429 protein-coding genes, 7 tRNA genes, 1 pseudogene and 2 riboswitches (1 of these 439 running past the window's edge) are annotated in these 450929 nt (G+C 63.7%); of the genes and pseudogenes, 196 read left to right on the top strand and 241 right to left on the bottom strand.

Going from position 1 to position 450929, the window contains the following annotated elements:
* The 3 genes from AB9K35_RS24175 to AB9K35_RS24165 all read left to right on the top strand — a co-directional run.
* Positions 1-26, top strand: the 3' portion of a protein-coding gene (locus tag AB9K35_RS24175) for a cytochrome c family protein (protein ID WP_369930092.1). It extends 436 nt beyond the left edge of the window; 26 of the gene's 462 nt are visible here — the last part of the coding sequence; the start codon falls outside the window, past its left edge; the stop codon is at positions 24-26.
* Between the two features lie 147 nt (positions 27-173).
* A complete protein-coding gene (idi, locus tag AB9K35_RS24170; protein ID WP_222454616.1) occupies positions 174-716 on the top strand; it encodes an isopentenyl-diphosphate Delta-isomerase in 543 nt (180 codons plus the stop codon).
* Between the two features lie 89 nt (positions 717-805).
* The gene (locus AB9K35_RS24165; protein ID WP_369930090.1) at positions 806-2062 is read left to right on the top strand and encodes a flavin-dependent oxidoreductase; all 1257 of its coding nucleotides are present in this window, start codon (positions 806-808) and stop codon (positions 2060-2062) included.
* Between the two features lie 261 nt (positions 2063-2323).
* Here the strand turns inward: AB9K35_RS24165 and glpK are convergent, their stop codons facing one another.
* The 3 genes from glpK to panB form a co-directional block, all read right to left on the bottom strand.
* On the bottom strand, positions 2324-3814 hold the full coding sequence (glpK, locus tag AB9K35_RS24160) for a glycerol kinase GlpK (RefSeq protein WP_369930088.1): 1491 nt from the start codon (positions 3812-3814) through the stop codon (positions 2324-2326).
* Positions 3815-3967: 153 nt separating this feature from the next.
* The gene (gene panC, locus AB9K35_RS24155) at positions 3968-4828 is read right to left on the bottom strand and encodes a pantoate--beta-alanine ligase (protein ID WP_369930085.1); all 861 of its coding nucleotides are present in this window, start codon (positions 4826-4828) and stop codon (positions 3968-3970) included.
* Between the two features lie 8 nt (positions 4829-4836).
* Positions 4837-5667: a 3-methyl-2-oxobutanoate hydroxymethyltransferase gene (gene panB, locus AB9K35_RS24150; RefSeq protein ID WP_369930083.1), complete on the bottom strand. Its 831-nt coding sequence runs from the start codon at positions 5665-5667 to the stop codon at positions 4837-4839.
* A gap of 164 nt (positions 5668-5831) precedes the next feature.
* On the opposite strand from panB, the gene AB9K35_RS24145 reads away from it, so the two are divergent.
* The 4 genes from AB9K35_RS24145 to AB9K35_RS24130 all read left to right on the top strand — a co-directional run bounded on the left by AB9K35_RS24145 (position 5832) and on the right by AB9K35_RS24130 (position 10867).
* The gene (locus tag AB9K35_RS24145) at positions 5832-7310 is read left to right on the top strand and encodes an ABC transporter substrate-binding protein (protein ID WP_369930081.1); all 1479 of its coding nucleotides are present in this window, start codon (positions 5832-5834) and stop codon (positions 7308-7310) included.
* A gap of 193 nt (positions 7311-7503) precedes the next feature.
* A complete protein-coding gene (locus AB9K35_RS24140) occupies positions 7504-8451 on the top strand; it encodes an ABC transporter permease (RefSeq protein ID WP_369930079.1) in 948 nt (315 codons plus the stop codon).
* Complete coding sequence (locus tag AB9K35_RS24135) at positions 8448-9263, top strand: ABC transporter permease (protein WP_369930077.1); 816 nt, start codon at positions 8448-8450, stop codon at positions 9261-9263. Before AB9K35_RS24140 ends, AB9K35_RS24135 begins: the two co-directional genes overlap by 4 nt.
* Positions 9260-10867 carry an ABC transporter ATP-binding protein gene (locus AB9K35_RS24130; protein WP_369930075.1) on the top strand — a complete coding sequence of 536 codons (1608 nt, stop codon included), beginning with the start codon at positions 9260-9262 and terminating at the stop codon, positions 10865-10867. The genes AB9K35_RS24135 and AB9K35_RS24130 overlap by 4 nt, the downstream gene beginning before the upstream one ends.
* 158 nt (positions 10868-11025) lie before the next feature.
* On the opposite strand, the gene pncB is transcribed toward AB9K35_RS24130, so the two are convergent.
* The 3 genes from pncB to pncA all read right to left on the bottom strand — a co-directional run bounded on the left by pncB (position 11026) and on the right by pncA (position 15335).
* Positions 11026-12315 carry a nicotinate phosphoribosyltransferase gene (gene pncB / locus AB9K35_RS24125; RefSeq protein WP_369930074.1) on the bottom strand — a complete coding sequence of 430 codons (1290 nt, stop codon included), beginning with the start codon at positions 12313-12315 and terminating at the stop codon, positions 11026-11028.
* A 62-nt stretch (positions 12316-12377) separates the two neighbouring features.
* The gene (locus tag AB9K35_RS24120; protein ID WP_369930072.1) at positions 12378-14675 is read right to left on the bottom strand and encodes an ATP-binding protein; all 2298 of its coding nucleotides are present in this window, start codon (positions 14673-14675) and stop codon (positions 12378-12380) included.
* Positions 14676-14732: 57 nt separating this feature from the next.
* Positions 14733-15335 (bottom strand): bifunctional nicotinamidase/pyrazinamidase, encoded by a 603-nt coding sequence (gene pncA / locus AB9K35_RS24115; RefSeq protein WP_369930070.1) that lies wholly within the window; start codon positions 15333-15335, stop codon positions 14733-14735.
* A 178-nt stretch (positions 15336-15513) separates the two neighbouring features.
* On the opposite strand from pncA, the gene AB9K35_RS24110 reads away from it, so the two are divergent.
* Positions 15514-16425 carry a rhodanese-related sulfurtransferase gene (locus AB9K35_RS24110; RefSeq protein WP_369930068.1) on the top strand — a complete coding sequence of 304 codons (912 nt, stop codon included), beginning with the start codon at positions 15514-15516 and terminating at the stop codon, positions 16423-16425.
* A 47-nt stretch (positions 16426-16472) separates the two neighbouring features.
* Here the strand turns inward: AB9K35_RS24110 and htpX are convergent, their stop codons facing one another.
* The 3 genes from htpX to AB9K35_RS24095 all read right to left on the bottom strand — a co-directional run bounded on the left by htpX (position 16473) and on the right by AB9K35_RS24095 (position 20802).
* The gene (gene htpX, locus AB9K35_RS24105; protein ID WP_369930066.1) at positions 16473-17396 is read right to left on the bottom strand and encodes a zinc metalloprotease HtpX; all 924 of its coding nucleotides are present in this window, start codon (positions 17394-17396) and stop codon (positions 16473-16475) included.
* Positions 17397-17705: 309 nt separating this feature from the next.
* Positions 17706-20123 carry a DNA topoisomerase (ATP-hydrolyzing) subunit B gene (gene gyrB / locus AB9K35_RS24100; protein WP_222454602.1) on the bottom strand — a complete coding sequence of 806 codons (2418 nt, stop codon included), beginning with the start codon at positions 20121-20123 and terminating at the stop codon, positions 17706-17708.
* Between the two features lie 85 nt (positions 20124-20208).
* Positions 20209-20802: an NAD(P)H-dependent oxidoreductase gene (locus AB9K35_RS24095; RefSeq protein ID WP_369930064.1), complete on the bottom strand. Its 594-nt coding sequence runs from the start codon at positions 20800-20802 to the stop codon at positions 20209-20211.
* 107 nt (positions 20803-20909) lie between these two features.
* On the opposite strand from AB9K35_RS24095, the gene AB9K35_RS24090 reads away from it, so the two are divergent.
* Positions 20910-21503: a TetR/AcrR family transcriptional regulator gene (locus tag AB9K35_RS24090; protein WP_369930062.1), complete on the top strand. Its 594-nt coding sequence runs from the start codon at positions 20910-20912 to the stop codon at positions 21501-21503.
* 6 nt (positions 21504-21509) lie between these two features.
* Here the strand turns inward: AB9K35_RS24090 and AB9K35_RS24085 are convergent, their stop codons facing one another.
* The 9 genes from AB9K35_RS24085 to AB9K35_RS24045 form a co-directional block, all read right to left on the bottom strand.
* Positions 21510-22130, bottom strand: a complete 621-nt coding sequence (locus AB9K35_RS24085; protein ID WP_222454599.1) for a LysE family translocator — start codon at positions 22128-22130, stop codon at positions 21510-21512.
* A complete protein-coding gene (gene recF / locus AB9K35_RS24080; protein WP_369930060.1) occupies positions 22127-23224 on the bottom strand; it encodes a DNA replication/repair protein RecF in 1098 nt (365 codons plus the stop codon). Before recF ends, AB9K35_RS24085 begins: the two co-directional genes overlap by 4 nt.
* 97 nt (positions 23225-23321) lie before the next feature.
* A complete protein-coding gene (gene dnaN, locus AB9K35_RS24075; protein WP_369930058.1) occupies positions 23322-24443 on the bottom strand; it encodes a DNA polymerase III subunit beta in 1122 nt (373 codons plus the stop codon).
* A 228-nt stretch (positions 24444-24671) separates the two neighbouring features.
* Complete coding sequence (locus tag AB9K35_RS24070; protein WP_369930056.1) at positions 24672-27122, bottom strand: FAD-dependent oxidoreductase; 2451 nt, start codon at positions 27120-27122, stop codon at positions 24672-24674.
* A gap of 81 nt (positions 27123-27203) precedes the next feature.
* Entirely contained in the window at positions 27204-28220 is a 1017-nt protein-coding gene (locus AB9K35_RS24065; protein ID WP_369930054.1) for a GlxA family transcriptional regulator, read from the bottom strand.
* Between the two features lie 26 nt (positions 28221-28246).
* Positions 28247-30697: an FAD-dependent oxidoreductase gene (locus AB9K35_RS24060; RefSeq protein WP_369930052.1), complete on the bottom strand. Its 2451-nt coding sequence runs from the start codon at positions 30695-30697 to the stop codon at positions 28247-28249.
* A gap of 70 nt (positions 30698-30767) precedes the next feature.
* Positions 30768-31340: a helix-turn-helix domain-containing protein gene (locus AB9K35_RS24055; protein ID WP_369930050.1), complete on the bottom strand. Its 573-nt coding sequence runs from the start codon at positions 31338-31340 to the stop codon at positions 30768-30770.
* Positions 31341-31536: 196 nt separating this feature from the next.
* Positions 31537-31992: a GAF domain-containing protein gene (locus tag AB9K35_RS24050; RefSeq protein ID WP_369930048.1), complete on the bottom strand. Its 456-nt coding sequence runs from the start codon at positions 31990-31992 to the stop codon at positions 31537-31539.
* A 78-nt stretch (positions 31993-32070) separates the two neighbouring features.
* Positions 32071-33243, bottom strand: a complete 1173-nt coding sequence (locus AB9K35_RS24045; RefSeq protein ID WP_369930047.1) for an acetyl-CoA C-acyltransferase — start codon at positions 33241-33243, stop codon at positions 32071-32073.
* Between the two features lie 94 nt (positions 33244-33337).
* On the opposite strand from AB9K35_RS24045, the gene AB9K35_RS24040 reads away from it, so the two are divergent.
* The 3 genes from AB9K35_RS24040 (at position 33338) to AB9K35_RS24030 (ending at position 36001) form a co-directional block, all read left to right on the top strand.
* Complete coding sequence (locus tag AB9K35_RS24040) at positions 33338-33682, top strand: STAS domain-containing protein (protein WP_222454590.1); 345 nt, start codon at positions 33338-33340, stop codon at positions 33680-33682.
* 35 nt (positions 33683-33717) lie between these two features.
* Positions 33718-34167 carry an ATP-binding protein gene (locus tag AB9K35_RS24035; protein ID WP_369930044.1) on the top strand — a complete coding sequence of 150 codons (450 nt, stop codon included), beginning with the start codon at positions 33718-33720 and terminating at the stop codon, positions 34165-34167.
* Positions 34168-34426: 259 nt separating this feature from the next.
* Positions 34427-36001: a gamma-glutamyltransferase family protein gene (locus AB9K35_RS24030; RefSeq protein ID WP_369930041.1), complete on the top strand. Its 1575-nt coding sequence runs from the start codon at positions 34427-34429 to the stop codon at positions 35999-36001.
* A 78-nt stretch (positions 36002-36079) separates the two neighbouring features.
* Here the strand turns inward: AB9K35_RS24030 and hspQ are convergent, their stop codons facing one another.
* Positions 36080-36406 (bottom strand): heat shock protein HspQ, encoded by a 327-nt coding sequence (gene hspQ / locus AB9K35_RS24025; protein WP_369930039.1) that lies wholly within the window; start codon positions 36404-36406, stop codon positions 36080-36082.
* A gap of 86 nt (positions 36407-36492) precedes the next feature.
* Between hspQ and AB9K35_RS24020 the strand changes: the two genes are divergently transcribed.
* Both AB9K35_RS24020 and AB9K35_RS24015 read left to right on the top strand, forming a co-directional pair.
* Entirely contained in the window at positions 36493-37380 is an 888-nt protein-coding gene (locus AB9K35_RS24020; RefSeq protein WP_369930037.1) for an AEC family transporter, read from the top strand.
* A 71-nt stretch (positions 37381-37451) separates the two neighbouring features.
* Positions 37452-38039 carry a lytic transglycosylase gene (locus tag AB9K35_RS24015; protein WP_369930035.1) on the top strand — a complete coding sequence of 196 codons (588 nt, stop codon included), beginning with the start codon at positions 37452-37454 and terminating at the stop codon, positions 38037-38039.
* Positions 38040-38282: 243 nt separating this feature from the next.
* Here AB9K35_RS24015 and AB9K35_RS24010 read toward each other — a convergent pair whose 3' ends face one another.
* The 4 genes from AB9K35_RS24010 to AB9K35_RS23995 all read right to left on the bottom strand — a co-directional run bounded on the left by AB9K35_RS24010 (position 38283) and on the right by AB9K35_RS23995 (position 44740).
* The gene (locus AB9K35_RS24010; protein ID WP_369930033.1) at positions 38283-38858 is read right to left on the bottom strand and encodes an outer membrane lipoprotein carrier protein LolA; all 576 of its coding nucleotides are present in this window, start codon (positions 38856-38858) and stop codon (positions 38283-38285) included.
* An 81-nt stretch (positions 38859-38939) separates the two neighbouring features.
* A complete protein-coding gene (locus AB9K35_RS24005; RefSeq protein ID WP_369930031.1) occupies positions 38940-42008 on the bottom strand; it encodes a DNA translocase FtsK 4TM domain-containing protein in 3069 nt (1022 codons plus the stop codon).
* Positions 42009-42120: 112 nt separating this feature from the next.
* Positions 42121-43299, bottom strand: a complete 1179-nt coding sequence (locus AB9K35_RS24000) for an aminotransferase class I/II-fold pyridoxal phosphate-dependent enzyme (protein WP_369930029.1) — start codon at positions 43297-43299, stop codon at positions 42121-42123.
* Positions 43300-43408: 109 nt separating this feature from the next.
* Complete coding sequence (locus AB9K35_RS23995; protein ID WP_369930027.1) at positions 43409-44740, bottom strand: amidase; 1332 nt, start codon at positions 44738-44740, stop codon at positions 43409-43411.
* A 110-nt stretch (positions 44741-44850) separates the two neighbouring features.
* Between AB9K35_RS23995 and AB9K35_RS23990 the strand changes: the two genes are divergently transcribed.
* Positions 44851-46077, top strand: a complete 1227-nt coding sequence (locus AB9K35_RS23990; RefSeq protein WP_369930024.1) for an FAD-dependent monooxygenase — start codon at positions 44851-44853, stop codon at positions 46075-46077.
* Between the two features lie 29 nt (positions 46078-46106).
* On the opposite strand, the gene AB9K35_RS23985 is transcribed toward AB9K35_RS23990, so the two are convergent.
* The 5 genes from AB9K35_RS23985 to AB9K35_RS23965 form a co-directional block, all read right to left on the bottom strand.
* Entirely contained in the window at positions 46107-46310 is a 204-nt protein-coding gene (locus AB9K35_RS23985) for a Trm112 family protein (protein WP_222454580.1), read from the bottom strand.
* A complete protein-coding gene (locus AB9K35_RS23980) occupies positions 46307-46951 on the bottom strand; it encodes an LON peptidase substrate-binding domain-containing protein (protein WP_369930022.1) in 645 nt (214 codons plus the stop codon). The genes AB9K35_RS23985 and AB9K35_RS23980 overlap by 4 nt, the downstream gene beginning before the upstream one ends.
* A gap of 27 nt (positions 46952-46978) precedes the next feature.
* Entirely contained in the window at positions 46979-47905 is a 927-nt protein-coding gene (locus tag AB9K35_RS23975; RefSeq protein ID WP_369930020.1) for a tetratricopeptide repeat protein, read from the bottom strand.
* A gap of 210 nt (positions 47906-48115) precedes the next feature.
* Complete coding sequence (locus AB9K35_RS23970; protein WP_222454577.1) at positions 48116-48904, bottom strand: exodeoxyribonuclease III; 789 nt, start codon at positions 48902-48904, stop codon at positions 48116-48118.
* Positions 48905-49093: 189 nt separating this feature from the next.
* A complete protein-coding gene (locus tag AB9K35_RS23965; RefSeq protein ID WP_039164198.1) occupies positions 49094-49780 on the bottom strand; it encodes a response regulator transcription factor in 687 nt (228 codons plus the stop codon).
* A gap of 171 nt (positions 49781-49951) precedes the next feature.
* On the opposite strand from AB9K35_RS23965, the gene ribA reads away from it, so the two are divergent.
* Positions 49952-51040 carry a GTP cyclohydrolase II gene (ribA, locus tag AB9K35_RS23960; RefSeq protein ID WP_369930015.1) on the top strand — a complete coding sequence of 363 codons (1089 nt, stop codon included), beginning with the start codon at positions 49952-49954 and terminating at the stop codon, positions 51038-51040.
* Positions 51040-51549, top strand: a complete 510-nt coding sequence (locus tag AB9K35_RS23955; RefSeq protein WP_369930014.1) for a L,D-transpeptidase — start codon at positions 51040-51042, stop codon at positions 51547-51549. Before ribA ends, AB9K35_RS23955 begins: the two co-directional genes overlap by 1 nt.
* A 51-nt stretch (positions 51550-51600) precedes the next feature.
* Here AB9K35_RS23955 and AB9K35_RS23950 read toward each other — a convergent pair whose 3' ends face one another.
* Both AB9K35_RS23950 and AB9K35_RS23945 read right to left on the bottom strand, forming a co-directional pair.
* The gene (locus AB9K35_RS23950; RefSeq protein ID WP_369930012.1) at positions 51601-52251 is read right to left on the bottom strand and encodes a YggS family pyridoxal phosphate-dependent enzyme; all 651 of its coding nucleotides are present in this window, start codon (positions 52249-52251) and stop codon (positions 51601-51603) included.
* Between the two features lie 122 nt (positions 52252-52373).
* The gene (locus AB9K35_RS23945; RefSeq protein WP_369930010.1) at positions 52374-53372 is read right to left on the bottom strand and encodes a porin; all 999 of its coding nucleotides are present in this window, start codon (positions 53370-53372) and stop codon (positions 52374-52376) included.
* A 293-nt stretch (positions 53373-53665) separates the two neighbouring features.
* Between AB9K35_RS23945 and AB9K35_RS23940 the strand changes: the two genes are divergently transcribed.
* The 5 genes from AB9K35_RS23940 (at position 53666) to AB9K35_RS23920 (ending at position 59010) form a co-directional block, all read left to right on the top strand.
* Complete coding sequence (locus AB9K35_RS23940) at positions 53666-54154, top strand: DUF3576 domain-containing protein (RefSeq protein WP_369930008.1); 489 nt, start codon at positions 53666-53668, stop codon at positions 54152-54154.
* A gap of 88 nt (positions 54155-54242) precedes the next feature.
* Positions 54243-56807: a leucine--tRNA ligase gene (gene leuS / locus AB9K35_RS23935; protein ID WP_369930006.1), complete on the top strand. Its 2565-nt coding sequence runs from the start codon at positions 54243-54245 to the stop codon at positions 56805-56807.
* Complete coding sequence (lptE, locus tag AB9K35_RS23930) at positions 56794-57306, top strand: LPS assembly lipoprotein LptE (RefSeq protein ID WP_369930004.1); 513 nt, start codon at positions 56794-56796, stop codon at positions 57304-57306. The genes leuS and lptE overlap by 14 nt, the downstream gene beginning before the upstream one ends.
* Positions 57303-58331 carry a DNA polymerase III subunit delta gene (gene holA / locus AB9K35_RS23925; protein ID WP_369930002.1) on the top strand — a complete coding sequence of 343 codons (1029 nt, stop codon included), beginning with the start codon at positions 57303-57305 and terminating at the stop codon, positions 58329-58331. The genes lptE and holA overlap by 4 nt, the downstream gene beginning before the upstream one ends.
* Before the next feature lie 88 nt (positions 58332-58419).
* On the top strand, positions 58420-59010 hold the full coding sequence (locus tag AB9K35_RS23920) for a glutathione S-transferase family protein (protein WP_369930000.1): 591 nt from the start codon (positions 58420-58422) through the stop codon (positions 59008-59010).
* Here the strand turns inward: AB9K35_RS23920 and AB9K35_RS23915 are convergent.
* On the bottom strand, positions 58983-60191 hold the full coding sequence (locus AB9K35_RS23915; RefSeq protein ID WP_369929999.1) for a TIGR03862 family flavoprotein: 1209 nt from the start codon (positions 60189-60191) through the stop codon (positions 58983-58985). The two genes, AB9K35_RS23920 and AB9K35_RS23915, sit on opposite strands and share 28 nt — an antisense overlap.
* A 79-nt stretch (positions 60192-60270) precedes the next feature.
* Between AB9K35_RS23915 and AB9K35_RS23910 the strand changes: the two genes are divergently transcribed.
* The gene (locus AB9K35_RS23910) at positions 60271-60576 is read left to right on the top strand and encodes an HNH endonuclease (protein ID WP_222454565.1); all 306 of its coding nucleotides are present in this window, start codon (positions 60271-60273) and stop codon (positions 60574-60576) included.
* A gap of 8 nt (positions 60577-60584) precedes the next feature.
* Here the strand turns inward: AB9K35_RS23910 and AB9K35_RS23905 are convergent, their stop codons facing one another.
* Positions 60585-61196 (bottom strand): enoyl-CoA hydratase/isomerase family protein, encoded by a 612-nt coding sequence (locus AB9K35_RS23905; protein WP_222454564.1) that lies wholly within the window; start codon positions 61194-61196, stop codon positions 60585-60587.
* The gene (locus AB9K35_RS23900) at positions 61193-61942 is read right to left on the bottom strand and encodes an SDR family oxidoreductase (protein ID WP_369929995.1); all 750 of its coding nucleotides are present in this window, start codon (positions 61940-61942) and stop codon (positions 61193-61195) included. The genes AB9K35_RS23905 and AB9K35_RS23900 overlap by 4 nt, the downstream gene beginning before the upstream one ends.
* 135 nt (positions 61943-62077) lie before the next feature.
* Here AB9K35_RS23900 and AB9K35_RS23895 point away from each other — a divergent pair, with 135 nt between their 5' ends.
* The 5 genes from AB9K35_RS23895 to lpxK all read left to right on the top strand — a co-directional run bounded on the left by AB9K35_RS23895 (position 62078) and on the right by lpxK (position 68158).
* Positions 62078-63601 (top strand): DUF2125 domain-containing protein, encoded by a 1524-nt coding sequence (locus tag AB9K35_RS23895; RefSeq protein WP_369929993.1) that lies wholly within the window; start codon positions 62078-62080, stop codon positions 63599-63601.
* Between the two features lie 123 nt (positions 63602-63724).
* Positions 63725-65071 (top strand): TldD/PmbA family protein, encoded by a 1347-nt coding sequence (locus AB9K35_RS23890; RefSeq protein WP_369929991.1) that lies wholly within the window; start codon positions 63725-63727, stop codon positions 65069-65071.
* Complete coding sequence (locus AB9K35_RS23885) at positions 65058-65861, top strand: inositol monophosphatase (protein WP_369929989.1); 804 nt, start codon at positions 65058-65060, stop codon at positions 65859-65861. Before AB9K35_RS23890 ends, AB9K35_RS23885 begins: the two co-directional genes overlap by 14 nt.
* Before the next feature lie 115 nt (positions 65862-65976).
* Positions 65977-67170 carry a 3-deoxy-D-manno-octulosonic acid transferase gene (locus AB9K35_RS23880; RefSeq protein WP_369929987.1) on the top strand — a complete coding sequence of 398 codons (1194 nt, stop codon included), beginning with the start codon at positions 65977-65979 and terminating at the stop codon, positions 67168-67170.
* Entirely contained in the window at positions 67157-68158 is a 1002-nt protein-coding gene (lpxK, locus tag AB9K35_RS23875; RefSeq protein ID WP_369929985.1) for a tetraacyldisaccharide 4'-kinase, read from the top strand. Before AB9K35_RS23880 ends, lpxK begins: the two co-directional genes overlap by 14 nt.
* 63 nt (positions 68159-68221) lie before the next feature.
* Here the strand turns inward: lpxK and AB9K35_RS23870 are convergent, their stop codons facing one another.
* Both AB9K35_RS23870 and AB9K35_RS23865 read right to left on the bottom strand, forming a co-directional pair.
* The gene (locus AB9K35_RS23870) at positions 68222-68893 is read right to left on the bottom strand and encodes a DsbA family protein (protein ID WP_222454557.1); all 672 of its coding nucleotides are present in this window, start codon (positions 68891-68893) and stop codon (positions 68222-68224) included.
* Positions 68890-69417, bottom strand: coding sequence for a DciA family protein (locus AB9K35_RS23865; protein WP_222454556.1), 528 nt, complete (start codon positions 69415-69417; stop codon positions 68890-68892). Before AB9K35_RS23865 ends, AB9K35_RS23870 begins: the two co-directional genes overlap by 4 nt.
* Before the next feature lie 84 nt (positions 69418-69501).
* On the opposite strand from AB9K35_RS23865, the gene mutY reads away from it, so the two are divergent.
* Both mutY and AB9K35_RS23855 read left to right on the top strand, forming a co-directional pair.
* Positions 69502-70566: an A/G-specific adenine glycosylase gene (gene mutY, locus AB9K35_RS23860; protein ID WP_369929983.1), complete on the top strand. Its 1065-nt coding sequence runs from the start codon at positions 69502-69504 to the stop codon at positions 70564-70566.
* Between the two features lie 85 nt (positions 70567-70651).
* Entirely contained in the window at positions 70652-71785 is a 1134-nt protein-coding gene (locus tag AB9K35_RS23855; protein ID WP_369929981.1) for an alkane 1-monooxygenase, read from the top strand.
* A gap of 19 nt (positions 71786-71804) precedes the next feature.
* Here AB9K35_RS23855 and AB9K35_RS23850 read toward each other — a convergent pair whose 3' ends face one another.
* From AB9K35_RS23850 to AB9K35_RS23835, 4 genes are all read right to left on the bottom strand, one after another.
* On the bottom strand, positions 71805-73232 hold the full coding sequence (locus tag AB9K35_RS23850; RefSeq protein ID WP_369929979.1) for an adenylate/guanylate cyclase domain-containing protein: 1428 nt from the start codon (positions 73230-73232) through the stop codon (positions 71805-71807).
* Positions 73233-73419: 187 nt separating this feature from the next.
* Positions 73420-74523 (bottom strand): site-specific DNA-methyltransferase, encoded by a 1104-nt coding sequence (locus tag AB9K35_RS23845; RefSeq protein WP_222454552.1) that lies wholly within the window; start codon positions 74521-74523, stop codon positions 73420-73422.
* A gap of 107 nt (positions 74524-74630) precedes the next feature.
* The gene (locus AB9K35_RS23840; RefSeq protein ID WP_369929977.1) at positions 74631-75248 is read right to left on the bottom strand and encodes a ribonuclease HII; all 618 of its coding nucleotides are present in this window, start codon (positions 75246-75248) and stop codon (positions 74631-74633) included.
* A gap of 125 nt (positions 75249-75373) precedes the next feature.
* Entirely contained in the window at positions 75374-75856 is a 483-nt protein-coding gene (locus AB9K35_RS23835; RefSeq protein WP_222454550.1) for a hypothetical protein, read from the bottom strand.
* Positions 75857-76023: 167 nt separating this feature from the next.
* On the opposite strand from AB9K35_RS23835, the gene AB9K35_RS23830 reads away from it, so the two are divergent.
* Positions 76024-76317, top strand: a complete 294-nt coding sequence (locus AB9K35_RS23830; RefSeq protein WP_222454549.1) for a hypothetical protein — start codon at positions 76024-76026, stop codon at positions 76315-76317.
* Complete coding sequence (locus tag AB9K35_RS23825; RefSeq protein ID WP_222454548.1) at positions 76289-76990, top strand: hypothetical protein; 702 nt, start codon at positions 76289-76291, stop codon at positions 76988-76990. Before AB9K35_RS23830 ends, AB9K35_RS23825 begins: the two co-directional genes overlap by 29 nt.
* A 114-nt stretch (positions 76991-77104) precedes the next feature.
* On the opposite strand, the gene AB9K35_RS23820 is transcribed toward AB9K35_RS23825, so the two are convergent.
* The 8 genes from AB9K35_RS23820 to AB9K35_RS23785 all read right to left on the bottom strand — a co-directional run bounded on the left by AB9K35_RS23820 (position 77105) and on the right by AB9K35_RS23785 (position 85881).
* Positions 77105-78139, bottom strand: coding sequence for an ACP S-malonyltransferase (locus tag AB9K35_RS23820; protein WP_369929975.1), 1035 nt, complete (start codon positions 78137-78139; stop codon positions 77105-77107).
* Complete coding sequence (locus AB9K35_RS23815; RefSeq protein WP_369929973.1) at positions 78136-80325, bottom strand: dehydrogenase E1 component subunit alpha/beta; 2190 nt, start codon at positions 80323-80325, stop codon at positions 78136-78138. Before AB9K35_RS23815 ends, AB9K35_RS23820 begins: the two co-directional genes overlap by 4 nt.
* A 172-nt stretch (positions 80326-80497) precedes the next feature.
* A complete protein-coding gene (gene dxs, locus AB9K35_RS23810) occupies positions 80498-82426 on the bottom strand; it encodes a 1-deoxy-D-xylulose-5-phosphate synthase (RefSeq protein WP_369929972.1) in 1929 nt (642 codons plus the stop codon).
* A 50-nt stretch (positions 82427-82476) separates the two neighbouring features.
* Positions 82477-83361: a polyprenyl synthetase family protein gene (locus AB9K35_RS23805; protein ID WP_369929970.1), complete on the bottom strand. Its 885-nt coding sequence runs from the start codon at positions 83359-83361 to the stop codon at positions 82477-82479.
* A 3-nt stretch (positions 83362-83364) separates the two neighbouring features.
* Complete coding sequence (locus tag AB9K35_RS23800) at positions 83365-83607, bottom strand: exodeoxyribonuclease VII small subunit (protein ID WP_369929968.1); 243 nt, start codon at positions 83605-83607, stop codon at positions 83365-83367.
* Positions 83604-84542 (bottom strand): histone deacetylase family protein, encoded by a 939-nt coding sequence (locus AB9K35_RS23795; RefSeq protein ID WP_369929967.1) that lies wholly within the window; start codon positions 84540-84542, stop codon positions 83604-83606. Before AB9K35_RS23795 ends, AB9K35_RS23800 begins: the two co-directional genes overlap by 4 nt.
* 128 nt (positions 84543-84670) lie before the next feature.
* Complete coding sequence (locus tag AB9K35_RS23790) at positions 84671-85366, bottom strand: response regulator (RefSeq protein ID WP_369929965.1); 696 nt, start codon at positions 85364-85366, stop codon at positions 84671-84673.
* Between the two features lie 11 nt (positions 85367-85377).
* Positions 85378-85881, bottom strand: coding sequence for a MarR family winged helix-turn-helix transcriptional regulator (locus AB9K35_RS23785; RefSeq protein ID WP_369929964.1), 504 nt, complete (start codon positions 85879-85881; stop codon positions 85378-85380).
* Positions 85882-86041: 160 nt separating this feature from the next.
* Here AB9K35_RS23785 and AB9K35_RS23780 point away from each other — a divergent pair, with 160 nt between their 5' ends.
* From AB9K35_RS23780 to AB9K35_RS23770, 3 genes are all read left to right on the top strand, one after another.
* A complete protein-coding gene (locus AB9K35_RS23780) occupies positions 86042-86908 on the top strand; it encodes a branched-chain amino acid aminotransferase (RefSeq protein ID WP_369929963.1) in 867 nt (288 codons plus the stop codon).
* A gap of 120 nt (positions 86909-87028) precedes the next feature.
* The gene (locus AB9K35_RS23775; protein WP_222454538.1) at positions 87029-87502 is read left to right on the top strand and encodes an MgtC/SapB family protein; all 474 of its coding nucleotides are present in this window, start codon (positions 87029-87031) and stop codon (positions 87500-87502) included.
* Positions 87503-87624: 122 nt separating this feature from the next.
* The gene (locus AB9K35_RS23770) at positions 87625-89181 is read left to right on the top strand and encodes an alkaline phosphatase D family protein (RefSeq protein WP_222454537.1); all 1557 of its coding nucleotides are present in this window, start codon (positions 87625-87627) and stop codon (positions 89179-89181) included.
* On the opposite strand, the gene AB9K35_RS23765 is transcribed toward AB9K35_RS23770, so the two are convergent.
* Positions 89150-90022 (bottom strand): LysR substrate-binding domain-containing protein, encoded by an 873-nt coding sequence (locus AB9K35_RS23765; RefSeq protein WP_222454536.1) that lies wholly within the window; start codon positions 90020-90022, stop codon positions 89150-89152. The two genes, AB9K35_RS23770 and AB9K35_RS23765, sit on opposite strands and share 32 nt — an antisense overlap.
* Before the next feature lie 102 nt (positions 90023-90124).
* Here AB9K35_RS23765 and AB9K35_RS23760 point away from each other — a divergent pair, with 102 nt between their 5' ends.
* Positions 90125-90823, top strand: coding sequence for an SDR family oxidoreductase (locus tag AB9K35_RS23760; RefSeq protein WP_369929960.1), 699 nt, complete (start codon positions 90125-90127; stop codon positions 90821-90823).
* Between the two features lie 33 nt (positions 90824-90856).
* Here AB9K35_RS23760 and AB9K35_RS23755 read toward each other — a convergent pair whose 3' ends face one another.
* On the bottom strand, positions 90857-91792 hold the full coding sequence (locus AB9K35_RS23755) for a DMT family transporter (protein ID WP_222454534.1): 936 nt from the start codon (positions 91790-91792) through the stop codon (positions 90857-90859).
* A gap of 109 nt (positions 91793-91901) precedes the next feature.
* Entirely contained in the window at positions 91902-92537 is a 636-nt protein-coding gene (locus AB9K35_RS23750; protein WP_369929957.1) for a cation transporter, read from the bottom strand.
* 73 nt (positions 92538-92610) lie between these two features.
* On the opposite strand from AB9K35_RS23750, the gene AB9K35_RS23745 reads away from it, so the two are divergent.
* Positions 92611-93027 carry a helix-turn-helix domain-containing protein gene (locus tag AB9K35_RS23745; protein ID WP_369929955.1) on the top strand — a complete coding sequence of 139 codons (417 nt, stop codon included), beginning with the start codon at positions 92611-92613 and terminating at the stop codon, positions 93025-93027.
* Between the two features lie 44 nt (positions 93028-93071).
* Here the strand turns inward: AB9K35_RS23745 and aroC are convergent, their stop codons facing one another.
* Entirely contained in the window at positions 93072-94175 is a 1104-nt protein-coding gene (gene aroC / locus AB9K35_RS23740) for a chorismate synthase (RefSeq protein WP_369929953.1), read from the bottom strand.
* Between the two features lie 171 nt (positions 94176-94346).
* Positions 94347-94438, top strand: a riboswitch (TPP riboswitch).
* Positions 94439-94470: 32 nt separating this feature from the next.
* Here aroC and thiB point away from each other — a divergent pair.
* Genes thiB through AB9K35_RS23725 form a run of 3 tightly spaced genes read left to right on the top strand, consistent with a single transcriptional unit; the run spans position 94471 to position 97659 of the window.
* Positions 94471-95448: a thiamine ABC transporter substrate binding subunit gene (thiB, locus tag AB9K35_RS23735; protein ID WP_369929952.1), complete on the top strand. Its 978-nt coding sequence runs from the start codon at positions 94471-94473 to the stop codon at positions 95446-95448.
* On the top strand, positions 95424-96980 hold the full coding sequence (locus AB9K35_RS23730) for a thiamine/thiamine pyrophosphate ABC transporter permease ThiP (RefSeq protein WP_369929950.1): 1557 nt from the start codon (positions 95424-95426) through the stop codon (positions 96978-96980). The genes thiB and AB9K35_RS23730 overlap by 25 nt, the downstream gene beginning before the upstream one ends.
* A complete protein-coding gene (locus tag AB9K35_RS23725) occupies positions 96967-97659 on the top strand; it encodes an ATP-binding cassette domain-containing protein (protein ID WP_369929948.1) in 693 nt (230 codons plus the stop codon). The genes AB9K35_RS23730 and AB9K35_RS23725 overlap by 14 nt, the downstream gene beginning before the upstream one ends.
* Here AB9K35_RS23725 and AB9K35_RS23720 read toward each other — a convergent pair.
* Positions 97656-98093, bottom strand: a complete 438-nt coding sequence (locus tag AB9K35_RS23720) for a 6,7-dimethyl-8-ribityllumazine synthase (protein WP_222454527.1) — start codon at positions 98091-98093, stop codon at positions 97656-97658. The genes AB9K35_RS23725 and AB9K35_RS23720 overlap by 4 nt on opposite strands.
* A gap of 78 nt (positions 98094-98171) precedes the next feature.
* A riboswitch (FMN riboswitch) is annotated at positions 98172-98321 on the bottom strand.
* A 164-nt stretch (positions 98322-98485) separates the two neighbouring features.
* Between AB9K35_RS23720 and AB9K35_RS23715 the strand changes: the two genes are divergently transcribed.
* From AB9K35_RS23715 to AB9K35_RS23700, 4 genes are all read left to right on the top strand, one after another.
* Positions 98486-99088 (top strand): glutathione S-transferase, encoded by a 603-nt coding sequence (locus AB9K35_RS23715; protein WP_369929945.1) that lies wholly within the window; start codon positions 98486-98488, stop codon positions 99086-99088.
* Positions 99089-99313: 225 nt separating this feature from the next.
* On the top strand, positions 99314-99874 hold the full coding sequence (gene petA / locus AB9K35_RS23710) for a ubiquinol-cytochrome c reductase iron-sulfur subunit (RefSeq protein ID WP_222454525.1): 561 nt from the start codon (positions 99314-99316) through the stop codon (positions 99872-99874).
* 12 nt (positions 99875-99886) lie between these two features.
* Positions 99887-101218: a cytochrome b gene (gene petB, locus AB9K35_RS23705; protein WP_222454524.1), complete on the top strand. Its 1332-nt coding sequence runs from the start codon at positions 99887-99889 to the stop codon at positions 101216-101218.
* A gap of 19 nt (positions 101219-101237) precedes the next feature.
* The gene (locus AB9K35_RS23700; protein ID WP_369929943.1) at positions 101238-102023 is read left to right on the top strand and encodes a cytochrome c1; all 786 of its coding nucleotides are present in this window, start codon (positions 101238-101240) and stop codon (positions 102021-102023) included.
* 343 nt (positions 102024-102366) lie between these two features.
* Here AB9K35_RS23700 and mtaB read toward each other — a convergent pair whose 3' ends face one another.
* Positions 102367-103629: a tRNA (N(6)-L-threonylcarbamoyladenosine(37)-C(2))-methylthiotransferase MtaB gene (mtaB, locus tag AB9K35_RS23695; protein ID WP_369929941.1), complete on the bottom strand. Its 1263-nt coding sequence runs from the start codon at positions 103627-103629 to the stop codon at positions 102367-102369.
* Complete coding sequence (gene dapF, locus AB9K35_RS23690) at positions 103626-104468, bottom strand: diaminopimelate epimerase (RefSeq protein WP_369929939.1); 843 nt, start codon at positions 104466-104468, stop codon at positions 103626-103628. The genes mtaB and dapF overlap by 4 nt, the downstream gene beginning before the upstream one ends.
* Positions 104469-104655: 187 nt before the next feature.
* On the opposite strand from dapF, the gene AB9K35_RS23685 reads away from it, so the two are divergent.
* A tRNA-Lys gene (locus tag AB9K35_RS23685) sits at positions 104656-104731 on the top strand.
* 124 nt (positions 104732-104855) lie between these two features.
* Here AB9K35_RS23685 and cobA read toward each other — a convergent pair.
* From cobA to AB9K35_RS23640, 9 genes are all read right to left on the bottom strand, one after another.
* Entirely contained in the window at positions 104856-105620 is a 765-nt protein-coding gene (cobA, locus tag AB9K35_RS23680) for a uroporphyrinogen-III C-methyltransferase (RefSeq protein WP_369929937.1), read from the bottom strand.
* 10 nt (positions 105621-105630) lie between these two features.
* Complete coding sequence (locus tag AB9K35_RS23675) at positions 105631-108261, bottom strand: molybdopterin-dependent oxidoreductase (protein WP_369929935.1); 2631 nt, start codon at positions 108259-108261, stop codon at positions 105631-105633.
* A complete protein-coding gene (gene nirD / locus AB9K35_RS23670; protein WP_369929933.1) occupies positions 108261-108593 on the bottom strand; it encodes a nitrite reductase small subunit NirD in 333 nt (110 codons plus the stop codon). Before nirD ends, AB9K35_RS23675 begins: the two co-directional genes overlap by 1 nt.
* Positions 108590-111031: a nitrite reductase large subunit NirB gene (nirB, locus tag AB9K35_RS23665; RefSeq protein WP_369929931.1), complete on the bottom strand. Its 2442-nt coding sequence runs from the start codon at positions 111029-111031 to the stop codon at positions 108590-108592. The genes nirD and nirB overlap by 4 nt, the downstream gene beginning before the upstream one ends.
* A 150-nt stretch (positions 111032-111181) precedes the next feature.
* A complete protein-coding gene (locus tag AB9K35_RS23660; RefSeq protein WP_369929930.1) occupies positions 111182-112864 on the bottom strand; it encodes an ABC transporter ATP-binding protein in 1683 nt (560 codons plus the stop codon).
* Positions 112865-112870: 6 nt separating this feature from the next.
* Positions 112871-113944 (bottom strand): ABC transporter permease, encoded by a 1074-nt coding sequence (locus AB9K35_RS23655; protein WP_369929928.1) that lies wholly within the window; start codon positions 113942-113944, stop codon positions 112871-112873.
* 78 nt (positions 113945-114022) lie between these two features.
* Complete coding sequence (locus tag AB9K35_RS23650) at positions 114023-115390, bottom strand: CmpA/NrtA family ABC transporter substrate-binding protein (protein WP_369929926.1); 1368 nt, start codon at positions 115388-115390, stop codon at positions 114023-114025.
* Positions 115391-115649: 259 nt separating this feature from the next.
* Complete coding sequence (locus AB9K35_RS23645; RefSeq protein WP_369929924.1) at positions 115650-116828, bottom strand: CmpA/NrtA family ABC transporter substrate-binding protein; 1179 nt, start codon at positions 116826-116828, stop codon at positions 115650-115652.
* The gene (locus AB9K35_RS23640; RefSeq protein WP_369929922.1) at positions 116825-117409 is read right to left on the bottom strand and encodes an ANTAR domain-containing response regulator; all 585 of its coding nucleotides are present in this window, start codon (positions 117407-117409) and stop codon (positions 116825-116827) included. The genes AB9K35_RS23645 and AB9K35_RS23640 overlap by 4 nt, the downstream gene beginning before the upstream one ends.
* A 553-nt stretch (positions 117410-117962) precedes the next feature.
* Here AB9K35_RS23640 and AB9K35_RS23635 point away from each other — a divergent pair.
* The 4 genes from AB9K35_RS23635 (at position 117963) to AB9K35_RS23620 (ending at position 121625) form a co-directional block, all read left to right on the top strand.
* Positions 117963-119006, top strand: coding sequence for a TRAP transporter substrate-binding protein (locus tag AB9K35_RS23635; RefSeq protein WP_369929920.1), 1044 nt, complete (start codon positions 117963-117965; stop codon positions 119004-119006).
* 81 nt (positions 119007-119087) lie between these two features.
* Entirely contained in the window at positions 119088-119669 is a 582-nt protein-coding gene (locus AB9K35_RS23630) for a TRAP transporter small permease (protein ID WP_369929919.1), read from the top strand.
* A complete protein-coding gene (locus tag AB9K35_RS23625) occupies positions 119666-121171 on the top strand; it encodes a TRAP transporter large permease (RefSeq protein ID WP_369929917.1) in 1506 nt (501 codons plus the stop codon). The genes AB9K35_RS23630 and AB9K35_RS23625 overlap by 4 nt, the downstream gene beginning before the upstream one ends.
* Before the next feature lie 13 nt (positions 121172-121184).
* Positions 121185-121625 (top strand): acyl-CoA thioesterase, encoded by a 441-nt coding sequence (locus tag AB9K35_RS23620; protein ID WP_369929916.1) that lies wholly within the window; start codon positions 121185-121187, stop codon positions 121623-121625.
* 3 nt (positions 121626-121628) lie between these two features.
* Here the strand turns inward: AB9K35_RS23620 and AB9K35_RS23615 are convergent, their stop codons facing one another.
* Together AB9K35_RS23615 and AB9K35_RS23610 are read right to left on the bottom strand one after the other, a co-directional pair.
* Positions 121629-122714: a winged helix-turn-helix domain-containing protein gene (locus AB9K35_RS23615; RefSeq protein ID WP_369930226.1), complete on the bottom strand. Its 1086-nt coding sequence runs from the start codon at positions 122712-122714 to the stop codon at positions 121629-121631.
* Positions 122715-122833: 119 nt separating this feature from the next.
* Complete coding sequence (locus AB9K35_RS23610; RefSeq protein WP_222454505.1) at positions 122834-123859, bottom strand: LacI family DNA-binding transcriptional regulator; 1026 nt, start codon at positions 123857-123859, stop codon at positions 122834-122836.
* Between the two features lie 146 nt (positions 123860-124005).
* Between AB9K35_RS23610 and AB9K35_RS23605 the strand changes: the two genes are divergently transcribed.
* The 5 genes from AB9K35_RS23605 to queF all read left to right on the top strand — a co-directional run bounded on the left by AB9K35_RS23605 (position 124006) and on the right by queF (position 126452).
* A tRNA-Arg gene (locus tag AB9K35_RS23605) sits at positions 124006-124082 on the top strand.
* Between the two features lie 130 nt (positions 124083-124212).
* On the top strand, positions 124213-124914 hold the full coding sequence (gene queC / locus AB9K35_RS23600) for a 7-cyano-7-deazaguanine synthase QueC (RefSeq protein WP_369929913.1): 702 nt from the start codon (positions 124213-124215) through the stop codon (positions 124912-124914).
* Entirely contained in the window at positions 124914-125267 is a 354-nt protein-coding gene (gene queD, locus AB9K35_RS23595) for a 6-carboxytetrahydropterin synthase QueD (RefSeq protein ID WP_369929912.1), read from the top strand. The genes queC and queD overlap by 1 nt, the downstream gene beginning before the upstream one ends.
* Positions 125264-125971: a 7-carboxy-7-deazaguanine synthase QueE gene (queE, locus tag AB9K35_RS23590; protein ID WP_369929910.1), complete on the top strand. Its 708-nt coding sequence runs from the start codon at positions 125264-125266 to the stop codon at positions 125969-125971. The genes queD and queE overlap by 4 nt, the downstream gene beginning before the upstream one ends.
* Before the next feature lie 16 nt (positions 125972-125987).
* Positions 125988-126452: a preQ(1) synthase gene (queF, locus tag AB9K35_RS23585; RefSeq protein ID WP_369929908.1), complete on the top strand. Its 465-nt coding sequence runs from the start codon at positions 125988-125990 to the stop codon at positions 126450-126452.
* 113 nt (positions 126453-126565) lie between these two features.
* Here the strand turns inward: queF and AB9K35_RS23580 are convergent, their stop codons facing one another.
* The 11 genes from AB9K35_RS23580 to AB9K35_RS23530 all read right to left on the bottom strand — a co-directional run bounded on the left by AB9K35_RS23580 (position 126566) and on the right by AB9K35_RS23530 (position 135017).
* Complete coding sequence (locus tag AB9K35_RS23580) at positions 126566-126994, bottom strand: YqaA family protein (protein WP_369929907.1); 429 nt, start codon at positions 126992-126994, stop codon at positions 126566-126568.
* Position 126995: 1 nt separating this feature from the next.
* Complete coding sequence (locus AB9K35_RS23575; protein WP_369929905.1) at positions 126996-128321, bottom strand: MFS transporter; 1326 nt, start codon at positions 128319-128321, stop codon at positions 126996-126998.
* A 7-nt stretch (positions 128322-128328) separates the two neighbouring features.
* Positions 128329-128589 (bottom strand): metal-sensing transcriptional repressor, encoded by a 261-nt coding sequence (locus AB9K35_RS23570; protein ID WP_369929903.1) that lies wholly within the window; start codon positions 128587-128589, stop codon positions 128329-128331.
* 356 nt (positions 128590-128945) lie between these two features.
* Positions 128946-129389 (bottom strand): cytochrome c, encoded by a 444-nt coding sequence (locus tag AB9K35_RS23565; RefSeq protein WP_369929902.1) that lies wholly within the window; start codon positions 129387-129389, stop codon positions 128946-128948.
* Positions 129389-129670: a hypothetical protein gene (locus AB9K35_RS23560; protein WP_369929900.1), complete on the bottom strand. Its 282-nt coding sequence runs from the start codon at positions 129668-129670 to the stop codon at positions 129389-129391. The genes AB9K35_RS23565 and AB9K35_RS23560 overlap by 1 nt, the downstream gene beginning before the upstream one ends.
* A 68-nt stretch (positions 129671-129738) precedes the next feature.
* Positions 129739-130434, bottom strand: coding sequence for a copper-binding protein (locus AB9K35_RS23555; protein WP_369929898.1), 696 nt, complete (start codon positions 130432-130434; stop codon positions 129739-129741).
* A 40-nt stretch (positions 130435-130474) separates the two neighbouring features.
* Entirely contained in the window at positions 130475-131833 is a 1359-nt protein-coding gene (locus AB9K35_RS23550) for a multicopper oxidase family protein (protein WP_369929896.1), read from the bottom strand.
* 14 nt (positions 131834-131847) lie between these two features.
* The gene (locus AB9K35_RS23545; protein ID WP_369929894.1) at positions 131848-133308 is read right to left on the bottom strand and encodes a TolC family protein; all 1461 of its coding nucleotides are present in this window, start codon (positions 133306-133308) and stop codon (positions 131848-131850) included.
* Positions 133308-133535 carry a hypothetical protein gene (locus AB9K35_RS23540; RefSeq protein ID WP_222454492.1) on the bottom strand — a complete coding sequence of 76 codons (228 nt, stop codon included), beginning with the start codon at positions 133533-133535 and terminating at the stop codon, positions 133308-133310. The genes AB9K35_RS23545 and AB9K35_RS23540 overlap by 1 nt, the downstream gene beginning before the upstream one ends.
* 83 nt (positions 133536-133618) lie before the next feature.
* Positions 133619-134044: a hypothetical protein gene (locus AB9K35_RS23535; RefSeq protein WP_369929892.1), complete on the bottom strand. Its 426-nt coding sequence runs from the start codon at positions 134042-134044 to the stop codon at positions 133619-133621.
* Positions 134045-134141: 97 nt separating this feature from the next.
* Entirely contained in the window at positions 134142-135017 is an 876-nt protein-coding gene (locus tag AB9K35_RS23530) for an SDR family oxidoreductase (protein ID WP_369929890.1), read from the bottom strand.
* A gap of 74 nt (positions 135018-135091) precedes the next feature.
* Between AB9K35_RS23530 and AB9K35_RS23525 the strand changes: the two genes are divergently transcribed.
* Positions 135092-135727 carry a class I SAM-dependent methyltransferase gene (locus AB9K35_RS23525; RefSeq protein WP_369929888.1) on the top strand — a complete coding sequence of 212 codons (636 nt, stop codon included), beginning with the start codon at positions 135092-135094 and terminating at the stop codon, positions 135725-135727.
* Positions 135728-135862: 135 nt separating this feature from the next.
* Here AB9K35_RS23525 and AB9K35_RS23520 read toward each other — a convergent pair whose 3' ends face one another.
* The 4 genes from AB9K35_RS23520 to AB9K35_RS23505 are packed head-to-tail and all read right to left on the bottom strand — an operon-like array spanning position 135863 to position 140181.
* On the bottom strand, positions 135863-136648 hold the full coding sequence (locus AB9K35_RS23520) for a carnitinyl-CoA dehydratase (protein WP_222454488.1): 786 nt from the start codon (positions 136646-136648) through the stop codon (positions 135863-135865).
* Between the two features lie 23 nt (positions 136649-136671).
* Positions 136672-138699, bottom strand: a complete 2028-nt coding sequence (locus AB9K35_RS23515) for an acetate--CoA ligase family protein (protein WP_369929886.1) — start codon at positions 138697-138699, stop codon at positions 136672-136674.
* Between the two features lie 6 nt (positions 138700-138705).
* The gene (locus AB9K35_RS23510; RefSeq protein WP_222454486.1) at positions 138706-139014 is read right to left on the bottom strand and encodes a SelT/SelW/SelH family protein; all 309 of its coding nucleotides are present in this window, start codon (positions 139012-139014) and stop codon (positions 138706-138708) included.
* 3 nt (positions 139015-139017) lie between these two features.
* Positions 139018-140181, bottom strand: coding sequence for an acyl-CoA dehydrogenase family protein (locus tag AB9K35_RS23505; protein ID WP_369929883.1), 1164 nt, complete (start codon positions 140179-140181; stop codon positions 139018-139020).
* A 79-nt stretch (positions 140182-140260) separates the two neighbouring features.
* On the opposite strand from AB9K35_RS23505, the gene AB9K35_RS23500 reads away from it, so the two are divergent.
* The gene (locus AB9K35_RS23500) at positions 140261-141199 is read left to right on the top strand and encodes a GlxA family transcriptional regulator (RefSeq protein WP_369929881.1); all 939 of its coding nucleotides are present in this window, start codon (positions 140261-140263) and stop codon (positions 141197-141199) included.
* Here AB9K35_RS23500 and AB9K35_RS23495 read toward each other — a convergent pair.
* Positions 141196-142386 (bottom strand): hypothetical protein, encoded by a 1191-nt coding sequence (locus tag AB9K35_RS23495; RefSeq protein ID WP_369929880.1) that lies wholly within the window; start codon positions 142384-142386, stop codon positions 141196-141198. The genes AB9K35_RS23500 and AB9K35_RS23495 overlap by 4 nt on opposite strands.
* Before the next feature lie 171 nt (positions 142387-142557).
* Between AB9K35_RS23495 and ade the strand changes: the two genes are divergently transcribed.
* The 7 genes from ade (at position 142558) to msrA (AB9K35_RS23460) (ending at position 149090) form a co-directional block, all read left to right on the top strand.
* Entirely contained in the window at positions 142558-144360 is a 1803-nt protein-coding gene (gene ade / locus AB9K35_RS23490; protein WP_369929878.1) for an adenine deaminase, read from the top strand.
* Positions 144357-145823 (top strand): AMP nucleosidase, encoded by a 1467-nt coding sequence (locus AB9K35_RS23485; RefSeq protein ID WP_222454481.1) that lies wholly within the window; start codon positions 144357-144359, stop codon positions 145821-145823. The genes ade and AB9K35_RS23485 overlap by 4 nt, the downstream gene beginning before the upstream one ends.
* Positions 145824-145962: 139 nt before the next feature.
* Complete coding sequence (locus AB9K35_RS23480; RefSeq protein ID WP_222454480.1) at positions 145963-146250, top strand: HU family DNA-binding protein; 288 nt, start codon at positions 145963-145965, stop codon at positions 146248-146250.
* A gap of 185 nt (positions 146251-146435) precedes the next feature.
* Positions 146436-147350, top strand: coding sequence for a DMT family transporter (locus tag AB9K35_RS23475; RefSeq protein WP_369929876.1), 915 nt, complete (start codon positions 146436-146438; stop codon positions 147348-147350).
* 109 nt (positions 147351-147459) lie between these two features.
* Complete coding sequence (locus AB9K35_RS23470; protein ID WP_369929874.1) at positions 147460-148023, top strand: DUF4202 domain-containing protein; 564 nt, start codon at positions 147460-147462, stop codon at positions 148021-148023.
* 105 nt (positions 148024-148128) lie between these two features.
* A complete protein-coding gene (gene msrB, locus AB9K35_RS23465; RefSeq protein WP_222454477.1) occupies positions 148129-148578 on the top strand; it encodes a peptide-methionine (R)-S-oxide reductase MsrB in 450 nt (149 codons plus the stop codon).
* Positions 148575-149090, top strand: a complete 516-nt coding sequence (gene msrA, locus AB9K35_RS23460) for a peptide-methionine (S)-S-oxide reductase MsrA (RefSeq protein ID WP_369929872.1) — start codon at positions 148575-148577, stop codon at positions 149088-149090. The genes msrB and msrA (AB9K35_RS23460) overlap by 4 nt, the downstream gene beginning before the upstream one ends.
* A 121-nt stretch (positions 149091-149211) precedes the next feature.
* On the opposite strand, the gene AB9K35_RS23455 is transcribed toward msrA (AB9K35_RS23460), so the two are convergent.
* The 7 genes from AB9K35_RS23455 to AB9K35_RS23425 form a co-directional block, all read right to left on the bottom strand.
* Positions 149212-151218 (bottom strand): hydantoinase/oxoprolinase N-terminal domain-containing protein, encoded by a 2007-nt coding sequence (locus AB9K35_RS23455; RefSeq protein WP_369929870.1) that lies wholly within the window; start codon positions 151216-151218, stop codon positions 149212-149214.
* A gap of 73 nt (positions 151219-151291) precedes the next feature.
* Positions 151292-152335, bottom strand: a complete 1044-nt coding sequence (queG, locus tag AB9K35_RS23450) for a tRNA epoxyqueuosine(34) reductase QueG (protein ID WP_369929868.1) — start codon at positions 152333-152335, stop codon at positions 151292-151294.
* 70 nt (positions 152336-152405) lie between these two features.
* A complete protein-coding gene (locus tag AB9K35_RS23445; protein WP_222454473.1) occupies positions 152406-153071 on the bottom strand; it encodes a glutathione S-transferase family protein in 666 nt (221 codons plus the stop codon).
* Between the two features lie 64 nt (positions 153072-153135).
* Positions 153136-153873, bottom strand: a complete 738-nt coding sequence (gene mtgA, locus AB9K35_RS23440) for a monofunctional biosynthetic peptidoglycan transglycosylase (RefSeq protein ID WP_369929866.1) — start codon at positions 153871-153873, stop codon at positions 153136-153138.
* A gap of 101 nt (positions 153874-153974) precedes the next feature.
* Positions 153975-158507: a glutamate synthase large subunit gene (gene gltB / locus AB9K35_RS23435; protein ID WP_369929864.1), complete on the bottom strand. Its 4533-nt coding sequence runs from the start codon at positions 158505-158507 to the stop codon at positions 153975-153977.
* Positions 158504-158938 (bottom strand): GFA family protein, encoded by a 435-nt coding sequence (locus AB9K35_RS23430; RefSeq protein WP_369929863.1) that lies wholly within the window; start codon positions 158936-158938, stop codon positions 158504-158506. The genes gltB and AB9K35_RS23430 overlap by 4 nt, the downstream gene beginning before the upstream one ends.
* Before the next feature lie 98 nt (positions 158939-159036).
* Positions 159037-160476 (bottom strand): NAD(P)-dependent oxidoreductase, encoded by a 1440-nt coding sequence (locus tag AB9K35_RS23425; RefSeq protein WP_369929861.1) that lies wholly within the window; start codon positions 160474-160476, stop codon positions 159037-159039.
* A gap of 242 nt (positions 160477-160718) precedes the next feature.
* Between AB9K35_RS23425 and AB9K35_RS23420 the strand changes: the two genes are divergently transcribed.
* Positions 160719-161525, top strand: a complete 807-nt coding sequence (locus AB9K35_RS23420; RefSeq protein WP_369929859.1) for an undecaprenyl-diphosphate phosphatase — start codon at positions 160719-160721, stop codon at positions 161523-161525.
* 77 nt (positions 161526-161602) lie between these two features.
* Here the strand turns inward: AB9K35_RS23420 and AB9K35_RS23415 are convergent, their stop codons facing one another.
* Positions 161603-162595, bottom strand: a complete 993-nt coding sequence (locus AB9K35_RS23415) for a complex I NDUFA9 subunit family protein (RefSeq protein WP_369929857.1) — start codon at positions 162593-162595, stop codon at positions 161603-161605.
* Between the two features lie 215 nt (positions 162596-162810).
* On the opposite strand from AB9K35_RS23415, the gene AB9K35_RS23410 reads away from it, so the two are divergent.
* Positions 162811-162897, top strand: a tRNA-Leu gene (locus AB9K35_RS23410).
* A gap of 152 nt (positions 162898-163049) precedes the next feature.
* A tRNA-Thr gene (locus AB9K35_RS23405) sits at positions 163050-163125 on the top strand.
* A 38-nt stretch (positions 163126-163163) separates the two neighbouring features.
* Here the strand turns inward: AB9K35_RS23405 and urtE are convergent.
* The 5 genes from urtE to urtA form a co-directional block, all read right to left on the bottom strand.
* On the bottom strand, positions 163164-163859 hold the full coding sequence (gene urtE, locus AB9K35_RS23400; protein WP_369929856.1) for an urea ABC transporter ATP-binding subunit UrtE: 696 nt from the start codon (positions 163857-163859) through the stop codon (positions 163164-163166).
* A 3-nt stretch (positions 163860-163862) separates the two neighbouring features.
* The gene (gene urtD, locus AB9K35_RS23395) at positions 163863-164603 is read right to left on the bottom strand and encodes an urea ABC transporter ATP-binding protein UrtD (RefSeq protein WP_369929854.1); all 741 of its coding nucleotides are present in this window, start codon (positions 164601-164603) and stop codon (positions 163863-163865) included.
* Positions 164600-165826, bottom strand: coding sequence for an urea ABC transporter permease subunit UrtC (gene urtC, locus AB9K35_RS23390; RefSeq protein WP_369929852.1), 1227 nt, complete (start codon positions 165824-165826; stop codon positions 164600-164602). Before urtC ends, urtD begins: the two co-directional genes overlap by 4 nt.
* Before the next feature lie 3 nt (positions 165827-165829).
* Complete coding sequence (gene urtB, locus AB9K35_RS23385) at positions 165830-167782, bottom strand: urea ABC transporter permease subunit UrtB (RefSeq protein WP_369929850.1); 1953 nt, start codon at positions 167780-167782, stop codon at positions 165830-165832.
* Between the two features lie 72 nt (positions 167783-167854).
* Entirely contained in the window at positions 167855-169135 is a 1281-nt protein-coding gene (gene urtA / locus AB9K35_RS23380) for an urea ABC transporter substrate-binding protein (protein ID WP_369929848.1), read from the bottom strand.
* 456 nt (positions 169136-169591) lie between these two features.
* Between urtA and AB9K35_RS23375 the strand changes: the two genes are divergently transcribed.
* From AB9K35_RS23375 to ureG, 9 genes are all read left to right on the top strand, one after another.
* On the top strand, positions 169592-170365 hold the full coding sequence (locus AB9K35_RS23375; protein ID WP_369929846.1) for an urease accessory protein UreD: 774 nt from the start codon (positions 169592-169594) through the stop codon (positions 170363-170365).
* A gap of 1 nt (position 170366) precedes the next feature.
* Positions 170367-170669, top strand: coding sequence for an urease subunit gamma (locus tag AB9K35_RS23370; protein ID WP_369929844.1), 303 nt, complete (start codon positions 170367-170369; stop codon positions 170667-170669).
* A 20-nt stretch (positions 170670-170689) separates the two neighbouring features.
* Positions 170690-170851, top strand: coding sequence for a hypothetical protein (locus AB9K35_RS23365; RefSeq protein WP_222454459.1), 162 nt, complete (start codon positions 170690-170692; stop codon positions 170849-170851).
* On the top strand, positions 170848-171153 hold the full coding sequence (locus tag AB9K35_RS23360; protein ID WP_369929843.1) for an urease subunit beta: 306 nt from the start codon (positions 170848-170850) through the stop codon (positions 171151-171153). The genes AB9K35_RS23365 and AB9K35_RS23360 overlap by 4 nt, the downstream gene beginning before the upstream one ends.
* Positions 171153-172862, top strand: coding sequence for an urease subunit alpha (gene ureC, locus AB9K35_RS23355; protein WP_369929841.1), 1710 nt, complete (start codon positions 171153-171155; stop codon positions 172860-172862). Before AB9K35_RS23360 ends, ureC begins: the two co-directional genes overlap by 1 nt.
* 149 nt (positions 172863-173011) lie before the next feature.
* On the top strand, positions 173012-173239 hold the full coding sequence (locus AB9K35_RS23350; RefSeq protein WP_222454456.1) for a hypothetical protein: 228 nt from the start codon (positions 173012-173014) through the stop codon (positions 173237-173239).
* Positions 173240-173282: 43 nt separating this feature from the next.
* The gene (ureE, locus tag AB9K35_RS23345) at positions 173283-173723 is read left to right on the top strand and encodes an urease accessory protein UreE (protein WP_222454455.1); all 441 of its coding nucleotides are present in this window, start codon (positions 173283-173285) and stop codon (positions 173721-173723) included.
* Positions 173707-174360: an urease accessory protein UreF gene (locus AB9K35_RS23340; RefSeq protein ID WP_369929839.1), complete on the top strand. Its 654-nt coding sequence runs from the start codon at positions 173707-173709 to the stop codon at positions 174358-174360. Before ureE ends, AB9K35_RS23340 begins: the two co-directional genes overlap by 17 nt.
* Complete coding sequence (gene ureG / locus AB9K35_RS23335; protein ID WP_369929837.1) at positions 174357-174986, top strand: urease accessory protein UreG; 630 nt, start codon at positions 174357-174359, stop codon at positions 174984-174986. Before AB9K35_RS23340 ends, ureG begins: the two co-directional genes overlap by 4 nt.
* 13 nt (positions 174987-174999) lie before the next feature.
* Here ureG and AB9K35_RS23330 read toward each other — a convergent pair whose 3' ends face one another.
* The 3 genes from AB9K35_RS23330 to AB9K35_RS23320 are packed head-to-tail and all read right to left on the bottom strand — an operon-like array spanning position 175000 to position 177689.
* Positions 175000-175647 carry a class I SAM-dependent methyltransferase gene (locus tag AB9K35_RS23330; RefSeq protein WP_369929835.1) on the bottom strand — a complete coding sequence of 216 codons (648 nt, stop codon included), beginning with the start codon at positions 175645-175647 and terminating at the stop codon, positions 175000-175002.
* Positions 175648-175652: 5 nt separating this feature from the next.
* Entirely contained in the window at positions 175653-176870 is a 1218-nt protein-coding gene (locus AB9K35_RS23325; RefSeq protein WP_369929834.1) for a DUF3419 family protein, read from the bottom strand.
* 15 nt (positions 176871-176885) lie between these two features.
* The gene (locus AB9K35_RS23320) at positions 176886-177689 is read right to left on the bottom strand and encodes a UDP-2,3-diacylglucosamine diphosphatase (protein ID WP_369929832.1); all 804 of its coding nucleotides are present in this window, start codon (positions 177687-177689) and stop codon (positions 176886-176888) included.
* Between the two features lie 137 nt (positions 177690-177826).
* Here AB9K35_RS23320 and AB9K35_RS23315 point away from each other — a divergent pair.
* The 8 genes from AB9K35_RS23315 (at position 177827) to AB9K35_RS23280 (ending at position 182909) form a co-directional block, all read left to right on the top strand.
* A tRNA-Leu gene (locus tag AB9K35_RS23315) sits at positions 177827-177913 on the top strand.
* A 165-nt stretch (positions 177914-178078) separates the two neighbouring features.
* Positions 178079-178693 carry a ribonuclease D gene (locus AB9K35_RS23310; protein WP_369929831.1) on the top strand — a complete coding sequence of 205 codons (615 nt, stop codon included), beginning with the start codon at positions 178079-178081 and terminating at the stop codon, positions 178691-178693.
* Complete coding sequence (locus tag AB9K35_RS23305; RefSeq protein WP_369929830.1) at positions 178690-179658, top strand: SIS domain-containing protein; 969 nt, start codon at positions 178690-178692, stop codon at positions 179656-179658. Before AB9K35_RS23310 ends, AB9K35_RS23305 begins: the two co-directional genes overlap by 4 nt.
* A gap of 24 nt (positions 179659-179682) precedes the next feature.
* Positions 179683-180282: an LPS export ABC transporter periplasmic protein LptC gene (gene lptC / locus AB9K35_RS23300; RefSeq protein ID WP_369929828.1), complete on the top strand. Its 600-nt coding sequence runs from the start codon at positions 179683-179685 to the stop codon at positions 180280-180282.
* A gap of 3 nt (positions 180283-180285) precedes the next feature.
* The gene (locus AB9K35_RS23295) at positions 180286-180807 is read left to right on the top strand and encodes an LptA/OstA family protein (RefSeq protein WP_369929827.1); all 522 of its coding nucleotides are present in this window, start codon (positions 180286-180288) and stop codon (positions 180805-180807) included.
* Entirely contained in the window at positions 180807-181565 is a 759-nt protein-coding gene (gene lptB / locus AB9K35_RS23290) for an LPS export ABC transporter ATP-binding protein (RefSeq protein WP_222454445.1), read from the top strand. Before AB9K35_RS23295 ends, lptB begins: the two co-directional genes overlap by 1 nt.
* A 268-nt stretch (positions 181566-181833) precedes the next feature.
* A complete protein-coding gene (hpf, locus tag AB9K35_RS23285; protein ID WP_222454444.1) occupies positions 181834-182391 on the top strand; it encodes a ribosome hibernation-promoting factor, HPF/YfiA family in 558 nt (185 codons plus the stop codon).
* 53 nt (positions 182392-182444) lie between these two features.
* On the top strand, positions 182445-182909 hold the full coding sequence (locus AB9K35_RS23280; RefSeq protein ID WP_222454443.1) for a PTS sugar transporter subunit IIA: 465 nt from the start codon (positions 182445-182447) through the stop codon (positions 182907-182909).
* A 94-nt stretch (positions 182910-183003) separates the two neighbouring features.
* On the opposite strand, the gene AB9K35_RS23275 is transcribed toward AB9K35_RS23280, so the two are convergent.
* The 8 genes from AB9K35_RS23275 to cysQ form a co-directional block, all read right to left on the bottom strand.
* Positions 183004-184440 (bottom strand): nodulation protein NodH, encoded by a 1437-nt coding sequence (locus AB9K35_RS23275; RefSeq protein ID WP_369929824.1) that lies wholly within the window; start codon positions 184438-184440, stop codon positions 183004-183006.
* Between the two features lie 6 nt (positions 184441-184446).
* On the bottom strand, positions 184447-186147 hold the full coding sequence (locus tag AB9K35_RS23270) for a beta-1,6-N-acetylglucosaminyltransferase (RefSeq protein ID WP_369929822.1): 1701 nt from the start codon (positions 186145-186147) through the stop codon (positions 184447-184449).
* Positions 186144-187130: a glycosyltransferase family 2 protein gene (locus AB9K35_RS23265; protein ID WP_369930224.1), complete on the bottom strand. Its 987-nt coding sequence runs from the start codon at positions 187128-187130 to the stop codon at positions 186144-186146. Before AB9K35_RS23265 ends, AB9K35_RS23270 begins: the two co-directional genes overlap by 4 nt.
* A 179-nt stretch (positions 187131-187309) precedes the next feature.
* Positions 187310-188353 (bottom strand): glycosyltransferase family 2 protein, encoded by a 1044-nt coding sequence (locus tag AB9K35_RS23260; RefSeq protein WP_369929820.1) that lies wholly within the window; start codon positions 188351-188353, stop codon positions 187310-187312.
* Between the two features lie 2 nt (positions 188354-188355).
* Positions 188356-189339 (bottom strand): UDP-glucose 4-epimerase GalE, encoded by a 984-nt coding sequence (gene galE / locus AB9K35_RS23255; protein ID WP_369929818.1) that lies wholly within the window; start codon positions 189337-189339, stop codon positions 188356-188358.
* A 69-nt stretch (positions 189340-189408) separates the two neighbouring features.
* A complete protein-coding gene (gene galU / locus AB9K35_RS23250; RefSeq protein ID WP_222454437.1) occupies positions 189409-190302 on the bottom strand; it encodes a UTP--glucose-1-phosphate uridylyltransferase GalU in 894 nt (297 codons plus the stop codon).
* 179 nt (positions 190303-190481) lie between these two features.
* Positions 190482-191282 carry a 3-deoxy-manno-octulosonate cytidylyltransferase gene (kdsB, locus tag AB9K35_RS23245; RefSeq protein ID WP_369929817.1) on the bottom strand — a complete coding sequence of 267 codons (801 nt, stop codon included), beginning with the start codon at positions 191280-191282 and terminating at the stop codon, positions 190482-190484.
* The gene (gene cysQ, locus AB9K35_RS23240; RefSeq protein WP_369929815.1) at positions 191282-192079 is read right to left on the bottom strand and encodes a 3'(2'),5'-bisphosphate nucleotidase CysQ; all 798 of its coding nucleotides are present in this window, start codon (positions 192077-192079) and stop codon (positions 191282-191284) included. Before cysQ ends, kdsB begins: the two co-directional genes overlap by 1 nt.
* Positions 192080-192191: 112 nt before the next feature.
* On the opposite strand from cysQ, the gene AB9K35_RS23235 reads away from it, so the two are divergent.
* Positions 192192-193013 (top strand): ABC transporter permease, encoded by an 822-nt coding sequence (locus AB9K35_RS23235; protein WP_222454435.1) that lies wholly within the window; start codon positions 192192-192194, stop codon positions 193011-193013.
* A gap of 33 nt (positions 193014-193046) precedes the next feature.
* On the opposite strand, the gene AB9K35_RS23230 is transcribed toward AB9K35_RS23235, so the two are convergent.
* Positions 193047-193649: an alpha-ketoglutarate-dependent dioxygenase AlkB gene (locus AB9K35_RS23230; protein ID WP_369929813.1), complete on the bottom strand. Its 603-nt coding sequence runs from the start codon at positions 193647-193649 to the stop codon at positions 193047-193049.
* A 215-nt stretch (positions 193650-193864) separates the two neighbouring features.
* Here AB9K35_RS23230 and dnaK point away from each other — a divergent pair, with 215 nt between their 5' ends.
* The 3 genes from dnaK to radC all read left to right on the top strand — a co-directional run bounded on the left by dnaK (position 193865) and on the right by radC (position 197932).
* On the top strand, positions 193865-195790 hold the full coding sequence (gene dnaK, locus AB9K35_RS23225; RefSeq protein WP_222454433.1) for a molecular chaperone DnaK: 1926 nt from the start codon (positions 193865-193867) through the stop codon (positions 195788-195790).
* Between the two features lie 78 nt (positions 195791-195868).
* A complete protein-coding gene (gene dnaJ, locus AB9K35_RS23220; protein WP_222454432.1) occupies positions 195869-197026 on the top strand; it encodes a molecular chaperone DnaJ in 1158 nt (385 codons plus the stop codon).
* Positions 197027-197167: 141 nt separating this feature from the next.
* A complete protein-coding gene (radC, locus tag AB9K35_RS23215) occupies positions 197168-197932 on the top strand; it encodes a DNA repair protein RadC (protein ID WP_369929810.1) in 765 nt (254 codons plus the stop codon).
* A 15-nt stretch (positions 197933-197947) separates the two neighbouring features.
* On the opposite strand, the gene AB9K35_RS23210 is transcribed toward radC, so the two are convergent.
* From AB9K35_RS23210 to secA, 3 genes are all read right to left on the bottom strand, one after another.
* On the bottom strand, positions 197948-199501 hold the full coding sequence (locus AB9K35_RS23210) for a phosphate ABC transporter substrate-binding/OmpA family protein (protein ID WP_369929808.1): 1554 nt from the start codon (positions 199499-199501) through the stop codon (positions 197948-197950).
* A 24-nt stretch (positions 199502-199525) separates the two neighbouring features.
* The gene (locus AB9K35_RS23205; protein WP_369929806.1) at positions 199526-200446 is read right to left on the bottom strand and encodes a hypothetical protein; all 921 of its coding nucleotides are present in this window, start codon (positions 200444-200446) and stop codon (positions 199526-199528) included.
* A gap of 226 nt (positions 200447-200672) precedes the next feature.
* On the bottom strand, positions 200673-203381 hold the full coding sequence (secA, locus tag AB9K35_RS23200) for a preprotein translocase subunit SecA (protein WP_369929804.1): 2709 nt from the start codon (positions 203379-203381) through the stop codon (positions 200673-200675).
* A gap of 177 nt (positions 203382-203558) precedes the next feature.
* Here secA and AB9K35_RS23195 point away from each other — a divergent pair, with 177 nt between their 5' ends.
* The 3 genes from AB9K35_RS23195 to mutT are packed head-to-tail and all read left to right on the top strand — an operon-like array spanning position 203559 to position 206034.
* Positions 203559-204410 carry a peptidylprolyl isomerase gene (locus AB9K35_RS23195; RefSeq protein WP_369929802.1) on the top strand — a complete coding sequence of 284 codons (852 nt, stop codon included), beginning with the start codon at positions 203559-203561 and terminating at the stop codon, positions 204408-204410.
* A 2-nt stretch (positions 204411-204412) separates the two neighbouring features.
* On the top strand, positions 204413-205639 hold the full coding sequence (gene argJ / locus AB9K35_RS23190; protein ID WP_369929800.1) for a bifunctional glutamate N-acetyltransferase/amino-acid acetyltransferase ArgJ: 1227 nt from the start codon (positions 204413-204415) through the stop codon (positions 205637-205639).
* Positions 205636-206034, top strand: coding sequence for an 8-oxo-dGTP diphosphatase MutT (mutT, locus tag AB9K35_RS23185; RefSeq protein WP_369929798.1), 399 nt, complete (start codon positions 205636-205638; stop codon positions 206032-206034). The genes argJ and mutT overlap by 4 nt, the downstream gene beginning before the upstream one ends.
* A gap of 482 nt (positions 206035-206516) precedes the next feature.
* Here mutT and infB read toward each other — a convergent pair whose 3' ends face one another.
* From infB to pip, 6 genes are all read right to left on the bottom strand, one after another.
* Positions 206517-208991 (bottom strand): translation initiation factor IF-2, encoded by a 2475-nt coding sequence (gene infB / locus AB9K35_RS23180; protein ID WP_222454424.1) that lies wholly within the window; start codon positions 208989-208991, stop codon positions 206517-206519.
* 8 nt (positions 208992-208999) lie between these two features.
* Complete coding sequence (locus AB9K35_RS23175) at positions 209000-209620, bottom strand: RNA-binding protein (protein ID WP_369929796.1); 621 nt, start codon at positions 209618-209620, stop codon at positions 209000-209002.
* Between the two features lie 24 nt (positions 209621-209644).
* On the bottom strand, positions 209645-211264 hold the full coding sequence (gene nusA, locus AB9K35_RS23170; protein ID WP_369929795.1) for a transcription termination factor NusA: 1620 nt from the start codon (positions 211262-211264) through the stop codon (positions 209645-209647).
* Positions 211264-211854, bottom strand: coding sequence for a ribosome maturation factor RimP (gene rimP / locus AB9K35_RS23165; RefSeq protein WP_222454421.1), 591 nt, complete (start codon positions 211852-211854; stop codon positions 211264-211266). Before rimP ends, nusA begins: the two co-directional genes overlap by 1 nt.
* Before the next feature lie 181 nt (positions 211855-212035).
* Complete coding sequence (locus AB9K35_RS23160) at positions 212036-212881, bottom strand: ABC transporter substrate-binding protein (RefSeq protein WP_369929793.1); 846 nt, start codon at positions 212879-212881, stop codon at positions 212036-212038.
* Complete coding sequence (gene pip / locus AB9K35_RS23155) at positions 212878-213858, bottom strand: prolyl aminopeptidase (RefSeq protein ID WP_369929791.1); 981 nt, start codon at positions 213856-213858, stop codon at positions 212878-212880. The genes AB9K35_RS23160 and pip overlap by 4 nt, the downstream gene beginning before the upstream one ends.
* A 50-nt stretch (positions 213859-213908) precedes the next feature.
* On the opposite strand from pip, the gene ubiG reads away from it, so the two are divergent.
* Positions 213909-214655, top strand: coding sequence for a bifunctional 2-polyprenyl-6-hydroxyphenol methylase/3-demethylubiquinol 3-O-methyltransferase UbiG (gene ubiG / locus AB9K35_RS23150; protein WP_369929789.1), 747 nt, complete (start codon positions 213909-213911; stop codon positions 214653-214655).
* Positions 214656-214969: 314 nt separating this feature from the next.
* Here ubiG and AB9K35_RS23145 read toward each other — a convergent pair whose 3' ends face one another.
* From AB9K35_RS23145 to AB9K35_RS23130, 4 genes are all read right to left on the bottom strand, one after another.
* On the bottom strand, positions 214970-215410 hold the full coding sequence (locus tag AB9K35_RS23145; RefSeq protein WP_222454417.1) for a MarR family transcriptional regulator: 441 nt from the start codon (positions 215408-215410) through the stop codon (positions 214970-214972).
* Positions 215410-216240: a carbon-nitrogen hydrolase family protein gene (locus AB9K35_RS23140; RefSeq protein WP_369929787.1), complete on the bottom strand. Its 831-nt coding sequence runs from the start codon at positions 216238-216240 to the stop codon at positions 215410-215412. The genes AB9K35_RS23145 and AB9K35_RS23140 overlap by 1 nt, the downstream gene beginning before the upstream one ends.
* A gap of 16 nt (positions 216241-216256) precedes the next feature.
* Positions 216257-216514 carry a glutaredoxin 3 gene (gene grxC, locus AB9K35_RS23135; RefSeq protein ID WP_369929786.1) on the bottom strand — a complete coding sequence of 86 codons (258 nt, stop codon included), beginning with the start codon at positions 216512-216514 and terminating at the stop codon, positions 216257-216259.
* Between the two features lie 83 nt (positions 216515-216597).
* The gene (locus tag AB9K35_RS23130) at positions 216598-217326 is read right to left on the bottom strand and encodes a double zinc ribbon domain-containing protein (RefSeq protein WP_369929784.1); all 729 of its coding nucleotides are present in this window, start codon (positions 217324-217326) and stop codon (positions 216598-216600) included.
* 13 nt (positions 217327-217339) lie between these two features.
* Between AB9K35_RS23130 and AB9K35_RS23125 the strand changes: the two genes are divergently transcribed.
* The 3 genes from AB9K35_RS23125 (at position 217340) to AB9K35_RS23115 (ending at position 222412) form a co-directional block, all read left to right on the top strand.
* Positions 217340-218161 carry an SAM-dependent methyltransferase gene (locus AB9K35_RS23125; protein WP_369929782.1) on the top strand — a complete coding sequence of 274 codons (822 nt, stop codon included), beginning with the start codon at positions 217340-217342 and terminating at the stop codon, positions 218159-218161.
* 106 nt (positions 218162-218267) lie between these two features.
* Positions 218268-219329, top strand: a complete 1062-nt coding sequence (hemH, locus tag AB9K35_RS23120) for a ferrochelatase (protein WP_369929780.1) — start codon at positions 218268-218270, stop codon at positions 219327-219329.
* A 74-nt stretch (positions 219330-219403) separates the two neighbouring features.
* Complete coding sequence (locus tag AB9K35_RS23115) at positions 219404-222412, top strand: aminotransferase class III-fold pyridoxal phosphate-dependent enzyme (RefSeq protein ID WP_369929778.1); 3009 nt, start codon at positions 219404-219406, stop codon at positions 222410-222412.
* A 93-nt stretch (positions 222413-222505) separates the two neighbouring features.
* Here AB9K35_RS23115 and AB9K35_RS23110 read toward each other — a convergent pair whose 3' ends face one another.
* Complete coding sequence (locus AB9K35_RS23110) at positions 222506-222688, bottom strand: hypothetical protein (protein WP_222454410.1); 183 nt, start codon at positions 222686-222688, stop codon at positions 222506-222508.
* A gap of 138 nt (positions 222689-222826) precedes the next feature.
* Positions 222827-223438 carry a L,D-transpeptidase gene (locus AB9K35_RS23105; RefSeq protein ID WP_222454409.1) on the bottom strand — a complete coding sequence of 204 codons (612 nt, stop codon included), beginning with the start codon at positions 223436-223438 and terminating at the stop codon, positions 222827-222829.
* Between the two features lie 171 nt (positions 223439-223609).
* Here AB9K35_RS23105 and AB9K35_RS23100 point away from each other — a divergent pair, with 171 nt between their 5' ends.
* On the top strand, positions 223610-224092 hold the full coding sequence (locus AB9K35_RS23100; protein ID WP_222454408.1) for a CAP domain-containing protein: 483 nt from the start codon (positions 223610-223612) through the stop codon (positions 224090-224092).
* Between the two features lie 120 nt (positions 224093-224212).
* On the opposite strand, the gene AB9K35_RS23095 is transcribed toward AB9K35_RS23100, so the two are convergent.
* From AB9K35_RS23095 to AB9K35_RS23060, 8 genes are all read right to left on the bottom strand, one after another.
* Positions 224213-224740, bottom strand: a complete 528-nt coding sequence (locus AB9K35_RS23095; RefSeq protein WP_222454407.1) for a L,D-transpeptidase family protein — start codon at positions 224738-224740, stop codon at positions 224213-224215.
* 67 nt (positions 224741-224807) lie between these two features.
* Positions 224808-225617, bottom strand: coding sequence for an ion transporter (locus AB9K35_RS23090; RefSeq protein WP_369929775.1), 810 nt, complete (start codon positions 225615-225617; stop codon positions 224808-224810).
* A gap of 1 nt (position 225618) precedes the next feature.
* The gene (locus AB9K35_RS23085) at positions 225619-226866 is read right to left on the bottom strand and encodes a class I SAM-dependent RNA methyltransferase (RefSeq protein ID WP_222454405.1); all 1248 of its coding nucleotides are present in this window, start codon (positions 226864-226866) and stop codon (positions 225619-225621) included.
* A gap of 55 nt (positions 226867-226921) precedes the next feature.
* Complete coding sequence (locus AB9K35_RS23080; RefSeq protein ID WP_369929773.1) at positions 226922-228769, bottom strand: ABC transporter ATP-binding protein; 1848 nt, start codon at positions 228767-228769, stop codon at positions 226922-226924.
* Positions 228766-230604 (bottom strand): ABC transporter ATP-binding protein, encoded by a 1839-nt coding sequence (locus tag AB9K35_RS23075; RefSeq protein ID WP_369929771.1) that lies wholly within the window; start codon positions 230602-230604, stop codon positions 228766-228768. The genes AB9K35_RS23080 and AB9K35_RS23075 overlap by 4 nt, the downstream gene beginning before the upstream one ends.
* A 212-nt stretch (positions 230605-230816) precedes the next feature.
* A complete protein-coding gene (locus AB9K35_RS23070) occupies positions 230817-231968 on the bottom strand; it encodes a CCA tRNA nucleotidyltransferase (RefSeq protein WP_369930222.1) in 1152 nt (383 codons plus the stop codon).
* 2 nt (positions 231969-231970) lie between these two features.
* The gene (locus tag AB9K35_RS23065) at positions 231971-232594 is read right to left on the bottom strand and encodes a CoA pyrophosphatase (RefSeq protein WP_369929769.1); all 624 of its coding nucleotides are present in this window, start codon (positions 232592-232594) and stop codon (positions 231971-231973) included.
* A complete protein-coding gene (locus AB9K35_RS23060; protein WP_222454400.1) occupies positions 232569-233555 on the bottom strand; it encodes an Hsp33 family molecular chaperone HslO in 987 nt (328 codons plus the stop codon). Before AB9K35_RS23060 ends, AB9K35_RS23065 begins: the two co-directional genes overlap by 26 nt.
* 76 nt (positions 233556-233631) lie before the next feature.
* Between AB9K35_RS23060 and AB9K35_RS23055 the strand changes: the two genes are divergently transcribed.
* The gene (locus AB9K35_RS23055; protein ID WP_369929767.1) at positions 233632-234075 is read left to right on the top strand and encodes an NUDIX hydrolase; all 444 of its coding nucleotides are present in this window, start codon (positions 233632-233634) and stop codon (positions 234073-234075) included.
* A gap of 15 nt (positions 234076-234090) precedes the next feature.
* Here the strand turns inward: AB9K35_RS23055 and AB9K35_RS23050 are convergent, their stop codons facing one another.
* A complete protein-coding gene (locus AB9K35_RS23050) occupies positions 234091-235362 on the bottom strand; it encodes a fused response regulator/phosphatase (protein WP_222454398.1) in 1272 nt (423 codons plus the stop codon).
* 169 nt (positions 235363-235531) lie between these two features.
* Here AB9K35_RS23050 and AB9K35_RS23045 point away from each other — a divergent pair, with 169 nt between their 5' ends.
* Positions 235532-235855, top strand: coding sequence for an Hpt domain-containing protein (locus AB9K35_RS23045; RefSeq protein ID WP_222454397.1), 324 nt, complete (start codon positions 235532-235534; stop codon positions 235853-235855).
* A 15-nt stretch (positions 235856-235870) separates the two neighbouring features.
* Here the strand turns inward: AB9K35_RS23045 and ilvA are convergent, their stop codons facing one another.
* Entirely contained in the window at positions 235871-237097 is a 1227-nt protein-coding gene (gene ilvA, locus AB9K35_RS23040; RefSeq protein ID WP_222454396.1) for a threonine ammonia-lyase IlvA, read from the bottom strand.
* A gap of 84 nt (positions 237098-237181) precedes the next feature.
* The gene (locus AB9K35_RS23035; protein ID WP_369929765.1) at positions 237182-237994 is read right to left on the bottom strand and encodes a hypothetical protein; all 813 of its coding nucleotides are present in this window, start codon (positions 237992-237994) and stop codon (positions 237182-237184) included.
* Positions 237995-238091: 97 nt separating this feature from the next.
* Between AB9K35_RS23035 and AB9K35_RS23030 the strand changes: the two genes are divergently transcribed.
* The 4 genes from AB9K35_RS23030 to msrA (AB9K35_RS23015) all read left to right on the top strand — a co-directional run bounded on the left by AB9K35_RS23030 (position 238092) and on the right by msrA (AB9K35_RS23015) (position 240912).
* Positions 238092-239318, top strand: coding sequence for an argininosuccinate synthase (locus AB9K35_RS23030; protein WP_369929763.1), 1227 nt, complete (start codon positions 238092-238094; stop codon positions 239316-239318).
* A complete protein-coding gene (locus AB9K35_RS23025) occupies positions 239315-239779 on the top strand; it encodes a DUF1810 domain-containing protein (RefSeq protein ID WP_369929761.1) in 465 nt (154 codons plus the stop codon). The genes AB9K35_RS23030 and AB9K35_RS23025 overlap by 4 nt, the downstream gene beginning before the upstream one ends.
* Positions 239780-239860: 81 nt before the next feature.
* Entirely contained in the window at positions 239861-240139 is a 279-nt protein-coding gene (locus AB9K35_RS23020; RefSeq protein WP_369929759.1) for an SCP2 sterol-binding domain-containing protein, read from the top strand.
* Positions 240140-240246: 107 nt separating this feature from the next.
* Entirely contained in the window at positions 240247-240912 is a 666-nt protein-coding gene (gene msrA / locus AB9K35_RS23015) for a peptide-methionine (S)-S-oxide reductase MsrA (protein ID WP_369929757.1), read from the top strand.
* 72 nt (positions 240913-240984) lie between these two features.
* Here msrA (AB9K35_RS23015) and AB9K35_RS23010 read toward each other — a convergent pair whose 3' ends face one another.
* Positions 240985-241857, bottom strand: a complete 873-nt coding sequence (locus tag AB9K35_RS23010) for a ribokinase (RefSeq protein ID WP_369929756.1) — start codon at positions 241855-241857, stop codon at positions 240985-240987.
* Positions 241858-241863: 6 nt separating this feature from the next.
* Positions 241864-244119, bottom strand: a complete 2256-nt coding sequence (locus tag AB9K35_RS23005) for an NADP-dependent malic enzyme (RefSeq protein WP_369929754.1) — start codon at positions 244117-244119, stop codon at positions 241864-241866.
* Positions 244120-244382: 263 nt separating this feature from the next.
* Here AB9K35_RS23005 and mutS point away from each other — a divergent pair, with 263 nt between their 5' ends.
* Positions 244383-247013 carry a DNA mismatch repair protein MutS gene (mutS, locus tag AB9K35_RS23000; RefSeq protein ID WP_369929752.1) on the top strand — a complete coding sequence of 877 codons (2631 nt, stop codon included), beginning with the start codon at positions 244383-244385 and terminating at the stop codon, positions 247011-247013.
* Positions 247014-247113: 100 nt separating this feature from the next.
* On the opposite strand, the gene AB9K35_RS22995 is transcribed toward mutS, so the two are convergent.
* A complete protein-coding gene (locus AB9K35_RS22995; RefSeq protein ID WP_222454387.1) occupies positions 247114-247677 on the bottom strand; it encodes a nucleotide exchange factor GrpE in 564 nt (187 codons plus the stop codon).
* Positions 247678-247686: 9 nt separating this feature from the next.
* A complete protein-coding gene (gene hrcA / locus AB9K35_RS22990; protein WP_222454386.1) occupies positions 247687-248751 on the bottom strand; it encodes a heat-inducible transcriptional repressor HrcA in 1065 nt (354 codons plus the stop codon).
* 143 nt (positions 248752-248894) lie between these two features.
* Here hrcA and rph point away from each other — a divergent pair, with 143 nt between their 5' ends.
* The 4 genes from rph to AB9K35_RS22970 are packed head-to-tail and all read left to right on the top strand — an operon-like array spanning position 248895 to position 251724.
* Positions 248895-249608, top strand: coding sequence for a ribonuclease PH (rph, locus tag AB9K35_RS22985; protein WP_222454385.1), 714 nt, complete (start codon positions 248895-248897; stop codon positions 249606-249608).
* A complete protein-coding gene (gene rdgB / locus AB9K35_RS22980) occupies positions 249605-250219 on the top strand; it encodes an RdgB/HAM1 family non-canonical purine NTP pyrophosphatase (RefSeq protein ID WP_369929749.1) in 615 nt (204 codons plus the stop codon). The genes rph and rdgB overlap by 4 nt, the downstream gene beginning before the upstream one ends.
* On the top strand, positions 250212-251366 hold the full coding sequence (gene hemW, locus AB9K35_RS22975; protein WP_369929747.1) for a radical SAM family heme chaperone HemW: 1155 nt from the start codon (positions 250212-250214) through the stop codon (positions 251364-251366). Before rdgB ends, hemW begins: the two co-directional genes overlap by 8 nt.
* Before the next feature lie 4 nt (positions 251367-251370).
* Positions 251371-251724 (top strand): YbaN family protein, encoded by a 354-nt coding sequence (locus AB9K35_RS22970; protein ID WP_369929745.1) that lies wholly within the window; start codon positions 251371-251373, stop codon positions 251722-251724.
* On the opposite strand, the gene AB9K35_RS22965 is transcribed toward AB9K35_RS22970, so the two are convergent.
* The 7 genes from AB9K35_RS22965 to AB9K35_RS22935 all read right to left on the bottom strand — a co-directional run bounded on the left by AB9K35_RS22965 (position 251714) and on the right by AB9K35_RS22935 (position 259153).
* Entirely contained in the window at positions 251714-252607 is an 894-nt protein-coding gene (locus tag AB9K35_RS22965; RefSeq protein ID WP_369929744.1) for a ParB/RepB/Spo0J family partition protein, read from the bottom strand. The two genes, AB9K35_RS22970 and AB9K35_RS22965, sit on opposite strands and share 11 nt — an antisense overlap.
* 25 nt (positions 252608-252632) lie before the next feature.
* Positions 252633-253442: a ParA family protein gene (locus AB9K35_RS22960; RefSeq protein ID WP_369929742.1), complete on the bottom strand. Its 810-nt coding sequence runs from the start codon at positions 253440-253442 to the stop codon at positions 252633-252635.
* Positions 253435-254052, bottom strand: a complete 618-nt coding sequence (gene rsmG / locus AB9K35_RS22955) for a 16S rRNA (guanine(527)-N(7))-methyltransferase RsmG (RefSeq protein ID WP_369929741.1) — start codon at positions 254050-254052, stop codon at positions 253435-253437. The genes AB9K35_RS22960 and rsmG overlap by 8 nt, the downstream gene beginning before the upstream one ends.
* Positions 254049-255923 (bottom strand): tRNA uridine-5-carboxymethylaminomethyl(34) synthesis enzyme MnmG, encoded by a 1875-nt coding sequence (gene mnmG / locus AB9K35_RS22950; protein WP_369929739.1) that lies wholly within the window; start codon positions 255921-255923, stop codon positions 254049-254051. The genes rsmG and mnmG overlap by 4 nt, the downstream gene beginning before the upstream one ends.
* Before the next feature lie 13 nt (positions 255924-255936).
* Entirely contained in the window at positions 255937-257223 is a 1287-nt protein-coding gene (mnmE, locus tag AB9K35_RS22945) for a tRNA uridine-5-carboxymethylaminomethyl(34) synthesis GTPase MnmE (RefSeq protein ID WP_369929737.1), read from the bottom strand.
* A 28-nt stretch (positions 257224-257251) separates the two neighbouring features.
* The gene (gene rho, locus AB9K35_RS22940) at positions 257252-258523 is read right to left on the bottom strand and encodes a transcription termination factor Rho (RefSeq protein ID WP_222454377.1); all 1272 of its coding nucleotides are present in this window, start codon (positions 258521-258523) and stop codon (positions 257252-257254) included.
* Between the two features lie 174 nt (positions 258524-258697).
* Positions 258698-259153, bottom strand: a complete 456-nt coding sequence (locus AB9K35_RS22935; protein WP_222454376.1) for a CopD family protein — start codon at positions 259151-259153, stop codon at positions 258698-258700.
* 407 nt (positions 259154-259560) lie between these two features.
* On the opposite strand from AB9K35_RS22935, the gene AB9K35_RS22930 reads away from it, so the two are divergent.
* From AB9K35_RS22930 to dnaQ, 4 genes are read left to right on the top strand one after another with little or no spacing between them, the layout of a single operon-like run.
* On the top strand, positions 259561-260160 hold the full coding sequence (locus tag AB9K35_RS22930; protein WP_369929735.1) for a nucleoside triphosphate pyrophosphatase: 600 nt from the start codon (positions 259561-259563) through the stop codon (positions 260158-260160).
* Complete coding sequence (locus tag AB9K35_RS22925) at positions 260157-260990, top strand: shikimate dehydrogenase (RefSeq protein WP_369929733.1); 834 nt, start codon at positions 260157-260159, stop codon at positions 260988-260990. The genes AB9K35_RS22930 and AB9K35_RS22925 overlap by 4 nt, the downstream gene beginning before the upstream one ends.
* The gene (gene coaE / locus AB9K35_RS22920) at positions 260987-261580 is read left to right on the top strand and encodes a dephospho-CoA kinase (protein ID WP_369929731.1); all 594 of its coding nucleotides are present in this window, start codon (positions 260987-260989) and stop codon (positions 261578-261580) included. Before AB9K35_RS22925 ends, coaE begins: the two co-directional genes overlap by 4 nt.
* Positions 261573-262301 carry a DNA polymerase III subunit epsilon gene (dnaQ, locus tag AB9K35_RS22915; RefSeq protein WP_222454372.1) on the top strand — a complete coding sequence of 243 codons (729 nt, stop codon included), beginning with the start codon at positions 261573-261575 and terminating at the stop codon, positions 262299-262301. The genes coaE and dnaQ overlap by 8 nt, the downstream gene beginning before the upstream one ends.
* Before the next feature lie 120 nt (positions 262302-262421).
* Here the strand turns inward: dnaQ and secB are convergent, their stop codons facing one another.
* Both secB and AB9K35_RS22905 read right to left on the bottom strand, forming a co-directional pair.
* Positions 262422-262910, bottom strand: coding sequence for a protein-export chaperone SecB (gene secB / locus AB9K35_RS22910; RefSeq protein WP_222454371.1), 489 nt, complete (start codon positions 262908-262910; stop codon positions 262422-262424).
* A gap of 58 nt (positions 262911-262968) precedes the next feature.
* A complete protein-coding gene (locus tag AB9K35_RS22905) occupies positions 262969-263478 on the bottom strand; it encodes an FxsA family protein (RefSeq protein WP_369929728.1) in 510 nt (169 codons plus the stop codon).
* Positions 263479-263592: 114 nt separating this feature from the next.
* Here AB9K35_RS22905 and AB9K35_RS22900 point away from each other — a divergent pair, with 114 nt between their 5' ends.
* From AB9K35_RS22900 to AB9K35_RS22890, 3 genes are read left to right on the top strand one after another with little or no spacing between them, the layout of a single operon-like run.
* Complete coding sequence (locus AB9K35_RS22900; RefSeq protein ID WP_222454369.1) at positions 263593-264249, top strand: Tim44/TimA family putative adaptor protein; 657 nt, start codon at positions 263593-263595, stop codon at positions 264247-264249.
* A complete protein-coding gene (locus tag AB9K35_RS22895) occupies positions 264246-265298 on the top strand; it encodes a murein transglycosylase A (RefSeq protein ID WP_369929726.1) in 1053 nt (350 codons plus the stop codon). Before AB9K35_RS22900 ends, AB9K35_RS22895 begins: the two co-directional genes overlap by 4 nt.
* A complete protein-coding gene (locus tag AB9K35_RS22890; protein WP_369929724.1) occupies positions 265299-265898 on the top strand; it encodes a Smr/MutS family protein in 600 nt (199 codons plus the stop codon).
* A gap of 11 nt (positions 265899-265909) precedes the next feature.
* Here the strand turns inward: AB9K35_RS22890 and AB9K35_RS22885 are convergent, their stop codons facing one another.
* The 4 genes from AB9K35_RS22885 to hslV form a co-directional block, all read right to left on the bottom strand.
* Entirely contained in the window at positions 265910-267022 is a 1113-nt protein-coding gene (locus AB9K35_RS22885) for an alpha/beta hydrolase (protein ID WP_369929722.1), read from the bottom strand.
* 78 nt (positions 267023-267100) lie between these two features.
* The gene (gene hslU / locus AB9K35_RS22880) at positions 267101-268408 is read right to left on the bottom strand and encodes an ATP-dependent protease ATPase subunit HslU (RefSeq protein ID WP_222454365.1); all 1308 of its coding nucleotides are present in this window, start codon (positions 268406-268408) and stop codon (positions 267101-267103) included.
* Between the two features lie 13 nt (positions 268409-268421).
* The gene (locus AB9K35_RS22875; RefSeq protein WP_369929720.1) at positions 268422-269492 is read right to left on the bottom strand and encodes a hypothetical protein; all 1071 of its coding nucleotides are present in this window, start codon (positions 269490-269492) and stop codon (positions 268422-268424) included.
* A gap of 1 nt (position 269493) precedes the next feature.
* Positions 269494-270057 (bottom strand): ATP-dependent protease subunit HslV, encoded by a 564-nt coding sequence (gene hslV, locus AB9K35_RS22870; protein WP_369929718.1) that lies wholly within the window; start codon positions 270055-270057, stop codon positions 269494-269496.
* A gap of 231 nt (positions 270058-270288) precedes the next feature.
* On the opposite strand from hslV, the gene AB9K35_RS22865 reads away from it, so the two are divergent.
* Positions 270289-270480, top strand: coding sequence for a DUF1127 domain-containing protein (locus AB9K35_RS22865; RefSeq protein ID WP_222454362.1), 192 nt, complete (start codon positions 270289-270291; stop codon positions 270478-270480).
* A 168-nt stretch (positions 270481-270648) separates the two neighbouring features.
* On the opposite strand, the gene trxA is transcribed toward AB9K35_RS22865, so the two are convergent.
* From trxA to regB, 8 genes are all read right to left on the bottom strand, one after another.
* Complete coding sequence (trxA, locus tag AB9K35_RS22860; RefSeq protein WP_222454692.1) at positions 270649-271029, bottom strand: thioredoxin; 381 nt, start codon at positions 271027-271029, stop codon at positions 270649-270651.
* A gap of 2 nt (positions 271030-271031) precedes the next feature.
* Positions 271032-274385 (bottom strand): double-strand break repair helicase AddA, encoded by a 3354-nt coding sequence (addA, locus tag AB9K35_RS22855; RefSeq protein ID WP_369929716.1) that lies wholly within the window; start codon positions 274383-274385, stop codon positions 271032-271034.
* Positions 274382-277315, bottom strand: coding sequence for a double-strand break repair protein AddB (gene addB, locus AB9K35_RS22850; protein WP_369929714.1), 2934 nt, complete (start codon positions 277313-277315; stop codon positions 274382-274384). Before addB ends, addA begins: the two co-directional genes overlap by 4 nt.
* Entirely contained in the window at positions 277305-277997 is a 693-nt protein-coding gene (locus tag AB9K35_RS22845; RefSeq protein WP_369929712.1) for a nucleotidyltransferase family protein, read from the bottom strand. The genes addB and AB9K35_RS22845 overlap by 11 nt, the downstream gene beginning before the upstream one ends.
* Positions 277997-278995: an aminoglycoside phosphotransferase family protein gene (locus AB9K35_RS22840; protein WP_369929710.1), complete on the bottom strand. Its 999-nt coding sequence runs from the start codon at positions 278993-278995 to the stop codon at positions 277997-277999. The genes AB9K35_RS22845 and AB9K35_RS22840 overlap by 1 nt, the downstream gene beginning before the upstream one ends.
* On the bottom strand, positions 278992-279468 hold the full coding sequence (gene tsaE / locus AB9K35_RS22835; protein ID WP_369929708.1) for a tRNA (adenosine(37)-N6)-threonylcarbamoyltransferase complex ATPase subunit type 1 TsaE: 477 nt from the start codon (positions 279466-279468) through the stop codon (positions 278992-278994). The genes AB9K35_RS22840 and tsaE overlap by 4 nt, the downstream gene beginning before the upstream one ends.
* Positions 279469-279516: 48 nt before the next feature.
* The gene (locus tag AB9K35_RS22830; RefSeq protein ID WP_369929706.1) at positions 279517-281064 is read right to left on the bottom strand and encodes a PAS-domain containing protein; all 1548 of its coding nucleotides are present in this window, start codon (positions 281062-281064) and stop codon (positions 279517-279519) included.
* An 89-nt stretch (positions 281065-281153) separates the two neighbouring features.
* Positions 281154-282536, bottom strand: a complete 1383-nt coding sequence (gene regB, locus AB9K35_RS22825; RefSeq protein WP_222454355.1) for a sensor histidine kinase RegB — start codon at positions 282534-282536, stop codon at positions 281154-281156.
* A gap of 116 nt (positions 282537-282652) precedes the next feature.
* On the opposite strand from regB, the gene AB9K35_RS22820 reads away from it, so the two are divergent.
* Positions 282653-283273 carry an SCO family protein gene (locus AB9K35_RS22820; protein WP_222454354.1) on the top strand — a complete coding sequence of 207 codons (621 nt, stop codon included), beginning with the start codon at positions 282653-282655 and terminating at the stop codon, positions 283271-283273.
* A 77-nt stretch (positions 283274-283350) separates the two neighbouring features.
* On the top strand, positions 283351-283905 hold the full coding sequence (locus AB9K35_RS22815; protein WP_222454353.1) for an ActR/PrrA/RegA family redox response regulator transcription factor: 555 nt from the start codon (positions 283351-283353) through the stop codon (positions 283903-283905).
* Between the two features lie 363 nt (positions 283906-284268).
* On the opposite strand, the gene AB9K35_RS22810 is transcribed toward AB9K35_RS22815, so the two are convergent.
* On the bottom strand, positions 284269-284865 hold the full coding sequence (locus AB9K35_RS22810) for an HD domain-containing protein (RefSeq protein ID WP_222454352.1): 597 nt from the start codon (positions 284863-284865) through the stop codon (positions 284269-284271).
* A 238-nt stretch (positions 284866-285103) separates the two neighbouring features.
* Here AB9K35_RS22810 and AB9K35_RS22805 point away from each other — a divergent pair, with 238 nt between their 5' ends.
* A complete protein-coding gene (locus AB9K35_RS22805; protein WP_369929702.1) occupies positions 285104-285418 on the top strand; it encodes a hypothetical protein in 315 nt (104 codons plus the stop codon).
* 197 nt (positions 285419-285615) lie between these two features.
* A complete protein-coding gene (gene ahcY / locus AB9K35_RS22800) occupies positions 285616-287004 on the top strand; it encodes an adenosylhomocysteinase (protein ID WP_222454350.1) in 1389 nt (462 codons plus the stop codon).
* A gap of 361 nt (positions 287005-287365) precedes the next feature.
* On the opposite strand, the gene AB9K35_RS22795 is transcribed toward ahcY, so the two are convergent.
* From AB9K35_RS22795 to tsaD, 5 genes are read right to left on the bottom strand one after another with little or no spacing between them, the layout of a single operon-like run.
* Entirely contained in the window at positions 287366-287740 is a 375-nt protein-coding gene (locus AB9K35_RS22795) for a DUF1761 domain-containing protein (RefSeq protein ID WP_369929700.1), read from the bottom strand.
* 47 nt (positions 287741-287787) lie between these two features.
* The gene (locus tag AB9K35_RS22790) at positions 287788-288210 is read right to left on the bottom strand and encodes an EVE domain-containing protein (protein ID WP_369929698.1); all 423 of its coding nucleotides are present in this window, start codon (positions 288208-288210) and stop codon (positions 287788-287790) included.
* The gene (locus tag AB9K35_RS22785) at positions 288210-288482 is read right to left on the bottom strand and encodes a YciI family protein (RefSeq protein WP_369929696.1); all 273 of its coding nucleotides are present in this window, start codon (positions 288480-288482) and stop codon (positions 288210-288212) included. The genes AB9K35_RS22790 and AB9K35_RS22785 overlap by 1 nt, the downstream gene beginning before the upstream one ends.
* Before the next feature lies 1 nt (position 288483).
* On the bottom strand, positions 288484-289446 hold the full coding sequence (locus AB9K35_RS22780; protein ID WP_369929694.1) for an NAD(P)H-dependent glycerol-3-phosphate dehydrogenase: 963 nt from the start codon (positions 289444-289446) through the stop codon (positions 288484-288486).
* Positions 289443-290540: a tRNA (adenosine(37)-N6)-threonylcarbamoyltransferase complex transferase subunit TsaD gene (tsaD, locus tag AB9K35_RS22775; protein WP_369929692.1), complete on the bottom strand. Its 1098-nt coding sequence runs from the start codon at positions 290538-290540 to the stop codon at positions 289443-289445. Before tsaD ends, AB9K35_RS22780 begins: the two co-directional genes overlap by 4 nt.
* Before the next feature lie 75 nt (positions 290541-290615).
* Here tsaD and AB9K35_RS22770 point away from each other — a divergent pair, with 75 nt between their 5' ends.
* The 3 genes from AB9K35_RS22770 to AB9K35_RS22760 are packed head-to-tail and all read left to right on the top strand — an operon-like array spanning position 290616 to position 294226.
* On the top strand, positions 290616-291341 hold the full coding sequence (locus tag AB9K35_RS22770) for a uroporphyrinogen-III synthase (protein ID WP_369929690.1): 726 nt from the start codon (positions 290616-290618) through the stop codon (positions 291339-291341).
* A gap of 52 nt (positions 291342-291393) precedes the next feature.
* Entirely contained in the window at positions 291394-292689 is a 1296-nt protein-coding gene (locus AB9K35_RS22765) for a COG4223 family protein (RefSeq protein ID WP_369929688.1), read from the top strand.
* Between the two features lie 10 nt (positions 292690-292699).
* Entirely contained in the window at positions 292700-294226 is a 1527-nt protein-coding gene (locus AB9K35_RS22760) for a heme biosynthesis protein HemY (RefSeq protein ID WP_369929686.1), read from the top strand.
* Between the two features lie 147 nt (positions 294227-294373).
* On the opposite strand, the gene AB9K35_RS22755 is transcribed toward AB9K35_RS22760, so the two are convergent.
* Positions 294374-294460, bottom strand: a tRNA-Leu gene (locus AB9K35_RS22755).
* Positions 294461-294675: 215 nt separating this feature from the next.
* Here AB9K35_RS22755 and hemN point away from each other — a divergent pair.
* The 6 genes from hemN (at position 294676) to AB9K35_RS22725 (ending at position 302013) form a co-directional block, all read left to right on the top strand.
* Complete coding sequence (hemN, locus tag AB9K35_RS22750) at positions 294676-296031, top strand: oxygen-independent coproporphyrinogen III oxidase (protein WP_369929684.1); 1356 nt, start codon at positions 294676-294678, stop codon at positions 296029-296031.
* Positions 296032-296136: 105 nt separating this feature from the next.
* Positions 296137-296973: a flagellar motor protein MotB gene (locus AB9K35_RS22745; RefSeq protein ID WP_222454340.1), complete on the top strand. Its 837-nt coding sequence runs from the start codon at positions 296137-296139 to the stop codon at positions 296971-296973.
* A 123-nt stretch (positions 296974-297096) separates the two neighbouring features.
* On the top strand, positions 297097-298404 hold the full coding sequence (locus tag AB9K35_RS22740; protein WP_222454339.1) for a flagellar hook protein FlgE: 1308 nt from the start codon (positions 297097-297099) through the stop codon (positions 298402-298404).
* A gap of 46 nt (positions 298405-298450) precedes the next feature.
* Positions 298451-299899 (top strand): flagellar hook-associated protein FlgK, encoded by a 1449-nt coding sequence (gene flgK, locus AB9K35_RS22735; protein WP_369929681.1) that lies wholly within the window; start codon positions 298451-298453, stop codon positions 299897-299899.
* A gap of 3 nt (positions 299900-299902) precedes the next feature.
* Positions 299903-300907: a flagellin gene (locus AB9K35_RS22730; protein ID WP_222454337.1), complete on the top strand. Its 1005-nt coding sequence runs from the start codon at positions 299903-299905 to the stop codon at positions 300905-300907.
* Positions 300907-302013 (top strand): flagellar basal body P-ring protein FlgI, encoded by a 1107-nt coding sequence (locus AB9K35_RS22725; RefSeq protein WP_222454336.1) that lies wholly within the window; start codon positions 300907-300909, stop codon positions 302011-302013. The genes AB9K35_RS22730 and AB9K35_RS22725 overlap by 1 nt, the downstream gene beginning before the upstream one ends.
* A gap of 436 nt (positions 302014-302449) precedes the next feature.
* Here AB9K35_RS22725 and fliP read toward each other — a convergent pair whose 3' ends face one another.
* Genes fliP through fliF form a run of 4 tightly spaced genes read right to left on the bottom strand, consistent with a single transcriptional unit; the run spans position 302450 to position 305754 of the window.
* Positions 302450-303193, bottom strand: a complete 744-nt coding sequence (gene fliP / locus AB9K35_RS22720; protein ID WP_222454335.1) for a flagellar type III secretion system pore protein FliP — start codon at positions 303191-303193, stop codon at positions 302450-302452.
* Complete coding sequence (locus AB9K35_RS22715) at positions 303190-303486, bottom strand: FliM/FliN family flagellar motor switch protein (protein WP_369929678.1); 297 nt, start codon at positions 303484-303486, stop codon at positions 303190-303192. Before AB9K35_RS22715 ends, fliP begins: the two co-directional genes overlap by 4 nt.
* The gene (locus AB9K35_RS22710) at positions 303479-304078 is read right to left on the bottom strand and encodes a hypothetical protein (RefSeq protein ID WP_222454333.1); all 600 of its coding nucleotides are present in this window, start codon (positions 304076-304078) and stop codon (positions 303479-303481) included. The genes AB9K35_RS22715 and AB9K35_RS22710 overlap by 8 nt, the downstream gene beginning before the upstream one ends.
* Complete coding sequence (gene fliF / locus AB9K35_RS22705; protein WP_222454332.1) at positions 304078-305754, bottom strand: flagellar basal-body MS-ring/collar protein FliF; 1677 nt, start codon at positions 305752-305754, stop codon at positions 304078-304080. The genes AB9K35_RS22710 and fliF overlap by 1 nt, the downstream gene beginning before the upstream one ends.
* Before the next feature lie 119 nt (positions 305755-305873).
* Here fliF and fliL point away from each other — a divergent pair, with 119 nt between their 5' ends.
* The 9 genes from fliL (at position 305874) to AB9K35_RS22660 (ending at position 315568) form a co-directional block, all read left to right on the top strand.
* Positions 305874-306398: a flagellar basal body-associated protein FliL gene (gene fliL / locus AB9K35_RS22700; protein WP_369930220.1), complete on the top strand. Its 525-nt coding sequence runs from the start codon at positions 305874-305876 to the stop codon at positions 306396-306398.
* 9 nt (positions 306399-306407) lie between these two features.
* Positions 306408-306869: a hypothetical protein gene (locus AB9K35_RS22695; protein ID WP_369929675.1), complete on the top strand. Its 462-nt coding sequence runs from the start codon at positions 306408-306410 to the stop codon at positions 306867-306869.
* Positions 306869-307489: a MotE family protein gene (locus AB9K35_RS22690; RefSeq protein WP_369929673.1), complete on the top strand. Its 621-nt coding sequence runs from the start codon at positions 306869-306871 to the stop codon at positions 307487-307489. The genes AB9K35_RS22695 and AB9K35_RS22690 overlap by 1 nt, the downstream gene beginning before the upstream one ends.
* 83 nt (positions 307490-307572) lie before the next feature.
* Positions 307573-308442, top strand: a complete 870-nt coding sequence (gene motA, locus AB9K35_RS22685; protein ID WP_222454328.1) for a flagellar motor stator protein MotA — start codon at positions 307573-307575, stop codon at positions 308440-308442.
* Positions 308439-310925: a hypothetical protein gene (locus AB9K35_RS22680; RefSeq protein ID WP_369929671.1), complete on the top strand. Its 2487-nt coding sequence runs from the start codon at positions 308439-308441 to the stop codon at positions 310923-310925. Before motA ends, AB9K35_RS22680 begins: the two co-directional genes overlap by 4 nt.
* A 353-nt stretch (positions 310926-311278) precedes the next feature.
* Positions 311279-313312 (top strand): flagellar biosynthesis protein FlhA, encoded by a 2034-nt coding sequence (gene flhA, locus AB9K35_RS22675; protein WP_369930218.1) that lies wholly within the window; start codon positions 311279-311281, stop codon positions 313310-313312.
* Entirely contained in the window at positions 313309-314088 is a 780-nt protein-coding gene (locus tag AB9K35_RS22670) for a flagellar biosynthetic protein FliR (protein ID WP_222454325.1), read from the top strand. Before flhA ends, AB9K35_RS22670 begins: the two co-directional genes overlap by 4 nt.
* Entirely contained in the window at positions 314085-315173 is a 1089-nt protein-coding gene (gene flhB / locus AB9K35_RS22665; protein ID WP_369929669.1) for a flagellar type III secretion system protein FlhB, read from the top strand. The genes AB9K35_RS22670 and flhB overlap by 4 nt, the downstream gene beginning before the upstream one ends.
* On the top strand, positions 315170-315568 hold the full coding sequence (locus AB9K35_RS22660; RefSeq protein ID WP_369929667.1) for a hypothetical protein: 399 nt from the start codon (positions 315170-315172) through the stop codon (positions 315566-315568). The genes flhB and AB9K35_RS22660 overlap by 4 nt, the downstream gene beginning before the upstream one ends.
* Before the next feature lie 79 nt (positions 315569-315647).
* On the opposite strand, the gene AB9K35_RS22655 is transcribed toward AB9K35_RS22660, so the two are convergent.
* The 9 genes from AB9K35_RS22655 to AB9K35_RS22615 are packed head-to-tail and all read right to left on the bottom strand — an operon-like array spanning position 315648 to position 320224.
* Positions 315648-316142, bottom strand: coding sequence for a flagellar basal body-associated FliL family protein (locus AB9K35_RS22655; RefSeq protein WP_369929665.1), 495 nt, complete (start codon positions 316140-316142; stop codon positions 315648-315650).
* An 8-nt stretch (positions 316143-316150) separates the two neighbouring features.
* The gene (flgH, locus tag AB9K35_RS22650; protein WP_369929663.1) at positions 316151-316891 is read right to left on the bottom strand and encodes a flagellar basal body L-ring protein FlgH; all 741 of its coding nucleotides are present in this window, start codon (positions 316889-316891) and stop codon (positions 316151-316153) included.
* Positions 316891-317313: a flagellar basal body P-ring formation chaperone FlgA gene (flgA, locus tag AB9K35_RS22645; protein ID WP_222454320.1), complete on the bottom strand. Its 423-nt coding sequence runs from the start codon at positions 317311-317313 to the stop codon at positions 316891-316893. The genes flgH and flgA overlap by 1 nt, the downstream gene beginning before the upstream one ends.
* The gene (gene flgG, locus AB9K35_RS22640) at positions 317313-318098 is read right to left on the bottom strand and encodes a flagellar basal-body rod protein FlgG (RefSeq protein ID WP_222454319.1); all 786 of its coding nucleotides are present in this window, start codon (positions 318096-318098) and stop codon (positions 317313-317315) included. The genes flgA and flgG overlap by 1 nt, the downstream gene beginning before the upstream one ends.
* Before the next feature lie 10 nt (positions 318099-318108).
* Positions 318109-318828: a flagellar hook-basal body complex protein gene (locus AB9K35_RS22635; protein WP_222454318.1), complete on the bottom strand. Its 720-nt coding sequence runs from the start codon at positions 318826-318828 to the stop codon at positions 318109-318111.
* Positions 318828-319100, bottom strand: coding sequence for a flagellar biosynthetic protein FliQ (locus AB9K35_RS22630; protein ID WP_369929660.1), 273 nt, complete (start codon positions 319098-319100; stop codon positions 318828-318830). The genes AB9K35_RS22635 and AB9K35_RS22630 overlap by 1 nt, the downstream gene beginning before the upstream one ends.
* Positions 319101-319103: 3 nt before the next feature.
* The gene (fliE, locus tag AB9K35_RS22625; RefSeq protein WP_222454316.1) at positions 319104-319400 is read right to left on the bottom strand and encodes a flagellar hook-basal body complex protein FliE; all 297 of its coding nucleotides are present in this window, start codon (positions 319398-319400) and stop codon (positions 319104-319106) included.
* A gap of 27 nt (positions 319401-319427) precedes the next feature.
* A complete protein-coding gene (gene flgC, locus AB9K35_RS22620; RefSeq protein ID WP_222454315.1) occupies positions 319428-319820 on the bottom strand; it encodes a flagellar basal body rod protein FlgC in 393 nt (130 codons plus the stop codon).
* Positions 319821-319834: 14 nt separating this feature from the next.
* A complete protein-coding gene (locus tag AB9K35_RS22615) occupies positions 319835-320224 on the bottom strand; it encodes a FlgB family protein (protein WP_369929657.1) in 390 nt (129 codons plus the stop codon).
* An 88-nt stretch (positions 320225-320312) separates the two neighbouring features.
* On the opposite strand from AB9K35_RS22615, the gene AB9K35_RS22610 reads away from it, so the two are divergent.
* Positions 320313-321641: a FliI/YscN family ATPase gene (locus AB9K35_RS22610; protein WP_222454313.1), complete on the top strand. Its 1329-nt coding sequence runs from the start codon at positions 320313-320315 to the stop codon at positions 321639-321641.
* A 245-nt stretch (positions 321642-321886) separates the two neighbouring features.
* Here the strand turns inward: AB9K35_RS22610 and flbT are convergent, their stop codons facing one another.
* From flbT to AB9K35_RS22585, 5 genes are all read right to left on the bottom strand, one after another.
* Positions 321887-322291, bottom strand: a complete 405-nt coding sequence (gene flbT / locus AB9K35_RS22605) for a flagellar biosynthesis repressor FlbT (RefSeq protein ID WP_222454312.1) — start codon at positions 322289-322291, stop codon at positions 321887-321889.
* A gap of 2 nt (positions 322292-322293) precedes the next feature.
* Positions 322294-322665, bottom strand: a complete 372-nt coding sequence (flaF, locus tag AB9K35_RS22600; RefSeq protein WP_222454311.1) for a flagellar biosynthesis regulator FlaF — start codon at positions 322663-322665, stop codon at positions 322294-322296.
* Between the two features lie 78 nt (positions 322666-322743).
* The gene (locus tag AB9K35_RS22595; protein WP_369929654.1) at positions 322744-323553 is read right to left on the bottom strand and encodes a flagellin; all 810 of its coding nucleotides are present in this window, start codon (positions 323551-323553) and stop codon (positions 322744-322746) included.
* A gap of 204 nt (positions 323554-323757) precedes the next feature.
* The gene (locus AB9K35_RS22590) at positions 323758-324117 is read right to left on the bottom strand and encodes a flagellar biosynthesis protein FlgN (protein WP_369929652.1); all 360 of its coding nucleotides are present in this window, start codon (positions 324115-324117) and stop codon (positions 323758-323760) included.
* The gene (locus AB9K35_RS22585) at positions 324110-324379 is read right to left on the bottom strand and encodes a rod-binding protein (protein WP_369930216.1); all 270 of its coding nucleotides are present in this window, start codon (positions 324377-324379) and stop codon (positions 324110-324112) included. The genes AB9K35_RS22590 and AB9K35_RS22585 overlap by 8 nt, the downstream gene beginning before the upstream one ends.
* A 1163-nt stretch (positions 324380-325542) precedes the next feature.
* On the opposite strand from AB9K35_RS22585, the gene AB9K35_RS22580 reads away from it, so the two are divergent.
* The 3 genes from AB9K35_RS22580 to AB9K35_RS22570 all read left to right on the top strand — a co-directional run bounded on the left by AB9K35_RS22580 (position 325543) and on the right by AB9K35_RS22570 (position 328252).
* Positions 325543-326643, top strand: coding sequence for a flagellar hook-length control protein FliK (locus AB9K35_RS22580; RefSeq protein WP_369929650.1), 1101 nt, complete (start codon positions 325543-325545; stop codon positions 326641-326643).
* A gap of 4 nt (positions 326644-326647) precedes the next feature.
* A complete protein-coding gene (locus AB9K35_RS22575; RefSeq protein WP_369929648.1) occupies positions 326648-327328 on the top strand; it encodes a flagellar hook capping FlgD N-terminal domain-containing protein in 681 nt (226 codons plus the stop codon).
* A 147-nt stretch (positions 327329-327475) separates the two neighbouring features.
* Entirely contained in the window at positions 327476-328252 is a 777-nt protein-coding gene (locus AB9K35_RS22570) for a phosphotransferase (protein ID WP_369929646.1), read from the top strand.
* On the opposite strand, the gene AB9K35_RS22565 is transcribed toward AB9K35_RS22570, so the two are convergent.
* The 5 genes from AB9K35_RS22565 to AB9K35_RS22545 all read right to left on the bottom strand — a co-directional run bounded on the left by AB9K35_RS22565 (position 328225) and on the right by AB9K35_RS22545 (position 333588).
* A complete protein-coding gene (locus AB9K35_RS22565; RefSeq protein WP_369929644.1) occupies positions 328225-329544 on the bottom strand; it encodes an FAD-dependent oxidoreductase in 1320 nt (439 codons plus the stop codon). The two genes, AB9K35_RS22570 and AB9K35_RS22565, sit on opposite strands and share 28 nt — an antisense overlap.
* Positions 329544-330359: an ABC transporter permease subunit gene (locus AB9K35_RS22560; protein ID WP_222454303.1), complete on the bottom strand. Its 816-nt coding sequence runs from the start codon at positions 330357-330359 to the stop codon at positions 329544-329546. The genes AB9K35_RS22565 and AB9K35_RS22560 overlap by 1 nt, the downstream gene beginning before the upstream one ends.
* On the bottom strand, positions 330356-331237 hold the full coding sequence (locus AB9K35_RS22555) for an ABC transporter permease subunit (protein WP_222454302.1): 882 nt from the start codon (positions 331235-331237) through the stop codon (positions 330356-330358). Before AB9K35_RS22555 ends, AB9K35_RS22560 begins: the two co-directional genes overlap by 4 nt.
* On the bottom strand, positions 331237-332364 hold the full coding sequence (locus tag AB9K35_RS22550) for an ABC transporter ATP-binding protein (RefSeq protein ID WP_369929642.1): 1128 nt from the start codon (positions 332362-332364) through the stop codon (positions 331237-331239). Before AB9K35_RS22550 ends, AB9K35_RS22555 begins: the two co-directional genes overlap by 1 nt.
* A gap of 135 nt (positions 332365-332499) precedes the next feature.
* Positions 332500-333588 carry a polyamine ABC transporter substrate-binding protein gene (locus tag AB9K35_RS22545; protein WP_222454300.1) on the bottom strand — a complete coding sequence of 363 codons (1089 nt, stop codon included), beginning with the start codon at positions 333586-333588 and terminating at the stop codon, positions 332500-332502.
* Positions 333589-333730: 142 nt separating this feature from the next.
* Here AB9K35_RS22545 and AB9K35_RS22540 point away from each other — a divergent pair, with 142 nt between their 5' ends.
* The 6 genes and pseudogenes from AB9K35_RS22540 to AB9K35_RS22515 form a co-directional block, all read left to right on the top strand.
* Positions 333731-334417, top strand: coding sequence for a GntR family transcriptional regulator (locus tag AB9K35_RS22540; RefSeq protein ID WP_369929639.1), 687 nt, complete (start codon positions 333731-333733; stop codon positions 334415-334417).
* 66 nt (positions 334418-334483) lie between these two features.
* Positions 334484-335878 (top strand): aspartate aminotransferase family protein, encoded by a 1395-nt coding sequence (locus AB9K35_RS22535; RefSeq protein WP_369929637.1) that lies wholly within the window; start codon positions 334484-334486, stop codon positions 335876-335878.
* A 377-nt stretch (positions 335879-336255) separates the two neighbouring features.
* The gene (locus AB9K35_RS22530) at positions 336256-337356 is read left to right on the top strand and encodes an ABC transporter ATP-binding protein (protein ID WP_369929635.1); all 1101 of its coding nucleotides are present in this window, start codon (positions 336256-336258) and stop codon (positions 337354-337356) included.
* Between the two features lie 76 nt (positions 337357-337432).
* The gene (locus AB9K35_RS22525) at positions 337433-338533 is read left to right on the top strand and encodes an extracellular solute-binding protein (RefSeq protein ID WP_222454296.1); all 1101 of its coding nucleotides are present in this window, start codon (positions 337433-337435) and stop codon (positions 338531-338533) included.
* 89 nt (positions 338534-338622) lie between these two features.
* Positions 338623-339894 (top strand): ABC transporter permease, encoded by a 1272-nt coding sequence (locus tag AB9K35_RS22520; RefSeq protein WP_222454295.1) that lies wholly within the window; start codon positions 338623-338625, stop codon positions 339892-339894.
* A 14-nt stretch (positions 339895-339908) separates the two neighbouring features.
* A pseudogene (locus AB9K35_RS22515) lies at positions 339909-340754 on the top strand (ABC transporter permease); the annotation flags it as partial.
* A gap of 102 nt (positions 340755-340856) precedes the next feature.
* Here AB9K35_RS22515 and AB9K35_RS22510 read toward each other — a convergent pair.
* From AB9K35_RS22510 to dapE, 5 genes are all read right to left on the bottom strand, one after another.
* Positions 340857-342179, bottom strand: coding sequence for a lytic murein transglycosylase (locus AB9K35_RS22510; RefSeq protein WP_369929632.1), 1323 nt, complete (start codon positions 342177-342179; stop codon positions 340857-340859).
* A gap of 140 nt (positions 342180-342319) precedes the next feature.
* Complete coding sequence (gene rnr / locus AB9K35_RS22505) at positions 342320-344602, bottom strand: ribonuclease R (protein ID WP_369929630.1); 2283 nt, start codon at positions 344600-344602, stop codon at positions 342320-342322.
* A gap of 10 nt (positions 344603-344612) precedes the next feature.
* The gene (locus AB9K35_RS22500; protein WP_369929628.1) at positions 344613-345230 is read right to left on the bottom strand and encodes a TIGR04282 family arsenosugar biosynthesis glycosyltransferase; all 618 of its coding nucleotides are present in this window, start codon (positions 345228-345230) and stop codon (positions 344613-344615) included.
* Positions 345227-345652 (bottom strand): GNAT family N-acetyltransferase, encoded by a 426-nt coding sequence (locus tag AB9K35_RS22495; protein ID WP_369929626.1) that lies wholly within the window; start codon positions 345650-345652, stop codon positions 345227-345229. The genes AB9K35_RS22500 and AB9K35_RS22495 overlap by 4 nt, the downstream gene beginning before the upstream one ends.
* Positions 345649-346794 carry a succinyl-diaminopimelate desuccinylase gene (dapE, locus tag AB9K35_RS22490; RefSeq protein WP_222454289.1) on the bottom strand — a complete coding sequence of 382 codons (1146 nt, stop codon included), beginning with the start codon at positions 346792-346794 and terminating at the stop codon, positions 345649-345651. Before dapE ends, AB9K35_RS22495 begins: the two co-directional genes overlap by 4 nt.
* A 197-nt stretch (positions 346795-346991) precedes the next feature.
* On the opposite strand from dapE, the gene AB9K35_RS22485 reads away from it, so the two are divergent.
* Positions 346992-348047 carry a transporter substrate-binding domain-containing protein gene (locus tag AB9K35_RS22485; protein ID WP_222454288.1) on the top strand — a complete coding sequence of 352 codons (1056 nt, stop codon included), beginning with the start codon at positions 346992-346994 and terminating at the stop codon, positions 348045-348047.
* Between the two features lie 38 nt (positions 348048-348085).
* Here AB9K35_RS22485 and AB9K35_RS22480 read toward each other — a convergent pair whose 3' ends face one another.
* A complete protein-coding gene (locus AB9K35_RS22480) occupies positions 348086-348433 on the bottom strand; it encodes a hypothetical protein (protein ID WP_222454287.1) in 348 nt (115 codons plus the stop codon).
* A 118-nt stretch (positions 348434-348551) separates the two neighbouring features.
* Between AB9K35_RS22480 and AB9K35_RS22475 the strand changes: the two genes are divergently transcribed.
* Positions 348552-349091 carry a HutD family protein gene (locus tag AB9K35_RS22475; protein WP_369929623.1) on the top strand — a complete coding sequence of 180 codons (540 nt, stop codon included), beginning with the start codon at positions 348552-348554 and terminating at the stop codon, positions 349089-349091.
* On the opposite strand, the gene AB9K35_RS22470 is transcribed toward AB9K35_RS22475, so the two are convergent.
* The 4 genes from AB9K35_RS22470 to AB9K35_RS22455 all read right to left on the bottom strand — a co-directional run bounded on the left by AB9K35_RS22470 (position 349092) and on the right by AB9K35_RS22455 (position 353123).
* Positions 349092-350459, bottom strand: a complete 1368-nt coding sequence (locus AB9K35_RS22470) for a formimidoylglutamate deiminase (RefSeq protein ID WP_369929621.1) — start codon at positions 350457-350459, stop codon at positions 349092-349094.
* Positions 350460-350600: 141 nt separating this feature from the next.
* Complete coding sequence (gene dapD / locus AB9K35_RS22465; protein ID WP_369929619.1) at positions 350601-351428, bottom strand: 2,3,4,5-tetrahydropyridine-2,6-dicarboxylate N-succinyltransferase; 828 nt, start codon at positions 351426-351428, stop codon at positions 350601-350603.
* A gap of 120 nt (positions 351429-351548) precedes the next feature.
* Entirely contained in the window at positions 351549-352148 is a 600-nt protein-coding gene (locus tag AB9K35_RS22460) for a GntR family transcriptional regulator (protein ID WP_369930214.1), read from the bottom strand.
* Between the two features lie 54 nt (positions 352149-352202).
* On the bottom strand, positions 352203-353123 hold the full coding sequence (locus tag AB9K35_RS22455) for a threonine/serine dehydratase (protein WP_369929617.1): 921 nt from the start codon (positions 353121-353123) through the stop codon (positions 352203-352205).
* 148 nt (positions 353124-353271) lie between these two features.
* Between AB9K35_RS22455 and AB9K35_RS22450 the strand changes: the two genes are divergently transcribed.
* Together AB9K35_RS22450 and AB9K35_RS22445 are read left to right on the top strand one after the other, a co-directional pair.
* Positions 353272-354120, top strand: coding sequence for a TIGR00730 family Rossman fold protein (locus AB9K35_RS22450; protein WP_369929615.1), 849 nt, complete (start codon positions 353272-353274; stop codon positions 354118-354120).
* 159 nt (positions 354121-354279) lie between these two features.
* Positions 354280-355746 carry a reprolysin-like metallopeptidase gene (locus AB9K35_RS22445; RefSeq protein ID WP_369929613.1) on the top strand — a complete coding sequence of 489 codons (1467 nt, stop codon included), beginning with the start codon at positions 354280-354282 and terminating at the stop codon, positions 355744-355746.
* Positions 355747-355779: 33 nt separating this feature from the next.
* Here AB9K35_RS22445 and rlmN read toward each other — a convergent pair whose 3' ends face one another.
* Together rlmN and AB9K35_RS22435 are read right to left on the bottom strand one after the other, a co-directional pair.
* The gene (gene rlmN, locus AB9K35_RS22440) at positions 355780-356967 is read right to left on the bottom strand and encodes a 23S rRNA (adenine(2503)-C(2))-methyltransferase RlmN (protein ID WP_222454280.1); all 1188 of its coding nucleotides are present in this window, start codon (positions 356965-356967) and stop codon (positions 355780-355782) included.
* A gap of 171 nt (positions 356968-357138) precedes the next feature.
* Positions 357139-357666, bottom strand: coding sequence for an invasion associated locus B family protein (locus AB9K35_RS22435; RefSeq protein WP_222454279.1), 528 nt, complete (start codon positions 357664-357666; stop codon positions 357139-357141).
* Between the two features lie 180 nt (positions 357667-357846).
* On the opposite strand from AB9K35_RS22435, the gene AB9K35_RS22430 reads away from it, so the two are divergent.
* Positions 357847-358845 (top strand): asparaginase, encoded by a 999-nt coding sequence (locus AB9K35_RS22430; protein ID WP_369929611.1) that lies wholly within the window; start codon positions 357847-357849, stop codon positions 358843-358845.
* 39 nt (positions 358846-358884) lie between these two features.
* On the opposite strand, the gene AB9K35_RS22425 is transcribed toward AB9K35_RS22430, so the two are convergent.
* From AB9K35_RS22425 to serB, 5 genes are all read right to left on the bottom strand, one after another.
* Positions 358885-359205, bottom strand: coding sequence for a YciI family protein (locus tag AB9K35_RS22425; protein WP_222454277.1), 321 nt, complete (start codon positions 359203-359205; stop codon positions 358885-358887).
* 33 nt (positions 359206-359238) lie between these two features.
* Positions 359239-359676 (bottom strand): SRPBCC domain-containing protein, encoded by a 438-nt coding sequence (locus AB9K35_RS22420; RefSeq protein WP_369929609.1) that lies wholly within the window; start codon positions 359674-359676, stop codon positions 359239-359241.
* A gap of 31 nt (positions 359677-359707) precedes the next feature.
* The gene (locus tag AB9K35_RS22415) at positions 359708-360028 is read right to left on the bottom strand and encodes an ArsR/SmtB family transcription factor (RefSeq protein WP_369929607.1); all 321 of its coding nucleotides are present in this window, start codon (positions 360026-360028) and stop codon (positions 359708-359710) included.
* 170 nt (positions 360029-360198) lie between these two features.
* A complete protein-coding gene (locus tag AB9K35_RS22410; protein WP_369929605.1) occupies positions 360199-360957 on the bottom strand; it encodes a TSUP family transporter in 759 nt (252 codons plus the stop codon).
* A 6-nt stretch (positions 360958-360963) separates the two neighbouring features.
* Positions 360964-361851: a phosphoserine phosphatase SerB gene (gene serB, locus AB9K35_RS22405; protein WP_369929603.1), complete on the bottom strand. Its 888-nt coding sequence runs from the start codon at positions 361849-361851 to the stop codon at positions 360964-360966.
* Between the two features lie 292 nt (positions 361852-362143).
* Between serB and AB9K35_RS22400 the strand changes: the two genes are divergently transcribed.
* Entirely contained in the window at positions 362144-363289 is a 1146-nt protein-coding gene (locus AB9K35_RS22400) for a phosphoserine transaminase (protein ID WP_369929601.1), read from the top strand.
* 98 nt (positions 363290-363387) lie between these two features.
* The gene (serA, locus tag AB9K35_RS22395; RefSeq protein ID WP_222454271.1) at positions 363388-364983 is read left to right on the top strand and encodes a phosphoglycerate dehydrogenase; all 1596 of its coding nucleotides are present in this window, start codon (positions 363388-363390) and stop codon (positions 364981-364983) included.
* Positions 364984-365042: 59 nt separating this feature from the next.
* On the opposite strand, the gene AB9K35_RS22390 is transcribed toward serA, so the two are convergent.
* Complete coding sequence (locus tag AB9K35_RS22390; RefSeq protein ID WP_369929599.1) at positions 365043-365441, bottom strand: hypothetical protein; 399 nt, start codon at positions 365439-365441, stop codon at positions 365043-365045.
* 155 nt (positions 365442-365596) lie between these two features.
* Here AB9K35_RS22390 and AB9K35_RS22385 point away from each other — a divergent pair, with 155 nt between their 5' ends.
* Positions 365597-366325, top strand: coding sequence for a metallophosphoesterase family protein (locus AB9K35_RS22385; RefSeq protein WP_369929597.1), 729 nt, complete (start codon positions 365597-365599; stop codon positions 366323-366325).
* Positions 366326-366394: 69 nt separating this feature from the next.
* On the opposite strand, the gene tdh is transcribed toward AB9K35_RS22385, so the two are convergent.
* Both tdh and AB9K35_RS22375 read right to left on the bottom strand, forming a co-directional pair.
* Positions 366395-367423 (bottom strand): L-threonine 3-dehydrogenase, encoded by a 1029-nt coding sequence (gene tdh, locus AB9K35_RS22380; RefSeq protein ID WP_222454690.1) that lies wholly within the window; start codon positions 367421-367423, stop codon positions 366395-366397.
* 17 nt (positions 367424-367440) lie between these two features.
* Positions 367441-368625, bottom strand: coding sequence for a glycine C-acetyltransferase (locus AB9K35_RS22375; RefSeq protein ID WP_369929595.1), 1185 nt, complete (start codon positions 368623-368625; stop codon positions 367441-367443).
* A gap of 165 nt (positions 368626-368790) precedes the next feature.
* Between AB9K35_RS22375 and AB9K35_RS22370 the strand changes: the two genes are divergently transcribed.
* Positions 368791-369192 carry a VOC family protein gene (locus AB9K35_RS22370; protein WP_222454267.1) on the top strand — a complete coding sequence of 134 codons (402 nt, stop codon included), beginning with the start codon at positions 368791-368793 and terminating at the stop codon, positions 369190-369192.
* A 78-nt stretch (positions 369193-369270) separates the two neighbouring features.
* Here the strand turns inward: AB9K35_RS22370 and AB9K35_RS22365 are convergent, their stop codons facing one another.
* Complete coding sequence (locus AB9K35_RS22365) at positions 369271-369477, bottom strand: cold-shock protein (protein WP_222454266.1); 207 nt, start codon at positions 369475-369477, stop codon at positions 369271-369273.
* Positions 369478-369664: 187 nt separating this feature from the next.
* Complete coding sequence (locus AB9K35_RS22360) at positions 369665-370231, bottom strand: XRE family transcriptional regulator (RefSeq protein WP_222454265.1); 567 nt, start codon at positions 370229-370231, stop codon at positions 369665-369667.
* A 148-nt stretch (positions 370232-370379) separates the two neighbouring features.
* Here AB9K35_RS22360 and AB9K35_RS22355 point away from each other — a divergent pair, with 148 nt between their 5' ends.
* Both AB9K35_RS22355 and AB9K35_RS22350 read left to right on the top strand, forming a co-directional pair.
* Complete coding sequence (locus AB9K35_RS22355; protein WP_369929592.1) at positions 370380-371555, top strand: acetyl-CoA C-acyltransferase family protein; 1176 nt, start codon at positions 370380-370382, stop codon at positions 371553-371555.
* 346 nt (positions 371556-371901) lie between these two features.
* Positions 371902-372324, top strand: a complete 423-nt coding sequence (locus AB9K35_RS22350) for a response regulator (RefSeq protein ID WP_222454263.1) — start codon at positions 371902-371904, stop codon at positions 372322-372324.
* 11 nt (positions 372325-372335) lie between these two features.
* Here AB9K35_RS22350 and AB9K35_RS22345 read toward each other — a convergent pair whose 3' ends face one another.
* From AB9K35_RS22345 to ubiE, 6 genes are all read right to left on the bottom strand, one after another.
* Positions 372336-373517 carry an ATP-binding protein gene (locus AB9K35_RS22345; protein ID WP_369929590.1) on the bottom strand — a complete coding sequence of 394 codons (1182 nt, stop codon included), beginning with the start codon at positions 373515-373517 and terminating at the stop codon, positions 372336-372338.
* A gap of 116 nt (positions 373518-373633) precedes the next feature.
* A complete protein-coding gene (locus tag AB9K35_RS22340; protein WP_369929588.1) occupies positions 373634-376930 on the bottom strand; it encodes a chemotaxis protein CheB in 3297 nt (1098 codons plus the stop codon).
* Positions 376931-377022: 92 nt separating this feature from the next.
* Positions 377023-377412, bottom strand: a complete 390-nt coding sequence (locus AB9K35_RS22335; RefSeq protein WP_369929586.1) for a response regulator — start codon at positions 377410-377412, stop codon at positions 377023-377025.
* The gene (locus tag AB9K35_RS22330) at positions 377405-378850 is read right to left on the bottom strand and encodes an ATP-binding protein (RefSeq protein WP_369929584.1); all 1446 of its coding nucleotides are present in this window, start codon (positions 378848-378850) and stop codon (positions 377405-377407) included. Before AB9K35_RS22330 ends, AB9K35_RS22335 begins: the two co-directional genes overlap by 8 nt.
* A gap of 200 nt (positions 378851-379050) precedes the next feature.
* On the bottom strand, positions 379051-380577 hold the full coding sequence (gene ubiB, locus AB9K35_RS22325; RefSeq protein ID WP_369929582.1) for a 2-polyprenylphenol 6-hydroxylase: 1527 nt from the start codon (positions 380575-380577) through the stop codon (positions 379051-379053).
* A 3-nt stretch (positions 380578-380580) separates the two neighbouring features.
* Positions 380581-381333: a bifunctional demethylmenaquinone methyltransferase/2-methoxy-6-polyprenyl-1,4-benzoquinol methylase UbiE gene (ubiE, locus tag AB9K35_RS22320; protein WP_369929580.1), complete on the bottom strand. Its 753-nt coding sequence runs from the start codon at positions 381331-381333 to the stop codon at positions 380581-380583.
* Between the two features lie 86 nt (positions 381334-381419).
* Between ubiE and mutM the strand changes: the two genes are divergently transcribed.
* The 4 genes from mutM to dnaA all read left to right on the top strand — a co-directional run bounded on the left by mutM (position 381420) and on the right by dnaA (position 385531).
* Positions 381420-382271 (top strand): bifunctional DNA-formamidopyrimidine glycosylase/DNA-(apurinic or apyrimidinic site) lyase, encoded by an 852-nt coding sequence (gene mutM / locus AB9K35_RS22315; RefSeq protein WP_369929578.1) that lies wholly within the window; start codon positions 381420-381422, stop codon positions 382269-382271.
* Positions 382272-382334: 63 nt separating this feature from the next.
* Positions 382335-383111, top strand: coding sequence for an enoyl-CoA hydratase (locus AB9K35_RS22310; RefSeq protein WP_222454255.1), 777 nt, complete (start codon positions 382335-382337; stop codon positions 383109-383111).
* Between the two features lie 218 nt (positions 383112-383329).
* Positions 383330-383593 (top strand): 30S ribosomal protein S20, encoded by a 264-nt coding sequence (gene rpsT / locus AB9K35_RS22305; protein ID WP_008556347.1) that lies wholly within the window; start codon positions 383330-383332, stop codon positions 383591-383593.
* Between the two features lie 543 nt (positions 383594-384136).
* Positions 384137-385531, top strand: coding sequence for a chromosomal replication initiator protein DnaA (dnaA, locus tag AB9K35_RS22300; RefSeq protein WP_369929575.1), 1395 nt, complete (start codon positions 384137-384139; stop codon positions 385529-385531).
* Positions 385532-385630: 99 nt separating this feature from the next.
* Here dnaA and AB9K35_RS22295 read toward each other — a convergent pair whose 3' ends face one another.
* On the bottom strand, positions 385631-386380 hold the full coding sequence (locus tag AB9K35_RS22295) for a phosphodiester glycosidase family protein (protein ID WP_369929573.1): 750 nt from the start codon (positions 386378-386380) through the stop codon (positions 385631-385633).
* The gene (rbfA, locus tag AB9K35_RS22290) at positions 386377-386772 is read right to left on the bottom strand and encodes a 30S ribosome-binding factor RbfA (RefSeq protein ID WP_222454252.1); all 396 of its coding nucleotides are present in this window, start codon (positions 386770-386772) and stop codon (positions 386377-386379) included. Before rbfA ends, AB9K35_RS22295 begins: the two co-directional genes overlap by 4 nt.
* 86 nt (positions 386773-386858) lie before the next feature.
* Here rbfA and dapB point away from each other — a divergent pair, with 86 nt between their 5' ends.
* Positions 386859-387668, top strand: a complete 810-nt coding sequence (gene dapB / locus AB9K35_RS22285; protein WP_369929570.1) for a 4-hydroxy-tetrahydrodipicolinate reductase — start codon at positions 386859-386861, stop codon at positions 387666-387668.
* 116 nt (positions 387669-387784) lie between these two features.
* Here dapB and AB9K35_RS22280 read toward each other — a convergent pair whose 3' ends face one another.
* Positions 387785-387973: a DUF1674 domain-containing protein gene (locus tag AB9K35_RS22280; RefSeq protein ID WP_222454250.1), complete on the bottom strand. Its 189-nt coding sequence runs from the start codon at positions 387971-387973 to the stop codon at positions 387785-387787.
* Positions 387974-388068: 95 nt separating this feature from the next.
* Between AB9K35_RS22280 and AB9K35_RS22275 the strand changes: the two genes are divergently transcribed.
* The 10 genes from AB9K35_RS22275 to AB9K35_RS22230 all read left to right on the top strand — a co-directional run bounded on the left by AB9K35_RS22275 (position 388069) and on the right by AB9K35_RS22230 (position 401851).
* Positions 388069-389331, top strand: a complete 1263-nt coding sequence (locus tag AB9K35_RS22275) for an RsmB/NOP family class I SAM-dependent RNA methyltransferase (protein WP_369929568.1) — start codon at positions 388069-388071, stop codon at positions 389329-389331.
* A 102-nt stretch (positions 389332-389433) separates the two neighbouring features.
* Positions 389434-391176, top strand: coding sequence for a heparinase II/III family protein (locus AB9K35_RS22270; RefSeq protein ID WP_369929566.1), 1743 nt, complete (start codon positions 389434-389436; stop codon positions 391174-391176).
* A gap of 24 nt (positions 391177-391200) precedes the next feature.
* On the top strand, positions 391201-392790 hold the full coding sequence (gene purH / locus AB9K35_RS22265) for a bifunctional phosphoribosylaminoimidazolecarboxamide formyltransferase/IMP cyclohydrolase (protein WP_369929564.1): 1590 nt from the start codon (positions 391201-391203) through the stop codon (positions 392788-392790).
* Between the two features lie 17 nt (positions 392791-392807).
* Positions 392808-393290: a signal peptidase II gene (gene lspA, locus AB9K35_RS22260; protein ID WP_222454246.1), complete on the top strand. Its 483-nt coding sequence runs from the start codon at positions 392808-392810 to the stop codon at positions 393288-393290.
* Positions 393291-393344: 54 nt separating this feature from the next.
* On the top strand, positions 393345-393866 hold the full coding sequence (locus tag AB9K35_RS22255; RefSeq protein WP_369929562.1) for a DUF3035 domain-containing protein: 522 nt from the start codon (positions 393345-393347) through the stop codon (positions 393864-393866).
* 171 nt (positions 393867-394037) lie between these two features.
* Positions 394038-395381 carry a M16 family metallopeptidase gene (locus AB9K35_RS22250; RefSeq protein ID WP_369929560.1) on the top strand — a complete coding sequence of 448 codons (1344 nt, stop codon included), beginning with the start codon at positions 394038-394040 and terminating at the stop codon, positions 395379-395381.
* The gene (locus AB9K35_RS22245) at positions 395378-396697 is read left to right on the top strand and encodes a M16 family metallopeptidase (protein ID WP_369929558.1); all 1320 of its coding nucleotides are present in this window, start codon (positions 395378-395380) and stop codon (positions 396695-396697) included. Before AB9K35_RS22250 ends, AB9K35_RS22245 begins: the two co-directional genes overlap by 4 nt.
* A gap of 231 nt (positions 396698-396928) precedes the next feature.
* Entirely contained in the window at positions 396929-399067 is a 2139-nt protein-coding gene (gene pnp / locus AB9K35_RS22240) for a polyribonucleotide nucleotidyltransferase (protein WP_369929556.1), read from the top strand.
* 145 nt (positions 399068-399212) lie between these two features.
* Complete coding sequence (locus AB9K35_RS22235; RefSeq protein ID WP_369929554.1) at positions 399213-400073, top strand: glycosyltransferase family 2 protein; 861 nt, start codon at positions 399213-399215, stop codon at positions 400071-400073.
* Positions 400073-401851: a hypothetical protein gene (locus tag AB9K35_RS22230; RefSeq protein WP_369929552.1), complete on the top strand. Its 1779-nt coding sequence runs from the start codon at positions 400073-400075 to the stop codon at positions 401849-401851. The genes AB9K35_RS22235 and AB9K35_RS22230 overlap by 1 nt, the downstream gene beginning before the upstream one ends.
* 3 nt (positions 401852-401854) lie before the next feature.
* Here the strand turns inward: AB9K35_RS22230 and AB9K35_RS22225 are convergent, their stop codons facing one another.
* Entirely contained in the window at positions 401855-402505 is a 651-nt protein-coding gene (locus tag AB9K35_RS22225; protein ID WP_222454239.1) for a peroxiredoxin, read from the bottom strand.
* 312 nt (positions 402506-402817) lie between these two features.
* Here AB9K35_RS22225 and AB9K35_RS22220 point away from each other — a divergent pair, with 312 nt between their 5' ends.
* Positions 402818-404257 (top strand): aldehyde dehydrogenase family protein, encoded by a 1440-nt coding sequence (locus AB9K35_RS22220; protein ID WP_369929549.1) that lies wholly within the window; start codon positions 402818-402820, stop codon positions 404255-404257.
* A gap of 127 nt (positions 404258-404384) precedes the next feature.
* Here AB9K35_RS22220 and AB9K35_RS22215 read toward each other — a convergent pair whose 3' ends face one another.
* A complete protein-coding gene (locus AB9K35_RS22215; protein WP_369929547.1) occupies positions 404385-405038 on the bottom strand; it encodes an RluA family pseudouridine synthase in 654 nt (217 codons plus the stop codon).
* 156 nt (positions 405039-405194) lie between these two features.
* Here AB9K35_RS22215 and truB point away from each other — a divergent pair, with 156 nt between their 5' ends.
* The 4 genes from truB (at position 405195) to rpsO (ending at position 408534) form a co-directional block, all read left to right on the top strand.
* Complete coding sequence (gene truB / locus AB9K35_RS22210) at positions 405195-406121, top strand: tRNA pseudouridine(55) synthase TruB (protein WP_369929545.1); 927 nt, start codon at positions 405195-405197, stop codon at positions 406119-406121.
* A gap of 191 nt (positions 406122-406312) precedes the next feature.
* The gene (locus AB9K35_RS22205) at positions 406313-406843 is read left to right on the top strand and encodes a DUF1643 domain-containing protein (protein ID WP_369929544.1); all 531 of its coding nucleotides are present in this window, start codon (positions 406313-406315) and stop codon (positions 406841-406843) included.
* Between the two features lie 88 nt (positions 406844-406931).
* On the top strand, positions 406932-408026 hold the full coding sequence (locus tag AB9K35_RS22200) for a calcium-binding protein (protein WP_369929542.1): 1095 nt from the start codon (positions 406932-406934) through the stop codon (positions 408024-408026).
* 238 nt (positions 408027-408264) lie between these two features.
* Positions 408265-408534 (top strand): 30S ribosomal protein S15, encoded by a 270-nt coding sequence (gene rpsO, locus AB9K35_RS22195; protein WP_008555454.1) that lies wholly within the window; start codon positions 408265-408267, stop codon positions 408532-408534.
* Between the two features lie 385 nt (positions 408535-408919).
* Here rpsO and AB9K35_RS22190 read toward each other — a convergent pair whose 3' ends face one another.
* Entirely contained in the window at positions 408920-411256 is a 2337-nt protein-coding gene (locus tag AB9K35_RS22190; protein ID WP_369929539.1) for an aldehyde dehydrogenase family protein, read from the bottom strand.
* A gap of 15 nt (positions 411257-411271) precedes the next feature.
* Positions 411272-412261, bottom strand: a complete 990-nt coding sequence (deoC, locus tag AB9K35_RS22185) for a deoxyribose-phosphate aldolase (RefSeq protein WP_369929537.1) — start codon at positions 412259-412261, stop codon at positions 411272-411274.
* Positions 412262-412511: 250 nt separating this feature from the next.
* Between deoC and mutL the strand changes: the two genes are divergently transcribed.
* The 4 genes from mutL (at position 412512) to AB9K35_RS22165 (ending at position 417619) form a co-directional block, all read left to right on the top strand.
* Positions 412512-414491, top strand: coding sequence for a DNA mismatch repair endonuclease MutL (gene mutL, locus AB9K35_RS22180; protein ID WP_369929535.1), 1980 nt, complete (start codon positions 412512-412514; stop codon positions 414489-414491).
* 37 nt (positions 414492-414528) lie between these two features.
* A complete protein-coding gene (gene rmuC / locus AB9K35_RS22175; RefSeq protein ID WP_369930212.1) occupies positions 414529-415905 on the top strand; it encodes a DNA recombination protein RmuC in 1377 nt (458 codons plus the stop codon).
* On the top strand, positions 415906-417201 hold the full coding sequence (locus AB9K35_RS22170; protein WP_369929533.1) for an adenylate/guanylate cyclase domain-containing protein: 1296 nt from the start codon (positions 415906-415908) through the stop codon (positions 417199-417201).
* Positions 417202-417286: 85 nt separating this feature from the next.
* Positions 417287-417619, top strand: coding sequence for a DUF3775 domain-containing protein (locus AB9K35_RS22165; RefSeq protein ID WP_222454228.1), 333 nt, complete (start codon positions 417287-417289; stop codon positions 417617-417619).
* Positions 417620-417704: 85 nt separating this feature from the next.
* Here the strand turns inward: AB9K35_RS22165 and AB9K35_RS22160 are convergent, their stop codons facing one another.
* From AB9K35_RS22160 to AB9K35_RS22140, 5 genes are read right to left on the bottom strand one after another with little or no spacing between them, the layout of a single operon-like run.
* On the bottom strand, positions 417705-418847 hold the full coding sequence (locus AB9K35_RS22160; RefSeq protein WP_222454227.1) for a saccharopine dehydrogenase family protein: 1143 nt from the start codon (positions 418845-418847) through the stop codon (positions 417705-417707).
* A gap of 12 nt (positions 418848-418859) precedes the next feature.
* Complete coding sequence (locus AB9K35_RS22155; RefSeq protein ID WP_222454226.1) at positions 418860-419111, bottom strand: SemiSWEET family transporter; 252 nt, start codon at positions 419109-419111, stop codon at positions 418860-418862.
* Positions 419108-420160, bottom strand: a complete 1053-nt coding sequence (locus AB9K35_RS22150; RefSeq protein ID WP_369929530.1) for a saccharopine dehydrogenase — start codon at positions 420158-420160, stop codon at positions 419108-419110. Before AB9K35_RS22150 ends, AB9K35_RS22155 begins: the two co-directional genes overlap by 4 nt.
* Positions 420161-420172: 12 nt before the next feature.
* Positions 420173-420787 carry a glutathione S-transferase family protein gene (locus AB9K35_RS22145; protein WP_369929528.1) on the bottom strand — a complete coding sequence of 205 codons (615 nt, stop codon included), beginning with the start codon at positions 420785-420787 and terminating at the stop codon, positions 420173-420175.
* 22 nt (positions 420788-420809) lie between these two features.
* Positions 420810-421460 (bottom strand): histidine phosphatase family protein, encoded by a 651-nt coding sequence (locus tag AB9K35_RS22140; protein ID WP_369929526.1) that lies wholly within the window; start codon positions 421458-421460, stop codon positions 420810-420812.
* A gap of 120 nt (positions 421461-421580) precedes the next feature.
* Here AB9K35_RS22140 and AB9K35_RS22135 point away from each other — a divergent pair, with 120 nt between their 5' ends.
* Complete coding sequence (locus AB9K35_RS22135; RefSeq protein ID WP_369929524.1) at positions 421581-422780, top strand: hydantoinase/carbamoylase family amidase; 1200 nt, start codon at positions 421581-421583, stop codon at positions 422778-422780.
* 76 nt (positions 422781-422856) lie between these two features.
* Here AB9K35_RS22135 and AB9K35_RS22130 read toward each other — a convergent pair whose 3' ends face one another.
* From AB9K35_RS22130 to AB9K35_RS22115, 4 genes are all read right to left on the bottom strand, one after another.
* A complete protein-coding gene (locus tag AB9K35_RS22130; RefSeq protein WP_222454221.1) occupies positions 422857-423084 on the bottom strand; it encodes a WGR domain-containing protein in 228 nt (75 codons plus the stop codon).
* A gap of 42 nt (positions 423085-423126) precedes the next feature.
* A complete protein-coding gene (locus AB9K35_RS22125) occupies positions 423127-423525 on the bottom strand; it encodes an MAPEG family protein (RefSeq protein WP_369929522.1) in 399 nt (132 codons plus the stop codon).
* Positions 423526-423591: 66 nt separating this feature from the next.
* Positions 423592-424296, bottom strand: coding sequence for a response regulator transcription factor (locus AB9K35_RS22120; protein ID WP_369929520.1), 705 nt, complete (start codon positions 424294-424296; stop codon positions 423592-423594).
* On the bottom strand, positions 424293-426194 hold the full coding sequence (locus tag AB9K35_RS22115; protein ID WP_369929518.1) for a PAS-domain containing protein: 1902 nt from the start codon (positions 426192-426194) through the stop codon (positions 424293-424295). The genes AB9K35_RS22120 and AB9K35_RS22115 overlap by 4 nt, the downstream gene beginning before the upstream one ends.
* A 363-nt stretch (positions 426195-426557) precedes the next feature.
* Here AB9K35_RS22115 and AB9K35_RS22110 point away from each other — a divergent pair, with 363 nt between their 5' ends.
* The 4 genes from AB9K35_RS22110 (at position 426558) to AB9K35_RS22095 (ending at position 430729) form a co-directional block, all read left to right on the top strand.
* The gene (locus AB9K35_RS22110; protein ID WP_369930211.1) at positions 426558-428522 is read left to right on the top strand and encodes an AMP-binding protein; all 1965 of its coding nucleotides are present in this window, start codon (positions 426558-426560) and stop codon (positions 428520-428522) included.
* Positions 428519-428857: a hypothetical protein gene (locus AB9K35_RS22105; RefSeq protein ID WP_369929516.1), complete on the top strand. Its 339-nt coding sequence runs from the start codon at positions 428519-428521 to the stop codon at positions 428855-428857. The genes AB9K35_RS22110 and AB9K35_RS22105 overlap by 4 nt, the downstream gene beginning before the upstream one ends.
* The gene (locus tag AB9K35_RS22100; protein ID WP_222454215.1) at positions 428850-429668 is read left to right on the top strand and encodes an ABC transporter ATP-binding protein; all 819 of its coding nucleotides are present in this window, start codon (positions 428850-428852) and stop codon (positions 429666-429668) included. Before AB9K35_RS22105 ends, AB9K35_RS22100 begins: the two co-directional genes overlap by 8 nt.
* Positions 429669-429742: 74 nt before the next feature.
* Positions 429743-430729, top strand: a complete 987-nt coding sequence (locus AB9K35_RS22095; protein WP_222454214.1) for a branched-chain amino acid ABC transporter permease — start codon at positions 429743-429745, stop codon at positions 430727-430729.
* A gap of 36 nt (positions 430730-430765) precedes the next feature.
* On the opposite strand, the gene AB9K35_RS22090 is transcribed toward AB9K35_RS22095, so the two are convergent.
* Entirely contained in the window at positions 430766-431101 is a 336-nt protein-coding gene (locus AB9K35_RS22090) for an SHOCT domain-containing protein (RefSeq protein WP_369929514.1), read from the bottom strand.
* Positions 431102-431294: 193 nt separating this feature from the next.
* Here AB9K35_RS22090 and AB9K35_RS22085 point away from each other — a divergent pair, with 193 nt between their 5' ends.
* The 5 genes from AB9K35_RS22085 (at position 431295) to AB9K35_RS22065 (ending at position 437799) form a co-directional block, all read left to right on the top strand.
* Entirely contained in the window at positions 431295-432371 is a 1077-nt protein-coding gene (locus AB9K35_RS22085; RefSeq protein WP_369929512.1) for a branched-chain amino acid ABC transporter permease, read from the top strand.
* An 88-nt stretch (positions 432372-432459) separates the two neighbouring features.
* Positions 432460-433743, top strand: a complete 1284-nt coding sequence (locus tag AB9K35_RS22080) for an ABC transporter substrate-binding protein (RefSeq protein WP_222454210.1) — start codon at positions 432460-432462, stop codon at positions 433741-433743.
* 125 nt (positions 433744-433868) lie between these two features.
* Positions 433869-434717 (top strand): ABC transporter ATP-binding protein, encoded by an 849-nt coding sequence (locus AB9K35_RS22075; protein ID WP_222454209.1) that lies wholly within the window; start codon positions 433869-433871, stop codon positions 434715-434717.
* A gap of 17 nt (positions 434718-434734) precedes the next feature.
* On the top strand, positions 434735-435952 hold the full coding sequence (locus AB9K35_RS22070; RefSeq protein WP_369929509.1) for a phenylacetate--CoA ligase family protein: 1218 nt from the start codon (positions 434735-434737) through the stop codon (positions 435950-435952).
* A 167-nt stretch (positions 435953-436119) separates the two neighbouring features.
* Positions 436120-437799, top strand: a complete 1680-nt coding sequence (locus tag AB9K35_RS22065) for an ABC transporter permease (protein ID WP_369929507.1) — start codon at positions 436120-436122, stop codon at positions 437797-437799.
* A 61-nt stretch (positions 437800-437860) separates the two neighbouring features.
* Here AB9K35_RS22065 and AB9K35_RS22060 read toward each other — a convergent pair whose 3' ends face one another.
* The 4 genes from AB9K35_RS22060 to AB9K35_RS22045 all read right to left on the bottom strand — a co-directional run bounded on the left by AB9K35_RS22060 (position 437861) and on the right by AB9K35_RS22045 (position 440539).
* A complete protein-coding gene (locus tag AB9K35_RS22060; RefSeq protein WP_369929505.1) occupies positions 437861-438721 on the bottom strand; it encodes a GTP-binding protein in 861 nt (286 codons plus the stop codon).
* Between the two features lie 236 nt (positions 438722-438957).
* Positions 438958-439974 carry a Fe(3+) ABC transporter substrate-binding protein gene (locus tag AB9K35_RS22055; protein ID WP_222454205.1) on the bottom strand — a complete coding sequence of 339 codons (1017 nt, stop codon included), beginning with the start codon at positions 439972-439974 and terminating at the stop codon, positions 438958-438960.
* Positions 439975-440259: 285 nt separating this feature from the next.
* The gene (gene ykgO, locus AB9K35_RS22050) at positions 440260-440385 is read right to left on the bottom strand and encodes a type B 50S ribosomal protein L36 (protein WP_005648635.1); all 126 of its coding nucleotides are present in this window, start codon (positions 440383-440385) and stop codon (positions 440260-440262) included.
* Positions 440386-440464: 79 nt separating this feature from the next.
* Positions 440465-440539: transfer RNA gene (locus AB9K35_RS22045), tRNA-Val, on the bottom strand.
* 162 nt (positions 440540-440701) lie between these two features.
* On the opposite strand from AB9K35_RS22045, the gene AB9K35_RS22040 reads away from it, so the two are divergent.
* Entirely contained in the window at positions 440702-441562 is an 861-nt protein-coding gene (locus tag AB9K35_RS22040; protein WP_369929502.1) for an N-formylglutamate amidohydrolase, read from the top strand.
* Between the two features lie 40 nt (positions 441563-441602).
* On the opposite strand, the gene AB9K35_RS22035 is transcribed toward AB9K35_RS22040, so the two are convergent.
* Positions 441603-442856: a DNA polymerase IV gene (locus AB9K35_RS22035; protein WP_369929500.1), complete on the bottom strand. Its 1254-nt coding sequence runs from the start codon at positions 442854-442856 to the stop codon at positions 441603-441605.
* A 95-nt stretch (positions 442857-442951) separates the two neighbouring features.
* On the opposite strand from AB9K35_RS22035, the gene AB9K35_RS22030 reads away from it, so the two are divergent.
* The gene (locus AB9K35_RS22030; RefSeq protein WP_369929498.1) at positions 442952-443383 is read left to right on the top strand and encodes an NUDIX hydrolase; all 432 of its coding nucleotides are present in this window, start codon (positions 442952-442954) and stop codon (positions 443381-443383) included.
* 413 nt (positions 443384-443796) lie between these two features.
* Here the strand turns inward: AB9K35_RS22030 and pyrF are convergent, their stop codons facing one another.
* Positions 443797-444507 (bottom strand): orotidine-5'-phosphate decarboxylase, encoded by a 711-nt coding sequence (gene pyrF, locus AB9K35_RS22025; protein ID WP_369929495.1) that lies wholly within the window; start codon positions 444505-444507, stop codon positions 443797-443799.
* 264 nt (positions 444508-444771) lie between these two features.
* Here pyrF and clpB point away from each other — a divergent pair, with 264 nt between their 5' ends.
* A complete protein-coding gene (gene clpB, locus AB9K35_RS22020) occupies positions 444772-447390 on the top strand; it encodes an ATP-dependent chaperone ClpB (protein WP_369929493.1) in 2619 nt (872 codons plus the stop codon).
* Between the two features lie 103 nt (positions 447391-447493).
* Here the strand turns inward: clpB and AB9K35_RS22015 are convergent, their stop codons facing one another.
* The 3 genes from AB9K35_RS22015 to AB9K35_RS22005 form a co-directional block, all read right to left on the bottom strand.
* The gene (locus AB9K35_RS22015) at positions 447494-447829 is read right to left on the bottom strand and encodes a hypothetical protein (RefSeq protein WP_369929491.1); all 336 of its coding nucleotides are present in this window, start codon (positions 447827-447829) and stop codon (positions 447494-447496) included.
* 50 nt (positions 447830-447879) lie between these two features.
* Complete coding sequence (locus AB9K35_RS22010; protein WP_222454198.1) at positions 447880-448446, bottom strand: hypothetical protein; 567 nt, start codon at positions 448444-448446, stop codon at positions 447880-447882.
* Between the two features lie 100 nt (positions 448447-448546).
* On the bottom strand, positions 448547-448984 hold the full coding sequence (locus tag AB9K35_RS22005) for a DUF302 domain-containing protein (RefSeq protein WP_369929489.1): 438 nt from the start codon (positions 448982-448984) through the stop codon (positions 448547-448549).
* A 189-nt stretch (positions 448985-449173) separates the two neighbouring features.
* Between AB9K35_RS22005 and msrP the strand changes: the two genes are divergently transcribed.
* Positions 449174-450079 carry a protein-methionine-sulfoxide reductase catalytic subunit MsrP gene (gene msrP, locus AB9K35_RS22000; RefSeq protein ID WP_369929487.1) on the top strand — a complete coding sequence of 302 codons (906 nt, stop codon included), beginning with the start codon at positions 449174-449176 and terminating at the stop codon, positions 450077-450079.
* A gap of 10 nt (positions 450080-450089) precedes the next feature.
* Positions 450090-450707, top strand: a complete 618-nt coding sequence (gene msrQ, locus AB9K35_RS21995; protein WP_369929485.1) for a protein-methionine-sulfoxide reductase heme-binding subunit MsrQ — start codon at positions 450090-450092, stop codon at positions 450705-450707.
* Positions 450708-450929: the final 222 nt, after the last annotated feature.

Below are 450929 nucleotides of genomic sequence, written 5' to 3'. Positions count from 1 at the left end.
AAACGACCACGGCGCCATCCGAATAAGCAGCGGCCTGCACCAGGCCAGCCCCGAGGCCGCGGCATTTTCGCCGCGGCCTTTCGCGTAATTGCTTTCGTAACCCACAGGCGTTAGCGGTAGGAGCCGGGGTGCCCTGCGGGCAGCCACGCCGACGCAACCGTCACGGACACAACATGAGCCATATGATCCCCGCCTGGGTGAACGGCGATTTGACACCGGTGGACAAACTGGCCGCGCATGAACGCGGTCTGAAGCACAAGGCGGTCTCCGTCTTTGTGGTCAAAGGCGTGGAAATCCTGATGCAGCGCCGCGCCATGACCAAGTACCACACGCCAGGCCTCTGGGCGAACACCTGCTGCACCCACCCGATGTGGGAAGAACAACCCTCGGCCTGTGCGGTGCGCCGCATGCGCGAGGAATTGGGTATTACCGGGCTTTACCCCGAGTTCCGGCACCACCTGGAATACCGCGCCGACGTCGGCAACGGGCTGATCGAACATGAGGCGGTGGATGTGTTCCTCGCCCATGTGCACCGCCCGCTGAAAGTCACGCCGAACCCGGCCGAAGTGATGGAAACCCGCTGGGTCGACTACCACGACCTGCTGGCCGAGGTCAGTCGCCACCCGGAACGCTTCACCCCCTGGCTGAAGATCTACCTGCACAGCTATGCCGACGTCATCTTCGGCCCGGACCTGATCATCGCGGGTCGCCGCTAGCCTCCCCTACAGCCTCCCCCTCCCCTTAAGTCTTGCCCTGCGCGGCGGGCTGTGGTTCTGTGCCACGGAAATTGAGAGGTATACTTATCATGTCCATCCTCATCGCCGGCGGCGGTATCGCCGGGCTGTCACTGGGGCTGACCCTGCACCAGATCGGGGTGCCGTTTCACATCTATGAATCCGCGGCGGAGCTGAGGCCGATGGGCGTTGGCATCAACCTGCAGCCCAACGCGGTGCGGGAGTTGCTGGACCTCGGGCTGGGAGAGGAGCTGGAGGCGATCGGGGTGCAGACCCGGCAGCTGGGGTTCTACAGCAAGCTGGGCAACACCATCTGGGAAGAGCCGCGCGGCCGCGGCGCTGGCTATGCCTGGCCGCAGTATTCGGTCCACCGCGGCGCGTTGCAGATGATGCTCTACCGCACCTTGCTGGAGCGCGCAGGCCCGGGCTGCATCACCACCGGCAGGCGCGCGGTCGGCTTCGAGACCACCGCCGACGGCGCGGCGCTGCTGCTGGCGGGCGGCACCCGCGCCGAGGGGACGCTGGTGGTTGCCGCGGATGGCATTCACTCGGCGCTGCGCGCGCAGATGGTCCCGGATGAGGGCGCACCCATCTGGAATGGCCGCATCCTGTGGCGCGCCACCACCCGCGCGCCCGAATTCAAGGGAGGCGCGGCGATGGCAATGATCGGCCACGACCAGCTGCGACTGGTGGCCTATCCGATCTCGGCCCCCGACGCCGATGGGCTGGTCACGATGAACTGGATCGCGGAAAAGAGTTTTGACCCCGCCGCCCCCTGGCGCCGCGAGGACTGGAACCGGCCTGCCGACATCGCTGAATTCCTGCCCGATTTCGAGGATTGGCGGTTCGGCTGGATCGACGTACCGGCGCTGATCCGCGGCGCCGATGTCGTTTATGAATACCCGATGGTGGACCGCGACCCGCTGGCACACTGGACCATCGGCCGGGTGACACTGATAGGCGATGCAGCGCATCCGACCTACCCGATCGGGTCCAACGGGGCCAGCCAGGCCATCGTGGATGCCCGGATCATCGGCGCGCAGCTCTTGGCCCATGGCCTCACCCCGACCGCCTTGCAGGCCTACGAGGACGCCGTTCGTCCGCTGGCCACGGCCGTTGGCCGCGCCAACCGGGCGGGCGGCGGACCGGACGCGGTGCTGCAACGTGTGGAAGATCTCTGCGGCGGCGCCTTTGACCACATCGATGAGGTCATCCCGACCACCGAACTGGCCGCCCATGCCGCCCGCTACAAATCCATCGCAGGCTTTTCCATCGAGGAACTGAACGCCCGCCCGCCCACCATCGCCGCAGGCGCGCGGCTGGCCTGACGCCCCCCGACCAGCGCCGGGTCAAGGGCGGCACAGCCGCCGTGCCGCAGGCACGGTTCACCCTTGAGGCGGGGATGGGCGGCCCCACACTGGGGCTGGCGCGTTCAAGGGCAGAGCTGCCCTTGAACCGCTTCTCGGCAGGCACCTGCGCCGTGCGAATGCACGGCGCCACGCCCAACTGTGCAGGTCATTCCGCAAGGAATGCGCCGAAGCAGGCGGGAGCCTTGGCTGGCGGGCTGGCTGGCGGGCTGGCTGGCGGGCTCAGATACCGATCACGGCCTGCACCGCCCGTTTCCAGCGGCCATAAGCCGCTTCGCGCATCTCGGGCTGCATCCGGGGGACGAACTGGCGATCCAACCGCCAGGTTTCGGCGAAACCGGCCTGGTCCGGGTAGACCCCGGCCCGCATCCCCGCCAACCAGGCAGCCCCCAGTGCGGTGGTCTCCTGCATCACTGGCCGGTCGACCGCAGCCCCCAGGATGTCCGACAGGCTCTGCATCGCCCAGTCGCTGGCACTCATGCCGCCGTCGACGCGCAGGGTCACCGTGTGGTGGCTGTCGTCCTCCCAGTCGGCGCGCATCGCCTCGTAGAGGTCCCGGGTCTGGTAGCCAACGCTTTGCAACGCCGCACGGGCGAACTCCGCCGGGCCGGAATTGCGGGTCAGCCCGAACATGCCGCCGCGACAGTCGGGCTGCCAGTAGGGCGCGCCAAGCCCGGTGAAGGCGGGCACCAGGATCACGTCCTGGCCCGGATCGGCCTTGTCCGCCAGCACGCCGCTCTCAGACGCCTTGCCGATGATGCCCAGCCCGTCGCGCAGCCATTGCACCGCGGCACCGGCAATGAAGATCGAGCCTTCCAGCGCATAGGTCGGCTTGCCGTCCAGCTGGTAGGCGATGGTTGTCAGCATCCGGTTCTTCGACACCACCGGCGCGTCGCCGGTGTTCAGCAGCGCAAAGCAGCCGGTGCCGTAGGTGGATTTCATCATCCCCGGCTTGAAACAGGCCTGGCCGATGGTGGCCGCCTGCTGGTCCCCTGCAACCCCCAGGATCGGAATGGCGCCTCCCAGGATCTCCGGATCGGTGATGCCAAAGTCGGCGGCACTGTCCTTGACCTCGGGCAGCATCTGCTGCGGCACCTCCAGCAGATCGCTGATGGTGCGGCTCCAGCGGCCCTTGCGGATGTCATACATCAGCGTGCGCGCGGCATTGGTGGCGTCCGTCACATGCGCGGCACCGCCGGTCAGCCGCCAGATCAGGAAACTGTCCACCGTGCCGAACAGCAGCTCCCCCGCGGCGGCGCGCGCCCGAGCGCCCTCGACCGTGTCGAGGATCCATTTCACCTTGGTGCCCGAGAAATACGGGTCCAGCAGCAGACCGGTGCGGTCGGCGACCATCTCCTCATGGCCGTCAGCCCGCAGCGTCTCGCAGATGGCGGCGGTGCGGCGGTCCTGCCAGACGATGGCATTGTGGATCGGCTTTCCGGTCTCGCGGTCCCAGACCACCGTGGTCTCCCGCTGGTTGGTGATGCCGATCCCCGCGATATCAGAGGCCGCCACCCCGAGGTCCGCCATCACCTGGCGACAGACCGCCAGAGTGCTGTCCCAGATGTCCTCCGGGTCGTGTTCGACCCACCCCGCCTGGGGGTAATGCTGGGTGAATTCCTGTTGCGCGGTACCGGCCACCTGCATCGCCCCGTCGAACAGGATCGCGCGGGTGGACGTGGTGCCCTGATCAATTGCCAGAATATAGGTCATCTGCTGCCTTCCAGTCTCCTCTGACCGCAGACAATAAACGCAAATCCGGTACCGCTACCAGTCCCTACTATATCTTTAGTACAAAAACCGCGCCGCGGCTGACCGCCGACTGCGGCATGGTCAGCGCAGATCGCACAGCCCGGCACATGCGCTTCAGCGCTGCACCTGCGCCACTTCGATATTGTCGATCAGGCGGATATCGCCCAGCCATGCGGCCGCCAGCAGCCGGGCCGGTCGGTCAGGGTAGTCCAGCGCCTTGAGGCTCTCGGCGCATCGGAGGTCGAAATACTCGACCTCGCCGAACCCGGCGGCAGCCAGTGCACGCCGGGCTTCGGCCTCCAGAGCCGACCAGGGCTCTCCTTGTGCCGCGCCCGTGGCAGCGGTCTGCATCGTCGCATAGAGCACCGCGGCCTGGGTCAGCGCCGCCTCGGACAGGCGCAGGTTGCGCGAGGACATGGCCAGGCCGGAGGCCTCGCGCACGGTGGGACAGCCCACCACCTCGATCGGGATATCCAGGTCGCGCGCCATGCGGGTCACCACCATCAGCTGCTGATAGTCCTTCTGACCGAAGAACGCCTTGTCGGCGCTGGTCTGCAGGAACAGCTTGGCCACGACCGTGGCGACGCCCTCGAAATGGCCGGGGCGGAAGGGGCCCTCCATGACGTCGGTGATGCTGCCGGTGACGGCGACGGTGCTGGCAAAGCCATCCGGGTAGATCTGGTCCGGGTCGGGAACGTAGATCGCATCGACACCGTAGGGGGCGAGCTTGGCCGCGTCCTCGTGCTCGGTCCGGGGGTAGTTGGCCAGGTCCTCGGCGTTGTTGAACTGCTTCGGGTTCACGAAGATGGTCACGATGACCCGGTCGCAAGCGGCCTTGGCGGCCTCGACCAGAGACAGGTGGCCTGCGTGCAGTGCCCCCATCGTGGGCACCACGGCAATGGTTTCACCGGCACGGCGCCACGCGGCTGTGCGGGTGCGCAGACCGTCGAGGCGGCGCAGGATCGGGGCGGTCATGGGAGTCGTCATCCTTTGGAGGGCGCCTGATCGGCAAACACGTGTTCAGGGGCAGGAAAGCTGCGGGCGCGGACCTCGGCAGCGTATTCGGCAATCGCCGCCTCGGCGTTCTGGCCCAGATCGGCATAGCGTTTCACGAATTTCGGTTTGAAGGCGGTGAAGAAGCCCAGCATATCGTCGACCACCAGGATCTGCCCGTCGCAGCCGGCACTGGCGCCGATGCCGATCGTCGGAATGGCCACCTCCGCGGTGATCCGGTCGGCCAGCCCCTGGGGCACCTTTTCCAGCACCACCGAAAACGCCCCGGCATCGGCGACGGCATGGGCGTCAGCCAGCACCGCATCGGCCTGCGCATCACGGCCCTGCACCTTGTATCCGCCAAGGGTGTTGATCGATTGCGGTGTCAGCCCGATGTGCGCCATCACCGGAATCCCGCGCTTGACGAGGAAACGGATGGTCTCGGCCATCTCGACCCCGCCTTCCAGCTTGACCGCGCCCGCGCCGGTTTCCGCCATCAGCCGCGCCGCGTTGCGAAACGCCTGCGCGGGACCTTCCTCGTAGCTGGCGAAGGGCATGTCGATGACCATCATCGTGCTGGACAGGCCGCGCGCGACGGCTTGTCCGTGCAGGATCATCATCTCCATGGTGACACCCAGCGTCGAGGGCAGCCCGTGCAGCACCATGCCGACGCTGTCGCCGACCAGCACGAAATCGCAGTGGCTGTCCATCAATCGGGCCATCGGCGTGGTATAGGCCGTCAGGCTGACCAGCGGCGTGCCGCCCTTGCGGGCACGAATATCTTCGGCGTTGGGGGCCTGTTTCCTGGCTGTCGCGCTCATGGCTTCCTGTCCGCTGTTCACACTCCGCACGGAGTACCAAGTTACGCCGCGCGCTTCCAGTGCGCGAAATGTCTCTCTGGTCTTGATTACGCTTGGGAAAACGGGAAACTCGTTTCCGATAGGCGCCGGAAACAGGCGCAGAAATGGATTCAGGGAGTATTGAGATGGCGTTGAGATCACTTGTTCTGGCGGCAGGATCCGCGATTGCACTGATGGCGGGTGGCGCCTGGGCAAAGGATAGCGTCACCATCGCCATGCAGCTGGAGCCACCGCATCTGGATCCGACCAGCGCCGCCGCCCAAGCCATCGATTCCGTAGTTTACAGCAACATCTTCGAAGGGCTGACCCGGTTCCAGGGCGATGGCTCGGTGGTGCCGGGGCTGGCCGAAAGCTGGGAGATTTCCGGGGACGGCACCGTCTACACCTTCCGCTTGCGCGAGGGCGTGACCTTCCACGACGGCAGCAGTTTTGACGCGGAGGACGTGAAGTTCTCGCTCGACCGGGCGCGGGCGGAAGACAGTACCAACGCGCAAAAGGCGCTGTTTGCCGGTATAACCGCCGTCGATGTGGTGGATCCGCAAACCGTCAGGATCACCCTGGACGCGCCCAACGGCGCCTTGCTGTTCAACCTGGCCTGGGGCGACGCGGTGATCGTGGCGCCGGAAAGCATCGGCAGCATCAAGACCAATCCGATCGGCACCGGGGCCTACAAGTTCCAGAACTGGGTCCAGGGTGATCGCATCGCCCTGACGCGGAACGAGAACTACTGGGGAGAGCCGCCCGCGCTGGAGAAGGCCACGTTCAAGTTCATCTCTGATCCCACCGCCGCCTTTGCCGCCCTGATGGCCGAGGACATCGACGCCTTCGACAACTTCCCGGCGCCGGAGAACCTGCCCCAGTTCGAGGCCGATCCCCGGTTCCAAGTGCTGGTCGGCTCGACCGAGGGGGAAACCATCCTCGCGATCAACAACAAGCAGCCGCCCTTCGACGATCTGCGGGTCCGCCAGGCGGTGGCCCATGCCATCGACCGGCAGGCGATCATCGACGGTGCGATGTTCGGCTATGGCACCCCGATCGGCAGCCATTTCGCGCCGCATCACCCGGCCTACAAGGATCTGACCGCCAATTCTGCCCATGACCCGGAGAAGGCGCGCGCCTTGCTCGCCGAGGCGGGGTTGCCGGACGGGTTTGAGACCACGCTGCACCTGCCGCCGCCCTCCTACGCGCGGCGCGGCGGCGAAATCGTCGCCGCCCAGCTGGCTGCGGTCGGCATCAAGGCCGAGATCATCAACGTGGAATGGGCGCAGTGGCTGGAAACCGTTTTCCGCGGCAAGACCTTCGGCCTGAGCATCGTCAGCCATACCGAGCCGATGGACATCGGCATCTATGCGCGGCCCGACTACTACTTCCAGTATGACAACCCGGCGTTCCAAGCCTTGATGACACGGCTGGAAGCGAGCAGCGATCCGGCCAGCCGCACCACCCTGCTGCAGGAAGCCCAGGCCATGATCGCCGCCGACTACGTCAACGGCTACCTGTTCCAGCTCGCCAAGCTGGGCGTGGCCAAGGCCGGGCTGGAAGGGCTGTGGGAGAACGCGCCCACCGCTGCGATTGATCTCAGCGCGCTGCGTTGGGCCGAATAACGACCGCCCGCCTTCTCGTCGGGCGGCTGCGCCTGCCCGACGACCACAGCCGGTGGAACCTGTGCGTCTATCGCCCAAAACCTGACCCTGTTCAGGCCACAACGCATTAACAGAGAACAATTTTTCAGACATTCCGGCAATTTCCTCTTCTGCCCTCTGGACCCCTGCCAAATGGCCTCCTAACGTCACGCTCATGCTGCGCTACGCTCTCAAACGTCTGCTTTCCCTGCTGCTCAGCCTGGCGGTTGCCTCGCTGGTGATCTTTCTGGTGGTCGAAGTCGCGCCGGGAGATCCGGCCTCCTTCATGCTGGGCGTCAATGCCCAGGCCGATACCGTCGCCGCGCTGCGCGCCGAACTGGGGCTGGATCAGGGCCAGGTCGCCCGCTACCTGTCCTGGGTTACCGGCATGCTGGGGGGCGATTTCGGCACCTCCTACACCTACCGCACGCCGGTGGCCGAGATGATCTCCGACCGGCTCTGGGTCTCGCTGCCGCTGGCGGTCTACGCGCTGGCCCTGTCGACGCTGATCGCCTTTCCCGTCGGCATCTACGCCGCCGCACGGCGAGGCCGCGGCGGTGACATGGCGGTGATGGGCGCAACCCAGCTGGGCGTGGCGGTCCCCAATTTCTGGTTTGCGATGATGCTGGTGCTGATCTTTGCCATCAACCTGCGCTGGTTCGGCGCCGGCGGCTTTCCGGGCTGGGAGGCTGGCATCGGCGCGGGCCTGCATGCGCTGACCCTGCCCGCGATCGCGCTGGCGCTGCCACAGGCGGCGATCCTCACGCGGGTGATGCGCTCGGCCCTGCTGGACATTCTGGGCGAGGATTTCATGCGCAGCGCCCGCGCCAAGGGGCTGAGCCGTCGCCAGGCGCTGTGGCGGCACGGGCTGCGCAATGCGCTGATCCCGGTGCTGACCATCATCGGGCTGCAGTTTTCCTTCCTGCTGGCCGGCGCCATCATCATCGAACAGGTGTTCTACCTGCCCGGTCTCGGACGTCTCGTGTTCCAGGCGATATCCGCCCGCGACCTGATCGTGGTGGAGTCGGTGGTGATGCTGCTGGTGTTTGCCGTCATCACGGTGAATTTCCTCGTCGATCTGGCCTATGCGCTGGTCGACCCCCGGCTGAGGAGCCGCACATGACCCGCAATCTGATCCTCGGCGGCGCCTTGTCGGCGCTGGTAGTGCTGGCGGCCCTGATCTCGTTCCTGTGGACGCCATATGACCATGCGGTGATGAACATCCCGGCCAAGCTGCAATCGCCCAATGCACAGCACTGGCTGGGCACCGACCATTTCGGGCGCGACCTGATGTCGATGATCATGGTCGGTGCGCGCACCTCGATCGCGGTGGCGCTGGTGGCGGTTGGCATCGGCATGGGTGTTGGCGTGCCGCTGGGGCTGACAGCGGCGGCTCGCAAGGGCAGCTGGCTCGACGAGGTGATCATGCGCGGCAATGATCTGGTCTTTGCCTTCCCGTCGCTGGTGATCGCCATCCTGATCACCGCCGTGCTGGGCGCCGGCGCGATCAACGCCATCATTGCGATCGGTATCTTCAATATCCCGGTCTTTGCCCGCATCACCCGCAGCGCGGCGCTGTCGCTATGGGAGCGGGAGTTCATCCTCGCGGCACGGGTGTCCGGCAAGGGCGCGGCGCGGATCTCGGCCGAGCATATCCTGCCCAATGTAACGAACCTGCTGATCGTGCAGGGCACCATCCAGTTTTCGCTGGGAATTCTGGCTGAGGCGGGCCTGTCCTACGTCGGCCTTGGTGCCCAGCCGCCCACCCCGAGCTGGGGGCGGATGCTGGCGGATGCGCAGACCATGGTCAGCTTTGCGCCGCATCTGGCGCTGGTGCCGGGCTGCGCGATCATCGTGACCGTGCTGGGGCTGAACCTGCTGGGCGACGGGCTGCGCGACCATCTGGATCCGAAACTGCGGGTGGCACGCACATGACACTGCTGGACATCACCAACCTGTCGCTGAAAATCGGCGGTCTCAGCGTCCTGCGGGACGTGTCGCTGACAGTCGACCCCGGCGAGGTCGTCGCCGTGACCGGCGAGAGCGGATCCGGCAAATCGATGACCGCGCTGGCGGTGATGCAGCTCCTGCCCGAGCGGGCGCGGACCAAGGGCTATGTCACGCTGGAAGGCACCCAGCTGCTGGAGCAAAGCGAGGCGCAGATGTGTGCCATCCGCGGCCGCTCGGTGGGCATGGTGTTCCAGGAGCCGATGACGGCCTTGAACCCGCTCAAGACCATCGGCGAACAGGTGATGGAGACGATCCTGATCCACCAGGCGATGCCGCGCGCCGAAGCGGAAGTCCGCACCTGCGAGGTGCTGGAGCGGGTTGGCCTGCCGCAGGACCGGTTCCCCCTGAGCCGCTACCCACACGAGCTGTCGGGCGGGCAGCGCCAGCGGGTCGTGATCGCGATGGCCATCGCGCTGCGTCCACGGCTGTTGATTGCCGATGAGCCGACAACGGCACTGGATGTCACCACCCAGGCGCAGATCCTCGAGCTGCTGAAGGATCTGGTTCAGGAATACGGCATGGGGCTGCTGATCATCACCCACGACCTGGCAGTGGTGGCGGATCTGGCCGATCGCATCGTGGTGATGCGGCATGGCGAAGTGGTCGAGACCGGTCAGACGCAGTGGCTGCTGCGCAATATGCGCCACCCCTATACCCGGATGCTGTTTGCCGCCTCGAACCACCAGGTCACCCTGCCCGACACCCCGGCGCAGCACCCTTTGCTGGAGGTGCGCGGGGCCGTCCGCGACTACAAAACGCCGCGCGAATCGCTGTTCGGCAAGCCGGGCCGTTACCGGGCCGTAAACAACGTCAGCTTCACCCTGCACCGCGGTGAACGGCTGGGACTGGTGGGTGAGTCGGGTTGCGGAAAATCGACCCTAACACGGGCGATTCTCGGCCTTGAGCCGCTACAGAAAGGCGAGATTCGCCTGGCAGGCACCGCCGTCACCCCGGATCTGAAGCCCGCGATTCGTCAAAAGATGCAGGTGGTCTTCCAGGACCCCTATGGCAGCTTCAACCCGCGCCACCGGGTCGCGCGACTGGTCAGCGAGCCGTTCCACCTGCTTGATGATGCGCCAACCGGCAGCGCCCGCGCCGACCTGATCGCCGAAACGCTGACCGCGGTGGGCCTGAAACCCGAAGACGGGCAGAAGTACATTCACCAGTTCTCGGGCGGGCAGCGCCAGCGCATCGCCATCGCCCGCGCGCTCATCACCCGGCCCGAACTGATCATCTTTGATGAGGCGGTTTCGGCGCTGGACGTGTCCGTCCGGGCCCGCATTCTGGACCTGATGGCCGAGCTCTGCTCAGCCTACGACCTGAGCTACCTGTTCATCAGCCACGACCTCAGCGTCGTGCGCACGATCACCGACCGCTGCCTGGTGATGCAGCGTGGCGAGATCGTCGAACAGGGGGCGACCGAGGACATCTTTGCCAATCCCCGGCACCCCTATACGCAGCAGCTGATTGCCGCCGCGCCGGTGTTGCCCGAGATCCCGGAACAGAACGCACATTCCCAACAAGCCTGAGGGCACCGGGCCCGGCAGGCCTGAGAGCACCGGGCCAAACCGGCCGAAGATGGATACCCATAGAAGCGCCGTACCGGGGGCAATGCCCAGCCTGCGAAACCTGCCACACCGTGCCTTGCGGCTGACGGGCGCGTGGTTGGCCAGCGCCGACCCCAACCTCAGACGATGACGTCCTGACTCTCCTGCGCGCCGACGCTGAAGACGCGCTTGTACCGCTCGATCTCCGCCGCCGGTCCCATCGCCTTTTCCGGGTTGTCCGACAGTTTCACCGTCGGACGCCCATTGGCCGAGATCGCCTTGCACACCAGCGAGAAGGGGGCCAGCGCATCATCCGGCACCAGGCCACGGAAATCATTGGTCAGCAGCGTGCCCCAGCCGAACGACACCTTGGTGCGGTCAGCGAATTGCGCATGCAGCTCGCGGATCTGCTGGACGTCCAGACCGTCAGAGAAGATCACCCGCTTCTGCGCCGGATCTTCGCCCCGGTCCTTCCACCAGTTGATCGCCACTTCGGCGCCCTTGGCGGGGTCGCCGCTATCGATGCGGATGCCGGTCCAGCCCGCCAGCCAGTCGGGCGCGCGATCAAGAAAGCCTTCGGTGCCGTAGGTGTCGGGCAGGATGATGCGCAGGTTGCCTTCATGCTCGTCATGCCAGTCGGACAGCACGTCATAAGGCGCCTGGGCCAGCTCAGCGTCGCTTTCGGCCAGCGCCGAATAGACCATCGGCAGCTCATGCGCATTGGTGCCGATCGCCTCGACCTCGCGGCGCATGGCGATGAGACAGTTGGAAGTGCCGGTGAACTTGTCGCCCAGCCCTTCGATCATCGCCTGCACGCACCAGTCCTGCCACAGGAAGGAATGGCGGCGGCGGGTGCCGAAATCCGCGATGGAGAGGCCATCGATCTCACGCAGTTGTTCGATCTTTTCCCAGACGCGGGTCATGGCGCGGGCATACAGCACCTGCAATTCGAACCGGCCCATGCTGTTGATGACAGCCCGGCTGCGCAACTCCATCAGGACCGCCAGCGCCGGGATCTCCCACAGCATGACCTCGTGCCACTTGCCTTCAAAGGTCAGCTCGTACTGGTCGCCCTTGCGTTCGAGATGGTAGGGCGGCAGTTGCAGCCCTTCGAACCACTCCATGAAGTCCGGGCGGAACATCTGCCGCTTGCCATAGAAGGTGTTGCCGCGCAGCCAGGTGCTTTCGCCACGACTCAGCGACAAGGAGCGGATGTGATCGAGCTGTTCGCGCAGCTCGCCCTCGTCGATCAGCCGCGCCAGGGGCACGTGGCTCGAACGATTGATGAGCGAGAAGGTCACCGTGGTGTCCGGCTTGTTGCGAAACACCGACTGACACATCAGCAGCTTATAGAAATCGGTATCAATCAGCGAGCGTACGATCGGGTCGATCTTCCACTTGTGATTGTAGACGCGGGTTGCAATGTCCACCGGCGGCCTCTCTCCTCAGGGTCAGGGATTGATAGGACACCCGCTGCACGAGAGCAAGGCAGTCAACCGGCGCAGCGCGGTCGGGTTGCCAGTTTCTCAAGCAGTTCAACCAGTTTGCGGCGACTGACAGGCTTGCTCATGAAGTCGTCCATCCCCGCCGCGAGGCAGGCCTCGCGGTCCGAGGCGAAGGCATTCGCCGTCAGGGCCACGATGCTCGGCTGCGGCAACGGCAGGCGGCGGATGGCCCGGGTGGCCTCCAACCCATCCATTTCGGGCATCGACATGTCCATCAGGATGACATCCGGGGCTGTCGCCTCGAACTGCTGCACGGCCGCCCGCCCGTTCTCGGCAAACAGCAGGTCCACGTCCACCGAGCGCAGGAACTTTTCCACCAGCTTGCGGTTCAGGAGGTTGTCCTCGGCCACGAGAACCCTCAGCCCCTTGAGCGACGGCAGTTCGCCAACGTCGACCTCGGCTATCGCGGCATGCGGCACCGGGGCTGCCTGACAAGGTTGCAGCATCAGCTGCACGGTGAAACAGGTCCCTTCTCCGAGTGTGGATTGCGCGGTTATCCCGCCACCCATCGCCTCGGCCAGGCCGCGGCTGATGGTCAAGCCAAGGCCGGTGCCGCCAAAGCGCCTGCTGATGGCGGCGTCAGCCTGGGAAAACCGTTCGAACACGCTGTCCAGATGTTCGGGCGCGATGCCGATGCCGGTGTCGGCGACCGAAAACACCACGCCAACCGGCTGCGGCCCATCCGCCATCTGGGCCGCGTCGCTGGCATCCGCAGCCGTAAGATCCAGATCCAGGGTCACCTGTACCCGCCCCTCGGGGGTGAACTTGATGGCGTTGCCCAGCAGGTTCATCAGGATCTGGCGAATGCGGCGGTCATCACCGTGCAGGCGCCGGGGGACCGTTTCGCCGATCTCCAGCACCAGCTCCAGCCCCTTGGCCTCCGCCTGCGGCTGCAGCAACCGGACCGTGGAGCGGAAGCAGGCGTGCAGGTCGCAATCAACGCAGTTGAGAACGATGCCCTCGGCCTCCATCTTGGAATAGTCCAGAACGTCATTGATCAGCGCCAGCAGGATGTCCGCCGAACTGAGGATCGCGTCGGCATAGGATTTCTGTTCCGCGTTCAGCCCGCTGCCCCGCAGCAGCTGGGCCATCCCGACCACCCCGTTCATCGGCGTGCGGATTTCATGGCTCATGGTGGCCAGAAAATCGGCCTTGGCGCGGTCACCCTCTTCGGCGGCGATGCGCGCCTCCTCCAGTTGCTGGGCATGTCTCTTGGCGGCGGTGACGTCACGCTCCACGGCCAGCAGGGACTCGAGCTCTCCCTCGCGGTTCAGCACCGGCACCTGGCTGGTCTCGATCCAGATGTCCTGCCCGTCCTTGCGCCGATTGCAGACCTCGATGCGGACGGGCTGGGCGGTTCGGATACCTTGCTGAAGCTTGCGGATGGTCTCCGGATCGGTGTCCGGGCCGTTCAGAAGATCCCCGGGAAAGGTGCCAACAGCCTCCTCGAAGGTGTAACCGGACAGACGCGTGAAACTGTCATTCACCCAGGTAATGCGCCCTTCCCTGTCCATCAGCATGACACTGTCATGGGCATTCTGCGCCACCAGAGCCAATCGTCGCGCCTGCATCTGCTGCTCGGTCAGCCGGTGATGGGCCTGTTCCAGCTCTTCCTGTTGCTGCGCCTGCGCCAGGCTCCGCTCGCGGCCACGGTCGAAGTTGCGCAGGATGAACTGCAGGAACCAATAGCCCGATACATAGAGCACCAGCAGCCCGCCCAGATGCAGATAGTGCATCGGCACCAGACTGGGTGCGGTGATGAAATCGTGAACCAGCATCAGCACTGGCAAGGCGGCGTAGACCCCCAGTTTGAGGAACACCGCCCGCGGGTTGTAGGGCATCACCATGCCGGTGTTCAGCGCCGCACCGAGGACAAGGCCCACGGTGAACAGCGGCCCGTTGTGCGTGTTCGGCGGCAGGTTCGGCAGCTCGATCCAGTAGGGCGCCAGCGCCGCAACCGAAAACGTCATGGCCTGCACCAGCCCGGTCAGGCAGCTCAGCCATTGCAGGTGCCCGACCCGCATGTCCCGCCGCAGAAGGCTGCCGACACGGGACAACAGCAGCGTATCAAGCACATCCCCCGCCAGGGAAATCGCAAATGCCAGCAACGCGAGGATCGGTGGCGCAACCAGCGCCAACACCGCAAATGCAGCGAACATGCAAAACTGGCGCGCCCAGAAGGTGCGCACGCGACCGGTCGCGTAGCTCTGCAAAAGCGCGGCCGGGTCGTAGCGCATGTAGAAACTGGCCAGCGGCCCGGAGGCGGCGTCGTTCGTGCTGTTCATCACGTCATCCTGCCGACAGGGTATGAACACAGTCTAACCCGGTGACAGTTTATTTTACTACACTCGTGATTGCAGCTTGACGCCCCTTGACTCCATATGAGTGAGAGCGGCGGCCAAAGAGCCGTCCATGTCGATGGCGCGACAGGCCGCCAGGTCCACGGTCACCGCAAAGCCCAGCCGGGCGGCATCGAGCGCGGTGTAGGCCACGCAGAAATCCGTGGCCAGTCCGGCCAGCGTCAGCGCGGTAATGCCACGGCTGCGCAGATAGCCCTCCAGCCCGGTGGGGGTGGCCTGATCGTTCTCGAAGAACCCGGAGTAGCTATCGACGTCCGGCCGGAATCCCTTGCGGATGATGAGATCGCCATCGGTGCGCAGATCGGCATGAAAATCGGCACCCGTTGTCCCCTGCACACAGTGGTCGGGCCACAGAACCTGCGTGCCGTAGGGCATCTCGATGCTCTCGAACGGATTTTTGCCCGGATGCGAGGAGGCAAAGGACGAATGCCCCGCAGGGTGCCAGTCCTGGGTCAGAATCACCGCATCGAAACGGTCCATCATCGCATTGATCGGGGCGACCACCTCATCCCCGCCGGGCACTGCCAGCGCGCCTCCGGGACAGAAATCATTCTGCACATCCACGACGATCAGCGCCTCAGTCATTTGCGGCTCCTCCGGTTGAAACATACAAAATGTAGCGTCTTCAGCGGGGATTGGAAATCCGCCCCCGGGGAAATGGGGCCGACACGTGCAAAGATGCCTCTGAAACACGCATTTTAATGCCGTGGCCAGCCGCCTCTCGCCTCTTGAATTACCGGCGCGAGGGTTCTAAGGCCGAGCCATGTACAGGATTGCCGCGCTTTACCACTTCACCCGTTTCTCCGATCCCGCTGCGATCAAGCCGCCGCTTCTGGCGCTTTGCCAGGCGGAAGGCGTCAAAGGATCTCTGCTGCTGGCGCAGGAGGGAATAAACGGCACCATCGCCGGGTCACACAGCGCCATTGACGCGGTTCTGAACCACATCCGCGCCCTGCCCGGCTGTGCCGATCTGGAGTGGAAAGAGGCCACCGCCACCGAGCCCCCCTTTGGCAAGATGAAGGTGCGCCTGAAGAAAGAGATCGTCACCATGGGTCAGCCGGATGTCGACCCGCGGGCCAACGTCGGCAATTACGTCGAACCCGAGGACTGGAATGACCTGATCCAGCAGGACGACGTGGTGGTGATCGATACCCGCAACGATTACGAGGTGGCAATCGGCACGTTTCAAGGCGCGATCGACCCAAAGACCGAGAGCTTCCGCGACTTCCCGGCATGGTGGGAGGAGAACAAGGCGCGTTTCCACAACAAGCGCGTGGCGATGTTCTGCACCGGCGGCATCCGCTGCGAGAAGTCGACCAACTACCTCCTGGGTCAGGGGGTGGAGGACGTCTACCACCTGAAGGGCGGCATTCTGCGGTACCTCGAGGAAGTGCCCCCGGAAAACAGCACCTGGCAGGGGGAGTGTTTCGTCTTTGACAACCGGGTGTCGGTCGGACACGGTCTGGTCGAAGGCCCGCATGAACTGTGCCACGGGTGCCGCCGCCCGATCCTGCCGGAGGACAAGTCGCGCCCGGAGTTCGAGCAGGGCGTGAGCTGCCATCAGTGCATCAACGAGACCAGCGAGGCCGACAAGGCCCGGTTCCGCGAGCGCCAGAAGCAGATGCAGCTGGCCCGTGAACGCGGCGAAGAACACCTCGGCAACATACCGCTTTAAGCACCACCCGGCTGGCGGCGCGTGTCCAAAGACGGTCGTGCCTGGCCTCAGCCCCAGGGACCGATATCACGACGTCCGGGCGCTTGCGACCGGCCGCGGCGGGGGCCAGGCTGCAGGCCGGGACCCGGGGGATGTCCGCCCTGCCGCGCCATCGCGCGCAATGCGGCCACGCGGTTTTCCGTCGCGGGATGGGTGGCAAAGAGGTTGTCATGCTTGTGGGCATGCAAGGGATTGATGATGAACATATGCGCCGTCGCCGGATTGCGCTCGGCCGCATGGTTGTCGATGCGAGCGGCCCCCAGGGCGATCTTCTCCAGCGCCGAGGCCAGCCACAGAGGCTCGCCGCAGATTTCGGCACCGGCCTTGTCGGCTGCGTATTCCCGGGTGCGACTGATGGCCATCTGCACCAGAGCCGCGGCCAGAGGTGCCAGGAACATCATCAACAGCGTCCCGATCAACCCCAGGCGCTCCCGCGAGCCGCCAAAGAACATCGCGAAATTCGCCAACATGGAGATCGCACCGGCAAATGTCGCGGTCACGGTCATGATGGCGGTGTCGTGGTTGCGGATGTGGGCCAGCTCATGCGCGATGACGCCGGCCACTTCTTCCCGTGACAGGCTTTGCAACAGGCCGGTGGTCACCGCGACGGCGGCATTCTCGGGGTTGCGACCGGTCGCAAAGGCGTTGGGCTGCGGCGTGTCGATCAGGTAGAGCTTGGGCATCGGCAGGTTCGCATTCTGCGCAAGTGTGGCGGTCAATTCGTGCAGCCCCATCCGGTCGCCAGCGGGAACCGGTTGCGCATTGTGCATGCGCAACACCATGCGATCGGAATTCCACCAGGTGAACAGATTCATGGCCGCGGCCACAACCAGCGCAATCACCGCTCCGCTCGCGCCGCCGATCAGGTAGCCCACCCCCATGAAGAGCGCGGTCATCGCTGCCATCAGCATCGCTGTCTTCACATAGCCCATCGTCGCCTCCCGCACCTTACCGTGACGTCTTGAACGAGATATGGGGCGGCGGGGGCCCTGTGCAAGATTTTGACAGCACGCCGAGCGGCAAACCGGAGCCGAACAGGCGCTGCAACACCGACAGGAGCAGCACGCGCCAAACAAAGGCAGTGGCCCTAAGCGTCCAACACCCGCGTTGCACGTCCCGAACGGCGGTGAGCACCACCTGCCCGCGGCGTGCACGGCGCGCGTCCTGCACGCCGCGCAAAATGGGCGTCATTCTGCCCGAGACACGTGCCTGCGTGCGGTTCGCCGGGTTGTCACACCAGATCAGAAATCCAGGTTTTCGACGCTCAGCGCGTTTTTCTGGATGAATTCGCGGCGCGGCTCCACCACATCTCCCATCAGCTTGGTGAAGAGATCGTCTGCCTCGACCATGTCGTCGATGCGGACCTGCAGCAGGGTGCGGGCATCCGGGTCCAGCGTGGTTTCCCACAGCTGGTCGGGATTCATCTCGCCAAGCCCCTTGTAGCGTTGCAGGGTCAGCCCCTTTTCGCCCTCTTCCAGAATTGCCTTCAGCAGCCCCAGCGGGCCGTGGATGAGCTGGTTGCGGTCGCGGCGGACCAGCTGGGCGGTGGTGCCGTAGACCTCCTGCAGGCTTTGGGTGAAGCTACCGGTACGGCGTGCCTCGCCCGAGCGCAGCATCGGGCCGTCCAGGGTGCGCACTTCCTCAACCCCGCGCAGGATGCGGGCCAGGCGGATACCATGATCCTGGGTGATCCGGCCCTGCCAGCCGCGCTCATACTCCAACGCGATGAGGTCGAGACGCTGTGCCACCTTGTCGGCCACACCTTGCAGATCCGCATCCACCGCACCCGGCACAAAGGCACCGGCCACGGCTGCCTGCTCGAGGATGTGGCGCGGGTAATGGGTCGGGAAGGCGTCCAGAACCCGTTTCAGCTGGCGCGCCTCGTCGACCACGCGGGTGAGATCAGCACCGGCCATTTCAGAGCCGTCGCCCAGTTTCAGCACCGCGCCGTCGACGCCCTGGTTGATCAGGTAGTCGTCCAGCGCCGCCTGGTCCTTGAGGTAGACCTCGGACTTGCCGCGGGCCACCTTGTAGAGCGGCGGCTGCGCGATGTAGAGATAGCCGCCTTCGATCAGCTCCGGCATCTGCCGGTAGAAGAAGGTCAGCAGCAGCGTGCGGATGTGGGCGCCGTCGACGTCAGCGTCGGTCATGATGACGATCTTGTGGTAGCGCAGCTTGGAGATGTCGAACTCGTCCCGGCCGATGCCGGTGCCAAGCGCCATCACCAGGTTGCCGATTTCCTGGCTCGACAGCATCCTGTCAAAGCGCGCGCGCTCCACGTTCAGGATCTTACCGCGCAGGGGCAGGATGGCCTGGGTCATCCGGTCGCGTCCGGTCTGGGCCGAACCGCCAGCCGAGTCACCCTCGACGAGGAAGACTTCGGTTTTCGAGGGATCCTTCTCGGAGCAATCCTTGAGCTTGCCCGCGAGGTAGTTCACGTCCATCGCGGTCTTGCGGCGGGTCAGCTCGCGCGCCTTGCGCGCGGCCTCGCGGGCCAGCGCGGCCTCGATGATCTTGCCGACGATCTGCTTGGCCTCGTTCGGGTTCTCTTCGAACCACTCGGCCAGCTTCTCGCCGACCAGGCTCTCGACCACCGGACGCACTTCCGACGACACCAGCTTGTCCTTGGTCTGGCTGGAGAATTTCGGATCCGGCACCTTCACCGACAAAACGCAGGTCAGGCCTTCGCGGGCGTCATCCCCCGTGAAGGAAACCTTTTCCTTCTTGGCGATGCCCGAGGACTGCGCATAGGCATTGATGGTGCGGGTCAGTGCACCACGGAAGCCCGCGACATGAGTCCCCCCGTCGCGCTGCGGAATGTTGTTGGTAAAGGGCAGCACCGTCTCGTGGTAGCTGTCGTTCCACCACATGGCGATCTCGACACCGATCTCGTCCTTTTCGCCCACGATGTAGACCGGGGTATCCATGACCGGGGTCTTGTGGCGGTCGAGGTATTTGACGAATTCCTTGACGCCGCCCTCGTAGAACAGCTCGACCTCGAGCCGCTCGGCCGGGCGCTCGTCGATCAGAATGATGCGGACGCCCGAGTTCAGGAACGCCAGTTCGCGCAGGCGTTTTTCCAGCGTTTCAAACGAATATTCCAGATTGGAGAAGGTGTCGGTGGAGGCGAGGAACCGGACCTCGGTCCCGGTCCGGTCGCCGCAGTCGCCGACCACGGTCAGGTGCTTTGCGGTTTCGCCGCGCTCGAACCGGGCGACGTGTTCCTTTCCGCCCCGCCAGATCCGCAGCTCCAACCAATCGGAGAGCGCGTTCACCACCGAGACACCCACGCCGTGCAGACCGCCGGAGACCTTGTAGGAGTTCGAGTCGAACTTTCCGCCGGCGTGCAGCTGGGTCATGATCACCTCGGCTGCGGAGACACCTTCCTCGGGATGGATATCAACCGGAATCCCGCGCCCGTTGTCGCTGACGGAGACGCTGGAGTCGGCATGGATTTTCACCGTCACGTGGTCGGCATGACCGGCGAGCGCCTCGTCAATGCCGTTGTCCACGACTTCGTAAACCATATGGTGCAGGCCCGAGCCGTCATCCGTGTCCCCGATGTACATGCCGGGGCGCTTGCGCACCGCCTCCAACCCTTTGAGAACCTTGATGGAATCCGCGCCATATTCTGCGGGAGCCTGCTCGTTTCCGGACATTCGCATCTTCCTGTCTTTGCTTCAGGATTTTATACGAAGTCTGGTCGGGATTGTCACGCGCAAGCCCCTTTTTTTCTGGGCTGTTTCACGCCGCCCTGGCCCCCAGACCACGGGCGGTTTGCAGCCAGGCCTCGACCTTGTCGTCCGGCGCGTCCGTCGCAGGGGCAAAGGTGGTGAACCGCGTCGGCCTGATGCCGATAAAGCCGAGAATCTGGCGGCTGAGAAAGCGCTTCACCGCATTCCCGTAAAACAGCCAGAGCCACAAGGCGGGGGTGTCAGCGGTCAGCAGTACCCGGGCCGTCTTCCCCGTCAGCATGGGCGCAGGCAGACCCATGAAGTTGACGTTCCGAGGGTCGAAGGCGTGCCCCGGCAACAGCGCCCTGTCAAAGACCGCCTTCAGCTTGGCCGGGATCGCGCCCCACCAGAGCGGCGCGGCCATCACGACATGCTCGGCCCATTCGAGATCCTCGAGAAACGCTGCGAGGTCCGGCTCCAGGGGCTTGGGGTTCTTATAGCCGCTCTGCCCATAATCCATGTCGAACTGCATCTGCGAGACATCGTGGTAGCGGATTTGATGGCCCGCCTGCTCTGCCGCGGCCTGGTAGGCCGTGCACAGGGATTTCGACAAGGACGCCGGGCCGGGGTGACCGTTCAGTACCATGATTTTTCGGGCAGACATTTCGCGCTCCGCAAGCTAAGTTGACCATGGTCATTTAATATATCAAAAATGACCGCGGTCAACTATTAAAGTGACCGCGGTCAATAACGGGATCGTGAGGTAGAGGCATGACACGCGCCCCTCAGAAGCGGCGGCTGGAAACGCGGGCGAAACTGCTGGACGTGGCCGCCACCATTGTGCGAGAGCAGGGCTACAGCGGCCTGCGGGTAGAAGAGGTGGTAGCGCGCGCAGGCGTGGCAAAAGGCACCTTGTTCTCCCATTTCGGGGACAAGGACGGATTGCTGGCGGTGCTGATCGGCGCAGACGTGATGCGCCTGCTGGACGAAATGGAATCACGCGATGCCCCGGCGGATGCGGAGGAGCTGGCGGCTCGGCTGGCACCGCATATGGACTACGTGGCCCAGGACAGGGTGATCTTTGATTTGCTGCTGCGCTATTCCGGCGCCACGACCACCCCTCCGGATGAGGTCGTCACCGCCAGCTTCCTGCGCCAGGTCGCACTGCTGTCCGACTGGATTCGCCCGCTGCAGGCAGCGGGAAAGATCCGTCGCGACCAACCGCCCGAACTGCTGGCAGAAGGGATTCAGGCCTTCGCGAACCATGTGCTCGGCCTGTGGTTCTGCAGGGAGCACGATACCGTTCCCCCGCCAGCACAGGCGCTCGCACCCTATCTGCAGGCATGGCTGCAACCAGCGCCCTAGTGGCGCTCAGGTGAAGGGGATCACCAGCCCGACGCAGATCAGAAGCGCGCCGGAAACGAGGTTGATCCGCCGCCGGATCCGCGGGGATGTGACCGCGCGGCGCACCCGGTGGACCATTCCGGCCAGCGCCAGATTGCCCAGCAGCGGGATCAGGAAGGACAGCACGACGATTGCCGCGACATCACCTGCCGTGGTGGCCGAGAGGTCAAAGAAACCGGGCAGCACGCCCATGTAGAACAGGATGGCCTTGGGGTTGCCCAGGATGGCTGCGATCCCGGCCATGAACCCCGCCCAGACGCCGGGACGGGTCAACGCGCGGTTTTCCTCTACCGCCGCGCCAGCGTGCCGGATCAGCAGGTATCCCATGCCCAGGAACATCAGACAGGCCACCCAGCGCAGCAACGTCATGAGGCCGGTGAACTCGGACACCACCCAGGACATGCCCGCGACGGCAATCAGCGGCCACAGGATGTCGCCGACCGCCACCCCCACCGCCAGTGGCCAAGCGGCGGGAAAACCGCCGGAAACCGAACGCGCGACCAGCGCCAACCACACCGGACCCGGTGTCAGGAACAGCACCAGCAAGGCTCCGGCATAGAGCGTCAGGTCCCAGGCCGAGACCGTCATACCTGCGAAATCTCCGACGTTCCGCCACTGTCGGAGACCTCCAGCAGCTGTGCGCGGCCCGCCAGTTCGGCAAACAGCTCCGCGCCGGTGCCCGTCATCCAGGCCTGGGTGCCAAGGGCGCAGATCTCGTCATAAAGTGCGGCACGACGCGCGGCGTCGAGATGCGCGGCGACCTCGTCCAGCAACAGGATCGGCGGCGCGCCTTCGCGTGCGGCCAGCGCCCGCGCATTGGCCAGGATCAGCGAGACCAGCAGCGCCTTCTGCTCGCCGGTGGAACACTCCCTGGCCGGGATGCCCTTGGCACGGTAGGTGCCGATCAAATCGCTGCGGTGCGGCCCCACCAGGGTACGCCCGGCCGCCAGATCGCGAAACCGGCTCTCCTCCAGCGCCGCTTTGAAATCCGCTTCGCTGCCGGGCATGCTGCCCTCGGACTGGATCAGCTCCAGTTCGGCGGCAGGAAAGGCGGTCTCAGCCTCGGTCTGCGCCTGCTGCAACAGGTCCACCGCCGCGACCCGCGCCGCGTGCACCCGGTGACCTGCGGCCGCCATGCGGTCCTCCAGAACCCGGTACCAAGCGGCGTCGCGCACCTGCTCCTTCAGCAGCCGGTTGCGCTCGCGCATAGCCTTTTCATAATCCAGCGAGGCCTCCGCATGGGCGGGCTCGAAGCTGAGCGCGATGCGGTCCAAGAAGCGCCGCCGCCCTTCGGCGGCCTCGATCCACAGCCGGTCCATCGCCGGGATCAACCAGACCACCCGCACCACCTGTCCCAATGCGACCTGGCTGGCGGACTTGTTGTCGATCTTCACCTGCCGGGCGTTGCCGCCTTCGGACCAGGTTTCCAACTCATAGGCCTGGCTTGGGGCTTGCAGGGTGGCCTTCAGCTTCCAGCCCAAGGCCTCGGGCTGACGGGCCATGTCGGCGGCGCTGGCGCGGCGCAGCCCGCGCCCGGGGGAGAACAGCGAAACCGCCTCAAGGATGTTGGTCTTGCCCGCACCGTTGTTGCCGTAGATGGCCACCGGCCGCCCGTCCAAATGCAATTCCGCCCGCAGATGCGAGCGGAAATGAGACAGGGTCAGGGCAGTCAGGGCCAGCACGCGGCGCGCTCCCTTTTCATCTTTCCAAAAATACTCGTGTCCGACCGCCTGGCAGGCGGATCCGCCGCCGGGAGGGAAGGCCGCGCGGTCAGGCGCGTCAGACCCGCATCGGCATCACGACGTAGACGGCGCTTTCGTCGTTGCCTTCGCGCATCAGGGTCGGATCGCCGGAAGAGTTGAACATGAACACGGCGTTTTCGCGGTCCACCTGGTTGGCGATCTCCAGCAGGTACTTGGCGTTGAAGCCGATTTCCAGCCGTTCATCGCTGTAGGCCACCGCCAGTTCTTCCTCGGCGGCACCGCTGTCAGGGGCGTTCACCGACAGGATCAGGCGGTCTTCCTCCAGCTGCAGCTTCACCGCGCGAGAACGCTCGGAAGACACCGTGGCAACCCGGTCCACGGCCTGCGCGAATTCAGCCGCGTCCACCTCGAGACGGCGGGTGTTGCCCGCGGGAATCACCCGGGTGTAGTCCGGGAAGGTGCCATCGATCACCTTCGAGGTCAGGGTGATGTTCGGGGTGGCAAAGCGCACCTTGGTTTCCGAGACCGACACCGCAATATCCATGTCGTCGTCATCGAGCAGCTTGCGCAATTCGCCGACGGTCTTGCGCGGCACGATCACGCCGGGCATGTCCTCGGCGCCCAGCGGCAGCTCGGCATCGATACGGGCCAGACGGTGACCATCGGTGGCCACGGCACGCAGCGCCTTGCCGCCTTCGGCAGCATTGGACACATGCAGGTAGACACCGTTCAGATAATAACGGGTCTCCTCGGTGGAGATGGCGAATTTCGACTTGTCGAACAGGCGCCGCAGCACCGCCGCCTTGGCCGAGAAGTTGGAGTGATACTCCGAGGAGGCCATCACCGGGAAATCCTCGCGCGGCAGCGTCGCCAGCGAGAAGTTGGAGCGCCCGGCCTCGACCGTCAGGCGGCCGGTGGCGGCATCGGCGCTCAGCGTGACCAGCGCGCCATCCGGCAGCTTGCGCACGATCTCGTGCAAGGTGGTCGCGGCCACGGTGGTGGCGCCGGCGCGCTCAATCTGGGCGGGGGCCTTGTCGACCACCTCGATGTCCAGGTCGGTGGCGCGGAACTGGACGCTGTCGCCCTCGGCCTCGATCAGCACGTTCGCCAGAATCGGAATGGTATTGCGGCGTTCCACCACCGACTGCGCCTGCGCGACGGCCTTGAGAAGCGTGCCGCGTTCGATGCTGATCTTCATGTCCCAAATCCTCTTCGTCTGGCCCTGTCAGTAGCCGGGACAAGCAACCTAGCGGTTTACCCCTGCCATACAAGGCTTTTTATGGATTTCTCCAAGGGATTTCAGGCGGGGTCAAGAGGCCGCGCGCGGGCAGCTTCCGAAACCAGAGGATTCGTTGCAACAGAACCCGCAATGCGGCCACAGCGACCGCAGCCCTGCCACCGCCTGGGGCGACGGCAGGGCTGCGCCTCACAGCTTCACACGCTCGGACTTCGGGTCATACATCGGCTCCAGCGAGACTTCAGCGGGCACACGCACGCCGCAGACGTCGATTTCATAGGTCGAGCCGAGCACATCCGCCGCACTTTCGCCTGCGCAGGGCACGTAGCCCAGGCCGATGGCGGCCCCCAGCGTGTGCCCATAATTGCCTGAGCTGAGGTAGCCGACATATTGCCCGTCGCGGAGGATCGGCTCATTGTGGAACAGCAGCGGCTCGGCATCGGTGAGCTTGAATTGCAGCAACCGGGTTTTCGGTCCGCTTTCCTTGCGCTCCAGCACAGCGGCCTTGCCGATGAAGTCGTCCTTGTCCGTCTTCACCGCGAAGCCAAGCCCGGCATCGATCACGTGATCCTCGCAGGTGATGTCATGGCCGAAGTGGCGGAAGCCCTTCTCGATCCGGCAGCTGTCCATCATGTGCATGCCGCACAGCTTAAGCCCGATGTCCTGCCCCGCTTCCCACAGGGTTTCAAACGCGTGGCCTGCCATATCGGCGCTGACGTAGACCTCCCAGCCGAGCTCGCCCACGTAGGTGACGCGATGCACACGGGCGAGGCCCATGCCCAACTCGATCTCCTGCGCGGTGCCGAAGGGGTTGGTGTCGTTGGAGAAGTCGTTGGGGGAGACTTTCTGCAACAGCTTGCGCGCATTCGGGCCCATCACGGCGAGCACACCCTCGCCCGCGGTCACATCGGTAATCACTACGCGGCGGTCGCCCACATGGCGCAGCATCCAGGTCTGGTCGGTAAGCCGCGTGGCGGCGGGGGTGACCACGAGATAGGCGGTCTCCGACAGGCGGGTTACGGTCACGTCCGCCTCAATCCCGCCGCGGGGGTTGAGGAACTGTGTGTAGGTGATCTTGCCCACGGGCACCGAAAGGTTCGCGCCGCAGATGTAATTCAGGAAGGCTTCGGCGTCGGGGCCTTCGACGCGGATCTTGCCGAAGGAGGACATGTCGTACATGCCGACGTTTTCGCGCACGGCGCGGTGTTCGGCGGCGGAGTTCTCGAACCAGTTCTGGCGCTTCCAGCTGTAGCGGTATTCGCGCTCCTGCCCCTCATTTGCGAACCAATTGGCGCGCTCCCAGCCTGCCAGTTCGCCGAACACCGCGCCCTGTTCCTTCAGGTGGTGGTGGAAGGGTGTGCGGCGGACGCCGCGGGCGGTGGCTTTCTGGCGGTAGGGGAAGTGGTCGGCGTAAAGCAGACCCAAGGTCTCCTTGGAGCGCTCATAGAGGTAGTGCCTGTTGCCCTGGAATGGCTGCATCCGGGAGATATCGACATCGCCGAGGTCGAAGGGCTTCTGGCCGTCCTCCATCCACTGCGCCAGCGCCATGCCGGCGCCGCCCGCGGACTGGATGCCGATGGAGTTGAAACCCGCCGCGACCCAGACATTGTCCATCTCGGGCGCGAGGCCAAGGTGGTAGGCGTCATCCGGGGTGAAGCTTTCGGGGCCGTTGAAGAAGGTGTGGATGCCCGCTTCCGCCAGCATCGGCATGCGGTTGCAAGCGGCCTCAAGGATGGGTTCAAAGTGGTCGAAGTCCTCGGGCAGCTGGTCGAACTCGAAACTGTCGGGGATGCCGTTCATCGCCCAGGGCTTGGCGTTGGGTTCGAACGCACCCAGAAGGATCTTGCCAGCGTCTTCCTTGTAGTAGGCGCATTCGTCCGGCACCCGCAAAACCGGCATCTGGGTGAGGCCCGTGATGCCCTCGGTCACGATGTAGAAATGCTCGCAGGCGTGCAGCGGCACGTTGACGCCCGCCATGCGGCCGACCTCGTGGCCCCACATGCCGGCGCAGTTCACCACCATGTCGGCTTGGATGTGGCCCTGCGACTGGCCGTCGTCGCTGACCCAGTCGACGCCGGTGACACGGCGGCCTTGTTTGGCGATGCCGGTCACCTTGATACGCTCTTTCACCACCGCGCCGCGCTGGCGGGCGCCCTTGGCCAGCGCCAGCGCGATATTGGCCGGATCGCCCTGCCCGTCCTTGGGCAGCCAGACGCCGGCGGTCACGTCATCGATATTGAGATGCTCGTATTTCTCTTTCACCTCGGCCGGAGAGATTTCCTCCACCTCTACCCCGAAGGCGCGGGCCATGGCGGCCTGGCGGAAGATCTCTTCCTTGCGCTCCTCGGTGAGGGCCACGGTGATCGAGCCGCAACGCTTGAAGCCGGTGGCAACGCCGGTCTCCGCCTCCAGCGCGCCGTAGAGCTCCTGGCTGTATTTCGCGAGCTTGGTCATGTTGGCGGTGGCGCGCAGCTGCGCGATCAGCCCGGCGGCATGCCAGGTGGTGCCGGATGTCAGCTGCTTGCGCTCCAGCAGCACCACGTCCCGCCAGCCAAGCTTGGTCAGGTGATAGGCTACCGAGCAGCCGATCACGCCGCCGCCGATGATGACCACGCGGGCCGAATTGGGAAGATCGCTCATTTCATCGCTCCGGGTTGCAGTCAGCTAGGATTACCACGGCAAGGCGGCGAAAAATGTATCATAAACGTCAGCCTGCCCCGGCTATTCAGCGGCACCTTCGTTTTTCGATCCGGTCGCACTGCTCGGTCGGCGGCGCTTGCGCAGGGTCAGCGGGGTGATTCCGAAGACCTGCCGGTAAAGCGTGGAAAATCCGTTCGGAAAGCCGCAAGCGAAGCCGATTTCCCGCACGCTCATGCTGGTGTTGAGCAGCAGGTTATTGGCGCGCGACAGGCGCATCTCGCGGTAAAAGCCGTTCGGCGTGGTGCCCAGGTAGCTGCGGAACTTGCGTTCCAGCGAGCGGGTGGAGATGTCCAATTGCGCCACCAGGTCACTGATCGGCACCGGTTCTTCGATGTTGTCCTGCATCACGCGGATGCAGTGATCCAGATCGCGGTCGCCGGTCACCGTCGGCCGCACCCCGGCGAAGGGCTGCAGGGAGCCAAGATCGCGCACCCGCTCGTGCAGCAGGATGTCGCTCACCGCCACCTGCGCGGCCGCCGAGGTCAGCCGCCCGACCAGAGCCAGCACCACGTCCAATGTTGCATTCATCCCCGCGCATGTGACCAGCTGCCCATCCTCGCTGGCCAGTGCATGACTGGCATCGGACAGCCCAAGCCGTTCCCGCAAAAGCGTGGAATTCTCCCAGTGGGTGGTCAATCGCCCGCCGCCTCCGCCCTGATCGCGGATATAGCGCGCCGCGGCCTCGGCCAGCAGGTAGACCTTGGCTCCGCGGCTCGTGTAGCTGGAAATCGCCCGTGCGTCGGCAAGCCCCGGATGATCCGGGTCCGAATTGCCGAGGAAGAAGGCAAAGTCGGCATCCGCGCGCTTTGGCAACGGTTCGGTATCGGCGCGCAGCCCGGCACGACAGCCGACCTGACCGCCTGCGGCAGAGCGCAAGGTCCAGACAAAAGGCGGCTGCGCCAGCACCCGGTTGGCGATACGCAGCACTTCGACCAGAGCGGAAAACTCCGTCAGCACGAAACCTTCGCACAGGATGATATCAAATCGCCAGATCCGGGTTTCCCCGGATCTGGCCTGCTGCTGTGTACGTTCAGCCACCTCTTTGCGCATGTGCGGTCGCGGCCTCAGGCCCGCAGACGGCTGTTGTCGGGATCCCACAGCGGCTGATCCTCCTGCACCACGGCGGGATATTTCCGGCCATAGATCTCCACCTCGACCTCAGTGCCGGGCACGGCCAGATCGGCACGTATCATTCCCAAGGCGATGGAAGCATTCACGCGATAGCCCCAGTCGCCGCTTGTGGTTTCGCCGATGATTTCGCCGTCCTTCCAGATGCAGGACATATAAGGGGCATCGGCGTCGCCAGCCTCAACGATCAGGGTAACGAACGCTTTCTTCACCCCCTCCTGATGCTCCCGCAGCAAGGCCGCCTTGCCCGGGAAGTCCTGAGGTTTGTCCAGTTTGACAAACCGGGCCAGCCCCCCTTCCAGCAGCGAATAATCCGTGCTGAGATCGCCCTTCCACGCGCGGTAGCCCTTCTCGATCCGCAAGCTGTTCAGCGCATACATGCCAAAGGGTTTGGCCCCCGCCGAAAGGATCGCCTCATAAATTTCCGGCTGGTGCTCATTGGCGCAATGCACCTCCCAGCCCAGTTCGCCTGCAAAGGACACCCGCGCCAGCGCACAAGGGTGGCCCGCGACGGTGGCAGGCTGGTGCGACAGCCAGGGCAGCGACAGGTCGGCCTCGGTGCCGATTGCCTGAAACAACTCGCGCGATTTGGGGCCGGTGACGATCATGGTGGCGAAATCCGCCGTGTGGTCGGTCAGGCTCAGGCTCTCGGGAAGCGATTTGCGCAGAAGGTCAAAGTCATGCCATTGCGCGGCACCTGCGGTGATCAGGGTGAAAAAGTCCTCCTCGTGGCGCAGGCAGGACATCTCCGTCAGGATACGCCCCCGATCATCGGCGATATAGATCAGGTTCATCCGCCCGACCTTGGGCAGACCGCCCGCGATCAGCCCGCGCAGGGCTTCGGCCGCACCGGGACCCGAGAGGTTGAAACGCGAGAACCCCGGCAGGTCCAGCACGCCGACGCCATCGCGCACCGCCTCACACTCCTCGCGGATGCGCGGCTGCCACGGCCCGGCGCGGCCCCAGGTCTGGGTTGCCTCCTCCGAGGTGTCGTCGCCTGCTTTCGCAAACCAGTTGGCGCGCTCCCAGCCGTTGTAGACGCCCATCTGGCCCCCCAGCTCAACAATGCGCTCATGCACCTGGCTGACCTTCTTGTTGCGCGCGGCCGGCCATTCGTGGCGGGGGAAGTGCATGGCGTATTCGTTGCCGTAGACCTCCATGCCCTTTTGGTTGCAGTAGTCCTGATCGGTGTAATCGGTGTAGCGACGCGGATCGACGGCCCACATGTCCCATTCGGTCCGCCCGTCCACGATCCATTCCGCCAGCACCTTACCGGCGCCGCCGCCCTGAGCGATGCCAAAGGTGAACACGCAAGCCTCGAACGCGTTGTCCACGCCCGGCATCGGCCCCAACAGCGGCAGCCCGTCCGGCGCATAGGGGATCGGCCCGTTGATGACGCTGGAGACACCGGTGGTCTGCATCAGCGGCACCCGCTCCATCGCGTCGGCAACGATGTCTTCGATCCGGTCGAGATCATCGGACCAGAGCTGGAACGAGAAGTCCTCGGGCATCTGATCATCCGGTGTCATCCAATGGCCGCGGCAGTTCGGCTCATAGGGGCCGAGGTTGTAGCCGTTCTTCTCCTGGCGCAGGTAATAGGAGACGTCGACGTCGCGGATCAGCGGCAGCTTCTTGCCGGTCTGCTTGCTGTGCGCCTCGATCTCGGGGATCTGTTCGGTCAGCAGGTATTGATGGCTCATCACCATCATCGGCAGGGTGCGACCGCCATAGGTTTTGAACCACTCGCCCACGCGCTGCGCGTAGTAGCCGGCGGCGTTCACCACGTAGTCGCAGGCGATGTCGCCCTTCTCGGTGTGTACGATCCAGGTCTTGTCCGGCTGCTGCGTCACCCCGGTTGCCGGGCAGAAGCGCAGGATCTTTGCCCCCATGTCGCGCGCGCCCTTGGTCAAGGCCTGGGTCACCTGCGCCGGGTCGATGTCGCCGTCGGAAGGATCCCACAGCACACCTTTCAGGTCGTGGATCTCCAAAAACGGGTAGCGCTCCTTGGCCTGTTCCGGCGTCCAGATCTCCATGCCGATGCCCTGGTAGCGGCCCATGGAGCAGGCGCGCTCGAACTCCTGCATCCGCTCCTCGCTATGCGCCAGCCGGATCGAGCCGGTCTGGTGATAGTTCATCGGGTAGTCCACTTCCTCGCCGAGGCGGGCATACAGCTCGGTCGAGTAGCGCTGCATGTTCATGATCGACCAGGAGGTGGAGAAGGTCGGCACGTTGCCCGCCGCGTGCCAGGTCGAGCCTGCCGTCAGCTCGTTCTTTTCCAGAAGCACGCAATCGCTCCAGCCCTTCTTGGCCAGATGGTAGAGTGATGAGCAGCCCACGACGCCGCCGCCGATGATGACCACACGGGCCTTGCTTGGAAAATCGGACATGATTGCTCCCTGTTCTTGTCTGTCAGTCCTGTTGCGGCGCTGCCGCCGCTGTTCTTTTTCGAATTCGGTGTCAGTAGACCGGCGGCGCGATCACCCAGACCGCCACAGCCGGTTCATCGTACGGGTTGACCCATTGGTAGGGTTCGTGCCGGATGCGGAAACTGTCGCCCGGACCAACTGTGAAGGCACGACCGCCGATCACCAGGTCCAGTTGCCCCGAGATCATGTAGCCCACCTCCTGCGTTGGCCGGTTCGCCGGTGTCTGCATGCGCGAGCGGGGACGAAAGGTGGAATGCACCATCTCGAAATCATCGGTCAGATCCGGCGACAGCAGTTCCTCGATCAGCCCTTCCTCACCCGATCCCATCGGGCGGCGACTGCCCGCCCGCACCACATAACCATGCTCGGCCGCGGGTGCCTCGGAGTGGGCGAACAGCATCGACATCGGCACGCCCAGCGCCTGCGCGATCTGCCGCAAATCAGAGATCGACGGTTCCGACAGGTCGCGCTCAACCTGGCTGAACCAGCCGACGGAGCGATTGAGCCGCGCCGCGATCTGCACAAGCGTCAGCCCGCGCGCTTTGCGCAATGCGCGAATATCCGCCCCCAATGTCGCTCCGGCCCGCACCTGTTCGTTCACCATCTCGCTCCGAATCTCGTGAAAAAATCGTCTCGAATTTCATCATGGCCTGCGGGCATGAAATTTCAAAGCATTTTTTCACGCACGTTCCCAAATGCAGAAAACCTCCCGGCACTCGCTGGCGCCGGGAGGCTTCTATCTGGTCAGAGATTTTGCTGCGGGTCGGCGGAAACCTGGATTCTACCGGGCCCAGGTGCCGTCAGAGCCGACCGAACACCTGCGCCAGGATCGCTGTCAGCTGATCGGCATCTTCCTGGGTAAAGGCGTCGGGTTGATCGCTGTCGATGTCAAAAACGCCGATCAACGCCCCCTGCCCGTTCCAAACGGGCAGGACCAGCTCCGAGCGAGTCGTGGATGCGCAGGCGATATGCCCCGGGAAGGCATCGACATCGGCCACCAGCTGAACCTCGCCGGTGCGGGCAGCGGCACCGCAAACGCCCCGGGAGAACGGAATCTGCAGGCACCCGTGCCCACCCTGATACGGGCCGATCTTCAGCAGTTCCGGAGCAACGACGCGGTAGAACCCCGTCCAGTCAAAGCGGGAATCGGCGTGATGCACCTCGCAAGCGAGCGTGGCCATCAGCGCCACTTCATCGGTCTCGCCTTCGGTCAGCGACGCGATGGTCTTGGCCAGGGTGTCATAGTCGGCGCGCATGGGCTGTTCTCCTGAAACGTAACAGAGGGGGCTGTCTGCCCCCTCCTGGTCTTGCGGTCAATTGCTCTGTGCGGCTGGTCAGACCCGCTCGATCGCGATGGCCGTGCCTTCGCCGCCACCGATGCAGATCGCAGCCACACCGCGTTTCAGCCCACGTTTTTCCAGCGCGTTCAGCAAGGTGACCATGATCCGTGCACCGGAGGCGCCGATCGGGTGGCCCAAGGCACAGGCACCGCCATTCACATTCACTTTGTCGCGGGAGATGCCCATTTCATGCATGAAGGCCATCGGCACCACGGCAAAAGCCTCATTCACTTCCCACAGGTCGACATCCTCGACGCTCCAGCCGATGGATTTCAGCAGCTTCTGCGCCGCGGGCACCGGCGCGGTGGTGAACCAGCCCGGCGCCTGGGCGTGGCTGGCGTGGCCGAGGATACGCGCACGCACATTCAGACCCTGCGCCTTCGCGGCATCGGAAGAGGCGAGCACAAGCGCCGCCGCGCCATCGGAAATCGAGGACGCATTGGCCGCGGTCACCGTGCCATCCTTGCGGAAGGCCGGTTTCAGGGTCGGGATCTTCTCGGGGCGCGCTGATTTGGGCTGTTCGTCAGCGTCGGTCACCACGTCGCCCTTGCGGGTCTTTACCGTCACCGGCGTGATCTCGCCGTCGAAGGCGCCGCGCTGCTGCGCGTCCAGCGCGTTGGACAGCGACTTCAACGCGTATTCATCCTGTGCCTCGCGGGTGAACTGGTATTTCTCGGCACAGTCCTCGGCGAAAGTACCCATCAGGCGTCCCTTGTCATAGGCATCTTCCAGCCCGTCGAGGAACATGTGATCGATCACCTGACCATGGCCGAGACGCGCCCCGCCCCGCATCTTGGGCAGCACGTAGGGGGCGTTGGTCATGCTTTCCATGCCGCCTGCCACCATGGTCTCCGCCTGGCCCAAGGCAATCTGGTCAAAGGCGATCATCGCCGCCTTCATGCCCGAGCCGCACATCTTGTTCAGCGTCGTGGCCGGCACCTCCTCGCCCAGCCCTGCTGCAAAACCGGCCTGGCGGGCGGGGGCCTGGCCCTGCCCGGCAGGCAGCACGCAGCCCATCAACACCTCGTCCACGGTGCGGGTACCAGCCCCTTCCAGTGCCGCCTTGATGGCCGCGCCGCCGAGCTCCGACGCCGTCACACCGTCATACATGCCCTGAAAACCGCCCATCGGCGTCCGGGCGGCACCGGCAATAACAACATCTTTCATGCAATTTTCCTCCAAGTTTCGGAACAACACCTACAGAATAGTAAGCTTTGCAGTCTAGAGTGCTGTTGAGACACACAAGAACCAGGGGAATACCATGAGCCTGACAACCACCATGACGGACGGTGCCCAAATCGTCAAAGTCAATGCCGAGCGCATTGACGCCGCCATGGCCATCCAATTCAAGGAGGACATGCGCACCGAGACCGAGAGCGGGCCTGACCGTGTCATCCTGGATCTGTCCGAAGTGCAATTCATTGATTCCAGTGGTCTGGGCGCTATCGTCGCAGCGATGAAGCAACTGGGAAGCGGTCGCAAGCTGGACCTTGCCGGGCTGACCCCCATGGTCGAGAAGGTGTTCCGGCTGACCCGCATGGACACGATTTTCGACCTCTACGCATCGCTCAGCGACGCGACCGCCCCGGCAGACGCCAACTCCTGACACCGACCGCGCAGGACGCGCAAAGCGAGATATTGATGGTAAAAACATTTGCCTGCTCGTTCACAGCCACGAATCTGGATGCCCGGTCGGGGATAACTTCAGTCGTGGAGGAGCTGCGCTCCCTCGGAGTGCCAGGTCCGCGTGTTGACGAAGTTCAGATCGCCCTGACCGAGGCCGTGAACAACGTGGTCGAACACGCCTATGCCGGAAGCGCGCCCGGTGATGTACGAATTCGGGGTGAGCTGCATCCCGAACGCCTGTGGATCAGTATCCAGGACGCCGGGGCGCCCTTTCAGGCCGGTATCCTGCCTGAAGGTCGACCAGCTGACGTGGATGTGCCGATCGAAGATCTGCCCGAAGGCGGCTTTGGCTGGTTCCTAATTCGCGAGTTGGCCAGCCAAGTGCAATACGAGCGAACCGACGGAAACAACAACCTGTCCCTTTGCTTTGAAATCCAGGTGACGGGACAGTCGGCCGACGCCTAAGCCTCGCACACCTCCCCGTTGCGCCGCGGCCACCTCTGACCGGGTTGCCCAGCGGGTCTTTTCCTGTTGGCATTATGCCCAGACGCCACGCGTTGCGCCCTCTCGTGCAAAGTCTGGCGCTGCCGTGCACATGACCGCGTGACCCCTCTTTCCGTTCAGAACACCGCCCTTCCGACATCTGCTGCGACCTTTTCGTGACAGCTTGAGCTTCGATCACGGTGGCCATAGGCTCCGCGCAACAACAGCGAGGAGCAGGTTCATGCGCGATTTCCACTATCCCGGCCGGTCCGCCGTGATTGCCACAAACGGCATGTGCGCGACATCACATCCGCTGGCGGCGGGAGTCGCAGTGGACATTCTCAAACGCGGCGGCAACGCGATGGATGCTGCAATCGCGGGAGCCGTTCTGCTGGGGATCTGCGAACCTCAGATGACCGGCATCGGTGGCGACTGTTTTGTACTGCAGTCCCGCCCCGGCGAGCCGGTACGGGGGCTGAACGGATCCGGTTGTGCGCCGGCAGCCGCAAATGCGGCAGCGTTGCGCAACCGTGGTCTTACGACGATACCGCTGCGCAGCGCAGATGCGGTGACCATCCCATGCGCGATAGACGCCTTTTGTCAGCTGGCCGAACGCGAGGGGAAACTCGGGCTGGACGCGCTTTTGCAACCGGCCATTCACTATGCCGAGGAGGGAGTTCCGGTCGCCGCGCGAACCGCCTTTGACTGGAAGAAAGACGCCGCCGCACTGCAAGGCGCAGCGCGACGCCATTACCTGAAGGATTGCAATCCGCTGAAAACGGGCGAGCTGTTCCGCGCGCCGGGACAGGCGGAGGTGCTGCGCCGCATTGCCCGCGATGGGCGGGACGGGTTCTACCGCGGCGAGGTCGCGGAGGACATGATCGCCACGCTACAAGCACATGGCGGCGTGCATGCCGCGGAAGATTTTGCTGCGGCGCGCGCGTTTGCCACGGAACCCGTGGACGGCAGCTACCAGGGGTATGAGCTGTCGGAGCATCCCCCAAACGGACAGGGAGCCACCGCGCTGCTGCTGCTGAACATCCTGAAGCATTTCGACATTGCCGCGATGGACCCGCTGGGTGCAGAACGCGCGCATATCGAGGCCGAAGCGGCCAAGCTGGCCTATGATGCGCGCAACCGTTTCCTGGCAGACCCGGACCATACCACGCGGCTCGCGCATATGCTGGCGCCGGAAACGGCCGCCGGTCTCGCCGCACTGATCGACACCAAACGCGCGATGCCCGCTGCCGCACCGCTGAGCGAGGCCATCCACAAGGACACCGTCTACATCACAGTCGTCGACCGCGACCGGATGGCGGTCTCGCTGATCTACTCGATCTTCCATGGCTTCGGCTCGGGCATCGCATCCGAGAAATTCGGCATTCTGCTGCAAAACCGGGGCGCAGGTTTCAGCCTGGAAGAGGACCATCCGAACGAATTGGCGCCAGGCAAGCGGCCCATGCACACGATCATTCCGGCAATGCTGAAGCAGGGCGGCGACGTGATCATGCCTTTCGGCGTGATGGGCGGCGGCTATCAGCCCACAGGCCATGCGCGGCTTGTCAGCAACCTCAGCGATTTCGGCATGGAGCTGCAATCGGCCATCGATGCGCCGCGCTGTTTTGCCGACGGTGGGGTGTTGAAGGTGGAACGCGGATATGATGCCGCGGTGCGCCAGGCATTGGCGGATCTCGGTCACAAGATCGACGTGCCTGACACCCCCTTGGGAGGGGCGCAGGCCATCCGCATCGATGCCTCAGGCGTGCTGATTGGCGGCAGCGACCCGCGCAAGGATGGCTGTGCGCTGGGGTATTGAGCCGCGCATCATCGCCTTTGCCTCGACAAGGAAGGCGGGCCGGGTCACGGTCCGCCACCAGGTGCACAAAGGGGCCTGTCAGTTCAGCGGGTAATGCAGCGCATAGGCGGCGCCATCGAAATTTCCGAACATCTCTGGCACGTCCGGATGACCGACCGGCTCCCCCGAATAATCGGCCACCAGATTCTGTTCCGAGACATAGGCGACGTAATAGGTCTGATCGTTCTCCGCCAACAGGTGGTAGAACGGTTGATCCTTGACCGGGCGGCTGTCCTCGGGGATTGCCTCGTACCATTCTTCGGTGTTGGCAAATTCCGGGTCGACATCAAACACAACGCCACGAAACGGGTGCTTGCGATGGCGGACGACCTGCCCGAGATTGTATTTTGCGCGTGTTCTCATCATGGTCATGTCTGCCTTTGTACATAGTAAATAGCGCGCCCACAGGGCAATTGTCCAACAGTTGACATAAATTTTCAGGGAAACAGACTGTGAACCTCGCCTTGACAGTGCTGGAAATAACAGCGCCCGTCTTTCTGCTCGCGCTTGTCGGCTTTACCTGGGTGAAGCTGGGATTCGAGTATCGCACCGATTTCGTGACCCGCCTCGCCATGACCCTGGCGGTGCCCTGTCTGATCTTCACCGCCTTGATGCAAACCAGTCTGGACAAGGCGGCCCTGGGCCATTTCATGCTGGCCGCGCTGCTCGGCCATGGCATTCTGGCGGTGGCGGGCGAAATCCTCTGCCGCAGCGCCGGGCTGGATCGCCAAACCTTTCTGGCACCCTTCATTTTCGGCAACACCGGCAACATCGGTATTCCACTGTCGCTGTTTGCTTTCGGCGACGCGGGGCTGGGCTATGCGGTGGTGATGCTGGCGGTCTCGGCGATCCTGTCATTTACCTATGGTATCTACCTCGTGGCGGGTCACAGCGCAGGCAGCAAGGCGATCCGCGAACCGATGGTCTGGGCAACACTGCTTGGCGGGCTATTCCTGTGGCAGGACTGGCAGACACCGCCTTTCCTGACCAACACGCTGTCCTTGGTCGGGCAGATGGCCGTGCCGCTTATGCTGATCACCTTGGGCACCGCGGTGGCCCGGCTAACCCCGGGGCGCACGGGCACCGCGGTGGCGCTTTCCCTGGTCAAATTCGTGGTCAGCGCCGCGACCGGCTGGGGGCTGGCGGTGGCCTTCGGCCTCGACGGGACCGCCGCGGGCGTGCTGATCCTGCAGCTGGCCACTCCGGTTGCCGTGACCGCCTATCTGCTGGCCGAGAAATTCAAGGCGGACTCGCAGGCGGTGGCCGGGCTGGTGGTGGTCTCCACCCTGATGGCGGCACTATTGCTGCCACTTTTGCTCGGGCTGGTGCTGGAAATGTGATTTCCCCCGCAACCGCGATCCGCTAGACTGCACCAAAAGAAGATCACAGGCACAAATCACGGGCAGAGGTCATGAGCAGACTTATCAGCGCCCTTATCCTCCTCTTGGCTGTTGCGTCTTGTGGAGGCGGGTACAATACGCCACCGCGCAACCTGGACAATGCGTGCAGCATTATCCAACAGCGCCCCGAATACCTGAAAGCATTCCGCAAGACCCAGAAGCGCTGGGGCGTGCCGGTACATGTGCAGATGGCGACGATCTACCACGAGAGCCGTTTCCGCGGCGATGCACGTACACCGCATCAATATGTGCTGGGGGTGATCCCGGTGGGCCGTCAGTCCAGCGCCTATGGCTACAGCCAGGCTCTGGACGGCACCTGGGACGATTACCGGCGCGAAACCGGAAACCGTCGGGCCAAGCGCGACCGCATCAGCGACGCCACCGACTTCATGGGTTGGTACATGCGCAAGAGCTACGAGCGGAATGGCATCGCCCTATACGATGCGCGCAACCAATACCTCGCCTACCACGAGGGGCACAGTGGATTTGCCCGCGGCAGCTACCACGCCAAATCCTGGCTGATGCGCGTCGCAGCACAGGCCGAGGCGCGCGCGCAGATGTACCAGGCCCAATTGGCAACCTGCCGGAAGTTCCGCTGACCGGCCGCAAGAAAAACACCATCTCAGGCGGGGGCAATCCCGCCTGAGAGGTCAAATTTCTGCAAGAATTATTCCCCAAAGGCCCTGCACTGCGCCAAGGCGCTGCGCGGGCGCGTTCATGGTTTCGCCCATCGTGCCGGCCTAGCCCATTGTTTCGCAAAGGCATGCGCTGCGACAGGCCGACAGGGGTAGCCCGTCAGCCCATCACATGGCGCAAAGGTCGCGATCTTACCGACCGATCCGTCAGGGAGAGGTGCTGAACAGTCTCGACGGCAGCTTCTTTCCGGTTTCCAGCGGCCCCAGCACAACCGTCGTCTGGCTGCCGGAGCTGTCGTGGAGCACCCATTTGCGCAGTTCGACAGGATTGCTGGTGAACATCAGTTCGATACTGCCGTGTTCGGGGTTCTCCGGATCCTGCGCGCGAACCACCGTGGACGTGCCGTCAAACCCGTGCCCCACAACCATGTTGGCCCGTCCCAGGTTGACCTGACGTGCCAGAATGATCGACAGCGGCGTCCGCTTCAGCGGATAGGTCTCCGGTGGCTGGTTCGACTTGGGGTCCTTGATGACCACGGCGCCGGCGCCGGCAATGACGGTGCCGCCTGCTTTGCCATCATATTCGAACCGCATCCGCCCGGGGCGATGTATGTACAGCTTGCCGGTGGACAGGCTGCCGTCATCGTTGATCTGGGTAAACGAGGTCGTGGCCGTGGTGATCCCGTTCAGATAGCGCGAGATCTCATTCAGGCTCAGCTTCTCTGCGGCCCAGGAGGCCGGGGCGCAAAGGGTGAGGGCAAGGGCAAGGGCAATGCGTTTCATACCCTTGAACATAGGCAGGCTTTGGCAGATGTGAAGATGCCGGGCGCACCCTGCACCCGGCATCGGCAAAAATCCGACAGTTTACTGTTCGGGAACCAGAATTTCCCGCTTGCCGACGTGGTTGGCGGCAGACACGACGCCCTCGTCTTCCATCTGTTCAACCAGTCGCGCGGCCTTGTTGTACCCGATCGCCAGCTTGCGCTGGATGTAGGAGGTGGAACACTTGCGATCCTTGATGACGATGGCGACCGCCTGGTCATAAAGCGCATCCTCGCCATTGGTGTTGCCGCCCGTGTTCAGCCCCAGGACCGCATCGATATTGTCCGCCTTGTCGTCGTCGGTGCCATCCAGCACCCCGCCAACGTAATCCGGCGGACCGAACTGCTTGAGGTGGTTGACCACCTCCTCGACCTCTTCATCCGAGACGAACGGACCATGGCAACGGGTGATCTTCGCACCGCCCGCCATGTACAGCATGTCGCCCATGCCAAGGAGCTGCTCGGCGCCCATCTCGCCCAGAATGGTGCGGCTGTCGACCTTGGAGGTGACCTGGAAGGAGATCCGGGTCGGGAAGTTCGCCTTGATGGTACCGGTGATCACGTCGACCGAGGGACGCTGGGTCGCCATGATCAGGTGGATGCCCGAGGCCCGCGCCATCTGCGCCAGACGCTGGATGCAGGCCTCGATCTCCTTGCCGGCGACCATCATCAGGTCTGCCATCTCGTCGACGATGACCACGATGTAGGGCAGCGTCTTGGGCTCGAACTCTTCGGTCTCGAACACCGGCTCGCCGGTCTCGTCGTCAAAGCCGGTCTGCACGGTGCGGGAGAACATCTCGCCCTTGGACAGGGCCTCCTTCACGCGACCGTTGTAGCCGGCGATGTTGCGCACGCCCATCTTGGACATCTTGCGGTAGCGGTCCTCCATCTCGCCGACCACCCATTTCAGGGCCACGACCGCCTTTTTCGGATCGGTCACCACCGGCGACAACAGATGCGGAATGCCGTCATAGACGCTGAGTTCCAGCATCTTGGGGTCGATCATGATCAGTCGGCATTCCTCCGGCGTCAGCTTGTAAAGCAGCGACAGGATCATGGTGTTGATCGCCACCGATTTACCCGAGCCGGTGGTACCCGCGATCAGCAGGTGCGGCATCTTGGCGAGGTTCGCCACCATCGCGTCGCCGCCGATGTCCTTGCCCAGGGCCAGCGGCAGCGCGTGGTTGCCGTCGCCGAAATCACGCGACGACAGGATCTCGCGCAGGACCACCTTCTCGCGGTTCTCGTTCGGCAGTTCGATGCCAATCACGGTGCGGCCCGGCACCGTGGAGACCCGCGCCGACAGCGCCGACATGGAGCGCGCGATGTCATCGGCCAGACCGATCACGCGGCTGGCCTTCAGACCCGGCGCCGGCTCCAGCTCATACATCGTGACGACAGGGCCGGGGCGGACCGAGACGATCTCGCCCTTGACGCCGTAGTCATCCAGCACCGACTCCAGCATGCGCGCGTTCTCCTCCAGCGCTTCGTCGCTGAGGTGGTGGCGCTCTATGCTGGCCGGGTTCGTCAACAGGCTGAGCGGGGGCAGTTCGAAACCACCATCGGAATCGGCAAAGGCCAAGTCGGGTTGTGCCTCGGCCTTGGCGCGGCTGGAGGGCTGCACCGGCTTGCGCACCGGCTTTTCCACCACGGCGCGACGCGGCTCTGCAACCGGCAGTTCCATGGCGGGTCGAGCGGCCTGTTGGGGTTCCGGGGCCGCGACCGGCTCCTGTTGCGGCTGCGTTGGGCGGGCGGAGAGTTTCGGCAAGCCTTCGCTGGCCACGTGGTCCGGTGCCAGCATCGCCGCCGGGGTCGACGGCGAAGGTTGCGCAACAGCAGCCGAAGGAGAGGAGTGCGGCGCCGGCTCAAAGGGTTGAGGTTCCGCAACCGCTGAGGGCGCAGGGGGGACGGCATGTGCGGTGGGTTGCGCCACGCTCAGCGGTGGCTCCTGCCGAGGCGGCACGCCACCGGACGTCAACGGCGGCTCCGGCGGCAGCCCCCCTTGCGCCGGGCTCGCATTGAAGATCAGCGGCGCCGGGCGTCGACCGCGCCCCTTGGTCAGTGGCAGGTTCGGATCTTCCTCAGGCGGCACATCGGCAGCGCGCCGAATACGCACAGCATTGGCAATTTTTTCTGAAATCCGGTCGCGGTTGCCTTCGGCGCCATCCGTCAACGGCTCTGCGCCGTCGCCGTAAAGGGCGGTTTCAGTCGGCTCCACGGCCGGTGCGCGGCGGATCAGTCCCGGAACCCGTGCCAGCAGGCCAGGCTTGGACACTGGCGCAGCGCCGGGGTCCAGTTCGGGTGCCTGCACCAGCGGTTCCTGCTGGTACACCGTCTCGGGATAGTCTTCGAAAACATCCGGCTCGGGCTCGGCGTGCGGGTCGTACCCCGTGCCGGGCGCATCCTGGGCCGTCACCCGGTCACGCCGATAGGTCATTGCCGCCTGCAAGCCGCTGGAGGCGCCACGCCCGAGCAGGGCCGCAACAGCGCCATAGCCCAGGATCAGGCCAATCATCACCTTGTGCAGCCCCTTGCGGACCTCCGGCCAGGTGAACCCGAGCACCGTGCACCCCAACGCCAACATGCCCACCGCACTCAGCAGCGACATGATCTTGACCATGAAGTGCAAACCCACCGGCAACAGCGCCAACAATGCGCCAAGGAAGGTGTAGCCGACCATTCCCCCAAGGCCGAAATCGTAGTTCTGCTGCCATGTGGTGCTGGCGTTCAGGGTCTCCATGTGCAGGGACACCACCAGAAGCCATGGCACCGACAAAAGCAGCGGCCAGACCACCCGGTCCTCGCCCCGGTGCAGTACAAAGCGCAGCCCCCAAGCGGTCAGAAACACCGGCAGCGCCCAGCTGGCCTTGCCGAAGAGGGTAATCAGAATGAACGACACCGAGGCACCGGGACGACCCAGCCAATTCTGCACCGGCGCATCGGTGGAGACGGTCCAGTTCGGATCCTCCACCGTATAGGACCCCAGCATTGCCGCGAACATCAGCCCCGCCAGGATCAGCGCCAGACCGATCAGTTCCTTGCCGCGCTTTTCAATGGCCGCCTGCATGTTGCTGTCAAGCAGCGGGTCGCGGCTGCGGGTTTGAAATGCCATGCCTACCTCAGTTCCGTTTCTGCTCGCCCTGCCCGGCTGTTGACCGCCGGGTCACGGGTCTGTTCGTTTGTTGCTCTTGGCCGCGCGCCCCGTTCGGGCCGCGCCGCTTGGGTCAATAAAGGCAGTCCCGCAAGGCCACCAACGCCTTGCGAGTGTCCTCTGCGGGGGCAACCAGTGCCACCCGGATGTAGCCTTCGCCGGGGTTTTCGCCAGCGCCACCTTGCGCCAGATAGGCGCCGGGCAGAACCCGGATGCCGGTCTCTTGCCACAGTTTCAGCGCCACCTGCTCGCCGTTTTCGACCGGCAGCCACAGGAAGAAACCCGCCTCGGGCGGCATGTAGCCTTCAAGCCCGGCAAAGACCTCGTCCGCGATTGCGTATTTCTGCTGATAGAGCGCCCGGTTCTCGGCCACATGCGCCTCATCCGCCCAGACCTTGGCCGCGGCGGCCTGCAGTGGTCCGGGAAGGGGGGCGCCGGAATAGGCGCGCAGCTGCTTCACCCGGCGGATCGTCTCTGGACCGCCGGCAATCAGCCCAGCGCGCAGTCCCGGCAGGTTCGACCGTTTGGACAGCGAGTTGAACAGCACCACCCGTTCGGGATCCGCGCCCAGTTCCTGCGCGACGCTGAGCGCACCGGTCGGTGCCGCATCACGGTAGATTTCGGAGTAGCATTCATCGGCAAAGATGCGGAAATCGTGTTTTTCCGCCAGACGGATCAGCCGCGTCCAGTAATCGCGCGAGGCCACCGCCCCCTGCGGGTTGGCGGGCGAGCAGATATAGGCCACCGCGGTGCGGTCCAGCACGTCTGCGGGCAGACTTTCATAATCCGGCAGGTGGCCGGTGGCCGCGGTGGCGGGCACAAAGACCGGCTCTGCCGCGACCGACAGCGTGGCCACCATGTAGACCTGGTAGAAGGGGTTCGGGATCAGCACCGCGGGGCGCTGGCCGTTTTTCTGCTCCGGGCACAGGGCCATGGCGGCGTTATACAGCCCCTCGCGAGTGCCGTTCAGCGCCATCACCTGCGATTCGGGATCCATCGCCACGCCGTAGCGGCGCTGGACCCAGTCGGCCATGGCACCGCGCAGATCCGGGGTGCCGTCGTTGTTGGGATACTGGTTAAACCCGGCGGCGTTTTCGGCGATCACCTCGGTGACCCAGGCCGGAAACGCGTGTTTCGGTTCGCCAATGGTCATATGCACCACATCCCCGCCAGGGGTGTGATGGTCCAACAGCGCCCGCAGACGCGGGAATGCGTAGGCCGGCAGGTTCGAGAACCGCTCAGGAAAAGTCATGTTTTGTGCCTCGGTCACGGGATCATGGGCGCCCCGTTTGCGCCATAGGTTACAAGGGGCGGGCGGATGCGTCCACCCGCTGCATGGTCCGCCCGGCCAGATGTGGCTTTCAGGCCAAGGCGGTCTCGATCGCGGCGCCGGTGCGCAGCAGCGTTTCCTCACCGTTCGCCGCGCCCAGAACCTGCAAGCCACAGCTCGGCGTACCGGTTGGCAACGACAGACCGCAAAGCCCCATGAGGTTGCCGATCCTCGTATTGCGCAGCGCCATCAGGTTGGAGCGCACGTAGTAGTCGTGATCGCTTTGCAGCCGGTCCAGATTGGGCGGCAGAATCGGCGCAGCCGGGGTGAGAACCGCATCATACCCCGCCACCGCCTGCGCCCAGATCTTGCGCAGCCGCTCAAGCTGCTGCCATGCGGCGACGTAGTCCGCTCCGCTGAACTGCGCCCCGGAGCGGAAGCGTTCCAGGATCTCAGGATACATCAGGTGCGGCGCTTTTTCGATCACATCCTTCCACAAGCCATAGGCTTCGGTGGTGAACAGGATAGGGCTCAGCGCCATCGCGTCTTCCAGCTCCTGCACCTCCAGCGGCAGGATTTCCGCGCCAGCGTCACGCAGCCGATCCAGTGCCGCCTGATGCGCTGCGGCAACCACCGGGTCCAGATCCGCCTGCGCCACGGTCTGCAGGTCAGCAAAGCGGCGGCCGCGCAACGGGGCGGGATTGCGCAGGTCCGGGCCCGCGCGCCCTTCCAGCAACCCCAGCAGCAGTCCCGCATCCTCGACCGAGCGGGCGAGCGGACCGATGGTGTCGAACTTCAGGCACAGCGGGACCACGCCCTCCAGCGGGATCCGTCCGGCGGTGGTCTTGAGGCCGACCAGATCATTCCAGGCCGAGGGGATACGCACAGAGCCGCCAGTGTCCGACCCGATCGCCCCCGCTGCGAGGCCAAAGGCCACCGAGGCCGCCGCCCCGGAGGACGACCCGCCCGGCGCCGCCGCGGCATCGTTGATGCAGGGCGGGGTCTGCTTGACCGGGTTGTAGCCGAGGCCGGAGAACGCCAGCTCGCTCATATGGGTCTTGCCGAGGCAAACCGCGCCCATCTGGGTCGCGTTGCGCAGCACCAGCGCGTCGCGGTCCGGCACCCGCCCCTTCAAGAGGTCAGAGCCGGATTCGGTGGCCACGCCTGCACTGTCGAACAAGTCCTTCCAGCTCAGCGGCACCCCATCCAGAGGGGAGCGGCGCAGGCCCGCGCGGGCGCGCTCCTCGGCCGCCTGAGCCTCGGCCATAGCGCGGTCGGGCGTGACCTCGGTATAAATTCGTTCACGCTCGGGGTGCGCATCGATGGCATCCAGATAGCAGCGCGTCAGCGCCAGCGGGCTGATCCGGCCCTCCGCGATTCCCCGCCCCAGATCGGCAGCGGTCATTGTCAGCCAGTCTTGCATCCGCATCCCTTCCAATTCGTTTTCGGCGCGACGGTAACTCCAGCGCGCCAGTGGTACAATCCCGCCTGTGCCGCATGGACAATTCCTCCTGCAAGCGCATAGTGCGGGGCATGAAGAACATTTCGGATATCCTGATCGTGGGAGGCGGGCTGAACGGCCCGGCCCTGGCGCTGGCACTGGCACAGACCGGTCACAGCGTGACCATTGTCGATGCATTGCAGCCCGAACAGCAGGCCGAAGACGACTTTGACGGTCGCGGCTATGCTCTGGCACTGGCCTCGCAGCGGCTGTTGCAGCGAATCGGCGTCTGGCAGCACGTGGCCGATCATGCCCAGTCGATGCTGGACATCAAGGTCACCGACGGCCATGCGGGCCAGGGGCCTTCCCCCTTCTTTCTGCACTTCGACCATACCGAGCTGGAAGAAGGCCCGATGGGCTACATGGTCGAAGACCGCTTTTTGCGCCGCGCCTTCCAGAAGGCGATGAGCGAGACCCCGGGGATCTCCCGGATCAATGGCCGAAAAGTTCTATCCCAGGCCAGCGACGCCAACGCGGTTGATGTTACGCTGGATGACGGGACCGAACTGCGCGGACGGGTCCTTGTCGGGGCTGACGGACGACGCAGCGGAACCGCGCAACGCGCCGGTATCAAGCGCACGGGCTGGGATTACGGGCAAACGGCGCTGGTCTGTGCCATTCATCACGAAAAGGCGCACAACGGCGTTGCCCATCAGTTCTTCATGCCCGCCGGACCACTGGCGATTCTGCCCCTGCCCGGCAACATGTCCTCCATCGTGTGGAGCGAGCGCACCGAAACCGCAAAGGCCATCCACGCGCTGGCTGACCAGAGCTACCTGCAGGCGCTGCGACCGCGATTCGGAGATTTTCTCGGAGAGATTTCGCTGGCGGGCAAGCGGTTTACCTACCCCCTCGGGCTGAGCCTTGCCAACAGCTTCGTTGCGCCTCGTCTGGCGCTGGTGGGCGATGCCGCACATGGGATGCACCCGATCGCCGGTCAGGGGCTGAACGCAGGCTTGCGCGATGTTGGCGCCCTTGCGGAAGTTCTCACCGAGGCCACCCGCCGCGGCGAGGACATCGGGGCAATCCCGGTGCTGGAGCGTTACCAGCAGTGGCGCCGCTTTGACACTGCCACGCTGGCGGCGGCTACGGACGCCTTCAACAGGCTGTTTTCCAACGACAACCCGGTGCTGCGCCTGGGCCGCGACCTGGGGCTTGGGCTGGCAGGCGCGATTCCGGGCCTGCGCCGCAACTTCATGCGAGAAGCAGCCGGCCTCACCGGCGACCTGCCCAAGCTTCTGAAAGGCGAGATGATCTGAAGGCTAAGGCCCACGCCGCGCGCTGGCGGTCACTCCAGCGTGCGCGCCTCATCCACCAGCATCACCGGGATGCCGTTGCGGATCGGAAAGGCCAGATTGGCCGCGCGCGAGATCAATTCCTGCGCCTCGGCGTCATATTCCAGCACGGTCTGCGTCAGCGGACAGACCAGCGCCTCCAGCATCCGCCGTTCAAAAGTCGGCGTCTGCGCATCACTCGCCTTTGTTTCACTCATTGCAGGGTTTCCTCCTGAGAGCCGCCACGCAGGGCGAATTCGATCAAGGTGACCAGGGTTTCCCGCCTTGTGGCAAGGCAAGGCGCCTCAAGCAAGGCCTGTTTATCCTCGGGGTCGAACTCCAGCAGCATCGCCAATGAATTGATCAGCAGCTCATCTTCGGCCTCTCTCAGCGCTTCCCAGTCGGTTGACAGGTTCTGCGCGGCAAAGAAGCGCTCCAGAAGGTTCAGGAAGGGGCCACGATCCAGGGTCTCATCCGCTTCGCTGCGACCAAGATCGCGGTCAAATCCCTGCCAGCACACATCAAAGCGCTGATAGGGCGTGAAGCCGCTCGCCTCCTGACTGAGACGAAACCGCGAAACCCCTGACAGGGTCACCAGGTACCGGCCATCTTCGGTTTCGGAGAACTGGGTCACCCGCCCGGCGCACCCGATGCTGTGCAGCACCGTGGCCCCGTCGCGCTCACCGGGGACAGGCTGCACCATACCTATCAGGCGATGCCGCGTTTTCAGCGTATCTTCAAACATTTGCAGGTAACGCGGTTCGAAGATGTGCAACGGCAAGCGTGTCCGGGGCAGCAAAAGCGCCCCGGGCAATGGGAACACGGGTATCGTGTCCGGCAGGTCAGCGGCCTGGATCATGTTCCAGAGTGTAGTGCGGGCCGGATGTTAGGCAAATATCATCGAGCTGAGCTTGCGCCGCCCGTTCAACACCACCGGATCATTCGGCTTGAGCGCGTCGAAAATGGTGAACAGCTGGGTCTTGGCCGCGCCGTCGTTCCATTCCCTGTCACGCCGGAAGATTTCCAGCAGCTCGGCCACCGCGGCCTCGGCATCCCCGGCCGCGTGCAACGCCTGTGCGAGGTCGAAGCGCGCCTGCAGATCATCCGGGTTGGCCTCGACCGCGGCGCGCAGCTCGGTTACCGGCCCTGCGTTTTCCGCCTGCCGTGCCAAAGCGATCTGGGCATGCGCCGCCTCGATTTCCGGCGCATCGGAAATCTCTGCCGGGGCGCCGTTCAGAACTGCCTCCGCCTGGTCCAGTTCCCCGAGCGCGATGTGCGCCCGCGCAAGACCACCGTAGGCGGCCGCATTCTTGTCGTCTTCGCCGAGAATCGCGGCAAAGGTCTGCGCCGCGTCTGCCACGGCCCCTTCCGCAAGCATCTGTTCGGCCGCCTCCAGCGCCTCGCCAAGGCCACCATCCGCGCTGACGCCCGCAGCCTCGGCCACGCGCTTCACGAAGGCATCGATCTCCGAGGCCGGAATGGCCCCCTGGAACATGTCCACCGGACGCCCCTGCACAAAGGCCACAACCGCCGGAATCGACTGCAGCGGCAATCCCTGCTGCGCCAAAGCCTGCGCCAGTCGTTGGTTTTCATCGACGTTGATCTTGGCCATCGTCACCGCGCCCTTGGCCTTGGCAACCGCGGCCTCCAGCATCGGCCCGAGGGTTTTGCAGGGGCCGCACCACGGGGCCCAGAAATCGACGATAACCGGTGCCTTCATTGACGCTTCGACAACGTCCTGCATGAAGGTGGCCTCAGATACGTCCTTGATCAGATCGGCCGCCGGTGCGGCTCCGCCCAGTATTTCGCTCATCAGTCTGTTCTCCGCTTGGAACTTGCCCCCTATATGGATTCCCGCGCGCCGGAAACCAAGGGTGGAGTTAAGTCGCCGGTGTTTCCCCTATGCCACCGCCCGGGGCTGAAGGGCCGCACTGTGCGCCAGCACAGTGCCCGGCCCAACCGGGCAGGCGCCTCCGGCGGAGGCGCCGTAACGGGCGGGAGCGCCACCTGCCGACGTTGCGATCTACAGATCGAAGGTGGCAAAGACCGGCGCGTGATCGCTGGGTTTTTCCCAGCCGCGCGCACCCCGCAGAATGCGGCTGGAATGGGCCGCGTTGCGAATGTCAGGTGTCGCCCAGATGTGATCCAGGCGCCGCCCCTTGTCGGCGGCATCCCAATCCCTGGCACGGTAGCTCCACCAGCTGTAAAGCCGCCCGTCGGGGATGTCGTTGCGGGTCACGTCGCTCCAGCCGCCCGCTTCCATCACGTCACTGAAATGCTCGACTTCGATGGGCGTGTGGCTCACCACCTTCAGCAGCTTCTTGTGATCCCAGACGTCATCTTCGCGCGGTGCGATGTTCAGATCGCCCACCAGGATCGATTTTTCCGGCTTTTCCGCATGGAACCAGTCGCGCATCTCGGTCAGGTAATCCAGCTTCTGGCCGAATTTCTCGTTCTGTTCGCGGTCCGGCACATCCCCCCCCGCGGGCACGTAGAAATTGTGGATCACGGTGCCATTCTCCAGCCGCCCGGCAACGTGGCGTGCGTGGCCGAGGCCCGCGAAATCCTTGTCGCCCACGTCCTCGATCGGCAACCGCGACAGGATCGCCACCCCGTTGTAGCCCTTCTGGCCGCGCGCGATCATGTGGGTGTAGCCAAGTGCCGCGAAGCCCTCCAGCGGGATCTTCTCCACCGGGCTTTTGCACTCCTGCAGGCACAGCACATCCGGGGCTTCCTCCTGCAGAAGCTTCTGCACGATCGGCTCGCGCAGGCGGACAGAGTTGATGTTCCAGGTGGCAAGGGTGAAGGGCATTGCGGCTCTCATCATGAAATTCGGGTTGGCCGCGATACTGCCCGCCCCGGCCGCGAAGGACCAGAGCCGATTTTCCCGGCCACCGCACAAACAAAAAAGACCGGGCGCAAGGCCCGGCCAAGTCCAACAGGGAGGTGCATGCCGTAACCCGGGCATGCGCGGGATCGGTTCGCCGCTCGGTCAACCAGGTCAGGCCACCAGCCGGTAGCCCCCCGATTCCGTCACCAGAAGCCGCGCGTTGGAGGGATCCGGCTCGATCTTCTGGCGCAGGCGGTAGATGTGGGTTTCCAGCGTGTGCGTGGTAACACCGGCATTGTAGCCCCAGACCTCGTGCAGCAACACATCGCGCGGCACCACCCCATCGCTGGAGCGGTACAGGAATTTCAGGATATTGGTTTCCTTCTCCGTCAGCCGGATCTTGCGGTCGTCTTCGGTGATCAGCAGCTTCATCGACGGCTTGAAGGTGTAGGGCCCCAGCGCAAACACCGCATCCTCGGACTGTTCGTGCTGGCGCAGTTGGGCGCGGATGCGGGCCAGCAGCACCGGGAACTTGAAGGGCTTGGAGACGTAATCATTGGCGCCGGCATCCAGGCCCAGGATGGTGTCGGCATCGCTGTCATGGCCGGTCAGCATCAGAATCGGCGCCTTCACGCCCTGCTTGCGCATCAGGCGGCACAGCTCACGCCCGTCGGTGTCGGGCAGGCCGACATCCAGAATGATCAGGTCGTACAGGGCTTCCTTGGCGCGCTCCATCGCGCTTTGGCCGTTCTCCGCCTCGAAGACATCGAAATCCTCGGTCATCACCAGCTGCTCGCTCAAGGCTTCGCGCAGGTCTTCGTCGTCATCCACCAGCAGAATTTTCTTCAGTTGCGCCATTCGCTAACCCTCCTGTTCACAGGTTCACACATGCGCATCCCTTGCGCCCGCGGCAAGATATGCTGCATTACTTTCACGCCGTCGTGTCCCGCAGGCCAAAAATGTTTCACATCCGTTGCATTTGGGCGTAAGGACAGCAAGGCTTGTTACACAATAACATCGGACTGCCGCATGAGCCTGATGCCCACCACGATCGAACTTCTGGCCCGCGCGCGGGTGGATCTGCGCATGGGGCTGCCCGTGGTCTTGACCGGCGGCGGCAGCGCTGCGCTGGCCATCGCGGTCGAAGCCCTCAGCGAGCCGCGGCTGGCCGAGATGCGGGCGCTCGGCGACCTGTCCCTGGCGCTGACGGCCCGCCGGGCAGAAACGCTGAAGGCACGGATTTATGATGAGGACATCAGCCGCGTCACCGTCCCCGTGGACGAAGGGCTGACCTGGATCCAGTCGCTGGCAGACCCTGCGGATGACCTGAACGTTCCGCTGAAGGGACCGCTCACCAGCCTGCGCGGCGGCAGTGCCGACCTGCACCGGTTGGCAATCGCGCTGGTGAAATCTGCCCGGCTGCTGCCCGCCGCGGCGCTGGTGCCGCTGGAGGAACCCGCAGGATTCGCCGCCGCCCATGGCCTCACGACCATTTCCCAGTCCGCTGCCGAACCGCTGCTGACCGCGAGCTCACCGCTGCACCCGGTGGCCGCTGCCCGCCTGCCGATGGACGCGGCCGAAGCCGGGCGGCTGCATATCTTCCGCCCCGACGACGGTGCCGAGGAGCATTACGCAGTGGAAATCGGTCGTCCGGACCGCAGCAAACCGGTTCTGGCCCGCCTGCATTCGGCCTGCTTTACCGGCGACGTGCTGGGCTCACTGAAGTGCGACTGCGGCCCGCAGCTGCGCGGCGCGCTGACCCAGATGGGCGAGGCTGGATCCGGGGTTCTGCTCTACCTCAACCAGGAAGGACGCGGCATTGGCCTCGCCAACAAGATGCGCGCATATTCGCTGCAGGATCAGGGATTTGATACGGTCGAGGCCAACCACCGGCTGGGCTTCGAGGATGACGAGCGCGACTTCCGTCTGGGGGCCGCGATTTTGAAGAAGCTCGGGTTTTCCAAGGTCCGGTTGCTGACGAACAACCCCAACAAGATCGCGATGATGGAAAAGACCGGTATCGAGGTCGCGGAACGGGTTGCTCTAAAGGTTGGCGAAAACGCCCATAACCGACACTACCTTGCCACCAAGGCCAGAAAATCCGGACATATGCTGTGATGTCACCCGCCGATCTGGTGCTGACACGGTCGGGATTGCGCTTCATGGGACGGCGCTTTCCCTGCTCCATCGGCAAAGGCGGAGTGACCGGGGCCAAACGCGAGGGCGATGGCGCCACGCCCAGCGGCGTCCTTCGGATCACGGGCATGCTGTTCCGCCCAGACCGCCTGTGCCGCCCCACCTCCTGGGCCACCCCCATTGGCCCGCATGACTTGTGGTCCGACGACGCGGGAGATCCGCGGTACAACCAGCTTGTTCGGGCGCCGTACACTGGCAGTCACGAGCGGTTGCGCCGTGCGGATCCGCTGTATGATTTAGTGCTGCTCACCGATTGGAACTGGCCTAATGCCCGCGCCGGGGACGGCTCGGCCATCTTTTTGCATCAATGGCGGCGTCCGGGCTATCCGACCGAAGGGTGCATCGCCTTTTCGCGGCAGGACTTGCACTGGATTGCCGCCCGGATCGAGCCCGGCACACGGATCATCGTGCCTGGGCGCCTGGAAAGCTGACGCTCCCCAAGCCTTTTGGCAACATCCCGCAAGTCCTTAGAGGCTGCTCGCTCAGTAACTGCGCTCACCGAAAATAGCGGATCCGACGCGCACATGGGTGGCACCAAGCGCGATGGCCTTCTCGAAATCACTGCTCATGCCCATGGACAGCCCGTCCAGACCATTGCGCGCAGCGATTTTCGCCAGCAGGGCAAAATGCAGGCTCGCCTCCTCATCCACCGGCGGAATACACATCAGCCCGCGAACCGGCAAATCCAGCTCGCGGCATTCGGCGATGAAGGCATCGGCTTCGGCAGGCAGAACTCCGGCCTTCTGCGGCTCCTCGCCGGTATTCACCTGCACGAACAGATCAGGGCATTTGCCCAGTTCCTGTGCGAGCCGTGCCAGCGTCTTGGCCAGTTTGGGACGATCAACGGAATGAATGCTGTCAAACAGCTCCATCGCCTGGCGCGCCTTGTTGGTCTGCAACGGGCCGATCAGATGCAGATCAACGCCAGGAAACTGCGCCCGGAAATCAGGCCATTTTCCTGCCGCCTCCTGCACCTTGTTTTCACCAAAGCACCGATGGCCCTGCTCCAGCACGGCGGCGACGCGTTCATTCGGCTGCACCTTGGATACCGCGATCAGTTGAACGCTGCCGGGCGCACGGCCTGCCTTTTCTTCGGCCTTGGCAATTCGGGATTTGATGTCGTCAAGCGGCATGGTCGGGCCTCATGTCTGTTTTGGCGCAGAAAAACACGGATTGTGCGCAAATGTTAAGAGGCAAAAGAAAAGGGCGGGCTCCCGAAGGAACCCGCCCAAGAACCAAGGTGGTTCAGGTCAGCTTAGAAGCTGAACTGAGCACCGAAGTCTGCAACGGTCTGCGAGTCGCCGTTGCCTTCACGCTTGGTACCGATTGCGCCACGCAGGGAGACGCCGCCGCCCAGGTCATGCACGGCGCCGAGGCCGATGTGACGCTCGTCGTTGTCGCCGGAACCGTCACCGTAGGCGAAGTTCACGGAGGTCGCGGAGGACACAGCGTAGGAAGCGGACAGACCGTAGAAGGTGTCGGAGACATTGGTGTCGAAGGCACCTGCGTCATCGTTCACTTCTTCGTCACCAACGATGGCTGCAACGGACAGCGGGCCGAAGTCACCCTGCAGGGTCAGAACGGTGATTTCCTGAGACACGTCGGTGTCGGTTTCACCATATGCCAGAGCAGCAGTCACGTTGCCAAAGGTGTAGGCAGCGTGAATGTCCCAACGGTCGCCGTTGGTAGTGGTCGGGCTGTCGCCAGCAGCTTCTGCACCCGGTGCGCTGTCGTAGGCCGCTGCAACGGCGAAGTCGCCGATCGCGTAACGCGCGTACACACCGTTGTGGGTGCCACCGGTCGAGCTGTAGCCGATGAAGTCATAGTTGACACCGGAGTACATGTTGAAGGTGCCTTCCAGACCCGGCTCGAAGCCGTAGTAGCCCGGCAGGTTGTCGATGGCGCCGGCAACGTTGCCAGCTTCAACACGCAGGCCGCCGTTTTCAACGAAGAAGCGTGCGGCGTTCAGGCCAGCTTCGCCAGCTTCGCCGGTGTCAGCGTCTTCGTCAGCCTGAATACGAACACGGGCACCGAAACGAACGCCGCCATCGGTTTCTGCGTCGGCATCGATGGTCAGGCGGAAACGGCTGACGATCGCGGTGTCGGACACTTCGTTTTCGCCAGCGAACGTGTCGGTGTTACGGTCTTCAACGTAGCCCAGACCAAAACGGCCGTAGCCGGAGAAGGTCACGTCAGCGGCTGCAACGCTTGCGGTGGCGACCAGAGCGGTCGAAGCGAAGAGAATCTTTTTCATTGTTTTCCCTCGGGTTTAGATTTCCGATCTCAAACCTGCGCAACCCGCACCGATCTGAGTACGCACTCCGTGTCGCTCTTTTTGGGGGCCGGGTGCAAGCATCCTGAGAATGCGCCGCTGCAATCCCCCCCAAGTTGGTGCATGGATGCCACAGTGTCCCACAGGCGCCCGGCGCTTTACCCTATATAAAGTGCCGTGACGCCCTGTTCCTGCGGCAAGATTTGGCTTGTTGCAGGGCCAACCCTTGTCTAGGACTGTGCGCACCACATGCGAATTAAAGGAACAGGCCCGAGATGCGCTGGTTGAAGATTCTGGGAATCATTTCATTGTCCGCGGCACTCTCCGCCTGCGGTGCCCTTGGCGGCAAGGATGACCGTAAACCCGCCACCTACAATGAAAAAGTGATCGGCGGTAATCCTCGTGACCCCGAAAATGTCGAAGGCAGCAAGATCTGGGACATCTTCAAGCCCTCCACGGCGGAGCGCGAAGTCCAAGTCAACCGCTACCTGTGGACCGCCAGCCTGGATGTACTGAACTTTTTGCCGATACAGTCGGTGGACCCGTTCACCGGGCTGATCGTCACCGGCTATGGTACCCCGCCGGGCGGGGGGCGCGCCTACCGCGCCACCGTGCACATCAAGGACCCGGCGCTGGATGCACGTTCGCTGAGCGTTGCGCTGCAGTCCAAGGGTGGACCGGTCAGCGCCAGCACCACGCGCGCCGTCGAAGACGCGATTCTGTCCCGCGCCCGGCAGCTAAGGATCGCGGACAAGAAGTTCTGACCCGCTGCGCACTGGAAACAACAGCCAAACCCCATTATCAGAAGCGCCGGGCCATTCGCCCGGCGTTTTCATGCAAAGGACCGCTCTGATGTCGCGTTACTCCGCCACGGAAATCGAAGCAAAATGGCAGGAAGCCTGGAACAAGGCCGGGATCTTTCAGGCCAAGCGCAGCGGCGACAAGCCGAAATACTATGTGCTGGAGATGTTCCCCTACCCTTCGGGCAAGCTCCACATGGGTCATGTACGCAACTACACCATGGGCGACGTGATCGCGCGCTACAAGCTGGCCACGGGGCACAATGTCCTGCACCCGATGGGGTTTGACGCCTTCGGCATGCCCGCTGAAAACGCGGCGATGGCCAGCGGCGGACATCCGAAAGACTGGACCTACGCCAACATCGACACGATGGTCGAGCAGATGAAACCGCTTGGCCTGTCGCTGGACTGGAGCCGCATGTTCGCCACCTGCGATCCGGAATATTACGGCCAGCAGCAGGCGTTGTTCCTCGACTTCCTGGAAAAGGGGCTGGTCTACCGCAAGAACGCGGTGGTGAACTGGGACCCGGTCGACATGACGGTTCTGGCCAACGAGCAGGTCGAGAACGGCCGCGGCTGGCGCTCGGGCGCGCTGGTGGAGCGACGGGAGCTGACCCAGTGGTTCTTCAAGATCTCCGATTTTTCCGAAGAGCTGCTGTCGTCGCTGGATGATCTGGAAAACTGGCCCGCCAAGGTACGGCTGATGCAGGAAAACTGGATCGGCAAGTCGCGCGGCCTGCAGTTCGCCTTTGAGCGCACCGACGGTGGCGAAGCGATCGAGGTCTACACCACACGCCCCGACACGCTGATGGGCGCATCCTTTGTCGGCATTTCCCCCGATCACCCGATTGCCAAGCAGCTGGAAGCCGAATCGGAAGAGGTCGCGGCCTTTGTCGCGGAATGCCGCAAGGGCGGCACCACCGAGGAAGCCATCGAGACCGCCGAGAAACTGGGCTACGACACCGGCATCCGCGTGAAGCATCCGCTGAACCCCGACTGGGAGCTGCCGGTCTGGATCGCGAACTTCATCCTGATGGATTACGGCACCGGCGCGATCTTTGCCTGCCCGGCGCATGACCAGCGCGACCTCGACTTCTGCCGCAAGTATGACCTGCCGGTCACCAACGCCTTCTTCACCCTGGGCGATGACACCCCGGTGGCCGATGAGGCTCTGGTACCGCCGAAGACCGAAAAAGTCCGCTGGGTCGATCATTTTGCCGGGCTGACGGAGGCGACCGGCGAAGAAGCCATCAATGCCACGGTCGATTTCGCCGAGAAGGCCGGCTGGGGCAAAGGCGTGACCAAGTACCGGCTGCGCGATTGGGGCCTGTCGCGCCAACGCTACTGGGGGTGCCCGATTCCCGTGGTGCATTGCGACGCCTGCGGCGTGGTGCCGGAGAAGAAAGAAAACCTGCCGATTGCCCTGCCCTATGACGAGGGCGGCAAGCCGATCGATTTCTCGGTGCCGGGCAACCCGCTGGACCGCCATCCGACCTGGCGCGACTGCGCCTGCCCGTCTTGCGGCAAACCCGCCAAGCGCGAAACCGACACGATGGACACCTTCGTGGATTCGTCCTGGTACTTCGCCCGCTTCACCGCGCCCCGCGCCGAGACCCCGACCGACATGGCCGAGGCCGAATACTGGATGAACGTCGACCAGTATATCGGCGGCATCGAGCACGCGATTCTGCACCTGCTGTATTCGCGCTTCTTTGCCCGCGCGATGCAGATCTGCGGCCACCTGCCGGAGAAATCCATCGAGCCGTTCGACGCCCTGTTCACCCAAGGCATGGTCACACACGCGATCTACAAGACCACGAACGATCAGGGGCGGCCCGTCTACCACTACCCTGAAGAGGTGGAGCTGCGCGACGGCAAGGGCTTCCTCAAGGATGGTACCGAGGTGGAGATCATCCCCTCGGCCAAGATGTCCAAGTCGAAGAACAACGTGGTTGACCCGCTGCACATCATTTCCTCCTTCGGAGCGGACACGGCGCGCTGGTTCGTGCTGTCCGACTCGCCGCCCGAGCGGGACGTGGAATGGACCGCTGCCGGGGCCGAGGCTGCCTACAAGCACCTCAACCGCGTGTGGAACCTGAACGACCGCATTGCAAAGATGGACCCGGATGCGCCGGGACAAGGCGACGAGGATCTGCTGCGCGAGATGCACAAGGCCATCCGGGACGTGACCCTGGGTGTCGATTCCTTCGGCTTCAACGCCGCCATCGCCAAGCTGTATGCCTTCACCAACACGCTGGCCAAATCCAAGGCCAGCGCCAAGGTGCAGAAACAGGCCATCATGACGCTGGCCCAGTTGATGGCCCCGATGACCCCGCATCTGGCCGAAGACATCTGGAGCCACCAAGGGGGCGAAGGTCTTTGCGCGACAGCCCCCTGGCCGGTCGCGGACGAGGCGATGCTGGTCGAGGACACCGTCACCCTGCCGATCCAGATCAACGGCAAGCGCCGCGGTGAAATCGAGGTCGCCAAGGATCTGGACAAGGCAGAGGTTGAAAAACTGGCGCTCGCGCACGAAGCTGTGCAAAAGGCGCTGAATGGCGGCGCTCCGAAGAAGATCATCGTGGTTCCGGGCCGGATTGTGAATGTCGTTGCTTAATCTCCGCTCCCTGCTGTTGGCGCTGCCGCTTCTTGCGGCCGCCTGCGGCTTCAGCCCTGTCTACAGCCCCGGTGGCTCGGGCGCGGCGCTGCATGGCCAGATCGCCGTCCAAAGCCCCGAGGCCATCCGCGGGGCCAGCGGCACCGACGCCTATTTCCTGGTGCGCAGCCTGGAACAGAGACTGGGCCGCGGCGGCAGCGCCTATCAGCTGGACCTGACCCTGCGCACCAGCGAAGAAGGCCAGGCCATCACCGCCGACAACGACATCACCCGCTACTCCGTTCTGGGGACAGCCGACTTCGTGCTGACCCGAAACGCTGACGGCAAGGTGGTTGCCAGCGGTACGGTCAACAACTTCACCGGCTATTCCGCCACCGGTTCAACCGTCGAGACATTGGCGGGTGAACGCGACGCGCGTGAGCGGCTGATGGTCATTTTGGCCGATCAGATCACGGCCCGGATTCTGGCCACCGCGGACCTGAGCACGGCGGCGGAATGAAGCTCTCCCCGCGCGAGGCAGACAGCTATTTCGCCAAGCCGGATCCTGGCAAGACCGGCCTGTTGATCTATGGGGCCGATGCCATGCGGGTGTCGCTGAAACGCCAGCAGGTCCTGGCCGCCCTGCTGGGCCCCGGTGCCGAAGAGGAAATGCGACTGACCCGCCTGCCCGGGGCGAACCTGCGCAAGGATCCGGCCCAGTTGCTGGACGCAATCAAGGCTGTGGGCTTTTTTCCCGGACGGCGAGCGGTCTTCGTGGAAGGCGCGAATGAGACCGCCACCCCTGCCATTACCTCGGCGCTTCAAGACTGGCAGCCGGGTGATGCGCAGCTCGTGGTGACCGCCGGGCAGCTCAAGGCCACCTCAAAACTGCGCAAGGCATTTGAGGGTCACAGTAACGCCTATGCCGTCGGCATCTATGATGACCCGCCGTCGCGCGCCGAGATCGAGCGCATCCTCGCCGAAGGCGGCATCCGCGACGTGCCCGGTGACAGCATGTCGGCGCTGACCGATATCGCCAATGACATCGGCCCCGGCGACTTCTCGCGGATGATCGACAAACTGGCACTTTACAAGCACGGCGACACCAGCCCGCTGACCCTCGAGGACATCGACGCCGTCGCCCCGCAATCAACCGAGGCAGCACTGGATGACATGCTGAACGTGGTCGCCGAAGCCCGCAGCGCCGAAATCGGCCCGTTGATGCGGCGGCTTCAGGCGCAAGGGACCAATGCCGTCACTTTGTGCATCGGTGCCACGCGGCATTTCCGAACTCTTTATACCATCGCTTCCGCCCCCGGTGGCCCGGCGCAGGGCATCGGCCAGTTGCGGCCGCCACTATATGGAAAGCGGCGCGACCGCATGTTACGGCAGGCGCAGAACTGGGGCGCGGACCGGCTGCAGACCGCGCTCACGATCCTGACGGACACCGACCTGCAATTGCGCTCCGCCGGGCAGACCGCCCCTGCGCTGGCCCTGATGGAACGCGCCCTGATCCGCCTGTCGATGCTCGGTCGCAGCCGCTGACAGCGGCTTCTGAAACGCGGCCTCGACGCAGCGCTTGATCCGCTGCCTGTTCCTGCGCATCCTTGCCGCACAACAGAGGAGGCACGACATGTACACCGTCATCGGCATCCCGCAGACCCGCACCTTTCGCGTATTGTGGGCGCTCGAAGAAATCGGCACCGACTACGAGCTGCAACCGCACCCGCCACGCAGCCCTGAGGTTCAGGCGCTGAACATTTCGGGCAAGGTGCCGGTGCTACAGACGGACGGAGAGATCATCACCGATTCGACCGCGATCCTCACGTTCCTCGCTGATCGGCACTCGGATCTGACGGCACCGGCCGGCACGTTGGCGCGCGCCCGGCAGGACGCTCTGACCCATCTGGTGCTGGACGAGTTGGATGCGGTGCTGTGGACCGCCGCCCGGCACAGCTTCATCCTTCCGGAGGAGCGCCGCGTGCCTGAGGTCAAGGACAGTCTGAAGTGGGAATTCGCGCAGAGCCTCGACCGGCTGGCGGAGCGGATGAGCGGACCGTTTCTGACTGGCAAGGACTTCACCATCGCCGACATCATTTGCACCCATTGCCTGAACTGGGCGCGCAACGCCAAGTTCCCGGTCGAGAATGAAGCGATGCTGGACTATGGAAAACGCATGCGCGCACGTCCGGCGTTTCAGCGCGTAACGGCGCTGGTCAAGTAACGGTCAGCTCCCTGGCCCGCCCAGCGACCTGTCGCCAGACAGGCGGTCAAGAGATAGCCGCCTGTGGGCGCCTCCCAGTCCAGCATCTCGCCCGCGCAGAAGATGCCGGGCCGGGCCTTCAGCATCAGCGTGTCATCCACTGCTTCACGACGAACGCCGCCTGCCGTCGAGATCGCCTCGTCCATCGGGCGCAGCCCCTCGTGGCGCACCGGCAGCGCCTTGATCAGCGCCGCCAGATCCGCGGGATCCTGCGGCAGGGGGCGGGCAAACTCCTGCAACACGGCCATGCGCGCCGCCCCCAGCTTCAAGACCTTGCGCAAGTGATTGGACAGGCTCGCCTTGCCCTTCGGGCGCGACAATCGACGCGCGACCTCGGCTTCGGTGAAGTCCGGTAGCAGGTCGACATGCAACGCGGCACCTTCACGCACGGCGGCACAGACGGAATATACGCCGCCGCCCTCCAACCCGCGCTGGGAGATCACGGCTTCGCCCCGCGAGGACAGATTGCCTGCACGCAGGGCAATCCCCTTCAGCGGCTGGCCAAACTGCGCGGCCATATGGGCGGACCACGGCACCAGCACCCCTGCATTGGCCGGTTTGAAAGGCGCGAGCCCGACCTCTTGTTGCGCCAGCTTTGCAGCCCAGGCACCGTCCGACCCCAGCCGCGCCCAACTTGCGCCGCCAAGCGCCAGCACCGCCGTATGTGCAGCCACCTGCTGCCGCCCCTGCGGCGTTTCAAACGCCAACGTCAATGGCTGCCCCTGCGCCCAATCCATCCAGCGCCACCGAGTGCGGATCTGGACGCCGTTGCCCTCCAGCCTGGCCAGCCAGGCGCGCAGCAGCGGCGAGGCCTTCATGACCGTTGGAAACACCCGACCCGTGGAGCCCGTGAACAGTTCAATGCCCAGTCCAGTTGCCCAGTCCTGCACCGCCTGGGCATCACACTCCTGCACTATCGGTGCCAACCAATCCGCCGCCGCCCCGTAGTGGGCGATCAGCTGCGCGTAGGGTTCATTCTTTGTCAAGTTCAGGCCAGACTTGCCGGCCATCAGGAACTTGCGCGCGACCGAGGGCTTGGCCTCTGCGACCAGCACGCGATGCCCGGCACGGGCCAACTCCTCGGCGGCCATCAGCCCCGCGGGTCCGGCGCCCACCACCACTGCATCCCATGTTTCCGTCATGCCGTTTCCATGCCAATCTCTTGCCAGCGCTGCGCGCCTGCGCTTCCATTCCGCGTATCAGATCACAGAGGCCATCCCCATGCCCGATCCGGTCTGCCCGCTGTGCGGGCGCGACATTCCCGAAGATGCCCCGCAAAGCCTGCACCATCTGATCCCAAAATTGAAAGGAGGCAAGGGCGGCCCGACCGTGCTGCTGCACGACATCTGTCACCGTGAAATCCACGCGACACTGACCGAGGCCGAACTGGCCCGCAGTTTCAATACGCCCGAGGCGCTGCGAAGCCATCCCCGCTTGGCGAAATTCATCGCCTGGGTCCAGAAACGCCCGCCCGGCTTTCGCTCTCGCGTGCCCGGCAAGCGGCGGACACGTCCAGGCCGGGGCTAGGCGCGCTTTCAGCGGCAGCTCTGCAGGATGCCGCGCGCGATCTCCGGTTCGGCCGCCAGCGCATGGGCCAGCAGATCCTGCGCGGTGGACATCAGGTCCTCTGGTTCCACAATGCGGTCCACCAAGCCAAAATCATACGCCTCCTGCGCGGAAATCTTCTGTCCCGCCGCCAGCAGCAGCTTGGTGCGGGCCGGGCCGATCAAGGCCGCCATCCGCCCTGCATCCGACGGCTGCGGCAGGTAGCCGAGCTTCATCACCGGATAAAAGAATCGCGCGCCTGGCACCGCGATGCGCAGATCGCAGGCCAGCGCCATACCGTTGGCGCCGCCCGCCAAGGTGCCGTTCAGCGCAGCCACCTTCAGGCAGGGCAGCGCAGCCAGTGCCCCGGACAACCGCTCCCAGAGTGGCGAGGTTGCCAGGCCAGCATGCGCCTCCTCAAGATCGGCGCCGGCGCTGAACACCTTGCCAACGCCGGTCAGAATGAGCCCGCGTGCGGCCTGGGCACCCTCCGCAATCTCTGCCAGCTCCGTCAGCATCGCCGCGGTCAGCGCGTTCGCCTTTTCGGGCCGATTCAGGGTAACGGTCCACAGTCCGCTGTCGGCAACCTCCAGCTGGATCATATCAGTCCAACCCGCTTGCGAATGCCCTCATCCCGCAATGAGATCTCCTGGCCGATATGATCGTCGGCATCCGCGGTGCACATCCACAGCAGCGCCCGCGCGGGCCATTCGGCTGGAATGTGGTCTTCCCAGTTCAGCTCGCTCACCGGATTGATCCCGCTGGCCTTGATGTCGCGCTGCATCTGGGTCGCCACGGTCCCCGGCGACAGGCCCATTGCCCGGATGCCATTCGCGCGCTCCTCCAGATCCAGTGCCCGCGTCAGCATCGCCGCCCCAGCCTTGGAGGAGCAATAGGCGCTCCACCCTTCCAACGCATTATGTGCCGCCCCGGAACTGACCGTGATGATGGTGCCGCCGCCCGCGGGCTTCATCAGCGGCAACGCGGCCCGGATGCCGTTGAAGACACCGGTCAGGTTGATATCGATCAGCTTGGCCCAGGCCGCGGGGTCGGCGTCTTCCAGCCGCGCGATCGGCTCGATCACCCCGGCGTTGTTGATCAACACGTCCAGGCTGCCGAACCTCTGGTGCGCCTTGCCCAGCGCCTCTGTCACCGCGGCATGGTCAGACACGTCACAGGCCGCCACCAGCACGTTTCCGCCGATCTCTGCCGCAAGATCGTCCAATGCCTCTGCGCTCCTTGCCAGCAAGGCCAGATTGGCCCCGGCGGCCGCGAATTGCCGTGCGGCATCGGCACCAATACCGCGACTGGCACCGGTGATCGCCACCGTTTTCCCATTGAAATCCATAGCCTGTCCCTCCAAGTGACATTTTATCCAAGTGGTACTGCGCTTAGGGGGAACGGTCCAGCCCATGGCCCCCTTGACCGCAGCGGGCCTCGGGCCGACCATAAAAGCAATTATCTCTCAAAGAAGGGTTCTCGCATGTCCGTTTTTCTAGCGCGCGGTAGCGTCGCAGCGGCGATTTTGGTTGTTTCAACTCAGGCCGCACTGGCCGATCTCAGCGCCCAGGAGGTCTGGGAGGACTGGAAGGCATATCTTACCAGCACCGGATACGAGGTCTCGGGGACCGAAAGCCAATCCGGGAGCACCCTGATCGTCTCCGACATCTCGATGACCTTGCCCGTTCCCGAAGGCGACGTGGTCGGCACCCTCACCTTGCCAGAGATCAAGTTCGTCGAGAACGGCGACGGCACAGTCAACGTACTGCTGCCGCAGGAATTCCCCTTGGGATTCGAGTTTTCCGAAGAAGGTGAGGACTTTGCCGGCACGCTGATCTACGCGCATGACGGCAGTCCGATGAAGGTTGCGGGCGACGTCGGCAACATGAGCTACGACTACAGCGCCCCCAAGGTCAGCGTGACCCTGGACAGCCTGCGCGCCGATGGCGAGGCCATTCCCGCCGACGTCCTGAAGGCCCAGATTGTCTTGAATGACGTTGTCACCAAGACCGCAATGACGATTGGCACGGTGCGCGCCTACGACCAGAATCTGACCGCCTCCAGCCTCAGCTACGATTTTGCCTTCAAGGATCCGGAAAGCGACGATCACGGCGTTTTCAAAGGCATGCTTCAGGGCCTCGGCTTCAACGGCACCAGCACCGTGCCCGTCGATGTCGACAGCGGCGACATGCAAGCCCTGCTGGCCGCCGGGTTCGCCTTTGACGGCGCCTTTACGTTCACCGGTGGCAATGGCTCGGTCTCGGGCGCCGAAGGGCGTGAGACGTTCAGCATGGAAAGCACCTCCGAAGGTGGCGAAATTGCCGTCGCAATGGACCGCAAGCACCTGAGCTATGACCTGTCCCAGACGGGTGCGACGGTGAACATCTCCGGCTCCGACATCCCCTTCCCGCTCGCGCTCAGCATGGCGGAAGCCGGGATTAAGCTGATGCTGCCACTGGAAAAATCCGAGGACGAACAGGATTTCGCCCTGGGCATCACCCTGCGTGACTTTGCGGTGCCGGACATGCTGTGGGCCATGGTCGACCCCAACGGCCAGCTGCCTCGTGACCCGGCCACGCTGATCGTGGACCTCGCCGGCAAGGGCAAGGTCCTGTTCGACATGTTCGATCCCAAGGCCATGGAAGACGTGGAGAAGGGCAAGACCCAGCCAGGCGAGCTGAACGCGCTGACGGTGAAACAGTTGCAAGTCTCGGCGGCGGGCGCAGAGCTGACCGGAACCGGCGATTTCACCTTCAACAATGACGACCTGACCAGTTTTGACGGCATGCCGGCCCCGTCCGGCACGGCCAATCTGAAGCTGACAGGCGCCAACACGTTGATCGACAAGCTGATCCAGATGGGCCTGATGTCGGAGAGCGACGCCATGGGCGCGCGGATGATGATGGGCATGCTGGCAGTGCCGGGCGAGGGCGAGGACACGCTGACCTCGAAGATCGAGATCTCCGAGGACGGCCAGATCCGCGCCAACGGCCAGCGGATCAAGTAACCCAGGCCAGAGCGAACCATCGCTGTGGGGGGCTGCCGCGCGCAGCCCCCTTTTTTGCGGCCTGCTCTTGCGGCAGGCGGCCGCACTGGATAGCTCTTTTACAGAGCAGAACAGAAGGTGCCCATGACACAATCCCCCGAAGCGCTTTGCCACGCCCTGATCGATGCCGCCAAGAAAGCCGGTGCGGATGCCGCCGACGCGATGGCCGCAGAGGGCAGCTCTCTCAGCATTGAGGTCCGCAGCGGCAAACTGGAACATGCCGAGCGCTCCGAGGGAACGGATCTGGGATTGCGCGTGTTCGTCGGCAAGCGCCAGGCGTTGGTGTCGTCCTCCGATATGCGCCCCGAAACCATCTCCGCCATGGCCGAACGTGCCGTGGCGATGGCCCGCGAAGCGCCAGAAGACCCCTATGCGGGCCTTGCCGATCCGTCCCAGCTGGCGAAAGACTGGGATCTGGCCGCGCTGGAACTGGAAGATCCGGCGGCCGAGCCGGAGCCTGCCGCCCTGCAGGCGGATGCGCTGGCCGCAGAGGCCGCCTGCCAGGCGGTCGATGGCATCACCCAGGTTCAGTCCGCCGCCGCCGGCTATGGCCGCCACGCGGTGCATCTGGCCGCGACCAACGGCTTCTCCGGCGGCTACCAGCGCACCGGCCGGTCACTGTCCTGCACCGGCATCGCGGGCAGTGGCACCGGCATGGAGCGTGACTATGATGGCGATTCGCGCACGTTCCAGGCGGATCTGCGCAGCGCCGAGGATATCGGCCGCACGGCAGGCGAACGCGCCGTGGCCCGGCTGGGCGCGCGCAAGCCCAAGACCGGCAGCTTCCCGGTGCTGTTCGACGAGCGCATTTCCTCGTCCCTGATCGGGCATCTTCTGTCCGCCGCCAACGGTGCCGCGATCGCGCGCGGTTCGTCGTGGCTGAAGGATTCGCTGGGCAAGCAGGTGCTGCCCGACAGCCTCTCTGTAATGGAAGATCCGCACCGCCCGCGCATTTCCGGCTCGCGGCCGTTTGACGGCGAAGGCCTGGCAACCCGCCGCCGTACCGTGGTGGACAAGGGCGTGCTGACTGGCTGGACGCTGGATCTGGCCTCGGCCCGCAAGCTGGGGCTGGAAAGCACCGCCAACGCCGCCCGCGGCATCGGCGGCGTGCCCTCGCCCTCGACCTGGAACATCGCATTGACGCAAGGTGACGCCAGCCGAGAAGAGCTGCTCGCGCAGATGGGCACCGGGCTGCTGGTGACGTCGATGATCGGCTCGACCATCAACCCCAACACCGGCGACTATTCGCGCGGCGCCTCCGGCTTCTGGGTGGAAAACGGCGAGATTGCCTATCCGGTCAACGAATGCACCATTGCGGGCAACCTGCATGACATGCTGCGCAGCATCGTTCCCGCCAATGACGCGCGCCAACATCTGTCGACCGTGGTACCCTCGCTGCTGGTCGAGGGGATGACCCTTGCCGGCAACTGATCTCGACCTGCTGGTAGACGCCGCCAAACAGGCGGGCGACATCGCCTGCCGCTACACGGGGGCAACGGCCAGACGCTGGGACAAGCCGGACGGAACCGGACCGGTGACGGAGGCCGATCTGGCAGTCAACGCCATGCTGGAGGCCAAGCTGCAGCAGGCCAGGCCGGATTACGGCTGGTTGTCCGAGGAAACCGAGGACACATCTGACCGCCTGGGTCGCAACCGGGTCTTCATCATTGACCCGATCGACGGCACCCGCAGTTTCGCTGAAGGGGCCAGCACCTGGGCACATTCCCTGGCCATCGCAGAAGCGGGCGAGGTGATCGCAGCGGTCATCTACCTGCCGCAGCGCCAACTGCTCTACAGCGCGGCCAAGGGGCGCGGCGCGACGTGCAACGGTCAGCCGATCCGGGTTTCGCCGGTCGACGACCTGTCCGCCGCCGAGGTGCTGGCCGCCAAGCCTAGTCTGGTGGCGCAGAACTGGCAGAACGGCACGCCACCCGCCTTCATCCGCATGCATCGCCCCTCGCTGGCCTATCGACTGGCGCGGGTAGCTGACGGTCGCTTTGGCGCGATGCTGACGCTGCGCCCCAGTTGGGAATGGGACATCGCGGCCGGCGCGCTGATCCTGCAGGAAGCAGGCGGCGTCATCACCGATCGTGCCGGTGACAGGCTGCGGTTCAACAACGCGCAGCCCCGGTTGAACGGGGTGGTGGCGGGCAATCCGGCTTTGCACCACGAGATCATCACCGCGCTTGCGCCCGCGCAAACCGGCCCGACTGGACATTGAGCCCTGCGGCCCGTAAGCCGCGCGCAGCACCAGCAGCCCCCCACGGCTTGCAGATTTTCACAGACAGGGGCACGTGTTGCCGATACCTTTGGTCGGCAAAATCGGATCGAACCAGATGCAACGGCGAACCACAGGCACCCATCGGCATGCAAACCCGCAGCCCCGTCCCAAGGGTGAGCTGCTGTGGGTCCATGCGACCACGCCGGAACGCTACCAAGCGCTGTGTGATATCGGGCGCCGCCTGAAGTCTTTGCGTCCAGACCTCTCGGTTCTGGCAAGCTGGGATTCCGAGCTGCGTCTGACCGGGACCGTCGGATGCGATCTGCCGATTGGGCCGCTGGCCGAGGACACCACGGCCGAAACGCGGGCGTTCCTCGACCACTGGCAACCGGATGTCTGCATCTGGACCGGCCCGCCGACACGGCGCAACTTGCTGCGCCAGTTGCGTGAGCGGAATATCGGGGTCCTGCTGGCCGATCTGACTGAGGCCGAAGTTCCCAACCGCGCCAGCCGGTGGTTGCCCGACCAACGCAAGCGCCTGCTGGAAGGACTGAACTGCATCCTGACCCCGTCTCCGGCAGTGCAGGATACGCTGGTGCGGGCAGGCTACCCGGCGGAGAGGATCGAGATTGCCGGCCCCCTGCGGATGTCGGCAATTCCTCCCGGCTGCAACCATGACGAACTGACGGCCCTGCAACAGGCTCTCGGCAGCCGCCCGGTCTGGCTGGCAGCTCATGTAAAGCGCAGCGAACTGTCGGCCGTGCTGGACGCGCACCGCAAGGCCCTGCAGCTGCTGCACCGCTTGCTCCTGGTGGTTGCCATGGACAGCTATGACGATCTTGGCAAAGCCCGCCAACAGCTGCGCGACAGCGGCTTGTCGGTCGCCGACTGGGAGGCCGGGGAAACGCCGGAGGATCACAACCAGGTGCTGTTGGCCGATGGCGATGATCTCGGTTTGTGGTACCGCCTGTCCCCGGTTGCCCTGGTGGCCAGCAGTCTCAACCCGGCGGCCTTGGGACAGTCACCGCTGGATGCCGCGGCTTTGGGGTCAGCCATTCTGCATGGGCCGGGCATCCATGCCCACCGCGACCTTTATGAACGGCTGACCGCGGCCGGAGCCGCCCGCGCCATTGGCACGGAAGATGCGCTGAGCGATGCCGTGGTGGACCTGTCGGCGCCGGACAAAGCCGCCCGAATGGCGCTGGCGGGCTGGCAAAGCGTCACCGAAAGCGCCGCGACCACCGACACACTGATGGAAAAGGTCCAAGACCTTCTGGATCAACGCGAGGACAGCCATGCGGGCGCCTGACTTCTGGCACAAGCCACCGACCCAATTCGACCTGCGCGCGACGTTGCTGGCACCGGTCGGCCACCTCTATGCCCGGGCCACAGCCGCGCGGTTGGCCGGGGGCGTCCCGGAGAAGGTCGATGTCCCCGTGATCTGCGTCGGCAATTTGAACGCGGGCGGGACCGGCAAGACGCCCACGGTGATCTGGCTGCTCGAAACGCTGCGCGCCATGGGACACGAACCGCATGTGGTCAGCCGCGGCTTTGGCGGCTCCTTGCAGGGTCCCGTACAGGTCGACCCCGCCCGCCACAAAGCCGCGCAAACCGGCGACGAGCCCTTGCTTCTGGCCGCCTTTGCCGATGTCTGGGTTGCGCGCGACCGCGCCGCCGGGGCACGTGCTGCCACCGCCGCTGGCGCCACGGTGATCGTGCTGGACGACGGTTTCCAGAATCCCGCGCTGACCAAGGATCTGTCCCTGATCGTGGTCGATGCGCGGCAAGGCTTTGGAAATGGGCGCTGCCTGCCAGCAGGCCCGCTGCGCGAACCCGTGCCGACCGGCCTGAAACGCGCCGATGCCGTGCTGTCGTTGGGCGACACGGCTGCTCAGCACGACTTCCAGGCCGCCTGGGGCGCGCAGTTGCAAGCGCTGCCCCATTTCACCGGCGCGTTGGAGCCCTTGCAGACCGGGATGCCGTGGCACGGCACCCGCGTGCTGGCCTTTGCCGGCATCGGGCAGCCGCAGAAGTTCTTTGCCACCTTGCGTGGCCTTGGGGCCGAGATTGTCCGGGCGGAACCGCTGGACGACCACCAGCCCCTCACGAGCGCTTTGATGAGCCGATTGGAAAACGAAGCCGCCCTGCTGAATGCGCAGCTGGTCACCACCGAAAAGGATGCGGTCCGGCTCCCGGGAAGCTTCCGGCGCAAGGTCATAACCCTGCCGGTACGGCTGAAAATATCCGACGACGAGCGCCTTAAGCAGATGCTGCGTCAGGTGGCCCCCGTCCGCTGAAGGCGGGCGGGAGCGTAATGTCGAAGAACGGCGGTACCAAAGCGTGCGGCGACGCCGCCTGTCTCAGCCTTCCAGTTCGGCGTCGATAAGTTTCTTGAAGTCCGCGTAGGACTGATTGGAGATCTTCTCGCCGTTCAGGATGAACGAGGGCGTGGATTCGATGCCATGCTCGGTGGCGTTCTCCTGGTACCAGGTAACCAGGGTCTGTGCCTTTGTCCCGTCCTGCAGGCAGGCTTCCAGCTGGTCGTTCTCCAGTCCCGCCAGGCGGCCGATCTTGCGCAGTTCGTCAACGATTTCGCTTGCGCCACCAGCCCGCGCCCAATCCGACTGCCCCTTGTAGATCAGGTCGGTGATGCCGAAGAATTTCTCCGGTCCGTTGCACCGCGCAATCATCGAAGCCCACAGGCCGTAGCGGTCGAAATAGACCTCGCGGTAGATGAACTTGACCTTGCCGGTGTCGATGTAATCCGCCTTCAGCTTCTTGAAGGTATCATTGTGGAAGTTCGCGCAATGCGGGCAGGTGTAGGAGGCGTATTCGATCAGCGTGACCGGCGCATCCTCCGCTCCCAGCGTCATCTCGGTGATGGTCGAGGTATCGACTTCGGCTTCCTGCGCAATCGCAGCACCGACCAACGGGTTGTTCGGCAGGTTGCTCTGACTATTGAAGCCCGACAGGGCATAGCCCCCCGCAACAACCGCAACCGCGGCAAAGACACCAGTCATCAAACGGGTCATTTGAACCCCTTTCTTTGCGTTTTCTGTTTTGTCAGCACGTTGCGCCCAAGACGCTCAAGGGCGGCGCGCAGTTCTTCGTTTTCAACCACTTCGGCAACTTTGCTGGCCTCGGCCGCATCTTGCGGATCGGGCTGCAGCGGCGGTTGCACCTTGGGGGCGTACTTGAATTCAACGTGGCCGTCGGAAAATCCCGTCGGTGCCGTCTGGGTGATCCGCACCTTGGAGATCGCATTGAACCCGTAGACCGCATTCACCCGCTCGCGCAGGCGCTCCTTCTGCATTTCGAGCATGGGCGCATTCGCACCGGTGGTCAGCACCGTCAGTGTCGCGCCAAAGGAGCCACGCCCGTAACCGATGTTGACGGGCCGTGCTATCGCCGCCAGGTCCGGTCCGGCGATTTCTTCCCAATGGGTCAGCAACCGTGAGACCGCGAAGCCGCGGCTTTCGCCTGCCTTGCGGATCTGCTCGCTGAGGAGCTTTGAGGTCCGGGAAAACCCGCGTGTTGTGCTACGCCTGAATGCCATGCTCTAGCTTTTGCTCGACTGCCTGCCCTATTGTAAAGAGCCTCGGAGCAGGCACCAGCCAAACCATTGTCCAAGGAATAACGAATGCGTGACTTGAACGGCTGCTCGGGCAGTCTCAGCGATGAGCTGCTGGAGTGGTATGACCGCCATGCCCGCGACTTGCCCTGGCGTGTCTCTCCTGCAGCCCGCAAAGTCGGCGAACGCCCGGACCCTTACAGGGTCTGGTTAAGCGAGGTGATGCTGCAACAGACAACCGTCGCTGCGGTGCGCGACTACTTCCTGCGCTTCACCACACGCTGGCCCAGCGTTGCGGACCTGGCAGCCGCCGCGGACGCAGATGTGATGGCGGAATGGGCCGGGCTGGGCTACTACGCCCGTGCCCGCAATCTTCTGAAATGCGCACGCGTGGTCGCGGATGATCTGGGCGGCCAGTTTCCTGACAACCACGATGCGCTGCTGAAGCTGCCGGGAATCGGGCCTTATACCGCGGCAGCCATCGCCTCGATTGCCTTTGACGAACCCGTGGCGGTGCTCGATGGCAACGTAGAGCGCGTGATGGCGCGGCTGCACGACATCCATGACCCGCTGCCTGGCGCGAAGCCCCTGCTCCGCGACCATGCGGCCGCGTTGACGCCGGACGAACGTCCAGGGGACTATGCCCAAGCGGTGATGGACCTCGGCGCCACCATCTGCACCCCGCGCAAACCCGCCTGTGGCATCTGTCCCTGGCAAACCCCTTGTGCGGCGCGTAAGGCCGGTACCGCGCCGGATTTGCCGAAGAAGATGCCGAAGAAGCCCAAGCCGACCCGCCATGGAATCGTCTATCTGGCCCGCTCCGAGACGGGCACATGGCTGCTGGAGCGTCGACCGGACAAAGGGCTCCTTGGGGGAACACTCGGCTGGCCCGGCACCGACTGGACCGATGCGCCCACGCCCAATCCCCCGTTCACCGCAGACTGGCAGGAGCTCGACGGCGAAGTACGTCACACCTTCACGCATTTCCACCTGGTGCTGCGGGTGCAAAGCGCGCGGCTTCAGGCAGGCTTCAATCCGGCGCCCAATCAGGAACTGGTCCCCGAAGAAGCGTTTCGCGCCACCGACCTGCCCACGGTCATGCGCAAAGCGTATGAGCTGTACGCGAACCGTTAGGTCACGCGAGGTCGCTCTTGGGTTTCCAGATCTTTGGGCATAGGCTCTTTGGCAAACGCGCGCCAATTGATCTGGGAGACCCGGCATGATTGCTTCCGCAACCCTTGCCCGCTGGCAAAGCGCCCTGCCATTCTGGATGTCCTTCCTTCTGCTGCCACTGGTCTGGATCGCTGCGCTGTTCGGCGGCTGGGCGCTGCTGTTGCCACCGCTGGCGACCTGGCATCTGTTCGCGGTGCTGGACGGCGTTTTCGGACTGAACCTCGACAACGAAGACCCGAACACGCCCGACAGCGAGCTGAGGTGGTACAAGGCGCTGACCTTGGCATGGGTGCCGCTGCAGTTCCTGACACTGTTCGGGCTGATTTTCTATGTCAGCGACGCCAGCCACCTGAATGGATTCGAAAAATTCGCGGTGTTCTTCGGCGTCGGCGTCGTCACCGGCGCCGTCGGCATCAACTACAGCCACGAGCTGATGCACCAATCCAGCCGGGCCGAGCGCTGGATGGCGGACATCCTGCTGGCGATGGTGCTCTATTCGCATTTCCGCTCGGAGCACCTTCTGGTGCATCACCGCTATGTCGGCACCCCGCGCGATCCGGTCACCGCGCGCTACAACGAGGGTTTCCATCGCTTCTATCCACGGGTTCTGCGCGAGTGCTGGCATTCCGCCTTTCAGGCCGAAAAGCGGAAACTGGCACAGAAAAATCGGCCCTGGACTGATCTGGCCAACCCGTTCTTCCGCTATTGGGCGCTGCAGGCGGCAATGCTGCTCTTGGCGATCTTGCTGGGTGGGTTAACCGGGCTTCTGCTGTTCCTCGTGCAGGCGGGGGTTGCGATCTGGCAGCTGGAGCTGGTGAACTACGTCGAGCATTACGGTCTGACCCGCAAGCACCTGGGCGATGGCAAATATGAACCCGTCCGCCCGCGCCACTCGTGGAATGCGGCGCACAAGGCGTCGAACTGGCTACTGATCAACCTGCAGCGCCACTCGGACCATCACTACAAACCCAACCGCCGGTTTCCGCTGCTGCAGAACTATACCGAGACCGACGCGCCGCAGCTGCCCTACGGCTATCCGGTGATGACGGTGGCGGCGATGATCCCGCCGCTGTGGCGCCGGATCATGAACCCGCGGGTGCGCCGCTGGCGGCAGAAATACTACCCCGAGATCACCGACTGGAAACCCTACAACAAGGCGCAAAACCCGCTGCCACGCTGACACCGCCCCCGCGCGCCGTTCAGTCCCAGGAAAGCACAGTCATCACCCGGTCCAGCCCGCGCACCTGCTGGTCCGGACGTCGGCGGCCGCCCTCCAGCAGATGCTGGCTGACCCTTTCCGCCTTGACCTGCTGCGCCACGGTCTCGCTGATGACAATATCCGCCTGCAGCTTTCGGGTCAGCTGCTCAAGTCGGGCGGCGACGTTGACCGTCATGCCCAGCACCGCGAACTCCAGTCGGTTGGCGCCGATGTCGCCAAGAACCGCCTCGCCGTAGTGGATGCCGATGCCGGCCCTGATCTCCGGCTTGCCCTGGCGCGTGCGCTCGGCGTTCCATTTCGCCAGGGAGGCCCGCATGGCATGGGCGCAGGCAAGCGCATTGCTGGCGTCCTGAGACCCAGCCACGGGGGTGCCGAACGTCGCCATCAGCCCGTCGCCCAGGTATTTGTCCAAGGTGCCGTGATGCCGGAACACCTCGCGTTCCATGCGGCCATGAAACTCGCGCAGGAGGTCGATCACAGCGCGCGGGTCCAGATCCGCCGTCAGCCGGGTAAAGCCGACGATGTCGATGAACAGCACCGCCACATTTTCGCTGCGCACCTGCTTCAGCGGCTCGTCGTTCTGCGACAGCTGATCAACCACATTGGGCGAGAAGTAGCGCGACAGGTTCGCACGCTCCCGTTCGAGGCTGGCGTTGCTGCGCAGCAGCCCGTTGAAACGCCGCACCGAGAACCCGAGCGTGATGGCCACCAGCAGAAAGATCAGCGCCTCTTGCACCCGCAGGCTGGGCACGAAACTGTTGGGATCAAAGAATTCCGCCAATTCCGGCTGGGTCGCCAGCGCCGCCTGCACCGCTTCGGACAACTCCGGCAAGGGTTCGGAAAACCACATCGCCAGCACCAATGCCGCAAGCCACATCGCCGCCGTCCAGGTTCCGATGGCGATCACCGTGCGCCAGGAATAGGCCATGGTACCGGCCGCCAGTATCACGAAGAAATACTGAAAGTTGTCAAAGCGGTAGTGCATCGCCAGCGGGAAGTCATGCTGGCTGAGCGGGTTGGGCGTCACCATGCCCACGGTCAGAATGAGCAGGTCGAGAAAGATCAGGAACAGCTCCATCTTGGAGCGACCGACCTTGCCTGCGCGGCTGATGAACCAGCCGTTCACGCACAGCAGCAGCAAGAAGCCGTGATAGTACAGAACCTCGATACCGGGGATGATGAAGGTAATGAACAACCCGATCAGGGGCATCATGATCCAGCGCGCCTGAACCGCCAGCTGCAACCCGCGGCGTTTGTGGGCGTCCAACGCGGCCTCGGCGAACCTGTTTTCGAACACCGATCCCTCGAGCCCGAGATCCCGCTGTTTGGCCCGCTCCCTTTCCCGCGCCTGCGCTGCGTCATCCAAATCCTTGGCTATCGCGGCACCTGCGAGCGCGGTTTCAGTCATCGAAAAGCCTTTCGTTGCGAACGGAGTGCAGATGCGCTTCCAAGATAAGGTCGCTGTGCGATCGCGGGAATAGCGCACCCCTGATAAAAAAGCAAAAAACCCCGCCTGGTGGAGGCGGGGCAAGGTGTGCGCCTGTACCGCAGCACAGGCGCCAGCAATTCAGTCTGGCTGTTCGGGACTGCCGGAATCAGTTCTGCATCTCGGCACGGATCTGCTGGCGCAGCACGTCGATGGGCACGGTCTTGCCCTCGCGCTTGAAGCACCAGTAGGTCCAGCCGTTGCAAGAGGGCGCGTTCTCCAGATGCGCGCCGACCTGGTGGATCGAGCCCTTGACGTTGTCGCCGACCAGCGTGCCGTCGGCGCGCACCTTGGCCTTGTGGCGGCGGTTCATCGAGTAGAGTTCCTCACCGGGGCGCAGCATGCCGCGCTCGACCAGCTGGCCAAAGGGCACCCGCGGAGCCGCCCGCTTGCTGGCCGAAACCTCCAGCGCCTCGCGGTCGTATTTACGCACCGCCTTGATGCGCTTTTCGGCAACCTTGCGATAGGCTTCCTCGCGTTCGATGCCGATGAATTCGCGGCCCAGCATCTTGGCAACGGCGCCGGTGGTGCCGGTGCCGAAGAACGGATCCAGCACCACGTCACCCGGGTTGGTCGCCCCGACGAGAATCCGGTGCAACAGCGCCTCCGGTTTCTGGGTGGGATGTGCCTTCTCGCCGTTTTCGTCCTTCAGCCGTTCATGGCCGGTGCAGATCGGCAGCACCCAGTCGCTGCGCATCTGGATACCCTCGTTCAACGCCTTCAGGGCTTCATAGTTGAAGGTATACTTGGCGCCTTCGGATTTGGACGCCCAGATCATCGTCTCATGCGCGTTGGTGAACCGCTTGCCGCGGAAGTTCGGCATCGGGTTCGACTTGCGCCAGATCACGTCGTTCAGCACCCAGTAGCCCTCGTCCTGCAGGACGGAGCCGACCCGGAAGATGTTGTGATAGGAGCCGATCACCCAGATCGATCCGTTCGGCTTCAGCAGGCGGCGCGCCGCCTTAAGCCATTCGCGGGTGAAATTGTCATAGGCCTGAAAACTGGAAAACTGGTCCCAGTGATCGTCCACCGCGTCAACCTTGGAATTGTCGGGGCGGTGCAGCTGGCCTTTCAGCTGCAGGTTATACGGCGGGTCCGCAAAGATCATATCGACCGAATTGGCCGGGAGGCTGTTCATCACCTCCACACAGTCGCCGCCAATAATCGTGTTTAAAGGGAGCGCTGCCGCGCCCTTTGTGATGGTTGTATTCATTGCTCTGCCTCAAAACCACGGCGCATTTTTGCGCTCATTAGGTTGTCCACAGGATGAGTCATCGCGGATTCGAGGTCAATTTGTTTTTTAGAACAACACCCTGCGGTTCACTCTTGATACAAGATGTTGTGTACGGGCTTAAAGGATCGCCGATGATGTGGGGTCACCCCCAGTTCAATTAGCGCATCGCGATGCTGTTTCGAGGGGTAGCCCGCGTTTTTCTCCCAGCCATATCCCGGAAACTGTTGCGCCAAATCCACCATCACCCTGTCACGTGCCAGTTTGGCAACGATCGAGGCCGCTGCGATCGAGACTGATTTGCCGTCCCCCTTGACCACTCCTTCGGCCGGCTGGGTCAGCCCTTTCGGAATCAGATTGCCGTCGATCAGCAGGTAATCCGGCGGAGGATCCAACGCCGCAACCGCGCGCTCCATCGCCAGATGCGACGCCCGCAAGATGTTGAGGGAATCGATCTCCTCGACGGTGGCATGGGCTATGGCGACTTCTGCGGACCCGAAGATATCGGCTTCCAGCGCCTCGCGCCGTTTCAGGCTCAACTTCTTGGAATCGTTCAGACCTTCGGGGATCGCCTCGGCATCCAGGATCACCGCCGCCGCCGTCACCGGACCGGCCAGCGGCCCGCGACCGACCTCGTCGACACCCGCGATGCGGAGAAATCCCTTGGCCCTGGCGGCCTGCTCGTAACTGTAATCTGGCTGGGTCATGCCCTGACAAACCCAATTCGCAGCTCAAATGCAACCGCCCGGTCAACGCCGCCAGAAAACGCAAGGCTGGGCACATGAAAAAAAAGGGGGGCTCTCGCCCCCCAGTCTGCTCGATTGCTGTGAATTCAGCGCAATACCATCCGATAGCCATGCTTGCGCAGGCAGTTCGGCTTGAAACCGACACGGTGGTTCCTGCCGTTCCAGAACCGCACCTTGCAGGCTGCGGGCAGAGCGCTGGTGCTGCCGTAGTGACGCTTCAGGCACAGGTTGCTGGCCAGCGGATAGGTCTGGCTGTAGTGAGGGAAATACTGCACGCACTGGGCCGGAAGGTTGTACTTGTGCAGTTTGGGCGGCAAGGGGCGGACCTGGCCGCCGGGATGATGCGGCTTGTGCGGGTAGTAATGGGGTTGTGTCACCGCGCGGTCATTCTTGCGCGCGTCGTTGATGGCAGCCCCAAGAATCCCCAGGAGAGCCATCCCGGCGATGAACTTCGCCACGTCCTCATCCGCGCGGGCGGGAGCGGCGGAAAAGCCGGTGATGGCGATCGAGGTTGCCACGATGAAAGCAATGAATTTGCGATGAGCGGTCTTTGCGGGTGTCTGGGCCATGCCGGAACCTTTCAATCGGGTTGTGCAGCGCATCCGGTGCGCCAGGATATCAAAACCTTCGCCCTGCCCCCGCCAGACAGGCAATATCGCCCTGATGTTATCGAATATCAGTGGCTCAAACCCCTGCGGTTATTGAATTTCGCCCCGTCGCCACGCAGGATGGCAGCATGAAACAGCATCTCCTTATCCCCGCCCTTGCGGCTGCCCTGCTGGGCCTGTCTGGCCCGGCACTGGCGGCGGAGTGTTACGCCGACTACAAGGCCAAGCAGGACAATCCCCTGCGACTGCACTATGGGGTGGTGCAGCTTGATGGCAGTTGCAGAAAACAGGCCGCCCGCGCCGAGATCAGCAGCCGTCTGGCTCCGTCAGGCTGGACCCTGCTGAATGTGCTGTCGGTCTTTGGCCCGGAGGGGTTGCAACAAAGGAAGGCCGATGCCGGACCCTATTTTCTCCGTTTCTGACGCCCGCACCGCCGGCAGCCGGGTGATCGCCTTCGGCATAGCCGCGATCGTCGCCCTGCTGGCGATTGCGGGGACGTTGCTTTTGCTGACGCTGCCCGATGCCAATGCCTTTAACGCGCGGGTGGAACGGTTGTTCGTCGAGAACGACCTGACCAAGCAGGCCGAAATCAAGTTGCTGGAGATCCTGGCGCAGTCCGGCACTGCTTTTGCCGACACCCTGGCCAGCTATCGCGCTGTGATTTTCGTTCTGCTGGTCTTTGCCGCCGCGATGATGGTAGCGGCGCTGACGGTTCTGGGCATGCTGGTGATGCTGAACCGGCGCATGGCGCAGATCGAACGGGCCGGTATCCAAGTCAACGAACTTCTGATCAGCCGCGACGAGAACACCGTCTACCTCAACAACATGGGTTTCAAGCTGACCCCCGCCGCGATGGAAACGCTGTCGGTCCTGGCGGAAGCCCGGCTGGATGACGACGTCTTGTCCGGCGCCGAGATCGAATCGGTGATTTCCGGGCGTGCCGCCTCGGATTGCGAGGAAGCGGCCGGCGCCACCCGGATCAAACGGCTGCGCGATACGCTCGGAAACCAGATGGTCAGCGAACTCCTGGTCAAGAACATCGCCAAACGCGGCTACGTCCTTTCTATCAGCAAGGACGTGATCCGCATGGTCTGAGCGCTTTCGCACACCATGCCTCATCGGGGGAGCCAGGCCTCGGGGATGCTTTTAGAAACAACCTTGGGCAGGCAACGGGCGCGGGGCGCCGCGCCCGTGCGGTCAATCCGGACCCTAGGCCGTGACCAAGGCTCGCTGGGCCGGATCCCCCATTGCCGCCAGCAAGGGATTGGCCGTTTGCCGGGCCTGAAAGGCGTCCTTGTCAATCAGCCCCTGCCAACCCAACTGCACCAGAGATTGGCCAACAGCGCCGCCCAGCGTCGTACCGGGACCGGTAATGATGAAGAGATCCGGCGCAAACTCTCGTGCTGCGGTTTGTACGGCGCGGGTGAAATCATAGGGCGCCACCACCTGATGACCCAACGTGTAGTCCCACAGCCGTGCGGTGTCGCTGGCGCCCGGCCACCAGATCTGCCCGCGCCCGTCGATCAGCGGCACATCCGGCTGGCGGAACATCTCCGCCGCAAGCCGCCTGCGCCCCTCCGCCGCAACGGGCTCCTGCAGGGGCGTGTGGAAGGCGGCGTGATTGGCCAGCCGCATCGGGAAGCGCTCGGCCACCACCGGCACCGCGACCTCGAAGGCCGCAAGACCGGCCTCATTGCCGGCCAGCACAAGCATGCCACCGAGATCGATCGACAGGGCCAGATCATGCCCGGCGCGCCCGGAGATCTCTGCCACCAGCGCCAGCAGCTCGGCCTTGCGCTGCGGATCGTTGCGCCAGTCCGCCCCGGCAAACGGGTAGACCAGCTGGCCACCGATCAGCTGCTCCTGCATCAGCGTGCCCATGGTGTTCACCACCGTGAAGCCGTCCGCAGCACTCAGCGCTCCGGCGGCGGCCAGCGCGATGTACCAGCCCATCGAATTACCGGTCACGGCGACCACCTCGATGTCCTCCGCCAAGCTGCGGGCATCCGCCAGGGCCGAGGCGTAGATCAGCGGCGACGCCACGTCCCCGCGCGAGTATTTCGACACCGAGAAGCGCGTTGCACCGTCGAGCGACGTGACCTCCTCCTGTCCGGCGGCCGCCCGTTGCGCGTCAAATTCCGCAAGAAGCGCGCCCTTGTCCGCATGGTGGCGGTGCAGGTAGCCCAGCTCGGCCTTGTTGTAGGTGCCCCGTCCGGGGCAAATCAGAACAGCGGTACGGGTCATGACGCGCCTTTCACGAGGGTCAGGGCGGCCTCGGCGATGCTGTCCTTGGACGGCAGCGTCGCGCCATAGGCGGGGCCGGTTGCAATGAAACAGTCGCTGGCGGCGATCCGCGCCGCGGGCACTTTGCCCCGTTCGGCGAACAGCGCCATCAGCGCCTCTGACTGGCTGCCGGTGGTGCGGCATTCGTCGACGATCAGCACATGCTTGCAGCCCTCCGTGGCCGCCAGAAGCGCCTCGGCCGGCAGGGGTGCCAGCCAACGCAGGTCGATGATCCGCGCCTGCACGCCCTTGGCGGCCAGATCCGCCTGCGCCTGTGCCGACAGGTAGCGGCCATTGCCGTAGGTCACGATCGCCAGATCGCTGCCATCCCCATGCACACCGACCTCGCCCAGAGCAATACGTTGCTCCGGTGCGGGATAGCTGCGCATCCAGCCACCGTCCTTGGCGGCGTGCAGATCCCGCATCGGGTAGAGCGCAATGGGTTCGACAAACACCACCACCCGTTGCTCTTCCCGCGCCAGCCGCACGCATTCGCGCAGCATCATCGCCGCCTCGGCCCCGTCCGAAGGGCAGGCGATCACCAGCCCCGGAATGTCGCGCAGCACCGCCAGCGAGTTGTCGTTGTGGAAATGCCCGCCAAAGCCCTTCTGATAGCCAAGCCCGGCGATCCGCACCACCATCGGGTTGGCGAACTGCCCGTTCGAGAAGAACGGCAAGGTCGCCGCCTCACCGCGCAGCTGATCCTCGGCGTTGTGGAGATAGGCGAGGAACTGGATTTCAGGGATCGGCACAAAACCGTTGTGCCCCATGCCGATGGCCAGCCCGAGGATCGACTGCTCATCCAGCAGAGTGTCGATCACTCGGTCCGGCCCGAAGCGCTGCTGCAGCTTCTGGCTGACGCCGTAAACGCCGCCCTTGCGGCCCACGTCCTCGCCCATCATGACGATCTCGCCATGCTCCAGCATCAGATCGGTTAGTGCCCAGTTGATCAGCCGCGACATCGGCTGCGGCTCCTCCATCGCGCGCAGGTCGCTGCCAAAGGCCGCCGCGCGTGCCTCGGCAGCGGGGCCGTTGCTGGCGGCGCAGGCGCGCTTGGGCGGGATCAGGCTCGCGGCCACGTCATCGGTCGTTTTCAGATGCGGTCGAGTCACCGCCTCGCCGCGCACCCGCTCCACCCGCGCGCGGGTGTCATTGTAAATCTTCAGCGCCGCATCGGGCGTCAGCGCCCCGGCCTGCCCCAGCAACCGCACGGAATGCAGCAGCGGATCATTGGCCTCATCCGCCTCCACCTCAGCCTTGCTGAGGTAGGTGGTCGGGACATCCGCCCCCGCGTGGCCATACAGACGCACCGTGCGCAGATGCAAAAACGCGGGTTTGCGGCGGGTGCGCACGTATTCCGCCGCCTCCTGCGCCACCCGGTAGGCGTCATAGATGTCCAGCCCGTCGGCCTTGAAATACTTGATGCCCGGCCGCCCCGCCATCGAGGCCTCAATCCAGCCCTTCGGGGTTTTCACCGAAATGCCGATGCCGTTGTCTTCGCAGACGAACAGCAAGGGCAGCGGCGTCGACTGGACCGAGGTCCAGCCCGCGGTGTTGATCGCACCCTGCGCGGTGGAGTGATTGGCCGAGGCATCCCCGAAGGAACACATCACGATGGCATCATCCGGCAGCAGCTGATGCTCCGGCCTATGCCGCCTTGCCGCCCCGATGGAATAGGCCGCGCCCACTGCCTTGGGCAGGTGGCTGGCAATGGTCGAGGTCTGCGGCGGAATCATCAGCGCCTTGGAGCCCAGCACCTTGTGCCGCCCGCCGGAGGTGGGATCCTCCGCAGAGCAGGCAAAGGACAGCAGCATGTCCCAGGTGATCTGCTGGCCCGGTACCTGATCCGCCCGGGCGATCTGGAACGCCGCATCGCGGTAGTGCAGAAAGGCCATGTCCGTAGGGCGCAGCGCACCGGCGACCGCCGCCATGCCCTCATGCCCCGAGGAGCCGATGGTGTAGAACCCCTCTCCCGCCTTCTGCATGGCGCGGCTGGTCTGATCCAGCGCCCGGCTCAGCACCTGCGCGCGGTAGGTGGCCACGGCCTCGGCTGCTTCCAGCGGTCCGGCAGGATCACGGCCCGGCGGCAGTTGCCCGGACTTTACCCGGTCGAGGAAATTCTGATGCACGATCTGAGCGCGGTCCATGCGGCCTCCTTGGGACGAAACGGCGCAAATATCGGCGCTTCGACCGCGGATTGCCACTGAGAACGGCGACTGCAATCATTCCAAAACGGAATGATTTATGCGGCATTCAATCCGAAACCACACGAGACCACACCCGCTGCAAAGCCGGGTGCGCGTGCCACCAACCCGGATCTCAGGCGCGTTTTTCACCCAGGGTGGCGATGCCCAGCACCTCCAGCACCTTGGCCTCGATCTGCGGCGCGTTCATCGCGGCCACGTCATACATGTCCGCCGGGCTGGCCTGGTCGATGAAGATATCCGGCAGCACCATCGAGCGGTACTTGAGGCCCGTGTCAAAGACGCCTTCCTCCGCCAGAAGCTGCGCGACATGCGAGCCGAAACCGCCCACGGCCCCCTCTTCGATGGTGATCAGCGCTTCGTGGTCGGCGGCCAGTTGCAGGATCAGCTCGCGGTCCAGCGGCTTGGCAAAGCGGGCATCGGCAATGGTCGGTGTGATACCCTTGGCGGCCAGCGCCTCGGTAGCCTTGCGGACCTCGCCCAGACGGGTGCCAAAGGACAACAGCGCCACGCGCTTGCCCTGCTGCACCATTCGCCCCTTGCCGATCTCCAGCACCTGCGGCTGCTCCGGCATCTCGACACCTTCGCCCTCGCCACGCGGATAACGGAACGCAATCGGCCCGTCATCATGGGCCGCAGCGGTAGCGACCATGTGAACCAGCTCGGCCTCGTCGGCGGCGGCCATCACCACCATGCCCGGCAGATTGGCCATGAAGGCGATGTCGAAACTACCCGCATGCGTCGCGCCATCTGCGCCGACCAGCCCAGCCCGGTCGATGGCAAAGCGCACCGGCAGCCGCTGGATCGCCACATCATGCACAACCTGATCGTAGCCGCGCTGCAGGAAGGTGGAATACATCGCGCAGAAGGGCTTCATTCCGCCTGCCGCAAGGGCGGCCGAAAAGGTAACGCCGTGCTGTTCGGCAATGCCCACGTCGAAGGTGCGGGAAGGGTAGCGCTCGGCCATCAGGTTCAGCCCGGTGCCATCGGGCATCGCCGCGGTCACCGCACAGATCTTGTCGTCCTGGGCGGCGAGCTTCACCAGCGTATTGCCGAAAACAGACGTGTAGGAAGGCGCGTTGGAGGGCGCTTTTTTCTGCTCGCCGGTCACCATGTCGAACTTAGCGGTGGCATGGCCCTTGTCACGGGCGCGCTCGGCGGGGCCGTAACCTTTGCCCTTCTTGGTCAGCACATGGATCAGGATCGGGCCGGTCGCGCGCGCCTTCACCGTGCGCAGCACCGGCAGCAGCTGGTCCATATCATGGCCGTCGATCGGACCCAGGTAGGAGAACCCGAGCGCCTCGAACAGCGTGCCCCCAACTGCCATGCCCTTCAGCATGTCCTTGGCGCGCTTGGCGCCTTCACGGAAGGGCTCCGGCAGCAGCGAAACTGCGCCCTTGGCGGCGGCCTTCAGTTCCTGGAACGGCTCACCCGCGTAGAGGCGCGACAGGTAAGAGGACAGCGCCCCAACCGGCGGTGCGATCGACATTTCATTGTCGTTCAGAATAACGATCAGCCGCTTGCCCAGATGGCCTGCATTGTTCATCGCCTCGAACGCCATGCCCGCTGACATCGAGCCATCACCGATCACCGCGATGGCGTCGCCCAGCCCCTCGGGGATCACACCGCCAAGGTCGCGCGCCACGGCAAAGCCAAGGGCGGCGCTGATCGAGGTGGAGCTGTGGGCCGCACCGAAGGGATCATAAGGCGACTCGGAGCGTTTGGTGAAACCGCTCAGCCCGTCCTTCATCCGCAGCGTGCGGATGCGGTCACGACGGCCCGTCAGGATCTTGTGGGGATAGCACTGGTGGGAGACATCCCAAATCACCTTGTCCCGCGGGGTGTCAAAGACCGCATGCAATGCCGTGGTCAACTCCACCACACCAAGCCCCGCACCCAGATGGCCGCCGGTGACAGAGACCGCAGAGATGGTTTCCTGCCGCAGTTCCTGCGCCACCTGGGTCAGCTGAGTGTCGGTCAGCCCCTTCAGGTCGGCCGGACGGCTGATCTGGTCAAGAAGCGGAGTATGGGGCCGTTCGGACATGGTGCCTCCTTGGGCTGCGGGCCGCCCCGCGGGGAGCGTTGCGTGCTGGGTTAGCTGTCGCGCGAGATAACGAAGCGCGCGGCTTCCTTCAAGGTTTCCGCCTCGGCGCCATAGGGGGCCAGGGCGGCGCAGGCCTCCTCGCACAATGCCTTGGCACGCGATTTTGCCGCATCCAGCCCAAGCAGCGACACGAAGGTCGCCTTGCCGGCCTCTGCATCCTTGCGCACGGCCTTGCCAACCTTATCCGCGTCGCCCTCCACATCCAGGATGTCATCCGCGATCTGAAAGGCAAGCCCCAGCGCCGTCGCATATTGGCGCAAGCGCGCGGGATCTTCGCCCGCTAGCACGGCGCCGACGGTGGCCGACCATTCGATCAGGCAGCCGGTTTTACGGCTTTGCAGCAAGGTGATCTGGTCCAGCGTCAGCGGCGCCTCGGCGGTCTCGGCGGCGATATCCAGCATCTGCCCCGACACCATGCCATCCTTGCCCGAAGCCAGCGCCAGTCCTCGGATCAGCGGCAACGCCTGCGGCCCCAGAGCCGGGTCGGCCAGCAGTTCAAAGGCAAAGCACTGCAGGCTGTCGCCTGCCAGCACGGCCATGGCCTCGTTCCATTTGCGGTGCACCGTTGGCTGGCCGCGGCGCAGGTTGTCGTCATCCATGCAAGGCAGATCGTCGTGCACCAGAGAATAGGCGTGGATACATTCGATCGCCAAGGCCGCCTGTAACGCGGCGGCCTGCGGCACGCCGTGCAGCCGGGCGCTTTCCAACACAAGGAAGCCGCGCAGCATCTTGCCGCCCGTGATCGCGTAACGCATCGCGGAGTGCAGCTCGTCGCCACCGGCCAGCTGCGCCTCCATATGGGCGGTGATCGCGGCCTGGGCCTGTTTCAGCGCCTGCGCAAAGGGGCGCGCCTGGCTGTCTGCGGCGGCGTTCATGGCTCAGTCGGCGTCCAGCGGCTGGGTGCCCTTGGGGGTGCCGTTGGCATCCAGGGTGATGGCGGCGACCTTTTCCTCGGCGCGCTTCAGCTCGTCCTCGCAGCGTTTCTTCAGCTCGGCGCCGCGCTCGTACAGCGCGATCGACGCATCCAGCGCCACGTCGCCGCGCTCCAGCTGGTCCACCACGCCCTCCAGCTCACGCATTGCCTGTTCAAAGCTCATCTGGTCCACAGGGGTCTCTGTCATGCCGGTGCCCTTATCAATTCTTCAACATGTGCGCGCGCTGCCGCGGCAAGCGCGTTCAGATCATATCCGCCTTCCAAAGTCGAGACGATACGGCCGCCACACAGCTCTGCCGCCAGTGCGCACAGCTGTGCCGTCAACCAGGCGAAATCAGCGGTGCTCCAGTTCAGATTGGCGAGCGGGTCGTCCTGATGGGCGTCGAAACCGGCGGAGATGATGATCAGCTCCGGCCGGAAGGCACGCAGGCGGGGAAACGCCTGCCCCTCATAGGCCGCCTGCATCTCTGCCCGGCCCGACTCCGGTGGCAGCGGCAGGTTCAGGATCTGGCCATGGGCGCCGTCTTCATCGGCGTGGCCGCTGCCCGGCCACAGCGGCATCTGCTGGCTGGTGATCACCAGCGCGCGCGGCTCGTCCCACAACAGATCCTGGGTGCCGTTGCCGTGGTGCACGTCAAAATCGACCACCGCGACGCGGCTGAGGCCGTGATGGTCCAGCGCGTGTTTTGCCGCCAGCGCCGCATTGCCGAACAGGCAAAAGCCCATGGCAGTGTCGGCCTCGGCATGATGGCCCGGCGGGCGCACCGCGGCAAAAGCGTTCTGTACTTCGCCGCCCAGCACCATGTCGACGCCACGCACCACGGCACCTGCCGCGCGAAATGCCGCGTCCAGCGAACCCGGCGACAGGAAGGTGTCGCCATCGATCTGCGCCCAGCCTTCCGCCGGAGAGGCCCGCCGCAGTTCCGCCAAGTAGGCCGCCGGATGAATGCGCAGTATGTCGTCTTCAGCCGCCATCGGGGCGGTGACACGCTTCAGCTCCAAAGGCTCCAGCGCATGCAGCACATGCTCCAGCCGGGCCACCCGTTCGGGATGGCCCTCCGGGGTGACGTGGTTCAGGCAATCGGCGTGGGTGATCAGGGCAGTGGTCGGGGCGGCGGTCATCAACTGGGTTCTCCTGCGGTCAGGTCTGGGGCGAGCCTAGGAGGCGGCAGGCGACAGCTGCAAGCGGTTTTGCCGGGCACGGCCCCGGACCGGACAGGATTTGCCGAAGAAGCGAGAAGCGGCGCGGGTCAGTCCGGCGCGAGCATGTAGCCGGCACCGCGCACCGTTTGCAGATATTGCGGCTGTTTCGGGTTCGGCTCGATCTTGCGGCGCAGGCGGGTAATCTGCACATCCACCGCGCGTTCCTGTGCCTGGCCGCGGTCGCGGCCCAGATCCTCGACCAGCTTGGAGCGGCTGACGGGCTCGCCGGGCTGCGCCGAGAAGATCCGCATCAGTTGGCTTTCGGTGGCAGTCAGGCGGATCAGCTCCTCACCCTGCCACATTTCGCCGCGCTCGATATCATAGCGGATGGTCCCGAGATGGAGCACCTTGGGCGCACTATCCTGTGCCGTGGTGTCCGGAATGCGCCTCAGGATCGCATTGACCCGCAAAAGCAGCTCCTTGGGTTCGAAGGGCTTGGGCAGGTAATCATCCGCCCCCGCCTCCAGCCCGGCGATCCGGTCCTCCGTCTCGCCCTTGGCGGTCAGCAGCAGCACCGGCGTCGTCATCTTTTCGCGCAAGTCACGGGTCAGCGAAATGCCGTCCTCGCCCGGCATCATGACATCCATGATGATAAGGTCGAACTCAAGCCCTGCCAGCACCCGGCGTGCATGCGCCCCATCGCGCGCCGCAGTTACCAGAAAACCTGCCCGCATCAGGAATTTCTTCAGCAAACCACGGATGCGTTCATCATCGTCGACGATCAGCAGGTGGGCATCGCTCATGGTGTGGCCTTTCAGTCCCGAAGCTTGGCATAGGCGCGGCGCATGTCCGCATCCATCATCGCCTCCAGCACCTTCTTGAAGCCCTGCACCGCCTCCGGCCCGGCCTCCTTGTAAGCGGCACGCATCCGGGCGCGCTGCGCATCCGAAAGCTTGGCCTCCAGCGCCTCGCCTTCCTCGGTGAGGTAGAGGTGCCGCTCACGCTTGTCCAATTCCCCGACCTTGCTGATCACCAACCCGTCACCGATCAACGTGCGCAGCACCCGGTTGAGCGACTGTTTGGTCACCCCAAGGATGCTGAGAAGGTTGTTCACCGTGGTTCCCGGCGAGCGGCTGATGAAATGGATGGCCCGGTGGTGCGCCCGACCGTAGGCCAGCTCGGCCAGGATCCGGTCCGGATCCGCAGTGAAGCCCCGATAGGCAAAGAACATCGCCTCGATGCCCTGGCGCAGCTGCTCGTCGGTCAGAAACAACAGGCTGGATCCGCCGTGTCCCTGCCCTGATCGCCCTTCCGGCATATGTCTTCCCTCGTCTGAACTTCCCGGCAGTTTATGTCAGCCTTGTTGACATTCCAAGGGTGAAGATGTATCGAATCTCAGCTTTGGCGCAAGATTGTGACCGCAACGGCCCTAAATTGCGCAACTATCGAAAATACTGCAAGGTGTAGGAGGCTGCGGCATGGCTGGCTATGACGACCGGGATGGTCTGATCTGGATGGATGGAGAATTGGTCAAATGGCGGGATGCCAAGGTGCATATCCTGACCCATGCGATGCACTATGCCTCTTCCGTGTTCGAGGGTGAGCGCGCCTACAACGGCAAGATCTTCAAGAGCCGCGAGCACTCCGAACGGCTGATCGCCAGTGCCGAGGCGCTGGACATTCCGATGCCCTACACCGTCGACCAGATCGAGGCCGCCAAGGAAGAGACCCTGAAAGCCTCCGGCCTGCAGGACGCCTATGTGCGGGCGCTGGTCTGGCGCGGCTCGGGCGAGGACATGGGCGTGGCCTCGGCAAGGAACCCCGTGCGCATGGCCATCGCGGTCTGGGGCTGGGGTGCCTATTATGGCGACGCCAAGATGAAAGGCGCCAAGCTGGACATCGCGGAGTGGAAACGCCCGAGCCCGGAGACCATCCCGGTGCATGCCAAGGCGGCCGGTCTCTACATGATCTGCACCATTTCCAAGCACAAGGCCGAAGCCAAGGGGTGCTCGGATGCGCTGTTCATGGACTACCGCGGCTACGTGGCCGAGGCGACCGGTGCGAATGTATTCTTCGTCAAGGACGGCGAAGTCCACACGCCGCTGGCTGATTGCTTCCTCAACGGGATCACGCGCCAGACCGTGATCCAGATGCTGAAGGACAAGGGCATCACCGTGCATGAGCGCCACATCATGCCCGAGGAGATGGAAGGTTTCGAGCAGTGCTGGCTGACCGGCACCGCCGCCGAAGTCACCCCGGTGGGCGAGATCGGCCCCTACAAGTTCGAAGTCGGTGCGCTGACCCGCGAGATCGCCGCAGACTACGAAAAGCTGGTACGCGCCTGAGCCGCCGCCAGTCTCTGGAATTACCGAACCCCCGCCACTGCGCGGGGGTTTTTCGTTGCCCGAACCTCCGAATGCTGCAACCCTGCCCTTTGCCCCGAACAGTGGCGCAGGGAGAACATGGTGGAACACGACACGGCATATGTCAGCTATCTGGAACTGGGCTTGCGGCTGTTGTGTGCGGCGGTTGCCGGAGCCATCATGGGGTTGGACCGGGAGCTGCGCGAGCGTCGCGTCGGGATGCGGACCTACATGATCGTGGCGCTCGGCTCGGCCGGTTTCACGCTTATCACCATGGAATTGTCCCTCGAGGCGCTGCAATTCGAGATGGGGTCGGACCCGACCCGCATCATGCAGGGGCTGGTGGGGGCAATCGGTTTTCTGGGGGCCGGAGCAATCATCCAGGGCAAGCAGAGCGTCGGGGGCATGGCAACCGCGGCCAGCCTGTGGGTGGCGGGTGCCGTCGGTATGGCCTCCGGGCTTGGCTACTACGTCCATGCGCTGATGCTTTCGGTGATCGCTGCAGGAATTCTGGCGCTCAGCCACGTGATGGACAAACGGGGCAGCGCCGACCGGCCGGATCTGGACGGCGAGTGATGGTCCGACACGTGCTCCGTCGCAAAAGATTTGCGATAGTTTCATCGGACTGAAGAGCAGCAGTTACAGTTCGCCCCCAAGACGCGCTCACCTATCCCTTTCCTTTTCGACAGGTGAGCTTCATGTCTTCAATTCGTTTTCCGCGTCCGACCCGCCGCGCCTTTCTGGCGGGCGGTACCGCCTTCGCCACCTCTCTGGCGCTGCCCGCAATTTCCCGCGCCGCCGCCCGGCCGCAGTTCACGCATGGGGTGCAGTCCGGCGATGTCGACGCCACTTCCGGCATGATCTGGACCCGCACCGACCGTCCGGCGAAAGTGATGATGGAGGTCTCCACCACCGAAAGCTTCGCCAACGCCCGCCAGCTGGCACCGATGAGCGCGCTGCCCAACCACGACATGGCCGTAAAGCGCCTGGTCGAGGGTCTGCCCTCGGACCAGGACATCTTCTACCGCTTCGTGGCGGCGGACCTGAATGACATCAACGCCGTGTCCGAACCCGTCGTGGGCCGGTTCCGCACCGCCCCCTCGGCGCGTCGTGACGTGCGCTTTGCCTGGTCGGGCGACACGGCCGGTCAGGGCTGGGGCATCGATGATGACGGCATGGCCACCTATGCCACCATGGCGCAGCACCGCCCCGATTTCTTCATCCACTCCGGTGACACCATCTATGCCGACGGGCCGATGCAGGACGAGGTCGAAAAGGACGGCCAGCTGATCTGGAAAAACACCACGCTGATCGATGAAAAGCGCAAGGTGGCCGAAACCCTGGACGAGTTCCGCGGCCAGTGGAAATACAACCTGCTGGACGAGCACGTGCGCGCGATGAACGCGGTCTGCCCGACCTTCATGCAGTGGGACGACCACGAGGTGGTGAACAACTGGTCCTCCTCGCGCAGCCTGATGGAGGATGATCGCTATTCCGAGAAATCCATCCATGTTCTGCAGGCCCGCGCCACCCGCGCCTTCCACGAGATGACGCCGCTGCGCATCACCCCGTCCGAGCCGGGTCGCGTCTACCGCAAGATTTCTTACGGTCCGATGCTGGATGTGTTCTTCCTCGACCTGCGTAGCTATCGCGGGCCCAATACCGAGAACCTGCAGGCCGAGCTGACGGACGAGAGCCGTATTCTGGGCGCCGAGCAGATGGCCTGGCTCAAACGTGAGCTGGCCAATTCCGATGCCACTTGGAAAGTGATTGCCTCCGACATGCCGATCGGCCTGGTGGTCGGCGGCGGCCAGGAGGCAATCGGCAATGGCGACAACGGCAGCGCCAAGGGGCGCGAGCTGGAGATCGGCGAACTCCTGCGCTTCATCAAGACCGCCAAGATCCACAACACCGTCTGGTTCACCGCCGACGTGCATTACACCGCCGCGCACTACTACAACCCCGACAAGGCCGCCTTCCAAGAGTTCGAACCGTTCTGGGAATTTGTCTCCGGGCCGCTGCATGCGGGCACCTTTGGTCCCAATGACCTCGACATGACCTTCGGGCCGGAGGTCAAGTACATCAAGGCACCGACCGAGGATCAGAGCCAGAACCTGCCGCCCTCGATGGGGCTGCAGTTCTTTGGCCTGGTGGACATCGACGGAGCCACCCAGCAGATGAAGGTGCGGCTGATGGACCGCGCCGACAAGGAGCTGTGGAGCGTCACGCTGGATCCGGTCGGCGCGTCGATCTGATCCCGGGCTGTGCCAGCAGCCAGTCAATCACCGCTTTGGTCCGGCCATCCGTGCCGGGCCAAAGCACATGGAACCCCAGATCGTCCTGCGGCGGTGCCTGCCACAGGATCCTCAGCGGCTGCGCGCCCAGAAAGATCCGCGGCACCAGCGCGATGCCCTGGCCGTTCAGCGCTGCATCCATCGCCAGCGCGGTCTGATTGAACTGAAGCAACCGCCCGGTGGTGGCCAGCCCCGCCTGCCGCAGCAGCCGGTCCCAGTGCCGGTGCCCGTCCTGTATCAGCGTCATTCGCGCCAGATCCGCAAGGTCCGGCGAATCTCCCAGTGTCAGAGCCGCATCTGCCGCCGCCACTGCGACCAGCTCCACCGGTGCCAGCAGCGCGGACTGCAAGCCGGCCTCCCGCGGTCTGGCCCCCTGGCGGATGGCGATATCGATGCCGTCACGCTTGAAATCTGTCAGGCTTTCCTCCGCCACCACCCGCAGGTCAAGATCCGGATGGGCAGCCTCGAACTCCGTCAACCTGGGTACCAGCCACTTGGCCGCAAACGAAGGCGGCACCGACAGGGTGACCCGCTGCACCGTCGGCGCCAACTTGTCGGTCGCATCGCGGATCAGCGCCAGCGCCTGGCGCACCGGCGCGTGATAGCTGCGCCCCGTATCGGTCAGCGTCAGTCCACGGGCGTGACGGTGGAACAGCTTGTGCCCCAGATCAGCCTCCAGCCGCCGCACCTGCTGCGCCACCGCGCCCTGGGTCAGGTGCAGCTCTTCGGCCGCGCGACCGAAATTCAGGTGGCGGGCAGCGGCATCAAACATCCGCAAAGCATTCAGGTTGGGCAGGCGCATCGGGGTTCAGCCAGTAGATTTTCTACAGCCTTGCGCGATGAGACATGATTGGTCAAGCGCCGCCACAGCCGCCATGTTCCAGGCAGCAGAAGGAGTAACACCATGACCAAGATAGCCCTGTTCACCGCCGCCGGCAGCGGCATGGGCGCCGACGCGGCCCGCCACCTGCGCGCCCAAGGCTACGAGGTGGCGATCCTGTCCTCCTCCGGCAAGGGCGAAGCCCTGGCCGAAGAGCTGGGCGGCATCGGCCATACAGGCTCTAACCTTGTGCAAAATGACCTGCAGGCGCTCGTGGACAAGGCGATGGGCCGCTGGGGGCGGATCGACGTGCTGGTCAATTCGGCCGGCCATGGCCCCAAGGGCGATGTGCTGGAAATCAGCGATGATGACTGGCATCTGGGGATGGAATACTACTTGATGAACGTGATCCGCCCGACCCGTCTGGTGGCCCCGATCATGGCGGCGCAAGGCAAGGGTTCGATCATCAACATCTCGACCTTTGCGGCGTTTGAACCCGATCCGCTGTTTCCGACCTCGGGCGTGTTCCGGGCCGGGCTGGCCAGTTTCACCAAACTCTTCGCGGACAAATATGCCGCAAAGGGCGTGCGGATGAACAACGTGCTGCCCGGTTTCATCGACAGCCTGCCCGAGACCGAGGGCCGCAAGGCGCGGATCCCGATGGGCCGCTACGGCACCGCCCGCGAAGTCTCGGCGCTGATTGCGCATCTTGCCTCGGACGAGGCTGCCTATACCACTGGGCAGAACATTCGCATCGACGGCGGGCTGACCCGGTCGGTCTAGGCAAATGCAACGAGTATGCCTTGTTAGAGCCTGTTATCCGCCCTTGGGATCGATCATCGGCTTGGCCTTGCCCCGCTGCAGGCCAAGCCGGTGCTCGCGCCAGATCACCAACGCATTGCCCGCCACGACCAAGGCGGCCCCTGCCAGCATCACGAGCGTCGGCCACTCGTTGAACCAGACATAACCGATGATGATGGCAAAGATCATCGAAGCGTAGTCATAAGGTGCCAGCATCGAGGCCGGGGCAAACCGGTAGGAGGAGGTGACCAGGATCTGCGCCACCCCGCCGACCAGCCCGGCCGAGACCAGCAACGCCAGCACGCGGGGCTCTGGCACTACCCAGCCGAACGGCGCGGTCAGCAGCGCCAGCACCGAGGCCGTGAGCGAGAAATAGAACACGATCGCAGCGGTATGTTCCGACTGCACCATGCGGCGGATGTGGATCTGCACGAAGCCGCGCGCCACCGTCGCTGCGACGACCAGCAGAACCCCCAGCATGGCGCCATCCTCCAGATCGCCGCCGAGTCGTGGCCAGATCATGATCAGAACCCCCAGCAGCCCGATGGCAACCGCGGTGATCCGCACCATGCGGATGGTCTCGCCCAGAAACAGCGCTGCCAGGATCAGGGTGAAGATCGGCGTGGCATAGCCGATTGCGGTGACCTCGGGCAGCGGCAGCAACGCCAGCCCCATGAAGGTCATCGCCATCGCCGATGTCCCGACCAGCCCGCGCCAGACATGGTACATCGGCCGCTTGGTGATCAGCCCGTGCCGCAGTTCGCCCCGCGCAGCCAGCCAGACCACGATCACCGGGATCGCGAAGAACGAGCGGAAGAACACCGCCTCGCCTGCAGGCACATGCGCGGAGGTGGCCTTGATGATCCCGGACAGGGCGGTGAACAGCGCGATGGCCAGTACCTTCAACAGGACTGCCAGCACAGGTCGATGCGATGTTAACGGTTTTGCCATGGCGCGACCCTGCGCCCAAGCGCCGCAAAGATCAATGGGCTGATTGCGCCCTGGCGGCCAATCATGTGGTCTGCGCCCCCGCCGCAGGCGTCGGCGCAGACCGTGGGTGTCAGTGCTGATGCGCGGCCTGCACCGCCTCGCTGCGCCATTCCTTCAGCGCCTGCATCAGTATCTGGAAGGCGGAGCTGAGGAACAGGCCGCCCATGATGCCGGCCACGATCAGGTCGGGCCAGCCGCTGGCCGTGCCCCAGACCCCCAGTGCCGCGATCATCACCGCCACGTTGCCGATGGCGTCATTGCGCGAACACAGCCAGACCGAGCGCACATTGGCATCCCCGTCCTTGTAGCGTGCCAGCAGCATGACCGAGATCAGGTTGGCCGCCAGCGCCATGAACCCGATCCCGCCCATCACATGCGCCTGCGGCACGCCGATGTAGAACACCTGATAGATGGTCGAGCCGAACACCCACAGCCCCATCAGCAGCAAGCTGACGCCCTTGCCCAGAGCCGCAAGCGCGCGGGTGCGCAGGGAGGCGCCGATCACCGCCAGTGAAATGCCATAGGTCAGCGCATCGCCCAGAAAATCCAGCGCGTCCGCCTTCAGCGCCTGGCTGTCGGCCAGCTGGCCTGCCCCCATCTCCACCGCGAACATGCCCGCGTTGATGGCGATTACCGCCCATAGCCTGCGTTTGTAGTCCGCCGAGACCCCGTCGAATTTTGCTTCGTGATTGCAGCAGCCTGCCATTTCTCTTGTCCTCGTTCTTGATTCGAGGTCAACCTAAGTGCTCTAGTCACTAGAGCTTCAAGAGGGGCTTCGCATGTTTTCCATCGGCCAGCTGTCCAAGGCGACGGGCGTGAAGGTGCCCACCATCCGTTATTACGAGGAGATCGGCCTGCTGCCGCAGCCGGGCCGCAACGCCGGCAACCAGCGCCGTTATGGGCAGGACGGGATGGATGCGCTGGGGTTCATCAAACATGCCCGCGACCTCGGCTTTTCACTGGAGGACATCAAGGCGCTGATGGGGCTGGATGGCCAGCTGGGCGAGGATTGTGCCGAAGCCGACCGCATCGCCCGCAGCCAGTTGGCCAATGTTCGTGACCGCATCCGCAAATTGGAACAGCTGGCGACCGAGTTGGAGCGGATCAGCCACCTGTGCGATGGCGGCAACGGTGGCTGCTGCAAGGTGCTTACGGCGCTTGGCGATCACAGCCAATGCACCACGGAGCACGGCTAAACAGCTCGGAGCTGCTGGAAAGCTCCCTTGTTAGAGCCTGAAAGTCAGCCGATGCGGCCCTGGTTCTCACCGATCTGGCCGCGGTGCAGCAGCAAGTGGTCCAGGATCACACAGGCCATCATCGCCTCCGCCACCGGCACCGCGCGGATGCCGACGCAGGGGTCATGGCGGCCCTTGGTGATGACCTCGGTGGCGGTGCCATCCTTGCGGATCGACTGGCGCGGAGTGAGGATCGAGGAGGTCGGCTTGACCGCGAAACGCACCACCACGTCCTGCCCGGTGGAAATACCGCCAAGAATGCCGCCGGCATGGTTCGAGGAATAGACCGGCGCGCCGTCATTGCCCATGAAGATCTCGTCGGCGTTCTCCGATCCCTTTAGCCGGGCGGCGTTCATGCCCTCGCCGATCTCGACGCCCTTCACCGCGTTGATCGACATCATCGCCGCGGCCAGATCAGTGTCCAGCTTGCCGTAAATCGGCGCGCCAATGCCTGCGGGCACGCCGCGCGCGACAACCTCCACGACCGCGCCGACCGAGTCATGCGCCTTGCGCAGGCCCTGCAGATAGTCTTCCCAGTCCTGCACGGCCCCGACATCCGGGATCCAGAAATCGTTCTGGTCGATCGCATCCCAGTCGAACCGGCTGCGGTCGATTTCCATCTCGCCCATCCGGGTCATGTAGCCCTTGATCTCCAGACCAGGCACCAGTGTCTTGATTGCTTCACGTGCAACACCGCCCGCCGCAACCCGCGCCGCGGTTTCGCGCGCCGAGGACCGGCCGCCGCCGCGGTAGTCGCGGTTGCCGTATTTCTGGAAATAGGTGATGTCGGCGTGGCCCGGACGGAAGGTCTGCGCGATCTCGCCATAGTCCTTTGAGCGCTGGTCGGTGTTCTCGATCATCAGCTGGATCGGCGTGCCGGTGGATTTGCCCTCGAACACGCCGGACAGGATCTTCACCGCGTCGGGTTCATTGCGCTGGGTGGTGTTCTTGTTCTGCCCCGGACGGCGCTTGTCCAGCCACTGCTGCAGCATTTCCGGCTCCAACGGGACGTTCGGCGGGCACCCGTCGACGGTAGCGCCAAGCGCGGGCCCGTGGCTTTCGCCCCAGGTGGTAACGCGGAAGAGGTGTCCAAAGCTGTTCATCGACATCGGGAAGGGTCTCCTTTGGGCCGTGCTTAGCGGGCGGGGGGCGCTCTCTCAAGGGGTTTCCTGCTGCGGCACAGGCGACCGGCACCGACCCCGGCGGCTCCGCCGGGATTTGGCGGCGCAAGACAGGCGGCGGAGTTTGCCTTGTCATTGCGGCGTACGGGGAATACTCTGCGCGCCACCTCGGGGTGCGCGCAGGCGCTGAGATGACACCCGTTGAACCTGAACCGGATCACACCGGCGGAGGGAAGGTACTGGACAGCCTCCACCCTTGCCCAAAGCCGCAAAGGAGGATGGCATGAAACATCTTGCATTTGCAGCGGGACTGCTGGGCGCCTCGGCAGCCTTTGCCGACACGCCCGAACTCACCGTTTATACCTATGACAGCTTCGTCTCCGAATGGGGCCCCGGCCCGGCCGTCGAGAAGGCGTTCGAGGAAGTCTGCGGCTGCGACCTGAAACTGGTCGGCGCAGGCGATGGCGCGGCACTGCTTGCGCGCATCAAGCTGGAGGGCGCACGATCCGAGGCCGACGTGGTTCTGGGCTTGGACACCAACCTGACCGCCGCTGCCAAGGCGACCGGCCTGTTCGCCGAGCATTCGGTCAGCGCCGACTACAGCCTGCCGGTTGCGTGGAACGACGCGACCTTTGTGCCCTACGACTGGGGCTACTTCGCCTTTGTCCACAACGCCGATGCTGCGGCGCCCGCCGATTTCAAGGCGCTGGCCGCGAGCGACAAGAAGATCGTGATCCAGGATCCGCGCTCCTCGACCCCTGGTCTGGGACTGCTGATGTGGGTCAAGGCAGCCTACGGCGATGAAGCCCCCGCGATCTGGGAAGGGCTGGCCGACAACGTGGTGACGGTGACCAAGGGCTGGTCCGAAGCCTACGGCATGTTCCTGGAGGGCGAAGCCGACATGGTGCTGTCCTACACCACCTCTCCGGCCTATCACCTGATTGCCGAGGAAGACGGCACCAAGGCGGCTGCCGCCTTTGACGAGGGCCATTACATGCAGGTCGAAGTGGCCGGCAAGCTGGCTGGCTCCGACCAGCCGGAGCTGGCCGACCAGTTCCTCGACTTCATGGTCTCTGATGCCTTCCAGTCGATCATCCCGACCACCAACTGGATGTACCCTGCCGTGACCCCGGCGGAGGGTCTTCCCAAAGGGTTTGAGACCCTGGCACAGCCGGCCAAGTCGCTGCTGCTGTCCGAAGACGAGGCCGCCGCCGTGCGGGGTACGGCGCTGGACGAATGGCTGAACGCGCTCAGCCAATAAGGGCAACGGCCGGGATCGGCGCGGCGCTTCTGGTAGCGGCGCTGATCCTGGGCACCCTCGCGGCGGTGGCCCTCAGGGCCGAAACCGGCAGCGGCCTTGCGACCAGCGACTGGTCCGCGCTGCGCTTTACCCTGACACAGGCCAGCCTGTCGGCGCTGCTGAGCGTCGGCCTCGCCATCCCCGTTGCCCGCGCGCTGGCGCGGCGACGCTTTGCCGGGCGGCGGCTGCTGATCGCGCTTCTGGGCGCGCCGTTCATCCTGCCGGTGATCGTGGCGATCCTTGGTCTGCTGGCGGTGTTCGGCCGCGCCGGCTGGCTGAGTGTGCTGCTGGGTCTGTTCGGGCTGGAGCCGGTGCAGATCTACGGGCTGCACGGGGTGGTGCTGGCACATGTCTTTTTCAACCTGCCGCTGGCCACCCGGCTGATCCTGCAGGGTTGGCAGGAAATCCCGGCCGAGCGCTTCCGCCTCGCCGCCCAGCTGGATGCCGGGCCGCTGGCGATGTGGCGGCTGCTGGAGGCGCCGATGCTGCGCCGCGTCGCCCCGGGCGCGCTGGCGGTGGTCTTTGCCATCTGCCTTTCCAGCTTTGCGGTGGCGCTGACGCTGGGCGGCGGACCGCGGGCCACCACGATTGAGCTCGCGATTTATCAGGCCTTCCGCTTTGATTTCGACCTTGGCCGCGCCGCACTTCTGTCGGGCCTGCAACTCGTGCTGACCGGCGCCGCTGCGCTGGTGGCGCTGCGGGTCTCGACGGGCGAGGGTTTCGGCGCCGGGCTGGACCGCGCGGTGCAGCGCTGGGACGGCAAAAGCACCCTCGCGCGCGGGCTGGATGCGGGCTGGATCCTGCTGGCCGCTGCCTTTCTGCTGCTGCCGCTGGCCGCGATCGTGCTGGCCGGGCTGCCGGGGCTCACCACGCTGAAAGGCTCTGTCTGGCAGGCGGCGGGCAATTCGGTTCTGGTGGCCGCGCTCAGCACCGCGTTGCTGCTGGTGCTGGCGCTGCCGATGGCCGCGGCGGCCGCGGCCGGGCGCGGAAGGCTGGCGGAACTCTCGGGAATTCTGGGGCTTGCGGCCTCGCCGCTGGTGATCGGTACCGGGCTGTTCATCGTGATCTACCCGTTCGCCAGCCCGTTTGATCTGGCCCTCCCGGTCACGGCCCTCGTCAATGCGGTGATGGCGCTGCCCTTTGCGATGCGCATCCTGGCGCCGCGCGCGCAGGAAGTGCTGGGACGCTACGGCCGCCTGTCACTGTCGCTGGACATGCGCGGCTGGCATTTCGTGCGCCACGTCTACCTGCCCCGGATGCGGGCGCAGACCGGATTTGCCGCGGGGCTTGCGGCGGCGCTGTCGATGGGCGATCTCGGCGTGGTGGCGCTGTTCGCCGACCCGGAATTTGCCACTCTGCCGCTGCAGATCTACCGGCTGATGGGGGCCTACCGGATGGAGGCAGCGGCGGCGGCCGCGCTCTTGCTGCTGGCGCTGTCGATGGGCGCCTTCTGGATACTGGACCGCGGAGGCCGCTGGCATGCTGAAACTTGAAAATTGCCGGATCCTGAACGGCGGCTACGCGGTGGAGGCGAATCTGGAGATCCAAGCAGGCAGCTGCACCGCGGTGATCGGCCCGTCGGGCGCGGGCAAGTCCACGCTGGTGGAGGCGATCGCAGGCTTTCTGCCGCTGACCCGCGGCGAGATCCGCTGGCAGGGCGCGGATATGGCCGGCCAGCCGCCGGGCAAGCGGCCTGTGGCGATGCTGTTTCAGGACGGCAACCTTTTTCCGCATCTGAGCGCAGCCCAGAACGTCGGCCTGGGGCTGCGCGCCAGCCTGCGGCTGTCGGATGCAGACTGGCAGAAGGTGGAGGCCGCGCTGACGCGGGTCGGCCTTTCTGGAATGGGCGCGCGCAAGCCCGCGGCCCTGTCCGGCGGCCAGCAAAGCCGGGTCGCATTAGCAAGGGTACTGGTGCAGGGCCGCGATATCCTGCTGCTGGATGAACCCTTTGCCGCACTTGGCCCCGCCCTGAAGGCCGAGATGCTGGATCTTGTGGCAGAGCTGGCGCGCGAAAGCGGAGCCACCGTGCTGATGGTCAGCCATGAGCCTGCAGATGCCCGCCGCATCGCGGATCAGGTGGTGCTGGTGGCGGAGGGCCGCGCCCACCCGCCGCAGCGGACGGCAGAGTTGCTGGACAACCCGCCGCCGGCCCTCAAGGCCTATCTGGGCTAGGCGGCCAGCGCCGCCTTGCGGGTTTCGGTGATCATCAGCGCGGCGCGCGCGGCTTCGCGGCCCTTTTCCACGAAATGGTCACGGTAGATCGCCATGTGGTGGTCGGTCTCCTGGAAATGATGCGGCGTCAGCGACACCGACAGCACCGGCACGCCGGTGTCCATGCCGGCCCGCATCAGCCCGTCTACCACGGCCTGCGCTACGAAGTCATGCCGGTAGATGCCGCCGTCGACCACCAGCGCGGCACAGGCAACCGCAGCGTATTTGCCGGTCTTGGCCAGCTCCTGCGCCAACAGCGGCATCTCGAACGCGCCGGGCACATCAAAGACGTCGATCTGCTCGGCCGGGATCAGCTGCTGGAATCCCTCCAGCGCGCGGTCGACGATATCTGCATGCCATTGGGCCTTGATGAAGGCATAGCGGGTGTGTGTCATATCGTAATCTCCATAGGTTCTGACACGTCACCCAAGGCGATCACGGACAGACGGGCGCACCTCTGGCGTCGCCCTTCTGCACGTTCTCTTTCATCCGGACTGTGACCGTCGGCTCTGGTGTCGCACCAGATCTGCTGACACTTCCGACATCCGGAAGCCGCTCGCGGGCTTGCGGGATCTCGCCCGCTTACCGCCGGTGGGGAATTCCGCCCCGCCCTGAGAACGCGGTGAACCTGCCAGCCTTTGCGACCCGACGCAAGAGCCGGCGGACAGTCGCCCGGCGCCACACGCCTTTTGCAAAAAGTCTTGCCAAATGTTTTGCGAAACTCTTGGGTAACTAGGGTCAGCGGTGCAATGTCCGCACGGCAGCGGATACGGCAGAGGAGACCGGCATGAAACTCTATGCAGCGGCGGCGTCGCCCTTTGTGCGCAAGGTCATGGTGGTCCTGCATGAGACCGGGCAGCTGGACTCCGTTGAAATCGTGCCGGTGGTCACCTCGCCGGTGCAGCCCAGCGGCGCGGTGCAGGCCAGCAACCCGCTGGCCAAGATCCCTGCGCTGGAGCGCGGCGACGGCCCGGCGCTTTATGACAGTCGGGTGATCTGTGCCTATCTGGACCAGCGCGCGGGCGGACGGCTGTACAACCGCGGCTGGGACAGCAAGATCCTGGAAGCCACCGCCGACGGCATCATGGATGCAGCGGTGCTGATGTCCTATGAAAAACGGCTGCGGCCGCAGGACAAACAGTGGGACGGCTGGCTGGACGCGCAGCTGGACAAGGTTCTGGGCGGCTGCGCGGCGCTGAACGCCCGCTGGATGAGCCACCTGCAAGGGCCGCTGGACATCGGCCAGATCGCCGTAGGCTGCGCGCTTGGCTATGTCGATTTTCGCCATCCAGACGCAGGTTGGCGCAACGGAAACCCGGCGCTCGCGCAGTGGTATGCTGCCTTCGAATCGCGCCCCAGCATGCAGGCCACCCAACCGCGCGACGCCTGATTAACAAAACCTTGCCGCACACGGGGCCATTCGGCCCCGGCCCGGCGCGCCAGTGTGGCATTGTCACACGCGCGTGACAGAAAGTTGTACGTGCGGCTTTCTGCGCGCCTATGACCGCTGGACGAACGCCCTTTGCCCCGCTAGATACGCGCCAGAGTCACCGCGAGCGATCGCGGTGCATGCGCATGTTTGCCCTAAACGGGCGCTGGAATTGGAGAAAACCTCGTGTCCCACGCAGAAGACCACGAAGGAACCCGGAGAGATTTCCTCTACTACGCCACTGCCGGCGCCGGGGCAGTGACCGCGGGTGCCGCCGTATGGCCCCTGGTCAACCAGATGAACCCCTCCGCCGACGTGAAAGCGCTGTCTTCGATCCTGGTCGATGTCAGCGGCGTGGAAGTTGGCACGCAGATCTCGGTCATGTTCCTCGGCAAGCCGGTGTTTATCCGCCGTCGCACCCAGGAAGAGATCGAGGAAGCCCGTGCTGTGGAGCTGTCCGAGCTGATCGACCCCCGGTCGGAGAACCCCAACAAGCCGGGCACTGACGCGGCAGACGCGAACCGCACCCTGGACGAGGCCGGCGAATGGCTGGTGATGATGGGTGTTTGCACCCACCTCGGCTGTGTGCCGCTGGGCGATGGCGCCGGTGAATTCAATGGCTGGTTCTGCCCCTGCCACGGCTCGCACTACGACACCGCAGGCCGTATCCGCAAAGGTCCGGCGCCGGAGAACCTGCACGTGCCTGTCGCCGAGTTCGTCGACGCTAACACCATCAAGCTGGGATAAGGAAACGCGCTCATGTCCGGTATTCCGCACGACCATTACGAGCCGAAGACAGGCGCAGAGAAGTGGCTGCACAGCCGCCTGCCCATCGTCGGCCTGATCTATGACACCATCATGATCCCCACCCCCAAGAACCTGAACTGGTGGTGGATCTGGGGCATCGTCCTGGCTTTCTGCCTGGCGCTGCAAATCGTCACCGGCATCGTCCTGGTGATGCACTACACCCCGCATGTTGACCTGGCCTTCGCCTCCGTTGAGCACATCATGCGCAACGTGAACGGCGGCCATATGCTGCGCTACCTGCACATGAACGGCGCTTCGCTGTTCTTTGTTGCCGTCTACATCCACATCTTCCGCGGCCTGTACTACGGTTCCTACAAGGCGCCCCGCGAGATCACGTGGATCGTCGGCATGCTGATCTACCTCTTGATGATGGGCACCGCCTTCATGGGTTACGTGCTGCCGTGGGGCCAGATGTCCTTCTGGGGTGCGACCGTGATCACCGGCCTGTTCGGCGCGATCCCGTTCATCGGCGAGGCGATCCAGACCTGGCTGCTGGGCGGACCGGCGGTGGACAACGCCACCCTGAACCGCTTCTTCTCGCTGCACTACCTGCTGCCCTTCGTGATCGCGGCGCTGGTGATCGTGCACATCTGGGCCTTCCACACCACTGGCAACAACAACCCCACCGGTGTTGACGTCCGCCGTGGCTCCAAGGAAGAAGCCAAGAAAGACACCCTGCCCTTCTGGCCCTACTTCGTGATCAAGGATTTCCTGGGTCTGGCCGTTGTGCTGGTCGTGTTCTGGGCCATCGTCGGCTTCATGCCGAACTACCTGGGCCACCCGGACAATTACATCGAAGCCAACCCGCTGGTGACGCCTGCGCACATCGTGCCCGAATGGTACTTCCTGCCGTTCTACGCGATCCTGCGTGCCTTCACCTCCGAGGTCTGGGTTGTGCAGTTCGCCTCCTTCATCACCGGCGGCATCATCGACGCGAAGTTCTTCGGCGTGATTGCCATGTTCGGCGCGATCCTGGCCATGGCGCTGGCGCCCTGGCTGGACACCTCCAACGTGCGTTCGGGTCGTTACCGCCCGATGTTCAAATGGTGGTTCGCGCTGCTGGTCGTCGACTTCTTCGCCCTGATGTGGCTGGGTGCGATGCCTGCGGAAGAACCCTATGCCTCGTTCTCGCTGATCGCTTCGGCCTACTGGTTCGGCTACTTCTTCGTGATCCTGCCGCTGCTGGGCGTGATCGAGAAGCCGCTGGCACAGCCTGCCACCATCGAAGAGGATTTCGACGCCAAATACGGCAAGAAGTCTTCCGAAGCCACTCCTGCCGAGTAAGAAGAAGGAACACCTAGCAATGTTCAAGAAACTGGCAACCGGTGCCGCCTTCGCTTTGGCCCTGATCCCTGCTGCGTCCTTCGCAGCAGGCGGGGCAGGCCACATCGAAGACTACGACTTCTCCTTCGAGGGTCCGTTCGGCACCTACGACCGCAACCAGCTGCAGCGTGGCTTGCAGGTCTACACCGAGGTCTGCGCGGCCTGCCACGGTCTGAAACTGGTGCCGATCCGCACCCTGTCGGACGAAGACGGCCCGAGCATGCCCGAGGACCAGGTCCGGGCGTATGCGGCAGACAACTTCACCGTTTATGATCCCGAGCTGGACGAGGACCGCCCGGCCAAGCCCGTGGATCACTTCCCGGAGAACAACAACGCTGGCGCGCCGGACCTCAGCATGATGGCGAAGGCGCGTGCGGGCTTCCACGGCCCCTACGGCCTGGGCCTGAACCAGCTGTTCAAAGGTATGGGCGGTGCGGAATACATCGCCTCGCTGCTGGCGGGTTACACCGGCGAAACCAAGCAGGAAGCTGGCACCACCTTCTACGAGAACACCGCCTTCCCGGGCGGCTGGATTTCGATGGCGCCGCCGCTGTCGGATGAGCAGGTGGAATATGCCGACGGACACCCCAACGACGTGGAATCCATGTCCAAGGACGTCGCGGCCTTCCTGATGTGGACCGCCGAGCCCAAGATGATGGCCCGCAAGCAGGCCGGTTTTGTCGGCGTGCTGTTCCTGACGGTTCTGTCGGTGCTGCTGTATCTGACCAACAAGAAGCTCTGGGCGCCCGTGAAGGGCAAAGACTGAACCCAGGTCTGCTGACACCGTGAAATAGAAGTCCCCGCAAGCGATCTTGCGGGGACTTTTTTCGTGTGAAGACTATCCGGCTTGGCGAAGATCACACCACGCGGCACGGCGGCCCCGGCGTTGAAGAATTTTCCGGCAGAGTTTCGCGCTGTTTGAGAAGCCACATCACTTGGACAGCAGCAGCTTAGGCGTCGCCACGTGCGACAGGCCTTTCGAGATTGCTTCCACCTGGCCTACTTGCCTTCATGCAGGTGGGACCCGGGTACCTGGTCTGGGCCTACTCCGAGCACCCGTGTACCCAGATGAACCTCTCACCGACGCCCCGAAGCAGTCAGAACTGATTTCAAGCCGTCAGCTGGGATCCCGCGACACCGGTGATGACCGCCGTAACGATGCTGCCCTCTGTCTGCGCCGCAGCAAAGGATACCTCGGTGAATTGTTCGGTCCGGCCCATGTGCGGATTCTCCATCAGAATGCGGTGCGTCCGGCCGACCTGTGCCGCCAGATGGCGCGCCACCTGCTGATCCCCTGCCGCACGCAGGCGGGCGGCGCGTTCCTTGATGACATTGCCGTTCACCTGCTTCGGGATCTTCGCTGCCGGGGTTCCCTCGCGTTTGGAATAGGGAAAGACATGCAACCAGGTGAGGTCGCAATCACTCACCAGCTTGAGAGAATTTTCGAAATGCGCATCGGTCTCGGTCGGGAACCCGGCGATGATGTCGGCGCCAAAGGTCATTTCAGGCCGCAGTTTGCGGGCCTCTTCGCAGAATCGAATCGCATCGTCGCGCAAATGCCGACGGGCCATGCGCTTCAGAATCATGTCGTCGCCGTGTTGGAGGGACAGATGCAGATGCGGCATCAGGCGCGATTCGGTGGCAATGGCCTGCATCAGGTTGTCATCTGCCTCGATCGAATCGATCGAAGAGATTCGCAAGCGGGGCAAATCAGGCACCAGCTTGAGGATTCGCATCACCAGATCCCCCAAGCGCGGCTGTGCGGGCAGATCAGCGCCCCAGGAGGTCAGATCAACGCCGGTCAGCACCACCTCATTGTAGCCCTTGTCCACCAGCCGCTTGATCTGGTCGATGACCACACCCGCAGGCACCGAGCGAGAGTTGCCGCGGCCATAAGGGATGATGCAGAAGGTGCAGCGGTGGTCACAGCCGTTCTGCACCTGCACATAGGCGCGGCTGCGGGTGCCAAAGCCGTCGATCAGATGGCCAGCCGTCTCGGTCACCGACATGATGTCGTCGACCTGTACCTTTTCGGTGGTGCCGATGAAATCCGGCCCCTTCGCGATTTGCTGCCAGGTTTCCGGCTGCATCTTTTCTGTATTGCCGATGACGCGGGTGACCTCTTCCATCGCGGCAAAGGTCTCTGGCTCGGTCTGGGCGGCGCAGCCGGTGACAATGATCGGTGCTTCCGGATTCTCCCGGCGCAGCTTGCGGATTTCCTGCCGGGCCTTGCGCACGGCCTCTGCCGTCACGGCGCAGGTGTTCACCACCACGGCGTTCTCCAACCCCGCCTGCTGGCTCAGCTCCTTCATCGCCTCGGTTTCATAGGCGTTCAGGCGGCAGCCCAGAGTGGTGAACTTCGGCGCGCTCATTCGAGGCTCTCCAGGAATTGGCGGGTGAAGGTGCCGTTGAACACATGCATTGTCTCACCCGTCATCCAGACACCATCCTCGGCCCAATCGATCCACAGGGTGCCACCATCCAGGTCGATCTGCACCTTGCGGCCCGTCAGCCCGCGCCGGGCAGCAGCAACAGCGGTGGCGCAGGAGGATGACCCAGAGGCCAGCGTCACGCCCACACCGCGCTCCCAGACCCGCATGCGGATGCGGTCCGGGCCGGTCACCTGGGCGACCTGAACATTGGTCCGCTGCGGATACAGCGGGTGGTGTTCATAGCGCGGGCCGAATTCCTCCAGCGGGATCACCTCGGCGTCCTCGACAAAAAAGGTGCAATGCGGGTTGCCCATACCGGTGGCGGTCGGCCCGCCCTCAATCGGCAGTTCCAGCGTATCGGTGTCCTCGGACAGGGGAATGTCCTGCCAATCCAGCTGCGGTGTCCCCATGTTGACAGAGGTCAGCCCGTTGCCCGCGTCGCGCGCATACAGATCGCCGCGATCGGTGGTCAGGTGCAGCTCCTGCTTGCCGCTTTCCACGATCAGGTGGCGGGCGATGCAGCGCGTGGCATTGCCGCAGGCCGCCGAGGTGGAGCCATCGGCATTGTAGAACGTCAGATGCGCATCCCCCGCCCCGTCAGAGATGACCGTCAGCTGATCAAAGCCGACGCCGAATTGGCGGTGCGCGATTCCCTTTGCCATCGCCGGGGTCACGGCAAAATCTTGTGCACGCGCATCGACCACGACGAAGTCGTTGCCTAGCCCATGCATCTTCAAGAAGGGAATTGCGGTATCTGCGGTGATGCTCATGGCGAGCATATAGACCCCGCGCAGCAATGAATCCAGCCTTGGGTGAGAAAAGTTGAAAAAAGGGGTTGACCCCCCGCCAAACTCCCCCTAGATACGCCGCCTATCGGGACAGCAAGTCACACGGTGACAAACGGTTCCGAAGCGAAATAAGTGCTTGAACCTTCTGGGAAAAACACTTAGACAGCGACGAAGAAGTGGGCCGTTAGCTCAGTTGGTAGAGCAACTGACTTTTAATCAGTGGGTCGCAGGTTCGAATCCTGCACGGCTCACCACTTCCTCCCCAAAGACACTGATAGACGACGCCGAAGAGCGCACACCGCGATACGCGGCGGCGCGATGGGCAGCATGCCTGTTGGCGGGTTTCAGGTTAAGTTTCTGATGCGGTGACTGCGACGGTCAGGGCACCGCCGCCAGCCGCTGCGTCTGCGCCTTGGGATAAGTGACAATGATCGTCGCAACCCCCACGACCCCGTGCTGCGCCAGCGTTTGCGGCAGCGCCGCCAAATCGCAGAATAATGTGCGCGCGCCAGGCTTTGATACATCCACCGCAATCGTCACCGGCGCGGTAGGCGGCATCCCCTGCCGCAACAGCCCATCTCGCAGTCGGTCGGCCTGCCGCACGGCCATGTAGAACACCATGGTGGTGCCCGGCTTGGCATGGCGGGTGCAGTCGGGCAGCGGATCGCCGGCCCGGCAGCGTGCCGTGGTCAGCACCAGCGTGTCCGAGACCCCGCGTTCCGTCAGCGAAATACCGTTTGCCGCAGCCGCGGCGCAGGCGGCGGTGACGCCCGGCACCACCTCGGCCTCGATTCCGGCGGCACGGGCGGCGGCCAGCTCTTCAGCCACGCGGCCGAAAATGCCCGGATCGCCGGATTTCAGCCGCACCACGCGGCGACCCTTCAGCGCTTCCGCCACGATCACCGCGTTGATCTTGTCCTGCGGCCAGGAGTGTGCACCGACGTGCTTGCCGACAAACACGCGACGGGCAGAGGGCGGTGCCAGCGCCAGCACTTCATCATCCACCAAACGGTCGTAAAACACCGTGTCGGCCTGCTGCAGCCGCTGCATGGCGCGCAGGGTCAGAAGATCGCGCGCGCCGGGGCCGGCCCCGACCAGTGACAGCAGTCCCGCAGCAGCGGGATTCGCGGGGGGGTTGGTCATCTCGGCACTCCTATTCTGCCGCCTGCCGGAACCGGGTCCGGGCCAGAAGATCTGCAATATCCGGGCGGCAGGAGCCGCAATTGCTGCCCGCCTGCAACGCGGCGCCGACCTCGGCAACGCTCAGCAGGCCGTCGCTTTCGATCGCTTGCAGGATGGTATTGGCGCCGACGTTGAAACAGGCGCAGACCGTCGGGCCGGGGTCGGGCCGGTCCGCGGCCGGCAGGCCGCTGAGCACGCCGTCAGCGCAGCTGCCCGGCAGCTCCGCCAGGTAGCTGCGGCTGACCGCCACCGGCTCCGGCGCGGTGAACAGCGCTGCCATCAGGCGACCGTCCTGGATCAGCGCCAGCCGGGCAATGCCGCGGCGGCTGTCTGTCATCATCTGCACCTCGGCGCCGGGCAAATCAAACAGCGCCCGCGCCGCGGCCTCCGGGTCGGCCAGCGGGTCCTGCCCCGCCAGCTCGGCACGGTGGCCCGCCCAGGTGCGTGACACCGCCCAATACTCCGCCTGCGGCGCCATGGGGCGGCAGGAGACCGCAAAGCCGTACCAGGCGGGCTGCCAGCGCTCTGCTGCGACAACGGCCGCCTTGCTTTCAGGCTGGCCCGAGACCGGGTCGGTCGCGGCGGCAACCAGCTGGTCGATCCGGGCCGAGGGCGCGGTTTCGCCGGTCCAGTGGATCGGCACGAACAGATCCCCCGGCTGCACGTCCGCGGTGATACGGGCGCGCAGGATGGCCTCCCCCTGCGGGCTGCGCAGGCGCAGCAGATCGGCAGGCTGCACCCCCAGCCGCGCGGCGTCCTGCGGGTGGATGTCAGCGAACGGCTCCGCGAGATGCCCCGACAGGCGCGGCGCAAGGGCGGTGCGGGTCATCGTGTGCCACTGGTCGCGGATGCGCCCGGTATTGAGCCGGAAGGGATACTTCCGACCCTGCGCCGCTGCAGGCGCGCGGTGGCGGACCGGCAGCATGCGCGCCTTGCCATCGGAATGGTAGAAACTGCCCCTGCCAAAGAACCGCCCGCCGTGGCGCTGCGCCGTGACCGGCCAGCGCTGCGGCTCCAGCGCCGCATAGTCATCGTCGGACAGCTGCGCGAAGCCGGAAATGTCGAAATCAAGACCAAAGCCGCCGGCAATCCCCGACAGCGCGGCATGTTCGCGAAAGATCTGCGCCGGGGTCTGATAGTCAAAGGCCTCCTTCCAGCCCATGCGGCGGCCGACCTCGGCCAGGATCTGCCAATCGGCGCGGGCCTGGCCCGGCACGGGCAGCGCCGCGCGCTGGCGGCTGATGGTGCGATCCGAGTTGGTGACGGTACCGTCCTTTTCACCCCAGGCGGCGGCAGGCAACAGCACATCAGCCAGCCGGGCCGTGTCGGTTGAGGCGGTGATGTCGCTGACCACGGTGAACGCACAGGCGCGGATCGCCTCCGCCACGGCACCGGCCTCGGGCATGGTGACGGCGGGGTTAGTGTGGATGATCCACAGCGCCTTCAGCCGCCCGTCGCCCGCGGCCCGGAACAGGTCGACCGCCTTCAGGCCCGCCTGCTGCGGCATCGCGGGTGCTTGCCAGAAGCCCTGCACCGCGTCACGGTGGCGGCTGTCCTCCAGCGCCATGTGGCAGGCCAGCATATTGGCCAGGCCGCCGACCTCCCGCCCGCCCATCGCGTTAGGCTGGCCGGTCACCGAAAACGGCCCGCAGCCGGGCTTGCCGATGCGCCCCGTGGCGAGGTGGCAATTCAGGATCGCGTTCACCTTGTCCGCGCCGGAGGTAGACTGGTTCACCCCCTGGCTGAACACGGTCACCACCTTTTCGGTGCGCCGCCACAGCTGACAGAAGGCCTCCAGCTCTTCCGCCGTAAGGCCTGTGACTGTGGCGTCCTCCGCATGGGCTGCCGCCAGCGTCTCCTCCAGCCCGCTGACGTGGCGCAGGTAGTCCGCGTCCAGCGCACCATCCGCCTGCAGCCGCGCCAGCAGATGGTTGAACAGCGCCACGTCGCTGCCCGCGCGCAAGCGCAGGTGCATGTCCGCCTGATCGCAGCTGGCGGTGCGGCGCGGGTCGATCACCACCAGCTTGGTGCCGCGCGCAGCCCGGGCGGCCAGCACGCGCTGGTGAAGCACCGGATGGCACCAGGCCAGGTTCGAGCCCACCAGCACGATCAGGTCCGCCTCCTCCAGATCCTCGTAGGTGCCGGGCACGGTATCGGTGCCAAAGGCGCGCCGGTGCCCCGCCACGGTCGAAGCCATGCAAAGGCGCGAGTTGGTGTCGATATTGGCCGAGCCGATGAAACCCTTCATCAGCTTGTTGGCGACATAGTAATCTTCTGTCAGCAGCTGCCCGGAGACGTAAAAGCCGACACTGTCCGGGCCATGATCGCGCACCGCGTCGCGGAATTTGCCCGCCACCAGATCCAGCGCGCTGTCCCAATCGGTTTCGCGGCCCCCAACCCGCGGTGCCAGCAGTCGCCCCTCCAGCCCCAGGGTTTCCCCCAGCGCCAGCCCTTTGGAGCACAGCCGCCCGCGGTTGGCAGGATGATCAGGATCGCCGCGCACCTCCAGCCCCGCCGCACCGCTGCGGCGCAGAAGCACGCCGCAGCCGGTGCCGCAGTATGGGCAGGCAGAGCGGATCTCGTCTGGCCCGGTGCCGCGCATCAGGCAGCTCTCCGCTTGCCGAGAACGGCCTCGGCAATCAGAACGCGGCCGCCTTCGACCTGAACGGGGTAGGTTTCGATCCGGCCTTCGTCCGCGCCCTGCGCCTCGCCGGTATTGAGATCGAACACCCAGTTGTGCAGCGGGCAGGTCACGCTCTGGCCGTGCACGATGCCCTCCGACAGCGGGCCGCCCTTGTGCGGGCAGCTGTCAGCGGCGGCAAAAACCTCGGCCTCACCGGTGCGGAACAGGCCGATGCAGCCCAGCGGGGTCTTCACCACCCGCGCGCCGCGCAGGGGGATGTCGTCGATATGGCAGATGTCGATCCAGTTCATTCCGCAGCCTCCAGTGTCAGATTGGCAACCGGCGCATATTGCGCCCGCGTGGTGCTGTCCTGCGCGTGTTCGGCCCAGGGATCCTTGCGGTAGATCGACTGCGACAGCTGGAACCGCTCGGCCAGCGCCTTGCGGTTTTCCACGTCGTCAACGATCTGCGCCTTGACCCAGTCCAGCCCGACGCGGTCCAGCCATTTGTAGATCCGGTCGAGATAGCGGGCATTCTCGCGGTAGATCTGCGTCATGGCCGAGATCACCTCGATCGCTTCTTCCTCCGTGGCGACCTTGCACAGCAGCTCGGTGCCCCTGATCTCCATGCCCGCGGCGCCGCCCACGTGGATCTCGTAGCCGCTGTCAACGCAGACCACGCCGATGTCCTTGCAGGTCGCTTCGGCGCAGTTGCGCGGACAGCCGGACACGGCGAGCTTCAGCTTGTGCGGCGTCCAGGAGCCCCAAAGGTGCTTTTCCAGCTTGATGCCCAGCCCGGTCGAGTCCTGGGTGCCGAACCGGCAATGGTCAGTACCGACGCAGGTCTTCACCGTGCGCAGACCCTTGGAATAGGCATGGCCCGAGACCAGCCCGGCCCGGTTCAGATCGCCCCAGATGCTGGGCAGATCCTCGCCCTTCACGCCCAACAGGTCGATGCGCTGGCCGCCGGTCACCTTGACCGTGGGGACGTCGTATTTGTCCGCGGCATCGGCGATGGCGCGCAGCTCATCCGGGGTGGTGATGCCGCCCCACATGCGCGGCACCACCGAAAAGGTGCCGTCCTTCTGGATGTTGGCGTGCTTACGCTCGTTCACGAAACGGCTTTGCGGGTCGTCGCGATATTCCAGCGGCCAATCCGCCAAGAGGTAATAGTTCACCGCCGGGCGGCAGACATGGCAGCCGTTCAGGGTGGTCCAGCCCAGCTCCTGCCAGACCGCGGCCTGGCTTTTCAGCGCCTTGGACTTGATCAGTCGGCGCAGGTCGTCGTGGCTGTGCCCGGTGCAGCCGCAGATGGGCTGCGCCTGCGGCATCTGGAAGTCATCGCCCAGCGTCACCTGCAGCAGCTGCTCCACCAGCCCGGTGCAGGTCCCGCAGGAGGCCGAGGCCTTGGTGGTCGCCTTGACCGCGCCGAGGTCTGTTGCGCCGCCTTCGATGGCCTCAACAATAGTGCCCTTGCATACGCCGTTGCAGCCGCAGATCTCCGCATCAAGCGGCAAGGCTGCAACGGCTGACAGAGGGTCCGCGGAGGCGCCCCCCTGAAAGGCCGGGCCGAAAATCAGCGTCTCGCGCATCTCCTCGATATCGGTGCCGCCCTTGATCAGGCCGAAGAACCAGCTGCCGTCTGCGGTGTCGCCGTACATCACGGCTCCGACCAGCCGGTCGCCCTCGATCACCAGCCGTTTGTAGATGCCGCGGGCGGGATCACGGAAGACGATGTCCTCGCGTCCTTCGCCCTGGGCAAAATCCCCGGCGCTAAACAGATCGCAGCCTGTGACCTTGAGCTTGGTCGCCAGCTCCTTGACCACGAAGGCATTGGGCCGCTCCAGCAGGCTGTCCGCCAGCACCTTGGCCTGATCATAAAGCGGTGCGACGAGGCCAAACAGATGGCCATCGAACTCCACGCATTCGCCCAGTGCATAGACATCCGGGTCGCTGGTCTGCATCTGCGCGTTCACCTCGATGCCGCGCGCGACGTCTAGGTGGGCGTCATTGGCCAGCCGGGTTTCCGGGCGGATGCCCACCGCCATAACCACCAGGTCCGCTCCCAGCGTCTCGCCGCTTTCCAGCAGCACCGCCTCGGCGCGGTCCTCGCCCAGGATCGCCTTGGTCGAGGCCTGGGTTTTCACGATGATGCCGCGTGCCTCCAGATCCTTGCGCAGCAGGTATCCTGCGGCTTCGTCCAACTGACGTTCCATCAGGTGGCCCATCAGGTGCAGCACGGTCACATCCATACCGCGCTCCTTCAGACCCGCAGCCGCTTCCAGCCCCAGCAGGCCGCCGCCGATCACCACTGCCTTGCCGCCCTTGGCAGCGGCTTCGATCATCGCGTTGGTGTCGTCGAGGTCGCGGTAAGAGATCACCCCCGGCAGATCGTGCCCCGGCACCGGGATGATGAAAGGGGCAGAGCCGGTGGCGATCACCAGCTTGTCATAAGAGACGGTGCCGTTTTCGCCGGTGACTGTTTTGGCATCGCGGTCGATGGCGGTGACATGCTCGCCGAAGCGGCAGGTGATGCCATGCTCCGCGTACCATGCGTCGGAATGGGTGACGATTTCCTCATAGGTTTTGTCACCGGACAGCACCGGGCTCAGCATGATGCGGTTGTAGTTGCCGCGCGGCTCGGCGTTGAACAGGGTGATATCGTAGGCGTCCGGGGCTGTGTCGAGCAGATGCTCGATCACCCGGCCAGAGGCCATGCCAGCCCCGATGATGACGAGTTTCTGGGTCATTGGCTTTGCCTCCATTGCTCTTGTTGGGTGAATGTCTCGGAGGGCAGCTCCCGGCCGCGGGTGGGGGAGAAGCCCCCGCCCGGGGGGGCGGCCGGGGGCTGCCCGGCGGTGCCGCCGGGCGATACAGGGATTTGGCTCAAAGTCATGGTCTTACTCCGCTGCTATCTTCTCTGCGGCTGGTTTGGGGGCCGGTTTGGCCCCGTGCTCGTATTCCTCCAGGAAATCGAGCACCTCCTGCCGATAGGTGTAGTAATCCGGGTGCTCCAGCAGCGCCTTGCGGGTGCGCGGGCGCGGCAGGTCAACCTCGGTGATCTTGCCGATGGTGGCCTGCGGGCCGTTGGTCATCATCACCACCCGGTCGGCCAGCAGGATCGCCTCATCGACGTCGTGGGTGACGCAGATCGCGGTCACCTTGGTACGGGACCAGACCTCCATCAGCACCTCCTGCAGCTCCCAGCGGGTCAGGCTGTCGAGCATGCCAAAGGGTTCATCCAGCAAGAGCAGCTTGGGCGACAAGGCAAAGGCGCGGGCGATGCCGACCCGCTGCTGCATGCCGTTCGACATCGCATGCGCGGGCTTGTCCATCGCATCGCCGAGGCCGACACGCTCCAGGTAGTATTCCACCACGTCCTGCCGCTCCGCCTGGCTGGCCTTGGGGTAGACCTTGTCGACCCCGATGGCGCAGTTTTCCCGCGCCGACAGCCAGGGAAACAGGTTGGGCGACTGGAAAACCACCGCGCGTTCCGGGTCGGCGCCCTCCACATGGCGGCGGTCCAGCTTGATCGCGCCCTTGGAGATCGGGTTCAGCCCCGCGGCCATCGTCAGCACGGTGGATTTGCCGCAGCCGGAATGGCCGATCAGCGAGATGAACTCGCCCTTGTTGATCTTGAGGTTGAAATCCTCAACCACGGTCAGCGGCCCCTTGGGGGTCGGGTAGATCTTGTGCAGCTGCGAGAAGTCGAGGAAGCGCTCCTCGGTCATGGTTTTCGACGCCTCGGCCACCGCCGCGGGCAGCCCATGGATCGGGGTCACGTCCGGCAGGCTGCGGGAGCCTTCGATGCGGGCCGCGATGCCTGCGTCCATCAGGTAGGAGGTCACCTCGGCGCGCAGTCGTTTGAAGCTGTCATTTGTGTTCATGGCAGAGCGGTCGCGCGGGCGGGGAATGGAGACCTTGAACTCCTCGCCCAGGGTGCCGTCCGGGTTCAGCGCGATGATGCGGTCGGCCAGCAGGATCGCCTCGTCCACGTCATTGGTGATCAGCACGCAGGTCTTCTTGTCCGCCTGCCAGATCGCCTCGATCTCATCGGCGAGGTTGGCGCGGGTCAGCGCATCCAGCGCCGACAGAGGCTCATCCAGCAACAGCACCTCCGGGTCCATCGCCAGTGCGCGCGCCACATTGACCCGCTGGCGCATGCCGCCCGACAGCTCCGCCGGGCGCCGGTGCGCAGCATGGCTGAGACCGACCATTCCGACATAGTGATCCACCTTGGCCTGTTTCTCGGCACGGGCCATGCCGGGGAAGATCGTGTCGACCGCGAGCGAGACATTGCCGTTCACCGTCAGCCAGGGCATCAGAGAATAGCGCTGGAAGATCACGCCGCGCTCCGGGCCGGGACCGGTGATCGCCTTGCCACGATAGGTGGCCGAGCCGCTGGTGGGCCGGTCCAGCCCGGCCATCAGGTTGATCAGAGTGGTCTTGCCTGTGCCGGAGAAGCCCAGGAGCACAAGGAACTCGCCCTCCTGAACCTGCAGGTTGATGTTTTTCAGAACATCGGTGCGGGCGGTGCCTTCACCAAAGCTCTTGGAGACGTTTTTGAACTCAAGAACACTCATGGCGGATCACCGGTTGTTCGTGAAGGTAAACAGCGACTGCAGCGCGAACATCACCCGGTCCAGCAGGAAGCCGATGATGCCGATGGTCAGCACCGCAACGATGATCTTGGCCAGCGACTGGGAGGAGCCGTTCTGGAATTCATCCCAGACGAATTTGCCCAAGCCGGGGTTCTGCGCCAGCATCTCGGCGGCAATCAGCACCATCCAGCCCACGCCCAGCGACAGCCGCAACCCAGTGAAGATCAGCGGCAGCGCCGAGGGCAGCACCAGCTTGGTGATCTTGGTATAGGTGTTCATTTTCAGAACCTTGGAGACGTTGACCAGATCCTTGTCGATCGAGGCCACCCCCAGCGCGGTGTTGATCAGCGTCGGCCACAGCGAACACAGCGTCACGGTGATCGCCGAGACCAGGAAGGATTTGGCGAACAGCCCGTCGTTGCTGGCATATAGCGCCGAGACGATCATGGTGACGATCGGCAGCCAGGCCAGCGGCGACACCGGCTTGAAGATCTGCACCAGCGGGTTGATGGCGGAATTGGCCACCGGCGACAGACCCGCCAGAATGCCCAGCGGAATGGCCACGGCAGAAGCGATCAGAAAGCCGAAGAACACCGTCTGGATCGAGGTCCAGATCTGCTGATAGTAGGACGGCGCGCCGGTATAGGGGATGTCCTTCACCCGCTCGGGCTGGCCGCGGTCGATGAAGCGCTGGTTGCGGGCCTCGACCTTCTCGTAGTGGGCGCGCTCCTTGACGGCCTTGGCCTGGGCGTCCTGATGCAGGTTGACGGCCTCGGCCCAGACCGCGGCGGGGCCGGGAATGGCGCCGAGCGAGGTCTGCACCTTGGGCGCCAGGCTGCCCCACAGCAGCAGAAACGCGCCGATGGCAATCAGCGGCACCGCCAGCAGGCGCCAGATTTCCTTCATCTGGGCACGGGGGTTGTCGCCGGCGGCGGCCTTCAGAACCGGGGTGATCCAGGCCAGGCCAAAGACCTGAAACCAGGCATCCAGCTTGTTGATCCGGGTAAACAGCCGCGCGCGGCGGGCGTCAGAGCTAAGCGTGTCGGGGTCGACGGTGGTCATAACGGGGTCCTTTTCGGGGAATGCTGCGGCCGGGCGGCGGCAGCGACCTTGGCTGGCCGCGCCGCGCGCCTGCCGGGGTCAGCCCTGTACGGCGCTGCCGACAACGGTCTGCCCGGCCTTCAGGCCGATTGGCAGGCTGTCGATATAGGCGTTGGGGGTTTTGCCATCGAAGGGGATGCCGTCGATGATGTCTTCGACCGGGGTCGGCGCCTTGTAGCCATCGCTGTCCCAGGGAAAGTCGGCGGCATCGGCGAGCCCTTCATCGACCAGCATCTTTGCCGCTTCGAGATAGATCTCGGGCTTGTAGACCGAGCGCGCGACCTCGTCATACCAGCTGTCGGGCTTGGCCTCGCCGATCTGCCCCCAGCGGCGCATCTGGGTCAGGTACCAGACCGCGTCGGAATAGAAGGGATAGGTGGCGTTGTAGCGGAAGAACACGTTGAAGTCCGGCACCTCGCGCTTGTCGCCCGGCTCGTATTCAAACGTCCCGGTCATCGAGTTGGCGATCACCTCCGGATCGGCACCGACGTAATCGGGACGCGACAGGATCTCGACCGCCTCGGCGCGGTTGGCGTTGTCGTTTTCATCCAGCCACATGGCGGCGCGGATCAGCGCCTTGACCACGGCGCGGGTGGTGTTGGGGTTTTCCTCGGCGAACTCGGCAGTGATGCCGAACACCTTTTCCGGGTTGTTCTTCCAGATCTCGAAATCGGTGATCACCGGCACGCCGATGCCCTTGAACACCGCCTGCTGGTTCCACGGCTCGCCCACGCAGTAGCCGGAGATGGTGCCTGCCTCCAGCGTCGCGGGCATCTGCGGCGGCGGGGTCACCGACAGGAAGGCCTCGGCTCCGATCTGGCCGGTCACGTTCTCGGGGGAGTAATAGCCGGGGTTGATGCCGCCCGCCGCCAGCCAGTAGCGCAGCTCGTAATTATGGGTGGAGACCGGGAACACCATGCCCATGTTGAAGGGCTTGCCCTTGGCGTTAAAGTCCTCGATCACCGGCTTGAGGTAAGAGGCAGAGATCGGATGCGCGATCTTGCCATCCGCGTCCGTGGGCAGGTTGGGCTTCATCATCTCCCAGACCTCGTTGGACAGGGTGATGCCGTTGCCGTTCAGATCCATGGAAAACGGCGTGATGATGTGTGCCTCGGTACCATAGCCGATGGTGGCGGCCAGCGGCTGGCCCGCCAGCATATGGGCGCCGTCCAGGGTGCCGTCGATGACGCCGTCCAGCAGCACTTTCCAGTTGGCCTGCGCCTCCAGCGTCACGAACAGCCCCTCGTCGTCGAAAAAGCCCTGCTCATAGGCCACTGCCAGCGGCGCCATGTCCGTCAGCTTGATGAAGCCGAAGGTCAGCACGTCCTTTTCCAGCTCCAGCGTCTGCGCCAGCGCCGGTCCGGCAAGGGCAGAGGCCGCGGCAAAGGCAAAAGTCAGTTTCTTCATCGGGTCGTTTCCTTATTCCTAGCTGCGTCCGGACACGGGGGGACCGGAACGGAAAAAGCCGCCGACACGCACCGCCGGAAGGAGAGGCGGAGTGTCGAGCGGCTTTGCTCAGTGAAACCCGGATCGTCGGGAAAATCAGTTGGCCAGCGCCATTGCCGGCTTGGGTTCAGCCTGACCTAGCGGAGCGTCGGCGCCAAGGTTTTTTCGCAGTTGCAGCATTGAAAGCCGGTTGGGGGCCGCGCCATTGCCCGGTTTTTCATCACAGCGCCGCGAGGGGATCAAAAACGCGGCCATCGAAGAACCGGTTCGGCAGCAGGCGCAGGCTTTGCGATTCCCCTGCCACAGCCATTTCACCGTCCACCGCCCCTTCCAGCTTCAGCGAGGCCGCGGGCAATTGCGCGCCGGTGCCGCGCATGGCGGCGCGGTACAGGTCACTGCGGAACACCCCCTCCGCGCGCTCGAACGCCACCCGCGGATCCAGCCCGTTGCAGCGGGCCATCTGCAGCGCAATCCACTGCGCCTGGCTGCGCCACGGGAAGCCCGCAGCGCCATCGTGGAACTCGACAAACCGGGACACCTGCCGCTGCAGACCCTGCGGCGTCACCGTGATGCGACCGGTCAGCGCGCGCTCGATAATCTCGGCCGGCAGGTCCAGATAACGGCGCGCCGACAGGATCTCTGCCGCCAGCCCACGCGACGAAGGCTCCGCCAGCCAGCGCCCGGCCCGCCACAGCGCCCGGATCAGCCGCCCGCCCAGCGCGCGCTCGCGCTCGGCCCACCCGCTGCGCACCGCCAGCACCTTTTCTGGTGCAAAGGACCAGATCGCGGTGCCCGGCAGCAGCAGCACGCCATCGCCGCGCTCCACCGCCAGCGAGCCCCAGGGCTCGCCAACGCAAAAGGCGTCGATTTCGCCACTGCGCATCGCCTGCGCCATCAGCGGCGGCGGCACGGTGCGGATCGAGACCCGCTGCACCGCATCACCGCCAAGCCCCTGCAGCCAGTAGTTTAGCAGCTCCGAGTGCATCGAGAACGGAAACGGCACCCCGATGCGGATCATCCCGGCCTCCGCCGCGAACAGCGCCCGGCCCGCGGCCACGGCGTCATCAAAGGCAAAATCATGCCCGCCCGACGCCAGCGCCGCCGCAAGCCGGTGGCTGACTCCGATGACGGTTCCATTGACCGACAGCACCGACAGCACTGCGAACCGGCTGCCCGCACCGCCCAGCCCCAGCGCGGCCGCCAGTGGCAGCGGGGCCAGCATCTGCGCCGCATCCACTTGGCCGAAAGCCAGCATGTCGCGCAGCGCCGACCACGAGGCCGCCTTGCGCAGATCCAGCGCCAGCCGCTCTTCGGCGGCAAAGCCCATTTCCTGCGCCACGATCAGCGGCGCCGCATCGGTCAGCGGCAGGAAACCGGCGGCAACGGGTGTCGTGGTCATGACAGCAGCCCCGCCGCGGTCACCAGCGCCTGCGCCACTTCGGCAACACGCTTGTTCTGGTCCATCGCCGCCTTGCGCAGCAGCGCATAGGCCTCATCCTCGCCGATGCCGCGAGCCTTCATGATCATGCCCTTGGCGCGGTCGATCACCTTGCGTTCCTCCAGCGCGCGCTTGGTCTCGGCCAGTTCGGTGCGCATGCGCTGAAACAAGCGGAAGCGGGCAATGGCCGCGTCCAGCACCGGCTTCAGCCGCGCGGGCTGCAGCCCATCCACGACATAGGCCGATACCCCCGCCTCCACCGCCGCCGAGGACAAGCCCTCGGCGCTGCGGTCCACGAACATCGCCACCGGGCGTTCCTGCGGGCCGGAGGCCAACGCCAACTCCTCCAGCACATCGCGCGAGGGGTTTTCGATATCGATCAGCACCACGTCCGGATCGCGCAGCTGGATCTGCCGCGCAAGGCCAGAGGGATCAGCGATGACATGAATGTCAAAATCGCCAGCCTCGCGCAGCCCGTCCACGATCATGAAGGCGCGTTCACGGTCGGCTTCGACCACTATGATGGACAGGGCATCCGGCATGCCGCAGAGCATTCCGACCGCAGGCAACAGCTGTAAAGCCACGGCGTGCCCCAAAGGCCACCGCGCGCCCTCGCCGCTGAAGTTTTGAGCAATGCGCCCAAGCATTGGGCGGTCTGCGACAGCGCTGCGCAAATGCGGCCTTCAACACACGACCGTCGCCGCCAGATAGTTTTCAGAAGCCTGCCGACCCTCTGTCAGCCGTTCAATACCGCACACTAGGGAAATGAGGCTTGCAGGCGAGAACACAGGCAGCAAGGATAGGATTGTTGTTGCCATGACAATGATGAAAAACGTATCAATAACTTGCGACACAAGAAATTTGTGTAACATATCGACCGACTTACACGCCTAGGTGGAAAGCCGGATTTGATGACTCGAAAATGCAGGATCCGCGGTTGATAGTTACAAACGCACCCAATAGCAGGAGGACGATAGGTTCGTTAAACGAACCGTTTTGGGGGGTCTGGCAACAGAAATGAAAACAAATGGGCGGGCAAGCGCAGCATAATTACAGCGCAGCTCTCCGTCTTGAATGGTCAAAGGGAGGACTGACATGACCACGCGCAGAACGTTCATGGGGGTGGCCGCTGCCGTCGCCTTGGCAGCAATGGGGGCCGCACCGGCCTTTGCACAGGAAGTGACGCTCAAACTTCACCAGTTTCTGCCAGCTCAGGCCAACGTGCCCAAGCTGATCCTGGATGTCTGGGCCGACAAGGTCGAAGAGGACTCGGAAGGGCGCATCAAGATCGACCGGTTCCCGTCGATGCAACTGGGCGGCAAGCCGCCGGAGCTGATGGACCAGGCCATCGACGGCGTGGCCGACATCGTCTGGACCGTGGTTGGCTACACGCCCGGCCGCTACCCCTCGACCGAGGTGTTTGAACTGCCCTTCATGATGACCAATGCGCGCGCCGTCTCGCACGCCTATTGGGAAATGTTCGAAAAGCACATGAAGGACACCGAGTTCAAGGATGTGCACATCCTGGCCACCTGGGTGCACGGCCCCGGCCTGATCCACTCGGCCGATCCGGTGGAAACCCCCGAAGACCTGGTGGGCATGAAGATCCGCGGCGGCGGCCGGTCGGTCAACGCGCTGCTGGAAGAACTGGGCGCAACCCCGGTTGGCATGCCGGTCCCGGCCATCCCTGAGGGCCTGTCCAAAGGCGTGATCGATGGCACCACCATCCCGTGGGAGGTGACCTCGGCCCTGAAGGTGCCGGAGCTGGTGGAGAACCACACCGAGTTCACCGGCAAGGCGCTGTATACGCTGACCTTTGTTCTGGCGATGAACAAGGACAAATACGAAAGCCTGCCGGAAGATCTGCAGAAGGTGATCGACGATAACTCCGGGCTGGAGTTCTCGGTCTTTGCCGGCGGCACCATGGCCGATGCCGACGACCCGTCGCGCGAGTTTGCGCTGGACAATGGCAACAACGTCATCACCCTGGACGAAGAGCAGACCGCCGTGTGGCGCGAGCGCGCCCAGCCGATCTATGACAAATGGGTTGCCGACATGGCGGAGAAGGGCATCGACGGCCAGGCGCTGCTCGACGAGGCCACTGCCCTGATCGAAAAATACACGCCGCAGTACCAGTAACGCGGCCTGACCGAAATCTGCACCGGGCTGCGAGGCTGTACCCCCAGCGGCCCGGTGCAAATCAAACAAGGCACTGTAACCATGCACAAGCTCATGACATGGCTGGCCAGATCAATGGCCTACCTGGGCGGTGCGGTCCTCGCTCTTCTTATCATCCTGACCTGCGTGTCGATTGCCGGGCGTCTGCTCAACGGCTTTTTCCATGGTGATCTGATGACGGCGATCGCGCCTGGATTTTCGGACTGGATGCGCAGCTGGGTCGGCCCGGTGAACGGCGATTTCGAACTGGTCGAGGCCGGCGTTGCCTTTGCCATCTTCGCCTTTCTGCCGCTGTGCCAGATCACTGCGGGCCATGCCTCGGTGGATGTGGTCGCCAATGCCTTTCCACGCGGCGTGAAGCGATTTCTGCGCATGGTGACCGAGATCCTGTTTGCCGCGGTTCTGGTGCTGATCGCGTGGCGTCTGGGCGCAGGCCTTGCCAGCAAATACGCCAACGGCGAGACGTCCTTCCTGCTCGAATTTCCGATCTGGTGGGCCTATGCCATCAGCATGGTAGCGGCCGTCGTCGCCGCCATCGTGGGCCTCTACATGGCCACGGTGCGCACAATTGAATTCTTTACCGGCAGGATCCTTGTCTGGGACGGCGTGGAGGGCGAACAGTGACGGCTCTTGAAATTGGCATCGCCTCCTTTCCGGTTCTGATGCTTCTGATCTTTCTGCGGGTGCCCATCGGGCTGTCGATGTTCCTGGTCGGCCTGGGCGGTCTGATCCTGGTGACCGATGGCACCCAGGTCGCCTTCGGGCGGCTGAAAAGCGAAACCTACACGACCTTCTCGTCCTATTCGCTGACCATTGTGCCGATGTTCCTCTTGATGGGGCATTTCGCAACGCTGGGCGGTATGTCCACGGCGCTGTTCAAGGCGGCGGAGGGCTTTCTGGGCCACCGCAAGGGCGGGGTCGCCATGGCGTCGATCGGTGCCTGCGCGGGCTTTGGCGCGATTTGCGGCTCGTCCCTGGCCACTGCGGCCACCATGGGCCGCGTCGCCCTGCCAGAGCTGAAGCAATACGGCTATGCCGGCGGGTTTTCGACCGCAACGCTGGCGGCGGGCGGCACGCTGGGCATCCTGATCCCGCCCTCGGTGGTGCTGGTGATCTATGCCATCCTGACCGAGCAGAACATCGCCAAGCTGTTCCTGTCGGCCTTCATCCCCGGCCTGCTGGCCGCGCTGGGATATGTGATCGCGATCTCGATCTACGTGCGCATGTACCCCGAAAGCGCGGGCACCCGCCCGCCGGTGCCGATGCGCGAGCGCTTTGCCGCGCTGTTCCATGTCTGGCCGGTGCTGCTGGTGTTCGGCCTGGTGGTCGGCGGCATCTACCTTGGCTGGTTCACCCCGACCGAAGGTGCCGCCGTGGGTGCCTTCGGCACAGGTTTCATCGCCTGGACCAATGGCGGGCTGAACCGCGAAACGCTCGCCGACAGCTTCCTCGTGACCGCGCGCTCGACCGCGATGATCTTCTTCATCGTGCTGGGCGCGGGCTTTTACAACGGCTTCCTGGCGCTGACCAAAGTGCCGCAGGAGCTGGCGGATTACGTCGTCAGCATGGGGCTCAGCCCGTGGATGGTGCTGGCGATGATCCTCGCCTTCTACCTCCTGTTCGGCTGCCTGATGGACAGCCTGTCGATGATCCTGCTGACCATCCCGATCTTCTTTCCGGTGATCTCTGCCATGGACTTCAACCTGCTGTCGCTGCCTGCGATGCAGGCGGATGCGGCGATGGAGGTGCTGAAGGCCGGCGTGCCCGAGGGCATGGGAGCCGAGATGCTGGCGTCGATCAAGGACGCCATCGCCAGCGGTGCCGAGCTGACCCGCGAGCAGATGAAGGAACTGGGCATTCGCGTCACCGAAGGCCGGGTGAACCGGATCGAGGCGGAGTATGTCGCCATCTGGTTCGGTATCCTGGTGCTGATCGTCGTCGAAGTCGGCCTGATCACCCCGCCGGTGGGCATGAACCTGTTCATCATCAACGCGATGGACCGGCAGACACGCATGATCGACACCTACAAGGCGGTGATGTTCTTTGTCGCCTCGGACCTGATCCGGGTGGTCATCCTGGTCGCCTTCCCGGTGATCACGCTGCTGCCCCTCATGCTGATGAACTGAGGGGGGCAGCCAGATGACACATGACACCGGAGAGGCCAAAGGCTTTGTGCATGAAATCCGCGTCGGCTGGGGCGATTGCGACCCGGCGCGGATTGCCTACACCGGCCGCCTGCCCGCCTTTGCGCTGGAGGCAATCGACGCCTGGTGGGAACACCATCTGAACGGCGACGGCTGGTACCAGATGGAGCTGGACCGCGGCACCGGCACGCCGTTTGTGCATATGAGCATCGATTTCCGCTCGCCGGTGACCCCGCGCCACCGGCTGGCCTGCGAGGTCTGGCCAGCGGCATTGGGCGAGAAATCGGTGACCTTCCGGGTCAACGCCCGCCAGGACGGCAAGCTGTGTTTCGAGGGGAAATTCGTCTGCGTGTTCATCGCGCCCGAGACCTTCACCACCCGCCCCGCACCGCAGGACTACCGCGCGGTGATCGAGGCCCAGCTGCGCCCGGAATAAGCGTCAGCGCAGCCAGCCATGGGCAAAGCTGACGCTGTCCAGCCCGGCAAAGCGTGCCACCCGCTCCAGCTCGGCCTCCAGCCGCCGGGTGCGGGCGGGGGACCATTTCACGTCCCGCTCCGGCCACAAGGCGGTCACCCGCAGCACGCCCGCGTCGCGGTCGGCCTTCATGTCGATACGCCCCACCAGCCGCGCCCCCTCCAGCAGCGGAAAGACGTAGTATCCGTACTGGCGTTTTTCAGCGGGGGTAAAAACCTCGATCCGGTAGTGAAAGCCGAACAACCGCTCTGCCCGCTTGCGGTCGCGCAGCGCCGGATCAAAGGGGCTGAGCACCCGCATCCGCCCCGATGGCGGAGCCAGTTCAACGGCGGCCTCTATGGTTCCGGGCCGCACGAAGGATTTGCGTAGCTTGCCATCGGCCAGTTCGATCTCGACTTCTTGCAGCTCCCCCTGCTGCAACTGCTCCGCGCACCAGGCTTTTGTCTCGGCCGCCGTTGCGGTGTCCCAGAACGCCGCCAGCTCGCCCGAGGTGGCAAAGCCCAACCTCTCCAGCGCCGCGGAACACAGCCAATGCACGGTGGCCTCCGCGTCAACGGGCTGCGTGCCGGGGCGCAGATGCTCTTCGATCACCCGCTCCGTCAGGTCGTATTGCTTCTGAAACCCGCTGCGCCCCACCACCGTCAGCGCACCGCTGCGCCACAGGTATTCCAGCGCGGTCTTGGACGGATGCCAATCCCACCAACCGCCCGAGCCCCTCTTTTCGTCCTTGCCGACATCGGAAGAGCTGACCGCCCCGTGATCGCGCACATGCTGCAGCACCGCGTCGAACCGCGCCTCGAACCCGTCACGCCGCCAGTTGCGCCAGCGTTTGCGCAGCATTTCGGTGTCGCGCTGGAACCGCAGATGCCACTGCGGATAGAATGCCATCGGGATCACCGCGGCGTCATGGGTCCAGTGTTCGAACAGGCCACGGTCGCGTTCATACAGCTGTTTCAGGTGCTTGGCGCGGTAGGCCGGGCGACGCGCATAGAGGATCATGTCATGAGCGCGGGCCACGGTGTTGATACTGTCCAGCTGCACGAACCCCAGCCGCTGGATCAGCGCCAGAAGATCGGCCCCCTTGGCGGGGCCTGCGGGCTGCTCAAGCAGCGCGTGGCGGTCCAGAAAGAGCCGCCGCGCCGCCGCATTGTCCAGCCGCTGCAGCGCCATCAGCGCCGCTTCAGCGTGTCACCATAGGTGATGGTGGGCGACAGGGTGATCTGGCGCTCGATCTCCGCTTCCGGGTCGGCCAGCTGATCGGCGATGATCTGCGCCGCCCTGCGCCCGATTTCCAGTCGGCAGGCGTCCATGGTGGCCAGCTTGCGCGGCAGCCCTTGCAGCAACTCCACCCCGTTGAAACCGGCCAGACCGATCTGCCCCGGCACGTCGATGCCCTGCTCCAGCAGGTACAGCATCCCACCGGCACCGATCATATCATTGGAATAATACAGGAAATCCAGTTCTGGCGAACGCTCCAGCATCGCCGCCGTCATCTCCCGCCCCTTGGCCAGCGCCGAGCCGCCGGAATAGAACTCGCGGTCCTCAATCTCGACCCCTTCCTTGGCCAGCGCCTCGGTGAAGCCCTCGAAGCGTTTGCGGGCACGGTGGTCCAGCGGCATCTTGGTGCCCATGAAGCCAATGTGGCGGTAACCCGCCTTGAGGATCGCCTTGGCCATTTCGCGCCCCGCGCGACGGTGCGAGATACCGACCATCGCATCCACCGGCTTGCCGTCGGTGTCCATGATCTCGACCACCGGAATGCCGGAACTGTTCAGCATCGCCCGCGCAGCCTCGGTGTGTTCCAGTCCGGCGATGATCACGCCGGAAGGACGCCAGGACAGCATCTCGTAGAGGACTTTTTCCTCCTTCTCGGGCTGGTAGTCGGTGACCCCTACCACCGGCTGCAGCTCGGTATTTTCCAGCACCTGGTTGATGCCGGTCAGCACCTCAGGGAACACCATGTTGGACAGCGACGGGATGATCACCGCCACAAGGTTCACCCGGTTCGAGGCCAGCGCCCCGGCGATCTTGTTGGGCACATAACCCAGCTCCTTGGCCGCGGTCAGAACCTTGGTGCGGGTTTTTTCCGACACGTCGCCGCGGTTGCGCAGCACGCGACTCACCGTCATTTCGGAGACCCCGGTTGCTTCGGATACGTCGCGTAGGGTGAGCGGTCGCTTATTGTCCGTGGTCACGTTGCTGAGCCTCATCATTACTGCTGTCGCGAGGTTAGCGCAGACACTATATGCTGCACAATGGAAACCGGGAGGGCAAAAGCCTGCGCCGACCGGTCCATGCCATTGTGATCGCTATAGGGATTTGCTATCGCGGTGCCAGGCGCGGCCCCGTGGCTCAACTGGATAGAGCAGCCCCCTCCTAAGGGGCAGGTTGCAGGTTCGAATCCTGCCGGGGTCGCCAATACTGCCCAAGTGTCCATGACCGGCATCGCCGCCCCTGCAGCCGATGCCACTTGCATTCTTTACCCTTTTTGCAGTAAGCCGCCCCATCCGGTCGCAGCCTACCCGGACATCAAAACAAGGGCCCCAAAATGAAAACACTCGTCATCTGCTCGGGCGGACTCGATTCCGTGTCGCTCGCGCATATCACCGCCGATGAGCATGAGCTCACCCGGCTCGTCTCCTTTGACTATGGCCAGCGCCACCGCAAGGAGATCGATTTCGCCGAAGCCGCAGCCAGGCGGCTGGGCGTTCCATTCCACCTGATCGACATGCGCGGTATCGGCGCGGCCCTCTCGGGCTCGGCGCTGACCGATGACATCGACGTCCCCGACGGCCACTACGCCGAAGACACGATGCGCATCACCGTGGTGCCGAACCGCAACGCGATCATGCTGTCGATCGGCTTCGGCATCGCCGCCGCCCAGGGCGACGAAGCGGTGGCAACCGCCGTGCACGGCGGCGACCACTTCATCTATCCCGACTGCCGCCCCGGCTTCACCCGCGCTTTTGACGCGATGCAGCAGGCGGCGCTGGACGGCTATGCCGAGGTGCGACTGCACACGCCCTTCGTCGAACACAGCAAAGCCGAGATCGTCCGCCAGGGCGCGCAGCACGGCACGCCCTTCGCCGAGACCTGGTCCTGCTACAAGGGCGGCGCGGTGCATTGCGGGCGCTGCGGCACCTGCGTCGAGCGGCGCGAGGCCTTCCACCTCGCCGGGGTCAGCGACCCCACGACCTACGTCGACCCGGACTTCTGGTCCGCGGCGATTGCGGGCAAGGAGGCGGGCTGATGTTCCGTATCCGCAAGGAGTTCCACTTTTCCGCGTCGCACCAGCTGACCCACCTGCCCGCCGATCACCAATGTGCGCGGCTGCATGGGCACAACTACATCGTCGTGGTCGAACTGGCTGCCGAGGCGCTGAATGCCGACGGGTTCGTGCGCGACTACCACGATCTGAAGCCGCTCAAGTCCTATATCGACGACAACTTCGATCACCGCCATCTGAATGATGTCATGGACGGCCCCTCCACGGCCGAAAACATGGCGCGGCATTTCTATGAGTGGTGCGCCGAACGCTGGCCCGAAACCTGCGCGGTGCTGGTCAGCGAAACCCCCAAGACCTGGGCGGAATACCGGCCATGACCCTGCGCATCGCCGAAATCTTCGGTCCCACGATCCAGGGCGAAGGCGTCCTGATCGGAGAGCCGACCGTCTTTGTGCGCGCGGGCGGCTGCGACTACCGCTGCAGCTGGTGCGACAGCCTGCATGCGGTCGACAGCGAAAACCGCCACAGCTGGGCCGCGATGCAAACCGAGGCGGTCTGGGAGGAAGTCCAGCGGCTTTCCGGCGGGCAGCCGCTGACTGTCTCGCTGTCGGGCGGCAATCCCGCGATCCAGGACTTTGGCCCATTGATCGAGCTTGGACGCGCCGCGGGCTACCGCTTTGCCTGCGAGACGCAAGGCTCGGTGGCGCGGCCGTGGTTTGCCGCTCTCGACACGCTGGTCCTGTCGCCCAAGCCGCCGTCCAGCGGCGAGCAGGTGGACTGGGAGGCCTTTGACGCCTGCCGCCAAGCCGGTGCCGGAGCCCGCCAGCAGGTCATGAAGATCGTGATCTTCGACCAGGCGGACTATGATTGGGCGCGCGAGGCGCACAGTCGCCACCCCGATCTGCCGCTCTATCTTCAGCCCGGCAACCCGGAAGTCGATCCCGCGGTCCCCGTTGACCTGCAAGCGCTGGCCGACCGCCTGCGCTGGCTGACCGAAAAGGCAATGGCCGACGGCTGGTTCGCCGCCCGTATCCTGCCGCAGCTGCATGTCCTGATCTGGGGCAACAAGCGCGGCGTCTGAAATGATGGAACCCACCATGTCCGAAAACATCTACAGCAATCTCAAGCAACTCGGCGGCGAAACCCGCATTCCCGCCAGCCCCGAAGAGGCCGAGCTGGAGCGGGTGCCCAACCCGCAGGCCGACGTCGCCTACAACGTGCGCTTTACCGCGCCGGAGTTCACCTCTCTCTGCCCGATGACCGGCCAGCCGGACTTTGCCCATCTGGTGATCGACTATGTTCCCGGCCCGTGGCTGGTGGAATCGAAATCGCTCAAGCTGTTCCTGACCTCGTTCCGCAATCACGGCGCGTTCCACGAGGACTGCACGATTTCCATCGCCCGCCGCCTGGCAGAGTTTCTGGAGCCTCAATGGCTGCGGATCGGCGGCTATTGGTATCCGCGCGGGGGTATCCCCATCGACGTTTTCTGGCAGACCGGACCTATGCCGGAAGCGGTATGGATCCCGGACCAGGGCGTTCCGCCCTACCGTGGTAGGGGCTGATACCCTGGAGTGAGGTCGGCCCAACGCGGCCGGGTTGCGCCAAGCAGGCTCGACGCGCTCCTCACCCCGCATTTGCAACGTTAACAGGCCGCCTGACCACCAGTTTTCCCGTGTCAGGCGGCGGCAATCGTGACCCCGGCAACAGCAAGATACCTGCCGCCCTTTGCAATCGTGACAATGAGGGTGAAGCGCCATAGCGGTTCACGCAGGAGACCTGCCGCCAGCGTCAGCGGATCTCCGATCACGGGCACCCAGGACCCGAGAAGACTCCAGCGCCCCCATTTGCCGTACCAAGCCGCCGCCTGATCCAGTCGCGCGCTTGATACCGGGAACCAGCTGCGGTCGGAGAAATGCATGAGATACCGCCCGGCCGCCCAGTTGAGGATTGAACCCAGGACATTTCCTGCCGTCGCAACAGCCAGAAGCAGCCATACCGGGTGGCTGCCGACAACCACCATTCCCGCGAGCACAGCCTCTGACTGTGCAGGCAACAGCGTTGCGGCCACCAGGGCCGCCGCGAACAGACCGGCGAGGGACAACATGTCAGGAGCGCATGGGCCAGCTGCGGTGCAGATCGTCTATGATGACTGCGTGTTTGTGCCCCATCGCTCCGTGCTCCCGCAGATGCGGGTGGTCAGGCGGTAGATCGTCGTGCGTGTGCTCGATTTCCCCAGCCGTTTCGCCGGGCCACTGCAGCAGGCAGACCACGATCCCAATTCCCGCCAACCCGGCCAAGGCAATCAGCGCGGGGATGGCGCCGAATTCTGTCATCAGCCAACCCGATAGCGGATAGGTCACAAGCCAGCAGGCATGAGACAGGGCGAACTGTGCAGCAAACACTGCGGGCCTGTCCTCGGGGTGCGCCGACCGCTTCAGCAGCCGCCCAGAGGGGGTCAGCACCGCGGAATAGCCGAAGCCGACAAGCAGCCATGTGAACAGCAGCCCTCCCCAATGCAGACCCGATGCGGTGGTGACCCCGGCGAGTCCAAGCAAGGAGAGGATCATGAGGCAGGCACCCGAAAGCATGACGGGACGGTCGGGCAGCCGGTCCAGAAGCCTTGGCAGCGGCAGCGCCGCTGCCATGGAGCCCGCGCCGAATGCGAACATGGTCCAGGCCAGCGCGCTTTCCGGCAGGCCGAGCAGACCGCGCACCAGCACGACCGAGTTCACCAGCACCATCGCCCCGGCTGCCGAGACCGCAAGGTTGAGCGCAAGCAGGCCGCGCAGGCGTGGAGTCGCCAGGTAGATGCGCATTCCACGCGTTGTGCGGTCGTAAATTCCCCGCGGCTCCGCAATCTGCGGGCTCGGCAGCATCACGGAAACCACCAAGAGCGCGGAAGCTGCAAAGCCCGCCACAGTTCCCAGAAACAGGGTATTGTAGCTCATCAGTGCCAGCAGCAGCGCCGCGAGTGTCGGGCTGATGATGTTTTCCAGATCGTAGGCCAGACGCGAAAGTGAAAGCGCCCGAGTGTAGCGCGCCTCGTCGGGCAGCACATCGGGGATCGTAGCCTGGAAGGTGGGCGTGAAGGCCGCCGAGGCGGACTGGAGCAGGAAGATCAGCACATAGACCTGCCAGACCTCGGTCACGAAGGGCAGCGCCAGCGCCGCACTCGCCCGCACCAGGTCCAGCACGACAAGCAGGCGGCGGCGGTTCACCCGGTCCGCAAAGGCCCCTGCAACCGGGGCGATCCCGACATAGGCCACCATCTTGATGGTGAAGACCGTGCCCAGCACCATTGCTGCGCTGTCTCCTGCCAGATCGTAGGCCAGCAGCCCAAGCGCGACAGTTGCAAGGCCGGTTCCCAGAAGTGCCACAACCTGCGCCAGGAAAAGGTGCCGATACGTGCGGTCGGAAAGGACATCCAGCATGGCAGCCTCATAAATAGCGCGAGATGGCCTTGAGTTCGGCCCGGTCGGCTTCGGAATTTTCGCCGTCGAGGCAGTGATCCATGTGATCGTGGATCAGCGCCTGTTTGGCGTTGCGGATCGCTTTTTCCACCGCCTGAAGCTGCTGCGCGACGTCAAGACAGGGACGCCCGTCTTCGATCATGCCGATGACCGAGCGCAGATGCCCTTCGGCGCGTTTCAGCCGGGCGGTGAGCTTGGGGTGACTTGCATGCCGGTGTGGATCCATCATTAGCCAGAGTTATCCCCCTAGGGGGGATAAAGCAAGGCAGCGTTTCAGAGGGCCGCGAAGAGGACATGGTGCAGGCACGGGTTCGAGGCAGACCTCACCCGGGCATTGCACGGTCACAGCCACGGCAAATCCGTTCATGATCACGGTCCCGCACTGCGCTTGCGCGCGGCCAACGCCGATGCATTGGGCCTGGCCGAGGACGATATTTCAGGGAAACGACCCCTTTTGGCATCCCGACAAGGTCTATCGTCACGAACGCCCCCGCCGCGTTTGGATGTCCTGAAAGCCTCACAGAACATGTCCAGACCAACGGGCATGTCTCACAGGCCGACGGATAGCCGACCACGGGTGTATGCCTACTCTATCCCATTGGCACGTTGCAGCTCTCGCACGTAGCGGGTGATGCCCTTCACATCCGCATCGGTCAGGCCCTGTTGGGGCGGCATGTTGCCGAAGTTCCAGTGGTGCGCGCGCACTCCGTTTCGGACAGCCAGCAAAAAGGCAGCGTCCGCGTGATGCGACGGCTCGTAGATCTTGTGAACCAGCGGCGGCCCCATGCCATTCCGCCCGGTAGCATTTTCACCATGACAGTCCGCGCACACAGCATCATAGGCCCGCTTGCCGATCTGCGCAGCTTCGCTGAGCGTTGTCGGCACTGCGACCTGCACCAGCCGTTCGCCGACTTCCTGTGATGCCCGATTGCTGTCTTGCCCGTTTCTGTCGGGACTGCCGGAGTAGAGATAGACAGCCAGAGCGGCCACCAGTGCGACCGCAGCGCTTATTCCAAGCTTATTGTTCATCAGACACTCTCTTGACGTTCGGTTGGTTCGATATTGAAGGCTGCCGGAAGCAACCCCATTGAAGCGCCGCAGAACAGGAGCAGCAGTGGCATCTGCATCACCCCCTGCCCCGGTCCGGTCACCACCTCTGTGTAATCCTTAAAAACCGTGCTCACGATCAGCTTTGTCAATTCGCGGGTTATGTAGACGACCAACATCGCCGACAGGCTGGGCTGCACCCGTTTAAACTTCGGCTGACCGGTCGCGCGCAGCGTATGGCAGGCAGGATCTGCTTCCAGCACGGGGCGAGTGCACCGTCACCGCGGAAAACCCAAAGGCGGAGGTCGACGAAGCGACCTCCGCCAGTGCCCTACTTCACCGCGACGACGGTCAGCTTGCCCTTGATGCGCTGCGCGACGAATTCGATCGCGTCGCCCGCCTTCAGCTGGTCCAGCATCGCGTCATCGGCAACCCGGAACACCATGGTCATCGCCGGCATATCAAGATCCACAAGCTCCTCGTGCTTGATGGTCACCTTGCCGGACTTGGGATCGACCTTCTTCACCATTCCCGCGGTGAAGGTCGTATCACCTTGCAGCACGGTCACCGGCCCATGCATGCCGGATTCGTAGTGGCCGGGGATCAGGCACGCGAACTCGAACGTGCCCGCGTTGGAGAAGGTCCAGACGATCTCTCCCGTGGCGCCGGGATCCAGACGCACCGAATTCGGGTCGTCATGCTCCATGTCCATCTTTGCCATCAGCTCCTTGTGGTGGACGTTGCGCTCCGGCGTATCCAGCACGAATTCATGCTCCAGTTCGCCCTCGTTGGTGATAACGAACTTGACTGTCTCGCCCTCGGAGAAGGAGAGGTTGGCAGGCTCGAACAGCATTTCGCCGTCATCGGTTTCTTTCATGATGACCACGACCTCGCGGTCTGCATGTGCAGCATCGCCGGGTTTGCCGACCTCCATTTCATCGTGGTGGCCGCCGCCGTGGGTACCGCCCGCAATGGCCGGCGCGGCGAAAAGGGTTGCGATCAGGGCAGTGGAAAGAATCTTGTTCATGTCTGTTTCCTCGTCAGTTCTGGTTAAAGCCAGGGGCCGGTCAGCCTTTGGCGGCGGGTTTCGGGGTGATGCGGGTTTGGGCGTCTTCGACACGGGTCGGTTCCGGCAGTGAGCCGGTCCACTCGTAGGCCTCGGTGCCGGGCGGGTTTTCATACCAGCCGGGGTCGCTGTAATCGTCGGCGTCGATGCCCTCGCGCACTTTGACGACCGAGAACATGCCGCCCATCTCCAGCGGCCCGTGCGGCCCCCAGCCGGCCATCATCGGCACGGTGTTGTCGGGCAGCGGCATGGACATCTCGCCCATGTCGGCCATCCCGGCGGTGCCCATCGGCATGTATTCCGGCTGCAGCTTGCGGATCTGGCCGGTCAGCTTGCGCTTGTCGGTGCCGATGAAGGTCGGCACGTCGTGGCCCATCGCGTTCATCGTGTGGTGCGACTTGTGGCAGTGGATCGCCCAGTCGCCCGGATGCACCGCGTCGAACTCATAGGCGCGCATGGCCCCGACCGGGATGTCGATCGACACTTCCGGCCAGCGCGCGGTTTCCGGCACCCAGCCACCGTCGGTGCAGGTGACCTCGAAGTCATAGCCGTGCATGTGGATCGGGTGGTTGGTCATCGTGAGGTTGCCGACCCGCACCCGCACCCGGTCGCCCTGGTTCACCACCAGCGGGTCGATGTCCGGGAAGAGGCGACTGTTCCAGCACCACAGGTTGAAGTCCGTCATCTCCATCACCCGGGGCACGTAAGAGCCCGGATCAATGTCGAAGGCGTTCAGCATGATCAGGAAGTCCCGGTCCACCGGCATGAAGGACGAATCCTTGGGATGCACGATGAACATGCCCATCATGCCCATCGCCATCTGCACCATCTCGTCTGCGTGCGGGTGGTACATGAAGGTGCCGGACTTGGTCAGGTCGAACTCGTAGACAAAGGTCTTGCCGGGCGGGATGCCCGGATGGCTGAGGCCGCCGACCCCGTCCATGCCGGAGGGCAGGATCAGCCCGTGCCAATGCACCGAAGTATGCTCCGGCAGCTTGTTGGTCACGAAGATGCGGACCCGGTCGCCCTCCACCGCCTCGATAGTGGGGCCGGTGGACTGGCCGTTGTAGCCCCACAGATGGGCGATCATGCCGTCGGCCAGCTCACGCTCGACCGGTTCGGCCACCAGGTGAAACTCCTTCACCCCGTTGTTCATCCGGAACGGCAGGGTCCAGCCGTTCAGGGTGACGGTCGGGTTGTAGTCCGGCCCGGTGGTTGGGGCCAGCGGCGGCTGGGTGGCCGCGGTGTCCATGCTGGCGGCTTCGGGCAGGCCCATGTTGGAGGTCTTGCCCCAGGCCTGGCTGGAGACCAGCGCGGCACCCGCGGCGCCGGCTCCGAGCAGTTGACGTCGGTTCATCATGTCATGTGGTCCTTTCAATGGCCTGCACCGCCGCCAGCGGCGATTTCCGCGCCGCCGCCCTGCGGGGCCGATCCTGTGCCGCCGCCGTAGATCGCGGCGGTGACATTGGCCTGCGCCAGCCAGAAATCGCGTTTGGCATTGGCCGCTTCCAGCAAGCTGGAGAGCTTTTCACGCACATCGGTCAGCAGTTCGAAGGTATTGGTGATCATGCCGTTGTAGCTCAGCAGACCTTCTTCCTCGATCGTCTGGCGCAACGGCACCAACACATCGCGATAGTGGCGGGCGATTTCATACGAGGAGTAATAGGCGAGCTCCGCGCTGCGGGCCTCCGAGCGGACATTCACGGCCCGTTCTGCCAACGCATTGGCGGCTTGCATGTAGGCCAGTTCCGCCTTGCGCATCCGCGCCTTGCCGGTATCGAAGATCGGAATGGCAAATTCCAACTCCAGCTGCGGCAGGGTTTCGGTGTGGGTCTCCCCATCCTCGCGTTCACGTTCCGACTCGACGCCAGCGATCAACTCCAGATCGGTGACAAGCCGTGTTCTGTCGGTCAGGCCAAAGGCGCGCGCCTGTGCTTCCAGACCCAGTTTGGCGACCTGTAGATCGACGCGGTTCTGCAGCGCGGTCTTTTCGATGGCGGGTAGTTTGCGCAGCGACTTTGGCAGCGCTGGCAACGCATCCGGCACGTAGTAGTTGGCATCGCTGCCCCACAGCCCCATCAGCCGTGTCAGCTCTTCCTTGGCCAGTTTGGCATCCAGCCGCGCCCGGGCAACCTGGCCTGCCAGTTCCGCGTTGAAGGCAAACTCCCGCGCCTGCCCTGCCTTGTTCAGCGCGCCGGTCTTGCCCAGCTGGCTGGCCAGCTCGGCGCTCGCCGCGGCAGTCTCGCCGGCCTTGCGCAGGTAGCTGAGACGCTCGAACGCCGCCACTGCGTTGATCCAAGCCTGCCGCGTCTCTGCGGCCAGCGCCAGCGTGTCGTTCACCGCATTCAGCTGGGCCTGCTGGAACTGGGCTTCGGCCACCGCGATACGTTGCTTGCGGTTTTTCACATCCAGCAAGTTCACGGCAACGGAGGATTCCAACGCCCGGTAGAGACCCAGTTCAGGCGCACCGATGCCCATCAGCCCAATCGAGACCACCGGGTTCTCCGGTGTCATCTGTTGCCAGGCTTCGGCCGCCGAAAGCCCAACCGCCGCATAGGAAGCTTGCAGACCTTTGTTGTTCAACAAGGCTACCTGCACCGCGGTATCGGCCGAGATCGTCTTGCCGTGCACAAGGCTGCGAACTTCCTTGGCGAGCGCCTCGTTTTCAGCTTGTGTCTGGGCAAAGGCGGTACGCTTACCGATCGCCGTCGAGGTCCGGCTGACCACCTCCTGAAAACCGGCATTGGGATTGGTGTATTTTTCGGGAACCGCTGTCGCGCAGGCCGCAAGCGCGACCGGGCAAGCGAGGACCATCCGCCACGTTTTCATACGCATCAATGGTGGCCTCCCTGCTGCTGTTCGTTCACGCCGCGCCAGGACCCGGGGCCGCTGGGCTGGTGGCGTTCGTAGCCCCTGAAGGGGTCCTCATAGGCAAGGGTGCGATAGGGGCCAGTGGGCTGCGACGCGCGCTCCAACGCTGTGGTTTCGGGCAGCGGCGTCGGTGTCCCGACGCACGCTCCCAGCAGCAGGGCGCCCGCCCCGGCCAGAAAGTAGGATTTCATGTGAATATTCCGAGAATGATCTGAACTGCTCCTGCATGTGCATGCAGAAGCGGGTTAAAGACCGCCGAAACGGTTCAGATGTCTCAGTGTCTCGGAGGGCGCAGCAGTGCGATCTGCTCACGCGAGGGCAATTGCGAATCCCTTTGCGCCCAGCGCTCGGACTGCTTCAGCACAATTTCCGTTGGCTGCAGGGAAAGCACCGCAACCGCCATACAGGAGCCTGCGCAGCAATTGGTGGTGTCCAGGTCATCAACGGTACCGTGGCTGTCCTGCGCTGTCACGTGGTGGGAATTGGCCGCATGTTCTGCGCCCGGTACTCCGGCATGTGAATCTTCAGCATGGGCAAGGTGCGGAGCATCGTGGTGGCCAGCAAAAGCATGCGCAGCTGACGGCAGGGAAAATACAATCCCCAGGATCACTGCCCAGGCAGTGACCATTCTGAAGATCCAAGAGATTTGCGCCAGACGCTCCATGACAGCATTTCTCATGGCCCGGGTCGGCTTCGTCAAGATGGCAATCCTGTGCGACCGGCACAAATTTTCGTGTGCCGGACGGGGTCGGCAGATTTGCCCTTTGGCCGCCGAATGACGCGCTGCTTTAGTCCGGTCACACCCCCGGAGGCTCTGAAGGCGGAACAAAGCTCTCCATATCCTCCGCCGCAAGCACGGCCCGCAACCCTTCGCGGTAGCTCGGATACAGTAGGCTGATGCCCAGGTCTTCCTTGATACGACGGTTGCTGACGCGCTTGTTTTCTCCATAGAAGCTGCGCGCCATCGGGGTCATGCCGGCCTCTTCAAAAGGCACTTCGGCAGGTACAGGCAGCCCCAGCAATTCAGCTGCATATCCCAACACGTCCTGAGGCGGGGCGGGATCATCATCGCAGACATTGTAGATCGCACCCGGCCGCGGTTGCATGATCGAGGCTATCAGAACACGCGCGATATCCTCCACGTGAATGCGTGAAAAAACCTGTCCCGGTTTGACAATCCGGCGCGCCTTGCCCGCCATCAGCTTGGCGAAGGGCCCGCGACCAGGGCCGTAGATGCCGGCCAGCCGAAAGATATGCAAGGGCAGCCCGGGCACCGCCTGCCACTCGGCCTCCGCGCGCTGCCGCCATTCGCCGCGCACACTGGCCGGGGTCAGCGGCGTATCCTCGTCCACCCAGTCACCCCCATGATCGCCGTAGACTGCCGTGGTCGAAAGATAACCCACCCATTGCAGATCCGAAGCCGCCTCAAACTGTTCGCGAAGCTCAGCCATAACGGGGTCACCGGGCTCGGTCGGCGCGATCGAGCTCAGAACGTGGGTCACTCCCTCCAGCGGCAACCGCGTACCGGGCCAACGCTGCAGTTGCACGTCCGGCACATCGCCCGGGACCACGTCCCGCGTGGTACCGAAGACGCGCCAGCCGCGCGCGATCAGATGCGGCGCCAGTGCCCGCGCCGTATAGCCAAACCCAAGACAAAGAAGTGTTTTACCCATTGTCTCTTGATGCGTGCACTGGCTCAGGGGTGCAAGGGTTGATTCCGCGCCTCTTCCATCTTTTGATAGGCCGCATGGATACGCCAAAACAGAAACTTTCGGACGCCTACGCCCTGACATCACCGAGCGACTCCAGACAGTTTTATGGCGCATGGGCCGACAGCTACGACTCGGAATTTGCCGCCGGGGAGGGCTACACGCTGCCCGAATCGGTTGCCCGCGCGTTTGCTGATGCAGGTGGTCAGGGACCGATCCTCGATGTCGGTGCCGGCACAGGCCTTTGTGGGGTCGCCCTGCGCAGGCTGGGACTGGAACCGGTGGATGCCACGGACATCAGCCCGGCGATGCTGGGCCGTGCGCTTCGCAAGGACGCCTACCGCGACGTGATCGAAGCCGACCTCACCGAGGGCATACCGGTGCCACGCGGTGTCTATCGCGGGGTGGTATCTTCCGGCACTTTCACCCATGGCCACCTTGGCCCCGAGGTGCTGCCTGCCCTTCTGCGAACTGCCACGCTGGACGCACAATTCGCTTTGTCAGTGAATGCCCGCGTCTTCGAAACGGCCGGGTTCGATCAGGCGTTCGAACGATTGCAAAACGGGCAATGGATCAAGGATTTTTCACTCGAGGACGTGCCGATATACGGCCCCGCTGCAAGGGGGCCGCACCGGAACGACACCGCCTTCATCGCCCTGTTCCATAAGGTCTGACTGCGCGCGCGTCGGCCAGCGATCAGGCGCAACCGCGCCGCGCCTTGGCGCGGCGCCATGCCCAACTGGTTCGGCCAATCCACCATTGGCCGGAAACAGGCGGGAGCTCCCGCCTCACCAGCCTTTCCGGGCTGGTTACCGGCCTTTCCAAACTGGGTCGCGCTTCTCGGCGAAGGCACGGGCGCCTTCCAGATTGTCCTCGGACCCGTAGAGTACATCCACTGTCTTGAGCTGACGGCGGGTTATCCGGTTCATCGCATCCTGGAACTTGCTGTCCTCTGCATCCCGCACGATCTCCTTGATCGCCGCGTAGACCAGGGGAGGACCGGACGCCAGGAGACGCGCAAGTTCCCAAGCCCGGTCCATCAACTGGTCCGCGGCCACGATCTCATTCACCAGCCCCCAGCGATGGGCCTCCTCGGCGTCGAACCAGCGCCCGGTCAGCAGAAGTTCCATGGCGATGTGATAGGGGATCCGCTTCGGAAGCTTGACGCTGGCGGCGTCGGCCACGGTACCGGACCGGATTTCCGGCAGGGCGAAGGTGGCATGATCGGCCGCGATGATCATGTCCGCCGACAGCGCTAACTCCAGCCCGCCTCCGCAAGCGATTCCGTTGACCGCGGCGATCACTGGCTTGTTCATGTCGCGCAGTTCCTGCAGCCCGCCAAAGCCGCCGACGCCATAATCACCATCCACCGCGTCGCCGTCCGCGGCCGCCTTCAGGTCCCAGCCGGGGCAAAAGAACTTTTCGCCACCGCCGGTGAGGATGGCCACCCGCAAATCCGGGTCATCCCGGAAATCACGAAACACCTCGCCCATGGCCCGGCTCGTCTTCAGGTCGATGGCATTGGCCTTGGGGCGGTCCAGCGTGACCTCCAGGATGGCGCCGTCCCGACGCGTTTTGACAGGGCTTTCGCTCATGTGGTGTCCTCCAGAATGGCTGTTCAGTACTTGCGCCGCAGCAACGCATCCGCGGCAACGGCATCAGCCGGAGTACAGAGCAGCGGATTGATTTCGATTTCTTCCAGGCCCAAGGCGTTTTCCATGACGTAGGCCTCCACCGCGCGGATCGCCCGCAGGATGGCATCCCGATCGGCGGCCGCGGCGCCACGATACCCTTGCAACTGCCGGGAAATCCGCAGCCCATCCAGGGCCGACGCAATTGCCGCATCGCTGGCGGGCAGCAGAAAGGACGCACGGTCCTCCAGCAGCTCGGTCAGGACACCGCCTGCAGCCAGCGTCATGACAAAGCCATGTGCCGGATCCTTGACCACCCCGATCAGCAGCTCCGCCACCACGTCGGTGACCATTTCCTCCACCAGAAAGCGCTTGGCGGGCATCGCGAATGCAGCGTCGCTGACCTCTTGCCCCGTGCTGAGGTTCAGCGCGACCGCCCCCGCCTCGGTCTTGTGGGCGACGCCTTCGCCCTTCAATACGACCGGGAACCCCACATCCACCGCCACCGCACGCGCATTGGCCGCTGATGCCGCCCGTTTGAAACGGGGAACCCGCAGGCCATATTCCGCCAGCTGCCACTTGGCATCGGCCTCCGGGACCAGGTCCGGCTCAACCGTCGGGGTCGGCATCAACAAGGGCGCCGGTGGTTCCGGCGGCAGCAGGCTGGCCGCTTCGCAGGCGGCGATGGCTTCGCTGAGACCACAGAACGGCACCACGCCTGCCGCCATCAAGCGGTCCGCCACATCTTCGGGTAGAAGTTCCGGCAAGGTCGCCACCAGACCAACATTGGCCCCGGTGGTGCGCCGCGCGCCGATGGCTGCCTCGATGGCACACTCCCAGTCCGATGCATCGCAGCGATCCGCGCGCGGGAAATCGACAATCAACAGGGTGATCGCCAGCTGGGGATCCATCATCGCCGAAAACGCACGCGTCATCGCATCGGCGTCCCGCCAGATATAGGTGTGGTAGTCGAGCGGGTTGGCCAGCGCCACCATGGGGCCCAGTGCCGCCCGCAGATCGGCTGTCTGCCGCGCGTTCAGGGGCGGGAACTCAACCGCCCGCGCATGGCCTGTATCGGCCGCCAGGCTCGCCTCTCCGCCCGAGCAACTGATGGTCGCAATACGGTTCGAAGGCAGTCGCCCTGTCACATGCAACAGCTTCAGTGTCTCCAGAAACGAGGGCAGATCCTCCAGACGCGGGATGCCAAGGCGTGAGAGCAAAGCCCCGGCTCCCGCGTCACCGCCCGCAAGCGAAGCGGTATGGGAAACAGTCGCGGCCTGGGCCTCGGCCGATTTACCGACCTTCAGCGCTATGATCGGTTTGCCCAGCGCACGGGCACGCGCCGCCAGCGATTCGAACGCGCGCAGATCACCAAAGCCCTCGATATGCAGACCCAGCGCAGTGACGCGTTCGTCCTCAAGCAGCGCTTCGCCGATGGCAGCGATACCAGTCTGTGCCTGGTTGCCCGCTGTCACCACATAAGCCATTGGCAAGCCGCGCTTCTGCATGGTCAGGTTGATGGCGATGTTGGAACTTTGGGTGATGAGCGCCACGCCGGTCTCGGCGGTGACGCCACCATGCTGGTCCGGCCACAGCAGCGCGCCATCAAGGTAGTTGATAAACCCATAGCAGTTCGGCCCGAGGATCGGCATATCTCCCGCCGCCTCAAGAAGTTGTGCCTGCAGATCCGCACCCTCGGCATCTTCCGCCTCGGCCTCAAGAAAGCCGGAGGCAAAACAGACCGCGCCGCCCGCACCACGTGCCGCCAGGGCCCGCACGACCTCGATCGTGGCAAAGCGGTTCACCCCGATGAACACAGCGTCGGGCGCCTCGGGCAGACACTCCACATCCCGGACCGCAGGCAGGCCCGCCACCTCGTCGGCCTTGGGATGGACGGGCCAGATGGAGCCCTTGAACCCCATTTTCTGACATTGCGTGATCACCAGTCGGCACCAGGCACCGCCTCCGATCACAGCAATGGTTTTGGGGCGAAAAAGCCTATTTAGAGACTGCATGAGATCCTATTCACCGGTCTTGCCACGGTCCAGATGGCCGAGGTCTTGTTCAGGGCTGATCCGGTCACGCACACGGGTTTTCAGTTCTTTCACATCAGGAAAGCCGCCGTCCCGTTTGCGTTCCCAGACCAGCTCCTTATCAACATGGATCTCAAAGATCCCGCCCAAATCTCCGGGTACCAAGGTCACCCCGCCCAGCTGGTCCTGAAAGGTTTGCAGCAGCTCCTGCGCCATCCACCCCGCGCGCAACAGCCAGTTGCAGCCGATGCAGTAGGTAATGGTCACAACGGGTTTCGGGGTCGCGGTCCCGGTCATATGTCAGCCTCCCAAGGCGCGCAGCATCTCGCGGCTGATGATGTGCCGCTGGATTTCACTGGTGCCTTCCCAGATACGCTCCACCCGCGCGTCGCGCCAGATGCGTTCCAAGGGCAGCTCGTCCATCAGCCCCATGCCGACGTGGATCTGGATCGCCTCATCCGCCACCATCGCCAGCATCTCGGTCGCCTTCAGCTTGGCCATCGACATGTCGCTCTCGGTCACGGTGCCCTGATCGAACTTCCAGCCGGCTTCCCAGGTCAAGAGGTTCGCTGCCTTCAGCTCCAGCGCCATATCGGCGAGTTTGAAGCTGACACCCTGGAACTTGCCAATCTGCTGGCCGAACTGCTTGCGCTCGGCCGCATATTCCAGCGCATGCTGCAACGCACGATCCGCGCGGCCCAGGCAGGTGGCGGCCACCTGCAGGCGGGTGGCGCCCAGCCAGGTGTTGGCCACCTCGAACCCTTTGTCGACCTCACCCAGGATCGCCGAGGACGGCAGGCGGCAGTCGTCGAATTCCAGCACCGCATTGGTGTAGCCGCGATGGCTGACGTTGCCGTAACCCGCGCGCACCTCGAACCCCGGCGTGCCCTTGTCGACAAAGAAGGCGGTGATCTTCTTCTTCGGCCCGCGCGGGGTGTCCTCGACCCCGGTGGCCATGAAGCAGATGGCGAAATCGGCAATATCCGCGTGGCTGATGAAATGCTTGGTGCCATTCAGGATCCAGTCATCGTCGTCCTTGCGCGCAGTGGCCTTCATGCCGCGCAGGTCCGAGCCCGCGTCCGGCTCCGTCATCGCCAGGCAATCCCACTTCTCGCCCCGGATGCAGGGGAACAGGTATTTTTCCTTCTGCTCTTCGGTGCCTGCCAGCAGGATGTTCGACGGCCGCGCAACCCCGGTCCAGTGCAGCGCATAATTGGCGCGGCCCAGTTCCTTTTCGTACAGCAGCCAGCTCAGCGTATCGAGGCCCGCGCCACCGACTTCTTCGGGCATATTGGCGGCATAAAGCCCCGCTTCCATCGCCTTCTTCTGGACGTCGCGGATCACCTCCATGTCCAGATGACCGGTTCGCTCGATCTCCGCCTCATGCGGGTACAGCTCCTTTTCGACAAAGGCGCGGGTGGTCTCGACGATCATCGACTGTTCTTCGGTCATTCCGAACTGCATGGGGGACATCCTTTGCAAATCTGTTGTGAGTCAGGTTACGCCGCTTGCCTCACCTCATCATGCAAAGTTAGATGAAATCATGCAAAACTGGGCAAAAGATCACGCCGCGGTGCGGCAGGTGGACGTGCTGCTGTTTGATGCCTATTCGGCCCATTGTCTGGCGAATACGGTCGAACCCCTGCGCGCTGCCAACACCTTTGCCGGGCGTCAGGTCTATGGCTGGCGCTTCCTGACGCTGGATGGCGGGACTGCGGTGTCGTCTTCGGGAATGGAGGTGCGCGCGCATGGGCGGCTGGCCGACTGCCGCGGCGATATGCTGATCGCGATGCCCTCCTATGATTTCCTGCGCCATGCCACGGTTGCGGCCTGCCGCGCGCTCCAGTCGGCGGCGCGGCGCTATGATGTGCTGGCGGGGTTCGACACCGGCGCCTGGCTGCTGGCGCAGGCCGGGCTGCTGGACGGACATCAGGCAACCATCCATTGGCAGGAGCTGACCCGCTTTGCCGAGCAGTTCCCCGAGGTGCAGGCCCAGCGCGCGCGTCACGTGATGGATGGCAACCGCATCACCTGCACCGGCGCGCTGGCGGCCTTTGACACGATGATGGAGCTGATCGGCCAACACCACGGCGCGGCCCTGCGGCTGGAGGTAGCGGCGCTGTTCATGGCGGCCGAGGCCACCGACACCCAGGATCCGATCCTCGCCCGCAGCCGTCCCGTTGCTCGTGCCGTGGCACTGATGCAGGCCAACTTGGAAACCCCGCTCCCAATCGCCGAGGTCGCGCGCCGAACGGGGCGCAGCCAAAAGGATCTGGAGCGCCGTATGCGCGCGGATCTTGGCGCAACACCGCAGGCCGTCTACCGGCGCTTGCGCCTGATTGAGGCGCGAAAGCTCGTGTTAGAGACTGTTTTGAGTGTCTCGGAGATCGCCCTGCGCTGCGGCTACGACGATCCCAGCGCGCTGACCCGCGCTTTTCGCGCGGAGTTCGGCACCACCCCGCGCAGCCTGCGCGGCAGCTAGGCCTGTTTCGCCGCCATCCACTGGTTCAGCCGCCACAGCCCCCAGGCCAGCGGAATCGCCGCCAGCCCGCCGATCACATAGGCCAGCGGCTCATCCGCGAAGCTCCCGAACATCTGGGTGTAGGCGTGGATCGCGGCGAATGTCATGCCCGCATTGAACAACCCGCGCTGGTGCCGCTGCGCCGCCCAGAAAATCACCGCCGCCAGCACAGCGGCCCAGAGCACGGAATAGACGCCCTCGGAAATGAACAGCGCGTTGGCGCGGAAGGCATCCCGCGCCGCGGCATAGCTTTCCCAATCGGCATAGCCGTCCCGGAACCGTCCCGGCCCCCAGACGGTTTCGCCCACCACATCGCCCCACAGCGAGCCGACCAGCGCGCAGAGGTTGGCAATCACAAAGCCGAGGATCGCAAGGATGCGCAGGTGCCGGGCGTCGCGCTCTGCCAGCCGGGCAGCGCCCCAGGGGCACAGGCCAATCAGAGCCGCCATCTGCAGGATCGTCAGCGTCGATTCCGGCGAGTAGAACACATAGGCCGCATGAAAATAGCTGGTGCCGGTCTCCAGCATCTGGGCAAAGGGCGCAATCGCCAGCGCGGTGACAAAACGCACGTCAATCAGCCAGCCCGCCAGCGCAATCGCTGCCGTGTAATACAGCAGTACCAGATTGCGCAGCGGCGAGCCGATCTCGTGCTGCTGCAACAGCAGCTCGATCCCTGCCAGATGCATGGCCAGCCCCATCAGCAGCACCGCGCCCAGCACAAACACGGTCGACCACGCGCCCTGCCGCCAGCGCCAGACACAGATCCCGGTGACCAATGCGCCTGCTGGCAGCATCACCCAGCCGGCGATGGCCTCATGCTTGTCGACCAGCTCAATCGCGGCGCCGCCCAGCAGCATGCCCCCGCCGATCAGGGTGGCGGAATTGCCGAACATCCGCAGCATCGCGCCGCCCCACGCCAGCACCGCCAATCCGCCGCCCAGCATCAACAGCCCGGTCAGCGCCACCGCCAGCGGCTCCGCCAGCCAGAAGATGAAGCCCGCGGTGGCGGCGATGATGCCAAAACACAGGATGGCGTTCACCGCCAGCTGCACCATCACCTCGCGCGAGCGCGCCTCGATCCGGCGGGCCTGATCCGGGGTCAGCACCCCCTCCTCGACCAGGGCGGTGGTATCGGCAATGGCGTGCATCGGCATCCCTTCCGGCAAATTGCGCTGCCGCCAGCATCGCCCAAAGGTTGCGGAATGAAAACCCGGCCCGCCCCGGCGGCATCACCCGCAGTCCGCGCCCGTTTTCATACCCCTGTGACGATCCGCGCCTAGGGGTCTTGCACCCTTGCGCGCAATCATCAACAGTAGGCCATGACAAACAAGACCTTCCCAAGCTGGCCCGACGTCGCTCCTCAACTCATCGAAACTGCTGCCGGACGCGCTGCCGCCGATACGGTGATCCGTGGCGGCACATGGGTGAACGTCCACACGCGTGAGGTGCTGGAAGGCCACGACATTGCAATCACCGCGGGCCGCATTGCCTATGTCGGGCCGGATGCGTCCTATTGCACCGGCCCGGACACCCAGATCATCGAGGCGAATGGCCGCTACATGATCCCCGGCCTGTGCGACGCCCATATGCATATCGAGAGCGGCATGCTGACGCCCGCGGAATTTGCCCGTGCGGTGATCCCGCATGGCACCACCTCGATGTTCACCGACCCGCACGAAATCGCCAATGTGCTGGGGCTTGAGGGCGTGCGCCTGATGCATGACGAGGCGCTGCTGCAGCCGGTCAATATCTTCACCCAGATGCCCAGCTGCGCGCCCTCGGCGCCGGGGCTGGAGACCACCGGCTATGAAATCTCGGCCGAGGACGTGGCCGAGGCGATGAACTGGCCCGGCATCATCGGTCTGGGCGAGATGATGAACTTCCCCGGCGTTGCCGCGGGGGACCCGAAAATGCTGGCGGAGATCGCCGCCACCCAGCGCGCCGGCAAAACCGTGGGCGGGCATTATGCCTCGCCCGATCTTGGCCCCGATTTCGCGGCCTATGTGGCGGGCGGCCCGGCCGACGATCACGAAGGCACCTGTGAGGCCGACGCCATCGCCCGGATGCGTCAGGGCATGCGCGCCATGGTGCGGCTGGGCTCCGCCTGGTACGACGTCGAGGCGCAGATCACCGCCATCACGGAAAAGGGTCTCGATCCGCGCAACTTCATCCTTTGCACCGATGACTGCCACTCCGGCACGCTGGTCAACGACGGCCATATGAACCGGGTGGTGCGCCACGCCATCGCCTGCGGCTGCGACCCGGTGGTTGCCTTGCAGATGGCGACCATCAACACCGCGACCCATTTCGGGCTGGAGCGCGAGATCGGCTCGATCACGCCGGGGCGCCGCGCCGATGTGATCCTGACCTCCGACCTGCGCGAGCTGCCGATCGAAGTGGTGATCGCGCGCGGCCAGATCGTGGCGGAATCAGGCTCTATCAAGGTGGATTGCCCACATCTGGACTGGCCCGCCAGCGCCCGCGGCACCGTGCATCTGGGCCACGCGCTGACCGCGAAAGACTTTGAAGTCGGTGCCCCCGAGGGCGCCAATGCCGTCACCGCCAATGTGATCGGTGTAGTGGAAAACCAGGCCCCGACCAAGGCGCTGAAGGCAGAGCTGCCCGTCATCGACGGGCTGGTCGAGGGCACGGACGAGGTCTGCCAGATCGCGCTGGTCGAGCGCCACCGCGCCACCGGCGGCGTCACCAACGCCTTTGTTTCCGGCTTCGGCTACGAGGGCAAAATGGCGATGGCCTCGACCGTGGCGCATGACAGCCACCATATGATCGTGGTCGGCACCGACCGCGAACAGATGGCGCTGGCCGCCAACCGCCTGGCCGAGGTCGGTGGTGGCATCACCCTGTTCCGCGACGGCCAGGAACAGGCGCTGGTCGAACTGCCGATCGCGGGCCTGATGTCCGACAGCCCCGCAACCGAGGTCGCCGCCAAGGCGCAGGCCCTGGTCGAGGCAATGCAAGCCAGTGGTTGCAAGCTGAACAATGCCTATATGCAGCACTCTCTGCTGGCCCTGGTGGTGATCCCGGAACTCAGGATCTCCGACCTCGGCCTTGTTGACGTCCGTACATTCCAGAAAATCCCGGTGATCGAGCCCGCACAATGATAACAACCAAACACCCAGGCCACCCGCCCGCTGAACAATTCACTGACGCGACCGAAGCCGTTGATCGGCTGGAGCTGCTGTACAACCAGGCCACCGCCTTTCTGTGCGAGGAGTTCATCCGCGCCATGGCCGACGGTGCGCCGGACAACCAGCGCATCCGCGCCTATTACCCTGAAATCCGCTTCTCCACCCTGACCTTTGCGCAGGTGGACAGCCGCCTCAGCTTTGGCCATGTCTCGGCCCCCGGCACCTATGCCACCACGGTGACCCGGCCGGACCTGTTCCGAAACTACCTGATCCAGCAGATCAGCCTGCTGATCCGCAACCACGGCCAGCCGGTGACCATCGGTGTCTCCGACACGCCGATCCCGGTGCATTTCGCGGTCGCCTCGCGCCCCGACCTGACCGTGCCGCAAGAGGGCGCGGCCGGCTTTACCCTGCGCGATGTCTTTGACGTGCCGGATCTGTCGACCACCAATGACGACATCGTCAACGGCACTTTCCAGCCCGCCAACGGCACCGGCCCTCTGGCGCTGTTCACCGCCCAGCGCATCGACTACTCGCTGGCGCGGCTCAGCCATTACACGGCGACCAGCCCGGAGCATTTCCAGAACCACGTGCTGTTCACCAACTACCAGTTCTACGTGGCCGAATTCGAAGCCTACGCCCGCGCCCAGCTGGCAGACCCGGAGTCGGGTTACACCAGCTTTGTCAGCACCGGCGATCACGAGATCACCGATCCGGCAGCACCAATCCCCGCGCTGACCAAACTGCCGCAGATGCCCACCTATCACCTGAAGCGGGCAGACGGGAGCGGCATCACGCTCGTCAACATCGGCGTCGGTCCCTCGAACGCCAAGACCGCAACCGACCATATCGCGGTGCTGCGCCCGCATGCGTGGCTGATGGTCGGCCATTGCGCCGGCCTTCGCAACACCCAGGCGCTGGGGGACTTCGTTCTGGCGCATGGCTACCTGCGCGAGGACCACGTGCTGGACGACGACCTGCCGATCTGGACCCCGATCCCGGCGCTGGCCGAGATCCAGGTGGCGCTGGAGGAAGCGGTGGAGGAAGTCACCGAATTCGAGGGCTACGACCTCAAGCGGATCATGCGCACCGGCACCGTCGCCACCATCGACAACCGCAACTGGGAACTGCGCGACCAGTCCGGCCCGGTGCAGCGGCTGTCCCAGTCCCGCGCCATCGCACTGGACATGGAGAGTGCAACCATTGCCGCCAACGGTTACCGCTTCCGCGTGCCCTACGGCACGCTGCTCTGCGTCTCCGACAAACCGCTGCATGGCGAGTTGAAGTTGCCGGGCATGGCGTCGGACTTTTATCAGACCCAAGTTGCGCGACATCTGCAAATCGGCATAAAAGCTATGGAGAGATTGCGCGGCATGCCGCTGGAGCGCCTGCACAGCCGGAAACTGCGCTCATTCGACGAAACGGCCTTCCTGTAGGCGGTTTTTTCGCGAATTTCCGGTGAAAATCGCCTTATTTCCTTCGCCCAATGCACACAAGAAGTTGTGTTGCCCCACAACATAACGATAATGTCCGGCAATGAGGCCCCACAGTTCGGGCAGTTTAAGGAGACGAAGAATGTCCAAACCGATGACCAAAACCCAGCTCGTTGCCGCCCTGGCGGAGGAAATGGACAGCGACAAGAAAACCGCCGGTGCCGCGCTGGAAGCGGTCTGCGCGCTGATCACCCGCGAAGTGTCCAACGGCGGCGCCGTGACCCTGCCGGGCGTTGGCAAGATCTACTGCCGCGAGCGTCCCGAGCGCGAAGTGCGCAACCCTGCCACCGGTGAGAAATTCACCAAGGAAGCCGACAAGGTCGTGAAAATGACCATCGCCAAGGCGCTGAAGGACAGCGTCAACGGCTAAGTCCGGTTCGCGATCCGACCAGTTTCAGGGCTGCCCTTGCGGGCGGCCCTTTTCTTTTGTGAGCTTTTCAACCGCGTACCGCTGGCTTGCTCTTCGCGACGGGCTTCGACCTTGCACAATGGGCGTGCTTGAACGAAGCTCCGCGCACACTAGGACCGCCCCGCGACAAACAGGGAAGATGTTGGATGGACGCACGCGCAATTGCCATGGGGCTTGCCTTTGCCCTGATGTGGTCTTCGGCCTTCACCTCGGCACGGATCATCGTGCAGGACGCCTCGCCCCTGCTTTCACTGGCCGTTCGGTTCCTGATCTCGGGACTGATCGGCGTCGCGATCGCCCGTGCGCTGGGGCAGACGTGGCGGCTCACCCCTGGCCAATGGCGCGCCACGGTGATCTTTGGCCTGTGCCAGAACGCGCTCTACCTCGGGCTCAACTTCGTCGCCATGCAATGGATCGAGGCGTCGCTGGCAGCGATCATCGCCTCGACCATGCCGCTGCTGGTGGCGCTGGCCGGTTGGGGCTTCCTGGGAGAGCGGCTGCGCCCACTTGGCTATCTGGGACTGGCGGCGGGGTTCATCGGTGTTGCGCTGATCATGGGCACCCGGATCAGCGCCGGTGTAGACCTGATGGGGGTCGCCCTCTGCGTGCTGGGCGTACTGGCGCTGACCACCGCCACGCTGGCGCTGCGCGGGGCCACCTCAGGCGGGAATTTCATGATGGTCGTGGGACTACAGATGCTGGTTGGCTCGGCCATCCTGTTCGTTGCGGCGCCGCTGTTTGAAACCATCTTTGTCACCCCGACCTGGCGACTGGCAGCCGCCTTTGTCTACACCACGATCGTGCCGGGGCTGATGGCGACCTTCATCTGGGTGCTGCTGCTGAACCGCATCGGCGCCGTGCGCGCGGCCACGTTTCATTTCCTGAACCCCGTCTTCGGCGTTGCAGTTGCCAGCCTGCTGTTGGGGGAAAGCCTCGGCCCGCTGGATCTGCTGGGCGTGGCCATCGTGACCGCAGGCATTCTGGCGGTGCAACTGGCCCGCCAGCCGCACGTCGGCGCCCAGCCAGCGGCGGAGGGCTCCCGCGCGGCGAAGCCGGGCTGACGCCCGCCCGCGCCCCTTGGGCCCGGCGCCGCTGACGCGGCGCGCGCGCCGTTGCACCAGCCCCCGCCCCCAGCGTAACCTATGACCAAACCCGACAGGAGATTGCCGTATGAGCGCACGACTGACCCAGGTGATGGAGGCCATCGATGCCACCAACGCCAAGGACCCCAACCTCGAGAACGGCCAGCCGGCCGCCCTGCTCTACGGTCAGCGCATGTCTGCGGAACAGGCACGCTTGTTTCCCGACGCCTCCGAGACCCTGCAGATCGCGGCCCGCGGCCAGCACATTGAGCGTTGGAAGCTCCCGCGTGAAGCCTATCCCGAAGGCCGGGCCGGCTATCTGGCCTGGCGCAAGGCCGAAGCTGAACACCACGCAGAGGTGGTGAGCAACCTGATGCAACAGGCTGGCTATGACACCGAGGCGCAGCAGGCAGCCGCCAAGATGCTGCGCAAGGAGGGCATCAAGCGCGACCCGCAGGTGCAAGCGCTGGAGGACATCATCTGCCTGGTCTTCCTGAAGTGGTACTTTGCCCCCTTTGCCGCCAAACACCCGGCGGAGAAGGTGCAACGGATCGTCGAAAAGACCGCCCGCAAGATGTCGCCGGAAGCGCGCGCGCGGGTGCTTGACGAATTCGAGCTGCCCGCCGAGCTGGCGGCCGCCTTTGCCAACTGAGGGTGCGCCCCCGCACACGGCACCGCGAGCCGCCTGTAACATGACATTGAAATCGCGCCGCCAGCCCCCATTATCCACTGCCATAGACAACGGCGTGAGGACCCCATGACCCGCTACCACAAAGACCCCGACGCCATCGCCGCGCTCTCGGCGGAAGAATATCACGTGACACAGGAATCCGGGACCGAGCGCCCCGGGACCGGCAAGCTGCTGCACAACAAGGAGCCGGGCATCTACGTCGACATCGTTTCCGGTGAACCGCTGTTTGCATCTTCCGACAAATATGATTCCGGTTGTGGCTGGCCCAGCTTCACCAAACCGATCGAACCCGCCCACGTGCAGGAGCTTGAGGACCGATCGCTCGGCATGATCCGCACCGAGGTCCGCTCCACGCATGGCGACAGCCACCTGGGCCATGTGTTCCCGGACGGGCCGATGGACCGTGGCGGCCTGCGCTACTGCATCAACTCCGCGTCCTTGCGCTTTGTCCATCTGGACGACATGGAAGCCGAGGGATATGGCGATTACATCAACCAAGTGGAGGTCGTGAAATGAGCACTACCGAACGCGCCGTACTGGCAGGCGGCTGTTTCTGGGGCATGCAAGAGTTGATCCGCAAACGCCCAGGCGTCCTCAGCACCCGCGTCGGGTATACCGGAGGCGACGTGCCCAATGCCACCTACCAAAACCACGGCACCCACGCCGAAGCGATCGAGATCATCTTCGACCCGGCCGTCACATCCTACCGGGAGATGCTGGAGTTCTTCTTTCAGATCCACGATCCCACGACGCCAAACCGGCAGGGAAACGACGTCGGAATGAGCTACCGCTCCGCCATCTACTATGTGGACGAACGGCAGAAAGCCGTGGCCGAAGAGACCATTGCCGACGTCAACGCGTCCGGCCTGTGGCCCGGAAAAGTGGTGACCGAAGTGGAGCCCGTCAGCGATTTCTGGGAGGCCGAGCCGGAACATCAGGACTACCTGCAGCGCCTGCCCAATGGCTACACCTGCCATTTCCCTCGCCCGGACTGGGTGCTTCCCAAGCGCAGCACCGCAGCAGAATAAAGTCAGTCACGGCAGCCTTTGCCCAAGACAATGGGACGGAGTCTGCCTGCATTTCTTGCCCACAGTGGGCGCGCCCAGAGCCTGCAACCTGTGTTCCGGGGCGTCCCGTGGGCTTTCCGCTTCAGCCCCGCGCGACCCGCGGTCGCCCGCTGGCCTCCACCGTCAGCGTCGCCTCGACAAACACCTCCCGCGCTTCCAGCTGGGCGGTTTTGACATCCCGGGCGACATGCACCTGGATGTCATCGGCCCCCGCCGCCTCTGCAGCGCCTCGGGCCTCCTCGGACAGCGCATTCTCCAAAGCCGCCAGGGCCGCATCTCTCTCCATGAAGTCTTTCGGACCACTCTCCAGGTGCACGCGGAATTTGCCTTCGGATGGCGCGGTCACGGTACCAGTGCGCCGCATGGACACACGGCCGACGACGGCACCGATGGCATTGGCCACACCGGCGTGCTCCGGCAGTATCATCCGCGCACGCAGGCGTTCTCCAACGGCCGGGTAGTAGCTGGGCGCCGAAGCGCCCAGACCGACGACATCAACATTCACCGACGCATCCAGCGCCAGCAGCCCGCGGTGACCTGACAGCCCCTTTTGCAACAGAACATGCCGCGCAAGCTGCTCCGCAGGCAGGTCGAAACCCTCGGCCTCCTCGGCAATAGCAGACTCTAACAAGGTCAACGCCGTCTGTTCGGTCAATTGGTCGATGATCATGCGCGCAAGCTCTTCGGCATCGCGCGCCAGCCGGTGGCCACTGCCTGCACGGCGGCGGGCAAACAGCGTCAGCGCTTTCACTGCCGCCTCCCGGTCCCAGCTCTCCAGCCGCCCCAGCACATGGCTTGCATCCGAGGGCGTCACCCCCGCCATCTGCACCAGCCCGCGATCCACCAGCCGCGCCAGCGCCGCCTGATCGATCCGGGTCCGCAACACCTGCCCCAAGGGCTGCACGTCGGTGCCGATCCGCGCCAGCAAGGCAGCCTCGCGTTCGCCCAAACCGGCCACGGCACCGCCCGGTACCGCCCGCACGAACCGCCCGTCATGTTCACCCACGGTGCTCGCATGCAGCTGGCCGTCAAGTGCGGCATGCACCTGCTCCGGCGCCTCCGTGGCGATCAGCGCCACCGGTACCAACCGCCGTGGCCCCAGCGTCACACCACCAGCCAGGCCAGAGGCGTTCATATGCACCTGGCTGTCGCCGCCCAACCCGGTGGTACGCATCGCAACCGCCTCGACCATGGTGCGGAACCCTCCGACCTGCGCGCCTGCCGGATCAATGGCCGGTCGCCCATCGCGGATCAGTGCAACATCCGTGGTCGTGCCGCCGATATCGCTGACCAGCGCATTCTGCGCGCCAGTCAGCCAGCGCGCACCGACGATAGAAGCCGCAGGACCAGACAGGATGGTCTCGATCGGCCGCTCCCGCGCCTGTTCCGCGCTCATCAACGCACCGTCACCGCGCACCACCATCATTGGCGCCCTGATGCCGAGGTCATGCAGCTTGTCCTGCGCGCGACCGATCAACCGGTCGATCATCCCGATCAGCCGCGCGTTCAGCACGGCCGTCACCGCCCGTTTCGGCCCGTTCAACCGCGCCGACAGCTGGTGCGAGCAGGTCACCGGCGCGCCGGTCATCTCCTGGATGATCCGCGCCGCCTCCAGCTCATGCGCTGGATTGCGAGTGGCAAAGACCCCGGCAACGGCAAAGCCGGTCACGCCCGTCCCCTCGCGGCGCAGAAAGGCTTCCAGCGCAACCACATCCAGCGGCGCAGCCTCGCTGCCGGCGTGGGTGTGACCGCCTGCCAGCACCAGCGCCGGATCGCCCTTCAGCGCCTCCCGCAGCCCGTGCCGATCCAGATCGGCTTCGGCAAAACCAATGTAGATCAGCGCCACCCGGCCGCCCTGGCCTTCGACCAGCGCATTGGTGGCCAGCGTCGTCGACAGCGCCGCCATCGAGACCGCCTCGGGGGCGACGCCCGATTGCGCCAGCACCGCCCGCACCGCACCGCCGACACCTATCGCCAGATCATCCCGTGTGGTCAGCGACTTGGCACTGGCGATCACCTCCGTCTCGTCGCGGATCAGCACCGCATCGGTATAGGTTCCGCCCGTATCCACCCCCAGCAGCAGCGCCATGCCCGCTCCTCTCCTCGTTCATCTTGCTGCCTCGGGTGTAACGCCTATTTGCGGCGCGTCCATCCTGTTTGCGTCACGGCAGACGCGCCAGCGCCCAGGTCGCCGCATCCGCCACCGCCGGATCAGGATCAGCCACCAGCGCCTGCGCGGCGCCGCGCAGCTCCGCCAGACCGGAATTGCCGATGGCATATAGGACATTGCGCACAAACCGGTCGCGCCCGATCCGCTTGATCGGCGAGCCGGAGAACGTCTCCCGGAATGCCGCATCATCCAGCGCGGCCAGCTCCGCCAGCCTCGGCGCTTTCAGCTCCTCGCGCGCGGCATAGCGCATGTCGCTGGCCGCCACCGCGAACTTGTTCCACGGGCAGGCCGCGAGACAATCGTCGCAACCATAAATCCGGTTGCCCATCTTCGCCCGCAGCTCTTCGTCCACCGGCCCTTTGTGCTCGATCGTGAGGTAGGAAATGCAGCGCCGCGCATCAACCTGGTAGGGCGCCGGAAAGGCATCGGTGGGGCAGCTGTCCAGGCAGGCCCGACACGATCCGCAACGGTCGCGCTCAGGCGGATCCGCGGGCAGCTCCAGCGTGGTAAAAACAGACCCTAAAAAGGCCCAGTTCCCCCAATCCCGGCTCACAAGGTTGCTATGCTTGCCCTGCCAGCCCAGCCCCGCCGCCTGACCCAGCGCCTTTTCCGGCACCGGTGCGGTATCGACAAAGACTTTCACCTCGGTCTCTTCACCCGCCACTGCGATCAGCCAGCGCGCCAGCCGCTTCAGCCGCTTCTTGACCAGGTCGTGGTAATCCTTGCCCCGCGCATAGACCGACACCGCGCCGCGATCGGCCTGGCCGACCACCGCCATCGGGTCCTCCTCCGGGGTGTAGCTCTCCGCCAGCATGATGACCGAGCGCGCCTCGGGCCAGAGCTTGGCCGGATCGCCCCGCCAATGGGTCCGCTCCGCCATCCAGCCCATCTGCCCGTGATAGCCCGCCTCCAGAAACGCCTGCAGCCGCCCGGGCACCTCCGGCACATCCCAGGGACGGCAGACCCGGCAGGACACAAACCCTTCGGCCAGCGCCTGCGCCACCAGTTTTTCCTTGATGTCCGCCGCGTCTTTCATCTTTCCAAAAATACTCCGGGGTGAATTGGGCCGCAGGCCCAAGAGGGGCAGCGCCCCACTGCCCGGTCTATCAGAAATCGAGGTCGGTGTAATGCGGCGGCGGCCGGAAGCCCGGCACCTGATCCGCCAGGATCGAACGGAACGCGGGCCGCGACTTGATCTTGGCATACCAGTCCTTGACCGCGGCCGAGCGGTTCCAGTCCACATCCGAGATATAGTCGAGCGACGACAGATGCGCGGCAGCAGCGAAATCCGCCAGGGTCATCGTATCCCCCGCCAACCAGCGCCGATGGTCCAACAGCCACGCCATGTAGTCCAGATGATACTTGATCGCCTTGGCACCGGCCTTGACGTTTCGGCTGTCCGGGTAGCCCTGGCCGGTGATCTTCTTGTTCACCCGCTCGTAAAGCAGGTTCGAGGTCACCTCGTGGTGGAACTTGTCGTCGAACCAGTTCACCAGTCGGCGGACTTCATAGCGGCCCTCGGCATCGCGCGGCATCAGCGGCGGTTCGGGGCGGGTTTCCTCAAGGTATTCGCAGATCGCCGCGCTTTCGGCCATCATCTTGCCATCCAGCCGCAGCACCGGAATCTTGGCGGCCGGGTTGCGACGCAGGAAATCGGCATCCTGCTCCCAATAGCGTTCCTCGACCAGCTCCACCTCGATCTTCTTCTCCGCCAACGACAGCCGCACCTTGCGACAGAAGGGGGACAGGGGAACGTGATACAGACGCGCCATACTTGATGAAGTCTCCGGTAGGTTTCAGCAGATGGTCAAGCAATGCCCCGGCAGGCACAAAGATTCAATCCTCGAAACAATCGGCACGCCCGTCTGCGCGGATGGTGGCTGCCCCATCCGCGATCTGGCGGGCGCGACGTTGGACAAAGCTGCTGGGCTGGCGGGCAGAGCGTTCCTTGGGATTGGGCAATACCGCGGCAATGAGCGCTGCCTGCCGCGCGGTCAGCGCTTCCGGCCCGACACCGAAATAACGCCGAGCCGCGGCTTCGGCACCAAAGACACCTTCATCCATCTCGGCAACATTGAGGTAGACCTCGAGGATGCGGCGCTTGCTCCAGGTGATCTCGACCAACGGGGTCAGCAATGTCTCCAGCACCTTGCGCGGCCAGCTGCGCCCTTGCCACAGGAAGACGTTCTTCACCACCTGCTGTGAAATGGTCGAGCCACCGCGGGTTCCGCCCGCCTCGATCGCTGCCTGGATAGCCCGCGCATCGAAGCCCCAGTGGCGGCAGAACTGCGCATCCTCCGCCGCAACCACCGAACGCGCCAGCACCGGCGCCATTTCTTCCAGCGGTACCCACATGCGGTCCACTTCGCCCAGACGGCGCTGCTCGGCCCAGATCGTATGGGTGATCGGCGGGTTCACCACCGAGTACAGGAGGATAAGCGCCACGAAGCCCGCCACGATTCCCAGCACCAACCGCAGCACCCAGCGCTGCAGCCATTGCAACGGCTCCAGCTTGCGCTTTGCCGCCTTGCCGCTGCTCTTCGATTTCTTCTTTTTTGCCACTGCCTTTGCCATGCCTCTCTATAGGCCAGCCTAGCCGAGTGAACCAACCGCTAAAAGAAACCCCCGCAAGCATTCGCCTGCGGGGGTGTCTGTTTCCAGTATCTGTTTCGGGCTTATTCCGCCGGAACCGCCGCTTGCTCCTGCATCAGCGGATGCGGCAGCTTGTTCAGCATTTCCTTGGGGCAGACCTGCAGGAAGTTGGCCTTCTCGATATCCCAGTGCTGCAGGATCTCCGCGGCCTTGCGGCTGCCGGTTTCCTCGAGGTGCCGTTCAATCAGCCCTTTCAGCTGCGCTTCCCAATGATCCACTGTCACCGGGCAGGTGACGAGGGTTTCCATGTTCATCAGGGTCTCCGCCTTGCCTTCCGGGTCATAGAGATACGCCATGCCACCGGTCATGCCTGCGCCGAAGTTGGCGCCGATCGAGCCCAGGATCACCGCAACCCCGCCGGTCATGTATTCACAGCCGTTGGAGCCGCAGCCCTCGATCACCACCTTGGCACCCGAATTGCGCACCGCGAAGCGCTCGCCGGCACGGCCAGCTGCAAACAGGTACCCGTCGGTGGCACCGTACAGGACGGTGTTGCCGATGATGGTGTTCTCGCTGGCCTTCAGCGGGCTCACCTGCGGCGGACGCACCACGATGGTGCCGCCCGACAGACCCTTGCCGACATAGTCGTTGGCATCGCCCGACACTTCCAGCTTCAGCCCGGGTGCCGCAAAGGCGCCCAGCGCCTGACCGGCAGAGCCCTGCAGTTTCACCGTCAGGTGATCCGGCTGGAAGGAATTGCGCATACCGAAGTTGCGCACGATATGGCTCGAGGTGCGGGTGCCGACGCTGCGGTGGGTGTTCTGCACCGCATAGGACAGCTGCATCTTCTCGCCGTCCTGCAGGAACCGCGCCGCATCGCGCACGATTTCCGAATCCAGCGTATCCGGTACTTCGTTGCGCTCCTTGTCGCGGTTGTAGACGATGTTGGCAGAGCCATCGACCGTGATCAGCAGCGGGTTCAGGTCCAGATCATCCAGATGCGCCGAGCCGCGGGAGACCTGCGCCAGCAGATCGGCACGACCGATCACCTCGTCCAGCGACCGCGCGCCGATGGAGGCGAGGATCTCGCGCACTTCCTGAGCGTAGAAGGTGATCAGGTTCACCACCTTGTCAGCGTTGCCGGTGAACTTGGCGCGCAGGGATTCGTCCTGGGTGCAGACCCCCACCGGGCAGGTGTTGGACTGGCACTGACGCACCATGATGCAGCCCATCGCAATCAGCGCGGCGGTGCCGATGCCGTATTCCTCGGCGCCCATCATTGCCGCCATCACGATGTCACGGCCGGTGCGCAGACCACCATCGGTCCGCAGGGTCACCCGGCTGCGCAGGTTGTTCATCGCCAAGACTTGGTGCGCCTCGGTGAGGCCCATCTCCCAGGGCAGACCCGCATATTTGATGGAGGTCGCTGGCGATGCCCCGGTGCCGCCGTTGTGGCCCGAGATCAGGATGATGTCGGCCTTCGCCTTGGCAACGCCCGCGGCGATGGTGCCGACGCCCGAAGACGCCACCAGCTTCACCGTCACCTTGCAGCGCGGGTTGATCTGCTTGAGGTCATAGATCAGCTGCGCCAGGTCCTCGATCGAGTAGATGTCGTGGTGCGGCGGCGGCGAGATCAGGGTCACACCCTTGGTCGAATGGCGCAGGCGGGCGATCAGGTCGGTGACCTTCATGCCCGGCAGCTGGCCACCCTCACCGGGCTTGGCACCCTGGGCCACCTTGATCTCCAGCTCTTCACACTGGTTCAGGTATTCAGCCGTGACGCCGAACCGGCCCGAGGCCACCTGTTTGATCTTCGCCGACGGGTTGTCGCCGTTGGGTTCGGGCACGAAGTGTGCCGGATCCTCGCCACCTTCGCCCGAGTCGGACTTGGCGCCGATACGGTTCATCGCGACGTTCAGCGTCTTGTGCGCCTCGGGCGACAGGGCGCCCAGGGACATGCCCGGCGTGACGAAGCGCTTGCGGATCGAGGTGATCGATTCCACTTCCTCGATCGGCACCGGCTTGCCAAGGGGCTTGATCTGCAACAGATCGCGCAGGTGGATCGGCGGGTTCGACTGCATCTTCGCCGAATACTGCTTCCACAGTTCGAACGAGGCGCGATTGCAGGCCATTTGCATCATGTGCATCGAGCTAGCTTCCCAGGCGTGGGTCTCGCCGGACTTGCGCGCCTTGTAGAAACCGCCGATCGGCAGCACACCCTCGGGCGACTTCCAGGCCTTGGCGTGGATTTCTTCTAGCTTGCTCTGGATACCGGTCACACCGATACCAGAAATGCGGCTGGTCATGCCGGGGAAATACTCGGCGCACATCGCACGGCTCAGGCCCACGGCCTCGAAGTTCAGACCACCGCGGTAGGACGACACCACCGAGATGCCCATCTTGGCCATGATCTTCAGCAGGCCCTGGTCGATCGCCTCACGGTAGCGGGCGACGTTCTCGGTCAGGGTGCCTTCCAGCAGGCCGCGCTCGATGCGGTCGGCCAGCGAATCCTCGGCCAGATAGGCGTTCACCACGGTTGCGCCACAGCCGATCAGCACGGCGAAGTAATGCGGGTCGATACATTCCGCCGACCGCACGTTGAGCGAGCAGAAGGTCCGCAGGCCTTCGCGGGTCAGATGCGAATGCACCGCGGAGGTCGCGAGGATCATCGGCATCGCGACCTTATCCGCGCCGGAATACTGATCGGTCAGAACGATATGACCTGCACCCGACCGCACTGCCTCCTCGGCTTCGCTGCGGATCCGCGCCAGCGCGGCGCTCAGGGCACCCCGACCGGGCGCAAAGGTACAGTCGATCTCGGCCATCGGCGCATTGAAATGCTCGACCAGCGTGTCCCACTGGGCGTTGCCGACAAAGGGGCTTTCCAGCACGATGATCTCGGTCTGGGAGCTGTCCTCGTCCAGAACGTTCTTGAGGTTGCCGAAGCGCGTCTTCAGCGACATCACCCGGTATTCGCGCAGACTGTCGATCGGCGGGTTGGTCACCTGGCTGAAGTTCTGGCGGAAGAAGTGGCTCAGCGGACGGTACATTTTCGACAGCACGGCCGACGGGGTGTCATCCCCCATCGAGGCCAGCGCCTCTTTGCCATCCTCGGCCATCGGCGCCAGGATCTGCTCCAGTTCCTCGATCGAATAGCCGGCCGCGACCTGACGGCGGCGCAGCTCCTCGCCGGAGAACAGGGGCTTTTCGGTCACCCCGGACAGCGTCGAATCCAAGTCGCTGATCTTGCTCACCCACTCCCCAAAGGGCAGCGCACGGGCGAGTTTGTCCTTGATCTCGGTATCGTGGTAGAGTTGGCCCTTCTGCATGTCGACGGCCAGCATCTGGCCCGGCCCCAGCGCGCCTTTTTCGACAACGGTTGCCTCGTCGATCGGCACCATGCCCGCTTCCGAACCCGCGATCACCAGGCCGTCGCCGGTCACCACATAGCGCATCGGACGCAAGCCATTGCGGTCCAGACCGGCGCAGACCCAGCGGCCATCGGTCATCGCCAGCGCCGCGGGGCCGTCCCAGGGCTCCATCACCGAGTTGCAGTAGGAGTACATGTCGCGCCAGGCCTGCGGCAGCTCCACCGCCTGCTTGGACCAGCTTTCGGGCACCAGCATGGTTTTCGCCATCGGCGCTGAACGGCCCGCGCGCACCAGAACCTCGAACACGCCATCCAGCGCCGCCGAGTCAGACGCACCGCTGGCGATGATCGGCTTGATGTCTTCGGCGTAGTCGCCAAAGGTCGAAGACGCCATGCGGATTTCATGGCTCTTCATCCAGTTCACGTTGCCCTTCAGCGTGTTGATCTCGCCGTTGTGGGCCAGCATGCGGAACGGCTGCGCCAGCCACCACTGCGGGAAGGTGTTGGTGGAGTAACGCTGGTGATAGATCGCGAAGGCGCTCTCGAAGCGTTCATCCATCAGGTCGGGGTAGAACACCGCCACCTGCTCGGCCAGCATCATGCCCTTGTAGATGATCGAGCGGCACGACAGCGACGCGAGGTACAGCCCGTTGATGCCCGCGGCCGCCGCGGCCTTCTCAATGCGGCGGCGGATCACATAGAGCTCGCGCTCGAAGGTTTCCTCGTCCACGCCCTTGGTGTTGGAGATCAGGATCTGCTCGATCTCGGGGCGGGTGGCGTTGGCCTTTTCGCCCAGGCAGGACACATCCACCGGCACATGACGCCAGCCGTAGATGAAATAGCCCATCCGCAGGATCTCGGTCTCGACGATGGTCCGGCACTTCTCCTGCGCGCCGAAATCGGTGCGCGGCAGGAACACCTGGCCCACCGCCATCAGCTCATCTTCGTGCGGCTCATGGCCGGTGCGACGGATCTGGTCGTGGAAGAAGGGCACCGGGATCTGCACATGGATGCCCGCGCCGTCGCCGGTCTTGCCGTCGGCATCCACCGCGCCGCGGTGCCAGATCGCCTTCAGCGCGTCGATGCCGGCCTCGACCACCTTGCGGCTCTTCTTGCCGTCAACGGAGACCACCAGCCCCACGCCGCAGGAGGAATGCTCTTCCTCCTCGGAATACAGGCCGTTCTCCGCCAGCCACTTGCGCTTGGTTTCTTCGGCGCGCACCCAATCTGCATCATATTTGGTCATTGGCTGTTTCCTTCTTGGCACGGGGCAAACATGTCGATCACGTCAGCGCCGGTCAGTTTCCGGCTGCTGGCATCGAACGCATAGCCCGCTGGCTTCTTGTCGATATAAAGTTCCAGGCGCAGTTCATTGCCGCCTGCATTGTCAAACAGGCCAGCCGAGATCTGCGTCTGGCCCTGATGTTTTCCCGAGGTCATGCGGTACCACAGCGCCGAGCCGCATTTGCTGCAAAAGGCGCGTTCCGCCCAGCCGGAGGACTGATAGGTCTGAACCGGTCCCAGTGCTGCATAGCCGGGGGCAGCCTGAAAGCTCAGGAACGGCCCGCCAGCCCAGCGCTGGCACATCTGGCAATGACAGGCGGCCACGGCGTCGCGTGCCGGGGTGGCGGTGACGGTCACCGCGCCGCACATGCATTGTCCCTGCAATTCGCCCATCTCCGTGTCCTCCTGCTGGCTAGGTCAGCACTGCTGACTTTTGCTGCTCCCCCACACCCGCCGCGCCGCAGCCTGGTTGGTGCAGGGGCGGTGGCGGGTTACTCCGCAGCCACCGCGGCCTTGCTGTTGAATTTCTCCAGGATCGCCCCGGCGCAGTCCCGGCCATCCTTGATCGCCCAGACCACCAGCGAGGCACCGCGCACGATGTCGCCCACCGCATAGACACCCTCAAGCTCGGTGGCACCGGTCTTGAATTCGGCCTTGATGGTGCCCCAGCGGGTCACCGGCAGCTCCGGCTGGTCCCACAGGGTCGGCAGATCCTCCGGTTCAAAGCCCAGCGCCTTGATCACCAGATCGGCCTCTTCGACGTAGTCCGCGCCCTCGATCACCTCTGGTGCCTGACGGCCCGAGGCGTCCGGCTGACCAAGGCGCATCTTCTGCACCATCACGCCGACGACCTTGCCGCCCTCCTCGGTGAAGCCCTTGGGCGCGGAAAGCCATTCGAACACCACGCCTTCTTCCTCGGCGTTCTGGGTTTCACGCTGCGAGCCGGGCATATTGGCGCGGTCGCGGCGATAGAGGCATTTCACGGATGTCGCGCCCTGACGGATCGAGGTGCGCACACAATCCATCGCGGTATCACCGCCACCGATCACCACGACCTTCTTGCCCGCGGCATTCAGATCGCCGTTGTCAAAGGCTTCAACCGCATCGCCAAAGCTCTTCTTGTTCGAGGCGGTGAGGAAATCAATCGCCTTGACGATACCCTCGGCACCGCTTCCCGGCATCGACAGATCGCGCGACTTGTAGACGCCGGTGGCGATGATCACCGCGTCATGCTTGGCGCGGATATCCTCGAACGAGATGTCCTCGCCCACGGTGCAGTTCAGCTTGAAGGTAACACCACCGTCGGCCAGCAGCTTGTTGCGGCGCTCGACCACGTCCTTCTCCAGCTTGAAGCTGGGGATGCCGTACATCAGCAGCCCGCCGGCGCGGTCGTAGCGGTCATAGATGGTGACCTGCACGCCTGCCTTGCGCAGCCTGTCCGCGGCCGCCAGACCGCCGGGGCCGGCACCGATGATGCCAACGCTCTCGCTGCGCTCGGCCAGCGGCGCTGCGGGCTTGACCCAGCCCTGCTCCCAGGCGGTGTCGGTGATGTATTTCTCGACCGAGCCGATGGTGACGGTGCCGTGGCCCGACTGCTCGATCACGCAGTTGCCTTCGCACAGGCGGTCCTGCGGGCAGATACGACCACAGATCTCGGGGAAGGTGTTGGTGGCCTGGCTGACCTCGTAGGCCTCTTCCAGGCGGCCCGTTGCCGTCAGGCGCAGCCAGTCGGGGATGTTGTTGTGCAGCGGGCAATGGCTCTGGCAGTAGGGCACGCCACACTGGCTGCAGCGGCTGGCCTGCTCCTCTGCCTTGGCGGCGGCATATTCCGCGTAGATCTCATTGAAGTCTTCCTTGCGTACGCTCGCGTCACGCTTTTGAGGCATGTCGCGTTCGATCTGCACAAATTTCAGCATCGGTTGCTTGGCCACGGGCTGGACTCCATCGTTTGTCTGGCTGCGAGGGTACCTTTGCAGGTATCGGCACGCTTTATGTCAACTATGCTGACCTATTTCATCAGCTCTTGCCCCTCTGATACCGTGTTCCGCAGAAATGTACAGAGATTTTAGGTCCGATCCGGACCATAATCGGGACTTTCATAATCAAGACCGGGATTTATACAGGATCCCGACAGGTTATGGCCGGGTTGCGGCCCGCAGAGGACGATTTCAGAATGCCGATATTTCAACTGGTGCTGGTGGCTTTGATCCAGGGAATCACTGAATTTCTGCCGGTTTCCTCCTCAGGACATCTGATTCTGCTGCCCGGGCTGACCGGTCTGGAGGACCAGGGCCAGGTGATCGACGTCGCCGTTCATGTCGGGACGCTGGCAGCGGTGGTGATCTATTTCTGGCGTGATGTCCGCATGGGGCTGGCCGGGCTGCCCCGCGCCCTCAGCGGTCGCCTGGACACCCCCGGCGCCCGGCTGGCGATGGGGCTGGTCGTCGCCACCATTCCCACCGTGCTGTTCGGCGCGGCGCTGCATTTCAGCGGGTTCAGCGACAGCCTGCGCTCGATCACCGTGATCGGCTGGACCATGCTGGGCTTCGGGCTGCTGTTGTACTGGGCCGACCAGAAAGGGACCGAGGTAAAACAGGTCGATGACTGGGGCCTGCGCGATGCGCTGATGATGGGGCTGTGGCAGATGCTGGCGTTGATCCCCGGCACCTCTCGGTCGGGCATCACCATCACCGGCGCGCGCCAGCTCGGCTACAGCCGCGAGGAAGGCGCCCGCATCGCCATGCTGATGTCGATCCCGACCATTCTCGCCTCCGGCATCCTCCTGGGCACCGAGGTTGCACTGGACGCAGACACCGCCCTGCTGCGGGATGCAGGCATTGCCGCCGCCCTGGCGATGGTCTCGGCGCTGGCGGCACTCAGCCTGATGATGCGCCTGCTGCGCTCGGTCAGCTTCACGCCCTATGTGATCTACCGGGTGATCCTGGGGCTGATCCTGCTGACCATCGCCTACGGCAGCTGAGGCGCAGAAAAAAGCGCAGGCCCCGGCCCGCGCTTTAGATAACGTCCGTTCTGTCCAGCCCCGGACGGCCGGGACTGTCAGGTGCCGTTCTTGCGCAGATTGCGCGCCGAGCTGGTCATCTCGTCATACTGGCCCGAGGGGCGGAATTTCCACAGGTAGTCCGGCAGAACCGAGCCAAGCGCCACCGGGCTGATACCCAGATCCACAAAACCCCGGGCGCCGTCGGCCACCACATTGTCGGACTTCAGGCTTTTCAGCTGATCTCGGGTCAACATCTTGTTCTCGATCAGCTGAAAGCTGGCCTTCTGCAGGATGTCGAACCCCAGCGCGACCAGATATGCCATGAACCCCGGCAGCGACAGGATAATGCGGCGGCGATGGATCACCTCCAGCATCTGCGCCATCAGCGCGCGGAAGGTCTTCACCTCCGGCCCGCCCAGCTCATAGACGCCCGGTTCGACCTCGCCCGAGGCCCCCTTGACCGCGGCCTTGGCCACATCGTCCACGAACACCGGCTGGAACCGGGTCTCACCCGCCGCGATCGGCAGCACCGGCGACAGGCGGGTCATGCCGGCAAAGCGGTTGAAGAAGCCATCCTCGGCCCCGAAGATCACCGAGGGACGCAGGATCACCGCGCTTGGGAAATGCTCCAGAACCGCAGCCTCGCCTGCGGCCTTGGTACGGGAATAGGCGCTGGCAGCGTTCGGATCTGCGCCGATGGCCGAGATATGCACCAGGCTGTCCACGCCTTCCTGCGCCGCGATGCGCGCAATGCGGCCCGCGCCTTCGGCATGAATGGCGCCGAATGTGTTCTTGCCCAGCTCATTCAGCACGCCCACGCAGTTCACCACCGCATCCGCGCCCTGCATGACGGCCGCCACCGAGGTGTCGTCACGGACATTGCAGAACACCGGTTCCACCTGGCCGGGCACACCGTAGGGTTTCACGTGCATGGCCTCGTTGGGACGACGCACCGCAACCCGCACTCGCCAGCCCTCCTTGGCCATACGCCGCGCAATATACCGACCGACAAAGCCGGATCCGCCATAAATCGTGACCAGTTTGGACATGTTTTGGCTCCTGAACTTAGCTGCCTTTATGCTCTAGCGCCGCGGGACACATCGAACAAGGCGCAATTCATCGGGTTTCCTCCGGATGTGGCACCAGATCCTGCAAAAAGCCGTTAACGCGTGCCGCATTCGCCGCATCTGGGAAAGGCCGCACAGGTCACGTTTTCCGTTTGACGGCCCCCGAAAACCCGCTTATACGCGCCTGCACGACACCTGCCCAGGTGGCGGAATTGGTAGACGCGCTAGCTTCAGGTGCTAGTGTCCGTATGGACGTGGAGGTTCGAGTCCTCTCCTGGGCACCATTCCCCGACATTGCGATATTGTAGTAAAACTACCCGGCGGGTTGCCGTGTGGTCCGGCGCCAAACCTGCGTCTTCGCCACTTGCACTGGCGCTGGACAGAGTTTAAACGACGTCCATCCGCAAGGCCTTCAGGTCAGGCGGAGAGGAAGAGTGCCGGTGTAGCTCAGCTGGTAGAGCACGTCATTCGTAATGATGGGGTCGTAGGTTCGAGTCCTATCACCGGCACCAGTCTTCCCCAGAGCTCCTACCCATCAGCATTCCCTGCGCTAGACGCTGACACCCTGCAGCACCGCCTCGCGGGACAAGTCGTTGCGGGTCCCCTCGAGCATAATTTCACCGCGGCGCAGGACAACCAAACGATCTGCCAGCTCATAGGCAAAATCAAAGTACTGCTCGACCAGTACAATCGCCATGCTGCCGGAGGCGCGCAGGTGGCGGATCACCTCGCCGATCTGCTGGATGATATTGGGCTGAATGCCCTCCGTCGGCTCATCCAGCAGCAGGAGCCGCGGCTTGGTGATCAGCGCGCGCGCAATCGCCAATTGCTGCTGCTGGCCACCGGACAGATCGCCGCCGCGGCGGTTCTGCATCTTCTTCAGCACCGGAAACAGATCGAAAATCTCGTCCGGCACAAAATGCTCAGACGCCGGAAGGCAGGAAAACCCGGTCTCCAGATTCTCGCGCACCGTCAGCAGCGGAAAGATCTCGCGCCCCTGCGGCACATAGGCGACACCCTTCCAGGCCATCCGATGCGCGGGCAACACGCCCAGGGTCTCGCCGCCCAGCTCCAGACGGCCGCCGGAGCGCGGATGCGCGCCGGAGATCGCCTTCATCAGGCTGGTCTTGCCGACGCCATTGGTGCCCATCACGCAGGTCACCTCGCCCTCGCGGGCCTCCATCGAGATCCCGTTGAGGATTTGCGAATGCCCGTAATGCAGGGTCAGATCGGATAGTTTCAGCATCTCTCAGCGCCCCAGGTAGACGTCGATGACGTCCTGATTGGATGTAACATGGTCGAGGCTGCCCTCGGCCAGAACCGAGCCTTCGTGCAGCACCGTGACCTTGCAGTTCAGCCGCCGCACGAACTCCATATCGTGCTCCACCACCACAACGGCGCGGGTCCTGGCCGCCTGCACCAGCAAATCGGTGGTGTGCTCGCGCTCCTGCGGGGTCATGCCGGCGGCTGGCTCGTCCACCAGCAGCAGCCGCGGCTCCTGCGCCAGCAGCATGCCGATTTCCAGCCACTGCTTCTGTCCGTGGCTCAGCTCGCCCGACTTGCGACGCAGCGCGTCCTTCAGGCCGATCTCTTCGGCCAGCTCCGCGACCCGGTCCAGATCTTCGGGGCTGGGCCGGTAAAACAGCACCCCCAGCCAGCCGCGGGTGTTCTTCAGCGCCATCAGCAGGTTTTCCTGCACGGTCTGATCCTCGAACACCGTGGGTTTCTGGAACTTCCGCCCGACGCCTGCCTGGGCAATCGCCGCCTCGCTCATCCGCAAGAGCGACACCGATTTCTCGCCCCAGATCACCCGGCCCTCGTCCGGGCGGGTCTTGCCGGTGATGATGTCCATGAAGGTCGTCTTGCCCGCCCCGTTGGGGCCGATCACGGCGCGCAACTCGGCATCGGCGATGCGGAACGACAGGTTGTTGATGGCGCGGAAGCCGTCAAAGCTGACGGAGACGCCGCTCACCTCAAGAAGAGTACTCATTGGCTGGCCTCCTTTTCGCGCAGCGCGCCGTCGTCCGGGCCAAGGTCCGCACCATGGCGGTCGGCCCGCCGCCGCGCCCAGAGGTCAAACAGCCCGCCGATCCCTTGCGGCGCAAACAGGGTGACCAGCACAAAGGACACGCCCAGAAGCACCTGCCACCAGTCGACCCATTTGATCGTGTAGAACCCAAAGGACACATCGGGCGCCTGCCCACCGGTGAACCAGGTGCTGAGCAGGCTGACAAACCCCGCGCCGATCACCGCGCCGTACAGCCGTCCACGCCCGCCGATGGCAACCCAGACCGCCAGGTAGATCGAGGCGATGGGGGCCATTTCCTCGGGGTTGATGATGCCCGCCTGCGGGTAGTAAAGCGCGCCCGCGATGGCGGCGATACAGGCAGTCAGGGTAAAGACCGCCAGCTTGTAGACCTCGACCGAGTAGCCAAGGAAGCGCACCCGCGCCTCGTTGTCTCGGATGCCGCGCACGACAGAGCCGAACTTGCCCGACACCAGCCAGGCCGCCAGCAGGAACCCCAGCCCGAGCGCCACCGCCGAGGCCCAGAGGAACCACACCGACACCACCGATTGCGGGGCGCTGACGCCGGGCAGGTTCTGCAGGCCCGACAGCCCATTGTTGCCGCGCAGGCCGCTGTCGTTCTGAAACAGGTACAGCGCCAGCGCCAGGGTCATCGCCTGGGTCAGGATCGACAGGTACACGCCGGTCACCCGGCTGCGGAACGCCAGCCAGCCGAACAGCAGCGCGAGCACGCCCGGCACCAGCACCACCAGCGCCAGCTGCAAAGCCAGACTGTCGGCAAACGCCCAGATCAGCGGAAACTCGGACGATCCCACGACACCGAAGATCTGGTTGCCGATGGCGTCCGTGACCTCTGCCGCGGAGGGCGGGATGTCGCCCTGGGTCAGCGACTCGGCCACGATCAGCCGGGTGCGCTCATACATCAGCCACATGCCGATCATGTAGCCGCCCAGCCCGAAGAAGGCGAAATGCCCCAGCGACAGGATGCCGGCAAAGCCCCAGACCAGGTCCATCGCCACCGCGATCAGGCACAGGCACAGGGTCTTGCCCAGCGTCTTGATGAAACTGGTGGAGATCACGCCGATGCCAAAGCCCTCCGACAGGACGGTGACACCAAAGGTGAACAGCGACAGGATGGCCAGAAAGATCAGAACCGAAGGGTTCCTGGCGATAAAGCTGCGTTCCATGGCTCAATCCCCCGCCGCGCGGCCCTTGAGGGCGATGATCCCCCGCGGCCGGAACTGGATGAAAATGATGATGAAGATGATCATGTAGGTCTGCGCCGCCAGCGTGTTCGAGGGGTTGGCCCACTCGATCCCCTTTTGCAAAAAGCCGATCATCCCGGCCCCGGCCAGCGCGCCCCAGATGTTGCCGACCCCGCCGACAACCACGGTCATGAAGCTCTGCACGATATAGTCGTTGCCAAGGTCCGAGGTCACCTTGGCGAACAGGCCGATGGCGACACCGGCAATGCCGGCAATGCCGGAACCCAGCCCGAAGGTCAGCATGTTGACCCGGCCCGGATTGATCCCCATCGATCCCGCCATGCGCGGGTTCTGCGTCACCGCGCGCATCTCCAGCCCCAGCCGGGTGCGCTTCATGATGAACAGGAACAGGCCGAGGAAGATCAGCGCCAGAACGAAGATCGCGATGCGGATATAGCTGATCGACACCACGTCGTTCAGCACCCACGCGCCGTCCAGCCAGCCCGGCGCGGTCAGCGGCCGCGCCTGTGTGCCAAAGATGTTCTTGGCCAGCTGCTGCAGCGCGATGGAGATCCCGAAGGTCGCCAGCAGCGTCTCCAGCGGGCGGGCATAGAGCCAGCGGATCACCAGCCGCTCCATCGCAACCCCCATGGCGAAGGTCACGGCAAAGGCCATCGGAATCGCCACGATGATCGACAGCGTGTGGTCGGGGATGATCTGCTGCACGACATAGCCGGTGTAGGCGCCCATCATGATGAACTCGCCGTGGGCCATGTTAATGACCCCCATCACGCCAAAGGTGATGGCCAGCCCGATCGCGGCCAGAAAATAGATCGAGGCCAGAGATACCGCGTCCAGCGTCAGGTCCAGTGTCTGGTTCATGCCGACCTTCAGCGCGATCTGCTCCAGCGCGGTTTCGGCGGCAGCGGTGACCTCGGTGGCGGGTTCCGCGTAAGTGTCAAAGAACACATGGGCGCCCAGCGCAGCATCCATATCGGCGGCGGTGACCAATGGCGGCACCTTGCCCTCTGCGGCCAGCGCCGCATAGGCCCGGCTGCGGCCATCCTCTGCGCTCAGCTGCGCCAACGGCACACCGCCGACCCGGCCGCCTTCGATGTTGTCTGCCAGTGCAGCGCGGATGGCGTCCGCCGACACACGTGGCATCGCCAGGTTGTTTTCCACCAGCAGATCATAGGCTTGCTCTCTGGTCAGCTCGTCCGATCCCGGCGTAAGCACCGCGGCAAGATTGGCGTCTTCCGGCAGCGCCAATGCAGCCTGCCGCGTGGTCGCCACCAGAGGATTCAACGCCGCGCGCACATCAAGGCCCAGATCGCCGGACATGTCCGCGATGGCCGCAACACGGGCAGCGGTATCGGCGTCATAGCCGATGGTCAAAAGCCGCTCCAGCCGCCGTTTCTGCGCCTTGATCTGCGCGTCAGGTTCCCCGTCGATCGAAGCGCGCAGCGGCGCCAGCAAGGAGGCCTCGGGATCGCGGGCGATCGACTCCAGCGCCGCCAGCCGCTTGGCGCGGTCCGGGTCGCTCAGCTGGAACTGCACCAGCGCGGTGGCGATCAGCGCCCGCACGCCGCTGTTGGGTTTCAACTGCTTGAGCGCGGATTTGTCAAAGCTGCCCACAGTCTCGCCGCTGTCGAAATCGGTCAGTACATAGCTGCCGCCCTCGCCCTTTGCCCCGGCAAAGAAGTACCCGTCCGCCTTGCGCATCCACATGTCCTTGGAGGCCCAGCTTTCCAGCATGGTCTGCGCCTGCGGCAGCCCGCTGGCGGCAATGGCATCGATGGCCGGCTGGATCGTCTTGCGGGAGCTTTTGAGAATGGCCGCCTGATGCGCCTGCAGCACCGGCTGCAGCGCGGTCTCCTGGGCACTGGCCGTCATGCAGGCGCACAGGAGTGCGAGGCCCGCAAGGAATAGTCGTAACATCTGCTGAAACCTGATTGTCTTGGGGAGCGTCCCGGTGCGGGGCGGGCCGCCGGGCCCACCCCGCCGTTCGGGTCAGTAGTTCGACAGCGTCTGAACGCAGGTCTCGGTCTCGGTGTTGTACATGCCGCAGCCGAGATCCTTCCAATCCGACTTCAGCACCGCCGATTCCGGCAGGTAGTCGGTCCAGGCATCGCCCGGCACCACGTCGGTTTCGCTGATGATGTCAAACTGGCCGTCCGCCTGGATCTCGCCGATCAGCACCGGCTTGGCCAGATGGTGGTTCGGCAGCATCACCGCGGTGCCGCCGGTCAGGTTCGGGTATTCCTGCCCGTACATCGCCGCGCGCACCGCGTCCACTTCGGTGGTGCCCGCCTCGGTCGCGGCGTTCACCCACATGTTGAAGCCGATGTAATGCGCCTCCATCGGATCGTTGGTCACCCGGTCTTCACCCATGGTGGCTTTCCAGGTCTTCACAAACTCGGCATTGGCCTCGGTGTCTGCCGACTGGAAGTAGTTCCAGGCCGCCAGATGGCCCACCAGATTGGCGGTATCGAGGCCCGACAGTTCTTCCTCGCCGACCGAGAAGGCGACGACCGGAATGTCATCCGCCGACACCCCCGCCGCCGCGAGTTCCTTGTAGAAACCGATGTTGGCGTCGCCGTTGATGGTCGAGATCACGCCGACTTTCTTGCCGTCGGCGCCCAGCGCCACCACGTCGGCGACGATCTTGGACCAGTCGGAATGGCCGAAGGGCGTGTAGTTCACGAAGATATCGGAATCCGCCACGCCCTTCTGCTTCAGGTAGCTTTCGAGGATGTTATTGGTGGTCCTGGGGTAGACATAGTCCGTGCCGAGCAGAGCAAATTTCTCGACCCCCAGTTCCTCCAGGAAATAGTCGGTAGCAGGGATGGCCTGCTGGTTCGGGGCCGCGCCGGTGTAAAAGACGTTCTTCGAGGACTCCTCGCCCTCGTACTGCACCGGGTAGAACAGCAGCCCGTTCAGCTCCTCGATCACCGGCAGCACCGACTTGCGGCTGACGGAGGTCCAGTTGCCGAAGATCACGTCGACCTCATGCACGGTCAGCAGCTCGCGCGCCTTTTCGGCAAACAGCGGCCAGTCGGAGGCGGGGTCGACCACGACCGCCTCCAGCTGCTTGCCCAGAAGGCCGCCCTTGGCGTTCTGCTGGTCGATCAGCATCAGCATGGTGTCTTTCAGGGTGGTTTCCGAAATCGCCATCGTGCCGGACAGCGAGTGCAGCACGCCGACCTTGATGGTGTCGTCTTCGGCCAGCGCGGCAGTGGCCATGGCAGCGAAAACGACCGACCCGGCGAGCGTGGATTTGAGAGATGTCATGTAATCCTCCAAGCGGGGCCGGAACGGAGGGCTTGCGCGCAGGCGCAGTCTTCCTCTACCTGATCCCCGCAACTGTTGTTGCGATCCGTGCGGCGGTTGTTGTCGAGGTCCAAGTCGCGCAGCCGCCGCACACCCCCCGGGCGTTGTCGCCTCTCTGGGTGGCTCCACGCTCGCTGCATTGCGGCGAACTTGGCAACAGGCCCGAGCCGCGCTGGCGGAAATCAGCGGCCTCTGCCCAATTTTTCATCCCGCAGCAGGGCTTTTGTCCAAAAAACGGTCACCCGCAGGGGAATTGGCCCCGCCGCTGCACGCCACATTGGCATTCGCGGGACCCAGCGGGGAAACAAGAGGCACCGAAAGATGTCCGACAGGTGCCCGATCACACAACCTGCCCCCATATCCCCGCACGCAGCCGCGCCCTGCGCACCGGCGATACCGCCGCGGGCGCGTGGCGCAGTGCAGCTTGGCAGCAAGCGGCTTGGCCAGCGCTCTGTGCTGGACGGCTTGCGCCAGTCGGGATCCTTCAAATGCCTGTTTCCGCGCACCACTTCGGACGCGCTGGAGGCGGTACTGCTGAACACCGCGGGCGGGATCACCGGCGGCGATGCCTTTGATCTGACGGCACAGGCCGGGGCGGGCACCACGCTGACCCTGACCACACAGGCCTGCGAGCGGGCCTATCAGGCGCGGCCCGGCCCCTACGGGCAGGTCCGCAACCAGCTGGCAATCGGCCCTGGCGCGCGGCTGAACTGGCTGCCGCAGGAGACCATCCTGTTTGAAGGCAGCGCGCTGGACCGGCAGCTGCGGGCCGATCTGGCCGAGGATGCCAGCCTGCTGCTGGTGGAGCCCATGGTGTTCGGGCGCGCCGCCATGGGCGAGCGGCTGAACCGCATCCGGCTGCGCGACCGGATCGAGATCCGCCGCGCAGGTCGGCCGGTCTTTCTGGACGCGATGCGCTTTGCCGGTGATCTCAGCGCGTATCTGGCCCGGCCGCATGTGGCGAACGGCGCCGGTGCGATGGCACTGATTGTCTTTGCCGCCGCCAGTGCCGAAGCCCAGCTGGACCCGGTCCGCCGGATGCTGCCCGATAGCGCCGGCGCCAGCCTGCTGGACCCCGATCTACTGGTGATCCGGATCCTCGCGGCCGACAGTTTCGAGCTGCGCCGCGCCATGCTGCCGGTGCTGCGGCGGCTGAACCCCGACCCTCTCCCCCGATGCTGGATGATATGACATGAACCTGACCCCGCGTGAAAAAGACAAGCTGCTGGTCGCCATGGCCGCCGAGGTCGCCCGCAAACGGCTGGCGCGCGGCGTGCGTCTGAACCACCCCGAGGCCATCGCCCTGATCACCGATGCTGTGGTCGAGGGCGCCCGCGACGGCCGCTCGGTTGCCGACATGATGCAGGCCGGCGCCGAGGTTATCCGCCGCGAGGACTGCATGGAGGGCGTGCCCGAGATGATCCACGAGGTCCAGGTCGAGGCCACCTTCCCCGATGGCACCAAGCTGGTCACCGTCCACAACCCCATCCGCTAACCCGTCATAGGAGTCTCCCCATGAACCGCATCCTGTTCCCCGCGCTCGTCCTCTCCGGTCCCGCGATGGCCCACAGCCAGCCCCATGTGCACGCCCATGGCATCGATTACGCCACTTTGGGCGCTGGCCTGGCGGTGGTGGCCGCGATTGCCGTCTTCCTGCTGTCGAAGCTGCCGAAATGATCCCCGGCGAGCTGTTCCCGGCCGCGGGCGAAATCACCCTGAACGCGGGCGCCGAGGCGGTGACGCTGATGGTCGCAAACACCGGCGACCGCCCGGTACAGGTCGGCTCGCACTATCATTTTGCCGAAACCAACCCGGCGCTGGAGTTTGACCGTGCCGCGGCACGCGGGCTGCGGCTGGACATCGCCCCCGGCACCGCGGTGCGGTTCGAGCCGGGCCAGCGCCGCGAGGTGCAGCTGATCCCGATCGGCGGCGCGCGCCGCATCTTCGGTTTCAATCAACAGGTCATGGGGGCGCTCTGATGCCGGCAACAATCAACCGTGCGGAGTACGCCGCCATGTTCGGCCCCACCACCGGCGACAGGCTGCGGCTGGCCGACACCGATCTGGTGATCGAGGTGGAGCGCGACCTGACCACCTATGGCGAGGAGGTCAAGTTCGGCGGCGGCAAGGTGATCCGCGACGGCATGGGCCAGTCGCAGGCCACCCGCGCCGAGGGCGCGATGGACACTGTCATCACCAATGCGCTGATCGTCGACCACTCCGGCATCTACAAGGCCGACGTCGGGCTGAAGGACGGCCGCATCGCCAAGATCGGCAAGGCGGGCAACCCGGACACCCAATCCGGTGTCGACATCATCGCAGGCCCCGGCACCGAGGTGATCGCCGGCGAGGGCCGCATCCTGACCGCGGGCGGTTTTGACAGCCACATCCACTTCATCTGCCCGCAGCAGATCGAGGATGCGCTGCATTCCGGCCTGACCACCATGCTGGGCGGCGGCACCGGCCCGGCCCATGGCACGCTGGCCACCACCTGCACCCCCGGCCCCTGGCATATCGGGCGGATGCTGCAGGCAGCGGACGCCTTCCCGATGAACCTCGCCTTTGCGGGCAAGGGCAACGCCTCGCTGCCCGCCGCGATCGAGGAACAGGTGAAGGGCGGCGCCTGCGCGCTGAAGCTGCACGAGGACTGGGGCACCACCCCCGCTGCCATCGACTGCTGCCTTGGTGTGGCGGACGCGATGGACGTGCAGGTGATGATCCACACTGATACGCTCAATGAATCCGGCTTTGTGGAACATACGGTCGGCGCCATGAAGGGTCGCACCATCCACGCCTTCCACACCGAAGGTGCGGGCGGCGGCCATGCCCCGGACATCATCAAGATCTGCGGCGAGAACCACGTTCTGCCCTCCTCGACCAACCCGACGCGTCCCTTCACCGTGAACACCGTCGAGGAACACCTCGACATGCTCATGGTCTGCCATCACCTCGACAAGTCGATCCCCGAGGACGTCGCCTTTGCCGAGAGCCGCATCCGGCGCGAGACCATCGCCGCCGAGGATATCCTGCACGACATGGGCGCGTTTTCGATCATCGCCTCCGACAGCCAGGCCATGGGCCGGGTGGGCGAGGTGCTGATCCGCACCTGGCAGACCGCCGACAAGATGAAGAAACAGCGCGGCCGGCTGCCGGAAGAGACCGGCGACAACGACAACTTCCGCGTCCGCCGCTATATCGCAAAATACACCATCAACCCGGCCATCGCGCATGGTCTCAGCCACGAGATCGGCTCAATCGAGCCCGGCAAGCGCGCCGATCTGGTGCTGTGGAACCCCGCGTTTTTCGGGGTTAAGCCGGAGATGGTGCTCCTGGGCGGCACCATTGCCTGCGCCCAGATGGGCGATCCCAACGCCTCCATCCCGACGCCGCAGCCGGTCTACAGCCGCCCGATGTTCGGCGCCTACGGGCGGTCGGTCGAACATTCCGCCGTCACCTTCGTCTCCGAGGCCGCGCAGGCAGATGGGATCGGCAATCGCCTGGGGCTCGCCAAGCAGACCGTGGCGGTGCGCAACACCCGCGACATCGGCAAGCGGGACCTGCGGCTGAACACCGCCACCCCGCAAGTGGAGGTCGACCCCGAAACCTACGAGGTGCGCGCAGACGGCGAACTGCTGACCTGCCAGCCCGCCGAAGTGCTGCCGATGGCGCAGCGCTATTTCCTGTACTGAAATCATGCATCAGGAGCATCAGATGATCAAAAATCCGGCATTGCGCTGCACACATCCCGGCTTTGCGGCGACCGCCCTACCAATTGCTGCACCTGCAGCATATGTTCGGAGCCATAGGGAGGAGTTCACTGGTAAAGGAGTGATCTCCAATGGCAAACTACGCAACGCAAACCACCGCACCGACCTTCGATCTGGCAGGCTTCTTGCGCCGCAGCGCGTCGGCAATCGGCAAGGCTTTCGTGATGATCTCGGAATCCAACGCTCGCATGCAGGCGGTTCAGCGCCTCAACGATATGAGCGATGCGCAGCTGGCCGAGCGCGGCCTGAAGCGCGAGGACATCGTCCACCACGTCTTCCGCGACACTTATTACGTCTGACGGATCTGCAGTCCAGCGTCCGGTCCCAACAGGGAGAAGCCGGATGCTGACTGCCCGCGTGTACCACGATCATGCACACGGCCAGCCGGATGGCCGGGTGTCACTCGATTACGATGGCCGCTTCCTGCGCCGCAAGATGCTGACCACTGACGCCGGCGAGGCCTTTCTGGTCGATCTGGCGCAGACGCGCTCGCTTGATCATGGCGGCGTGCTAAGGCTGGAAGATGGCCGCGAGATCGAAATCATCGCCGCCCCCGAGGAACTTCTGGAAGTGCGCGGCGAAAACCTGTTGCGGCTGGCCTGGCACATCGGGAACCGCCACACCCCCTGCCAGATCGAAGCGGAACGGCTGCTGATCCAGCGCGATCACGTGATCCGCGACATGCTGCAAAAACTGGGCGCCGAGCTCCGCCAGGTGGTGGAGCCCTTCACCCCGGAAGGCGGCGCATACGGGCACGGGCGGACCCATGGCCACGCCCACTGACTCTGCCATCCTGACGCTGACGCAATGGCTGTCGCCTGCCTATCCGGTGGGCGGCTTTGCCTATTCGCACGGGCTGGAGGCGGCGATCGATGTTGGCACGGTGGCCTCGGCGCAGGAGACCGGCGCGTGGATCACGGATGTTCTGGACCATGGCTCGGGCCGGTCCGACGCGCTGCTGCTGACGGCGGCGTACCATGCAGAAGATGCTGGCAAACTGGCCGAGATCGACGCTGCTGCCCGCGCCTTTTGCGCCTCGGCCGAACGGCTGAAGGAAACGGCATTGCTCGGGCGGGCCTTTGGCACCGTCACCGGCGATGTCTGGGCGCTGGAGCTGGCCGGGCTAACCTATCCTGTCGCTGTGGGGCGCGCCGCGCGGCTGCAGGATCTGCCGCTGCTGCTGACCACGCAGATGTTCCTGCAGGCCTTCGCCGCCAACCTCGTCGCAGTGGCCACCCGGCTGGTGCCGCTGGGCCAGACCGAGGCACAGCGCCTGATCCGCGATCTGACGCCGCTGTGCGCTGAGATTGCCCGGCAGGCGCTGCAGGGCAGCCTGCAGGATCTGAGCTCCACCGCCTTCCTCGCGGACATCGCGTCCATGCAACATGAAACCCAATATTCAAGGATTTTCCGGACATGAGCAGTCAAAACGGCCCGCTGCGCGTGGGCATCGGCGGCCCCGTCGGCGCCGGCAAGACCACCCTGACCGCCGCCCTTGCCGAGGCGCTGCGCAACCGCTGTTCAGTGGGGGTCATCACCAACGACATCTACACCCGCGAGGACGCCGAGGCGCTGATGCGGATGCAGATCCTGCCGCAGGACCGCATCATCGGCGTGGAGACCGGCGGCTGCCCGCATACCGCCATCCGCGAGGACGCCTCGATCAATCTTGCCGCGGTGGCAGAGATGCAGGCGCGCCACCCGGAGGTCGACGTGGTGCTGATCGAAAGCGGCGGCGACAACCTGTCGGCCACTTTCAGCCCCGAGCTGGCGGATCTGACACTCTATGTGATCGACGTCGCCGCGGGCGAGGAAATCCCCCGCAAGGGCGGCCCGGCGATCACCAAATCCGACCTGCTGATCATCAACAAGACCGACCTCGCGCCGCATGTCGGCGCCTCGCTCGAGGTGATGGAGCGCGACGCTGGCCGGATGCGCAAGGGACGGCCCTTCGTGTTCTCCGCCCTGCGCCACCGTCAGGGGGTGGCACAGATCGTCGACCACCTGGTGCAGATGGGCGGGCTGCAACTGGCCGAACCAGCGTAAGGCGCGCGCGACCTCAGCCCGGACGCTGCACCACCCCGTATTGCGCGTAGCCGCGGTACAGCTGGCGGTGCTGCACGCTGCCGCCGATCCCGGCGGCGGCGCGGTTCAGCGCCGCCTCCAGCTCCAGCCTCGGGGTGACGTGGAACCGGACCAGCCAGTGGTTCAGCCCGCGTCGGCACCACTTTGGCCAGCCGTGCAGATCGGAGAAATCGACCACATGCAGCTGCCCGTGCGGTGCCAGATGGGCGCAGGCCATGTGCAGCGCCGCCTGCCAGTCCGGAATCATTGACAGCCCGTAAGAGATGAACACCCGGTCGAACTGCGCTCGCCGGAACAGATGCCCGCCATCAAAGTGGCAGGCATCGGCCCGCGCCAGCTGCACATGGTCGCCCAGCTTGGCGCGGGCGGAATTCAGCATCTCGTCCGAGATATCCAGCCCGTAAAAGGCGCTGTGCGGATACTTGCGCGCCGCCAGATGCAGGTTGCGCCCGGTGCCGCAGGCCACCTCCAGCACATGGGTGCCCTGCCCCGGTGCCAGCCCGGCAATCAGCTGGTCGCGCCCGAAGAGATAATACTTGCGCGTCACATCATAGATCAGTCGCTGATGGCGGTAGGTCTCGTCCATCAGCGCGGCGTGGGATCGGGAAACGGTATCCAGCATCGGCATCACCCCTGAAACCGGTAAAGATGGAAGCCGCCGTAGATGGCGGAGCGGTCGGCTGCGGTGCCGCGGGCAGACCCTTCGGCATCGTACTGCCAGCGGTCGAGAATCTCGGCACGAACCCGCCCCGGCAGGATGTCCGCCGCGCCGCCAGTTCGGAATATGACCCGCGCGCCGGGGCTGGCGGTGCGGGTGATCTCCTGCCACAGTGCGTTCAGCTGCGCGTCATTCATCCAGTCCTGCGCATCGAGCAGCACATACCCCTGTTTCGACCCCGTCGGCTCTGCCGCCAGCAGATCGGTCAGCGAGCGGTTGACCAACCGCCCGCGGGCCGCATGGCGGCGCAGCGCGGCAAAGTTCTGCGGCTGCAGATAGGGCGGCAGCGAGGCATCCGGCGCCGGGTCGTAGCAGCGGCCAAAGGCTTGCCAGGCAAAGTAATTCTCCCGGATCGGGAATTCGCACATCAGCTTGCGCACCCGCTCGCGCAGAACCGGCAGCACATCGCCGCCGCCATCCGCGGCCAGCTTGTCATACTGCGCGGGCGGAATACCGAGACCAAACAGCGAGGCGCGGAAGCCCGCCAGCAGGCGCACCAGCCGCATATCGAACAGCGGCGCGATCTGCTGATCAAAGAACGCCCGCTGCTCTGCCAGGGTGCGCGCCGCCAGCAGGGGCGCGAAATCCACCTGCCCCAGCCGCGCCACCAGATGCACCGCGCCCAGAAAACGCCCCAGCAGCCCGTGGCGATAAAACCCGGCCTGAAACACCGAGATCCGACGGCGCAGCAGGCGGCGGCCGTCCCAGAACGCGCGCGTCTCCGGGTCCAGATGGTCCCGGATGTAGCGCTCGTAGAGGGCGCGGTTGACCTCCATGTCGGCGCGGCCAAAGAACTGGTAGAAGGCCGCGTGATCGGGCAGCGCCTGCGCCGCCGCCAGCTTCAGTCGGCCCAGCGCCACATGGGCGGGCGACAGATCCACCCCGGTGACGGAGGCAGGCCCGGCGGCCAGATAGGACAACAGGTTGCAGCTGCCCGAGGCGATGCAGACCAGATTGTCCTGCGGCGTGATCTCCAGCGCCGCCATGTCCACCGCTGGATCCTCCCAGATCTGCGGATAGACCAGCCCCAGAAACAGCCGGGAGAACAGCCGCTCCAGCCGCCCGGTTGCCGCGTCGCCCTCTTGCAGCACCGCTGCATCCAGCTGTGCCTGTGCGGTCATCGTCATCTAACGCGCGTCCCTTCAAACATTTTCCAGTTGCCTTTGCCTGCGCCGGGCGCGCCTGGCCCGGTCGCGGTGCCGCGCCTTGCGGGCGGTGTGCTCCCAGTCGATCAGCGCCAGGCGGCCGTCCTCCAGCTCCACCACCGCGGTGCAGCTTTCGACCCAATCGCCGGTGTTCACATAGGCGATCCCGTCCAGATCACGGATTGCGGCGCTGTGGATATGGCCGCAGATCACCCCGTCATAGCCGCCGCGCTTGGCCTCGGCGCTCAGCACCGCCTCGTATTCGCTGATGAAGTTGACCGCCTGCTTCACCTGGTGCTTGGCCCATTTCGACAGCGACCAGTACTGCCCGCCCCACAGGTGCCGCGCCCGGTTGATGTGGGTGTTGAGCCACAGCATGAAGTCATAGGCCCGGTCCCCCAGATGGACCAGCCAGCGGGCATTGACCACCACCGAATCGAACTGGTCGCCGTGGGTCACCAGATAGCGCTTGCCGTCGGCGGCCGTGAAATCGGCGCTGCGGCAGACCTCGATGCCACCGAAATGGGTGCCAAGGTAGGAGCGCAGGAATTCGTCATGGTTGCCGGGAATCAGATAGATCCGGGCACCACCATGGGCCTTTTCCAGCAGCGCCTGCACCACGTCGTTATGTGCCTGCGGCCACAAAAAGCCCTTGCGCCGGATCCGCCAGGCATCGACGATATCGCCCACCAGGTAGTATTGCGCGGCCTCGTGTCGGTTGAGGAAATCCAGCAGCAGATCGGCTTGGCAGCCCGGTGTCCCCAGATGAATGTCCGACAGGAAGATCGTGCGGTATTTCACAGGTCTGACCCCGGCTGGTTGCGTGCCTTCGGACTTAAACCACGCGCATCACAGAACCATGACGCTGCGGCGGCGTGATCGTCGTTTTCCGTTTGACGACCCCTGAAAACCTGCTTATACGCGCCTGCACGACACCTGCCCAGGTGGCGGAATTGGTAGACGCGCTAGCTTCAGGTGCTAGTGTCCGTATGGACGTGGAGGTTCGAGTCCTCTCCTGGGCACCATTCCCCGATAAACGACACGTACAGCCATGCCGATCGGCAGCCCGATCAGGCATATGTAAACCAGTCGGCTTCAGCGCAGTTGAGTTTGACAGCCAAAGTGCCTATTTCCACTGCAATGCTGCCAATCGTCGCTGCCGACGCGGTGATCATCTAAAGGGAATTCCAGTGGCCAACCACCTGTACAAGAACGACCTGCCCGACGGGCTGGACCTCGGTCCCGTTGTTGCCATCGACTGCGAAACCATGGGATTGAACCCGCATCGCGACCGGCTGTGCGTGGTCCAGCTGTCCGGCGGGGATGGCGACGCCCACATCGTGCAGATCGCCAAGGGACAGACCGAAGCGCCCAACCTGTGCCGGATGCTGGAAAATCCCGATGTGCTGAAGCTGTTCCACTTTGGCCGTTTCGACATCGCCGCCTTATACCACGCATTTGGCGCGCTGACGGCCCCGGTCTATTGCACCAAGATCGCCAGTCGTCTGGTGCGCACCTATACCGACCGCCACGGGCTGAAGAACCTCACCCAGGAACTGCTGGGCATCGACATCTCGAAACAGCAGCAAATGAGCGACTGGGGCGCAGCCGAGCTGAGCGAGGCGCAGCTGGACTACGCCGCCTCGGACGTGCTGCACCTGCACCGGCTGCGCAATGCACTCGACAAACGGCTGGCCCGCGAAGGGCGGACGGAAATGGCCCAGGCCTGTTTCGACTTCCTGCCGATGCGCGCCAAACTTGACCTGGCCGGCTGGCCCGAAATCGACATCTTTGCACACTCATGACCGATACAGAAAAATTCCTGCACACCGCCCGCCAGGTGATCACCGACGAGGCCAATGCCCTGAACGTCCTGGCCGAGAGCCTTGACGACCGGTTTGCCCAAGCGGTGCAGATGATCCTCGAGGCCAAGGGCCGCATCATCATCAGCGGCATCGGCAAGTCCGGCCATATCGGCCACAAGATCGCGGCGACCCTCGCCTCCACCGGGACACCCGCCTATTTCGTGCACCCGGCCGAGGCCAGCCATGGCGATCTGGGCATGCTGTCACAGGGCGACGTCGTCTTGGCGATATCGAACTCCGGCGAGGCGCCGGAGCTGGCGAACCTGCTGGCCTTCACCCGCCGCTTCGGGATTCCGCTGATCGGCCTGTCCTCCAAGATGGACAGCACCCTGATGAAACAGGCCGACGTTCACCTGCAAATCCCCTCGCTGGGCGAGGCCTGCGGCTTCGGCATGGTGCCGTCCATCTCCACCACGCTGACGCTGGCGATGGGGGATGCACTGGCCATCGCTCTGATGAAGCACCGGGATTTCCGGCCCGAGAACTTCCGCGACTTCCATCCCGGCGGCAAGCTGGGCGCACAGCTCAGCAAGGTGCGCGACCTGATGCATGCGGACGAGGCCCTGCCGCTGGTTGCGGGCGATGCCCCGATGGCCGATGTGCTGATCGAAATCAGCCAGAAGGGCTTTGGCGTGGCCGGTGTGGTTGCCGCCGATGGCGCCCTTGCAGGCATCATCACCGACGGCGACCTGCGCCGCCACATGCAGGGGCTGCTGGACAAGACCGCTGCCGAGGTAATGACCGCATCTCCCGCGACCATCGCTCCGGATGCCATGGCCGAAGAAGCCGTGGCCGTGATGAACAAGCGCAAGATCACCTGTCTGTTCGTAACGGACGCTGCCAGCCAGCAACGTCCGCAAGGCTTGTTGCACATCCACGACTGCCTCCGCGCAGGCCTGGGCTGACATCGGGCCACGGGAGATCAGGACATGGACAGCCACTCCAGAGCCGTCGCCTATCTGAAGGTGCTGATGCCGCTGGCGGCCCTGGCCCTGATGTCGACCCTGTTCCTGATCTCGCGCGGCAGCAATACCGAGGCCGTCATCCCCTTCGCTCAAAAGGAAATCGAGGACCGGATGAAAGGCCAGCAGGTGACCGCGCCTTTCTTCTCGGGCACCACGGCGCAGGGGGATGAAATCATGGTCTCGGCCGCCCTCGCCCGCCCCGGTGGAGCCGACGCCCCTGCGGTGGCCAGCGAAGTGTCGGCAAATTTCAGGCTTGCCCGTGGCGGACGGATCACCCTGGCGTCACAGACCGGATCGATACAACCGGGCCAGGCCACGGCCGAATTCACCGGCGGTGTGACCATCACCTCGACACAGGGGCTGATCGTGGAAACCGAGACGCTGAATGCCGCTCTCGACGGGTTGGAAGCCAGCAGCCCCGGTCCGGTGCAGGCCACCGGGCCGCTTGGCCAACTGACGGCGGGCAACATGCGGATCTCCTCCGAATCTGAGGATGGGACGGTCCATATGCTATTCAAAAACGGGGTGAAGCTGATATACGATCCCCAGCAACCAGAAAGATGACCAGTGTCTTATTTGCGCGCATTGATATTTTGCTTCCCGCTGGCCCTGCCCCTTGGCCTTTATCCCGGTCTCGCCGCGGCTCAAAACGCGCAGGTTGCCTTTGGTGCTGTGAAGGCAGATCCCAGCCAACCGGTTGAGGTGACGGCGGACAATCTGGCGGTCAGCCAGGTTGACGGCTCCGCTGAATTCACCGGCAATGTCCTGATCGCACAGGGCATCATGCGCCTGTCGGCCGACAAGGTTCTGGTCATCTACAAAACCGCCGAGGACGGGCAGACCCGTAAGGGCATCGAGCGTCTGGAGGCAACCGGGAATGTGCTCCTGGTCAGCGGACCGGACGCCGCGGAATCGCAGCGCGCGGAATATACCATCGACAGCGGCACGATCGTGATGACCGGAGACGTTCTGCTGTCCCAGGCTGGCAACACCCTGACGTCAAACCGGCTCGAGGTGAACCTGACCACCGGCACCGCCCGGATGGCAGGCCGGGTCAAAACCATCCTCAATCCGGATGGCGAAAACTGATGGCCAAACCCGACCTGACCGTGACCGAAGGCACTTCCGGCCTGCAAATCAAGCAGCTGCGAAAATCCTACCGCAAGAAAGTCGTCATCCGTGATGTCTCGATGTCGCTGAACCGCGGCGAAGTGGTGGCGCTGCTGGGCCCCAATGGATCGGGCAAGACCACCAGCTTCTACGCGATCGCGGGGCTGGTGTTTCCCGAGGCCGGTATGGTCAGCATCGACGGCCAGAATGTCACCGGCCTGCCGATGTACCGCCGCGCCCGGCTCGGAATCGGCTATCTGCCACAGGAAATGTCGATCTTTCGCGGGCTGTCGGTGGAAGACAACATCTCCGCGGTGCTCGATATCTCGCAGAAGCACGAGCACAAGCGCCGCGAACGTCTGGAAGAGCTGCTGTCGGATTTCTCGATCGAACATCTGCGCCGTGCCCCGGCGCTGGCGCTGTCGGGCGGCGAACGCCGTCGCGTCGAGATCGCCCGCTGCCTGGCCGCCGACCCCAAGTATCTGCTGCTGGACGAACCTTTTGCCGGGGTTGACCCGATTTCCGTCGGCGACATCCGCCACCTGGTGGCCGATCTGAAGAAACGCGGCATCGGCGTGCTGATCACCGACCACAACGTGCGCGAGACGCTGGAAATCGTGGACCGAGCCTATATCCTGCACGATGGCCAGGTGCTGATGTCCGGCAGCCCGGAAGAAGTGGTGGAAAACGAAAACGTCCGCCGCGTCTACCTCGGCGACAACTTTCGGATCTCCTGACCGCGCGCTGCAGGTGGCACGCGGGATATTGTATCTGAAACCCGTATTTCTTTTTTACGGCTTTCCATTGACTCTCCCGCTGACTTGCCGTGGAATTGATCCATGGCATACGCGCACACCGATGCAATCCGCTTGATGACCTTGGCAACAAGGCACGCAGCGATGCATCCCGGCGCCAAGCCATCCCCCCGGATCCGGATCTGACCCGACACCGTCAAGGATTGCCTTGGCGGCAGATCCATCCGCAATAATTCGTGAAGGAGATCACATGCGTTACAAAATCAGCGGTAAACAGATCGACATCGGCGAAGCTCTGCAAACCCACGTGCAGAACGAGCTGGGCGCGGTTGTACAAAAATACGCCGAGCGACCGACTGACGCGGCCGTGGTCTTTTCCCGTTCTGCGCATGAATATGTGTGTGAAACCACAGTTCATCTGTCGACCGGGCTGAATGCCCAGGCCAAGGCACATGCGACTGAAATCTACGCCGCCTTCGAAGGCTGCTGCGAAAAAATGGAGAAGCAGCTGCGCCGCTACAAGCGCCGCCTGAAGGACCACCACCGCGAGCGTAGCGAACCGGTTGAACATTTGGGCGCCAATTCGTATATCCTCGCGTCTGAGGAAGTGGAGTCAGAGCCGGAAAGCCTGCAACCGATCATCGTCGCTGAAATGGAAACCCGCATTCCGTCACTGTCGGTCGGGGAAGCAGTGATGCAGATGGAGCTTGCAGGGGCGCCGGTCCTGGTCTTCCGCAATGAAGGCAAGGACGGGTTGAATGTGGTCTACCGCCGCGAGGACGGCAACATCGGCTGGATCGACCCGTAAACACATCTAATGCATCGGCGCCCCCGAATGGGGCGCCGGAACGGAGCAGACAAATGCAGATTTCCAGCATCCTCAAGCCAGAGGCCGTCCGGGTAATCGGTGCGGCCTCCAGCAAGAAGCGCCTGTTTCAGGAAATCGCGGATGTCGCCCAGACCGCCTATGGTCTGAACGCCCAGACGACGGTCGAGGCACTGCTGGACCGCGAAAGCCTCGGCCCGACCGGCGTCGGCCACGGCGTCGCCCTGCCGCATGCGCGGCTCGACACGCTCAGCGAGGTCTGCGGCGTCTTCCTGATTCTGGAAAAGCCTCTGGATTTCGGTGCGGTCGACCGTCAGCCGATCGACATCGCCTTTGCGCTCTTTGCGCCGGAGGACGCCGGCGTCGAACACCTGAAAGCCCTGGCGCTGGTGTCCCGCACCCTGCGCGAGCAAAGCTTCTGCACCAAGCTGCGTGCCAACCACGAACCGTCCACGCTGTATACGATCCTGACCGAGAACCAATCGGTGCAGGCTGCCTGATCCGTCCGCATGGACGCGGGTTTCCTGAAATCAGCGACCAGCTTGCAGCGCTCTTGCGGAGCGCTGCACCACGCCAGGCGTTGAACGGAAACGACTACGGTTTCCAAGCCTCGAATCCAAAGGCCAGATAGTCGCGCTGGTAGACCGAGGCAGCGAGTTTTTCCAACTCGGCATCGTAAATCGCTTCCAGACCATAGGGCATATCCGGCACCGTCTGCGGTACGGGCGCTGTCGATTGCGCGCCCAGCCGACGGGCCAGCGCGGGCAGTTCTGTCGCCAGCTCCGTTTCCCGCAACACTAGATCCGGCGATCCGACCTCGGCGAAGCCAGCCAGTATCTGGCTTTGGCTGGCCCATTCGGGATCGACCCGCACCGAGGTCTGCCCGACCAGATTGGCCTTGAGGAAGGTCAGGAAGCCGGCAAACGCCTCGCGATGCCGCGATTGCGAATAGCCCGCTCCCGGCCCATCCGCTGGTAGGTCCAGCTTGAACTGCCGCCGCAGCGTATTGCGGATCGGCCCATAGCTGCTCTCACCCGTGCTGAGGATCCGGCGGCAGAAGACCGCGTGGGCGCGTGCAAGCGGATGGCGCAGCACCGTGAAACTGCGAAACCCCGCATGGCTGAGCTTCCACTCACGCAGCTGCTTCTGGTTCATCCCGGTTGGCAGCTGGTCTGGCTCGCTCTTCTCCACCGTCGCCATCCACTGCACAACTTCCGCTTCGGGGCCGCCCCGGATTGGCAGATAGAGCATCGGAACCTGACGCCCCGCAACGTAACTCGGCACTGCCGGACCACGGCGCGGCTCGAAATTCGGCGTGCGGGTGAGGTTGAAGCTGTCCATCGACATCAACGCCTGCTGCACCATCTCCGGGTTGGAAACCTTGGACAGGACCGGCGCCGGGTTCTGCGGCTTGAGCGTTTCGTCCAACGCGTCCAATTGTTGCGTCACGCCCAACCAGCGCGCCAGTCCGTTCATCACCCCGAGGTTCTGCAGATCCTCGTAAGCAATATAGAACGCTGTCTGACCCGATGACTGAAGGCGGTTCAGCAAGGTGACCTGAAACTCCTGCAAGGCCGTTACATGGAAGGCGAATTCCGTAGGATCGAACTCGGCCTTGGCCTCCTTGCGCCGTTTCACATTGGTCAGTTTCCACTGCCCCGTCGCCTGGGCGATCTTCCGAGACACATAGCTGTCCAGGGGGTTGCGGGTCAGGATGATCTTGGCGCAGCGCGGGTCTTCAAGCATCAGATCCAAGACCCTTGGATCGTGATCGTGGAAGTAGCGAAATCCCCCCAGCACGCCCGGTTCGGACTTGATCACATCGATCAAACGCGCCGGGTCCGCCTCGCGCATGGATTGGCTGACGCCCAGCAGATCACTCCTGTTCGGGTAGCCAATGAAATGCGGGTTGAACGCCTCACCGTGACAGCTGAGCCCATCATAGGCATTCAGGTTGGCTTCCAGAAAATTGGAGCCGGTGCGCATTTCTGCGAAGACAACAAAATAGTCAAAGTTTTCAGAAGACGACATCGGGCCTCATCGCACCAGATAGGGTTTGCGGGGAGTGTTGCTCAGGCTGGCCGGGCTTTGCCCAACCGGGAAGTCCCCCATCAGATAGGGATGCATGCCCTGGTTCTTCAGATTCTGCAGAAACTCGCCGAACCCTTCAAGGTTGGTCATGGTCGGCACTTCTTGCAGTTTTCGCCCGCTGGCGACGCCCATATCCTCCAGCACCGCCTGCAAGGGTTCCATCGGAGCCTCCACGAATTCCGCCATTGTCCAGATGCGGACGCGGGCGCGGGTCCAGGGTTCTCGCAGTTTCTCGAGCTGTTTCGCCTCGATCTGTTGCAGGCGGGCCGCCTGCCGTCTGAGGTCGGCAAAACTGCGCCTGGACCGGAACAGAGACACCGCCCAGGCACCGCTGATGACGGATATCTGCGCATTTCCATCGCGCGCCAGCATCCCGTTCACCGCCTGATTGTCCGCCGGGCCAAACTGAAAACACTGGCGTTCGCCGCGCGTGTTCCAGATCAGGTTCTTCAGGAAACTCTCGGGATTATAGTCCCGCAACGCCGCCGCTTGTGACAGGCAGCCATTGATCAAGCTCTGATCCTCGGAAAATTCCGCCCGGTCCGGTCGGAACAGGTGCCCATGTACCCGCGCACCGGTTTGGCGGGCCAGCCAGGGCTCGAAATCATCGAACAGTTCGGCGAAGCCTTGAAACACAGAATAGGGGCCGGCGGTGATCGCCTGTTCCGCTCCGTCGCCGGGAAAGCGGCTTTGCATGACCAGCCCAGCGCGACCACGGGTTCGCCGCTCCACCGCCTTGGCGAAGATACGGTCGATCTTGCCGGGATTCGGCTCGGCACGCGGCCTCGCTCTGTCCGCATCGGTCAGAAACGCCTGATAAAGCCGCTCCGCATGCGGCCAGATCTTGCGCGCGACAAAGCAATCCGATCGGCGCAGCATTTGCAGATGATCGTCGTAGAAGATGTGAGGCTTGCCCTGAAAATCGAACTTGGACAGCGTCAGCGAGCGGCTTTCGATATTGCTGGAATAGAGCCGCGCCAGCGACTGAAAGTAACTTTCGTCCGGTATCCAGACCTTGCGAAAATACGCGTCAAACTCCGAGCGCCGCGGATCCCGCAAAATCGACTCGAGGGTCTGGCGTGTCAGACACCACCACTGGCTGCCCATATGCGGCACTAACCCGTCTGGGATACGGCGACGGATGCCCAGACGCCGCTGCAATGCAACATAGCGATCAAAGAGTTGCCGGTGCCGTTTCCATGAAAACGGAAACCGCAGCGTGAACCGCTCATGGCTGAGGCCACCAACAATCCATGGCACATCTGCCGTTGTTGCGCTTTCGATGAAGTCGATGCGCGGACGTTCCGCCAGGTAGTCGATCAGCTCCTGTACCGGGCGCAGCGGCAGACAGGAGCCGGAAGCAAGGTAGACATGGCGGACCTGCGCGAACTCTTCCAGCATCACTTCGCTTGCCGCTTGCGTGGCGGCCACGATACCCCAGGTGCCCCACTCACAACGATGACGGCTGCAGAAGCGAACCAACGGATCATCGACCAGCGCCCTGTGGAACGCGCGGAAATCCTCTGTGCTGACATTGCGGTCCACGTGCAGGACCACAGGGCAGCCGTTCGCCGTCCAATGACGCGCCACCTGGGCTGCCCGCTCCAGCGAGGTGTGCACCAGCATCACGATGCCCAGCCCGCTCATGCCCAGTTCCCCTTGGACATCAGGCCCAGAATTTCCAGCTGGCGCCAGTTGATGTATTTCTCGCTCCACTTGCACCAGAGGTCCGGTTGCTCGGCCAGCTTTTCGGCGTAGGCGCGATATTCGGTCGAGCCGCCGTAGTGCTGCTTGCGCGACAGCTCCTCCCTGGCCTTGGCCGTGAAGGTGTCGAGAAACTTGGCATGCAGCAGCGCACCGCTGGCCTTTTCACCGCCATCAGCCGCATAGACCTGGTTCAGTCCCCGCGGCAACAGCGCATGGGTAGAGCTGGCATAGGCATAGCGACGATCCCATTTGACCAGCGGGATCTTGTTCAGCGCCGGCGCCTTTTTCGGCTGATCCGCAAAGAACACCCGCGCCCGCGGGCCGCCCTGTATCCACAGGTTTCCGTATTCGGGGTTGCGCGAAATCATGTAGTTGCCGCTGTCGAACCACTGCGCGATCTCCAGCGGATCCTGCCCAGCCTGATAGGGCACCGCATCGATCCGCCCCTTGGGGTAGACGTCGATCAACATCGCCGCAAAACTGCGAAGATCCGAATTGTCCAGCCAGTCTGTCAGGGCGCGAATAGGGCGTGTATCGCAGAAGGGGTAAATGAAGAACTCATCCGGGTCGACGACCAGAACCCAATGCCCGTGCGCATAGCGGCGTTTGAGATAATTCATCCAGTCGATGCCGTACCCTGCGCGCCGGTAACTCGCGTCTGTGTGCCAGAGCGAGACGTCGGCCATCCCGCGCAGGTAATCGGCCGTGCCATCGGTCGAGCCATTGTCGACGAACAGGAAATGGCCGATCCCCAGATTGCGGTAGTACTCCAGAAAATACGGCAGGCGAATCTGCTCGTTTCGCATCGTGCAGACCAGTAGGATATCGTCGGGACGGATGGACCGGGTGTTGTCCTGAAGCAGTGTGAGCTCGGCCGATTTCCGTACGGCCCGGATCAGGCGCCGCTTGCGCCGCAAGCGCATCCGGTAAGAATCCCAAAGCCCCACGTCAACTCCATCCCTGCCCAAGAAGCGCCTTGCGAGGCCGCTCCCAGTCTGCCCGCATCGGAACTTTGCACAATATGTCACGGGGGCAGTATATTAACAACGTACTTAGAAACGGTTACGCGGCCGCTCGGCGCACGCGCAACATCCGCTGCAGCCTAGCGCCAGGCGGAGCGCATCAAGCCAAGCTCGACCAGTTGCTCCGGCCCCTTGTAACGCTGCGCACCCTCGTGCCACAGGTCCGGCGCCGAGGCGATTTGATCGTAGTAATGGTCAAAGTTCTCTGGCGTATGGAAATGTTGCCGACGCGCCTTTTCCGTGCGCGATTTGGCGACGACTTCTGGCAGAAACTTCGTGTGCAGCAACACGCCCGAAGGCGCGTTTCCGCCCGGCCCGCTGTACATGCCGTTCAACCGCGGTGGCAGTAGGGAATGGGTCGAATTCACATAGGCATAGCGCCGGTTCCAACGCAGCAGCGGAATCTTGTTCAGCGTCGGAGAGCGTTCCGGCTGCTCCGCGAAAAACACCCTCTCTCGGGTGCCGCCCTGCACCCAGAGATTGCCGAGCGGCGGTTGCCGCACAGCGCGATAAGGGCCTGCATCAAACCACGGTAGCACATCCAATGGGTTTTGCCCTGACGCATAGCTCTGGTCCCCCAATGCTCCCTTCGGGAAAAGGTCCAACATCAGGGTGCCAAGACCCTGCTGCCCCAGCGTCTCCAGCTGCTGGCACAGAGCCTCAAGTCCATGATCCTGCATCCCGGGGTAGGCCAGCAATTCATCCGCATCGACGGTCAGGCACCAGCGTCCGTGTCCATACCGAAGCAGCAGCCAGCCCAGCCAGTCCAATCCGAAACGCGCCTCGCGGTAACTGGCCCTTGTCTGCCACAGGGTCACATCAGGCTGTGCCGCCAGCAGCTCTGCGCTGCCGTCGTCACTGCCATTGTCGACCACCAAGAAATGCGCCGCTCCAAGCCTGCGATAGTGCTGAAGAAAAAACGGCAGGCGCCCGGCTTCGTTGCGCAGCACCACGAAGACCAGAACGCCCGAAGCCGGAACCTGTGCGCGACGAGCTGAAACCAGTCGCAATTGGTGGCGAGCCCGCAAGGCGCGCCACAGAAGCCGCCGCCGCTTCCAGCGCATCCTGTAAGCCATGGTCAGGCTCAGCGGATGCAGATCGGGCGCGGCAGGGCTCGAGTGCATGCTCAGCGCTCGTAATGGCCTGTCTTATGCCACTTCCAGGCGTCGGCAATCATCGTGTCCAAGGTAGAGCGCCGCGGCTCCCAGCCGAGGTCCGTGACCGCACGGGTCGAACCCGACACCAGCTTTGTACAATCACCAGCGCGGCGCGGTCCGATATTGCAGGGAACTTTCTGACCAGTCACCGCTTCAGCGCGGTCCATCACCTCACGGACCGAAAAGCCGCTCCCCGTTCCCAGGTTGAAGACCTGGCTGCCCTTGCCGTCTTCCAGCCATTTCAGGCCCAGAACATGCGCATCCACCAAGTCACAGACATGGACGTAATCGCGAATACAGGTGCCGTCCGGCGTGTCGTAATCGGTGCCAAAGATGGTCAGCGCGTCGCGTTTGCCAGCAATCGCATCCAGCACCAGCGGCACAAGATGGGTTTCCGGGCGATGGAATTCGCCGATCTCGGCCTCAGGATCAGCCCCGGCAACGTTGAAATAGCGGAAGATCACTGACCGCAGACCGTGCGCCGCGCCAAAATCCTTGAGAATGTTTTCAACCGCGTGCTTGGATGCACCATAGGCATTCAGCGGCAGCTGCGGCGTATTTTCATCCAGAACCACGTTGTCATGCTCACCATAGGTGGCGCAGGTCGAGGAAAAGACGAAATCAAGGCACCCCGCCGCAACCGCGGCCTCGACGAGGTTCAGTGAACCGCCGGTGTTGTTCGCCCAGTAGCGGCCCGGCTCGCTCATCGCTTCGCCAACCTGGCTCAGGGCGGCGAAATGCATCACCGCAGCCGGTTCATACTTGGCAAAGACCTCGTCCAGGCGCGCGCGGTCATTCAAATCGCCTTGCTCGAAGGGACCGAATTTCACCGCCTGCTGCCAGCCGGTTATCAGATTGTCATAGGTTACGGGGGTGTAGCCTGCGGCTTTCAGGGCCTTGCAAGCATGAGAGCCGATGTAGCCGGCGCCTCCGGTCACGAGGATATTTGTCACTGTCTTTGTCCCATTGACGGCCACCCCGATTTGGGGCGGCCCATGTGTCATGTCCTGAAAGCGGCGTGTTTACTGCGCGGCTTTGCCGACCTGCGCGATCTCGGTGATGTAGCTCATCAGATCATCGCGCAATTCATCCCGTGCCAGCGCGAATGCCACCGTCGCCTGCAGGAACCCCGCCTTGGAGCCACAGTCGAACCGTTCACCCTGGAAACGGTAGCCATACACCGGCACGTCCTTGGTGATGTCCTCGGCAATGGCATCCGTCAGTTGGATCTCGCCACCAGCACCCTGTTTCATCTTGTTGAGGTTCTTCAGGACCGAAGGTGCCAGGATATAGCGTCCGATCACTGCGAGATTCGACGGTGCATCTTCGGCTTTCGGCTTTTCGACCATTCCATTGGCGGAAACCACCCGCCCCATGTCTTCCTTCACGTCCAATACGCCATAAGAAGAGGTCTTCTCGGGAGCGACTTCCATCGCAGCCACCATGTTGCCACCGGTCTCCTCGTAGGCTTCCACCATCTGCTGAAGACATGGTTTTTCGGCCGCGATGACGTCATCGGGCAAGATCACGGCGAAGGGCTCATTGGCAATCAGCCGCCGGGCGCACCAGACCGCATGCCCCAGTCCCAATGCCCTGTGCTGCCGCAGATAGGCGATGGCACCTGATTCCATGTTGGTGCTTTGCAGGACTTCCAGAAGCTCGTCCTTGCCCTTCTTGCGCAGTTCCTGCTCCAGAACCGGCGAGTGGTCGAAGTAATCTTCCAGCGCACCCTTGCCCCGCGAAGTGACAAAGATGAACTCCTTGATCCCAGCGGCACGCGCCTCGTCGATGGCATATTGCACCAGAGGCCGGTCAACCAAGGTCATGATTTCCTTGGGAACGGATTTGGTTGCTGGCAGAAACCTTGTACCCAGGCCTGCAACCGGGAAAATAGCCTTGGTTACTTTTTTACGCATGATTATCTCTCAAATTCTTCTCTTCGGAACATCCACTGGCAAACGTTGCAAGCCACGCAACCTTTTACCTGCCTCATGTCCGGTCAACTCCAAAAACAAACGGAACGGCTGTACCCGGGGCATCGCCCGCACGCCGCTGAATTTCGCATCTCTCTCCCCATCCTCGATACCATCTCCTGTCACTCATACCCCATTTTTTTCATCATGGCTTCCAGTCGCGGCACATCTTCCGGATTATTCAACTCCCAGAATTCACGTCCGCGGGCTTCCACCTCGACGCATAGAACCTTGCGCCCGTTTTCCATGAACCGCAGCTGTTCCAACCCTTCAAGCTGCTCCAGTGGTCCGGTCTTCCAATCAGGATATGCTGCCAGCGCCTCCGGGCGGTAGGCATATACACCGACATGGTGATACACCGGCGTTTTTTCGCCATCCGCGAAGCTATCTGCGCAAAACGGCAGCACCTCCTTTGAAAAATAGAGCGCACTATGGTCCGCGGCAAATACCGCTGTCGTACCACCGACGCGGCCAGCCTTGCGATCGGCCAGCAAGCTGTTCAACGTCTCTCCGTTGCAACGCAGTACGGGTGTCGCCAGCCCCATGTTCGGCGCCGCGCGCAGCCCCGCCACCAGATCCTCGACGAACCAGTGGGGCGTCAGGGGGGCGTCCCCCTGCAGGTTGACCACGATGTCATAGCCACCGCCCAGTTTGGCATGGGCCTCGGCGCAACGCTCAGTGCCGTTGGCGCAGCTCTCGGAGGTCATCACCACTTCGGCGCCGAACCCCTCGGCAGCCTGTTTGATGCGATCGTCATCCGTTGCAACAACAACGCGCTCCACGCCCTGCACGGAGCAGGCCGCCCGCCAGGAGCGCTCCACCAAGGTGCGTTGGACACCGGTTGCCCCGGTCAGCGGAACGAGCGGTTTGCCCGGATAACGGGTAGAGGCATAGCGGGCGGGAATGACAATCAGAACGGACATCAGGCTTCTTTCAACTCCACGGCCGGAGCGTAAGCGATGAAAAACGGGTTGGCATAGCCCTCTTTACCGTAAACTAGGGGGGAATGATCGTCGAAGCGCACCACTTTTCCGCCGGCACCTGCCAGGACGGCGTGACCCGCCGCGGTGTCCCACTCCATCGTGCGGCCAACGCGCGGATAGAGATCGGCTTCACCGGTAGCGACGAGGCAGAATTTCAACGATGAGCCCGCGCTTTTCATGTCCCGCACGTTGTACTTGTTGATGTAGTCGTCGGTTGCCTGATCGCGATGCGATTTCGAGGCCACAACCATCAAGGCGGAATTATCGCTGTCAGCGACCCGGATCGGGCGGGTGTCGCCGATGGTGTCCGGATCAAAGGCTCCGGTTTCCTCGACCGCGGTGCCATCTGCGAGGGTGAAGAACATGCGTTCGCGGGCCGGGGCATAAACCACACCGCGGGTCGGAACGCCGTTCTCGACCAGAGCAATGTTGACCGTGAAGTCGCCACGGCGGTGGATGAACTCCTTGGTGCCGTCCAGCGGGTCGACGATCAGGAAGGTATCGCCGCGCTCCTGGTGGGACTCAGCCTGTTCCTCGGTGACAAGCATCACGTCCGGGAAGGCCGCCCGCAGACCCGCGGAAATCAACGCATCCGCAGCTTCATCGGCTGCAGTCACCGGGCTTTCGTCCGACTTCAGCTTCACGTCGAAGTCGTCGGAGTTGTAGATCTCCATGATCTTTGCACCAGCCTCGATGGCCAGACGGCGGATCACGGGCACCAGGTCTTCATAAGTCACGCAGCTCTCCCTGACACGGGTTTAATTGAAAATTTTCCTCTGCCCCCTTATGCTGCGGGGATAACCGAACGGCAAGCAGCCGCTTCATGTCCGAGCAGAGAATACAAACCCGATGTTCCAGCAGCGCACGCAGCAGTCCTCGCTTTCAGGCTTTCTGAGCTTCTGCGAAGTGGTCTTCCATTCCGTGGTGCGCAGCGTTCGCTCAAAGCACAATAACGCCTTGATCGCGCTTGCTTTGAACATCATGCAGGCGGTGATGTTCGTGGGCGCGTTCTACGTGATGTTCGCGGTGCTCGGCCTGCGTGGATCGGCCATTCGGGGCGATTTCCTGCTGTATGTGATGTCCGGCATTTTTCTGTTCATGGTTCACACCAAGACCGTGAGCGCCGTGGCCGGAGCCGAAGGGCCGAGCAGCCCGATGATGCAGCACGCGCCGATGAACACGATGGTGGCCATACTTTCCGCCGCCATTGGCGCGCTCTACGTGCAGGTTCTGTCCCTTCTGCTGATCCTTTTTGTCTACCACGTGGCCTTTACGCCGGTGGAGATCGAGCAACCGATCGCCGCCTTCGGCATGGTCCTGTTGGCCTGGATCTGCGGTGTCGCCGTGGGTCTGATCTTTCTTGTGCTGAAGCCTTGGGCCCCCAGCATGGTCAGCATCCTGACGATGATCTATCAGCGCGCCAACATGATTGCATCGGGCAAGATGTTCCTGGCCAACACCTTGCCGAGCTTCATGTTGGCGATGTTCGACTGGAATCCGCTGTTTCACTGTATCGATCAGTCGCGCGGTTTTGTGTTCATCAACTACAACCCGCATTTCAGTTCCTGGCAATATGCCGGATGGGTCGCGCTGGTGCTGATGGTGATTGGCTTGATGGGTGAGTTCTATACCCGCCACCGGGTCTCGATCAGCTGGAGCGCGCGGCGCTAGGCCATCAGCCCAGGATCTGTGCGCTCTGGTGGCTCAGGTCACCACGCGCAAGGTCAGGTTGATCCGCCCACCCTTGGGCAGCAGCCGCGACGACTTGAACCGGATCCGGTCGACGCCGTGATAGGTCAGCCGCGCCTCTCCCCCCATCACCACCACATCGCCGGAATTCAGCCAGACCGACTCGGTCTTGCCGCCACGGGTCTGGTTGCCGATGCGGAACAGCCCGTCATCGCCAAGGGAAACGGACACAACCGGATAGGAAAAATCGGCCTCGTCCTTGTCCTGGTGCAGGCCCATCCGCGCGCCCTCGCCGTAATAGTTCAACAGGCAACATTCCGGCTCACGGTCCAGGCCGGTCAGATCCCGCCAGATCGTCAAAACCTGACCAGGAATCGCGGGCCAATGCCGTCCCGTAGGATGGGCATCGGCGTAGCGATACCCTGTTTCATCGGCGTACCAGCCGAACTGCCCGGCCGAGGTCATCCGCACCGACATCTGCTTGCCGCCGCGCAGCTGCGGTGAAAACAGCGGCGCCGCTTTCAACACCGGCCGCAAGGCCTCGATCAGGGCGACCTGCCGGTCCAGCCCCAGGTATCCCTTGTGGATATCAAATCCGCGCACGCGCAGCAGCGTCATCGCACTTCACCCATTCTTAACCATGGCCCCTGCAAAAAAGCGCATTGATTCACGCTTTGGCGCGTCTCTCTGCGCTTGCAGGGGCGTTTTCTGCTCCCTATATACGCCGGGACGCGGCAAGGTGCAGACCTAACCGCAACTTCAATCGGGGCCGGGATGCCGCAACGGGTTCAGGCCTCGGGTAATCGCCTTGAGTAGTAATAAGGGATCGAAAAATGAGCAAAGTTATCGGCATCGACCTGGGTACCACCAACTCCTGCGTGGCCATCATGGACGGTTCGCAGCCCCGCGTGATCGAAAACGCCGAGGGCGCCCGCACCACCCCGTCGATCGTTGCCTTCACTGAAGACGAGCGCCTGGTCGGCCAGCCCGCCAAGCGTCAGGCCGTCACCAACCCCAACAACACCATCTTTGGCGTCAAGCGCCTGATCGGCCGCCGGTTCGACGATGCGGCCGTCGCCAAGGACAAGAAGATGGTGCCCTATTCCATCGTCGATGGTGGCAACGGCGACGCCTGGGTTGAAGCCCGTGGTGAGAAATACTCCCCGTCGCAAATCTCTGCCTTCACCCTCGGCAAGATGAAGGAAACCGCGGAATCCTACCTGGGCGAGGAAGTCACCCAGGCCGTGATCACCGTGCCTGCCTACTTCAACGATGCCCAGCGTCAGGCCACCAAGGACGCCGGCAAGATCGCGGGCCTCGAAGTGCTGCGCATTATCAACGAGCCGACCGCGGCTGCGCTGGCCTATGGTCTCGATAAGGAAGACACCCAGACCATCGCGGTCTATGACCTCGGCGGCGGTACCTTCGACGTGACCATCCTGGAAATCGACGACGGCCTGTTCGAAGTGAAGTCGACCAACGGCGACACCTTCCTGGGTGGCGAAGACTTCGACATGCGCATCGTCAACTACCTGGCGGATGAGTTCAAAAAGGAAAACGGCGTCGATCTGTCCAAGGACAAGATGGCCCTGCAGCGCCTGAAAGAGGCCGCAGAGAAAGCCAAGATCGAACTGTCCTCCACCTCGCAGACCGAGATCAACCAGCCGTTCATCTCGATGGATCCGTCCTCGGGCCAGCCGCTGCACCTGGTGATGAAGCTGACCCGCGCCAAGCTGGAAAGCCTGGTTTCGGACCTGATCAAGCGTTCGATGGATCCGTGCAAGGCGGCCCTGAAAGACGCCGGCCTGTCCGCATCCGATGTGGACGAGGTGGTTCTGGTCGGCGGTATGACCCGCATGCCGAAGGTCATCGAAGAGGTGACCAAGTTCTTCGGCAAGGAGCCCCACAAGGGTGTGAACCCGGATGAAGTGGTTGCCATGGGTGCCGCCATCCAGGCCGGTGTTCTGCAGGGCGACGTCAAGGACGTGGTGCTGCTCGACGTGACCCCGCTGTCGCTGGGTATCGAGACCCTGGGCGGTGTCTTCACCCGCCTGATCGACCGCAACACCACCATTCCGACCAAGAAGAGCCAGGTGTTCTCGACCGCGGAAGACAACCAGAACGCCGTGACCATCCGCGTATTCCAGGGTGAGCGCGAAATGGCAGCCGACAACAAGATGCTCGGCCAGTTCAACCTGGAAGACATCCCGCCGGCGCCGCGCGGCATGCCGCAGATCGAGGTGACCTTTGACATCGACGCCAACGGCATCGTTTCGGTGTCCGCCAAGGACAAGGGCACCGGCAAGGAGCAGAAGATCACCATCCAGGCATCGGGCGGTCTGTCCGACGAGGACATCGAAAAGATGGTCAAGGAAGCCGAGGAAAACGCCGAGGCCGACAAGGAACGTCGCGAGCTGATCGAAGCCAAGAACCAGGCCGAATCGCTGATCCACTCCACCGAGAAGTCGGTCGAGGAGCATGGCGACAAGGTCGATCCGTCCACCATCGAGGTGATCGAGCTGGCTGTTGCCGCGCTGAAGGACGATCTGGAAAACGAGAAATCGACCGCCGAGAAGATCAAATCCGGCATCCAGAACGTCACCGAAGCCGCCATGAAGCTGGGCGAAGCAATCTACAAGGCTCAGGCCGAGGAAGCGGGTGGCGACGACGAGCCCGCAGCTGCTGACGCCTCCACTGGTCCGGCCGACGACGACATCGTTGACGCGGAATTCGAAGACCTGGACAACGACAAGCGCTAACGGCTGACACGCAGGCCATAGCGGGCCGGTCCGGACACCGGGCCGGCCCATTTTCGTTGAGGCAGATGGGGATATCCGATGTCAAAACGCGACTATTACGACATTCTGGGTGTCGCCAAAGGCGCCACCGCAGAAGAAATCAAAAAGGGCTTTCGCAAGAAGGCCAAGGAACTGCATCCCGACCGGAACAAGGACAATCCGGACGCCGAAGCGCAGTTCAAGGAGGCCAACGAGGCCTATGACGTCCTGAAGGACCCCGAAAAGAAAGCTGCATACGACCGGTTTGGCCATGCGGCCTTTGAAAACGGGACGGGCGGCGGTCAACGCGGTGGCCATGGTCAGGGTTTCGGAGGCGGCGACTTCTCCTCGGCCTTCTCCGATGTCTTCGACGACCTGTTCGGCGACTTCATGGGGGGCCAGCGCGGCGGTGCCGGACGGCAACGAGCCTCTCGCGGGGCGGACTTGCGCTACAACCTGCGGGTCTCGCTGGAGGATGCCTTCAGCGGTCTCCACAAGACCATCAAGGTGCCCACCTCGGTATCCTGTAATGCCTGCGAGGGCACCGGTGCCGAAGGCGGTGTGGAACCGACCACATGCCCGACCTGTTCCGGCATGGGCAAGGTGCGTGCCCAGCAGGGCTTCTTCACCGTGGAACGCACCTGTCCGACCTGTTCGGGCCTCGGGCAGATCATCAAGAACCCGTGCAAGGTCTGCCATGGCCACGGCCGGGTCGAGAAGGACCGTTCGCTGTCCGTCAACATCCCAGCAGGCGTGGAAACCGGCACCCGCATCCGGCTTGCCGGCGAAGGCGAGGCCGGGCTGCGTGGTGGTCCTCCGGGCGACCTCTATATCTTTGTCGAGGTCACTCCACATGCCTTGTTCGAGCGCGATGGCAACAACCTGTATTGCCGGGTCCCGGTGAGCATGGCCAAGGCCGCGCTTGGCGGCTCGATCGAAGTGCCGACCATTGATGGCGGCCGCGGCAGGGTCCAGATCCCGGAAGGCAGCCAGTCCGGTCGCCAGATGCGTCTGCGCGGCAAGGGCATGCCCGCACTCCGTGGCGGCGCCACCGGGGACATGTTCATCGAGCTGGCTGTGGAAACACCGGTGAACCTCACCGCGCGGCAGAAAGAGCTGTTGCGCGAGTTCGAGGACATCTCCGAAGACGCCACCAACCCGGAATCCCGCAGCTTCTTCTCTTCGGTGAAGAGCTTCTGGGATGGTATGAAGGGCTGACATCGCCAGTCGGTGCAAGACCGCTTCGAAAATTGAAAGCGCCCCACTCGGGGCGCTTTTTCATTGCTACTCAAAGTTGCAACCCTGGCCTCAACCTTGCGCGTTAACATTTTGTAAACCATGTCGGCGTCACCATGGCGCATGAAACAGGATTCGGTATTCCAAGATGTCTCGCTGCCGCTGTTTTCCAGCAGTGACGAAGCGCCACCGGAACCGCTCACAGGCGGGCGACTGCCCTCCTACATCAAGGATCACCGCGCCCGTCTGCGTGAACGTTTTCGCGAGGGTGGCGCCACTGCGATGCCGGACTACGAACTGCTCGAACTGCTGCTGTTTCGCTCGATCCCGCGCCGGGATGTGAAGCCTCTGGCGCGGCTTCTGCTGGAGACCTTCGGGGATTTCAACCGCGTGGTGACGGCCTCACCCCAGCGCTTGGCAGCCGTAAAAGGGGTTGGCGAGGCTGTGATCACCGATCTCAAGGTCCTAGAAGCCGCCGCCCACCGCATGGCCCGGGCCAAGGTGATGCAGCGGCAAGTCATTTCCAGCTGGGACGCGCTGCTCGACTATTGCCACACCACCATGGCGCACCGCGAAACCGAGCAATTTCGCATTCTGTTTCTGGATCGCAAAAACGTCCTGATCGCCGACGAGGAACAGGCCCGCGGCACTGTCGACCACGTACCCGTCTATCCAAGAGAAGTTGCCAAACGCGCGCTGGAACTGAATGCCAGCGCGATGATCCTGGTCCATAATCACCCTTCAGGTGACCCGACACCGTCGGACAGCGACATCGCGATGACCGACCAGATCCGGGCCGCCCTGACGGCGTTGGGCATCGCCCTGCACGATCACCTCATCATCGGCAAATCCGCCGAGCTCAGCTTTCGCGCGCAAGGCTATCTGTAGGGCCGGACGGGCGGTTCACTTCAGCCAGACCTCGACGCGGCGATTGATCTGGCGACCCCAGTCACTGTCGTCACAGGCCATCGGCAAGGCTTCACCGAACCCTTCGGCACGCAGTTCCACCCGGCTGAAATCGGCGGTCTCTGCCGCTTCCACAACGGCATCCCGCACCGCCTCGGCCCGCTTTAACGCGATTTTTCGGTTTTCCTCGGCCCCGCCTACGCCGTCGGAAAAGCCCGCAAAAATCAGCTGCCTAGCGTCATATTCTCCCGCTTCCAGCGCACGGGCCAAATGTTCGATATTGCTGCGGGACTGGGCATCGGGACGCGCGGAGCCAGGTTCAAACCGGAAGGAGACGGTCAGCCGCCGCATCTCCCGCAACGTGCCGACCAGCCGTTGCAGTTCAGCCAGCCCTTCCGCGCCCTCAGCCGCCTGCACCGCATTGGCCAGTCGGCTGCCCTGCTGGCTCACCGAGATCCGCTCCGGCGCCTGATCCACGAAACCCGCGCGGCGAATCACCGCTTGCGCGGCAGGCCCCCGCACGTAGGAGAGGAAATCGCGCGCCACTTTCGGCAGCCGCCGCGCCGGAAGATACAGGAACATCGGAACCGTCAGCGGGTAGTCCTCGGTCTTTACCGCACGGCGACTGGCCTGCAGCGAAAACCCGCAAGGGCCGGTCAGGGCCAGCATTCGCGACGTGCCTCTCTCGGCGTAACTGGAAATGCCGATGGCGAAGGGATCGACCAGAACGCGCTGAACCAATGTCCTGCTGCGATCATGCCGTTGCACGCGGTCCGAGACCGCCGCACCGGCCGGAGCCATCAGCCGGTCTTCGACGGCCTGCGCCAAACCGGATTCAGCCACCGGCATATGTACCGAAATCGGCGCATCCGGCCCGCCCAGGCTCTTCCAGTTGGTGATCTCGCCAGAGAGCACGGCGGCCAGCTGTGGCACGGAAATATGCTGAACCGGATTTCCGGGCGAGACGACCGGAACAAAGGCATCCAGAGCCAGAACCCGGCTGCGCCCCGGTTGGGTCAGGTCGCCAAGCCCGGCCGCCTGCGCGGCCTGCTGCTCATGCGGGCGGATCTCGCGCAGGGCCATTGCCACATCGGCTTCATCCGCGATCAGAGCGTCAAACCCCGCGTCGGTGTTGCTCACCACGAAGGTAAACCGGGCTGCCGGATTCCGGCCGCGCAGCAGCACCTGGCTGAAATTCCCGTCAGGCAAGGTTTCGCGGCGCGTCTGATAGCCGTTTCGCAATGCAAACCCCTCAACCAGTGCAGGCAGCAACACCTCGGACATGGTGGCGGATCCCGCCAGGGTGATCTCGGCGACAAAACCCGACAGGCTGGGGCAGCCCGGCCCGTCGCAAGTCACGCCGGACCCATCGACCGTCAGTTCCCCGAACTGCGTCTCAACCCGGTAGAATTCACCGTCAAAGCCAAGCAGCGTGCCGGTGATTTCAACCGCGCCATCTGGCGAGGAAAGGGTGACGTCCTCGGCGGCGACACCGCGCGCCAGAGCCGCCAGAAAAAGTGCGGCGCAAACGGCCGCACGGAAAAAGGTCATGTGGATACCTGAAGTTACCGCAAATCAGTTGGAGGCGATTTTCAGGTCTTCCACCAGATTATTCAACACCAGAAAGGTCCCCTCTGCCGAGCAATCGGGCATTGCCATCACCAGGTCGCGACTGCTGAGCCGCCCATCCCGCAGTTGCAACGCCTGGGCGGCAATGTCGCGCCCGCAATTGATGCCGGTAACCTCCGCCTCGGCCGTCATGGTCACGGTCCCCGCGCGATCCGAAGCCGCCCGAGGCAGGCTGTAGATCTCGGCAATGCGCGGTGCCAGCAGGCTGTCATCACCCAGCCGCATCAGGTGGCCCAATGCGGCCCCGGGCTCTGCGCCGTGCCACAGGTGGCCTGCGCTACCATAGGCAGCGCCAAACTCGCGCGCGTGGATTTCAAAGCCGCTGTTGCCGATCCACTGCAGGACAACCCTGTCGACACGGTCCAGATCATCCACTTGGGCAACCGCGACGGCACCAAGACCGGACCCCGCTTCCGCAATGAACACAGCCGTTTCTGCAAGGGCCGGGACCGACGACTGGAAACGGCCGGTGTCGTCCAACCGGGCCGAGAAGCTGATCCCGCTGTGATGGATTGTCACCCGTTCACCGGCCTGGCAAGGCGCAGAGACCGTCAGCTCGGCCATCGCCATGGGAGCCGCAACCGCATCCGCCACCATGGCGCAGCGCGCCGCGGGCTCTTCCTCTGTCGTCCAAGGTTCCGCGGTCGGTTCAGCCGGTGCGGAGGTCAGCGTAATGTTTTCGATTTCGAGGCGAGTGGGGCCCGGCTCACCCGGCAGTTCCACCGCGGCGCTGATGACCGGCAAGGTCGTGTCCCGCTCCTGCTGGCCGACCTCGGGAGCTTGCACCGAAAACTGCATGTAGGCACCAATGCTCAGCGCGCATGCCAGCGTCAAAGCGGATGTCCGGATCACCTTTTTAGGCAGCATGGGGTCCTCCTGTACCACAGTGGTAAAGGAAGCCTGTCAGAAAATATCGGCCAGTTTGTGGCGGATTACAGGAGGGTTTCCGGCAAATGCGTCAATCTCGCCACTTTTGTTGCGCCCCTGGAAACAAGGGGGAGCGAGGGTGGCGCAGCCGGAGGGTGCGGACCGCCGTTGGGCGGGATTGGCGGCGGGCGGTGTCAGACCGCGCCGCCGCCGCAGGACAGTTTCGTCAGGCCAGCTTCCCGTGGCAATGCTTGAACTTCTTGCCCGAACCGCAGGGGCATTTGTCATTCCGGGACGGGTTGCCCCAGGTCGAAGGATCATCCTCGACAAAGCCGGGAGCAGGCGCTTCCGCCGGTTCTGCAGCGGTGCGCGCGGCACCACTTTGGGCCGCGGCCTGTTGCATGGCAGCCTGCCGCGCCGCCATTTCCATCAACATCTGCTGCTGCTCTTCCTCGGTCATCGGGCGCACGCGGCTCAGCTGCTGGGTGACCTCTTCGCGCAGGGAATCGAGCATGGTTTCGAACAGCTGGAAGCTTTCGTTCTTGTACTCGTTCAGCGGGTCGCGCTGCGCGTAACCGCGGAAGCCCACGACCGAGCGCAGGTGCTCGAGCGTCAGCAGGTGTTCGCGCCACTTCTTGTCGATGGTCTGCAGCAGCACCTGTTTTTCGATGTTGCGCATGTTTTCCGGACCAAAGGCCTCGGCCTTCTCGGCCATCAGCTTGTCGGATGCTTCGACCAGACGCTCGCGAATCTGCTCGTCGTCGACACCTTCCTCGGCCGCCCATTCAGCAACCGGCGCATCGATGCCGAGCATCTCACGCACCTGCTGTTGCAGCCCTTCCACATCCCACTGGTCGGCATAGGTCTTGGGCGGCATGTGGACGTCGAGCAGATCGTCAATCACCTCGTGGCGCATGTCGTCGACGATCTCCGACAGATCCTCGGCGGCCATGATCTCGCGGCGCTGATTGAAGATCACCTTGCGCTGGTCATTCATCACGTCGTCGAACTTCAGCACGTTCTTGCGCATGTCGAAGTTGCGACCCTCGACCTTGGCCTGGGCGCGTTCCAGCGACTTGTTGACCCAAGGGTGGATGATCGCCTCGCCTTCCTTCATGCCCAGCGACGACAACAGCTTGTCGAGCCGTTCAGAGCCAAAGATGCGCATCAGGTCATCTTCGAGGCTGAGGTAGAAGCGGGTGCGGCCCGGGTCGCCCTGGCGGCCGGAACGGCCGCGCAGCTGGTTGTCGATGCGGCGGCTCTCATGGCGTTCCGACGCCATCACGAACAGACCGCCCGCATCCAGAACCTTCTGCTTTTCTTCGGCGTGCTTGGCTTCCTCGGCCGCGCGCAGCTCGGCCGGATCCGCGTCCGGGTTGGCGGCCAGCGCTTCCAGGACCTTCATCTCGACGTTCCCGCCCAGCTGGATGTCGGTGCCGCGACCGGCCATGTTGGTCGCGATGGTCACCGCGCCCAGGCGCCCTGCTTCGGCAACGATCTGCGCCTCCTGCTCGTGATGGCGGGCGTTCAGCACATTATGCGGAATGCCCTCTTTCTCCAGCATCTGGCTCAGCAGTTCGGATTTCTCGATCGAGGTCGTGCCCAGAAGGACCGGCTGGCCCTTCTCATGCGCCTTCTTGGCCTCGGCAATCATCGCCTCGTACTTTTCGCGCGCGGTGCGGTAGACCTGATCGTCCTCGTCGATCCGGGCAATCGGCCGGTTGGTCGGCACTTCGACCACGCCCAGCCCGTAGATTTCCTGGAATTCCTCAGCCTCGGTCATCGCCGTGCCGGTCATGCCCGACAGCTTGTCGTAGAGGCGGAAGTAGTTCTGGAAGGTCACCGAGGCCAGAGTGGTGTTCTCGGGCTGGATCTGAACCTCTTCCTTGGCCTCGATTGCCTGATGCAGCCCTTCCGACAGGCGCCGGCCCGGCATCATGCGGCCGGTGAATTCATCGATCAGCACCACTTCGCCGTCGCGCACGATGTAATCCTTGTCGCGCTGGAACAGCTTGTGCGCCCGCAGCGCCTGGTTCACGTGGTGAACGACGGTGGTGCTTTCCGGATCATACAGCGACGCGCCCTCTTCCAGCAGCCCATGGTCTCGCAGGGTCTGCTCAAGGTATTCGTTGCCTTCTTCGGTGAAGGTCACGCCGCGCGTCTTTTCATCGATCTCGTAGTGTTCCTCCGACAGCAGCGGAATCACCTTGTCGATGGTGGAATAGAGCTCCGAGCGGTCTTCGGCCGGGCCGGAGATGATCAGCGGGGTGCGGGCCTCGTCGATCAGGATCGAGTCGACCTCGTCAACGATCGCGAAATTGTGCTGCTTCTGGAACACCTGGTCCAGCGACGGCTTCATGTTGTCGCGCAGATAGTCAAAGCCCAGCTCGTTGTTGGTGGCATAGGTGACATCGCTGTTATAGGCGGCCATCTTCTCGGCGTCCGGCTGACCTGACCAGATCACGCCGGTGGTCATGCCAAGCTGGGCAAAGACCTTACCCATCCACTCACTGTCCCGCTTGGCGAGATACTCGTTGACGGTGACCACATGCACGCCCTTGCCGGTCAGCGCGTTCAGATAGGCCGGGAAGGTGGCGACCAGGGTCTTGCCCTCACCGGTCTTCATCTCGGAGATGTTACCCTGATGCAGGAACACCCCGCCCAGCAGCTGGGTGTCAAAGGCACGCAGGCCCAACGCCCGCTTGGCAGCCTCGCGCACGTTGGCAAACGCCTCCGGCAGCAGGGCATCGAGGCTTTCGCCCCCCAGCGCGCGCTTGCGCAGCTCTTCGGTCTTGGCGATCAAGCCCTCGTCGGTGAGTTTCGAGAACTCCTCCTCCAGCGCGTTGATTTTGGCAATCAGCGGCCGTGTCGCCTTGACTTTGCGGTCGTTCGGCGTGCCGAAAACCTTTTTGGCGATTGTTCCGAAACCCAGCATTTTTTCTCCAGCGATCCTATGTCCGGCCTTTGCATCCGGCAGGCTTGCCGCCCGTGTCCGCAACCCATAAACAATGGTGGAAAGACGGTCCTGCCGATGGCCTCAAAGCGATGTAAGCGGCAGGGTATAGAGTGTCAACGCCGCGCCCCGCTGCGGCCAAGGAATAGGATGAATTCAATGCGCAAAGGTCTCACTTTTCTGCGGGGCATGACGCTGGCCGCCTCCATGGCGCTCCCCCTGCCCGCGCTTGCGGAACCGCATGCGAATACCGTGGTGGCAAGCGTCAACGGCGAAGACATCACCATTGGCCATATGGTCATGGCCCGCGAAAACCTGCCGACCCAGTACAAGCAACTGCCCGATGACGTGCTGTATAACGCCATCCTCGACCAGCTGGTGCAGCAGACCGCGCTGAAGCAGCAACTGCATGGCGCCGTGCCGAAATACGTGCAGCTGTCGCTCGACAACGAAGAGCGCGCGATGCTGGCCGCCGACGTCATCCAGATGATCATGGAAAAGGCCGTCACCGACGACAAGCTCCGCGCCGCCTATGACGCCAAATATGCGACCGGTGACGGGGGTGACGAGTTCCATGCGGCCCATATCCTAGTCGAAAGCGAAGAAGACGCCATTGACGTCAAGAAAGAGCTGGATGCCGGCGCCGACTTCGCCACGCTTGCCAAGGAGCGCTCCACCGGGCCAACCGGGCCGAACGGCGGCGACCTGGGCTGGTTCACCACCGGACGCATGGTACCCGAGTTCGAAGAGGCCGTGCTGGCGCTGAAGTCCGGCGAGGTCTCCGACCCGGTGAAAACCCAGTTCGGCTGGCACGTGATCCTGCTGCACGATCGCCGCAAGACCGAAGCCCCCGAATTCGAGGAGGTGCGTGGGCAGCTGGCGGATGAACTGAGCCAGGCCGCCGTGGAAGACCGCGTGAACGAGCTGACCGCCGCGGCCGAGATCGACCGCCCCGAGATCGACGATCTGGACCCCGCGATCCTCAAGGATCTGAGCCTGATTAGGAACTGATGATGGCAAAAAACCTTCCCGTTTCACCGCTGGCCCCGGCCAGTTTCCCCGACCTTCCCAAGATCGAGGGCGTGCGTTTTGCCACGGCCGCGGCCGGGGTCAAATACCAGGGCCGCACCGATGTGATGCTGGCGGTGATGGATCCCGGCACCTCGGTGGCCGGGGTCTTCACACGGTCCAAGACCCGCTCGGCGCCTGTACTGGATTGCCAGGAAAAACTTGGCGGTGACGCCAGCGCCGGTGCCGCCATCCTGGTGAACTCCGGAAATTCCAACGCCTTTACCGGGCACTACGGGCAAACTTCCGTGGCAGAAATCACTGCTGCGGTCGCCGATGCCACGGGGCTCCCGGCCGAGCGTGTCTTCACCGCCTCGACCGGTGTGATCGGCGAACCCTTGCCGCATGACCGCATCATTGCAAAGATCTCCGAACTTACTGCCGGGCTGGATCCGACGGCACTCGAAGGGGCCGCCAAGGCGATCATGACCACGGACACCTTTGCCAAGGGGGCCAGCGCCACGGTGGAGATCGACGGCAAGACCGTGAAGATCGCGGGTATCGCCAAGGGCTCGGGCATGATTGCCCCGGACATGGCGACGATGCTGGTCTACATTTTCACCGACGCACGCGTCGAGCAGGCAGCCCTTCAGGCGCTGCTCAGCGAGATTTGCGATCGCAGCTTCAACTGCATCACCGTCGACAGCGACACCTCGACCTCGGACAGCCTCATGCTCTGCGCAACCGGTGCGTCGGGGGTGGATGCCACCGGCAATGCCGCCTTTGCCCAGGCGTTGGAAACGGTCATGCTGGACCTTGCCCATCAGGTCGTACGTGATGGCGAAGGCGCGACCAAGTTCGTCGAGATCCAGATCACCGGCGCTGCAACGGACCAGGACGCCAAGGTGCACGGCATGGCGATTGCCAACTCCCCGCTCGTCAAGACGGCCATTGCAGGCGAAGACCCCAACTGGGGCCGGGTGGTGATGGCGATCGGAAAATCCGGTGCCGCAGCGGACAGGGATCTGCTGTCGATTTCCTTCGGCGACGTTCTGGTGGCAGAGAAAGGCTGGGTCTCGCCCAACTATCGTGAAGAGCTGGGCGCCGCCGAAATGAAGAAGGAAGAGATCACCATCAAGGTCGATCTCGGCCTAGGTACCGGCACGGCGACCGTCTGGACCTGCGATCTGACCGATCAGTATATCTCCATCAATGCAGACTACCGGTCATGACGACGGTTCTGGTTTCCGCGGTCGCGCTGATCGACCCTGACGGGCGTGTGCTTCTCGCACAGCGCCCCGAAGGGAAATCCATGGCCGGTCTTTGGGAGTTTCCGGGCGGCAAGATCGAGCCCGGCGAGACGCCCGAAGCCGCGCTGGTGCGGGAATTGCAGGAGGAGCTGGGGATCGACACCTGGGCGTCCTGCCTTGCACCGCTCACCTTTGCCAGCCACTCCTACGAGACCTTTCACCTGCTGATGCCGCTGTTTGCCTGCCGAAAATGGGAGGGCATCCCGCAGGCCAAGGAAGGCCAGACGCTGAAATGGGTGCGGCCGCAGGATCTGCGCGACTACCCGATGCCGCCCGCCGACATCCCGCTGATCCCGATACTGCGGGATTGGCTATAAGATCCCGTTGGTGCCATGGGCGGATGATAAAACGCATCTGACCTGGCACCAATGGCATCAACTCGACGGCCATGAACTAATTATTAACCAATTTGTCCGAAATTTGACCGTAGAGCAGACGAGGACAAAGAGGCAGATCTAACCGCAGCGACCTTGATCCGGGAACAATTCAAGGCTCTGCGGAGTTTCATACAGGCATCCCTCTTACGCGGGATCACAGGGTGCGGGCCGCATGTGGCACACGGTTACGACGCACCCTTCGCCTGAGCCGCCACTCACGCTTCCCAGGCAAGAAGGGCAGCCCACCGGGGCTGCCCTTTTTTCGTGTCACGTCTCAATTCCTGTCTGCATGGCATGCCCAACAGCCAGTGCGATTTCAAAGACCGCCAGAGGTCAGAACCCTTGTTGCCCTAGCCTTACGAGAAACGAAAAAGCCCCGGCAGGACCTGCCGGGGCTTCAAACTTTCGCTCGCGGAGAGAGATCAATCCAGCGTTCGGGTCACTTCTTCGCGCTCGAAGATCTCGATCACGTCATTGGGGCGGATATCGTCGTAGTTCTCGAACGCCATACCGCATTCCTGACCCGACTGAACCTCTGCCACCTCGTCCTTGAAACGCTTCAGAGTCTTCAGCGTGCCTTCGTGGATGACCACGTTGTCACGCAGCAGACGCACGCCGGCCGAGCGGCGGGCAACGCCTTCGGTGACCAGACAGCCGGCAACTTTGCCAACGCCGGTGACCTTGAAGACTTCCTTGATCTGCGCGTAGCCGATGAAGTTCTCGCGGATCTCCGCCGACAACAGGCCCGAAGCCGCCGCCTTCACGTCATCCACCAGGTCATAGATCACCGAGTAATAGCGGATCTCCACGCCCTTCTGGTTGGCGGTGTTGCGCGCCGACGCGTTGGCACGGACGTTGAAGCCCATGATGGGTGCGCCCGAGGCTTCGGCAAGGCCGACATCGGTTTCGGTGATGGCACCAACGCCCGAATGCAGCACCCGGACACGCACCTCGTCGTTGCCGATCTTCTCCATCGCCTGAACGATGGCTTCGGCGGAACCCTGCACGTCAGCCTTGACTAGGATCGGCAGCTCGGAGACGTTTTCGTCTTCCTTGGCCTTGGCCATCAGCTGTTCCAGCGTGGTCGCAGCACCGGCAGCGGCGCGTTTGTCCTTGGCGGCCTGCTCGCGGTATTCCGCGATCTCGCGGGCCTGGGCCTCGGTCTCGGTCACGTTCAGAACGTCACCGGCTTCCGGCGTGCCGTTCAGGCCGAGGACCTCGACCGGAACCGACGGGCCGGCTTCCTGCACGCGCTCACCCTTGTCGTTGATCAGCGCACGGACCTTACCGTACTGCTCACCCACAACAAAGATGTCGCCCTGGCGCAGCGTACCTTTCTGAACCAGAACGGTTGCCACGGGGCCACGGCCCACATCCAGCTGCGCCTCGATCACGGCACCTTGGGCGGCACGGTCCGGGTTGGCTTTCAGTTCCAGAATTTCCGCTTGCAGCGCAATGGCTTCCAGCAGGTCGTCGAGACCCTGGCCGGTGACTGCGGAGACTTCGACATCCTGAACATCGCCGGACATCGCTTCCACGACCACCTCGTGCTGCAGCAGTTCGGCCCGTACCTTGTTGGGGTCGGCCGCCGGTTTGTCGATCTTGTTGATCGCAACGATCATCGGCACACCAGCCGCCTTGGCGTGGTTGATGGCTTCGACCGTCTGCGGCATGACCGAATCATCCGCCGCAACAACCAGCACCACGATGTCCGTCACCTGCGCACCGCGCGAACGCATCGAGGTAAAGGCCGCGTGGCCCGGTGTATCGAGGAAGCTGAGCGTCACGCCGTCATCGGTCTGCACCTGATAGGCGCCGATGTGCTGGGTGATGCCGCCGGCTTCACCCGCCACGACCTTGGCGTCGCGGATCGCGTCGAGCAGCGAGGTCTTGCCGTGGTCAACGTGGCCCATGATGGTGATGACCGGCGGACGCGGAACCATGTCCTCGTCCTTGTCTTCCACATCCGAAATCACGTCTTCGACGTCGGCGTCGGAAACCCGCACCACGTTGTGGCCGAATTCCTGGATGATCAGCTCGGCGGTGTCGGCGTCGATGGTCTGGTTCTGCGTGACCATCATGCCCATTTTCATGAGCTCCTTGACCACGTCGGCCACGCGTTCCGCCATCCGGTTCGCCAGCTCGGAGACCACGATGGCCTCGGGCAGCTGGACGTCGCGGATAACCTTTTCACGCTCGACCGAGCCACCCATCGCCTTTTGACGGGCGCGTTCCTGCTTGCGCTTCATCGCCGCAACAGAGCGGTGGCGTCCACCTTCGCCGCCGGTGGCCTGGCTGAGTGTCAGCTTGCCGGAACGACGGTTGTCATCGCGGCCCTTGCCACGGGCAGGGCGTTGCTCGCGGTCACGGTCGGCTTTACGCGGGGTGGAGGACGGCGCAGGCTTGCTCGGCGCGGGGCGCTCAGCCTTGGGCGCAGCAGCCGGGGCTGCAGCGGCACGCTTGGCGGCTTCCTCTTCCTCGCGACGCTTGCGCTCTTCTTCCTCGGCCTTTTGACGGGCGCGTTCTTCAGCTTCCCGCTGTTCACGCTCCTTGGCTTCCGCTTCGGCGCGGCGGCGCTCACGCTCTTCGGCGCGGGCCTTTTCCTCGGCTTCGCGCTGCGCGGCTTCCTCGGCTTCGCGGGCCTTGGCGGCCTGAAGGGCTTTCAGGCGGCGTTCCATCTCTGCGTCGCTGATGCCGGCAGGCCGACGCCCACCGGAGCCGGCAGGCACGGCACCGCTGCCGCCCTTGGCCGCACCCGGCTTGGGAACCACGACGCGTTTGCGCTTGGTTTCCACCACGACATTCTTGGTCCGTCCATGGCTGAAACTCTGTTTCACGTTCCCCGGACGGGAACTCCCACGCAGACCCAGTGTCTTTTTGCCGTCACTATCGCTCATAAAGCTACTTATCCTTCCGTGCGGCCCTTGCCGCCCACCATTTCGCGCAAACCTTGCAATCGCTGCGCCTCATCTACAACACGTTTGCTGAGTCCGCCAGAGGCGAGGGCTGCATGTATCACAGTTTGGCGCCCAAATGCCATTCCCAGCTCGTCCGCCGTGAGGCAGCCGATGAATTTACCCTTGTAAGGGGTGCTCAGCTTCGACTTTCCGCGCCCGGAGCCGTCCGAGGCCTGGATCAGAACCCGGGCCTCTTCCTTGGACAGCCAATCCTTGACCTTTTCATATCCCGCGACCGCGTCGCCGGACTTGCGGGCCAGGCTCAGGAGTTCGACCAGGCGCCGCACGATTTGTCGCTCGACCTCCTGCTCCAGGTTTTCAGGTAACTGGACCTGCGCCTTGAAACCGCGGGCAAACAGTTTCTTCTTCACCGCGGCAGACAAGGCCGCGCGGCTGGAGGAGACATACACACCGCGGCCCGGCAGTTTGCCCAGGACGTCCGGCACGACCTGCCCGTCAGGGCCCATCACAAAACGGATGAGACCCTGCTTGGGTTCCGTCTCTCCGGTCGCGATACATTTGCGTTCGCTTCCTTCAGACCGGTCTTTCTGTGCGCCACCGCGTGTCATTCAGTACTCCCGTACGAAACCCGATCAGGCTTCGCCTTCCTCTTCGCCAGTTTCGCCGTCTTCGCCCTCGGCTTCGGCTTCCAGCTCTGCCGGATCGACCCAGCCCAGCGCGATACGAGCGGTCATCACCAGATCCTGAGCTTCTTCCAGCGTCATGCCGAAGGGCTCGAGGATACCGTCATCCTTGACCCGCTCACCGCCATTGTTGGTCCAACCACCGGCCAGTTCCCAATCCGCGCAGGTGGCGAAATCTTCCAGCGTCTTGACGTCGTCCTTGGCCAGGGCCTCGACCATCTGCGGGGTCAGCCCCTCGAACTGGATCAGGCTCTCTTCTGCGCCCAGCTCCCGAGCGGCATCCAGGGCAGCCTTGGCCTGCGCTTCGAGGTAGTCGCGGGCCCGGGCCTGCAGCTCCTCGGCGGTTCCTTCGTCGACACCGTCAATGACGAGAAGCTCGTCCAGCTCGACATAGGCCACTTCCTCGAGGTTGGTAAAGCCCTCGGAGACCAGCAGCTGGGCGAAGAACTCGTCCAGATCCAGGGTCTCGATGAACAGCTTGGTGCGGGCCTCGAATTCCTTCTGGCGGCGGGCCGACTCTTCTTCCTCGGTCATGATGTCGATATCGAGACCGGTCAACTGCGACGCCAGACGCACGTTCTGGCCGCGGCGGCCGATGGCGAGCGACAGCTGCTCTTCCGGCACCACAACTTCGATCTTGCCGGCTTCCTCGTCCAGCACCACCTTGGTCACTTCGGCGGGCTGCAGCGCGTTCACCAGGAAGGTCGGCTGATCCTCGTTCCACGGGATGATGTCGATCTTCTCGCCCTGCAGCTCGTTCACCACGGCCTGCACGCGGGAGCCGCGCATACCGACACAGGCGCCGACCGGGTCGATCGAGCCGTCATAGGAAATCACGGCGATCTTCGCGCGCGAACCGGGGTCACGGGCCACGGCCTTGATCTCGATGATGCCGTCATAGATTTCCGGCACTTCCATCTTGAACAGCTCGGCCATGAACTCGGGCGCGGTGCGCGACAGGAAGATTTGCGGGCCGCGCGGCTCGCGGCGCACATCCTTGATGTAGCAGCGCACGCGGTCGTTCGGGCGGTAGCTTTCGCGGCCGATCTTCTCGTTGCGGCGCAGGATTGCTTCGCCGGCACCCACGTCGACGATGACGTTGCCGTATTCCTCGCGCTTGACCAGGCCGTTGATAATGGTGCCAGCGCGGTCCTTGAACTCTTCGTACTGGCGGTCACGTTCGGCTTCGCGGACCTTCTGCAGAATCACCTGCTTGGCCGACTGGGCCGCGATCCGGCCCATCTCGACCGGCGGCACCTCCTCGACGTAGGTGTCACCGACCTTCGGATCGGCCATGTACTGGCGCGCCTGCTCGACGGTCATCTCGGCCTGGTAGTTTTCCAGATCCTCATCCGCGACCACGGTGCGCACGCGGGTAAAGGTGGCGCGACCGGTCTTGCGGTCAATCGACACCCGAATGTCCATCTCGGCGCCGTAACGGCTTTTGGCTGCGCGCGACAGGCTCTCTTCCATCGCCTCGATCACCAGACCGGGGTCGATCATCTTTTCGCGTGCCACGGCCTCGGCGGTTTGCAACAGCTCCAGCTGGTTTGCAGAGGTGATAGCCATTACTTGTTCTCCTCGTCAGACTCTTCGGTCTCGATTTCGTCGAATGCGTCTTCGTTCAGCGTGCCGGCCTCTTTGCGCTGGCGCAGCATTTCCTTGATCAGTTCATCGGTCAGCACCAGCTTGGCATCGCTCAGCCAGTCAAACTTCAAACCGATGGTCACAGTCTCGCCCTGATCGTCGATGTTGATCAGGACCTCGTCCCCTTCGGTGCCTGCCAGCTCCCCCTTGAAGCGGCGGCGGCCGTCGACCAGCTCGGCGGTTTCCAGCTTGGCCTCGTAGCCTTCGAACATCTCGAAGTCCTTCATCCGCGTCAGCGGACGGTCGATGCCGGGGCTGGACACCTCCAGCGCGTAGGCGTCGAGGATCGGATCCTCGACATCCAGCACAGCGCTGACTGCGTTCGAGATCTGGGCGCAGTCGTCCACCTCGATGCCACCTTCAGGCTTTTCCGCCATGATCTGCAGCGTCGTCGACTTTCCGGACATCAGCCGGATGCGCACCAACTCGTAACCCAGATCCTCAATCACCGGAGTGACGATCTCGGCCAGGCGCCGATCAATGGCAGCTTTGGCTATAAGGTCGTTGGTCATCTGACCTCCACTTGGGGTCGCAGGAGCCCTCCTGCAAGCACAAAAAAACGGGCGCGCGGCCCGTCGATATTCCCGGTGGAGCCTTGAACCAGGGTTCAACGCGCCGCTGTTGTCAAAGGCATATAGGGGCAATCGGGAAAAACTGCAAGGCTTGTCTTGTTCGCGCCCCGGTCCGGGCCGCTCAGGCGAGCCACCAGCGTTCCGCGATGCGGCCATCGTCCAGCGGTGCGCGCTGGCCGATCCGGCGCGGCAGGCCGACGTTGTGGCGCGCCGCCAGCGCCATGTCGCTGGCCGAGGGGTAATACAAAAACTCGCCCCGTTTCAGCAACCCGCGCGGTTCCGGCAAGGCTGCGACATCGACGTAGCCCTCGCGCAGCGCCTCGGCCCGCACCTTTGCATCCGGGATTACGATGATCTCCACCGCGTCGGCCCAGCCCGCAGTACCGGCCTTGTAATGATCCGCCACTTTCGACGCGCGGAAATGACGCCCTTCCTGCACGCGCTCCACCCGGTAGCAGCCCGTGCCCGGAACCGCGCCCAGCGCCGCGGGCAGATCGCCACCCGGCGCGATCACCTGATCCGCGGCGGCCAGAAGATACGGAAGATGCGGGTTCGGCTCAGCCAGTTCCACCAGCAGGCGGTGGCTGCCCAGCGCCGTGGCGTCCTGCAACTCCGCCCCCGCGATGCCTTGCCCCCGTAACGAGGCGGCCGCGTCATCGGCGCTCAGCGCGCGGCCATCATGGAAGGCAACCCCCTGGCGCAATTCAAAGGTCCAGCTGCGCGCATCGGGCGCCGATTGCCAGGCGGTGGCCAGCTCGCCGCGCAGCAGCCCGTCGGGGCCAATCTCGGTCAGGCTGTCATAGACCGCACCGCGCGCCGCCTGCTCCAGCAGGCCGCCCTCGCGCGGGACTGCCAGCCGCAGGGTGCCGCCCGCCTTGGGGGCCGCATCGACGGAACCGCCCGCCGCCGCCAGCAAGGCGGCCGCAGCACCCGAGGTGAACAGCGCGCGGCGGTCGATGCGCGTCATGACACAAGCTCTCCTGCGATCCGGTCCATGGCCCGGACCAGCTCAGCGCTGATTCCGGGTTCTGACAAAGCATGGCCCGCATTGCGCACCATCTTCAACTCCGCATTTGGCCACAGCTCATTCAATCGCCAGGCCGAGGACGGCGGGCAGATCATGTCATAGCGCCCCTGCACGATAATGCCCGGGATATGCGAAATGCGCCCCATGTTGGCGAGGATCTGCCCATCGTAATCCAGGAAGCCCTTGTTGATGAAATAATGGTTCTCCAGGCGGGCGAAAGCGCGGGCATAGTCGCCGGGGCTTTCGCCGCTGTGACCATTGGAATGCACCGAGGCCAGCGCGTTTTCCCAAGCCGACCAGGCGCGACCAAAGCGGACCTCTTCCTCGAGGTTTCCGGAAAACAACCGCTTGTGGTAGGCGCCGATCATGTCGCCCCGCTCATGGTCCGGCACCAGCGCGACGAAGCGGGCCCAGTTTTCCGGCCAGAACTTGCCTGCGCCACCGCCGTAGAACCAGTCCAGCTCGCCCTGCGTCATCAGGAACACGCCGCGCAGCACGATATGGCTGACACGGTCGGGATGCGTCTGGGCATAGACCAGCGCCAGGGTCGCCCCCCAGCTGCCACCAAACAGGATCCAGCTCTCAATACCCAGCTGGCGGCGAATCAGCTCCATGTCGGCCACGAGGTGCCAGGTAGTGTTGTCCTCGCAGGACGCATGCGGGCGCGAGCGGCCGCAGCCGCGCTGGTCGAACAGCACGATGCGATAGACATCCGGATCGAAGTAGCGCCGCATGGCCGGGCTGCTGCCACCGCCGGGGCCGCCGTGGCACACGACGACGGGGATGCCATTCGGGTTGCCGCTCTGCTCGACATAGATGCGGTGGCCCTGGCCTGCGTCGATCATGCGCTGGTCAAAAGCTTCGACCGGCGGGTAAAGATAATGCACTGCGCGCTTTTGGTCGGGGTATCTATCCATTACTGACCTTAGTGAGACGTCAGACTACAAAAGAGCACACGGAGACAGGAATGCAAGCGCATCAGTCCACGGTCGACCCTGCGGAGATCGCAAAATTCGAGGCGATGGCCGCGGAATGGTGGGATCCAAATGGCAAGTTCAAACCGCTGCACATGCTGAATCCTTGCCGTCTGGATTATATCACCCGCCAGATCGCCGGCGAGTTCGGCCGCGACCTGACGTCACAGGCCCCGTTTGAAGGGCTGCGCCTGCTGGACATCGGCTGCGGCGGCGGGCTGCTGAGCGAACCAATGGCGCGGCTGGGCGCCACCGTGGTCGGTGCCGACGCCGCCGAGGGCAACCTGCCGGTCGCCCGCATCCATGCCGCGCAATCCGGGCTGGAGATCGACTACCGCCATGTCACCGCCGAAGCGCTGGCAGAGGCGGGCGAGCAGTTTGACGTGGTGCTGAACATGGAAGTGGTCGAGCATGTCGCCGACCCGCAAAGCTATCTGAGCGCGACACAGGCCCTGCTGAAACCGGGTGGGCTACAGATCTGTTCGACCATCAACCGCAACGCCAAAAGCTATGCCATGGCCATCGTCGGTGCCGAGGTGATCATGCGCTGGCTGCCGCGCGGCACCCATGTCTGGGCCAAGTTCATCACCCCGGATGAGCTGTTCGAGTTGCTGCGCAAGGCCGGGCTGACGCCGGTGGACCGCAAGGGGTTCGTGTTCAATCCGATCACCTGGAGCTGGTCCATCTCGGATCGTGACCTGTCGGTGAATTACGTCACCGCCAGCACCAAGCCGCGCTGACGCGGGAAACTGCACCAAGAACGGCCTGCCCGTTTCCCACATCCCATCCCCCTATCCCATCGGATAGGTAGTAATCCCTATGCTCTCTTTGGCGGACCGGCATCCTTTGGTAATCTGTGATTGCGAGATCGAATTAGATTTCGCTCCACCCGGAGGATATTCCTCCCGCTCCAAATAGACCGGATCCGCAATCGGCGGATTGCCCCACGGTTATCAAACCGCCACTCACGGATTGATGGGGGACCGACGGGGAAAAGGGCGCCCTTCCTGGGGCGCCCTTTTGGCATCTGGACAGACTTTCCACCTCTGCGGCGTCAGCCGGTGTCTTCCAGCTTTCCGCGCAGTTCCCGAAGGATCGGCAGGGTGGCGCGCACCTTGTCGCTGCCAAGTTCATCGACCACCTCGGAAATCACCGGGATAATCCCTGCCAGCGCCGCATCCCGGGCCTGCTTGCCCGCCGGGCTGATCGCCACCATCTTGCGCCGGGCGTCATCCCAATCAGGCCGCACGTGGATATAGCCCGCCACCTCCAGCTTGTTCAGCGTGTTGGTCATGGCACCGCGTGTCACGTGAAACGCCTTGGCCAGCTGCGCGGGCGAACGTTCCAACCCGGCCCGGCCCAGATGGTTCAGCACCGAAAAATGCGACAGCTCCATCCCCTTGGGGAGCACCTTGCTCAACCGGGCACGGGCGAGCTGATCAGCCATCAGGATTTCGCTGAACAATGAGACTGCCAGGGAATGGTTTTCGTCCATCAGGGTCCGTCGAACTCCCGGTCATGGGTCAAGGAAGGCACGCGTTTGCGCGCTTCTTCCACCTTTTCAAGATCGAGATCAACGATGCATACACCCGGATCGGTGCCAGCATCCGCCAGCACCTCCCCCCAGGGCGCCACCGCAAGCGAGTGACCATAGGTCCGGCGGCTGGGACCGCGACTGGCGGGATGCGTTCCGGTTTGCGCCGGCGCCAGGACGAAACACCCCGTTTCGATCGCACGGGCACGCAAGAGCGCATGCCAATGCGCCGCGCCGGTCACATGCGAAAACGCAGCGGGAACCGTCAGGATCTGCGCGCCTGCCTTGGCCAGTGCCCTGTGCAGGTAGGCAAAACGCACATCGTAGCAGATCGACATGCCGATTTTCGCAAAGGGTGTTGTCGCCACGACCGCCCGCGTTCCCGCCCGGTAGCCATCCGATTCGCGGTAGGTTTCCTCGGCCGAGACCTCAACATCGAACATGTGGATCTTGTCGTACCGCGCCACCACGTCGCCCTCGGGGGAGATCAGGAACTGGCGATTGGCAAAGCGACCATCGGCATCATGGGTCTTGACGCCCAATGACCCCAGAAGCAGCCACACGCCATGCCGCGCCGCCGCGTCACGCAGGGCGGCCAGCGTGGGATCCTCCTCCTCGAGGCGCAACACCTGTTGCTGATGCGTACGACTGCCCGACAGGCAATTGGTCACCTCGGGTGTCAGGACGAAACCTGCCCCCGATGCGACGGCCTCCGCCATCATCCGCTGCACCGTTTTCAGGTTCTCAGCCGGATCATCGGATGACGTCATCTGTAGCAGCGCCGTACGCATGGCAGGTTCTCCGTTCTCAGGCCCTCAGCAACGGGTCAAGCTTGCCCGCCTCTTCCAGCGCACAAAGGTCGTCACAGCCGCCCACATGGGTGTCACCGATGAAGATCTGCGGCACTGTACGGCCGCCGTTGGCCCGCTGGATCATCTCCGCTTTGCGCTCTGGCTCCTCCAGCACGTTGACCTCGGAATAGGTCACGCCTTTCTGGTCCAGCAGCCGTTTGGCCGCATGGCAATAGCCGCACAGCGGAGACGTATAGATTTCAACCGGTTTCATTCGCGCTTCCTTGATCTGATTGGCGATGCTTGTGGAGGAATTGGGTATCCTTTGCAACAATTGCCAGAGTGCCCGCCACAGGCTCACGCGTGCGTGACCCGCGCCAGAACCGCCACGCGCACTTCGGCGGCGCCAGCCTGCAGGCAGGCATCGGCACAGGCGCTCAGCGTGGCACCTGAGGTCATGACGTCATCCACGATCAGCACGTTGCGCCCCTGCAGCTGCGCCGCCCGCGCCGGGTGAACCGCGATCGCATCGCCAAGAATGCGATAGCGTTCTTCGCGGGTTTTGCCCTCCAGCGCCGGGGTCCGGCGCGTCCGGCGCAACAGGTCCGGGCAATGGGGCAACTCTGCACGATGCGCCAATGCCGCAGACAGGAGCGCTGACTGGTTGTACTTGCGCCGCATCAAGCGGCTCCAGTGAAGGGGTACCGGGCAAACCAGTGGCTGATTTCGCAAAAGCGGACGCGCAGCACGTTCCAGCCACGCCCCCGCGACCGGTGCGATCTCGGTCCGGTCGCCATGCTTCAGCCCCAGGACCAACCTGCGCCCCTGCCCCTCGTACAGCATTGCCGCACGGCCCTGTCGCCATGGCGGCGGGGTCCGCAGACAGCTGTCGCAATCAATGCGAAACCCGTCCGCCTCTCCGGGCAGGGGAAGACCGCAACTCTCGCAGGCGGTGCCGACCACGAAATGCACCTCGGACCAACAGGCGCCGCACAGGCCAAAGTCACTGTCCACCAGACCACCACAGCCGATGCACCTTGCTGGGTAGATCAGGGAAACAGCAGTTTGAATTCCGCGCATCAGCATCTAAACAGCCCTCATGACACAAGCACCCACGCAGATCTTCGACCGCGAAACCCTGACGGCACGCCGCGCCCGGCACAATCCCGAGGCGCTTTTCCTGCACCAACTGGCCCGCGATGAAGCCGAGGATCGCCTGAGCTTGGTTAACAGAACCTTTACAGCACCCGCCGTAGTCTGCCCGTTTCCCGCCGTCTGGGAGGGGGTCCTGCCCGGCGTAAAACTGGTCCCCGACGACGAGTTGCTCGCCCTTGCCCCCGGCGCGCATGATGTCGTGATCCACGCCATGGGACTGCACTGGGCCAATGATCCGGTCGGTCAGCTGATCCAATGCCGAAGGGCCTTGCGGGAAGACGGCCTGTTGCTGGTGCTCACCCTTGGCGGCCAGACGCTGCACCAATTGCGCGCCGCCATGGCCGAGGCCGAAGCCGCGGTATTGGGGGGCCTGTCACCCCGTGTCGCCCCGATGGGAGAAATCCGTGACCTCGGCGGGCTGCTGCAACGAGCGGGGTTTGCCTTGCCTGTCGCGGACGTGGTGCCGCTGACGGCCGAGTATCGCGACCTCACCCACCTGATCCACGATCTGCGCGCCATGGGCGAAACCAACGCGATGGCCCAGCGCCTCAAGCGGCCCGTGCCGCGGTCGCTGTTCCAGCTGGCCGATCACATCTACCGCACCCACTTTGCCACCGCCGAAGGCCGCCTGCCCGCCACCTTTGAACTGGTCTGCCTGACGGGATGGACCCCGTCGGATACGCAACAGAAACCCCTGCGCCCGGGCTCGGCCAAGATGCGGCTGGCGGATGCGTTGAAAGTACCCGAAGGCAAGCTCGACCCTTGATAGGATCCCTTTATGGCTGCCCCAATTTGATCCGATTGGCCTTTCGTACGTAAAGACAGTACCTTCCGCCTGTTCAATCACTCCCAAACCCCACAGGACCTGCCTCATGCTGGACGCTGCCCGGACCGCCAAATGCCCTGCCCACGCCCCTGCCGACCACCCCCTGGTCGCAGATGAAAAGGTCGGCATCCTGCTGGCCAACCTCGGCACCCCTGACGATTACACCTACTGGCCCATGCGCCGTTACCTGAGCGAGTTTCTGTCGGACAAGCGGGTGATCGACTATCCCGCCTGGAAGTGGCAGCCGCTGTTGCAGCTGATCATCCTGGCCAAGCGGCCCTTCGCCTCGGGCGCGGCCTACAAATCGATCTGGAACCACGACAAGGGCGAAAGCCCGCTGATGACGATCACCAAGGACCAGACCGCCAAGATGGCCGAGGTGCTGACCGCGCGCTATGGCGACAAGGTGATGGTCGATTTCTGCATGCGCTACGGCAACCCGTCGACCAAGTCCAAGGTCCGCGCCATGGTCGCGGCCGGCTGCCAGAAGATCCTCTTCGTGCCGCTCTATCCGCAATATGCCGGCGCCACCTCCGCCACCGCCAACGACCAGTTCTTCCGCGCGCTGATGGAGGAAACCTGGCAACCCGCGGCCCGCACCATCGCGCCCTACTTCGACGAACCCGCCTATATCGACGCACTGGCGCGCTCGGTCGAGGAAGCCTACGCCAAGGCCGAGAAGCGCCCCGACATTCTGGTGGTCTCCTACCACGGTATGCCGAAACGCTACCTGATGCAGGGCGACCCCTACCATTGCCAGTGCCAGAAAACGACGCGCCTGCTGAAAGAGCGGCTGGGCTGGGAAGACACCGAGATCACCACCACCTTCCAGTCGGTCTTCGGGCCGGAGGAATGGCTGAAGCCCTATACCGTCGACCACGTCGCCACGCTGGCCAAGGAGGGCAAGAAGAACATCGCGGTGATCGCGCCTGCCTTCTCTGCCGACTGCATTGAGACGCTGGAAGAGATCAACGAAGAGATCAAGGAAAGCTTTGAAGAGGCCGGCGGCGAGGACTTCCTCTATATCCCCTGTCTCAACGACGATGCGGATCATATCGCCGCACTCGCCGGGGTAATTGAGCAGAATCTGAAAGGCTGGCTGGACTAATCCGGTTTCCTCGGTCCAAATAGGATCCAATATTGGATCGCCGCAAAACGCGGCAGACCGGGGAGAGTTTTTTAATGACGCTTGCGCATTGGGCGGACGCCCTTGAACGGCATTGGGGAATCAAGGCGGAGTTGAGCCGCCTTGACGGCGAATACGACCTGAATTTTCTGGCCGAGGCCGCCGATGGGCAGGGCTACATCCTGAAAGCCATGCGCCCTGGCTGTGCGCATTGGCTGGTCGACATGCAGGTCAAGGCCTTCGCCCATATCGCCGCGCGCCAGCCGGATCTGCCTTGCCCGCGCGTCATCACCGCCACCGATGGTGCGAACCTCGTGACGCTTGCGGACGAAAGTGGACAGGACCGGCTCGTCTGGGTGCTGAGCCGCCTGCCCGGTCGCTGCTACGCCAAGGCCGAGCCCAAAAGCGATGCGCTGATCCATGAGGTCGGCGCAGTGCTGGGCGGCACGGCGGCGGCGCTGGCTGATTTTCAGCACCCCGGTCTGGACCGTGATTTCAAATGGGACCTGATGCAGGCAGGCTGGATCAGCGATCAGCTGGATTGCATCGCAGACCCCGCCCGGCGCGCGCTGCTGGAGGAGATCGCTGGTAATTTCACCAAGTTAGAGCCTGATTTGGCCGCGCTGCCGAAACAGGCAATCCACAATGACGCCAATGACTACAACATCATGGTGACGGGCCACCTGACAGAACCGCGCCATGTGTCCGGGCTGATCGACCTCGGCGACATGTGCGCCGCGCCGCGCATCTGCGACCTTGCCATTGCTGCCGCCTATATCGTGCTCGACCACCCCGAGCCGGAGGCCGCACTGACCGCGCTGGTGGCCGGGTATCACGCCGCCAATCCGCTTACGCCGACGGAGCTGGACATGCTCTGGCCGCTCTTGCGCGCGCGGCTGGCGGTCAGCGTTGTGAACTCCACCCTGATGGCGGCGGAAAACCCGGATGACCCTTATGTCACCATTTCACAGGCCCCTGCCTGGCGCTTCCTGGAGGGCTACAACCTGCACCCCGGTCTGCTCCGTGCCCGCCAGCGCGCGGCCTGCGGCCTGCCGGTGGTGGACGGCGCCGACCGGGTGATGGCCTGGCTGCAGGAAAACCGTGGCAGCTTTGCCCCGCTGATGGGGCAGGATCTAAACGATGCCCCGATGGGCGCGCTGTCGGTGGAGGAGTCGACCTGGCCGCAGAACCCATTCGACATGCCACTGGACGAAGCCGCCCGTGTCGGCGAGGAATACGAGGACCAGGGCCGCATCTGGCTGGGCTACTACCACGAACCGCGGCTGATCTACGCGGAACCCGCATTTCGCAAAGGCCCGTGGAAGGCCAGCAACCGCCGCACCGTGCATCTGGCGGTCGATGCCTTTGCCCCGGCGGGCACCCCGATGTACGCCCCGCTGCGCGGCGAGGTTTTCGTGGCGGAGAACCGCAGCGGCCATCTGGATTACGGCGGCGTCATCATCCTGCGCCATGAAACCCCAGCTGGTGATCCATTCTATACGCTGTACGGCCATCTCGACCCGGAGTTCCTGGATCGTTTGAAGCCCGGCGACATGGTGGAGCAAGGCGCGGAGTTCTGCCGCCTCGGCGCGCCCGAGCAAAACGGCGGCTGGGCGCCGCATGTGCATTTCCAGCTCGCCCTGTCCACCGACGGTATCGAGGCCGACTGGCCCGGCGTCGGCGACCCGGACGAGATGTACCTGTGGCGCGCGCTCTGCCCGAACCCCGCCGCCCTGCTGAACCTGCCCGATGACAAGGTCTGCTATGCGCCCACGGACAAGTCCGCGGTGCTGCAGGGGCGCAAGGCGCATTTCGGCGGCAACCTCAGCCTGACCTACAACGACCCGGTGATGCTGCTGCGCGGCTGGAAACATCACCTGTTCGACGAATGGGGCCGCCCCTATCTGGACGCCTACAACAACGTCCCGCACGTCGGCCACGCGCATCCGCGCATTCAGGCGGTGGCGGCGGACCAGCTAAAGCGGATGAACTCCAATACCCGCTACCTGCACCCGGCCCAGACCGCCTTTGCCGACAAGATCCTGTCGAAGATGCCGGATCATTTCGAGGTCTGCTTCTTCGTCAACTCCGGCACCGAGGCCAATGAGCTGGCGCTGCGCCTCGCCCGCGCCCACACCGGCGCCAAGGGCATGGTCACCCCCGATCACGGCTATCACGGCAACACCACCGGGGCGATCGACCTGTCTGCCTACAAGTTCAACAAGCCCGGCGGCAGCGGCAAGGTGGACTGGGTTGAACTGGTGGAGGTCGCCGACGACTACCGCGGATCGTTCCGCCGGGATGATCCCGACCGCGCACAGAAATTTGCCGATCTGGTCGATCCCGCCATCCGCGCCCTGCAGGACCGCGGCCACGGCATCGCCGGCTTCATCGCCGAGACGTTTCCGTCTGTCGGCGGCCAGATCATCCCGCCCAAAGGTTACCTGCCTGCGGTCTATGAAAAAATCCGCGCGGCGGGCGGCGTCTGCATCGCGGATGAGGTGCAGACCGGGCTGGGCCGACTGGGCGACTACTACTTTGGCTTCGAACACCAGGGCGCGCTGCCCGATATCGTGGTGATGGGCAAGCCCATCGGCAACGGCCACCCCCTCGGCGTGCTGGTCACCACCCGCGAGATCGCCACCAGCTTTGACAACGGCATCGAGTTCTTCTCGACCTTCGGCGGCTCCACCCTGTCCTGCCGCATGGGCAAGGAGGTGCTGGACATCGTCGATGACGAAGGGCTGCAGGACAATGCCAAAGCCATGGGCGCACTGCTGCTGGACGGGCTGAAACAGCTGCAGGCAGCGCATCCTTGCGTCGGCGACGTGCGCGGCATGGGGCTGTTTCTGGGGCTGGAGCTGATCCGCCCCGACGGCTCCGAGGCAACGGAGATCTGTTCCTACGTCAAGAACCGGATGCGCGACCATCGCATCCTGATCGGGAGCGAAGGGCCCAAGGACAACATCCTGAAAATCCGCCCGCCGCTGACCATCGAGGCGGAGGATGTGCAGATGATTCTCGCCACCCTCGGCAAGATCCTGCGCGAAGCGGAGGCGGCCTGACGGCCCCTCCCGCACCGACTCTGCCCGCCGTGCAGCAGGCAACAAAAAAGGCGGTGGAGAACCACCGCCTTTTCCGTAACTGAGTATCGAAACTTAGTTCGATGCAACAGCTGCGCCAACCAGGACCAGCAGCAGCAGCGGCAGAACGATGCCGCTGGAAGAACCCTGGGATTCTTCAACGATGACCGGCGGTTCAACAACCGGCTCGGCCAGGTTGCCTGCAGTGGCGGTGGAAGCGGCAGCGGTCAGCGCAGCGGCGATAACGAGTTTTTTCATGTTAACCTCCAGAATTCGCGCGGCCCAACGATCTGAACCACGCAACCAAGACTTACCTCGTATTTTTTTCTAACCAGCAAATTCGGGGGATTGCAATTGCTTGTTATCACTGCAGCCCTTGCGCTGACGCCGCTGTCGTCAAATTAGCAACACCTGCGTGCCCACCTTGACCAGGTCGAACAGCTCGGCCACGTGTTCGTTGTACAACCCGATGCATCCATTCGAAGATTTGCGCCCGATCTTGCGCGTGTCATGGGTCCCGTGGATGCGGTAATACTTCCAGCTGAGGTACAAGGCATGAGTGCCGAGCGGGTTGTCCGGACCCGGCGGGATGTAGGCCGGCCATTCCGGGTTGCGCTTGCGCATGTTGGGAGTCGGTGCCCAGCCCGGACCTTCGACCTTGCGGGTGACCTTGGTGCGCCCCCGGCGGGTCAGGTCTTCTGACAGCGGCACCGAAGACGGGAACAGCCTGTAAATCGTCTGATCCTCGGACCAGTAGTGCAAGGCGCGGCTGTCGATATCCACCAGGATCGCGCCCCGGCGCAGGTTGTCGAAATAGGGCTGCCAGGACTTGGCACGAAACGCCGAGATATTGCGTTGCACCGGCGGTTCCGGCTCTGGCGGCGGACGCAGGGGGTCATAGGCCGGCTGCCCATCCGTGTTCTGTGCCAGGGCCGAGGTGGAGATCAGGGCAGCGCTACCGGCAAGAAATTGCCGCCTACCAAGTGTATCAAATGATTTGCGGGGCATGACTCTATCCAATTTACGCGATCGGGTTCCGGGATCTGGGTATTTTATGGCCGGAAAGCCGCAGTCGCAAATCAATCCGCCGGTCCGGGTCGCATATTTCTGCTGCGCCATTTGCACCCGCGCCACAGGAAGGCTAAGTGCAACGAGCAACTGACAGAACGAGAGTGCCACATGACCCGCGTTTTTCTGCTGATGGCGGCTGCAATCCTGACCGCGGTCGCGGCTTGTACACCGGTAACCGACACCAGTGGTGCCTATCGCATCCGCAATCCCGACAAGGTGCAGCTGAGGATGCTCGATTCGGTCAACGCCCTGCGCGCTGCCGCCGGCGCCCCGGCCGTTCAGCTGAACGCCGAATTGAACGCCGCCGCTGCCACCCATTCGCGCGACATGTCGGTGCAGAACCGCCCCTGGCATTTCGGTTCCGACGGCTCCTCGCCGCTGGATCGGATCACCCGCGCCGGTTACAACGGCACGCTTCTGGGCGAAAACATCTCCGAAACCTATGAAAACGAACAGCAGACCCTCGCTGCCTGGCTGGAAGAGCCTGCAACCCGTGCAGTCATTCTGGACCCCAAGGCCGTGAACATGGGCTTCTCCTGGTTCCAGGAACCCGGCGGCAAGATCTGGTGGACGCTGGTGATGGCAAACTGACATCAGATGCCCGGCCAGTCCGGGCACTGAAACAGTCAGAAGTCTGAAGGACGCTCAATCTGCGCAGCCAGCGGTTGCGCAGTTTTTGGTTTCAGCGCGTGCCAGGCAGGCGCGGCCGGATCAAGGGCGCAGCGCGATGGTCGTGCCTTCATTCACCATCGCGTAGATTTCCTCGATCTCGTCGTTGGACACCGCAATACAGCCGGCGGTCCAGTCATCAACGCGGGCAGCCCGGCGACGCTCCTTGCGATCGATGGGTTCACCGTGGATGAAGATATCGCCCCCCGGCCGTTTTCCCTGCGCCGCGGCCCGCGCGCGGTCACTGGCGTTGGGGTAGGAAATCCCGACGGACAAGTGATAGCGGCTGTTCGGATTGCGCCGGTCGATCACGTAGGTGCCTTCCGGCGTCTTGCCGTCGCCCTCGAACTGCTTGTGCCCCAGTGGCGCGAAGCCGAGATCAACCTTGTATTCCCGCAGCACCGTGTCGTGATGCAGCAGATACATCGTCCGCGCGCCCTTGTTGACCACGATCGAAGTCACCTCGGGGCCATCATAGGTCTTGAACCTGCCGACCCGTGCGCCACCGACGCTGCAACCGGCCAACCCAAGGCTGGCAACGGCGCCGAGTCCGAATGCCCGTCTGTCCATCTGTATTGAGCCTGTTTTCTTATTTGCCTCACTTCAGGCAATAGCGCGAAACCGGCCGTAAGGAAATTCACAATTTCCCGTCACCGTCTCCGAGGCGGTTGATCTTCTGCTCGATCGCGTCGAGCCGGTGCAGCACTTCGTCCCGGTAGGCATCGGTGCGCACGCCTTCCTCGGCACCATGGGCATCCTGCATCGAGTTCACGATCAAACCCACCAGCAGGTTAACCACCGCAAAGGTCGTGACCATGATGAAGGGGACAAAGAACGCCCAGGCGTAGGGGTAGACTTCCATCACCGGCCGCACGATACCCATCGACCAGCTTTCCAGCGTCATGATCTGGAACAAGGAATAGGCGCTGCGGCCCAGGCCGCCGAACCACTCGGGAAAATCATTGCCGAACAGCTTGGTGGCGATCACCGCTCCGATGTAGAAAATGATCGTCATCAGCAAGAAGACCGATCCCATCCCCGGCAGCGCGGTGATGAAGCCCTCCACCACGCGACGCAGCCGCGGCGCCACCGAGATCACCCGAAGAACCCGCAGAATTCGCAGCGCGCGCAGTACCGAAAGCCCCTGCCCACTGGGGACAAGAGCAATGCCCACGATCACGAAATCAAACACGTTCCAGCCGCTGGTAAAGAACCGCAACCGGCGAACATATAGTTTGGCCAGGATCTCCACCACGAAGATCGACAGGCACAGGTAGTCGATCAGATGGATCAACGCACCGGCCTTCTCCATCACAACCGGGGCGGTTTCCAGGCCCAGCGTGACGGCGTTCACCAAAATCACGGCGGTGATGAAACGGCCAAACATCTCACTGTCGAGAAGGGCGGCAAGACGGCGTGTCGGTGTCATCGAGTGGGTATCGGTCATCTCAGTCTTTCAGGGTGAATTTCGCGGCGAGCTCGATATGGGCAGACCAGCGGAACTGGTCAACAACTTGCACCCAATCGAGGCTGTAACCCGCTGCCACCAGCGTCTTTGCGTCACGGGCAAAGGTAACAGGATTGCACGATACATAGGCAATCACCGGGGTCCGCGCCTTGGCCAGCTCGGCCGTCTGCGCCTCGGCGCCGGCGCGCGGCGGGTCGATCACTGCGGCGTCAAAGGCCGCACCAAAAGGATTGAGATCCTCGGGGAGCAATGGATTGCGGAACAGATCCCGCGCTTCCGTGGTGACTTTCTTCACGCCGGTGGCGCGCCGCCACCCGGCGTCCAGCGCCGTCACCATGTCGCGCTCGCCCTCGACCGCATGAACCTCGGCCTGTCGCGCCAAGGGCAGCGAAAACGTGCCGCACCCCGCAAACAGATCGACGATGCGGCGCGCACCGTGGGTGATTTCCTGCACCGCCGCCAGCAGCGCAGCCTCGCCATCACGGGTGGCCTGCAGAAAGCTGCCGGGAGGCGGGCAGACCTGGGCTGGCCCGAAGGTCTGGGCGGGCGGCTGTTCCATCGCCACGGGTTCATCATCCCATGTCAGCCGGGCAATGTTGTGCTGCTCGGCCAACTGGGCCAGCGCGATGCGGAGCGGGCCATCCAGGGGTTTGCCCTGGCGCACAAGGATATCCAGCCCGGCGTCGGACATGGTCACGGTCACTGCCAGAGGTGTCTTGCGGCTGGCCCCCGCCAGCGCCAGAGCCTCGGCCACCGGAAGCGCCGCAAGCAGGGTCGGCTCCAGCAGCTGGCACTCCGGGATTTCGGTGATCACCCCGGAGGCACGGCCATGGAACCCCGCCAGCGCCCCTTTCTTGGTGCGGCGCACCGCGAAGGTCGCCCGTCGCCGCGACCGTGAAGGCGATGTGTGGATCGGGTGAAAAACCGTCTCCAGCCCCTGCGCCTGCAAGGCATTGCGCACCACATCCGTCTTCCAGTCGGCCACGAAGGCGTCGCTGGCATGCTGCAATTGGCAGCCCCCGCAGGATTTGTAGTGGCGACACGGCGGCTGCACCCGGTGCTCGCTTGGGGTTTCGATCCGGACGTCGGTCAACCGGTCGCCTTCGACGACCCCGGAGACGGTCTCGCCGGGCAGGCTGCGAGGGACGAAAAGCGGGCCATCGGCGACACCGTCACCCTGGTGGCCCAAACGGCTGATCGTTGCTGTGGTTCTGGCTGCATCAGTCATGGGTGCTCATTACCGCGCCGGACAGCGCAGAAAAAGCGAAATACGCCCAAACCGATCATTCGGCGGCAGCGGTCTGCTCCTCATCGGTGCCAATGAAGCCGCCCGACTGTCTCGCCCAGAAGGCCGCGTACAGCCCGCCCTGCGCCAGCAACTCTTCGTGACTGCCGCTTTCGACGATCCGCCCCTTCTCCATCACGACGATGCGATCCATCTCGCTCAGCGTCGACAGCCGGTGGGCAATGGCCAGCACCGTCTTGCCCTCCATCACCCGGTGCAACGCAGCCTGAATCGCGGCCTCAACCTCGGAATCCAGCGCCGAGGTGGCCTCATCCAGTACCAGGATCGGCGCGTCCTTGACGATGGCACGGGCGAGAGCGATGCGCTGGCGCTGACCGCCGGACAGCTTCACCCCGCGCTCCCCCAGAAAGGCATCATACCCACTGCGGCCCTCGCCATCCTCCAGCGCGGCGATGAAGGCATGGGCCTCGGCCTTGGCGGCAGCGGCCTTCATTTCTTCGTCGCTGGCATCCGGGCGACCATAGAGAATGTTCTCGCGCGCCGAGCGGTTGAACATGGCGGTTTCCTGGGTGACCATGCCGATCTGGCTGCGCAGAGAATCCTGCGTCACTTTGGAGATGTCCTGCCCATCGATGCGGATCTGGCCTTTTTCGCCGTCATAGAGCCGCAATAGCAGCGAAACCAAGGTGGACTTCCCGGCCCCGGAGGCGCCGACGATACCCAGCTTTTCCCCCGGCTTGATGGTCAGGCTGACGCCGCGCACACCACCGACATCGCCGCCATAGGCAAATTCCACATCGTCAAAGACGATCTCGCCCTTGGTCACCTGCAGGGGCTTGGCATCCGGCGCATCCTCGACCCGGTCGTGCACCGACAGGGTCTTCATGCCATTCTCGACCTCACCGATGTTCGAATAGATCGCCATCAGCGTGAAGCTGACCCAGCCAGTCATCTGCGCAATCCGGATCGACACCGCGCCGGCGGCGACGATGTCGCCCTCGCTGGCCATGTCGCCGCGCCACAGCAGCAGCGTGGCGCCGATCAGCAGGACCGGCAGAACACCGGCCAGGCACATCAGGCAGAAACGGAAGCTGGCCGCCAGATACCCGAATTGCAGCGCCTTGTCCCGAAACGTCACCATCGCATCCTGGGCGGTGCGTTCCTCATGATCGGCATGGGCGAACAACTTCACCGTCTTGATGTTGGTGATCGAATCCACAACCTGCCCGGTGACCATCGCCCGCGCCCCGGCCCGCGCCCCGGAGCGTTTGCGGATGCGCGGCAGATACCAGCGGATCAGCGCGAAATACCCCAGCAACCAAACCAGAAACACCGCCGTGATGCGGAGATCAATAGAGCCTAACAAGGCCAAAGACCCCGCCAGTGACGCCAGCGCAAAGGCCACCACGTTGATCATCTCGGTGACCACCGAGGTCACGGCATTGGCGGTCTGCATCTGCTTCTGGGCAATCCGGCCGGCAAAATCCTCGTCGAAGAAGCGCACCGACTGGCCCAGGGTCCAGCGGTTCAGCCGCGACAGCACCAAGGGGTTGACGTTGGGCCCGACGATGATCGCGTTGGAGGCCGCCGACAGCCCGAACAACGCGGGCCTCACCAGCAGGAAGAAGCCCAGCGCCAAGGCAATCACCGCCAGGTTTTCCGCCGAGAAGAACCGCTCTGGCCCGCTGTCTATCGCGGTGTCGATCACCAGCCCCAGAATATAGGCGGTGCCCGCCTCCATCGCGCCGGCCAGTGCCGAGAACCCCGCCGCCAGCCACAGCATCGGCCAGGCTCCGGACAGACACCAGCGCAGGAAACCGCCCAGCTGCCGCGGCGGCGGCCCGTCAGCAGGGCGGAAGGCGTCGATCAGGTTGCCAATGTTCATTCTGCGGCCTCGATGTTCAGGAACCCGCCAGACTGGCGCGCCCAGAGCTGGGCATAAAGCCCCTGCGCCTGCAATAGCGCGTCGTGGCTGCCCTCTTCAACTATACGGCCCTGATCCATCACCAGGATACGGTCCATCTGCGCGATGGTGGACAGCCGGTGTGCGATGGCGATCACCGTCTTGCCCTGCATCATGCCATACAGCGTCTCCTGGATGGCGGCCTCGACCTCTGAATCCAGGGCCGAGGTCGCCTCGTCCAGGATCAGGATCGGAGCATCCTTCAGGATTACCCGCGCCAGCGTCACCCGCTGGCGCTGGCCGCCAGACAGTTTCACCCCGCGCTCGCCCACATGGGCATCATAGCCGCGACGGCCCTGCGGATCCTCGAGATCGAGGATAAAGTCATGCGCCTGTGCCTGTTTGGCGGCGGCGATCATGTCCTCTTCGGTGGCGTCGGGACGGCCATACAGCAGGTTATCACGCACCGAGCGGTGCATCAGCGCGCTGTCCTGCTGCACCATGCCGATGTTCAGCCGCAGGCTGTCCTGGGTCACGGTGCGGATATCCTGACCGTCGATCAGGATCTGCCCCTTTTCGGCGTCGTAGAACCGCAACAACAGCTTGACCAAAGTCGACTTACCCGCGCCGGAGCGGCCAATCAGGCCGATCTTCTCGCCCGGACGGATGAGGAGATTGATCCCATCCAGACCACCGCCTTCCCGACCGTAATGATGCGACAGATTGCGCAGCTCGATTTCGCCACGGCGCAGGCGCAGCGGCTGCGCATTGGTCGCATCCACCAGGTCGATGGGCTGGGCAATGGTCTCCATCCCCTCGGCCACCACGCCCAGTTGGCGGAAAAAGGAGGTCAGCGCCCACATGATCCAGCCGGTCATCGCATTCAGCCGCAGCGTCAGCGCGGTGGCCGCCGCAACCACCCCGACCGAGGCGCTGCCCTGCATCCACAGCATCACCGCCCAGCCGACCACACCCACGATCAGCATGCCGTTCAGCGTCACCAGCGCCGCATCCATGATGGTGAAAATCCGCATCTCGGCCTGGAACGTCTTGCGGGTGTCCTCGATCGCGTCGCGGGCATAGGTCAGCTCATGGTCGTGATGGGCAAACATCTTGACCGAATGGATGTTGGAATAGGCATCCACCACCCGCCCCGTCACAGTCGAGCGCGCGTCCGACGACGCCTGGCTGGCGGGCCCCACCCGACTGACCGTCCACACCACCAGCAGCGCATAGAGCGCGAACCAGATCGCCAGCGGCAGCATCAGCCGCACGTCCGCCACCATCAACAGCACCGCCGCGCCAACCAGATAGGCCAGCGAAAAGGTGATGGCATCGAACACCTGAAAGATCACCTCGCCGGCGGCGGGCGGGGTCTGCATGATGCGGTTGGCGATGCGGCCGGCAAAATCGTTCTCGAACCAGCCGACCGACTGGCGCAGAACATGTTTATGCGCCCGCCAGCGGATCAACGTGCCAAAGTTCGGCAGGATCGCATTGTTCAACAGCATTACATCCAGCAGCTGCAATACAGGTCGCAACACCAGGATGAACAGGCCGACAAGGATCAGCTCGGTGCCGTAGGTCTCCCAGACCTCGGCGGGGGTGCCCGACATGATGTCGACCACCCGCCCCATGTAGTAGATCAGCCCGACCTCGATCGCGGCGACGACGACCGACATCAGCGCGGTCAGCACAAAGACGGTTTTGAACGGCTTCGAATATTCGCGCAGGAACGGCCACAGCCGGGTCGGCGGCGTGTCGGTTTCAGCATAGCTGCAATAAGGGTCAATCAGGTTCTCGAAAAAGCGAAACATGCGGATGCTCCAGAGATTGAGCAAAATGGAATACGGATGCAGACAGTGGACAGCCCAAGGCTCCCACGTCGAACGGGGCAGGTCTCAGGCGTTAAAGAAACCAGATCCCGTAATACATCAGCATCCCTCCGTCATGTGGTGGCTGCGTCATGCCTACGCAATAAATGCCGTTTTGTCACCCCAAAAGGTTGCATGCCACAACCGCACCCGCTTCAGCCAAGCGACCGCAGCAGCTCCTCACGACTGAGACGGAAACCCGAGGCGATCCAATCCGCTTCCAACTGTTTCAATGCGCGTCCCAGCGCCGGTCCTTTCAGATCGGGCACCAGATCCTGCGCCCGCACCGGGAAAACCGCCGCGGCACCCGTTGCGATATCAGTCTCTAACTCGGGCGAAACGGGCTGTTCCAGCAGCGCTGCCCGCAGCAGCATCGCGTCCAGCGCCGCCTTTGCGCCCAGCCGGTAGCCCAGCTCAGCCGCACCGGCCGTATCGACGGCGGCCTCCCGGATCCGGGCCAGATGGGCTGCTTGCGCCTTGCTGAGCCGCAGTGCGTCCTGCAGGTTTTCACCGCCCAGCGCTGCCAGTCGCCGCAGCGCCGAGGCCGGCCGCGCGCCCTCCAGATGCACCAGGGGCGCCAGCGCGCGGTCGTCGGTGCCGGGCAGGATCTGCGCCAGAACACCGGCCTGCCGCATGGCTGCAACTGCCGGCGCGGGATCGGGCGCAGCCAGCAGCTTCAGCATCTCCGCACCGATGCGTTCGCGCGACAGGCTCTGCAGCCCGTCCAGATTGGCCGCAATCGCCGCCAGCGCATCGGCGTCAAATCCCTGCTCGGGGTCGCCGTACCAGGCATGAAAACGAAAGAAGCGCAGCGAACGCAGGTAATCCTCGCGGATGCGGTTTTCGGCAGTGCCGATGAAACGCACCCGGCGGCGGGTCAGATCCGCCATGCCGCCCAGCGGATCGACCACCTCACCGTCGGGACGGGCGTAGATCGCATTCATGGTGAAGTCGCGACGCCGCGCATCCTCGGCAATATCGCTGGCAAAGGCCACCACCGCGCGGCGACCGTCTGTGGCGACATCCTTGCGGAAGGTGGTGATCTCATGCGGGATGCCGTCGCGGATCAGCGTCACCGTGCCGTGGTCGATGCCGGTCGGCACCGCCTTGATGCCCGCCCGCTTGGCCAGCGCCAGCACCTGCTCCGGGGTGGCATCGGTGGCGATATCCATATCCGACACCGGTTCCCCCAACAGCGCGTTGCGCACGCAGCCTCCGACGAACAAGACCTGGGCGCCCTCGGCCGCGACCGCTGCGCAGACGGCCTGCGTGGCCGAGCGATGCAACCAGGGCTGATCAATCCGCATACTCACTGCATCCGCTCCGCCAGACTGCGCAGCATCCGCGCGGTGGCACCCCAGATGTAGTAGGGGCCATAGGGCACCACATAGTAGCGGCGGCGACTGCCCCGCCAACGGCGGGATTCCACGACATAGTTGCCCGGGTCGAGCACATGCTCAAGCGGGACGGAAAACACCTCGGCGACCTCGCCCTCCTCGGGGCGCGGAGAGAACGGCTCGCGGATCAAGCCAACCACCGGCGTGACGGCAAAACCTGTCACCGTCTCATGCGGGGGCAAACACCCGATCACCTGCGGCAAATCCTGCGGCAGACCGATTTCCTCCCACGCCTCGCGCAGGGCGGCGGCTGTTTCGTCGCGATCACCCGGATCGACCTTGCCGCCGGGAAAGGCGATCTGCCCGGGATGATGCTTCAGCGCCGACGACCGTTTCGTCAGGATCAGGCGAGGCGCCCCGCTTGTCAGTGAAATCGGCACCAGAACCCCGGCAGGGCGCAGCTTGCGCCCTTCGGGCAACACCGTGCCCGGGTTCAAATCGAAATCGGATGAGCCACGGCCCGGGGTCGCCAGGGCCGCAGCCAACCTGTCGGCAAGATTTCGTGCCGCGTCAGGCACTGGGCGACTGATCCGCATCAAAGCCCAGCGATGCCGGGTCCAGATCGTAATGGGCGCCACAGAACTGGCAGTCTGCGGTGACCCGGCCGTCGTCGGTGGTCATCTTCTCGATGTCCTTGGCCGAATAGATCGACAGGCTCTGTCTGACGCGCTCCTCGGAACAGGTGCAGCCGAAACGCACCGGCTGGAAGTCATAGACCCGCGGTTGTTCCTCGTGAAACAATCGCACCAGGAGATCCGCCGGAGTGACGGAAGGACCAATCAATTCAAGGTCTTCCACCGTGTTCAACAGCATAGTCACCCGGTTCCAGTTTTCCTCCTGGTCACCGGACACCAGATCACCAGCCTGCAAGGCTTCACCCGTGCCCTCGCCCTGCGCCGCGAAGGGCGAGGCCTTGGGCATATGCTGCAGCATCACGCCGCCGGCGCGCCAGTGCTCCGCCACACCCGGCTCCGCCGATTTTCCAAAGCTGAGCTTGAACATCGTCGGCAATTGCTCGGACTGGGCAAAATAGGTTTCCGCGCAGGCACTAAGAGAGCCTTGGGCCAAAGGCGTGATGCCCTGATAGGGCTGCGTGCCATTGCCCTGATCGATCAGGATCGCGAAATAGCCCTCGCCCACCTGTTCAAAAGGATCGCCGTCGGTCAGGCGGTCACGGTCAAAGCTGGCATAGGCGCGGATCTGGCCGATCTCGCCTTCCTTCTGCGGGGCGTAATAGTCGGTGGCGATCATCCGCACCGCGCCCTTGGACTGCACCTGCAGCGACAGCTTCCAGCGCAGCGAAATGGTCTGGCCGATTAGCGCAGTGAGCAGGGCCATCTCGGCAACCAGCGCTTCGACCTGCGGCGGGTAGTCATGTTGTTTCAGGATACCATCCAGCACGCCATCCAGCCGCGCAACGCGGCCGCGCATATCCGAGGCATCAAGCTGGAAGGGCAGGACGGTGTCGTCCCACGCGATTTTCGAACCAAGAGTCATGGGGTTTCCTTACGCGCCGGGGATTGGCATACCGGGCTATATAGGAAAAACGGCGGCAGAGTGAAGGGGCGAGCCCGTGATCCGGCGATTTGGCAACACTCCTGAAAAGGGACGAACCTATTCCAGAAGGCCCGGCGTCTATGCGCTGCTGCCGCGCAATGGTCGTTTGCTGGTCACCTGCCAGCATGATCCGGGGCCGGATATCCAGTTGCCCGGCGGCGGCATCGACCCCGGCGAATCGCCCCTGCCCGCGCTGCACCGGGAAGTGCACGAGGAAACCGGCTGGAAAATCGCCTTTCCCCGCAAACTGGGTGTGTTCCGGCGCTTTGCCTATATGCCGGAATATGACCTGTGGGCGGAAAAGATCTGCCATATCTACATCGCGCGCCCCTTGCGCAGGGTGGGCCCGCCGCTGGAGCCAACGCATCAGGCACTGTGGATGGACACGGAACACGCGATACAGGAGCTGGGCAATGCTGGCGATCGCCATTTCGCCACCCTGTTGGCCGATCAGCTCTAGGCTTGGCGGGCCGGGTTACGGCCCCTGATAGTCGAACAGGGTGGCGGAGACATCGTCCTCCAGACCGTGTTCCTTGCTCATGACTTGGGTCAGGTGCCAGTAGAGATCGTCCAGAAATTCCTTGCCGCCCTGGTCCGGGCTGCATTTGCCGACGAGCTCCAGCAGACCTTCAGGCTCCAGCATGGACCCGTCCTCAAGCCGCGCCTCGGTGAAGCCGTCCGAGAACAACAGCAGGCGATCGCCCTTCTCCATGACGAATTCTTCCTGAGTGTAGCCGATATCGGGCACCAGCCCCACCGGCACGCCCCCCTTGCCGATGAATTCCATTTCACCGCTCTGGCGGATCAGCAACGGGTGCGGATGGCCCGCCTGCACCATCTTGACCAAGCCGCTGCGCAGGTCGGCGATGCAGTAAGCCATGGTAAAATATTCTTCGATACCGGTATCGGCGATCAGCCGGGCATTCAGAAGACTGGCGACCTCCTCGGGCTGGCGCAATGCGTAGAACCGGTTGAACCGCTTTTCCATGCCCACGTTCTGGTCAAAGTAATTCGAGGACAGATAGCCGCCCAGACGCGCTGTCATCATTGCCGAGGTAATGCCGTGGCCGGACACGTCGATGGAATAGAAACCGATCCGGTTGACGCCGGGCGAGAACATCCCCACCAGGTCGCCGCCGATATGGCCACAGGGCTTCAACAGCAGGCTGACGGTGGAAGAGCCAAAGGACTTTGACAGTTCCGGCACCAGCGATTCCTGGATCTTGCGCGCCTGGATCAGGTCCTTGTCGATGGCGTCGTAGACCCGCTGCAGTTCCCCCAGCGTTTCCGAGACAATGCGGTTCTTTTCGGACAGCTCGCGCTGCATCCGCAGGATACGCTCGCCGGCCGAAATCCGCGCCCGCAGCTCGTCGGAGCTGACCGGCTTGGTCAGGAAATCATCGGCGCCGGCGTCCAGCCCTTCCGCCACCTCGTTCTTTTCGCTCTTCGAGGTCAACAGGATGAAATAGGCGTATTCGGTGCTCGAGCTGGCGCGAAAAGCGCGGCAGAACTCCAACCCGTTCATGCCCGGCATCATCCAGTCGCTGAGAATAAGATCCGGCGTTTCCGCCTGGCAGATCTCCATTGCCGATTCGCCACTGTCCGCCTCGACGACGTCGAACCCCCACTTCTTGAGGGAAGCCACAAGAATGCGTCTTTGCAGTCGGCTGTCGTCGACAACCAGCACACGGCGTATGGATCCGGCCACTGTGTGGTCCTCGTCGTCGATCGAACGTTCTGGCAGCACCGAAGGCACCTCACAAATGGCAAAATCAGAAGATCTCGTGATACTATCGGGCCAGAACTTTAACAGGCGGTGAAGCCTAAAATTTAAGTAGTGCCCTTTCTTTCACTATCTTTTTACTACAATCAACTTAAGAATCCGCACCTGGGAACGGACTTTTGGGAACAGAAACATGATTGACTGGCCGCGCGTAAGCGAGCTGCGCGAAGAAGTTGGCGCTGAAGATTTTGATGAAGTGGTTGAAATCTTTCTGGAGGAAGTGGAAGGCGTCATCAACAAACTGGCCGGGGGCGATCATGGCCAGCTGGAGCAGGACCTACACTTCCTGAAAGGCAGTGCGCTGAACCTGGGGTTCGAGGAATTTTCCGGCCTCTGCCTCGACGGAGAGCGCAAGGCGGCAGACGGCCAGGCGGGCAATGTCGACGTCGCCGCCATCATCGCCAGCTATCAGACCTCCAAATCCAGCTTTCTCAGCGGGTTGAACGAAAAGTTCTGACCCGCCGAGAGGCGCTCAGATCACGAACTGGGCCAGCGTCTCATCCCGGGTGATGTCCGTATACGTCATCCCGGCCGCATCCAGCCGTGCAAACAACTGCTCGAAATTCTCCGGTCTCTTGGTTTCGATCCCGATCAGAACCGAGCCGAAGTTGCGCGCCGACTTCTTCATGTATTCAAAGCGGGCAATGTCATCCTCCGGCCCCAGAATGCCAAGGAACTCTTTCAGCGCGCCGGGCCGCTGCGGCAACCGCAACAGGAAGTATTTCTTTACCCCGGAATAGCGCTGCGCACGTTCTTTCACCTCCGGCAGGCGTTCAAAATCGAAGTTGCCGCCAGACGTCACGCAGACCACGGTCTTGCCCCGGATCCACGAGCGCACATCCTGCAAGGCCTCGACCGAAAGCGCCCCGGCCGGCTCCAGCACGATGCCCTCGACGTTCAGCATCTCGATGATGGTGGCACAGATCCGGTCCTCTGCAACGCTCAACACATCCGGCAGCGGCACGTCCTTCAGGATGTCAAAGGGCTGTTCACCGATCCGCCCCACCGCGGCACCGTCGACGAAGGTGTCGACCCGCTCCAGCGGCACCGGCTTGCCCGCCTTCAGCGCCGCGCGCAGGCAGGCGCCGCCATCGGGCTCGACGAACAGGCTGTGCACCGCGTCGCCGAACCACGAATAGACCCCCGCTGACATGCCGCCGCCGCCCACCGGCAGGATCACGTGATCGGGCACCTCGCCCAGTTGTTCCTCGATCTCGACCGCGATCGACGCTTGGCCTTCGATCACATCGGCATCGTCGAAGGGGGACAGGAAGTGGCCACCTTCCTGCGCGCACCACTCCTGCGCGGCGGCCAGGCAGATGTCGAAATAGTCGCCGACGAGGTGGATCTCGATGTTGTCGCCGCCGAACATCCGGGTTTTCTGGATCTTTTGCTGCGGCGTCGTCACCGGCATGAAGATCACCCCGCGCTTGCCCATGTGGCGGCACATATAGGCCACACCCTGCGCATGGTTGCCGGCCGAGGCGCAGACGAACAGCTCCTGATCCGGCTGCTTGCGCATCGCATTCAGCGCGCCGCGGATCTTGTAGGAGCGCACCGGGCTCAGGTCTTCGCGCTTCAGGTAGATGTCGGCGCCGAAGCGCTCCGACAGGTGCACATTGCGTTGAAGCGGCGTGGGCGGGAACACATCGCGCATCGCCGCCTCGGCCTCTCTGGCCTGGGTCTTGAAATCGCTCATGAGCCATTCAGTGGCGCAAGCCCGCCCCCAAGGCAAGGGGCGGGGTTAAAGCATACATAAGAATACCGTCAAAGGCCGCGCCGGTCAGATCGGGCGCCCCTCCACGTAGTGGCCATAGAAGGTGGTGACGACGCTGACGTTGACCAGCGTTGCGACCAGCGTCGCCAGGATCATGAACAGGATGCCAAGCGGCGCAAACACCGCCATCGACAGATCGACAACCACTTGCAGCAGAACGTTGAACACCGCCAGAAGAACCACCAGCATCACGATTGTGGTGGTGGTGCCCCGCGTCTTGTCCCAGGCATCGCGCAACTTCAGCGGCTGTCCGATTGCCGCTGCCGGCAGAATGGGTGTCAGACGGTAGATCGCCACCGCCATAAACAAGCAAAACAGAATGGCGACCAGCACACTTACCGCTGCGCCGCTTTCGCCTAGGATTCCAGCGGCCAGCACTGCAGTGCCCGCGACCGGAATCAAGAATGCCATGCCAACAAGAAAGAGTAGCAGCGCATTGCCGACATAGGCCAGAATACGATCCGCGCGGAACGCTGGCAGCAGGCCGCTGGGGTATTCCTCCAGCAGCACAAAGCGGTGCCAGGACACAAACACCCAGACCTGCACCGCCATCATGACCAAAAACACCACCAGCAGCGTCAGGCCAAAGCCGCCTGCCGCAAACACCTGCGACAACGCCTGCTGATCGGCCATCAGCGTCAGCGGCAGCCCCGCGCTTGCCAGCATTGCGTACACTACCGCGAGCCCGATCAGCACTGGCCCGGCAGCGATCCGGACCGCGTAATTCAAATTCCGCATCACCATGCGCACCGAATGCGTAAAAATAGTCCAGCCTTTCATTACGGCCGTCTCCAAATGATTAATTTCTATCGTCCGCACCCTAGACGCAGCGCATGGGGTAGAAAACCCCGGACAACCTTGCTCTTTCAGCCAAAACCCGCTACGCCCCAGTCGTTCTGACCTGAGAGGGAATTCCATGTCCGCGCCCAAGAAAGTTGTGCTCGCCTATTCCGGCGGCCTCGACACCTCGATCATCCTCAAGTGGCTGCAAACCGAATACGGCTGCGAAGTTGTCACCTTCACCGCCGATCTCGGCCAGGGGGAAGAGCTGGAGCCCGCCCGCAAGAAAGCGGAAATGCTGGGCATCAAGCCGGAAAACATCTTCATCGAAGATGTGCGCGAGGAATTCGTCCGCGACTTCGTCTTCCCGATGTTCCGCGCCAATGCGGTTTACGAAGGTCTGTACCTGCTGGGCACCTCGATTGCCCGCCCGCTGATCTCCAAGCGCCTGGTCGAGATCGCCGAAGCCACCGGTGCCGATGCGGTCGCCCATGGCGCCACCGGCAAAGGCAACGACCAGGTCCGCTTCGAACTGGCGGCCTACGCGCTGAACCCCGACATCAAGGTCATCGCGCCCTGGCGCGAGTGGGACCTCACCTCGCGCACCAAGCTGCTGGAATTCGCCGAGGCGCATCAGATCCCGATCGCCAAGGACAAGCGCGGCGAGGCCCCCTTCTCGGTCGATGCCAACCTGCTGCATACCTCCTCGGAAGGCAAAGTTCTGGAAGACCCGGCGGAAATGGCGCCCGATTACGTTTACCAGCGCACCGTCCACCCCGAGGACGCACCCGACAAGCCGGAATTCATCGAGATCACTTTCGAGAAGGGTGATCCGGTCGCCATCAATGGCGAGGCAATGTCCCCGGCAACCATCCTGACCGAGCTCAATGAGTACGGCCGCAAGCACGGCATCGGCCGCCTGGATCTGGTTGAGGGCCGCTTTGTCGGCATGAAATCCCGTGGCATCTATGAAACCCCGGGCGGCACCATCCTGCTGGAAGCACACCGCGGCATCGAATCCATCACTATGGACCGTGGCGCGATGCACCTGAAAGACCAGCTGATGCCCCAGTACGCAGAGCTGATCTACAACGGCTTCTGGTACTCGCCCGAGCGCGAAATGCTGCAGGCCGCCATCGACGCCAGCCAGACCCATGTGTCCGGCACCGTGCGGGTAAAACTGTACAAAGGCTCTGCCAACACTGTTGGCCGCTGGTCCGAAAACTCGCTGTACTCCGAGGCCCATGTGACCTTTGAGGAAGACGCAGGCGCCTACGACCAGAAGGACGCGGCAGGCTTCATCCAGCTGAACGCGCTGCGCCTGAAACTGCTGGCCGCCCGCGAGCGCCGGATCAAGAAGTGAGCGAGTACGACGACATAGACGGCGATTTCGAGGATGATTTCGCGGAAGAGCTGGAGATGTTCGTCGAGGCTCAGGACACTGTCTGGTCAGATGTCCTGAGCGAACTTGCCGCCGGCAAAAAGACGAGCCACTGGATGTGGTTCGTCTTTCCCCAGCTGGCCGAACTGGGCAAATCCCACATGGCACAACTCTACGGGATCGAAGATCTCGCGGAGGCCAAGGCCTATCTCGACCACGACCTCCTGCGCGCGCGGCTTCAGGAAGTCTGTCAGCTGATGCTGGCCCACGCCGACAGTGATCCCGCTGCCATTCTCGGCGCGGTGGACGCGAAAAAGCTGCGCTCCTCCATGACGCTGTTTGCAGCCGTTCCCGATGCGCCGGGCGAGTGCAGCCAGGTTCTGGATGCATTTTATGGCGGCGCGCCCTGCCCGCTGACCCAAGACGCCCTTTCCGCAACGTAACCCTGCAACTACCGCTGGGTCAGGATTGAGCGGCGTATCAAGCCTGCCTAACCCTTGCTGCAGCCAAGGGAGGTACAGGGCATGGAAGAGATCGCAGCCGACATCCGCAAGAATCTGGACAACCGTCCCTTTGACGGCTCGCTGAAATTTGACTGCGGCGCTGACGGGGTGATTGTTCTCGCCGATGGTACCGCCAGCACCGAAGACCGCGACACCGATTGCACCCTGCGGCTCAGCCCGGAAAACCTGACCAAGCTTCTGACCGGCAAGCTGAACCCGGCCACCGCGGTGATGATGGGCAAGATCAAGCTGTCCGGCGACATGGGCGTGGCGCTGAAACTCAGCAAGCTGATCGGCTGATCCGACACCGGTCACTTGCGATCACCAATCGGTGACTCCCCCCGCCCGAGGCTTGAGCCCGCCGCCCCCCGCAGGCAGGCTGGCCGCAACCGGAGCTGGAGGCAAGAATGCGGTTTCTGAACCAGATAAAATCCGTGGCCCTGGTGGGCCTGATCGTGCTGGGCTGCGTGGCGCGGGCGCATCCCGTGCAGGCGCAGGAGACCCAGGTGCTGACCGTCGCCGGCGGCTGTTTCTGGTGCGTCGAAAGTGATTTTGAAACGGTGCGCGGCGTGACCGAGGCCGTGTCTGGCTATACCGGCGGCAGCACCAAGAACCCGACCTACAAATCCGTGACCGGTGGCAACACCGGCCATTACGAGGCGGTTCAGATTAGGTTTGATCCGTCGAAAGTCTCACGTCGACAGCTGCTGCAAATGTTCCTGCGTTCTGTCGATCCCACCGACGCGGGCGGCCAGTTCTGCGACCGCGGCGACAGCTACCGCACCGCTATATTCGTCTCTAACAAGGTTGAAAGGGCTTTGGCGCAGGAGGTGATCGCGCAGGCGCAGGCGGAACTGGGGCAAAAGATCGTCACCCCCGTTCTGGACAGCAGCCGGTTCTACCGGGCCGAAAACTATCATCAGGACTATTACAAGGGCGACAGCCTGGTGTTCACCCGCTTTGGCCCGAAACGGCAGGCTGCGGCCTACAAACGCTATCGCAAGGCCTGCGGGCGCGATCAACGGGTGCGCCAGCTGTGGGGCGACGCGGCCCCCTTTGCCGGTGGGTATTGAAGGCAAAACCACCCATGAGGTGAGGCCAATACTTTCAATTTTCCTACAGCCAGAAAAGTGCCGATCTGCGGCTCAGAACTGCGCGTCGGCAACTTCCTGACGGGTCGGGATCACATCCGCGGTACCGCGCCGCGTGACCATCAGCGCGCCGGCGCGCGCGGCCTCTGCCATGGCGTCGGCCATTGAAAGCCCCCGGTCCAGCGCCGACAGCACATAGCCGGTAAAGGTGTCGCCGGCGCCGGTTGTGTCAACCGCGGTGACCGGCAGGGCCGGCACATCCAGCACCGCGCCGCTGGCCCCGTCGATATGCCGCGCGCCCTTGGCGCCCAGCGTGATGATCACGTCGCGCACCCCCAGATCGGCCGGGGTCTTGCCGGTGGCCTGCCGCAGCTGTTCCGCCTCGACCTCGTTCAGGATCAGGAAGTCGAGATGGGGCAGCACCGCCTGCACCGCCGCCGCATCAAAAGGTGCTGCCGCATAGCAGACCCGCAGTCCTTTTGCATTGCCGCGTTCGGCCGCCTCGGCCTGCAGGTTGGTCTCGTTCTGCAAGACCAGGATGTCGCCGGGCGCCGCCTGGGCAAAGGCGCGGTCCAACTGCGCCATGGTCAGCTCCCGGTTGGCCCCGGGATAAAGAATGATCAGGTTCTCTCCGTCCCGGTCCACCGCGATGATGGCATGGCCAGTCGGCGTATCCAGCCGGGCGACATGCTCCACATCCACGCCATAGTCTGCCAGCCGCTCAACCGCCCAGACACCATCCGCCCCGACCGCGCCGATGTGCTTTACCTCGCTGCCGCCGCGGGTGGCGGCCACTGACATATTGGCCCCCTTGCCCCCCAGGAACTTCTGCAAGCCACCGGCGGCCAGGGTTTCCCCCGGCGCCGGCAGATGCGGCATGGCATAGACCATGTCCGCGTTGATCGATCCCAGGTTCAAGATGGCCATGCCCGATCACCCGATGTTGCAGGCGGCCAGAACCGCCATGTTCAGGATGTCATTTGCGGTCGAGGTCGTCGAGCAAATCTGAATCGGCTTGTCGATGCCTGACAGGATCGGACCGACCACCGTGGCACCGCCCATCTCCTGCATCAGCTTGACCGAGATCGAGGCCGAGTGCCGGGCCGGCACGATCAGGATGTTGGCAGGACCGGTCAGGCGCTGGAACGGGTAGGCCTCCTGCGCGGCGGCGTTCAGCGCCACATCCACGGTCATCTCGCCTTCATACTCGAAATCCACCCCGCGCTGATCCAGCACCGCAGGCGCACGGTGCATCTTCTCGGCCCGCTCCGACACCGGGTAGCCGAAGGTCGAGAAGCTGACGAAGGCAACCCGCGGTTCCAGACCCATGTGGCGGGCGACGCCGGCAGCCCGTTCAGCGATGTTGGCCAGGTCGTTCTCGTCCGGCCATTCATGCACCAGCGTGTCGCCGATCAGCACGATGCGGCCCTTGTGCAGCAGCGCGGTGACCCCGGCAGCGCCATGCGCGGCGTCGGCGTCAAAGACATGGTTGATGCGGTCCAGCACATGCGCCGACTTGCGGGTTGCCCCGGTCACCAGGCCATCGCCATGCCCATGCGCCAGCATCAGCGCCGAGAACACATGCCGGTCGCGGCCGACCAGGCGGTGAATGTCCTTGCGGTCGTGACCCCTGCGGTTCAGCCGGTCGTACAGGAAGTCCTTGTAGGTCTCAAAATGCTGCGTGTTGGCGGCGTTCACCACCTCCAGCTCACGCGCCGCATCACCCAGGCCGGCTTCCTCGAGTTTGGCCTTCACGTCGTCTGGCCGGCCGACAACCAGCGCCTTGCCGAAACCGGAGCGCTGGTACATCACCGCCGCGCGCAGCACCCGCGGGTCGTCGCCTTCGGCAAAGATCATCCGGGACTGGGCAGCCCGCGCCCGTGCGTTCAGGCCGCGCAGCACCGATTGCGTGGGGTCCATGCGGCCGCGCAGACCATGTTCATAGGCATCCATGTCCACGATCGGACGGCGCGCAGCGCCGGTGTCCATCCCCGCCTTGGCCACCGCCGGCGGGATGCGGTGGATCAGACGCGGGTCGAACGGCGTCGGGATGATGTAGTCACGCCCGAACGACAGCGACTTGCCATAGGCCAGCGCCACCTCATCCGGCACATCCTCACGCGCCAGCGCGGCCAGCGCATGGGCGCAGGCGATCTTCATTTCGTCATTGATGGCGCGGGCATGAATGTCGAGCGCGCCGCGGAACAGGTAGGGAAAGCCCAGCACGTTGTTGACCTGGTTCGGATAATCCGACCGGCCGGTGGCGACGATGGCATCGACGCGCACCTCGTGGGCTTCCTCCGGGGTGATTTCCGGATCCGGGTTGGCCATGGCAAAGATCACCGGGTTGTCGGCCATGGATCTCACCATTTCCTGCGTCACGGCCCCCTTGACCGACACCCCCAGGAAGACGTCCGCACCGCGCATTGCCTCTTCCAGCGTGCGCAGCTCGGTGGTGATGGCATGGGCCGATTTCCACTGGTTCATGCCCTCGGTGCGGCCCTGGTAGATCACGCCCTTGGTATCACAGACGATGCAGTTTTCGTGCCGCGCACCCATGGCCTTCAACAGCTCGATGCAGGCAATGCCGGCGGCACCCGCACCGTTCAGGACGATCTTCACATCCTCGATCTTCTTGCCCGACAGGTGCAGCGCATTGATCAGGCCGGCCGCACAGATCACCGCGGTGCCGTGCTGGTCGTCGTGAAACACCGGGATGTCCATCTCTTCCTTGAGACGCTGCTCGATGATGAAACATTCCGGCGCCTTGATGTCCTCAAGGTTGATGCCGCCAAAGGTCGGCCCCATCAGCTTGACGGCCTCGATGAATTTGTCCGGGTCCTCGGTATCCAGCTCGATGTCGATCGAGTTCACGTCGGCAAAGCGTTTGAACAGGACCGACTTGCCCTCCATCACCGGTTTGGAGCCGAGCGCGCCGAGGTTGCCCAGCCCCAGAACCGCGGTGCCGTTCGAGATCACCGCGACCAGATTGCCCTTGTTGGTATAGTCGTAGGCGGTCTCCGGGTTGGCCGCGATCGCTTCACAGGGAACTGCAACGCCAGGGCTGTAGGCCAGCGACAGGTCGCGCTGGGTGGTCATCGGGACGGTTGCGTTTATCTCCCATTTGCCGGGAGACGGTTCCAGGTGAAACGCCAGTGCTTCTGCGTCGGTGATCTTTGTTTTGGGCATTAGGTCCTAGTCCTCTTCGCAACGCCCTCGTCTTACCCCAGCGTCGGGCGCCTCTCAATCCGGGGTTTCAAGAATCTCTATCTTCGGAATTCAGATAAAAACAGCGAAACTCCTGTGAATTTTCCTGCTTTTTTGCCGCAGTTCCGTCTCTATCCACCGTCATTCGCCACCCTCCTTCCCGCGTCTGCGCGCCCGCACATCCGGGTTTTCCTCGGCCTGCCTGCATTGTAGAAGTCGGGCAAAGACGGACCGGGGGAATTTGCATGACCGTTACGCCCATGATGGCGCAGTATCTCGAAATCAAGGCAGCGCATTCGGATGCGTTGCTGTTCTATCGGATGGGCGATTTCTACGAGATGTTCTTTGACGATGCCATCAACGCCGCCGAGGCGCTGGACATCGCCCTGACCAAACGTGGCAAACACAACGGAGAGGACATCCCCATGTGCGGCGTGCCGGTCCACGCCGCCGAAGGTTACCTGCTGACGCTGATCCGCAAAGGGTTCCGGGTGGCGGTCGGGGAACAGCTGGAAAGCCCCGCAGAAGCCAAGAAACGCGGGTCTAAATCGGTCGTAAAGCGCGACGTGGTGCGATTGGTAACCCCGGGCACCCTGACCGAAGACTCTCTGCTGGAGGCCCGCAGCCACAATTTTCTGGTCGCCTATGCCGAGCTGCGCGAGGAAGCCGCGCTGGCTTGGGCGGATATTTCGACCGGCGCGTTTCACGTGATGCCGATCGCCCGCGTGCGCCTCTCCCCCGAGCTTGCACGACTGGCCCCGTCCGAGCTGCTGGTCGCCGACGGGCCTGCGCTGGATACGGTCCGCCCGCTGGCGAATGAATACAAGATCCCCCTCACTCCGCTGGGCAAGGCCAGCTTTGACAGCACCGCGGCCGAGAAGCGCATCTGCACGCTGTTCAACGTCAGCGCGCTGGATGGCTTCGGCACGTTTACCCGCGCCGAAGTGTCCGCGATGGGGGCCCTGATCGACTACCTGGAGATCACCCAGAAGGGCAAACTGCCGCTGCTGCAACCGCCGCAGCAGGAGGCGCAGGACCGGGTGGTGCAGATCGATGCAGCGACCCGTCGCAACCTTGAGTTGACGAAATCACTCTCCGGTGGCCGCGCCGGCTCGCTGCTGTCCGTGGTGGACCGCACCGTCACCCCCGGTGGCGCCAGACTGCTGGAGCAACGGCTTTCCAGCCCCTCGCGCAACCAGGATGTCATCCACCGACGCCTGTCCGCATTGGACCACGTGGTGGAGCACAGCCAGCTGGCCCAGGATCTCCGCGATGCATTGCGCAAGACCCCTGACCTGGATCGTGCCCTGTCGCGACTGGCACTGGAACGTGGCGGTCCCCGCGACCTTGCCGCCATCCGCAACGGGCTCGCGCAGGCGGAACAGATCGTCGATCGCTGCAGGGACCAGGACCTGCCACAGCTGATGAGCGCGGCGATTGCCGACCTGCAAGGGTTTGATGATCTGCTCTCCCTTCTGGACGCCGCCCTGATCGCCGACCCGCCGCTGCTGGCGCGCGATGGCGGCTTCATCGCCGCAGGATATGATCCGGAGCTGGACGAGGCTCGCACCCTGCGCGACGAAGGGCGGGGCGTCATCGCGGCGATGCAGCAGAAATATGCCGAACAGGCCGGCGTTGCCTCGCTGAAGATCAAGCACAACAACGTGCTGGGCTATTTCATCGAAACCACCGCGACCCACGCGGACAAGATGATGTCGCCGCCGCTGAACGAGACCTTCATCCACCGCCAGACGACCGCCAACCAGGTGCGCTTCACCACCGTGGAGCTGAGCGAGATCGAGACCCGCATCCTGAACGCGGGCAACCTGGCGCTGGAAATCGAAAAGCGGCTCTACAAAAGGCTGACAGACGCAATTCTGGCGTCAGCCCCGCAGTTGAATACCGCCGCCCGCGCCCTTGCCGAACTGGATCTTCTGACCGCGCTGGCCGATCTGGCCCGCGGCGAAGGCTGGACCCGCCCGCAGGTCGACAACAGCCGCGCGTTCCACGTGGAAGGCGGACGTCACCCGGTGGTCGAACAGGCCCTGCGCCAGCAGGGCGGCGAGACCTTCGTCGCCAACGACTGTGATCTCAGCGCCGATGACGGGGCCGCGGTCTGGTTGCTGACCGGCCCGAACATGGCGGGTAAATCGACCTTCCTGCGGCAGAACGCGCTGATTGCCCTGCTCGCGCAGATGGGCAGCTACGTGCCGGCGGAGCGCGCGCATATCGGCATCGTCAGCCAGCTGTTCAGTCGCGTCGGCGCCTCGGACGACCTCGCGCGGGGGCGCTCCACCTTCATGGTGGAGATGGTCGAAACCGCCGCAATCCTGAACCAGGCCGACGATCGGGCGTTGGTGATCCTCGATGAAATCGGCCGCGGCACCGCGACCTATGACGGCTTGTCGATCGCCTGGGCGACCCTGGAACACCTGCATGAGGTGAACCGGTCCCGCGCCCTGTTCGCCACCCATTACCACGAATTGACCCAACTCGCTGCCAAGCTGGAGGGCGTCGACAACGCCACCGTTGCGGTCAAGGAGTGGGAAGGAGAGGTCATCTTCCTGCACGAGGTCCGCAAGGGGGCAGCCGATCGCTCCTATGGCGTGCAGGTGGCGCAGTTGGCCGGGCTGCCGGCCTCGGTCGTTGCGCGCGCCCGCGACGTGCTGGACATGCTGGAAAAAGGCAGCCGGGAAGGTGGCGGCAAGGTGCAGATCGACGACCTGCCGCTGTTTGCCGCCGCGCCACCACCACAGCCCAAGCCAAGCGCTGCGCCGTCGCCGGTGCTGGAACTCCTGGACGGCATCCACCCGGACGACCTGTCCCCGCGTGAAGCACTGGAAGCGCTCTACAAGCTCAAGGAAGCCGCCAGGTAAAACAAAAGCGGCCCCCTCGGGGACCGCTTCTTCATCTTTCCCAAAATACTCCCGCCGGAGGCGCAGGCCCGCCAGGGCCTCAACGCCTGCCGGGGAGGGATCAGCTGTCCGGTGTCGACGACACCCCGACCTGCGCGGCGCGCAGCAGCCGGTCGTGCAACATGAAACCTTCGGCGGAAACCTGGATGATCTCCCCCGCCTTGGTCCCCGGCACCGGAGCCTCGAACATCGCTTCATGCAGCTGCGGGTCGAACTTGTCGCCGACCTCCGGCGAAACGATGCGGATGCCGTGCTTTTCAAACACGCCCAGCAACGAGCGCATCGTCAGTTCGACACCTTCGATCAGCGCAGCAGCCACTTCGCGCTGCTCGTCGGTCGCCGATTCAATGGCCCGTTTCATGTTGTCGTAGACAGGCAGCATATCGCGGGCCAGTTTCGAGCCACCGTAATTCTCCGCTTCACGGCGTGCCTTGTCGCCACGCTTGCGAGCATTTTCGGCATCTGCCAAGGCTCGCATGAACCGGTCTTTCAGCTCATCCCGCTCTGCCCGGAGCGCGTCGATTTCCAGCGAGGCGTCATCAAACTCCTCCGTTTGCGCCGCCATCTCCTCCGCCTCGGCGGCGGCGATGTCATCCAGAAAGTCTTCGTCCTTGAGCTCTGCCATGTTTCACCTCTAACTCCGGTCGGACAACAGCTTGCCGACCAGTTGTGCCGTGTAGTCCACGATCGGCACAATCCGTCCGTAATTCAGGCGCGTCGGGCCAATGACACCCACCGCACCGATGATCTTTCGATCCGCGTTCATATAGGGAGACACCACCAAAGAGGAACCCGAAAGTGAGAAAAGTTTGTTCTCCGAGCCGATAAAAATGCGTACACCCTCACCGTCCTCGGTCAGTTCCAGGAATTCGGCAATGTCCCGCTTACGTTCCAGATCGTCGAACAGGGTCCGAATGCGCTCCAACTCCTCGGCCGCACCGGTGTCAGCCAGAAGATTCGACCGGCCGCGCACGATCAGCCGCGCACGGTCGCTGCCGTCATCCTCCCAGGCGGCCAGGCCGCTTTCGATCATCTCATGCGCAAGGCTGTCGATCTCCTGCCGCCGGGCCGAGATCTCGCGCTGAATCTGGCGCTGGACGTCGCTCAGCGTGCGCCCCTCGATCAACGAGTTCAGGAAATTCGCGGCCTCCCTCATCGAGCTGGGGGTCTGGCCCGGTGGTGGCTTGAACAGGCGATTTTCCACGTGACCATCGGAAAACACCAGCACCACCAAGGCCCGATCATGGGCCAGGGACACGAATTCGATGTGGCGAATCTCCGCCTCATGCTTGGGCGTCAGAACCAGCGAGGCGCCTCGGGTCACCCCGGACAGGGCCGCCCCGACACGATCCAGCATGCTGCCAACATCGCCGGCGTTGCGCCCCAACGTGGCATCGATCTTTTCGCGATCGTCGACCGCAAGGTCCTCGACCTCCAACAACCCGTCGACAAACATCCGCAGGCCCAGCTGCGTCGGCACCCGGCCGGCGCTGACATGCGGGCTGTCCAGCAGACCCATGAACTCCAGATCCTGCATCACGTTTCGGATTGTTGCGGCGCTGACCTTCTCGCTCAGCGATCGGCTCAGCGTGCGGCTTCCCACCGGGTCGCCGCTCTCCAGATACGTCTCGACCACCGTCCGGAACACCTCCCGGGAACGGTCGTTCAGATCCTCCAGAATGTTGTTCGGCTCACTCATCGGTCTTCCTGCGCTAAATCCGTTCTAAACATAGGAACCCGGTATCGGAATGTCATTAAAGAGCAGATGTCCAAAAGGTCAATCGGGCTTGCATCGCCGTTGGTCAGAGCGCTATCCCCAAGCCAACAGAAAAAGGAAATGACATGCGACCCTCTGGAAGAAACCTGAATGAGATGCGCCCGGTTTCGATCGAGACCGGCTTTACCAAACACGCAGAGGGCTCATGCCTGATCAAGGTAGGCGACACCCACGTGCTGTGCACCGCCACCATCGAAGACCGCGTGCCTCCCTTCATCAAGGGCACGGGCCTCGGCTGGGTCACCGCCGAATACGGCATGCTGCCCCGCGCCACCAACACCCGCATGCGCCGCGAGGCGGCCTCGGGCAAACAGGGCGGTCGCACCGTCGAGATCCAGCGCCTGATCGGCCGCGCCCTGCGCGCCGGCGTCGATCGTGTTGCCTTGGGCGAGCGCCAGATCACCGTCGACTGTGACGTGCTGCAGGCCGACGGCGGCACCCGCTGCGCCTCGATCACCGGCGGCTGGGTGGCGCTGCGCCTGGCGGTGAACAAGCTGATGAAGGCCGGCGACGTCAAGATCGACCCGCTGCTGGACCCGGTCTCGGCCGTTTCCTGCGGCATCTACGCCGGCCAGCCGGTGCTGGATCTGGACTACCCCGAGGACTCCGAGGCCGGCGTCGACGGCAACTTCATCATGACCGGCTCCGGCAAGTTGATCGAAGTGCAGATGTCCGCCGAAGGCGCGCTGTTCTCCCGCGACCAGATGAACGAGCTGATGGACCTGGCCGCCAAGGGCACCGCCGAGCTGGCCGAGATGCAGAAGGCTGCCTGCGCATGACCCGCAAACTGGAAGGCGGCAAGCTGCTTGTCGCCACCCACAACAAGGGCAAGCTGGCCGAGATCACCGAGATCCTGGCGCCTTACGGCGTCAACGTCATTGGCGCCGCGGAAATGGATCTGCCGGAACCCGAGGAAACCGAGGACACCTTTGTCGGCAACGCCCGGATCAAGGCCCACGCGGCGGCGCAGGCCACCGGCCTCCCTGCCCTGTCGGACGATTCCGGCATCACCATCGACGCGCTGAATGGCGCGCCCGGCGTCTATACCGCCGATTGGGCCGAAACCCCGAATGGTCGCAATTTCATGCAGGCGATGACCCGCGCCAATGACGAGCTGAACGCCGTCGGCGCCGAGGCACCGCGCACCGCACAGTTCCGCTGCACGCTGGTGATCGCCTGGCCAGACGGCCACGACGAGGTGTTCGAGGGCGTCATGCCCGGCCAGCTGATCTGGCCCATCCGGGGCGAACATGGCTTTGGTTACGATCCGATGTTCATGCCTGATGGGCACGATCGCACCTGCGCGGAAATGGATCCGGCCGAAAAGCACAGGATCAGCCATCGCGGCAAGGCTCTGGCAAAGTTCGTGGAGGGCTGTTTCAGTGGATGACTGGCGCAACGGGGGCTTTGGCCTCTACGTGCATTGGCCCTTTTGCCAAGCCAAATGCCCCTATTGCGACTTCAACAGCCATGTCTCTGCCAATATAGACCAGAAAGCATGGGCTAGAGCCTATTTGGCAGAACTCGACAGACTCTCGGAACAGCTTTCCGGCCGGGTCCTGAACTCGATCTTTTTCGGCGGCGGCACCCCGTCGCTGATGCAGCCAGACACCGTTGCGGTGATCATCGAACGCGCACGTGAAATCTGGCCTTTTGCCAATGATATAGAGATCTCTCTTGAAGCAAATCCAGGCTCTGTCGAGGCTGGACGCTTTGCCGGGTATCGCGACGCCGGCGTGAATAGGGTCTCGATGGGAATTCAGGCTCTGAACGACACGGATCTGCGCCGTCTTGGTCGCATCCACAGCGTCGACGAAGCCCGTGCCGCTTTCGATATCGCCCGCAACTGTTTCGACCGCGTCAGCTTTGATCTGATCTATGCGCGACAGGGTCAAACCCTTGCCGCCTGGCAGGCAGAACTGCACGAGGCGCTGTCGATGGCGATCGACCACTTGTCGCTGTATCAACTCACGATCGAGGATGGCACCGCCTTTGGCGACCGCTATGCCCGCGGCAAGTTGCGCGACCTTCCCGCCGATGACACCGCCGCGGACATGTACCACGCCACGCAGGAGATCTGCGCCCAATACGGCATGCACGGCTACGAGATTTCCAACCACGCCAAGCCCGGCGCGGAATCCCGACACAACCAGATCTACTGGCGCTATGGCGACTATGCGGGCATCGGCCCCGGCGCGCATGGGCGGCTGACATTGAATGGCGTCCGCCACGCTACCGAAACCCATCTCGCTCCGGGCGCCTGGTTGCAGGCTGTTGCCGCCGGCAATGGGGAATCCCTCAGCGACGCCCTGTCCAATCAAGATGCTGCAGCCGAATACCTGATGATGGGGATGCGCCTCACCGAAGGTCTGGATATGGCACGATATGCCCAACTATCGGGTCAGGAATTGCCCCAGGATCGACTGAAAGACCTTGTAGAGCTGGGCATGGTGACTATCTCAGACAACAGGCTTTGCGCGACCCTGCGGGGCCGTGCCCTATTAAACGCGGTTCTCCGCGAACTCCTGGTGGATTAGAAACATGCGCCTTGTCTATGCCGGCCTTGGACTCCTCAGCGTTGCCCTGGCCGTCATCGGCGTGGTGCTTCCCCTGCTCCCCACCGTCCCCTTCCTGCTGCTCGCAGCCTTCTGCTTTGCCAATTCGTCGGAGCGTTTGCATGGCTGGCTGTTGGACCACACGGTGTTCGGCCCGATGATCATTGACTGGCAGGAGCACGGCGCCATCCGGCCAGCCGCAAAAAAGGCGGCAACCGTGTCGATTGCCGCCGTTTTTCTGATTTCCATCGCACTGCAGGCGCCAGGCTATGTGATCGGGATCCAAGCCGTGGTTCTTACGGCCGTCCTGATCTTTATCTGGTCCCGGCCTAGCGGCTGAGGATATTGCAGAGCTCGTCGAGCTGGTCCAGGGTTTCGTAGCTGATCGTCACCGACCCCGCTTCTCCGCCCGGCTTGTGATCGATGGAGACCTTCATTTTCAGAACCGCAGACAGATCCCCTTCCAGAGCCCGCGTATCTGCGTCCTTTTCCTCGGACTTTTTCGACTTGCGGGCTGGCTTGATGCTCCCGCCTGCGGCAGCCTTCTTGACCAGCGCTTCGGTGGCGCGTACGGACAGCCCACCTTTGACGATCTTCGCCGCAAGCTCCGATGCGTTGTCCGAGGTGATCAGCGCCCGAGCGTGGCCAGCCGACAGCTTTCGCTCCTGCACAAGCTGCTGCACGTCCTCAGGCAAATGCAGAAGCCGGACCAGATTGGCGATATGGCTGCGGCTTTTTCCGAGTGCTTCCGCCATCTTTTCCTGGGTGTGGCCGAACTTGTCCATGAGCTGCTTGTAGCTCTGCGCCTCTTCCATGGCGTTGAGGTCTGAGCGTTGGATGTTTTCGATGATGGCCACTTCCATCATCTCAAGATCCGAGTAGTCCCGAATCAGGACCGGTACTTCGTGCAGCTGCGCTGCCTGTGATGCGCGCCAGCGCCGTTCACCTGCAACGATCTCGTATTTGCCATCGGATGTCGGCCGCACGATGAGCGGCTGCAAAACACCCTTTTCCTTGATCGATGCCGTCAGATCATCAAGATCTTCCTGCAGGAACTGCCGACGCGGCTGGTTCGGGTTGGCAACGATTTTCTCGATGGGAACCAGGATCTCTGCGTTGCGCGGAGCTTCCGCCTGGGTGCTCACCGGCTCGGGGTTCACATCCGCCATCAAGGCTGACAATCCTCGGCCCAGACCACGCGGTTTTGCCTTTTTATCTGCCATTGGTGCCTCCGGTATTCTTCTTTCATTATGCCGCTATCTTGTGATGTTTATTAAGGATTTCCTCGGCCAGCGCCCGATACGCCTTGGCTCCCAGAGAATTGCTATCGTACTGGAGAACCGGCTGCGCGTAGGAAGGAGCCTCGCTGACCCGTACGTTGCGTGGGATCTTGGTCCGGAACACCAGATCACCAAGGTTTTCCCGCGCGTCGAGTTCGACCTGCTGGGACAGGTTGTTGCGCCGATCGTACATCGTCAGCACCACTCCCTCGATCCGGAGGTTCGGGTTGGCGGACTGCCGCACCTCTCGGATGGTCAGCATCAGCTGCGTCACTCCCTCCAACGCAAAGAACTCGCTTTGCAAGGGAACCAGGACAGAATGCGCTGCGACCATCGCATTTACCGTCAGGAGGTTCAGGGATGGCGGGCAGTCAATCAGGACGTAATCCCACTCATACTCGTCCATCGCGGTCTGCCGCAGGGCATCATGCAAAAGAAAGCTGCGCTTTTCGTTGGTGAAGAGTTCGATGTCTGCCGAGCTCAGATCGACAGTGGCGGGAATGATGCAAAGATCTTCGATATCCGTTGCCCGGATCACATCCTTCAGGTCCGCATCTTCAACCAGAAGATCATAGGTGGTGAGCTCTCGATCGGTTGGTTCTATGCCCAACCCAGTGGACGCGTTGCCCTGGGGGTCCAGATCAACGACCAAAACGCGGAGCCCGCATTCCACCATGGCCGCTGCCAGGTTAATGGTCGTTGTTGTCTTCCCGACCCCCCCTTTTTGATTTGCAATGGCGATGATCCGAGGCCCGTCGGGACGCAAAAAATCAGACACGTACCACTCCCCTGATGTTCAGGATTACTGCTTCTGGTTCTGTCAAACTTTTAACGGGTTCAGCTTCAAACCGCCATTGCTCACGCGCGTTATCCACTTCTTTTTTCCACTGCTCGCCCTTAGGGAGCAGCGCAACGCCGTCAGTCTTCAGATGGCGCTCGGAAAACCCGAGCAGCATGGATAGATCCGCCAAGGCCCGGGCCGACAGGACATCGGCGTTCTGCGGCGCGGCCTTTTCGATGCGCTCTGTCAGTACGGTGACTTTTGCCCCGCATTCTCTGGCAGCAGTGCGCAGGAAGGCCGATTTTCGCTGATCGCTTTCAATCAAGGTCACGGTCATATCCGGCGCCTCATCCGCCGCCAGGATCGCAATGATCAGGCCCGGGAAGCCACCCCCACTGCCAATATCAACCCATTTTTCGGCAGGTTCGACGCAGCGAAACACTTGGACGGAATCGGCGATATGCCGGGTCCAAAGCGCGTCCAGGCTCGCACGGGAGACGAGGTTGATCCGCGGATTCCATTTCCGAATGACCGCGTCAAACGTTTCAAGCCGCTCCAATGTTTCACGTGAAACATGGAGCTGCTCCAGCAACTGTTTATCCATCATGCGCTGCGGCCTTGCTTTCGAGCCGGTTTCCGCAGCCGCGCCAGAAGAAGCGCCAGCGCCGCCGGCGTCATGCCGTCAATTCGGGCCGCTTGTGCGAGCGTCTCCGGTCGAACCTGGCTCAGCTTTTGTTGCAATTCCCACGACAGGCCTTCAATCCCTTCGAAGGAGAAGTCCTTGGGAATGGCATAGCCTTCGTCACGCTTCAGCGCGGAGACTTCCCGTTCCTGCCTTGCGATGTAATTCGCATAAAGCGCGTCGCGTTCGACCTGCCGACGGATGTCCTCAGACACATCTTCCAGCGCCGGTAGCAGACGCACGACATCCTCAAAATTCACGTCCGGGAATGCCAAGACATCCAGGCCGCTCCGTTTGTTGCCGTCCTGATTGACCCGAATGCCAGCCTCGGAAATCTTCTTGGGCGTGAACGTCTGGCTCTCCAGAGCATTTCGCGCGGCCGACAACTTCTCTTGCTTGTCCAGAAACGCCCGCTTCCGGCTCTCACTGACGCAGCCCAGCTCCACGGCAAGGGGTGTTAGTCTCTGATCGGCATTGTCAGCCCGCAGGGACAACCGAAATTCAGCCCGGGAAGTGAACATGCGATAGGGTTCGCTCACGCCGTTTGTGGTCAGATCGTCGATCATAACGCCGATGTAGCTGTTCGAGCGCCCGAAGATGATCGGATCTTTCCCGAAACTGCGTAGCGCGGCATTCAGCCCTGCCACCATCCCCTGCGCCGCAGCCTCTTCATAACCGGTGGTCCCGTTGATCTGGCCGGCCAGGTACAACCCCGGGACATCCTTGACGGCAAGTTCCAGAGACAGTGCCCGAGGGTCTACGTAGTCATATTCAATCGCGTATCCCGGTTGCAGGATCTTGGCCTCTTCCAATCCAAGGATGGAATTTACATAGGCTTCCTGCACGTCGATCGGCAGGCTGGTGGAGATGCCATTGGGATAGACCGTATGGTCAGACACCCCTTCCGGCTCCAGAAAGATCTGATGCGACTCCTTGTCGGCAAAACGGACGATCTTGTCCTCGATCGATGGGCAATAGCGCGGACCGACACCTTCGATATGACCGCCGTACATGGCCGAGCGATCCAGGTTTTCCCGGATGATGTCGTGCGTCTTCGAATTGGTATGGGTGATCCCGCACGACAGCTGTGGGATATTGGTACTCTTGCTCAAAAATGAGAAGAACACCGGATCGTCATCGCCCGGTTGCTCATCAAGGATGGACCAGTTGATCGTACGCCCATCCAATCGCGGCGGTGTGCCGGTCTTCAGACGTCCCAAAGGCAGTGCAAAGTCATCAAGGCGTTCAGCCAGGCGCACTGACGGGTTGTCGCCCATACGGCCACCAGGGCGGGATTCATCCCCGATATGGATGACCCCACGTAAGAAGGTGCCCGAGGTAAGCACGACAGAGCGACAGGAGATCTCGCTGCCATCAGCCAAGCGCACGCCAACGACGCTGCCGTTGTCCATCAGAAAGTCGACAACCTCGCCCTCGACAATCTGGAGATTGGCCTGCGCTTCCGTCAGCTTCAGCATCTCCCGCCGATAGACCTGGCGGTCCGACTGCGCCCGGGGTCCCTGCACCGCCGGCCCCTTGCGCCGGTTCAGCAGACGGAATTGCAAGCCGGCCAGATCGGCGACACGGCCCATCACCCCGTCCAGCGCATCGATTTCCCGGACCAGGTGGCCCTTGCCCAGACCGCCAATCGCCGGGTTACAGGACATTACCCCGATGCCATCCTTGCTGAGGGTGACCAAAGCCGTTTTTGCGCCCATACGCGCGGCCGCATGCGCCGCTTCGGTGCCGGCGTGACCGCCTCCGACGACAACTACATCAAACGCGGGATGTTTCACGTGAAACACTCCTTTACTTTCCCAGGCAGAAACTTGAGAAAATCTCATCCAGAAGATTTTCTACGCCGATACGGCCGACCAGAAGTTCGAGCGCCCGAATGGCTGATCGCATTTCCTCGGCAGCAATATCATAGAACTCGGGGCCGCGCTGCAAGATTTGTTGCGCTTCCGTCAAACTCTCCAGTGCCGTCAGCATCGCATCGCGATGGCGCGCCCGGGTGGCAATGCCGGCCTGGGCGCTGCGATTGGTCAGAACCTTGGACACATGGGCGATGAGCGCATCCATTCCCTGCCCCGAGCGACCAGAGATCGCGCCGTCCGGATCACTGCGCAAATCAGCCTTGGGACGCAGACGGATATCGCCCTCGCGCAATTCCACATCAAGGACTTCATCATCCTCTGCCAGAAACACTCGAAGATCCGCCTCTTCCGCGCGCCGGCGGGCAAGGGCGATGCCAATGCCCTCAACATGATCGTCCGTCTCGCGAAGGCCGGCCGTATCCAGCAGGGTCACCGGCAACCCCGCAAGATCCATTCGAACTTCGATGATGTCGCGGGTTGTGCCGGCATATTCCGAAGTGATGGCCGCCTCTCTGCCGGCCAGCGCGTTCAGCAAGGTCGACTTTCCAACGTTTGGGGCGCCGACGATGGCCACCTCGAAACCGGATCGAATACGCTCGGCAATCTTGACGGCGGCGGTTTCGCTTTCCAGATCCTTCTGAACGTCGGACAGCAGGGCGGTAACCTCGGGCGTCACATCGACCGGGACTTCTTCGTCGGCAAAATCGATGGTGACTTCGATCAAGGAGGCCGCGCGGATGAGCTTCTCCCGCCAGGTTTCGGCCAGTTTGCCCAACCCGCCGACGAGGATAACCTGTGCCTGCTTTCGCTGGGCTTCGGTTTCTGCATCGATCAGATCGGCCAGGCCCTCAACCTGGGCGAGGTCCAGGTGGCCATTTTCCAGGGCGCGGCGGGTGAATTCACCCGGCTCAGCCATTCGCAGCCCTTGCACCTCCTGCAAGGCATTCAGCACCGCAGAGACAACCGCGGTGCTGCCATGTGTTTGAAATTCCACAACATCTTCGCCAGTGAAGCTCTGTGGTGCAGTAAAACTGAGCACAAGCGCCTGGTCCAGCGGATCGCCTGCTGCGTCGCGCAGCGTGCAAAGCGTCATGCCCCGCGTCGGCAAGGTCCGACCGCAAAGCTCCGCGCCGGCGGCGAGCGCTTGCGGTCCAGATACGCGGATCACCGCAACACCGGCTTTCCCTTGGGCAGAGGCCAGCGCAAAGATCGTGTCCATGAGGTGGCCTTTCTTTCTGCCGGCCCGGTCAGGTGTTCATAGAATCGAAGAATTCGGAGTTTGTCTTGGTCTGCTTCAGCTTCGACAGCAAGAACTCAATCGCATCGGTGGTGCCCATCGGGTTCAGGATACGACGCAGCACAAAGGTCTTCGCCAAATCGCCCTTGTCGACCAGCAGGTCCTCCTTCCGGGTCCCGGATTTGAGGATGTCGATCGCCGGGAACACGCGTTTGTCGGCAATCTTGCGGTCGAGCACGATTTCCGAGTTACCGGTGCCCTTGAATTCTTCAAAGATCACCTCGTCCATCCGGCTGCCGGTGTCGATCAGCGCGGTGGCGATGATGGTGAGCGAGCCGCCCTCTTCGATGTTCCGGGCCGCACCAAAGAAGCGTTTCGGCCGCTGCAGGGCGTTTGCGTCGACACCACCAGTCAGAACCTTGCCCGAAGACGGCACGACGGTGTTGAATGCCCTACCAAGTCTTGTGATCGAATCGAGAAGGATAACAACATCTCGTTTATGTTCCACCAGGCGCTTGGCCTTTTCGATGACCATTTCCGACACGGCCACGTGGCGCGTCGCCGGCTCGTCGAAGGTGGAGGAGACGACCTCCCCCTTCACCGAGCGCTGCATGTCGGTCACCTCTTCCGGGCGTTCGTCGATCAGCAGCACGATCAGGTAGCACTCCGGGTGGTTCTTCTCGATCGAATGCGCGATGTTCTGCAGGATCACCGTCTTACCGGTGCGCGGCGGCGCCACGATCAGCGACCGCTGGCCTTTACCAATGGGGGCCACCAGGTCGATCACGCGGGCCGAACGGTCCTTGATGGTGGGATCCTCGATCTCCATCTTCAGGCGCTCGTCGGGATACAGCGGTGTGAGGTTGTCGAAGGCGATCTTGTGACGCGCCTTTTCCGGCTCCTCGAAGTTGATCTTGGTGACATTGGTCAGGGCAAAATAGCGCTCGCTGTCCAGCGGTGCCTTGATCTGACCTTCAACCGTGTCGCCGGTGCGCAGGCTGTACTGACGGATCATGTCGGGCGAGACATAGATGTCATCCGGGCCCGGCAAGTAGTTCGCCTCGGGCGAGCGCAGGAAGCCAAATCCATCCTGCAGCACTTCCAGCACGCCGTCGCCGCCGATTTCCCAGCCTTCGTCTGCGCGTTCGCGCAGGATCTGGAACATCATTTCGCCCTTGCGCATGGTGGAGGCGTTTTCGATCTCCAGCTCTTCCGCCATCGCCAGCAGGGCTTTGGGGCTTTTTGCTTTCAGATCGGACAGATTGAGGGATTGCACGGTCATATAGATACGGCCTCTACTCCCCCGCTTAACCGAGGGTTTGTCAGACGACAGGTTAGGAAAACACGGATGCCCGGACGGGCGCGTTGCGGCCCATACATAGGGACTCGTTCCGGGTGAGTCAAACGCCGGCTGCGACAGCTTCACCGCCACAGCCCACCTCTGCGCCGCGCTGCGTCAGAATTTGAAGATTACGGAGACCACGATCACCACCATCAGCAGCGTCGGCACTTCGTTCATCAATCTGTACTGCCGCCCGGTCAGCCGGTTCTGCCCGGCGCGGAAGTCGCGGTGGCGCAGCAGGAGCCAATGGTGAAACCAGGTCATCGCGATCACCGAAACACCCTTGGTCCAGGGCCAGACATAGCTCCAGTCGACCACACCGGGGGTCAGCACGATGAACAGTCCCGCAGCCCAGGCCACATGCATGGCCGGACGCATGATGAGGCGCAGCAGCTTGTCTTCCATGGTCAGGAAGATTGCAGGTGCATCCTGAACCTTCTCTGCCTGCTCCACGTGATAGACGAACAAACGGGGCAGATAGAACAGCCCGGCCATCCAGCTGAGCACCGCCATGATGTGCAGCGACTTGGCGTATGGGTAGAGCGTGAACATCAGGTTGCTTAGGTCCATCGGTGTTCTCCCCGGTCTGATCGGACCACCCTAATAATTAAATGAATATTAGAAGGATGATGTTTTTGTAGGGTGCATTGAATCCAGTGGATAAGTGACTCTTCCTCCGCTTATCCCCAGTAGGGATAAGTTTCCAGCACTGCGGGACCAATCCGGGGAAAAATCCGCCGGCGCCATAAATTTAAGGGCAGTTAAGGAATGTGCCGTCTTTATGGCATTGGGGATAACCGTGGGAAGAACCGGGAAAACCGGGATATCCACGGATTTCAAGTTATCCAGATTCACAAAGGACGACTCAGCCGGCTGAATCCTGAGGTTCGCGTCAAGCCCTCGAGTCTTTACTTGGGCGCGGAAAACCATACAAAACGTCCTGCACTCTTCAGCGTCTTTCCCACGGGGTTTTCCACATGACTGCCCACATCGTTCTGGCATCCGGTTCCGAAATCCGCGCGCATTTGCTGCGTCAGGCAGGGGTGGCTTTCGACGTCGATGTGCCCCGAATGGACGAGGCCGCGATCAAGGCCGCCCTGCTGGCGGAGGAAGCGCCGCCGCGCGATATCGCTGACGCGCTGGCCGAGGCGAAGGCCCGCAAGATCAGCATGCGCCACCCGGGCCGGCTGGTGCTGGGCTGTGACCAGGTGCTGGATTTCGAAGGCCGCCTGTTGTCGAAACCCACCAGCGCCGCTGAAGCGCTTGAGCAGTTGAAGGAAATGCGCGGCAAACGCCACATGTTACTGTCGGCGGCGGTGATCTACCGGGATGGCCAGCCGATCTGGCGTCATGTCGGTCAGGTTCGGCTGCTGATGCGCAAATCCTCGGACGCCTACCTGGCCGATTATGTCGAGCGCAACTGGGACAGCATCCGCCATGCGGTCGGGGCGTACAAGCTGGAAGAAGAAGGTGTGCGACTGTTTGCCAGTATCGACGGAAATTACTTCAACGTCTTGGGTTTACCGCTGATGGAGCTTATCAGCTACCTCGGGCTGCAAGGGGTGATCGACCAATGACCATGACCAAAATACCGCTCGCCGGCGTGATCGGCTGTCCGATCGCACAGTCCAAGTCGCCACAGTTGCACCGGTACTGGCTGCAGCAGCATGGCATCGCCGGCCATTACATACCCATGCACGTGGAGCCAGAGGATCTGGCAGACGCCATCCGGATGATGCCCAAGATGGGCTTTGTGGGGGCCAATGTGACGATCCCGCACAAGGAAGCGGTGATGGGCATTGCCGATCAGGTGACCGACCGCGCCAAGGTCATCGGTGCCGCCAACACTTTGATCTTCCGCGAGGACGGCAGCATTCTGGCTGACAACACTGATGGCTATGGTTTCATCACCAACCTGCATCAGGGCGCGCCGAATTGGGACCCGCAATCCGGGCCGGCCGTGGTTCTGGGGGCCGGCGGCGCCTGTCGCGCGGTTGTTGCATCCTTGCTGGAGGCGGGGGTCCCCGAGATCCTGCTGACCAACCGCACGCGCGAGCGGGCCGAGCAGCTGCGGAGTGAATTCGGCGACCGCATCCGGGTCGAAGACTGGATCCAGGCCGGAAATATCATCGAGGAGGGCGCGCTGGTGGTCAACACGACATCCCTCGGCATGACCGGCAAGCCCCGGCTGCGGGTGCCGCTGGACGGCCTGCGCCAGGACGCCGTGGTGACGGACCTGATCTATGCGCCACTCAAGACCGAGCTCCTGTCCTATGCCGAAGAGGTCGGTTGCACCGTGGTCGACGGGCTGGGCATGCTGGTGCACCAGGCAGTTCCGGGCTTTGAACGCTGGTTCGGAGTGCGCCCGGAGGTCGACGCCGACACGCGCGCCGCGCTTCTGGCATGAGTTTCAGCCTCGGTCTCACCGGCTCTATCGGAATGGGCAAGACGGCCACCGCGCAGCTGTTCGCGGCGCAGGGCTGCGCTGTGTGGGATGCCGATGCTGCCGTTCATCGGCTCTATGCCGCTGGTGGTGCGGCGGTTGCGCCGATGCAGGCGAGCCTTCCCGACGCCATCGAGAATGGCGCGGTCAGCCGCCCTGCCCTGAAGCGCATCATCGCGCAGGATCCCGATGCCCTGCGACGGATCGAGGCCATCGTGCATCCGCTGGTGGCCGCAGACCGGGCGCAGTTTCGCGCGACGGCCGCCAGCGACATCCTGGTGTTCGACATTCCCCTGCTCTTCGAGACCGGCAGCGATGCCGAGATGGATGCAGTGGCCTGTGTGACCATCGACGCGGAAACCCAGCGCCGGCGCGTGTTGGCGCGTGGCACCATGACATCCGAGCAGTTTGAACATATCCTGCGCAAACAGATGCCGATCGAGGAAAAGCGCGCCCGCGCCGATTACCTGATCGAAACCGATACCCCGGACCACGCCGCCGCCCAGGTGGCACAGATCCTTGCCGACATCAGGAGCCGCCTGAGCCATGCGTGAAATCGTTCTCGATACGGAAACCACCGGGTTCGACCCGTTCTCCGGCGACCGCATCGTCGAAATCGGTGCCGTGGAGCTGCTGAACCACATGCCCACGGGAAACACCTTTCACGAGTATATGAACCCGGAGCGGTCCATGCCGGCAGAGGCCTTTGCCGTGCACGGTATCGGCCCCGACCTGCTGGAGCCGCCGCAGAAACCCGAACCGGGTGCCGTGACCCTGCGCGACAAGCCGGTGTTTGCCAAGATCGGTCAGAAGTTTCTGGATTTCGTTCAGGATTCCAAGCTGATCATCCACAATGCCAGCTTCGACATGAAGTTCCTGAACTTCGAGCTGGAGCGTATGGGCCTGCCCAAATTGCCGATGGAACAGGCGGTGGACACGCTGGCGATGGCGCGGCAGCGGTTTCCCGGCTCGCCGGCGACGCTGGATGCGCTGTGCCGCCGCTTCAATATCGACAACTCGAACCGGACGTTGCACGGCGCGCTGCTCGACTCCGAGATCCTTGCCGATGTCTACCTGGAGTTGATCGGCGGTCGGCAGCCGGATTTTGGTCTGTCCACGCAGACTTCGTCGAAATCGGTCGAGGTCGAAGACGACTGGCGCCCGCAACCTCGCCCCGCGCCGCTCCCGTCACGGCTGACCGCCGAAGAGCAGGCAGCCCATGCGGAGTTCGTCGCCAAGCTGGGTGACGACGCGCTGTGGAACCAGTCAAGCTGACCTGATGGCGCCCGTGCCAGGTTGCCAGTACGCGGCCAGCACGTGCGCGTGGGCTGACAATAAAAAACGCCGCTGGGGTGCAGCGGCGTTTCCTGTCTTGCGACCTTATATGCGACGACCTTACTGAGTCTGCGCTGCCGCGGCGGCCTCGGACTGGCGACGGGCCAGCTCGTTGCGGTAGATTGCCACGAAATCGATGTTGTCGAGGTTCAGCGGCGGGAAGCCACCATCGCGGGTCACGTCCGACACGATGCGGCGCAGGAACGGGAAGGTCTGGCGCGGGCATTCGATCAGCAGGAACGGGTGCAGCTGGTCGTCCGGCACGCCGACGATGTTGAAGACGCCGACATATTCCAGCTCCAGGATGAACAGCACCTGGCCGCCGTCCTTGTTCTTGGACTCGACCGTCAGCTTGGTGATGACTTCATACTGGTTTTCGACCGAGCGTTTCTTGGCGTCCAGGTTCACCTGAACGCTGACGTCGGGCTGCACTTCACCGCCGGAGCCTTTTTGCGCCATGACGTTTTCGAACGACATGTCGCGGATGAATTGGCCCAGAATGTTCATCTGGACCTGAGGCTGCTGTTGGGCTTCGCCGTTTTCGGCCATGGAGTTGCTCCTGCAAATAAATTCTTTTGCCCGTGCTTAGCAGCTTGGTTCGGCTATCTCAACGGGGGCCGTCGACCCAGCCCGAAGGGCCGTCGCGGCGCTCACCGGGCGTCACGTCCTCGTAGTCGCCATCGATCACCTCTCCGCGACCGCGGGGATGGGCGGAGCCGCCCAGATAGTGGCGGCCCTGCATGCTGCCCGGTCCCATCTGAAACTGCGCCACGGTGATCTTGGAGCGCAGGTAACGGAACATCGCGAGGCGCACCGGCGGCATCAGCAGGGCAAAGCCGACGGCATCGGTGAAAAAGCCCGGCGTCAGCAGCAGCGCGCCGGCAAACAGGATCATCGCGCCGTGGGCCAGCGGCTCGGCCGGGTCCGACAGCTGTTGGAACGAAGACCTCAACTGCCCCATCGCCAGCCGCCCTTGCGTTTTTACCAGCCAGGTGCCCAGCACCGCGGTCAACACCACGATGGCCAGGGTCGGCCACAAACCGATGGCGCCGCCAACCTGAATGAACAGGGCGATTTCAATGATGGGAACCATCAGAAACGCAAGAAATAGATACATTGGCTTTCCTTGAGATCATTCGCCGGAGCGGTAGACTTGCCCCCGCCCGTCACCTACATAAGGTCTGAACGCTTTGGTTTCAAACAAAGCACGAACGCCTAGCATGAGGTTTCCATGGAGTCGCCTGTGATTCAGCTTTTGGTTCTGGCAGGAATTGCCGTGTTTCTGATCCTGCGCTTGAAAAGCGTGTTGGGAACACGCGAGGGCTTTGAAAAGCCACCTGTGCCCCAGTCCGAGGCGCGCAGCCGACGCCCTGATCTGGAAGTGATCGAGGGCGGACCTGACCGTGACATCACCGATTACGTAGCGGAAGGCAGCCCGCAGGCGCAGGCTCTGGCCGAGATGAAACGCGCCGAACCCTCGTTCCAGGTGCAGGACTTCGTGCAGGGGGCCCGCGGTGCCTACGAGATGATCGTGATGGGTTTTGAACATGGCGACCTCGACAGCATTCAGCCCTTCCTGGCCGAGGATGTCTTTGACAGCTTCGTCGAGGCTGTCGCCCAGCGGGAAGACAAGGGCCTGAAGATCGAGGCAGAATTCATCGGCGTGCGGGAAACCACCCTGGCGGATGCCCAGTTTGACGCCCAGACCGGGCGTGCGGAAATCACCATGCGCTTCGTGGCCGAGCTGACCTCGGTCGTGCGGGATCGCAGCGGGAACATCGTCGAAGGCGATCCGAAGGCCGTGAAGCGCCAGAAGGACACCTGGGTCTTTGCCCGTGACATGGGCAGCGACGATCCCAACTGGCAACTGGTTGCGACGGACGCATGATTGCGGCGCTTCGTGGGGCACTTGGGGTCGCTGCCGTGGCAGCGGCCGCGATGACCGCCTCCGAGGCGCAGTCCGACACCGTGTACAGCATCCTCGACTTCTCGCAACTGGATGGCTGGGCCGAGGATGACCACGCCGCTGCCCTGAAGACCTTTCTGGGCACCTGTGGCGATCTGAAGGATCCCGACTGGAGGGCATTGTGCAAGGCCGCGCGAGCGCAGCCTCCCGAAGGTGCGCGGTCTTTTTTTGAGCTGTTCTTCCGGCCGGTCATGGTCGAGGATGGTTCCCCTGCCCTCTTTACCGGCTATTTCGAGCCCGAGCTGAACGGCGCGCGGCACCGCAGCGCACGCTATCGCTATCCGGTCTACCGGATGCCGCCAGAGGCCCGCGGCAAGGACCAGTGGCTCAGCCGACGCGAGATCCTGGAAAGCGGCGTCATGGAAGGGCGCGGGTTGGAAATTGCCTGGGTGGATGACCCGGTGGAGCTGTTCTTCCTGCAGATCCAGGGCTCGGGCCGTATCCGCCTGCCGGACGGTTCGATGATCCGGGTCGGCTACGGCGGGGCCAATGGCCACCCCTATCGATCCATCGGACAGGAGCTGGTCCGCCGCGGCATCTACAACCTGCACCAGGTCAGCGCACAGGTGATCAAGTCCTGGGTGCGTCGCAACCCCGTGGAGGGGCGCGAGCTTCTGTATCACAACCCCTCCTACGTCTTCTTTCGCGAGGTCCGTAGGGTGGCCGCCTCCAAGGGGCCGCTGGGGGCGATGAACCGCTCTGTCACGCCGATGCGCAGTATCGCGGCTGATCCGGCCTACACGCCTCTTGGGGCGCCGGTCTGGGTGGAAAAGGACGGAGAGATGCCTCTGCGCCGCCTGATGATCGCGCAGGACACCGGTTCCGCCATCAAGGGCGCGCAGCGTGCCGATATATTTGTCGGGACTGGGGATGCCGCCGGCGAGACTGCGGGAACCATGAAAGACCCGGGGCGGATGGTGCTGCTGCTGCCGATCCAGCGGGCCTATGCGATGCTGCCGGAAGATCTTTGAATGAGCCGCCGGAAGCTGACAGAGGATGAGATCGATCTTTGGAAAAAGGTCGCGAGCCAGACCGAGCGCCTGTCGCCGGCCTCGAAATCCGTGTCGCCCTACCCTGCCCAGCCCTCAGCCAAGACCGGCAAGCCGCGCGAACCGCAGGTGTCGCCGCTGCCGGATCAGTTCGAAATCGGCAGCCGGGCGCGTTCCAAACCGGTGAAACATGACCTGAAGCCCTCGCTGGCGCGCAGCCTGGCGAGCGAACCGGTGCAGATGGACGGAAAAGCCTTCCGGCGGATGAAGCGTGGCAAGCTGCGCCCGGAGGGCAAGCTGGACCTGCACGGCATGCGGATTGATGCGGCCCACCCCGCGCTGACCCGGTTCATCCTGTCATCACAAGGGGCCGGCAAGCGGCTGGTGCTGGTGATCACCGGCAAGGGCAAGGACCGGGACGAGCCGGGCCCGATGCCGGTGCCGCGCGGGGTGTTGCGCCACAAGGTGCCGCAATGGCTGTCGCTTCCGCCCTTGGCCCAGGCGGTGCTGCAGGTGACGCCGGCCCATGTCAGCCACGGCGGGAGCGGCGCCTACTACGTCTATCTCCGTCGCAACCGCTGACGGGACTTCCGTTACCGCTCCTCCGCGACGGTATCTTTCAGAGAGACCTTGATCGCATTGTTGCGGATCACGATCTGACCGGGCAGCAGCTTCTGCAGCACGTCTGGATTGCGGGCAAAGGCGGCGTTTGTTTCACGTGCACCATTCAGCAGCGCAATCAGCGCCGGCGAGGAAGCGGCCACGAAATGCTTTGATTCCGCCTCATCGGCAAAGGCGGTGGTATCGATGAATTCAATCGGCAGGTCGCTGATTTCCTCGATGCTGGTGAGGTTGCCCAGCCGGCCGCGGTTGTCCAGCCCCCGCAGGCGCTGGGACAGGGTCAACACCCGGTCCTTGCGGGAGGAGAAGATCAGGAAGGGCTGCGGCACTTCGGCGAATTTCTCCATCTGCGACTTGAAGACGTCCACATCCAGATCAGGCGACATCAGGATCACGCCGCCAAGATGGCGTGCGGTCCAGCCGGGCGACTTGATCTCGATCTGGCGCAGCGTTTCCATCGTCAGGAAGCCACCCATGGAATGCGCCACCACGATGACCCGGCGCGCGCCTGAGTGTTGCAGGCTGCGCAGAAGATGTTCCAGACCATCACGCGAGTAGAGTGCGCTGTCGCCGTCATAGGCATAGCCAAGCGCCTTGCCCTTGCTGGGCCAGGAATAGATGACCGTGGCCCCGGGAATTTCGATGTCATGGGTCAATTGCGCCGCGCGAAAGGCGGTTTCGGCCTGGGTCGAGTTGTAGCCATGCACAAAGACGGTCACGTCGCGCTGATCGGCGGGCAGCTTGGCCAACTCACGACGCAGCCGGGCGGAAAACGCGGCTTCGCTCTCGAACTGGCGCCGGCCGGCCATGGTGAATTCGGTTGCCGGATCGGGGTCCGAGTAGCCGAATTTCAGGGAGCCGGGCTTGTGTTCCGGCGGGATCGAGACGGTCAGTTCCAACAGGCTCATACCGTCGGACCGCTGGGCACCGAAATTGCCATTTGGCAGCGCGCCACGGTTGGTCGCGGCAAAGACAGTCTTCGGGGTACCCAGTTCCAGCGCTTCCGGCACCGTCGGGGTGAAACTCCTATCCGTGCAAGAGGCCAGCAGCAGCAGGATACCGCAGGCAAGACGCAGCGCAGTCATGTTTCACCCTCAATAAATTGGCGGCAGGCTACTGCACCTGCCGCCAATGTCAAAGCGTATGAATGTGAAACCGCGCCCTTACAGAACGTAGCGGCTGACATCAGCCGAGCGTCCCAGCTCACCCAGGTTTTTCATCACGAAGGCGGCGTCCACGGTCACGGTTTCACCGCCTCGATCCGGCGCGGTAAAGGACAGTTCCTCGAACACCCGTTCCATCACCGTGTAGAGACGCCGCGCGCCGATGTTCTCGACCGTCTGGTTCACTTCGGCCGCGATGCGCGCCAGCGCTGCAATGCCGTCTTCGGTGAAGGTCACGGTGACCTCCTCGGTCTCCATCAGCGCCGTGTACTGGCGGGTCAGCGCGTTGTCGGTTTCCGTCAGGATGCGTACGAAGTCTTCTTCGGTCAGGGCGCGCAGGTTGACGCGGATCGGCAGCCGACCCTGCAATTCCGGCAGCAGGTCCGACGGCTTGGCGATGTGAAATGCGCCGGAGGCGATGAACAAAATGTGGTCGGTCTTCACCGGTCCGTGCTTGGTGCTGACGGTGGTGCCTTCGATCAGCGGCAGCAGATCGCGCTGCACGCCCTCGCGGCTGACGTCGCCGCCGCGGGTTTCCTGGCGCACGCAGACCTTGTCGATCTCGTCAAGGAAGACGATGCCGTTCTGCTCCACCGATTCCACCGCGGTGCGGGTGACGGTTTCGTCATCGAGGAGCTTGTCGGCTTCCTCGCTGATCAGGATTTCATAGCTTTCGGCGACGGTCAGCTTCTTGCGCGTGGTGCGCCCGCCCATGGCCTTGCCGAACAGGTCGCCCAAGTTCAGCATGCCCATGTTGCCGCCCGGCTGGCCGGGGATTTCGAACATCCCCATCGGGTTGGAGGTATCGGCGACGTCCAGTTCGATCACCGTGTCGTCCAGCTCGCCCGATTTCAGCTTCTTGCGGAACATCTCGCGGGTGGCTTCGCGCGCGTCACTGCCGGCGATCGCCTCCAGCACCCGGTCCTCGGCCGCCTTGTGGGCATTGGCCTTGACCTCCTCGCGCATGTATTCGCGGGTCTGGGCGATGGCGTTGTCGACCAGGTCACGGATGATCTGCTCCACATCGCGGCCGACATAGCCGACCTCGGTGAACTTGGTGGCCTCGACCTTGATGAAGGGGGCACGGGCCAGCTTGGCCAGGCGGCGGCTGATCTCGGTCTTGCCGACGCCGGTGGGGCCGATCATCAGGATGTTCTTCGGGTAAACCTCGTCGCGCAGGTCATCATCCAACAGCTTGCGCCGCCAGCGGCTGCGCAGGGCGACCGCAACGGCGCGCTTGGCTTCTTTCTGGCCGATGATGAAACGGTCCAGCTCCGAGACGATTTCGCGGGGTGTCAGATCGGTCATGGGTATCTTCGCTTCAATGAGAGGGGGGCAGCCGGTCTAGCGGCAGCACGTTGGAGAGGGGCGCAAGCAGCGCGGCGCGGATGCGGCTCCAGAAGGCGCCCAGGATGACAAGAACAAGGCCCAGCACCAGGATGGTCATCGCAGCGCCGTCGCTGCTGAACACGGTGCCGGCCAGCGTCACGCTGTAGCCGATCGCGGCGATCAGGAACGACCGCCGGTCGATCACGATGGCGACCAGCGCAAAGAACAGCAACACGCCCAGCAGCAGCAGATTGGCGCTCTCGGTGCCCTTTGCCAGCAGGCTCAGCGCGATGGTGTTGACCAGTGCGGGCGCGGCAACCACATGCAGCCAGAACCCCTGGGCAGAGCGCCGGGTGACGCGATGCGGATCGCTGAGATCAAAGACCATCGCCATGGCAAAGACCGCAAGCCCCACCGCCAGGGTGATCCAGGCAAAGGGGCCGCTGGCGGACAGCAGGAACAGATCGCCGAGGCTGGCCGGGGTGCCGGCCCGGATCGCGCCCATCAGCAGCGCGAGGCCAAAGACGCCCATGGCGATCAGCGCCATGGCGAAGGGCACCCGGAAACGCAGCCAGAACAGCGCCACCGCCGCCGTCGCCAGCGCGAAGGGCAGCGGCAGGCTGGTGAAATCGTTCTGCGCAATCATGAAGGGTTCGGCAAACTGCGCGGTCAGGCCAATGCCGGCATTGGCGGCCCACATCAGCGACAGGGCAATCGCCGGCGCGATCATGCGGCGGCGGCGGATGAAGTATTCCGCCAGCCCCCATAGCACCGCCGCGCCGAGGGCGGCGGAATAGACCGCCTTGGCCTGGTAGCCACCGACCGAGCCGGCGAGATCCACCGCGGTCACGCCGGCCCAGCCCGAGGCCAGGATCAGCAGGCCAATGACGATGAAGATCTCGTTGAACCCCTTGAACAGCTCAAAAGGTTCGTCGCCCGGCGCCAGATTTTCGCGCGCGCCGCGGCGGCTGTGGGCCAGCGCCATCAGCGTCGCCGCCTGAGCCTCGGTCAACAGGCCCGAGCCGACGGCGGCGCGCAGGTCGTTCTGGTCCAGCTGGGTCACCTCAGCGGTCCCCGCCGATGGTTTCCACGGTCAGGTTGCCATTGGTGTAGACACAGATATCGGCGGCAATCGCCATCGCCTCGCGGGCGACGGTTTCGGCCGATTTGTCGCTGTCCATCATGCCGCGCGCCGCTGCCAGCGCGAAATTGCCGCCCGAGCCGATGGCGGCCACGTCATGTTCCGGTTCCAGCACGTCGCCGGCGCCGGTGATGACGAACATGTCGCTGCCGTCGGTGACGATCAGCATCGCCTCCAGTTTCTGCAGGTACTTGTCGGTGCGCCAGTCCTTGGCCAGCTCGACGCTGGCGCGGGCCAGCTGGCCGGGGGTTGCCTCCAGCTTGGCTTCCAGCCGTTCCAGCAGGGTAAAGGCATCGGCGGTGGAGCCGGCAAAGCCCGCCACCACGTCAAAGCCGCCCGGCGACAGGCGGCGTACCTTGCGCGCCGTGCCCTTGATGACTGTTTGTCCCAGCGACACCTGACCGTCGCCGGCAATGACCACCTGGCCATCTTTCTTGACACCGATGATGGTGGTGCCGTGCCAGCCGGGAAATTGATCGTCTGCCATGAATGTCTCCGTTTGTTGCCCCTTATATGGCCGTAACCCCGCGCCGGTACAAGTGAACCCCAGCCGTGGCCGGTGACGGCCGGCAGGCCGCTGCCGGGTGGCGACCGTTGCTGCCATGCAGCGAACGCAGAGCGGGGCTGAGAATCCAGCAATTGTGGGACTCGGCCGCAGGTCCTAAATCAGCCTCACAACCGGCACAGGGTCGGCTGTTTCTTTGAAGGATATGCGCAAATGACGACCGCGAACATCTACGCGCCGCTCGGAGCAGTCACCGTTCTCCGCGTGGTTGATGCCATCTTGAATGCCAAGAGCAACCTGATCGAGTGGAACGAAAGCCGCCGGACCCGCAAGCTGCTGTCGCAGCTGTCCGATGCACAGCTGGACGACATTGGTCTGACCCGTTCGGACATTGCGGCGCTGTAAGCAGTCACCTGCTCGCGCCTGTATCAAGAGCCGCCCCGCATGGGCGGCTTTTTTCATGTCTGCAGCCCGGATTTTGTTCGCTGGCCGCAGTCGGCGGCAAATAAAGTCGCAAATAAAAAGGGCTGCCCGCGCGGGACAGCCCTTTGATGGTCCGGTTTCGGTGCCGGATCAGATGGATTCTTCGATCCAGCTCTGCAGGGCGGCCTTGGGTGCAGCGCCCGCGCGGTTCGAGACGACCTGACCATCCTTGAAGATGAACAGCGCCGGGATGCCGCGCACGCCCATGGCCGCAGCGGCGTTGGGGTTGTTGTCGACATCGACCTTGGCAATCTTGACCTTGCCGTCGAATTCCGCGGCCAGCTCTTCGAGAGCGGGGCCGATCTGCTTACAAGGGCCGCACCATTCGGCCCAGAAATCCACCACGACGGGGATATCGGAGTTCTTGACTTCAGCGTCAAAGGTGGCGTCGGTGACGGCTACGGTGGACATATGCATGTCTCCATGAGTGTGTGGCAACTGGAGTTGGAACCTAGGTACGGCTTTACGGATCGTCAAGGTTCCGCGTAGCGTCGCAAGGCCGCAATCACGAGCTCGTGCGGCAGTGGCATCAGCTGCGCCGTCCGGGTCCACAAGATTGCGGTTTCGATCGCCCGCTCCGGATAGATCTGCGCCAGCGCATGGGCATAGGCGCCCATCTGGCGCAACAACCCTTCGGGACACTGCTGCGGTGAGGCCGGCACGGTGGCATTGGATTTGAAGTCCACCGCCAGCACCCGGTCCGGGCCGACGATCAGGCGGTCGATCACCCCATGTATTCGCACCCCGTCCAGATCCGCGCTCAGCGGCACCTCGGCCAGGGCCTCGGCGGCAAAAACGGGCGTCAGCGCGGGCTGGTTCAGTACCGCCTGCGCCTCGGCGAGCAGCTCGGCGCTGTCGGCTGCATCCTGCAACAGGTTCTGCGCCAGCTGCGGCCAGCTCTCGTTCGGCTGGCCAGGCAGGTGCTCCAGCAGCAGATGCAGGCGGCTGCCGCGGGATTTGGCGGCGTCCTCGTCCAGGCCTTGTTCGCCGGGCAGCGCCTTGGCGCCGCCCAGATCAGACGGGCTGATCGCGGCCGCCGACGCCACGTAGGGCGCGGCCGGTTTGCGGAACAGCTCCGGCAGGCTATGGGTAACGGTCTCGGCAGTCGGCGGTACCACCAACGGTAACCCGTCCCAGTCGCCGTGATGCAGCCGCAGACCGGTCTGCCCACCCAGATCGCATTCGACCGCACCTCCGTCCTTCATGGCGGTTTCCACCATGCGGTACCAGCTGTCCCCGGCCTCGCCGACATCGCCGGCCGCAGCCACGATCAGCCACTTTTCCGCCCTTGTCAGAGCCACATACAGCAGCCGCAGGCGTTCGTTCTGCAGCTTCTCCTGCGCCGCCTCGCGCGCCTCCTGCATGGCGGTCGGCATCTGCTCCTTCGGCAGCCGCCAGACCGGTGTGCCCTCGGCCAGCATGATTTCGGCATCGCTTGGCGCGCGCCGCTTGCCGGTATCCGGCAGGATCACGATCGGCGCCTCCAGCCCCTTGGAGCCATGCACCGACATCACCCGGATCATGTTGCCGGCCGCGCCCATCTGCCGCTTGATCTCCAGATCATCGGTCTGCATCCACACGAGGAACCCGGTCAGGCTGGGCACATCGGTGCGCTCATAGGCCAGCGCCTGCGACAGCAACGCGTTGATGCCGTCCTCGGCTTCGGTCCCCAGCCGCCCCAGCAGTTTCTGCCGCCCGCCGTGTCGGGTCAGAATGCGTTCGATCAGGTCGAAGGGACGCAGGAAATCGGCATTGGCGCGCAGGTCGTTCAGCACCGCCATGGTTTCGGGAAACTCCGCCGCGCGGGCGCGCAGGGCCGGCCACAGGTACCTGTCCTCCCGCCGGTGGGCGAGGTCGAACAGCGCCTGCTCGCTCCAGCCGAACAGCGGCGATTTCAGTGCCTCAGCCAGCGACAGAGAGTCTTCGGGCAGTGCCAGAAAGCGCAGCAGCGCCGCGATGTCCTTCACCGCCAGCTCCGCCCCGACCTTCAGCCGGTCGGCGCCGGCGATGGGCAGCTCGGCATTCTTGCAGGCGCGGATGATTTCCGAGAACAAATCCGAGCGCCGCTGCACCAGGATCAGGAAGTCGCCCGCCTGCACTGGTCGCCGACAAAAGCTGCCGGGGCTGTCGCCATCTTCGGGAATGGTGACGCCGTCCGCGATCATCTGCTTGATCGACTGCGCGATGCGCTCCGCCAGGATCACGGTGTGATGGCGGCTGCTGGGACGGTCGACCGGGCTGGTCCAGTCGGGATCCTCGTCGTCCTCGACCTTCTCGACCACCGGCCACAGGTCAACGCGGCCCGGCAGGTCGGATTTGAAGGCATGGTGCAGCGCATCCGGGCGAAAGCCGGCGCGGGCGCTGTCGCGGAACACCAGGTCCACCAGTTTCAGGATCGCGGCGGAAGAGCGGAACGAGAAGTCCAGCGAGGCATCCTGCAACCCGGCCCCGGTTTCCGCCAGCCGCCGTCCGAATTCCTTCTGCATTCGGTCAAAGGCATCCGGGTCGGCCCCCTGGAAGGAATAGATCGACTGCTTCTTGTCGCCGACCACGAAAATCGTGCGCTCCACGTCCGAGCGCGCGCCCTCGCCGGCGGTGAATTCCTGCGCCAGCTTCTCGATCACGTCCCATTGCACCGGGCTGGTGTCCTGCGCCTCGTCCACCAGGATGTGGTCGATGCCGCCGTCCAACCGGTACAACACCCAGGCGGCGACGCCGGGGTCGTTCAGCAATTGCCGCGCCTTCAGGATCAGATCGTCAAAGTCGAGCCAGCCGCGCAGCTGCTTGCGGCGCTCGTACTCCGGCAAAAAGGCGGCGGCGAACCGGTGCAGATCGTGGCTCTTGCGCACCGCCGTCAGCGCCAGCCGCCGCGCGCGGGCGTCCTCGACGCGGCGCATCAGCGGCTCCAGCCGGTCCATCAGCGCCACATTGGCTTCGCGCAGTTTCTTGGTCGGGAACTTGCCGATCTTGGCGGTGAACGGCTCCTTGGCGCCGGCGCCAGTCAGAAAAACACTCTCTAACACGGGTAAATCCGCCAGTGTCGGTTCGCTGATGCCGGCCAGCTTGTCGGCTGCGCGCTGGTCGGTGGTGCCGCCTTCGGCCAACATGGTGCGGGTGGCTTGCAGCAGCTCCGCCTCGCCCCCCAAGAACACCAGCGCCTCCAGCGCCGCCTCGTCAAAGCCCTCGGGCAGGCCGAACAGCTCCAGCAGCCCGTTCCTGTCCACCGGTTCGGCAAAATCGGCGCGGCGCTGGCAGACGGCGGCGGTCAGCGTCTCGAAATCGCTGTCGCTGACATGGCGGGTCAACGCATCCAACAGCTCCGCCTGCGGCCCTTCGGCAAAATCCTCCATGATCTCGGCGCGCAGCAGCTGGCCTGCGCGGTCGTCCATCTCGGCAAACTGCGGGCTGACGCCGGCCTCCAGCGGAAAGCGGCGCAACAAGGAGGCGCAGAAGGAGTGGATGGTCTGGATCTTCAGCCCGCCCGGGGTTTCAATTGCGCGGGCAAACAGCGTGCGCGCCTGGGCCAGTTCCGCCGGCCCGGTGCTGACCTCGCCCAGATCGGTGAGGGCGGCGATCAGCGCCGCATCGTCCAGCATCGCCCATTCGCCCAGCCGCTTGAACAGCCGGTTCTGCATCTCGCTGGCGGCGGCCTTGGTGTACGTCAGGCACAGGATATGCTGCGGCTGCACGCCCTTCAGCAACAGCCGCGCCACCCGGTCGGTCAGCACCTTGGTCTTGCCCGAGCCTGCATTGGCCGCCAGCCAGGTCGAGGCATCGGGACGCGCGGCGCGGAACTGCGCCTCGGACGCCTTGTTGCGGGTCATCATGCCAGATCCTCCGGCTGTGGTGTGGCGCTGCGGTCCCATTCGCCGTAGCGGGCCAGGTGGTCGTAGTCGCCGGCAAAGTCGTCCTTATGCACCATGCGGCGGCTCGAATAGCCTTGTTCAGGCTCGAAATAGGCACTGATCAGGGTACGCAGATCGTCCCAGATCTTGGCCGGCGGCTCGTCCTCCAGCGGCGCGCGCACCTCGCTCAGCTTGCTGCCCAATCCGATGAACAGCGCGCGGGCGACCTCGGCGGGACCGATGTCGGCAAAGGCGCCCTCCTCGGCCATCGCGGCCTCGATCAGCAGCTGCTTTTCGAACTTCTTCTGCTGTGCTTCCGAAGGCGGCGCGCCGGTCTTGTAGTCGTAAAGGTGCAGAAAGCCGCGGTCGTCCATGTCGATGCGGTCGGCGCGGCAGGCGATGGTGAAATCCAAGGGATCCAGCCGGGCGCTGCCCTCGGCCTCAAAGGCGACAGGCCGTGCGCGGGACTGGCGTTCGCGTTCGGCCAGCACGAAATCGGCGGCGATCCGGCGAATGCGGGCCTGCCACAGGATGCGCGCCACAGGCCAGGGCACATGTTCCTCCAGCAATTCGCGGGAGGCGGCGGTCAGGGCTTCGGGCGTCAGTGTTTCGGGCGCCTCCAGACTGTCGCGGATGAACTTCTCGAATACCTCGTGCACGACGATGCCGCGCAGCAGCGCGTCCGGTTCCTGCACCAGCGGGTTCAGCGGTTTCAGTCGCAGCACGTGTTTGGCATAGATCGCGTAAGGGTCGCGGATCAGCCGCGGAATCTCGGTGATCGTCAGCCGCCGCGGCCGCGCCGCAACCGGCGGGCGCGGCGAGGGGCGCGGCGCCTGCGGGATCGGTGTCGCGGCCTCCAGCGCCTCGGCCCAGCCCAGCCATTGCGCCCCGCGCGCACGCATCTGCGCCAGCGCCTCGGGGCCACCCTGGTCCGGCAGGCCGGACAGCAGGTTGGTCATCCGGTTGAGCCAGCGCGACGGCACCGTGTCGGCCTCCTCGCTGCGTTCCGCGCGGGTCAGCCAGACCTCGGGCGCGGCAATGGCCTGCTGGAAGTCATGCGCCGACAGGCCGATGCGGCGCTCGGGCAGCAGCAGCCCCGCCTGGTTGCGCAGCTGCCGGTTCAGCCAGGGGTCGGGGGCGGCGGCCTCGGGCCAGCTGCCCTCGTTCAACCCGCCGAGTATCACCAGATCGGCCCCCTGGACGCGGGCCTCCAGCGTGCCCCAGATCATGATCGAGCCATATGGCGCATCGCGGTCGCGCACCTCTCCCTGGCTCAGCAGCGCGCCCAGCAGATCGGCAAAGTCGCGTGCGGTCATGGCGCCGCCGTATTCCGCCTCAGCCTGCAAATTTTCGATGCAGGCCAAGGCTTTCTGACCTGCCTTCTTGTCCCATAGCGTGCCCGAACCCGCGGCCTGGCTGCCGGCGGCGAGCCGTTCCGCCAGCGCGCGCAGGCGGGCAACCCAAACGCTCAGCGGCTGCTCGCCGGGTTGGTGCTGGCCGGCAAAGCAGTCCGCCAGCCAGTCTGTCCAGCCGGGTGTCACGCTGCGGCCTTCGCCGAATTTGGCAAAGGTTGCAGCGTCCGGGAAGGGCGGGCCGTTGCGGCGCAGGTGCAGTTCCAGCTCGCGGGTCTGGCGCAGGTGGTCGCCGCGGGCGGCCCCGTCATGGGTCAGCGGGTGCTTCAGCAGCGTCAGCAGCGCGTCACTGGCCAGCGGCTTGCAGAACAGCCCCGCCACATGGCGCAGGAACCGGCCCGGCGGCGACAGCTGCAACGGCTGGCCGGCGGAATCATCGGGCAGGATGTCCCAACGGTCCAGCGCCGCCGCGACCTGCCGGGTCAGCATCCGGTCGGGGGTGATCAGCGCCGCGGTCTGGCCGTCCTCCGCCGCCTTGCGCAGCCGTAGCGCGATCGCCAGCGCCTCGGCGCGCGGGCTGGGCGCCTCGACCAGGGTGACGTCCCGGGTGGCAGCATCAAGGCCGGTCAGCTGCGGCCCTTCGCTCATCCAGGCGTCGGTCACCGGGGCAGGGCGCAGCGCCAGCGACAGGAGCCGGTTGCGCGGTGGCGAGGCGGGCTCGCAATCGGTCCAGCGCTGTACATCACCTGGCGCAAGCTCCAGATCCTTCATCAGCTTGTGGAACCGGTACTGCGGGTGGTCTTCGGAGATCATCGGATCATCCAGCCCGGCCCAGACATGATCGGGCTGGTCAAAGTCGAACCCGGGCAGGATCACTGCGCCCTGCGGCAGCCGGGCAATCGCCTCCATCAGCATCAGCGTGGTGCCGCGCGAGCCGGTGGAGCCGGCGAGGATGATGGGGTGCTGCGGCGGGTTTTCCTGCCATTGGTCGATCAGGTTCAGAACCACCTGCCGCTGCCGAGCCTGCGCGTCCATGGCGCCGTCATGCAGGCCGGTGAACTCATCCGCGATGCCGATGAAGGTCTGGGCGCGGGCCCAGTGGCCGGACATGTCAGAGACATCCAGCTGCCGGATCGTATCGGTGCTGACGCCCTCGCCCTGCATCTCGTCGATCAGCGCCGCCAGGCTGTCGGACAGATCGTAAAGCGAGGCGCGCGCCGCAAGGTCGGGCTGCGCGTCGAGCAGTTTCGCGATCAGCTGCGACAGCTCCAGCCGACGGCGCAGGGGCGGCAGCGGCGGCGGCAGCCCGTCCAGCGTGGCGCGCTGGGCAAGGTCGGTCAGCATCAGCATCCGCGGCAGCAGCCGCGGTGGCCCCTGGTCGAACAGCATCCGCACCCGCCGCGCCATGCGGGCGGTGTTGACGATCAGCTCCGCTCGCGCCAGCGCCTCGGGCGGCTGGCCCTCGCTGCGCCGACACAGGCCGGTGACCAGCGCACGGGGGAAATCGACGCCGCAGGGCACGGCAAAGACACGTGGTTTTGGGGTCGGGTCAAACATCATCGGCAGCAATCAGATCCTCGGCCAGGGTGATCCCTTCGGGGTGGCCCACATCGCACCAGCGGCCGGGATATTCCAGCGCAAACAGGCGGTTGTTCTCGGCCATCCGGTTCCACAGGACATTCAGCGAGAAAACACGCTCCGCGACCGCGTGCAGCGCATCGGTTTTCAGGATCTGCACGCCGCCATAGACCAGATCGCCGCCGCGGCTGATGCGCCCCTCGCGGTCGGCGGAGAAATCGCCGCCGCCCTTGCGCCCAACCGCGCGCGCCAGCGGCACGCAGACCAAAAGCGCATCCATCCGCACCGGGTCCCAGGCGTCACGCGCCAGCTGCAAGGGGTTCGGCCCCTTCCAGATCGCGTCGGTGTTCATGGTGAAGACCGGCCCATTCCCCAGCAGCGGCAGCGCCGCGCGCAGCCCGCCGCCGGTGTCGAGGATCTCCTCCGCCTCATGGCTGATCTGCACGCTCCGCGGCTCCAGATAGGCGCGCAACGGCTCTGGCATGTAATGCAGATTCGCAACAATGCGCTGCGGGCGCAGCTCCTCGGCCAGCGCCAGCGCATGGCCGATCAGCGGCATGCCCGCCACTTCAATCATCGGCTTGGGGCGGTCGCGTGTCAGCTCCCGCATGCGGGTGCCGAACCCGGCGGCAAACAGCATCACGGCGTCAGGCGTGCAGGGCATCAGGGCTTCAGCCTTTCGAGGTTTTCGGGCGTCGGGGCGGGCAGGGCGCTGCGCAGCATTTCTGCCGTCGGCGCCATCGCCGGATGCTCCAGCCCGCGCATCAGGTGGTCCCAGACCCGCGGCATATAGCCGAGGTATTGCGGCTTGCCGTATTCGCGGCTGAGCCGGGCAAACACCCCGAGGATGCGCAGGGCGCGCAGCACGCCCAGCACCGCATAGGCGGTGCGGAAACCGGAGCCGTCGACGCCGGTGGCGGCGATGTAGCGGTCGATCATCTGCATCTCGATGGCGGCGGGCACGTCGCGGCGGGCGTCCTGCAGCAGCGACATCAGGTCAAAGGCGCGGTGGCCGGCGCGGGCGTCCTGGAAATCCAGCATGCCGACACGGGCCACGCCCGCGCGGTCCGGCAGCCACAGCAGGTTCTCGGCGTGAAAATCGCGCTGCACCAGCACCGCATCGCCATGCAGCGTGTCGCGCAGGATGTCTTCCAGTTGGTCGGTGAATCGGGCCTGCAGGCGGGCATCGGGCGCGCCAAGGATGGCGTCGCGGTACGCGGGCAGGACCAGCCCGGCCAGTTCCGCCAACACCCGCGGGCCATAGGGCTCCAGCTTGGGCAGGGGGGCTGCGTGCAGCGCCACCAGCGCATCCGTCGCCGCGGCATAGAGGGTCTGTTCCAGCTCCGGCTGGCGGCGCACGACGCGCGCGAACAGATCGTCCCCCAGATCCTCCAGCAGCAGGAACCCGTTGACCTCATCCTGCGCCAGAATCTCTGGCGCGCTGAGGCCCTGTTCGCGCAAGTGTCTGGCAATGCGGACAAAGGCGGCAATGCTCTCGCCTTTTTCGGGCGGTGCATCCATCAGCACCACGCTGCGCCCCTCGGCACTGCGCAGCCGCTCATAGCGGCGATTGGAGGCATCGCCGGCCAGTGCGCCGCGCTGCCAGTCGGCATAGGGGGTCTGCGCCAGGAACTGGCGGCACAGGGTCTCGCGCGGGCTCATGCGGTGATCCTTTCGATCAGCGGCTGCCACTTGGGGTCGCTCCACGCGAACTGGATATCCCGCTGATCGTCCGCGCCGGGGACCAGCGACAGGGTCAGATGCAGGGCATGGGCGGGGGTCAGCTCGGCCAGCCGATCAGGCCATTCCACCAGGCAGATCGCGTTCTCGAAGGCCTCGGTCAGGCCCAGCTCTTCCAGCTCGTCCAGCGATGACAGCCGGTAAAGATCGCTGTGCCACAATTCGCCCGCGGGCACGTCATAGGTCTGCACCAGCGTGAAGGTGGGCGAGGGCACATCCTCGGGCACGTCCATCAGCGACTGGATCAGGTGGCGGCAGAAATGGGTCTTGCCGGCGCCGATCACGCCCTCCAGCAACAGGCAATCGCCGGGGCGCAGGGCTCCGGCGATCGAGGCGGCCAGATCGGCCGTTTCTTCGGGTGAATTCAGCCTGCAGGCCGCGGTATGTCTCGTCATTGCGGTACAATGGCGTTGCCGCGAAGCTGCTGCAAGCGGGTTTCGACCCTAGCCCTGGCTGATGGCGGGGAAGCGTTCCTGATCCGTCGGCAGCACATTGGTTTCCGGGGTGCGGAAGCTGACCATGGTGGCCCCGTTCTGGATCGCCGAGACCTTGCAGATCAGCTTGGTGCCGTCGCGCAGTTGCACGCGGGACCACCAGGCATCGCGGGCCTCGCAGCCGGCCACGAAGTCGCGAATCTCGCCCCAGACCGGGGTCGGGGTGCTGGTGTCCTGCCAGATGCGGCTGGCATCCATGATCGACACCTTGGCAAAGGTTGCATCCGGGTCCATCCGCCACAGTTCGCGATAGGCGCTGTTGGAAAAGCTCATGGTGCCATCGGAGGAGAACACCGCGATCGCCTCCTCCATCTGGTCCATGATCGACTGGCCCACCTCCAGCTCGGAGCGGAACTGGCGCGTCAGGGTCACTTCGGCGGTGATGTCCTCGAACAGGAAGGCGACGGCGCCATCGGGATGCGGACGGCCCGACACCTTGTAGACGGAGCCCGACGGCAGCGACCAGGTTTCCTGGTAACGACCTTCTGCGGCGGCCTCCAGCAGATCCGCCATCTGGTGGCGCCAGCTGGAATAGCTCTTGGGCTCCGGCATCATCCGCTGATCGCGCAGGCGGTCAAAGAAGGTCAGCAGGTTGGGCCGAGAGGACAGGAAGTTGGCCGGCAGCGCGGTCAGGTCGATCAACACCGGGTTGAACAGCACCAGCTGACGGTTGCGGTCAAAGATCGCGAGGCCGATCGACAGCTGGGCAAAGGTCTTGGCCAGGGTCTGCACGAAGTTGCGCTGCGCCACCTCGGCATCGACCACCGCGTTCACGTCGACCGCGTGGCACAGCCAGCCGGCCTCGGTTTCGGTGGTCGAAACGTTGTACCACAGTTTCTTCTGGCTATCGGGCAGCGGGATGCTGATCCGCTCCGGCTTGCCGCTGGTCATCGGATCCTCGAGGTCGGTAAACAGCGGCTGGGCAAAATCGGCATCGCGGCCGCGGATCTTCTGGCTCAGGTCATCATAGGCGAGGTTCGACCAGGTGACGTTGCCTTCCTCGGACTGCAGCCAGACCGGGTAGGGCGCCTGATGCACGGCGGCACGCAGGGTGGTCAGCTCTTGGTCCAGCGTCTTGTTCTTGTCTTCCAGGTCGCTGCGGCGCAGCTGGACGCGGGTGACGCCGTCGATCCATTCGCAATGGGCCTCGCGGTTTTCGGCCGAGGCGGTGCCGGACAACACCAGGGGGCCGACATCCCGCAGGAAACCGGGTGACTGTGGCAGGCCGGGATAGCTGCGGGACAGTTGATCGCGCAACATGCTCCAGTCAAAGTTCTCCGCCTGGTCGCCGATGAACTTGCGGGCGCCCGAGGACCAGCCGATCAGGCTGTTGTCATCAAACAGGAAAACCGCATCGCTGCGGCTGTCGCCGACCAGCAGATCATGCTCCATACCGCGGCGGCGAGGATTGGGCGACAACCACCACACCGCAGCCGCTGCCGTTGCCGCACAGAGGGCCACCAGTCCAAACCATTCGATCGAAGCGAAATTCTGCATCTTGTCCTGCCCAGTTCAGATCTCGTTTACCGGTATGGTGCGCTAATAAAGGTTAATTCATGTTTAATTGGTTGCCTAAAAGTGAATAGTTAAATTTCTAAAGGTAAATTTTTCCCAATGACAGGGCCGCCATCCTCCATCGCGTCGATTTCCTTGCGCGGCCAGGTGACGGTGACCACCGCGCCGCGGCGGTCGGTGGCGTGGTCGGCCTCGCGGCCATTGGCGAATCGCAGCCGTGCGCCGGTGCGTTCCAGCAGCGTCTTGGCGATGAACAGACCCAGGCCCATGCCTTCGTATTCGGGGCGTTGATGGTGTTCGCTTTCGCCCTTGCGCCGCCGCACGAAAGGATCGCCGATCCGCCCCAGGAGCTGCGGCGGAAAGCCTTTGCCGTCGTCGCTGATGCGCAGCACGATGGTGTCATCATCCCAGGCCGCGGTGATCCAGACCGTGGACTGCGAGAAATCCACCGCGTTCTGCACCAGGTTGCGCAACCCGTGGATGATCTCCGGCTTGCGCAGCACCGTCGGCTGCTGAAAGTCCCCGCCTTCCAGCGGTGCTTCGTCATAGAGCACTGCCTTGCCGCGGTGCATATGCGGCTCGGCGGCCTCGTTCACCAGGGCCGAGAACGGTGCCTGGCGCAGGTGCAGATCGTCATTGCCGGCGCGACCCATGCTGCGCAGGATGTCGCGGCAGCGGTCGGCCTGCGCACGGATCAGCGCGGCATCCTCGCGCAGGTCGGGGCGGTCGTCCAGCTCCTCGATCAGCTCGGCGCTGGTCAGCTTGATGGTGGCCAGTGGCGTGCCCAGTTCATGCGCGGCGGCGGCCACGACGCCCCCCAGATCGGTCAGTTTCTGTTCGCGCGACAGCGCCAGCTGGGTTGCGCTCAGCGCGTCGGACATCAGCCGCATCTCGTTGCTGACCCGGAACGAATAGGCGCCGATGAACAGGATGGCGATGACGATGGCGATCCAGTTGCCGAAGATGAAAACATCCGGCACCCGCAGGACGAACCCGACCTCGGTGCGCAGCGGCAGGTGGAATTCGGCCATCAGCGTCACGAGGATGATCGCGGTGGCACCGATGATGAGGGTCGAGCGCAGCGCCATCACCGCCGCCGAGATCGTCACCGGCCCCAGCACCAGCAGCGCGAAGGGGTTGTTCAAGCCGCCGGTCAGATACAGCAGGAAGGCCAGCTGGAGGAGATCGAACAGCACCATCAGGAAGTTCTCGAACTCCGTCAGGCGCTTGTTTTCCGGAAACGCGAAGATGGCCACCAGGTTGCCGACCGCAGAGACGCCGATCGCCAGGTAGCACAGCAGCAGCGGCAGCTGCAGTTGAAAGTGGTACTGGGCAACGGCAATCGCCGCCAGCTGGCCGGTGATGGCGACCCAGCGCAGCAGGATCAACGTGCGCAGGCGGATCCAGTTGCTGTGTTCCTGCCCGCTTGTCAGCCGGAATAGGCGGTTGATCATCGGCCTGGGTGCTCCCGTAGATGTGACGCCGTGCAGCAGTTGCATCGGCCGCATTTCTTGATAGGTCTGCCGCCGACAACGATCAACAACCCTTGCCTGACCATAGGTGTGACCACATGACCCGTCTTTATGCAATTCTTGCCGCTGTTTGCGTTGCCTCCCTGCTGGGCGCCGGGTGGTTCCTGACCCGCACCGAGGACAGCGGCGACGGGTTGGCACAATGTCGCAGCAGCCAGATCGCGGCGGGCGGCGACACCATTGGCGGCCCCTTCGAACTGGTCAATGCCAAGGGCGAAACGGTCACCGACAAGGATGTGATCACCGAGCCGTCGATCGTCTATTTCGGCTACACCTTCTGCCCCGACGTCTGCCCGATGGACGCGGCCCGCAACGCCGAAGCGATCGATGTGCTGGCCGAGCGCGGCTACAGCGTGACGCCGGTATTCATCTCGGTCGATCCGGCCCGCGATACGCCCGAAGTCGTTGGAGAATATGCCGAAAATCTGCATGAAAAGATGATCGGCCTGACCGGGTCGGAGGCGCAGGTCAAGGCCGCCAGCCAGGCCTACAAAACCTACTACCGCAAGAACGAGGGCGATGACGACTACTACCTGGTCGATCACTCCACCTTCTCCTACCTGGTGCTGCCCGAGCAGGGCTTCGTCGAGTTCTTCCGCCGGGACGAAACCCCCGAGCAGCTGGCCGACAAAACCGCCTGCTTCATCGAAAACAGCTGAGGCGGATAGCTGTTTGACCTTTTCCCTCGCCCGGACATACTCTGGCGAGACTTTGAAACCTACGCGGAGGACCGGGCATGACGGAAACTGCTCTGCAGGAGATCGGGCCGGACAAATCGCTGCTGCTGGTCGATGACGACGAGCCGTTCCTGCGGCGTCTGGCCAAGGCCATGGAGAAGCGCGGATTTGAGGTGGAGACCGCAGGTTCGGTTGCCGGCGGCAGCGCCATCGCCACCGCCCGCCCGCCGGCCTACGCAGTGGTCGACCTGCGGCTGGAAGACGGCAACGGCCTCGACGTGGTCGAGGTGCTGCGCGAAAAACGCCCAGACAGCCGCGTGGTGGTGCTGACTGGCTACGGCGCCATTGCCACCGCGGTTGCCGCGGTCAAGATCGGCGCCACCGACTACCTGTCGAAACCGGCCGATGCCACCGACATCATGAACGCGCTCCTGGCCAGCACCGACGAGCTGCCGCCGCCGCCGGAAAACCCGATGAGCGCCGACCGCGTGCGCTGGGAGCACATCCAGCGCATCTACGAGCTCTGCGATCGCAATGTGTCAGAGACCGCGCGGCGCCTGAACATGCACCGTCGCACCCTGCAGCGGATCCTGGCTAAGCGCAGCCCGCGCTGATCCCGAACCTCTGCTGTCCGCCTTTGCGGCAGGCGCCCGAACCGCGCCTGTCGGCCTGCGGGCAGGTGTTGCGCGGCCGGCGCACGCTGCCTTTACGCGGTATTCTTCGATGTCTGTCATGGTCGGGCTTGATCGCGGTCAACGCCGGGCCTGACACTCCCGGTCTTTCTTGGAAACGGATCCGCAGGTGCGGGCCGTGCAGAGACAACGTTTAGCACGCGGGCGGATACGCCCGTCCACCTCCGCCCCGTGGCGGCGCCGCCATTCTTGCCTTGCTTCACATCCGGCAGGGACCCGGCAGCATACAGCAGTACTGAAAGACGCGTTGACCGACCGGGCAGAGGCCTTGGGCGGACCGCGCTGTTACATCTGTGCGATCAGCTGGTGATGCCGCGCCACGAAATCCTGCCGCACTTCGACCGGCGGGCGCAGGTGAATGTCCAGGCTGCCGGTGATCTCCGCGTTCGGGCGGCCAAAGAACTTGGTCGCTTCGGCTTCTGAAAATCCGGCGATCTGCACCGCTTCCATCCAGGCGCTGACCTTGTCGGCGCGCTTGATCTGCGCCTTCACGGTCTTGGGTAGCGCTGCGGGCAGGCCAAAGCGGATGTGGATCGCGGCCGTCAGCCGCTGGTCCAGCTCACCATAGCCGGGGCCGACGGCGGCTTTGACCGGAGAGATCATGTCGCCGATCACATATTCCGGCGCGTCATGCAGCAGCGCCGCCAGCCGCCATTTCACCGGCGCCTTGGGCTGCATCCGGGTAAAGATCTCCTCGACCAGCAATGAATGCTCTGCCACCGAATAGGCGAAATCGCCCCGCGTCTGCCCGTTCCAGCGCGCCACAAAGGCCAGCCCGTGGGCGATGTCCTCGATCTCGATATCCATCGGGGTCGGATCCAGCAGGTCCAGGCGGCGGCCGGACAGCATCCGCTGCCAGGCGCGGGCAGGTTTTGCGGGCATGAATTTCATCCTGATCACTGTGACATAAGGCCGTGCCTACCCGCTGATCGGGGTGCGGGCAATGGTCCTGTCGCGCGCGGGACGGACCGAAACCGCAGGCCACCATACGCGGTGTTTATACCGCGTGAGTTTGAAACCGGCGCTGTTCGACCCAATATCATTGGTATGAAGGGGCTCCGCGCCCCCTTTCGCGGCAACCCCTTTTCCTCACGTGGCATGCACAGGAAAGGAGATTGCCATGTTCAAGCGCATATTAGGGGTATCACTGTTGTTCGGTATGGCTGCGACCGCACCGCCTGCCCTGGCAGCCAGCTGTGGCGACCGCACCGCCATGACGGAAAAACTGCAATCGGGATATTCCGAGCGGCTGACCGCCGGCGGATTGCAGACAACCCGGCCCCAGGCCACCGTGATCGAGGTCTGGTCATCCGATGAAACCGGTACCTTTACCGTTCTGGTCACGCATCCGAATGGGATCAGCTGCGTCGTGGCGACCGGCTCCTCGTTCTTCCATATTCCGGACTCCGAAGCCGATCCGGGAACCCCCAGCTGACGTCTTGCGCCCCTCTGGCGCGGCCAGTTTGCCTCGGTGATTTTGCCACCGCGGCGTATCTTCGCGACTTTCTGAACATCCTGTCCAGGTTGGATGCCGGGCCGCCGTGTCCCGGTTGCGGGTATCTTCGTTGAATATAAACACCTGCGGTGCTACGCCCTGCTGCAAGTGAACTCGTAACCGGAATGGAGCAAACTATGGCCGGGGATTATATCGTCAAGGACATCTCGCTGGCAGCCTATGGCCGCAAGGAGCTGGACATCGCCGAAACCGAAATGCCGGGGCTGATGGCCCTGCGCGAAGAATACGGCGACAGCAAGCCGCTGAAGGGCGCGCGCATCGTCGGCTCGCTTCACATGACCATCCAGACCGCGGTGTTGATTGAAACGTTGGTGGCGTTGGGCGCAGACGTGCGCTGGGCGTCCTGCAACATCTTCTCGACCCAGGACCACGCCGCCGCCGCCATCGCCGAAGCAGGCATTCCGGTCTTTGCCGTCAAGGGGCAAAGCCTTGAAGAACATTGGGATTACCTCGACAAATCCTTCATGTTCCCGGAAGGTCCGAACCTGATCCTGGACGACGGTGGCGACGCCACCCTGTACGTGCTGCTGGGCGCGCGCGCCGAGGCCGGCGAAGAGATCATTCCGGTGCCGCAGTCCGAAGAAGAAACCGTCATCAAGGCGCAGATCCAGAAACGCATGAAGGAGTCGCCGGGCTGGTTCACCAAGACCCGCGACGCGATCCTGGGCGTCTCCGAGGAAACCACCACCGGCGTTCACCGCCTGTATGATCTGCAGAAGAACGGCCAGCTGCCGTTCCCGGCGATCAACGTCAACGACTCGGTCACCAAGTCGAAGTTCGACAACAAATACGGCTGCAAGGAATCGCTGGTCGACGGCATCCGCCGCGCCACCGACACCATGATGGCCGGCAAGGTCGCCGTGGTCTGCGGCTATGGCGATGTGGGCAAGGGCTCTGCCGCCTCGCTGCGCGGCGCCGGCGCGCGCGTGAAAGTGACCGAAGCCGACCCGATCTGCGCCCTGCAGGCCGCGATGGATGGCTTCGAGGTGGTGCTGCTGGAAGACGTCGTCTCCTCCGCCGACATCTTCATCACCACCACCGGCAACAAGGACGTGATCCGCATCGAGCATATGCGCGAGATGAAGGACATGGCGATCGTCGGCAACATCGGCCACTTCGACAACGAGATCCAGGTCGCAGCGCTGCGGAACCACAAGTGGACCAACATCAAGGACCAGGTCGACATGATCGAGATGCCCTCGGGCAACCGCATCATCCTGCTCTCTGAGGGCCGCCTGCTGAACCTTGGCAACGCCACCGGCCACCCGTCCTTCGTGATGTCGGCCAGCTTCACCAACCAGGTGCTGGCCCAGATCGAGCTGTGGACCCGCGGCGACAAGTACGAAAATGACGTCTACATCCTGCCCAAGCATCTGGACGAGAAGGTCGCCCGTCTGCACCTGGGCCGCATCGGCGTCAAGCTGACCGAGCTGACCCCCGAGCAGGCCGCTTATATCGGCGTCAAGCCCGAAGGCCCGTTCAAGCCGGAACACTACCGTTACTGACGGGTCCTACCCGCACAAAAAAGGCGTCGCCGGAGCAATCCGGCGGCGCCTTTTTCGTTCAGGGGCCGATCGATGGCGCAGCCGGATTGTCCCAGGGTGCCGTCGGGCCTGCACCATTTGTCTCGCATTGTCGGGGTTATTGCTTTGCGGAATCGCGGGCAGATGGGGTATCACTTAGGAACCGGCCAGGACGGCCAGGAACCAGATTTTCAGACGCGTGTGGTGGATATGGGCACGCGGGGTGGAAAGGGAAGGTCCTGTCTGTCCGCAGGGTCTTCCCTTTTTCAGTTTCAGTCGTTGGCTTGCGGCGCGGTCGTTTGCGACGGCAATCGCAGCGCTCTCAGAACAGGGTCAGCACCAATCACGCCGCCGCACAGGCCAGCGTGGCATAGCCGCCGTCGATCACCGTCAGCATCACGGGACGGCCGCCATAAAGGTTGTTCAGCGCGATCCACGGGGTGATGAAGAACAGGCCGATTCCCAGACCGCTCACCAGCCCGGCGCCCAATGTGTCGATGCCCGACAGGGTGAAGACATGGCGCATCATGCCCACCACGATCAGCTGCAATACAAAGGCCAGCGCGTATGTCATCGGATTCTGGCTGCCCTTGGGCTGCCCGTCCGCGTCGCATTCCACGCCGGAGGCCGCGATCCAGGGCTTGGCCAGCGCGCCGTAGTAGCCGGCCCCGATGCCAAAGGACACCGCTGTCGCGACAATCACACTTAGAAATTCCATGTCGTACTCCCCAATGGTTTCAGCCACTTGCGGAGTAGAGTGCCAGATCAATCCGGATCTGTCTGCCCCAGCGCGCAGATGGCCTGCCATTCGGCCTCGGTGACCGGCTGCACCGACAGGCGGGAGTTCTTGACCAGAACCATCTCCTCCAGCCGCGGATCCATCTTGATCTGGTCCAGGCTGACAGGCTTGGCAAAGCTGCGCACCGCCTTGATGTCGACGCACTCCCAGCGGTCGTCCTCGGTGGTGCTGTCGGGATGCGCCTCGGCGCAGACCTCGACGATGCCGACCACGGATTTTTCCTTCTGCGAATGATAGAAGAACCCGCGGTCGCCCAGTTTCATCTCGCGCATGAAGTTGCGCGCCTGGTAGTTGCGCACGCCGTCCCATTCCTCTCCCGCGTCACCCTTGGCCTGCTGGTCCTGCCAGCTCCAGGTGGAGGGTTCGGATTTGAACAGCCAGTAGCGCATCAGCCGATGACCTTTTTCCAGGTGATCAATTCGACAGCCTCGAACAGGCCTGCCTTGTTGTAGGGATCATTGTCGGCCCAGGCCTGGCCTGCCGCCATGTCCTCGACGTCCAGAATAACCAGAGAGCCGGCCATATTGCCATCCTGATCCAGCAGCGGGCCAGCCTGGGCGACCACGCCGGTGTCCTTGATATAGGCCAGATGGGCCTCGCGGTTGTCCAGACGGGTCTGCAAATGGCCGGGTTTGTCACGGGCGATCAAGGCGATGAGCATTTTATTCCTCTTTTAGCGGTCTTTTAAGTAAATGGGCCGCTGCCTCCTCGATCGTCAACTCCTGATCCAACAAATTGGTTACCGTCCGGGTGATCGGCATCTCCAGGTTCAGCTTCTCGGTCTGCGCCGCCACGGCGCGGGCTGTGGCCGCGCCTTCCACCGTGAGAGAGGCATCAAAGCTCTCGCCGCGCCCGATCGACAGGCCCAGCCGGTAGTTGCGCGACAGCTCCGAGCTGCAGGTCAGCGTCAGGTCGCCAAAGCCCGACAGCCCGGCCAGCGTCTCGGGCCGCGCGCCGCAGGCCAGCGCCATGCGCTGCATCTCGGCATAGCCGCGGGTCATCAGCGCGGCGCGGGCGCTGTCGCCGAGGCCGGCCCCGATGACGGCCCCGCAGGCGATGGCCATCACGTTCTTCAGCGCGCCGCCCAGCTCGGCGCCGATGGTGTCGGTGGTGCGGTAGAGCCGCAGGTTCGCGGTGGTCAGCTTCTGCTGCAAGTCGCGGCCACGGTCGGCATCTGCGCAGGCCAGCGTCAGCGCGGTCGGCAAGCCACGGGCGATGTCGGCGGCAAAGCTCGGCCCGGTCAGCAGCGCTGGGGCGGCGTCCGGCAGCACATCGCGCATCACAGCGATCGGGCCCAATCCGGTGTTCAGCTCGATCCCCTTGCAGCAGGCAACCAGCGTCTTGCCCGCCAGCAGGCTGTGGTGGTCAATCAGCGCGCCGCGCAGCTTTTGCATCGGCACCGCCAGCAGCAGCACGTCGGCGGCCGCCGCGGCCTCCAGATCAGCGGTGATGGTCAGCGCCTCGGGCAGGGTGACCCCCGGCAGCCGGGCCGTGTTGCAGCGGTCGCGTTGCATTTCTGCAGCGGCCCCGGCGTTGCGCGCCCACAGGGTGACCGGCCCGTTTCCGGCCAAAGAGATCGCCAGCGCGGTGCCGAAGGCCCCCGAGCCCAGAACCGAAACAGTCATGCCTTTGCTCCCTTGCGGCCCGATCCGATCAGCGCCGGGCTTGCCGTGTCCAGCGGCCAGCGCGGCCGTGCCGTCAGGTCCAGCCCGTCGCGCGCGCCCGCCCGGAAGCGTTCCATCCCGGCATAGGCGATCATCGCCGCATTATCCGTGCACAGTCGCAGCGGTGGTGCGGTGAAGGCGGCTCCAGCCTCGGCGCAAACAGTCTCTAACGCGGCGCGAATGGCGGTATTTGCCGCCACGCCGCCGGCCACGGCGACCGTGGGCTGGGCCGGGTTCTCGTCCATGTACAGGCGGATCGCGCGGCGGGTTTTCTCTGCCAGCGTGTCCACCACCGCCGCCTGGAACCCGGCGCAAAGATCGGCGCGGTCCTGCCGCGTCAGCCCGCCCTTTTCTGCCGCGACCTGGTCGCGCATCCGCATCAGCGCGGTCTTGAGGCCCGAGAACGACAGGTTGCAATCGGGCCGGTCCAGCAGCGGGCGCGGAAAGCGGAAGCGTTTGGGATCGCCGCCTTCCGCCTCGGCCTGCACCGCAGGGCCGCCCGGCTGCGGCAGGCCCAGCAGGCGCGCGGTCTTGTCAAACGCCTCACCCGGCGCATCGTCGATGGTGCCGCCCAGACGGGTGAAATCCTCAGGCCCGCGCACCAGCAGGTACTGGCAGTGCCCGCCAGAGACCAGCAGCATCAGATAGGGATAGGCAATGCCATCGGTCAGCCGCGGCGTCAGCGCGTGGCCCGCCAGGTGGTTGACCCCGACCAGCGGCAGCCCGGTGGCGGCGGCGATGCCCTTGGCGCACATCACGCCCGACATCACGCCGCCGATCAGCCCCGGCCCGGCGGTGACGGCGACCGCATCCATGTCCTTCAGCGTCAGGCCGGCCTCGGCCAGCGCATCGCGCACGCAGATGTCGAGCTTTTCAGCATGGGCGCGGGCGGCGATTTCCGGCACCACGCCGCCAAAGGCGCTGTGCAGCTCGGTTTGGCCGAACACGATCGAGGACAGAACCTCGGGCCGGGCGCCTTCGGCCTGCCGGACGACCGCGGCGGCGGTGTCGTCGCAGCTGCTTTCCAGCCCCAGGATGGTCAGGGTCTTTGTCATGGTGTTACCGTTGCATCGAATTGCCGCCGGGGCTACCACCTAAGCGGCCTGCAAACAATCCCGGGAGCCTTGCCGATGGTCCCATTGCTGATGACACGTCCGATGGAGGCGGCAAGGCGGTTTGTGGCCGAATTGCCCGATGACCTGCGGGCCGCGCTGCAGGTGACCCATGCCCCGTTGATGGAGATCCGCCCCCGGACTGTATCTCTTGATGTAAGCTCCTTTCGCGGGGTGATCTTTACCTCCGCCCATGCGGTTGCCATCGCTTCACGTGAAACCGCAGCGCGGCGGCCCGCGTTTTGCGTCGGCCCCCATACCACCGCGGTCGCCCGTCAGGCGGGGTGGCAGGCGGAGTGTGTCGGTGCCTGCGCGGAGGAGTTGATCGACACGCTGCTGTCACAGCCCCCCCCGGCGCCACTGTTGCATCTGCATGGGGCGCATGGCCGCGGCGCGGTGGCCGAGCGGTTGAGCGGCGCGGGCTTGCCTTGTGAGGAGCAGGTTGTCTACGATCAGGCCCTGTTGCCGCTGAGCGAGGCTGCGAGACGGCTGATCGCCGGGCCGACCGGCGTGATCGTGCCGCTTTTTTCACCCAGAACGGCGCGTCATTTTGCCAGCCAATGCGGAGATGCTGGCAATTTGCACCTGGTCGCGCTCAGCAAGGCGGTGGCTGAACCGTTAGAGTGCTTGAACTTCAAGACGTTGCGCGTAAGCGGAGCAGCAGATAGCAAAGCAATGACACAAGCGGTGCGTGATGCCGCAGACGCAGTGTCGCGGCTTGAGGGGAGCGAAGGCGCGGAGTAGTGTCCGGCCTATTCGCAGGAACGTATTTCAGGAATCGAGTGGGGAGACCGGCGTGGCTGACAAGAAAACTCCGGAAGAGGTGACAGAGACCGACCGCGGCGACGCCCAGCCGGGTACGGACACGGCTGCCGGTCAGCTGGGCGAGGCGACCACCGAAAAACAGGTGCTTGACCCGGAAACCAAGCCGGAGTCCGTCTCTCCCGAGACCGAGACCGAGACCGAGACCGAGACCGAGACCGAGACCGAGACCGAGACCGAGACCGAGACCGAGACCGAGACCGAGACCGAGACCGAGACCGAGACCGAGACCGAGACGCCCGAGGTGGTCTCTGCCACGGAGGCCCCGGCAGAGCGGGCGGTGGAAAAGCGCGGCGGTTTCGGGGCCGCGCTGCTTGGCGGTGCGGTGGCGGCGGTGATCGGCTTTGTTGCCGGTCACGGCGGGGTGCTCGACAGCGTGTTGCCGCCGTCGTTGCAGCGTCCGGCCTCGGTTGATCCGCAAGCCTATGCCGACAGCCAGCAGGCGTTGCAGGCCCAGATCGCAGAGATGCAGGCACGGCTCGAAGGGGCCAGCCAGCCCGACCTTGCGCCGCTTGAGCAGCGTGTCACCGCGCTTGAGGAGGCGCAGCCTGCCGGGCAGGACGCCGGTGCGGTCGAGGAACTGGCTGCCACGGTGGCCGATCTGGCCACCCGGCTGGAGCGGCTTGAGTCGCGCCCGGCGATGGATGCGGCCTCGCCGGAGACGGTCGCCGCCTTCGAGGCAGAGCTGGACAAGCTGCGCCAGAGCCTTGCGGCGCAACGCGCCGAAGTCGAGGACATGCTGGCCAAGGCCGAGGAAATGGAAGCCGCCAGCGCTGAAGCCGCTCGCATCGCCAGCGCCCAGACCCAGCTGGCGCGCCTGCGCTCGGCCCTGGACAGCGGCACCGCCTTTGCCGAGCAGGTGCAGGCGCTGGAAACCCTGGGCGTTGATGTTCCGGACGCCCTGTCCGGCGTGGCGGACAGCGGTGTTGCCACGTTGTCGGCGCTTGGCAGCGGGTTTGTTCCGGCGGCGCGCGATGCGCTGGCCCGCGCCCGCGAGGAAACCAAGGGCGGCGGCAGCCTGATGGATTACGTGAACCGGCATCTGGGGGCGCGTTCGGTCACGCCGCAGGAAGGCGACGACCCGGATGCGGTCCTGTCCCGTGCCGAAGCTGCGGTGGCTAAGGGCCAGTTGCAGCAAGCCTTGGATGAACTGGCGGCGTTGCCGGAGACCGCCCGCGCGGCGCTCTCGGGCTGGGAAGCCTCCGCCAAGGCCCGCATTGCCGCTGTGGATGCCGCAGCCGAACTGGCCCGCAGCCTGCAAGCCAAATAAGGAAACCGTCATGCTTTGGTCGTTGTTGAAGATCCTCGTATTCGTCGCAATTGTTGCGGTCCTTGCTTTTGGCGCGCGCCTGCTGATGGAAACCGCCGGTGGGGTGCAGATCACCTTTGCGGGCACCGAATACACCCTGAGCGCTTTGCAGTCGGTGATCGCGCTGGGCGTCCTGGTTTTCGGGGTGTGGCTGTTTCTCAAGCTGCTGTCGCTGCTGGTGGCGACGCTGCATTTCCTGAACGGTGATGAAACCGCGCTGTCGCGCTATTTCGACAAAGGGCGCGAGCGCAAGGGCTACAAGGCGCTGTCCGAAGGTCTGATGGCGCTTGCCTCGGGCGAAGGGCGCTTGGCGCTGACCAAGGCGGAGCGGGCCGAGAAATACCTGCAACAGCCGGAGCTGACCGATCTGCTGGTGGCCCAGGCCGCCGAGATGAGCGGTGACACCCGCAAGGCTTCCGAAGCCTACAAGCGGCTGCTGTCGAACCCGCCGACGCGCTTTGTCGGGGTGCGCGGCATCATGAAACAGAAGCTGTCGGAAGGCGATGACGAGACCGCCCGCCAGCTGGCCGAAAAGGCGCTGGCGCTGCGGCCCAAACACGCCGAGGTGCAGGACACGCTGCTGCGGCTGCAGGCCCAGGCCGAGGATTGGGCCGGCGCGCGCAAGACCCTGTCGACCAAGCTGAAAACCGGCACCCTGCCGCGCGACGTGTTCAAGCGCCGCGATGCGGTTCTGGCACTGTCCGCTTCGCGCGGGCTTGTCGAGGAGGGCGCCACTTTGGAGCAGCAGGAGCAGGCGATCGAGGCCAACCGGCTGTCGCCCGACCTGGTGCCGGCCGCGGCGATGGCGGCGCGGGCCTATCTGGCCAAGGGCAAGAAACGTCCGGCGGTGAAGGTTCTGAAAAAGGCCTGGGAGGCGCAGCCGCACCCGGATCTCGCGCATGCCTTTGCCGAGGTGGAACCGGACGAGACTGCCGCCGAACGCGTCAAGCGGTTCGACCAGCTGGCGCGGCTCAACCCGCACCATGATGAAACCCGGCTGGTGATGTCCGAGCTGAACATCGTGGCCGAGGATTACCCCGAGGCGCGTCGCTGGCTGAGCGATCTTTCCGAGCGGGCACCTGACGCGCGGGCGCTGACCTTGATGGCGGCCATCGAACGCGGCGAAGGGGCAGACGACAAGGTGGTTCAGGGCTGGCTGACCCGGGCCTTGACCGCGCCGCGCGGGCCGCAGTGGGTCTGCGACAGCTGTAACCATATCCATGCCGACTGGGCGCCGGTCTGCGAACATTGCAGCAGCTTTGACACGCTGACCTGGAAGCGGCCTGAGACGCCCGAAGTTGCCAGTGTCGCCGCGGCCCACATGCTGCCGCTGATCACCGGCCGGGACGCGGCGGCTGACGCCGCGGCTGCTGCGGATGCCGAAATCCTGGCACCGGTGCAGGAGGCCGAACCGACCGCGGAGACCGATGCGGAGGCTGCCGACCCGGACACGGCGGAAGCGGGGGACCAGCCCCGAGAGGGCAAGGAAACAGCCTGACGATATCTGCGGGGCGGGCTTTGGGCTCGCCCCGTTTCACGTCGGCGCGCGGAACGGGCCGTTGTTGCCGCAAGGCGATTCGAAGCCACGCGTCTAGGCGCAAGCCGATCGCAGCTTTGCAGGATGATCTTTTCGATTTTCGGGGAATGGTGCCCAGGAGAGGACTCGAACCTCCACGTCCATACGGACACTAGCACCTGAAGCTAGCGCGTCTACCAATTCCGCCACCTGGGCAGGTGTCGTGAGGGGCCGTATAAGGCGCAATGCCAAGGGCGTCAAACGGAAAATGAGGCTCTGACCGAGAAATCTATCGGCGCGGTTCAAGAGGCTTTTCCCGATTGTTCCCAGTGCCTTGTTCGACCGTGTGCGCGGGCGGAAAAAATCGCTGAAAAATGGCGGATTTGATCCTGCGCAAAGTGCGCCGCCGTCAAAAGAGGCATGCAGCAGTCATGAAACAGATTGACCGCCTCAAAGCCCTTGGGCTGTTCGACAGCCGGGTGCCCCGTTACACCTCCTACCCCACGGCGCCGTTGTTCTCGGCCGAGATCGGCGCGGCCGAACAGGCGCGCGCCTTGCAGCAACTGGACCCGGATGTGCCGGTCTCGGTCTACCTGCATATTCCGTTCTGCGAGCGCCTGTGCTGGTTCTGTGCCTGCCGCACCCAGGGCACCCAGACGCTGAGCCCGGTGGATAGCTACCTGGACACGCTGGCAAAGGAGATCCGCCAGGTTGGAACCTTGTTGCCCAAGGGGGTGCGGATGGGGCGGATGCATTGGGGCGGCGGTACGCCGACGATCCTGACCCCGGCGATGATTGGCCGCCTTGCGCAGGCGGTGAAGTCGGTGTTCGCACAGACCGAGGATTGGGAATTTTCCGTCGAGATCGACCCGACGCTGGTGGATCGGGACAAGATCGCCGCGCTGGCTGCGGAAGGCATGAACCGGGCCAGCATCGGGATCCAGGATTTCGACCCTTTGGTGCAGCAGGCCATCGGGCGCATGCAGTCCTTCGAGGTGACACGCAGCTGCGTCGACGACCTGCGGGCGGCGGGAATACGGTCGCTGAATGCGGATCTGGTCTATGGCCTGCCGCATCAGAGCGAGGCCCGCATGGCGGACACGGTGGACAAGGTGCTCAGCCTCGATCCGGACCGGATGGCCCTGTTCGGCTATGCGCATGTGCCCTGGGTCGCCAAGCGGCAAAAGCTGATCAAGGAAGACAGCCTGCCGGATGATCAGGCGCGGTTTCAGCTGGCGGGTCTCGCCGCGGCGCGTTTTGCCGCGGCAGGGTATGAGGCGATCGGCATAGACCATTTCGCCAAGCCGACGGACCGCCTGGCCCAGGCGGCGCGCCACGGGCAGCTGCGGCGGAACTTCCAGGGCTATACGGATGATGCCTGCCCGACGCTGATCGGGTTCGGGGCCTCTTCGATCTCGCGGTTTGATGGCGGCTACCTCCAGAACGCGGCCGCCACGCCTGCCTATATCGAACGGGTCGAGGCCGGGCAGCTGGCCGCCTCGCGTGGCTATCTGATGACGCCTGAGGATCGCCTGCGGGGCCGTGCGATCGAGATGCTGATGTGCGATTTCCGCCTCGACCGGGCGGAGCTTGCGCGCGGGCACGGCACGGCGGCGGCAGCGTTGGACGACATCTTGCAGGCGCTGGCGGTGCGGTTCGGAGACCTGCTGCGGTTTACCGACGAGGCGTTGGAAATCCTGCCGGAAGGCCGTCCGCTGACCCGCATCATCGCCAGTGCCTTTGATGCCCATACGCCGGAGGGGGTGCGTTACAGCCAGGCCTCCTGAGCCGCCGCCCCCTGCGCCGAAGAACTGCCGGCAAGTTTAATTGTTAAGGCACATTTAACAGCCTGGCTGCTATCCCGGACGTGGGTGAAAATAGTGGTGGTGGATATGAGCGCACAAAGCAATGTGGCGCCCATTATCATCAAGAAGAAAAAGTCAGGTGGTGGCGATGGCCATCACGGTGGCGCGTGGAAGGTGGCTTACGCCGACTTCGTGACCGCAATGATGGCCTTCTTCATGTTGATGTGGCTCCTGAATGCGACGACAGAAAAACAACGCAAGGGTCTGGCGGATTACTTTTCGCCGTCGATCCCGCTGAGCCGGGTGTCCGGTGGCGGCAATGGTGCGTTCCAGGGGGACAGCATGTTCACCGAGGACATCAAGCCGCAATCCGGCACTGGCGCCACCGATATCAACCCCATGGATGCCCAGCAGGCCCAGGGCGATACCGGGATTGATGCCAGCGACAAGCAGGACGCGGAGGACAGCAAGTTCCGCGCCATCGAAGAGCAGCTGTCCGGGCGCGGTGGCGAGAGCATGATCTCGATCGCGATGGCGCGTCATATCGTGACCCGCGTCACCGACGAAGGGCTGATCATCGAATTGTTCGCAACGGATGATGTGCCACTGTTTGGCGAGGGCAATGCCGAGCCGACGCCCCTGTTCCGCGACCTGGTGCGGATGATCGCGCGGGTTGCCGGCACGACCGGCAGCAATGTCGCGGTGGGTGGTCACATCCGCTCGCATCCCGTGGTTCTGGCCAACAATCCGGTCTGGGAACTCTCGCATGCGCGGGCGGACCAGGCGCGGCGGTTGCTCGAATCAGGCGGCTTGTCGGCGCGGCGGATCGACCGGGTGACCGGCCATGCGGACCGTGATCTGGCGGTTGCGAATCCGATGGCGGCCCGCAACAACCGGATCGAAATCATCCTTCTTCGCGACTAACCGGCTGAATTTGCTGGAAGCGGCGGCTGACAGATAGGTCATATTTGATCTGTTAGCCGCCCGTTAATCGCTCTTGCGCTAGCTGTTGCATCAGAATGATTAGATGCAGCAGAAAGGCGTGCTATGACCATTTCTTCGTCGCTGAACGCGGGCGTTTCAGGATTGAGCGCCAACGCCAGCCGGTTGGCCTCCATTTCGGATAACATCGCCAACTCTTCGACCCGTGGATACAAGCGGGTTCAAACCGACTTCCATTCCATGGTCAACGCAGGTTCCGGCGGAACCTATGCGGCGGGTGGCGTGCGCACGACGAACGTGCGGCTGATCGACGAGCGCGGTCCGCTGGTGACCACCAACAACGCCACCGACCTTGCCGTGCGCGGCCGCGGCATGCTGCCGGTGGCATCCGTCACGGATATCGAGGCGGGCGTGAACCCGACGATGATGTTGACCACCACTGGGTCGTTCCGGACCGATTCCAATGGTTACCTGACCACCGAATCCGGGCTCGCCCTGATGGGGTGGCCTGCCAATGCCGATGGCTCCGTCACCAACGCGGCCCGCGACAGCAGCGATTCGCTGGAGCCGGTCCTGATTGATCTGAACCGGCTGTCTGCGGAACCGACCACCGAGATCAGCCTGACCGCGAACCTGCCGGCCTCGGCCACCGACGTTGGCGCATCCGGTGCGCCGGAAGAACAGGTGGTGCGCTACTATGACAGCATGGGCCGCGCCGAAGAGCTGACCATCACCTACACGCCGACCGTTGCGACCGCGCCGGCCACAACCGGCAGCAACGAGTGGACCATGCAGATCGTCGATTCTGCCAGCGGTGCGACGGTGATCGGGGAATACACGCTGACCTTTGATGACAGCGCCACCTCGGCCGGCACCCTGCAAAGCGTGACCACCACCACGGGCGGCGCCTATGATGCAACCGCCGGGTCCGTGACCATCAACGTCGCGGGTGGCCCGATCGAGATCAACATCGGCGTGATCGGCGAGCAGAACGGCATGAGCCAGCTCGGCGAGGACTTCGTGCCGGGCACCACCGAGAAGGATGGCACCCCGGTCGGCTCCTTCGTGTCGGTTGAGGTCAATGAAACCGGCGAGGTGATCGCCAAGTATGACTCCGGCGACTCGCGGGTGATCTACAAGGTGCCGCTGGCCGATGTCTCCAACATCAACGGCATGAAGGCGCTGGACTCCCAGACCTACGAGCCGACCGACGAGGCCGGCGACTTCTACCTGTGGGATCCGGGTGAAGGCCCGACCGGGGAAATCCTGAGCTATGCCCAGGAAGAATCCGCCGTCGACGTGGCAACGGAACTGACGAACATGATCCAGACCCAGCGGGCCTATTCGTCGAACGCCAAGGTCATCCAGACCGTGGACGAAATGTTGCAGGAAACCACCAACATCAAGCGCTAAGGCGCTTGATGCTTCCTGATCCCGGTTTCACGAAAGCAGGCTGAACATGTCTATTTTCTCTGCCCTTAACAGCGCGATGAGCGGTCTGAACGCGGCAAGTCGTTCCTCGCAGGTAGTCTCTGAGAACCTGTCCAACGCCTTGACGCCCGGCTATTCGCGCCGGGTTCTGGACGTCAACAGCCCTGGCGTCGGTGTCACCGGGGTCCGGATCGGAAATGTGCAGCGCATCACCGACCCGGTGATCATGGCCAACCGTCGTGTGGCAGAGGCCGAGTATGGCGCGGCCAAGGCGCAGTCCGACTTCTTTAGTCGCATGTCCGATCTGGTCGGCACCGTCGACGACGAAATGTCCCTGGCGTCGCAGATGTCGGAGTTCCAGTCGTCGCTGATCGAAGCCGTGTCCCGACCGGATTCGCAACCTCGGCTGAATGATCTGTCGGTGCGGGCCAACGCGCTGGCCGAATCGATCTCGCGCACCGCCGAGGGGCTGAGGGACCTGCGCATCAATGCGGACGGCGCCATCGGCAGCCAGGTGGACACCGTGAACCAGGCGCTCAAGGATATCGAGAAGCTGAACGCGCGCATCATGGTGGTCGAGGCCGGCGGCATGGACGTGGCCTCGATGAACGACCAGCGCGATCAGCTGATCGACCAGATCAACGAGATCATTCCGGTCAACGTGGTGCGCCGCGACAACGGCCAGATTTCGCTGTTCTCGACTGGCGGCGTGATGCTGCTGGATGGTCGCGCCTCCGAGCTGAGTTTCAGCCGGACCCGCGATATCATGCCCCATATGACCATCGACAACGGGATGATCTCGGGGCTCGAGGTCAATGGCAAGCCGATCGATACCGGTCCGAACGGTCCCTTGCGCGGCGGCACCCTGACCGCGCAGTTCGAAATCCGCGATGTGACCTCGCTCGAGGCGCAGGAGGATCTCGACGCGATGGCCAAGGACCTGATCGAGCGGTTTCAGGACCCGGCCCTCGACGGCACCATCGGAACGGGGGATGCCGGGATCTTCACGGATGGCGGCAACTTCTTTGACCCCGCCAACACCGTCGGGATCGCCAACCGGATCGAGCTGAATGACCTCGTGTCCTTGAGCGGCTCCGCCGAGACCTGGCGCTTCCGCGACGGGCTGTACGCCACCGCCCCCGGTGACCCCGGCGATTCGAGCCTGTTGCAGGCCTATACGGACGTTCTGGGCGAAACCCGCAGCGTCTCGTCGATCGGGCTGGGGACCGCCAACATGTCGGCCGCGACGCTGACGGCCAACCTGTTGTCCCGCTTCGCGCAGGACAGTGAGACGGCCGCGCGGTCCTCGACCTTTGCCGCCACCAGCTACAACGAGATGAGCCAGGCCGAGCTTGCGCTTGGGGTGGATACCGATGCCGAGCTGCAGAACCTGATGCTGGTCGAGAAATACTACGCTGCCAACGCGCGGATGATTTCCGTGATCGACGAACTGATGGATACGCTGATTAGGATGTGATGCATGATTTTGAATTCTTTTGGAGACATGGCGCAGCATCTCTTCCTGCGCAGCCGCAACACCGAACTGAAAAACACCGTCGCCACGCTCTCGGATGAGTTTTCCACCGGCAAGTCCGCCAACCTGACCGAGCGTCTTGGCGGCGATTACACTTATCTGGCGGATCTGGAAAACAACCTGAACAAGCTGGAAAGCTACATGGTCGCCAATGGCGAGGTGCAGCTGTTTGCAACGGCGACGCAGAACAGCCTGACCACGGTGCAGAACCAGGTGCAGGATCTGCGCAACGACATTCTGCGGCTGTCGCCGGCGATGGACATTGCCAATGCCGAGCAGTTCGGCACCCAGGCCAAGCAACGCATGTCCAGTGCCATCAGCCTGTTCAACTCCGAGGTGGGCGGCCGCACGATCTTTGCCGGCACCGCCACCGATACCAAGCCGCTGAATGGCGCCGATACCCTGATGGCCAGCATCCTGACCGAAGTGTCGGGCCTGACCACCAGCAGCGACATCATTCAGGAGGTGAAGGACTGGTTCGCCGATCCCGCCGGGTTCGACAGCGTGATGTATCGCGGTTCCGACACGGATCTGCGTCCGGTCACGGTGGGCGAAGGGCAGCAGGTGTCCATGGGGATCCGCGCTGACGATGACAATCTGAAGCATACGCTGCAAAGCTACGTGATCGCCGCGCTCGCCAATGAGCCGGCCCTGGGTCTTGCCGATGACGTGCGCATCGACCTGGTGATCGAATCCAGCACCGAGATGACCGAAAGCGAGCAGCGGCTGATCCGGCTGCAGGCGGATGTCGGCTTCATCGAAGGGCAGCTGGAGGCGGTCAACACCCGCAATGAGGCGTCCAAGACCAGCCTGAGCATCGTCAAGAACAAGCTGGTTTCGGCCGATCCCTACGAAACCTATACACGGCTGCAGGAAGCGCAGACGCAGCTCGAGGGTCTTTACACGATCACCTCGCGCAGCTCGCAGCTGTCCCTGCTGAAGTATCTCTGATGATGGTCTTTTTCCGCATACTCCTCAGCTGCCTGCTGCTGATTCCCGCCCTTGCGCAGGCCAATACCATCCGGCTCAAGGACCTGGTCGAATTCGACGGGGTCCGGGGCAACGACCTGGTGGGCTACGGCCTTGTGGTCGGGCTTGATGGCACCGGGGACGGGCTGCGCAATTCGCCCTTCACCGAGGAAATCATGTCCAACATCCTGGAGCGGCTCGGGGTCAACGTTACCGGCGAGCAGTTCCGCCCCAAGAACGTGGCCGCGGTTTTCGTGACCGCGACGCTGCCGCCCTTTGCCCGGGTGGGCAGCACCATTGACGTGACCGTGTCGGCGATCGGCGATTCCAAGAGCCTGCTGGGCGGTACGCTGATCATGACACCGCTGAACGCGGCGGACGGTCAGATCTACGCTGTGGCGCAGGGCACCATCCTGGCCGGCGGCGCCGTGGCCGAAGGGGCCGCTGCCACCGTGACACAGGGTGTGCCGACCGCCGGGGTGATCCCGTCCGGCGCGCGGGTCGAACGCGAGATCGACTTTGACCTGGCATCGCTCAGCTCCATGCGGCTGGCGCTGCGGGAACCGGATTTCACCACCGCCGGGCGCATCGAACGTGCGATCAACAACGAGTTCGGTCGCAACGTGGCCCTGATGCGGGACTCCGGTACCGTGGAAGTCGACATCAAACGCACCAACGCCCGTTCCACGGCCCATGCCGTCGGGCGGATCGAGAACATTCTGGTGGAACCGCAACGCAAGGCGCGGGTCGTGGTCGATCAGCGCTCGGGCACCATCGTCATGGGCAGCGATGTGCGGATTTCCCGCGTCGCCGTGGCCCAGGGCAACCTGACACTGCGGATCGAGGAAACACCGCTGGTGGTGCAGCCGAACCCCTTTGCCGACGGGGAGACGGTGGTTGTGCCACGTACCGGCGCCGCCATCGAGGAAGAAGAGGGCGTGCAACTGGCCGAGGTACCGGAGACCACCTCCCTGTCCGAAGTGGTGTCGGGGTTGAACGCGCTGGGCGTGTCGCCGCGCGACATGATCGACATTCTGAAGAGCCTGAAGGCGGCGGGCGCGCTGCATGCGGAATTCGTCGTCCGCTGATCAACTGCCCAAGTCCCTGCCAAAGCCCCGGACCTGCCTGCCGCAGCCGGGGCTTTTCGCTTTGGCTGGGGACACCCGGACAACGGGGGGCTGACAGCTGCGGCGTCAGAGCCAACCGCTCTGGCAGAGCTGCGGTGCCGCAAAGCAGGCGCAGCCGCCAACGGATCGTTCTGGCGGTCGCCGTCAGCGCGCGCCTTTCCAGCAGCGCTTGTCTTCGCGACATCGGTGCCGCGCGCCAATGTCCGGGCCGGCCGGATCAGCAGGGTTCGCGGGGCTTTTCCGGTGGGAACGGGCCGGTTGCGGCGGCGATGCGTCAATTCCCACAGGCAAGTGACAAAGAGCGGCACGGTGGGCAAGGCGGATCGGGTGTCTGATGCAGACAAAAAAAGAACCGGGTACAGGGTACCCGGTTTCAGAAGGTCGCCAGAGTGGCGGATCAGGGGTAGTAGCTGCGGACCAGGGCGCTGGCGATCAGGCTCCAGCCGTCGGCAACCACGAAGAACGCCAGTTTGAACGGCAGCGACACGATGGCCGGAGGCACCATCATCATGCCCATCGACATCAGGATCGCCGCCACCACGAGATCGATCACGAGGAAGGGCAGGAACACCAAGAAGCCGATCTGGAAGGCCCGGGCGATTTCCGACAGCATGAAACTGGGGATCAGCGCCGACAGCGGCGCGTCGGCCGTCGGGTCAATGCCCTGGGTTGCCGGGCGCAGATCCGCAATGGCGTAGAAGGTGTCCGGGTCGAGCCGGTTCGCCATGAAACCGCGGAACGGTTCGAGGCTTCGGCTGATGGCCTCGCCGGGCTCCAGGCGCTCTTCCAGCATCGGGCTGATCCCGGTCTCCCAAGCCTCGGTAAAGACCGGCTCCATCACGAAATAGGTGAGGAACAGGGCGAGGCTGATCATCAGCATGTTCGGGGGGGCCTGTTGCAGCCCCAATCCCTGACGCAGGATCGAAAGCACCGTCACGAGGAACGGGAAGCAGGTAATCATGATCAGCAGGCCGGGGGCTAGGCTGAGCACGGTAATCAGAAGTATCAGCTGGATCGAACGGGCCGAGATCGACTCGCCGTCTGCCAGCGAAAGGCTCAATTCTTGAGCCAGGGCGGTCTGCGGCATGGCCAGCAGGATCGCTGCCGCCAGTGCCGCACGCACAAATGTCGTATGTGTCATCCCAGCCCGCTTTGCAGATCCGCGATCTCGGTCAGGCGCACGGCAAGCTGGCCTGCCTGATCGCCCTCCAGCTCTTCCAGCTGGCCGCGCGCGACCAGCCGGTCGCCAACGTAGAGGTCAACCGGGTCTTCGACCCGCTTGTCCAGCGTCAGCACCGCGTTTTCGCCCAGGTTGACCAGGTCACGGATCAGCGGCCGGGCCTTGCCGACCGAGACGACGACCTCGACCGGGACAGAGACAAAGGGATTGCCGGCGTCGGCAGATTTCATGTTGAGATCGGAAGCGTCATCCATAATGGCTGTCCTCTTTTGCGTGATAGGTGAAGGCTTCTATCGATTCGTGGATCGTTTCGAGCAGCGCATCGCAGTTGATTTCGCATTCCGACGCGCCAACCCGCAGGTAGGCCTGCCCGGCGGACAGGGTACTGTCTTCCTTGACGGTGACCGGCACCGCGAAATTTTCCGGCAACAGCTTGCGCACCGGGGCGCCCTCTCCGGGGGAGACCATGATCTGCATCGGCTGATCGGTCCGCCCCTTGGCCATCTCACTCAGCTGGTCGACGATATGGTGCCCGAAGGATGCGGCCATCGCATCGGGCAGGATCGCGCTGGTCAGGACCTTGAACATCGGGTCGAGCGATTCGAGCAGCTGATTCTGCGCTTCGTGGTAGGTGAAGTTGAGATCCTCCAGCGAGCTGGCCAGCTCGGCGGAAATGCGGCTGCTTTCCTTGTCCTTGGCGGCGACCGCATCTTCCCAGCCGGCCGTGTAGCCGCTTTCAAAGGATGCCAGCCGCTGTTCTTCGGCCAATTCCTCGGAGATCGTGGGCAGAGCAGGCTCCGCGGTGGTGTCGATCCCGAAGTTTTCCAAAAGATGCGCAATGGTCATCAGGCACGCTCCTCGTTTTCTTCCAGCCAGCCGCGCAGGATCTGAACGGTTTCTTCCTGGCGCTCACCGATCATGCTGCGCAGCCGGTCAACCGGATCGGCGGAGTTGCCGCCCAGGGCAGGCAGGCCCGCAGCGCCCATCATGTCACCGGCGGTGCCCATGGCGGGCAGGTCACCCATCGGTTCGAACTGGCCGGTTTCGTTGTTCTGGATCTCGCCGTCCAGCGCCAGCCCGGCACCCAGGTCGGGCGGCGTCATGAAGCCGTCACCACCGAGACCCGGCAGGGCAGGCAGCGCGCCCGGGGTCGGACCGTCCAGCGCGGCGCCAGCCGCTGCGGGTTGGTTCGACAGGATCGGACGGACCACAAACAGTCCCAGGATCAGGCTGACGATGGCGAGGGCGGCGATCTGGATCAGCGACATGGCGTCGAAATAGAGGTTGTCCATGAAGGAGCTGGTCGCCACCGTGCCCTGCGGCTCGACCGCGGGCAGGTCCATCGACTTGAGCGTGATGACGTCGCCGCGCTCAGCATCAAAGCCGACTGCCGCCGAGATCAGCTCGCGCATGGCGTTCAGCTCGTCTTCGGGACGCGGCTGAAAGACGGTTTCGCCGGCGTCATTGGTGATGGTCTCACCATTGACCAGGACCGCAACCGTAAGACGCTTGATGGCGCCGGGGCCGCGCACGATTTCCTTCTCGGTCTCCGAAATCTCGTAGTTGATCCGTTCGCGGGTTGCGCTGGTGCTGGCCTTGGAGCCCTGGCCGGAGGCGGCATCCCCATCGGGAATATTGGAGGCAACAGTGACTTCGCCGGCCTGGTTGGTCGAGGAATCCGCGCGCTCCTCGACGTCGGTGCTGACCGCGACGCGGCTTTTGGGATCAACGCGCTTTTCGCGGATCGATTCGGTGTCGGTGACGGTCTCGACACTGACTTCGACCACGGCGTTGCCCTGACCAACCCGGGCTTCGACAAGGCGCAGCACGCGTTCACGAATCATCTGCGAGCGGTCATCGCTGCCTGCCCCGGCGGCCGCAGCCGCATCGGTGGATCCGATCAGGGCGCCATTGGCGTCGATCACCGCAACATTTTCCACCGCCAGACCGGTGACGGCCGAGGCGACCAGGAAGCGAATCGCGTTCGCCTGCGCCGGGGTGATCGGCGATCCCATCGGCACGATCGAGACCGAGGCGGTCGGCTCTACCGTGCGCTGGAAGGGATTCGAACCGGTGTTGGCGAGATGCACGCGCGCCTGGCTGACATGCGGGCTGGCGACGATGGTGCGGGCCAGCTCGCCTTCCTTGGCGCGCCAGTATGCGGCATCGAACATCTGCGAAGTCGTTCCGAAACCGCTAAGAGAATCAAGGAGTTCGTACCCTTTGCCGCCATTTGCAGGCAGGCCTTCGCTGGCGAGGGTCATGCGAAGTTCGTCGCGTTGCACCGAGGGCACGTAAATCGAGCCGCCGCGCACTTCATATTGGGTACCGCGCTGTTCCAGCGCCCGCACCACATCTCCTGCCGTGCCGCTTTCGAGCCCGGCATAAAGCAGTGTCATTGTTGGCTTGCTTGCCACATGGGACATGGCGATGACGCTGAGAAACATGATGACCGTGGCCCCCACGGCAATCAGGCGCTTCCGCATGTCCATTTCTGCCCAGACATTCTTGATCTGCTGCACATTAACCTCCGTCGCACCGGCGTTCTGTCCGGTCTGCAACCCTTTTGACGGATCGGCCTTAACATTCGGTTAGTCCCTCGCAGGTTATGAAGATGCTGCACGACGTTTTAGGGATAGCCATGACAGACGCTGCAGTAGACACAGAAGCAGAAGTACCGGCCAAGAAAGGCAAACTGCCCCTGATCATCGGGGTGGTGCTGGCTTTGGTGGGTGCAGGCGGAGGTTTCTTCGCCGTTCAGTCAGGCCTTCTTCCCTTTGGTCAGCAAGCAGCGCCAGAACCGGCGACTGTGACCGAAGAGGCGCCAGAAGGCGTGGACATGGGTGAGTCGGCGGAGGATATCGCCAATATCGCCTTTATCGAAATGGACCCGATTGTGATTACCCTGCGCAAAGCCAGCGGTTTGAAGCACTTGCGGTTCCGCGCGCAACTTGAGGTCGACCTGGTCCACCAGGCCGAGGTCGAGAAAATCCTGCCGCGGGTTGTCGATGTCCTTAACAGCTACCTGAGAGCACTGGAGCTTGACGATCTGACCGATCCGATGGCTCTGCCTAAACTGAGAGCGCAGATGCTGCGGCGGATCAACATTGCCACCGGCCAGGGCCGGGTGCGTGATCTGCTGATTATGGATTTCGTACTTAACTAGGAGGACAGGATGGACCTTATAGCTGATATCCTGCTTGCGGCCGGGGCGTTGGGCGCCGGATTCTATTGCTTGGTGCTGTCGCGCCGGCTGAAGCGGTTCAATGACCTGGAAAAGGGCGTTGGCGGCGCGGTTGCCGTGCTGTCCGCCCAGGTTGATGACCTGAACAAATCGCTGCAATCGGCGCAGCAGATCTCCGACGGCTCCAGCAAGGCGCTGCAGCAGCTGACCGGACGCGCCGAAACGGTGGCGCAGCGGCTGGAGCTGATGATGGCCTCGATGCATGACATCCCCGAGGCCGCGCCCCAAGCCCAGGCCCAGGCCCAGGCGCCTGCGGCGGAAGATGCCGCGATGGCCGCTGCCTATGAGGCCGAATCGCAGTCGCAAGACGCCGATCAGCCGCAACCGGAAGACGGTAAACCGTCCGGCCTGATGTTCGTGCGTCACAATCGCAGCCAGAATCGGGTGGCGTGATGGCCGGCAAGACCAAGACCAGAAAGCCGCGCCGGTTCCGGCGCAGTGGCACGCTGATGATGCTGGCGCTCCTGCTGATGGGCTCGGCCGTTGTGCGGCTCGCCCTCGAGGCGGGACCGGCCATCGCCCGCGAAGTGGCCAGCCTGCAGGACTCCGACAAGGCCGCCGTGGCGCATAACGGCGAACCAAACCGCGAATCGCTGCCGTCCTCGGCGGAGCTGCAGACCATGCTGGCAGCCTTCAAGGAGCGGGAAGCGGCGCTGGCCGCCCGCGAGGCCGAGATCCAGGACCGCGCCAAGGCGCTGGATATCGCAGATCAGGCGATCGAAAAGAAGCTGGCGGCTCTGGAAGAGGCCGAATCGCGGCTGCGGGCGACCCTGTCGATGGCCGATGGCGCGACCGAGGCGGATGTGACCCGCCTGACCACGGTCTACGAGCAGATGAAACCCAAGGAAGCCGCCGCCCTGTTCGAGGAAATGGATCCCGGCTTTGCCGCGGGTTTCCTGGCACGCATGCAGCCGGAATCGGCCGCGGGTATCATGGCCGGGCTGAGCCCCGAGGCCGCCTATACCATCAGCGTGGTGCTGGCCGGGCGCAACGGTGCCGTGCCCAAGGAATGAGCCCAGGCGCAGGCGCCTGTTTAGTCTTTCCTTAGGACGACTCGCCTAAACTGGTAAAAACCAATGGAATTTGGAGTGGACCTATGATCGGTATTGTAGGCATCGTGGTGATCTTTGCCATGGTATTTGGCGGCTACCTTCTGGCTGGCGGCAAATTGGCGATCATCATCAAGGCGCTGCCGTTCGAAATGATGATGATTGGTGGAGCCGCCGTCGGCACTTTCCTGATCAGCAACGACATGGGCGGGATCAAGCATACGCTCAAGGATGTCGGCAAGGTCTTCAAGGGCCCCAAGTGGAAGCCGGACGACTACCGCGACCTGCTGTGTCTGCTGTTTGCCCTGATCCGGATCGCGCGCGCCAACCCGGTTGAGGTCGAGCAGCACATCGAGGACCCGGAAAACTCCGCCGTGTTCAACAAGTACCCCAAGATCATGGGTGACAAGGAAGCCATCAACCTGATCTGCGACACCATGCGCTCGGCGTCGATGAACTACGACGACCCGCACCAGGTGGAAGAGGTGCTGGAAAAGCGGATCGAGGCGAACCACCACCATGCCATGCACGGCAGCCATGCCCTGCAGACCCTGGCCGACGGCCTGCCCGCGCTGGGCATCGTTGCGGCGGTTCTGGGCGTGATCAAGACCATGGGCTCGATCGACCAGCCGCCAGAGGTGCTTGGCAAGATGATTGGCGGCGCGCTGGTGGGGACCTTCCTGGGTATCTTCCTGGCCTACTGCCTGGCGGCGCCTTTTGCCGGCAAGGTGAAGAACGTGGTCGAGGAAGACGCGCATTTCTACCAGCTCATCCGCGAGGTGCTGGTGGCCAACCTGCACAACCACGCGGCGGCGATCTGCATCGAAGTAGGCCGCCAGAACACGCCCTCCCATTTCCGCCCCGGTTTCTCGGAACTGGAAGAGGCGCTTAAATCGGTGAAACAGGACGCAGCATGATCTGGCGTGCAATTGCCCTTACAGCTACCCTTCTGACGGCGGTCGGTGCCCAGGCACAGACCATCGTGACCCGCTCGGGCGAGCATGACGGCTTTACCCGGCTGGTGATGCGACTGCCCGGAAACGCGGATTGGTCCCTGACCCAGAGTGGCAAGACGGCGACGGTGAACATCGATGCGCCGGAGGCCGTGTTCGATACCTCCCGCGTCTTCCGCATGATCCCGCGGACCCGGCTGCAGTCCCTGGGGCAGGTCGGCCCCGGCCAGCCGCTGCGTCTGCAACTGGGCTGTGACTGCAAGGTGACGTCCTACGTGCAGCAGAACGGCTACCTGGTGGTGGACATCCGGGACCTTGATACGCCGGTGCCGCGCGGCGCGACCGTGGCGACATCCTCGGCGCCTCTTGGTGGTGGCGTGCTGCCCCTGACCTCGCCTGGGTCCGGCTACAGGTTCCGGTTCTCGGGCGGCGCGGCCACCGATGCGCGGATGGCGCTGGAGCTGGCGACGGCAGCCAGCCAGCCCGCCAGCACCCGGGTGACCCCGCAGGCCGCGACGGAACAGACGTCGCAAAGCCCCGACCCCGTTGCCGCGCCGCCCGAGGCGCGCATCGAGGATCTGGGGGATGTGATGCTGGCCCAGGGCCGCGACAGCCAGCCGATCCGGACGCCGAAGCCTGTCGAGCCCGAGGCCGATCCGCAGGTGGCCGCCAGCCGCATGCCGGACGCCGGTTTCCTGCTCGACATGGTGGAAACCGAACGGGCGGCCGTCGTCAATGAATCGGAGCAGCGCCTGCTGCAGCAGATTGGCCGTGCCGCGCGGCAGGGCCTGTTGAAGGTCGGCGCGGACGGCCTGCCAGAGGCCGCGATTGCCGGGCTGGATCCGCTGGGGCGCAGCGACCGGCCGCTGAACCCGCTGGATCATATCGCCGTGACCTCGGCCATCGACCGAGAAACCGGTCTGAAGGCGGGGCTGGACGGGGCGGCAAACCAGCAGATGCACTGTCTGCCGGATCGCGCCGTTGCCATCCAGACCTGGGGCGACGACAGCCCGTTTGCGGATCAGGTGTCTGCCCTGCGCAGCGCCCTGGTGCGGGAATTCGACGATGTGAACCCGGCCAGTGTCTACGCCCTGTCGCGGATCTATCTGTACTTCGGCTTTGGTGCCGAATCGCGTTCGATGCTGGAAATCCTGCCAGAGCAGGATCGTGACCACCCCGACGCGGCGCTGCTGACCGCCATGGCCAGCCTGCTCGACGGCGAATCGCTGCCTGTGAACCACCCGTTCTCGGGTCAGCAGGGCTGCGAAGGCGACACCGCGCTCTGGGGCGCGCTTGCCGATGGTGAAATCAAGCGCAACGCCAGCTCGGATGCCATTCAGCTGGCGTTCTCGAAGCTGCCGGTGCACCTGCGCGTGCATCTTGGCCCGCGGGTGAGCAAGATGTTTGCCAAAACCGGCGATCATCACGTGGCCGAAGCGATCCTGCGCGCCGTCGACCGGACAGGTGTCGAGGATGTGCCGGAGATCAACCTGGCGGAAGCCGCCATTGCCGAGCTGGAAGGGGACACGGAAAAGGTCGCCGAGGAGCTGACCAGTGAAGTGGCCGAGCGGACGGGCAGTGCGCCCACCGCCCTGATCGAGCTGGTCGCGCTGAGCGTGAAGGAGCGCAAGGCGCTGTCGCCGGATGTGCCGGACCTCGTGGCCTCGTATGAACTTGAAAACCGTGACACCGAGCTGGGCGCGGATCTGCGGCTTGCGCAGGTGTCCTCCCTGGCGCTGATGGGCCAGTTTCACGATGCCTTCGAGGAACTGGATGACCTGACCGAGCGTGATGGCCCGGCCGCACGGGTGGCCGCGATCGAGCCGCTGATGCTGCTGCTGACCGAGCGCGCCGATGATGTGACCTTCCTGCAATACGCGCTGGTGTTTTCGGGCCAGGCCACGGCGGGCGAGGCCGCACCGGTTGCCGCGGATGTGGCGCGTCGCCTGCTGGACCTCGGCTTTGCCGAGCAGGCACAGACAATGCTGAACAAGCTGTCGCTTGAGCCCGAGGACGAGCGCCGCCGCCTGATGATGGCGGAAGCGGCTCTGGAACTGGGCAAACCGCACCGGGCGCTGGTCGAGCTGATGGGGCTGGAGGGCACCGAGGCCAACCGTCTGCGCGCCGAAGCCCTGTGGCGCAATGGCGAATATGGCCGCGCCGGTGAGTATCTGCTGGCCGAGGACGACGCCAATGCGGCGGCGCGCGGGTTCTGGCATTCGGAAAACCTGGACGCCATCGAGGCGATCAACACGGACGAAGAACCCCAGTTCAAGGCGGTCGCCACCGTAACCACCCAGATCAGCGAGACCGCCCGCGACCCCGAGGGCCTGTCGCCGCTGGCCCACGCCCGGGCGCTGGTCGAAAGCAGCGAGGGCACGCGCGGCGGTATCACCGACCTTTTGCGCCGTGTCGGCAGCGCGCAGGGGGCGGCCAAGGTCAACTGACCGTTTTGCCTTCTTTTGATGGTCTTTTGCAGGTCGCCCTCGGGGCGGCCTGCGGCTGTCGTGATAACACTTTGTCAACGGCCTGCCGGTAATCTGAAGATCGGGTGAATCCTGATTTGGAATGGGCAGAATGCCGAAAAACGATACGATACAAGGCCTGCAAGGGCCGAATCCCTGTGGTACAGGCGCCGCCGGGTTCAATCTTGCACCAGCTGCGGCGCCCTTTGTTTCCGTAACTTCGGGGCAACCACGCTCAGTCGCGGATGCACCGCGCGGGACGCGAGGGCCGAGCCGTGCCTAAGCTGACAAAAGAACAACTTTTCAGCCCCACCGTGCTGCTGGCGCTGGCGCTGATGGCGATCATCGTGATGATGATCCTGCCGATGCCGGCCTGGGTGCTGGACGTGGGTCTGGCGGCCTCCTTTGCGCTGGCGATCCTGATCTTCACCATCACCCTGTTCATCGAGCGGCCGCTGGATTTCTCGTCGTTCCCGACGATCCTGCTGGCCTCGCTGATGCTGCGTCTGTCGCTGAACGTCTCCTCGACCAAGCTGATCATCGGCCAGGGCCATTCCGGCACCGATGCCGCCGGCAATGTGATCGAGGGCTTTGCCCAGTTCGTGATGGGCGGCAGCGTGTTCCTGGGCCTGGTGGTGTTCGGGGTGCTCCTGATCGTCAACTTCATGGTTATCACCAAGGGTGCGGCGCGGATGGCCGAAGTGGGCGCGCGCTTTGCCCTGGACGGCATGCCGGGCAAGCAGCTGGCCATCGACGCGGACATGTCCGCCGGCGCCATCGACCACCAGACCGCCAAGGAACGCCGCGAGCGCGAGCAGCAGGAGACCACTTTCTTCGGGTCGCTGGACGGTGCCTCGAAATTCGTCAAGGGCGACGCGATTGCCGGGCTTCTCATCACCCTGCTGAACCTGGTGATGGGTCTGATCATGGGCGTTCTGGTCCATGGCATGCCGGTGGGCAGCGCCTTCGAGACCTATGCCATCCTGACCGTCGGCGACGGTCTGGTGTCGCAGATCCCCTCGGTCATCATCTCCATCGCGGCGGCGCTGCTGCTGGCGCGTGGCGGGGCCACCGGTGCCACCGATACGGCGCTGGTGGACCAGTTCGGCCGTCACCCTGCCGCGCTGGCCACGGTTGCGGTGCTGATGGTGATGTTCGCATTGGTGCCCGGCCTTCCGTTCCTGCCCTTTGTGCTGGGCGGCAGCGTGCTGGGCTTTGCCGCCTTCAAGATGGCCAAGAAGAAACAGGACGACGCGGAAGCCGAGATCGAAGAGAAGATCGAGGAAGCCTCGGATCCCTCCACCGCGCGACCCCTGGGCGATATCCTGGACCTCGATGACCTGCATCTCGAGTTCGCGCCGGACCTGGTCAGCATGGTGCTGGATGCCGGCACCGGGCTCGACGCGCGGATCGCCAACATGCGGTCCCATGTGGCGACCTCCTTTGGCCTGATCCTGCCGGAGATCCGGCTGACCGATCAGCATGATCTCGAAAAGGGCACCTATGTCATCAAGGTCCAGGGCGTCGAGCAGGTGCGCGGCTTCCTGCATCCGGACATGGTGCTGGCGCTGATGCCCGACGACCATGCCTCGCTGCCGCCGGGGACCGATGTCACCGAGCCGGTCTACGGCGCGCCTGCCCGCTGGATCCCCGCCAAGGCACAGGAGCAGGCGGCGTTGTCCGGTGCGACCGTGGTCAGCCCGCCGGAGATTCTGGCCACTCACCTGCTGGAAGTCATCAAGCAGAACTTCGGCCGTTTGCTGACGCTGAAATCGCTGCGTCGCCTGCTGGACGAGATGACCCAGCTGTCCGACACCTACCGGGCCGAGGCGAACCGCAAGCTGCTGGATGCGCTGGTGCCGGAAAAGGTCCCGATGGATACGTTGCACGCGGTGCTGCGACTGCTGCTGGAGGAACGCGTGTCGATCCGCAACATGCCGCTGATCCTGGAAGCCATCGCCGAGGCCCGTCAGCATGTGTCCCAGCCGGAGCTGATCTGCGAGCATGTGCGCCAGAGACTTGGCTTCCAGCTGGTCGCGGAGATGAAGCGCGAGGACGGCACCATCCCGCTGGTGCAGCTGGCGCCCGAGTGGGAGGACAAGTTCTCGACCTACCAGGTCGACGGCCAGGGGGCCGGGCTGGACATCGCGCTGCCGCCGGACCTCTTCAACCGGCTCGCCGACGGGCTGACCGAGAAACTCTCGGGCATCACCGATCAGGGCATTTTTGCCGCCGTGGTCACCTCCACCCGTCGCCGCCGCTACCTGCGTACGATCCTGAAGTCTCGGGGCATCACCAACCCGGTGCTCTCCTTCGAGGAGATCGGTCTGGAGGCGCAGCCGTCGCTGGTCGGGATGGTGCAGGCATGAGCCTGAACTTTCTGCCCCCGGAGCTGGTCATGTTGCTGGGGGCCGGATTCTGGCATGCGGCGATTGTCTTTCTGCGGGTCGCGGCGATGGTGTCGGTGCTGCCCGCCATGGGCGAAATGTACGTGCCGGTGCGGGTCAAGCTGGCCGTCTCCATCGCGTTCACCTTCGTCGTCGCCCCGGCTTTGCCTGCCTTTGCGGAGCCGGATGGGGTGATGGGTTTTGCCCGCTTTGCCGCAACCGAGGCCCTGATCGGGCTGGCGCTGGGGGTCGGGGTGCGGATGTTCGTGCTCGCCCTGCAGACCGCCGGGGCAATGGCCGCTCAGAGTACGTCGCTCTCGCAGGTTCTGGGCGGCATCGGTGCCGAACCGATGCCCGCGCTGGGCGCGGTGCTGATGATCTCGGGGGTGACGCTGGCGGTGATGATGGGCCTGCATGTGCGTGTGGCCGAGCTGATGATCCGGTCCTACCAGCTGTTTCCCGCCGGGCAGTTCCCGGGTGCCGCCGGACTGGCGGAATGGGGCGTCCACCGCGTCTCGCAGAGCTTTTCACTGGCCTTCACCCTGGCGGCGCCCTTCGTGATCACCGCGGTGATCTACAACCTGGCGCTGGGGGTCATCAACCGGGCGATGCCGCAGCTGATGGTCGCGATGGTCGGTGCGCCGGTGATCACCTTTGGTGGCTTGTTCATCCTGATGGTTGGTAGCCCGATGATTCTGGATGTCTGGTCGCGGGCCCTGGTGACCTTCTTCGCCGATCCGGGAGGCGGCATGCCATGAGCGGTCAGGACGACGATTCAGACAAGTCATTCGAGCCGACGGAACAGAAGCTCCGAAAGGCCCGCGAAAAAGGCGAGGTGGCCAAATCCACCGACCTGTCCGTTGCGGCCGCCTATCTTGGCCTGATCGTCGCCTTCTATGCGGCCGGCAGCAGCAGCGTCGAGGGGCTGGGAACTGCACTGATGGCATTTCTGGACCAGCCCGACCGGCTGGCGCCGCTGTTTTTCGACGGATCCGCCGCGGCCCCGTCCGGGGGATTCGTCGGGAGTGCGATCAAACCGATTCTGCCGTGGTTCCTGGTGCCCTTCGTGTTCGTGCTGCTCTCGATCATCGGCCAGCGGGCGCTGGTCTTCGCGCCCTCCAAGCTGGAACCGAAGCTGTCGCGCATTTCGATCATCTCCAACGCCAAGAACAAATTCGGGCGCTCCGGCCTGTTCGAATTCCTCAAGAGCTTCGTCAAGCTGGTGCTGTATTCGATCTGCCTTGGCGTCTACCTGTCAAAACGCCTGCCCGAGATGATTTCCTCGGCGGGCACCGGTCCGCAGTCGGTGGTGATGATGCTGGCGCAGCTGTCGCTGGAGTTCCTGTTCCTGGCGCTGATCATCGCGCTGGCGATCGGTATCATCGATGCGGCGTTCCAACACGCCGAACACCACCGCAAGAACATGATGTCGCGCAAGGAACTTCAGGACGAGATCAAGGACGCCGAGGGCGACCCGCACACCAAGGGCCAACGCCGCCAGCGCGGCATGGAGATCGCGATGGGCCAGATGCTGGCGGATGTGCCCAAGGCCGACGTGGTGATCGTCAACCCGACGCACTATGCCGTGGCGCTCAAATGGAGCCGCGAGAAGGGCACGGCCCCGGTCTGTGTGGCCAAGGGGGTTGACGAGGTGGCCGCGGCGATCCGCCGTGTCGCCAATGAAAACGGTGTGCCGATCCACAGCGACCCGCCAACCGCGCGTGCGCTGCATGCGACGATCGAGATCGGCGAGGAAGTCGAAGAAGAGCATTACGCGCCGGTTGCGGCAGCGATCCGGTTCGCCGAGGAAATGCGCAAGCGCGCCAAGGGGAAAGTGACATGAAGCAGAAGATGCTGGACCAGATGGCGGCAGTCACCGCCGCGCAGTACATGCAGGAACATGCCAAAGTGCAGCCGATCCTTGCCCGTGAGGCGCAGCTTCGCGGACAGCTGGCACAGCTGAACGCGCAGGTTCAGTCAGTGCGGGAGCAGGGCGACGGCGACCACGCGATGAAGGCGCTCGGGGCGGATCTCTTGTGGCAGGGCTGGCACACGCGCACCCGCAGGCAGCTGAACCAGGACCTGGCCAAGGCCACCGCACAGAAGCTGCGGGTGATGGACCAGCTGCGCCAGGCCTTTGGTCGCAAACACGCGGTCGAGACCATGGCCGCCTCCGAACGCAAGCGCCGCAAGGCCGAACAGGCCAAGAGCTTCATGGATCAGTTGCTGGGGCAGTAGACCAGCTGCCCGGCGAAAACGGGAAAGGCCGACCTGCAATGCAGGTCGGCCTTTTTCAATGTTGGGACCATGTGACGGCTCAAACGTCCTGGCGGGAGATCTCCATGATCAGGACGTCATAGACATCCTTTCCGAGGTGTTTTTGGGCCGCCTCCCGCAGGGCGGTCCGCAGCGGGTCCAGCACGTCCGAGCGGGTAAAGGCGCCGCGGAAGCCGCCCATGTTGGCATGATCGAACAGCACCTGAAGGAACACGTCGCGCAGCTTCGGCTCATAGGCGTGGACCTTTTCGGTGGTGCCTTTCTTGGCTTCCAGGCTCAGCGACATCACGACCAGAGAGGTGAGATTCTCGCGCTCGACCACCGGCACCACGAACTGGTTGTTGATCTTGATGTATTCGCGCTGGTTCTCTTCGCTGAGTTCCTCGGGCTCCTTGGCTTCGGGCTTGGGCGCGGCGGGCTTGCTGGCCTCCGCGCTCTCGACCGGCTCGGGGGCAGGCGCCAGCATGATGCCGGCACCGATGCCGCCCCCGGTGCCGAGTATCAGCAAGATAACAGGGAGAAGTTTGGACAACATGGCGATCCTCAGAACGGCAGGACGACATCAAGCAGCTGCTGGCCGTAGCGCGGCTGCTGCACGTCGGTGATCTGGCCACGTCCACCGTAGGAGACCCGCGCCTGGGCGATCTTGTCATAGGTGATCTCGTTCTGGCGGCTGATGTCCTGGGGCCGGACATAACCGGTGACCAGCAGTTCCCGCAGTTCGAAGTTCACCCGCAGCTCCTGGGTGCCGCTGATCGCAAGCACCCCGTTGGGCAGCACGTCGACAACGGTGGCGGCAATCCGCAGTTCCAGCTTTTCGCTGCGCTTGACGGAGCCCTTGCCGCCGGAGGAGCTGGAACTTCCCAGCTCGACCGCGTTGGCGGCGGAGGCGCCTTCGGGCAGTTTCTCGTCCAGCCGCTGGGGCAGGCCGAGCAGCTGCGGCACGTTCAGGCTTTCGGAACCGGAGCGCGAGCGCTGGGTGTCGTTGGAGATCTCGGCTTCCTCGTCGATTTCGATGACCACGGTCATGATGTCACCGCGTTTCATCGCCCGGCGGTCGCCCAGCAGCGATTGCTGGCCACCGCTCCACAGCGAGGCTCCGTCCACCGTACGGCGGGTCTGGGTCTCGGTCGGCAGCCCCTGGTACAGCATGGCGACATGCTCGTTCGACTCGGTGGTGGGGGTGAAGGACGGTGCCTTGCCCAGGTGGTCCATCCGGCCACAGGCGCCGAGCACGACCAGGCCAAGAAGCAGCGGTTTGACGGGGGTGAGTTTCATGGTCATCAGTTTACCTCTACGGAGCCGTCTTGTTTGACCCGGCCGGTGACGGTGGTGCGGGAAGAAAGATTCATGACCCGGACGGCTTCGCCAACCGAGCCACGGCCAAGCGAGCGGCCTTCGGCGGCGATGGTCAGCCCGCCCTGACGGAAGATCAGGGTGACCAGGTCGTTGCGTTCGATGATGGCCGGCGGGCCGATGTCGCCGGGCCGCAGCGGGCGCCCGGCATAGAGCGCGACACGCGCTTCCATGCCGATCACTTCGGAAGGATTGGTCAGCGCGCCCATGATCTCGCCCTTTTTCAGCGCCAGATCTTCGGCGTTGACGATGTCCTTGGCACGGATCGTGCGCACCGGGACCAGGTAATCCGCGAGGGCGGGAGGCGCGCAGAAGGCGCCGGCGATCAGGAGAGCGAAGACCTGTTTCATCAGCGGACCTGCGTGGTTGCGCCCATCATCTGGTCAACCGCCGAGATGACTTTGGCGTTCATTTCATAGCCGCGCTGGGCGGCGATCAGTTCGGTCACTTCGCGCACCGCATCCACCGAGCTGGCCTCGAGATAGCCCTGGCGCAGGGTGCCAAGGCCGTCTTCGCCCGCGGTGGAGACGGTTGCCGGGCCGGAGGCCTCGGTCTCGGTGAACAGGTTGCTGCCGATCGCTTCGAGCCCCTTGGGGTTGGTGAACCCGGCGAGCGTGAGCTGCCCCAGCAGTTGTCCGGCGGAGGTTTCGTCGAAGTAGCCGTAGACCTCGCCCTCGGCATTGATCGAAATGCTCTTGGCATCGTCGGGGATGGTGATCTCGGGAGAGACTGCAAAGCCGTCGTTGGTGACGATCAGCCCCTCGGCGGACCGTTTCAGCGAGCCATCCCGGGTATAGGCGGTCTGACCGGACGGTAGCGTCACCTCGAGATAGCCCTTGCCATCGATGGCGACGTCCAGATCGTTGTTGGTCTGCTGCAGCGCGCCCTGCGACAAGTGAACGGACACGGCCGCCGGGCGCACGCCCAGGCCCACCTGCACGCCGGTCGGCAGCACGGTGCCGTCCGAGGCATTCACCGACCCCGCCCGCGACACCTGCTGGTAATGCAGGTCGGCGAACTCGGCGCGCCGTGCGTTGTAGGCGGTCGTGTTCATGTTTGCGAGGTTGTTGGAGATGGTCTCCACCCGCAATTGCTGGGCGCTCATGCCGGTGGCTGCGATCTTCAAGGCGCGCATCTGGATTCTCCTAGGTGGTCTTGATCAGGTTTTTGATGGCATTGCGGACGCGTTCGTCTTCCGCCTGCAAAAAGCTCTGGCCCATTTCATAGGCCCGCTGGACTTCGATCATGCGCGACACTTCGGAGATCGCGTTCACGTTCGAGCCTTCGAGGAAGCCTTGCAGCACCTTCGAATCGAAGTTTTCCTCGATGTCGCCTTCGACGCGGAACATCACGCCGTCCTCCCGGACCAGCGTGTGCTGTTCGACGGGCTGGAACAGGCCCAGCTGGCCCAGAAGGCGGCCATTGGCGCTGAGCGACCCATCGGAGCCGACCTCGACCTTGCCTGCATCCGGCGGCACGAAAACCGGGGCGCGGCCCGCGTCCAGCACCCGGTAGCCATCCATGGTCACCAGATCGCCTGCCGCGTTCGTGGAAAAGGCGCCCGAGCGGGTCAGCCGTTCGCCCTGCGGTGTTTCCACCATGAAGAAGCCGTCCCCTTCGATGGCGAAGTCGAAATCGCCACCGGTCTGGGTCAGCTGGCCCTGCTCCATCGAGGTGTTGAAGATATTGGCGCGCGACATCGACAGCGATTCCTGTCCGGGCGCGGATTTCACGAATTCGGAAAAGATCAGCCCCTCCTGGCGATAGCCGGTGGTGGCCGAGTTGGCGATGTTGTTTGCGATCACCCGCATTTCGCGCATCAGTCCGGACTGACGGGACAGCGTGGCGTAACCTGTTGTTTCCATTACAGACCTCCGGCAATCATCGGAACGACGTGACCATCAAAAAAGGCCACAAGGGTTTGGGTCATGAAGCCCATGGTCATCCAGAACACGACCAGGATCGCAGTCAGCTTCGGGACGAAGGTCAGCGTCATTTCCTGCACCGAGGTCAGCGCCTGGAACAGGCCGATGACGACACCCACGACCAGCGCCACCAGAAGGATCGGCGTCGACATGGTGACTGCGGCCCAGAGGGCCTGACGCAATGTGTCGTAGAACAGGCTTTCGCTCATCATGGCTCAGACCGGCATTCTCAGAATTTCCTGGTAGGCCTCGACCACCTTGTTGCGCACGGTGACCGCGGTTTCGACCGCCAGTTCGGTCTGCGCCAGGGCCTGCACCAATGCGTGCGGATCGGCTTGGGAGGTCATCGCCTGCACCGAAACCTGCTCGCTTTGCTGCAGGGTGGTGGCGAAGTCCTGAAAGCTCTGTTTCAGCTGGGCGCCGGCGCTGGTGCCGGCATAGTCAGGGTCAACCTTGGTGGCCGGACGTGCCGCGGCATAGCCAGTGGCGGCGGAAAGACTGCGAATATCCATTCTGGATCTCCAATTGGCTTGGGGGAATTATCGTCTCAGAAGTTCCATGAGAGAGGAGGACATCGAGCGGGTCTGCTCGAACATTTTCAGGTTTGCCTCGTAGCTGCGCTGGGCCTCGCGGGCGTCGGCAATCTCGATCATCAGATCGACATTGGAGCCTTCGTAATGGCCGCTTTCATTGGCCAGCGGATGCGACGGGTCGTAGATTTCTTCGAGGTCGCTGCGGTCCAGGGTGACCCGGCCGGTGCGGACATGTTCCACGTCGGTCTGCAGCTCGCGCACCGATTCGAAGGGGACCGTCTTGCGGCGGTAGCCGGGGGTGTCGGCGTTGGAGATGTTCTCCGATACGTGACGCAGGCGGGCGGCCTGGGCCTTGAGACCGCTGGCCGTGACGGAAAGGGCTCTGGAAAATTCACTCATCGATCAGCTCCTCCTCAGGGTTTGCCCAGGCTTGCGCGCAGGATGTTCATGGAGGACTTGTAGATCGCCATCGCCCGCTTGTGCTGGCGTGCCACCTCGACCCCCTTCAGCATCTCGGTTTCGATCGAGACGGAGTTGTCATTGGGGTCGCTGCCTGCATCAGAGCTGGTGATCGCCCAATCCATGCCGCTGCCTGCGCTGCCATTGAGGTGGCTGTCGCGGGTGGCGATCATGCTGCCGGGGCGTGCGCCTGCGGCGAAAACTTCCGTGAAGGGCTTGATGTCCTTGGCGTGGTAGCCAGGCGTGTCGGCATTGGCGATATTCTGTGACACCAGTGCCTGGCGGGTGCCGGCATGGGTTGCCATGGAATAGGCAATTTTGAATACGTTCAATTCTGTGAACACCAGGGTTTCTCCCTTGATCGATTTCAATCAAGGCTTAACCCCGATTCCTTTAGAAATTGTTTTCAGGACGCCAACGGAGACCGCCGCAATGAAAGCAGAACTGACTGCACTGACCCGCCAGATTGCCGGCAAGCGGCTGACCACGCAGATGGGTCGGGTCGCCGGGATCGCCGGTGGCGAGATCGAAATCTCCGGGCTGGCCTCGGTTGCCCGCATCGGTGATCGACTGATCCTGCGACGTGGCCCCGGTGACGAGTTGCACGGCGAGGTCCTGAAGATTAACGGCAGCAGTATCAGTATGTTACCTGATCGCGCGCCGGACCGTGTCGCAATCGGAGACCCGGTTTTGTTGCGCCCGTCGCCGGATTTCGCGCCCAGTGATCATTGGATCGGGCGGGTGATTGACCCGTTCGGCGAGCCGCTCGACGGGCGGCCGCTGCTGCCGGGGGCGGAGCCGCGCGACCTGATGGCCGCGCCGCCCAAGGCCGCCGAACGCCGACCGCTGGGAGAGCGGCTGGCAACGGGGCAGGCGGTTCTGAATACGATTCTCCCCATCGTGCGCGGTCAGCGCGTGGGGCTTTTTGCCGGCTCCGGCGTTGGTAAATCGTCGCTCCTGGCGAAACTGGCCAAAAGCATGGAAGCCGATGTGGTGGTGATGGCGCTGGTCGGCGAGCGGGGGCGCGAGGTGAATCACTTCGTCGAGGACGTGCTGGGACCGGAGGGCATGAGCCGCGCGATTGTCGTCGCGGCCACCTCGGACCAGTCCGCCCTTGTGCGCCGCCGCTGTGCCTGGTCGGCGATGACCGTGGCGGAACATTTCCGGGACCAGGGCAAACACGTGCTGTTCCTGGCCGACAGCGTGACCCGCTTTGCCGAAGCCCATCGCGAGATTTCCGCGGCCTCGGGCGAGGCACCGGCCCTGCGCGGCTATCCGCCCTCGGTGACGCCGCTGATTACCGGCCTGTGTGAACGCGCGGGCCCCGGCAGCGCCGATCAGGGCGACATCACCGCCGTGTTCAGCGTTCTGGTGGCGGGCTCCGACATGGATGAGCCGATCGCGGATATCCTGCGCGGCGTGCTGGACGGCCATATCGTGCTGAACCGGGAAATTGCCGAACGTGGTCGCTTCCCGGCCATTGATGTCTCGCGTTCGGTCTCGCGCAGCCTGCCAGCCGCGGCGACCGCCGAAGAGAACGCGGTGATCCAGGATGTGCGCAAGTTCCTCGGCGCTTATGAGCAGTCCGAGGTGATGATCCGGGCGGGCCTGTATTCCGAGGGCAACGATGCGGTGCTGGACAAGGCGGTCAAGCTGTGGCCCGAGCTGGACGCGTTCTTCGGTCGTGAAGACCCGGAGGGCATCACCAGCAGTTTCAACCGCCTGCTGCTGCTGATGCGCCGCGCGAAGGCCGGGCGCTGAGGTTGCCCCTGCCCCTGGCAACATTGAAACGTTGCGGCGTTCGCTGAAATGAAAAAGGCTCCCAGTCAATTCTGGGAGCCTTTTTCAATTTGGATCTTCAAGGGAAGGTGAAAGGTCTCGGGGGCTTGTTCCAAGCCCTGTGTCTCTTTCGGACCAGCCTTGTGATGTTTCAGATGGGCCGCCCGCATGGCGGGCGTTTGAGGCCGCATCGACGCCGCGGCGCGGGGCCGCGGCCAGGTCATGGATCAGGAAGGGCGGACCGCAAACAGGCGGTCTTCGCGGGCCAGAAGCGTGCGCAGTGCCTTGAGACAGCGGTAGTGATTGTCGCCGATCAGGGCTTCGGTCGCCTCGGCCAGGGAGGCGCGGCTGTCGGGGTCGGTGAAGACCTGGCTCAGCTCCTCGATGCGCCGCAGCATCGGCAGGCGCTCTTCTTCGGGGTCGGCGTCGCCGGAAAGGATCAGCTGCGCCGCGTAACACACCCGGCGCACCGGGGTATTGGCTTCTTCCGGATGGATTGCATCGCGCAGGCGCAGGATGTTGGCGTCCGGGGTGACAATCGACAGGCGGCTGCGACGGTCGCCGTTTTCGATCACCGCACCGTTCACAAGGACACGCTCCTTGGGGGCGAGTTTCAGGACAAGTCCGCTCATATTCAGGATGCTCCGCTGCGGAGGCCACGCATGATGGCCGTATTGATTTCCACCAGCGGGCGTACGTTGGCCTTGCGCTGCAGTACCTTGCTGGTGTGTTGTCTTGTGAATTCCGCCAGTTCGAAGAGGCTCAGCTTCAACTCGTCCGGGTAGGGGTTTCCCTTGTTGGCAAGATCGGCTGTGAAAATGGACCAGAGTTTGCGGTTGTCATTCAGGGCGGCAACCAGATCCTGGAACCCGTCGCGGCCTTGTTGCGCTGATGTGATCATTCGACGCGTAATGCGGGCGATCACTTCGTATTCGAAATTCTTTGCTGTCCGGGTCGGGGCCTTTGCCGCCGAATAGGCACTCTTCGCCTTCAGAAGGGCATTCACGTGTTTTCCTAACGTTTTATTCTTCAGATTCTCTGAGAGGGGAAGACCGGGGCGCCGTCAGCGCCCCGGTTGGAGCTGTTAACGGAACAGCTGCTGCAGGGTCGAAGGCGCCTGGTTCGCGATGGAGAGCGACTGCACCGCCAGCTGCTGCTGGGTCTGCAGTGCTTTCAGTCGCGCCGACGCTTCTTCCATGTTGGTGTCGGCCATGGTGCTGACACCGGATTTCAGCGAGTCGTTCAGTTTCGACACGAAGTCGTTCTGGTCGCTCAGACGGTTGCTGTCGGCACCCAGCTGGGCTGCGCTGTCGATTGCGAAGGACAGCATGGTCTCGATTTCCGACAGAACAGTCGCCGCGTTGGCGCTGGTCAGCGAGGTCATGCCGGCGGTGTTCAGGCTGGACGCGCTGTCGATACCGGTGATCGTGATGGTATCGCTGGCCGCGTCCAGGCCGCCCAGAACGTCCAGCTGCGCGGTGACGTTGTCATCCAGCAGGTTGGCGCCGTTGAACGAAGCGGAGTCGATGATGGATTCGATCTGCTCGCGCTTCTTCGCCAGGTCGGCCTCGATCTTGTCGTGGTCGACGTTCTGCGAAACGCCTGCGACTGCCAGTTCACGCATGTCTTTCAGGGTTTCAACGATCTGTTCCATGCCCGAGGACGCAACAGCAACAGTGGCTTCACCAAAGTCCAGGGCGTCAGACACGGCTACGTATGCCTGGATGTCCGATTCCATCGACTTGGAGATGGCCCAGACAGCGGAGTTGTCCTTGGCGCTACCAACTTCTTTACCAGTGGAGATCTGGTTCTGGGTCTCTTCCAGGTTGCTGTTGACCGACTTCAGGGTCTGCAGAGCAACCATTGCGCCGTTGTTGGTCAGAATGCTGGTCATAGCTTTTTCCTTTAGCTGCGGAGCACTTTGGCCCCTATTATTCTGTGCCCTCAGGGGGCGTTTTGTGACGTCTTTCTGACTGTGCGTTCCACCGTCCGGCTTCCGCGCCACCCGTCATCAGGTGCAAGGAGACATTGGCCCAACAGTTGCTAAGGGAGTGCTAATGCGGAGATTTGCTTCCGTAGAATTTTCTCCAAATTGCATTTAGGCTTTTTTCTCCAGCTTTCCGGTGTTGCGGGTGCCGTAACGGGTGCGACGACCGCTCTGGTCATAGACATCCAGGCCTTTGCGGATCTTGCGCAGTTCGGCCATGCGTGCAGCGACGCTGCGGATGCCTTCCATGGCGCTGTCGAGGAGATCCTGATTGCGCGACACCTTGGTCTGGACCCTGGCCAGCGTGTCGCGCTCCAGGTCCGAGATCGTGTTGAGCTTGGCGATGATCTTCTCTTTCTTGGCGAGCAGGTCTTCCAGCTTGCCAAGGTCGCCTTTCATCAATGCGGCGCGTTCGCGGTCCAGGATCTGGTCCAGCTCATCCGTGAGCTGCTGAGGTTCGGATTTAGTCACCTTGGGTCTCCTTCAATGCGTGATACAGGGATTCCGCGAGGCCGATGCCGCCCGAGCGGGCGATCTGGTTGGCCTGTTCGCGAACGAGGAAGCTGGAAAACTGATCTTCGCCTGCACCGCCGCCGAACCCTTCGCGTGATTCGCCAAGGCCCGCCGATTTCAGCATCTGCGCCAGAAAGGATGCTTCCAGTTCCACCGCGGCCTCACGCAATGGGTCGGCGGGTGGTTTGCGGACCGGGGTATATGACTGAGCGGTCTGCATATGTGTGGTCAGTAGATCTGACATGTCCGGTTCTCCGGTTGTTCATCGAACTTCATCGAGTTTTTACAGTTTGCCGTGGAACCGGTTAAAATTGCCGTAACCGCTTTGCGTTAAGTCTGACCGGGTCGAGATAGAATATCTGGAAGCCGATCATGATGATGAATCCCCTCCTTGGCCCGGAAGCAGGCCCAATCGGAAAAGCGCGATCGCCTTCCGTGAACGACGTGGAAAACGCTAGCAAAAACAGAAGGTTCGAGGACGTTCTGGCGGCTGGTGAAAAATCGGCCACACAGGTGCCGGACCCGGAGGTTGCACAGGAGCAGCCAGGTGATTCTCCGGCGCAGGCAAAGCCGGGCGAGGTGGCTGCCGAGGAAGAGGGCCGAAGCGTAAAAGGCGCTGAGACCGGTTCAGATGCCGTGAGTCAGAGTGACGTCGAAGCCAGCGGGCACGCTGAGTTCGCTGGCCGGACCTCCACTGTGGGTGGCAGATCTGTGGGTTCATCCCTCGAACACGCAAAAACGCTTGGTGAGGCACACGTCGAGCAAGGTGCGGACCGTCTGGAGGATGCGCGCCATGCAGACGGTTCAGACACAGTCGTAAGCGTTTCCGATTCCTCGCAAACGTCGAGAACAGAACGCGGCGAGCCGGAGACGACCGATACTGCCGAGATCGACGAGACCGCCGTGTCTGCGGCTCTGGCTGTTGATCAGGCCGGGACATCGCGCCCGGGCGGTATGGAGGGAGACAAGAAAGAGGATCTTTCTGCCTCCCTGCCGACGCGCGGTTTCGGGTCCGTCGCGGAAACCACGACTGCGGAAGCTGCCCGGGCGTCGAAGGCTATCGAACCATCCGAAGCGGCATCCGGAAGCGCATCTGGTCGCTCGCAGAATGGTATTTCTTCCAGCGTAGCGCGGGGAGCTGGAGCGGACGCCGCACTTCCCATGGAGGGGGGTATCAATCGGGCGTCGGCCACATCAGACAAAGACATTCCCCTGGGTCCGGTCGCGAAACCAGCTGAGGCGGTCGGGACCACTCGCACAATGGCGGGCGAGCCAACAACCCGGGCCGGTGATCTGACAAGCAGTCGCACACTGGGCGGCGCTGGCGCCACGGCGGCAAGTCCGGCTGTCCAGGCATCTGCTGGCGCGGAAACATCGGGCCGCATGGCCGACATGGCATCGCTGCCGCTTGGCGGTCAGGAAAGCACGACTGGCAAAGCCGATGGGGCCTTCGTGCCCCCAAACGCGGGTTCCGGAGATAGCAAGCTTTCGCAGCAGGCAGCCGCGGCGGGCGCATTTGGCCGTGAAGCCTCCGTGACATCCGCGCAGGTGGCAGCGGCGGGGCGTGCACAGTCCGGCGGATCCATGGAGACTTCTGCCGCGGCGTCTGCGCGGGCTGCGGCCGCCGAGGCGACCGATATCCAGCAGGACAACGTGACCGGTGCGCCCCAGGCGACCGCCCGCGCAACAGCGGAGACGCTGCAGGCGGCCTTCGTGCGCCAGTCCTTGAGTGAACCCAAGGTCGGCGCAGCGGCCCAGCGACAGGAAACTGCAGCGATCACGGAAGCAAGGGTCGAAGACGCAGCCGACCTGGATGTGGCCATGCAGGAAATCCGGGCAGCCGAATCGAATGCCAGGGCGAATGCGCTGCGCAGCAGCGCCGCCGCCCTCGGCACCCTTGCCATGCAGTCCACGTCCGTCGCATCGCAAGCGATGCTGGCCGGCGGGGTGATGGAGCGTGAAGCCGGCGACCTTCTGGATGCTTCGCTGGAGCGGTTCAATGAGATGCCGGGGCTGTCGCAGATGCTGACCGAGGCTGTCATCGGAACCGGGGCCGGGCACCGCCCCGAAACGCCTCGCATGATCGCAGCGCAGATCGCCGAGGCCTTTGCTGCCAAGGGGGAACAGAAGGTCGAAATCTCGCTGAACCCACAGGAGCTGGGGCGGGTGAAGATGCGCGTTGCGACCAGCGAGACCGGGATCACCATGATCATTCATACCGAACGGCCGGAAACCGGGGATCTGATGCGCCGCCACATCAATGAATTGGCCGAGGAGTTCCGCCGTATGGGCTACGAGGACATCTCGTTCGAGTTCAGCGGCGGCGAAGCTGAAGGTGGTCAGAGCCGCAACGGCTCGGACCATGCGGCGGCCGACGGATCTTCCGGCTCGGGCGAATCGCTCCGCGACGGGGAGGCCCCGGCTTCTGAAATCATCACGCAAAACCTGCAGCTGGGCGCTGCCGGGCTGGACATGAGGGTCTGAGACCATGACAACAGCAGTCACATCCGCAAACACCAATCCGCTGCAGCAGTCGCAGACACGTTCCACCGCTACCGGAACAACCTCTGGCCTGTCGTCGGACTTTGAGACCTTCGTCAAGATGCTGACGGCGCAGGCGACGAATCAGGACCCGCTGGAGCCGCTGGATTCGACGGAATATGCGGCGCAGCTGGCGCAGTTTTCGATGGTGGAGCAGCAAACCAAAAGCAACACGCTGCTGGAGGGGCTTCAGTCGCAGCTGGGGCTTGCGAATATGGCGGCCTTGTCCGGCTGGGTCGGTATGGAAGCCAGAGCGGTGGCGCCGGGGTATTACGACGGCAGCAACAGCATTACGATCGCGCCGAACCCGGCCGCGGCGGCGGATAGCGTTTCGCTGGTCGTACAGGACAAGAATGGCCAGGAAGTCCAGCGTGTCAGCCTGCCGGTCTCTGCCGAACCCTACGAGTGGACCGGCGTGGACAAGGATGGCAATCGCCTCGAGGTCGGCGAATATTCCTTCATGGTGGAGAGCCGCAAGGGCGACGACGTGCTGCTGCAGGAATATGCCGAGATCTATTTCAAGGTGAATGAAACCCGGATGCAGGGCGGCGACGTCGGCCTGATTACCGAAGGTGGCTCGGTTGTGCTCGCCTCGTCGGTCAGCGCGCTGCGCGATCCGAAGTCCTGATTGGCCGATAGGCGTCGCTAGAAAAACGGTCTAGAACGGGGCGGTCAGACACCGGAGGCCGCCCTGCAAACCCTGTCCGAAGATTTCGAAGCCCGCTTCTTTGCCCATTTGGCGGCACAGGGGCTGCATGTCCCGGCGCCCCGGCGGTTGGCCGGCGGGCGGTCCAATCATGTCTGGCGCGCCGGAGCGGTTGTCATCAAGCTTTATGCCGCTGATGCGGGCAACCCGCTGTTTGCCAATGATCCGGCACGGGAACGTGCGGTGCTGGCGGCGCTGTCGGGCACCGGCATGGTGCCACCGCTGGTGCAGGCCGGGACGTTCGCAGGGCGGCAATGGTTGAGTTATGCCCACATCAACGGCCAGCCCTGGCGACAGGCACCGGGTCATGTGGCGCAGGTGTTGGGGCGGCTGCATGACTGCGCGCCGCCGGCAGGTTTGCCGCCGGGCGTGAACGGCAGCCTGGCGCTGGAGGCGCAGGTCGCGGGCATTCTCCGGCAGTGCCGGGATGGGCATTGGCTGACGGATTTGCGCCCGCTGGGACGTGTGCCGCCGGTACCGCAGCCGGTGCTGATTCATGGTGATCCAGTGCCGGGCAATCTGCTGGCCCATGACGGGACGCTTACCTTGATCGACTGGCAGTGCCCGCAAATCGGTGATCCGGCCGAGGATCTGGCGCTGTTTCTGTCACCGGCCATGCAGTTGACGTACCGCGGCGCGCCGCTGAGCCGGAGCGAGGAGGACGCCTTTTTGCAGGCATACCCCGACCCGCGGATCGTCGGGCGCTATCTGGCCCTGCGCCCCTGGTATCACTGGCGCATGGCCGCCTACTGCCAGTGGCGGATGGAGCAGGGCAGCGGGGCCGACCGGCAGGCGCTGGCGCTGGAGTGCGCCGCGCTTCAGTCCATCAGCCCGAGGGCCGCATAGGCGGGCGGCATCAGGATCCGCCGCGCCCGGCCAAAGGGAAAGCGCGGCATCTTCTGCACCGCGGTCGAATACGGCAGCTCCGGCTGCCTGCCCAGCACCAGATCGCTGAGCAACCGGCCCGAATAGCTGCCCATGGCCACCCCGTTGCCGTGATAGCACAGGCCCGCGAACAGCCCCGGCTGGTCCGGCACCGCCCCGATGAAGGGCACCAGATTCCGCGAGAGGCACACCATACCGGACCAGCAATGAGTGGCCGCCACGTCGCGCCAGGCCGGGAACATCGCCTCGAAATCTTGCCGCAGCTTGCGCCGGATTGCCGCCTCGGCGCGGGGCGACGCCCGCAGCCCGCCGCGCATGCCGAACAGGAACCGTCGGTCCGGCATCAGCCGGAAGTAATGCAGCAGGTTGCGGGTGTCATAGGCCATCTGGTCGGAATACCAGCCCTGCGCGGACAGCTCTGCATCGCTCAGCGGGCGGGTCACCATGACGGTGGACTGCGCGGGCATGTAGCGGCCCGCCAGCCAGCCCGGCAGATCCTCGGAGGAGTAGCCGTTGGTGGCGATGATAACTTGGGAGGCCCGCAAAACCCCAGTATCAGTCTCTACTTCAAAGCCACCGTTGACGGGGCGCACATTCCGGGCCGGGCTGCGCTGATAGAGGGCCGCGCCGGCCTTCCGCGCCGCGGCGGCGAGCCCGAACAGGTACTTGCGCGGGTTCAGCGCAAAGCCCTCCGGAGTAGTGAGAGCGGCGTGAAAGCCACCGTTCAGCCCGTGATCGGCGAGCTGGTCGCCGGAGACGAACTGCGCGGCCTCCCCTGCTTTTTGCAGCTGGTCGGCCTGCGCCTCCAGGCGGCGCGCCGCCTTGGGGCTGTGCGCCATCTGGGTTTCACCGTGCGAATGGGTATCGGCATCGATGCCATGCCTGTCCAGCAGGCCGCGCACCAGTTGGATGGCCGCGCTTTCGCTGGCCTCATAGGTTTCGGCGGCCTCGGCACCGAAGATGCGCCGCATCGCGGCGCCCGACAGTTTCGACCCGCCGAGGCAGCAGAAGCCGCCATTGCGCCCCGAGGCGCCCCAGCCCGGCGTTCCGGCTTCCAGCACCGCCACCTGGACACCGCTTTCTGCGAGATGCAGCGCGGCTGACAGGCCGGTAAAGCCGCCGCCGATTATGGCCACATCGGCACTGGCCCCGCCGTCAAAGCGGGGCCAGTCCGGTGCGGCGATGGTCTCGTCCCACCAGCAGTTGCTGCGGGGACCAGGCCCGTAGGCGTAGTCGGGGTAGATCCGGCGCATCAGCTGCGCACCGCTTCCATCTCCTCGCGCCGCTGGCGGGCCACCTGATGCTTGGTCACCAGCGAGGCTGTGATGACGCCGACGGTGACCACGGCGATCATGATCGTCGACAGCGCGTTGATCTCGGGGCTGACCCCAAGGCGCACGGCCGAGAAGATCTTGATCGGTAGGGTGGTGGCGGCGGGGCCGGAGGTGAAGGAGGCAATCACCAGATCGTCCAGCGACAGGGTAAAGGCCAGCAGCCAGCCGGAGATCACCGCGGGCGCGATGATCGGCAGGGTCACCAGCCGGAAGGCCTCGGCGGCGGAGCAGCCCAGATCCAGTGCCGCTTCCTCGAGCGAGCGGTCAAAGCTGACCAGCCGCGACGAGACCACGACCGAAACGTAGCACATGGAGAAGGTGGTATGCGCCAGCACGATCGTCAGTACGCCGCGGTCCAGCCCGATGCCGATGAACAGCAAGAGCAGCGACAGGCCGGTGATCACCTCTGGCATCACCAGCGGCGCGTAGATCATGCCGGAGAACAGCGTCCGCCCCATGAACCGTCCGCCGCGCACCAGAACGTAGGCCGCAAGGGTGCCCAGCACCGTGGCCAGCGTCGAGGAGAAGACCGCCACCTTGATGGTCACCCAGGCGGCATTCAGAAACGCCTCGTTCTGCATCAGCTCGGCGTACCAGCGGGTCGAGAACCCGGCCCAGACGGTGACCAGCTTGCTTTCGTTGAAGCTGAAGATCACCAGGATCACCATCGGGATGTAGAGGAAGGCAAAGCCAAGCGTCAGCGACACGGCGTTAAACCAGCTCAGGCGTTTCATTGTTCGGCCTCCTGCTGTTTCTGCTGGTTGCGCTGGAACAGCACGATCGGGATGATGAGCAAGAGCAGCAGTACAACTGCCACCGCCGAAGCCACCGGCCAGTCGCGGTTGGAGAAGAACTCCTCCCACAGCACCTTGCCGATCATCAGCGTGTCGGAACCGCCCAGAAGCGAGGGGATCACGAACTCACCGAGCACCGGGATGAACACCAGGAAGCTGCCGGCGATGATACCGTTCTTCGACAGCGGAACCGTGACCAGCCAGAAGGCCGACAGCCGCGAGCAGCCCAGATCCTCGGCCGCCTCGATCAGCGAGCCGTCCAGCCGTTCCAGCGCCGAGTAGATCGGCAGGATCATGAACGGCAGATAGGTGTAGATCACGCCGATATAGACCGCGGAATTGGTGTTGAGGATGGTCAACGGCTCGGAGATCACGCCGGTCCACAGCAGGAACTGATTCAGGAAGCCCTCATTCGACAGGATCCCCATCCAGGCGTAGACGCGGATCAGGAAGGAAGTCCAGAACGGCAGGATCACCAGCATCATCAGGGTCGGGCGCCATTCATCCGGGGCGCGCGCCATACCGTAGGCGATGGGATAGCCCGCCAGCAGCGTCAGAAAGGTCGAGATCAGCGCGATCTTCAGCGAGCTGAGATAGGCTTTCCAGTAGAGGTCGTCTTCAGTCAGCCAGATGAAATTCTCGAAATCCAGCTGGGCGATAAAGGTGCCGATGCCCTCGGCCCAGTCGAACTGCGGCACATAGGGCGGGATCGACACCGCATAGTCCGACAGCGAGATCTTCAGCACGATGGCAAAGGGCACCAGGAACAGCGCCAGAAGCCAGGCATAGGGGATGGCGATCAGGAAAAAACGGCGCATCATTCAGCCAGCAGAACGCCTGCCGTGGCGGTCCAGGACAGCCAGACAGTGTCTTCCCAAGTGAAGGCGCGGCGGGCGATGCGGCGGGTGTTGGCGGTCTGCGCCTTGATCACCGCGCCGGTCGGCAGCTCCACGTGGTAGGTGGAGATATTGCCGAGGTAAGCAATGTCGAGAATGCGCCCCTGCACGGCGTTGTCGGCGTCGGCGGGTTTCTCGGCGTTGATCGCGACCTTTTCCGGCCGGATCGCCAGATGGCATTTCTGTCCGTCGCTCAGACTGTTGGGCGATTGTACCCTGAGCGGCGGCAGACCCTCGTGCCAGCTCATGGCATAGGTATCGCTGCCGGTTGGCCTGGCGGTGCCTTCGATCAGGTTCACATCGCCGATGAAGTCCGCGACATAGACGGAGTTCGGGGTTTCGTAGATCCGGTCGGGAGTCGCCACCTGGATGATCTTGCCGTGGTCCATCACCGCCACGCGGGAGGCCACGGTCATCGCTTCCTCCTGGTCGTGGGTCACGATCACGAAGGTGGTGCCGGTCTTTTCCTGGATGTCCATCAGCTCGAACTGGGTGTCCTGGCGCAGCTTCTTGTCCAGCGCGCCCAGCGGTTCATCCAGCAGCAGGAGTTTCGGTGCCTTGGCGAGCGAGCGCGCCAGCGCCACCCGCTGCCGCTGGCCACCAGAGATCTGGTGCGGCTTGCGACGGGCGAATTTTTCCAGCCGGGTCAGCCGCAGCATTTCCTCCACCCGTTGCTGGATGTCGGCCTTGGCCATGCCTTCGCGTTTGAGACCAAAGGCGATGTTCTCCCAGATCGACAGATGCGGAAACAGCGCATAGGACTGGAACATCATGTTCACCGCCCGCTTGTTCGGCGGCACCGGGGCGATGTCCTGGCCTGCGAGGAAGATCTTGCCCTCGGTCGGGGTCTCGAAACCGGCGAGCATCCGCATCAGCGTGGTCTTGCCGCAGCCTGAGGGACCCAGAAGCGCGTAGAACTCCCGCTCGTAGATGTCGATGGTCAGATTGTCGATGGCGGTGAACTCACCAAATCGTTTGGTGACGTTCTGGAAGTGGATCAAGGGCTTAGCCTCGGGATCGTTCCAGGGTTCGAATACGGAAGCAGTCAAGCCGGGCCTCTTCTACGAAGTGTCGCAAGCATTTCGGTATTGGCCGCGCCCGGGATGGTCAGGCGCGTCAGGCGGAATCGGATGTCTCGGGAGGCGAGGCGGCTGACGCCGCCCCGCAGAGAGGGGTGAGGCCGGTCAGGTACCGGACTTGATCTTGGTCCACAGCCGGGTGACGACCCGCTGCACTTTCGGCGGGTAGGGCGTGGTGGTGTAGAGGTTGTTCAGCGTTGCTTCATCCGGGTAGATCGCCGGATCGCCGATCACGTCCTCGGCCAGATGCTCCTGGCTCGCCTTGTTGCCGTTGGCATAGTAGACGTAGTTGGAGGCCGCGGCCATGTTCTCGGGATCCATGATGAAGTTCAGGAACTTGTGCGCGCCGTCCGGGTTCGGGGCGTCGACCGGGATGGCCATCTGGTCGAACCACATCTGGGCGCCTTCGACCGGCGCGTGATAGGCGATTTCCACGCCATTGTCGGCCTCGGCAGCGCGGTCACGGGCCTGTAGGATGTCGCCGGACCAGCCGACGGCCACGCAGATGTCGCCGTTCGCCAGCGCGTTGATGTATTCCGAGGAGTGGAACTTCTGGATGTAGGGGCGGACCGGCATGAAGACCTCTTCGGCCTTGGCGATCACGTCCGGGTCATGGCTGTTGGGATCTTCGCCGATGAACTTCAGCGCGGCGGGGATCATCTCGGCCGGGGCATCGAGGAAATGCACGCCACAGGCGGACAGCTTTTCCATGTTCTCCGGGTTGAACACCAGTTCCAGAGAATCGATGGGCGCGTCCTCGCCGAGGATTTCCTTGACCTTGGGAACGTTCACGCCGATGCCGGTGGTGCCCCACATGTAGTTGATCGAATAGGCGTTACCGGGATCATATTGTTCGGTCCGGCTGGAGACCACGTCCCACATGTTCTCGTGGTTGGGCAGCTTGGACATGTCCAGCTTCTGGAAGGCCCCCGCGGCGATCTGGCGCTGCAGGAAGGTGCCGGTGGGCACCACCACGTCATAGCCGGAACCGCCGGCCAGCATCTTGGTCTCCAGCAGTTCGTTGCTGTCGAACACGTCGTAGATCAGGTCGATGCCGGTTTCGGCTTCGAATTTTTCCAGCAGGCTCTCGTCGATGTAGTCGGACCAGTTGTAGACCCGCACCTCTTCGGCAGAAGCGACGGCTGCAGTGCCCAGGGCAACGGCGGCGGTCATGGTCAGCTTTTTCAGTGTCATGAAGTTCTCCCTGTGGGTGCCGGCTTCAATGTCCGGCCGTGGAAGGATTTGATCAAGTTTTGCCGCGTTCGGCAATACTCTTTATGTTTTCACTTGCCTCTGGATGGTGCAAGCTGGCGAAAATCAAGGAGGATATCCACAGGTGACAGAGACGCATTCAGCGGCTGGCAGCGCGCAGGAAGGCCCGACAAAACTGCCCGCGCATGAGATCGTGTACCAGAAACTTCGCTCGCAGATTCTGTTTGGGGACCTGGTGCCGGGGCAGGCGGTGACGATCCAGGGGCTGGTGGAGACGCTGGGCGCGGGCATGACGCCGGTGCGCGAAGCGATCCGGCGTCTGATCTCGGACGGCGCGCTGGTGTTTCAGGGCAACCGGCGCGTGTCGGTGCCCGTGCTGGGCGCGCAAGATCTTGAAGAGCTTATTTTCGTAAGAAAAACAGTGGAATGCGAGCTTGCGCGTCGGGCCACGCCGCATGTGACCGAAGCGGTGATTGCGCAGCTTACGGCCATCGATACCGCCTTGGATACTGCGATCAACACGGGCGATGTCGCGGGCTACCTGGTGCAGAACTACAGTTTCCATTCGCTGCTCTATGCCCATGCCGAAGCCCCTATTCTGACCGATATCGCCGACCGGCTGTGGTTGCGGTTTGGCCCATCGCTGCGGGTGGTGAGCGGGCGCCTGGGCACGCAAAGCTTCCCAGATAGGCACAAGGACATTTTGGAGGCACTTCGGCGCCGGGATGCGGATATGGCGGCACTGGCGATGGAAAGAGACGTCTGCCAGGGCATGGAGCAGGTCGCGCAGGGATTGCAGGTCGCCAACTGATTCGATTGACATGGGGCAATTTGATCATATTCTAGGCGCAGTTTGATTTTCGCAGGAGTGCCTCCCATGACCGTGATCACCAATCACATGCCGACGGCCGAGCTTCAGGCGCTGGATGCCGCCCACCACATGCATCCGTTCACTGCCAACGGCGAACTGTCCCAGAAGGGCGCGCGTGTGATCACCCGTGCCAGCGGGGTGCACCTGACCGACAGCGAGGGGCATCAGATCCTCGATGCGATGGCGGGGCTGTGGTGTGTCAACATCGGCTATGGCCGCGACGAGCTGGCCGAGGTCGCCGCCCGCCAGATGCGCGAGCTGCCGTATTACAACACCTTCTTTCAGACCACCCATGTTCCGGCGATCGCGCTGGCAAAGAAGATTGCGGAACTGGCCCCGGGTGATCTGAACAACGTGTTCTTTGCCGGTTCCGGCTCGGAGGCCAATGACACCAACATCCGCATGGTGCGCCATTACTGGGCGCTGAAGGGCAAACCGTCGAAATCCATCATCATCAGCCGCAAGAATGCCTATCACGGCTCCTCTGTCGGCAGCGGCAGCCTCGGCGGGATGAGCGGCATGCACGCGCAGGGCGGCATGCCGATTCCCGACATTCACCATATCAACCAGCCGAACTGGTGGGCCGAAGGCGGCGACATGCCCGAGGAAGAGTTCGGCCTGCAGCGAGCACGCGAGCTGGAAGAGGCAATCCTGGAACTGGGCGAGGACCGCGTTGCCGCCTTCATCGCCGAGCCGGTGCAGGGCGCAGGCGGCGTGATCGTCCCGCCCGCCAGCTACTGGCCGGAAATCCAGCGGATCTGCGACAAGTATGAAATCCTGCTGATCGCGGATGAGGTCATCTGTGGTTTCGGGCGCACCGGCAACTGGTTCGGCAGTGAAACCCTGAACATCCGCCCCGACATCATGACCATCGCCAAGGGGCTCAGCTCTGGCTATGCGCCGATCGGCGGCTCGATTGTCAGCGACGAGATCGCCAGCGTCATCGCCAGCGACGAATTCAACCATGGCTACACCTATTCGGGCCATCCGGTGGCCGCGGCCGTGGCGCTGGAAAACCTGCGTATCCTGGAAGAGGAAAACATCCTCGGCCATGTGCGCGACGTGGCGGCGCCGTACCTGAAGCAGAAATGGGAATCGCTGCTCGATCATCCGCTGGTCGGCGAGGCCAAGATCGTTGGCATGATGGGGTCGATTGCGCTGACACCGAACAAGGAAACCCGGGCCGCCTTTGCCTCGGATACGGGGACCGTCGGCTATATCTGCCGCGAGCGCTGCTTTGCCAACAACCTGGTGATGCGCCATGTCGGCGATCGGATGATCATTGCGCCGCCGCTGGTGATCACGCCGGAGCAGATCGATGTCCTCATCGAACGGGCGACCCGGTCTCTGGATGAATGCCACGCGGAACTGAAGAAACAGGACCTTTTGCACAGCGCCTGATTTTCGTCCGCGCGTGCGGAAAAACAGGGCCCGCCAAGACGCGTCCTGGTACCGATTCGGAGGATACCCGGCCCCTGTGGGTCGGGTATTTTTCTTTCTTCAGTTCGGGTGGTTGCCTCAAGATATGTCGTGCATCTCGCCCAAGTGGCGCAAAACATCCCGACTGCGCCGCAAAAAGTCTGATTCTGCCCTCGAAATCGGTCCTAAGATCACGTTAGGGTGGGGATGTCGGATGGCGGCATAACAAACGCAAAGTGTCAGTAACCCGCCTTGGAAAGAATATTTTTTCTCATCTAGCGCTGACTGCCGCTGGTGTGATTAACTCCAGATAAGTGCAGAGCTAATCTGCCGGACTGACAAAACACGGGGAGCCTGCTTTGGCTGATGCATCTAATGTTGATGCGTTCGTTGAATTCGAACGCGTCCAAGAGAGCTATGATGGCGAAAATCTCGTTGTCAAAGACCTGAACCTCACCATGCCCAAGGGCGAATTCCTGACGATGCTTGGCCCGTCAGGTTCAGGCAAAACAACATGTTTGATGATGCTGGCGGGATTTGAAACCGCAACCCATGGCGACATTCGCCTCGGGGGGACATCGATCAACAATATTCCGCCCCATAAACGGGGCATCGGCATGGTGTTCCAGAACTACGCCCTGTTCCCGCACATGACGATCGCGGAAAACCTGTCCTTCCCGCTGGAAGTGCGCAAGATCGGCAAATCCGAGCGTGAGGCGAAGGTGAAGCGGGCGCTCGACATGGTGGAAATGGGTGCCTTCGGCGGACGTCGTCCGTCGCAGCTGTCCGGCGGGCAGCAGCAGCGGGTCGCCTTGGCCCGGGCGCTGGTGTTCGAACCGGAACTGGTGCTGATGGACGAACCTCTGGGCGCGCTGGACAAGCAGCTGCGTGAAAAGATGCAGTTCGAGATCACCCACCTTGCGCACCAGCTTGGCATTACCACGGTCTACGTGACCCACGACCAGACCGAAGCGCTGACGATGTCGGATCGGGTGGCCGTCTTTGACGACGGGCGCATCCAGCAGATCGCGCCGCCGGACCAGCTGTACGAAAGCCCGGAGAACAGCTTCGTGGCTCAGTTCATTGGCGAGAACAACACGCTCGAAGGGACGGTGAAGGAAATCAACAACGGCATCGCGCTGGTGCAGCTGGACGATGGCGAGCTGATTGATTGCAAGCCCGTCAACGTTTCCAAGCCCGGCGAGCGCACGCGCGTCTCGATTCGCCCCGAGCGGGTGGAGTACAACCGTGAACGCCTTCAGGAAGGCGTACATACGCTCAAGGCGGAAGTGCTGGAGTTCATCTACATGGGTGACATCTTCCGCACCCGCCTGCGAGTGGCGGGCAACGATGAGTTCATCATCAAGACCCGCAATGCCCCGGACCAGGTCCGGTTGCAGCCCGGTCAGCAAATCGAAATCGGTTGGCTGCCGGAAGATTGCCGCGCGCTGGACGCCTGATCCGCGCGCGCCGAACCCCCGGCATGACAACGACCGGGGGTCTCACACACGTGAAATCAACAAGGAGAGATACTCGATGAAACTCAGCAAGATGTCTGCACTGGCGGTGACAACTGCGCTGTGCGCGCCGTCGGCCTTTGCACAGGAAATGGCCAATGAACTGACGCTGGTCTCCTGGGGCGGCGCCTACCAGGCCAGCCAGAACAAGGCCTATGTGGAGCCCTACCTGGAGGCCAACCCCGAGGTCAAAATCGTCTGGGACGAAAGCTCGGCCGAAGCCGTGGCCAAGCTGCGTGCGATGAACGAAGCCGGCAACGTGACCTGGGACCTCGTCGACGCGGTGGCCTCGGACGCCATGCGCCTGTGCGACGAGGGTCTGGCGGAAGAGCTGGACCATGACGAAGTGCTGGCACCCGCGCCCGATGGCACCCCGGCCAGCGAAGACTTCGGCGACCTGATCGTCAGCGACTGCTTCGTGCCGCAGATCGTTTACTCGACCACCTTCGGCTATCGCACCGACCTGATCGACAAGCCGGATTCGGTTTGCGCGATCTTCGACACCGAGAAGTATCCGGGCAAGCGCGCGCTGCAGAAGCGCCCGATCGATAACATGGAATGGGCCCTGTACTGCGACGGTGTCGCCAAGGACGAGATCTATGACGTCCTGAGCACCGACGAAGGCGTGAACCGCGCCCTGGCCAAGCTCGACACCATCAAGGACCAGGTGGTCTGGTGGTCGGCGGGTGCGGAAACCCCGCAGCTGCTGGCGGATGGCGAAGTCGTGATGGGCTCGACCTTCAACGGCCGCCTGTTCTCGGCGATTGCCGAGCAGAACCAGCCGATCGGCATGCTCTGGGACATGCAGTCCTTTGACCTCGACGGCTGGGTCGTGCCCGCCGGTCTGCCTGCGGATCGCAAGGCGCGCGTGATGGACTTCCTGAAGTTCGCCACCGACACCCAGCGCCTGGCCGATCAGGCCGCCTACATCTCCTATGGTCCGGCCCGTGCCTCCTCGGCTCCGCTGGTCGGCAAGCATGCCGAACTGGGTATCGAAATGGCACCGCATATGCCGACCGACCCGGCCAACGCGGGTAACGTGCACACCTACGACTACGAGTGGTGGGCCGACAACCGCGATGATCTGGACGCCAAGTTCCAGGCATGGCTGGCCAAGTGATCTGATCCCGACCTGGATCCAAGTGTTCGGCGGGGGCCACCGTGACGGTGGCCCCCGCCCCAAAAAATAAAAGTCCGACGGGGAACCCCATGAGCGATACCACCCATTCCGGCCCGGTGCTGGCTGCGGACGGCACGCCGCTGAAGCGCAGTCTGGCGCGGGCGTTGCGAATGCAGAAGCTGCGGGCGCTGATGCTGATCGCGCCGCTGTTGCTGTTCATTCTTCTGACCTTCATCCTGCCGGTTGCCGACATGCTGTACCGGTCGGTGGACAACCGGATTGTCGAAAATACACTGCCGCGCACTGTCGAAGCGCTGGAGGAATGGGACGCCAGCCTGAATCAGCTGCCCGACGAGGCGGTCTATGCGGCCCTTGCCGCCGACCTCAAGGAGGCTGCGGAAGCAAAGGTGCATACGCGGGTCGGCAAGCGGCTGAACTATGAAAACCCCGGTATTTCCTCGGTGTTTCGCAAATCCGGTCGCAAGGTTCGCAAGTGGGACATGGATGCCGACGCGCCGTTCAAGGAAAAGCTGATCGACATCGACGAAGGCTGGGCCGACATCGAACTGTGGCGCACCATCAAGACCTATTCGGCGCCCCGCACGGCCGGCTATTTTCTGAATGCCGTGGACCTGAAACTCGGCGCTGATGGCGTGGAGGTTCGGCCCGAGAACGAGCGCATCTACAACACGCTGCTGATCCGTACCATGCGGATGTCCCTGATCATCACCTTCAGCTGTATCCTGCTGGGCTATCCTGTGGCCTGGCTGCTGGCAAACCTGCCCACCAGCAAGGCTAACCTGCTGCTGATCCTGGTGCTGCTGCCGTTCTGGACCTCGCTGCTGGTGCGGACCTCGGCCTGGAAGATCCTGCTGCAGCAGCAGGGGGTCATCAATGACACATTGGTCTGGATCGGATTGGTGGACGACGCCAACCGGCTGGTTCTCATCAACAACGAGCTCGGCACCATCATCGCGATGACGCATATCCTGCTGCCGTTCATGATCCTGCCGATGTATTCGGTGATGCAGACCATCAACCCCTCCTACCTGCGCGCGGCGAAATCGCTGGGGGCGACCAACTGGACCGCGTTCTGGCGGGTCTATTTCCCGCAATCGGTGCCGGGCATCGGCGCGGGCTCGATCCTCGTCTTCATTCTGGCGGTGGGCTACTACATCACGCCTGCGCTGGTTGGCGGCACCAAGGGCACCTTCATCTCCAACCTGATTGCCTATCACATCTCGACCTCGGGCAACTGGGGACTTGGCGCGGCGCTGGGCGCAATCCTGCTGGCCGTCGTTCTGATCCTCTACTGGGTCTATGACAAGATCGTCGGCATCGACAACGTGAAGCTGGGGTAACGGACATGAGCGCACTTCCTCCTTATGCAACCACCGGCCAACGGATCTGGTACTATTCCTTCCGGGTGATCTGCGGGCTGATCTTCTTCTTCCTGATCGCGCCGATCGTGGTGATCATCCCGCTCAGCTTCAATGCGCAGGACTTCTTCACCTTCACGCCGGAGATGCTGCGGCTTGATCCCGAGGGCTTTTCGCTCAAGCATTACCGGAACTTCTTCGGCGACAGTTCCTGGCAATCGGCGATGTGGAACTCTCTGAAGATCGCGCCGATGGCGACGCTGGTGTCGGTGACGTTTGGCACGCTGGCCGCCATTGGCCTCAGCCAGCCGCATGTGCCGTTCCGCCGGGCGATCATGGCGGTGCTGATCTCGCCGATGATCGTGCCTTTGATCATTTCGGCTGCGGGCATGTATTTCTTCTACAGCCGCATTGGTCTGCAGGGCACTTACCTTGGCGTGGTGCTGGCGCATGCCGCCCTGGGCATTCCCTTTGTGATCATCACCGTGACGGCGACCCTGGTTGGCTTTGACCGTTCGTTGACGCGTGCGGCGGCCAATATGGGCGCGGATCCGGTGACCACCTTCTTCCGGGTGCAGATGCCGCTGATCCTGCCGGGGGTGATCTCGGGCGGTCTGTTTGCCTTCATCACCTCGTTCGACGAGGTGGTGGTGGTGCTGTTCGTCGGCTCCGCCAGCCAGAAGACCTTGCCGTGGCAGATGTTTATTGGCCTGCGCGAGCAGATCTCGCCGACCATTCTTGCGGTGGCGACGATCCTGGTGGCGATCTCCATCGCCCTGCTGACGACGGTCGAACTGCTGCGCCGCCGTTCCGAGCGGCTGCGGGGCATGTCCCCCAGCTGAGGCTGGGCATCGGCTGAAAACAACAAGGCCCCGCTGCATGCGGGGCCTTTTTTGTTTGCGGTTGTTTCCCTGCGCCGTCGGGCGCGTGGCCGAGGCCAGCGATCAGCGCAGCCGTTGCAGCAGTCGCAACGAGGCATAGCCGTCCGGCGTCAAGCCATTGGCCACCTGGTAGGCGCGCACGGCGCTGATGGTCTTGGGGCCGATCTTTCCGTCGATGCCGTCAGTGTCGAACCCGGCGCGGGTCAGCCGCTGCTGCATTTCCTCGCGTTCGCCAAGGGTCAAGGCCCGGTCGCCCCGCGGCCAGCCACCCTGCAGCGCATCGCCGCCGCGGAGCCGGTCGGCCAGATGGCCCACCCCGATGACATAGGCATCGGCGGAGTTGTAGCGCTCCAAAACCGCGAAGTTGCCAAAGATCATGAATGCCGCGCCCTTGCTGCCCGCAGGCAGCAGGATCGACGCGGGCCCATGGTCGGCCACCGGGCGTCCATCGATGGCGCGGATCCCCAGCGCCGCCCATTCCGCAGCGGTGCGTTTGATCTTGCGATCCGCCAGCCGGTAGTCGAACCCGTCGGGCAGTGTCACCTCGACGCCCCAGGGCTGGCCTTTGACCCAGCCGAATTTCTTCAGGTAGGCGGCGGTTGAGGCCAGGGCATCGGCCGGGTTGTCCGACCAGATGTCGCGCTTGCCGTCGCCGGTGAAATCCACCGCATACTCGAGATAGGAGGTCGGCATGAACTGGGTGTGGCCCATGGCGCCGGCCCAACTGCCCGTCATCCGCCGCGCTTCGACGTCACCGGCCTGCAGGATCTTCAGGGCCGCAATCAGCTGGCCCTCGAAAAAGGTCGCACGGCGTCCCTCGTAGGCCAGCGTCGCGAGAGAGCGGATCACGTCGTCCTTGCCGCGAAAGCTGCCATAGCTGCTTTCCAGCCCCCAGATCGCCACAACGATCTCCTTTTCGACGCCGTACCGGGCCTCGATCTGTTCCAGCCGGGCCTGTTGTGCCTGCAGGGCGGCCTTGCCGTTCCGTATCCGCAGGTCGGACACCGCGCTGTCGAGGTAATCCCAGATCGTCTTGGTGAATTCGGACTGGTTGCGGTCCCGACGGATCACCTCCGGATCCAGTCGCACACCGGCAAAGGCGGCATCCAGCACCCCGGCGCTGATCCCCTGGGCCATGGCCCGTGCGCGGAACTCTCGGATCCAGTTCTGGAAACCGACCTCGGTGGTGGGATCTTCCGCCTGATCCGACGCTTGCGCCTGCGGTCGCGCCGCCGGGCGCAGCGCCGCGGCGAGCTGTGCGGTATCCGTTGCGACGGCCCGTTTCAGTGCCTCTGGTCGTTGCGCGGGCCTCAGCGAAGAGTCCGGAGCGGCCTGCGCCACCGCCGCGCCGCCTGCGATCAGCGACGCCATCACCCAACTGCGCATCTTGCACCTCATTCTTGACTGCTCGGATCCAGTGTATCGCTGCAGCAGGGCGGGTAAAGAGCGCATCCGTCGGATGTGCGGACTGCCGCCTGTGCCGCGTCCGGACGACCAGTTTCGCGTGCAGGAAGGGGTGGCGGCGCTTATTTGCGCCGCTTGCGTTCCACCTTGCGCTTGACCTTGGCGGCCTTCAGCTTGGATTTGGCGGCCTTGCGTTTCACGGTCCGGCCAGCCGGGCTGCGACGTCCGCCCTTGCGGGACCCGCCTCCACCACCCGGAAGCTTCTGATCCTCGATCGACAGCAGTTCCAGCTCCAGCCCGCCGGTGACGGGGGCCGCCTGCACAAGGCGGACCGTGACCCGCTGGCCGATGCCCAGCTGCATCCCGGTCTCGCTGCCGGTCAGGGTCGCGGCCTCGGCATCGAAGTGGAAGAACTCCCGTCCGATGGAGCGCACCGGCACCAGCCCGTCGGCACCGGTTTCGTCCATCTTCACAAAAGCGCCAAAGCGCGCGATGCCGCTGATGCGGCCGGTGAATTCGCTGCCGACGCGTTCGCTGAGATAGGCGGCGAGATAGCGGTCGGTGGTGTCGCGCTCGGCGATCATCGAGCGCCGCTCGGTGTCGGAAATATGGGTGGCGGTCTGCTCCAGCCGCTCGATTTCCTCGGCGGTCAGCCCGTCATCGCCCCAGCCATGCGCCGAGATCAGCGAGCGGTGCACGATCAGGTCGGCATAGCGTCGGATCGGCGAGGTGAAATGCGCGTAGTTGCGCAAGGCCAGGCCGAAATGGCCAAAGTTTTCAGGGTTGTAATAGGCCTGCTGCATCGAGCGCAGGGTGGAGATGTTGACCAGTTCCGCGTCATCCGTGCCTGCGGCCTGATTCAGCAGCGCGTTCAGATGCCGGGTTTGCAGCACCTGCCCCTTGGCCAGGTTCAGACCGGCGGCACGGGCGGTTTCCCGCAACGCCTCGAGTTTTTCCTGGGTCGGCTCCTCATGCACGCGGAACAGCAGCGGCGAGCGCTTCTTGATCAGGGTTTCAGCTGCGGCGACATTGGCCAGCACCATGAATTCCTCGATCAGCTTGTGCGCGTCCAGGCGGTCGCGGAACGCAACCGAGACCACGGAGCCGTCGTCGTCCAGCACGATCTTGCGCTCGGGCAGATCCAGGTTCAGCGGCTCGCGCGCGGCGCGGGCGCGGGTCAGCGCCTCGTAGGCGGCGTACAGCGGGCGGATCACGTCGTCGAGGAAGGGCGCGGTCTTTTCATTTGCGTCGCCATCCATCGCCGCCTGCACCTCGGCGTAGTGCAGAGAGGCGGCGGAGCGCATCAGCCCGCGCACGAAGCGATGGCCGATCTTGTTGCCATCCGCGTCGATCTGCATGCGTACGGCAATACAGGGGCGCGGCACGCCTTCGTGCAGAGAGCACAGGTCACCTGACAGCCGATCCGGCAGCATCGGCACCACCCGATCGGGGAAATAGCTGGAGTTGCCGCGCTTGCGCGCCTCGCGGTCGAGCGCCGAGCCGGGGCGCACGTAGGCGGCAACATCGGCAATCGCCACCCAGATGACATGGCCGCCGGGGTTCTTGGGATCGTCGTCGGCATGGGCATAGCAGGCGTCGTCATGGTCACGTGCGTCCGCCGGGTCGATGGTGACCAGGGGCAGGTCGCGCAAATCCTCGCGCCCTTTCAGGCCCATCGGCTTGGCGGCGTCGGCCTCGGCCATCACCTTGTCGGGGAATTGGTCCGGGATGCCGTGCTGGTGAATGGCGATCAAGGACACCGCCCGCGGCGCGGAGGGGTCGCCCAGGCGTTCGACGATGCGGGCGCGCGGCAGGCCCATGCGGCCCTTGGGGCCGACCTGTTCGGCCTCCACCAATTCCCCGTCGCGGGCGCCGTTTGCGGCATCAGAGGCCACCATCCATTCGTTCGAGGCGGCCTTGTCGATCGGCACGATGCGCCCGCCTTCGGAGCCTTCGCGGTAGATGCCCAGCACCCGTTTGGGGTTGCTGCCGATGCGGCGGATCAGGCGGGCCTGGTAATCGTGGTCCTCGCCCTGCATCTTCTGAAGCTTGACCAGCAGCTTGTCGCCCTCGCCCAGGGCCGGATCGGAGGCGCGGGGCAGGACCAGGATACGGGGCTCCTCGCCCTCGCCGTGCCATTCCAGCGCGCGGGCGTAGAGATCGCCGTCCTCGTCCGGGGCCTTCACCTGCACCACGGTGACCGGCGGCAGCTGTTCCGGGTCGCGGTAGGTCTTCTTGCGCTTTTGCAGGTGACCTTCGGCCTCCAGCTCCTTCAGGATCCGCTTGAGGTCGATCCGGGCAGCCCCCTTGATGCCAAAGGCCTTGGCAATGTCGCGCTTGGAGGTGTGGGTCGGGTTGGCGGAGATCCAGTCGAGGATCTCGGCCTTGGTCGGTATACGGCTCATGCTTTCCGCCCTAGCACGGCGAAGGCGCGGCGTCATGGTGAAAAGATGCAGATGAATGTCGCGGCAGGTCGGCGACCGTGTCGACATCGCGCAGTGTGTCCACCAGAGCGATGCGCCATCCCGGCAGGGTGGCCAGGGTGTCGGCCAGCGCGTGTTCGCTGGACCAGCGCACGTCGGAAAACAGCCCCTGCGGCAGGCGTGCGGGATGTCTCGCCCCGACCAACCAATAGCCGCCGTCCGCAGCCGGGCCGAAGACCGCGTCATGGCTGCCGAGGGCGGCAAAGGCTCGGGCGATATGGGCAGGGCGGATGCCGGGAATGTCGGCGCCGATCAGGCAGACGGGGCCATTGCCGACGGATCTGAGCATCCGTTTCATACGTGCGCCCAGATCGCCGTTGCCCTGCGGCAGTCGGGGCAGATCGGCGGGCCAGACGCGGGAGGCAACCGCCCGATCCGGTGCCACGGCCAGCAGCGTCTGCCAGCGCGGATCGCGAAGGGTGCGGAGCAGCCGGGCGGATTGATGGCGGAACCACCAAGTGGCCGGGATCACGCCGATGTCGCGGCCCAGCCGGGTCTTGACCCGACCGGGGCGCGGTTCCTTGACCATGACGATCAGGGTGCGTTTCACGTGAAATTCCGCACCATGTCCCGGTGGTCGATGCCGGCGTCATCGTAAACCGGGCCAAAGGCCTCAAAGCCCAGCTTCTCGTAAAAGCCGATCGCATGCAGCTGCGCGCCGAGCTTGGCACGCTTGATGCCTGGGCGCTGGCGCGCGATCGACACGGCGGTCTCAATCAGCTGCGCCCCGAGCCCGGTGCCGCGCTGCGATTGCAGCACGCAGACCCGGCCGATCTTTGCAGTGTCCTCGCCAAACACGATGCGCGCGGTGCCGACCGGCGCGCCGTTGCGAACGGCCAGCAGATGCGTGGCCGTGGCATCCAGCGCATCGCGTTCTTCCTCTTCAGGCACGCCCTGTTCATCGACGAATACCTGAAACCGTAGCGCGAGACAGGCGTCGAGGTCGTCGGTGATCGAGATCGCGAGGCTCATGCGAAGAAATCCCGCAGGATACGGGTATAGATCGACTTCAGCTGGTGGATCTGCGCCACCTCGACCCGCTCGTCGACCTGGTGCATGGTCTTGCCGACGAGGCCGAATTCCACCACCGGGCAGTGGTTCTTGACGAAACGCGCGTCCGAGGTGCCGCCGGTGGTCGACAGCTCCGGCTTGCGGCCGGTTTCGGCCTCCACCGCGGCAGAGACCAGATCCGACAGGGCGCCGGGCGGGGTGATGAAGCTTTCGCCGGAAATCTGGATCTTCAGTCCGATCTCGACCCCGAACTCGGCGGCGACCTTGTCGGCTTCGGCCTGCAGCCAGTCTGTCAGGCTGGCACCCGAGTGGGCATCGTTGAAGCGGATGTTCACCGTGGATTTCGTCTGCGCCGGGATCACGTTGGTGGCCGGATTGCCGGTGTCGATGGTGACCACGGCCAGGGTCGAGGCGTCGAAATGCTCGGTGCCCTGGTCGAGTTCGTGGCTCGCCAGCCGGTCCATCAGCCGCGCCATAGCGTTCAGCGGGTTGTTGGCGCGGTGCGGATAGGCCGAATGCCCCTGCACGCCGGTCACGGTGAACCAGGCGGTGAGCGAGCCGCGGCGACCGATCTTGATCATCTCGCCCATCTCGTTGGGGCAGGTGGGCTCTCCCACCAGGCAGACGGTCATCTGTTCGCCGGTCTGGTCCATATGGTCCAGCAGCGCCGTGGTGCCATCCACCGCATCGCCTTCCTCGTCGCCGGTGATGGTCAGGATGATGGCCCCGTCCGGCGGCGTGTCCTTGACGAAATCGATGGCGGCTGCGGCAAAGGCGGCTACGCCGGATTTCATGTCGGTGGCCCCGCGGCCGTACATGTAGCCGTCTTTCTCCTCGGCACCGAACGGCGGCATGGTCCAGGCGGCCTCATCCCCGAGGGGCACGACGTCGGTATGGCCGTTGAAGCCGAAGGTGCGGGCGTGGCCCTTGGCCCCCCAGCGCGCAAACAGATTGCTGACATCGCCGCGGTCGACCCGTTGGCAGTCAAAGCCGGCAGCGCTCAGCAGTTGCTCCAGCAGCACCAGCGCACCGCCTTCCTCTGGGGTGACGGATGGGCAGCGGATCAGGTCAGCGGTCAGGCGGGCGGGGTCGGTCTGCGGCATTGCGGGCTCCTGAATGTCGTCTTGGCCAAGGCCTAGCGTGGATTGCGGCAAGGCGCAATTCACAGGCGTGGCAGGACCGCCGTGGCGCAAATGCCAGCGTCGCCGCGGCTGCGCCTCAATCACGCTTGCGTGAAAAAGGGGAAGCGCCTAAGGACTGGTAGCCAGTTGCCGTCACCCGGCCCAACACGAGTATTTCCGTGCTGTACGTCCGCCTGACCTTCGCCGCCCTGTTCCTGTTCTGGGCGCAGCTGCTGTCTGCCCAAGTTCTGACGGTACAGACCGTCACCCGTCCGCCGTTCTCTATGGTTGAGGAGGGGCGGGATACCGGGTTCTCGATCGAGCTGTTGCGGCTGCTGTCCGAGCGGCTTGGCTGGGAGTACCAGATCGAACGCAGCGAGAGTTTCGCGGACATGCTGCAGAGCGTGCGCGAGCGGCAGGCGGATCTGGCGGTGGCCAATATCTCCATCACCGCGGCGCGCGAGGTGGAGATGGATTTCAGCCATCCGATCTTTGAAAGTGGCCTGCAGATCATGGTGCAGGCGGATGAGATCCGGCAACCCTCGCTGCTGCGGGCGCTTTTCTCCTGGGACTTGGCGGCGGCAATCGGCATCGCCTTCCTGCTGCTGTTCACCGGCGGCATGTTCATGTGGATGTTCGAGCGTCGCGCCCAGCCCTATTTCGACCGGCCTTTGAAGGAGGCCTGGTTTCCCTCGTTCTGGTGGGCGCTGAACCTGGTGGTCAACGGCGGTTTCGAGGAGCGCGTGCCGCGCACGCCGGTGGGGCGCATGTTCGGCGTGGTGCTGGTGGTGTCCTCGCTGTTCATCGTCTCGGTCTTCGTGGCCAAGATCACCGCGGTAATGACCGTGGAGGCGATCAGCGGCTCGGTGAATTCGGTGAACGATCTGTATGGCAAGCCGGTCGGCACCATCGAAGGGTCCACCGCGGCTGGTTTCCTGGACCGCCGCGAGATCGACTATGCCGCCTATCCGGGGCTGGATGCGATGCTGGAAGGCTTCGAGGAGGGGGAGGTCAAGGCGGTGGTCTTTGATGCGCCGGTGCTGAACTACTACGCCCAGAAGGGCGGTCACCGCTATGGCCATACGATCGGCCAGCCGTTCCTGAGGGAGAACTACGGTCTGGTGTTCCCGTCAGGATCGCCGCTGGTCGAGGACGTCAACCAGGCGCTGCTGGCCGTGCAGGAAGACGGCAGTTATGACGCACTGTACCGCGAGTGGTTCGGCAGTCGCGACTGAAGCGTGTTGTGTCCGGCTGCACCCCAGCGGGTCGGGCTTCAGTGAAACACCGGCTCCTCGCCATCGAAGAACGGGGTCATCTGGGCGACGATCACGGCGTTTTCGTCCAATGCGCGCTGCATCAGCTGGCGCTCTTCTTCGCCGATTTCATGTCCTTCGGCTTCGCGCTCGGCCAGGGTCCCGTAGCCTGTCACATCCAGCGGCGCGGTATCGGCCTGTTTCAGGATGGCCACTGTTTCCCGCACGGCCTCGGCCTCGTCCACGCCGGAGGCATAGATCATCAGCGCCGCACCGGTGGCGCCGTCAGGCAGCCCGTCTCCGTCCTTGCGACCGATCTGGACAAGCAGGGTGTAGACTTGCTGGCGGGAGGGTTTCTTCTTTTCCATGGCGCCGCCATAGCGCCGGGGGTGTGGGGGGTCAATCCTGTTCAGCGATCACGGGCTTGTGGTCGTCGCGGCGCTGGCATTATGTCTAGGCATAAACCCGGTGCCAAAGGATCCTTCCATGCGCTTTTCTGCTGACACTGCCCGGCCTGTTGCCTGGAAAAATGGCGGCGGGGTGACGCGCGAGCTGGCGCTGCACGAGGACGGCGGAAAGATGGTCTGGCGGCTGAGCCTGGCGGATATCGCACAGAGCGGTCCCTTTTCGCCCTTTCCCGGCCTGTCGCGCATTCACACAGTGGTGGCGGGGGCCGGGCACCGGCTGACAGGCGATGGCGTGAGCCTCGCGGCGCAGCCGATGCAGCCCTTGGCGTTTGACGGCGGCCTTGCGCTGGATTGCCAGCTGCGCGACGGGCCCTGCCGGGCGTTTAACGTGATTTACGATCCACGGGCCACCCGCGCGCAGGCCAGCGTGCTGCGCGGCGGCAACTGGGTCGGCGAGTCCGGGCCGCAGGCGCTGTTTGTGGCGGCGGGCAGCCTGGTCCTTGACGGGATCGGCGGATTTGCCTGCGGTGAAGGGCTGGTACTGGACAGCGCCGCCCGCGGTCGGGTTTCCGCAGACGGCGCCGTGATCTTGGTGCGTTTTTTCCCAGTTAGAGACTGATTACAGGCTCTCCATCAGCGCCTTGATGGCCGATTTGTAGCCGGAAACGATCTGGTCGCGGTGGATGTGACGGCCGTGCTGAACCATGTGGCGGCCGCCGCTCCAGACGTCGGTGACGGTGTCGTCGCCCGCGGCAAAGCACAGGCCGTCCAGCAGCTGTTCCGGTGCCAGCGCGCAGAGCGCCGCGGCCTCGCTGTCGATGGCCACCAGGTCTGCCAGCGCGCCGGTCTCGATCCGGCCGCCATCGCGTCCCAGTGCCTGCGCGCCGCCGTGGGCTGCGCCCAAGTAAAGGGTCTCGCCGACCGATCCTTCGCCGGGTACCAGCACGTTGCGGGCGAGGTCGCGCAGCCGCTGAGAATATTCCAGCGTGCGCAGCTCCTCGACCAGCGAAATCCGCACGTTAGAGTCTGAACCGATCCCGAAGGCGCCCCCGTTCTGAAGGTATTCCACGCCGTTGAAAGGCCCGTCGCCCAGGTTGGCCTCGGTGATTGGGCAGAGGCCCGCGACGGCACCGGATTTCGCCATGCGGGCGGTTTCCGACGCGGTCATGTGGGTCGCGTGGATCAGGCACCAGCGGCCGTCCACCGGGGCGTTGTCGAGCAGCCAGTCGACCGGGCGCGCGCCCAGCCAGGCTGAGATGTCGGCAACTTCCTTGGGCTGTTCGGAGATATGGATGTGCACCGGCTGCCCGTGCTGGATCTGCAGCACTTCGGCCAGATCCTCGGGGCAGGTGGCGCGCAACGAATGCGGTGCGATGCCGACCCTGGCGTCCTGCGGCAGGTCGCGGGCGGCGAGGTCGCGGGCGCGGCTGACCAGCTGTGCAAACTCTGCCACTGAATTGCCAAAGCGTTGCTGGCCACCGTTCAGCGCCTGCTTTCCGGCGCCGCCATAGGTGTAGAGCACCGGCAGATGGGTCAGGCCGATGCCGGTCTGGCTGGCGGCGGCAAACACCCGCTCGCTCAGCTCGCTGAGCGAGTCGAAATGCGCGCCGCCCGGCTGGTGGTGGACATAGTGGAACTCGCCAACAGAGGCATAGCCAGCCTCCTGCATCTCCATGAAGACCAGCGCGGAGATGGCTTCGTATTGCTCCGGGGTGATGTGGTCCATGAACCGGTACATCAGCTCGCGCCAGGTCCAGAAGCTGTCCTTGCCCGCGGCGCGGACCTCGGTCATGCCGGCCATGGCGCGCTGGAAACTGTGCGAATGCAGATTGCCCAGTGACGGCAGCAGGACATCGGTGCGGGTGTCGCCCTCCTGCGGCGGCACGCCGGTGGTCAGGGCGCTGATTCGACCATCCGCAACCGTCAGGCGGAGATCCTCTGCCCACCCCTGGGGCAGGCGGGCGCGTCGGGCATGAATTGTCTGCATTTGACCCTCTTATGTCTAGGTATAATATCTTTAACGGCAGGTTTAACCTGCGGCAAGGGTCTTGCTGTCGGGCGGCGCGCGACAAAGAAAAACGCGCCCGGCTAGCGGGCGCGTTGCGATGATTTCCGAGAATAGCGCGGATCAGTCGCGCAGCAGCTCGTTGATGCCGGTCTTGGAGCGGGTCTTTTCGTCCACGCGTTTCACGATCACCGCGCAGTAGAGGTTGATGCCGTTCTTGGACGGCATCGAGCCGGCCACCACGACCGAGTAGGGCGGCACTTCGCCGTACATCACTTCGCCGGTCTCGCGGTCGACGATCTTGGTCGACTTGCCGATGAAGACGCCCATGCCCAGCACCGAGCCCTCGCGCACGATGCAGCCTTCGACCACCTCGGAGCGCGCACCGATGAAGCAGTTGTCCTCGATGATGGTGGGGCCGGCCTGCATCGGTTCCAGCACGCCGCCAATGCCGACGCCGCCGGACAGGTGCACGTTCTTGCCGATCTGCGCGCAGGAGCCGACGGTGGCCCAGGTGTCGACCATGGTGCCTTCATCGACGTAGGCGCCGAGGTTCACGAAAGAGGGCATCAGCACCACGCCGGGCGCGATGTAGGCGGATTTGCGCACCACGCAGTTGGGCACCGCGCGGAAGCCGGCCTCCTTCCACTGGCTGTCGCCCCAGCCTGCGAACTTGCTGTCGACCTTGTCCCACCAGCCAGAGCCCTGCGGGCCGCCGGACTGCAGTTCCATGTCCTTGATGCGGAAGCCCAGCAGCACCGCCTTCTTGGCCCACTGGTTCACGTGCCAGTCGCCGTTCTCCAGCTTTTCGGCCACGCGCAGTTTGCCTGAATCCAGTGCATTCAGGGTGTCTTCGATGGCGTCGCGCTGTTCACCGGTGGTGGCGGGGGTGATGGTGTCGCGCGCCTCCCAGGCGGCTTCGATTGCTGCTTCCAGCTGGGCGTTGGACATGGGGTCGTTCCTCCGGCGTCGGTTAGATTCGGGGTTACATAGCTGCAATCCGCCGTCAGGTCATGCCCGTATTGCGTCCAAAATGCCGCGCCTGACGGCGTTTTGACGATCTCTGGCCGATCAACGCACCCGGCGCAGATGGCGTCTGAGGATGTCGCAGGCGGCGGCGGCGTCGCGGCGGTGCAGGGCCTGCACGATCGCGGCATGGTCGCTGTCCACCCGCCGGGTCCACTGGTGCCGCCAATTGGCAAACAGGTGACGGGCCGAGGCGATGTGCAGGTCGTCAATGGCCGCGAGCAGGCGCGGCATCTCGCAGGGGGCCAGAATCACCTTGTGGAAGGCGCGGTTCAACCGCTCCCAGCTGGCCATGTCCTCCGCTGCGTCGCAGGCGACCCGGGCGGCTTCGGCGGCCTCGATGTCAGCGTCGGTCAAGCGGGCGAAGCCGTGGGAGAGGGCGAGGATTTCCAGTGATACCCGCATCTCGATCACCTCGCGGATTTCCGAGGGGTCGAGGGCGCTGACCCGGGTGCCGCGGCGCGGTTCGGAACGGGCCAGCCCGTGCGCCTCGAGCCGCAGAAGGGCTTCGCGGACGGGGACGTGGCTGGCGTCGAATTCGCGGGCGATGTGGTCCTGTCGCAGCTTCTCACCGGCGGCCAGGTGGCCGGTGATGATGCGCTCGCTGAGCGCATTGTAAATCGTATCGGCAATGGTTGCGGACATGCCCTTGGCGATACAACTGCCGGTGTGATGCTGCAAGAGTTATCCCCGGCAGGCTCAGCCCAGAGGGTCGGGCGCGATATTGCCGCCGCAGATCAGCACCGCCACACGTTCGCCCGGCGCGGGTTGGTAGGCGCCGCAGGTCAGCGCCGCCAGCGCGGTCGCGCCCGCCGGTTCCACCAGTATGCGCCGTTCGCGCCACAGGGCCGTCTGGGCCGCCGTGATCGCCTCGTCGGGCACGGTCACGGATGTGACGTCCTGTGCAAGGGCAAGCCCGAGGCAGATGTCGCCGATCCGTCGCGCTCCCAGCGCGTTGGCGGCCACGCCGGACACCTCGACATCGACCGCGGCGCCAGCCGCCAGCGCCTGGTGCAGGGCAGAGGAGGTTTCCGGTTCCACCGCAACGATCTTCTTGCGGCCCTGGAACCAGGCCAGCGCGCCACCGATCAACCCGCCGCCGCCGACGGCAACGAGCAGCGTGTCGGCCGCCAATCCCTGGCTTTGCCATTCGGCAAAGCAGGTGCCCTGTCCCGCGACCGTGGCGGCGGCGTCATAGGCATGAACCTGCATGGCACCGGTTTCCTGCTCGTAGGCCTGGGCCAGTTCGAGCGCATTGGCATAGGCGCCGGGGACAACCTGCAGATCGGCGCCGGTTCGCTCGATCAGGGCGATCTTGGAGGGGCCGGCCATTTCCGGCACGTAGATGCGCGCCTTGTGCCCCAGCTGGTGGGCGGCATGCGCAACTGCGGCGCCATGGTTGCCACCCGAGGCCGCAACCAGCCCGGCGTCGGGCACAGGCTGGCTGAGCAGCGTGTTGAAGGCACCACGGGCCTTGAAACTGCCGGTGTGCTGCAGGTGTTCCAGCTTCAGTTCCACCGGGTAGGTCAGGCCGAAACCCTGCGTCTCAATCACCGGGGTTTGCTGCACATGCGGGCGAATCCGCGTTGCCGCGGCCGTGATCTGTGCCTGCCAGTCCATCAGCGCTCCTGCAAAAATTGTTTATGAAGCGCAAGCTTAACGCGGTGACGGCGGGGCGCAAGCCTGTCGCCTTTCCTGCATTCTTGATTGGCGTATGTCGGCAAGGAAGGCTACAAGGGAAGTCCTGATATTGTTGTTTGGATTGACCATGACCGAAGATCGCCACAGCCGTTTCCGCGATGCCCATTCCGATCGCAGCCGGGCCGAGCACGTGCCCGCCACGCCGCAGACGCAGGCGTCGGCCTACCGGCTGGCCTTTGCGGACGAGGAATTCCTGTGCCGTGAAGAGCTGCGCCCGGTGCGCTTGCAGCTGGAGCTTTTGAAGCCCGAGGTGCTGCTGAACGAACATGGCATCAACAGCACCATCGTGATGTTTGGGGGCGCGCGCATCCCCGATCCGAAGCACAAGGATCAGGCCCGGACCCAGACGCTGGCGGACCTGTCGCATTTTTACGACGAAGCGCGTGAATTCGCGCGGCTGATGACGGAGAAGTCCAAGCAGAGTGGTGGCCGCGAGAATGTCGTGGTGACCGGCGGTGGTCCGGGCGTGATGGAGGCAGGCAACCGGGGTGCGCATGATGCCGGTGGTCGTTCGATCGGCCTGTCGATCGTCCTGCCGCATGAGCAGGCGCCCAACGGCTATGTGACGCCGGATCTCAGCTTCAATTTCCACTATTTCGCCATCCGCAAGATGCATTTCCTGATGCGCGCCCGCGCGATCACGGTCTTTCCGGGCGGCTTTGGCACGCTGGATGAGCTGTTCGAGAGCCTGACCCTGATCCAGACTGGCCGTATGGAGCGTGTGCCGTTCCTCCTGTTCGGCAAGGCGTTCTGGGAGAAGATTATCAACTGGGATGCCCTGGCTGATGCGGGCACGATTTCGGATCAGGATCTGGACCTGTTCCGTTTTGTCGATACGGCCAAGGAAGCTGTCGACATCATCGACAACTGGGATCCGGCACCGCCGCGCGACAGCATTCCCGGTCGGGAAGGTTAAGCGGCCTGCCCGTGGTGGGAATTGCGCCTCTTAGCGCGGGGCAAGATGTTTTGGAGTCTTGCCCGGCGCTGCCTTGTGCCGCATCCTAGTCATCCAACATAACGATAACGGTCACCGCAGGGCTGTGTCCCGCTGGCCAGTACCAGAGGCGTCCTCGATATGCCCGTCGTCCGCGACCACACTGCCATTCTCGCCATGCTGGAAGATGACAGCTTCCGTTGGAACAGCGGCGTCGATGCCGGATTGGGCATGGTGGTCACCTACAGTTTCACCGAGGGCGACGCGCTGGGCAGTGCTTGGGATGACCCGTATGGCGCCAGTGAGTATATCGCGTTCTCCGAGGCGCAGAGATCCTACGTACGAGCGGCCTTTGACCAGTTTGAACAGGGCATTGGCCTGCGCTTTGTCGAGGTCGACGGTCCTGCGATGATCAACCTTTACGGCAGCCCGTCTTTTGCCAACGGCATAGCGGGGTGGGGGCATTACCCCTGGGCGAGCCTGGAGCAGGCTGGCGGCGGCGACATCGTGGTCGAACTGGACCAGTATGGCGTCACCTCCGTTGCGCCGGGTACTTTCAACTACGAGGTCATTTTACATGAGATCGGCCATGGCCTCGGTCTGTCACATCCCCACGAAGGAGAGCTGACCCTTGCTGAAGATCTGGACAACAACATCCAGACGGTAATGACCTACAATTTCAGCGGAGGCTTTGCGCAGGCCCCAGGTCGGCTGGATTATGATGCGCTGCGGCATATCTACGGCAGTGATGAGCAGTTCGCTGGCTGGACCTTTGGCACGACCCTTGATGGCGGTGTCCGGATCGAGGCCGCCGACCTCGCGGATACCATTCTGGCACCGGCACAAGACAGCCGTATCCTGGGGCGCGGTGGGGCTGATACCCTGCTGGGCCGGGAAGGCGATGATGAACTTCTGGGCGGCGGCGGCACCGACAGCCTGACAGGTGGTATCGGCAACGATCACTTGCTGGGCAATGGCGGCAACGACCGGCTGCTGGGAGGAACCAGCGAGAGCGGCTATTCAGGCAGTGAGTCCGATACTTTGGACGGTGGGTCCGGGCACGATACGCTCTACGGCGGGGGGGGAGATGACTCGCTGTTGGGCGGAAATGGGCGGGACACGCTCTATGGCGGTTCCGGGCGCGATGCCTTGCGCGGCGGGGATCGGGGCGATCTGCTGATCGGCGATTTCGGCACGGCGGGAACCGATGGGTATGACCGGGATCGGTTGTTCGGCAACAGGGGCAATGATTCGCTGTACGGCGATGGCGGCAACGATGTGCTGAAAGGCGGCAGCGGAAATGATCTACTGAGCGGCGGCCGCGGCCGGGATTTCCTGACCGGCGGCAATGGGGCTGACGTGTTTGTCTTCAGCTGGGCCGATATCGGTTACGAAGACGTCATTCGGGATTTTGAAGCCGGGCGCGATCTCATTGATCTCAGTGACGGGATCCTGAACCTCGACGGGTTCGAGGACCTCACGCTGACCACACAGTCCGGCAGCACCTTCATTACCGGCGGCAGCCTGAGCATCAAGCTGGCGGGCTATGCCGACGCGCTGGATGCCGACGACTTCATCTTCCAGCCCGTCGAGTTCTTCTACGTCTGATCTGCGCCGCGCAATACAGGCGGCGTGCCGGGATCATTTCATCCCGGCTTCAGCCTCGATCTGCTTGCGGCTCTTGCGGGCACGTTCGGTGGCCGACTTCAGCTGGCCGCAGGCGGCCATGATGTCATCGCCGCGGGTCTTGCGGATCGGCGAGGCATAACCGGCCTGATAGATGATGTTGGCAAAGGCCCGGATGCGGTTGTTCGACGACCGCTTGTAAGGCGCGCCAGGCCATTCATTGAACGGGATCAGGTTGATCTTGGCCGGGATATTGTAGCGCTTGATGTGGTCCAGCAGCCGGTAGGCGTCCTCGTCGCTGTCGTTCACCCCGTCCAGCATAACGTACTCAAAGGTGATGCGTTCCGAGTTCGACGCCTTGGGATAGTCCGCCAGCGCCTGCAGCAGCGCGTCGATGTTCCAGCGCTTGTTGATCGGCACCAGCACATCGCGGGTCTCATTCGTGGTCGCGTGGAAGGACACCGCCAGCAGGCAGCCGATTTCCTCGGCCGTGCGGGCAATTTCCGGCACCACGCCGGAGGTCGACAGGGTGATGCGGCGGCGGCTGAGGGAGATCCCCTCGGGGTCCATCGCGATCTTCATCGCGTCGCGCACATTGTCGAAGTTATAGAGCGGCTCGCCCATGCCCATCAGCACGATGTTCGACAGCAGCCGGGTTTCGTCCTTGGGGGCGCCGGGGGTGGGCCATTCCTCCAGATCGTCGCGCGCCATCATCACCTGGCCGATGATCTCGGCCGGGGTCAGGTTGCGGACCAGCTTCTGGGTGCCGGTGTGGCAGAAGGAGCAGGTCAGCGTGCAGCCCACCTGGGAGGAGATGCAGAGCGTGCCGCGGTCATCCTCGGGGATATAGACCACCTCGACCTCGTGGCCGCCGTTGATCCGCACCAGGTATTTGCGGGTGCCGTCGGTGGACACCTGCTTGCTCACCACTTCGGGGATGCGGATCTCGAAATGCTCTGCCAGCTGGGCGCGATAGGCCTTGGCCAGGTTGGTCATCTCGGCGAAGTCGCGCTTGCCCCACTGGTAGATCCACTGCCAGATCTGCCCGACACGCATCTTGGCCTGCTTTTCCGGGGTGCCATGCTCGATCAGCACCTCGCGCATGCGGTCACGGGTCAAGCCGACAAGATTGATCTTGCCGCCCTCGGGTTCCTTGCGGGGCAGGGTCAATACGTCTTGGGTAATCGGCGCGCTGGCGGTCATGGCATGAGCCTCGGTGCTGGTGGGCGGATGCGGCTCTATATAGGATTTCGCCAGAAGATCAAAAGGGAATCCTGAAGCGATCTTGGTCGCTGCGGTGTCTTCAGCCCTGCACCCGGATGAAAAGCAAAACCCCGGCACGGGCCGGGGTTTCCTGTCAAAGCCGCAAATGGCTTATTTCGTGCAACGTTTTTCCGCTTCATCCATCGCCGCGGTGAAACCCAGCAGCGAGAACGTGTCCTTGGTCTGGGTGCCGCGGGCGGAGCGGGCGGTCAGCACTGCCGTGGCGCCTCGCTTCATCGCGGTGATGACCTTGGCGTCCTCACCCTCTACGGGCCAGGCCCATTCGCCATCGGTGATCATCTCGAATTCGGAATCGCCGATTTCCACGTTCACGGTGGACCCGGGCGCAAAGGGGTAGCCGCCGGTAAAGCTGACCGCGCCCTTGGGGTTTGCTTCGCCACGGAAGGTGACGAAAAGCTGAATCGCGCTGCGCCGTACCGCCACGACACGGCCGTCACGGGTGTTCACCGTCTCTTTGGGAGCAGACACGCCCCAGCATTCGCTCGGATTCTCGCCTTCAAAGACGCTCCAATCCACGTTCGCCGCCACCCGATTGGTCGAGGTCGCTTGCGCTGATGCGGTTGTTGCGAATGCTGCCAGACACAGGCCCGCAGCTACGCGGGCGAGTTTCGATGCCATTTGTCCCGACTCCAAGACTGTTCGTTTCACCTCAAGTTCAATCAAAGGGTCCGCAGCGTTTCAGTCGCTGTCTGTGCCGATCCCCTCGCTTGCGCTACACAATCACACTAACGTAACTAGCACCACGGGTGAAAGTGCGTTTTGGCAGGATTTCGCCCACAGAACACAAGGGGAGAGATCATGCCGAATCCTGTGCCGATGGCCGAAGTCTGGCGCGGTCCGCTGCTGGAAAGCCTGCATCTGGGGCACGCGGTTATTTGCGATGCCAGCGGCCACATCCTGCGCAGTTGGGGCGATGCGGATGCGGTGATCTATCCACGCAGCTCGGCCAAGATGATCCAGGCGCTGCCGTTGATCACATCGGGCGCCGCGGCCCGCTATGGTCTCACGTCCGAACAGCTGGCGCTGGCCTGTGCTTCGCACAACGGCGCCCATATCCACACCGATCGGGTCAACAGCTGGCTGGCGCAGCTCGGGCTTGGAGATGAGGATTTTCGCTGCGGGCCGCAGCTGCCCAATGACATCCCGGCCCGCACCGAGCTGATCAAGACCGACAGCAGCCCCTGCCAGGTGCATAACAACTGTTCCGGCAAACACGCGGGTTTTCTGACCCTGAACCAGTACCTGGGCGGCAATGCGGAATACATCGAGGTCGACCACCCGGTGCAGCAGGCCTGTCTGGCCGCCTTCGAGGAGACCACTGGCCAGGACAGCCCCGGCTACGGCATCGATGGCTGCTCGGCGCCGAATTTTGCAACTACGGTTTCCGGTCTGGCGCGCGCGGTGGCGTGGTTTGCCAGTGCCGCAGACCGGTCCGACCGCGCCTCGCAGGCGGCGCAGCAGCTGGTGGCGGCGATGACGGCACATCCCGAGCTGGTGGCGGGAGAGACGCGCGCCTGCACCAACCTGATGCGCGCCATGGGTGGCAAGGTGGCGGTCAAGACGGGCGCCGAGGCGGTGTTCATCGCCATCCTGCCGGAGCAGAAACTGGGCGTGGCGCTAAAGATCACCGACGGGGCCACGCGCGCCAGCGAATGCGCCATTGCTGCGCTGCTGGTCAGCCTCGGCGTACTGGAGGCGGATCATCCCGAGACCCGCAAATACATGAACAAGACGCTGTACAGCCGCCGCGGTCTGGAATGCGGGGCCATTCGCCCTGCGGCCGAGCTGTTGTTCTGAGACAGAGTGCCCCGGCGTAAGACCGGGGCATTCGGGGGCTCACATCTCCATCTCGATCACTTCCGCGACTTCCACGGAGCCGCTGCCATCGGCCACCATCGGGCACCCTTTGGCGACCTCGCAGGCGGCTTCGATGCTGTCGGCCTTGATGACCGTGAAGCCGGACAGCGGGTTGGCACCACCATTGTCGGCCACGCCCTGCGCGCTGACCGTTTTGGACATGCCGACGGGGTTGCCGGGGATGTCCACGGCGTCTCCCATCTTCTCGAACCAGGCCATCCAGGCAGCCATGTCCTTTGCCCCTTCTTCTTCGGTCTCCGGCTTCTTGCCGCCGTGGTAGGCGAAAATGTATTGAGGCATTGGTGTTCTCCTTTGGTTACTGCGGTTGGTCGTTCAGGAAAGATCTGCCAGCACCGCCTCCAGCTTGCGCAGGGTTGAGCTCCAGCCTTCCTCGTGGCGGCTGGCAATTTCCTCTGTGCCCAGATCGCGGTGATCGATCATCAGCATCGACCCTTCCGTGGTGGCCGCAATGGTGAAAGTGACATGGCTCTCGTCGCCGCGCTGACCGTCTTCGCCGTGCCAGGCCCAGGTGAAACCGATGGATCTGGGCGCGTCCACATGCGTGACCTCGCCGGAGACGTGGAAGCGTTCGCCTTGCTGGTTTTCCATGACCGAATGCCACGGGCCGGTGTTGCGGAAGTCCAGCGCATGGTCCGGGATGTGCAGCCCCTCAGGCCCCCACCATTTCAGCAGATGCTCCGGGAGCGTGATCCAGGCAAACAGTTGCTCGGGGCTGATCGGAAAGATGCGCCGCAGGTGGAGATCGCTCATGCTGTCTTCTCCTTTTCTCGATGTCCGGCCGTCAGTCTTCCGCGGCCATCAGGGCAGTTTGCAGCCGATCCAGGCTGCCCTGCCAGAAATCGCGCCGTGCATTGGTCCAGTCGGCGATCCTGCGCAATCCCTCCGGTCGTGCAGAGTACAGGCGGCGCGTCCCCAAGGCGCGCTGTTGCACCAGCCCGGCTTCGCGCAGCACTTTCAGATGACGCGAGATCGCAGGCGGGGAAATCCCCGCGCCCGGTGCCAGGTCACCCGCAGGCAATTCCCCTTCGGCAATCAGCTGTTCGACAATCGCCAGCCTGGTGTCGTCCGCCAGGGCGGCAAAGGACTTTTGCAGCGTGGTCATGCGCCATTATTAACATTTTTGTTAAATAATGGAAGAAAAAGTTTGGGCCGGAAAATGGCAACCGCCAAGGGGGGGGCTCCCGCCCGTCATCGGCCTGTTTGAAAAACAGGCCTCTTCCCGTTGGGCCCGGCGCAGCACCATGGGTGCTGCGCCGGGCCCAACGGGGGCGCTCAGGTCATGTCCCACAGCAGCTTTGCCGCCAGGGTGACCGAGGTCAGCACCAAGAGCGGCTTGATCAGCCGCGCGCCCTTGTTTTGCGCCAGTTTCGCCCCGGTCTGCGCCCCGGCGATCTGTGCCAGCCCCATCAACAGCCCGGTGATCCACCAGGGTGTCGCGACAAAGGCAAAGGCCAGCAACGCGCCGGCGTTGGAGGCGAAGTTCAGCAGCTTGGTATGCGCGGTGGCTTTCAATATGCCGTAGCCCGCAAGGCTGACGAAGGCGAGCATGTAGAAACTGCCCGCGCCCGGCCCCAGCAGCCCGTCGTAGGCGGCACACAGCGGTACCATCGTGGCGGTGAACAGCGCGGGCGACAGCCGCCGCGCCCGGTCCAGATCGCCCAAGCCCTTCTTGGTGGCAAAGAAGATGGCGATACCCACCAGCAGAACCGGCAGCACCATGCGAATCCACTCGGTCGGCAGCACCGAGACCAGCAGCGCCCCCGCGATAGAGGCGGCAAAGGCCAGCAGCGCCGGCCCCGCCTGCGCGCGCAGATCCACATGGCCGCCGCGGGCATAGCTGAGCGCTGCGGTACCCGCGCCGAACAGACCCTGAACCTTGTTGGTCGACAAGGCTTGCAAAGGCGAAGCGCCCGCCAGCAGCAGCACCGGCACGGTGATCAGCCCGCCGCCGCCCGCAACCGCATCAATGAACCCCGCGACGAACCCGGCTGCCAACAGCAGCAGCAGGGTTTCGAAACCCACTTCCAGCATGTGATGTCAGCCTTTGGATGCGTCTTTGAACTCATCCCGGGCGTAACCCTGGATATAGAGCAGCGCGGTGAGGTCGCCGTGGTTGATGCGGATGTCGCATTCCGCGGCGACCGAAGGCTTGGCGTGCAGCGCCACCCCGGCGCCCGCCCGCTTCAGCATGCCCAGGTCATTGGCGCCGTCGCCCACGGCCATCACATCAGCTTCGCTGATGCCCAGCCGGGCGGTGATCTGCTCCAGCGCCTCCACCTTGGCCTCGCGACCAAGGATCGGCCGCGCGGCTTCGCCCGTCAGCTTGCCGTCCTGCACCAGAAGGGTGTTGGCGCGGTTCTCGTCAAAACCCAGCTTCGCCGCCACCTGCGCGGTGAAGGCGGTGAAGCCGCCCGAGACCAGCGCCGCATAGGCGCCCGCGGATTTCATCGTTGCCAGCAGCTGCGCGCCGCCTGGCATCAGGGTGATGCGCTCTTTCAGGACCTTGGCGATCACGGTTTCCGGCAGATCCTTCAGCAGGCCGACCCGTTCGATCAGCGCGCCTTCGAAATCCAGCTCTCCGTTCATGGCGCGGGCGGTGATTTCCTTGACGCGACTGCCGACGCCGGCCTCCTCGGCCAGTTCGTCGATGCATTCCTGCTGGATCATCGTCGAATCCATATCGGCCAGCAGCATCTTCTTGCGCCGCCCTTCCTGCGGCTGGACCACCAGGTCGACACCGCTGTCTTGCAGGTCGGCCCAGACGTCCCAGCGGTTGCCGGGCATCTCCGCGAGCGGAAACTCGGCGGCGATGCCGGGAGCCAGCCAGGTGACCGCACCGCCGCCCCAGGCGTTGCGCAGCGAGTCGGGCAGGGCAGGGTCCAGCACCGGATTGGCAGGGTTGCAAAGCAGGGTGGCGATAAACATCGGCGGCTCCGTGGCATCGGTTGTTCCCCAGTGTCATAGCGGCCCGTCCGGCAAACAGCCAGAGCGCGAGACGCGGCAGAATGGCCGCAAGGCCGCGGTCGGGCCCGGGGTGGCCCGCGGTGGCGTCGGATCGGTGCGGCTGTTTCCGATGGTGGAATTTCATGTCGCAAAAATTCGATGATTGGCCGCTTTGAGGGAATTTTCCGTATTGCGAGTCGCGATGCGGCGCTCTAGCTCTGACGGCGGGACACCCCTCCCCAACGAGGGGCGCTTATCTGGAAGGGTAGCATTGATGGCTATTGCACAACCGGCCGCGCGGCCGGCCAATCCGCGTTTTTCTTCTGGCCCCTGCGCCAAACCCCCCGTCTTTGATCTGGTCAAACTGTCCGGCGCGCCCTTGGGGCGTTCGCACCGCGCTGCGGTGGGCAAGGACAAGCTGCTGGCTGCGATCGAAGGCACCCGTGAGCTTCTGAACATCCCCGCAGACTACAAGATCGGCATCGTGCCCGCCTCCGACACCGGTGCGGTCGAGATGGCGATGTGGAACCTGCTGGGCGAGCGCAAGGTCGAGATGCTGGCCTGGGAAAGCTTTGGCGCGGGCTGGGTCACTGATGTGGTCAAACAGCTGAAAATCGACGCCGAGGTGAAAACCGCCGACTACGGTCTGATCGTGGATCTTGCCAGCGTCGATTTCGCCAATGACGTGGTCTTCACCTGGAACGGCACCACCTCGGGTGTGCGTGTGCCCAATGGTGACTGGATCGCGGCTGACCGCGCCGGTCTGACCATCTGCGATGCGACCTCTGCCGCCTTCGCGCAGGACCTGCCCTGGGACAAGCTGGATGTGACCACCTTCTCCTGGCAGAAGGTGCTGGGCGGCGAAGCGGCGCACGGCATGATCATCCTGAGCCCCCGCGCGGTGGCCCGGCTGGAAAGCTACACCCCGGCGTGGCCGCTGCCCAAGATCTTCCGTCTGACCAAGGGCGGCAAGCTGATCGACGGCATCTTCAAGGGCGCCACCATCAACACGCCGTCGATGCTGGCGGTCGAGGATTACCTGCTGGCGCTGGACTGGGCGCGCTCGGTCGGCGGTCTGGAAGGGCTGATCGCCCGTGCCGACGCCAATGCCAAGGCGGTGTTTGACTTCTGCGACGCCAAGCCCTGGATTGCCAATCTGGCCGAAGATCCGGCGACCCGCTCGAACACCTCGGTGTGCCTCAAGTTCACCGATGCACGCATCCAGGACGGTGCCGCCTTTGCCAAGGCCGTGGCCAAGCGTCTGGAGGCCGAAGAGGTAGCGCTGGACGTCGGTGCCTATCGTGACGCGCCTGCGGGCCTGCGCATCTGGTGCGGTGGCACGGTTGAGACCGCCGACATCGAGGCAATGCTGCCCTGGCTCGAATGGGCCTTCGAGGCCGAGATCCCCGCACAAGGCTGATCCCTGATCCCCGCTGCCCGGCCCAGCTGCCGGGCGGCGCCAGACCCTCTCCATTTTCAGGCCGTACCCCCGGCCTCTGCACATGAAGGACCACACTCATGGCTCCCAAAGTTCTGATTTCCGACAAACTCTCTGAAGCTGCCGTCCAGATCTTCCGCGACCGCGGCATCGAGGTCGACTTTCAGCCCGACGTGGGCAAGGACAAGGAAAAGCTGGCAGAAATCATCGGCCAGTATGACGGTCTCGCGATCCGCTCCGCCACCAAGGTGACCGAGAAGATCCTTGAGAATGCCACCAACCTGAAGGTGATCGGCCGGGCCGGCATCGGCACCGACAACATCGACAAGGAAGCGGCGTCCAAGCGCGGCGTCATCGTGATGAACACGCCGTTCGGCAACATGATCACCACCGCCGAACACGCCATCGCGATGATGTTCGCTGTCGCGCGCCAACTGCCGGAGGCCTCCGCCTCGACCCACGCGGGCAAGTGGGAGAAGTCCAAGTTCATGGGTGTCGAACTGACCGGCAAGACGCTGGGCGTGATCGGTGCCGGCAACATCGGCGGCATCGTCTGCGACCGCGCCCGCGGCCTGAAGATGAAGGTTGCGGCCTATGACCCCTATCTGAGCCAGGAAAAGGCCGACAAGATGGGTGTCGAGAAGGTCGAGCTGGAGGAGCTGCTGGCGCGGGCTGATTTCATCACCCTGCACGTGCCGCTGACCGAGCAGACCCGCAACATCCTGTCCAAGGAAAACCTGGAGAAGACCAAGAAGGGCGTGCGCATCATCAACTGCGCCCGTGGCGGCCTGGTGGATGAAGCCGCGCTGGCCGAACTGCTGACCTCCGGTCATGTGGCAGGCGCCGCCTTCGACGTCTTCTCGGAGGAGCCCGCGAAGGAGAACCCGCTGTTCGGCCTGCCCAACGTGGTCTGCACGCCGCACCTCGGCGCTGCCACCACCGAGGCGCAGGAGAACGTTGCCCTGCAGGTGGCCGAGCAGATGTCGAACTACCTGCTGACCGGCGCCGTCGAGAACGCGCTGAACATGCCCAGCGTTACCGCCGAGGAAGCCAAGGTCATGGGGCCGTGGATCAAGCTGGCCGATCACCTCGGCAGCTTTGTCGGCCAGATGAGCGATGAGCCGATCCAGGCGATCAACATCCTGTATGACGGGGTCGCCTCCGGCATGAACCTCGACGCGCTGAACTGCGCGGTGATCGCGGGGATCATGAAACGCTCCAACCCCGAGGTGAACCTGGTCTCTGCCCCGGTTGTCGCCAAGGAGCGCGGCATCCAGATCTCGACCACCAACCAGGACAAGTCGGGTGCCTTTGATGGCTACATAAAGGTGACCGCCGTCACCTCCAAGCGCGAGCGCTCGGTTGCGGGTACGGTGTTCTCGGATGGCAAGCCGCGCTTCATCCAGATCAAGGGCATCAACATCGAGGCGGATGTGGGCGCGCATATGCTCTACACCACCAACGAGGACGTGCCCGGCATCATCGGCACCCTGGGCAACACCCTGGGCGACAATGGTGTGAACATCGCCAACTTCACGCTGGGTCGGGCTGCTGCCGGTGGCGAGGCGATCGCGCTGTTGTACGTGGACGAACCTGTCCCCGCAGAAGCACGCGCCAAGCTGGCCGAGACAGGCATGTTCAACCAGATCAAACCGCTGCAGTTCGACGTCGCCTGACCTCGACCCGGCAACGATGCGAGCGCCCCCGCAGTCCGCTGCGGGGGCGTTTGCCGTCTTTAGCCTCCTTGCGGCACCGTCTCGCGTGATTGGGCCGGGGTGCCGTGCAACACGACAGCGGCGAAAATCGCCATCGACGCCAGTGCAACCAGCGATCCGATCTGCGCCAGCACTTCCGTGCGCTCAAGGATTGCCAGCGGAATGCCGGGCACCAGAAGCAGCAATGTCAGCACCGACCCTGCCAGATGCAGCCGGGGCAGCAGGCCGACGGACGCGCCGGGCAGCACGTGATAGTAGAACGCGAAGATCGAGCAGCTGACCCAGCCCAGCAGGTTGAGGTGCCCATGGGCCGGCGACAACAGGTGATCCTTGCTTGCAGACATCTGTATTCCCCAAACCATGCCGGCCAGAACCGAAATCAGCGCAAGCAGCATGAACCAGCGTGCAATTCCCTTCATCACTCTTCCCTCCGGGTTTTGTGGATGCAAAATAAGCATTGTCTTGAAATGGGCCGATTTCCTGCGTCGGCCAGTCCGGTTGTGAACCAGCAAGGGTTGAGCCCTCTCCGTCAATCCGGCATCTACGCTGCAAACCCACGCCATAGGAGGTTTTGATGACCGCCCCAATCTACGCCATCGGTGACATTCATGGGCAGCGCGCCATGCTGGACGACGCGTTGCAGCGGATCGAAGCCGACGGCGGACCTGACGCGCGGGTTGTCTTCCTCGGTGACTATTGTGACCGTGGGCCCGACAGCCGCGGAGTAGTCGATTGCTTGGCGCAGGGAATGGCTGCCGGCCGCAATTGGGTCTGCATCAAGGGCAATCACGACCGGATGTTTTCCATGTTCATGGAGGATCATCCGCGCAACGATGACCGGCTGCTGGTCGGATACCACTGGCTGCATCCGCGCATTGGAGGGGTAGAAACCCTGCAATCCTACGGCGTCGACGTGGCTGAGCGGGAACGTATCCACGAGGTTCACGATCGCGCCCGCGCTGCGGTTCCATCGGAGCACTGCATGTTTCTGGATGGTCTGAAGACGTTCCACCAGGAGGGCGAGCTGCTGTTCGTCCACGCTGGTATCCGCCCCGGGGTATCGCTCGATCAGCAGGTGGAAAATGATCTGGTCTGGATCCGGCAGGAGTTCCTGACGGACACCCGCGCCCACCCCTGGCTGGTGGTGCATGGCCATACTCATGTGAAACGGGCCGAGCATCACGGCAACCGGGTCAACCTCGACACCGGGGCCGGCTACGGCCATCCGCTGACCGTGGCCGTTTTCGAAGGCCGCGATTGCTGGCTGCTGACGGAGGAGGGGCGCCAGCCGCTCACCCCGTAAGCCGGTTTCCTTCTGGAAAGAGGGGTCCGTTGCAGGCGGCGCGAGGGGGCAGCGCCCCCTCAACGCAGGTCAGGTCCAGTCCAGCACCACCTTGCCGCTGGCACCGGATTTCATCGCGGCGAATCCTTCGGCAAAATCATCAACGCCGAACCGGTGGGTGATGACCCGGCTGACATCCAGTCCGTTCTGCAGCATCGCGATCATCTTGTACCAGGTCTCGAACATCTCGCGACCATAGACGCCCTTGATGGTGATCGCCTTGAAGACGATGCGCGACCAGTCGACCGGCGACTTCCCCGGCGGAATGCCCAGGAGGGCAATCCGGCCGCCCATCACCAGCGCCTCGACCATCTGGTCCAGCGCCGCCTGGCTGCCGGACATTTCCAGCCCGACGTCGAACCCCTGTTTCATGCCCAACTCATGGATCACATCCGGCAGCTCTTCCTTGGATACATCCACCGTGCGCACGGCGGGCACCACATGGGCCGCGAGCTTCAGCCGGTCCGGGTTGATGTCGGTGATCACCACATGGCGCGCGCCGGCGTGTTTTGCCACCGCCGCTGCCATGATGCCGATCGGACCCGCGCCGGTGATCAGCACATCCTCGCCCAACAGATCAAAGCTCAGCGCCGTATGCACCGCGTTGCCCAAGGGGTCGAGGATGGCGCCGATCTCATCCGGCACGTCATCGGGCAGCGGCACCACGTTGAAGGCGGGCAGCTTCAAATACTCGGCAAAGGCGCCCTGCTCATTCACCCCGATACCGCGGGTGCCGGGGTCGAGGTGGAATTTGCCGGCCCGGCTCTGGCGCGAATCCGTCTTGATCAGATGCCCTTCGCCGGAGCAGCGCTGGCCCACGGCCAGATCGGTAACGTTGCGACCGATCTCGACGATCTCGCCTGCGAACTCATGGCCGGTGATCATCGGCACCGGCACGGTGTGCGACGCCCAATCATCCCAGTTCCATATGTGAATATCGGTGCCGCAGATGCCGGTCTTCTTCACCTTGATCAGCACCTCGTCGGGGCCGATTTCCGGCACCGGCGCCTGCACCATCCACAGGCCCTCCTGCGGATGGCTTTTCTCCAGCGCCTTCATCGTGTTCGGACGGCTCATCAGATCACCCCCAAATCCTTGCCGACCTTGCCAAAGGCGGCCAAGGCCCGATCCAGCTCTTCGCGGGTCAGCGCCGCGTTCATCTGCGTGCGGATCCGCGCCTGTCCGCGCGGCACCACCGGGAAGAAGAAGCCCGAGACATAGACGCCCTCGTCGAACAGCCGCGCGGCCATGTCCTGCGCCAGCTGTGCTTCCCCCAGCATCACCGGGATGATCGGATGCTCACCCGGCAGGAGGTCAAAGCCCAGCTTTTCCAGACTCGCGCGCCAGTAGCGCGCATTCTCGAACAGCTGCGCGCGCAGCCCGTCGCCTTCCTCGACCAGTCGGATCGCCTCCAGCCCGGCAGCAACAATCGATGGCGGCAGCGAATTGGAGAACAGATAGGGCCGCGCCCGCTGCCGCAGCAGGTCGATCACTGGCTGCGGCCCGGCGATATAACCGCCGATGGCCCCCCCAAGTGCTTTGCCCAAAGTTCCGGTGACGATGTCCACGTCCACTCCGAAGTGTTCCGGCGTGCCCGCACCCGTCGCCCCCATGAAGCCGGTTGCGTGGCAGTCGTCCACCATCACCACGGCGTCATATTTATCGGCCAGCGCCCGGATCTCCGGCAGCTTGGCCAGGTAGCCGTCCATGGAGAACACGCCGTCGGTCGCGATCATGATATGGCGCGCGCCATCCTCGCGGGCCTGCTTCAGCCAGGCCTCCAGATCGTTCATGTCACTGTTCATGTAGCGGTAGCGCTTGGCCTTGCACAGGCGGATGCCGTCGATGATTGAGGCGTGGTTCAGGCTGTCAGAGATGATCGCGTCCTCCGGCCCCAACAGCGGCTCGAACAGCCCGCCGTTAGCGTCGAAACAGGCGGCGAACAGGATCGAGTCATCCTTGCCCAGGAATTTCGCCAGCCGCTGCTCCAGCTCTCGGTGAATGTCCTGGGTGCCGCAGATGAAGCGGACGGAGGCCATGCCGAATCCCTTCGGCTCCATCGCGTCGCGGGCAGCTCGGATCAGGTCGGGGTGGTCGGCTAGGCCAAGGTAGTTGTTGGCGCACAGGTTGATCACCGACCGGCCCCCAACGGTGATCTCGCCCCCCTGCGGGGAGGTGATCATTCGCTCGCGCTTGTACAGTCCTTCGCCCTCGATCTGGGTCAGAGTGTTGGAGATGTCGGTCAGAAATGCAGTGGACATGCGCAAGCTCCCTCATGTGTTCCGAGTCGAGCTTCTAGCATAACGGATTGAGTTCCGAAATACGGGATTTCACTATCCCGGAAAAAATTCCGCAAAACTGGAGGTGACGGTGAAATATCGCCCAGACGGGCTAAGTTCCTGCGCAGCAGCGGGGAGGGTGCAGCCATGGCGCGGGTCACGGGAATTGGCGGGGTGTTCATCAAGGCGCGCGGCGACAAGCAGGCGCTGGCGGAGTGGTATCGCGATCATCTGGGGATGCGGCTGACCGACTTCGGCGGCGCTGTCCTCAGTTGGCAGGAGGACCGGGCCGAGGACGGCGGCCTGACGGTCTGGGCCACGGCAGCGCCGGATGGCGACTGGTTCAGCCCCAGCACGGCGGGATTCATGATCAACTACCGGATTGATGACATGGCGGCGATGGTCGCGCAGCTGCAGGAAGCGGGTGTCCCAATCCTGCAGGGGCCGGAAAGCCATGAAAATGGCCAGTTCGCCTGGATCATGGATCCGGAGGGCAACAAGGTGGAGCTGTGGCAGCCGCAGCCCTGGACCGATCTGACTGGCAGTTGAGGGTTTTGAGGCTGCTGCAACGAAAAACGCGGCCCCCTTTCGGGGACCGCGCTGCAATACTGCGAAAGGCAGCCTGGCTTATGCCAGTTCCAGGTTCACTGCCGACTCGCGGCCGTCACGGCCGGGCTCGATGTCGAAGTTTACTTTCTGGTTGTCTGCCAGGCCGGTCAGGCCCGAACGTTCCACAGCAGAGATGTGCACGAACACGTCTTTGCTGCCGCCTTCGGGTGCGATGAAGCCGTAGCCTTTGGTGGTGTTGAACCATTTTACGGTGCCAGTGGCCATATCCGTAGTCTCCTAGTTTGTGCTGCCCGCGTTGGTGCGGCAGCCTGGCGTAGTCGGTCTGGATCGAGAGACTGATAACGCCGTAGAAACGGGAGACAGTGGATCGACAAGAATAACGTAAGCCCCCCACATATGGAGCTTGGTCCCGAGTCGTTCAAGAGGAAATCTAAAACTGCCTGTCTGGGCGTCAGGCGTTCTTGACGATCAGGAACACCCGCGCTGGCCCGTCTGGTGCGGTGATTGCATGGGCAACATCGGCGGCATAGCGCGCCGTGTCGCCTGCTTGCAGCCGGTCCTGGGCCTTGCCGGAAACCACCGTGACCGTCCCTTCGAGCGCGGTCAGCTGTTCCACGGTGCCGCGTGTGTGGGGCTGGCTGTTCAGCGCGCCCCCCTGATCAAAACGGATGTCGTAAACCTCGTGCCCGCCGGCATCCTCGGGTGGAGACAAGATGCGGATGCGACAGCCCTGGCCCATGTTCTCGATCTTCGGCACATCGGCAGCGCGCAACACCTCGATCCGGTCCTGCATGTCGCCGGCTTCCAGCAGGCCGGCGAAATCCACCTGCAACGCCCGCGTGAGGTTCCAGAGGGTTGCGATGGTCGGCGAGCTTTCGCCGCGTTCGATCTGGCTCACCATGGAGCGGCTGACACCGGAGAGATTGGCCACGGCCTCAAGGCTCAGGCCTTGGGCACGCCGGGCCTCTTTCAGGCGCGCGGGAAGCAGGGTCAGGATATCGTCTGTGTTTTCCGTCATGACGGATTCTCTGCGCTGCCGGGCCGGGTTTGTCAATTGCCGCGACACACGGCGGGGCCACGGCGCGGGCGCGCGTGACGGTACGTCCCGGCAGACAGGTTGATGCTGCGGGTGCATAGTGTCGCCAAACCGGATGAGGAGAAAGACAATGCGTGACATCGTGATCCTGGATGGCGCCCGCACGGCCATTGGCACCTTTGGCGGCGCGCTGGCCAGCACTGCGCCGATTGACCTTGCCACCACCGTGTCCCGCGCGGCGCTGGAGCGATCCGGCGTCGAGGGCGGCCAGATCGGTCATGTGGTGTTCGGCCATATCATCAACACCGCACCGCGTGACATGTACCTGAGCCGCGTGGCGGCGATGCAGGCCGGGGTGCCGGATGCGGTGCCCGCGATGAATGTGAACCGGCTGTGCGGCTCTGGCGTGCAGGCCATCATCTCGGCCTATCAGTCGCTGGCAATGGGTGATGCGGAGTTTGCGTTGGCGGGCGGGGCAGAGAACATGTCGCGCAGCCCCTACATCCTTCAGCAGAGCCGCTGGGGCGCCAAGATGGGGGATGTGAAGGCGCTCGACATGATGTTGGGGGCGCTGAATTGCCCCTTTGGCACCGGGCACATGGGGGTGACTGCCGAAAACGTCGCTGATGAGCATGGTATCAGCCGCGAACAGATGGATGCCTTTGCCATCACCAGTCAGAACCGTGCCGCCGCGGCGATCGAGGCGGGGCATTTCAAAACCCAGATCACTCCGGTGGAGGTCAAGGTCAAGCGCGAGCTCGTGCCCTTCGAGGTGGACGAGCATCCAAAGGCGACAAGCGCCGAAGCTCTCGCTGGGTTGCGCCCGGTGTTTCAGAAGGATGGGCGGGTCACGGCCGGGAATGCCAGCGGCATCAACGATGGTGCGGCGGCACTGGTCCTGGCGACGGCGCAAGCAGCTGAACAGGCCGGGTTGAAACCCAAGGCACGGGTTCTCGGCTATGCGCATGCTGGCGTGCGCCCGGAGGTCATGGGGATCGGCCCGGTTCCGGCGGTCCGCAACCTGTTGGAACGCACCGGTCTGGCCGTTTCGGATTTCGATGTCATCGAATCGAACGAGGCCTTCGCCGCGCAGGCGCTGGCGGTGAACCAGGAACTCGGGCTGGATCCCGCGCGGGTGAATCCGAACGGTGGGGCCATCGCCCTGGGGCATCCGGTCGGGGCAACCGGTGCCATCATAACCCTGAAGGCGCTGTATGAACTGGAACGCATTGGCGGCCGTCGTGGGTTGATCACGATGTGCATCGGCGGCGGGCAGGGCATCGCGCTGGCTATTGAGCGCCTCTAACGCAGGCGGCATTCCTCGCGAAAATCGACTGAGGGGGGCGTTGGCACAGGCCACGACCTCCCCGCGTCGCCCGCCGGGGGCGGCGAGCACAGCAACGACCTGTCGGCTGATCGTCGGCAGGCGGGTTTTCCGGCGCCATGACGCGTTTGCGAATCTTTATGAGGTTTTTATGTGCCCAAATGACAATTTAAGGTAGAATACAATATCACAGTGGAAAACTAGCGATTCCCGCTCGTCGCTCCGTTGCGGCTGTTTTCGCCTATCTGTGTTGTGGCTGATGGGGTCACCGTAAAAAGTGCGATTGTCGCAGTAGAAGCACAGGGCAGCTGTGTGATTGGAGGGCAGTTTGGCATCCACAGTCCTGCTTTTGGAAGATGACGTCGGCGCACGCTTCACCTTTGAGATTGCGTTGCGAGACGCTGGGTACGAGGTCACGGCGGTCGCGAACTGTACTGAGGCGATTTCCGCGCTGTCGAAGATGTCGCCGACTGTTCTGGTACTGGATCTGAAAATCGGCGAGGAAACCTCGCTGCCCGTCGCCGACTACGCCGCGCTGAGCTGTCCCGACGCGCCGGTGGTCTACATCACTGGCAGCCGTCTTTTCACGGGGGGCGAATTGTTCGGCCTGAGCCAGAACATCCGATGGGTGCTGCGCAAGCCCGTGGCCCTGCCGGATTTGCTGAGCATGGTGGACCACGTTACCGGCCGATTGGGTGCGAGTGATACCGCTCAGTCCACCACGACACCGCGAATTGCCGCGATCAGGTGACCGGGCTGCCTTCAGCAGGCGGTGAAAATCTCGGGATCTGAGGGCTGACGGATAGCGCCCGCCGAAATCGTGAAGACGGCGCCGCGGCCAAGCTCGCCGTGCGCCTCAAAAGCCCATTTGTGACGGCGGCAGATCTCGGCACAGGTGGACAGGCCGATGCCGCTGCCCTCGATATCCGGGTTCACCCGATGAAACGGCTGGAATATCTTGTATCGGTCGGCCTCGGATAACCCGATGCCATTGTCGGAAATCGACAGCGACCATTGCTCCCTGCCGCGGCCCTGCATCGCGATTTCGATCTCCAGTGGCCGGGCCGGATCCCGATACTTGATGGCATTGGACAATATGTTGGTCAGCACCAGGTGCAGCAGCGTCGGCTCGGCATAGACAAGGCAGCTTTTGCCCGTTACCGCCAGCTGCGCCCCGCATGTCTGCAATTGCTGTTCGAGACTGTCGCAGGCTTCCTTGATGGCGTCTTCAAGCCGCACATCCTGCAACTTCATCTCGGCGGCAGTCGAAACGGAGTGGTCCAGAAGTTCCGTCGTCAATCGATCCATCTGCCGGGCGGCACGGCTCATGTGTTGCAGAAACTCCAGGGCCTTGCCCGGAAGATTGTCGGCGTAGTTGTCGGAAAAGAACTGCAGCGATCCGATCAGCGTGCCGATCGGGGTGCGCAGATCGTGGGAGGCTGCCCGGGCAAAGGCCTGCATGGTCAGCAGGGTTTCCTGAAGGCTCAGAATATCTTCGCGGGCCTGCCGCAATTCACCGCGCAGTTTGCTGCGCAATTCGTTCATCTGGCGGAGCGATTCTGCATTCGCTCTTAGCTGATCCTGCGTCAGCAACATCAACCGTTCACCCTTGGCCGCCGCACGGAGGAGGGAGACCCGGAATTCGGTCTCCGGGGCGAGTATGGTCGCAGAATTGCCGATCATCGGAAAACCGGTGTTGCCCGAGGCGGCACCCTTGCGCAGGCGCGACAGGACGGTGTCTGCGTCGCATCGGGTCAATTCGCTCAGGTGCAAGCCTGCCAGCTCCCGATCCGTGGCGGAAGCAGAGGGGTGGAAGCTGCGCTGCGCGCGCCTGTTGGCGACAAGGATCCGGCCTCCCCAGTCGAGGATCATGGATGCGTAGGGCGACGCGAAGAAGGCGCTGCCCAACACATCGGAGGCGAGCTGTTCGTTCTCAGTCGCCATTGACGGATACGGTTGCCATCGGGCCCGGCCGCGGCCCTGGATGACGTGCATCGCGAGGCGATGTGCAGAGGGCTGTTTTCATGCGGCGGCTCCCGCTGTTGGCTGGCCCGGACGCTTCATCCGGCTGCTGCCGGGAAAAGTTGCAGGCCGCCGAACACATGGGTCACCTTGCCGTGGTCGTCCTGGTTCGCTTCCACCACAAGGGTTGCCGCCCGTATCGATCCTTCGCCATTCAGCAGCCTGACTTGTGACTGAAACGGAGTTCCCTGCACCAGCGTCCCCTGCAACTGGTCCTTGATCCGGCCCTGGTCTTCGGGATGGATGCGCTGCAGCAGCAATTCTATCGATGAGATCTCGATGCTGCGGTCATAATCCAGGATATCGTACATCCCGGGATTCCAGATCGGAACATTGTTGATCACGTCATAGGAGAACACACCGATTCCCAGATGTTCCTGAACCGTTGCGCTGCAATCCAGCATCAACTTGTGCTCATCCTGTTTGGCTTGGTCCCAGCACACACCGATGAGCTGCACAGTGTCCCCGTATGAGTCGCGGAAGACCATCATGCTGCCATTGAGCTTGCGGGTACTGCCTGCGTCATCAAAGAATCGGGTCTCGAATTCGAAAGAGCCGCCTTGCTCGATCAGCTGTTGGATCGCCGCGCGCAAGGCTGGCTGGTCCTCGGGGTGCGCACGGGCGAGGATGTCTTCGAAGGTCATGTCCTTCGGCGCATTTTCGATGCCCAGCACAGTGTGTGTCTCCGGCGACAGGTAGCTTTCCTGGGTATCCAGATTGTGGGTCCAGAAGCCGACTCGCGCCACCTTGCTGACAAGACGCAGGACGTTGTTGAAGGGCTCGTTGTCGTACCGGGTGATGGTGATCGATATGCCGATCAGCTTCTGGTGCTGATCCAGCACCGGTGACATGACGAGGGTGAAGTAGTCGCCATTGGACAGCACCGGTATGCGGCGGGTTTCCTGCAGCCGCAGAACGGCATTGGCAATCGGGGCCAGCGCCGGGAAACCACGCGGCAGGTTGCATTGGCTGAGATGCAGGCCTGTCGGTGGCAGTTCCGAGATGCCGAAGACATCCAGCGCCACCCGCGACAGTCGCCGGATGATAAGTGCCTGGTCGGCCAGTGCCACCGCGTAGGGCGACGACGCCAGCGTCGCTTCCAGCTCGGAGGCCAGCGCCTGGCGTTCGGCTGAACTGATCTGCAACTCTTCGTTGACGGTCAGCAGCTCTTCATTGGTGGATTGCAATTCCTCGTTGGAGGTTTCCAACTCCTCATTGGTGGCCTGGAATTCCTCGTTCGTGGACTGCAGTTCCTCGTTGGCGGATTGCAGCTCCTCGTTGGCGGTCTGCAACTCCTCGATCGTCTGTTGCAATGCTTCCTGGGTGGAGCGGATTTCCAGCTCCATGCGCTGGACGTACTCCCGCTGGTCGCTATCGGAAATCTGATCGAGGCTGAGCGCCTTCTCCTCTTCGAACTTGGCATTGATCGCCAACAGGCAGTGAACCTCGCCGCCGCGATGGTGGTAGAAGGGAAACGCCTGCAATTGCACCCGGTTGCCCGTGGGCAGCGACACCTGGTGCCATCGGCCGTCGCGGCGGGTCTCGCTGCGAATGGCGATGGCGATCAGGCTTGCCGCCTCACTGCGCAAGGGTTCGATCAGCATTTTCACACTCAAGGAGGTGGAAATGCCGGCCCTGATTTCACTGTAGGCGCTGATGTCGCCCAGCACCTCGATGATGTCACCGTGGCGGGTGCAGATCATCCCGTTGGGGGCGACGGCGCGTGCGAGCGAAAGATCCGCCTGGGTTGCCTGGTCATTCGCTGTTTGCTGCGGGGATTTGCGCTGGTGCAGCGTCCGCAGATACCCGGTACCGGCATTGCTGGGAGTGACCGTAAGTTCCCCGGAGATGCCACGCCGCTTTGCGAAGATCTTGTCCGCGCCTTGCCGGGCATCGAAGTAGAGGCCCATTTCCCCGACGGATTCGGAGGTTCCGAGAAACAGGAGCCCCCCCGCCGCCATCGAGTAGTGCAGCCGGGTCAGGACCCGTTCTTGCAGGGCCAGGTTGAAATAGATCAGGACGTTCCGGATGGTGACGAGGTTCACGTTGATGAACGGAGGATCCTGGAACACGTTGTGCCGCGAAAACAGGGTTACATTGCGCAGCTCCTGTCGCACGGTAATGTCGTTTTCGCCGACGATGAAATATTCCTTGAGGTAATTCGCCGGAATATCTTCTGCCGCGGCAAGCGGGTAGGTTCCCTTGCGGCCGACTTCGATGGCGTTCTGATCGATGTCGGTGGCAAAAATCTGCACATTGTTCTTGGTCAACTCCTGGATGCCGCCGAGGATTTCGGCAATCAGGATGCCAATGGAGTAGGCCTCTTCACCGGTGGCGCAGCCCGCCACCCAGACCCGGATCGGCCCAGGCGCGCGAATTGCCAGCTGCTTTTCCAATTGTTCGTACAGTTTGCGAAACTGGTCGGGGTCACGAAAGAAACGGGTGACCGAAATCAGCAGGTCCCGGTGCAGGGCGTCGACCTCTTCGACATTCGAGCGGCAGTAGTCGACGTAGCTTTCGTAGTCCTCGATGCCTAGGGCCGCCATCCGCCGCATGATGCGACGGTTCAGGGTGTTTTCCTTGTAGTTCGCGAAATCCACCTGTGTCCGCGCCAGCAGGATCCCGAAGAGTTCGCCCAGTTTCGTTGGCTCATGCGGTACCGTGCGCAGCCGCTCCAGATTGCGCGGCTGGGCCAGGATTTTCTCGAAGTGCTTGCCGATTTTCTCGGGCGTCAGGGTGAGGTCGACACAGCCGGTCTCGATAGCCGAGGTCGGCATGCCGTCGTATTTGGCCGAAGCGGGTTCCTGCGCGATGGTAATGCCGCCGCTTTCGCGAATGGCCTGGACACCGTAGCTGCCATCGCTGCCAGTGCCGGAAAGCACGATGCCCACGCAATCTTCGCCGCACGCTTCGGCCATGCTCTTGAACAGGCGGTCCGCCGAGGGCTTGGGCGTGGCGGGATGCCCCGCGGGATTGCGCAGGCGCAGCTTGCCGCTGTCAAAAATCACATCGGTGTTGGGCGGGGTGACATAGATCGTGCCGACCTGCGGCGTGACCTCACCGGAGAGTTCGATCACCGGCAGCGTGGTTTCGCTCACGATGAGCGAGGTCAGAATGCTCTTGTGGGTCGGTGACATGTGCTGGGCGATAACATAGATGGCCGCCGCGGAGCGGGGCAGGTTCTGCACCAGCGACGACACGGCCTCCAGCCCGCCTGCGGAAGCGGCGATGCCGACAACATGATACCCCAGCGTGTTGCGCGAACCACCCTCGGGACGCTCTGCCTGCTCGCCCGCGGCAGGATCTGCGCCTTCGTTCCGGTTATGGTCTTCCATGCTTAACCTGTCCTTACTCGTTCCCCGCTACTGCCCGGATGCAGTCAGTTGTCTGTCAAAGCCGAGGCCGGTTCCCGAAAATGCCGTTCCTGTCAGGCCGCCGGGCAGAACTTGTCGATCAAGTTCAACAATTGCCCCGGTGTAACGGGTTTGGAGGCGAATCCATTCATCCCCAGTTCCCGGACGATCGAATCGTCGTGGTACGCGACATCTGCGGTCACGGCGATGATCGGGACGTTGCGGGGGGGATCCGAGCGGGTGCCCCGGATCTGTCGAGTGGCATCGATGCCGGAAACCCGCGGCATATGCAGGTCCATCAACACCAGGCCAAACGCATCGGGAGTCTTGGTCAGAATATCAAGGCTTTCCTGGCCATCCACGGCGATCTCGACGTCGACGCCAAGGGCCAGGATGATTTCGCGCATCATGTAGCGCGTGAATTCGTCATTCTCTACGAGCAGGACTTTCCGCGGATTATTCATCGGCCGGTTCCGTTATTGCTTCGGTTGGAATCAGAAACAGGAATTCGGTCGCGAAACCGTCTCTGGGGACTTCGGTCAGCTCCAGGGACCCACCCATAAGTTCTGCGATTTCGGAGGAAATTGCCAACCCAAGCCCCGCTCCATCATGCTGGCGTTTCAACCCTTGGTCAACTTGCCTGAAGCGATCAAATATCATCTTCTGCGCGTTTTTTTCTATTCCGCCACCCGTGTCGCGAACCTTTACCTGCAGTTGCAGGGGAGAGGCGCCGTCGGGGGCTTCCTCCAGTTCCACGGAGATGCGTATTTCGCCCTCGTTGGTGAACTTGGCGGCATTGTCGGTCAGGTTGCCCACCACCTGAGACAGGCGCGCGCCATCCAGCAGGTAGTATTGTGCCAGATCATCCGCGACGTGCAACGTTGCCTCGACCTTGTCGCTCTTGCCGCGTCGATGCACTGCGGCGCGGGTTGTTTCCAACCAGTAGGCGGCGAGATCGCGGATGTTCGTTTTCACGGGATTGACCTTGACCTCCTTGGCCTCCAGCCGCGCGGCCTCCAGCGTGTTGTTCAGCATTTCCAGCAGGTTCTGCCCCGCAGCCAGGGCCGTGCGCGCGTGCTGTCGTGTCTTGGGCGGATTGTCGGGTGCCAGTTCAATCAGATGCATCAGGCCGAGAATGGCATTCAGCGGGGTGCGGATTTCATGACTCACCGTGGTCAGAAAGGCCGAGTGAATTGAAAGCGCATCGCGTTCTTTTTCCGCGCGGCGTCGATCGCGAATCTCGTTGTTCAGCGCATCCATCTGACGTGCGATGCGGGCTTCGTAGTCGTTGAAGGCGGCAACCAGCGTGTCCAGTTCGTCCGGCATGGCAGGTGGCGTGCGGTCCAGCGTGAGTTTGCGGGGCGTCTCGTCCGAGTCGCTTGCATCAATATGCGCGGCAACCCGAACCAGATGACGGGACACCAACGTGTAAAAGACCAGCAGCAGAGCCAGCGCAGCGAAATAGGCCTTGGCGATATTCGAGGCCAATGTGGTCCACAACTGGCTCCAGATTCGTTGTTGGATTCGGGAATAATCCAGGGACACCTTCAGCGTGCCGACCGGGAAGCTCTCGGCGGTGGAAAGCGTATAGGTCAGCGGAATGTCCTCGTCATATTGGTCCGGCTGCTTCCGGCCCAGTTCCCAGGAGTTTCCCGTCGGTGTGCTGAGAGCGACGCCGTCAATGAAATCGCTGGTCAGGACACCTTCCAGAATGGTTTGCACGATGTCCTGGTTGAATTCCCAAAGCCCGCGCGCCAGGGAGGTCGAGACGGTTTCCCGGATCAGCTGCAGCCCGGCAGCGGCGTCACGTTTCTGACTTTCGTAGCTCAGGTACAGCTGCACGCCGGTCGAAAAGACCGAAAGGATGGAGCTGATGACCAGCGACGCCACAATGAGCCGCAAACTCAGCTGACTTTGAAAAACCGCCTTGAGCATAACCATGCATAGCGCGATGGATGCGCTCGTGGCAAACCTCCAAGTGGCCAGCCTGAACATCTTTTGGTTGTGGCGATGATCGTCTCAGCGTTGCGACATTCATCGCCTCGTACGAGGTCTGCGCGCCACCGGCGCAGCTGCCTGGGACGGGAAGACCTTTGAGAGACCTACAATATCTGTGCCAGAATGCTGATTGTCGCGGCTCCACCGACGGCACCGAACAGGGCGGGCAGCACCCAGTGGCTGCTGCGTTTTGGCGGCTGCGGCTGTTGCGCCTGTGCAATCAGAGCCTGTTCCACAAGTGCAGGTAGCCGGGGGCCGAACCGGGCCATCACTTGGGCGGTTTCCAGCAGATCCTTGGCCACCGCACGGGGGCCGATGGATTTCTTGATGTAATCCTCGACCACGGGGCGGGCGGCTTCCCAGATGTTGATATGGGGATCCAGAGAGCGGGCGACGCCTTCGACCACCACCATGGTGCGTTGCAGCAGGATCAACTCGGTGCGGGTTTCCATGCCAAACCGTTCGGTGACCTCGAACAGGTAGTTCAGCAACCGCCCCATCGAGATCTGGCTGGCGTCCATGCCGAAGATCGGCTCGCCAACGGCGCGCAGGGCGCGCGCGAATTCATCGACGTCCTGGTTCGCGGGCACATATCCGGCTTCGAAATGCACCTCGGCCACGCGCTTGTAGTCGCGTTTGATGAAACCATAGAGGATCTCGGCATAGACCCGGCGGGTGTATTCGTCGATATGGCCCATGATACCAAAGTCATAGGCGATGATGTCACCATTGGCGGCCACCTTCAGGTTGCCCTGGTGCATGTCGGCATGGAAGTAGCCGTCGCGCAGGGCGTGGCGCAAGAAGAGCGACAGCACCCTGTTGGCCAGCAGCTTGCGGTCATGGCCGGCGGCATCCAGCGCATCATTGTCGCCCAGGGGGATGCCATCGGCCCAACCCATCGTCATCACCCGACGGGCAGAGTAGGCCCAGCGGATCTCGGGCAGCTGAAAGCCTTCGTCCTGAGCGGTATTGGCCGCGAACTCCGAGGCGGCGGCGCTTTCCAGACGCAGGTCAAGCTCGCCCTGGACCACGCCGTCGAAATGTTCGATCACGTCCATCGGTTTCAGCCGCCGTGCGCCGGGGGCAAACAGATCGACAATGCGCGCGGCGAAATAGAAGGCGTCCACATCGCGGTTGAAGGCGCGCTCGACGCCCGGACGCAGCACCTTCACCGCCACGTCCTCGCCGGTTTCGGCTAGGGTGGCGCGATGGACCTGCGCGATCGAGGCGGCGGCGATCGGATCGCTGAAATCCGAAAAAATCTCGGAGGCGGGGCGGCCCAGCTCGCGCTCCACCTCGGCGAGGGCTTCGGCGCGCGAGAACGGTGGAAGCTTGTCCTGCAGCACGCGCAGCTGGTTGGCCAGATCCTTGCCGACCACGTCCGGGCGGGTGGAGAGCACCTGGCCGAACTTGATATAGGCCGGTCCCAATGCGTTCAGCGCGCGGGTTTCCGGAGGCATCGCAGGATCGCCCTTGTAGCCCAGCCATTTGAAGGGCCAGCCAAGCAACCGGGCCAGCACCCGGATCGGTTTTGGAGCCTCGAATGCTTCCAGCACCGATTGCATGGCGCCCGTCCGCTCGAAGGTCGCGCCGGTTCGGATCAGGCGCAGGATGTTGTGGGGGCCGCGCATGGGTCAGATCTTCCAGCCGGAATGCAGGCAGGCGATGCCCATGGACAGGTTGCGGTATTTGGCGTTCTCGAACCCGGCCTGCTTCACCATGCCGAGGAAGGTTTCCTGGTCCGGGAAGTTGCGGATCGATTCCACCAGATATTGGTAGCTGTCGTAGTCGCCCGCGATCAGCTGGCCCATGCGTGGAATCACGTTGAAGGAATAAAGGTCATACAGTTTCTGCAGCCCGTCGTTCGGCAGCTGCGAGAATTCGAGCACCATCAGGCGACCGCCGGGCTTCAACACCCGGTAGGCCTCGTTCAGCGCTTCTTGCGGACGGGTGACGTTCCGGATGCCAAAGGAGATCGTGTAGACATCAAAGGTGTTGTCCTTGAACGGCAGCTTCATCGCGTCGCCGGTCACCCAGTCGAGGCTGCCTGCCATTTGTTCCGCTTCGGCCCGCTTGCGGCCCTCTTCCAGCATCGGGCGGGTGAGGTCGAGTACGGTGGAATGCCCGTGGCCCGCGCGTTTGAGGAAGCGGAAGGAAATGTCGCCGGTGCCACCTGCCACATCCAGCAGCCGCTGGCCGGGGCGCGGCGCCAGCCAGTCCATCATCGCGTCTTTCCAGACCCGGTGGATGCCGACGCTCATCACATCGTTCATGATGTCGTATTTCGAGGCGACGGAGTTGAAGACCCCCTGCACCCGGCCGGCCTTTTCGCCCTCCGGCACTGTTTCAAAGCCGAAATGGGTGGTGTTTTCGCTGCTGTTGCTCATGCCACTTGCCGTTTGCTGAGTTTCGCCCTTGTTATAAGGCGCTGGAGGGCAGGCACAATGCGGCCCGTTGGTTCAGGAGGGGTGTAATGCCAGAATTGCCCGAGGTCGAGACTGTGAAACGCGGTTTGGCGCCCGCCATGGAGGGCGCGGTGATCGCCCGTGCCGCGGTGAACCGGCCGGACCTGCGCTGGCCGTTTCCCGAGCGCATGGCAGAGCGGCTGACCGGTGCGCGGGTCAACCAGTTGCGGCGGCGGTCGAAATACATCCTGGCGGACCTGGACAGCGGCGAGACGCTGCTGATCCATCTGGGCATGTCCGGCCGGATGACGGTGTCGGGTGACCCGCTGGGCCAGTTCGCGCATGATCACCCGCAGGCGGAAAAACACGATCACGTGGTGCTCGACATGGACAATGGCGCGCGCATCACCTTCAACGATCCGCGCCGTTTCGGGGCGATGGACCTGCTGGACACGGCAACCGCCGAGCAGCACAAGCTGCTGGCGGTGCTGGGGCCGGAGCCGCTTGGCAATGACTTCCATGAGGACCACCTGATCGCCACCTTCAAGGGGCGTAACACGCCGGTGAAATCGGCATTACTGGATCAGGGAATCATCGCCGGCCTTGGTAACATCTACGTCTGCGAGGCGCTGTTTCGGGCCGGGATCTCGCCGCGGCGCAAAGCCGGGCAGATTTCGGCGACGCGGGTGGCGGCGCTGGTGCCGATCATCCGCGCCGTGCTTGAGGACGCGATCCGCGCAGGCGGTTCCTCGCTCAAGGATTTCCGGCAAGCCTCTGGAGAGCTTGGCTATTTCCAGCACTCCTTTGATGTATACGGCCGCGAAAATGCCCCCTGTCGGCGCGAGGGATGTACCGGCACAGTGACGAGAATCACCCAATCCGGACGCTCCAGCTTCTACTGTGTAAAGTGCCAAAGATAGCTTGATCCACGGAACCCTTTTGGTAAGGACTCGGATCTGAACGGAACAACCGAAAGAGAAACCATGGCCTACGAGACGATCAACGTCGATGTGCAGGACCACGTTTGCCTTATTAAACTGAACCGCCCGGAAGCGTTGAACGCGCTCAATCAGGCTCTTCTCGGAGAGCTTTGCGAAGCCCTGGAAGAGGCCGACGCAAGCGACAAGGTGCGCTGCATCGTGATCACCGGCTCGGAAAAGGCCTTTGCCGCCGGTGCCGACATCAAGGAGATGTCGGAGATGACCTTTACCGAGGTCTACTCCACCAACCTCTTTGCCGAGGCCAACGACCGCATCAGCGCCATCCGCAAGCCGATCATCGCGGCGGTGGCAGGCTATGCGCTGGGTGGCGGTTGCGAGCTGGCGATGCTGTGCGATTTCATCATTGCCGCCGAGACCGCCAAGTTCGGCCAGCCGGAGATCAACCTGGGCGTTGTGGCCGGCATCGGCGGCACCCAGCGCCTGACCCGGTTCGTGGGCAAGTCCAAGTCGATGGACATGAACCTGACCGGCCGCTTCATGAACGCAGAGGAAGCCGAGCGCGCAGGCCTGGTGTCGCGCGTGGTTCCGGCCAAGAAGCTGATCGAGGAAGCCACCGCGGCGGCCCAGAAGATCGCCGAAAAATCGCTGCTGACGGCGATGGCGGTGAAGGAATCGGTCAACCGCGCTTACGAAGTGCCGCTGAGCGAAGGCATGCTGTTCGAGCGCCGCGTATTCCACTCGATGTTTGCCACCGAGGACCAGAAGGAAGGCATGGCTGCTTTCCTCGAAAAGCGCGAAGCGCAGTTCCGCGACAAGTAACGCCGGACCATTTGAAGTTGGGATAGCGGCGGGCCGTCTGGCCCGCCGTTTTCCTTTCCGGGGACGGCGCTCTTGCATTCAGGCCCCAAGTTGGATAAACGCCGCCGTCATACATGCGCGTGCAGCCCGCCAAGGCTAGAATCACACCGGTGGTCCGATCCGGGTTCGGCTGGCATTGCGTCCGATAGAAACAGAACTCGAAGATAAGGTCAGACACCATGGCAAATTCGCCCCAGGCCAAGAAGCGCGCACGTCAGAACGAAAAGCGCTTTGCCGTCAACAAAGCCCGTCGTTCGCGCATCCGTACCTTCCTGCGTAAAGTAGAAGAAGCCATCGCGTCCGGTGACAAGGAAGCTGCAACCGCAGCCCTGCGCGCAGCTCAGCCGGAACTGATGCGCGGTGTCACCAAGGGCGTGTACCACAAAAACACCGCTTCGCGGAAAATCTCCCGCCTGTCCGCTCGCGTCAAAGCGCTGGGCTGAGGATCGACCCTTCGGGAGCGACTCGAACAACCGAAAAACCTGTCAGGGCGTTGCAGTTTGCAGCGCCCTGATTTTTTGGGAAAAGCCTGTCAGGGCGCGCTATCGGCGGAGGGATTCTTTATCCCCAAAGGCAGAGTCAACATCATAGTTTCGTTGCTGCCCCCCCCTGCAAATTGCTACCACTATATCAGCGATTCACTCGCTGGGGGGACAGGCTGCTAGGGCAACCTTGACGGGCATCAAGGTTGCCGAGTTGACTGGACAGACCGCATTTTAATGCAGGTTCTGGCCAGCTCCGACTGCTGTTAAGCGTTAACAGCAGCCATGTCCTGATTGTGTACGATAGGGTTCGTGACGGCAGGTGCGCCGCTTTGAGCGGTGTTTTTTCTGTTTCCAACCGAACGATCTGCCTTCGGGCAATGCGGCTGCCATGCGGTCCGCACACAATCTCCTGTTGAGTGGTCGTCCCCGCGGCGGCGGGGAAACGAGAGAATTGGCCTTGCAAATGGGCTGCTGCTTTTTTGGGGATGCGAGAGGCACTGCATGACGGAAGAAAAATGGGGACAGGTCAGAAACCGGCTGCTGAAAACGGTTGGCCAAAACAACTACACGACCTGGATCGAGCCACTGGAGTTTGATGCCGTGGACGGCGGTGTTGCCGTCTTCAAGGTGCCGACGAATTTTATGGGCAATTATGTCAGCCAGAACTTTGCAGATCTGATCCTGCATGAGCTGACGATGTCCGGCGAGGCGGTACAGCGCCTGGCGTTCCGGGTGGTTGCGAACGCTCCCGCGCGCCCGGCCGAGGCGACGGCGGCACACCCTGCCCATGCCGTGGCGGAGACGGCTGACTCGGCCGCTTCCGGCTCCGCGCCGGGCAAGGAAACGCTGGAGGCCTTTCAGGCGGCGCCTCTGGATCCGCGTTTCACCTTTGACAGCTTCGTGGTCGGCAAGCCGAACGAGCTGGCGCACGCCGCTGCACGTCGCGTCGGCGAGGGTGGCCCGGTCACCTTCAACCCGCTGGTTCTGTATGGCGGCGTGGGTCTGGGTAAGACCCACCTGATGCACGCCATCGCCTGGGAGCTGAAAGAGAAGAACCCGTCGCTGAATGTTCTGTACCTGTCGGCGGAACAGTTCATGTATCGTTTCGTGCAGGCCCTGCGTGAGCGTCGCATGATGGACTTCAAGCACCTGTTCCGCTCGGTCGACGTTCTGATGGTGGATGACGTTCAGTTCATCGCCGGCAAGGATTCCACTCAAGAGGAATTCTTCCACACCTTCAACGCGCTGGTCGATCAGAACAAGCAGATCATCATCTCCGCCGACCGCGCGCCGGGCGAGATCAAGGATCTGGAGGATCGGGTGAAATCCCGCCTGCAGTGCGGCTTGGTCGTGGACCTGCATCCGACCGACTACGAACTGCGTCTGGGCATCCTGCAGACCAAGGTTCAGCAGCAGCGCGAGACCTATCCGGACCTGCAGATCGCCGACGGCGTGCTGGAGTTCCTGGCACATCGGATCTCGACCAACGTGCGCGTGCTCGAAGGCGCGCTGACCCGGCTGTTTGCCTTTGCGTCGCTGGTTGGCCGCGAGATCGACATGGACCTGACCCAGGACTGCCTTGCCGACGTGCTGCGCGCCTCCGAGCGCAAGATCACGGTCGAGGAGATCCAGCGCAAGGTGTCGGAGTACTATAACATCCGCATGTCCGACATCATCGGCCCCAAGCGCCTGCGCTCCTATGCGCGTCCGCGGCAGGTGGCGATGTATCTCTGCAAGCAGCTGACCAGCCGCTCGCTGCCCGAGATCGGCCGCCGCTTTGGCGGGCGTGACCACACCACCGTCATGCACGGCGTCAAGCGCATCGAAGAGTTGAAGCTCACCGATGGGCAGATCGCCGAAGACGTTGAAATGCTGCGCCGCTCACTGGAAGCCTGAGGCGCAACCGCACCCCAATGCCCTGCGGCCCCGGATTTCCGGGGCCGTTTTTTGTTGGGGATTTTTGGAAATGCTGTTGCCGCGCGGGGAAGTAACGGCTCAGTCGGAGGTTTCGGTCTTTTCGACCACGCCGACGATCGGTCCCATCATGAAACCGGCATCGCTGCGGTCCAGCTGAGGCGCATGCAGGCGCGAGATGTTTCCGTCGAAATAGAGCGCGTTGGGCAGTTGCAGATGGTCGCGAAACAGGCTGCCGAACTGATGAAAGCTCACCGCGTTACGGGAAATTGCGAACACCACGCGGCGTCCGTCAGCCGAGGTGCCGACGCCGTTGCGGATGTAGCGACTGTCAGAATCCGGCAGGAAGCGCGGATGCAGCTCGCCGTCGATCACCAGCATCGGGCCGGACTGGCTCGCATGCCGACAGTCAGGCGCGGCCTTCTGAAACGCGAGGGTTTCCATCACGTCGGCACGATCTTCGCGGATGCAGAAGACGCCGTTGGGCAGCAGGCCGAAATTACCGGGGCCTGCATTCGTCACCAGCCGCATCTCTTCCGCGCCATCCTCGACATAGAGGCCGACCGGCGCGCGGCTGCTGTGGTACATGCCTGCATTGGTCGCAAAAGGCAGCGTTTTGCCCTGTTGCGCCAGCAGTTTCTCCAGGGTCGAGAAATGACCGATGACCTGCCCGTCGTCGTTGCGCAGGAACAGCTGCAGCTGTTCCTCGGAGGCGTCCACCTCGCAGATCGCGTAGCGGTTGCCGTCATAGGAGACGTTATTGCATTCCACCGCCCCGGCGGACGAGGCCGCCAGCCAGGCGGCCAGTGCAAGCGCCGCCCTTCGGATCACTCTTCCACGTCGCGGCGGACCGCGTCCTGGCTCAGCATCCGGCGGGTGTCGTCCATCTGGTCGAAGGTTTCGTCCAGGCGGAACCGCAGGTCAGGTGTGAATTTCAGTCCCAGCTTCTTGCCCACCGCCCGGCGCAGCTCACCCTTGTTGCGGGCCAGCAGCTTCAGCACGTCCTCCTGCCCCTTGCCGCCGAGCGGCAGCACAAAGGCGGTGGCGATCTTCAGGTCGGGCGAGGTACGTACTTCGCCGACGGTGATCGACATGCGATTGAGGTCGGGGTCATGCACGTCGCCACGCGCCAGCACTTCCGAAAGGGTACGGCGGATCAGTTCGCCGACGCGAAGCTGCCGCTGCGAGGGGCCGGGGCCATCGTGGAATTTGTTCTTTGCCATGCTTCCGATCTAAGCCGGATCGCCGCCTTTGCCAAGCGCTGCCCGGCATTGTAGGACAAAACCAGCTTGAACAAGGGAATGGGTCAATGACTGACAAACCAGGGATCGTGATTACCGGCGCCTCGGGCCGCATGGGACAGATGCTGATCAAGACGGTGCTGGACAGCGACAGGGCGTCTCTGGTCGCCGCGGTGGAACGCGAGGGCCACGCCTGGATCGGTCGCGACGTAGGCGAGGCGATGGGCGGCACTCCGGTGGGTGTGAAGGTCACGGCGGACGCCAAGGCTGCCTTTTCCGGTGCCCAGGCGGTGATCGATTTCACGGCACCTGCGGCGACACTGGCCTTTGCCAAGCTGGCCGCCGAGGCAGGCGTGGTACATGTGATCGGCACCACCGGCATGAGCGACGAGGAAATCGCGGACCTGGAGCCTGCGGCGCGCCAGACCGCCATTATCCGGGCCGGCAACATGAGCCTGGGGGTCAACCTGCTGGTTCAGCTGACCAAGAAGGTTGCGGCGGCATTGGATGAAGATTTCGACATCGAAGTGATAGAGGCGCATCACCATCACAAGGTCGATGCGCCCTCCGGGACTGCGCTGATGCTCGGCGAGGCCGCAGCCGAGGGGCGCGGGGTCAAGCTGGCGGATGTGCGCGACTCGGGGCGTGACGGCATTACCGGGGCGCGCAAGCGCGGTGACATCGGCTTCATCGCAATTCGCGGTGGAGACATCGTCGGCGAGCATGACGTGTTGTTTGCGGCCGCAGGCGAGCGGATCGTTTTGCGTCACGTCGCCACGGACCGTGCAATCTTTGCCCGCGGCGCGCTGAAGGCGGCGCTGTGGGGGCAAGGCAAGGCCCCGGGGCAATACGACATGGTGGATGTTCTGGGGCTGTAAACCCGTCCATCGAGGGGTTGGCCGCGGCCGGGCTCGCTAGGCGCGCCCGGCCGCCCTTCACCTGGTCTTTGATACGCTGACCGCGCAAGGCGGAGGCGGCCCCTCCGCCAGTGCGCTCAGAAGTCGATCGCGATGCCCTTTTTCTCCCAGTCGCCATAGCGCGCGGGGTCGGGTCCGTCGCGGCCGCCCAATTCCTTGGGAGCGGGCGTTTCCTGGGCGGCGGCCTTGCGGCGTTCTTCGGCCTCTGCCAGGGCGCGTTGGGCGGCGGCGGGCAGGGCTGTATTGACTTTGGTGTCTTCGCTCATCGCGGGTTCCTTTATGCTGCGTGCATGATATACGCCCCTGTCCCGCGCAAACAACCTGTGCCGTGCAAACACCCCGCGCCCTGAGGAGCTGCCTGATGTCGAACGCCAACACCCCCCGTCGTACCGCGGTCTACCTGCTTGACCAGGTATTGGGAGAGGGGCGCCTGCTGGCTGAATGCTATGCTGCCGGCGCGCTGGAGAAGCTGGCGCCCGAAGAGCGCGCGCGGGCACAGCGGCTGGCGGTCGAGACCCTGCGCAGCCTGGAGCGGGCGGACCGGGTTCTGAAGAAGTACCTGAAGAAGGCTCCGCCGCTGACGGTGATGAATGTCCTGCGACTGGGCACGGTGGAGCTTTGTGCCGGCGGTGCGGCGCATGGCGTGGTCAACGATCTGGTTGCACTGGTGTCCGGGCATCGCCGCCATGGGCAGCTGAAGGGCATGGTCAATGCCGTGCTGCGCAAAGTGGCGGCTGAGGGGGCGGCGGAATGGGCCAAGCTGCGGGTGCCGCGGCTGCCCAACTGGTTGCGAAAACCCCTGGCCCAAGCCTGGGGGGCGGAGACCATGCTGGCGATCGAGGCCGCGCATCTGGCCGGTGCGCCGCTGGACATCACGGGCAAGCCGCAAGCGGATCTGACTGCGCTGGGAGGCGAACGCCTGCCCACCGGCTCGATCCGGCTGGCCACTGCCGGGCAGGTCTCGGCGTTGCCGGGCTATTCTGCGGGGGATTGGTGGGTTCAGGATGCCGCCGCGGCGCTGCCTGCGCGCATTCTCGACGTACAGCCGGGGGAACGCGTGCTGGACCTCTGCGCCGCGCCGGGCGGCAAGACCATGCAGATGGCCGCGGCTGGCGCCAATGTCACGGCAGTGGACGCCTCGGCGTCCCGGGCGGCGCGCTTGCAGGAGAATCTCGCGCGGACAGGATTGTCGGCAGACCTGATTGTCGGCGATGCGCTGCAGCAGACCGGCCAATATGATGCGGTGTTGCTGGACGCGCCGTGTTCCGCAACGGGGACCATTCGCCGACACCCGGATCTGCCGCACGCCAAGGACGGCAGCGAGTTCGGCGCGTTGATCGAACTGCAGGCGCAGATGCTGGCCCATGCCTGGAGCCTGGTGAAACCCGGCGGACGGCTGATGTTCTGCACCTGCTCGCTGCTGCCGGACGAGGGGGAGTGCCAGGTGGAAGACGCGTTGGAGATGTTCCCGGACATGACCGCCGACCGCGCCGCGCTGGCCGTGCCGGGGGTTGAGGCGGACTGGATCACCGAAGAGGGCGGCCTGCGGCTGCGCCCGGATTACTGGTCTGATCGCGGCGGCATGGACGGCTTCTACATGGCGCTTCTGCGCAAATCCGGCTGAGCCACCGGACAGCCTGACCATTCGCCGGTGACTTGCCGTTCGCTGCGCGCTATGCTTTCGCCAAAACGCCCCCGAAAGGCTTTGGCGTGAGGCAGATAGAGCATGTCCACATATGACAGATTGGCGGGGCGAGGCACCCGGCTGTTGAACCGGTATTATGCTTGGCGTGCGCGCAAGGAACCGGCGGCGACAGGCTTTGTGTCGCAACCCGAACCGCGCACGATCGGCAGTTTTGCGCGCGGTCGTCAGCTCGTGGCGGGCAACCTGCTTTTTGCCGGTTACCTGGTGGAATCGGCGGATACCGGCTTGTGGGAAGTCGCCGCCCCGGATGCCGCCTTCGACTGTGAACGACATGGGTTTGCCTGGTTGGACGATCTGGCAGCGGTCGGGGATTTCAAAGCCCGCGCCAAGGCGCAGAAATGGGTCTGGGGCTGGATAGAGCAGCATGGAACCGGCGGCGGTGTTGCTTGGCTGCCGGATCTCACGGGGCGGCGGGTGATCCGCTGGATCAACCACGCGCTCTTTCTGCTGAGCGGCAAGGACAGGGCGGAAACCGAAGCCTTCTATCGGTCCCTGTCACGGCAAACCTGGTACCTGGCCCAACGCTGGCAGGGGGCAGCGCCGGGGTTGCCCCGGTTCGAGGCGCTTTGCGGGTTGATCTATGCGGGCCTCGCTTTGCAGGGCCGCGAGGAGCTGGCGGACCCGGCGGTGCGGGCGCTGGCGTCGGAATGCGATGCGCAGATCGATCTGCAGGGCGGGGTGCCGACGCGCAACCCCGAGGAATTGCTAGAGGTCTTTACCTTGCTGATCTGGGCGGCCGCCGCGTTACGTGAAGCCGGCCGTACCGTCCCTGCCGCCCATCTCGCTGCGATCGAACGGATTGCGCCGACCCTGCGCACGCTGCGACACAGCGATGGTGGTCTGGCGCGTTTCCACGGCGGTGGGCGTGGTCTGGAAGGCCGGCTGGATCACGCGTTGGCCGCCAGCCAGATCCCCGCCCGCAAGGCTGACGGTCTCGCGATGGGCTATGCCCGTCTGGCGGCGCGGCGTACCTCCGTCATTGTCGATGCTTCGGCGCCACCTAGCGGGCGGGCGTCCAATTCCGGTCATGCGTCGACACTGGCGTTCGAACTGACCTCCGGACGGCGACCGCTGATCGTCAACTGCGGCTCGGGGGAAACTTTCGGTGTCGAATGGCGTCGGGCCGGACGCGCGACGCCATCGCATACCACCCTGTGCATCGAAGGGCACTCCAGCGCCCGCCTGGCGCCCCCGCACAAGACCACCGGCCACGAGCAGCTGATCGAGGCCCCGGATGATGTGCCGCTGGAGCTGAGCGACCTGGCGGACGGCAGCCGCTTTCAGGGCGGGCACAACGGCTATGTGCACCAGTTTGGCCTCACCCATGCGCGGACACTGGACCTGTCCTTCGATGGGCGGACCCTGAGCGGCGAAGACATGCTGGTGGCGCTGGAAGACGCCGCCAAGCGTCGTTTCGACAAGATCTGCAAAACCAGCCCGGAGGGCGGTGTTGCCTTTGATATTCGGTTGCATCTGCACCCGGATGTGGATGCAACCCTTGACTTGGGCGGCGCGGCGGTATCCATGGCGCTCAAGAGCGGGGAAATCTGGGTGTTCCGCCATGATGGCGCCTGTCAGCTGCGGCTGGAGCCAAGCGTTTACCTGGAAAAGACCCGCTTGAAGCCGCGTGCGGCAATGCAGATCGTTTTATCCGGGCGGGCGATGCAGTATGCCACCCGCGTCCGGTGGACGCTCAGCAAGGCGCAGGAGACTGCGATTGCCGTGCGAGACCTGAACCGGGACGAACCCGAGACGTTTGACTGAGCCTTTGAAAAGGACCGCCCTGCCATGACCGACCTTCACCCCGTACGCCGTGCGCTGCTTTCCGTATCCGACAAGACCGGCCTGATCGAGCTGGGCAAGGCGCTGGCCGCGCGCGGTGTCGAGCTGCTGTCCACCGGCGGTTCCGCCAAGGCGCTGCGCGATGCCGGGCTGACCGTGAAAGACGTCGCCGAGGTCACCGGCTTTCCCGAAATGATGGACGGCCGGGTGAAAACCCTGCATCCGATGGTGCATGGCGGCCTGCTGGCGCTGCGCGACAATGACACCCACGTTGCGGCCATGAACGAGCACGGCATCGGCGCCATCGACCTGCTGGTGGTGAACCTCTACCCGTTCGAGGCGGCGCTGGCGCGCGGTGCCGGCTATGACGAGATGATCGAAAACGTCGACATCGGCGGCCCGGCGATGATCCGCGCCGCAGCCAAGAACCACGCCTTCGTGAACGTGGTGACCGACGTACAGGACTACGAGGCACTGCTGGGTGAACTGGACGCAAACGACGGTCAGACCAGCTACCGCTTCCGCCAGCGGCTGGCGCAGAACGCCTATGCCCGCACCGCGGCTTACGACTCCGCGGTCTCGAACTGGATGGCCTCGGCCCTGGAGGAGAAGACCCCGCGCCGCCGCGCCTTCGCCGGTGAGCTGAAGCAGACGCTGCGCTATGGCGAGAACAGCCACCAGGAAGCGGCGTTTTACACCGATGGCTCGGGCCGCCCCGGCGTTGCCACCGCGGTGCAGCTTCAGGGCAAGGAGCTGTCCTACAACAACATCAACGACACCGACGCGGCCTATGAGCTCGTCGCCGAGTTCGACCCGGCCGAAAGCGCTGCGGTGGCGATCATCAAGCACGCCAACCCTTGCGGCGTCGCAAAGGGCGCGACCCTGGCGGAAGCCTACCAGAAGGCCTTCGACTGCGATCGCACCTCGGCCTTTGGCGGCATCGTGGCGCTGAACCAGCCGCTCGACGCGGACACCGCCAGGAAGATCACCGAGATCTTCACCGAAGTGGTGATCGCCCCGGGCGCATCCGAGGAAGCCAAGGAAATCTTCGCCGCCAAGAAGAACCTGCGCCTGCTGCTGACCGACGGTCTGCCGGATCCGCGTCAGCCCATCGTCGCCTACAAGCAAGTGGCCGGCGGCATGCTGGTTCAGGACAAGGACGTGGGCTACGTCAGCATGGATGACCTGAAAGTGGTCACCGACAAGGCGCCGACCGACGCGCAGATGCAGGATCTTCTGTTTGCCTGGAAAGTTGCCAAGCACGTGAAATCCAACGCCATCGTCTATGTGAAGGACAACGCCACCGTGGGCGTCGGGGCGGGGCAGATGAGCCGTCTTGACAGCGCCAATGTTGCCGCTGCGAAGGCAGGTCGCATGGCCGCTGAGCTGGGTCTGAAGGAAAGCCTTGCCAAGGGCTGCGCGGTTGCGTCCGACGCCTTCTTCCCCTTTGCGGACGGCCTGCTCGAGGCTGCGGCGGCAGGTGGGGCCTGCGTGATCCAGCCGGGTGGTTCGATGCGCGACGATGAGGTCATCAAGGCGGCGAATGACGCTGGCCTTGCGATGGTCTTTACCGGCATGCGTCACTTCCGCCACTGAGCAGGGCATCACAAGACATGGCAGCACGTTTGATGATCTGGGGCGCGGTCCTGTCCCTGCTGGCCGATCAGGTCAGCAAGTATCTGGTCGTACATTGGATGGCGCTTGACCAGCGCCTGCGGATCGACGTGCTGCCACCCATTCTGAATTTTCGCTACGGCGAAAATACCGGAATCAATTTCGGCCTGTTCGGCGGCGGTGATGATGCCGCGCGCTGGATCCTGATCGGGCTGTCGCTGGTGATCTGCGTGGCATTGGTGGTCTGGATCCGCCGCGGCAAGCACGGTCACTGGATGATGCCGCTGTCCGCCGGTCTCGTAATCGGCGGAGCGCTTGGCAACGTGGTTGACCGTTTGCTTTATGGCTATGTGCTGGATTTCCTGAACATGTCCTGTTGCGGCATTCGTAATCCCTTCGTCTTCAATGTCGCGGACATCTTCATTTTTGCAGGGGCCGCTGGCCTGATCCTGTTCGAGGGTCGATCGAAAAACCCTGCGTAGACCTTGGATTGCAAATACGTTAAAAGCGCCGGGAAACAGGCAGGAGTTTGGGGCATGAAGATCCCGTTTGGTGTGATCGTTCTGGCAGGTATCGTGGCGCTGGCCGGCTGCTCCAAGGGTGGTCTGCGCGAGCTTCAGAAGCCCGGCACCGGGCCGGATGAATTTCTGGTGCTGCCCGCCAAACCGCTGAGCCAGCCCGAAAGCTATGCGCAGTTGCCGGTACCGACGCCGGGTGGCGCCAACATAACCGACCCTAACCCCAATGCCGATGCCGTGGCCGCGCTGGGCGGCTCGCCAGCATTGCTGGCCGCGGGAGATGCCGTGCCGGAACGTGATCTGGCGCTGGTGCGCAGTTCTGGCCGCTATGGCGTGCAGCCGGATATCCGCGAGTCGCTGGCGGCCGAGGATGCCGCGTTCCGCAAGCGGGAGAACCGGACCGCGCGCTTCAAGCTGTTCAACGTGGACCGCTACAGCGACGCCTACAAGCGTCAGACGCTGGATCCGCACGCGGTCAACCAGCAGTTCCGCCGCGCCGGGGTTCCTACGCCCTCCGCGCCGCCCGCTGATGGTTCCTGAGTCTCACATTTCTGCCAGCCGGTCTTGCAAGACGCCAGCAGCAGCGTAGTTTTACGTCATTCATCGCGCCCGCGGCCTCAAAAAGCCACGCCGTGGCCGCGATGGGCATGAGCAGAAAAAAAAGCGCACCGCGCTGGGCAGGCGCAAGGTGCAGAGATTGGAGGATGCCGGATGATCCAAAGGATCACTTTGGCCATGGCGGCGCTTGTCGCCGTCCTGACCGGCCCGTTGAGGGCCGAGGATGAGGCTGTAACGGCGTTTACGCTGGACAATGGCATGGAGGTGGTGGTGATCGAGGATCACCGCGCGCCGGTGGTGCAGCAGATGGTCTGGTACCGGGCAGGCTCGGCGGATGAACCTCCGGGACAGTCGGGGGTGGCTCATTTCCTGGAACATCTTCTGTTCAAGGGCACGGACAAGCTGGCCCCTGGGGAACTCTCGGCGACCGTGCGCGCCAATGGCGGTCAGGACAACGCCTTCACCAGCTATGATTACACCGCCTACTACCAGCGCGTCGCGGCTGACCGGCTGGAGTTGATGATGCAGATGGAAAGCGATCGCATGACCAATCTGCGCCTCAATCCCGAGGACATCGAGACAGAGCGCGAAGTTATCCTCGAGGAACGCAGCCAGCGCACGGACAATGACCCGGTGGCCCTCTTTCGCGAGCAGCTGCAGGCGGTGCAATATCTCAACCATCGTTATGGCCAGCCGGTGATCGGCTGGCGCCATGAGATGGAAAGCCTGGATATGGAGGACGCCCTGTCCTTCTACCGGACCTATTACGCGCCCAACAACGCCATTCTGATCGTCTCGGGGGATGTCGATCCCGAAGAGGTGCGGCAGCTGGCAGAGAAATACTATGGCGTCATTCCCCCAAACCCGGACCTGCCGCCACGGTTCCGCAGCCAGGAGCCGCCCCAGACCGCGGCACGGCGATTGAATTTTACCGATCCCAGGGTTGCTCAGCCCTATGTGCAGCGTTCGTATCTGGCCCCGGAACGCGACAGTGGCGCACAGGAAAAGGCGGCCGCTCTCTATTTGCTGGCCGAGCTGCTGGGGGGAGGCAACACGTCCTATCTGGCTGATGCCCTGCAATTCGATCAGCAGGTCGCGGTTTACACCGGCGCGTTCTACTCCGGCAGCACGCTGGATGACACGACCTTTACCTTCCTGATCGTTCCCGCCGAGGGGGTCAGCATGCAGGAGGCCGAGGCGGCGCTGGATGCCAGCATTGCCCGTTTCCTGAGCGAAGGCGTGGACCCGCAACAATTGGAGCGGATCAAGTTGCAGCTGCGCGCGGCCGAGATCTATGACCGGGATAACGTCAATGGCATCGCCAACCGCTACGGGCGGGCGCTGAGCATTGGTCTCACGGTGCAGGATGTGCAGGACTGGCCCAAGATCCTGCAATCGATTACCGCAGATGAAATCATCGCAGCGGCGCAAGAAGTGCTGCGCCCGGAAACCTCGGTTACCGGCTGGATGTCCCGCGATGTGGAGGTCACGCAATGAAGGCGTTGAAACAGGTCGCTGCCGCGCTGATTGCTATTTGGATCGCATTGCCCGCCTTGGCCGGGGTGAAGATCCAGGAGGTGACCTCTCCGGGTGGCTTCACCGCCTGGCTGGTCGAAGATCACACGATTCCCTTCACCGCTCTCGAATTGCGGTTTCGCGGCGGCACGTCGCTTGATGCGCCGGGCAAGCGAGGGTCCGTCTATCTGATGACCGGCCTGCTGGAGGAAGGGGCAGGCGATTTGCGGGCGCAGGAATATGCACGCGCGCTGGAGTCCCTGGCGGCTGACATCGGGTATGATGCGGACAAGGATGCCGTGTCGATTTCCGCGCGCTTCCTGACGGAGAATCGCGATGCGGCCATGGCCCTGTTGCGCCAGACCCTGTTCGAGCCACGCTTTGATCAGGATGCGCTGGACCGGGTGCGGGCGCAGATCCTGGCCGGGCTGCGCGCCGATGCGAAGAACCCCAATCAGATCGCCAACCGTGCCTTTGCCCGCATGGCGTTTGGCGATCATCCATACGGCAGCGATGGCAAGGGGACGATCGAAAGCGTCTCCGCGCTCAGCCGACAGGACATATTCGACGCCCACGAGGCTGTCTTTGCCAGAGATCGCGTGTTCATCAGCGCAGTGGGTGACATCTCCGCAGCGGAGTTGGAGGTCTTGCTGGACGAGCTGCTGGGACAGCTGCCAGAGACTGGCGCGCCGATCCCCGGTCCGGCAGAGGTGCAGATCAAGGGCGGCGTGACCGTGGTGGATTTCGACACACCGCAGTCGGTTGCCATCTTCGGCCAGAAAGGCATCGAGCGGCATGATCCAGATTTCTTCACCGCCTATGTCATGAACCAGATTCTCGGCGGCGGCTCCTTTGAATCGCGTTTGATGACCGAGGTGCGGGAAAAACGCGGGCTGACGTATGGGATCTATTCGTACCTCGTGCCGCGAGATCTGGCTGCGGTCTACATGGGGTCGGTTGCGTCTGATAATGCCAAGATGGCAGAGGCCGTGCAGGTGATCCGTGACGAATGGCGACGGATGGCCGAGGAGGGGGTGAGCGAACAGGAATTGCGCGATGCGCAGACCTACCTGACCGGGGCCTACCCGCTGCGCTTTGACGGCAATGGTCGCATAGCCTCGATTCTGACGGGGATGCAGATGGATGATCTTCCGATCAGCTATGTCGAAACCCGAAATGATCGCATCAACGCGGTGACGCTGGAGCAGCTGAACAGTTTTGCGGCGCGTTTCATGGATCCCGATGGGCTGCATTTCACCATTGTCGGTCGGCCTGCTGGGCTGGAAACCACCAATTGAATGATGCGGGGCCGTCGGCCCCGTATCGCTAGGCGCAGGGCTGCTGAAAGCGGTCAGCCCCTGCGCGCACCCTTTCATTTTTCCCCAAACTCATGTAAGGGCGGCCTATCTGAGACGATGTGCCCGGGCCCTGGCACGCGAAAGCAAGATAGATGGGGCCGGCGGCAATGGGGCCGCCACGCAAACGGGAGACCCGGAGGGCCGGGAGCGCTCCCATACAGGATACGCTAGATGTTTAACGTTTCGAAAAAATCGATGCAGTGGGGCGAAGAAACGCTCACACTGGAAACCGGCAAGGTTGCCCGCCAGGCGGATGGCTCCGTGATTGCCACCCTGGGTGAAACCAGCGTCATGGCCAACGTGACCTTTGCCCGTCAGCAGAAGCCCGGCCAGGACTTCTTTCCGCTGACCGTCCACTACCAGGAAAAATACTACGCTGCGGGCAAGGTGCCCGGCGGCTTCTTCAAGCGCGAAGCGCGCCCGACCGAAAAAGAAACCCTGACCGCGCGTCTGATCGACCGTCCGATCCGCCCGCTGTTCGCACCCGGCTTCAAGAACGAAGTGCTGGTGATGTGCACCGTGCTGAGCCACGACTTGGTCAATGACCCCGATATCGTGGCGATGATCGCAGCCTCCGCTGCACTGACCCTGTCCGGCGCTCCCTTCATGGGGCCGATTGCTGGCGCACGTGTCGGCTTTGAGGACGGTGAATACGTTCTGAACCCGACCGTCGATGACATGCAGGACCTGCGCCTGAACCCCGAGCAGCGCCTGGACCTGGTTGTTGCCGGTACCAAGGACGCGGTGATGATGGTGGAATCGGAAGCCTACGAGCTGTCCGAAGCCGAGATGCTGGGTGCGGTGAAATTCGCTCACGAGCAGATCCAGCCGGTGATCGACCTGATCATCTCGCTGGCCGAAGAAGCAGCGAACGAGCCCTTCGACTTCACCCCGCCGGACTACTCCGAGCTCTACGAGGCCGTGAAGGCCGCGGGCGAAGCCGAGATGCGCGCCGCCTTTGCGATCACCGACAAGCAGGAGCGCACCGCCGCTGTTGCCGCCGCACGTGAGACCATCAAGGAAAAACTGACCGAAGAGCAGCTGGAAGACGCGAACCTCGGTTCCGCGCTGAAGAAGCTCGAAGCGGGCATCCTGCGCGGTGACGTGGTCAAGACCGGCAAGCGTATCGACGGCCGCAAAACCGACGAGATTCGCGATATCGTGGCCGAAACCGGTATTCTGCCGCGGACCCACGGCTCGGCCCTGTTCACCCGCGGTGAAACCCAGGCGCTGGCGGTGACCACGCTGGGCACTGGTGATGACGAGCAGTTCATCGACGCGCTGCACGGCAACTTCAAATCCAACTTCCTGCTGCACTACAACTTCCCGCCCTACTCGGTTGGTGAAGTGGGCCGTGTCGGTTCGCCCGGTCGTCGTGAAATCGGCCACGGCAAGCTGGCCTGGCGCGCGCTGCAGGCGGTTCTGCCGGCCCCGACCGACTTCCCCTACACCATCCGTGTGGTGTCCGAGATCACCGAATCCAACGGCTCCTCCTCGATGGCTTCCGTCTGCGGCGGTTCGCTGTCGATGATGGATGCAGGCGTGCCGCTGAAGGCGCCGGTCGCTGGTGTGGCCATGGGTCTGATCCTGGAAGATGACGGCTCCTACGCGATCCTGTCGGACATCCTGGGCGACGAAGACCACCTGGGCGACATGGACTTCAAGGTGGCAGGTACCGAAAACGGCATCACCTCGCTGCAGATGGACATCAAGGTTGCAGGCATCACGCCCGAGATCATGGAGAAAGCCCTGGCCCAGGCCAAGGATGGCCGTCTGCACATCCTGAACGAGATGGGCAAGGCGCTGTCCGAGACCAACGAGTTCTCGGTCCACGCTCCGCGCATCGAAACCATGCAGATCCCGACCGACAAGATCCGTGAAGTGATCGGCTCGGGCGGCAAGGTGATCCGCGAGATCGTGGAAACCTCCGGCGCCAAGGTCGATATCAATGACGACGGCATCATCAAGATCGCCAGCCCGAACGGTGACGCCATCCAGAAGGCCTATGACATGATCCATTCGATCGTGGCAGAGCCGGAAGAAGGTGCGATCTACACCGGCAAGGTCGTGAAGATCGTCGACTTCGGCGCCTTCGTGAACTTCTTCGGCAAGCGCGACGGCCTGGTGCATGTCTCCCAGATCGAAAACCGTCGCCTGAACCATCCTTCGGACGTTCTGAAGGAAGGTCAGGAAGTGAAGGTCAAACTGCTGGGCTTCGACGACCGCGGCAAGGTCCGCCTGTCGATGAAGGTTGTCGACCAGGAAACCGGCGAGGAAATCCAGCCGGAGAAGAAAGAAAGCGCGGAATAAGCGGGTCTTTCCTCAACATTACGCATCCCCTCATTGGGGGTGCGTCCCTTTATTTTTTAAGTTGGTAGTCGTTCCGCCTGTGTGGATGGGCGATTTGCCGCCGGACGACGCCCAGCCTTGGTGCCGGGCGATCCGAGGAACTAGCATGAGCTCCCCACATACTCTTTCAGACGTTACCGTTATAACCGTCAGCTACAATAGCGCGCCTGTTCTGAAGCAGATGCTCTCTTCGCTGCCTAACGGCGTCAAGACTATCATTGTGGACAATGCAGGCTCTGACGGTGCTGCCCTGAATGAACTGGCTCAGTCTCCGGCAGTGAAGATTTTGCGGAACAAAAGGAACCTCGGATTTGGCCGCGCTTGCAATTTTGGCGCCAGTCAAGCTGACACCGAGTTCCTGTTTTTCCTTAATCCCGATAGCGTGGTGCAATCCGGTACGGTGGAAGCTTTCCTGGCCGCCGCGGGACGCCATCCGCCGCAGACGGCCTTCACACCGCGCATCGCTAACAGCAATGGCAGTCCCAATTTTCGGCGGCGCTCAGTGCTGCTGCCACGGCGAGAGTGGCTCCCGCGCGGCTGGCCTGAGGTCGAGTGTGAAGTGCCGGTGGTTTCAGGTGCTGCCATCGTTGTGCGACGTGCCTATTTCGCCGACGTGCAGTTCGACCCCAATATCTTCATGTATCACGAAGACGATGATTGGTCCCTCCGGGTGCGGGCGGCTGGCGGCAAACTGGTTTTTGTGCCGGACGCTCATGTTGTCCACATGGCTGGTCACTCGTCAGGCCGTGACCCCGAAATCACCCGTTTCAAGGCCTATCACCTGGGCGTCTCACGCGTTTACGCCATGCAAAAACATGGTCGGCCTCTCGCTCGCATTAGGTGCCTGGCCCACGCTGCCGGTGGATTGTTGTCTCCGTTGATTCTGTTTTCTCCTCGCAAGAGAGCTAAACAGGCCGGGCTGGTCGCCGGTGTTTGGAGCGGGCTGAAAAAGAAAAGAGAGATATGATGAAAACTGTGAAGCAGCGGATTAAGGGCCTGGCTTTTCATTCAAATCAAAAACCACGCGGCTGGGTTCGGGCCTTGCTATTTGACAAAGAGCGCCGCCCGAAGGGGCCGTTGCGTTTCTTGGTCACAGACAAAGAGGGCAATCCAAAATCAGCCTTCGCACCTTGGATGGCGCGGGCCTATAAGAAAAGAAGCTCCCAGCAATTGGAGGCCTGGTTCACGCAGCGAGATGCACTTATCGAGAGCGGCGAACTCGGGCAGGTGAAAACGCTGGCCGTTCTTGCTTCTCCGCACACTCTGTTCATTGCCCGCTTGTTGAAGTCGTGCTTGAGCGAGACAAGGCTCACGGTGAACGTGGTGGAGCAGTATTGTGAAGATTCCGCTGATCTGTACGTGGTTATTGCCCCTCAATACCATGATACTCTGCCACCAAGAGAGAAGACGGTAGCCTTTCAAGTGGAACAGTCTACCACTGACCGTTGGTTCACCGATGAGTATCTCGATCAACTGCAAGAGACCCTCGCTGTCATCGATTATTCGATACGCAACCTTTCCGTATTGCGGCAGCGTAACTTGGAGTTGAAGACACTCTATTTCGTTCCTCTCGCGCCGATGCCGACGCCTGAGGCCTCCGCCACTGGCGACCGTGACATTGATGTCTTGTTTTACGGCGATGCTTCCTTTGGTCGACGTCAGAAGTACATAGAAAGACTGCGCCAGTCCTTTAAGGTCGAAGTGGTGACGAATGCGTTCGGTGACGAGGTCTTGAAAAAGATCCGCCGGGCCAAGGTCGTCGTCAACATTCATGCCTATGAAACTGCATTACTGGAGACAACGCGCATTTGTGAATGTCTCAGTGAAGGAACGCGCGTGGTTTCGGAGACAGCAGTGGATCAAGAACACCATGGCGCCCTTGCGTCGATGGTATCGTTTGTCCCTCAGGGCGACGTAGAGGGAATGGTTCAGGCCGTTGAGGCCGCACTCGTTGATGACCGGTCTTTGACTGTAGACCCGGCGATTTACAGGCAAACCAAATTCATGGTTTTGCGGGTGCTCCTTGGGATTGGAGTGCTGAGCCCGGAAGAATTCGAACGTCTGACCGCATGGTACGAGCTACCTTCGGATAAGTTGGTGCTTTCGATGCCGGAAGAAACCGATCGGTATGCGTGGTGCCAGGAGAGCAAACTTGACGGATACGAACTGTTCCCGGGGCTTCGGCGCAATCCCAGCTGGAAAGGTTGTGGCCTGAGTTACTGGTATATGGCTCGCAAAGCGTTGGCGGCCTCCGTCGAGCAATTGCAGGTGTATGAAGACGATTGCTATTTCCCGGCAGACTTTTCTGCCAAGAAGTTGAAGGTTGACCGCTACCTTGAAGAGAACGCCGGAACATGGGACGTATTTTCTGGCCTGATTAGCGATCTGGCACCCGCAGCAAAGATCCAAAAAGTCGAAACGCGTGATGGTGTGACGTATGTTCAATTGGATCAGTTGGTTGGGCTGGTCTTCGGCTACTATCGCGAAGCGGCGTTGAAAGCCATGGCAGAGTGGGATTGGGCAGTTCTGGATAAACGAACTGGAGCGGTAGACCGATACCTGGAACAGAAACGCGATTTGCGAATTCTGACCACCTCACCTTATCTCTGTGGCCACAGTCCGAATTTCTTGTCGTCAATTTGGCAATCGCACAACGCGGACGCTGAAAGCATGATCGCAAACAGCGCCCGCAGACTTGATAGGATGGTTGAGGCGCACCAGAAGACGGAAGTGGCGGCCTCCTGAACCTTACTCCGGCGCTTTTGTCTTGCGCAGGTAGGGGAAGATCGCCTCGAATTCGCCGAACTTCGCCCTGGCATCGTCGTCGGAGACCGAGGGCGGGATGATGACGTCCTCGCCGGGCACCCAGTTGGCCGGCGTCGCGACGCCCTTGGCGCTCATCTGGAGCCCGTCCAGAGCGCGCAGGATCTCGGCGAAATTGCGCCCCACGGTCATCGGATATGTCATCGACAGCTTCAGCTGCTTGTCGGGGCCGATGATGAAGACCGACCGTACGGTGGCGCTGTCGGCGGGGGTGCGGCCGTCGGGCAGGTAGGCCTCTGCGGGCAGCATGTCATAAAGCTTGGAGACTTTCAGATCGCCGTCCGCAATGATCGGGAAACCCGCCGAAGCATTGCCGTAGCTTTCGATGTCCTTTTTCCAGCCCTTGTGCTCTTCAACCCCGTCGACAGAGACGCCGATGACCTTCGTGTTGCGTTTTGCCCATTCCTCGGACAGCTGCGCCACGGCGGAAAACTCGGTGGTGCAGACCGGAGTGAAGTCCTTGGGGTGGGAAAACAGAATTGCCCAGCTGTCCCCGATCCAGTCATGGAACGAGATGCTGCCCTGGTCGGTTTCGGCGGTGAAATCGGGTACCACGTCGTTGATGCGCAAACTCATGGCAGTGTCCTCCTAAGTCAGGTTGTCGTGTCAGGGTGTTCGCCGCCCGGCGGCGGCCTGAGTCGCCTCGAATGCTACCTAGGTGCTCTGCTGCCACGTTACAGCCCCCGCGTGGCGATGCCACGGGAAAACTGCAAATTCCTTGCCGGGCAAGGATTTGCACAGGGGCGGCGGCTCGGGTTGACAGTGGGCCTCATAATTTGATCAAATTTACGCACCAATGCCCCTTGCCCCGCGTCCGGCCCGGTGACACAGTGGCGCAAAACCGGCCAGACAGTCGGTAAAACACGTCTGAAATGGGAGATCCCCGAGATGATCGAGAAACGCGATTTTTATATCAACGGCCAGTGGGTCGCCCCTGCAGCTGCAAACGACTTTGAGGTCATCAACCCCTCGACAGAGGAGCCCTGCGCGGTGATCTCGCTGGGCGGCGAGGCCGACACCAACGCGGCCGTTGCGGCGGCCAAGGCGGCGCTGCCGGGCTGGATGGCCACCCCGGTGGAAGAGCGCATCGCGCTGGTGGAAAAGCTGGTCGACGTTTACGAGGCGCGCGCCGAGGATCTGGCCCAGGCGATGTCGATGGAAATGGGCGCGCCGATCAGCCTGTCGCGGACCTCTCAGGTCGGGGCGGGCAGCTGGCATTTGCGCGGTTTCATCAAGGCGGCCAAGGAGTTCAAGTTCGACGCGCCGCTGAATGACGAGTCTCCCAACGATCGCATCATCCACGAGGCTGTCGGCGTCTGCGCGCTGATCACGCCGTGGAACTGGCCGATGAACCAGGTCACGCTCAAGGTTGGCGCGGCGGCCATTGCCGGCTGCACCATGGTGCTGAAGCCCTCGGAGCAGAGCCCGCTGAACGCGATGATCTTTGCCGAGTTGATGGACGAGGCAGGCTTCCCGCCCGGCGTGTTCAACCTTGTAAACGGGGATGGTCCGGGCGTCGGCTCGCAGCTGACCGGCCACAAGGATGTGGACATGGTGTCCTTCACCGGTTCCACCCGCGCAGGCATCGCGATCAGCCAGAATGCCGCGCTGACCCTGAAGAAGGTCCACCTGGAGCTGGGGGGCAAAGGCGCCAACGTGATTTTCGAGGACGCGGATGAAAAGGCCGTCAAACGTGGCGTCCTGCACATGATGCAGAACACCGGCCAGAGCTGCAACGCTCCGAGCCGTATGCTGGTGCAGAAGAGCATCTATGACCGGGTGGTGTCTGAGGCTGCGGAAGTGGCCTCCAAGGTCGAGGTCGGCCCGGCGGATCGCGAAGGTCGCCACATCGGACCGGTGGTCAATGAATTGCAGTGGAACAAGATCCAGGATCTGATCCAGAAAGGCATCGACGAAGGGGCACGGCTGGTGGTCGGCGGCACGGGCCGCCCGGATGGTCTGAACAAGGGCTATTATGTGAAGCCCACCGTATTCGCCGATGTGAACAACCAGATGACCATCGCACGCGAAGAGATCTTTGGCCCGGTGCTGGCGATCCTGCCCTTCGAAACCGAAGAGGAAGCCATCGAGATCGCCAACGACACGCCTTACGGGCTCACCAACTACGTGCAGACCCAGGACGGCGCTCGTGCCAATCGTATGGCCCGTGCGCTGCGCTCCGGCATGGTTGAGATGAATGGCAAGTCGCGATCTGCCGGCTCCCCCTTTGGGGGCATGAAAATGTCCGGCAAGGGCCGCGAAGGCGGCAAGTGGGGGATCGAGGACTTCCTCGAGGTGAAGGCCGTCGGCGGCTGGGCTGTCGAATAAACCCGGCAGGCAGCGATATCGTGCTGATTGGAAAGCCGTCCTTCGGGGCGGCTTTCGCGCGTTCAGGGCCCGTTAGGTCTTGCATCGCAAGACACCGTGGTGGCCCGCCGCTTTTGCGGCAGATCTGCTAGAAGTCGGCTTTTACCCGGAACTTCAGGGATTCAGCACTGTCGGGGTGTTTGATGCGCAGTTCTTCAGAGTGCAGCATCAGACGCGGGTGGTCGAGTGCAGCACCGGTTGCGTATAGTGGATCGCCCAATATGGGATGCCCAAGCGACAGCATGTGAACCCGCAACTGATGCGAGCGGCCGGTTTTGGGAGTGAGGCGCACCCGCGTGGCGCCGTCCTCGTACTTCATGACCCGCCAATCCGTCACCGCCGGTTTCCCGGTGTCATGACAGACCATCTGTCGTGGCCGATTGGGCCAGTCGACGATCAGCGGCAGGTCGACGGTACCGGTGCGCGGCTCCAGCCGACCGGCCACACGGGCCACGTAGGCTTTCTTGGCGGTGCGTTTCTCGAACTGCATGGACAGATGGCGCTGTGCATGCGGACTGAGACCAAACACCATCACGCCGGAGGTGTCGCGGTCGAGGCGATGTACCAGTAGCGCTTCCGGAAAGATGGCCTGCACGCGGCTGATCAGGCAGTCGGACAGGTGCTCTCCACGGCCCGGAACGGACAACAGTCCTGCCGGCTTGTTGACGGCGAGAATCTGGGCGTCGTGGTGCAGGATGTCCAACGGGTCCTGCGGCGGGGTGTATTCGCTCGATGGGGCCATATGTGTGTGCCTAGCGCCAGTGACGCGCGGGGGCAAGCGGGGGCGGTTGCCGACCGCGTTGCCAGTGGTATTCCGCGCGGGCCTTGGATTTGCTAAATTGACACGGTCCCGGCGATCCGGTAACCGGCCCGCCTCACTTACACATGGGGACAGGGCATGGCACGCAAACGCAAAGGGCGCGATATTTCCGGCTGGCTTGTGGTGGACAAGCCTGCGGGGCTGACATCGACCGCGGTCGTGAACAAGGTGCGTTGGGCGCTGGATGCCAAGAAGGCTGGTCATGCAGGTACGCTCGACCCCGAGGCGACAGGTGTTCTGGCAGTGGCGCTGGGCGAAGCCACCAAAACCGTGCCCTATATCACCGACGCACTGAAGGCCTATACCTTTACCGTTCGCCTTGGTCAGGCCACCAACACCGATGACGCCGAAGGCGAGGTGATCGCCGAGAGCGATGCCCGGCCCAGCGACGAGCAGATCAAGGACGCGCTGCTGCCGTTCCTTGGGGAAATCATGCAGGTGCCGCCCAAGTTCTCGGCGGTCAAAATTGATGGCCAGCGGGCCTACAAGCTCGCACGGGACGGTGAAGACGTACAGCTGACCGCGCGGCCGTTGTGGGTCGAGGAACTGATCTTGCTGGATCGTCCGGACGCGGATCATGTCGTGCTGGAAATGACCTGCGGCAAGGGCGGCTATGTGCGCTCCATCGCGCGCGATCTGGGGGCTGCGCTGGGGTGCCACGGGCATGTGAAAGAGCTGCGTCGCATCTGGTCCGGCCCATTCGATGCAGAGGATGGCATCTCGCTGGAGAAAATCGACGAGTTGGCGAAGACTCCGGAACTGGACCAGTATCTGCGCCCTCTCGAGGAGGGGCTGGCTGACCTGCCGGAGTTGAAGTGCACCCCGCAAGGGGCGGTGCGTCTGCGCAATGGCAACCCCGGCATGGTGATGGCCTCCGACGTGGAATACGGCGAGGAAGCCTGGGCGTCCATGGACGGCAAGGCGGTGGCCGTTGGGGTCTACAAGGCCGGTGAACTGCACCCCAGCCGGGTATTCAATCACGCCGCGGCCACGCAGGCGGACTAAGCCCGGCCAACGCGCTCCACATCATGCTTTCGCGGCAACGGGACTGACCAGAAGTTTCGGGTGCGAACCACTTGGTCAGTGACGCTGATCCATTCAGCTGTGCAGTATACCGCCGTTGGAACTCCTGCCGTGTGTTCCACGGTGGGTGCCGTCGGCTTGGAAACGCTGTCTCGGCGGGGTAGAGAGCCTGCATGATTACCCGCAGCCATACCAAGGGCGATGCGCCCTCGACCGCCGTCTATTCGGATTGCGAGACCTATCGCTACAGCCTGACACGGGTCTGGGACCCGGCTGGACGGCGGGTGATGTTTGTCATGCTCAACCCCTCGACGGCCACCGAGGTTCAGAACGACCCGACGATTGAGCGCTGTGAGCGGCGGGCCCGGGCGCTGGGATTCGGCAGTTTTCGGGCGACCAACATCTTTGCCTGCCGGGTGACGGACCCGCGCGAGATGCGAAGGCTGAAGCATCCGGAAGGGCCGGACAATTTGAATGTGGTGCTGGAAGGGGCGCGATGGGCGGACATGGTCGTCTGCGCCTGGGGCACGCATGGGGTCCATCGCGGTCAGGGCGCGCGCGTGGCGGCGGCATTGCGGGCGACCGGGCAGCCTCTGTATCACCTCGGTCTCAGCAAGGCCGGGCACCCGAAGCATCCCCTGTATATTCCGTATAGTCAGCAGCCCATCGTCTGGGAGCCGGAAGAACCGGTTTACAGCTGTTAACCCATGTTCCCGTTTTGTTTTGGCGTGACAAACATCATGTGCCATGCTTGCGATATGATCGGTGATTTGTATCGAGGGTTTGGTGGTCATGTTGTGGTTGGCGAGTGTCCTGCGGCTGATGGCGATTGGCAGTGCGGTTCTGGTCGAAGAGGTTCCCCCCGAAGACGATGAGGATGACGTCACCTCGGGCGGGGACATAGCGGAGGGGAGCCGCGGCCGCGAAGATCTCGGCGAAGGGTTCTTTGAGCTCGCCGATCCGCCTGACACAGACGACAGCGATGAGGAGGAGACGGCCAGTCCCTCAAGCGATGATGCCAGCTCAGATTTCGGTTTCGACACTTCGGGCGCGTCCCATGAGTCGGAACAGGTCGGCACCAATGCGAACGATATCCTCGTTGGCTCCGACGCGGCGGACCTCCTTCGTGGTGGGGGCGGCGACGACCAGATCGGCGGGTACGAAGGCGAGGATAGCCTGTTTGGCGACGGCGGCGATGACGTGCTGCACGGCAATGGCGGTGACGATCAGCTCTCCGGGGGGGAGGGTGATGACCTGTTGCACGGTCACGACGGTGAGGACACTCTTCTTGCCGGAGCGGGGGCAGACAGCCTGTACGGGCACTTCGGTAACGACAGCTTGCACGGCGGTGACGGCGCGGATGTCCTGTATGGCGGCCAGGACCACGACAGCCTGTCTGGCGGAGACGGCGATGACCTGATCCTTGGCAACGATGGGGGTGACAGCCTGAACGGCGGTCTGGGGCAGGACGCGCTGTTTGGCGGGACAGGGGATGACGTTGTTGACGGCGCTGGTGATGGCAGTGCGACGGATCATCTGAATGGCGGCGATGGGCAGGACACCCTGATTGCCGGTGGCGGTGACGTCCTGACCGGCGGTGCCGGTGAGGATAGTTTCACCGTCGGTGATTGGACCGGGGCTGACACAACCCTGCGGCTGATGGATTTCGATGCCGCGGAGGATCAGTTGGTTCTCGTCTGGGACTTCGACCCTGGCGCTGAGCCCGAGGTGGAGATACAGCCCAACCCGGACGCCGAAGGTGAGCAGCTGATACTCGTTGATGGCGTGGCCGCCGTGCGTCTCACGGGGGCCGCTGGGTTGACGGCGGCGGATCTTGTCGTGACGGACAGCGCCTCCGCCGCACAGGCTGGGCTGTTGCCCGGTTAGAACCGCCTGACTAGAACCGCCTGACCGCGCAGCCGCTCTGGCAATGCTGCGATTTGGGCTCCTACAACCAAGCTTCTCAAGCTCGCGAGGTGGGGCGGATGAGTTAGGCTTTGCTTTTGCGGCTGAAACATCCTATACGCCCGCATCTGCCGCGATTCCGTGGCAGATCTCTCCATGGGCCTGTGCTGGACGACATCCCGGCCTGCGCCATCCACTCTAACCTATGAAGGAGACCCCGATGTCGATCACTGCAGAAGAAAAAGCACGCCTGATGAAAGAATTCGCAACCAAGGACGGCGACACCGGTTCGCCGGAAGTCCAGGTTGCAATCCTGACCTCGCGCATCAACACCCTGACTGAGCACTTCAAAACCCACAAGAAGGACAACCACGGCCGCCGTGGCCTTCTGAAAATGGTTGCTCAGCGCCGCAAGCTGCTGGATTACACCAAAGGCAAGGATGAGGCCCGCTACCAGGACCTGATCAAGCGCCTGGGTATCCGCCGCTGATCCGCGCTTATCCGGATTTTCAGCGCCCGTTCCGAAAGGAGCGGGCGTTTTTTGTTGTCTTGCACAGAGGGCGCCGAGGTGGCGGTCATCGGGGCAACGCTCCCGCGTCCGCAAGCCCCCCGGCTGCGCCGGACGGTTCGCGGTCTTGGGCGTGGCCCGTGCTGCGCACGGGTGGTTCTCCTGCTGAGAGGGGGCGGTAACGGCGTTTGCGGCTTAAAAATGCCCGGCCCGATTGCCTCGAGAGGGGCGACCAAGCCTCCAAGTCGATCAACGTAGGTTCCACTGGCGCGCCGCGCCAGCGGCGCCCGGCCCAACGGGATAAGATCGCAAGATCGAAGACGGGCGGGAGCACGCCCCGCCTGTCTGTCGTGTGGGCCGATCGCGGTTATTCGCCGTAGGGCACCCAGATGTTCTTCACCTCTGTCGCCTCCTGCAGGAAGCGCTTGGTCTGGTCCTGCGTCCAGTCCGGCGCGGTGCCATTGTTGACCCAAGTCCGTTTCAGGTTTCCGGCTGAAGCGGCCTCGATCTCGGCGGAGACATCGCTGGAGGAGAAGCTCCAGACCGCATCCACGTTCAGATGCGATGCCAGCGGCTTGGCCAGTTCGGCATGGCTTCCGGTCAGGATGTTGACCACGCCCGCAGGCACATCCGAGGTTTCCAGCACCTGGTAGAAATCGGTGGCCGCCAGCGGGAAGGGCTCCGAGGCGGCCAGCACCACCCGGTTGCCCATGGCAATCGCGGGTGCCATGGCCGAAACCAGCCCCAGCAGCGGGGATTCGTCGGCGCAAAGCAACCCGATCACTCCCACCGGTTCTTTCATCGCCAATGCAACGCCGCGGATCGGCACGCCATGCACCTGCCCGTCGTATTTGTCGGCCCAGGCCGCCGCGCTGAACAGGCGCTGGATTGCGGCCTCCACCTCTGCCTTGCCGGACTTGCGGCCGGTCATCGCATCGATGCGGGCGGAGAATTCATCGGCACGGGCCGAAAGGTTCTCGGCGATATAGTACAGGATCTGCGCGCGCAGGTGGCCGGTGGTCTTGGACCAGCTCTTGGCACCTGCCGCGGCTTCGACCGCGTTGCGCACGTCCTTGCGATTGGCGAGGCCGACATGCCCCAGCAGCGCGCCGGATTTGCCATGGATCCCTCGGCTGTAGCCGCCATCCGGGCGCGCCTGCTTGCCGCCGATATACAGTTTGGCAGTGCGGTCCAGCCCGTCCGCCGGAGCACCATCGCCGCCGAAGGCTTCGACCTTGGCGAGTGGTTTGGCCTTGGTTTTGGGGCGGGTATAGGCCGCCAGCCCTTCCCAGCCGCCCTCGCGGCCAAAACCGCTTTCGCGTACGCCGCCAAAGCCTGCGGCAGCGTCGAACATATTGGTGCCGTTGACCCAGACCACGCCCGCGGCCAGTTTCGGTGCCATGTCCAGCGCCAAGTTCACGTTCTCGGTCCACAGGGTGGCGGCCAGCCCGTAGCGGGTATTGTTGGCCAGCTCCACCGCCTCAGCCGGGGTGCGGAAGGTGCAGGAAACCAGCACTGGCCCAAAGATCTCTTCCTGCATCAGCGGATCGGCCGGGGTCAGCCCCTCGATCAGGGTCGGCGGGAAGAAGCAGCCTTCGGTCGGCATCTCCACCTGGGCCTGGTGCATCGTGCCAGCCCGGTTGGCGGCGACCATCTCGCGGATGGTGTTCAGCTGCACCGGGTCCACCACGGCCCCCACGTCGATGCATTTGTCCAGCGGATTGCCGACGCGCAGCTTGTCCATGCGGGCCTTCAGCTTGGCGTGGAAGCGGTCGGCGACGCCTTCCTGCACCAGCAGGCGCGAGCCCGCGCAGCAGACCTGGCCCTGGTTGAACCAGATCGCATCCACCAGGCCCTCGATGGCGCTGTCGATGTCGGCGTCGTCAAAGACGATGTAGGGCGACTTGCCGCCCAGCTCCAGCGTCAGCGCCTTGCCGCTGCCGGCGGTGGCCTCGCGGATGCGGCGGCCGACCGAGGTGGAGCCAGTGAAGGCGATCTTGTCGACGTCTGCCGCGGTGATCATCTCACCCACGGCGCCGTCGCCGGTGACGATGTTGACCACGCCCTTGGGCAGGCCCGCCTGGCGGCAGATGTCGGCAAACAAAAGTGCGGTCAGCGAAGTGTATTCCGCAGGCTTCAGCACTACGGTGTTGCCCATGGAGATGGCCGGTGCGATTTTCCACGCCAGCATCAGCAGTGGGAAGTTCCACGGGATGATCTGGCCGCAGACGCCCAGCGGCTCGGCCTCCGGCAGCTCGGCCTCCATCAGCTGCGCCATGCCCGCGTGATAGTAGAAATGCCGCTGCGCCAGCGGAATGTCGATGTCGCGGCTTTCGCGGATCGGCTTGCCGTTGTCCAGCGTCTCCAGCACTGCAAAGAGGCGCGCGTGTTTCTGCAGCAGCCGTGCAATGGCATAGAGGTATGTCGCCCGGCCCGGTCCGCCAAGCGCGGCCCATTTGCCTTGCGCCTTGCGGGCGGCCTGCACGGCGGCGTCGACGTCGGCCTGGCTGGCCTGTGTCAAACTTGCCAGCACTTCGCCGGTGGCAGGGTTCTTGCTGTCGAAGCCGGCGCCAGGGGCGGTGAATTCACCATTGATGAAATGGCCGAAGCGGCTGCCTTGATCGACCAGCCAGGCCAGCGCCTCGGCAGCGCTTTCGGGGGCGGGGCCATATTCCATGGTGGTGAAGATCTCTTTGATGGTCATGTTCTTGGTCCTGCCTTATGCCATGGCGTGGCGGTGGCCGGCGGAATACGCCCCGGTCACATGGTGTTCCAGCTGGCGCTCGATATCGCCCAGCAGGGAGGACGCGCCAAAGCGGAACAGGTCGGGCTGCAGCCAGCGGTGGCCCAGCTCATCCTTGATCAGGCTGAGGTAGACCAGCGCGTCCTTGGCCTTGGAAATGCCGCCCGCGGGTTTGTAGCCGACGCGGTAGCCGGTGCGGTCGAAATAGTCGCGGATGGCGCGGATCATCACCAGCGACACCGGCAGGGTGGCGTTGACGCTTTCCTTGCCGGTCGAGGTCTTGATGAAATCCGCCCCCGCCATCATGCAGACCAGCGAGGCGCGCGCGACATTGCGCAGGCTGCCCAGCTCGCCGGTGGCGAGGATCGCCTTGACATGCGCCTCACCGCAGGCCTCGCGGAAGGTCTTCATCTCGTCATAGAGGGCCTGCCAGTTGCCGGTCAGCACATGGCGGCGGGAGATCACGATGTCGATCTCCTCGGCTCCGGCGCGCACGCTTTCCTCGATCTCGGCCACCCGCAGGTGGAACGGCGAGAGCCCGGCCGGGAAGCCGGTGGAGACCGCCGCCACCGGGATGCCGCTGCCGGCCAGCGCCTGCACTGCGGCAGGGATCATGTCGTGGTAGACGCAGACGGCGCCGGTGGTCAGCCCCTCCATGTCCAGGGTGCGCAGCAGGCCGGGGCTGACTGGCTGGCGCGCTTTAGCGCACAGGCGGCGGACGCGGCCTTCGGTGTCGTCGCCGGCCAGCGTGGTGAGGTCGATCAGGCTGATCGCCTTCAGCAGCCAGGCGGCCTGGTGGTCCTTCTTGACGCTGCGGCGGCCCGGCAGCGTGGCGCAGCGCCGCTCGATGGCCGACGTATTGGCCTGCACCGAGGCGACCCAGTCCAGGTCCAGCGCCATGCCGGGATTGCGCGGCTCGGTCAGCTGCGGCAGTTGCGCGCTTCGTTCAGCGATTTGGCGTTCCATATGGGAGATCCTCAGCAGAATTCCGGGTGAAGGTTGCATGGGTGCGGCATTTTGGCAAGAAACGGTCCCGGCCTGCAGGCGGTTTTTTGACTGAATGGACAAAAAAATACGGGCGCGGGAGGGGTTCCTTTGCGGCAACTTGCCGGAACATGGTTGCACGGATCGGGCGGGTTCCTGTTTTACGAATGTCCAAGCGCAAGCGGTGCGCATTCCGGTGGCAGAATCGGGCTCACATGCTAAATTTAGCGGTATGAGCAGTGCAGAACCCCATATCAGCGAAAATACGCCCTCTGAGAGCCGCCCGGACCGTGGTCCGGACAGCCGTCCGGTGATCCGCCAGCTGGACGACAGCGCCATCAACCGGATTGCCGCGGGCGAGGTGGTGGAACGTCCCGCCTCGGCGGTCAAGGAACTGGTGGAAAACGCCATCGACGCCGGCGCCACCCGCATCACGATCGAGATCGCGGACGGCGGCAAGACGCTGATCCGGGTCACTGATGACGGCTGCGGCATGACGCCGGAGGACCTGCCGCTGGCGCTGAGCCGCCATGCCACTTCCAAGATCGACGGCTCGGATCTTTTGAACATCCACACTTTCGGATTCCGAGGCGAGGCGCTGCCTAGCCTCGGCGCGGTGGGGCGGCTGACCATCACCAGCCGCGCCGCCGGGTATGAGGCGATGCAGATCCGGGTCTCCGGCGGCCGTCAGGAACCGGTAAAGCCCGCAGCGCTGCGGGCGGGCACCATCGTCGAGCTGCGCGATCTGTTTTTTGCCACCCCGGCGCGGCTGAAATTCATGCGCAGCGACCGCGCCGAATCACAGGCAATTGCCGACACCGTGAAGCGGTTGGCGATGGCGGAGCCCTCGGTCGGCTTCACCCTGCGTGATGTGTCCGGCGGCGGCGAGGGGCGGGTGACCTTCCGCGCCGATCCCCTGTCCGGCGATCTGTTCGACGCGCTGCACGGGCGGCTGGCCACGGTGCTGGGGCGCGAGTTTGCCGAGAACGCCTTGAAGATTGACGCCACCCGCGAAGGCATCCGGCTGTATGGCTATGCGGCGCTGCCGACCTATTCGCGCGGCGCGGCGGTGTCGCAGTTCCTGTTCGTCAACACCCGGCCGGTGAAGGACAAGATGCTGACCGGGGCGTTGCGGGCGGCCTACTTCGATTTCCTCAGCCGTGACCGCCATCCGGCGGCCGCGCTGTTCATCGATTGTGAACCGCAGGCGGTGGACGTGAACGTGCATCCGGCCAAGTCCGAGGTGCGGTTCCGCGATCCGGGGCTGGCGCGCGGGCTGATCGTCTCCACCCTGCGGCTGGCGCTGGCGGAAGCCGGGCACCGGGCCTCGACCACGGTTGCCGGGGCAACGCTGGGGGCGATGCGGCCCGAGCCAACGGGCGGGCACCCGACGGCCACCGGCGCGCAGCGGGTCTATCAGATGGACCGCCCCTCTCTGGGCGCACGCAGCGCGTCCTACGCGGCGCAATCCCCCGGCCAGCCGCTGGCGCCCTCGGCGGATGCGCCGCCATCGCCGGGCTTTGCCGAATTCGCAGGCGCCTACAGCGGTCGGGTCACCGAGGTGCCGGAGGCACCGATGGCCCCGGGTCAACCGTCGGATGCGCCTGAGGCCTCCGCGCCCGGGGCCGAAGCCCTGCCGCTGGGGGCGGCGCGCGGCCAGGTGCATGAAAACTACATCATCGCCCAGACCGCTGACGGCATGGTCATCGTTGACCAGCACGCCGCCCACGAACGGCTGGTCTATGAAAAGCTCAAGCGGCAAATGGCCGAGAACGGGGTGGCCGCGCAGGCTCTGCTGATCCCGGAGATCGTGGAGCTGAGCGAGAATGAGTGTGCGACCCTGCTGGCCGTTGTCGACGATCTGGCGAAATTCGGTCTCGGCATCGAGGCTTTCGGAGGAAACGCGATTGCGGTGCGTGAAACCCCGGCAATCCTGGGCGAAGTGAACGCGGAAGCGATGATCAAGGATATTCTGGACGAACTGTCGGACCAGGGGGAAAGCCAGCTGGTGCAGGCGCGGGTGGAGGCGATCCTGAGCCGGGTGGCGTGCCACGGATCGATCCGCTCTGGTCGTCGGATGCGGGGCGAGGAGATGAATGCACTGCTGCGCGAGATGGAGGCGACGCCCCATTCCGGTCAGTGCAACCACGGCCGCCCCACCTATGTGGAATTGAAATTGGCGGATATCGAGCGCCTGTTCGGGCGCAGCTGAACAATACACCCGCAACAGGGGAGACAGAGCAGTGACTATGGAGCAGGCCCAATGGGCCGTTTACGCGTTGGCGGCGGTGACCGTTGTGCTGGGGGTCGCGGCGCTGCGGCTGCGGGCGCATGCCCGTCATCTGGAGCAGCTCAACAGCGATCTGCGCAGTCACAATGCCGGATTGCGGGCCGAGGCCGCCCGTCTTCCCGCATTGACGGATGAGCTGGCGACCCTGCGCCGGACCAGCGAAAACGAGCGCGCCGCCCGCTATCAGGCAGAGGCGCAGGTGCAGGCGCTGAAAGCCGAGCACGCGGCGCGGTTGGAAGAACTGAACCAGATGAACCAGCAGTTGGAGCACAAGTTTGCCTCCCTCGCTTCGGGAGTTTTGAAACAGAACTCCGAGAACTTCCTGAGTCTGGTCAGCGAACGCTTCCAGGCGCATAGCAAATCCGCCGATGCGGATCTGGCCAAGCGTCACGCCGCGATCGAAAATCTGGTCAAACCGCTGGATCAGAAGCTGGGCCAGTTCGGCGAGCGCATCAAGGAGATCGAACAGGCGCGCAACGAGGCCTACGGTGCCATTCAGGCACAGGTAAAGCACTTGGCCGAGGGGCAGGCGATGCTGGGCGGAGAGACCCGCAAACTGGTGCAGGCATTGCGCGCGCCCAAGACCCGGGGGCGCTGGGGCGAGATGCAGCTGCGCCAGGTCTTCGAGATGGCGGGCATGGCGGAGCATGTGGACTACGAACTGGAAAAAAGCGTCGGCACCGACGAAGGGCTGCGCCGTCCCGATGCGGTGGTGCGCATTCCCGGTGGCAAGAGCATCGTTGTGGACGCCAAGACACCTTTGGAGGGCTATCTGGACGCGCTGGAGGCCGAAACCCCCGAGGCACAAAGCGCGGCGTTGGCGCGCCATGCAAATCATGTGAAAACCCATGTGAAGCAGCTGGCATCCAAGGCCTATCAAAGCGCGCTGGCGGAAACGCCGGACTTTGTCGTCATGTTCATCCCCGGGGAAACATTCGTCTCGGCGGCCGCAGAGGCAGATCCGGGGTTGATCGAATATGCCTTTGAGAACCGCGTGCTGATCGCGACCCCGACGACGCTGATGGCATTGGTCAAGTCCATCGCCTATGGCTGGCAGCAGGAGAAGATGGCCGAAAACGCGGTGGCCGTCCAAAAGACCGCCAAGGAGCTATATGACCGGCTGTCGACCTTCTCCAAGAACCTGGCCTCGGTCGGCAAGTCGCTGTCTTCCTCGGTGAACAATTACAACAAGGCCGTTGGCTCGCTGGAGGCCCGCGTGCTTCCCTCTGCGCGGAAGTTCGAAGCGATGGGGGTGGTGCCGCAGGGGGCGGCGTTGGAGGATCCCGGTCACGTCGAGACCGAGCCACGCCAGGTCGCCTTGCTGGCGGACGAGTAGATGCGCTTCCCAAAGCCCGTGAACCCTTCGGTGGCTCCGTTGCTGCGGGCGGCCGAAGTGGATGCTGAACGGATCGTTGCGCTCCTGCGGATCGTGGTGTCGGTTGGGCTTCTGATGGCGCTGATCCTTGCCCTGGACGGCCTGCCGATGGTGGATGAAATCTACCTGTGGCAACAGCTTGGCCTGGCTGCAGCGACGCTGTTCTCCTACATGGCGGTTGGGGTGCTGACCTTTGCCGCGATCTGGCGCGGTGTCTTCAGGCGTTGGATGATCTGGGCTGCGGTGACCGCCGATGGCGTGTTCCTGTTTCTCAATTCCTGGCTGTCTCTGCGCAACTCCGGTCTTCCGGGCGATTTGGTATTCACCATGCCATCGGCCTGGATGGCACCTTTGATCCTTGCCTTCGGCGTGCTGCGGTTCAATCCGCTGCTGTTGGCATACCAGGTGCTGTTGGTGGCCGCGGGCTTTTTGTGGCTGGTGACGTGGGAGCCGCCGGTGGTGTCGGTCGAAGCCGTAAGGCGGGTGCAGTTGGCGCACGGGATGCCACCCAATCTGATGCGGGTATTGATGGTGTCGCTGGCGGGCCTCGTGCTGTTGGTGGCCGCCTTGCGGACCCGCGCGCTGTTAAACCGCCTGCTGGAGGAAGTCCGGCAGAAGGCCAATCTCACACGCTATCTGCCGGCCCAGTTGGCGGGCCGTCTGGCCGGTGGCGGTCTGGAGACGCTGCAGGAAGGTCGCCAGCAGACAATGGCGGTGATGTTCATCGATATCCGCGGCTTCACCAGCTGGTGCGAAGGCCGTGAACCGCAGGAGGTCAGCCGGCTGATAACCGACTTCCGGGGGCGTGTGGAGGCCGTGGTCGGCCAGTGCAACGGGTTGATCGACAAATACATTGGCGATGCCGCGATGATCCTGTTCGAGGGCGAGCGTGCAGCGGCAGGATCGCTGGAGTGCGCCGAACGGCTGCAGAAAGCCATGGCGGAGTGGCGACAGGACCGACAGGCCGCAGGCGAGACGGCGTTGGGAGTCGGCATCGGTATCCACTGGGGAGAGGTGTTTTCCGGTGTGACAGGCACGCAGCAACGGTTGGAGTACTCGGTCTTTGGAGACACGGTGAATACGGCTGCTCGACTGGAGCAGGTGACCCGCGCCCATGATTTGGAGCTGATTGTATCCGCCACGCTGCTGGATGCGGCCGGGGTCGCGGCGACGCGGGATGGCTGGATGGCGTTGCCACCCGAGGTTCTGCGCGGGCGGCGCAGTGGTCTGGCCCTGTTCGGCAAACCGCCCGTCTGACCCGGCCTTGTGTTTGCCGCAGATCAAAGACTTAGGCGTTTTGCGCACGGTTTGATATGCTGGCAGCGACAGAAGGAGTGGAGCGATGCTGGAAATCTCGGCCCGCAAGGTGGCACAGGTGGCGATGATGGCCCGCGAACTGGGGCGAGCCGAGGGTGAACTGCGCGCTTTCATTGACAGGATGAGCGAAGACCAGCAGGCGGAACTGGTCGCCATCATGTGGATCGGTCGGGGCAGTTTCGAGCCGGAGGAACTGGCGGAAGCGATTTACACTGCCCGTCAGGAGGCCACGACGCCGACCGCCGATTACCTGCTCGGCACCCCGCATCTGGCCGACAACCTCGAGGCGGGGCTGGAGGCGCTGGGCATTGACGTGCAGGACGTAGAGGACGACGTGATTGGCCGTCTCGCACCCTAGCGCTCAGCCAGATTTCTACCTTCGACAAAAAAGGGGCATCCTGACCGGATGCCCCTTGGCGTTTTTGAGGATCTGTAGGTGACGCTCAGCCCTTGTGGTCCACAATGGCCAGATGCTGCGCTAGCTTGCCGACCTCAGAAAGCCAGCTGTCCACGAGCGTGGCATCGCTGGGAGCAGCATGCACCCCAGCTTTGATCTTGCCGTTCATCGCCGCTTCGATTGCGAAGGAAACCGGGAAGGATACCAGCCGGGCCATGGCAGTACCGCGGTCGTCGCCCCAGGCGTCCATCACATAGGTCTTGTGCCACACCTCGGCTCCGTCCTTCTCGGCCTTCAGGCCGACGCACATCACCACGCGGTCCGGCTCGCCTTCGTCGTAGGCGTTTTCCTCCCAGAATTGGTCCGACATTTCCTTTAGCCGCGCATCGCCTTCGGGGCCGCTCAGGGTTTCGACCTCGCGGAAGACGTCACTCCAGGCCTCGGCCCAGCCGTTCAGGCGCAGGGTGCCGCGGACGAATTGTTTGACCTTCCACTCCGGTTCGAACTCGTACTGCGCCATGAAGGGGAGGGAGTCGCGGTTCGGATAGACCTCGAAGGTCTCGGCCTCGGGCAGCGGCGCCTCGTATGAGGAAATCGCGTCCCAGGGGCGGGCGACATCCAGTTCCTTGAAGTCGCGGATCGAACGCGAGGGGGAGCGCAGAGCCTTCAGCACACCAAGCGGTGACCAGCTGAACTTGTACCGGAACGGGTTTGGGATCTTGGGGATGCCACCGCAGTAGGAGATGAAGCTGACTTCATTGCCGGCATCATAAGCTTCGGAAGCCTTGTAATCCGCAACCAGCGCATGGGCCATAAGGTGGTCGATGCCGGGGTCCAGGCCGACTTCGTTGATCAGGCAGACGCCCGCATCCTTGGCCTTCTGGTCCAGTGCGCGCATTTCCGGCGCGATGTAGGAGGAGGACACGAAATGCGCGCCGCGCTCGATCGCCAGTTCGGCCAGCGGCACGTGCCAATCGCCGGGCAGCATCGAGACAACCACGTCCTTCGGGCTCAGCATCTGGCCCAGGTTGGACAGGCTGAAGCTGTGGATGTTGGTGGTCAGATCGCCCACCGCCTCGCGTGCCTTTTCCGGCGTGCGGTTCCAGACCGCAACATCATGGCCCGCTTCCAGTAGTCGACGCAGGCCGGGGATGGCCGACAGGCCGGTGCCGCACCAGTGAATTGTCATGGGTGTTCTCCCTTATCCGAATTTCAGTTTGGCCGCGACGATGCTGAGCACGATCAGGATGGCGCAGAAGTTTGCCAGGATCAGGGGCCAGTCGCCGATCAGCAGCCCGTACCCGAACCACAGCAGAACCGTGAGGAGGAACATCAGGTTCGAGACAAGCGACAATCCGGCCGTGTCCCGGGTGGCCCAGGCTTTCCAAGCCTGCGGCAGCCAGCAGATGGTACCGAGTATGGCGGCAAGATAGCCAATATACGGCGTGATCATTTGGGCAGATGCTCCTTGAATGTTGCCTTGGCCCGGCCCCAGACGCCGCCGTCCAGATCGGCCAGGGTCAACAGCGAGGGCAGCAGCTGTGCGGCGTAATCCTCAGAGCTTTCGACCGGCAGCATCGAGGGCAGGTTGTCGATCGCCATCACGTCCAGAACGGGGCTTTCGGCGACACGCAGGGCGGGCTGGTCCCAGGTGGTGGCGCGGTCATAGACCGGCACCGGGTTGTAATCGCTGTCCGGGTCGCAGGCGATGTCGCCGATGGCGGTCAGCTTGCGGTCCGCGGCCATTGCTTCACGGGGAACAAACACCGGGGTTCCCGGGCGGGCGAAGATGCAGTTCAGAAACAGGTCATGCTCCAGGATTTGTGGAAAGGGGCCGCCGCGGGCGGTTTCCGCCATGTCCCACTTGGTGACCTTGACGCCCATCGCCTCGCAAAGGTCCGCCGCACCGGTGCCGACCCGGCCGAGCGCGCCAATCACGATCGCGGTCGGGCGATCCGCGGACAGCGCGTCCAGCTCGGCTCCGAGCTCCGCCAGCAGCGCATCCTTGCCGCCGTAGACGCCCACCGGTCCGCAGATTTCACCGCGTTGCTGGGCTGCCCAGGTCTTCAGCGTCACAGCGGCACCCGCGTATCCCGCCCAGTAGCCAAAGGCGGCGACCCGGCGGCCGGTTTCGTCGACGAGGTATTCCAGATCGTACAGCGTGCCACCGCCCGCCTTGAACCGCTCCAGCAGCGCCTTGCCCGAGTGCTGGCCCTTGAAGGCGTGACCAAACATGATGTGGCGGTGCGGCAGCGGGGTCCCGTCCTCGGGCAGCTCCTTGAGGCCAAAGATGATGGCTTCCGCAGGCGCGGCGGGCCAGCTGTTTTCCGGCGCGATCTCGCAGCCGACATCGATGTAGCCCTGCAGCGGGATTGCCCGCACGGAGCTCTCCTCGACCGTGACCTTGATGCCTGCGTCCAGCAGCGCCTTGGCGCCCTCGGGCGTCAGGCCGACCCGGTCTTCGTTGGGGCGCTGCTCAGCCCGTACCCACAGATGTGTCATGTGTGATGTCCTTTAAAGCATGCCTTTGGTGTGAACCGCCCGCACCGAGGCGCGCTGGTCCATTGCGGTCATGAATTCCTGAATCCTTGGGAAATCTGCCAGTTTCACCCCGTCGCCCTCCAGCCAGGTACAAACCACGTAGAGGTAGCAGTCTGCGAGGCTGACGGTTGATCCCAGCACGAAGGGGCCGCGCAGACCAAACCGGCTGATGTACTCGCAGCTGGCGGCCATGGTTTGCGGCACCATTTTCTGCATGTCCTTCCAGCTCGAACGCTCGCTGGCCCAGCGGGAGCCGCGCAGCTTGTGCGCGTGGTTCACATGCATGGTCGAGGCCAGGTAGAACATCACTTCGCGCATGCGGGCCTGTAGCAGCGGATCGGCGGGGCGCAGGCCTGCGTCCGGGGCCAGATCCGCGATATATTCCAGCAGCGCTCCGGTTTCGGTCAGGATGCCGCCATCCACCGCCAGCGCGGGCACCCGGCCCTTTGGGTTGATCTGGGCATAGGCTGCGCCGGTCTGCTCCTTGGCGGCAAAGTCGATCTTGATCGCCTCATACTCCAGACCGGTTTCTTCCAGTGCGATGGCCACGGCGACGGAGATGGTTCCGGGGGCATAGTAGAGCTGCATGTGTCGTCGGTCCTTTCGCAGATCAAAGGTGGGTCTGGGCAAACTGCCGCTCTGGCGTGTCCAGATGCGGCACCGCGTTGAACAGCACCGGGCTGAAGTGGCCGCCGATCGGGAACAGCCGGTGCATGGAGGTGTTCATCACCGCCAGCGCCAACCGGGCCATGGCAGTGGTGTTCAGCGCCAGCGACTGCCGCATCGCCATGGAAATCAGCCCGCCGGAGGTGATGACCAGCGCCGGTCCCTCGCCCTCGGCGATCTCGGCGAGGGCTTGTTGGGTGCGGGTCTCAAACGCTTCCCAGCTCTCGTAGGGGTCGGCGATGTCGCCTGCTGCCCAGGCGGCAAAGACGCGGGGCAGGTGGTCGATGAAGCCCTCGCGCTCCTGCGGGATCGGCAGCCCGTGCTGGTCACGCATGGCTTCGGCGAGGGTGAAATACTCCATCTCGTTCAGTCGGGGGTCCTGCACGACATCGGCGCAGCCCATCGAGGCGGCGGTTTCGATATGGCGGGTCAGGGTGCCGCAGTAGATGCGCGAATAATGGCTGCCAGTGTCGCGCAGGTAGGCCCCCAGCCAAGCCGCCTGCTGATGCCCCAGATCGCTGAGCGCATCGTAGCTGGCCTCGTCGCGGGCCTGTGTGTTGGCCTGACCGTGGCGGATCAGCGTGATGTGGGACATGGGGGCGGCTCCGTTGGGTGTCGCGGGAGTCTTAGGCGAGGTTGCGGGCAGTGAAAAGAGAGGGATTGTACCCATGCGTGTGCTGGCGCAGGGTTGCGCCAGTTCTGAAGGAGACCGATCATGCCGCTTGACCCGCAACGTTTTCTGCAAGACCTGCATCAGCTGCGCAGCTTTGGCGCTGCGGGTGTTGGCAAGGGCGTGGTGCGGCAGGCCTTCAGCGAGGCTGACATTGCAGCGCGCAAATGGCTGGCTGTGCGCATGGATGCCGCAGGGTTAGAGCCGCATTTCGACCCTTTGGGCAATCTGTTCGGCCTGACGCAGGGGCGCAGCCTGCTGGTTGGCTCGCACTGCGACAGCCAGCCCGAGGGTGGCTGGCTGGACGGGGCGCTGGGGGTGATCGCCGGGCTGGAGGTCGCCCGTGCCGCGCGGGAGGACGGCGGCCCGCAGATTTCCTGCGTCAGTTTTCAGGACGAGGAGGGCCGTTTCGGCGTGCTGACCGGCTCTGACATCTGGACGGGCAAGCTGTCGCTGGAGCTGGCGGATGCATTTACCGATACCGGCGGCCATACACTGGCAGAGATGCGCGGGCAGATGGCCGATTTGGCAGGGGATTTCCTGCCGCATGACCGGTTCAGCGGCTTCTTGGAAATGCACATCGAACAGGGCCCCTATCTGGAGGAAACCGGCCTGACGCTGGGCGTGGTGACCGATATCGTTGGCATCCGCGACATGCGGATCAGCTTCTCAGGCCGACAGAACCACGCGGGCACCACGCCGATGCACCTGCGTCGGGATGCGTTTCAGGCGCTGGCAGCCTTCAACACGGTGTTGAACAACCGCTTCGCCGATGTGGTGACCCCAGCCACGGTCTGGACCATCGGCCATGTGGCGTTGCACCCCAATGCCGCCTCGGTGGTGCCGGGGCGGGTGGAGTTTTCGATGCAGTGGCGCGACGCCGACCCCGAGCGGCTGGCGAGGATGCAGGCGATCATCGCGGAGACGGCGGCACAAATCGCGGCCGAGTACGGTGTCGAGGTGGAGCTGGGCGAGGTGCTGGGCATCGAACCCGCGGCGATGGACCCGGGGTTTCAGGCCGCGTTGGCCGCAGGGGCAGAGGGGTTGGCGGCGGGCAAGTGGCAGAAAATGCCCTCCGGCGCGCTGCATGACGCGGCCAATCTGGCCACGGTGATGCCTGCGGGGATGCTGTTTGTGCCGTCGATCGGTGGCATCAGCCACGCCTTTGACGAGGACACCGCCGAGGAAGATCTGGTTCTGGCGCTTCGGGTGCTGGACCAGGCTGCACGGCGACTGGCAACCTGAAACGTCCGAGCTTCGGACGGCTTGCGGGCATTTTTCTGAGGGGGCGTCACAGGTGGGCGGTACGCCACTGGCGTGTTCAGGCCCGGTTATATCCGCGTTTCAGCATTCTTTTGCGGTGCTTGTCGGCAGCAAGCGACGCTTCGCGCAGGTTGTCATAGATGTTGATACTGCATTGGCCATTGCTGCCGGCCACCCCCCATTCCCGCAGTACCGAGACCTCGGAAAACAGGTTCATCGCCAGTTCTATGCGGTAGAACCGCGACGGGCGCGCGGGGGCTTGGCGATAGAGCAGACAGGTGGTCATGCGGGTGATTCTACCGCCAGCGGTTTGCCCGGGCAAGAGGCGCTATCCCATGGTCAGCAGGGACAACCCGAGCAAGATGGACGAGATGGCGGCCACCGCAAACGCGGCGGTGCGCGCCACCGGGATGCCCAGCACGTAGACGATATAGTGGATCAGCATGCCGAAAAAGAAAGCCGCCCCAAGACCTCCGGGATGGTCGGCTGTCGGCATCAGGATCGAGGCGAGCAGCGACAGTGGTGCAAAAGCAACAAAGAGTTCGACCTCGACGATGTGCGCGCGATGGGCGCGTTGTGCCCAGGGCGATTGCGGCTTGTCCTGCGGGCTTGGGTTGGCCAGCGCGCCCATCAGGCCGCGGACAAGAATCCGGTCGAGGATATAGGGCACCCAGGCCAGCGCCAACCACAGTGCGGACAAAACGGTGAAAAATTGCAGTTGTGACATCACGCTTTCCTCCATCTCATAAGAGAAAGCGTAGTGTTTTCGGCTGCTTTTTCTACTTTTGGGCGGTCAAACCCAATCCACGTCGCCCAGAAAGATGTAGCCGGCACCGTAGATCGTCTTGATCAGCCGAGGGTTCTTGGGGTCCTCGCGCAGCTTGGTGCGCAACCGCGAGATCCGCACGTCCATGGCACGGTCGAAGCTGTCACCGGCCGCACCGCCAAGTGCTTCCTGCATCTGGGCGCGGGAGATCAGCCGTTTGGGGCTGTCCAGAAACAGCCGCAGCACCTCGCCCTCCGCGTGGGAGAACGGGGTCTGCGCGCCGGTTTCGTCCTCAAGCAAATAGCGGTCGAAATGGGCCGTCCACCCGGAGAACCGTGCCGTGTCGCTTGCAGGGGCCGTCTGGCGCGGGCCGCTTCGCAGGCGGGCGCGGATGCGGGCGACCACTTCGGCTGGGTCGAACGGTTTGGTGATATAGTCGTCGGCGCCGAGTTCAAGACCGGTCACCCGGTCCTGCACCTGCGCGCGGCCCGAAATGATGATGACCGCGGCCCCCTGCTCCAGTGCCAGCCGATGCACCAGCGCGAGCCCGTCGGTATCGGGGAGCGACAGGTCCACGAGGCACACGTCCGGGGTCACTCGTTTCAATGCCGCCTCGAATTCTCGGGCGCGCGAAAAGCTTTGCGTGCGAAACCCCGCGTCCTCCAGCGTGCTGGTCAGGATCTGGCGGATTTCGGGTTCGTCATCCAGAATGGTGACCAGGGGTGATGTCATTTGGCGGGCTCCGGCCGGATCAGTTCGGACAATTGGTGCGTTGTGAAAGGTTTGCGCAGAACAGGGCCACATTTCAATGCCTTGCGAAACAACGGGTCGCTTGTCGGCAGTGAGGTCATCAGGATGCACGGCGGGCCCGAGCCATCCAGCCGCATGGCGAGGTCGATGCCGGTGGCGGTCCCTTCCAGCTTGATATCCGATAGCACCAGCGCGATGTCCGGCAGGTTGGCAGTCAGGGCGCTGGCTTCGTCGACGCTGGTGGCTTCGATCACCGAGTAGCCGAGATCGATCAGCATGTCGCGAAACCCGGCCCGCAGCTCGGCGCTATCCTCGACCAGCAGCGCCAGACCGCCATCGGCATCCGGCGCGCGCCGGTAGGGGAGGCGCAGGGTGATGGCGGCACCGCTTACCCCGTTGCCGATCCGCATGTCACCGCCTGCGAGCTTGGCCATGTCGTAAACCATCGGCAGGCCGAGACCGGATCCTTCGCTGCCCTTGGTCGTGAAAAACGGGTTGAGCGCCTTTTCCAAGGCCTCGGGCGAGAAGCCTGGGCCGGTGTCCGTCACGGTGATCTCGACCCAGGTCTGGCCGACTGCATGGGCGCTCACCGTGATCTGGCCAGAGGTGCCGCAGGCATCCCGGGCATTCAGGATCAGGTTCAGCAGCGCATCCTGCAACTTGCCACTGTCCAGCAGCAGCATCTCGTCCGGCATGTGGTCGAGGATGCTCAGACCAATTCCCTGCGGCAACGAGGGGGAGGCGAGGATTTTCAGCTCCTCCAGCAAGGTGTGCATGTCGGTGGCCTGGGGGCGCAGGCTACGCTGGCCGGTCATCTCGGCGATCCGGTTCAGCAAACGTCCACCACGTCGCGCGGCCGAAAGGGTCCCCTGTACCAGCTCGGCCGCCTCTGGTGGCAGGTCCATTTTTTCCAGCTTGCCCTGCATGCCCAGAATGATGGTCAGGAGGTTTGAAAAATCATGCGCCAGCCCGCTGGTCATCTGGGCCGCCATTTCCCGGCGCCGCGCTTGCTGCAGTGCAACACGGGCCTGGGTCTCCTCGGTCACATCCATCGACAGGATATAGACACCGCCTTGCTGGTCGGGCGTGAAGGCCACCCGGATGCGGCGGCTGGCGTGGCTTTCGGTGAACTCGAAGACCGGACTGCCGCCTTTGTAGGCGGCCAGCAGGTGAGGTTCGATCCGCTCAAAAGAAGCAGGACCAAGCGCATCGGCAATATGCATCCCGAGGATATCCGACGGGCGACTTGGAAACACTGAGCTGAGACGGCGGTTCGTGTAGGTGTAATAGCCGTCGGCATCCACATGCGCGATGTGGGCTGGCATCATTTCGGTGGTCAGTCGGGTGCGCCCTTCGATTTCGGTCAACTGGCGCTTGGCCTCTTCCAGCGCGGTGTTGGTGGCCGCCAGCTTGCGGTTGGCGGCGGTGAGCTCTTCGGTATGGGCGATCAGCCGTTCCGACATCTCCTCGGAGCGAGCACGCAGCAGCTGCTCGGCACGCTTGGCCCGGGTGATATCGGTATAGACCGTGACCCAGCCCCCCTGCGGCAGCGGTGATCCTTCGATCGAGACCATCTGTCCGTTGGGGCGCTGGCGTTCCAGGTAATGCGGGACAAAGGCCAGCGCCTGTTCGACACGGGTGCGGACGATGTCCTCGATATCGGTTTCCGGAGCGTATTCGCCCGCCTCGGCCAGATAGCGGATAGTGTCGGCGAACGCGGCTCCGGGCTGGACCAGATGGTCCGGCAGGTTGAACATCTCCTGGAAACGCCGGTTGCACACGGCGAGCCGCAAATCGTTGTCGTAGATCGACAAGGCCTGGGCAATCAGGTTCAGCCCGGCGGTGGTCATCGCGGCGCGTTGTTTGCGGTTTCTGTCCATATTCCCCCCGCAGGCATGGCTAGCACTGCCGCACGATGCTGGCAAACCGCCATTGTGCGGCAATGTCGATTCGAGCTTTCGGCCATGCATTCACGTTACCGTCAAAAGCATGGGGGAGAATGGGAGATCGGGAGCCCTCGCATGAGGGAAAAGGGTTGCAGATGCGGGGAGTGCCCTGCTGAATGCGCTGCGCAACCAAATGATTTATATACAAAAATACGCTGTTACAATTGGTAAGATTTGCGAAAACATCAGGAAAAAGTTGACGCGCTAGGATGTGGACGTCCCTAATCGGGACCAGAGCCGCGCACAGCGGTCGGTCCGGCAGCAACGCCGGAAAGGGAGGAAAGAAATTTGGCTCAGATGCAGATGGGCGCCGAAGGGTTGAGATCCCTGCCGGCGCTGCTTCAACGCAATGCGGCGCAATATGCCAATGCGCCGGCCTATCGGGAAAAGGAATTCGGGATCTGGCAGTGCTGGACCTGGGCCGAGGCGGCAAAGGAGATCGAGGCGCTGGCATTGGGCCTGCTCAACCTCGGTGTGAACGAGGGTGATTTCGTCGCCATCATCGGCCGCAACCGTCCCTACCTGTACTGGTCGATGGTCGCAGCCCAAGCGGTGGGCGCGGTGCCGGTGCCCTTGTACCAGGACGCGGTGGCCGAGGAGATGGCCTATGTGCTGGGCCACTGCGGCGCGCGCTTCGTGATCGTGGGCGATCAGGAGCAGGCCGACAAGGTGATCGAGATCCAGGATCAGCTGCACCAGTTCGAGCACATGATCTATCTCGACCCGCGCGGCATGCGCAAATACGACCACACCCGGTTGCACCAGTTCAGTCATGTTCAGGATCAGGGCCGCGCTGCCCGCGACGAGCTGATCGGCGAACTGACCGCCCGGCAGGCCAAGCTGGATTACGACAGCACCTGCGTGATGCTGTACACGTCGGGGACGACCGGCAAGCCCAAAGGTGTGGTGCTGTCGAACCGCAACGTGATTCAGAGCGCCAAGAACTCGGCGGAATTTGACAATCTCACCCAGGCAGAGAACATCCTGTCCTACCTGCCTATGGCCTGGGTGGGGGATTTCATCTTCTCGATCGGGCAGGCCTACTGGTGCGGTTTCTGCGTCAACTGCCCGGAAAGCGCCGACACCATGATGACCGACCTGCGCGAGATCGGTCCGACCTATTTCTTCGCGCCGCCCCGCGTTTTCGAGGGCCAGTTGACCAATGTGATGATCCGGATGGAGGACGCGAGCGCGCTGAAGCGCAAGATGTTCCACTACTTCCTGGCGCACGCCAAGAAGGTCGGCGGGGACATTCTGGACGGCCGCCCCGTGGGGCTGCTGGATCGGGCGAAATACGCGCTGGGCAATCTGCTGGTCTACGGCCCGCTGAAGGATACGCTGGGCTATGGACGGATCCGCGTGGGTTATACCGCGGGCGAGGCGATCGGGCCGGAAATTTTCGATTTCTATCGCAGCCTCGGTATTAACCTGAAGCAGCTTTATGGTCAGACAGAGGCGACCGTCTTCATCACCGTCCAGCCGGACGGCGAAGTGCGTGCCGATACCGTTGGTGTCCCGGCGCCGGAGGTCGAGATCAAGATCGGCGACAATGGCGAGATCTACTATCGCTCTCCCGGCACCTTCGTGGAGTATTACAACAACCCGGAGTCCACGGCCTCGACCAAGGACGCGGACGGTTGGGTCGCGACCGGCGATGCCGGCTTCTTCGAGGAGGGGTCTGGCCACCTGCGGATCATCGACCGCGCCAAGGATGTGGGCAAGATGGCGGATGGCGCGATGTTTGCGCCGAAGTACGTTGAAAACAAGCTGAAATTCTACCCGGACATCCTTGAGGCTGTGCTGTTCGGCAATGGTCGCGACCGCTGCGTTGCCTTTATCAACATCGACATTACGGCGGTGGGCAACTGGGCCGAACGCAACAACATCGCCTACGCCTCCTACCAGGAACTGGCGGGCCACCCGCAGGTGCTGGCTTCGATCCGGGAACATGTGAACGAAGTCAACAAATCGGTTGCCGAAGATCCGATGCTGTCAGGTTGCCAGGTGCACCGCTTCGTGGTGTTGCACAAGGAACTGGATGCCGATGACGGCGAGATGACCCGGACCCGCAAGGTGCGCCGTCGCATCGTCGAGGAGAAATTTGCGGACATCATCAACGCGCTCTACGATGGATCGGAAAAGGTCTCGACGGTGACGGAAGTTACCTATGAGGACGGCCGCAAGGGATCGATCCGCGCCACGCTGACGATTGTCGATGCCGAGGTGCAACCGGTGGCCGCTCAGAAGGTGGCCGCGGAATGAGCTCGATCAACGCGTGCAGGATGCGTCGCTACACCCGTCAGAGCGGGCGTGGGTCAGACCAGGTCGGGGTTCTGCCCGGGGTGAAAGACCGTGTGGACCACCTGCTGAATCTTGAAATGGGGGCTGAAGCCGTGGGTTTGTTCAACCAGGGACGCGAGGCTTTCGGATTGCGTCAGCCCAAGTCGCTTGCATTCGAGAGCCATCTTCAGAAGGCAGGAATGCTCAAGTTCGCCGAACATTGTGTCGATCTCCTTGCTGCTCGTTGTCCACAAGTGTCGCACGGAAACCTTAATTTTTCCAAGCACCCGCAATTGGGAGGCCTCTGTCATGCTTGATAACACCGGCAGCTATGTCACCGAAGACGGCCGCACCATCGGTGGTGTGGTGATGGAAATGAAGAATATCACGCTGCGTTTTGGCGGCGTGGTGGCCATCAAGGACATCTCCTTTGACATCCGCGAAGGCGAGATCCGCGCGATCATTGGCCCCAACGGGGCGGGCAAGTCCTCGATGCTGAACGTGATCTCCGGCTTCTACGTCCCGCAAGAGGGCGAGGTGCTGTTTCATGGCAAGAAACGCCCGCCGATGAAGCCCTTTGAAGTGGCGCGCCAGGGCATCGCCCGCACGTTCCAGAACATCGCCCTGTTCGAAGGCATGAGCGTTCTGGACAACGTCATGACCGGGCGGCTCAACTATATGAAAACCGGGCTGTTTGCGCAGGCGCTGTGGAAAGGCAAGGCCGAGGCGGAGGAGACCGCAAACCGCGAGGTGGTCGAAAAGATCATCGACTTTCTGGAGATCCAGCACATCCGCAAGACGCCGGTGGCGCGGCTGCCTTACGGTCTGAAGAAACGGGTCGAACTGGCGCGCGCGCTGGCGGCGGAGCCGAAGCTTCTGCTGCTCGACGAGCCGATGGCCGGCATGAACGTCGAGGAGAAGGAGGACATGTCCCGCTTCATCCTCGATGTGAACGACGAGTTCGGCACCACCATCGCGCTGATCGAGCATGACATGGGCGTGGTAATGGACCTCTCCGACCGGGTTGTCGTGATGGATTACGGCAAGAAGATCGGTGACGGCACGCCGGACGAGGTGCGCAACAATCAGGACGTCATCGACGCCTACCTGGGGGTTTCGCATGACTGAGCGACTGATGCGGCCAAGTAATTTCGAAAGTGTTTGGCAGATTTCATCGGAGAAATTTGCAGAAGGAGAGCGGGATGCCTGAACAACTCATCTTTGCGATGGAAGTGACGCTGAACGGCCTGATGGCGGGCGTTCTGTATGCGCTGGTCGCGCTGGGGTTCGTACTGATCTACAAGGCCTCCGGCATTTTCAACTATGCTCAGGGCGTCATGGCGCTGTTTGCGGCGATGACCCTGGTGGGGATCATGCAGGGCCAGGTGCCGTTCTCGCATCTGATCAACGCGGTCTTTGGCGGTCATATCACGCATTTTGGCTGGACCGTGCCCTCCTTCGTCGCGATTGCGCTCACCGTGGGTGTCATGGTGCTGTTGGCGTGGCTGGTGCAGGTGCTGGTGATGAAGCACCTCGTCGGGCAGGAGCCGATCATCCTGTTCATGGCCACCATCGGTCTTGCCTACTTCCTTGAAGGGGTCGCTGACCTGATGTGGGGCTCCGAGATCAAGACGCTGGACGTGGGCCTGCCGCAGGGCATCAACCTGTGGATCGACGAGACCACCTTCAACATCTTCGGCTACGGCTTCTTTATCGACAACCTGGACATCGTGGCGACCGTCATCGCGGCGCTGCTGGTTGCCGGACTGGTCTGCTTTGCCCAGTACACCAAACAGGGCCGGGCAATGCGCGCGGTGGCGGATGACCACCAGGCGGCGCTGTCGGTCGGCATCTCGCTGAACTTCATCTGGGTGCTGGTGTGGTCGGTCGCGGGCTTCGTGGCGCTGGTGGCCGGCATCGTCTGGGGCACCAAGTCCGGCGTGCAGTTCTCGCTGTCGCTGATCGCGCTCAAGGCGCTGCCGGTGCTGATGCTGGGTGGCTTCACCTCGATCCCCGGCGCCATCGTCGGCGGGCTGATCATCGGCGTCGGCGAGAAGCTGTTCGAATTCGCCATCGGTCCGATGGTCGGCGGCGCCACCGAGAACTGGTTTGCCTATGTTCTGGCGCTGATCTTCCTGGTGTTCCGCCCGCAGGGCCTGTTCGGGGAGAAGATCATTGAACGGGTCTGACGCTCAGATGATCTGCTCCCCGGTTGTTGGCAGCGCTCAGCCTTCCAACTTGCGGAAGGCAGCGACGACCACCGCAGCGACGCAGGCGGCCACCAGCGTGAAGGCAATGGTCAGATCGCCGATCAATTGCCCCGCCAGAAAGGTCAGCAGACCCGCGCCGCAGAGCCCCAACAGCATCAGCCCCCAGGGGCCGGGTGCGGTGCTGGCGGCGCTCCGGGGCCGCGGTGCAGCGGTCTCGAAAGGTGGCAGAACAGTTGCGTCTTCCACCGTATCCAGCACGCGCGCCTTTGCGCTGGCAAACTCGGCCTCTGATATGGCGCCATTTTTCCGAGCGGCCTCTAGCCGCCGGATTTCCTCAAAAATCGCGGTCATTGTTTCCACTCACTCTACCCGCGGTCAGGGTGGCAGAAAGAAGTGGGCAAATTATGGCCAGGAACGGGTTTCTGACGAAGTGGTTAACGGCAGAGGCGCAGCGCGCGCAGGTCTGACGATCACCGAAACCGGAAATTTCAAGACAGGTACCGGGGCCAAACCCGGCCCGCAGAAGAAAGGGAGCATCTGAGACATGTTCTATCGTGAAGCCGGGGATTTCAAAACCTCCTATGCTGAAGACAGCCAGACCTTCCCGATCAAGTTCGACCGCGTCCGCTACTATGTGGTGCTGGCAGTGGCCTTCGGGATCATCCCCTTTCTGATCAACGACTACTGGGCCAATGCGATCCTGCTGCCGTTCCTGATCTATTCGATCGCGGCGATCGGGCTGAACATCCTGGTCGGCTACTGCGGGCAGGTGTCCCTGGGTACCGGCGGCTTCATGGCGGTGGGGGCCTATGCCTGCTACAAGTTGATGACCGCCTTTCCCGAGATCAGCATGTTCATCCATGTGCTGCTGGCCGGCGGCATCACCGCAGGCGTCTGCGTGCTGTTTGGACTGCCGTCCCTGCGCATCAAGGGGTTCTACCTTGCGGTGGCGACGCTGGCGGCACAGTTCTTCCTAGTGTGGCTGTTCAACCGGGTGCCGTGGTTCTACAACTACTCCGCCTCGGGCCAGATCAACGCGCCGGAGCGCGATACCTTCGGCATCATCATCACCGGTCCCAATGCATCTGCCTGGGCGACCTACCTGTTCTGCCTGATCTTCCTGACCGCCTGTGCGCTGGTGGCGCGCAACCTGACCCGCGGCACCGTGGGCCGCAGCTGGATGGCGATCCGCGACATGGACATCGCCGCCGAGATCATCGGCGTGAACCCCTTGAAGGCCAAGCTGACCGCCTTTGCGGTGTCGGGCTTCTTCATCGGCATCGCCGGGGCGCTGTTCTTTGCGGTCTACCTCGGCGCGGTCGAGGTGGGTGAAGCCTTCGGCATCCAGAAATCGTTCCTGGTGCTGTTCATGGTGATCCTGGGCGGTCTTGGCTCGATCTTCGGCAGCTTTGCGGGCGCGGCCTTCCTGGTGCTGCTGCCGGTGGTCCTGAAGGTGGTTGGCGTCGACATCCTGGGTTGGCCAACGGACATCGTCGCCCATTTCCAGTTGGTGATCGTGGGGGCGCTCATAATCGTCTTCCTGATCGCGGAACCGCACGGCATGGCCCAGCTGTGGCGTGTGGCCAAGGAAAAACTGAGACTGTGGCCCTTCCCGCATTGATGCGGGCAGTGGCCAAGCGCGGTGGGAAAAACAAGACGACCCACGCAGATTGCGTACATCGGATAAATTCAAGGGAGGATACAAGCCGATGAAGAAGACACTGACCACACTGGTGCTGGGCACCGCCATGGCCGCCGGTCCCGCAATGGCGGACCTGGTATTCCCCGATCTCAGCTACCGCACCGGCCCCTATGCGGCAGGCGGCATCCCGTTCTCGGATGGCTACAACGACTATTTCACCCTTCTGAATGAGCGCGATGGTGGCATCGGCGGCGTCAAGGCGCGGGTCATCGAATGCGAAACCGGCTACAACACCGAAAAAGGTGTGGAATGCTACGAGGCGACTAAGGGCGAGGGCGCGCTGGTCTATCAGCCGCTGTCCACCGGCATTACCTATCAGCTGATCCCGAAAGTGACCGCGGATGGCATCCCGCTGCACACCATGGGCTACGGCCGGACCTCTGCGGCAAACGGCAAGGTCTTCAGCCATGTGTTCAACTACCCGGCGAACTACTGGAACGGTGCTTCGGGGGCGATCAACCACCTGCTGGACATCAACGATGGTGATCTCAAGGGCAAGAAGATCGCGCTGGTGTATCACAACTCGGCCTACGGAAAGGAGCCGATCCGCACGCTGGAGGAACTGTCCGCCAAGCACGGCTATGAGCTGACGCTGCTGCCGGTGGATCACCCGGGTCAGGAACAGAAGTCCCAGTGGCTGCAGATCCGCCGCGAGAAGCCTGACTACGTTGTGATGTGGGGTTGGGGCGTGATGAACCAGGTGGCGATCCAGGAAGCCGCCAACATCCGCTTCCCGATGGAGAACTTCATTGGTGTGTGGTGGTCCGGCGCCGAATTTGACGTCGAACCGGCTGGCGCCAAGGCAGATGGCTACAAGGCGCTGACCTTCACCGGTCTGGGCATGGACTACCCGGTCTACGACGATTTGAAGAAATATGTCGTTGATGCGGGCAAGGCCGCAGGCGCGGGCGACCAGTTGGGGGCCGTGCAGTACAACCGTGGTCTTTATGCTGCCATGCTGGCCGCCGAAGCCGCCAAGACCGCTCAGGAGATCCATGGCACGGGTGAAATCACCGCAGCGATGATGCGTGATGGCATGGAGGCGCTGGAAATGACCAACGCCAAGATGGAATCCCTGGGCATGGCCGGTTTCGGACCTGAATTCACGGTCACTTGCGAAAACCACGGTGGCCCGGGTCTTGTCGGTGTCGTGCAGTGGGATGCCTCCACCAAGACTTGGAACGCCATCTCTGACTTCATGCCGACCGATGGCGAGGTGATTGGCAAGCTGATCGAAGAGGACTCTGCTGCCTACGCCTCCGAAAACAACATCGAGCCGCGCTGCGAGTAACACCGCGGACCGCCCCTGATTCGGGGCACGAGAACCGGCGCGGCGGGGAGCCGCCGCGCCAGCCGGAACAGACCGGGGCAGCGCCGCCAACCGCGCCTGACCCGACCGCATGAGGACAAGCATTGATGCTGGATGCAGCCAACACCCCCGCAGGCACTTCCGACGTGCAGGCCGAGACCCTGCTGGAGGTCAACAATATCGAGGTCATCTACAATCACGTGATCCTCGTTCTTAAGGGCGTCAGCCTGAATGTGCCCAAGGGCGGGATCACCGCGCTGTTGGGGGGCAACGGGGCGGGAAAGACCACCACGCTGAAGGCAATCTCGAACTTGCTGCATTCGGAACGTGGCGAGGTGACCAAGGGTTCGATCAAGTACCGTGGCCAGAACGTGCATGAGCGCGACCCGGCGGAACTGGTGAAGAAGGGCGTGATCCAGGTGATGGAAGGGCGCCACTGTTTTGAGCACCTGACCGTCGAGGAAAACCTGCTGACCGGTGCCTACACCCGCGGTGACAGCAATGCCGACATCCAGAAAGACCTGGAAATGGTCTATCATTACTTCCCGCGGCTGAAGGAGCGGCGCAAGAGCCAGGCCGGTTATACGTCGGGCGGCGAGCAGCAGATGGTCGCAATGGGCCGTGCGCTGATGTCGCGACCGGAAACCATTCTGCTCGACGAACCCTCGATGGGGCTGGCGCCGCAGCTGGTGGAACAGATCTTCGAGATCGTGAAGTCGATCAACGAGCAGGAGGGGGTGACTTTCCTTCTGGCCGAACAGAACACCAATGTCGCCCTGCGTTATGCCCACTACGGCTACATTCTGGAGTCGGGACGTGTGGTGATGGACGGGCCCGCGGCAGAGCTGCGTGAGAACCCGGACGTGAAGGAATTCTACCTCGGTATGTCGGACGAGGGGCGCAAAAGCTTCCGCGACGTCCGCTCGTATCGCCGTCGCAAGAGGTGGTTGAGCTGATGCAGGAGCGTGATGTTATGAGCTACTTTGACACGCTTGAAACCCGCAGCAGTGACGAACGGGCCGCGGATCTGGCCCGGACCCTGCCGCAGCAGCTGGCTCGTGCCAAACAGGCGCCGGGCTATGCCGGGATGCTGGACGATGTTGACCCCGAACAGGTGACCTCGGTCGCCGATCTGGCTGCCCTGCCGGTATTGCGCAAATCTGAGCTGAGCCGCGCGCAGGCCGCCAACCCTCCCTTTGGCGGTTTCACGGTCAAGCCCGCGCAGGGGTTCGCGCATATCTTCCAAAGCCCGGGACCGATCTATGAACCGGGCGGTCTGGACCACGACTGGTGGCGCATGGGCCGGTTCCTGAACGCTGCCGGTATTGGCCCCGGCGATGTGGTGCAGAACTGCTTCGGCTACCATCTGACGCCGGCAGGGATGATCTTCGAGAACGGGGCGCGGGCTGTGGGGGCGGCAGTGCTGCCTGCCGGCACGGGCCAGACCGAGTTGCAGGTCACAGCGGCACGTGACGTTGGCGCAACCGCCTATGCAGGCACACCGGATTATCTGAAGGTGATCCTGGATCGCGCGGATGCCATGGGGATTGAGCTGTCGTTTTCCAAGGCAGCCGTCGGCGGCGGTGCGCTGTTTCCGAGCCTGCGCCAGGAATATGCCGACCGCGGGATCAGCTGCCTGCAATGCTATGCCACGGCCGATCTGGGCAATATCGCCTATGAAAGCCCGGCGATGGAGGGGTTGATCACCGACGAACATGTGATCGTCGAGATCGTCACCCCGGGAACCGGCACACCGGTCGCACCGGGCGAAGTGGGCGAGGTGCTGGTGACCACGCTCAACCCGGACTATCCGTTGATCCGTTTTGCCACCGGGGATCTCTCGGCGGTGTTGCCGGGGCAGTCCCCTTGCGGTCGCACCAACCTGCGGATCAAGGGCTGGATGGGGCGCGCGGACCAGACCACCAAGATCAAGGGGATGTTCGTGCGTCCGGAGCAGGTGGCGGCTCTGGTCGACAAGCATGATGAAATCGTCAAGGCGCGGGTCGTTGCCAGCCGCGACGGCGAAATGGACGTGATGACGGTCCGGATCGAGGCCAAGGGGGGCGACGAAGCTGACTTTGCCCGCTCGGTTGTTGAGCTGCTGAAGTTGAAAGGCCGCGTTGAGGTGCTGGAACCGGGGACATTGCCAAAGGATGGTCTGGTGATCGAGGATCAGCGCAGCTACGACTGAGTGCTGCCGAGACGGGACTGACCGTATTGGTGGAGGGGCGTCCGAGAGGCGCCCCTTTTGCTCTGGCGCATCCAGCATTGCCGCAGGGGGCGTGATCCGGCGCTTTCGCGCTGGAATTTCCGACAGCTTTAGTCGTATTACGGCAGGGCGCAACCCGAGCCGGATTCATGACAGCAGCTGACGACACCGTTGAATATTCGCCCAATGGGCGCCGCCGCGCAGGCCGCAGTGGCGGCGGGGTTTTCGGCATCTTGGCGTGGGGCGTGGCATTGTCCTGCGTACTTCCGATGCTGGCGGTGGCCTTGGCGGCCGCTTTTGGCGGCACCGACACGATCCGCCATCTCGCGGCGACAGTGCTTCCGGGATATACCCTGACCACGCTCCTTCTGGTCGCACTGGTGGCGATCGGGACCTTGGCCGTTGGTACCGGGGCAGCCTGGCTGGTGACGATGACCCGGTTCCCGGGCGTGCGGTTCCTGGAGATTGCCCTGGTGCTGCCGCTGGCTTTCCCGGCCTATGTGTTGGCCTATGCCTATACCCACGTGCTTGACCATCCAGGCATTGTGCAGGCCACGTTGCGGGAGGTGACCGGTTGGGGGCCTCGCGACTACTGGTTTCCCGAGGTCCGCTCGACCGGCGGCGCGGCACTGATGCTTGTGCTTGTGCTCTATCCCTACGTCTACCTGTTGGCGCGTGCGGCCTTCCTGCAGCAGAGCGCCGGGGCCTTTCTGGCCGCACGGGCATTGGGCAAGAGCGCTTGGGCCGCCTTTTGGCGGGTCAGCCTTCCGATGGCGCGACCGGCCATTGCCTCAGGTGTCTTGCTGGCGGTGATGGAGACAATCGCGGACTTCGGCACGGTGTCCTATTTCGGTGTGCAGACCTTCGCGACAGGCATCTACACCAGCTGGTTTTCTCTGGCGGATCGCGGCGGGGCCGCGCAGCTGGCCTTGTGCCTTCTGAGTTTTGCGCTGACCTTGGCAGTTATCGAACGGGCGACGCGCGGGCGCGCCCGCTATCACCATGCGGGCAAGCACCACAACCCGATGCCACCTGCACGAATCGGCAAAGCGAAGGCCGCTCTGGCGATGTTCCTGTGTTCGGTTCCGGTGGTGCTGGGTTTCGTGCTTCCAGTGATCATCCTCGCCTTGATGAGCCTGGAATCGGAGCAGAACCTGCTTAGCCGTCGTTACATCGCCTTCACCACCAATTCGGTGACGCTGGCGGCTGCGGCGGCGGTATTGACGGTTGCGGCTGCGGTCTGCCTGGGCTTCTATCAGCGCCTGCGACCGGGGCGGGGTTCGGCGCTGGCGGCCTACCTGGCACGCTTGGGATACGCGGTGCCGGGCGGTGTGATCGCCGTCGGGTTGATCGTGCCCTTTGCCGCCTTCGACAATGCTCTGGACGCCTGGATGCGCGAGACCTTCGGGATCCGCACCGGTCTGCTGGTGACCGGCTCGATTTGGTTGCTGGTCGCGGCCTATGGGGTGCGCTTCATGGCTGCGGCTCTGGGGGCCTATGAGGGCGGGCAGGCCAGCATGCATGCCAATGTGGATGCAGCGGCGCGCTCGCTGGGGCAGGGGCCGCTTGGGATGCTCCGTCGGGTGCATCTGCCGTTGCTGACCCCCAGTCTGCTGACCGCGCTGCTGATCGTTTTCGTCGATGTGATGAAAGAGCTGCCGGCCACGCTGATCATGCGTCCCTTCAATTTTGACACCTTGGCCGTGCAAGCGCACCGGCTGGCCGCGGATGAACGGCTCGAAGGCGCGGCAGTGCCTTCGCTGGTGATTATGGCCGTGGGATTGCTGCCGGTGATCCTGATCTGCCGACAGGTCGGGCGTCGCGGCTAGGTGCGACGGGGACCGCGGGCCGCTTGTTTAAACACAAGTTGCCCGGTTGTCCGCATCAGGGTCAGGCCGCCCACCAGGCTTCGATGTCGTCGCGGCTGACCCGATCGGCCGGTCCCAGAGCAACCAGCAGGGTTTCCTCGGCGTCGCAACGCTTGGCTTCGACATGGCGGCCCACGACGTGCAGTTCATAGGCGCCGCCATTTGTCATCACAAAACCCTTCATCCGGTAGAGCCCGGCAGGCCGCTGCGCCAGCTTGTCGCCCAGGCGGCGGCGGTCGATTACCTCGGAGCTGCGGTGGTGCCACGTGGTATAGGCCGGGTGGGGCGATACGATGTGGCCCTTGGGTAAGGGCAAGATGTCGAACAGTAACTCGGCCACCGGGCGACCGTCTATCACCGTGGGGGTGCGGGCACCGACCTCTTCCAAAAGCGTGCCGAGTTCCGAGCTGATCGCGTCGCACTTGGTGGCAATCACAAGGTCGGCGGCCCGGATCTGCTGTTTGGCCTGAGGGGCAACCACGGGATCATCCAGCAGGGCATCGATGTTCTGCGCATCGACCAAGGTGACGATGCCGCCATAGCTGAGAGCCCCTTGGTTCAGGACCGTGTTAGCAATGGAGACCGGATCTGCGATGCCGCTGGCCTCGATCAGCAGGTGATCCGGGCGTTGCGCCTGTTCAACGACCTGCTGCAGGGCATTTGTAAGCTCGCCGTCCATGGAGCAGCAGACGCAGCCATTGCTCAGCGCGAGGGTGCCGCCGTCTTTGTTCTGGATCAGCGCTTCATCAATATTGATCGCGCCGAAGTCATTGACGATGATGGTGAGCTTCAGCCCGTGGTCCTCGGCCAGGAGGCGGTTGACCAGCGTGGTTTTTCCGGCCCCCAAGTAGCCGCTGACAATGGTTACTGGAATACGTTTCATAGCCACGACCACCGCGTGGCACGACATGCGCAACACTGCATGCAGTCACTCCCCTAAATCAAATTTTTTGGGAACGTATAGGTACCTTGTGCAGCTGGGTCTAGTTGTTCTTGCACTGGAAACAATTCGGCCGCCTGCGGAAACGGTTCGCGGCAGGCGGGACTACAAGACGGTGGATGGCCGAAACAGAAAAAGGCGCGGACGATGCCGCGCCTTTCCAGGTCCTGTTCGGAAAATTACTTCCAGCCGACGGCGTCGAAGATCTTCTGAGCTTCCGGCAGGTTCTTGGCCACTTCGGACAGGTTCACGTCGTCCGGTTTGAAGTGACCCAGGGCCGCGATCGAGGGGGCGAGGCCGACGCCCGGAACAGCCGGGTATTCGTCATTGCCGGCCGAGAAGTACTTCTGCGCGGAATCGCTTGCCAGGTACTCCAGGAACTTCACGGCGTTGTCGCGGTTCGGGGCATGTGCGGCCACGCCACCGCCAGACAGGTTCATGTGGGCGCCTTCTTCGTTCTGCGCCGGGAAGACCCAACCGATCTGGTCGCGGTTTTCAGACAGGCCTTTCACGTCCTTGCGGATCGAGCGGGCGAAGTAGTAGCTGTTGCCAACGGCAATCTCGCACTCGCCGGAAACGATGCCGCGGAGCTGGTCGGTGTCGCCACCTTGCGGTTCGCGGGCCATGTTTGCAACAACGCCTTCAGCCCATTCCTTGGCCTTTTCCGCCCCGTGATGCGTCACGATCGAGGCCAGCAGGGTCTGGTTGTAGGTGTTGGTCGAGGAGCGAATGCAGACCATGCCTTTGTAGGCGGGGTCAGCGAGGTCCAGGTAGGTGCGCGGCGGGTTGGCAACGGCGTCCTTGTCGTAGAAAATGATGCGGGAGCGCTGGCTGAAGCCAAACCACTGGTTGTCCTCATCCTGCAGGTAGGCGGGGATGCGCGCTTCGAGAACGTCGCTGTCGACTTCCTGCAGCAGGCCAGCTTCCTTGGCGCGGCTCAGACGCGAGGTGTCCACGGTCAGCAGGACATCAGCCGGGGAGTTTTCACCTTCGGCGGACATGCGGGCGATCAGCTCGTCGGCCTTGCCCTCGATGCGGTTGATGGTGATGCCGGTGGCTTCCTCAAAGTCGGTATAAAGTGCTTCGTCGGTGTCGTAGTGGCGCGACGAGTAGATGTTCAGCTCACCTTCGGCATAGGCGGAGGTAGCGATCGTGGCGGCAAGGGCGCCTGCCAGAATGGTGGTGGTCTTCAGCATGTCATGTCCCATATTTCTTGGCGGTTCATTTTCCGACTGAAATAGTCGCTTAAAGCAATTTCCGGCGGATGCAAAGGATTTCTGACAGAAAAAATCGGATACTTTAATGTTGCCGCCGACGCGTGGTTCCGCATCGGTGCCATCGCCCGGGCGCCGCTGTGCAAATGAGACGAATCGATTGGGGTAATTGGGGACAATCAACGGTGAAGAGAGAAAACCGGACGTCCCAAAAGCAAAAAAACCGCATCGGATGATGCGGTTTTCTGCATGTCGCTTTTGCGGATCTCAGCCCTGGCGCGCTTTGAACTTGCGCTGGGTCTTGTTGATCACGTAAACGCGGCCTTTGCGGCGCACGACCCGGCAATCGCGGTGCCGGTTCTTCAGCGAGCGGAGCGAGTTCTTGACCTTCATGGCCTCTCTCCTTGTCTGCGGCGCGAACCAGCGCCTGGGTTAGCGGGTGCCGAGGCCGAAGCCGGGGCAGTGAATGGGGTGGTGGGCGATACAAGGATCGAACTTGTGACCCCTTCGATGTCAACGAAGTGCTCTACCGCTGAGCTAATCGCCCACCTGGCCTGCGCGCCGTCCGTGCCCCTTGGAAGTCAAAGGAGCGCGGGGTGCCGCGCCGGTGAGGGGGTCTATAAATAGAGTCGCAGCGGGGTGCAAGAGCTTTTGACCCCAGAAATTTCCGCGATATGCTGTTTCTTGCAGAAGAAGCACCGGAGCAAGGATGCCAGATACAGCGTTTTCCGTGATTTTGCCCGCGAAACAGGTCTCGGCCGTGGTCTTTGCCTCCCCGCATAGTGGCACAGATTACTCTGAATCCTTCATGGCGCAGACGATTCTGGGGCGTAAGGCGATCCGCAGCTCCGAGGATGCCTTTGTTGATCAGCTATTCGCAGCGGCGCCGGATTATGGCGCGCCCTTGTTGTGCGCGCTGAAGCCGCGTGCCTACCTGGACCTGAATCGCTCGCCGGAGGAATTGGACCCTGCGTTGATCGAAGGTGTGCAAAAACGAGGTCAGAATCCGCGCGTGGCCTCTGGGCTGGGGGTGATTCCGCGCGTCGTGGCCAATGGCCGCGCGATCTACCGGGGGAAATTGCCGAGGGCCGAGGCTGATCGCCGTATCGCGGAGTGCTGGCATCCCTATCACCGGACGCTCAAGGCGATGCTGGAACAGGCCCACAGGACATTCGGGCAGGCGATTCTTGTGGACTGCCACTCCATGCCGCATGAGGCGGTCGACTCGATGATTCCACCGTCGGGTGGACGACCGGAGATCGTTCTGGGGGATCGCTTTGGGGCGGCGGCAGATTCGGATGTGGTGGATCGCATCGAAGCGGCCTTCGTTTCGGCCGGGTTGAAGGTCGCCCGCAACGCGCCGTTCGCGGGCGCCTACATTACGCAGACCTATGGGCGCCCCTCGCGGCGCCAGCACGCCGTGCAGATCGAGATCGACCGGGCACTGTATATGGATGAGGCAAATATCTGTCCCAACCCCAATTTCGAATCGTTCCAGCGCCTGCTGCGGGGGGTCATCGCCGAGATCGCAACGATCGGGAGCGAGGAAATGCCACTGGCGGCCGAGTAACCTGCAAACGAGCGGCAACACGGGCGGGTCTATCAAGACGTCAGCGTAAGGCCCGCCCTTTCAGAATCGCGGCATGGCCAAACCGCTTGCGGATCGCGTCGGTTGCCCGTTCGGCCTCAGCGCGTTGGGAGGCGCGTGGGTCGAGCAGATCTCCCCCGTCTTCTGCCTGCGATTCGGGAACCAGATCGGAAATGCCGCAGCCCAACAGCCGATAGGGGCCCTCGTCGCCGACCTGGTCCAGCAGGGTGCGGGCCGTTCGATAGATCCGGTCAGCCATCTGAGTAGGGGCCTGCAAGGTCAACCGCCGGGTCAGGGCGGAATGATTGGCCCGCTTGAGCTTCAGCGTCACGACCCGGCCGGCCTTCTCTCGGGCTTTGGCCCGGTCCGCGACCTGTTCCACCAAACGCCAGAGGTGGCCGTCGAGCACCTCGATGTTGGCGGTGTCCTCAAAAAAGGTCGTTTCCTTGGAGATCGACTTGATCGGTGCATGGGCGGAGACCCGTCGCCGGTCCTCGCCGCGGGCCAGGTGCCACAGCCGGTCGCCCATGGAGCCAAAGCGGCTGTTCAGCGCGTTTCGGTCCCAGCGAAGCAGGTCGCTAAACGTGCGAATCCCCGCCTTTTCCAGGCTGGCCTGGGCAGCAGGGCCAATTCCCCAGATCAGGCGGACAGGTTTTTCGCGCAGGAAGTCCGCGGTTTCCGCCTCGCCGATCACGGAGAAACCGCGTGGCTTGTCGAGATCGGATGCCACTTTGGCCAGAAACTTGTTGTGGCTCAGACCGATCGAACCGGTGACGCCGATTTCATCCTTCATTCGCTTGACCAGCCGTGCAAGCATCACCGCGGGCGGAGCGCCATGCAGTTTTTCGGTGCCGGAGAGATCCATGAAAGCCTCGTCCAGTGACAGCGGCTCGATGTCCGGTGTCAGCTCGTTCATCATCTTGCGGATCTCGCGGCTGACCTCGACGTAGACCTCCATGCGTGGCTTCACCACCACGGCCTCGGGGCAAAGCTTCAGGGCTTGATACATCGGCATGGCGGAACGAACGCCACGAATGCGGGCAATGTAACAGGCGGTGGACACCACCCCGCGCTTGCCGCCGCCAATGATGACAGGCTTCGCCGCCAACTCCGGGTTATCACGTTTTTCGACGCTGGCGTAGAAAGCGTCGCAATCCATATGCGCAATGGACAGCGTGAAGAGTTCGCGATGCGCCGTAATGCGCGGGCTGCCGCACTGGGGGCAGCGGCGAGCGGGCGCGATTTGGCTCAGGCAGTCTCGGCAAAGGGCATGCATGTCGCGTCAAATTCTGTCCGGGGCGAGGGCGGAGGCCAGTCTAACTGCTGGCGGAAGGGTTGTCTTTAACCTCTCGCGTGGCCAAGTGACAGACCATGACAAAGGACGCGATTGCCAAAGCAGAATTTTCCGGGGCGAAACTGGCACTGTTCCTTGGGAGCGACCTTTTGGTGATCCAGCGTGATGACAAGCCGGACATTCCCTATCCGGGGCATTGGGATTTGCCGGGAGGTGGTCGAGAGGGACGCGAGAGTCCGGAGGCCTGCGCTCTGCGAGAGACCTTTGAAGAAGTGGGACTGCGGTTATCGGCTTCCGCCTTGAGCTGGTCCTGCGCATACCTCCGACCACGTGGCTGGGTCTGGATGTTTGCGAGTCACCAGCCGGCAGCTCTAGCGCAGGAGGTGCGTCTGGGCGACGAGGGGCAGAGCTGGGCGTTGATGTCGCCGCAGAACTATTGCGCCCATCCCCTGGCGGTGCCGCATTTCGCCGAACAGCTGAGAGCCTATCTGGCGGCCGGTGGCGCGTAAGGCGAACTGAAAAGAAAGCCCCCGCTGCGAGGCGGGGGTAGGTGACGGGCCTCAGGAAGTCCAGCCCGTCTGGGGAGTGTCTCAACCCCGAGAATCGCGCACCCGCGGGTGTTTCGCAAAGAAAGCGACAGGTGCCGAGGCGGGCTGCCGAAATTGGTGTGCCATTTTCAGCACAGGACGATTTGGCGCAGCCGTGCCTTGCTGTCCCAGTTTCATCTTGCAAATGAGCGCCTTGCCCTTACGTCAGGCGGCGCGCGCCGAGGGGGATACGCGGGCAAGATGCATTTAAGATCGATTTTTTATTCCGCCTAAATTTTGGGCAGATAGCCCGCGCGCCAAGGTCGCTGCCGCGCAATGTTGCGGATGCGGGGCATCCGTATGCCCCGCATTTGCGGGTTCTGGCCGCGGAGGCTTCAGATCGAACGCAGCTCCGTCAGGATGGCCTCGGCAGCGCCGCGGGGGTCCTGAGCTTGCCAGATCGGGCGGCCTACGACGATGTGGTCGGCGCCGTCCGCGATGGCGTTGGCCGGCGTGGCGACACGTTTTTGGTCGCCGAGCGCCGCACCCGTCGGGCGGACGCCGGGGGTGACGATCAGCTTGCCCTGCGCCTCGGGCAATGCGCGGATCAAGGCGGCTTCCTGAGGGCTGGCGATGACACCGTCAGCGCCCGCGGCGAGCGCATTTCCGGCACGCTCCAGAACCAGATCCTGAACCGCGCCCTCCTTGATCAGGGCGGTATCCAGGTCCTGCCGGTCGAGCGAGGTCAGGATGGTAACGGCGAGGATTTTGAGGTCTTTGCCTGCTGTCCCTTCCTTGGCGGCGCGGACGACATAGGGATCGCCATGCACCGTCAGGAAATCCAGATCGAATTGTGCCAACCCGCGCACCGCATTTTCCACCGTGGCACCGATATCAAACAGCTTCATGTCGAGGAAAATGCGCTTTCCACGTTCCTGCTTGAGTTCATTGGCAAGCCCCAGGCCGCCGCCGGTCAGCATGCCGAGGCCGATCTTGTAGAAGGACACGGCATCGCCCAGCTGGTCGGCCAGCTGCAGACCTGCCACCGCGTTGGGGACATCCATGGCAACAATCAGGCGGTCGTCGGCGCGCGGGGCTTGGGTCATCGGGGATCCTCATGAGACTGGCAGGTTTTGCGTGAAACTGGCGTTTCATACGCAAGGGGGCGATGTGGGGCAAGTCCGGAGCGGGCGGCATGGCTGCCTCCGTCGGATAGGTTGATCCAAGTCAGGGATTTGCACATCCTTTTGGGGTTTATTGGTCTTGAAGCGTCCCGGATGCTTCCCACATTGAACCCTGAGGCCCGGACCGGGGCGTGCCGCAAGGCGGGCGCCGCCAGACACATTGGGCGCTTGAAAAAGGAGAGCAAGATGGACTTGAACAAGTTCACGGAGCGTGCACGTGGTTTCGTGCAGGCCGCGCAGACCATAGCCATGCGCGAAGGGCACCAGCGACTGGTGCCGGAACACATTCTGAAAGCACTGATGGATGATGATCAGGGGTTGGCCAGCAACCTGATCTCCCGTGCCGGTGGAGCGCCTGCGCGCGTCGCCGAAGCGGTCGATGCCGCTGTGGCCAAACAACCCAAGGTCAGTGGCGATGCCGCGCAGATCTATCTGGATGGGCAGACTGCCAAGGTTCTGGATGAAGCGGCCAAGATTGCCGAGAAGGCCGGTGACAGTTTCGTGCCGGTCGAGCGTCTGTTGATGGCGCTTTGCATGGTGAAGTCAAAGGCCAAGGACGCGTTGGAGGCTGGTCATGTCTCGGCGCAGAAACTCAATGAAGCGATCAACGACATCCGCAAGGGGCGCACCGCAGACTCCGCCACTGCCGAGGAAGGGTATGATGCGCTCAAGAAATACGCGCGCGATCTGACCGAGGCTGCACGGGAAGGCAAGATTGATCCGATCATCGGTCGTGACGAGGAAATTCGCCGCTCGATGCAGGTGCTGAGTCGGCGGACCAAGAACAACCCGGTGCTGATCGGCGAGCCGGGTGTTGGTAAGACCGCGATTGCCGAGGGGATGGCGCTGCGCATCGTCAATGGCGATGTGCCGGAGTCCCTGCGCGACAAGCAGCTGTTGGCTCTCGACATGGGGGCGCTCATTGCTGGCGCGAAATACCGTGGCGAGTTCGAGGAACGCCTGAAGGCTGTCTTGACCGAGGTGACCGAGGCGGCTGGTGAGATCATCCTGTTCATCGACGAGATGCACACGCTGGTAGGTGCCGGTAAGGCGGATGGCGCGATGGATGCCGCGAACCTCATCAAACCGGCGCTGGCGCGCGGCGAACTGCACTGCATCGGCGCCACCACGCTGGATGAATACCGCAAATACGTGGAGAAGGACGCCGCTCTTGCCCGCCGCTTCCAGCCGGTGATGGTGCAGGAACCGACGGTGGAAGACACCGTTTCGATCCTGCGCGGTATCAAGGAGAAGTACGAGCTGCACCACGGCGTGCGTATCGCCGATGCGGCCTTGGTGGCGGCGGCGACGCTGTCGAACCGTTACATCACCGACCGTTTCCTGCCCGACAAGGCGATTGACCTGGTCGACGAGGCCGCGAGCCGTCTGCGCATGCAGGTGGACAGCAAACCTGAAGAGCTGGATGCGCTGGACCGGCAGATTCTGCAGATGCAGATCGAGGAAGAGGCGCTGAAGCTGGAAGAGGACGCCGCCTCTCGTGATCGGCTGGAGAAGCTGCAAAAGGAACTGGCCGAGCTGCAGGAGCAATCCGCCGAAATGACCGCGCAGTGGCAGTCGGAACGCGACAAGCTGGCTTCTGCCCGCGATCTGAAGGAGCAGTTGGACCGGGCCCGCGCGGAACTGGACATTGCCAAGCGCGAGGGTAACCTCGCCAAGGCGGGTGAGCTGTCCTATGGCGTCATTCCGGGGCTGGAAAAGCAGCTCGCGGATGCCGAGCAGAAGGAAGAACAGGGTCTGATGGTCGAAGAGGCCGTGAGACCCGAGCAGATCGCCGCCGTGGTGGAACGCTGGACCGGTATTCCGACCTCCAAGATGCTGGAGGGAGAGCGCGACAAGCTCTTGCGGATGGAGGATGAGCTCCATCGCCGGGTGATCGGCCAGAATGCTGCGGTAACTGCGGTGGCCAATGCCGTGCGCCGGGCGCGTGCCGGGCTGAACGACGAGAATCGCCCGCTGGGGTCTTTCCTGTTCCTTGGCCCGACCGGGGTCGGCAAGACCGAGCTTACCAAGGCGGTGGCGGGCTTCCTGTTCGATGATGAGCACGCGATGGTGCGTATCGACATGTCAGAGTTCATGGAGAAGCACTCTGTCGCGCGCCTGATCGGTGCACCGCCGGGTTACGTCGGCTACGACGAAGGTGGGGTGCTGACCGAAGCGGTGCGGCGCCGTCCCTACCAGGTGGTTCTCTTCGACGAAGTAGAGAAGGCGCATCCGGATGTCTTCAACGTGCTGCTGCAGGTGCTGGACGACGGTATGCTGACAGATGGTCAGGGGCGCACGGTTGACTTCAAGCAGACACTCATCATCCTGACCTCCAACCTTGGCGCCCAGGCGCTGAGCCAGTTGCCGGAGGGGGCAGACGCTTCAGATGCCCGTCGGGATGTGATGGATGCGGTCCGCGCGCACTTCCGGCCCGAGTTCCTGAACCGCCTGGACGAGACCATTATCTTTGACCGGCTGAACCGTAAGGATATGGATGGTATCGTCGATATCCAGCTGGCACGACTGCTGAAGCGGCTGGCCGGGCGCAAGATCTCCCTTGAACTGGACGAGGGGGCAAAGACCTGGCTCGCCGACGAAGGTTATGATCCGGTGTTTGGCGCTCGACCGCTGAAGCGGGTCATCCAGCGCGCCTTGCAGAACCCGCTGGCCGAAGCCCTGCTGAGCGGTGAGATCAAGGATGGTGACACGGTACCGGTCACCGCCGGGACCGATGGGCTGATCATCGGGGACCGGCTGGGAACAACTGACCGCCCCAAGCCTGACAATGCGGTCGTCCACTGATCGTCTTTGAAATCTGAAACACTTGGCCCGCCAGAAATGGCGGGCCTTTCTAGTCAGGGCTTGTTGTGTGCCCGCCGTCGGTGGCGGGCATGGCCTTCGGTCCTCAGGATCGGCAGCCGAAAGGAACAAAGGTGCTGGCCATGCCCTCGTTCATGGTCATCAGGGTGAGCAGGTTGGCGAACGCCTGTTCCTGTGTTGTCTCGGGGCAGACATTCCCCCGACCGACGCAACCGCCCGCAATGAATGCTTCGTTGCGGGCCAGAAACTCGGGGCGCATCCCCTCTCTCCCTACATAACCCAGCGCGTCGTCCACAGCGCGCCGGTACAGCTCGCATTTCTGCTTTGCCCAACTGTTGTCCGCAGGTGCCGATGTTTCCGCGGTGGCCGTCAGCGGATACGCGGCCAGGGCGATACAGAAACGGATGAGCATATGGCGCATGGTGGCGTCTCGGGCTCAGCAGTGGCGCTGAAGCAGCTGGGAGTGGTGGCTCATATGCCGGTTTCTCCCCGCGCAACCCGACGTTCGTACTTGCGACGCAGCACCTCCATGCGCGGCTCCCAGTCATAGCGTGTGTCTTCGGTTGTGGGAGACCAGAACAGTCGCCCGCCGTAGCGCCATGGATCCAGCACGATGCCGCCGTAGATGTCAGCCCCTTTGGGTGCAATCACCGCGGTGCTATGGTCGATGCGGAACTCATTGCGAGGTTCGGCGATGGCGCGCAGCATGGTCAGCGTGCGGAAGTTTTCCTGGTTGAGCCGCGCCTGCATGTCCTCGGCATAATGGACGCAGATACCGCGTTCCTTGACGCCCGTATTCACAAGGGTGTTGTGAATGATGGGCGAGGTCGTGACATTGTATTCTTTTGCCAGTCTTGCCGAATGTTCATATGCGATCTCGGCCGCGCGACGTGCCTCTGCAGGATCGACGCTCGGGTCCAGCGATTGCAGCGCTTGAGACAGCTCCGCGACGTCATCGCGGCTGGCGGTCGGTGCGTTGGCGCAGGCGCTCAGCAAGCTAGCCGCCAGTAGCAACAGGGAAGTCAGTAGCGATTTCATTCAGGTTAGCCCGTGCCGGTTCGTATCTTTGCCGTCACCATATCGGTTGTGTGTCGCAAGGGCAGGGGGGAAATTTCCGTCTGGCGGAGCCCTGCTCAGATTATTCCTCGATCGCTTCCCGAACCAGGCTGTCCAGCAGATCCTGGATTGGCTGCATGTCGCCGGGTGGGTAGGGGCGGAAGCCGATGGTCACGGACTCGCTGTCCGGCAACTGCGCGACAAAGATGTCATAGGGGCAATAGGTGATGTTCATCGGGTTCGCCTCCATCACCTGCCGCGACAACCGTGCGGAGCAGAAGGAGAACACCTTGGCGTTCTCAAATAGCACCACATCAGAGCCGACGTCGCCGCGGGTGCGCTCCAGCATGTCGCCCACATGGCTGACATGCTCCAGCCGCAGCCCGCGGTTGGCAATCGCGTTCTCCAGGCCAAAGGTCACATCCTCGAAGCTGAGCGTGGTGTCGTAGCTCTGCATCTCCTGGGCGCCCAGTGACTGCGCAGCAAGCGCAAGCAGCGCGGCGGTGATGACGTGTTTCATGCGAGATCCCCCTTATCCCTTTGTTGATTTTTGCCCGACAATCCACGGCAACACTACCGCTTTCCGCCGTCACGGCCCCGGTCTGTGGGCAAAGGTTACAGCGCTCTCGCGCAGTCGTGACAGGATATGTTTTGGGATTCCCTGCGTTGAGGGTTAGCTGAGGGGAACGCAGAACCGCAGGAGACACCGATGGCGCGCCGCTGGAGCAATGATCTGACCCATGCCGATACCACACCGGAGGCGGCCTTCTGGAACCGCCGCAAAATCATCGCGGGGCTGGCGGGCGCGGGGTTGGCGGGTGCGCTGGGCAGCCGCGCCGCGGCAGAGGGTGCGCTGGAGCCCAACAGCTGGGAGGAGGTCACCAGCTACTGCAACTTCTACGAATTCGGCACCGGCAAAAGCGATCCCGCCGCCTATGCGGGCCGCATGACGACGAAACCCTGGAGCGTCGAAATCGGCGGCATGGTGGAGCGGCCGGGCAGCTATTCGATGGACCAGATCCTGGGCGAGATGACACTGGAGGAGCGCATCTACCGTTTCCGCTGCGTCGAGGCCTGGTCGATGGTCGTGCCCTGGCAGGGGTTCGAGCTGGCCGATCTTCTGGCGCTTGCAGGCGTGCAGGCGGAGGCAAAATACGTAGCCTTCGAAACGCTCTACCGCCCGTCGGAAATGCCCGGCACCGCCTACAGGGTGTTGGACTGGCCCTACCGCGAGGGGTTGCGCTTGGATGAGGCTATGCACCCGCTGACGATCATGGCCACCGGCATATTCGGCAAGCCGTTGCCCAATCAGAACGGCGCGCCGCTGCGCCTGGTGGTGCCGTGGAAATACGGTTTCAAGTCGATCAAGTCGATCGTCCGCATCACCCTGACCGACAAGGAACCCCCCTGCAGCTGGAACATGGCCAACCCGCGCGAATACGGGTTCTACAGCAACGTGAACCCCGAGGTCTCGCACCCGCGCTGGAGCCAGGCCAGCGAGCGCCGCATCGGCGGCGGGCTGTTTGCCAAGCGCCAGCCGACGCTGATGTTCAACGGCTATGCCGACGAGGTCGCCGCCCTCTACGAGGGCATGGACCTGTCCCGACATTTTTGACGGCGCCGGGATGGAGCATCTGAACCGCCAGCTGCGCCGCCTGCCGGTCTGGGTCGTCTACCTGCTGGGGGCGTTGCCCGCGCCTTGGCTGTTTTACCTCGGGCTGACCGGCGGCCTCGGCGTTGAACCAATCGAGGCGCTGGAGCACGAATACGGAAAGCTGGCGCTTCAGCTGATGATCCTGAGCCTTGCCGTCACGCCGTTGCGGCGACTGACGGGGCTGAACCTGTTGCGGTTCCGCCGGGCGATCGGCCTCTTGTGCTTCTTCTATGCAGCCTGCCACCTCCTGGTCTGGCTGGTGCTCGACGTGCAGATCCCGGCACAGATCGTGGCGGATGTACTGAAGCGGCCCTACATCACCATCGGAATGCTGGGGTTTGCGCTGCTGCTGCCGCTGGCGGCCACATCCAACACCCTGTCGATGCGCCGCCTTGGGCGCCGCTGGCACCGGTTGCACCGGCTGGCCTATGTCGCTGCGGTCCTCGCGGCGCTGCACTATGTGATGCTGGCCAAGGGCTTCCAGCTGGAGCCATTGGCCTACCTCGCTGCGGTTGTTGCGCTGCTCGCCACACGCCTGCCAATGAAGCGCTTGCGCTGGCCGCCGCAGGCAAGGCGGGATCGGGCTTAAACCCATGGAAAACTGCCGAAAACTGCCGGGTTCCCAAAAAACGCATCTTTTTTGAAAATAGCCCTTGCGCCCTGCGGCAACTGTCCGTAAAAGCCCCTTCACCGGCGGCGCTGAGGCGCTGCTGACACGCCGGAGAGACGGTGGGACGCGCTGGAGAGACGGCGGCATCTGTTGGATGGAACGAGGCGGGCGCGCTGTGAGAATGGCGCAACGGTCCTGTTT

The organism is Leisingera sp. XS_AS12, from assembly GCF_041224635.1.
Lineage (GTDB): Bacteria > Pseudomonadota > Alphaproteobacteria > Rhodobacterales > Rhodobacteraceae > Leisingera.
The sequence above is the reverse complement of the archived record's forward strand: the minus strand, read 5'-3'. Positions and strand labels throughout refer to the sequence as shown.

Excerpts from the sequence above, each read along its gene's own strand:
- idi (WP_222454616.1), top strand. The coding sequence starts at position 174 with ATGAGCCATATGATCCCCGCCTGGGTGAACGGCGATTTGACACCGGTG.
- AB9K35_RS24165 (WP_369930090.1), top strand. The coding sequence starts at position 806 with ATGTCCATCCTCATCGCCGGCGGCGGTATCGCCGGGCTGTCACTGGGG.
- glpK (WP_369930088.1), bottom strand. The coding sequence starts at position 3,814 with ATGACCTATATTCTGGCAATTGATCAGGGCACCACGTCCACCCGCGCG.
- panC (WP_369930085.1), bottom strand. The coding sequence starts at position 4,828 with ATGACCGCCCCGATCCTGCGCCGCCTCGACGGTCTGCGCACCCGCACA.
- panB (WP_369930083.1), bottom strand. The coding sequence starts at position 5,667 with ATGAGCGCGACAGCCAGGAAACAGGCCCCCAACGCCGAAGATATTCGT.
- AB9K35_RS24145 (WP_369930081.1), top strand. The coding sequence starts at position 5,832 with ATGGCGTTGAGATCACTTGTTCTGGCGGCAGGATCCGCGATTGCACTG.
- AB9K35_RS24140 (WP_369930079.1), top strand. The coding sequence starts at position 7,504 with ATGCTGCGCTACGCTCTCAAACGTCTGCTTTCCCTGCTGCTCAGCCTG.
- AB9K35_RS24135 (WP_369930077.1), top strand. The coding sequence starts at position 8,448 with ATGACCCGCAATCTGATCCTCGGCGGCGCCTTGTCGGCGCTGGTAGTG.
- AB9K35_RS24130 (WP_369930075.1), top strand. The coding sequence starts at position 9,260 with ATGACACTGCTGGACATCACCAACCTGTCGCTGAAAATCGGCGGTCTC.
- AB9K35_RS24120 (WP_369930072.1), bottom strand. The coding sequence starts at position 14,675 with ATGAACAGCACGAACGACGCCGCCTCCGGGCCGCTGGCCAGTTTCTAC.
- pncA (WP_369930070.1), bottom strand. The coding sequence starts at position 15,335 with ATGACTGAGGCGCTGATCGTCGTGGATGTGCAGAATGATTTCTGTCCC.
- AB9K35_RS24110 (WP_369930068.1), top strand. The coding sequence starts at position 15,514 with ATGTACAGGATTGCCGCGCTTTACCACTTCACCCGTTTCTCCGATCCC.
- htpX (WP_369930066.1), bottom strand. The coding sequence starts at position 17,396 with ATGGGCTATGTGAAGACAGCGATGCTGATGGCAGCGATGACCGCGCTC.
- gyrB (WP_222454602.1), bottom strand. The coding sequence starts at position 20,123 with ATGTCCGGAAACGAGCAGGCTCCCGCAGAATATGGCGCGGATTCCATC.
- AB9K35_RS24095 (WP_369930064.1), bottom strand. The coding sequence starts at position 20,802 with ATGTCTGCCCGAAAAATCATGGTACTGAACGGTCACCCCGGCCCGGCG.
- AB9K35_RS24090 (WP_369930062.1), top strand. The coding sequence starts at position 20,910 with ATGACACGCGCCCCTCAGAAGCGGCGGCTGGAAACGCGGGCGAAACTG.
- AB9K35_RS24085 (WP_222454599.1), bottom strand. The coding sequence starts at position 22,130 with ATGACGGTCTCGGCCTGGGACCTGACGCTCTATGCCGGAGCCTTGCTG.
- dnaN (WP_369930058.1), bottom strand. The coding sequence starts at position 24,443 with ATGAAGATCAGCATCGAACGCGGCACGCTTCTCAAGGCCGTCGCGCAG.
- AB9K35_RS24070 (WP_369930056.1), bottom strand. The coding sequence starts at position 27,122 with ATGAGCGATCTTCCCAATTCGGCCCGCGTGGTCATCATCGGCGGCGGC.
- AB9K35_RS24060 (WP_369930052.1), bottom strand. The coding sequence starts at position 30,697 with ATGTCCGATTTTCCAAGCAAGGCCCGTGTGGTCATCATCGGCGGCGGC.
- AB9K35_RS24055 (WP_369930050.1), bottom strand. The coding sequence starts at position 31,340 with ATGGTGAACGAACAGGTGCGGGCCGGAGCGACATTGGGGGCGGATATT.
- AB9K35_RS24050 (WP_369930048.1), bottom strand. The coding sequence starts at position 31,992 with ATGCGCGCCGACTATGACACCCTGGCCAAGACCATCGCGTCGCTGACC.
- AB9K35_RS24045 (WP_369930047.1), bottom strand. The coding sequence starts at position 33,243 with ATGAAAGATGTTGTTATTGCCGGTGCCGCCCGGACGCCGATGGGCGGT.
- AB9K35_RS24040 (WP_222454590.1), top strand. The coding sequence starts at position 33,338 with ATGAGCCTGACAACCACCATGACGGACGGTGCCCAAATCGTCAAAGTC.
- AB9K35_RS24035 (WP_369930044.1), top strand. The coding sequence starts at position 33,718 with ATGGTAAAAACATTTGCCTGCTCGTTCACAGCCACGAATCTGGATGCC.
- AB9K35_RS24030 (WP_369930041.1), top strand. The coding sequence starts at position 34,427 with ATGCGCGATTTCCACTATCCCGGCCGGTCCGCCGTGATTGCCACAAAC.
- hspQ (WP_369930039.1), bottom strand. The coding sequence starts at position 36,406 with ATGATGAGAACACGCGCAAAATACAATCTCGGGCAGGTCGTCCGCCAT.
- AB9K35_RS24015 (WP_369930035.1), top strand. The coding sequence starts at position 37,452 with ATGAGCAGACTTATCAGCGCCCTTATCCTCCTCTTGGCTGTTGCGTCT.
- AB9K35_RS24010 (WP_369930033.1), bottom strand. The coding sequence starts at position 38,858 with ATGAAACGCATTGCCCTTGCCCTTGCCCTCACCCTTTGCGCCCCGGCC.
- AB9K35_RS24005 (WP_369930031.1), bottom strand. The coding sequence starts at position 42,008 with ATGGCATTTCAAACCCGCAGCCGCGACCCGCTGCTTGACAGCAACATG.
- AB9K35_RS24000 (WP_369930029.1), bottom strand. The coding sequence starts at position 43,299 with ATGACTTTTCCTGAGCGGTTCTCGAACCTGCCGGCCTACGCATTCCCG.
- AB9K35_RS23995 (WP_369930027.1), bottom strand. The coding sequence starts at position 44,740 with ATGCAAGACTGGCTGACAATGACCGCTGCCGATCTGGGGCGGGGAATC.
- AB9K35_RS23990 (WP_369930024.1), top strand. The coding sequence starts at position 44,851 with ATGAAGAACATTTCGGATATCCTGATCGTGGGAGGCGGGCTGAACGGC.
- AB9K35_RS23985 (WP_222454580.1), bottom strand. The coding sequence starts at position 46,310 with ATGAGTGAAACAAAGGCGAGTGATGCGCAGACGCCGACTTTTGAACGG.
- AB9K35_RS23980 (WP_369930022.1), bottom strand. The coding sequence starts at position 46,951 with ATGATCCAGGCCGCTGACCTGCCGGACACGATACCCGTGTTCCCATTG.
- AB9K35_RS23975 (WP_369930020.1), bottom strand. The coding sequence starts at position 47,905 with ATGAGCGAAATACTGGGCGGAGCCGCACCGGCGGCCGATCTGATCAAG.
- AB9K35_RS23970 (WP_222454577.1), bottom strand. The coding sequence starts at position 48,904 with ATGCCCTTCACCCTTGCCACCTGGAACATCAACTCTGTCCGCCTGCGC.
- AB9K35_RS23965 (WP_039164198.1), bottom strand. The coding sequence starts at position 49,780 with ATGGCGCAACTGAAGAAAATTCTGCTGGTGGATGACGACGAAGACCTG.
- ribA (WP_369930015.1), top strand. The coding sequence starts at position 49,952 with ATGAGCCTGATGCCCACCACGATCGAACTTCTGGCCCGCGCGCGGGTG.
- AB9K35_RS23955 (WP_369930014.1), top strand. The coding sequence starts at position 51,040 with ATGTCACCCGCCGATCTGGTGCTGACACGGTCGGGATTGCGCTTCATG.
- AB9K35_RS23950 (WP_369930012.1), bottom strand. The coding sequence starts at position 52,251 with ATGCCGCTTGACGACATCAAATCCCGAATTGCCAAGGCCGAAGAAAAG.
- AB9K35_RS23945 (WP_369930010.1), bottom strand. The coding sequence starts at position 53,372 with ATGAAAAAGATTCTCTTCGCTTCGACCGCTCTGGTCGCCACCGCAAGC.
- AB9K35_RS23940 (WP_369930008.1), top strand. The coding sequence starts at position 53,666 with ATGCGCTGGTTGAAGATTCTGGGAATCATTTCATTGTCCGCGGCACTC.
- leuS (WP_369930006.1), top strand. The coding sequence starts at position 54,243 with ATGTCGCGTTACTCCGCCACGGAAATCGAAGCAAAATGGCAGGAAGCC.
- lptE (WP_369930004.1), top strand. The coding sequence starts at position 56,794 with ATGTCGTTGCTTAATCTCCGCTCCCTGCTGTTGGCGCTGCCGCTTCTT.
- holA (WP_369930002.1), top strand. The coding sequence starts at position 57,303 with ATGAAGCTCTCCCCGCGCGAGGCAGACAGCTATTTCGCCAAGCCGGAT.
- AB9K35_RS23920 (WP_369930000.1), top strand. The coding sequence starts at position 58,420 with ATGTACACCGTCATCGGCATCCCGCAGACCCGCACCTTTCGCGTATTG.
- AB9K35_RS23915 (WP_369929999.1), bottom strand. The coding sequence starts at position 60,191 with ATGACGGAAACATGGGATGCAGTGGTGGTGGGCGCCGGACCCGCGGGG.
- AB9K35_RS23910 (WP_222454565.1), top strand. The coding sequence starts at position 60,271 with ATGCCCGATCCGGTCTGCCCGCTGTGCGGGCGCGACATTCCCGAAGAT.
- AB9K35_RS23905 (WP_222454564.1), bottom strand. The coding sequence starts at position 61,196 with ATGATCCAGCTGGAGGTTGCCGACAGCGGACTGTGGACCGTTACCCTG.
- AB9K35_RS23900 (WP_369929995.1), bottom strand. The coding sequence starts at position 61,942 with ATGGATTTCAATGGGAAAACGGTGGCGATCACCGGTGCCAGTCGCGGT.
- AB9K35_RS23895 (WP_369929993.1), top strand. The coding sequence starts at position 62,078 with ATGTCCGTTTTTCTAGCGCGCGGTAGCGTCGCAGCGGCGATTTTGGTT.
- AB9K35_RS23890 (WP_369929991.1), top strand. The coding sequence starts at position 63,725 with ATGACACAATCCCCCGAAGCGCTTTGCCACGCCCTGATCGATGCCGCC.
- AB9K35_RS23880 (WP_369929987.1), top strand. The coding sequence starts at position 65,977 with ATGCAACGGCGAACCACAGGCACCCATCGGCATGCAAACCCGCAGCCC.
- lpxK (WP_369929985.1), top strand. The coding sequence starts at position 67,157 with ATGCGGGCGCCTGACTTCTGGCACAAGCCACCGACCCAATTCGACCTG.
- AB9K35_RS23870 (WP_222454557.1), bottom strand. The coding sequence starts at position 68,893 with ATGACCCGTTTGATGACTGGTGTCTTTGCCGCGGTTGCGGTTGTTGCG.
- AB9K35_RS23865 (WP_222454556.1), bottom strand. The coding sequence starts at position 69,417 with ATGGCATTCAGGCGTAGCACAACACGCGGGTTTTCCCGGACCTCAAAG.
- mutY (WP_369929983.1), top strand. The coding sequence starts at position 69,502 with ATGCGTGACTTGAACGGCTGCTCGGGCAGTCTCAGCGATGAGCTGCTG.
- AB9K35_RS23855 (WP_369929981.1), top strand. The coding sequence starts at position 70,652 with ATGATTGCTTCCGCAACCCTTGCCCGCTGGCAAAGCGCCCTGCCATTC.
- AB9K35_RS23850 (WP_369929979.1), bottom strand. The coding sequence starts at position 73,232 with ATGACTGAAACCGCGCTCGCAGGTGCCGCGATAGCCAAGGATTTGGAT.
- AB9K35_RS23845 (WP_222454552.1), bottom strand. The coding sequence starts at position 74,523 with ATGAATACAACCATCACAAAGGGCGCGGCAGCGCTCCCTTTAAACACG.
- AB9K35_RS23840 (WP_369929977.1), bottom strand. The coding sequence starts at position 75,248 with ATGACCCAGCCAGATTACAGTTACGAGCAGGCCGCCAGGGCCAAGGGA.
- AB9K35_RS23835 (WP_222454550.1), bottom strand. The coding sequence starts at position 75,856 with ATGGCCCAGACACCCGCAAAGACCGCTCATCGCAAATTCATTGCTTTC.
- AB9K35_RS23830 (WP_222454549.1), top strand. The coding sequence starts at position 76,024 with ATGAAACAGCATCTCCTTATCCCCGCCCTTGCGGCTGCCCTGCTGGGC.
- AB9K35_RS23825 (WP_222454548.1), top strand. The coding sequence starts at position 76,289 with ATGCCGGACCCTATTTTCTCCGTTTCTGACGCCCGCACCGCCGGCAGC.
- AB9K35_RS23820 (WP_369929975.1), bottom strand. The coding sequence starts at position 78,139 with ATGACCCGTACCGCTGTTCTGATTTGCCCCGGACGGGGCACCTACAAC.
- AB9K35_RS23815 (WP_369929973.1), bottom strand. The coding sequence starts at position 80,325 with ATGGACCGCGCTCAGATCGTGCATCAGAATTTCCTCGACCGGGTAAAG.
- dxs (WP_369929972.1), bottom strand. The coding sequence starts at position 82,426 with ATGTCCGAACGGCCCCATACTCCGCTTCTTGACCAGATCAGCCGTCCG.
- AB9K35_RS23805 (WP_369929970.1), bottom strand. The coding sequence starts at position 83,361 with ATGAACGCCGCCGCAGACAGCCAGGCGCGCCCCTTTGCGCAGGCGCTG.
- AB9K35_RS23800 (WP_369929968.1), bottom strand. The coding sequence starts at position 83,607 with ATGACAGAGACCCCTGTGGACCAGATGAGCTTTGAACAGGCAATGCGT.
- AB9K35_RS23795 (WP_369929967.1), bottom strand. The coding sequence starts at position 84,542 with ATGACCGCCGCCCCGACCACTGCCCTGATCACCCACGCCGATTGCCTG.
- AB9K35_RS23790 (WP_369929965.1), bottom strand. The coding sequence starts at position 85,366 with ATGAGCGATGCCCACCTGCTGATCGTCGACGATGATGAACGCATCCGT.
- AB9K35_RS23785 (WP_369929964.1), bottom strand. The coding sequence starts at position 85,881 with ATGCCGGAAGGGCGATCAGGGCAGGGACACGGCGGATCCAGCCTGTTG.
- AB9K35_RS23780 (WP_369929963.1), top strand. The coding sequence starts at position 86,042 with ATGGCTGGCTATGACGACCGGGATGGTCTGATCTGGATGGATGGAGAA.
- AB9K35_RS23770 (WP_222454537.1), top strand. The coding sequence starts at position 87,625 with ATGTCTTCAATTCGTTTTCCGCGTCCGACCCGCCGCGCCTTTCTGGCG.
- AB9K35_RS23765 (WP_222454536.1), bottom strand. The coding sequence starts at position 90,022 with ATGCGCCTGCCCAACCTGAATGCTTTGCGGATGTTTGATGCCGCTGCC.
- AB9K35_RS23760 (WP_369929960.1), top strand. The coding sequence starts at position 90,125 with ATGACCAAGATAGCCCTGTTCACCGCCGCCGGCAGCGGCATGGGCGCC.
- AB9K35_RS23755 (WP_222454534.1), bottom strand. The coding sequence starts at position 91,792 with ATGGCAAAACCGTTAACATCGCATCGACCTGTGCTGGCAGTCCTGTTG.
- AB9K35_RS23750 (WP_369929957.1), bottom strand. The coding sequence starts at position 92,537 with ATGGCAGGCTGCTGCAATCACGAAGCAAAATTCGACGGGGTCTCGGCG.
- AB9K35_RS23745 (WP_369929955.1), top strand. The coding sequence starts at position 92,611 with ATGTTTTCCATCGGCCAGCTGTCCAAGGCGACGGGCGTGAAGGTGCCC.
- aroC (WP_369929953.1), bottom strand. The coding sequence starts at position 94,175 with ATGTCGATGAACAGCTTTGGACACCTCTTCCGCGTTACCACCTGGGGC.
- thiB (WP_369929952.1), top strand. The coding sequence starts at position 94,471 with ATGAAACATCTTGCATTTGCAGCGGGACTGCTGGGCGCCTCGGCAGCC.
- AB9K35_RS23730 (WP_369929950.1), top strand. The coding sequence starts at position 95,424 with ATGGCTGAACGCGCTCAGCCAATAAGGGCAACGGCCGGGATCGGCGCG.
- AB9K35_RS23725 (WP_369929948.1), top strand. The coding sequence starts at position 96,967 with ATGCTGAAACTTGAAAATTGCCGGATCCTGAACGGCGGCTACGCGGTG.
- AB9K35_RS23720 (WP_222454527.1), bottom strand. The coding sequence starts at position 98,093 with ATGACACACACCCGCTATGCCTTCATCAAGGCCCAATGGCATGCAGAT.
- AB9K35_RS23715 (WP_369929945.1), top strand. The coding sequence starts at position 98,486 with ATGAAACTCTATGCAGCGGCGGCGTCGCCCTTTGTGCGCAAGGTCATG.
- petB (WP_222454524.1), top strand. The coding sequence starts at position 99,887 with ATGTCCGGTATTCCGCACGACCATTACGAGCCGAAGACAGGCGCAGAG.
- AB9K35_RS23700 (WP_369929943.1), top strand. The coding sequence starts at position 101,238 with ATGTTCAAGAAACTGGCAACCGGTGCCGCCTTCGCTTTGGCCCTGATC.
- mtaB (WP_369929941.1), bottom strand. The coding sequence starts at position 103,629 with ATGAGCGCGCCGAAGTTCACCACTCTGGGCTGCCGCCTGAACGCCTAT.
- dapF (WP_369929939.1), bottom strand. The coding sequence starts at position 104,468 with ATGCTCGCCATGAGCATCACCGCAGATACCGCAATTCCCTTCTTGAAG.
- cobA (WP_369929937.1), bottom strand. The coding sequence starts at position 105,620 with ATGACCAACCCCCCCGCGAATCCCGCTGCTGCGGGACTGCTGTCACTG.
- AB9K35_RS23675 (WP_369929935.1), bottom strand. The coding sequence starts at position 108,261 with ATGCGCGGCACCGGGCCAGACGAGATCCGCTCTGCCTGCCCATACTGC.
- nirD (WP_369929933.1), bottom strand. The coding sequence starts at position 108,593 with ATGAACTGGATCGACATCTGCCATATCGACGACATCCCCCTGCGCGGC.
- nirB (WP_369929931.1), bottom strand. The coding sequence starts at position 111,031 with ATGACCCAGAAACTCGTCATCATCGGGGCTGGCATGGCCTCTGGCCGG.
- AB9K35_RS23660 (WP_369929930.1), bottom strand. The coding sequence starts at position 112,864 with ATGAGTGTTCTTGAGTTCAAAAACGTCTCCAAGAGCTTTGGTGAAGGC.
- AB9K35_RS23655 (WP_369929928.1), bottom strand. The coding sequence starts at position 113,944 with ATGACCACCGTCGACCCCGACACGCTTAGCTCTGACGCCCGCCGCGCG.
- AB9K35_RS23650 (WP_369929926.1), bottom strand. The coding sequence starts at position 115,390 with ATGAAGAAACTGACTTTTGCCTTTGCCGCGGCCTCTGCCCTTGCCGGA.
- AB9K35_RS23645 (WP_369929924.1), bottom strand. The coding sequence starts at position 116,828 with ATGACCACGACACCCGTTGCCGCCGGTTTCCTGCCGCTGACCGATGCG.
- AB9K35_RS23640 (WP_369929922.1), bottom strand. The coding sequence starts at position 117,409 with ATGCCGGATGCCCTGTCCATCATAGTGGTCGAAGCCGACCGTGAACGC.
- AB9K35_RS23635 (WP_369929920.1), top strand. The coding sequence starts at position 117,963 with ATGACCACGCGCAGAACGTTCATGGGGGTGGCCGCTGCCGTCGCCTTG.
- AB9K35_RS23630 (WP_369929919.1), top strand. The coding sequence starts at position 119,088 with ATGCACAAGCTCATGACATGGCTGGCCAGATCAATGGCCTACCTGGGC.
- AB9K35_RS23620 (WP_369929916.1), top strand. The coding sequence starts at position 121,185 with ATGACACATGACACCGGAGAGGCCAAAGGCTTTGTGCATGAAATCCGC.
- queC (WP_369929913.1), top strand. The coding sequence starts at position 124,213 with ATGAAAACACTCGTCATCTGCTCGGGCGGACTCGATTCCGTGTCGCTC.
- queD (WP_369929912.1), top strand. The coding sequence starts at position 124,914 with ATGTTCCGTATCCGCAAGGAGTTCCACTTTTCCGCGTCGCACCAGCTG.
- queE (WP_369929910.1), top strand. The coding sequence starts at position 125,264 with ATGACCCTGCGCATCGCCGAAATCTTCGGTCCCACGATCCAGGGCGAA.
- queF (WP_369929908.1), top strand. The coding sequence starts at position 125,988 with ATGTCCGAAAACATCTACAGCAATCTCAAGCAACTCGGCGGCGAAACC.
- AB9K35_RS23580 (WP_369929907.1), bottom strand. The coding sequence starts at position 126,994 with ATGTTGTCCCTCGCCGGTCTGTTCGCGGCGGCCCTGGTGGCCGCAACG.
- AB9K35_RS23575 (WP_369929905.1), bottom strand. The coding sequence starts at position 128,321 with ATGCTGGATGTCCTTTCCGACCGCACGTATCGGCACCTTTTCCTGGCG.
- AB9K35_RS23570 (WP_369929903.1), bottom strand. The coding sequence starts at position 128,589 with ATGATGGATCCACACCGGCATGCAAGTCACCCCAAGCTCACCGCCCGG.
- AB9K35_RS23565 (WP_369929902.1), bottom strand. The coding sequence starts at position 129,389 with ATGAACAATAAGCTTGGAATAAGCGCTGCGGTCGCACTGGTGGCCGCT.
- AB9K35_RS23555 (WP_369929898.1), bottom strand. The coding sequence starts at position 130,434 with ATGAACAAGATTCTTTCCACTGCCCTGATCGCAACCCTTTTCGCCGCG.
- AB9K35_RS23550 (WP_369929896.1), bottom strand. The coding sequence starts at position 131,833 with ATGATGAACCGACGTCAACTGCTCGGAGCCGGCGCCGCGGGTGCCGCG.
- AB9K35_RS23545 (WP_369929894.1), bottom strand. The coding sequence starts at position 133,308 with ATGCGTATGAAAACGTGGCGGATGGTCCTCGCTTGCCCGGTCGCGCTT.
- AB9K35_RS23540 (WP_222454492.1), bottom strand. The coding sequence starts at position 133,535 with ATGAAATCCTACTTTCTGGCCGGGGCGGGCGCCCTGCTGCTGGGAGCG.
- AB9K35_RS23530 (WP_369929890.1), bottom strand. The coding sequence starts at position 135,017 with ATGGGTAAAACACTTCTTTGTCTTGGGTTTGGCTATACGGCGCGGGCA.
- AB9K35_RS23525 (WP_369929888.1), top strand. The coding sequence starts at position 135,092 with ATGGATACGCCAAAACAGAAACTTTCGGACGCCTACGCCCTGACATCA.
- AB9K35_RS23520 (WP_222454488.1), bottom strand. The coding sequence starts at position 136,648 with ATGAGCGAAAGCCCTGTCAAAACGCGTCGGGACGGCGCCATCCTGGAG.
- AB9K35_RS23515 (WP_369929886.1), bottom strand. The coding sequence starts at position 138,699 with ATGCAGTCTCTAAATAGGCTTTTTCGCCCCAAAACCATTGCTGTGATC.
- AB9K35_RS23510 (WP_222454486.1), bottom strand. The coding sequence starts at position 139,014 with ATGACCGGGACCGCGACCCCGAAACCCGTTGTGACCATTACCTACTGC.
- AB9K35_RS23505 (WP_369929883.1), bottom strand. The coding sequence starts at position 140,181 with ATGCAGTTCGGAATGACCGAAGAACAGTCGATGATCGTCGAGACCACC.
- AB9K35_RS23500 (WP_369929881.1), top strand. The coding sequence starts at position 140,261 with ATGCAAAACTGGGCAAAAGATCACGCCGCGGTGCGGCAGGTGGACGTG.
- AB9K35_RS23495 (WP_369929880.1), bottom strand. The coding sequence starts at position 142,386 with ATGCACGCCATTGCCGATACCACCGCCCTGGTCGAGGAGGGGGTGCTG.
- ade (WP_369929878.1), top strand. The coding sequence starts at position 142,558 with ATGACAAACAAGACCTTCCCAAGCTGGCCCGACGTCGCTCCTCAACTC.
- AB9K35_RS23485 (WP_222454481.1), top strand. The coding sequence starts at position 144,357 with ATGATAACAACCAAACACCCAGGCCACCCGCCCGCTGAACAATTCACT.
- AB9K35_RS23480 (WP_222454480.1), top strand. The coding sequence starts at position 145,963 with ATGTCCAAACCGATGACCAAAACCCAGCTCGTTGCCGCCCTGGCGGAG.
- AB9K35_RS23475 (WP_369929876.1), top strand. The coding sequence starts at position 146,436 with ATGGACGCACGCGCAATTGCCATGGGGCTTGCCTTTGCCCTGATGTGG.
- AB9K35_RS23470 (WP_369929874.1), top strand. The coding sequence starts at position 147,460 with ATGAGCGCACGACTGACCCAGGTGATGGAGGCCATCGATGCCACCAAC.
- msrB (WP_222454477.1), top strand. The coding sequence starts at position 148,129 with ATGACCCGCTACCACAAAGACCCCGACGCCATCGCCGCGCTCTCGGCG.
- msrA (WP_369929872.1), top strand. The coding sequence starts at position 148,575 with ATGAGCACTACCGAACGCGCCGTACTGGCAGGCGGCTGTTTCTGGGGC.
- AB9K35_RS23455 (WP_369929870.1), bottom strand. The coding sequence starts at position 151,218 with ATGGCGCTGCTGCTGGGGGTGGATACGGGCGGAACCTATACCGATGCG.
- queG (WP_369929868.1), bottom strand. The coding sequence starts at position 152,335 with ATGAAAGACGCGGCGGACATCAAGGAAAAACTGGTGGCGCAGGCGCTG.
- AB9K35_RS23445 (WP_222454473.1), bottom strand. The coding sequence starts at position 153,071 with ATGGCGCGTCTGTATCACGTTCCCCTGTCCCCCTTCTGTCGCAAGGTG.
- mtgA (WP_369929866.1), bottom strand. The coding sequence starts at position 153,873 with ATGGCAAAGGCAGTGGCAAAAAAGAAGAAATCGAAGAGCAGCGGCAAG.
- gltB (WP_369929864.1), bottom strand. The coding sequence starts at position 158,507 with ATGACCAAATATGATGCAGATTGGGTGCGCGCCGAAGAAACCAAGCGC.
- AB9K35_RS23430 (WP_369929863.1), bottom strand. The coding sequence starts at position 158,938 with ATGGGCGAATTGCAGGGACAATGCATGTGCGGCGCGGTGACCGTCACC.
- AB9K35_RS23420 (WP_369929859.1), top strand. The coding sequence starts at position 160,719 with ATGCCGATATTTCAACTGGTGCTGGTGGCTTTGATCCAGGGAATCACT.
- AB9K35_RS23415 (WP_369929857.1), bottom strand. The coding sequence starts at position 162,595 with ATGTCCAAACTGGTCACGATTTATGGCGGATCCGGCTTTGTCGGTCGG.
- urtE (WP_369929856.1), bottom strand. The coding sequence starts at position 163,859 with ATGCTGAAACTATCCGATCTGACCCTGCATTACGGGCATTCGCAAATC.
- urtD (WP_369929854.1), bottom strand. The coding sequence starts at position 164,603 with ATGAGTACTCTTCTTGAGGTGAGCGGCGTCTCCGTCAGCTTTGACGGC.
- urtC (WP_369929852.1), bottom strand. The coding sequence starts at position 165,826 with ATGGAACGCAGCTTTATCGCCAGGAACCCTTCGGTTCTGATCTTTCTG.
- urtB (WP_369929850.1), bottom strand. The coding sequence starts at position 167,782 with ATGTTACGACTATTCCTTGCGGGCCTCGCACTCCTGTGCGCCTGCATG.
- urtA (WP_369929848.1), bottom strand. The coding sequence starts at position 169,135 with ATGACATCTCTCAAATCCACGCTCGCCGGGTCGGTCGTTTTCGCTGCC.
- AB9K35_RS23370 (WP_369929844.1), top strand. The coding sequence starts at position 170,367 with ATGAACCTGACCCCGCGTGAAAAAGACAAGCTGCTGGTCGCCATGGCC.
- AB9K35_RS23365 (WP_222454459.1), top strand. The coding sequence starts at position 170,690 with ATGAACCGCATCCTGTTCCCCGCGCTCGTCCTCTCCGGTCCCGCGATG.
- AB9K35_RS23360 (WP_369929843.1), top strand. The coding sequence starts at position 170,848 with ATGATCCCCGGCGAGCTGTTCCCGGCCGCGGGCGAAATCACCCTGAAC.
- ureC (WP_369929841.1), top strand. The coding sequence starts at position 171,153 with ATGCCGGCAACAATCAACCGTGCGGAGTACGCCGCCATGTTCGGCCCC.
- AB9K35_RS23350 (WP_222454456.1), top strand. The coding sequence starts at position 173,012 with ATGGCAAACTACGCAACGCAAACCACCGCACCGACCTTCGATCTGGCA.
- ureE (WP_222454455.1), top strand. The coding sequence starts at position 173,283 with ATGCTGACTGCCCGCGTGTACCACGATCATGCACACGGCCAGCCGGAT.
- AB9K35_RS23340 (WP_369929839.1), top strand. The coding sequence starts at position 173,707 with ATGGCCACGCCCACTGACTCTGCCATCCTGACGCTGACGCAATGGCTG.
- ureG (WP_369929837.1), top strand. The coding sequence starts at position 174,357 with ATGAGCAGTCAAAACGGCCCGCTGCGCGTGGGCATCGGCGGCCCCGTC.
- AB9K35_RS23330 (WP_369929835.1), bottom strand. The coding sequence starts at position 175,647 with ATGCTGGATACCGTTTCCCGATCCCACGCCGCGCTGATGGACGAGACC.
- AB9K35_RS23325 (WP_369929834.1), bottom strand. The coding sequence starts at position 176,870 with ATGACGATGACCGCACAGGCACAGCTGGATGCAGCGGTGCTGCAAGAG.
- AB9K35_RS23305 (WP_369929830.1), top strand. The coding sequence starts at position 178,690 with ATGACCGATACAGAAAAATTCCTGCACACCGCCCGCCAGGTGATCACC.
- lptC (WP_369929828.1), top strand. The coding sequence starts at position 179,683 with ATGGACAGCCACTCCAGAGCCGTCGCCTATCTGAAGGTGCTGATGCCG.
- lptB (WP_222454445.1), top strand. The coding sequence starts at position 180,807 with ATGGCCAAACCCGACCTGACCGTGACCGAAGGCACTTCCGGCCTGCAA.
- hpf (WP_222454444.1), top strand. The coding sequence starts at position 181,834 with ATGCGTTACAAAATCAGCGGTAAACAGATCGACATCGGCGAAGCTCTG.
- AB9K35_RS23280 (WP_222454443.1), top strand. The coding sequence starts at position 182,445 with ATGCAGATTTCCAGCATCCTCAAGCCAGAGGCCGTCCGGGTAATCGGT.
- AB9K35_RS23275 (WP_369929824.1), bottom strand. The coding sequence starts at position 184,440 with ATGTCGTCTTCTGAAAACTTTGACTATTTTGTTGTCTTCGCAGAAATG.
- AB9K35_RS23270 (WP_369929822.1), bottom strand. The coding sequence starts at position 186,147 with ATGAGCGGGCTGGGCATCGTGATGCTGGTGCACACCTCGCTGGAGCGG.
- AB9K35_RS23265 (WP_369930224.1), bottom strand. The coding sequence starts at position 187,130 with ATGCGCTTGCGGCGCAAGCGGCGCCTGATCCGGGCCGTACGGAAATCG.
- AB9K35_RS23260 (WP_369929820.1), bottom strand. The coding sequence starts at position 188,353 with ATGCACTCGAGCCCTGCCGCGCCCGATCTGCATCCGCTGAGCCTGACC.
- galU (WP_222454437.1), bottom strand. The coding sequence starts at position 190,302 with ATGCGTAAAAAAGTAACCAAGGCTATTTTCCCGGTTGCAGGCCTGGGT.
- kdsB (WP_369929817.1), bottom strand. The coding sequence starts at position 191,282 with ATGTCCGTTCTGATTGTCATTCCCGCCCGCTATGCCTCTACCCGTTAT.
- AB9K35_RS23235 (WP_222454435.1), top strand. The coding sequence starts at position 192,192 with ATGTTCCAGCAGCGCACGCAGCAGTCCTCGCTTTCAGGCTTTCTGAGC.
- AB9K35_RS23230 (WP_369929813.1), bottom strand. The coding sequence starts at position 193,649 with ATGACGCTGCTGCGCGTGCGCGGATTTGATATCCACAAGGGATACCTG.
- dnaK (WP_222454433.1), top strand. The coding sequence starts at position 193,865 with ATGAGCAAAGTTATCGGCATCGACCTGGGTACCACCAACTCCTGCGTG.
- dnaJ (WP_222454432.1), top strand. The coding sequence starts at position 195,869 with ATGTCAAAACGCGACTATTACGACATTCTGGGTGTCGCCAAAGGCGCC.
- radC (WP_369929810.1), top strand. The coding sequence starts at position 197,168 with ATGAAACAGGATTCGGTATTCCAAGATGTCTCGCTGCCGCTGTTTTCC.
- AB9K35_RS23210 (WP_369929808.1), bottom strand. The coding sequence starts at position 199,501 with ATGACCTTTTTCCGTGCGGCCGTTTGCGCCGCACTTTTTCTGGCGGCT.
- AB9K35_RS23205 (WP_369929806.1), bottom strand. The coding sequence starts at position 200,446 with ATGCTGCCTAAAAAGGTGATCCGGACATCCGCTTTGACGCTGGCATGC.
- secA (WP_369929804.1), bottom strand. The coding sequence starts at position 203,381 with ATGCTGGGTTTCGGAACAATCGCCAAAAAGGTTTTCGGCACGCCGAAC.
- AB9K35_RS23195 (WP_369929802.1), top strand. The coding sequence starts at position 203,559 with ATGCGCAAAGGTCTCACTTTTCTGCGGGGCATGACGCTGGCCGCCTCC.
- argJ (WP_369929800.1), top strand. The coding sequence starts at position 204,413 with ATGGCAAAAAACCTTCCCGTTTCACCGCTGGCCCCGGCCAGTTTCCCC.
- mutT (WP_369929798.1), top strand. The coding sequence starts at position 205,636 with ATGACGACGGTTCTGGTTTCCGCGGTCGCGCTGATCGACCCTGACGGG.
- infB (WP_222454424.1), bottom strand. The coding sequence starts at position 208,991 with ATGAGCGATAGTGACGGCAAAAAGACACTGGGTCTGCGTGGGAGTTCC.
- AB9K35_RS23175 (WP_369929796.1), bottom strand. The coding sequence starts at position 209,620 with ATGACACGCGGTGGCGCACAGAAAGACCGGTCTGAAGGAAGCGAACGC.
- nusA (WP_369929795.1), bottom strand. The coding sequence starts at position 211,264 with ATGGCTATCACCTCTGCAAACCAGCTGGAGCTGTTGCAAACCGCCGAG.
- rimP (WP_222454421.1), bottom strand. The coding sequence starts at position 211,854 with ATGACCAACGACCTTATAGCCAAAGCTGCCATTGATCGGCGCCTGGCC.
- AB9K35_RS23160 (WP_369929793.1), bottom strand. The coding sequence starts at position 212,881 with ATGACGCGCATCGACCGCCGCGCGCTGTTCACCTCGGGTGCTGCGGCC.
- pip (WP_369929791.1), bottom strand. The coding sequence starts at position 213,858 with ATGGATAGATACCCCGACCAAAAGCGCGCAGTGCATTATCTTTACCCG.
- ubiG (WP_369929789.1), top strand. The coding sequence starts at position 213,909 with ATGCAAGCGCATCAGTCCACGGTCGACCCTGCGGAGATCGCAAAATTC.
- AB9K35_RS23145 (WP_222454417.1), bottom strand. The coding sequence starts at position 215,410 with ATGGACGAAAACCATTCCCTGGCAGTCTCATTGTTCAGCGAAATCCTG.
- AB9K35_RS23140 (WP_369929787.1), bottom strand. The coding sequence starts at position 216,240 with ATGCGTACGGCGCTGCTACAGATGACGTCATCCGATGATCCGGCTGAG.
- grxC (WP_369929786.1), bottom strand. The coding sequence starts at position 216,514 with ATGAAACCGGTTGAAATCTATACGTCTCCGCTGTGCGGCTATTGCCAT.
- AB9K35_RS23130 (WP_369929784.1), bottom strand. The coding sequence starts at position 217,326 with ATGCTGATGCGCGGAATTCAAACTGCTGTTTCCCTGATCTACCCAGCA.
- AB9K35_RS23125 (WP_369929782.1), top strand. The coding sequence starts at position 217,340 with ATGACACAAGCACCCACGCAGATCTTCGACCGCGAAACCCTGACGGCA.
- hemH (WP_369929780.1), top strand. The coding sequence starts at position 218,268 with ATGCTGGACGCTGCCCGGACCGCCAAATGCCCTGCCCACGCCCCTGCC.
- AB9K35_RS23115 (WP_369929778.1), top strand. The coding sequence starts at position 219,404 with ATGACGCTTGCGCATTGGGCGGACGCCCTTGAACGGCATTGGGGAATC.
- AB9K35_RS23110 (WP_222454410.1), bottom strand. The coding sequence starts at position 222,688 with ATGAAAAAACTCGTTATCGCCGCTGCGCTGACCGCTGCCGCTTCCACC.
- AB9K35_RS23105 (WP_222454409.1), bottom strand. The coding sequence starts at position 223,438 with ATGCCCCGCAAATCATTTGATACACTTGGTAGGCGGCAATTTCTTGCC.
- AB9K35_RS23100 (WP_222454408.1), top strand. The coding sequence starts at position 223,610 with ATGACCCGCGTTTTTCTGCTGATGGCGGCTGCAATCCTGACCGCGGTC.
- AB9K35_RS23095 (WP_222454407.1), bottom strand. The coding sequence starts at position 224,740 with ATGGACAGACGGGCATTCGGACTCGGCGCCGTTGCCAGCCTTGGGTTG.
- AB9K35_RS23090 (WP_369929775.1), bottom strand. The coding sequence starts at position 225,617 with ATGACCGATACCCACTCGATGACACCGACACGCCGTCTTGCCGCCCTT.
- AB9K35_RS23085 (WP_222454405.1), bottom strand. The coding sequence starts at position 226,866 with ATGACTGATGCAGCCAGAACCACAGCAACGATCAGCCGTTTGGGCCAC.
- AB9K35_RS23080 (WP_369929773.1), bottom strand. The coding sequence starts at position 228,769 with ATGAACATTGGCAACCTGATCGACGCCTTCCGCCCTGCTGACGGGCCG.
- AB9K35_RS23075 (WP_369929771.1), bottom strand. The coding sequence starts at position 230,604 with ATGTTTCGCTTTTTCGAGAACCTGATTGACCCTTATTGCAGCTATGCT.
- AB9K35_RS23070 (WP_369930222.1), bottom strand. The coding sequence starts at position 231,968 with ATGCGGATTGATCAGCCCTGGTTGCATCGCTCGGCCACGCAGGCCGTC.
- AB9K35_RS23065 (WP_369929769.1), bottom strand. The coding sequence starts at position 232,594 with ATGCGGATCAGTCGCCCAGTGCCTGACGCGGCACGAAATCTTGCCGAC.
- AB9K35_RS23060 (WP_222454400.1), bottom strand. The coding sequence starts at position 233,555 with ATGACTCTTGGTTCGAAAATCGCGTGGGACGACACCGTCCTGCCCTTC.
- AB9K35_RS23045 (WP_222454397.1), top strand. The coding sequence starts at position 235,532 with ATGATTGACTGGCCGCGCGTAAGCGAGCTGCGCGAAGAAGTTGGCGCT.
- ilvA (WP_222454396.1), bottom strand. The coding sequence starts at position 237,097 with ATGAGCGATTTCAAGACCCAGGCCAGAGAGGCCGAGGCGGCGATGCGC.
- AB9K35_RS23030 (WP_369929763.1), top strand. The coding sequence starts at position 238,092 with ATGTCCGCGCCCAAGAAAGTTGTGCTCGCCTATTCCGGCGGCCTCGAC.
- AB9K35_RS23020 (WP_369929759.1), top strand. The coding sequence starts at position 239,861 with ATGGAAGAGATCGCAGCCGACATCCGCAAGAATCTGGACAACCGTCCC.
- msrA (WP_369929757.1), top strand. The coding sequence starts at position 240,247 with ATGCGGTTTCTGAACCAGATAAAATCCGTGGCCCTGGTGGGCCTGATC.
- AB9K35_RS23010 (WP_369929756.1), bottom strand. The coding sequence starts at position 241,857 with ATGGCCATCTTGAACCTGGGATCGATCAACGCGGACATGGTCTATGCC.
- AB9K35_RS23005 (WP_369929754.1), bottom strand. The coding sequence starts at position 244,119 with ATGCCCAAAACAAAGATCACCGACGCAGAAGCACTGGCGTTTCACCTG.
- mutS (WP_369929752.1), top strand. The coding sequence starts at position 244,383 with ATGACCGTTACGCCCATGATGGCGCAGTATCTCGAAATCAAGGCAGCG.
- AB9K35_RS22995 (WP_222454387.1), bottom strand. The coding sequence starts at position 247,677 with ATGGCAGAGCTCAAGGACGAAGACTTTCTGGATGACATCGCCGCCGCC.
- hrcA (WP_222454386.1), bottom strand. The coding sequence starts at position 248,751 with ATGAGTGAGCCGAACAACATTCTGGAGGATCTGAACGACCGTTCCCGG.
- rph (WP_222454385.1), top strand. The coding sequence starts at position 248,895 with ATGCGACCCTCTGGAAGAAACCTGAATGAGATGCGCCCGGTTTCGATC.
- rdgB (WP_369929749.1), top strand. The coding sequence starts at position 249,605 with ATGACCCGCAAACTGGAAGGCGGCAAGCTGCTTGTCGCCACCCACAAC.
- AB9K35_RS22970 (WP_369929745.1), top strand. The coding sequence starts at position 251,371 with ATGCGCCTTGTCTATGCCGGCCTTGGACTCCTCAGCGTTGCCCTGGCC.
- AB9K35_RS22965 (WP_369929744.1), bottom strand. The coding sequence starts at position 252,607 with ATGGCAGATAAAAAGGCAAAACCGCGTGGTCTGGGCCGAGGATTGTCA.
- rsmG (WP_369929741.1), bottom strand. The coding sequence starts at position 254,052 with ATGATGGATAAACAGTTGCTGGAGCAGCTCCATGTTTCACGTGAAACA.
- mnmE (WP_369929737.1), bottom strand. The coding sequence starts at position 257,223 with ATGGACACGATCTTTGCGCTGGCCTCTGCCCAAGGGAAAGCCGGTGTT.
- rho (WP_222454377.1), bottom strand. The coding sequence starts at position 258,523 with ATGACCGTGCAATCCCTCAATCTGTCCGATCTGAAAGCAAAAAGCCCC.
- AB9K35_RS22935 (WP_222454376.1), bottom strand. The coding sequence starts at position 259,153 with ATGGACCTAAGCAACCTGATGTTCACGCTCTACCCATACGCCAAGTCG.
- AB9K35_RS22930 (WP_369929735.1), top strand. The coding sequence starts at position 259,561 with ATGACTGCCCACATCGTTCTGGCATCCGGTTCCGAAATCCGCGCGCAT.
- AB9K35_RS22925 (WP_369929733.1), top strand. The coding sequence starts at position 260,157 with ATGACCATGACCAAAATACCGCTCGCCGGCGTGATCGGCTGTCCGATC.
- coaE (WP_369929731.1), top strand. The coding sequence starts at position 260,987 with ATGAGTTTCAGCCTCGGTCTCACCGGCTCTATCGGAATGGGCAAGACG.
- dnaQ (WP_222454372.1), top strand. The coding sequence starts at position 261,573 with ATGCGTGAAATCGTTCTCGATACGGAAACCACCGGGTTCGACCCGTTC.
- secB (WP_222454371.1), bottom strand. The coding sequence starts at position 262,910 with ATGGCCGAAAACGGCGAAGCCCAACAGCAGCCTCAGGTCCAGATGAAC.
- AB9K35_RS22905 (WP_369929728.1), bottom strand. The coding sequence starts at position 263,478 with ATGTATCTATTTCTTGCGTTTCTGATGGTTCCCATCATTGAAATCGCC.
- AB9K35_RS22900 (WP_222454369.1), top strand. The coding sequence starts at position 263,593 with ATGGAGTCGCCTGTGATTCAGCTTTTGGTTCTGGCAGGAATTGCCGTG.
- AB9K35_RS22895 (WP_369929726.1), top strand. The coding sequence starts at position 264,246 with ATGATTGCGGCGCTTCGTGGGGCACTTGGGGTCGCTGCCGTGGCAGCG.
- AB9K35_RS22890 (WP_369929724.1), top strand. The coding sequence starts at position 265,299 with ATGAGCCGCCGGAAGCTGACAGAGGATGAGATCGATCTTTGGAAAAAG.
- AB9K35_RS22885 (WP_369929722.1), bottom strand. The coding sequence starts at position 267,022 with ATGACTGCGCTGCGTCTTGCCTGCGGTATCCTGCTGCTGCTGGCCTCT.
- hslU (WP_222454365.1), bottom strand. The coding sequence starts at position 268,408 with ATGACCGATCTGACACCCCGCGAAATCGTCTCGGAGCTGGACCGTTTC.
- hslV (WP_369929718.1), bottom strand. The coding sequence starts at position 270,057 with ATGGCAGACGATCAATTTCCCGGCTGGCACGGCACCACCATCATCGGT.
- AB9K35_RS22865 (WP_222454362.1), top strand. The coding sequence starts at position 270,289 with ATGACGACCGCGAACATCTACGCGCCGCTCGGAGCAGTCACCGTTCTC.
- addA (WP_369929716.1), bottom strand. The coding sequence starts at position 274,385 with ATGATGACCCGCAACAAGGCGTCCGAGGCGCAGTTCCGCGCCGCGCGT.
- addB (WP_369929714.1), bottom strand. The coding sequence starts at position 277,315 with ATGATGTTTGACCCGACCCCAAAACCACGTGTCTTTGCCGTGCCCTGC.
- AB9K35_RS22845 (WP_369929712.1), bottom strand. The coding sequence starts at position 277,997 with ATGCCCTGCACGCCTGACGCCGTGATGCTGTTTGCCGCCGGGTTCGGC.
- AB9K35_RS22840 (WP_369929710.1), bottom strand. The coding sequence starts at position 278,995 with ATGAGCCCGCGCGAGACCCTGTGCCGCCAGTTCCTGGCGCAGACCCCC.
- tsaE (WP_369929708.1), bottom strand. The coding sequence starts at position 279,468 with ATGACGAGACATACCGCGGCCTGCAGGCTGAATTCACCCGAAGAAACG.
- AB9K35_RS22830 (WP_369929706.1), bottom strand. The coding sequence starts at position 281,064 with ATGCAGAATTTCGCTTCGATCGAATGGTTTGGACTGGTGGCCCTCTGT.
- regB (WP_222454355.1), bottom strand. The coding sequence starts at position 282,536 with ATGATCAACCGCCTATTCCGGCTGACAAGCGGGCAGGAACACAGCAAC.
- AB9K35_RS22820 (WP_222454354.1), top strand. The coding sequence starts at position 282,653 with ATGACCCGTCTTTATGCAATTCTTGCCGCTGTTTGCGTTGCCTCCCTG.
- AB9K35_RS22815 (WP_222454353.1), top strand. The coding sequence starts at position 283,351 with ATGACGGAAACTGCTCTGCAGGAGATCGGGCCGGACAAATCGCTGCTG.
- AB9K35_RS22810 (WP_222454352.1), bottom strand. The coding sequence starts at position 284,865 with ATGCCCGCAAAACCTGCCCGCGCCTGGCAGCGGATGCTGTCCGGCCGC.
- AB9K35_RS22805 (WP_369929702.1), top strand. The coding sequence starts at position 285,104 with ATGTTCAAGCGCATATTAGGGGTATCACTGTTGTTCGGTATGGCTGCG.
- ahcY (WP_222454350.1), top strand. The coding sequence starts at position 285,616 with ATGGCCGGGGATTATATCGTCAAGGACATCTCGCTGGCAGCCTATGGC.
- AB9K35_RS22795 (WP_369929700.1), bottom strand. The coding sequence starts at position 287,740 with ATGGAATTTCTAAGTGTGATTGTCGCGACAGCGGTGTCCTTTGGCATC.
- AB9K35_RS22790 (WP_369929698.1), bottom strand. The coding sequence starts at position 288,210 with ATGCGCTACTGGCTGTTCAAATCCGAACCCTCCACCTGGAGCTGGCAG.
- AB9K35_RS22785 (WP_369929696.1), bottom strand. The coding sequence starts at position 288,482 with ATGCTCATCGCCTTGATCGCCCGTGACAAACCCGGCCATTTGCAGACC.
- AB9K35_RS22780 (WP_369929694.1), bottom strand. The coding sequence starts at position 289,446 with ATGACTGTTTCGGTTCTGGGCTCGGGGGCCTTCGGCACCGCGCTGGCG.
- tsaD (WP_369929692.1), bottom strand. The coding sequence starts at position 290,540 with ATGACAAAGACCCTGACCATCCTGGGGCTGGAAAGCAGCTGCGACGAC.
- AB9K35_RS22770 (WP_369929690.1), top strand. The coding sequence starts at position 290,616 with ATGGTCCCATTGCTGATGACACGTCCGATGGAGGCGGCAAGGCGGTTT.
- AB9K35_RS22760 (WP_369929686.1), top strand. The coding sequence starts at position 292,700 with ATGCTTTGGTCGTTGTTGAAGATCCTCGTATTCGTCGCAATTGTTGCG.
- hemN (WP_369929684.1), top strand. The coding sequence starts at position 294,676 with ATGAAACAGATTGACCGCCTCAAAGCCCTTGGGCTGTTCGACAGCCGG.
- AB9K35_RS22745 (WP_222454340.1), top strand. The coding sequence starts at position 296,137 with ATGAGCGCACAAAGCAATGTGGCGCCCATTATCATCAAGAAGAAAAAG.
- AB9K35_RS22740 (WP_222454339.1), top strand. The coding sequence starts at position 297,097 with ATGACCATTTCTTCGTCGCTGAACGCGGGCGTTTCAGGATTGAGCGCC.
- flgK (WP_369929681.1), top strand. The coding sequence starts at position 298,451 with ATGTCTATTTTCTCTGCCCTTAACAGCGCGATGAGCGGTCTGAACGCG.
- AB9K35_RS22730 (WP_222454337.1), top strand. The coding sequence starts at position 299,903 with ATGATTTTGAATTCTTTTGGAGACATGGCGCAGCATCTCTTCCTGCGC.
- AB9K35_RS22725 (WP_222454336.1), top strand. The coding sequence starts at position 300,907 with ATGATGGTCTTTTTCCGCATACTCCTCAGCTGCCTGCTGCTGATTCCC.
- fliP (WP_222454335.1), bottom strand. The coding sequence starts at position 303,193 with ATGACACATACGACATTTGTGCGTGCGGCACTGGCGGCAGCGATCCTG.
- AB9K35_RS22715 (WP_369929678.1), bottom strand. The coding sequence starts at position 303,486 with ATGGATGACGCTTCCGATCTCAACATGAAATCTGCCGACGCCGGCAAT.
- AB9K35_RS22710 (WP_222454333.1), bottom strand. The coding sequence starts at position 304,078 with ATGACCATTGCGCATCTTTTGGAAAACTTCGGGATCGACACCACCGCG.
- fliL (WP_369930220.1), top strand. The coding sequence starts at position 305,874 with ATGACAGACGCTGCAGTAGACACAGAAGCAGAAGTACCGGCCAAGAAA.
- AB9K35_RS22695 (WP_369929675.1), top strand. The coding sequence starts at position 306,408 with ATGGACCTTATAGCTGATATCCTGCTTGCGGCCGGGGCGTTGGGCGCC.
- AB9K35_RS22690 (WP_369929673.1), top strand. The coding sequence starts at position 306,869 with ATGGCCGGCAAGACCAAGACCAGAAAGCCGCGCCGGTTCCGGCGCAGT.
- motA (WP_222454328.1), top strand. The coding sequence starts at position 307,573 with ATGATCGGTATTGTAGGCATCGTGGTGATCTTTGCCATGGTATTTGGC.
- AB9K35_RS22680 (WP_369929671.1), top strand. The coding sequence starts at position 308,439 with ATGATCTGGCGTGCAATTGCCCTTACAGCTACCCTTCTGACGGCGGTC.
- flhA (WP_369930218.1), top strand. The coding sequence starts at position 311,279 with ATGGCGATCATCGTGATGATGATCCTGCCGATGCCGGCCTGGGTGCTG.
- AB9K35_RS22670 (WP_222454325.1), top strand. The coding sequence starts at position 313,309 with ATGAGCCTGAACTTTCTGCCCCCGGAGCTGGTCATGTTGCTGGGGGCC.
- flhB (WP_369929669.1), top strand. The coding sequence starts at position 314,085 with ATGAGCGGTCAGGACGACGATTCAGACAAGTCATTCGAGCCGACGGAA.
- AB9K35_RS22660 (WP_369929667.1), top strand. The coding sequence starts at position 315,170 with ATGAAGCAGAAGATGCTGGACCAGATGGCGGCAGTCACCGCCGCGCAG.
- AB9K35_RS22655 (WP_369929665.1), bottom strand. The coding sequence starts at position 316,142 with ATGTTGTCCAAACTTCTCCCTGTTATCTTGCTGATACTCGGCACCGGG.
- flgH (WP_369929663.1), bottom strand. The coding sequence starts at position 316,891 with ATGACCATGAAACTCACCCCCGTCAAACCGCTGCTTCTTGGCCTGGTC.
- flgA (WP_222454320.1), bottom strand. The coding sequence starts at position 317,313 with ATGAAACAGGTCTTCGCTCTCCTGATCGCCGGCGCCTTCTGCGCGCCT.
- flgG (WP_222454319.1), bottom strand. The coding sequence starts at position 318,098 with ATGCGCGCCTTGAAGATCGCAGCCACCGGCATGAGCGCCCAGCAATTG.
- AB9K35_RS22635 (WP_222454318.1), bottom strand. The coding sequence starts at position 318,828 with ATGGAAACAACAGGTTACGCCACGCTGTCCCGTCAGTCCGGACTGATG.
- AB9K35_RS22630 (WP_369929660.1), bottom strand. The coding sequence starts at position 319,100 with ATGATGAGCGAAAGCCTGTTCTACGACACATTGCGTCAGGCCCTCTGG.
- fliE (WP_222454316.1), bottom strand. The coding sequence starts at position 319,400 with ATGGATATTCGCAGTCTTTCCGCCGCCACTGGCTATGCCGCGGCACGT.
- flgC (WP_222454315.1), bottom strand. The coding sequence starts at position 319,820 with ATGAGTGAATTTTCCAGAGCCCTTTCCGTCACGGCCAGCGGTCTCAAG.
- AB9K35_RS22610 (WP_222454313.1), top strand. The coding sequence starts at position 320,313 with ATGAAAGCAGAACTGACTGCACTGACCCGCCAGATTGCCGGCAAGCGG.
- flbT (WP_222454312.1), bottom strand. The coding sequence starts at position 322,291 with ATGAGCGGACTTGTCCTGAAACTCGCCCCCAAGGAGCGTGTCCTTGTG.
- AB9K35_RS22595 (WP_369929654.1), bottom strand. The coding sequence starts at position 323,553 with ATGACCAGCATTCTGACCAACAACGGCGCAATGGTTGCTCTGCAGACC.
- AB9K35_RS22585 (WP_369930216.1), bottom strand. The coding sequence starts at position 324,379 with ATGCAGACCGCTCAGTCATATACCCCGGTCCGCAAACCACCCGCCGAC.
- AB9K35_RS22580 (WP_369929650.1), top strand. The coding sequence starts at position 325,543 with ATGGCCGACATGGCATCGCTGCCGCTTGGCGGTCAGGAAAGCACGACT.
- AB9K35_RS22575 (WP_369929648.1), top strand. The coding sequence starts at position 326,648 with ATGACAACAGCAGTCACATCCGCAAACACCAATCCGCTGCAGCAGTCG.
- AB9K35_RS22565 (WP_369929644.1), bottom strand. The coding sequence starts at position 329,544 with ATGCGCCGGATCTACCCCGACTACGCCTACGGGCCTGGTCCCCGCAGC.
- AB9K35_RS22560 (WP_222454303.1), bottom strand. The coding sequence starts at position 330,359 with ATGAAACGCCTGAGCTGGTTTAACGCCGTGTCGCTGACGCTTGGCTTT.
- AB9K35_RS22555 (WP_222454302.1), bottom strand. The coding sequence starts at position 331,237 with ATGCGCCGTTTTTTCCTGATCGCCATCCCCTATGCCTGGCTTCTGGCG.
- AB9K35_RS22545 (WP_222454300.1), bottom strand. The coding sequence starts at position 333,588 with ATGACACTGAAAAAGCTGACCATGACCGCCGCCGTTGCCCTGGGCACT.
- AB9K35_RS22535 (WP_369929637.1), top strand. The coding sequence starts at position 334,484 with ATGACCGTGATCACCAATCACATGCCGACGGCCGAGCTTCAGGCGCTG.
- AB9K35_RS22525 (WP_222454296.1), top strand. The coding sequence starts at position 337,433 with ATGAAACTCAGCAAGATGTCTGCACTGGCGGTGACAACTGCGCTGTGC.
- AB9K35_RS22520 (WP_222454295.1), top strand. The coding sequence starts at position 338,623 with ATGAGCGATACCACCCATTCCGGCCCGGTGCTGGCTGCGGACGGCACG.
- AB9K35_RS22510 (WP_369929632.1), bottom strand. The coding sequence starts at position 342,179 with ATGCGCAGTTGGGTGATGGCGTCGCTGATCGCAGGCGGCGCGGCGGTG.
- rnr (WP_369929630.1), bottom strand. The coding sequence starts at position 344,602 with ATGAGCCGTATACCGACCAAGGCCGAGATCCTCGACTGGATCTCCGCC.
- AB9K35_RS22495 (WP_369929626.1), bottom strand. The coding sequence starts at position 345,652 with ATGAGCCTCGCGATCTCGATCACCGACGACCTCGACGCCTGTCTCGCG.
- dapE (WP_222454289.1), bottom strand. The coding sequence starts at position 346,794 with ATGCCGCAGACCGACCCCGCCCGCCTGACCGCTGACCTGATCCGCTGC.
- AB9K35_RS22480 (WP_222454287.1), bottom strand. The coding sequence starts at position 348,433 with ATGGAAAAGAAGAAACCCTCCCGCCAGCAAGTCTACACCCTGCTTGTC.
- AB9K35_RS22475 (WP_369929623.1), top strand. The coding sequence starts at position 348,552 with ATGCGCTTTTCTGCTGACACTGCCCGGCCTGTTGCCTGGAAAAATGGC.
- AB9K35_RS22470 (WP_369929621.1), bottom strand. The coding sequence starts at position 350,459 with ATGCAGACAATTCATGCCCGACGCGCCCGCCTGCCCCAGGGGTGGGCA.
- dapD (WP_369929619.1), bottom strand. The coding sequence starts at position 351,428 with ATGTCCAACGCCCAGCTGGAAGCAGCAATCGAAGCCGCCTGGGAGGCG.
- AB9K35_RS22460 (WP_369930214.1), bottom strand. The coding sequence starts at position 352,148 with ATGTCCGCAACCATTGCCGATACGATTTACAATGCGCTCAGCGAGCGC.
- AB9K35_RS22455 (WP_369929617.1), bottom strand. The coding sequence starts at position 353,123 with ATGGACTGGCAGGCACAGATCACGGCCGCGGCAACGCGGATTCGCCCG.
- AB9K35_RS22450 (WP_369929615.1), top strand. The coding sequence starts at position 353,272 with ATGACCGAAGATCGCCACAGCCGTTTCCGCGATGCCCATTCCGATCGC.
- AB9K35_RS22445 (WP_369929613.1), top strand. The coding sequence starts at position 354,280 with ATGCCCGTCGTCCGCGACCACACTGCCATTCTCGCCATGCTGGAAGAT.
- rlmN (WP_222454280.1), bottom strand. The coding sequence starts at position 356,967 with ATGACCGCCAGCGCGCCGATTACCCAAGACGTATTGACCCTGCCCCGC.
- AB9K35_RS22435 (WP_222454279.1), bottom strand. The coding sequence starts at position 357,666 with ATGGCATCGAAACTCGCCCGCGTAGCTGCGGGCCTGTGTCTGGCAGCA.
- AB9K35_RS22430 (WP_369929611.1), top strand. The coding sequence starts at position 357,847 with ATGCCGAATCCTGTGCCGATGGCCGAAGTCTGGCGCGGTCCGCTGCTG.
- AB9K35_RS22425 (WP_222454277.1), bottom strand. The coding sequence starts at position 359,205 with ATGCCTCAATACATTTTCGCCTACCACGGCGGCAAGAAGCCGGAGACC.
- AB9K35_RS22420 (WP_369929609.1), bottom strand. The coding sequence starts at position 359,676 with ATGAGCGATCTCCACCTGCGGCGCATCTTTCCGATCAGCCCCGAGCAA.
- AB9K35_RS22415 (WP_369929607.1), bottom strand. The coding sequence starts at position 360,028 with ATGACCACGCTGCAAAAGTCCTTTGCCGCCCTGGCGGACGACACCAGG.
- AB9K35_RS22410 (WP_369929605.1), bottom strand. The coding sequence starts at position 360,957 with ATGCTGGAAGTGGGTTTCGAAACCCTGCTGCTGCTGTTGGCAGCCGGG.
- serB (WP_369929603.1), bottom strand. The coding sequence starts at position 361,851 with ATGTTTATCGCCACCCTGCTTTGCAACCCTGCCAATCCGGTGCTGGAC.
- AB9K35_RS22400 (WP_369929601.1), top strand. The coding sequence starts at position 362,144 with ATGGCTATTGCACAACCGGCCGCGCGGCCGGCCAATCCGCGTTTTTCT.
- serA (WP_222454271.1), top strand. The coding sequence starts at position 363,388 with ATGGCTCCCAAAGTTCTGATTTCCGACAAACTCTCTGAAGCTGCCGTC.
- AB9K35_RS22390 (WP_369929599.1), bottom strand. The coding sequence starts at position 365,441 with ATGAAGGGAATTGCACGCTGGTTCATGCTGCTTGCGCTGATTTCGGTT.
- AB9K35_RS22385 (WP_369929597.1), top strand. The coding sequence starts at position 365,597 with ATGACCGCCCCAATCTACGCCATCGGTGACATTCATGGGCAGCGCGCC.
- tdh (WP_222454690.1), bottom strand. The coding sequence starts at position 367,423 with ATGAAGGCGCTGGAGAAAAGCCATCCGCAGGAGGGCCTGTGGATGGTG.
- AB9K35_RS22375 (WP_369929595.1), bottom strand. The coding sequence starts at position 368,625 with ATGTCCACTGCATTTCTGACCGACATCTCCAACACTCTGACCCAGATC.
- AB9K35_RS22370 (WP_222454267.1), top strand. The coding sequence starts at position 368,791 with ATGGCGCGGGTCACGGGAATTGGCGGGGTGTTCATCAAGGCGCGCGGC.
- AB9K35_RS22365 (WP_222454266.1), bottom strand. The coding sequence starts at position 369,477 with ATGGCCACTGGCACCGTAAAATGGTTCAACACCACCAAAGGCTACGGC.
- AB9K35_RS22360 (WP_222454265.1), bottom strand. The coding sequence starts at position 370,231 with ATGACGGAAAACACAGACGATATCCTGACCCTGCTTCCCGCGCGCCTG.
- AB9K35_RS22355 (WP_369929592.1), top strand. The coding sequence starts at position 370,380 with ATGCGTGACATCGTGATCCTGGATGGCGCCCGCACGGCCATTGGCACC.
- AB9K35_RS22345 (WP_369929590.1), bottom strand. The coding sequence starts at position 373,517 with ATGGCGACTGAGAACGAACAGCTCGCCTCCGATGTGTTGGGCAGCGCC.
- AB9K35_RS22340 (WP_369929588.1), bottom strand. The coding sequence starts at position 376,930 with ATGGAAGACCATAACCGGAACGAAGGCGCAGATCCTGCCGCGGGCGAG.
- AB9K35_RS22335 (WP_369929586.1), bottom strand. The coding sequence starts at position 377,412 with ATGAATAATCCGCGGAAAGTCCTGCTCGTAGAGAATGACGAATTCACG.
- ubiB (WP_369929582.1), bottom strand. The coding sequence starts at position 380,577 with ATGCGCGGCCCCCACAACATCCTGCGCCTGATCCGAACCGGCGCGACC.
- ubiE (WP_369929580.1), bottom strand. The coding sequence starts at position 381,333 with ATGAGCAACAGCAGCGAAAACACCACCCATTTCGGCTTTGAAACAGTG.
- mutM (WP_369929578.1), top strand. The coding sequence starts at position 381,420 with ATGCCAGAATTGCCCGAGGTCGAGACTGTGAAACGCGGTTTGGCGCCC.
- AB9K35_RS22310 (WP_222454255.1), top strand. The coding sequence starts at position 382,335 with ATGGCCTACGAGACGATCAACGTCGATGTGCAGGACCACGTTTGCCTT.
- rpsT (WP_008556347.1), top strand. The coding sequence starts at position 383,330 with ATGGCAAATTCGCCCCAGGCCAAGAAGCGCGCACGTCAGAACGAAAAG.
- dnaA (WP_369929575.1), top strand. The coding sequence starts at position 384,137 with ATGACGGAAGAAAAATGGGGACAGGTCAGAAACCGGCTGCTGAAAACG.
- rbfA (WP_222454252.1), bottom strand. The coding sequence starts at position 386,772 with ATGGCAAAGAACAAATTCCACGATGGCCCCGGCCCCTCGCAGCGGCAG.
- dapB (WP_369929570.1), top strand. The coding sequence starts at position 386,859 with ATGACTGACAAACCAGGGATCGTGATTACCGGCGCCTCGGGCCGCATG.
- AB9K35_RS22280 (WP_222454250.1), bottom strand. The coding sequence starts at position 387,973 with ATGAGCGAAGACACCAAAGTCAATACAGCCCTGCCCGCCGCCGCCCAA.
- AB9K35_RS22275 (WP_369929568.1), top strand. The coding sequence starts at position 388,069 with ATGTCGAACGCCAACACCCCCCGTCGTACCGCGGTCTACCTGCTTGAC.
- AB9K35_RS22270 (WP_369929566.1), top strand. The coding sequence starts at position 389,434 with ATGTCCACATATGACAGATTGGCGGGGCGAGGCACCCGGCTGTTGAAC.
- purH (WP_369929564.1), top strand. The coding sequence starts at position 391,201 with ATGACCGACCTTCACCCCGTACGCCGTGCGCTGCTTTCCGTATCCGAC.
- lspA (WP_222454246.1), top strand. The coding sequence starts at position 392,808 with ATGGCAGCACGTTTGATGATCTGGGGCGCGGTCCTGTCCCTGCTGGCC.
- AB9K35_RS22255 (WP_369929562.1), top strand. The coding sequence starts at position 393,345 with ATGAAGATCCCGTTTGGTGTGATCGTTCTGGCAGGTATCGTGGCGCTG.
- AB9K35_RS22250 (WP_369929560.1), top strand. The coding sequence starts at position 394,038 with ATGATCCAAAGGATCACTTTGGCCATGGCGGCGCTTGTCGCCGTCCTG.
- AB9K35_RS22245 (WP_369929558.1), top strand. The coding sequence starts at position 395,378 with ATGAAGGCGTTGAAACAGGTCGCTGCCGCGCTGATTGCTATTTGGATC.
- pnp (WP_369929556.1), top strand. The coding sequence starts at position 396,929 with ATGTTTAACGTTTCGAAAAAATCGATGCAGTGGGGCGAAGAAACGCTC.
- AB9K35_RS22235 (WP_369929554.1), top strand. The coding sequence starts at position 399,213 with ATGAGCTCCCCACATACTCTTTCAGACGTTACCGTTATAACCGTCAGC.
- AB9K35_RS22230 (WP_369929552.1), top strand. The coding sequence starts at position 400,073 with ATGAAAACTGTGAAGCAGCGGATTAAGGGCCTGGCTTTTCATTCAAAT.
- AB9K35_RS22225 (WP_222454239.1), bottom strand. The coding sequence starts at position 402,505 with ATGAGTTTGCGCATCAACGACGTGGTACCCGATTTCACCGCCGAAACC.
- AB9K35_RS22220 (WP_369929549.1), top strand. The coding sequence starts at position 402,818 with ATGATCGAGAAACGCGATTTTTATATCAACGGCCAGTGGGTCGCCCCT.
- AB9K35_RS22215 (WP_369929547.1), bottom strand. The coding sequence starts at position 405,038 with ATGGCCCCATCGAGCGAATACACCCCGCCGCAGGACCCGTTGGACATC.
- truB (WP_369929545.1), top strand. The coding sequence starts at position 405,195 with ATGGCACGCAAACGCAAAGGGCGCGATATTTCCGGCTGGCTTGTGGTG.
- AB9K35_RS22205 (WP_369929544.1), top strand. The coding sequence starts at position 406,313 with ATGATTACCCGCAGCCATACCAAGGGCGATGCGCCCTCGACCGCCGTC.
- AB9K35_RS22200 (WP_369929542.1), top strand. The coding sequence starts at position 406,932 with ATGTTGTGGTTGGCGAGTGTCCTGCGGCTGATGGCGATTGGCAGTGCG.
- rpsO (WP_008555454.1), top strand. The coding sequence starts at position 408,265 with ATGTCGATCACTGCAGAAGAAAAAGCACGCCTGATGAAAGAATTCGCA.
- AB9K35_RS22190 (WP_369929539.1), bottom strand. The coding sequence starts at position 411,256 with ATGACCATCAAAGAGATCTTCACCACCATGGAATATGGCCCCGCCCCC.
- deoC (WP_369929537.1), bottom strand. The coding sequence starts at position 412,261 with ATGGAACGCCAAATCGCTGAACGAAGCGCGCAACTGCCGCAGCTGACC.
- mutL (WP_369929535.1), top strand. The coding sequence starts at position 412,512 with ATGAGCAGTGCAGAACCCCATATCAGCGAAAATACGCCCTCTGAGAGC.
- rmuC (WP_369930212.1), top strand. The coding sequence starts at position 414,529 with ATGGAGCAGGCCCAATGGGCCGTTTACGCGTTGGCGGCGGTGACCGTT.
- AB9K35_RS22170 (WP_369929533.1), top strand. The coding sequence starts at position 415,906 with ATGCGCTTCCCAAAGCCCGTGAACCCTTCGGTGGCTCCGTTGCTGCGG.
- AB9K35_RS22165 (WP_222454228.1), top strand. The coding sequence starts at position 417,287 with ATGCTGGAAATCTCGGCCCGCAAGGTGGCACAGGTGGCGATGATGGCC.
- AB9K35_RS22160 (WP_222454227.1), bottom strand. The coding sequence starts at position 418,847 with ATGACAATTCACTGGTGCGGCACCGGCCTGTCGGCCATCCCCGGCCTG.
- AB9K35_RS22155 (WP_222454226.1), bottom strand. The coding sequence starts at position 419,111 with ATGATCACGCCGTATATTGGCTATCTTGCCGCCATACTCGGTACCATC.
- AB9K35_RS22150 (WP_369929530.1), bottom strand. The coding sequence starts at position 420,160 with ATGACACATCTGTGGGTACGGGCTGAGCAGCGCCCCAACGAAGACCGG.
- AB9K35_RS22145 (WP_369929528.1), bottom strand. The coding sequence starts at position 420,787 with ATGCAGCTCTACTATGCCCCCGGAACCATCTCCGTCGCCGTGGCCATC.
- AB9K35_RS22140 (WP_369929526.1), bottom strand. The coding sequence starts at position 421,460 with ATGTCCCACATCACGCTGATCCGCCACGGTCAGGCCAACACACAGGCC.
- AB9K35_RS22135 (WP_369929524.1), top strand. The coding sequence starts at position 421,581 with ATGCCGCTTGACCCGCAACGTTTTCTGCAAGACCTGCATCAGCTGCGC.
- AB9K35_RS22130 (WP_222454221.1), bottom strand. The coding sequence starts at position 423,084 with ATGACCACCTGTCTGCTCTATCGCCAAGCCCCCGCGCGCCCGTCGCGG.
- AB9K35_RS22125 (WP_369929522.1), bottom strand. The coding sequence starts at position 423,525 with ATGTCACAACTGCAATTTTTCACCGTTTTGTCCGCACTGTGGTTGGCG.
- AB9K35_RS22120 (WP_369929520.1), bottom strand. The coding sequence starts at position 424,296 with ATGACATCACCCCTGGTCACCATTCTGGATGACGAACCCGAAATCCGC.
- AB9K35_RS22115 (WP_369929518.1), bottom strand. The coding sequence starts at position 426,194 with ATGGACAGAAACCGCAAACAACGCGCCGCGATGACCACCGCCGGGCTG.
- AB9K35_RS22110 (WP_369930211.1), top strand. The coding sequence starts at position 426,558 with ATGCAGATGGGCGCCGAAGGGTTGAGATCCCTGCCGGCGCTGCTTCAA.
- AB9K35_RS22105 (WP_369929516.1), top strand. The coding sequence starts at position 428,519 with ATGAGCTCGATCAACGCGTGCAGGATGCGTCGCTACACCCGTCAGAGC.
- AB9K35_RS22100 (WP_222454215.1), top strand. The coding sequence starts at position 428,850 with ATGCTTGATAACACCGGCAGCTATGTCACCGAAGACGGCCGCACCATC.
- AB9K35_RS22095 (WP_222454214.1), top strand. The coding sequence starts at position 429,743 with ATGCCTGAACAACTCATCTTTGCGATGGAAGTGACGCTGAACGGCCTG.
- AB9K35_RS22090 (WP_369929514.1), bottom strand. The coding sequence starts at position 431,101 with ATGACCGCGATTTTTGAGGAAATCCGGCGGCTAGAGGCCGCTCGGAAA.
- AB9K35_RS22085 (WP_369929512.1), top strand. The coding sequence starts at position 431,295 with ATGTTCTATCGTGAAGCCGGGGATTTCAAAACCTCCTATGCTGAAGAC.
- AB9K35_RS22080 (WP_222454210.1), top strand. The coding sequence starts at position 432,460 with ATGAAGAAGACACTGACCACACTGGTGCTGGGCACCGCCATGGCCGCC.
- AB9K35_RS22075 (WP_222454209.1), top strand. The coding sequence starts at position 433,869 with ATGCTGGATGCAGCCAACACCCCCGCAGGCACTTCCGACGTGCAGGCC.
- AB9K35_RS22070 (WP_369929509.1), top strand. The coding sequence starts at position 434,735 with ATGAGCTACTTTGACACGCTTGAAACCCGCAGCAGTGACGAACGGGCC.
- AB9K35_RS22065 (WP_369929507.1), top strand. The coding sequence starts at position 436,120 with ATGACAGCAGCTGACGACACCGTTGAATATTCGCCCAATGGGCGCCGC.
- AB9K35_RS22060 (WP_369929505.1), bottom strand. The coding sequence starts at position 438,721 with ATGAAACGTATTCCAGTAACCATTGTCAGCGGCTACTTGGGGGCCGGA.
- AB9K35_RS22055 (WP_222454205.1), bottom strand. The coding sequence starts at position 439,974 with ATGCTGAAGACCACCACCATTCTGGCAGGCGCCCTTGCCGCCACGATC.
- ykgO (WP_005648635.1), bottom strand. The coding sequence starts at position 440,385 with ATGAAGGTCAAGAACTCGCTCCGCTCGCTGAAGAACCGGCACCGCGAT.
- AB9K35_RS22040 (WP_369929502.1), top strand. The coding sequence starts at position 440,702 with ATGCCAGATACAGCGTTTTCCGTGATTTTGCCCGCGAAACAGGTCTCG.
- AB9K35_RS22035 (WP_369929500.1), bottom strand. The coding sequence starts at position 442,856 with ATGCATGCCCTTTGCCGAGACTGCCTGAGCCAAATCGCGCCCGCTCGC.
- AB9K35_RS22030 (WP_369929498.1), top strand. The coding sequence starts at position 442,952 with ATGACAAAGGACGCGATTGCCAAAGCAGAATTTTCCGGGGCGAAACTG.
- pyrF (WP_369929495.1), bottom strand. The coding sequence starts at position 444,507 with ATGACCCAAGCCCCGCGCGCCGACGACCGCCTGATTGTTGCCATGGAT.
- clpB (WP_369929493.1), top strand. The coding sequence starts at position 444,772 with ATGGACTTGAACAAGTTCACGGAGCGTGCACGTGGTTTCGTGCAGGCC.
- AB9K35_RS22015 (WP_369929491.1), bottom strand. The coding sequence starts at position 447,829 with ATGCGCCATATGCTCATCCGTTTCTGTATCGCCCTGGCCGCGTATCCG.
- AB9K35_RS22010 (WP_222454198.1), bottom strand. The coding sequence starts at position 448,446 with ATGAAATCGCTACTGACTTCCCTGTTGCTACTGGCGGCTAGCTTGCTG.
- AB9K35_RS22005 (WP_369929489.1), bottom strand. The coding sequence starts at position 448,984 with ATGAAACACGTCATCACCGCCGCGCTGCTTGCGCTTGCTGCGCAGTCA.
- msrP (WP_369929487.1), top strand. The coding sequence starts at position 449,174 with ATGGCGCGCCGCTGGAGCAATGATCTGACCCATGCCGATACCACACCG.
- msrQ (WP_369929485.1), top strand. The coding sequence starts at position 450,090 with ATGGAGCATCTGAACCGCCAGCTGCGCCGCCTGCCGGTCTGGGTCGTC.